Source organism: Alistipes putredinis DSM 17216 (genome assembly GCF_000154465.1).
Classification (GTDB): Bacteria; Bacteroidota; Bacteroidia; order Bacteroidales; family Rikenellaceae; genus Alistipes; species Alistipes putredinis.
This window is the reverse complement of the sequence record NZ_DS499579.1, coordinates 1-461,373: the sequence shown is the minus strand read 5'-3', so window position 1 is coordinate 461,373 and position 461,373 is coordinate 1. Positions and strand designations below refer to the sequence as shown.

The 461,373-nt window shown below is 54.4% G+C and carries 389 protein-coding genes, 2 tRNA genes, 2 rRNA genes, 1 other RNA gene, 5 pseudogenes and 2 riboswitches (1 of these 401 only partly in view); of the genes and pseudogenes, 203 read left to right on the top strand and 196 right to left on the bottom strand.

The genetic code is table 11. The features are described 5' to 3' along the window. From ALIPUT_RS07925 to ALIPUT_RS07915, 3 genes are all read left to right on the top strand, one after another. On the top strand, window positions 1-509 hold the 3' portion of the coding sequence (locus ALIPUT_RS07925; RefSeq protein ID WP_004329345.1) for a Maf family nucleotide pyrophosphatase. It extends 103 nt beyond the left edge of the window; 509 of the gene's 612 nt are visible here — the last part of the coding sequence; its start codon lies off the left edge, out of view; its stop codon occupies window positions 507-509. Further along, entirely contained in the window at window positions 506-2,500 is a 1,995-nt protein-coding gene (locus ALIPUT_RS07920; protein ID WP_004329344.1) for a S46 family peptidase, read from the top strand. The genes ALIPUT_RS07925 and ALIPUT_RS07920 overlap by 4 nt, the downstream gene beginning before the upstream one ends. 175 nt (window positions 2,501-2,675) lie before the next feature. Then, window positions 2,676-2,759, top strand: a tRNA-Leu gene (locus tag ALIPUT_RS07915). A 233-nt stretch (window positions 2,760-2,992) separates the two neighbouring features. Here ALIPUT_RS07915 and ALIPUT_RS07910 read toward each other — a convergent pair. Further along, a complete protein-coding gene (locus ALIPUT_RS07910; protein WP_004329342.1) occupies window positions 2,993-3,421 on the bottom strand; it encodes a hypothetical protein in 429 nt (142 codons plus the stop codon). A 290-nt stretch (window positions 3,422-3,711) separates the two neighbouring features. Here ALIPUT_RS07910 and ALIPUT_RS07905 point away from each other — a divergent pair, with 290 nt between their 5' ends. After that, window positions 3,712-5,208, top strand: a complete 1,497-nt coding sequence (locus ALIPUT_RS07905) for a M20/M25/M40 family metallo-hydrolase (protein ID WP_004329341.1) — start codon at window positions 3,712-3,714, stop codon at window positions 5,206-5,208. A gap of 159 nt (window positions 5,209-5,367) precedes the next feature. Then, the gene (locus ALIPUT_RS07900) at window positions 5,368-6,294 is read left to right on the top strand and encodes a YeiH family protein (protein WP_040293706.1); all 927 of its coding nucleotides are present in this window, start codon (window positions 5,368-5,370) and stop codon (window positions 6,292-6,294) included. Between the two features lie 84 nt (window positions 6,295-6,378). Here ALIPUT_RS07900 and ALIPUT_RS07895 read toward each other — a convergent pair whose 3' ends face one another. The 6 genes from ALIPUT_RS07895 to ALIPUT_RS07870 form a co-directional block, all read right to left on the bottom strand. Then, complete coding sequence (locus ALIPUT_RS07895) at window positions 6,379-6,933, bottom strand: GNAT family N-acetyltransferase (protein ID WP_004329339.1); 555 nt, start codon at window positions 6,931-6,933, stop codon at window positions 6,379-6,381. A gap of 228 nt (window positions 6,934-7,161) precedes the next feature. Further along, on the bottom strand, window positions 7,162-8,049 hold the full coding sequence (locus ALIPUT_RS07890) for a LysR family transcriptional regulator (RefSeq protein ID WP_004329338.1): 888 nt from the start codon (window positions 8,047-8,049) through the stop codon (window positions 7,162-7,164). Between the two features lie 6 nt (window positions 8,050-8,055). Then, window positions 8,056-9,084 carry a DHH family phosphoesterase gene (locus tag ALIPUT_RS07885; protein ID WP_004329337.1) on the bottom strand — a complete coding sequence of 343 codons (1,029 nt, stop codon included), beginning with the start codon at window positions 9,082-9,084 and terminating at the stop codon, window positions 8,056-8,058. A 95-nt stretch (window positions 9,085-9,179) separates the two neighbouring features. After that, window positions 9,180-10,715, bottom strand: a complete 1,536-nt coding sequence (locus ALIPUT_RS07880; protein ID WP_050751500.1) for a S41 family peptidase — start codon at window positions 10,713-10,715, stop codon at window positions 9,180-9,182. A 2-nt stretch (window positions 10,716-10,717) separates the two neighbouring features. After that, window positions 10,718-11,374, bottom strand: a complete 657-nt coding sequence (gene nth, locus ALIPUT_RS07875) for an endonuclease III (RefSeq protein WP_004329335.1) — start codon at window positions 11,372-11,374, stop codon at window positions 10,718-10,720. 40 nt (window positions 11,375-11,414) lie between these two features. Continuing rightward, a complete protein-coding gene (locus ALIPUT_RS07870) occupies window positions 11,415-13,856 on the bottom strand; it encodes an ATP-dependent helicase (RefSeq protein WP_004329334.1) in 2,442 nt (813 codons plus the stop codon). 287 nt (window positions 13,857-14,143) lie between these two features. Here ALIPUT_RS07870 and ALIPUT_RS07865 point away from each other — a divergent pair, with 287 nt between their 5' ends. Genes ALIPUT_RS07865 through ALIPUT_RS07840 form a run of 6 tightly spaced genes read left to right on the top strand, consistent with a single transcriptional unit; the run spans window position 14,144 to window position 20,066 of the window. After that, on the top strand, window positions 14,144-15,142 hold the full coding sequence (locus ALIPUT_RS07865) for an AAA family ATPase (protein ID WP_004329333.1): 999 nt from the start codon (window positions 14,144-14,146) through the stop codon (window positions 15,140-15,142). 14 nt (window positions 15,143-15,156) lie between these two features. Continuing rightward, complete coding sequence (locus tag ALIPUT_RS07860; RefSeq protein ID WP_004329332.1) at window positions 15,157-16,041, top strand: DUF58 domain-containing protein; 885 nt, start codon at window positions 15,157-15,159, stop codon at window positions 16,039-16,041. Next, entirely contained in the window at window positions 16,038-17,189 is a 1,152-nt protein-coding gene (locus ALIPUT_RS07855; protein WP_004329331.1) for a hypothetical protein, read from the top strand. The genes ALIPUT_RS07860 and ALIPUT_RS07855 overlap by 4 nt, the downstream gene beginning before the upstream one ends. Before the next feature lie 13 nt (window positions 17,190-17,202). Then, complete coding sequence (locus ALIPUT_RS07850) at window positions 17,203-18,024, top strand: tetratricopeptide repeat protein (RefSeq protein ID WP_004329330.1); 822 nt, start codon at window positions 17,203-17,205, stop codon at window positions 18,022-18,024. Between the two features lie 21 nt (window positions 18,025-18,045). Next, window positions 18,046-19,032, top strand: a complete 987-nt coding sequence (locus ALIPUT_RS07845; RefSeq protein ID WP_004329329.1) for a vWA domain-containing protein — start codon at window positions 18,046-18,048, stop codon at window positions 19,030-19,032. Continuing rightward, on the top strand, window positions 19,032-20,066 hold the full coding sequence (locus ALIPUT_RS07840) for a VWA domain-containing protein (RefSeq protein WP_004329328.1): 1,035 nt from the start codon (window positions 19,032-19,034) through the stop codon (window positions 20,064-20,066). The genes ALIPUT_RS07845 and ALIPUT_RS07840 overlap by 1 nt, the downstream gene beginning before the upstream one ends. A gap of 84 nt (window positions 20,067-20,150) precedes the next feature. Here the strand turns inward: ALIPUT_RS07840 and ALIPUT_RS07835 are convergent, their stop codons facing one another. The 3 genes from ALIPUT_RS07835 to ALIPUT_RS12795 all read right to left on the bottom strand — a co-directional run bounded on the left by ALIPUT_RS07835 (window position 20,151) and on the right by ALIPUT_RS12795 (window position 22,159). Then, entirely contained in the window at window positions 20,151-20,498 is a 348-nt protein-coding gene (locus ALIPUT_RS07835) for a hypothetical protein (protein WP_004329327.1), read from the bottom strand. Beyond that, window positions 20,488-21,186, bottom strand: a complete 699-nt coding sequence (locus tag ALIPUT_RS07830) for a hypothetical protein (protein WP_004329326.1) — start codon at window positions 21,184-21,186, stop codon at window positions 20,488-20,490. Before ALIPUT_RS07830 ends, ALIPUT_RS07835 begins: the two co-directional genes overlap by 11 nt. A 76-nt stretch (window positions 21,187-21,262) precedes the next feature. Continuing rightward, the gene (locus ALIPUT_RS12795; RefSeq protein WP_195403220.1) at window positions 21,263-22,159 is read right to left on the bottom strand and encodes a hypothetical protein; all 897 of its coding nucleotides are present in this window, start codon (window positions 22,157-22,159) and stop codon (window positions 21,263-21,265) included. A gap of 9 nt (window positions 22,160-22,168) precedes the next feature. Between ALIPUT_RS12795 and rnpB the strand changes: the two genes are divergently transcribed. From rnpB to ALIPUT_RS07805, 6 genes are all read left to right on the top strand, one after another. Then, an RNA gene (gene rnpB / locus ALIPUT_RS12135) (RNase P RNA component class A) lies at window positions 22,169-22,523 on the top strand. 502 nt (window positions 22,524-23,025) lie between these two features. Beyond that, window positions 23,026-23,400, top strand: coding sequence for a (2Fe-2S) ferredoxin domain-containing protein (locus ALIPUT_RS07825; protein WP_004329323.1), 375 nt, complete (start codon window positions 23,026-23,028; stop codon window positions 23,398-23,400). A gap of 111 nt (window positions 23,401-23,511) precedes the next feature. Next, entirely contained in the window at window positions 23,512-25,302 is a 1,791-nt protein-coding gene (locus ALIPUT_RS07820; protein ID WP_004329322.1) for an NADH-quinone oxidoreductase subunit NuoF, read from the top strand. A 23-nt stretch (window positions 25,303-25,325) separates the two neighbouring features. Beyond that, entirely contained in the window at window positions 25,326-27,095 is a 1,770-nt protein-coding gene (locus ALIPUT_RS07815; RefSeq protein ID WP_004329321.1) for an NADH-dependent [FeFe] hydrogenase, group A6, read from the top strand. Between the two features lie 6 nt (window positions 27,096-27,101). Then, window positions 27,102-27,596 carry an NADH-quinone oxidoreductase subunit NuoE family protein gene (locus ALIPUT_RS07810; protein WP_004329320.1) on the top strand — a complete coding sequence of 165 codons (495 nt, stop codon included), beginning with the start codon at window positions 27,102-27,104 and terminating at the stop codon, window positions 27,594-27,596. Window positions 27,597-27,921: 325 nt separating this feature from the next. Next, window positions 27,922-29,874 carry a DEAD/DEAH box helicase gene (locus ALIPUT_RS07805; protein ID WP_004329318.1) on the top strand — a complete coding sequence of 651 codons (1,953 nt, stop codon included), beginning with the start codon at window positions 27,922-27,924 and terminating at the stop codon, window positions 29,872-29,874. Between the two features lie 3 nt (window positions 29,875-29,877). Here ALIPUT_RS07805 and ALIPUT_RS07800 read toward each other — a convergent pair whose 3' ends face one another. Both ALIPUT_RS07800 and ALIPUT_RS07795 read right to left on the bottom strand, forming a co-directional pair. Then, entirely contained in the window at window positions 29,878-31,047 is a 1,170-nt protein-coding gene (locus tag ALIPUT_RS07800) for a hybrid sensor histidine kinase/response regulator (RefSeq protein ID WP_004329317.1), read from the bottom strand. Window positions 31,048-31,237: 190 nt separating this feature from the next. Then, window positions 31,238-31,606: a response regulator gene (locus tag ALIPUT_RS07795; protein WP_004329316.1), complete on the bottom strand. Its 369-nt coding sequence runs from the start codon at window positions 31,604-31,606 to the stop codon at window positions 31,238-31,240. A gap of 659 nt (window positions 31,607-32,265) precedes the next feature. On the opposite strand from ALIPUT_RS07795, the gene ALIPUT_RS07790 reads away from it, so the two are divergent. From ALIPUT_RS07790 to ALIPUT_RS07750, 9 genes are all read left to right on the top strand, one after another. Further along, window positions 32,266-33,567 (top strand): site-specific integrase, encoded by a 1,302-nt coding sequence (locus ALIPUT_RS07790; protein ID WP_004329312.1) that lies wholly within the window; start codon window positions 32,266-32,268, stop codon window positions 33,565-33,567. A gap of 122 nt (window positions 33,568-33,689) precedes the next feature. Further along, complete coding sequence (locus tag ALIPUT_RS07785) at window positions 33,690-35,357, top strand: ATP-binding protein (RefSeq protein WP_004329311.1); 1,668 nt, start codon at window positions 33,690-33,692, stop codon at window positions 35,355-35,357. 114 nt (window positions 35,358-35,471) lie between these two features. Next, window positions 35,472-35,879, top strand: a complete 408-nt coding sequence (locus ALIPUT_RS07780; protein WP_004329310.1) for a hypothetical protein — start codon at window positions 35,472-35,474, stop codon at window positions 35,877-35,879. A 256-nt stretch (window positions 35,880-36,135) separates the two neighbouring features. After that, a complete protein-coding gene (locus ALIPUT_RS07775; protein WP_040293596.1) occupies window positions 36,136-36,420 on the top strand; it encodes a helix-turn-helix domain-containing protein in 285 nt (94 codons plus the stop codon). Between the two features lie 47 nt (window positions 36,421-36,467). Further along, entirely contained in the window at window positions 36,468-36,653 is a 186-nt protein-coding gene (locus ALIPUT_RS07770) for a hypothetical protein (protein WP_004329308.1), read from the top strand. Window positions 36,654-37,200: 547 nt separating this feature from the next. Then, entirely contained in the window at window positions 37,201-39,009 is a 1,809-nt protein-coding gene (locus ALIPUT_RS07765; protein ID WP_004308094.1) for a reverse transcriptase/maturase family protein, read from the top strand. Continuing rightward, window positions 38,999-39,892 carry a toprim domain-containing protein gene (locus ALIPUT_RS07760; protein ID WP_004329307.1) on the top strand — a complete coding sequence of 298 codons (894 nt, stop codon included), beginning with the start codon at window positions 38,999-39,001 and terminating at the stop codon, window positions 39,890-39,892. Before ALIPUT_RS07765 ends, ALIPUT_RS07760 begins: the two co-directional genes overlap by 11 nt. Window positions 39,893-40,068: 176 nt before the next feature. Continuing rightward, the gene (locus ALIPUT_RS07755) at window positions 40,069-40,434 is read left to right on the top strand and encodes a MobC family plasmid mobilization relaxosome protein (protein WP_004329306.1); all 366 of its coding nucleotides are present in this window, start codon (window positions 40,069-40,071) and stop codon (window positions 40,432-40,434) included. Next, entirely contained in the window at window positions 40,431-41,378 is a 948-nt protein-coding gene (locus ALIPUT_RS07750) for a relaxase/mobilization nuclease domain-containing protein (protein ID WP_004329305.1), read from the top strand. Before ALIPUT_RS07755 ends, ALIPUT_RS07750 begins: the two co-directional genes overlap by 4 nt. A gap of 21 nt (window positions 41,379-41,399) precedes the next feature. Here the strand turns inward: ALIPUT_RS07750 and ALIPUT_RS07745 are convergent, their stop codons facing one another. After that, a complete protein-coding gene (locus tag ALIPUT_RS07745) occupies window positions 41,400-42,035 on the bottom strand; it encodes a helix-turn-helix domain-containing protein (protein ID WP_224201639.1) in 636 nt (211 codons plus the stop codon). Between the two features lie 86 nt (window positions 42,036-42,121). Here ALIPUT_RS07745 and ALIPUT_RS13035 point away from each other — a divergent pair, with 86 nt between their 5' ends. Beyond that, on the top strand, window positions 42,122-42,271 hold the full coding sequence (locus ALIPUT_RS13035; protein WP_004329303.1) for a hypothetical protein: 150 nt from the start codon (window positions 42,122-42,124) through the stop codon (window positions 42,269-42,271). Between the two features lie 47 nt (window positions 42,272-42,318). Here the strand turns inward: ALIPUT_RS13035 and ALIPUT_RS07740 are convergent, their stop codons facing one another. Further along, window positions 42,319-43,218, bottom strand: coding sequence for a helix-turn-helix domain-containing protein (locus tag ALIPUT_RS07740; RefSeq protein WP_004329302.1), 900 nt, complete (start codon window positions 43,216-43,218; stop codon window positions 42,319-42,321). Window positions 43,219-43,348: 130 nt separating this feature from the next. Between ALIPUT_RS07740 and ALIPUT_RS07735 the strand changes: the two genes are divergently transcribed. The 9 genes and pseudogenes from ALIPUT_RS07735 to ALIPUT_RS07695 all read left to right on the top strand — a co-directional run bounded on the left by ALIPUT_RS07735 (window position 43,349) and on the right by ALIPUT_RS07695 (window position 52,583). Further along, window positions 43,349-44,125, top strand: coding sequence for an MBL fold metallo-hydrolase (locus tag ALIPUT_RS07735; RefSeq protein ID WP_004329300.1), 777 nt, complete (start codon window positions 43,349-43,351; stop codon window positions 44,123-44,125). Continuing rightward, the gene (locus ALIPUT_RS07730) at window positions 44,122-44,790 is read left to right on the top strand and encodes a radical SAM mobile pair protein A (protein WP_004329299.1); all 669 of its coding nucleotides are present in this window, start codon (window positions 44,122-44,124) and stop codon (window positions 44,788-44,790) included. The genes ALIPUT_RS07735 and ALIPUT_RS07730 overlap by 4 nt, the downstream gene beginning before the upstream one ends. After that, on the top strand, window positions 44,787-45,662 hold the full coding sequence (locus ALIPUT_RS07725) for a radical SAM mobile pair protein B (RefSeq protein ID WP_004329298.1): 876 nt from the start codon (window positions 44,787-44,789) through the stop codon (window positions 45,660-45,662). The genes ALIPUT_RS07730 and ALIPUT_RS07725 overlap by 4 nt, the downstream gene beginning before the upstream one ends. Then, window positions 45,663-47,024: pseudogene (locus tag ALIPUT_RS07720) on the top strand (sensor histidine kinase); the annotation flags it as partial. It lies immediately after the preceding gene. Beyond that, window positions 47,017-47,850 (top strand): annotated as a pseudogene (locus ALIPUT_RS12790) (sigma-54-dependent transcriptional regulator); the annotation flags it as partial. The pseudogenes ALIPUT_RS07720 and ALIPUT_RS12790, both read left to right, overlap by 8 nt. Window positions 47,851-47,926: 76 nt before the next feature. After that, window positions 47,927-49,384 carry a hypothetical protein gene (locus ALIPUT_RS13030; protein ID WP_004329294.1) on the top strand — a complete coding sequence of 486 codons (1,458 nt, stop codon included), beginning with the start codon at window positions 47,927-47,929 and terminating at the stop codon, window positions 49,382-49,384. A gap of 725 nt (window positions 49,385-50,109) precedes the next feature. Continuing rightward, a complete protein-coding gene (locus ALIPUT_RS07705; RefSeq protein ID WP_004329291.1) occupies window positions 50,110-50,496 on the top strand; it encodes a DUF6908 domain-containing protein in 387 nt (128 codons plus the stop codon). After that, a complete protein-coding gene (locus ALIPUT_RS07700) occupies window positions 50,493-50,771 on the top strand; it encodes a hypothetical protein (protein ID WP_004329290.1) in 279 nt (92 codons plus the stop codon). Before ALIPUT_RS07705 ends, ALIPUT_RS07700 begins: the two co-directional genes overlap by 4 nt. A 702-nt stretch (window positions 50,772-51,473) precedes the next feature. Beyond that, the gene (locus ALIPUT_RS07695; protein ID WP_004329288.1) at window positions 51,474-52,583 is read left to right on the top strand and encodes a S1C family serine protease; all 1,110 of its coding nucleotides are present in this window, start codon (window positions 51,474-51,476) and stop codon (window positions 52,581-52,583) included. 543 nt (window positions 52,584-53,126) lie between these two features. Here ALIPUT_RS07695 and ALIPUT_RS07685 read toward each other — a convergent pair. Both ALIPUT_RS07685 and ALIPUT_RS07680 read right to left on the bottom strand, forming a co-directional pair. Further along, window positions 53,127-54,350 (bottom strand): MFS transporter, encoded by a 1,224-nt coding sequence (locus ALIPUT_RS07685; RefSeq protein ID WP_050751498.1) that lies wholly within the window; start codon window positions 54,348-54,350, stop codon window positions 53,127-53,129. Window positions 54,351-54,353: 3 nt separating this feature from the next. Continuing rightward, window positions 54,354-55,025, bottom strand: a complete 672-nt coding sequence (locus ALIPUT_RS07680; protein WP_040293586.1) for a FadR/GntR family transcriptional regulator — start codon at window positions 55,023-55,025, stop codon at window positions 54,354-54,356. Window positions 55,026-55,131: 106 nt separating this feature from the next. Between ALIPUT_RS07680 and ALIPUT_RS07675 the strand changes: the two genes are divergently transcribed. From ALIPUT_RS07675 to ALIPUT_RS12445, 4 genes and pseudogenes are all read left to right on the top strand, one after another. Further along, window positions 55,132-55,455, top strand: coding sequence for an ArsR/SmtB family transcription factor (locus ALIPUT_RS07675; protein ID WP_004329284.1), 324 nt, complete (start codon window positions 55,132-55,134; stop codon window positions 55,453-55,455). A gap of 63 nt (window positions 55,456-55,518) precedes the next feature. Continuing rightward, window positions 55,519-55,752: a thioredoxin family protein gene (locus ALIPUT_RS07670; protein ID WP_004329283.1), complete on the top strand. Its 234-nt coding sequence runs from the start codon at window positions 55,519-55,521 to the stop codon at window positions 55,750-55,752. Further along, window positions 55,749-56,138, top strand: coding sequence for a nitrophenyl compound nitroreductase subunit ArsF family protein (locus ALIPUT_RS07665; protein ID WP_004329282.1), 390 nt, complete (start codon window positions 55,749-55,751; stop codon window positions 56,136-56,138). Before ALIPUT_RS07670 ends, ALIPUT_RS07665 begins: the two co-directional genes overlap by 4 nt. 4 nt (window positions 56,139-56,142) lie before the next feature. Further along, window positions 56,143-56,844, top strand: a pseudogene (locus tag ALIPUT_RS12445) (aromatic aminobenezylarsenical efflux permease ArsG family transporter); the annotation flags it as partial. Here ALIPUT_RS12445 and ALIPUT_RS07655 read toward each other — a convergent pair. The 3 genes from ALIPUT_RS07655 to ALIPUT_RS07645 all read right to left on the bottom strand — a co-directional run bounded on the left by ALIPUT_RS07655 (window position 56,807) and on the right by ALIPUT_RS07645 (window position 59,540). Then, window positions 56,807-57,619 (bottom strand): cupin domain-containing carboxymuconolactone decarboxylase family protein, encoded by an 813-nt coding sequence (locus ALIPUT_RS07655; protein ID WP_050751496.1) that lies wholly within the window; start codon window positions 57,617-57,619, stop codon window positions 56,807-56,809. The pseudogene ALIPUT_RS12445 and the gene ALIPUT_RS07655 overlap by 38 nt on opposite strands. Before the next feature lie 99 nt (window positions 57,620-57,718). Next, window positions 57,719-58,255, bottom strand: a complete 537-nt coding sequence (locus ALIPUT_RS07650) for a flavodoxin family protein (protein ID WP_004329279.1) — start codon at window positions 58,253-58,255, stop codon at window positions 57,719-57,721. 103 nt (window positions 58,256-58,358) lie between these two features. Then, window positions 58,359-59,540 carry an iron-containing alcohol dehydrogenase gene (locus ALIPUT_RS07645; protein ID WP_187117651.1) on the bottom strand — a complete coding sequence of 394 codons (1,182 nt, stop codon included), beginning with the start codon at window positions 59,538-59,540 and terminating at the stop codon, window positions 58,359-58,361. Window positions 59,541-60,183: 643 nt separating this feature from the next. Here ALIPUT_RS07645 and ALIPUT_RS07640 point away from each other — a divergent pair. The 14 genes from ALIPUT_RS07640 (at window position 60,184) to ALIPUT_RS07575 (ending at window position 74,898) form a co-directional block, all read left to right on the top strand. Continuing rightward, a complete protein-coding gene (locus tag ALIPUT_RS07640) occupies window positions 60,184-61,095 on the top strand; it encodes a helix-turn-helix domain-containing protein (protein ID WP_040293581.1) in 912 nt (303 codons plus the stop codon). 331 nt (window positions 61,096-61,426) lie between these two features. Next, complete coding sequence (locus tag ALIPUT_RS07635; RefSeq protein WP_004329276.1) at window positions 61,427-61,789, top strand: hypothetical protein; 363 nt, start codon at window positions 61,427-61,429, stop codon at window positions 61,787-61,789. A gap of 95 nt (window positions 61,790-61,884) precedes the next feature. Continuing rightward, window positions 61,885-62,235 (top strand): NADH-quinone oxidoreductase subunit A, encoded by a 351-nt coding sequence (locus ALIPUT_RS07630; RefSeq protein ID WP_004329275.1) that lies wholly within the window; start codon window positions 61,885-61,887, stop codon window positions 62,233-62,235. Next, window positions 62,226-62,885 (top strand): NADH-quinone oxidoreductase subunit B, encoded by a 660-nt coding sequence (locus ALIPUT_RS07625; protein ID WP_004329274.1) that lies wholly within the window; start codon window positions 62,226-62,228, stop codon window positions 62,883-62,885. Before ALIPUT_RS07630 ends, ALIPUT_RS07625 begins: the two co-directional genes overlap by 10 nt. Continuing rightward, window positions 62,882-64,510 (top strand): NADH-quinone oxidoreductase subunit D, encoded by a 1,629-nt coding sequence (locus tag ALIPUT_RS07620; RefSeq protein ID WP_004329273.1) that lies wholly within the window; start codon window positions 62,882-62,884, stop codon window positions 64,508-64,510. Before ALIPUT_RS07625 ends, ALIPUT_RS07620 begins: the two co-directional genes overlap by 4 nt. Before the next feature lie 28 nt (window positions 64,511-64,538). Next, window positions 64,539-65,615 (top strand): NADH-quinone oxidoreductase subunit NuoH, encoded by a 1,077-nt coding sequence (gene nuoH / locus ALIPUT_RS07615; RefSeq protein ID WP_004329272.1) that lies wholly within the window; start codon window positions 64,539-64,541, stop codon window positions 65,613-65,615. 2 nt (window positions 65,616-65,617) lie between these two features. After that, entirely contained in the window at window positions 65,618-66,055 is a 438-nt protein-coding gene (locus ALIPUT_RS07610) for a 4Fe-4S binding protein (protein ID WP_004329271.1), read from the top strand. 4 nt (window positions 66,056-66,059) lie between these two features. Further along, window positions 66,060-66,569: an NADH-quinone oxidoreductase subunit J family protein gene (locus ALIPUT_RS07605; RefSeq protein WP_004329270.1), complete on the top strand. Its 510-nt coding sequence runs from the start codon at window positions 66,060-66,062 to the stop codon at window positions 66,567-66,569. Window positions 66,570-66,746: 177 nt separating this feature from the next. After that, window positions 66,747-67,055, top strand: coding sequence for an NADH-quinone oxidoreductase subunit NuoK (gene nuoK, locus ALIPUT_RS07600; RefSeq protein ID WP_004329269.1), 309 nt, complete (start codon window positions 66,747-66,749; stop codon window positions 67,053-67,055). A gap of 20 nt (window positions 67,056-67,075) precedes the next feature. After that, window positions 67,076-68,968: an NADH-quinone oxidoreductase subunit L gene (gene nuoL / locus ALIPUT_RS07595; RefSeq protein WP_004329268.1), complete on the top strand. Its 1,893-nt coding sequence runs from the start codon at window positions 67,076-67,078 to the stop codon at window positions 68,966-68,968. Window positions 68,969-68,978: 10 nt separating this feature from the next. Continuing rightward, window positions 68,979-70,463 (top strand): complex I subunit 4 family protein, encoded by a 1,485-nt coding sequence (locus tag ALIPUT_RS07590; RefSeq protein ID WP_004329267.1) that lies wholly within the window; start codon window positions 68,979-68,981, stop codon window positions 70,461-70,463. Window positions 70,464-70,470: 7 nt separating this feature from the next. After that, the gene (locus ALIPUT_RS07585; protein WP_004329266.1) at window positions 70,471-71,895 is read left to right on the top strand and encodes an NADH-quinone oxidoreductase subunit N; all 1,425 of its coding nucleotides are present in this window, start codon (window positions 70,471-70,473) and stop codon (window positions 71,893-71,895) included. A 129-nt stretch (window positions 71,896-72,024) separates the two neighbouring features. Beyond that, window positions 72,025-72,972, top strand: coding sequence for an NAD(P)H-dependent flavin oxidoreductase (locus ALIPUT_RS07580; RefSeq protein WP_004329265.1), 948 nt, complete (start codon window positions 72,025-72,027; stop codon window positions 72,970-72,972). A 15-nt stretch (window positions 72,973-72,987) separates the two neighbouring features. Next, complete coding sequence (locus ALIPUT_RS07575) at window positions 72,988-74,898, top strand: ABC-F family ATP-binding cassette domain-containing protein (RefSeq protein WP_004329264.1); 1,911 nt, start codon at window positions 72,988-72,990, stop codon at window positions 74,896-74,898. Between the two features lie 589 nt (window positions 74,899-75,487). Here ALIPUT_RS07575 and ALIPUT_RS07565 read toward each other — a convergent pair. From ALIPUT_RS07565 to ALIPUT_RS07535, 7 genes are all read right to left on the bottom strand, one after another. Then, a complete protein-coding gene (locus tag ALIPUT_RS07565; RefSeq protein WP_004329262.1) occupies window positions 75,488-75,979 on the bottom strand; it encodes a PepSY-like domain-containing protein in 492 nt (163 codons plus the stop codon). After that, on the bottom strand, window positions 75,969-76,412 hold the full coding sequence (locus tag ALIPUT_RS07560; RefSeq protein WP_004329261.1) for a PepSY-like domain-containing protein: 444 nt from the start codon (window positions 76,410-76,412) through the stop codon (window positions 75,969-75,971). Before ALIPUT_RS07560 ends, ALIPUT_RS07565 begins: the two co-directional genes overlap by 11 nt. A gap of 66 nt (window positions 76,413-76,478) precedes the next feature. Continuing rightward, window positions 76,479-77,813, bottom strand: coding sequence for a PepSY-like domain-containing protein (locus ALIPUT_RS07555; protein WP_040293579.1), 1,335 nt, complete (start codon window positions 77,811-77,813; stop codon window positions 76,479-76,481). A 119-nt stretch (window positions 77,814-77,932) separates the two neighbouring features. After that, a complete protein-coding gene (locus tag ALIPUT_RS07550) occupies window positions 77,933-78,382 on the bottom strand; it encodes a PepSY-like domain-containing protein (protein ID WP_004329259.1) in 450 nt (149 codons plus the stop codon). Window positions 78,383-78,660: 278 nt separating this feature from the next. Beyond that, complete coding sequence (locus tag ALIPUT_RS07545; protein ID WP_004329257.1) at window positions 78,661-79,932, bottom strand: sensor histidine kinase; 1,272 nt, start codon at window positions 79,930-79,932, stop codon at window positions 78,661-78,663. Between the two features lie 11 nt (window positions 79,933-79,943). Then, the gene (locus tag ALIPUT_RS07540) at window positions 79,944-80,618 is read right to left on the bottom strand and encodes a response regulator transcription factor (RefSeq protein ID WP_004329256.1); all 675 of its coding nucleotides are present in this window, start codon (window positions 80,616-80,618) and stop codon (window positions 79,944-79,946) included. A 516-nt stretch (window positions 80,619-81,134) separates the two neighbouring features. Next, a complete protein-coding gene (locus tag ALIPUT_RS07535) occupies window positions 81,135-81,977 on the bottom strand; it encodes a helix-turn-helix domain-containing protein (protein WP_004329254.1) in 843 nt (280 codons plus the stop codon). A gap of 198 nt (window positions 81,978-82,175) precedes the next feature. On the opposite strand from ALIPUT_RS07535, the gene ALIPUT_RS07530 reads away from it, so the two are divergent. From ALIPUT_RS07530 to ALIPUT_RS07515, 4 genes are read left to right on the top strand one after another with little or no spacing between them, the layout of a single operon-like run. Continuing rightward, a complete protein-coding gene (locus tag ALIPUT_RS07530) occupies window positions 82,176-83,327 on the top strand; it encodes an efflux RND transporter periplasmic adaptor subunit (protein ID WP_022459869.1) in 1,152 nt (383 codons plus the stop codon). 3 nt (window positions 83,328-83,330) lie between these two features. Then, window positions 83,331-86,522 carry an efflux RND transporter permease subunit gene (locus ALIPUT_RS07525; RefSeq protein ID WP_004329252.1) on the top strand — a complete coding sequence of 1,064 codons (3,192 nt, stop codon included), beginning with the start codon at window positions 83,331-83,333 and terminating at the stop codon, window positions 86,520-86,522. 3 nt (window positions 86,523-86,525) lie between these two features. Further along, window positions 86,526-87,911 carry a TolC family protein gene (locus ALIPUT_RS07520; RefSeq protein ID WP_004329251.1) on the top strand — a complete coding sequence of 462 codons (1,386 nt, stop codon included), beginning with the start codon at window positions 86,526-86,528 and terminating at the stop codon, window positions 87,909-87,911. A 2-nt stretch (window positions 87,912-87,913) separates the two neighbouring features. Beyond that, window positions 87,914-88,504 (top strand): TetR/AcrR family transcriptional regulator, encoded by a 591-nt coding sequence (locus tag ALIPUT_RS07515; protein WP_004329250.1) that lies wholly within the window; start codon window positions 87,914-87,916, stop codon window positions 88,502-88,504. 118 nt (window positions 88,505-88,622) lie between these two features. Here the strand turns inward: ALIPUT_RS07515 and ALIPUT_RS07510 are convergent, their stop codons facing one another. Both ALIPUT_RS07510 and ALIPUT_RS07505 read right to left on the bottom strand, forming a co-directional pair. Next, window positions 88,623-90,149, bottom strand: coding sequence for a hypothetical protein (locus ALIPUT_RS07510; protein WP_004329249.1), 1,527 nt, complete (start codon window positions 90,147-90,149; stop codon window positions 88,623-88,625). A gap of 81 nt (window positions 90,150-90,230) precedes the next feature. Then, entirely contained in the window at window positions 90,231-93,047 is a 2,817-nt protein-coding gene (locus ALIPUT_RS07505) for a TonB-dependent receptor (protein WP_004329248.1), read from the bottom strand. A gap of 316 nt (window positions 93,048-93,363) precedes the next feature. Here ALIPUT_RS07505 and ALIPUT_RS07500 point away from each other — a divergent pair, with 316 nt between their 5' ends. Together ALIPUT_RS07500 and ALIPUT_RS07495 are read left to right on the top strand one after the other, a co-directional pair. Beyond that, entirely contained in the window at window positions 93,364-94,011 is a 648-nt protein-coding gene (locus tag ALIPUT_RS07500) for a hypothetical protein (protein ID WP_004329247.1), read from the top strand. 239 nt (window positions 94,012-94,250) lie between these two features. Then, a complete protein-coding gene (locus ALIPUT_RS07495; protein ID WP_004329246.1) occupies window positions 94,251-95,699 on the top strand; it encodes a fimbrillin family protein in 1,449 nt (482 codons plus the stop codon). A gap of 146 nt (window positions 95,700-95,845) precedes the next feature. Here the strand turns inward: ALIPUT_RS07495 and ALIPUT_RS07490 are convergent, their stop codons facing one another. Both ALIPUT_RS07490 and ALIPUT_RS07485 read right to left on the bottom strand, forming a co-directional pair. Further along, entirely contained in the window at window positions 95,846-97,048 is a 1,203-nt protein-coding gene (locus tag ALIPUT_RS07490; RefSeq protein WP_004329245.1) for an MFS transporter, read from the bottom strand. A 111-nt stretch (window positions 97,049-97,159) separates the two neighbouring features. After that, window positions 97,160-98,578, bottom strand: coding sequence for a fibrobacter succinogenes major paralogous domain-containing protein (locus ALIPUT_RS07485; protein ID WP_004329244.1), 1,419 nt, complete (start codon window positions 98,576-98,578; stop codon window positions 97,160-97,162). A gap of 515 nt (window positions 98,579-99,093) precedes the next feature. Here ALIPUT_RS07485 and ALIPUT_RS07480 point away from each other — a divergent pair. Beyond that, window positions 99,094-99,885: a CDGSH iron-sulfur domain-containing protein gene (locus ALIPUT_RS07480; protein ID WP_050751494.1), complete on the top strand. Its 792-nt coding sequence runs from the start codon at window positions 99,094-99,096 to the stop codon at window positions 99,883-99,885. A 189-nt stretch (window positions 99,886-100,074) separates the two neighbouring features. Here the strand turns inward: ALIPUT_RS07480 and floA are convergent, their stop codons facing one another. The 8 genes from floA to ALIPUT_RS07440 form a co-directional block, all read right to left on the bottom strand. Beyond that, on the bottom strand, window positions 100,075-101,040 hold the full coding sequence (gene floA / locus ALIPUT_RS07475; RefSeq protein ID WP_004329241.1) for a flotillin-like protein FloA: 966 nt from the start codon (window positions 101,038-101,040) through the stop codon (window positions 100,075-100,077). Window positions 101,041-101,047: 7 nt separating this feature from the next. Next, window positions 101,048-101,515, bottom strand: coding sequence for an NfeD family protein (locus ALIPUT_RS07470; RefSeq protein WP_004329240.1), 468 nt, complete (start codon window positions 101,513-101,515; stop codon window positions 101,048-101,050). 131 nt (window positions 101,516-101,646) lie between these two features. Next, the gene (locus ALIPUT_RS07465; protein WP_147554474.1) at window positions 101,647-103,179 is read right to left on the bottom strand and encodes an SPOR domain-containing protein; all 1,533 of its coding nucleotides are present in this window, start codon (window positions 103,177-103,179) and stop codon (window positions 101,647-101,649) included. After that, the gene (locus ALIPUT_RS07460) at window positions 103,176-104,621 is read right to left on the bottom strand and encodes a TrkH family potassium uptake protein (protein ID WP_004329238.1); all 1,446 of its coding nucleotides are present in this window, start codon (window positions 104,619-104,621) and stop codon (window positions 103,176-103,178) included. The genes ALIPUT_RS07465 and ALIPUT_RS07460 overlap by 4 nt, the downstream gene beginning before the upstream one ends. A gap of 6 nt (window positions 104,622-104,627) precedes the next feature. Beyond that, the gene (locus ALIPUT_RS07455) at window positions 104,628-105,392 is read right to left on the bottom strand and encodes a hypothetical protein (protein WP_004329237.1); all 765 of its coding nucleotides are present in this window, start codon (window positions 105,390-105,392) and stop codon (window positions 104,628-104,630) included. A gap of 375 nt (window positions 105,393-105,767) precedes the next feature. After that, window positions 105,768-107,069: a tRNA (N(6)-L-threonylcarbamoyladenosine(37)-C(2))-methylthiotransferase MtaB gene (gene mtaB, locus ALIPUT_RS07450; protein WP_004329235.1), complete on the bottom strand. Its 1,302-nt coding sequence runs from the start codon at window positions 107,067-107,069 to the stop codon at window positions 105,768-105,770. Between the two features lie 144 nt (window positions 107,070-107,213). Continuing rightward, the gene (locus ALIPUT_RS07445) at window positions 107,214-108,989 is read right to left on the bottom strand and encodes a S41 family peptidase (RefSeq protein WP_004329234.1); all 1,776 of its coding nucleotides are present in this window, start codon (window positions 108,987-108,989) and stop codon (window positions 107,214-107,216) included. An 18-nt stretch (window positions 108,990-109,007) separates the two neighbouring features. After that, window positions 109,008-110,972 (bottom strand): fibronectin type III domain-containing protein, encoded by a 1,965-nt coding sequence (locus ALIPUT_RS07440; RefSeq protein ID WP_004329233.1) that lies wholly within the window; start codon window positions 110,970-110,972, stop codon window positions 109,008-109,010. 520 nt (window positions 110,973-111,492) lie between these two features. On the opposite strand from ALIPUT_RS07440, the gene ALIPUT_RS07435 reads away from it, so the two are divergent. The 5 genes from ALIPUT_RS07435 to ALIPUT_RS12125 all read left to right on the top strand — a co-directional run bounded on the left by ALIPUT_RS07435 (window position 111,493) and on the right by ALIPUT_RS12125 (window position 117,403). Then, window positions 111,493-112,338, top strand: coding sequence for a metal ABC transporter permease (locus tag ALIPUT_RS07435; protein WP_004329231.1), 846 nt, complete (start codon window positions 111,493-111,495; stop codon window positions 112,336-112,338). Further along, the gene (locus ALIPUT_RS07430) at window positions 112,322-113,800 is read left to right on the top strand and encodes an LptF/LptG family permease (RefSeq protein ID WP_004329230.1); all 1,479 of its coding nucleotides are present in this window, start codon (window positions 112,322-112,324) and stop codon (window positions 113,798-113,800) included. Before ALIPUT_RS07435 ends, ALIPUT_RS07430 begins: the two co-directional genes overlap by 17 nt. Window positions 113,801-113,808: 8 nt before the next feature. Then, window positions 113,809-115,032 carry a bifunctional 3,4-dihydroxy-2-butanone-4-phosphate synthase/GTP cyclohydrolase II gene (locus ALIPUT_RS07425; protein WP_004329229.1) on the top strand — a complete coding sequence of 408 codons (1,224 nt, stop codon included), beginning with the start codon at window positions 113,809-113,811 and terminating at the stop codon, window positions 115,030-115,032. 162 nt (window positions 115,033-115,194) lie between these two features. Further along, window positions 115,195-116,157: a methionyl-tRNA formyltransferase gene (gene fmt / locus ALIPUT_RS07420; RefSeq protein WP_004329228.1), complete on the top strand. Its 963-nt coding sequence runs from the start codon at window positions 115,195-115,197 to the stop codon at window positions 116,155-116,157. Window positions 116,158-116,647: 490 nt separating this feature from the next. Beyond that, window positions 116,648-117,403, top strand: coding sequence for a hypothetical protein (locus tag ALIPUT_RS12125; protein WP_004329226.1), 756 nt, complete (start codon window positions 116,648-116,650; stop codon window positions 117,401-117,403). A 251-nt stretch (window positions 117,404-117,654) separates the two neighbouring features. Here the strand turns inward: ALIPUT_RS12125 and ALIPUT_RS07410 are convergent, their stop codons facing one another. The 6 genes from ALIPUT_RS07410 to ALIPUT_RS12435 form a co-directional block, all read right to left on the bottom strand. Beyond that, window positions 117,655-118,257 (bottom strand): ferritin-like domain-containing protein, encoded by a 603-nt coding sequence (locus ALIPUT_RS07410; RefSeq protein WP_004329225.1) that lies wholly within the window; start codon window positions 118,255-118,257, stop codon window positions 117,655-117,657. Window positions 118,258-118,446: 189 nt separating this feature from the next. Then, window positions 118,447-118,818, bottom strand: a complete 372-nt coding sequence (locus tag ALIPUT_RS07405) for a thioredoxin family protein (RefSeq protein WP_004329224.1) — start codon at window positions 118,816-118,818, stop codon at window positions 118,447-118,449. A 109-nt stretch (window positions 118,819-118,927) separates the two neighbouring features. Further along, on the bottom strand, window positions 118,928-119,473 hold the full coding sequence (locus ALIPUT_RS07400) for a 2-oxoacid:acceptor oxidoreductase family protein (protein WP_004329223.1): 546 nt from the start codon (window positions 119,471-119,473) through the stop codon (window positions 118,928-118,930). Window positions 119,474-119,485: 12 nt separating this feature from the next. Further along, a complete protein-coding gene (locus ALIPUT_RS07395) occupies window positions 119,486-120,256 on the bottom strand; it encodes a thiamine pyrophosphate-dependent enzyme (protein WP_004329222.1) in 771 nt (256 codons plus the stop codon). A 4-nt stretch (window positions 120,257-120,260) separates the two neighbouring features. Next, complete coding sequence (locus ALIPUT_RS07390) at window positions 120,261-121,358, bottom strand: 3-methyl-2-oxobutanoate dehydrogenase subunit VorB (RefSeq protein WP_004329221.1); 1,098 nt, start codon at window positions 121,356-121,358, stop codon at window positions 120,261-120,263. Window positions 121,359-121,361: 3 nt separating this feature from the next. Beyond that, window positions 121,362-121,589, bottom strand: a complete 228-nt coding sequence (locus ALIPUT_RS12435; protein ID WP_022459840.1) for a 4Fe-4S dicluster domain-containing protein — start codon at window positions 121,587-121,589, stop codon at window positions 121,362-121,364. Between the two features lie 369 nt (window positions 121,590-121,958). On the opposite strand from ALIPUT_RS12435, the gene ALIPUT_RS07385 reads away from it, so the two are divergent. Beyond that, window positions 121,959-122,492: a hypothetical protein gene (locus tag ALIPUT_RS07385; protein ID WP_004329219.1), complete on the top strand. Its 534-nt coding sequence runs from the start codon at window positions 121,959-121,961 to the stop codon at window positions 122,490-122,492. 147 nt (window positions 122,493-122,639) lie between these two features. On the opposite strand, the gene ALIPUT_RS07380 is transcribed toward ALIPUT_RS07385, so the two are convergent. From ALIPUT_RS07380 to serC, 3 genes are all read right to left on the bottom strand, one after another. Next, window positions 122,640-123,890 (bottom strand): DUF1015 domain-containing protein, encoded by a 1,251-nt coding sequence (locus ALIPUT_RS07380; protein WP_004329218.1) that lies wholly within the window; start codon window positions 123,888-123,890, stop codon window positions 122,640-122,642. A 42-nt stretch (window positions 123,891-123,932) separates the two neighbouring features. Then, window positions 123,933-124,856: a 3-phosphoglycerate dehydrogenase gene (locus tag ALIPUT_RS07375; RefSeq protein WP_040293574.1), complete on the bottom strand. Its 924-nt coding sequence runs from the start codon at window positions 124,854-124,856 to the stop codon at window positions 123,933-123,935. Window positions 124,857-125,020: 164 nt separating this feature from the next. Continuing rightward, the gene (serC, locus tag ALIPUT_RS07370) at window positions 125,021-126,106 is read right to left on the bottom strand and encodes a 3-phosphoserine/phosphohydroxythreonine transaminase (protein ID WP_004329216.1); all 1,086 of its coding nucleotides are present in this window, start codon (window positions 126,104-126,106) and stop codon (window positions 125,021-125,023) included. A gap of 196 nt (window positions 126,107-126,302) precedes the next feature. On the opposite strand from serC, the gene ALIPUT_RS07365 reads away from it, so the two are divergent. The 7 genes from ALIPUT_RS07365 to ALIPUT_RS12785 all read left to right on the top strand — a co-directional run bounded on the left by ALIPUT_RS07365 (window position 126,303) and on the right by ALIPUT_RS12785 (window position 131,702). Next, entirely contained in the window at window positions 126,303-127,190 is an 888-nt protein-coding gene (locus ALIPUT_RS07365; RefSeq protein WP_004329215.1) for a YicC/YloC family endoribonuclease, read from the top strand. A gap of 13 nt (window positions 127,191-127,203) precedes the next feature. Next, window positions 127,204-127,767: a guanylate kinase gene (gmk, locus tag ALIPUT_RS07360; protein ID WP_004329214.1), complete on the top strand. Its 564-nt coding sequence runs from the start codon at window positions 127,204-127,206 to the stop codon at window positions 127,765-127,767. Between the two features lie 130 nt (window positions 127,768-127,897). Then, complete coding sequence (gene nadD / locus ALIPUT_RS07355) at window positions 127,898-128,710, top strand: nicotinate (nicotinamide) nucleotide adenylyltransferase (protein WP_040293678.1); 813 nt, start codon at window positions 127,898-127,900, stop codon at window positions 128,708-128,710. Window position 128,711: 1 nt separating this feature from the next. Continuing rightward, window positions 128,712-129,707, top strand: coding sequence for a D-alanine--D-alanine ligase (locus ALIPUT_RS07350; protein WP_004329212.1), 996 nt, complete (start codon window positions 128,712-128,714; stop codon window positions 129,705-129,707). Then, window positions 129,688-130,260, top strand: coding sequence for a DUF3109 family protein (locus ALIPUT_RS07345; protein ID WP_004329211.1), 573 nt, complete (start codon window positions 129,688-129,690; stop codon window positions 130,258-130,260). Before ALIPUT_RS07350 ends, ALIPUT_RS07345 begins: the two co-directional genes overlap by 20 nt. 16 nt (window positions 130,261-130,276) lie before the next feature. After that, window positions 130,277-131,395, top strand: coding sequence for a peptidoglycan DD-metalloendopeptidase family protein (locus tag ALIPUT_RS07340; RefSeq protein ID WP_004329210.1), 1,119 nt, complete (start codon window positions 130,277-130,279; stop codon window positions 131,393-131,395). Window positions 131,396-131,540: 145 nt separating this feature from the next. Next, window positions 131,541-131,702 (top strand): hypothetical protein, encoded by a 162-nt coding sequence (locus ALIPUT_RS12785; RefSeq protein ID WP_004329209.1) that lies wholly within the window; start codon window positions 131,541-131,543, stop codon window positions 131,700-131,702. A gap of 133 nt (window positions 131,703-131,835) precedes the next feature. Here ALIPUT_RS12785 and ALIPUT_RS07335 read toward each other — a convergent pair whose 3' ends face one another. The 5 genes from ALIPUT_RS07335 to ALIPUT_RS07315 all read right to left on the bottom strand — a co-directional run bounded on the left by ALIPUT_RS07335 (window position 131,836) and on the right by ALIPUT_RS07315 (window position 139,693). Further along, window positions 131,836-132,501, bottom strand: coding sequence for a YggS family pyridoxal phosphate-dependent enzyme (locus ALIPUT_RS07335; RefSeq protein ID WP_004329208.1), 666 nt, complete (start codon window positions 132,499-132,501; stop codon window positions 131,836-131,838). Window position 132,502: 1 nt separating this feature from the next. Further along, the gene (locus ALIPUT_RS07330) at window positions 132,503-133,876 is read right to left on the bottom strand and encodes a tryptophanase TnaA (protein WP_004329207.1); all 1,374 of its coding nucleotides are present in this window, start codon (window positions 133,874-133,876) and stop codon (window positions 132,503-132,505) included. 193 nt (window positions 133,877-134,069) lie between these two features. Beyond that, entirely contained in the window at window positions 134,070-135,434 is a 1,365-nt protein-coding gene (locus ALIPUT_RS07325) for an efflux transporter outer membrane subunit (RefSeq protein WP_004329206.1), read from the bottom strand. Then, entirely contained in the window at window positions 135,431-138,562 is a 3,132-nt protein-coding gene (locus tag ALIPUT_RS07320) for an efflux RND transporter permease subunit (RefSeq protein ID WP_004329205.1), read from the bottom strand. The genes ALIPUT_RS07325 and ALIPUT_RS07320 overlap by 4 nt, the downstream gene beginning before the upstream one ends. Window positions 138,563-138,568: 6 nt before the next feature. Next, the gene (locus ALIPUT_RS07315) at window positions 138,569-139,693 is read right to left on the bottom strand and encodes an efflux RND transporter periplasmic adaptor subunit (RefSeq protein WP_022459829.1); all 1,125 of its coding nucleotides are present in this window, start codon (window positions 139,691-139,693) and stop codon (window positions 138,569-138,571) included. Window positions 139,694-140,113: 420 nt separating this feature from the next. Here ALIPUT_RS07315 and ALIPUT_RS07310 point away from each other — a divergent pair, with 420 nt between their 5' ends. Both ALIPUT_RS07310 and lpdA read left to right on the top strand, forming a co-directional pair. Further along, a complete protein-coding gene (locus ALIPUT_RS07310) occupies window positions 140,114-141,781 on the top strand; it encodes a dipeptidase (protein WP_004329202.1) in 1,668 nt (555 codons plus the stop codon). A 15-nt stretch (window positions 141,782-141,796) separates the two neighbouring features. Beyond that, the gene (gene lpdA, locus ALIPUT_RS07305; protein ID WP_004329201.1) at window positions 141,797-143,173 is read left to right on the top strand and encodes a dihydrolipoyl dehydrogenase; all 1,377 of its coding nucleotides are present in this window, start codon (window positions 141,797-141,799) and stop codon (window positions 143,171-143,173) included. 220 nt (window positions 143,174-143,393) lie between these two features. Here the strand turns inward: lpdA and truA are convergent, their stop codons facing one another. Then, on the bottom strand, window positions 143,394-144,191 hold the full coding sequence (truA, locus tag ALIPUT_RS07300) for a tRNA pseudouridine(38-40) synthase TruA (protein WP_050751492.1): 798 nt from the start codon (window positions 144,189-144,191) through the stop codon (window positions 143,394-143,396). 391 nt (window positions 144,192-144,582) lie between these two features. After that, window positions 144,583-146,010, bottom strand: coding sequence for an aspartate ammonia-lyase (locus tag ALIPUT_RS07295; RefSeq protein ID WP_004329199.1), 1,428 nt, complete (start codon window positions 146,008-146,010; stop codon window positions 144,583-144,585). Between the two features lie 182 nt (window positions 146,011-146,192). Here ALIPUT_RS07295 and dapB point away from each other — a divergent pair, with 182 nt between their 5' ends. From dapB to ALIPUT_RS07255, 8 genes and pseudogenes are all read left to right on the top strand, one after another. After that, window positions 146,193-146,906: a 4-hydroxy-tetrahydrodipicolinate reductase gene (gene dapB / locus ALIPUT_RS07290; protein WP_004329198.1), complete on the top strand. Its 714-nt coding sequence runs from the start codon at window positions 146,193-146,195 to the stop codon at window positions 146,904-146,906. Between the two features lie 12 nt (window positions 146,907-146,918). Then, window positions 146,919-148,277 carry a signal peptidase I gene (lepB, locus tag ALIPUT_RS07285; RefSeq protein ID WP_004329197.1) on the top strand — a complete coding sequence of 453 codons (1,359 nt, stop codon included), beginning with the start codon at window positions 146,919-146,921 and terminating at the stop codon, window positions 148,275-148,277. A 13-nt stretch (window positions 148,278-148,290) separates the two neighbouring features. Then, window positions 148,291-148,893, top strand: a complete 603-nt coding sequence (locus tag ALIPUT_RS07280) for an IMPACT family protein (RefSeq protein ID WP_004329196.1) — start codon at window positions 148,291-148,293, stop codon at window positions 148,891-148,893. A gap of 55 nt (window positions 148,894-148,948) precedes the next feature. Next, on the top strand, window positions 148,949-151,744 hold the full coding sequence (uvrA, locus tag ALIPUT_RS07275) for an excinuclease ABC subunit UvrA (protein WP_004329195.1): 2,796 nt from the start codon (window positions 148,949-148,951) through the stop codon (window positions 151,742-151,744). Between the two features lie 7 nt (window positions 151,745-151,751). After that, window positions 151,752-152,966, top strand: a complete 1,215-nt coding sequence (locus ALIPUT_RS07270) for a M16 family metallopeptidase (protein ID WP_004329194.1) — start codon at window positions 151,752-151,754, stop codon at window positions 152,964-152,966. Between the two features lie 34 nt (window positions 152,967-153,000). Beyond that, on the top strand, window positions 153,001-153,648 hold the full coding sequence (locus ALIPUT_RS07265; RefSeq protein WP_004329193.1) for an O-methyltransferase: 648 nt from the start codon (window positions 153,001-153,003) through the stop codon (window positions 153,646-153,648). A gap of 127 nt (window positions 153,649-153,775) precedes the next feature. Then, window positions 153,776-154,096, top strand: a complete 321-nt coding sequence (locus ALIPUT_RS07260) for a nucleotide pyrophosphohydrolase (RefSeq protein ID WP_004329192.1) — start codon at window positions 153,776-153,778, stop codon at window positions 154,094-154,096. A gap of 358 nt (window positions 154,097-154,454) precedes the next feature. Next, a pseudogene (locus ALIPUT_RS07255) lies at window positions 154,455-155,605 on the top strand (MalY/PatB family protein). 121 nt (window positions 155,606-155,726) lie between these two features. On the opposite strand, the gene ALIPUT_RS07250 reads toward ALIPUT_RS07255, so the two are convergent. Then, entirely contained in the window at window positions 155,727-157,472 is a 1,746-nt protein-coding gene (locus ALIPUT_RS07250) for a phospho-sugar mutase (protein WP_004329188.1), read from the bottom strand. Window positions 157,473-157,703: 231 nt separating this feature from the next. Here ALIPUT_RS07250 and dnaA point away from each other — a divergent pair, with 231 nt between their 5' ends. The 8 genes from dnaA to ald all read left to right on the top strand — a co-directional run bounded on the left by dnaA (window position 157,704) and on the right by ald (window position 169,461). Then, window positions 157,704-159,113, top strand: a complete 1,410-nt coding sequence (dnaA, locus tag ALIPUT_RS07245) for a chromosomal replication initiator protein DnaA (RefSeq protein ID WP_004329187.1) — start codon at window positions 157,704-157,706, stop codon at window positions 159,111-159,113. 592 nt (window positions 159,114-159,705) lie between these two features. Further along, window positions 159,706-160,722 carry a recombinase RecA gene (gene recA, locus ALIPUT_RS07240; RefSeq protein ID WP_004329185.1) on the top strand — a complete coding sequence of 339 codons (1,017 nt, stop codon included), beginning with the start codon at window positions 159,706-159,708 and terminating at the stop codon, window positions 160,720-160,722. A 235-nt stretch (window positions 160,723-160,957) separates the two neighbouring features. Next, entirely contained in the window at window positions 160,958-163,183 is a 2,226-nt protein-coding gene (locus tag ALIPUT_RS07235; RefSeq protein ID WP_004329184.1) for a RelA/SpoT family protein, read from the top strand. Between the two features lie 12 nt (window positions 163,184-163,195). Then, window positions 163,196-163,552, top strand: a complete 357-nt coding sequence (locus ALIPUT_RS07230; RefSeq protein ID WP_004329183.1) for a hypothetical protein — start codon at window positions 163,196-163,198, stop codon at window positions 163,550-163,552. A gap of 189 nt (window positions 163,553-163,741) precedes the next feature. Then, window positions 163,742-164,128: an HIT family protein gene (locus ALIPUT_RS07225; RefSeq protein WP_004329182.1), complete on the top strand. Its 387-nt coding sequence runs from the start codon at window positions 163,742-163,744 to the stop codon at window positions 164,126-164,128. Window positions 164,129-164,783: 655 nt separating this feature from the next. Continuing rightward, on the top strand, window positions 164,784-165,266 hold the full coding sequence (locus ALIPUT_RS12430) for a helix-turn-helix domain-containing protein (RefSeq protein WP_004329180.1): 483 nt from the start codon (window positions 164,784-164,786) through the stop codon (window positions 165,264-165,266). Between the two features lie 556 nt (window positions 165,267-165,822). Next, window positions 165,823-168,267: a TonB-dependent receptor gene (locus tag ALIPUT_RS07215; protein ID WP_147554473.1), complete on the top strand. Its 2,445-nt coding sequence runs from the start codon at window positions 165,823-165,825 to the stop codon at window positions 168,265-168,267. Between the two features lie 87 nt (window positions 168,268-168,354). Beyond that, window positions 168,355-169,461, top strand: a complete 1,107-nt coding sequence (gene ald / locus ALIPUT_RS07210; RefSeq protein WP_004329177.1) for an alanine dehydrogenase — start codon at window positions 168,355-168,357, stop codon at window positions 169,459-169,461. Window positions 169,462-169,624: 163 nt separating this feature from the next. Here ald and obgE read toward each other — a convergent pair whose 3' ends face one another. From obgE to serB, 6 genes are all read right to left on the bottom strand, one after another. Further along, window positions 169,625-170,626, bottom strand: a complete 1,002-nt coding sequence (gene obgE / locus ALIPUT_RS07205; protein WP_004329176.1) for a GTPase ObgE — start codon at window positions 170,624-170,626, stop codon at window positions 169,625-169,627. A 223-nt stretch (window positions 170,627-170,849) separates the two neighbouring features. Then, the gene (locus ALIPUT_RS07195; RefSeq protein ID WP_004329174.1) at window positions 170,850-171,515 is read right to left on the bottom strand and encodes an ATP-binding cassette domain-containing protein; all 666 of its coding nucleotides are present in this window, start codon (window positions 171,513-171,515) and stop codon (window positions 170,850-170,852) included. After that, window positions 171,502-171,819, bottom strand: coding sequence for a hypothetical protein (locus tag ALIPUT_RS07190; protein ID WP_040293566.1), 318 nt, complete (start codon window positions 171,817-171,819; stop codon window positions 171,502-171,504). Before ALIPUT_RS07190 ends, ALIPUT_RS07195 begins: the two co-directional genes overlap by 14 nt. Window positions 171,820-171,865: 46 nt before the next feature. Then, on the bottom strand, window positions 171,866-172,639 hold the full coding sequence (locus ALIPUT_RS07185; RefSeq protein WP_004329172.1) for a DUF5689 domain-containing protein: 774 nt from the start codon (window positions 172,637-172,639) through the stop codon (window positions 171,866-171,868). Continuing rightward, complete coding sequence (locus ALIPUT_RS07180) at window positions 172,617-173,387, bottom strand: DUF5689 domain-containing protein (RefSeq protein WP_004329171.1); 771 nt, start codon at window positions 173,385-173,387, stop codon at window positions 172,617-172,619. Before ALIPUT_RS07180 ends, ALIPUT_RS07185 begins: the two co-directional genes overlap by 23 nt. Before the next feature lie 6 nt (window positions 173,388-173,393). Continuing rightward, entirely contained in the window at window positions 173,394-174,608 is a 1,215-nt protein-coding gene (gene serB / locus ALIPUT_RS07175; protein WP_004329170.1) for a phosphoserine phosphatase SerB, read from the bottom strand. A gap of 96 nt (window positions 174,609-174,704) precedes the next feature. On the opposite strand from serB, the gene ALIPUT_RS07170 reads away from it, so the two are divergent. From ALIPUT_RS07170 to ALIPUT_RS07150, 5 genes are all read left to right on the top strand, one after another. Continuing rightward, the gene (locus ALIPUT_RS07170; protein WP_004329169.1) at window positions 174,705-175,619 is read left to right on the top strand and encodes a mechanosensitive ion channel family protein; all 915 of its coding nucleotides are present in this window, start codon (window positions 174,705-174,707) and stop codon (window positions 175,617-175,619) included. A gap of 26 nt (window positions 175,620-175,645) precedes the next feature. Then, entirely contained in the window at window positions 175,646-176,074 is a 429-nt protein-coding gene (locus ALIPUT_RS07165; RefSeq protein WP_004329168.1) for a hypothetical protein, read from the top strand. Between the two features lie 102 nt (window positions 176,075-176,176). Beyond that, window positions 176,177-176,584 (top strand): DUF5606 family protein, encoded by a 408-nt coding sequence (locus ALIPUT_RS07160; RefSeq protein ID WP_004329167.1) that lies wholly within the window; start codon window positions 176,177-176,179, stop codon window positions 176,582-176,584. 126 nt (window positions 176,585-176,710) lie between these two features. After that, window positions 176,711-177,496: a pyrroline-5-carboxylate reductase gene (proC, locus tag ALIPUT_RS07155; RefSeq protein WP_004329166.1), complete on the top strand. Its 786-nt coding sequence runs from the start codon at window positions 176,711-176,713 to the stop codon at window positions 177,494-177,496. A 308-nt stretch (window positions 177,497-177,804) separates the two neighbouring features. Then, complete coding sequence (locus tag ALIPUT_RS07150; RefSeq protein ID WP_022460910.1) at window positions 177,805-178,281, top strand: methylglyoxal synthase; 477 nt, start codon at window positions 177,805-177,807, stop codon at window positions 178,279-178,281. Window positions 178,282-178,542: 261 nt separating this feature from the next. Here ALIPUT_RS07150 and dusB read toward each other — a convergent pair whose 3' ends face one another. Then, entirely contained in the window at window positions 178,543-179,565 is a 1,023-nt protein-coding gene (gene dusB, locus ALIPUT_RS07145; protein ID WP_004329164.1) for a tRNA dihydrouridine synthase DusB, read from the bottom strand. Between the two features lie 32 nt (window positions 179,566-179,597). After that, window positions 179,598-180,878 (bottom strand): hemolysin family protein, encoded by a 1,281-nt coding sequence (locus ALIPUT_RS07140; protein ID WP_004329163.1) that lies wholly within the window; start codon window positions 180,876-180,878, stop codon window positions 179,598-179,600. A 301-nt stretch (window positions 180,879-181,179) separates the two neighbouring features. Here ALIPUT_RS07140 and argS point away from each other — a divergent pair, with 301 nt between their 5' ends. Then, window positions 181,180-182,961, top strand: coding sequence for an arginine--tRNA ligase (argS, locus tag ALIPUT_RS07135; RefSeq protein WP_004329161.1), 1,782 nt, complete (start codon window positions 181,180-181,182; stop codon window positions 182,959-182,961). A gap of 392 nt (window positions 182,962-183,353) precedes the next feature. Further along, window positions 183,354-183,635, top strand: a complete 282-nt coding sequence (locus tag ALIPUT_RS07130; protein ID WP_004329159.1) for a hypothetical protein — start codon at window positions 183,354-183,356, stop codon at window positions 183,633-183,635. A gap of 395 nt (window positions 183,636-184,030) precedes the next feature. Here ALIPUT_RS07130 and ALIPUT_RS07120 read toward each other — a convergent pair whose 3' ends face one another. From ALIPUT_RS07120 to ALIPUT_RS07105, 4 genes are all read right to left on the bottom strand, one after another. Further along, window positions 184,031-184,816, bottom strand: coding sequence for a metal ABC transporter ATP-binding protein (locus tag ALIPUT_RS07120; RefSeq protein ID WP_004329157.1), 786 nt, complete (start codon window positions 184,814-184,816; stop codon window positions 184,031-184,033). After that, the gene (locus tag ALIPUT_RS07115; RefSeq protein WP_004329156.1) at window positions 184,813-185,679 is read right to left on the bottom strand and encodes a metal ABC transporter solute-binding protein, Zn/Mn family; all 867 of its coding nucleotides are present in this window, start codon (window positions 185,677-185,679) and stop codon (window positions 184,813-184,815) included. Before ALIPUT_RS07115 ends, ALIPUT_RS07120 begins: the two co-directional genes overlap by 4 nt. 662 nt (window positions 185,680-186,341) lie before the next feature. Next, window positions 186,342-187,793: an aminoacyl-histidine dipeptidase gene (locus tag ALIPUT_RS07110; protein ID WP_004329152.1), complete on the bottom strand. Its 1,452-nt coding sequence runs from the start codon at window positions 187,791-187,793 to the stop codon at window positions 186,342-186,344. Window positions 187,794-188,169: 376 nt separating this feature from the next. Beyond that, the gene (locus tag ALIPUT_RS07105; RefSeq protein WP_004329150.1) at window positions 188,170-188,664 is read right to left on the bottom strand and encodes a 3'-5' exonuclease; all 495 of its coding nucleotides are present in this window, start codon (window positions 188,662-188,664) and stop codon (window positions 188,170-188,172) included. A 300-nt stretch (window positions 188,665-188,964) separates the two neighbouring features. Between ALIPUT_RS07105 and ispF the strand changes: the two genes are divergently transcribed. After that, a complete protein-coding gene (ispF, locus tag ALIPUT_RS07100) occupies window positions 188,965-189,447 on the top strand; it encodes a 2-C-methyl-D-erythritol 2,4-cyclodiphosphate synthase (RefSeq protein WP_004329148.1) in 483 nt (160 codons plus the stop codon). Window positions 189,448-189,810: 363 nt separating this feature from the next. Here ispF and ALIPUT_RS07095 read toward each other — a convergent pair whose 3' ends face one another. From ALIPUT_RS07095 to ALIPUT_RS07075, 5 genes are all read right to left on the bottom strand, one after another. After that, entirely contained in the window at window positions 189,811-190,248 is a 438-nt protein-coding gene (locus tag ALIPUT_RS07095; RefSeq protein WP_004329146.1) for a peptidylprolyl isomerase, read from the bottom strand. 138 nt (window positions 190,249-190,386) lie between these two features. Further along, the gene (locus ALIPUT_RS07090; protein WP_004329145.1) at window positions 190,387-190,962 is read right to left on the bottom strand and encodes a DNA-3-methyladenine glycosylase I; all 576 of its coding nucleotides are present in this window, start codon (window positions 190,960-190,962) and stop codon (window positions 190,387-190,389) included. 288 nt (window positions 190,963-191,250) lie between these two features. Continuing rightward, a complete protein-coding gene (locus tag ALIPUT_RS07085) occupies window positions 191,251-191,802 on the bottom strand; it encodes a DUF4251 domain-containing protein (protein ID WP_004329143.1) in 552 nt (183 codons plus the stop codon). A 42-nt stretch (window positions 191,803-191,844) separates the two neighbouring features. Beyond that, window positions 191,845-194,664 (bottom strand): excinuclease ABC subunit UvrA, encoded by a 2,820-nt coding sequence (gene uvrA, locus ALIPUT_RS07080; protein ID WP_004329142.1) that lies wholly within the window; start codon window positions 194,662-194,664, stop codon window positions 191,845-191,847. 381 nt (window positions 194,665-195,045) lie between these two features. Then, the gene (locus tag ALIPUT_RS07075) at window positions 195,046-195,513 is read right to left on the bottom strand and encodes an SLOG family protein (RefSeq protein ID WP_227088436.1); all 468 of its coding nucleotides are present in this window, start codon (window positions 195,511-195,513) and stop codon (window positions 195,046-195,048) included. A gap of 143 nt (window positions 195,514-195,656) precedes the next feature. Between ALIPUT_RS07075 and ALIPUT_RS07070 the strand changes: the two genes are divergently transcribed. Together ALIPUT_RS07070 and ALIPUT_RS07065 are read left to right on the top strand one after the other, a co-directional pair. Continuing rightward, entirely contained in the window at window positions 195,657-195,848 is a 192-nt protein-coding gene (locus tag ALIPUT_RS07070) for a YtxH domain-containing protein (RefSeq protein WP_004329140.1), read from the top strand. Between the two features lie 31 nt (window positions 195,849-195,879). Next, the gene (locus ALIPUT_RS07065) at window positions 195,880-196,221 is read left to right on the top strand and encodes a phage holin family protein (protein ID WP_004329139.1); all 342 of its coding nucleotides are present in this window, start codon (window positions 195,880-195,882) and stop codon (window positions 196,219-196,221) included. Window positions 196,222-196,305: 84 nt separating this feature from the next. Here ALIPUT_RS07065 and ALIPUT_RS07060 read toward each other — a convergent pair whose 3' ends face one another. Both ALIPUT_RS07060 and ALIPUT_RS07055 read right to left on the bottom strand, forming a co-directional pair. Next, window positions 196,306-196,860 carry an NADH peroxidase gene (locus ALIPUT_RS07060; protein ID WP_040293562.1) on the bottom strand — a complete coding sequence of 185 codons (555 nt, stop codon included), beginning with the start codon at window positions 196,858-196,860 and terminating at the stop codon, window positions 196,306-196,308. A gap of 132 nt (window positions 196,861-196,992) precedes the next feature. Beyond that, on the bottom strand, window positions 196,993-197,919 hold the full coding sequence (locus ALIPUT_RS07055; RefSeq protein WP_004329137.1) for a DUF5106 domain-containing protein: 927 nt from the start codon (window positions 197,917-197,919) through the stop codon (window positions 196,993-196,995). Between the two features lie 378 nt (window positions 197,920-198,297). Here ALIPUT_RS07055 and gadC point away from each other — a divergent pair, with 378 nt between their 5' ends. Both gadC and glsA read left to right on the top strand, forming a co-directional pair. Next, window positions 198,298-199,845, top strand: a complete 1,548-nt coding sequence (gadC, locus tag ALIPUT_RS07050; RefSeq protein ID WP_004329135.1) for a glutamine/gamma-aminobutyrate antiporter GadC — start codon at window positions 198,298-198,300, stop codon at window positions 199,843-199,845. Between the two features lie 11 nt (window positions 199,846-199,856). After that, complete coding sequence (gene glsA / locus ALIPUT_RS07045) at window positions 199,857-200,828, top strand: glutaminase A (protein WP_004329134.1); 972 nt, start codon at window positions 199,857-199,859, stop codon at window positions 200,826-200,828. 59 nt (window positions 200,829-200,887) lie between these two features. Here glsA and ALIPUT_RS07040 read toward each other — a convergent pair whose 3' ends face one another. The 4 genes from ALIPUT_RS07040 to ALIPUT_RS07025 are packed head-to-tail and all read right to left on the bottom strand — an operon-like array spanning window position 200,888 to window position 203,452. After that, window positions 200,888-201,445, bottom strand: a complete 558-nt coding sequence (locus tag ALIPUT_RS07040) for a DUF2284 domain-containing protein (protein ID WP_004329133.1) — start codon at window positions 201,443-201,445, stop codon at window positions 200,888-200,890. Continuing rightward, window positions 201,442-202,176, bottom strand: a complete 735-nt coding sequence (locus ALIPUT_RS07035) for a DUF6064 family protein (RefSeq protein ID WP_004329132.1) — start codon at window positions 202,174-202,176, stop codon at window positions 201,442-201,444. The genes ALIPUT_RS07040 and ALIPUT_RS07035 overlap by 4 nt, the downstream gene beginning before the upstream one ends. Before the next feature lie 11 nt (window positions 202,177-202,187). Then, window positions 202,188-202,688 (bottom strand): threonine/serine exporter family protein, encoded by a 501-nt coding sequence (locus tag ALIPUT_RS07030; protein WP_004329131.1) that lies wholly within the window; start codon window positions 202,686-202,688, stop codon window positions 202,188-202,190. Further along, window positions 202,685-203,452 (bottom strand): threonine/serine exporter family protein, encoded by a 768-nt coding sequence (locus ALIPUT_RS07025; RefSeq protein WP_004329130.1) that lies wholly within the window; start codon window positions 203,450-203,452, stop codon window positions 202,685-202,687. Before ALIPUT_RS07025 ends, ALIPUT_RS07030 begins: the two co-directional genes overlap by 4 nt. A 94-nt stretch (window positions 203,453-203,546) precedes the next feature. Continuing rightward, window positions 203,547-203,742: riboswitch (cobalamin riboswitch) on the top strand. A gap of 231 nt (window positions 203,743-203,973) precedes the next feature. Between ALIPUT_RS07025 and ALIPUT_RS07020 the strand changes: the two genes are divergently transcribed. From ALIPUT_RS07020 to ALIPUT_RS07005, 3 genes are all read left to right on the top strand, one after another. After that, complete coding sequence (locus ALIPUT_RS07020; RefSeq protein ID WP_004329128.1) at window positions 203,974-204,339, top strand: hypothetical protein; 366 nt, start codon at window positions 203,974-203,976, stop codon at window positions 204,337-204,339. A gap of 262 nt (window positions 204,340-204,601) precedes the next feature. After that, entirely contained in the window at window positions 204,602-205,123 is a 522-nt protein-coding gene (gene cobO, locus ALIPUT_RS07010; protein ID WP_004329126.1) for a cob(I)yrinic acid a,c-diamide adenosyltransferase, read from the top strand. A 167-nt stretch (window positions 205,124-205,290) separates the two neighbouring features. Then, entirely contained in the window at window positions 205,291-205,917 is a 627-nt protein-coding gene (locus ALIPUT_RS07005; protein ID WP_004329124.1) for a DUF975 family protein, read from the top strand. A gap of 283 nt (window positions 205,918-206,200) precedes the next feature. Here ALIPUT_RS07005 and ALIPUT_RS07000 read toward each other — a convergent pair whose 3' ends face one another. The 7 genes from ALIPUT_RS07000 to ALIPUT_RS06970 all read right to left on the bottom strand — a co-directional run bounded on the left by ALIPUT_RS07000 (window position 206,201) and on the right by ALIPUT_RS06970 (window position 213,292). Then, window positions 206,201-206,752, bottom strand: a complete 552-nt coding sequence (locus tag ALIPUT_RS07000; protein WP_004329123.1) for an outer membrane beta-barrel protein — start codon at window positions 206,750-206,752, stop codon at window positions 206,201-206,203. Between the two features lie 196 nt (window positions 206,753-206,948). Further along, the gene (locus ALIPUT_RS06995; RefSeq protein ID WP_004329122.1) at window positions 206,949-208,682 is read right to left on the bottom strand and encodes an acyl-CoA dehydrogenase family protein; all 1,734 of its coding nucleotides are present in this window, start codon (window positions 208,680-208,682) and stop codon (window positions 206,949-206,951) included. Then, window positions 208,682-209,701, bottom strand: coding sequence for an electron transfer flavoprotein subunit alpha/FixB family protein (locus ALIPUT_RS06990; RefSeq protein ID WP_004329121.1), 1,020 nt, complete (start codon window positions 209,699-209,701; stop codon window positions 208,682-208,684). The genes ALIPUT_RS06995 and ALIPUT_RS06990 overlap by 1 nt, the downstream gene beginning before the upstream one ends. Window positions 209,702-209,719: 18 nt before the next feature. Further along, window positions 209,720-210,598 (bottom strand): electron transfer flavoprotein subunit beta/FixA family protein, encoded by an 879-nt coding sequence (locus ALIPUT_RS06985; RefSeq protein ID WP_004329120.1) that lies wholly within the window; start codon window positions 210,596-210,598, stop codon window positions 209,720-209,722. Window positions 210,599-210,639: 41 nt separating this feature from the next. After that, window positions 210,640-211,905: an adenylosuccinate synthase gene (locus tag ALIPUT_RS06980; protein ID WP_004329119.1), complete on the bottom strand. Its 1,266-nt coding sequence runs from the start codon at window positions 211,903-211,905 to the stop codon at window positions 210,640-210,642. A 167-nt stretch (window positions 211,906-212,072) separates the two neighbouring features. Further along, window positions 212,073-212,717, bottom strand: a complete 645-nt coding sequence (locus ALIPUT_RS06975; protein ID WP_004329118.1) for a leucine-rich repeat domain-containing protein — start codon at window positions 212,715-212,717, stop codon at window positions 212,073-212,075. A 251-nt stretch (window positions 212,718-212,968) separates the two neighbouring features. Next, window positions 212,969-213,292: a hypothetical protein gene (locus ALIPUT_RS06970; RefSeq protein ID WP_040293671.1), complete on the bottom strand. Its 324-nt coding sequence runs from the start codon at window positions 213,290-213,292 to the stop codon at window positions 212,969-212,971. A gap of 350 nt (window positions 213,293-213,642) precedes the next feature. Between ALIPUT_RS06970 and ligA the strand changes: the two genes are divergently transcribed. The 4 genes from ligA (at window position 213,643) to ALIPUT_RS06950 (ending at window position 219,203) form a co-directional block, all read left to right on the top strand. Beyond that, on the top strand, window positions 213,643-215,751 hold the full coding sequence (ligA, locus tag ALIPUT_RS06965; RefSeq protein ID WP_022460937.1) for an NAD-dependent DNA ligase LigA: 2,109 nt from the start codon (window positions 213,643-213,645) through the stop codon (window positions 215,749-215,751). Between the two features lie 298 nt (window positions 215,752-216,049). Then, window positions 216,050-216,940, top strand: a complete 891-nt coding sequence (gene dapA, locus ALIPUT_RS06960; protein ID WP_022460938.1) for a 4-hydroxy-tetrahydrodipicolinate synthase — start codon at window positions 216,050-216,052, stop codon at window positions 216,938-216,940. Window positions 216,941-217,019: 79 nt separating this feature from the next. Beyond that, entirely contained in the window at window positions 217,020-217,757 is a 738-nt protein-coding gene (locus ALIPUT_RS06955) for a DUF4919 domain-containing protein (protein WP_004327478.1), read from the top strand. A 177-nt stretch (window positions 217,758-217,934) separates the two neighbouring features. Then, window positions 217,935-219,203 carry a clostripain-related cysteine peptidase gene (locus tag ALIPUT_RS06950; protein ID WP_004329111.1) on the top strand — a complete coding sequence of 423 codons (1,269 nt, stop codon included), beginning with the start codon at window positions 217,935-217,937 and terminating at the stop codon, window positions 219,201-219,203. Window positions 219,204-219,301: 98 nt separating this feature from the next. Here ALIPUT_RS06950 and ALIPUT_RS06945 read toward each other — a convergent pair whose 3' ends face one another. Continuing rightward, window positions 219,302-220,657 carry a pseudouridine synthase gene (locus ALIPUT_RS06945; protein ID WP_004329110.1) on the bottom strand — a complete coding sequence of 452 codons (1,356 nt, stop codon included), beginning with the start codon at window positions 220,655-220,657 and terminating at the stop codon, window positions 219,302-219,304. 344 nt (window positions 220,658-221,001) lie between these two features. Between ALIPUT_RS06945 and ALIPUT_RS06940 the strand changes: the two genes are divergently transcribed. Continuing rightward, window positions 221,002-222,318, top strand: coding sequence for an MATE family efflux transporter (locus ALIPUT_RS06940; protein WP_004329108.1), 1,317 nt, complete (start codon window positions 221,002-221,004; stop codon window positions 222,316-222,318). 286 nt (window positions 222,319-222,604) lie between these two features. Here the strand turns inward: ALIPUT_RS06940 and ALIPUT_RS06935 are convergent, their stop codons facing one another. The 13 genes from ALIPUT_RS06935 to ALIPUT_RS06875 all read right to left on the bottom strand — a co-directional run bounded on the left by ALIPUT_RS06935 (window position 222,605) and on the right by ALIPUT_RS06875 (window position 240,971). Further along, on the bottom strand, window positions 222,605-223,936 hold the full coding sequence (locus ALIPUT_RS06935; RefSeq protein ID WP_004329107.1) for a tetratricopeptide repeat protein: 1,332 nt from the start codon (window positions 223,934-223,936) through the stop codon (window positions 222,605-222,607). Between the two features lie 35 nt (window positions 223,937-223,971). Continuing rightward, entirely contained in the window at window positions 223,972-226,518 is a 2,547-nt protein-coding gene (gene gyrA / locus ALIPUT_RS06930) for a DNA gyrase subunit A (RefSeq protein ID WP_040293560.1), read from the bottom strand. 459 nt (window positions 226,519-226,977) lie between these two features. Then, window positions 226,978-227,577: a LolA family protein gene (locus tag ALIPUT_RS06925; protein ID WP_004329104.1), complete on the bottom strand. Its 600-nt coding sequence runs from the start codon at window positions 227,575-227,577 to the stop codon at window positions 226,978-226,980. Window positions 227,578-227,759: 182 nt separating this feature from the next. Then, window positions 227,760-228,086 (bottom strand): DMT family transporter, encoded by a 327-nt coding sequence (locus ALIPUT_RS06920; protein WP_004329102.1) that lies wholly within the window; start codon window positions 228,084-228,086, stop codon window positions 227,760-227,762. Window positions 228,087-228,223: 137 nt separating this feature from the next. Continuing rightward, a complete protein-coding gene (locus ALIPUT_RS06915; protein WP_004329101.1) occupies window positions 228,224-230,938 on the bottom strand; it encodes a DNA translocase FtsK in 2,715 nt (904 codons plus the stop codon). Between the two features lie 119 nt (window positions 230,939-231,057). Continuing rightward, window positions 231,058-231,825 (bottom strand): glutamate racemase, encoded by a 768-nt coding sequence (murI, locus tag ALIPUT_RS06910; protein WP_004329100.1) that lies wholly within the window; start codon window positions 231,823-231,825, stop codon window positions 231,058-231,060. Continuing rightward, window positions 231,818-232,345 carry a shikimate kinase gene (locus tag ALIPUT_RS06905; protein WP_004329099.1) on the bottom strand — a complete coding sequence of 176 codons (528 nt, stop codon included), beginning with the start codon at window positions 232,343-232,345 and terminating at the stop codon, window positions 231,818-231,820. The genes murI and ALIPUT_RS06905 overlap by 8 nt, the downstream gene beginning before the upstream one ends. Before the next feature lie 10 nt (window positions 232,346-232,355). Next, window positions 232,356-235,112: a DNA gyrase/topoisomerase IV subunit A gene (locus ALIPUT_RS06900; protein WP_004329098.1), complete on the bottom strand. Its 2,757-nt coding sequence runs from the start codon at window positions 235,110-235,112 to the stop codon at window positions 232,356-232,358. 72 nt (window positions 235,113-235,184) lie between these two features. Further along, entirely contained in the window at window positions 235,185-237,059 is a 1,875-nt protein-coding gene (locus ALIPUT_RS06895) for a DNA topoisomerase IV subunit B (protein WP_004329097.1), read from the bottom strand. A 6-nt stretch (window positions 237,060-237,065) separates the two neighbouring features. Beyond that, window positions 237,066-237,794, bottom strand: coding sequence for a lysophospholipid acyltransferase family protein (locus tag ALIPUT_RS06890; protein WP_004329096.1), 729 nt, complete (start codon window positions 237,792-237,794; stop codon window positions 237,066-237,068). A 232-nt stretch (window positions 237,795-238,026) separates the two neighbouring features. Continuing rightward, window positions 238,027-238,611 (bottom strand): LemA family protein, encoded by a 585-nt coding sequence (locus ALIPUT_RS06885; protein WP_004329095.1) that lies wholly within the window; start codon window positions 238,609-238,611, stop codon window positions 238,027-238,029. Between the two features lie 32 nt (window positions 238,612-238,643). Continuing rightward, a complete protein-coding gene (locus ALIPUT_RS06880; RefSeq protein ID WP_004329094.1) occupies window positions 238,644-239,567 on the bottom strand; it encodes a TPM domain-containing protein in 924 nt (307 codons plus the stop codon). Window positions 239,568-239,690: 123 nt separating this feature from the next. Further along, complete coding sequence (locus tag ALIPUT_RS06875; RefSeq protein ID WP_004329093.1) at window positions 239,691-240,971, bottom strand: alpha-amylase family glycosyl hydrolase; 1,281 nt, start codon at window positions 240,969-240,971, stop codon at window positions 239,691-239,693. 131 nt (window positions 240,972-241,102) lie between these two features. Between ALIPUT_RS06875 and ALIPUT_RS06870 the strand changes: the two genes are divergently transcribed. The 3 genes from ALIPUT_RS06870 to ALIPUT_RS06860 are packed head-to-tail and all read left to right on the top strand — an operon-like array spanning window position 241,103 to window position 244,761. Then, window positions 241,103-241,900, top strand: coding sequence for a polysaccharide biosynthesis/export family protein (locus tag ALIPUT_RS06870; RefSeq protein ID WP_004329092.1), 798 nt, complete (start codon window positions 241,103-241,105; stop codon window positions 241,898-241,900). A 15-nt stretch (window positions 241,901-241,915) separates the two neighbouring features. Then, complete coding sequence (locus ALIPUT_RS06865; RefSeq protein WP_004329091.1) at window positions 241,916-244,366, top strand: GumC family protein; 2,451 nt, start codon at window positions 241,916-241,918, stop codon at window positions 244,364-244,366. Between the two features lie 5 nt (window positions 244,367-244,371). Next, window positions 244,372-244,761, top strand: a complete 390-nt coding sequence (locus ALIPUT_RS06860; protein WP_004329090.1) for a Cof-type HAD-IIB family hydrolase — start codon at window positions 244,372-244,374, stop codon at window positions 244,759-244,761. 320 nt (window positions 244,762-245,081) lie between these two features. On the opposite strand, the gene ALIPUT_RS06855 is transcribed toward ALIPUT_RS06860, so the two are convergent. Continuing rightward, window positions 245,082-245,990 (bottom strand): nucleotidyltransferase family protein, encoded by a 909-nt coding sequence (locus tag ALIPUT_RS06855; RefSeq protein ID WP_004329089.1) that lies wholly within the window; start codon window positions 245,988-245,990, stop codon window positions 245,082-245,084. 240 nt (window positions 245,991-246,230) lie between these two features. Here ALIPUT_RS06855 and ALIPUT_RS06850 point away from each other — a divergent pair, with 240 nt between their 5' ends. From ALIPUT_RS06850 to ALIPUT_RS06820, 7 genes are all read left to right on the top strand, one after another. Further along, window positions 246,231-247,100: a murein hydrolase activator EnvC family protein gene (locus ALIPUT_RS06850; protein WP_022460961.1), complete on the top strand. Its 870-nt coding sequence runs from the start codon at window positions 246,231-246,233 to the stop codon at window positions 247,098-247,100. 8 nt (window positions 247,101-247,108) lie between these two features. Then, window positions 247,109-248,260, top strand: a complete 1,152-nt coding sequence (locus ALIPUT_RS06845) for a 1-deoxy-D-xylulose-5-phosphate reductoisomerase (RefSeq protein ID WP_004329086.1) — start codon at window positions 247,109-247,111, stop codon at window positions 248,258-248,260. Window positions 248,261-248,369: 109 nt separating this feature from the next. Then, a complete protein-coding gene (gene rseP, locus ALIPUT_RS06840; protein ID WP_004329085.1) occupies window positions 248,370-249,692 on the top strand; it encodes an RIP metalloprotease RseP in 1,323 nt (440 codons plus the stop codon). Window positions 249,693-249,699: 7 nt separating this feature from the next. Next, window positions 249,700-250,329 carry a lactate utilization protein gene (locus ALIPUT_RS06835; RefSeq protein ID WP_004329084.1) on the top strand — a complete coding sequence of 210 codons (630 nt, stop codon included), beginning with the start codon at window positions 249,700-249,702 and terminating at the stop codon, window positions 250,327-250,329. 49 nt (window positions 250,330-250,378) lie between these two features. Next, the gene (locus ALIPUT_RS06830; RefSeq protein ID WP_004329083.1) at window positions 250,379-251,005 is read left to right on the top strand and encodes a lactate utilization protein; all 627 of its coding nucleotides are present in this window, start codon (window positions 250,379-250,381) and stop codon (window positions 251,003-251,005) included. 58 nt (window positions 251,006-251,063) lie between these two features. Further along, window positions 251,064-252,431 carry a DNA repair protein RadA gene (radA, locus tag ALIPUT_RS06825; protein ID WP_004329082.1) on the top strand — a complete coding sequence of 456 codons (1,368 nt, stop codon included), beginning with the start codon at window positions 251,064-251,066 and terminating at the stop codon, window positions 252,429-252,431. Between the two features lie 174 nt (window positions 252,432-252,605). Next, the gene (locus ALIPUT_RS06820) at window positions 252,606-252,932 is read left to right on the top strand and encodes a thioredoxin family protein (RefSeq protein ID WP_004329080.1); all 327 of its coding nucleotides are present in this window, start codon (window positions 252,606-252,608) and stop codon (window positions 252,930-252,932) included. Here the strand turns inward: ALIPUT_RS06820 and ALIPUT_RS06815 are convergent. From ALIPUT_RS06815 to ruvA, 14 genes are all read right to left on the bottom strand, one after another. Beyond that, complete coding sequence (locus ALIPUT_RS06815; protein WP_004329079.1) at window positions 252,929-253,570, bottom strand: DNA alkylation repair protein; 642 nt, start codon at window positions 253,568-253,570, stop codon at window positions 252,929-252,931. The genes ALIPUT_RS06820 and ALIPUT_RS06815 overlap by 4 nt on opposite strands. A 3-nt stretch (window positions 253,571-253,573) precedes the next feature. Beyond that, complete coding sequence (locus ALIPUT_RS06810) at window positions 253,574-254,467, bottom strand: DUF4831 family protein (RefSeq protein ID WP_004329078.1); 894 nt, start codon at window positions 254,465-254,467, stop codon at window positions 253,574-253,576. Between the two features lie 50 nt (window positions 254,468-254,517). Beyond that, on the bottom strand, window positions 254,518-255,216 hold the full coding sequence (locus tag ALIPUT_RS06805; protein WP_004329077.1) for a tRNA1(Val) (adenine(37)-N6)-methyltransferase: 699 nt from the start codon (window positions 255,214-255,216) through the stop codon (window positions 254,518-254,520). 2 nt (window positions 255,217-255,218) lie between these two features. After that, complete coding sequence (locus ALIPUT_RS06800; RefSeq protein WP_040293558.1) at window positions 255,219-255,992, bottom strand: TIGR02757 family protein; 774 nt, start codon at window positions 255,990-255,992, stop codon at window positions 255,219-255,221. A gap of 47 nt (window positions 255,993-256,039) precedes the next feature. Continuing rightward, window positions 256,040-256,696 carry an ABC transporter ATP-binding protein gene (locus ALIPUT_RS06795; RefSeq protein WP_004329075.1) on the bottom strand — a complete coding sequence of 219 codons (657 nt, stop codon included), beginning with the start codon at window positions 256,694-256,696 and terminating at the stop codon, window positions 256,040-256,042. Next, window positions 256,693-257,514, bottom strand: coding sequence for a dihydropteroate synthase (gene folP, locus ALIPUT_RS06790; RefSeq protein ID WP_004329074.1), 822 nt, complete (start codon window positions 257,512-257,514; stop codon window positions 256,693-256,695). The genes ALIPUT_RS06795 and folP overlap by 4 nt, the downstream gene beginning before the upstream one ends. Then, window positions 257,489-258,091 (bottom strand): dephospho-CoA kinase, encoded by a 603-nt coding sequence (gene coaE / locus ALIPUT_RS06785; protein ID WP_004329073.1) that lies wholly within the window; start codon window positions 258,089-258,091, stop codon window positions 257,489-257,491. The genes folP and coaE overlap by 26 nt, the downstream gene beginning before the upstream one ends. Next, the gene (locus tag ALIPUT_RS06780) at window positions 258,088-258,486 is read right to left on the bottom strand and encodes a hypothetical protein (protein ID WP_004329072.1); all 399 of its coding nucleotides are present in this window, start codon (window positions 258,484-258,486) and stop codon (window positions 258,088-258,090) included. The genes coaE and ALIPUT_RS06780 overlap by 4 nt, the downstream gene beginning before the upstream one ends. 87 nt (window positions 258,487-258,573) lie before the next feature. Continuing rightward, window positions 258,574-261,600: a protein translocase subunit SecDF gene (secDF, locus tag ALIPUT_RS06775; protein ID WP_004329071.1), complete on the bottom strand. Its 3,027-nt coding sequence runs from the start codon at window positions 261,598-261,600 to the stop codon at window positions 258,574-258,576. Between the two features lie 419 nt (window positions 261,601-262,019). Then, window positions 262,020-263,939, bottom strand: a complete 1,920-nt coding sequence (gene dnaK / locus ALIPUT_RS06770) for a molecular chaperone DnaK (RefSeq protein WP_040293557.1) — start codon at window positions 263,937-263,939, stop codon at window positions 262,020-262,022. Window positions 263,940-264,257: 318 nt separating this feature from the next. Then, window positions 264,258-264,500, bottom strand: a complete 243-nt coding sequence (locus ALIPUT_RS06765) for a hypothetical protein (RefSeq protein WP_004329067.1) — start codon at window positions 264,498-264,500, stop codon at window positions 264,258-264,260. A 338-nt stretch (window positions 264,501-264,838) separates the two neighbouring features. Continuing rightward, a complete protein-coding gene (locus tag ALIPUT_RS06760) occupies window positions 264,839-266,311 on the bottom strand; it encodes a hypothetical protein (RefSeq protein ID WP_050751486.1) in 1,473 nt (490 codons plus the stop codon). 16 nt (window positions 266,312-266,327) lie between these two features. Then, a complete protein-coding gene (locus ALIPUT_RS06755; RefSeq protein ID WP_004329064.1) occupies window positions 266,328-266,930 on the bottom strand; it encodes a hypothetical protein in 603 nt (200 codons plus the stop codon). A 1,099-nt stretch (window positions 266,931-268,029) separates the two neighbouring features. Next, complete coding sequence (gene ruvA / locus ALIPUT_RS06750; protein ID WP_004329057.1) at window positions 268,030-268,614, bottom strand: Holliday junction branch migration protein RuvA; 585 nt, start codon at window positions 268,612-268,614, stop codon at window positions 268,030-268,032. A gap of 96 nt (window positions 268,615-268,710) precedes the next feature. Here ruvA and ALIPUT_RS06745 point away from each other — a divergent pair, with 96 nt between their 5' ends. Next, window positions 268,711-269,298, top strand: a complete 588-nt coding sequence (locus tag ALIPUT_RS06745) for an OmpH/Skp family outer membrane protein (RefSeq protein ID WP_004329056.1) — start codon at window positions 268,711-268,713, stop codon at window positions 269,296-269,298. A gap of 37 nt (window positions 269,299-269,335) precedes the next feature. Here the strand turns inward: ALIPUT_RS06745 and ALIPUT_RS06740 are convergent. Both ALIPUT_RS06740 and ALIPUT_RS06730 read right to left on the bottom strand, forming a co-directional pair. Continuing rightward, a pseudogene (locus ALIPUT_RS06740) lies at window positions 269,336-269,825 on the bottom strand (nucleotidyl transferase AbiEii/AbiGii toxin family protein); the annotation flags it as partial. Window positions 269,826-270,627: 802 nt separating this feature from the next. Beyond that, window positions 270,628-272,175, bottom strand: a complete 1,548-nt coding sequence (locus ALIPUT_RS06730; protein WP_004329053.1) for a hypothetical protein — start codon at window positions 272,173-272,175, stop codon at window positions 270,628-270,630. Window positions 272,176-273,115: 940 nt separating this feature from the next. Here ALIPUT_RS06730 and ALIPUT_RS06725 point away from each other — a divergent pair. From ALIPUT_RS06725 to ALIPUT_RS06715, 3 genes are all read left to right on the top strand, one after another. Beyond that, window positions 273,116-273,820, top strand: a complete 705-nt coding sequence (locus tag ALIPUT_RS06725) for a carboxypeptidase-like regulatory domain-containing protein (RefSeq protein WP_004329050.1) — start codon at window positions 273,116-273,118, stop codon at window positions 273,818-273,820. 62 nt (window positions 273,821-273,882) lie between these two features. Beyond that, on the top strand, window positions 273,883-276,207 hold the full coding sequence (locus tag ALIPUT_RS06720; protein WP_004329049.1) for a TonB-dependent receptor: 2,325 nt from the start codon (window positions 273,883-273,885) through the stop codon (window positions 276,205-276,207). A 220-nt stretch (window positions 276,208-276,427) separates the two neighbouring features. Further along, window positions 276,428-276,922, top strand: coding sequence for a GNAT family N-acetyltransferase (locus tag ALIPUT_RS06715; RefSeq protein WP_004329048.1), 495 nt, complete (start codon window positions 276,428-276,430; stop codon window positions 276,920-276,922). An 87-nt stretch (window positions 276,923-277,009) separates the two neighbouring features. Here ALIPUT_RS06715 and fsa read toward each other — a convergent pair whose 3' ends face one another. Then, the gene (fsa, locus tag ALIPUT_RS06710) at window positions 277,010-277,666 is read right to left on the bottom strand and encodes a fructose-6-phosphate aldolase (protein ID WP_004329047.1); all 657 of its coding nucleotides are present in this window, start codon (window positions 277,664-277,666) and stop codon (window positions 277,010-277,012) included. A gap of 299 nt (window positions 277,667-277,965) precedes the next feature. Between fsa and ALIPUT_RS06705 the strand changes: the two genes are divergently transcribed. Then, the gene (locus ALIPUT_RS06705; RefSeq protein ID WP_040293660.1) at window positions 277,966-278,598 is read left to right on the top strand and encodes a trimeric intracellular cation channel family protein; all 633 of its coding nucleotides are present in this window, start codon (window positions 277,966-277,968) and stop codon (window positions 278,596-278,598) included. A gap of 100 nt (window positions 278,599-278,698) precedes the next feature. On the opposite strand, the gene ybaK is transcribed toward ALIPUT_RS06705, so the two are convergent. Then, entirely contained in the window at window positions 278,699-279,211 is a 513-nt protein-coding gene (gene ybaK, locus ALIPUT_RS06700; protein ID WP_040293657.1) for a Cys-tRNA(Pro) deacylase, read from the bottom strand. Between the two features lie 126 nt (window positions 279,212-279,337). On the opposite strand from ybaK, the gene ALIPUT_RS06695 reads away from it, so the two are divergent. The 16 genes from ALIPUT_RS06695 to ALIPUT_RS06615 all read left to right on the top strand — a co-directional run bounded on the left by ALIPUT_RS06695 (window position 279,338) and on the right by ALIPUT_RS06615 (window position 304,394). Beyond that, window positions 279,338-281,830, top strand: a complete 2,493-nt coding sequence (locus ALIPUT_RS06695) for a DUF5686 family protein (protein ID WP_004329042.1) — start codon at window positions 279,338-279,340, stop codon at window positions 281,828-281,830. Window positions 281,831-282,104: 274 nt separating this feature from the next. Beyond that, window positions 282,105-282,764 carry an HAD family hydrolase gene (locus tag ALIPUT_RS06690; protein WP_004329041.1) on the top strand — a complete coding sequence of 220 codons (660 nt, stop codon included), beginning with the start codon at window positions 282,105-282,107 and terminating at the stop codon, window positions 282,762-282,764. Next, the gene (locus ALIPUT_RS06685) at window positions 282,761-283,126 is read left to right on the top strand and encodes a DMT family protein (protein ID WP_004329040.1); all 366 of its coding nucleotides are present in this window, start codon (window positions 282,761-282,763) and stop codon (window positions 283,124-283,126) included. Before ALIPUT_RS06690 ends, ALIPUT_RS06685 begins: the two co-directional genes overlap by 4 nt. A gap of 88 nt (window positions 283,127-283,214) precedes the next feature. Beyond that, window positions 283,215-283,422: riboswitch (cobalamin riboswitch) on the top strand. Window positions 283,423-283,782: 360 nt separating this feature from the next. Beyond that, window positions 283,783-284,718, top strand: a complete 936-nt coding sequence (locus ALIPUT_RS06680; protein WP_004329037.1) for a DUF4988 domain-containing protein — start codon at window positions 283,783-283,785, stop codon at window positions 284,716-284,718. Between the two features lie 21 nt (window positions 284,719-284,739). Beyond that, window positions 284,740-288,927, top strand: a complete 4,188-nt coding sequence (locus ALIPUT_RS06675; protein WP_004329036.1) for a leucine-rich repeat domain-containing protein — start codon at window positions 284,740-284,742, stop codon at window positions 288,925-288,927. A gap of 86 nt (window positions 288,928-289,013) precedes the next feature. Continuing rightward, complete coding sequence (locus ALIPUT_RS06670; protein WP_147554471.1) at window positions 289,014-291,302, top strand: DUF5074 domain-containing protein; 2,289 nt, start codon at window positions 289,014-289,016, stop codon at window positions 291,300-291,302. A gap of 4 nt (window positions 291,303-291,306) precedes the next feature. After that, window positions 291,307-292,398 (top strand): YncE family protein, encoded by a 1,092-nt coding sequence (locus ALIPUT_RS06665; protein WP_004329034.1) that lies wholly within the window; start codon window positions 291,307-291,309, stop codon window positions 292,396-292,398. 23 nt (window positions 292,399-292,421) lie between these two features. Next, window positions 292,422-294,272, top strand: a complete 1,851-nt coding sequence (locus ALIPUT_RS06660) for a PKD-like domain-containing protein (RefSeq protein ID WP_004329033.1) — start codon at window positions 292,422-292,424, stop codon at window positions 294,270-294,272. Window positions 294,273-294,280: 8 nt separating this feature from the next. Next, complete coding sequence (locus ALIPUT_RS06655; RefSeq protein WP_004329032.1) at window positions 294,281-296,440, top strand: hypothetical protein; 2,160 nt, start codon at window positions 294,281-294,283, stop codon at window positions 296,438-296,440. Beyond that, window positions 296,437-298,560 (top strand): TonB-dependent receptor, encoded by a 2,124-nt coding sequence (locus tag ALIPUT_RS06650; protein WP_004329031.1) that lies wholly within the window; start codon window positions 296,437-296,439, stop codon window positions 298,558-298,560. Before ALIPUT_RS06655 ends, ALIPUT_RS06650 begins: the two co-directional genes overlap by 4 nt. A 51-nt stretch (window positions 298,561-298,611) precedes the next feature. After that, window positions 298,612-299,748, top strand: coding sequence for an ABC transporter substrate-binding protein (locus tag ALIPUT_RS06645; protein ID WP_004329030.1), 1,137 nt, complete (start codon window positions 298,612-298,614; stop codon window positions 299,746-299,748). A 4-nt stretch (window positions 299,749-299,752) separates the two neighbouring features. Beyond that, on the top strand, window positions 299,753-300,757 hold the full coding sequence (locus tag ALIPUT_RS06640; protein ID WP_004329029.1) for an iron ABC transporter permease: 1,005 nt from the start codon (window positions 299,753-299,755) through the stop codon (window positions 300,755-300,757). Further along, a complete protein-coding gene (locus ALIPUT_RS06635; RefSeq protein WP_004329028.1) occupies window positions 300,754-301,512 on the top strand; it encodes an ABC transporter ATP-binding protein in 759 nt (252 codons plus the stop codon). Before ALIPUT_RS06640 ends, ALIPUT_RS06635 begins: the two co-directional genes overlap by 4 nt. Window positions 301,513-302,159: 647 nt before the next feature. Then, window positions 302,160-302,561, top strand: coding sequence for a hypothetical protein (locus tag ALIPUT_RS06625; RefSeq protein WP_004329026.1), 402 nt, complete (start codon window positions 302,160-302,162; stop codon window positions 302,559-302,561). 2 nt (window positions 302,562-302,563) lie between these two features. Next, entirely contained in the window at window positions 302,564-303,841 is a 1,278-nt protein-coding gene (locus ALIPUT_RS06620; protein WP_004329025.1) for a DUF3440 domain-containing protein, read from the top strand. Further along, the gene (locus ALIPUT_RS06615) at window positions 303,825-304,394 is read left to right on the top strand and encodes an IbrB-like domain-containing protein (RefSeq protein ID WP_004329024.1); all 570 of its coding nucleotides are present in this window, start codon (window positions 303,825-303,827) and stop codon (window positions 304,392-304,394) included. The genes ALIPUT_RS06620 and ALIPUT_RS06615 overlap by 17 nt, the downstream gene beginning before the upstream one ends. 6 nt (window positions 304,395-304,400) lie before the next feature. On the opposite strand, the gene ALIPUT_RS06610 is transcribed toward ALIPUT_RS06615, so the two are convergent. Both ALIPUT_RS06610 and ALIPUT_RS06605 read right to left on the bottom strand, forming a co-directional pair. After that, the gene (locus tag ALIPUT_RS06610; protein ID WP_004329023.1) at window positions 304,401-305,480 is read right to left on the bottom strand and encodes a linear amide C-N hydrolase; all 1,080 of its coding nucleotides are present in this window, start codon (window positions 305,478-305,480) and stop codon (window positions 304,401-304,403) included. 313 nt (window positions 305,481-305,793) lie between these two features. Next, entirely contained in the window at window positions 305,794-306,072 is a 279-nt protein-coding gene (locus ALIPUT_RS06605; protein ID WP_004329022.1) for a hypothetical protein, read from the bottom strand. Window positions 306,073-306,587: 515 nt separating this feature from the next. On the opposite strand from ALIPUT_RS06605, the gene cdaA reads away from it, so the two are divergent. After that, window positions 306,588-307,388, top strand: coding sequence for a diadenylate cyclase CdaA (gene cdaA / locus ALIPUT_RS06600; RefSeq protein ID WP_040293555.1), 801 nt, complete (start codon window positions 306,588-306,590; stop codon window positions 307,386-307,388). Between the two features lie 22 nt (window positions 307,389-307,410). Beyond that, window positions 307,411-307,986: a GNAT family N-acetyltransferase gene (locus ALIPUT_RS06595; RefSeq protein WP_004329016.1), complete on the top strand. Its 576-nt coding sequence runs from the start codon at window positions 307,411-307,413 to the stop codon at window positions 307,984-307,986. 384 nt (window positions 307,987-308,370) lie between these two features. Here the strand turns inward: ALIPUT_RS06595 and secG are convergent, their stop codons facing one another. Genes secG through ALIPUT_RS06570 form a run of 5 tightly spaced genes read right to left on the bottom strand, consistent with a single transcriptional unit; the run spans window position 308,371 to window position 311,855 of the window. After that, window positions 308,371-308,745, bottom strand: a complete 375-nt coding sequence (gene secG / locus ALIPUT_RS06590; RefSeq protein ID WP_004329015.1) for a preprotein translocase subunit SecG — start codon at window positions 308,743-308,745, stop codon at window positions 308,371-308,373. A gap of 16 nt (window positions 308,746-308,761) precedes the next feature. Further along, window positions 308,762-309,244: a tetratricopeptide repeat protein gene (locus ALIPUT_RS06585; RefSeq protein WP_004329014.1), complete on the bottom strand. Its 483-nt coding sequence runs from the start codon at window positions 309,242-309,244 to the stop codon at window positions 308,762-308,764. 3 nt (window positions 309,245-309,247) lie between these two features. Continuing rightward, window positions 309,248-309,766 carry an LPS assembly lipoprotein LptE gene (gene lptE / locus ALIPUT_RS06580; protein WP_004329013.1) on the bottom strand — a complete coding sequence of 173 codons (519 nt, stop codon included), beginning with the start codon at window positions 309,764-309,766 and terminating at the stop codon, window positions 309,248-309,250. A gap of 20 nt (window positions 309,767-309,786) precedes the next feature. After that, on the bottom strand, window positions 309,787-310,998 hold the full coding sequence (locus tag ALIPUT_RS06575) for a sigma-54 interaction domain-containing protein (protein WP_004329012.1): 1,212 nt from the start codon (window positions 310,996-310,998) through the stop codon (window positions 309,787-309,789). Between the two features lie 41 nt (window positions 310,999-311,039). Next, on the bottom strand, window positions 311,040-311,855 hold the full coding sequence (locus ALIPUT_RS06570) for a hypothetical protein (protein WP_004329011.1): 816 nt from the start codon (window positions 311,853-311,855) through the stop codon (window positions 311,040-311,042). Window positions 311,856-312,077: 222 nt separating this feature from the next. On the opposite strand from ALIPUT_RS06570, the gene ALIPUT_RS06565 reads away from it, so the two are divergent. Both ALIPUT_RS06565 and ALIPUT_RS06560 read left to right on the top strand, forming a co-directional pair. Further along, complete coding sequence (locus ALIPUT_RS06565) at window positions 312,078-313,472, top strand: type III PLP-dependent enzyme domain-containing protein (RefSeq protein ID WP_004329010.1); 1,395 nt, start codon at window positions 312,078-312,080, stop codon at window positions 313,470-313,472. Between the two features lie 196 nt (window positions 313,473-313,668). Next, window positions 313,669-314,205 (top strand): hypothetical protein, encoded by a 537-nt coding sequence (locus tag ALIPUT_RS06560; RefSeq protein WP_147554470.1) that lies wholly within the window; start codon window positions 313,669-313,671, stop codon window positions 314,203-314,205. Between the two features lie 362 nt (window positions 314,206-314,567). Here ALIPUT_RS06560 and ALIPUT_RS06555 read toward each other — a convergent pair whose 3' ends face one another. The 6 genes from ALIPUT_RS06555 to ALIPUT_RS06530 form a co-directional block, all read right to left on the bottom strand. Next, a complete protein-coding gene (locus tag ALIPUT_RS06555) occupies window positions 314,568-315,020 on the bottom strand; it encodes a hypothetical protein (RefSeq protein ID WP_004329008.1) in 453 nt (150 codons plus the stop codon). Window positions 315,021-315,366: 346 nt separating this feature from the next. Beyond that, window positions 315,367-315,789 (bottom strand): hypothetical protein, encoded by a 423-nt coding sequence (locus tag ALIPUT_RS06550; RefSeq protein ID WP_155813747.1) that lies wholly within the window; start codon window positions 315,787-315,789, stop codon window positions 315,367-315,369. A gap of 77 nt (window positions 315,790-315,866) precedes the next feature. Continuing rightward, entirely contained in the window at window positions 315,867-316,478 is a 612-nt protein-coding gene (locus ALIPUT_RS06545; protein WP_004329005.1) for a response regulator transcription factor, read from the bottom strand. Beyond that, window positions 316,471-317,196, bottom strand: a complete 726-nt coding sequence (locus tag ALIPUT_RS06540; protein ID WP_004329004.1) for a hemerythrin domain-containing protein — start codon at window positions 317,194-317,196, stop codon at window positions 316,471-316,473. Before ALIPUT_RS06540 ends, ALIPUT_RS06545 begins: the two co-directional genes overlap by 8 nt. A 160-nt stretch (window positions 317,197-317,356) precedes the next feature. Continuing rightward, entirely contained in the window at window positions 317,357-318,469 is a 1,113-nt protein-coding gene (locus ALIPUT_RS06535) for a tetratricopeptide repeat protein (protein ID WP_004329003.1), read from the bottom strand. 135 nt (window positions 318,470-318,604) lie between these two features. Continuing rightward, a complete protein-coding gene (locus ALIPUT_RS06530) occupies window positions 318,605-319,003 on the bottom strand; it encodes a pyrophosphohydrolase domain-containing protein (protein ID WP_004329002.1) in 399 nt (132 codons plus the stop codon). 708 nt (window positions 319,004-319,711) lie between these two features. Between ALIPUT_RS06530 and yihA the strand changes: the two genes are divergently transcribed. Together yihA and ALIPUT_RS06520 are read left to right on the top strand one after the other, a co-directional pair. After that, window positions 319,712-320,308, top strand: a complete 597-nt coding sequence (yihA, locus tag ALIPUT_RS06525) for a ribosome biogenesis GTP-binding protein YihA/YsxC (protein ID WP_004329000.1) — start codon at window positions 319,712-319,714, stop codon at window positions 320,306-320,308. Window positions 320,309-320,385: 77 nt separating this feature from the next. Beyond that, entirely contained in the window at window positions 320,386-321,327 is a 942-nt protein-coding gene (locus tag ALIPUT_RS06520) for a ribose-phosphate diphosphokinase (RefSeq protein ID WP_004328999.1), read from the top strand. Between the two features lie 377 nt (window positions 321,328-321,704). On the opposite strand, the gene ALIPUT_RS06510 is transcribed toward ALIPUT_RS06520, so the two are convergent. Together ALIPUT_RS06510 and ALIPUT_RS06505 are read right to left on the bottom strand one after the other, a co-directional pair. After that, window positions 321,705-322,520 (bottom strand): SDR family oxidoreductase, encoded by an 816-nt coding sequence (locus tag ALIPUT_RS06510; RefSeq protein WP_004328997.1) that lies wholly within the window; start codon window positions 322,518-322,520, stop codon window positions 321,705-321,707. A gap of 4 nt (window positions 322,521-322,524) precedes the next feature. After that, window positions 322,525-323,307 (bottom strand): MBL fold metallo-hydrolase, encoded by a 783-nt coding sequence (locus ALIPUT_RS06505; RefSeq protein ID WP_040293653.1) that lies wholly within the window; start codon window positions 323,305-323,307, stop codon window positions 322,525-322,527. Window positions 323,308-324,256: 949 nt separating this feature from the next. Here ALIPUT_RS06505 and ALIPUT_RS06500 point away from each other — a divergent pair. Then, complete coding sequence (locus ALIPUT_RS06500; RefSeq protein ID WP_187117650.1) at window positions 324,257-325,336, top strand: helix-turn-helix domain-containing protein; 1,080 nt, start codon at window positions 324,257-324,259, stop codon at window positions 325,334-325,336. Window positions 325,337-326,121: 785 nt separating this feature from the next. On the opposite strand, the gene ALIPUT_RS06495 is transcribed toward ALIPUT_RS06500, so the two are convergent. Continuing rightward, a complete protein-coding gene (locus tag ALIPUT_RS06495) occupies window positions 326,122-327,645 on the bottom strand; it encodes a peptide MFS transporter (RefSeq protein ID WP_004328990.1) in 1,524 nt (507 codons plus the stop codon). 91 nt (window positions 327,646-327,736) lie between these two features. Between ALIPUT_RS06495 and ALIPUT_RS06490 the strand changes: the two genes are divergently transcribed. Then, window positions 327,737-329,761 carry an alpha-amylase family glycosyl hydrolase gene (locus tag ALIPUT_RS06490; protein ID WP_040293651.1) on the top strand — a complete coding sequence of 675 codons (2,025 nt, stop codon included), beginning with the start codon at window positions 327,737-327,739 and terminating at the stop codon, window positions 329,759-329,761. A gap of 129 nt (window positions 329,762-329,890) precedes the next feature. Further along, window positions 329,891-330,547 (top strand): HAD family hydrolase, encoded by a 657-nt coding sequence (locus ALIPUT_RS06485; RefSeq protein ID WP_004328988.1) that lies wholly within the window; start codon window positions 329,891-329,893, stop codon window positions 330,545-330,547. Window positions 330,548-330,698: 151 nt separating this feature from the next. Here the strand turns inward: ALIPUT_RS06485 and ALIPUT_RS06480 are convergent, their stop codons facing one another. From ALIPUT_RS06480 to ALIPUT_RS06455, 6 genes are all read right to left on the bottom strand, one after another. Beyond that, window positions 330,699-332,018: an amidohydrolase gene (locus ALIPUT_RS06480; RefSeq protein ID WP_004328987.1), complete on the bottom strand. Its 1,320-nt coding sequence runs from the start codon at window positions 332,016-332,018 to the stop codon at window positions 330,699-330,701. Window positions 332,019-332,205: 187 nt separating this feature from the next. Next, entirely contained in the window at window positions 332,206-332,601 is a 396-nt protein-coding gene (locus tag ALIPUT_RS06475; protein WP_147554469.1) for a DUF1573 domain-containing protein, read from the bottom strand. A 99-nt stretch (window positions 332,602-332,700) separates the two neighbouring features. After that, a complete protein-coding gene (locus ALIPUT_RS06470) occupies window positions 332,701-333,507 on the bottom strand; it encodes a TonB family protein (protein WP_004328985.1) in 807 nt (268 codons plus the stop codon). Window positions 333,508-333,560: 53 nt separating this feature from the next. Then, on the bottom strand, window positions 333,561-333,965 hold the full coding sequence (locus tag ALIPUT_RS06465; RefSeq protein WP_004328984.1) for an ExbD/TolR family protein: 405 nt from the start codon (window positions 333,963-333,965) through the stop codon (window positions 333,561-333,563). Between the two features lie 6 nt (window positions 333,966-333,971). Next, window positions 333,972-334,646: a MotA/TolQ/ExbB proton channel family protein gene (locus ALIPUT_RS06460; RefSeq protein WP_004328983.1), complete on the bottom strand. Its 675-nt coding sequence runs from the start codon at window positions 334,644-334,646 to the stop codon at window positions 333,972-333,974. A 52-nt stretch (window positions 334,647-334,698) separates the two neighbouring features. After that, entirely contained in the window at window positions 334,699-339,309 is a 4,611-nt protein-coding gene (locus tag ALIPUT_RS06455) for a translocation/assembly module TamB domain-containing protein (RefSeq protein ID WP_004328982.1), read from the bottom strand. 452 nt (window positions 339,310-339,761) lie between these two features. Here ALIPUT_RS06455 and tsaD point away from each other — a divergent pair, with 452 nt between their 5' ends. The 3 genes from tsaD (at window position 339,762) to ALIPUT_RS06435 (ending at window position 344,351) form a co-directional block, all read left to right on the top strand. After that, window positions 339,762-340,814, top strand: a complete 1,053-nt coding sequence (gene tsaD, locus ALIPUT_RS06445; RefSeq protein WP_004328979.1) for a tRNA (adenosine(37)-N6)-threonylcarbamoyltransferase complex transferase subunit TsaD — start codon at window positions 339,762-339,764, stop codon at window positions 340,812-340,814. A gap of 240 nt (window positions 340,815-341,054) precedes the next feature. Further along, window positions 341,055-342,152, top strand: a complete 1,098-nt coding sequence (locus ALIPUT_RS06440; protein WP_004328977.1) for an NAD(P)H-dependent flavin oxidoreductase — start codon at window positions 341,055-341,057, stop codon at window positions 342,150-342,152. A gap of 516 nt (window positions 342,153-342,668) precedes the next feature. Next, window positions 342,669-344,351 carry a SulP family inorganic anion transporter gene (locus ALIPUT_RS06435; RefSeq protein ID WP_004328975.1) on the top strand — a complete coding sequence of 561 codons (1,683 nt, stop codon included), beginning with the start codon at window positions 342,669-342,671 and terminating at the stop codon, window positions 344,349-344,351. A gap of 187 nt (window positions 344,352-344,538) precedes the next feature. Here ALIPUT_RS06435 and ALIPUT_RS06430 read toward each other — a convergent pair whose 3' ends face one another. From ALIPUT_RS06430 to ALIPUT_RS12780, 4 genes are all read right to left on the bottom strand, one after another. Next, entirely contained in the window at window positions 344,539-344,949 is a 411-nt protein-coding gene (locus tag ALIPUT_RS06430; protein WP_004328973.1) for a lipocalin-like domain-containing protein, read from the bottom strand. A gap of 189 nt (window positions 344,950-345,138) precedes the next feature. Then, window positions 345,139-345,774, bottom strand: coding sequence for a hypothetical protein (locus ALIPUT_RS06425; protein WP_147554468.1), 636 nt, complete (start codon window positions 345,772-345,774; stop codon window positions 345,139-345,141). After that, the gene (locus tag ALIPUT_RS06420) at window positions 345,722-346,150 is read right to left on the bottom strand and encodes a hypothetical protein (protein WP_004328971.1); all 429 of its coding nucleotides are present in this window, start codon (window positions 346,148-346,150) and stop codon (window positions 345,722-345,724) included. The genes ALIPUT_RS06425 and ALIPUT_RS06420 overlap by 53 nt, the downstream gene beginning before the upstream one ends. Next, window positions 346,147-346,398, bottom strand: coding sequence for a zinc ribbon domain-containing protein (locus tag ALIPUT_RS12780; RefSeq protein WP_147554467.1), 252 nt, complete (start codon window positions 346,396-346,398; stop codon window positions 346,147-346,149). The genes ALIPUT_RS06420 and ALIPUT_RS12780 overlap by 4 nt, the downstream gene beginning before the upstream one ends. 281 nt (window positions 346,399-346,679) lie before the next feature. Between ALIPUT_RS12780 and ALIPUT_RS06410 the strand changes: the two genes are divergently transcribed. The 13 genes from ALIPUT_RS06410 to ALIPUT_RS06350 all read left to right on the top strand — a co-directional run bounded on the left by ALIPUT_RS06410 (window position 346,680) and on the right by ALIPUT_RS06350 (window position 364,155). After that, window positions 346,680-347,978 (top strand): site-specific integrase, encoded by a 1,299-nt coding sequence (locus ALIPUT_RS06410; protein WP_004328969.1) that lies wholly within the window; start codon window positions 346,680-346,682, stop codon window positions 347,976-347,978. 13 nt (window positions 347,979-347,991) lie between these two features. Next, window positions 347,992-349,323, top strand: coding sequence for a site-specific integrase (locus ALIPUT_RS06405; RefSeq protein WP_004328968.1), 1,332 nt, complete (start codon window positions 347,992-347,994; stop codon window positions 349,321-349,323). Window positions 349,324-349,369: 46 nt separating this feature from the next. Continuing rightward, window positions 349,370-350,512: a DUF6043 family protein gene (locus tag ALIPUT_RS06400; protein ID WP_004328967.1), complete on the top strand. Its 1,143-nt coding sequence runs from the start codon at window positions 349,370-349,372 to the stop codon at window positions 350,510-350,512. 221 nt (window positions 350,513-350,733) lie between these two features. Beyond that, complete coding sequence (locus tag ALIPUT_RS06395; RefSeq protein ID WP_004328966.1) at window positions 350,734-351,087, top strand: helix-turn-helix domain-containing protein; 354 nt, start codon at window positions 350,734-350,736, stop codon at window positions 351,085-351,087. Then, complete coding sequence (locus ALIPUT_RS06390) at window positions 351,080-352,495, top strand: DUF3987 domain-containing protein (protein ID WP_004328965.1); 1,416 nt, start codon at window positions 351,080-351,082, stop codon at window positions 352,493-352,495. The genes ALIPUT_RS06395 and ALIPUT_RS06390 overlap by 8 nt, the downstream gene beginning before the upstream one ends. A gap of 134 nt (window positions 352,496-352,629) precedes the next feature. Then, window positions 352,630-353,700 (top strand): DUF6371 domain-containing protein, encoded by a 1,071-nt coding sequence (locus ALIPUT_RS06385; RefSeq protein ID WP_004328964.1) that lies wholly within the window; start codon window positions 352,630-352,632, stop codon window positions 353,698-353,700. A gap of 202 nt (window positions 353,701-353,902) precedes the next feature. Beyond that, window positions 353,903-355,291, top strand: coding sequence for a MobV family relaxase (mobV, locus tag ALIPUT_RS06380; protein WP_040293546.1), 1,389 nt, complete (start codon window positions 353,903-353,905; stop codon window positions 355,289-355,291). A gap of 163 nt (window positions 355,292-355,454) precedes the next feature. Next, window positions 355,455-357,521: an NERD domain-containing protein gene (locus ALIPUT_RS06375; RefSeq protein WP_004328962.1), complete on the top strand. Its 2,067-nt coding sequence runs from the start codon at window positions 355,455-355,457 to the stop codon at window positions 357,519-357,521. A gap of 8 nt (window positions 357,522-357,529) precedes the next feature. Beyond that, window positions 357,530-358,558 (top strand): ATP-binding domain-containing protein, encoded by a 1,029-nt coding sequence (locus ALIPUT_RS06370; protein WP_004328961.1) that lies wholly within the window; start codon window positions 357,530-357,532, stop codon window positions 358,556-358,558. 32 nt (window positions 358,559-358,590) lie between these two features. Then, window positions 358,591-361,062 carry a hypothetical protein gene (locus ALIPUT_RS06365; RefSeq protein ID WP_004328960.1) on the top strand — a complete coding sequence of 824 codons (2,472 nt, stop codon included), beginning with the start codon at window positions 358,591-358,593 and terminating at the stop codon, window positions 361,060-361,062. Next, window positions 361,049-362,101 carry a DUF1848 domain-containing protein gene (locus ALIPUT_RS06360; RefSeq protein ID WP_004328959.1) on the top strand — a complete coding sequence of 351 codons (1,053 nt, stop codon included), beginning with the start codon at window positions 361,049-361,051 and terminating at the stop codon, window positions 362,099-362,101. Before ALIPUT_RS06365 ends, ALIPUT_RS06360 begins: the two co-directional genes overlap by 14 nt. A gap of 2 nt (window positions 362,102-362,103) precedes the next feature. Then, window positions 362,104-363,768: an RNA-binding domain-containing protein gene (locus ALIPUT_RS06355; protein ID WP_004328958.1), complete on the top strand. Its 1,665-nt coding sequence runs from the start codon at window positions 362,104-362,106 to the stop codon at window positions 363,766-363,768. A 105-nt stretch (window positions 363,769-363,873) separates the two neighbouring features. After that, on the top strand, window positions 363,874-364,155 hold the full coding sequence (locus tag ALIPUT_RS06350; RefSeq protein ID WP_004328957.1) for a helix-turn-helix domain-containing protein: 282 nt from the start codon (window positions 363,874-363,876) through the stop codon (window positions 364,153-364,155). Between the two features lie 551 nt (window positions 364,156-364,706). Here ALIPUT_RS06350 and ALIPUT_RS06345 read toward each other — a convergent pair. The 4 genes from ALIPUT_RS06345 to ALIPUT_RS06330 form a co-directional block, all read right to left on the bottom strand. Beyond that, window positions 364,707-365,018, bottom strand: a complete 312-nt coding sequence (locus ALIPUT_RS06345; RefSeq protein ID WP_004328955.1) for a heavy-metal-associated domain-containing protein — start codon at window positions 365,016-365,018, stop codon at window positions 364,707-364,709. Between the two features lie 32 nt (window positions 365,019-365,050). After that, the gene (locus ALIPUT_RS06340; RefSeq protein ID WP_022460131.1) at window positions 365,051-367,480 is read right to left on the bottom strand and encodes a TonB-dependent receptor; all 2,430 of its coding nucleotides are present in this window, start codon (window positions 367,478-367,480) and stop codon (window positions 365,051-365,053) included. Window positions 367,481-367,613: 133 nt separating this feature from the next. Further along, window positions 367,614-368,045, bottom strand: a complete 432-nt coding sequence (locus ALIPUT_RS06335) for a hypothetical protein (protein WP_004328953.1) — start codon at window positions 368,043-368,045, stop codon at window positions 367,614-367,616. Continuing rightward, window positions 368,042-368,311, bottom strand: coding sequence for a PqqD family protein (locus tag ALIPUT_RS06330; RefSeq protein ID WP_004328952.1), 270 nt, complete (start codon window positions 368,309-368,311; stop codon window positions 368,042-368,044). The genes ALIPUT_RS06335 and ALIPUT_RS06330 overlap by 4 nt, the downstream gene beginning before the upstream one ends. Window positions 368,312-368,428: 117 nt before the next feature. Between ALIPUT_RS06330 and ALIPUT_RS06325 the strand changes: the two genes are divergently transcribed. Genes ALIPUT_RS06325 through ALIPUT_RS06310 form a run of 4 tightly spaced genes read left to right on the top strand, consistent with a single transcriptional unit; the run spans window position 368,429 to window position 372,700 of the window. Continuing rightward, window positions 368,429-370,354, top strand: coding sequence for a RecQ family ATP-dependent DNA helicase (locus tag ALIPUT_RS06325; protein ID WP_004328951.1), 1,926 nt, complete (start codon window positions 368,429-368,431; stop codon window positions 370,352-370,354). Between the two features lie 14 nt (window positions 370,355-370,368). Next, entirely contained in the window at window positions 370,369-370,980 is a 612-nt protein-coding gene (locus ALIPUT_RS06320; protein ID WP_004328950.1) for a 3'-5' exonuclease, read from the top strand. Next, complete coding sequence (locus ALIPUT_RS06315) at window positions 370,980-372,173, top strand: class I SAM-dependent rRNA methyltransferase (RefSeq protein ID WP_187117652.1); 1,194 nt, start codon at window positions 370,980-370,982, stop codon at window positions 372,171-372,173. The genes ALIPUT_RS06320 and ALIPUT_RS06315 overlap by 1 nt, the downstream gene beginning before the upstream one ends. A gap of 32 nt (window positions 372,174-372,205) precedes the next feature. Next, window positions 372,206-372,700, top strand: a complete 495-nt coding sequence (locus ALIPUT_RS06310) for a prolyl-tRNA synthetase associated domain-containing protein (protein WP_004328948.1) — start codon at window positions 372,206-372,208, stop codon at window positions 372,698-372,700. 140 nt (window positions 372,701-372,840) lie between these two features. Here ALIPUT_RS06310 and yidC read toward each other — a convergent pair whose 3' ends face one another. From yidC to ALIPUT_RS06295, 3 genes are all read right to left on the bottom strand, one after another. Then, entirely contained in the window at window positions 372,841-374,802 is a 1,962-nt protein-coding gene (yidC, locus tag ALIPUT_RS06305) for a membrane protein insertase YidC (protein WP_004328947.1), read from the bottom strand. A gap of 45 nt (window positions 374,803-374,847) precedes the next feature. Next, on the bottom strand, window positions 374,848-376,476 hold the full coding sequence (locus ALIPUT_RS06300; protein ID WP_004328946.1) for a CTP synthase: 1,629 nt from the start codon (window positions 376,474-376,476) through the stop codon (window positions 374,848-374,850). A gap of 379 nt (window positions 376,477-376,855) precedes the next feature. Continuing rightward, window positions 376,856-378,820 (bottom strand): DUF349 domain-containing protein, encoded by a 1,965-nt coding sequence (locus ALIPUT_RS06295; RefSeq protein ID WP_227088887.1) that lies wholly within the window; start codon window positions 378,818-378,820, stop codon window positions 376,856-376,858. Between the two features lie 125 nt (window positions 378,821-378,945). Here ALIPUT_RS06295 and ALIPUT_RS06290 point away from each other — a divergent pair, with 125 nt between their 5' ends. The 5 genes from ALIPUT_RS06290 (at window position 378,946) to buk (ending at window position 383,347) form a co-directional block, all read left to right on the top strand. Next, window positions 378,946-379,599: a response regulator transcription factor gene (locus ALIPUT_RS06290; protein WP_004328944.1), complete on the top strand. Its 654-nt coding sequence runs from the start codon at window positions 378,946-378,948 to the stop codon at window positions 379,597-379,599. A 108-nt stretch (window positions 379,600-379,707) separates the two neighbouring features. Continuing rightward, complete coding sequence (locus ALIPUT_RS06285; protein ID WP_004328943.1) at window positions 379,708-380,079, top strand: fluoride efflux transporter FluC; 372 nt, start codon at window positions 379,708-379,710, stop codon at window positions 380,077-380,079. Window positions 380,080-380,124: 45 nt separating this feature from the next. Further along, window positions 380,125-381,330, top strand: a complete 1,206-nt coding sequence (locus ALIPUT_RS06280) for an acetate/propionate family kinase (protein ID WP_004328942.1) — start codon at window positions 380,125-380,127, stop codon at window positions 381,328-381,330. Between the two features lie 30 nt (window positions 381,331-381,360). After that, a complete protein-coding gene (locus ALIPUT_RS06275) occupies window positions 381,361-382,263 on the top strand; it encodes a phosphate acyltransferase (protein ID WP_004328941.1) in 903 nt (300 codons plus the stop codon). Window positions 382,264-382,279: 16 nt separating this feature from the next. Further along, window positions 382,280-383,347, top strand: a complete 1,068-nt coding sequence (gene buk, locus ALIPUT_RS06270; protein ID WP_004328940.1) for a butyrate kinase — start codon at window positions 382,280-382,282, stop codon at window positions 383,345-383,347. A gap of 100 nt (window positions 383,348-383,447) precedes the next feature. On the opposite strand, the gene ALIPUT_RS06265 is transcribed toward buk, so the two are convergent. Beyond that, entirely contained in the window at window positions 383,448-384,890 is a 1,443-nt protein-coding gene (locus ALIPUT_RS06265; RefSeq protein WP_004328939.1) for a lipopolysaccharide biosynthesis protein, read from the bottom strand. A 12-nt stretch (window positions 384,891-384,902) separates the two neighbouring features. Next, window positions 384,903-386,381 (bottom strand): pyruvate kinase, encoded by a 1,479-nt coding sequence (pyk, locus tag ALIPUT_RS06260; RefSeq protein ID WP_004328938.1) that lies wholly within the window; start codon window positions 386,379-386,381, stop codon window positions 384,903-384,905. A 643-nt stretch (window positions 386,382-387,024) separates the two neighbouring features. Here pyk and thiL point away from each other — a divergent pair. Further along, window positions 387,025-387,957, top strand: coding sequence for a thiamine-phosphate kinase (gene thiL, locus ALIPUT_RS06250; RefSeq protein ID WP_004328936.1), 933 nt, complete (start codon window positions 387,025-387,027; stop codon window positions 387,955-387,957). Window positions 387,958-388,403: 446 nt separating this feature from the next. On the opposite strand, the gene ALIPUT_RS06245 is transcribed toward thiL, so the two are convergent. From ALIPUT_RS06245 to trkA, 20 genes are all read right to left on the bottom strand, one after another. Next, entirely contained in the window at window positions 388,404-388,676 is a 273-nt protein-coding gene (locus ALIPUT_RS06245) for an FtsB family cell division protein (protein WP_004328933.1), read from the bottom strand. Window positions 388,677-388,688: 12 nt separating this feature from the next. Next, window positions 388,689-389,324 carry a 7-carboxy-7-deazaguanine synthase QueE gene (locus ALIPUT_RS06240; RefSeq protein ID WP_004328932.1) on the bottom strand — a complete coding sequence of 212 codons (636 nt, stop codon included), beginning with the start codon at window positions 389,322-389,324 and terminating at the stop codon, window positions 388,689-388,691. Between the two features lie 4 nt (window positions 389,325-389,328). Beyond that, on the bottom strand, window positions 389,329-389,874 hold the full coding sequence (gene hpt / locus ALIPUT_RS06235; protein WP_004328931.1) for a hypoxanthine phosphoribosyltransferase: 546 nt from the start codon (window positions 389,872-389,874) through the stop codon (window positions 389,329-389,331). 55 nt (window positions 389,875-389,929) lie between these two features. Next, window positions 389,930-390,316 (bottom strand): hypothetical protein, encoded by a 387-nt coding sequence (locus tag ALIPUT_RS06230; protein WP_147554466.1) that lies wholly within the window; start codon window positions 390,314-390,316, stop codon window positions 389,930-389,932. A gap of 49 nt (window positions 390,317-390,365) precedes the next feature. Continuing rightward, window positions 390,366-390,776, bottom strand: a complete 411-nt coding sequence (locus tag ALIPUT_RS06225) for a serine acetyltransferase (protein ID WP_004328929.1) — start codon at window positions 390,774-390,776, stop codon at window positions 390,366-390,368. Window positions 390,777-390,917: 141 nt separating this feature from the next. Next, a complete protein-coding gene (gene rsxA / locus ALIPUT_RS06220) occupies window positions 390,918-391,496 on the bottom strand; it encodes an electron transport complex subunit RsxA (RefSeq protein ID WP_004328928.1) in 579 nt (192 codons plus the stop codon). Window positions 391,497-391,498: 2 nt separating this feature from the next. Next, the gene (locus ALIPUT_RS06215; RefSeq protein WP_040293544.1) at window positions 391,499-392,083 is read right to left on the bottom strand and encodes an RnfABCDGE type electron transport complex subunit E; all 585 of its coding nucleotides are present in this window, start codon (window positions 392,081-392,083) and stop codon (window positions 391,499-391,501) included. Beyond that, window positions 392,076-392,942: an RnfABCDGE type electron transport complex subunit G gene (locus tag ALIPUT_RS13280; RefSeq protein ID WP_004328926.1), complete on the bottom strand. Its 867-nt coding sequence runs from the start codon at window positions 392,940-392,942 to the stop codon at window positions 392,076-392,078. The genes ALIPUT_RS06215 and ALIPUT_RS13280 overlap by 8 nt, the downstream gene beginning before the upstream one ends. A gap of 12 nt (window positions 392,943-392,954) precedes the next feature. Further along, window positions 392,955-393,923, bottom strand: coding sequence for an RnfABCDGE type electron transport complex subunit D (locus ALIPUT_RS06205; RefSeq protein WP_004328925.1), 969 nt, complete (start codon window positions 393,921-393,923; stop codon window positions 392,955-392,957). 17 nt (window positions 393,924-393,940) lie between these two features. Next, a complete protein-coding gene (gene rsxC / locus ALIPUT_RS06200) occupies window positions 393,941-395,290 on the bottom strand; it encodes an electron transport complex subunit RsxC (protein WP_004328924.1) in 1,350 nt (449 codons plus the stop codon). Between the two features lie 29 nt (window positions 395,291-395,319). Beyond that, window positions 395,320-396,237, bottom strand: coding sequence for an RnfABCDGE type electron transport complex subunit B (locus tag ALIPUT_RS06195; protein WP_004328923.1), 918 nt, complete (start codon window positions 396,235-396,237; stop codon window positions 395,320-395,322). A gap of 1 nt (window position 396,238) precedes the next feature. Continuing rightward, window positions 396,239-396,649 carry a SoxR reducing system RseC family protein gene (locus tag ALIPUT_RS06190; RefSeq protein WP_004328922.1) on the bottom strand — a complete coding sequence of 137 codons (411 nt, stop codon included), beginning with the start codon at window positions 396,647-396,649 and terminating at the stop codon, window positions 396,239-396,241. A gap of 4 nt (window positions 396,650-396,653) precedes the next feature. Then, window positions 396,654-398,237 (bottom strand): NAD+ synthase, encoded by a 1,584-nt coding sequence (locus ALIPUT_RS06185; protein WP_004328921.1) that lies wholly within the window; start codon window positions 398,235-398,237, stop codon window positions 396,654-396,656. A gap of 230 nt (window positions 398,238-398,467) precedes the next feature. After that, entirely contained in the window at window positions 398,468-399,226 is a 759-nt protein-coding gene (locus ALIPUT_RS06180; protein WP_004328920.1) for a zinc ribbon domain-containing protein, read from the bottom strand. A 9-nt stretch (window positions 399,227-399,235) separates the two neighbouring features. Beyond that, a complete protein-coding gene (locus ALIPUT_RS06175) occupies window positions 399,236-400,036 on the bottom strand; it encodes a Nif3-like dinuclear metal center hexameric protein (RefSeq protein ID WP_004328919.1) in 801 nt (266 codons plus the stop codon). A gap of 282 nt (window positions 400,037-400,318) precedes the next feature. Further along, the gene (locus ALIPUT_RS06170; RefSeq protein ID WP_004328917.1) at window positions 400,319-400,927 is read right to left on the bottom strand and encodes a MerR family transcriptional regulator; all 609 of its coding nucleotides are present in this window, start codon (window positions 400,925-400,927) and stop codon (window positions 400,319-400,321) included. Between the two features lie 11 nt (window positions 400,928-400,938). Then, entirely contained in the window at window positions 400,939-402,297 is a 1,359-nt protein-coding gene (locus ALIPUT_RS06165) for a methyltransferase RsmF C-terminal domain-like protein (RefSeq protein ID WP_040293543.1), read from the bottom strand. A 5-nt stretch (window positions 402,298-402,302) separates the two neighbouring features. Then, on the bottom strand, window positions 402,303-402,929 hold the full coding sequence (locus tag ALIPUT_RS06160; protein WP_004328915.1) for a deoxynucleoside kinase: 627 nt from the start codon (window positions 402,927-402,929) through the stop codon (window positions 402,303-402,305). A 160-nt stretch (window positions 402,930-403,089) separates the two neighbouring features. After that, window positions 403,090-404,553, bottom strand: a complete 1,464-nt coding sequence (locus ALIPUT_RS06155; protein WP_040293542.1) for a GH3 auxin-responsive promoter family protein — start codon at window positions 404,551-404,553, stop codon at window positions 403,090-403,092. Between the two features lie 22 nt (window positions 404,554-404,575). Continuing rightward, complete coding sequence (gene trkA / locus ALIPUT_RS06150; protein WP_004328913.1) at window positions 404,576-405,916, bottom strand: Trk system potassium transporter TrkA; 1,341 nt, start codon at window positions 405,914-405,916, stop codon at window positions 404,576-404,578. Window positions 405,917-406,037: 121 nt separating this feature from the next. On the opposite strand from trkA, the gene ALIPUT_RS06145 reads away from it, so the two are divergent. Next, on the top strand, window positions 406,038-406,316 hold the full coding sequence (locus ALIPUT_RS06145; protein ID WP_004328912.1) for a hypothetical protein: 279 nt from the start codon (window positions 406,038-406,040) through the stop codon (window positions 406,314-406,316). A gap of 101 nt (window positions 406,317-406,417) precedes the next feature. Here the strand turns inward: ALIPUT_RS06145 and cysQ are convergent, their stop codons facing one another. The 4 genes from cysQ to ALIPUT_RS06125 form a co-directional block, all read right to left on the bottom strand. Beyond that, complete coding sequence (gene cysQ, locus ALIPUT_RS06140; protein WP_004328911.1) at window positions 406,418-407,308, bottom strand: 3'(2'),5'-bisphosphate nucleotidase CysQ; 891 nt, start codon at window positions 407,306-407,308, stop codon at window positions 406,418-406,420. Between the two features lie 88 nt (window positions 407,309-407,396). After that, a complete protein-coding gene (locus tag ALIPUT_RS06135) occupies window positions 407,397-408,305 on the bottom strand; it encodes a hypothetical protein (protein WP_004328910.1) in 909 nt (302 codons plus the stop codon). Between the two features lies 1 nt (window position 408,306). Beyond that, window positions 408,307-409,245, bottom strand: coding sequence for a hypothetical protein (locus ALIPUT_RS06130; protein ID WP_004328909.1), 939 nt, complete (start codon window positions 409,243-409,245; stop codon window positions 408,307-408,309). Beyond that, complete coding sequence (locus tag ALIPUT_RS06125) at window positions 409,236-409,613, bottom strand: response regulator (protein ID WP_004328908.1); 378 nt, start codon at window positions 409,611-409,613, stop codon at window positions 409,236-409,238. The genes ALIPUT_RS06130 and ALIPUT_RS06125 overlap by 10 nt, the downstream gene beginning before the upstream one ends. 152 nt (window positions 409,614-409,765) lie before the next feature. Between ALIPUT_RS06125 and rplU the strand changes: the two genes are divergently transcribed. The 4 genes from rplU to ALIPUT_RS06105 all read left to right on the top strand — a co-directional run bounded on the left by rplU (window position 409,766) and on the right by ALIPUT_RS06105 (window position 411,215). Continuing rightward, on the top strand, window positions 409,766-410,077 hold the full coding sequence (gene rplU, locus ALIPUT_RS06120) for a 50S ribosomal protein L21 (protein WP_004328907.1): 312 nt from the start codon (window positions 409,766-409,768) through the stop codon (window positions 410,075-410,077). A gap of 18 nt (window positions 410,078-410,095) precedes the next feature. Continuing rightward, entirely contained in the window at window positions 410,096-410,356 is a 261-nt protein-coding gene (gene rpmA, locus ALIPUT_RS06115) for a 50S ribosomal protein L27 (RefSeq protein ID WP_004328906.1), read from the top strand. 252 nt (window positions 410,357-410,608) lie between these two features. Further along, window positions 410,609-411,025 (top strand): hypothetical protein, encoded by a 417-nt coding sequence (locus tag ALIPUT_RS06110; protein WP_004328904.1) that lies wholly within the window; start codon window positions 410,609-410,611, stop codon window positions 411,023-411,025. Next, window positions 411,015-411,215 (top strand): helix-turn-helix transcriptional regulator, encoded by a 201-nt coding sequence (locus ALIPUT_RS06105; protein WP_004328902.1) that lies wholly within the window; start codon window positions 411,015-411,017, stop codon window positions 411,213-411,215. The genes ALIPUT_RS06110 and ALIPUT_RS06105 overlap by 11 nt, the downstream gene beginning before the upstream one ends. Before the next feature lie 72 nt (window positions 411,216-411,287). On the opposite strand, the gene nifJ is transcribed toward ALIPUT_RS06105, so the two are convergent. Next, complete coding sequence (nifJ, locus tag ALIPUT_RS06100; protein WP_004328900.1) at window positions 411,288-414,830, bottom strand: pyruvate:ferredoxin (flavodoxin) oxidoreductase; 3,543 nt, start codon at window positions 414,828-414,830, stop codon at window positions 411,288-411,290. A gap of 242 nt (window positions 414,831-415,072) precedes the next feature. Here nifJ and ALIPUT_RS06095 point away from each other — a divergent pair, with 242 nt between their 5' ends. After that, window positions 415,073-416,311 carry a M16 family metallopeptidase gene (locus tag ALIPUT_RS06095; protein ID WP_004328898.1) on the top strand — a complete coding sequence of 413 codons (1,239 nt, stop codon included), beginning with the start codon at window positions 415,073-415,075 and terminating at the stop codon, window positions 416,309-416,311. Then, window positions 416,308-417,585, top strand: coding sequence for a M16 family metallopeptidase (locus tag ALIPUT_RS06090; protein ID WP_004328897.1), 1,278 nt, complete (start codon window positions 416,308-416,310; stop codon window positions 417,583-417,585). Before ALIPUT_RS06095 ends, ALIPUT_RS06090 begins: the two co-directional genes overlap by 4 nt. Window positions 417,586-417,654: 69 nt before the next feature. Here ALIPUT_RS06090 and ALIPUT_RS12115 read toward each other — a convergent pair whose 3' ends face one another. The 5 genes from ALIPUT_RS12115 to recQ all read right to left on the bottom strand — a co-directional run bounded on the left by ALIPUT_RS12115 (window position 417,655) and on the right by recQ (window position 421,921). Next, window positions 417,655-417,927, bottom strand: coding sequence for a Bor family protein (locus ALIPUT_RS12115; RefSeq protein ID WP_004328896.1), 273 nt, complete (start codon window positions 417,925-417,927; stop codon window positions 417,655-417,657). 133 nt (window positions 417,928-418,060) lie between these two features. Beyond that, window positions 418,061-418,858 (bottom strand): 16S rRNA (adenine(1518)-N(6)/adenine(1519)-N(6))-dimethyltransferase RsmA, encoded by a 798-nt coding sequence (gene rsmA / locus ALIPUT_RS06080; protein ID WP_040293538.1) that lies wholly within the window; start codon window positions 418,856-418,858, stop codon window positions 418,061-418,063. Window positions 418,859-419,209: 351 nt separating this feature from the next. Next, entirely contained in the window at window positions 419,210-419,440 is a 231-nt protein-coding gene (locus ALIPUT_RS06075) for a hypothetical protein (RefSeq protein WP_004328893.1), read from the bottom strand. A 28-nt stretch (window positions 419,441-419,468) separates the two neighbouring features. Continuing rightward, on the bottom strand, window positions 419,469-419,663 hold the full coding sequence (locus ALIPUT_RS12775; protein ID WP_147554464.1) for a hypothetical protein: 195 nt from the start codon (window positions 419,661-419,663) through the stop codon (window positions 419,469-419,471). A 65-nt stretch (window positions 419,664-419,728) separates the two neighbouring features. Beyond that, window positions 419,729-421,921, bottom strand: coding sequence for a DNA helicase RecQ (gene recQ, locus ALIPUT_RS06070; RefSeq protein WP_004328891.1), 2,193 nt, complete (start codon window positions 421,919-421,921; stop codon window positions 419,729-419,731). A gap of 83 nt (window positions 421,922-422,004) precedes the next feature. Between recQ and lptB the strand changes: the two genes are divergently transcribed. The 5 genes from lptB to ALIPUT_RS06045 all read left to right on the top strand — a co-directional run bounded on the left by lptB (window position 422,005) and on the right by ALIPUT_RS06045 (window position 427,523). Continuing rightward, window positions 422,005-422,832, top strand: a complete 828-nt coding sequence (gene lptB, locus ALIPUT_RS06065) for an LPS export ABC transporter ATP-binding protein (protein ID WP_004328890.1) — start codon at window positions 422,005-422,007, stop codon at window positions 422,830-422,832. Window positions 422,833-423,206: 374 nt separating this feature from the next. Beyond that, window positions 423,207-424,457 (top strand): 3-phosphoshikimate 1-carboxyvinyltransferase, encoded by a 1,251-nt coding sequence (gene aroA / locus ALIPUT_RS06060; RefSeq protein ID WP_004328887.1) that lies wholly within the window; start codon window positions 423,207-423,209, stop codon window positions 424,455-424,457. Between the two features lie 11 nt (window positions 424,458-424,468). Beyond that, entirely contained in the window at window positions 424,469-425,317 is an 849-nt protein-coding gene (prmC, locus tag ALIPUT_RS06055) for a peptide chain release factor N(5)-glutamine methyltransferase (protein WP_004328886.1), read from the top strand. After that, window positions 425,296-425,808, top strand: coding sequence for a regulatory protein RecX (locus ALIPUT_RS06050; protein ID WP_004328885.1), 513 nt, complete (start codon window positions 425,296-425,298; stop codon window positions 425,806-425,808). Before prmC ends, ALIPUT_RS06050 begins: the two co-directional genes overlap by 22 nt. Next, window positions 425,793-427,523: a M23 family metallopeptidase gene (locus tag ALIPUT_RS06045; RefSeq protein ID WP_004328884.1), complete on the top strand. Its 1,731-nt coding sequence runs from the start codon at window positions 425,793-425,795 to the stop codon at window positions 427,521-427,523. Before ALIPUT_RS06050 ends, ALIPUT_RS06045 begins: the two co-directional genes overlap by 16 nt. Before the next feature lie 217 nt (window positions 427,524-427,740). Here the strand turns inward: ALIPUT_RS06045 and ALIPUT_RS06040 are convergent. Next, window positions 427,741-427,814, bottom strand: a tRNA-Arg gene (locus ALIPUT_RS06040). 719 nt (window positions 427,815-428,533) lie between these two features. Here ALIPUT_RS06040 and ALIPUT_RS06035 point away from each other — a divergent pair. The 4 genes from ALIPUT_RS06035 (at window position 428,534) to mnmA (ending at window position 432,924) form a co-directional block, all read left to right on the top strand. Beyond that, a complete protein-coding gene (locus ALIPUT_RS06035) occupies window positions 428,534-430,309 on the top strand; it encodes a hypothetical protein (protein ID WP_004328882.1) in 1,776 nt (591 codons plus the stop codon). 115 nt (window positions 430,310-430,424) lie between these two features. Then, window positions 430,425-430,979 carry a 30S ribosomal protein S16 gene (locus tag ALIPUT_RS06030; RefSeq protein WP_004328881.1) on the top strand — a complete coding sequence of 185 codons (555 nt, stop codon included), beginning with the start codon at window positions 430,425-430,427 and terminating at the stop codon, window positions 430,977-430,979. Between the two features lie 11 nt (window positions 430,980-430,990). Further along, window positions 430,991-431,482, top strand: coding sequence for a ribosome maturation factor RimM (rimM, locus tag ALIPUT_RS06025; protein ID WP_004328880.1), 492 nt, complete (start codon window positions 430,991-430,993; stop codon window positions 431,480-431,482). 95 nt (window positions 431,483-431,577) lie between these two features. Next, window positions 431,578-432,924, top strand: a complete 1,347-nt coding sequence (gene mnmA / locus ALIPUT_RS06020) for a tRNA 2-thiouridine(34) synthase MnmA (protein ID WP_004328879.1) — start codon at window positions 431,578-431,580, stop codon at window positions 432,922-432,924. A gap of 518 nt (window positions 432,925-433,442) precedes the next feature. Here mnmA and ALIPUT_RS06010 read toward each other — a convergent pair. The 6 genes from ALIPUT_RS06010 to ALIPUT_RS05980 form a co-directional block, all read right to left on the bottom strand. Then, window positions 433,443-435,623: a leucine-rich repeat protein gene (locus ALIPUT_RS06010; protein ID WP_004328878.1), complete on the bottom strand. Its 2,181-nt coding sequence runs from the start codon at window positions 435,621-435,623 to the stop codon at window positions 433,443-433,445. Window positions 435,624-435,635: 12 nt separating this feature from the next. Continuing rightward, entirely contained in the window at window positions 435,636-436,946 is a 1,311-nt protein-coding gene (locus ALIPUT_RS06005) for a porin family protein (protein WP_004328877.1), read from the bottom strand. A gap of 346 nt (window positions 436,947-437,292) precedes the next feature. Continuing rightward, the gene (locus ALIPUT_RS06000) at window positions 437,293-437,958 is read right to left on the bottom strand and encodes a recombinase family protein (RefSeq protein ID WP_004328876.1); all 666 of its coding nucleotides are present in this window, start codon (window positions 437,956-437,958) and stop codon (window positions 437,293-437,295) included. 849 nt (window positions 437,959-438,807) lie between these two features. Then, complete coding sequence (locus tag ALIPUT_RS05990; RefSeq protein ID WP_050751480.1) at window positions 438,808-439,656, bottom strand: leucine-rich repeat domain-containing protein; 849 nt, start codon at window positions 439,654-439,656, stop codon at window positions 438,808-438,810. 543 nt (window positions 439,657-440,199) lie between these two features. Beyond that, on the bottom strand, window positions 440,200-441,660 hold the full coding sequence (terL, locus tag ALIPUT_RS05985) for a phage terminase large subunit (RefSeq protein WP_004328872.1): 1,461 nt from the start codon (window positions 441,658-441,660) through the stop codon (window positions 440,200-440,202). Between the two features lie 255 nt (window positions 441,661-441,915). Further along, entirely contained in the window at window positions 441,916-442,206 is a 291-nt protein-coding gene (locus tag ALIPUT_RS05980; RefSeq protein ID WP_004328870.1) for a hypothetical protein, read from the bottom strand. 136 nt (window positions 442,207-442,342) lie between these two features. Between ALIPUT_RS05980 and ALIPUT_RS05975 the strand changes: the two genes are divergently transcribed. From ALIPUT_RS05975 to ALIPUT_RS05965, 3 genes are all read left to right on the top strand, one after another. Further along, entirely contained in the window at window positions 442,343-443,017 is a 675-nt protein-coding gene (locus ALIPUT_RS05975; protein ID WP_004328869.1) for an XRE family transcriptional regulator, read from the top strand. A gap of 323 nt (window positions 443,018-443,340) precedes the next feature. Beyond that, window positions 443,341-445,188, top strand: coding sequence for a 2-oxoacid:acceptor oxidoreductase subunit alpha (locus ALIPUT_RS05970; RefSeq protein WP_040293639.1), 1,848 nt, complete (start codon window positions 443,341-443,343; stop codon window positions 445,186-445,188). A 4-nt stretch (window positions 445,189-445,192) separates the two neighbouring features. Beyond that, window positions 445,193-446,221, top strand: a complete 1,029-nt coding sequence (locus ALIPUT_RS05965) for a 2-oxoacid:ferredoxin oxidoreductase subunit beta (protein WP_004328867.1) — start codon at window positions 445,193-445,195, stop codon at window positions 446,219-446,221. A gap of 89 nt (window positions 446,222-446,310) precedes the next feature. On the opposite strand, the gene ALIPUT_RS05960 is transcribed toward ALIPUT_RS05965, so the two are convergent. Both ALIPUT_RS05960 and ALIPUT_RS05955 read right to left on the bottom strand, forming a co-directional pair. Continuing rightward, a complete protein-coding gene (locus ALIPUT_RS05960) occupies window positions 446,311-447,807 on the bottom strand; it encodes a potassium/proton antiporter (RefSeq protein ID WP_004328866.1) in 1,497 nt (498 codons plus the stop codon). 65 nt (window positions 447,808-447,872) lie between these two features. Next, window positions 447,873-448,754 carry an energy transducer TonB family protein gene (locus tag ALIPUT_RS05955; protein ID WP_004328865.1) on the bottom strand — a complete coding sequence of 294 codons (882 nt, stop codon included), beginning with the start codon at window positions 448,752-448,754 and terminating at the stop codon, window positions 447,873-447,875. Between the two features lie 84 nt (window positions 448,755-448,838). On the opposite strand from ALIPUT_RS05955, the gene ALIPUT_RS05950 reads away from it, so the two are divergent. The 6 genes from ALIPUT_RS05950 (at window position 448,839) to ALIPUT_RS05920 (ending at window position 457,373) form a co-directional block, all read left to right on the top strand. After that, complete coding sequence (locus ALIPUT_RS05950; RefSeq protein ID WP_004328864.1) at window positions 448,839-450,230, top strand: bifunctional UDP-3-O-[3-hydroxymyristoyl] N-acetylglucosamine deacetylase/3-hydroxyacyl-ACP dehydratase; 1,392 nt, start codon at window positions 448,839-448,841, stop codon at window positions 450,228-450,230. A 6-nt stretch (window positions 450,231-450,236) separates the two neighbouring features. Next, window positions 450,237-451,037, top strand: coding sequence for an acyl-ACP--UDP-N-acetylglucosamine O-acyltransferase (lpxA, locus tag ALIPUT_RS05945; protein ID WP_004328863.1), 801 nt, complete (start codon window positions 450,237-450,239; stop codon window positions 451,035-451,037). 483 nt (window positions 451,038-451,520) lie between these two features. After that, window positions 451,521-451,988: a ribosome assembly cofactor RimP gene (gene rimP / locus ALIPUT_RS05935; RefSeq protein ID WP_004328862.1), complete on the top strand. Its 468-nt coding sequence runs from the start codon at window positions 451,521-451,523 to the stop codon at window positions 451,986-451,988. Window positions 451,989-452,021: 33 nt separating this feature from the next. Further along, entirely contained in the window at window positions 452,022-453,254 is a 1,233-nt protein-coding gene (nusA, locus tag ALIPUT_RS05930; protein ID WP_004328861.1) for a transcription termination factor NusA, read from the top strand. 33 nt (window positions 453,255-453,287) lie between these two features. After that, on the top strand, window positions 453,288-456,014 hold the full coding sequence (gene infB, locus ALIPUT_RS05925) for a translation initiation factor IF-2 (RefSeq protein WP_004328860.1): 2,727 nt from the start codon (window positions 453,288-453,290) through the stop codon (window positions 456,012-456,014). A 39-nt stretch (window positions 456,015-456,053) separates the two neighbouring features. Further along, complete coding sequence (locus ALIPUT_RS05920) at window positions 456,054-457,373, top strand: acetyl-CoA hydrolase/transferase family protein (RefSeq protein WP_004328859.1); 1,320 nt, start codon at window positions 456,054-456,056, stop codon at window positions 457,371-457,373. Between the two features lie 587 nt (window positions 457,374-457,960). Here ALIPUT_RS05920 and ALIPUT_RS05915 read toward each other — a convergent pair. The 4 genes from ALIPUT_RS05915 to ALIPUT_RS05900 all read right to left on the bottom strand — a co-directional run. After that, entirely contained in the window at window positions 457,961-458,599 is a 639-nt protein-coding gene (locus ALIPUT_RS05915) for a CatA-like O-acetyltransferase (RefSeq protein WP_004328858.1), read from the bottom strand. A 214-nt stretch (window positions 458,600-458,813) separates the two neighbouring features. Next, on the bottom strand, window positions 458,814-460,013 hold the full coding sequence (locus ALIPUT_RS05910; protein ID WP_004328857.1) for a PDZ domain-containing protein: 1,200 nt from the start codon (window positions 460,011-460,013) through the stop codon (window positions 458,814-458,816). A 365-nt stretch (window positions 460,014-460,378) separates the two neighbouring features. After that, window positions 460,379-460,492: ribosomal RNA gene (gene rrf, locus ALIPUT_RS05905) — 5S ribosomal RNA — on the bottom strand. A gap of 108 nt (window positions 460,493-460,600) precedes the next feature. Next, window positions 460,601-461,373 (bottom strand): 23S ribosomal RNA (locus tag ALIPUT_RS05900); the annotation flags it as partial.

Sequence of the window (461,373 nt, the reverse complement as noted above, 5' to 3'; positions counted from 1 at the left end):
CCCCCCGGTACGACTGCCAGGAGGTCTATCCCGCGACGCTGGCCGCGACGCAGGTGCCCCGCTACCTCTCGCAACTCAAGAGCCGTGCTTATCCCCGGCCGCTCGCGGAAAACGAAATCCTGCTGACGGCAGACACCGTCGTTATCCTGAACGGCGAGGTGTTGGGCAAGCCCGAAGACCGCGAAGATGCGATCCGGATGCTCGAACGGCTCTCGGGCCATCGTCACACGGTGGTCACGGGCGTCACGCTCCGCACGGCCCGCCGGCGCCGGAGCTTCTCCGTACGCAGCAATGTCTGGTTCCGGGCTCTAACCCGCGAGGAGATCGTCTATTACGTGGACAACTTCCATCCGCTGGACAAGGCCGGCAGCTACGGCATTCAGGAGTGGATCGGCTATGCCGCCATCGAGCGCATCGACGGCTCGTTCTTCAACGTCATGGGGCTGCCGATCCAACGCGTCTATACCGAACTCAATCAATTCATTCAATCAATAAAAAACAATCCATGAAACGTATCTTTTCGACTCTCTGCCTCGCGCTGCTTTCGCTCACGGCACTCGCCGATGAGGGCATGTGGCTGCCGAGCCTGATCTCGTCGCGCATCGACGATATGCGCGCCAAAGGATTCCAACTGACTGCGGAAGACATTTACAGCATCAACAAGGCTTCGCTCAAAGACGCCGTCATGCTCTTCGACGACGGCTGCACGGCCGAGCTCATCTCCCCGGAAGGATTGCTGATTACCAACCACCACTGCGGCTACGGAGCGATCCAGCGCCTGTCGTCCGTCGAGCACGACTATCTGACCGACGGCTTCTGGGCACAGTCGCGCGAAGAGGAACTTCCCAACGAAAACCTCAACGTCAAGTTCCTCAAACGCATGGAGGACATCACCGAGCGTCTGGCCGCCGGCGAGAGCCGCGAGGAAATCCTCGAAAAAGCCCGCGAGAACGGCCGCTACAAAGCCTCGATCGAGCAGATGTACTACGGCAACCAACAGTTCCTGTTCGTCTACGAGCAGTTCGACGATGTCCGCCTGGTAGGTACTCCGCCCTCGTCGATCGGCAAGTTCGGCGGCGACACCGACAACTGGGCATGGCCCCGGCACACGGGCGACTTCTCGATGTTCCGCATCTATGCGGATAAAGACAACCGGCCTGCGGCCTACTCGCCCGACAACGTACCCTACCGCTCGAAAAAACATTTCAAGATCTCCACCGAAGGTATTCAGGAAGGCGACTTCACGATGATCTACGGCTTCCCGGGCAACACCCAGGAGTACATCCTCTCCGACGCGGTCGATTACATCGTGCACCGCAGCGACCCGATGAAAATCCGTATCCGCACCGAACGGCTCGATCGGATCAATGCGGCGCAGGAGAAAGATCCCGCCATGCGCATCATGTACGCGGCGATCAACGCCGGCATCTCGAACGCCTGGAAAAAATGGCAGGGCGAAGCGCTGGGTCTGACGCGTCTGAACACTGTGGCGAGCAAACAGGAGTACGAACGGGCCTTCCAAGCCTGGGCCCAGGACAAGCCCGAATACCGCGACGTGCTCAAAGAGCTCAAGGCGGAGTACGCCCGCATCTTCGACGCCTACTTCGCACTCGAACTGATGAGCGAAACCATCCGAACCGGCGAGCTCAACCGGATTTACAACCGGCCCTCGTTCGGCGACGAAATCTATCCCCAGGTGAAGGCGCTCAACCGCGACCTTTTCCGCGTGCTGTACCGCGAATATTACGACAACTGCCCGCAAGAGTACATGGTACCGCTCTTCGCCGCCGAAGTAGAGCGTCTGGGATCGCCCGAAGCATACGCCGAGCTGATGTTCGAAGCCACGCACAAGGAGGACGAATCGACCGAGGCTCCCGAACTGGAAGCTCTGCGGGCCGATATTCGGACGACGGTCACCCGCATTTTCGATGAACTGGGCAAGTGCTCGACCCGCAACCTGAACAGCGAGCGCCTGAACGAACTCTACACGACCTATATCAAGGGTCTGCGCGAATGGGATACGGAGCGTGCCTTCTATCCCGATGCCAACCTCACGCTGCGCGTGGCTTACGGCAAGGTAGGCGGCTACCGGTATGCCGACGGAGTATATCACAAGCCCTACACCACTGTCGAAGGTATTTTGGAAAAGGACAATCCGGAAATTTACGACTACAACATCCCGCAGCGGCTCCGCGACATCATCGCCGCCAAGGACTACGGACGCTGGGGCGTGGAGATCGACGGCCGCACGACCGTTCCCGTCTGCTTCCTTGCGGACAACCATACCACAGGCGGCAACTCCGGCTCGCCGGTACTCAACGGCCGGGGCGAGCTGATCGGCGTGAATTTCGACCGCACGTGGCTCTCGACCATGAGCGACATCGCCTTCGACCCGGCTTTCTGCCGCAACATCGCGCTCGACATCCGCTACGTGCTTTTCGTAATCGACCGCATCGGAGACGCTTCCTACCTCTTCGAAGAGATGGACTTCGCCGAATAAACCGTTTTCCGAAGCAACCGTGCCGCACGCTGCCGGGACCGCCGCACGCTTCGAAAACAACGTCGAATTGCCGGGTCAGTTTCGTGACCCGGCAATTTTTTTGCCGTATATTTTGGGAAAAACAAAATAGTCACTATATTTGCACACCTGAAAACCCGCTGCGGCGGGAATCGAGGCCCAGGTGGTGGAATTGGTAGACACGCCACTTTGAGGGGGTGGTGGGCATTAGCCCGTGTGAGTTCGAGTCTCGTCCTGGGCACAACAAACCGGTTTAGAATAATTTCTAAACCGGTTTTATTTTTCCTGATCGTGATTGCATACTTCATGACCGCTTGGGACGCTATGCACCCCAAGCCCCCCTCCGAGAAGAGAACGCAGGGAAAGTGCAGAATTATAAACGTAGCCGCAGGCCGCGAATAAGCGACCGTCGGATTCGATCTGTCTCGCAACGACATTTAGAGGAAAACATCCTTTTCCCTGATCGTAATCCGGTTATTCTTCCTCGTCTTCTTTTTCGGCCCAGCGTTCGAGTATCTGACGCACGGCTTCGTCGTGGTCTCCGTTGGTGATACGATAAGTCCAGCAAACGCTGTTTCCGTCCACCTTTTCGGATACCCACTGCAATTGGTCGCGCGGCGTACCGCGTTGCAATTCGGTCATAGGGTCGAAGAAAGAATACATAGCACACGTGTCATCTCTATAACTAACTAAACGATAATTACGGTCTGGATCTTCTGTTTTCATCAATTCTTCCATCGACATATTCGCATCCACGAACTCCGGCTTTTCTGGTTCCGGCTCCGGCGTGGGCTGTTCTTCCGGCGGAGTTTCCGGTGCCGGACTTTCTGCCTTGTCGGAACAGCCCAGCGGAGCCAAGAACAGGAGCAAGGCTCCTACTGATAAATAGACACGTACTTTCATAATCGAATTTATTTAATTTAATAAGTTGATTCCGATCCCGCCCAAAAGACTCTTACAAACTCACCGCAACCCGATAGCATTCCGGCCAGAACTTCTCCACCGAAGCTCAACGATATAAGGATATGGAAAAAATTTCGCTTTCCCAACCGCTTTTTCCCGACAAAATCCCCCCCCCGAAAAACGCCTCCGGAAGGCCCTGTAAGGGCGAAAATAAATTCGAAAAAATTTCCGTATGGCAGATTAATTGCACGTAAACCGGACGATCGGACCTATATTAACCTACCGCTTCCATGAAAAAAGAAAAGAAAATAATCTGGCTCCTGACGGGCATCGCCGCCGTGTCGCTCCTCGTACTCTGCACCGTAGTGATAGTCCGCACCGCGACCTATCCCTTCATCCGCACCACCGGTCCGGACGGGCCTCCCCGGAGCGTCGAACCGTCCGCCCAGGCCGTCGAACGATTGGCCGGCGGAATCCGGATTCCGACCGTAAGCGATGCGATCGACCGGACGGACGACAATCCGTTCCAAGCCTTCAAAGCCTATCTGCCGCAGGCATATCCCGCGATTTACAGTCAGTTGGATACTCTGACGATCAACGAATACGGGCTTGTATTCCGCTGGCCCGGCAAGAACCCGGCCCTGCCCCCGATCCTGCTCTGTTCCCACTACGACGTGGTTCCCGTGCTCAATTACGACCCGTCGGCTCCCGATGCACCCCTTCCGGGCTGGGACTACCCACCCTTCTCCGGCGCCGTAGCCGACGGACGGATCTACGGGCGCGGCACGCTCGACATGAAAGGCATGCTGTTCTCGATCCTCGAAGCGACCGACTCGCTGCTTGCGGAGGGATTCCGCCCGGAGCGGGACGTGTGGATCGCCCTCGGATTCGACGAGGAAACCGGCGGCACGCAGGGTGCCCTGAAGATCGCCCGCTATTTCGAAGAACAGGGCATCGCTTTCGACGCCGTCTATGACGAAGGCGGCATCATCATCGCCCCCGGGCTGGGAGGAATCCAACGTACGGCTGCCCTCGTAGGAACGGCCGAAAAGGGATTCAGCACGATCCGAATCACGGTCCGGGGCACCGGAGGTCACTCCTCGATGCCGCCGGAGAAGGGATCGCTCGTACTGGCGGCCGAGATCATCGAGATGCTCAACCAAGAACGAATGCCCGCCTTCCTGACAGCTCCGGTCATAGCTTTCCTCGATCGGATCGGCGGCTCGATGGGAGTCGCCCAGCGCACCGCGATCGCTAACCGCTGGCTGCTGGAGAGTCCGCTGCTCCGCTCGTTCGAAAGCAACCCGGCCACCAATGCCCTGGTACGCACCACCACCGCCATCACCATGGCCCGGGGCAGCGACGCGGCCAACGTACTGGCTTCGGAAGCCGAAGTCACGGTCAATTTCCGCCTGCTGCCGGGCAACACGACGGCCCAGGTGAAGCGGCATGTCGAAAATATCTGCAACGGATACGACGTCCGGATCGAGGAACTCTCGACCCGCGAACCGTCGCAAATCTCCCCGGACGATGTCCACGCCTTCGAAATGATCCGCACCTCGCTCGCCGGACTCTACCCGGGTACGATCGTAACGCCCTACCTGACGCTCGGCGGCACGGACGCCTACAAATACGAGGCGGTGAGTCCGAACGTATATCGTTTCATGCCGGTCCTCCTTACCGAACAGGAACAGGGTACGATCCACAACGAAAACGAATCGATCTCGCTCGAGAACTACGGACGAATGATCGCCTATTTCCGCGACCTGATCCGAAATTACCGGTAACGGGAGCGGATCCGTCATCGCAGCGACAGCAACAATAACTTTTAGTTATACGACATAACTTTTTCCCCGTTGTTTCAAGGGGATAAAGCCTGTATATTTGCAGCATCGTTTACAAAAAGTTATTAGCACCGTATGAAACCGCTGCAACTCACGAAATCCATGCAATCCGCAAAGCTCAACTGGCGCCAAATCCTTTTTGCCGGACTGCTCATAGGTTCGCTCTTCTGTTCGCCCGTCGTCACGCTCTTCGCGGGCATTCTCTTCGCCCTGACCCTCGGCAATCCGTTTCCGGTCTGGAGCAAGAAGGCTTCGAAAAAATTGCTGCAATACTGCGTCGTCGGACTGGGATTCGGCATGAACTTCCACGAATCGCTGGCCGCCGGGCGCGAAGGCATGACCTTCACGGTGGTTTCGGTAGTCACGGTAATGATCGTCGGCGTAGTGCTGGGACGCCTGCTGCGCATCGACCGCAAAAACAGCTACCTGATCTCGTCGGGCACGGCGATCTGCGGCGGCAGCGCCATCGCGGCGGTCGCACCCGTTATCGATGCCGACGAGAACCAAACTTCGCTGTCACTGGCCACGATCTTCATCCTCAACGCCGTCGCCCTCTTCGTATTCCCCGTCATCGGGCATTGGCTCGGCATGGGGCAGACCCAGTTCGGAACCTGGGCCGCGATCGCCATCCACGACACCAGTTCGGTCGTCGGCGCCGGTGCCGCCTACGGCGAGGAGGCGCTCAAGGTAGCCACGACCGTCAAACTCACCCGCGCCCTGTGGATCATCCCCCTGTCGCTGGTGTCGGCCCTGATCTTCCGTCAGAAAGGCAAGAAGATCCAGATCCCCTGGTTCATCTTCTGGTTCGTCGTTGCCATGCTCGTAAACACCTACTGCAACCTGCCGACCCAGCTCACGCACGGCATTTCGGTCGCCGCACGCTGCGGACTTTCGGCCACGCTGTTCCTGATCGGCGGAGGGCTCTCCATAGAGGTAATCCGCAAGGTAGGCCTCAAGCCGCTGGTGCTGGGCATCATCCTCTGGGCCGTCATCTCGGTCGCATCGCTCGCCGTGATCTTGCTCTTGTAGGCAGCATCCGATCACCATAAAACAGCCCGAAGACTTTCGATCTTCGGGCTGTTTCCATTATTACCTGATTATATTCTAAAGGTATTACTCCTTCTTTCCATGACAGGAATAACGAAGGACCGGATCGCGGACGAAGCGTTCGAAACTGCGGCACTCCTCGTCAGTCATAGCCTTCGGATAGCTCATCAGCACCAACTGGTGCGGCTCATAGGGACGCTGGAACGACGGATGTACATAATGATAATCGTTGCGCACGAACCCCAGCCGCTCGTAAAATCGAAGGCGGCGAACGGCGATTTCCGTCTCCGGCGGATCGATTTCCAGCACGATGCGTCCGGCCTTCCGGCAAAAAGCCTCCAATACCCGGCTGCCCATATTGGCACCGCGCAGGTCGGGCGAAATGGCCAAATGCTCGATATAGACATATTCCGGAGCCGTCCAGTAATAAAGAATGCCTATCAACCGGCCGTCCGACCAGATGCCGTCGGCCGTATAGTGCGGATCGGAAAGAGCTTGCAGATGGTCTTCCAGCGAACGGATCTCCTTCTGGGGGAAAGAGTTCTGATAGATCGCCCACGCCTCGTCCCAACCCGGGTCGGCAGGCGATCGGAAAGGTCTGAATTTCAAATCGGTTTCCATAGATAAAACGTGATTACATACTTTAGCATACCTCCTCGGAGATGCAGTGTTCCGAATCCCCTCCGAGTAAGGAATTTAGGGCGGAGCAACATTACAGACACAGACCACGGATAAACGACCAATGGTTTCCGATGACAGGCCACCGCATTCTCGAGTACCCGAACGGATCCGGCGGCGATCCCACAGCCGAAAACGGCCTGCAAAATATCGCAGAAGCGCCGCGAAGGATCAGGCCGTATGGCGGGCGAACTCCACGAAACGTGCGGCCAAGGCATCGCTGCGTCCTTCGGGCCAGCAGAACGAAAACTCCCGCCGGATCGTACAGCCCTCGATGTCGATGATGCGGAGCTCGCCGCTGCGCAGCTCATCGACGATCGACGCCACCGACACGATGGCCATGGCGTCGCTGTTGCGCACGAAACTCTTGATGCTCTCGGTACTGCCCAGTTGCATCACTACACGCAACGAAGCGAGTCGTACATCCGCCGCCGCGAGGTATTTCGAAATCACTTCGAGGGTTCCCGAACCGCTTTCGCGCAACACCAGGGGCACCGTCTGCAACTCCGCGAGCGTAACCTGGTCGCAGCGGCCGTACCAGCCTTTCGTGGAAGCGATCAGCACCAGTTCGTCGGGAATAAACGGTTCGTAATGGAACCCCGGATGCCGGGCGCTGCTTTCGACCAGCCCCAAATCGGTATCGTGACGTGCGAGGGCCGCCTCGACCTGCTCGCTGTTGCCCGACACGAGCGAAACCTTCACCTCGGGAAACCGGGCCGTAAAACGGGCCAGCACCTGCGGCAGAACATACTGGGCGATGGTCGTACTGGCTCCCACCTTCAGTTCGCCGCCCAGCCGGTCGGTGAAAAGATCCATCTCGTACTGCAGACGGCGGTAGCCGTCGGCAATGCGTTCGGCATGCTCCAGCATGACACGCCCGGCTTCGGTCAGCGCCAGACGGCTGCCGCTGCGCTCGAAAAGCTGTACCTTATAGCGGGATTCGAGTTCGCCGATATGCTTGCTCACAGCGGGCTGCGAAATGTAAAGCTGCTCGGCGCATTTGGTGAAATTGAGGGTTTTGGCCGCCGTAATGAAAACCCGCAAGCGGAAATCGTCCATAGCGACCTAATCCAAACCGCCCTGGGCGGCAAACTCGGCTACGGATCGTTTGAAATGCTCGATGGTTTCCCGCATCGTCATAAAAGACTTGCCTCCGGCCGCATTGCGATGGCCGCCGCCGTTGAAATACTTGCGGGCGAAAAGATCCACGTCCACCCCGCCCCGCGAACGAAGCGACACCCGGATAAACTTATGCGTGGCAACGAAGATCGCCGACAGCTTCATCGACTTGATCGTCAGGGGATAATTCACGAACCCCTCGCTGTCGCCGGGCTGGAACTGAAACCGGCGCATCTCGCTCTCCAGAAGCGACATATAAGCGACCGTACCGTTGTGGATCACCTCCATCTTGCGGTTGATCGCATAGCCGAACAGCCGGGCACGGCCCTCGGTGAAGGCGTTATAGACATTGTTGTGGATCGTGGGAATGTCGATGCCCGTTTCGACCAGCACCGCAACGGCCCGGTACAACTCCGGCGTAAGGAACGAAAACGAGAAGTTCCCCGTATCGGTCATCATACCCACGTATAACGACTCGGCCATACTCCGCGTAATCGCCTGCGTGCCCAGCATCTTTTCGAGGATCCGATAGATCAGGAAAGAGGTGCTCGACGAACCGGTACAGGAAAACATCAGATCGAAACCGGGTCCCGGCGACAGATGGTGGTCGATCAGGATTCGCCTGGCCGTCGTATTGGATTCGATCACCTCGCTCAACCCCTCCAGACGGGATACGGCGTTGAAGTCCAGGAAAAAGATCAGGTCCGACTCCTCCACCGCACGGCGGGCGACTCCCGCTTCGTCCGTCTTGAAAAGCACCAGGTTCTCGATACCCGTCATCCAGTCCAAAAAATAGGGGTATTTGTTGGGCACGATACAAGTGACGCGATGCCCCATCTCCAGCAACGCCTCGCGCCACGCCAGCGAAGAGCCCACGGCATCCCCGTCGGGATTCGTGTGCGACACGATCACGATATTCTGCGCAGGCCGGGCAAGCAATTCGCGCAGCCGTTCTATATCTTCTTGAGAAACCATTATTGATGCAAAGATACGATTTTATCCGTTAAATATCAAATCCGCACCCGTTCCGGGGCGTTTCTCCGTTCCGAAACCGATCGTGGAGCGGATGTTCAATCTTTCCGGACAGCGTCCGGCGGCAGCAGGATCATACCCTCCGGCCGGCAGGATATTTCGGGCAAAGAGAGGCCTTCGACCAACCGCACGCCCGGTCTCCTCTGCGCTGCGGACTCGGAAGAGCGGACGGATTGCCCGGTGATGCTCGTCACCGCATACTCGAGACAGGGGTCGTCCAAACTGCCGAACTCCTCGTATCCGTTGTTCCAATCTCCCTTCAAAGCATCCGGCGCAAGACCGTTCGGGTCCACCGTTTCGAGCCGGGCGTTATATCCCTGGAAAGAGACCGGCATGAAGAGGTATTCGTACGCTCCATCCTCCAGATAGACACCCTCCATCCCCACATTTTTGCCGTTGGTCTTCTGCCCGACCAGCACCACTTCGAGTCCGATTCCCCGCAAAGCATTGACAACGGCTTCGCTCGCCGAAGCCGTACCGGAAGAGACGATGACATACAGCCGAGGAAGATCCAGCGCATACCCACGCAGGTCGGCTCCCCGGTAATCGCCGTAGATGAACTCCTCGTAAAAACGCTCTTTCGACTCGTCGTAAGCCTGCCCGGTCTCCGCCGCCGTCATTTCAGGGTATTCCATTCGCGCATCGTTATAACGGTAATACTGGAACACCTGCCCTTCGCACCGAGCACCGGCGATGCAGGAGGCGAGCATCCGGGAAGACATCACATATCCTCCACCGTTCAGGCGCAGGTCGAGGATCAAGTCGTTGATGCCCGCATCCTTGAACGCTTGTAGCGCATCCAGCAATTCGCCGTCGAAAGCCGCATCGAAACTGGCGTACACCAAGTAGCCGATCTTGTGCTCCCCGTATTCGAGCACGTCGCGGTACAGCACCGGATTTTCGTATATCAACTCCGCCGTCAGCTTATGCTCCGACACGCCGAAACCGCCCTGATTATCCGCCACGGAGAGCGTCGCGGCGCCGTTCGGTGCGAGCAGTTTGGAATAGACCGTATTCAAGTTCCCGGCAGTGATCCACTGTCCATCGACCTGGTTGATGATCGTTCCGCGCCCGAGACCCGCCCTCGCCATCGGAGAGTCGGGGTACACGGCCATAACGGCAAAACCGTACTGCCCCGTTTCCGCACCGCCATTATCGGTATATGAGATAATCGCCAGAGAAACGATGCCGAACCCGTAAACGGGCTCCTTCGGGAACTGACTGTCGATATCCGCAGACAAGGCTACCCGGCTCACCGGAGAGAGGCGCTGGATGTTGGAATAGAGCTGCCACCTTCCGTTACGGAATTTCTTGTCCAGGTCGTTGGTTTTCATACGCATGAGCACGTCGCCGAGAAACTCGTCGTAAGGCAGGCCGAAATCGGGCGAAAGAGTCGCATACTCCTCGTTCCACAAGTAGTTGCGCCGCAGGATCCCGTCCATATCGTGATTCACCTCCGGCTCCCCGTTGTAACCGCCGCCTCCGCCGCCGGTCGCATCCTTGGTACACGAGACGGCCGCAACTACTGCGGCAAACACTCCGCAAGCGAGAATCGCATGGTAAAATCTCTTCATAATCATTCGGTTTTAGATCGTTTATTGTCTTCGGCATATTTGCGGCACCAGGTCGAAACCCCGCACTCGGCGCATTTCGGCGCCCGGGCCGTGCAGACATAGCGTCCGTGCAGAATCAGCCAGTGGTGAGCCGTCGGCAGCAGGTGGGAAGGGATGTATTTTTCGAGGGTCAGCTCGGTCTGCAGGGGCGTTTTCGACCGGTTCGTGAGTCCGATACGGTTCGAAACCCGAAATACGTGGGTATCGACGGGCATCACCTCCTTCTGCCAGATCACGGCGCCCACGACATTGGCCGTCTTGCGTCCCACGCCGGGCAGACGTTGCAGCTCCTTCAGATCGCTCGGTACTTCGCCGCCGAACTCCTCGCAGAGCATGCGGGCCATGCCCGCCAGGTTTTTCGCCTTGTTGTTGGGATAGGAGATGCTCTTGATGTAGGGATAGATCTGCTCGGGAGTCGCGGCAGCCATAGCCTGCGGTGTAGGGAAAGCCTCGAACAGGGCCGGCGTAGTCATATTGACCCGCTTGTCCGTGCACTGGGCCGACAGGATCACGGCCACCAGCAACTCATACGGCGAGCCGTACGCAAGCTCGCTCTCGGCGACGGGCATGTGCTCCTCGAACCACGCGATCACCCCCGCATAACGCTCCTTCAAAGTCATTGTCTTCCTGTTTTAAGCCGGAATCCTTCCGGCGGATTTCCTATAATTTGGTCAGTTTGGCGAATTTGGCCAGCAGGGTTTTCTCCCCGTATCCGGAAAATTCGACCACCAGCTTGTGATCCGACGCCAGGGTTTCGATGCGGCGGATGACCCCCGCGCCGAACTTCAGGTGCGACACCCGGTCGCCGACCGCATAATCGCCGCACGATACGGGCGCAGCTCCCTCGACCAGCGACGACTCGCCCTGACGGACACCCACGCTGCGCATCCCGGCCGTCGAACGGGTCGGCTGGACAACAACGGGACGCTGCGCCTCCGATTTTACCCCGGCGGACGAACCTCCGCCGAAACGCGCCCCGGCCTGCGAACCACCCGCCGCAGGCTTCTGCTGGTAGCGGTAGTCGAAACGGCGGCGCAGCTCGTCGAGCGCCGAGGAGCCCTCTCCCCGCCCGGCCGAGCGGCGGACGGGTTCCCGCTCCTCCTGCATCGCATCCGTTTCCAGGTAACGGCTGTCGATCTCGCGCAGAAAGCAGCTCGGACGCGAGAACTCCATATTGCCCCACTTGAAACGCATCTCGGCATAGGAGAGCGTAGCCAACTCCTTGGCCCGGGTCAGCGCCACGTAAAAGAGCCGCCGCTCCTCCTCGAAACCGTCGGGCGACTCCACGGCCCGCTGCGACGGGAAGAGGTTCTCTTCCAATCCGACGATATACACGAATTTGTATTCCAGCCCTTTGGCCGAATGTACGGTCATCAACGTCACCTTGTTGCGGTCCTGGGGATCATCCTTGTCCATATCGGTCATCAGCATCACCCCCTGCAGCCACTCCTCGATCGTAGCCCGCTCCTCTTGCTGACGTTCCCCGGCCCGGATCTCGGCCTCGCGCTGCTCGTTGAAGAGCTGCATCGAGTTGAGCAGCTCCTCGATATTGTCCAGCGCACTGGTCGCCTCAGGGGTGTTCTCGGCCCGGTAAGCGCCGATGATACCCGAACGGGTCGCAATTTCGAGTCCCAGGTCGTACAGCCCCTTTTCGGCCCGGGCCAACGACAGCCCCCGGACGAGGGCCACGAACTCGGCCACTTTGCGGACGATGGTCTTCTGCACGGGATCCGTCACCGGCTCGGCCGTCAGCGCATCCACCGCTTCCCACATCGACAGATTACGAGCTTTGGCCAGCAAAGCGATCCGCTCTACGGTCGTATCGCCGATACCCCGGGCAGGGTAATTGACGATCCGCTTGAAGGCCTCGTCGTCGCGGGGGTTGATAACCAGCCGGATATAGGCCAGCAGATCCTTGATCTCCTTGTGGTCGTAGAACGAATTGCCCTTGTAAATACGATAAGGTATTCCTTTGCGGCGCAGCGCGTCTTCGAGCGCCTGGGACTGGTTGTTGGTGCGGTACAGAATCGCTGCCTCGGCCCACTCATCGCCCGCAGCCCGCACCTTGTCGCGCAGGTCGCTGACCACCATTTCGGCCTCCTCGCGGTCGGTATAGGCTCGGAGCACGCGGATCTTTTCGCCCATATCCCCTTCCGAAAAGCACTTCTTCTCCATGCGTTTCGAATTGCGTTCGATCACCGAATTGGCCGCCTCGACGATCGTGCGCGTCGAGCGGTAATTCTGCTCCAGCTTGAAGATCATCGCGTTGGGGAAATCCTTCTTGAACGAAAGGATGTTCTCGATCTTGGCCCCCCGGAACGAATAGATCGACTGGGCGTCGTCGCCCACCACGCAGACCTTCGAATGGAGCTGCGACAGGCGCCGGATGATGACGTACTGGGCATAGTTGGTATCCTGGTACTCATCGACCAGGATGTATTTGAACTGCTCCTGGTAACGGGCCGTCACGTCGGGACAGTCCCGCAGCAGGATGTTGGTCTGCAACAGCAGGTCGTCGAAATCCATCGCCCCGTTCCGCTTGCAGCGGGCGCAATAGATGTTGTAGATGTTGCCGAACTCGGGAATCTGCATCCGCCGGTCTTCGGCTGCGGCACCCGCATTGGCCAGGTAAGCGCCCGGCGTCACCAGGCAGTTCTTGGCGTAGGAGATGCGCGAGGCGAGCATCGCAGGTTTATACTTGGTATCGTCCAGGTTCAACTCCTTGACGATGGTTTTCAGAAGGTTCTTGCAGTCCGACGGCTCGTAAATCGTAAAACTCTGAGGGAAGCCGATCCGTTCGGCGTTGTCGCGCAGAATGCGCGAAAAAACCGAGTGGAAGGTTCCCATGCGGATATAGCGGTGCCGTCCGTCCGGCAGCATCTGGGCGATGCGTTCGCGCATCTGCTCGGCGGCCTTGTTGGTGAAGGTGAGGGCGAGAATGTTGTACGGAGCCACCCCCTGCTCGATCATATAGGCGATGCGCGAAGTAAGAACGCGCGTCTTGCCCGACCCGGCGCCCGCAATGATGAGCGACGGCGAATCGTAGTTCACCACCGCATCCCGCTGGGCCTGATTCAGGCCTTTCAATATTTGAGATTCCATAACGTGCAAATATAGCGATTTCCCGGCAACGACGGAGCGTCCGCAGCCGAATAATACGACGGAGCGCCGCAACCGAAGGCGAACCTGCGGGACCCCCTCCGCCCGATCTTCGCCCCGAAGCGGCGCCCGGGTACGGTTTTTCAACCGGGGCACCGCCCCGCATCAGGGCGAAAAGAGCGGTCGGGATTTTCGATTTTCGAAAAAAATACATATTTTGCAATAATTTTGTAGGGTATGCGTTGCATAAATACCGAAAACAACGAAAAATCGAAAATACACACCGAAAAATGAGTGAAGTCATCAACATCAAGGAACTCAACGAACGGATCGAACGCGAAAGCGTCTTCGTCGATACGCTGCGCAGCGAAATGGGCAAGGTGATTATCGGACAGAATCACCTGATCGACACCCTGCTGATCGGCCTGCTCTCCAACGGGCACATCCTGTTGGAAGGCGTGCCGGGGCTGGCCAAAACGCTGGCCATCACCACGCTGGCCAAGGCGGTCGATGCCGATTTCTCGCGCATTCAGTTCACCCCCGACCTGCTGCCGGCCGACCTGATCGGTACGCTGATCTACTCGCAGAAGAAGGAGGAGTTCCTCGTCCGCAAAGGCCCCGTATTCGCCAACTTCGTCCTCGCGGACGAGATCAACCGCTCGCCGGCCAAGGTGCAGTCGGCTCTGCTCGAAGCCATGCAGGAGCGGCAGGTGACCATCGGCGACGAAACCTATCCGCTGCCCGAGCCCTTCCTGGTGCTGGCGACGCAGAACCCGCTGGAGCAAGAAGGTACTTACCCGCTGCCCGAGGCGCAGGTCGATCGTTTCATGCTGAAAGCCAAGATCTCCTACCCCCAGAAACAGGAGGAGCGCGACATTATGCGTATGAATCTGGCCGGGGAAGGACTCCCGAAGGTCAATAAAGTGACTTCGCCCGAAGACATCGTCAAGGCCCGCCGCGTAGTCGAAGAGGTCTATATGGACGAAAAGATCGAAAAATACATCATCGACATCATCTTCGCTACCCGCGAACCGGCCGAATACAACCTCGAAAAACTGCAGCCCCTGATCGCTTACGGCGGCTCGCCCCGTGCGTCGATCTCGCTGGCCAAGGCTGCCCGGGCCTACGCCTTCATCCGCCGCCGGGGTTACGTGATTCCGGAGGACGTGCGGGCCGTCTGCCACGACGTACTGTGTCACCGCATCGGACTCACCTACGAAGCCGAGGCCGAGAACATCACCACAGAGCAGATCATCACCGACATCCTGAACAACGTAATCGTACCCTAATTGAAAATGCAATAATGCAGGAGACCGAAAACGATATCCTGAAACGAGTCCGCAAGATCGAGATCAAAACCCGGGGGCTTTCCAACGAAATCTTCGCCGGAAAGTATCACACGGCCTTCCGGGGACGCGGCATGTCGTTTTCCGAAGTGCGCGAATACCGCGCCGGCGACGACGTGCGCGACATCGACTGGAACGTCACGGCCCGCTCGCGCACGCCCCACATCAAGGTCTACGAAGAGGAGCGCGAGCTGACGATGATGCTCCTGGTGGATGTCAGCGGCTCCCGGATGTTCGGCACCACGGACCGCCTGAAGAAAAACCTGCAAACCGAAATCGCCGCCGTGCTGGCCTTCTCGGCCTCGGAGAACAACGACAAGGTGGGCTGCATCTTCTTCTCCGACCGGATCGAGAAATTCATCCCCCCGAAAAAGGGGCGCAGCCATATCCTGGCCATCATCCGCGAACTGGTCGGCTTCGAGCCGCAATCGCGGGGGACCCGTATTTCGGAAGCGCTGCGTTTCCTGACCAACGTCACCAAAAAACACTGCACGGCCTTCCTGCTCTCGGACTTTCTCGATCCCGGCAAGGACCGTACGGCGCTCGAGGACGCGCTCAAGATCGCTTCCGGAAAACACGACCTGGTGGGAATCCGCGTCAGCGACCCCCGCGAAGCCGAACTGCCCGACGTAGGGATCGTCGAAATGAAAGACGCCGAAACGGGCCGAAAAGCGTGGGTGGACACCTCCTCGGCCCGGGTGCGGGAGCACTACGCCCGCGTCTGGCAGGAGCGGAGCGCCGCCATCCTCTCGGCGCTCAAACACCACCGCATCGACACGGCCGAGGTATCGACCGACGGGGATTACGTCGTGGAACTCATCAAACTATTCAAACAGCGATGAAGTCGATCCCAAATAACCCGGCATCAACCTGCTCTCCGTTCGCACGCAACGGCGGTATTCAACCGTCCGCCGCCGCAGAGCGGCAAAATGCCGCGCAAACACCTCCTTCGGAAGCGGTGCCCGTCGGCCTGCGGTCTTCGGGTCGTCCGAAAGCCGGTCGGACATCCATCACGAAAAGAGTAAAAACAGCTCTGGCGACAGCTCTTCTGACGGGGCTGACGACCGTTCTGTACGCCGCACCGCCGACGATCACCGCCCGCGTCGAACCCGACAGCATCGGAATCGGCGACCGCTTCGACGTGGTGATCGACGTCGATCGTGATTTGGTGCAGGTCGTGGAATTTCCCACCTTCAACCCGCCTCCGCAGAGCGGACTGGAGGTCGTCGAATCGCATCCGGTGGACACCCTCCGGCGCGACGGACGTCACCTGAGCCTGCGCAAACGCTACACGCTGGCGGCGTTCGAGGAGGGCAACCTCGGCCTGGGACGCGCACAAGTGCTCTATCTGGACAAGAACATCACCGACACGCTCTATACCGCCGACACCCTGCGGCTGCAGGTGGGAACCTTTCAGATCGACTCCACGTCGCACACGATCTACGACATCAAAGCCCAGCGCACGCTGCCCTTCCGCTACGGCGAAATCAGCGGCTACGTCCTCTGGAGCCTGCTGGGTTTGATCGTCCTGGGCGGCGCGATCTACGCAGGCCGCCGCCTGATGGCCCGCTACGCCCGCAAGGTACGCGACATCTTCCGTCCCGCACCGCCCCTGCCGCCCCACATCGCGGCCATCCAAGCGCTCGAAACGCTCCACAACCAGAAACTCTGGCAGAGCGGACGCCACAAACAGTATTACTCGGGCCTGACGGACATCCTGCGCACTTATCTGGCCGGACGATACGGCTTCGGCGCGATGGAGATGACCTCTGACGAAATTCTCGCGGCAGTCCGCCGTTACGACCTGCCGCAGAAATGCGTCATGGACCTGCAGGCGATCCTCCGGGACGCCGACCTGGCGAAATTCGCCAAAGCCCAGTCCGAAGGGACGACCAACGAAGACAACTACCTGAACGCCTACTATTTCGTCGAGGAGACCAAGCCTGCGGAAATCGCGGAGGAGGGCACCGAACAGGACGACACCCAATAGCATCCGACACGCCATGCCAAACAGAATCCTACTGATATTCATCACCCTGTTGCTCGGAATCGGCAGCGCCTCGGCCCAGAAATACCCCGAGCGCAGCCTCGTGCGCAAGGGCAACCGGGATTTCGCGAAGGAGCGGTACGACCGCAACATCGAACGCTACACGCAGGCGCTCGAAGCGGCCCCCGAAAACTTCGAGGCCGCCTACAACCTGGGGGGCGCCCTCTACCGTACCGAAAAATACGAGGAGGCGGCCAAGATGCTCGAACGCATCGCCGCAGACTCCACCCGCACCGACCAGGAACGGGCCGAGGCTTTCTACAACCTCGGCAACGCCCAATTCAAACAGGAAAAATACCCGGAAGCGCTCGAAAGCTACAAGAACTCCCTGCGGATGAATCCTGCCGACCAGGAGGCCAAGTACAACTACGCCTACACCAAGCGACTGCTGCAAAAACAGCAGAACGAGGATCAAAACAAAGATCAGAACAAGGACCAGCAGAACAGCGGCGGTCAGGATCAGAATCAAGACAAAAACAAGGATAATAATTCGGACAAAGACCGGCAGCAGGACAAGGGCGGCGAGCAACAGGATCAACAAGACCGGCAGAACGGTCAGAATGATCCCGACAAGAACGGACAAAATCCCGACGAACAGCCGCAGGATTCCGACAAGCCGGACAGCGACGACCGGCAGCCCGGCCAACCCCGCGAAAACGGCATCTCCCCGGAAGAACAGGAACGGATGCTGGATGCGATCCAGACCCAGGAGGACAAGACCCAGGAGAAACTCAAGGAGAAAGCCGGGGTCGTGGTACGCGGCAATAAAAACTGGTAACGAATCAATTCTGAAACGGCTATGCAATTCGCCTCTCCATACTTTTTGTGGCTGCTCGCGGTCATTCCGCTCATGGTGGTCTATTACGTCTGGCGGACCCGTCAGGGCGGCGCTTCGATCCAAGTATCGACCATCGACGGTGTCGCCGAAGCACCGCGCACCGTACGTTATTACCTGCGGCATCTGCCTTTCGCGCTGCGCTGCGCGGCCGTCGCGCTCCTCATCGTAGCGCTGGCCCGCCCCCAATCGGTCGATGAAGGCTCGACGAGCAACACCGAAGGCATCGACATCGTGCTGGCGATCGATATTTCGACCTCGATGCTGGCCCAGGACCTCCAGCCCGACCGCATCCAGGCAGCCAAGCAGGTCGCCGGCAACTTCATCACCGACCGCCCCGGAGACCGCATCGGACTGGTGGCCTTCGCGGGCGAAGCCTTCACCCAAAGCCCGCTGACGACCGATCAGGGAACGCTGCAAACCCTGCTGGGACGCCTGCGCAGCGGCGTGGTGGAGGACGGCACGGCCATCGGCAACGGACTGGCGACGGCAATCAACCGCCTGCGCGAGAGCAACGCCAAGAGCAAGGTCATCATCCTGCTGACCGACGGAGAGAACAACCGGGGCGAAATCGCTCCCCTCACGGCTGCGGAGATCGCCCGTGACCAGGGCATCCGCGTCTATACGATCGGTGTCGGCACACGCGGCACGGCCCCCTATCCGACGGTGGACTTCTTCGGGAACCCGACCGTCGTGCAGGCCAAGGTGCAGATCGACGAAAAGATACTCGGCGAGATCGCCGATCTCACGGGCGGCCGTTACTTCCGCGCCACGGACAACGCCAAACTACAGTCCATCTACGACGAAATCAACCAGCTCGAAAAGAGCAAGGTCGAAATATCGCAATACACCACCTACACCGAGGAGTACCTCCGCTGGGCAGCGGCGGCTCTGGCCCTGCTGCTCGTGGAATTTCTGTTGCGTACCCTCTGGTTAAAATCCCTGCCGTAATGTTCAGATTCGCATATCCCGAATACCTCTGGCTGCTGTGGCTCCTCCCGTTGCTCGTCGCCGTATGGACGGCCGCCGGACAGCTCGCACGCCGGCGCCTCAGCCGTTTCGGCCGGCTCGAAACCATCCGTCCGCTCATGCCCGACGCTTCTACGGGGCGCCGGCGTCTGAAATTCATCCTGTACCTCACGGCATTCGCCCTGCTCACCCTGGCGCTCGCACGGCCGCAGCTGGGTTCGAAACTCCGCGAGGTGGAGAGCCGGGGTATCGAGATGATGCTCGTGGTCGATGTTTCGAACTCGATGCTCGCCGAGGATTTCCAGCCCAACCGCCTCGAACGCACCAAATACGCCATCGACAAGCTCTTCGACGGACTCAAGCAGGATCGCGTGGGACTGGTCGTCTTCGCGGGCGACGCCGTAGTGCAACTGCCGATCACCTCGGACTACCGCATGGCCAAAGCCTTTGCCCGCAGAATATCCCCTTCGATGGTTTCGGTGCAGGGCACCGACATCGGTCAGGCCCTCTCGCTGGCCACCATGTCCTTTTCGGAAAAGGGAGATAACCCCGCAGGACGCGTCATCGTGCTCATCACCGACGGCGAAGGGCACGACTCCGGCGCCATCGAAGCGGCCGAACGGGCCGCCGAACAGGGCATCCGCATCTTCACCATCGGCATCGGCACGCCGGAAGGCGCTCCGATCCAGATCGGCGGCGAGTTCATCAAGGACGACAAGGGAGAGATGGTCGTATCGAAACTGGGCGAACCCCTGCTCGAAAAGATCGCACAGGCGACCGACGGAGCCTACATCCGCTCGACCAACCAGTCGATCGGGCTGGACGAAATCGTACGCACGATCAACAATATGGAAAAAGGCGACCTGGCGGCCCTCCGCTTCGAGGAGTTCAACGAACAGTTCCAATACCTGATCGGAGCGGCCCTCGTCCTGCTCTTGCTGGAGTTCCTGCTGCTCGACCGCCGCAACCCGCTGCTCCGGCGTTTCAACATTTTCGGTACGGACACCGAAAAATAAAAAACAGCGATTCACCTCTGACGCCGAATCGCCGGGCCTTTTGCAGGTTCCGGCGACTCGGCGTTAGAGAAACAACGGGGCGTATCACCCCGCGATCGGATGGCTCTGCGCTATCTCCCAATGATTAGCGGCCAACAGCACCATCATCACGGCAACGAAAAGCAACAACCAGTCCACCTCCCGGTTGCGGTATATTCGGGCCAGGAACAACCCCAAGGTCCCGAGTGCAAGCAAACCGTCACCACACATCGCTACCCAAACCGATACTTCCCAAGAGATGACCTGGGAAACAAGCAGCTCGATTCCGATCACAACCGCCAAAGCCCACAGCAGCCTCTCGGAAGTGAATATCCGCCCGGGAACCGGATCGCATCGCACGATCCGACAGCGGTCTCCCAGAAAATGTCTCCAATTCGAATCTCTATTTTGCATACTTCACACAAATATCAAAAGTTCGGGCAGCACCATCCATGCAACTCTTCAAAGCAACGGTATTTCCAACGAGGGATACCGCAGCAGCCGGTGCAGCGCTTCCTCCGGATAAGACCGAAACGGCAGTCACCACAGCCATAGTTATATGATAATCCCTTTTACAGCGTTTTATATCACTATTATATTGATCGTAACATTGATCAACTCCCCCTCGGCTTTCAAATTCCACCAAAGAATTTTGTACCAATGGATAAACAACAGCTATTGCAACCTGTTCATTCGGCAACAAAATAGTGTTTGCAAGAATTTGATTTAAATCATCATCAAATTCTTCATCAACCAGCCAACGATAAATAATTTGGTAAAAACCAGAAGTAGCATTTTCTTCAATCCAATTCAAATAATCATAAAAATCTGGTTCATAATCAGAACGAGTATAAATATCTCCACAATAATCAAAATTATTTTGAAAATCATATCGAGTAGACAACTCTTTTAACCAATTATCTAAAATTACAGCATCTTCTTCAGACAGATACCCTCCAACTTTTGATTGAGACAATACAAAATCACTTAAGCGACCAACCTCCTGCAAAAAATTATCTTTCTTTTCTGTACCATTTTGGACATCTGCAACTTGACATGATGATAATATCAAAATAGATATCAAATACATATATTTTCTCATAGAATCAATCTTTATATATAAAACATATTAAATGAATATGTATAAATCCTATTATTTTATGCCATTCACCGCTTGATTAACTACTTATATTATCTATGGTATCAGATGATGGCAAGTCACTATTGACACCGTTACGATAATCATTATTCAGAACTTTTACTATACTTATAAATAAACTTCGCATTTTTCGTCCTAATAGCGGTGACCCGACATATACAACCTCGTTATTTGAATCCAACAAAAAGGCATTATATTCCTTATTTATAGGTAAAAGATTATTTTCTTCAAACTCCCCCTCCTTATCGCATAATACAGGAAATATAAAATGCTCTGAATTTAAACTATGAAAAAACAAAGAGTCGTATCTATTCGCCTTAATAATAAAGACTATTTCAAGTGAGGGTCCCACTAATTCTACACTATCTATTATTTTCCCCCAATGATGCAAGCCTTTTAATGAACATGGCGCACATGTTCCACTACTATAATATACAACAAGTTTAGGTGCTAAATTTTCTATGTTTATTACCGTATCACGACCTTCTATTTTCCATGTCGCATGACCAGGTAAAATAAGATTTTGGCCATAAATATCTCTTAAATTTTTTGTTTTTCTATTTTTCAAATCACATGAAAAACCAACAAAAAGCAATAAAAATACAACTAATATATTCCTTATCATCTTCCAATCTACTTGATTTATACAAAATAACCCAATACAATTATAATAATTTTCACATAAACAAACAATAAATACATTATTTTTTATTATAAAATAATTACAATCTGAAGGAAAACCTCTTTCCCGCACGACAAGCCGCAACCTGCACCAAATCGGATAGCCTTGTCGCCGGCAGCCGATCAAAAGCGGCAGACGTATTCCCTGCAAAATTTTCCCTTGTCCCGACTGCGTCCCGAATATTTTCGCGTGATAAAACATGAATAAATTTACTTTTATCCCCGACTTATTCATACCTTTGCCCCGCAGGTCCGCTCCATCGCCGCCTGGCAACAGGGGGAGGAAAGTCCGGGCAACGCAGAGCGCCACGCAAGCTAACGGCTTGATATCCGTGAGGGTATAGCAAGTGTAACAGAAAATAACCGCCCCGCAGGGGTAAGGGTGAAAAGGCGGGGTAAGAGCCCACCGCGAAGGTAGCGATACGCTTCGGACAGTACATCTCGTGGGTTGCAAGACCATGTATACCGGCAATCAAGGGTTGCTCGTCCAATGCCGGGGGGTAGGTTGCTTGAGGCGCCGGGAGACCGGCGTCCTAGATAAATGATGGGGACTCCGGGCAACCGGAGCACAGAACCCGGCTTACAGGGCCTGCAAAATCGAAAGGCTGCCCGTCAATGGGCAGCCTTTTTCGCAATCACTCTCCCGCGACAATCCTCCACGATAAAAAAGATACGCAAGCCGCCATACTCGTCCGGGGGCGCACTCGGCTTTCACCGCAACGGCCCGACGATGCGCGGCCGGGCACTCGACTGCTGCCGCAACCGGGGCCGAGCCGGTACAAATCCCGGAACCCCGGAACGCCCATCAGAAACAGGGACGGCGGCATTGCGGACCGGACAAGCCATAACGCTATACTTTTTCCCGGCAGCGACCTTCATCGACCACCCGGCTGTTTCCGGGACACCCCGCACCCCGCTCCAGCGGTTCTCTGGGACCGCTTTTTTATTCCGCCCCTTTTTTCCGGCCGTTTTTATTGTTATTTTGATAACAAATGATTATATTTAACCACCCGATCCCGAAAGAAGCTCCGTTTCCGGGATATTTTTCGGCAGGCAGGAGCGAACAAACCTGAAAAATCAAACTCTAAACGACCGGAAAACATGGCAAAAATAAACACTCCGGAGGAATTGCGCCTCATGCGCGAAAAACTGCGTGCCGACCTCGAGATCCGGGAAAACAGCAACACACCCGATGAGCTGCCCCAGATCCGGGTTTCGATGGACGAATGCGGCATCGCCGCCGGAGCCAAAGCGGTCCTCGCAACATTCGTCGAAGAACTGGCCGCCCGTCGCATCCGGGGCATCGTAACCCAGACCGGCTGCGCCGGACACTGCAAGGACGAACCCACCGTCGAAATCACGCTGCCGGGCCGCAGGCCGGTTCTTTACGGCCATGTCACTGCCGAGCGCGTCGCGGAGCTCGTCGAGCGGCAAATCGTCCGGGGCGAAACGGCCGAAGGCCTGATCGAAGCATAAACTGCGTCCGGCAATCCGAGAATTTTCGGAAAGAGGCGACAGGTCCGACCGTCGAGCCGGGCATCTGAAACGAAGGAAAACGATCCGAATCTTTAACAAGCATCCAACCCGATGGCAAAAATCAATAACTACATCCTGGTATGCGGCGGCACGGGATGCCGGGCATCGCGGAGCGAGGAGATCATCGCGGCCCTGCGCCGGGCGCTCGACCGAACGGGAGAGTCCGAGCGCACACGGGTGATCCGCACCGGCTGCTTCGGCTTCTGCGAGCAGGGGCCGATCGTCAAGATGATCCCCGACAACACCTTCTACGTCTCGGTCAAACCCGAAGACGCCGAAGAGATCGTCCGGGAGCATGTCGTCAAAGGCCGCAAGGTAGAGCGGCTGCTCTACACGGCCCCCGACACGGGGCAGCACGTACCCGACAGCAAGCACATGAAGTTCTACAAGCCGCAGCTGCGCATCGCCCTGCGGAACTGCGGGTTCATCGACCCCGAGAACATCGGCGAATACATCGCCCGCGACGGCTACGCAGCCCTGGCCAAAGTGCTCGGCATGCAGCCCGACCACGTGTTGCAGGAGATCATCGACTCCGGCCTGCGGGGGCGCGGCGGAGGCGGTTTCCCCACCGGCCTGAAGTGGAAGATCACGCGCGATGCGAAAGCCGACCGCAAATACGTGGTCTGCAACGCCGACGAAGGGGATCCGGGCGCATTCATGGACCGTTCGATCCTCGAAGGCGATCCCCACTCGATCCTCGAAGCGATGGCCATCAACGGCTACTGCACGGGCGCCTCGCACGGACTGATCTACATCCGCGCCGAATACCCGCTGGCCATCGAACGGCTCAGGCGAGCCATCGAACAGGCGCGGGAATACGGGCTGCTGGGCAACGACATCCTGGGCTCGGGCTTCTCGTTCGACATCGAGCTGCGCTACGGCGCGGGCGCCTTCGTCTGCGGCGAGGAGACGGCGCTGATTCATTCGATGGAAGGCAGACGCGGCGAACCGACCGTGAAACCCCCGTACCCGAGCGAATCGGGCTACAAGGGCTACCCGACCAATGTGAACAACGTCGAAACCTACGCCAATATTCCGCCCATCCTCCTGCGGGGCGCCGAATGGTTCTCCTCGATCGGCACCGAAAAGAGCAAGGGCACCAAAGTCTTCGCCCTGGCGGGCAAGGTCAATAACGTCGGCCTGATCGAGGTGCCGATGGGCACCACGCTGCGCGAAGTGATCTTCGAAATCGGCGGCGGCATCAAGAACGGCAAGAAGTTCAAGGCCGTGCAGACGGGCGGCCCGTCGGGCGGCTGCCTCACGGAGAAGCACCTCGACACCCCGATCGACTACGACAACCTGCTGGCAAGCGGATCGATGATGGGTTCGGGCGGCATGATCGTCATGGACGAAGACGACTGCATGGTGTCGGTGGCCAAATTCTACCTCGAATTCACCGTCGATGAGTCGTGCGGCAAGTGCACGCCCTGCCGCATCGGAAACAAACGCCTGCTGGAGATTCTCGACCGGATCACCAGGGGACTGGGCAGGGACGAAGACCTCGACGAATTGCAGAACCTCGCCCGCGTAATCCGCGACTCGTCGCTCTGCGCCCTGGGGCAGACGGCCCCCAATCCAGTGCTTTCGACCCTGGAAAACTTCTGGGACGAATACGTGGCCCACGTGCGGGACCACCACTGTACGGCCCACCGCTGCCGCGACCTGATGAGTTTCGTGATCGACCCCAAGGTTTGCAAAGGTTGCTCCCTCTGCGCTCGCATGTGTCCGCCGGGAGCCATCAGCGGCATCCCCAAACAACCCTACGCCATCGACCAGGCCCGCTGCATCAAGTGCGGCACCTGCCTCGAAAAATGCAAGTTCGGCGCAATCAGCATCCGCTAACCACTCCTCCAAGACAAATCCGCATGGAAACGATAAAACTAACCATCGACAACCGAACCGCAGAGGTCGCCCCGGGCACCAACCTGGTCGAAGCGGCCGCTTCGGTCGGCATCAAAATTCCGACGCTCTGCTACCTCAACCTGCACGAGCTGGGCTGCAAGAACGACCCCGGTGTCTGCCGCATCTGCGTCGTAGAGGTCGAAGGACGCAAAAACCTGGCTCCGGCCTGCAAAACCGTCTGCACGGAAGGGATGGTCGTCCGCACCCACACACCCCGCGTCATCAACGCCCGGCAAACCATTCTGGAGCTGATCCTCTCGGACCACCCCAACGAATGCCTCACCTGCTCGAAGAACGGCTATTGCAGCCTGCAAACCATGGCCAAAGACCTCGGCATCCGCGAGGCCAAGTACAAGGGAGAAACCACCAAGCCGATGATGGACCTCTCGCCGTCGGTGGTGCGCAACATGGAAAAGTGCATCCTCTGCCGCCGCTGCGAAACGGTCTGCAACCAAGTCCAGACCGTCGGCGCCCTGTCGGTCGTAGGCCGGGGATTCACTTCGGTCCTCTGCACGGCCTTCAACGATCCGATCCTAACGACCAACTGCGTCAATTGCGGCCAATGCGTAGCCGTCTGTCCGACCAGCGCCCTCTCGGAGAACAGCAACATCCGGGAGGTGATGCAGGCGCTCGCCGATCCCGGCAAGACGGTCGTGGTGCAGACCGCCCCCGCCGTGCGCGTGGCCCTCGGCCAGGATTTCGGACTGGAAGGCCGGAGCGTCACGGGCAAGATGACCACAGCGCTGCGTCGGTTGGGCTTCGACTACGTTTTCGACACCGACTTCGCCGCCGACCTGACGATCATGGAGGAGGGCACCGAACTGCTCCAGCGCCTGAACAAGTATCTCGCGGGCGACCGGACGGTCAAAATCCCCCTGATGACCTCCTGCTGTCCGGGCTGGGTGTCGTTCATGGAGAAGCATTTCCCCGAACTGGGCGAGAACCTCTCGACGGCCAAGTCGCCGCAACAGATGTTCGGCGCGATCGCCAAAAACTACCTGGCGCCCAAGCTGGGCATCGACCGCCGGAATTTCATCGTCGTATCGGTCATGCCCTGCGTGGCGAAGAAATCGGAAGCCGCACGCCCCGAATTCGGCAAAGACGGCGATCCGGACGTGAACATTTCGATCACCACGCGCGAACTGGCCCACATGATCCGCTTCGCCAACATGAACTTCGACGAACTGGAGGAGAGCGATTTCGACCGTCCGCTGGGCGAATCGACCGGTGCAGGCGTCATCTTCGGCACCACAGGCGGCGTGATCGAGGCAGCCGTGCGTACGGCATACGAAATACAAACGAAAAAAACGCTTCCGAAACTCGACTTCACCGAACTGCGCGGACTGGCGGGAATCCGTTCGGCGACGATCGACTTCGACGGCGTACCCGTCAAAATCGGCATCGCACACGGGCTGGGTAACGCCCGCAGGCTGGTCGAAGAGATCCGCGCCGGCCGATCGCCCTACCACGCCATCGAAATCATGGCCTGTCCCGGCGGCTGCATCAACGGCGGCGGGCAACCCTATCACCGGGGCAACGAAGAGCTTCTGAAACGGCGTGCCGAGGCCCTCTACGCCGAAGACGCCGCCAAACCGCTGCGCAAGTCGCACGAGAATCCCGACATTCAGGCACTCTACGAAGAGTTCCTCGGCGAACCCTGCGGACCGCTTTCGCACGAACTGCTCCACACCCGTTATTACGACCGCAAACCGGTCGTGGAACCCAAGAAATAAGACGTTATGGAAAAAATATGCCTCTCCCAACGGAGAATCGACGAGATAAAGAACGTCTGCCGAAAGTACGGCAACGACCCGGGCGAACTGATCAACATCCTGCACGGCGTGCAGGACACGCTGGGCTATCTGCCCAAAGAGGTACAGGAGCTCATCGCCCTGGAGTTGGGCATCTCGGCCGCACGGGTTTACGGCGTGGTGTCGTTCTATTCGTTCTTCACGATGAAGCCCAAAGGCAAATACCCGATTTCGGTCTGCATGGGCACGGCCTGCTATGTCCGGGGCGGCGAGAAGGTGCTCGACGAATTCAGACGCCAGCTCGGCATCGAAGTCGGCGGCACGACCCCCGACGGGCTCTTCTCGCTCGATTCGCTGCGGTGCGTGGGTGCCTGCGGACTCGCTCCGGTCGTGATGATCGGCCCCCGGGTCTATGGACGGCTCAAGGTGACCGATGTCAAAGGTATCCTCGACGAAATCCAGGCCCTCGAAAAAGAGATCTGACGACGCGGTATTACGTTAAATAAAAGAGACCGGGCCTGCACAGAAATACAGGCCCGGTTCGTTCCCTCCGGAACAAAAGCCGCCTCGCCGACAATCGGTTCCACCAGTCCGAACGAAGGCCCCCGCAACGATCCGCAGAGCCTGGATGATCGAAAACAGGCATTTTTCCCGCCATAAAATGCACCGGAAACCCCTCCCCGACATCTGCAAGCCAACAGGGGCTATGCTCGAACCCGAAAAAACACGTACCCCGTCACAAAAGATTTCGCGGAAAAGTCGTCAAACCGGATAATTTGGCGTACCTTTGCCCGACAAATCATCATAAATGAATCAATTAGAAGAATTTAAGGCTTTAGGACTGTCCGACGATATACTTACTGCCATTGCCAAAAAAGGGTTCGAAACCCCCTCGGCCATTCAGAGCCTCACCATTCCCCACCTGCTCACCACCGACAAAGACATCATCGCACAAGCACAGACCGGCACGGGTAAAACCGCCGCTTTCGGCCTGCCGATTATCCAGATGCTGACTTCCCGACGGAATATTCCGCAGGCCATCGTCCTCGTTCCGACCCGCGAACTGGCCCTGCAGGTGACGCAGGAACTCATTTCGTTCAATACCCACGACCTTTCGATCGCCCCGATCTACGGCGGCGCCTCGATGACCGAACAGCTGCGGCGCTTGAAAAAAGGCATCGACATCGTCGTCGGCACGCCGGGCCGCATCCTCGACCACATCCGCCGGGGCACGCTCGACCTCTCGGCGATCGCCTACCTGGTGCTCGACGAGGCGGACGAAATGCTCAACATGGGTTTCATCGAGGATATCGAAGAGATCATGCACGCCATGACCGGCCCCAAACGGGTGCTACTCTTCTCGGCCACGATGCCCGACCGCATCGCGGCGCTGGCCCGCAACTACATGCACGAACCCGACCTCCTGAAGGTCGAATCGCAGCACGTCACGACCGACCTGACGAACCAGATCTATTTCGAGGTGCGCGAAGGCGACAAATTCGACGCCCTGACCCGCATCATCGACGTCGAACCTGAGTTCTACGGCATCGTCTTCTCCCGCACCCGAACGGGCGCGGACGATATCGTGGCCAAACTCCTGGAACGCGGCTATGCGGCCGAAGTCCTTCACGGCGACATTTCGCAGGCCCAGCGCGAGAAGATCCTGGGCAAATTCAAGAAAAAACAGGTCAATATCCTGGTGGCTACGGACGTGGCGGCCCGGGGCATCGACGTAAGCAACCTCACGCACGTAATCAACTACTCGCTGCCGCAGGATTCCGACAGCTATGTCCACCGCATCGGACGCACGGGCCGCGCCGGTAACCAGGGAACGGCCATCACCTTCATCTCGCCCTCCGAGATGCGCAAATTCGGGTTCCTGAAGCGGACGATCAAGGCCGACATCAAGCTGGAACAGCTCCCCACGCCGGCCGACATCATCGCCACCAAGCGCAACAAGATCAAGGAAGATCTGGACGCCATCGTCGAGAGCGAAAGTTACGGCGAATGTACGGGGATGGCCGCCGAACTACTGGAGAGTTATCCGCCCGAAGTGGCCTTGAGCGCCCTGCTGCGCCTGGCCTTCAAGAACGAGCTGAGCGAGAGCAGCTACCCCGAAATCCGCTCGATCGACGTCGATCGCAAGGGCAAGGCCCGGATTTTCCTCGCCTTCGGTGCCCGCGACGGCTACGACACCCGCAAAACGGTCCGGCTCCTCAAACAGGAGTGCGGACTCTCCGACCACGACATCGACGACGTACGGGTCATGGAGGACTTCTCGTTCGCAACGGTTCCCTTCGACCAAGCCGAAAAAGTCGTCAGGACTTTGAATAAGCTCTCGCACGGACGTCCCATCGCGGAAATATCGAAAGACAGCCCTTCGGCCCGCACATCCGGCGGAAGACAATCCCACCGCCGCAGGGAGTCCGACACCCGATCCGGACGCAAAACCGGCCGGAAACCCGAAAGCCGGGAATCCTATCGCCAAGACTCCTCCGTGCAGGAGGCTTTCGGTGCGCCCGACGATCGGAACGGACATCGGAAATCCGTCCGCAGCCCAAAAACGTCCGGCACGAAAGCCGGGAAGAAACCCGCAACAACCGTCAAAGCGAGCAGCAAAACGTACACACCGGAGAAAACCGCTGCGAAGAGAGCTTCCGAACTCCCCGAAAACTGGTTCGAAGAGTGGTTCGGCCAGCGACAACCCGCCCGCAACAAAAAAGGGCCGAACCGGACCCCGAAGCGAAAAAACAGAGATTAAACATCAAACCGGCTCCCCGGCCGAGGCGGGTCGTTCGTCCGCAGGAGATTTGGCGATCGTGAAGCTGAAGGTCGCCCCTTCGCCATAGACCGACTCCACGGTCATCTCGCCGCCGTTGCGATGCACCAGGTCCAGGCAAAGCTGCAACCCCAGTCCCGACCCCTCCTCTTTTCCGGTCCCGTAAGTGGTGAAATACATCGCAGGATCGAGCACTTTATTCAGGTCTTCGGGCTTGATGCCGACTCCGAAATCACGCACCCGGACAACGGCGTGGGTCGGGGTTTCGGCCGTGGAAACGATAATCTTCCCTCCTCCTTCCGGGCTGTATTTGATCGCATTGCTCAACAAGTTGCGGACGATCGTCTTGACCATATCGACATCGCACCGCACGTGAATCGGCGCGGGAATGTCGTATTCGACGACAATTCCTTTGGTCCGGGCCACCGACTCCGAAATTTTCGAGGAAAAGAGTACGACTTCGGCCAGATCGACATCCTGATACACCGTATGCATCCTCCCGGTCTGACACTTCGTCCACTTGAGCAGGTTGTCGAGCAGCGAAAAGGTGTCTTCGGCAATGTCGTTGCCCATGCGAAGCATATCGAGGTTCCCGGCTCCGACCCGCTCCGCATCCAGGCTGTCGAGCAGGGTGTTGAACAGCATCTTGAGGCTTCCGATCGGAGAGCGCAGGTCGTGGGCGATCACCGAATACATCTTGTCGCGGCTGGCCAGGGTCTCCTGCAGCTCCTCGTTCTGCCGCACGATGACGCGCTGCGCCTCTGCAATAAACATATGATGCGCCACCCGCGTAATCAGCTCCTCGTGATTGAAAGGCTTCGACACGTAATCGCTGGCCCCCATCTTGAACCCTTTGACAATGTTTTCCGAATCGTGGAGCGCCGAGAGAAAAATCACGGGAATCCGGCAGAATCGCTCGTCGGCCTTGAGCCGCTCGATCACCTCATAACCGTTCATGTCCGGCATCATGATATCCAGCAGAATCAGATCCGGAGATTCGCTTTCGACCTTCTCGAGCGCTTCGCGGCCACCTGTCGCAGTCACGATCCTGTATCCCGCCTTTCCAAGTATGGTTTTCAGCAACAGGACGTTGGTCGCAATATCATCGACGACAAGAATCTTATAATTTTCAGGATTGACCGAGAGATTTTCCATAAAACAGACCTTGTGACACACAAGCGAGGTAGATAACCGCTAACAGATTTCATCGGAGTACGAAGAAATTTTCCGAAACGGCAACCGTATCGAAGGCAAGGAACGACAGCCGACTATGGCCGAAAAACAGCGCGTATCCCGACGCGGAACCGAATTTACACGGACGATCTGCACCCGATTCGGAGGCGATTCACTTCAAGAACTTTTCGATGCGGACCTTCAGTTCCATCGGGTTGAAGGGTTTGACGATATAGTCTTCAGCTCCGTCCTGCAACAACTGAATACGCTCCGAAGTACTGTCTTCGCTCGATAACATAACCATCCGGATATGCCGGAACCGCTCGTCACTCTTGACGGCATGGAGAAATTCATCTCCCCGCATGTCGGGCATACGGATATCCGAAATAATCAGATCGGGCAAATCTCCGGCCTCCATCTGCTCGAGTACAGGCTTCGGACTGTCGAAATAGCGACAGTCGTAGTCCCGCCCCAGGCAGGCCATGATGATTTTGCCGATCATGTCCTTGTCATCGACAACGAATATCTTTTGCTTGTCCATATTTTCAACACTTTAATACGTCTGAAGAACACAAATTTCGTACAAATAGTCACTTTTTTGTCACAATCGAAATAATTGTGTCTAAAATCGGTTCCAAATGTATAAAGAATATACACAAAAACGACAAAAATTTGTCGTTTTCATAGCTGTTTCCTCCGAATACCGGTGCATACAACCGCAAAATAACCGTCTGAAAATCATATATCCTTGTATGAAAGTCGGATCGCTGCATATGGGACTAACCGACAAAACGGTCCTGCTCAGCCTATGCTGCCCGGTAAAAAATAAACTGCAACAAAGAGAGAGTAGTAGAATGGATACGGAGGAATCAATGGGAAATCATAATTTTCATCCATAACCTCATAACCGGCTAATCGAAAACGACCGGCAACCATTCCTCGAAAAAAATACATATTATATTTATACCAAACGAAAACCGCATTGCAGCTATCTGCAACGCGGTTTCTGTGAGGTCTGAAGCGAACGCCATAAATTTGAATCGAATTTTACCGATTTTAATTTTATCTTATCTACATATCAATATTTTACATCCATTTTTCATCAACTGCGAGGTCTGGAAGTTTTCGAAAATTCGGCCTATGTATGACAAATGTATGACAAAAATGATTACATTTGCAATAGACAAAACCTCCTGACCTATGGCATCCTTCTGCTACCGCATCCGCTCGACCCAGAAAAACAAACTGGTCAAAATCCAAATTCTCTTCACAGTTGGCCGTGGTAACCAGTTCTACGCCGACTGCCAATATATGGTGCTGACGGACGCCTGGGACAACAAACGGCAGACAGTCAAGAGCCGTTTCACCTTTACCGACGACTTCACCGAGCAGCAGGGGCGCGAGCTGACCAAGAATCTCGCCGAACTGCGAAGCCACATCCTCGGAGAGATCACCAAGGATCCCGAACACGCGATGACGAAAACGCGGCTGGAGAAGATCATCTACAGTTTCCACCACCCGCGCAGCCTCACCACCGGCCGCCATGTCCGCAGCCGCGAATCGCTCGGCGACTACATCGCCCGCTTCACGCACGAGATGGAGGACGGCACCCGACTGAACATCCACAAACTGCGCTACGGGGCATCGACAATCAAGAACTACAAAGGGTTTATCATTCAATTCGACGAGTTCTGCAAAGCAAAGCGAAAGAGATTCGATTTCGGCGATATCGATCTGAAATTCTACGACGATTTTGTGGCATGGTTCACGGCGAAAGATTATTCGATCAATACCATCGGCCGCCACGTCAAGGAGCTGAAGATCATCATGCGGGCAGCGCGCGAAGAGGGACTGCACGACAATGGTCTGATCGAAAGCCGCAAATTCCGCGTACTGACCGCCGATGTCGAGAATATCTATCTGACCGAATCGGAAATACGTGCTATTGCCAACCTCGACTTATCCGACAATAAGCACAAAGATATTGCCCGCGATGTCTTTTTGGTCGGCTGCTACACGGCACAACGATTCAGTGATTACTCTACGATCAACGAGGGTAACATACGCACGCTGGAGAGCGGGCAGCTGGTTATAGACTTGAAACAGCAGAAAACCGGCAACCACGTCATTATTCCCGTCCGACCCGAATTGCAGGCGATACTGGACAAGTACGAAAACCGTTTGCCGAAATCCTACGAACAGAAAGTAAACAAGTTCATCAAAGAGATTACTCGGGAAGCGGGTATCACGGAAAAAATCGAGGTATCATACGTCGAAAACGGGGAAAGGAAGACGCACTTGGTAGAGAAGTGCGATTTGGTAAAGACTCATACGGCACGCCGCAGCGGTGCGACGAATATGTATCTGGCGGGCATTCCGACCATCGCCATCATGAAAATCACGGGCCACAAGACCGAAAAGGAGTTTATGAAATACATCAAGATTACGGAAGAGCAGACCGCAATGGAGTTGATGAATCATCCGTATTTCAGCGGCAGATAGTTCGAAATGTTACCACCGTAAAATTTACGACGATAACAAAATCTCGAATGAGCTTTTAGAAGAAGCATTTTAACTCCTCTTTATTTGCGAATAAATTGTAACTTTACAGAAAATAGAAATATATGACGGTTGAGGAACTGACAAATATACTCGATTCATTACTGATTCTGCCTGCGGAAACGGAAGTGGTGGAGTTCAAGAGGGCCGAACGCAATTTCGACGATCGGGATTTGGGACAATACTTTTCGGCATTGAGCAACGAAGCAAATTTGAAGGGCAGGCCTTGCGCTTGGCTGGTTTTCGGTGTGGAGAACCATACGCACGAGGTTGTCGGCAGCCAGTACAAGAACAGCCGTCCGGCGCTCGACGCAATGAAGAAAAAGATTGCCGATCAGACTACGGGTCGGCATACGTTCGTCGAGATACATGAATTGCGGTACAGGAACGGCAAAAGAGTTGTGATGTTCGAAATACCACCTGCCCCGCAAGGTATTCCCATAGACTATCAAGGCCATTATTATGGTCGTGACGGAGAATCCTTGCAAGCATTGAGTATGGACAAAATCGAAAGAATAAGAAATCAAGCCAAATTGAAAGATTGGAGTGCGGAAATAATCGAAAATGCCTCATTGGAGGATTTGGATCCGGCAGCCATCGTCAAAGCAAGGGAGTTGTACACGAATGCCCGCAAGGACAAAGCTGACGAGATTGCGTCATGGGATGACACGACTTTTCTGAACAAGGCAAAGATTACGATTCGGGGAAAGATTACCAATACAGCCATCGTGTTGCTCGGCAGAGAGGAGAGTGAGCACCTGATCTCTCCGGCAGTCGCCAAAATCAAATGGATTCTGCGCGGACCGGATAATGTCGAGCGCGATTACATGATCGCCTCCTGCCCGTTCATTCTGGCGGTTGACAAAATATACGACAAAATCCGCAATCTGAAATACCGTTACATAAATCCGGAGTACAAGACGCTCTTCCCCGAAGAGATCGACACGTATGAACCGTATGTCATCCGCGAGGCATTGAACAATGCAATCGCCCATCAGGATTATACGCTCGGCGGTCAGATCAACGTAGTGGAATACGACGACAAACTGGTCTTCTCGAACAAGGGTTCGTTTATTCCCGGCAATATCGAACGGGTACTCGTCAGCGATGCTCCGGAGGAGCGATACCGAAATCAATTTCTGGTAACGGCTATGGTGGGACTCAAGATGGTCGATACGATCGGCAGCGGCATCCGCAAGATGTACAATTACCAAAGACAGAGACTATTTCCCCTGCCGGATTACAATTTGGCCGACAATCGGGTAGAAGTTACCATAACGGGCAAAATTCTCGATATGAACTACGCCAATATTCTGGCGGGAAATGCGGATTTGAACCTGCTCGACATCGAGCTGCTGAACCGTGTACAACTGGGGAAACCGTTATCCGATGAAGAGATCGCCCGATTGAGAAGCAAACGCCTAATCGAGGGTCGTAAACCCAAAATATATATTGCAAAACATATCGCCCAAAAAGTCGGGCAGAAGATCGAATATTCGGAACATAAGGGGCTCGGAAATAAACGTTGCGAAGAGTTTCTGCTGACGGCATTGCGGGATCACAAATCATTATCACGCAGGGAGATCGACAAACTGCTGTGGAACCTTCTTTCCAACCTGCTCGACGACAGACAGAAAAAAGATAAAATTACGAATCTTTTAGCTAAGTTGAAAAGACAAGGCAAGATAAGAAACGAATCACAAGGCCCGAACTCTGATTGGTTCATTGTTTAATTTTACACGCTTTTTACACGCTTTTTACACGCTTTTTACACGCTTGTATATTATAAACATCTAAAAATATGCATATTACGATCTTGTACCCCCCCCGCCAAAAAAATATCAACTATGTCCCGTCGTCGCAAAATAGAGATCAAAGCCTCCGAACTGGCATGCTTCGACACGTTGGTCGAGACATTGCGCACCCGGCCGGAGTTTGCAGACTTAGACCCGACAAGTCTACATGTGTGGGCATACGAGAATTACGAACCGACGATCAGAAATGCAGCAAGGGCTATTCGTCATTTTGATCATTGGTTGGCGGCACATCGAAACGAAATGTTTCTCTCGTCGTATTCGGGCAATCGATTGTTCTGTAAAAAGGATTTGGCCGAAGCTCTGGGAATTACACGCCCGACACTCGACCGGTGGATTGCGAACGGCTGGCTGGAAGGATGCACCGCACGCGCATTTTCGAATGGAGAACGGTGCTATTCGGCAGACGCAGTCCGTGAAGCATTGGAAAAATTAAAATAAAACTCACAAAAACAGCTTTGTTTCGGAGGACGGTTCTTATCAAAAACCGTCTTCTTTTATTCATCGAAACAATCACTTTACACACTGCGGTCAAAACGGAAAACAGAGGTAGACCGATGCAATTCATTCCTAAAATTCCATAGACTGTCCGACTATGTCCGTTCGTGGCAGAAGGCAGCATTATTTTGTAACACAATTACTTATTTTAGACAGCCTCGATAAATGATTTTCTTTGCGACGTTAAATCGAATAAACCATGGCAAAGGAAATCTATCTGAATGGCATGACTGCCGATCAACTTTCGAAGATGATCCGGGAGTCCCTGCGCGACGAATTGCAACAGTTCCGTCCCGCACATCCGAAAACCGACACGAAATATCTCACACGGCGCGAAACCGCCCACCGTCTGCGCATCTCGCTCGTGACGCTCACCGACTGGGTGAACCACGGCAAGATCCGCGCACACAAGATCGGCGGGCGCGTCCTGTTCCGCGACAGCGATGTCGAAGCAGCCTTGAATCGAATCGTTCCCATTAAATAATTCAGTGAAAGAATAAGTATTTTTCTTTTCACTGAACATAGATTGTTATGAAAACGATTCAAGCTATCAAACATCTTTCCATTCGGACCTACCTCGCCGAACAAGGTTTGCACCCGACCAAAGACAATCCGCGATACGGTCTTTATCTTTCACCGTTACGCGAGGAACATACGCCGAGTTTCAAGGTGGACTACGTGCGAAATCTCTGGTATGACTTCGATGCGCCCATATAGGCTACACAATAAATATCTCTATGGCAAGAGATTAGGTTAGAGTTCAACAGACCTATCCTCAACGACTTAGCTGGAGGAGAAATCCAAAGGTGACAAAAGCATGTCGGTAAAGTCATTAGTCAGCTAAATACCAAGCTGCGACTGCATGGCGAGAGGAAAAGACAGACACAAGGATGAAGCCTGATTGGTTGAACGATAGTTCTGCTGCACACGTACCAGCCCCGACGAAAGGTATTTGATTCACGTCGGGCTGAAGCACCCCATGTAAACCGAAATTACAATGGAGCAGGAGCTGGCTTCAGAGCAACCACAATAAGTGGAATAGGAACGTAAGTCGCATCCGACAGTCTGCCGAGCCAAACAGTTATTGTGAAAGCAAATGGGGATTCCCTAAATCAGAATGCCGTAAGGCTATGGGCATAGGACCCTGAATATCTGACATGGGAACGGAGCTTCCGTAGTAGTCCGAGCAAGGGAAAGCCTTGTACATGGCGAAGGGAAGCAGTTAGATAACTTAATACAAATAATGGAAAATGTGTGAGACATTATGAGAAGTCCTGAGCAAGTATTAAAAGCTTTAAACAAGCATGGTAAAGTTTCGGATTACAAGTTCGAAAGGCTGTACCGTATCTTATTCAATGAGGAGATGTTTCATGTTGCTTACCAGCGTATTTACGCCAAACCAGGCAATATGACACCCGGTACGGATGGGAAAACCATCAATCGGATGAGTCTTCAAAGAATAAACAAAGTCATTGCATCTTTGAGAGATGAGTCTTACAAGCCTAATCCGGCAAAAAGGATATACATACCCAAGAAAAACGGTAAGAAAAGACCGCTTGGAATTCCTTCCTTTGAGGACAAACTTGTACAGGAGGTGGTGCGCATGATTCTTGAAGCCGTCTATGAAGAGGTGTTTGCAAACACCTCACATGGATTCAGACCAAACAGAAGCTGCCATACCGCATTGACCCATATCCAAAAGACATTTACAGGTACAAAATGGTTTGTGGAAGGAGACATTAAAGGATTCTTCGACAACATAGACCACAATGTATTGATTGCAACTTTGCGGAAACGGATTGCCGATGATAGATTTCTAAGGCTTATCCGCAAGTTGTTGAATGCGGGATATATTGAAGACTGGAAGTTTCATAATACAAACAAGGGAACTCCACAAGGCGGTAATATCAGTCCTATACTGGCAAACATTTATCTTGATAATTTTGACAAGTATATGGAAGAATACGCCCTACGCTTCAATAAGGGAAAAGAAAGACACATCACCAAAGAATACAAGCAACTTAGCGATAAGATGCAACGCATCCTTAAAAGCATCAAGAACATACAGGATGCAGATGTCAGATTACAGCTTAGGGATGAGTATGAGAAACTGAGACGTGAAAGGCAAAAGATTGAGAGCAGAGACAGTATGGATGAAACATACAGAAGGCTTCGATACGTAAGATACGCAGATGATTTCCTCATTGGTGTTATCGGAAGCAAGGCAGAGTGCGTTAAAATCAAGTCGGACATTACCAAGTATATGGAAGAAAACCTCAAGCTGGAACTGTCACAGGAAAAGACATTGATAACAAACGCACAAAAGCCCGCGAAATTTCTTGGCTTCGATGTTTCAGTCCGTAAGTCTGATGCTATCAAGCGGGACAAGAACAATGTGCCAGCCCGTTATTACAACGGTAAGATAGTCCTAAAGGTCGCCATAGAAACGGTGCGGAACAAACTGGAAGAATACAGCGCCATCAGATACAAGGTAGAAAATGGCCGACAAGTTTGGTTTGCAAAGTTCAGAGGCAATCTTATGAAGAAGAAAATCGAGGACATAGTGGCGGCATATAACTCTGAAATCAGAGGGTTCTACAACTACTACTGCATTGCCAACAACGTGGCATACGCGCTCTCAAAGTTTGGATACATCATGGAGTACAGTATGTACCATACCATTGCAGGAAAAACCAATAGCACTGTAAGCAAAGTCATTGACAAATATAAGGTTGGGAATGACATTATAGTGCCATATCAGGATGCAAAAGGTAAATTACGGTACAGGAAATTCTATAATGAGGGATTCAAACGTAAACCACCAATGTACTATACGGAGGTAAACGACTTATCCTACACAATCGCAATTCCACAGCCGACACTTACTGAGCGATTGGATGCGAGAACATGTGAATTATGTGGAAAAGTCGGACCTGTAGTCATGCGTCATGTCAGAAAGCTAAATCAGCTTAAAGGAAAAACTGAATGCGACAGGCTGATGCTTGAAAAGCATAGGAAGACATTGGTTGTCTGTGAAAAGTGTTATGCCAAAATACACAGCCATGCTAAATAAAGTCATGTTATCAACGGAGAGCCGTATGCGTGGAGACATGCAAGTACGGTTTGGGGGCAGGTACGGGAAAACCTACTGCCGAAAGGCAGTAAGGCGTTCTGTACCGAGCCTACGACTGGGAAGAGGTGGTAACATCATCGCACTTGCAGGGGTACTGTACGCATCCGACCATGTGCCTTATCTGCTTGGCAAGATAGCGGAACAGGCACCACACATCCGTCCCATATCTTTCTCTTTTCGCCAGCAGGCATCCGAACCGAGTTTCCAACATTTGGAGGTGGGCGAACTCACCCATCCGGCATTGCTCCGATACTTGCAGGAACGGGGCATAAACATCGCTTTGGCAAAGGCGCAATGTAAAGAGCTCCACTTCACCCATAACGGCAAGCCCTATTTCGCCATCGGTTTTCCGAATGTGGCGGGAGGATTTGAAGTGCGTAACCGTTTTTTCAAAGGCTGTGTCGCACCCAAAGACATCAGCCATATTCGGCAACAGGGAGAAGCGAGAGAGAAATGCCTTGTATTCGAGGGCATGATGGACTATCTTTCATTCCTCACGTTGCGGAAGAGGAACTGCTCGAACTTGCCCGACCTTGACAGGCAGGATTACGTCATCCTCAATTCGACCGCCAATGTTTCCAAAGCTATAGATGTGCTGCACGGGTATGGACGTATCCACTGCATGCTCGACAATGACGAGGCGGGAAGAAAGGCGTATCGGGAATTGGAAAGGAAGTTCGCCGGACGCATCCGCGACTTCTCCGACAACTACAAAGGGCATAAAGACCTGAACGATTACCTGCGTGGAATCCGGCAGAAATTAGCCGTTAGTCCACCGCCAAGAACTATCGTAAAACCCAAGAAGAAAGGGTTGGGATTATGACATCCCGAATGAGAAAAACGGGAGATGCCCGAAACTCATTCCTTAAGGATTGGGAGGTAGCAAGTTTGTGTTTCGGGTGTACCGAAACCGCTTGCCACCCACCATCCAAATTGCAGGAGGTGGCATCCCGTCGGTCTATACAGTTGAATCAGTAACCGAATTAAAAGGAATAAAATATGGAACAGACAAAGGAACACAAGGAACGCAACAAGGGAGGTCGCCCCAAGAAGGAAGCAACCGAGAAACTGAAATACCGTATCGCAGTGAAAATGACGGCAGCCGACTACTTCCGCCTGCTGACACGATCGCATGAGGCGGGCGTATCACCAAGCGAGTACATGAGGGAATGTTTCCGTAACGGTCATGTGAAAGAACGGCTGTCGGAGGAACATGCCGGATACATCCGCCAACTCTGCGGCATGGCTAACAATCTCAACCAGCTTGCGCGTAAGGCAAACGCCGGAGGCTTCCACGATGAACGGTGGGACTGCAAGGTGGCAGTGGCAAGGATTCATGAACTTATAACCAAGATAGGGATATGATGGCGAAAATCGTAAAAGGAAGCGACTTCAAGGGTGCGGTGGATTACATCATCGACAAGAAGAAGGATACGCAGATAGTAGCAAGCGAAGGCTTGTTTATGGAAAATCTGGAAACTATCGCCATGAGTTTCAATGCCCAGTCACGGATGAACGATAAGGTGACAAAACCTGTCGGACATATCGCGTTGAGTTTTTCCAAAGAGGATGAGTTACGGCTGACGAACCGTATCATGGCAGGCATCGCGCTTGAATATATGGAACGGATGGGAATCAAGAATACGCAGTTCTTCATCGCCCAGCATTTCGACAAGGAGCATCCACACGTGCATATTGCTTTCAACCGCATAGACAACAACGGCAATACCATATCGGACAGGCACGAGCGTCTGCGCAGTACCCGCATCTGCAAGGAATTGACCTTGAAATACGGCTTGCATATGGCTGGCGGAAAGGACAATGTCAAACGCAACCGCCTGAAAGAGCCAGACAGGACGAAATATGCGCTTTACGACATCATCAAAATGGAAGTCGGCAGATGCGGCAACTGGAACGTGCTTATCGCCAACCTGAAACGGCAGGGAGTGGAAGTACATTTCAAGCATAAGGGGCAGACCAGCGAGGTGCAGGGTGTTGTATTCTCCATGAATGGCTACCATTTCAACGGCTCCAAAGTGGACAGGCGTTTCAGTTATTCCAAGATTGACGCGGCTTTGCAGCACAACAGATGCAGGGAACGTATGGGAATAACAGCCGGAATATATGAAACGGCTACACCAAGCGCACCGTCCGGCACGGCACAAAGCGAGTTGTTCAACGGCTCTTGGGGATTGCTAAAAAGCAGTGGCTCATCTTATAACGCTGCTGATGCGGAAGCCAATCAGGAAATGGTGGATATACTTCGCAGAAGGAAGAAAGTTAAGCGCAAGAGAGGTGTTGGGTTCTAATATTCTGTACTAATCCAATTCTCACGACACTTGCGCTCTATATTCATTCGGAGTGTAACCTACCTCTTTCTTGAACAGTCGGGTAAAATGTTGCGGGTACTGAAAGCCGAGATTATAGGCGATTTCATTAACGGTGTCGTCTGTAGATGCAAGTTCCGTCTTGGCTATTTCAATAGACTTGTCATGAATGAAATGCAGGGCGGTTGAACCTGTTTCTTTTTTCAATAAATCACTGAAATAGTTGGGCGAGAGGCAGAGCTTGTCTGCACAATACTGTACAGTGGGCAAGCCTATCCGTTTAGCAGCCCCATCATGGAAGTATTCGTCAAGCAACCGCTCAAATCTTGCGAGGATGTCTCGGTTTTGGTTGTCGCGTGTGATGAACTGGCGGTCATAGAAACGTGTGCAGTAATCAAGGAACGTCTTGATGCTGTCTGTGATGAGGTTCTTGCTGTGACGGTGTATCGGATGGTTCAATTCATATTGAATCTTGTGGAAGCAATCCATGATGATTTGCCGTTCTTCCACACTAAGGTGCAATGCCTCGTTTGTCTCGTAGGAAAAGAACGAATATTCACGCATTATCCGCCCGAGAGGTGTATTCCGCAGCAGGTCGGGATGGAACATAAGCAGGTAGCCATCTGGTTGGAACTGCATGCCGTCATCTTCCGCACCGAACACCTGTCCGGGCGCGATAAATATCAGTGTGCATAATTATTCCTAAGTCTGTGAAACCGGAACGCATGAAGCAGAATCTCGACATATTAGACTTCACCCTGTCGGCCGACGACATGGCACGGATAAAGACGCTGGATACCGACAAGCCTTTCTTACTCGGCTCGCACGAAGATCCAGAAATCGTAAAATGGTTCATGCAGTACAAAAACGCCTGAACATCAACAACCATATTTCGATAGCCGCTATCGACTATATTAAGAAGTTATTCGTATATGCCTTTATTGTAATCCGTCATGTACTGAGTAAATGTTTTGCCTGTTTGCTGTTTGAAGAAGCGCATGAGATGGCTCGGATCAGAGAAATTGAAATCATCCGCCATTTCACTGACAGTGCGGTTGGAGAATAGCAATTCGTTCTTCAGTTCCTCAAGCAGACGTTGTTTTATCAAATGGGTAGCTGATACTCCGAATTGGGCTTTTACTGAGTTATTGAGTGTGATGCGACTGACATGAAGCATGTCTGCATATTCCTGCACCCGCTGGTGGGTGCGGATATTCTGTTCCAACAAGTCCTTGAACCGAAAAGCGAAATTGTTTTTAGCAATTTCAGCGGGCAAGCAATAGGCGGCAGCGTATGTACGATTGATAATCAGCAAAAGATAATATAGTAAGGAAACAATGATATTGTACGTATCGGACACTGGATTCATCAGCTCATACTTAATCTTTCCGAGCAGCCGCATATATTCCTTCATTTCGTCATGTGTGGCATTGATGTAAGGCGGCGTATCTGTCTGGTAACAATACAAAAGGCGAAAAACGAAGAACTTGTCGGCGATAAAAGTACGCATGAAATCTTCGCGGAATATAAGGAACGTGTAATCCAACGCCGTCTCATCTACATGCCACTCTTGTTGCTGATGGGGTGAAAGCAGGAGAACCATGCCGTCGCGCAGTTCAATCTTGCGGAAGTTCAGTAGCAAATATCCGTTTGCCTTACGGAAAAAGTAGAAGCTGAAGAAGTCTGTCTTAAACCGCTTGTTTTCTGTCAGCACAAGTCCGATGTCCTTGTTTATGGCAGTATTGATGTAAAAATCCACACCGCAGCGTGTCTTGTTGAACGGTACGCTGACCAGTCGATCAGGGTTGATTATCTCGTCCATATCCTTGTCGTTTTTGCAAAGATAATAATTTCATTTATCAAAATGGCATAATTACCGTTTTTTCAGGCATAGATGTTTCGCCGGATTCTTCCGAACTTTGCACCCGTAATCAATAACAAGACATATAGTCATGAAAAAGACATCCACAGTACAATTGGTGCGCAATGCCACCTTGAAAATCAGGTATGCGGGACACACCATGCTAATTGACCCCGTTTTAGCCGACAAAGGCACTTTGATATCGGCCCTCGGTGTGAATAAAACACCGAGGGTACACCTCACCATTCCTATTCAGGATATTATCGGAGGCGTGGACATGGTGCTCCTGACCCACAATCACATCGACCATTACGAGCCGAGTGTCCCCACACATTTGCCCAAAGAAATTCCTTTCTACGTTCAGCCCCAGGACGCGGACGCCATCAGAAACGACGGATTTACAAATGTGATACCCATCGAAGAAATAAAAACAATAGACGGCATATCCATTTACCGCACGACCGGACATCATGGTTTCGGGCAGATCGGGCAGATGATGGGACCTGTATCAGGTTATGTGCTAAAAGCCGAGGGCTTCCCGACCGTTTATATAATGGGTGACTGCCGATGGGAAGCATGTATCCGAGACACCGTGGAACGGTTCAATCCTGACTATATCGTGGTAAACTCCGGAGGTGCAATCTTTCCCGAATTTTCCAAAACGGACGGTCCTATCATCCCCGACGAGAACGAAGTGATGCAGATACTTGACGAATTGCCTTCGCATATCAAGCTGATAGCCGTACACATGGATGCCATCGACCATTGCCAGACCACCCGTGCAATTCTGCGCAATGAGGCAACGCATCACGAAGCCGACATGAGCCGGCTGATTATCCCGGAGGACGGAGAAACAGTTGTGTTATGAGTGTCTGCATTAAATCCCTGATAAAAAACATGAACATAGTGGTAGGGTGCACTATAGGATGCCCTTACTGCTATGCCCGTAACAACTGCCGCCGTTTCCACATTACCGACGACTTTTCCGTGCCTGAATACATGGAACGAAAACTGCGCATCATCGATACGTCCCGTCCTCATGTGTGGCTCATGACAGGAATGAGCGATTTCTCCGATTGGAAGCCTGAATGGAACGCAGAAATTTTCGAGCGGATCAGCAGCAATCCCCAGCACGCCTATATCTTTCTGACGAAGCGCCCTGACAAAATCAGTTTCTCCTCTGACGACGAGAACGTATGGATGGGCGTGACCGTCACGCGCAGTTCCGAGAAAAGGAGGATTGATGATTTGAAAAAGAATATCAAAGCACGACACTACCATGTCACGTTTGAACCTCTCTTCGATGATATCGGCGAGATTGATTTCGAGGGAATTGACTGGATTGTCATAGGCACAGAGACCGGAAACCGAAAAGGAAAGTCATATTCGCGCCCCGAATGGGTGCTTAGCATTGCAGAACAGGCAAAGGCTCATGGCATACCGGTGTTCATGAAAGAGGATTTGCTGCCGATTATGGGCGACGAAAGAATGATTCAGGAATTGCCGGAACAATTTACCAGACGAATACAATGAATATGGATACAATAAAGGAAATAGATGTAAAGAGTGTAATGACCAAATCCTCTCTGCCGGTGGGAGGATATTCGGTCAACCCTTATGTAGGGTGTCCCCACGCCTGCAGGTATTGCTACGCATCGTTCATGAAACGGTTCACCGGGCACACCGAGCCGTGGGGTACGTTTTTAGATGTAAAAAACTGGAAGCCGATAACGAATCCTCATAAATACGACGGTGAACGTGTTGTAATAGGGTCTGTGACGGACGGTTACAATCCGTATGAAGAAGAATTCCACCGTACCCGAAGGCTGCTCGAAGAGCTGCGAGGAAGCGATGCCGAGATTATGATATGCACAAAGTCCGATCTTGTCCTTCGCGATCTCGACCTGTTGAAGAGTTTTCCCAAAGTGACTGTGTCATGGTCTGTCAATACGCTCGACGAGCAGTTCTGCGCAGATATGGACAACGCCGTAAGCATTGAACGCCGTCTGAAAGCGATGCGTCAGACATACGAGGCAGGTATCCGCACCGTATGCTTCGTCTCGCCCATATTCCCCAGAATAACAGACGTAAAGGCAATAATAGAGGAGGTAAAAGATTATGCTGATTTAATCTGGCTTGAAAACCTGAATTTACGCGGGCAGTTCAAAGGCGGGATAATGACGTATATCCGTGAGAAGTATCCTGACCTCATACCGCTTTACGAGGAAATTTACAATAAAAAAAGGCTTGAATACTGGCAGGCATTGGAGCAGGACATTTCAAATTACGCCAAGGAGCAGGGCTTCCCGTATCGTATAAACGATCTGCCATACGGACGCTCGGAAAAAGGCAAACCTGTCATCGTAAACTACTTCTACCACGAAAAAATACGATTGACAAAATGAGGCTATGCCGGACTGATGCAGAAAAGTTGTAGCGCGGATAAAAGCACCATGTATGTGGATAATATCCGGCAATCTTCCGAGCGTATGCGGGAGATGCTCAACACGCTGCTGGATTTCTTCCGTCTGGACAACGGCAAGGAGCAACCCAACCTTTCCCCTTGCAGGATTTCCGCAATCACGCATATTCTTGAAACGGAGTTCATGCCCATTGCCATGAACAAGGGGCTGACTTTGATAGTGGAGAGCCACACCGATGCGGTGGTTTTGACCGACAAGGAACGTATCCTGCAAATCGGCAACAACTTGTTGTCAAACGCCATCAAGTTCACGGATAACGGTAGTGTATCATTGGCAGCGGATTATGATAACGGTTTGCTGAAACTTATCGTTGAAGATACCGGTACGGGCATGACCGAAGATGAGCAACAACGAGTATTCGGTGCATTTGAACGTCTTTCAAATGCCGCCGCAAAAGACGGCTTCGGATTAGGATTGTCCATCGTGCAGCGTATTGTGGCGATGCTCGGTGGAACTATACGCTTGGAAAGCGAGAAAGGCAAAGGGAGCCGCTTCACGGTGGAAATTCCCATGCAGACAGCCGAGGAACTGCCGGAACAGACAATTCAAGCGCAAATGCGCCATAATCATATCTGCCATGATGTGATTGCCATCGACAATGACGAGGTACTTCTCCTTATGTTGAAAGAAATGTATGCCCATGAAGGGATGCACTGCGATACCTGTACCAATGTTTCGGTACTGATGGAGCTGATACGAAAAAAGGAATACAGCCTGCTTCTGACGGATCTGAATATGCCTGAGATAAGCGGTTTTGAACTGCTGGAACTGTTGCGCTCATCCAATGTAGGCAACTCGAAGAGTATTCCCATAGTCGTGACAACCGCTTCGGGCAGTTGCAGCAAGGAGGAACTTATAGGGCGTGGATTTGCCGGATGCCTGTTCAAGCCGTTCTCCATATCCGAACTGATGGAGATTACGGATAAATGCGCATTAAGCAGCATATTGGATGAAAAGCCGGATTTTTCCACTCTGCTATCTTATGGCAATGAATCCGTCATGCTGGACAAACTGATAGCGGAAACCGAAAAGGAAATGCAGGCGGTCAAGGATGCAGAACAGCGTAAAGACCTCCAAGAACTGGACACACTTACACACCATCTGCGAAGTTCATGGCAGATTCTCCGTGCCGACCAGCCATTGAGGGAACTTTACGCCCAACTTCATGGAAGTGCCACTCCAGATGACGAAGCGATATGCAAAGCGGTGACCGGCTGTGCTGGATAAAGGTGCTGAAATTATCCGGCAGGCAAAAGAAGAAAGGAAAAATACGAAAATGGATAAAACAAGAATCATCGTGGTGGAGGACAATATCGTGTATTGCGAGTTTGTCTGCAACCTGCTGGCACGGGAAGGATTCCGTACCGTGCAGGCTTACCACCTCTCGACCGCGAAGAAACTTCTGCAACAAGCCTCAGACGGGGACATCGTGGTTTCTGACCTACGACTACCCGACGGTGACGGCATCGACCTATTACGATGGATGCGCAAGGAAGGCATGACACAACCGTTAATCATCATGACCAACTATGCCGAAGTGCATACGGCAGTCGAAAGTATGAAACTCGGCTCGCTGGACTATATCCCCAAGCAGCTTGTGGAGGATAAACTTATGCCTCTGCTTCATACCATCCTGAAAGAACGGAGTATCGGACGAAATCGTATGCCCGTTTTTGCCCGTGACAGTTCCGCCTTTCAGAAAATCATGCAACAGATAAGATTAGTTGCCCCTACTGATATGAGCGTGCTGATATTCGGAGAGAACGGCACGGGCAAGGAGCATATCGCCCACCATCTGCATGATAAGAGCAAAAGGGCAGGGAAACCGTTTGTGCCTGTGGACTGCGGTTCACTCTCCAAAGACCTTGCGCCCTCGGCATTCTTCGGACATGTCAAAGGCGCGTTTACGGGTGCGGACAGCACAAAGAAAGGATACTTCAATGAGGCAGAGGGTGGCACATTGTTCTTGGATGAGGTAGGCAATCTCGCATTGGAAACCCAGCAGATGTTACTCCGTGCCATACAGGAACGGAGATACCGCCCTATAGGTGACAAGACGGACAAGAGCTTCAATGTCCGCATCATCGCCGCCACCAACGAGGATCTGGAGAATTGCGGGCGAGCATGACGGCTATCGCAAAATCATCACGACGCCCGAAGGCTTTGACAAAAAGGTGCTCCCTGCCATGCACGAGTTGGAAATCCCCGTCTATAAGGACTATTTCCTGTTGTTCGACGAGTGCGAAAAGGCCATACAGGATGTAGGCTACCGCGGGGACATCTACCTGCCTGTCGAGGATTTTTTCAAATTCGAGAACAAGGCGATGGTTTCGGCAACGCCTATCGTTCCGTCCGACCCGCGTTTCGAGGAAAACGGGTTTAAGATACTGAAACTCGTTCCGACCTATGACAGTCGGATCGAACTGACGCTTTGCACGACCAACAACACGGTCGCAGTAATGCGGAAACTGTTGAAGCGTCTGGAAAACGAAACGGTCTGCGTGTTTCTGAACTCCACGGAAACGATTTTGAGCCTTATCTATGCCCTCAGACTGCAAGGCCGAAGCAGGGTCTTTTGCAGTGAAAAGAGCGTGCGGAAACTCAAACAGATGAACTTCACCGACGCCAGCGAAACGCTCGATGAATTGGCTCCCGTCAATTTTCTGACCAGCCGTTTCTATGCGGCCGTGGATATCAAATTAGACTACAAACCCCATGTAATCCTGCTGACGGATGTAATGCGTGCCCCCTTTTCGGCAGTAGACCCGCAGACCGAGGTCGTGCAGGCCATCGGGCGGTTCCGTAACGGCGTGGCGAGGGCATACCATATCGCCAATACAAGCGACAACCTGCAATGCCTGACCCGCGAAGCCCTCGAACGCCGACTGACGGGCGAGGAAAACATCTATAACCAAATCCGCCAGATACAGCCCGACGGCGAGGATGAAGCGCAGGCCCGTTTCCAAGCCCTGAACGGCATGGCCTACAAACGGTTCGTAACCCGCGACGGAAACCGCAACCATTTCATGTGGGACAATGCGTGGACGGATGAACAAATTAAAGCATATTATCGCTATCCGTCCACGCTGACCGCGGCCTATAAATCGGCTCCGTTTCGATTGACTGTCTGCACGGCCCATTACCCGATAACGGATGCGGACCGTCTGCGTCGTGAGAAAGCGAAAATGAATACCCGCGAATTGTGGCGCGAGGTGGTCGGACAGCTTGCCAAACTCCAAACGGCCCACTCCGACATGGAACCTGCATTTCTGCAAGAAGAACTGGGGAATGAATTTGCGGCAATCGTACAGGCGTTCACGATTCTCGGTGCAAAACGGATGGAAGAATTGGGGTACAGCCGCAGTAAGATCGAAGCGGCCATGACCCGCACCGAAGAAAACGTGCTGCTGACAGCCCCCAAGATGCAGGAAGCTGTTTACGCGCAATACAAAACGGGCGATCTGGTGGCCTGCTCGGAAATCAACAATTTCCTGCATCGGCTGATCGTGAACAACGGCATTCCGTTCGAGGGGCGGCGGGTGGATCGTAAGGTCGTGAAACTCTTTTTCGAGATCGAGGACGACACAAAACGCCTCGGCGGTCAAAAGGCATTTCTGCTCGGAAAAAAGATGTTCGAGTTTTAAGGGCATCGGACCGACTTTGCAAAGGGGACTTATATAAACCCCTTTGCGCAAGTTGGTCCTAAATAAAAACAACAATAATCATTTAATAATCAAAATATAATCTGCCATGACGGGCTTTATTGCATTTCTGTTTGTAGTCTTTCTGATGTTGTCGGGTAAATACATTGTTATCGGACTGTTTATGCTTATTTTTCGCATTCTGCTGACCATTTACAGCATCATAGCTGAAATCCTTGCGGCAATATTCATTCCCTCCAAACCATTCTGACTTTATTTGGAAAGGGGCGAAGCCCCTGACCTGCAAACTGAATCAAACCAATTAAAGATCAAATAAATATGAAACTTTTATCCGCATTGGCTTTGCTGTTTATCGGACCGATCGTTTTGGCCGCAGGAATCAATTTCATCGGATGGTTAGGCGGAAAAATCTGGAAAGAATAAGCTAAATACCATTCCGCAGAATTCGGACCAATTTTGTCAAGGGGTCTTAATATAGACCTTTTGAAAAAATCGGTCCGTTTTTTATGACCGAGCGGACAATCCCTATTTTTCACCCCTCCCCATTTTCAGATGGGAAATTGAATTTTTATCCATTACATATAATAGGATTCCACATAATACAAGCCACCCCTATCTGCGTCCGAAACCATATAACAGCATAGAATTATTGATATTACATGAAGTTGGATTACTACTGATAAGCGATAAACAAAAACTTAATCGCTATGAAAACATTAGACAAACGGGCGTCAGAGATTCTGCGAGCCTTGTTAGCCCTGCAAACATCCAAAATCGACAACACGGACGAAGCCTATATGCCCGTTTATATCGAGATCATCGACCGCTCGGAAACCTACAAGCACATTTCGCTGGCACATTACGGGGAGCAGAACGGGGATATGATGCGCGACCCCGAAATGCTCTTTGCCCTCCATAAAGAAACACGGCAATTCATTCCGTACTACTACCGTAACGATTATATGGGAGTGGAACAGTACAGCGTAAAGTGGACAGACGAGGGCATTTTACTGAACCGCCGTTTGCAGGCCGACCATACCACATTTGCGAACCAATGGCTCCGTAACATAGCCGCTCAACAGGGGATTCGATGAATGCACGGCGAGTAGTACAGAATTGTGTTTTGAAGAATCAAAGCACGGTTATCGAGGAAATGATACGGGCAAACCTTATTTCCGAAGAATATCTTTATCCGTTCGCGGATGATGTTATGGAATGGTGGCTGATTGATTCATGGCTGGCCGAACGACTGAAAGCGCAAGGCGAGGTTATCATCGAGGAATACGGTTGCTACTGGTGGGGCAGACAATCCAGCGGACAGGCTATTTACATGGATGGCGTAATACAAGAAATCTGCGGGAACGATTAACCCAACCTACAACTAACAAAGTTTCGATTCCATACTCCCTGCTATTGGATAGAAACTTTGTTTTTCAGAAATTTGATACGGCAACAATCCCGAAAAGCGGGACAAGGTCATTGCGTTTTCAGAATATGTTTTTTACCTTTGTGGATGACATATTGAAATTTACGGAAGCGTAAGTTTATTCTCGGATAGTGAACGTAGGAAATTCATTGAACATGAGAATAGGCAGACCTTATCTCCCGTCATATCCTTTACGGATACGGCGCGGGGTTGTTGCTTATTTGAATGTTCGGGCAATCCTACGGCCTACTATCCTCAAATGAGCTTTCAGCCCTGCGCTTTCTTATTACCATTAACTTGCCGTTTGAGGGATGGGACGGCACATATATTTTTCTATTATGTGTCAAATGCCAACTGAATTTGTAATCCAAAAGATTGTGAATTGTAACTCAGAGTCACAAACACTAAATGCCATACTTTGTAAACGGCATGATCCTACACGTGTTTTTAATGCGATAATCCAACTATCGGAGGCTAATGGGAATGAGGTAAATATTGTTTCATCTAATGAAAACTTTTCCGATGTGACAGGCCATTTTGTCCCATGCTATTTACCTGATGGGAAATCATTCTCAGATTTATCCGTCAAAGAAATATTAACAGCTATCTTTCATTTATGACAAGCCATAATAAAAATCACAAGACATGAAATCTTTGTTGTTACTTATAATATTAATGTTTCAGGCATTCATTTTACATGCTCAAACAGAAACCATTGATGGTTTTGAATTAGGAGGTAGTAGAATTACTGCGATTGGAGCCATTGGTCAAAAATCGGGATACAAATATCAAAATTCAAGCACCTATGATAATGGTGTAAAATGGATTGAATATGTAAGAGGCGATGTTCGAAAACCCCCACATTCTACTTATGATTTATATTTCATAGATGATAAATTGACCAAACTCGAATATTATACATCTGGATTCAACAGTAACATGGTTGAAGATAAATATATGGATTTAGTTGTGACTTATGGAGAACCGCTAATAACAGGCAATTCTTCTGTTTTATGGAAAACACCTACACTAAAAATTAAGTTCTCATACGGCACAGGTGATAATAGCACTCCATTTGCAGCGGCCACATATCAATATTATTACTACTCGATAGCATACGAATACATAGCTTCAACACAAACACAATCTAAACAACAGCGACCAATATCCTCAGGAACGGAAAAACAATACACCTCGTCGGGTAGCGGTTTTGTTATTGCCACAAATGGCATTATCGTCACTAATTTCCATGTTGTAGACGGAGCCAATGGAATCGACGTGTTCGTAAATAGAAACGGAGAGGTTAAAACGTACAATGCTAAAGTACTCATTTCAGATAAAGCAAACGATATTAGCATTCTAAAAATCGAGGATAAATCATTTACAAATTTTGCACAACTCCCATATGCAGTAAAAACACCTATCCTTGATGTCGGAACAAGTGTGTTTGCATTAGGTTATCCCATGTCAGATATATTAGGAGAAGAAATAAAAGTTACGGATGGCATTATAAGTTCAAAAACAGGCTATCAAGGCGATGTTGTAACTTATCAAATTTCTGTTCCCATACAGCCTGGCAATAGTGGCGGCCCATTGTTTGATAAAAACGGCAATTTAGTTGGCATCACAAATGCGGGTGTTCCCGATGCTCAAAATGTTGGATATGCAATCAAAGTTTCTTATTTAAAGAATTTATTAGATTCTGCCCCGACACCGATTATTCTACCATCTGTTAATAAAATAAATATTTCATAAAAAAAGGCAATACAAAATCACTATTTATATATAATGTACTTCTTCACCTGCGGCCAACCCCGAAAAAAAACAGACAGACATGTTACCGGAGAGAAAGAGAAAAGCGGCAAAAAAGAGAGGGTACGACGTAAGAACAGATTCCCGCCTCCGCCATAACAATTCGACGCGGAGTATCCCCGCGCATATCCGGAGCTACGACAACAACGGCCGGAGCGGGGCTGTAACACCCTCGAACACGGAGCCGCAACAAAAGACCCGATTACAGGTTATACATTACATCGGGACCAGAAACGGTCATAGCAAAGAATCCGACCAATATGATCGGACTCCAATATTTTTCGCAAAGACAATAGAGATGAGTTTACATATCCATCCCGAACCCTAACACTTGCGGCAGAACAGTCGAAGCGGTAGTAAATATATCGACCGAAGTTCCCGCGATCCGCAGCAGAAAACACGGCCGACGCGACCGATTTTCAGCTTGCACCCACGTTCAGCCCCTTCCTGCGCCGAACAAGAGCAAGAGAACATGCACGGAAAATCCTATTTTCCGCTTTTCGACTCTATATTCGGCAAAAAACCGGTGATAACACCCAACAGGGGCAACAGCGTGCTGACCTGAAAAATAAACTCGATACTCGTCCGGTCCGCCAGCCAGCCGAAAAACGCCGAACCGAGACCGCCCAGCCCGAACATCAGGCCGAAAAAGACTCCGGCGATCATCCCCACCTTGCCGGGCATCAGATCGGTGGCATAAACCAGAATGGCGGAAAAGGCCGACGAAATGACCAGCCCGATCACTACGGACAGCACGACGGTCGCAGCCAAACCGACGTAGGGTAGCAGCAGGGTAAAAGGCGCAGCCCCCAGAATCGAACCCCAAATCACATATTTGCGTCCGATGCGGTCGCCCAGCGGTCCTCCGATGAACGTACCCGCAGCCGAAGCCGCAAGAAAAGCGAAAAGACAATATTGCGCACCTTGCACCGATACGGCGAACTTGTCCATCAGGAAAAACGTAAAGTAACTCGTCATCGAAGCGATGTAGAAATACTTCGAAAAGACCAGAATGCCCAGAATGACGAGGGCCGTGTGGATTTTCCGCCGCGGCAGGCTGTGCGCGAAAGCCGTTTCCGCAGCGTCGGGCCTGCGAACCGCGATCGCCAGCCGGCGTTTGTACCAGTCGCCGATCCTTACGAGGATAAAAATCGCCAGCAATGCCGTCAGAGCGAACCAACCGATCGACGACTGTCCGAACGGAATGACGATCAACGCGGCCAACAGGGGCCCCATAGCGCTTCCGGCATTTCCGCCGACCTGGAAGATCGACTGTGCCAGTCCCTTACGGCCGCCCGAGGCAAGTTGCGCCACCCGCGAGGATTCGGGATGGAACACCGACGAACCGCAGCCGATCAGCCCCACCGCAATCAGAATCCAGACAAAACCCGGCGCGAAGGCAAGCACCAGCAGCCCGGCCAGCGTGAAACACATACCGCCGGCCAGCGAGTAGGGGCGGGGATGACGGTCGGCGAGCAGACCGGCCACCGGCTGCAACAGCGACGAAGTGAGTTGAAAGACCAATGTAATGAGGCCGATCTGGGCGAACGTAAAATCGAACTTCTCCTTGAGAAGCGGATAAACCGCCGGGATCACCGACTGCATCATATCGTTCAACAGATGGGTGATACTGACCATCAACAAAATAGGGTAAACCGTCCGGCTCGTCAGGGAGCGGTATGATCGTACGGATTTGGCTGCGGTATTCATAGGTTACGGTTCTTGCAGGATGACAGCGATCGTTTCCAACGCTTTCCGAGGCTCTTGGGCGACGACATTCCGCAACAGCCGTTCATGCGTGGATTGGGAGGCGAGCAGACAACCGGTATCCGTATAAATGTGTTCGAGTCGTTTCTGCAAATGCACGGAGGCCGCACGATAGAGTTCGTGCAATATTTCGTTATGCGTAGCCTCGGACAGAGCCACGTGGAAATCGACATCGGCCGCGATACAGTCGTTCAATCGTCCGGCTGCGGCGGCCGCACCGCGCCGGGCGAGGTGTGTCCCGATCTTTTCGATATCCGCCTGCGTACGTCGCTGCGCGGCCCGTTCGACAATGGCGACCTCCAGAATCCGCCGGACCTCCTCCAGATCGCCGATGTCGGCACGTTGCATGCACCGCTCCATCGACTCGTTCCGTGCCGTCCGGCTTTCGACGAACGTCCCGGCCCCCTGCTGCACTTTCAGCAACCCCATGTTGGCCAAGATCTTCACGGCTTCGCGCACCGTCGAACGGCCGACCCCGAAAATTTTCATCAATTCGGATTCGGTCGGCAACTTCCCGCCGACCTCGAACCGTCCCTGCGCGATCTGCTCCTGCAACCGGACGGCCATCTCTTCGGCCAACGATCTTTTTCGAATCGTCGTATCCGTACTCTCTATCATCACATCATCTGATGTTTGTGCAAAAATAACGGATTTTTCAAAAATAAAAAAATTATTTGCATATTCGAATATTGTTCGTATATTTACGAACACAAGATCCGAAAATATGTCCCCAAAAGCCTATACCGAACAAGAGGAACAGCTGGCCCGTTTCGCCAAAGCGATGGGGCATCCGGCACGCATGGCGATTCTGCGGTTCCTCGCCGGACAGGATAGCTGTTTTTTCGGAGACATACACGAAGTGCTGCCCATCGCCAAAGCCACCGTATCGCAACACCTCAAAGAGTTGAAAGCCGCCGGATTGATCCAGGGAGAAATCGAAGCTCCGAAAGTACGTTATTGCATCAATCGGGAGAATTGGGCGAAAGCCCGTGAATCGTTCGCGGATTTTTTCTGCGAATACAGAAAGAAAGGTTCCTGTTGCGGTTGAAACCGCTTTTTTTAGGGAAAATGTTCGTAATTCGTCGAACTACATTTAATAATAGAAACAGATATGGAGATCAAAGTATTGGGAACGGGGTGTACCGGATGTCGGACACTCTACGAAACGGTAACGCAGGCCATAGCCGAATTGGGTATTTCGGCCGCAATAGTTAAGGAAGAAGACATTACAGAAATCCTCTCTTACGGTGTAATGACACTGCCCGGATTGGTCGTGGATGGCAGGGTGGTTTCGGCCGGACGCAAGCTTTCGCTCGCAGAGGTCAAAGAGTTGTTGAACCGATGAAAGCGGCCACTCTTCTCCTCGCCGCAGCGCTGTTGTACGCATGCGGCGGCTCCCGGCACCGCGTAACGGTTGAAGCTGTCGCCGACGACTGCGTACAGGTTCTCTATTTCCACGGGAAACAGCGTTGTGCCACCTGCACCGCCATCGAACGGCTGACCCGGGAGGTCATCGACAGTATCGGAAGCGAAAAAGTGGTCCTTCGGATCATCGACATCGCCGAGAACGAAGCCTTGGCCGACCGATACCAAGCCGGGTGGTCGGCGCTGATCCTCGACCGAAACGGCCGGGTGGAAAATCTGACCCGCATGGGATTCAGCTATGCCAAAGACCAGCCCGCCACATTCAAGGCCCGGCTTAACGATGCAATAACCCGAATGTCAAAATAATCTTATGGAATGGATTCAACGACTGCTCGAGAGCGGCACGACACCGATCGTTACGGCATTCCTTCTGGGTTTGCTCACCGCAATCAGCCCCTGTCCGCTGGCGACGAACATCGCCGCCGTCGGATTCATCGGCAAGGATATCGACGACAAACACCGTGTTTTCTGCAACGGATTGCTCTACACTGCCGGGCGAATTCTCACGTATGCGGGGATCGGGCTGGCATTCATTCCCTTGCTGCGCGAAGGGGCGAACACCTACGCCCTGCAAAAAATCATCGGCAAATACGGCGATGCGATCGTCGCTCCGGCACTTATTCTGATCGGGCTGTTCATGCTTTTCGGCCACAGGTTGAACCTGCCGAAATTCGGATTTTCGGGCCATTGCGAGAAGATCGGCCGTCACGGAAGCTGGGGTGCATTGCTGTTAGGTATTCTCTTTTCGCTGGCATTCTGCCCCTCGAGCGGGGTTTTCTACTTCGGAATGTTGATCCCGATGGCGGCAGCCGAACCGGGCGGCTGGTTTCTGCCTGTCGTATTTGCTATTGCGACCGGTATGCCGGTGGTCATCGCAGCCTGGATACTGGCTTACGGCGCGGCAGGAGTGGGCATCTTCTACGGACGAATGCAGATAATCCGAAAGTGGCTCGCACGCACCGTCGGGATGCTGTTTATCGCTGTGGGTATCTATTATTGGATAATATATTTTTCATTAAAAAATCGTTCGTCAATGCAATATAATCGACCACTTTGGCCATACCGACATAAGGGACGGCCTGATAGAGTACTTCCCGAACCGCAACGGGTGCGACCCCGTTGGCCAATGCCGCCCGCAGCGTCATTTCATAGGTGGCGGCAGCCTGCTGCGCAAGGGAGGAGGCCATCGTCACCAGAACACGGGTTTTGACATCCAGTTTCCCGTAACGCTGCACTTCGTCGAAAGCGAAATTACCGAATACTTCGGCCAGTTCGGGGTCCGTCTTCACAAATGCAGGCGCCTCGCCGGGAAACCACATCTCCGCGTTTTTTACGGCAGCGGCCGAAAGTCCGGGCCGGCACCCGGACATCGCCGTAGCCGCTTCATACTCCGCATCGCCGACCGGTTCCAGCCATGTATTCACATTGGCAGCGGGATTGCACTCGACCGCGAGGTGCGAAAACCAACTGTCCGGAGCTGCTCCGTGCCAGTGGACGACATCGGCCGGAATCTCGACCACGTCACCCGGCCGCAACTCACGGGCAGGCTCTCCCTTTTCCTGATAATACCCCCGTCCGGCGGTCACCAGCAATAGCTGACCGCCCGTGTGACTGTGCCAGTTATTGCGGCAGCCCGGCTCGAAAGTCACATTCGAAATATGCGTTCCCAATGCCTCGTTGTTACTTATCGAAGCCAGATAAGCCTGCCCCGTAAAATAGCGGGAGAATTCTTCGGGCAGTCTATCGCCCTGCGGGAAGATCTGCGGAAAAATCGTTTCGTTTTTCATATTCAGAACATTCGTACTTTGTGCTTGGCAACAACCGAACGACAATATCGTCACGAAGGCCGCCAATATAGATAACCGTACTTTCATCGGACCGGACGATTAAATGTTACGCCCCATTTCATAGGCTTGTTTCATAGCCGGTTTTCCTTGGATATCCCCCTTGTGCCAGGCCCCGACACCATAGACGACACCCTTCTCCTGCGGATTGTCCAGACAGTCGAGGAATCCCCGAAAACCGTCGATCGTACGTTCCATAGCCGCAACGCTGGTTTCGGCGGCCGCGACGATAAAATAGAACTCCTTGTCGCGGATTTCCAGATATCCGGCGCAGCAGCGGTCGATCAGCGTCTTCATCTGGGCCGACATGGTGTAGAAATAGACCGGCGTAGCCAGCACGATCACGTCGGCCGCGACCATTTTCCGTACGATCTCCGGCGCATCGTCTTTCTGCGGACAGGGCTTGCCTTCGTTGCATACGCCGCAGCCCGTGCAATAGTGAATGGTTTTATCTTTCAGAAAAATCTTTTCGACTTCGTGTCCGGCCTCCTGCGCTCCGCGCAGAAATTCGTCGCACAACGTGTCCGAATTCCCGCCTCGGCGGGGACTGGACGAAAGGATCAATACTTTTTTGCTCATAATCGTTAAATTTTATTCGTGAATATCTCGATCGTGTGAATCATCCCTCTCAACGAACCCCGGGCTGCATTTTCCGACCGAGGCCCGATCCGGAACCAACCCCTTACCGATACGACGCCCTGTAAATGGCTTCGCACTCCTCGTCCGAAAGCGGCTCCCGGTCGAACGGAAACAGGAAGCCCATCGTTTCCCTGGCATTGCGGACCATCGCCGGAAATTCGTCGGGCGAAATACCGTAATCGGACATCCGCAAATCCGCCACACCGCACGCCCGCTGCAGAGCCTCGAGCGCCCGAATGAAATCCATCGGCTCCCGGGCATCTTCCACGCCCAGCGCACGGGCCATCGCCACGAAACGCTCGTCGCAAACGTGCCGTTCGATGAAATGGGCGTAGTAGGCTTTCGAAATCATAATCAGGCCGGCGCCGTGCGGCAGCTCCTGGTGGTAGGCCGACATCGCATGTTCGAGCGAATGTTCGCTCGTGCAGCGCCCCACGCACATCACCGAACCCGAAAGGGTATTGCCCCACGCTACACGGGTGCGGGCCTCGAGGTCGCTGCCGTCGGCCACGGCACGAGGCAGGTAGCGGGCCACATTCTCAATAGCGTTGAGCACGTACATGTCGCTCATCAGATTGGCGGCATTGGAGATATAGGCCTCGGTCGAATGAAACAGCGCATCGAACCCCTGGAAAGCCGTGAATTTCGGCGGAACGGTAAGCATCAGCTCCGGATCGACGACGGCGAGCACTGGAAACAGCCCCGGATGTACGAAGCCCGTCTTTTCGTGGGTTTCGGCATTGGTAATCACGCACCCCGCATCGGTTTCGGAACCTGTACCGGCCGTGGTGGTGATCGCCACGATCGGCAGCGGCGTCTCGGCAACTGCCTTGCCCTTACCCGTTCCACAAGGAATATAATCCCAATAATCTCCGCCGTTGGACGCAACGACCGCAATAGCCTTCGCAGCGTCCATCACGCTGCCGCCGCCCAGAGCGACGATCATATCGCATCCGTTTTCACGAGCCATGGCACCTCCCGCCATAACGGTCGATTTTAACGGATTGGCCTCTACGCGATCGAACAATACCGTTTCCACTCCGGCCATACGAAGCTGCTCTTCCGTGCGTGACAAATAACTGTTGGCCCGGGTAGAACGTCCGTTGGAAATAACCAACAACGCCTTGCGGCCCGGCATCGGCTGGGCGTGCAATTCGTTCAGAGTTCCAGCACCGAACAACGTTCGCGTCGGAACGAACATGTCGTAATTCAAATTCGTCTTCATACCTATTAAATTTAACTGTTTATTTTCGTCCCGAAGCGGATTTTTTCGAACATCCCGATTTTTCGAACGACGGGACTCGAATTTTCCTCTCCTCGTTTTTGCAAAAATAGGATATTCCGCACGAAAAAAGAGGAAACAAATTACCGGAGAAATTACCCGAATTACAGATTCCGCACCCGTAATTCGGGGCTGGTCGATCGTTCCCTGACACAGATTACGGAGCTTCTTACCAAAATTACGGTTTTTGCCGGACGAAGCGTCCGGGAAGCGAATAAAGCGCTTATCTTTGCAGAAGATAGGACACGCCTCGGAAAACTGTGAACAAGCTCCCGTTTTCTTCTCGGCTTTCACTATCTTTGCAGAAGAGAAGATGCGGCTCGGACAAGCTCGAACGACCGACGCTCGAAGCATACGCAGAGGACACTGGTGAACTCTGCTATGCAAGGAGGAGGAAAACAGAACGTTAAATTTGGCTTGCCGCCTGCCTTTCACTATCCTTGCAATAGTAAGGATGCGTCCCGGACGAACACGGAAGAATCGGATTTTGCCGTTCACGTTCTTCGTTTCGAACAAGCGACAGAACCGCAGACTCCGCTCGGCAACCTGAAACAGCATCGCTTCCATGCAAAAAAACGAACCGACTATGGAAAAGGGAATCCACTATATCGAAAACGTCTTCGAATACAACGACCTGCTGGGTGTCGAAACCCTGCATCCGCTGGTCAGCGTGATCGATCTCTCGAAAGCGCATCCGATGAAGCACGTCCGTCATATTTTCGGCTTCTACGCCATCTTTCTGAAAGAAGTGAAGTGCGGCGACCTGCTCTACGGGCGTCAGCATTACGACTATCAGGAAGGAACATTGGTCTGTCTGGCGCCGGGGCAGGTTATCGGCATCGAAGACAATGGCGAAGTCTATCAGCCGAAAGGGTGGGCGTTGGTCTTCCATCCCGACCTGGTTCGCGGCACCTCGCTCGGACGCAACATCCGTGAATATTCATTCTTCTCGTATGAAGTGAACGAGGCGCTGCACCTCTCGGAGCGAGAGCGCGAAATGGTCGTCGGCTGCTTCCTCAAGATCCGGCAGGAGCTGGAACACGCTATCGACCGCCACAGCAAACGGCTCATCGCCATCAACATCGAAATGCTGCTCGACTACTGTCTGCGCTTCTACGAGCGGCAGTTCATCACCCGTTCGAACGTCAATCATGACATTCTGGCCCGGTTCGAACGGCTGCTCGACGACTATTTTGCGGGGGATCGCGCCCAGCGCGAAGGGCTGCCTTCGGTAAAATGGTGCGCCGGAGAATTGTGCCTTTCCCCGAACTATTTCGGCGATCTGATCAAGAAGGAAACCGGCAAATCGGCCCAGGAGTACATCCAACTCAAGTTGATCGCCACGGCCAAGGAACGGATTCTGGCACCCGACAAGACGATCGGACAGGTCGCCTACGAACTCGGCTTCCAATATCCGCAGCACTTTACCCGTCTGTTCAAGAAAATCACAGGCCTTACCCCCAACGAATACCGGTCGGCGGAACATCCGGCGTCGTAGCCGCCTGCATTCAATCGAAAAATAGCGCTGCAACCCGACTTTGCAGCGCTATTTTTATCCGTAATCCCGAAATTTCAAAAACAGGCTTTGCATCCGATATCCGTACATCATCGTACAAAACCTCGAAAAGTGACCAAGCTGCATAGCCGCAGCTTCAGGAAACCGCTTTTCCGAATATCACCCGTTTTCGACCGTTCACCGTAACGCGTTACAGGAACGGAAAATTCGTCAATTCGAGATCAAAATTATCCAATCCGAGACTTTTCCGCCGGACAAAAGAGAACATCTAACAGGAAAAAGGTTATCTTTGTGGCCGGAAAAAAGAATCGGAATGACCGGGAAAATCGGATACTTTTTATTCGCCTTGCTGGTACTGACGACAGGAACGCTCTGCCGCCAGCAACTTCCGGTGCAATACGCCTCCGGCGGCGATTCCGTCGGCAGCCTGACGCAGCACGTTCCGCCTCAGGAAAAGAGCGGCCTGCACTATTTCCACCATTCGTTCATCGCGTCCGAAACCGTAAGCGAGGTCATCGCACCGATGCTGCATATAAACTGCAGACAACTCGCATCAGCGACTCCTTCTCTCCGGCCTTCGGAAAAAAGTCCGCTCCCTTGCAGCAATCGTCCGGCGAATCCCCATCCCGACGCGGTGGATTACTACGTCTTTTCGCTGGGCAAAATCCGGATTTGACCGCTTCGATTGCCCCCATGCGCATCTTCCGACCGAAGAGGCGCACCACTCTTGTTTAACCGAATTTGCCCGAAAAAAACAACTCTTTACAGTATATGTATTTCGTACTACTAATGGTCGTAATCCTGACCGCCATCGGACTGGTGGCGATCGCTCTGGGAGTGGCCCGCGCGATCTCGCCCCGTTCGTACAACCCGCAGAAAGGCGAGGCGTACGAGTGCGGCATTCCCACGCGCGGCAAGTCGTGGATGCAGTTCAAAGTAGGGTACTACCTCTTTGCGATCCTGTTCCTGATGTTCGACGTCGAAACGGTATTCCTCTTCGCGTGGGCCGTCGTGGTGCAGGAGATCGGCGTCTTCGGCCTTGTCAGCGCCCTGTTCTTCCTGTTGATACTTACGTTTGGCCTGGCCTACGCCTGGCGGAAAGGAGCCTTGGAATGGAAGTAAGAAAACCGAAAATCAAGTCGATGAAATACGAAGATTTCACCGACAACGAATACCTCGAGAAGATGATCGAGGAGTTGCGTGCCAACGGCACGAACGTCGTCATGGGCTGCCTGGACGAAGTTATCAACTGGGGCCGCAGCAACAGCCTCTGGCCGCTTACGTTCGCCACGAGCTGTTGCGGTATCGAATTTATGGCGGTCGGTGCCGCACGCTACGATTTTGCCCGCTTCGGGTTTGAAGTAGCCCGTGCCAGCCCGCGCCAGGCCGACTTCATCATGGTCGCCGGCACGATCACGCACAAGATGGCACCGGTGCTGCGCCGTCTGTACGACCAGATGGCCGACCCCAAGTATGTGATCGCTACGGGAAGCTGCGCCGTAAGCGGCGGCCCGTTCAAGAAATCCTATCACGTAGTGAACGGCGTGGACAAGATCCTGCCCGTCGATGTCTATATCCCCGGCTGTCCGCCCCGTCCCGAAGCGATGCTTTACGGTATGATGCAGCTGCAGCGTAAAGTCAAGCTACAAAAATTCTTCGGCGACGTCAATCGGCAGATCGACAAGAAAGAGTACGAAAAACGACTCCGCGAGGACCTCACAGCGGAGCGTCCCGAACTGAATGTGGAACCCGAAGAGAAGAAAAACGTATGAACCTGCAAGAGATAATTACGGCAAAAGTACCCGGGGCCGTCTATACGGAGGCCGGCGACGGGATGTTCACCATCCCGGTCGAACAGTTCCACGATCTGGCCCGGTATCTGCACGACGATCCGGCGCTGCGCTTCGATTTTCTGCGCAGCCTGACGGGTATGGACTGGGGCGAAGAGGGGCTGGGTGCCGTCTATCACCTCGAATCGACCGCGACGGGAGAAAACGTCGTACTGAAAGTCCTCACCCCGAGCCGCGAGCAATGCGGTTTGCCGACGGTCAGCGACATCTGGAAGGGGGCCGAGTTGAACGAGCGCGAAGTGTTCGACTTCTTCGGTATCGGCTTCATCAACCATCCCGACATGCGGCGCCTCTACCTGCGCGACGACTGGGTGGGGTATCCGCTCCGCAAGGACTACGACCAGAGCGGGGAAACCAATCCGCTCCGTATGACCAACGAAGTGGCGCACGACAGTTCGCCGAGCTACGAGCTCCAGCCCGACGGCAGCATCATCCGCCGCCGCAACGTGCTCTTCGAGGAGGACGAGTACGTCATCAACATCGGTCCTCAGCACCCGGCCACGCACGGCGTGCTCCGCTTCCGCGTATCGCTCGAAGGCGAAATCATCAAAAAGCTCGACGTACACTGCGGCTACATCCACCGGGGCATCGAAAAGCTGTGCGAAAGCCTGACCTATCCCCAAACGCTCGCTCTTACCGACCGTCTGGATTACCTCGGCGCTTCGCAGAACCGCCATGCGCTCTGCATGTGCATCGAGAAGGGACTCGGCGTGGAGGTGTCGGAACGCGTACAGTACATCCGCACCATCATGGACGAATTGCAGCGTATCGATTCGCACCTGCTCTTCTTCTCCTGTCTCTGTATGGATATGGGTGCGCTGACGGCCTTCTTCTACGGTTTCCGCGACCGCGAGAAGGTGCTCGACATCCTCGAACAAACCACTGGCGGACGCCTGATCCAGGCCTACAACACCATCGGCGGCGTACAGGCGGACATCCATCCGGAGTTCGTAAAAAAGGTCAAAGAACTGATCAAATACCTGCGTCCCGTCCTGAAGGAGTATCACGAAATCTTCACCGGCAACGTCATCGCCCAGCAACGACTCAAAGGCACGGGCGTGCTGACGCGCGAAGACGCCGTTTCGTTCGGTGCTACGGGCGGCACGGGCCGTGCATCGGGCTGGGCCTGCGACGTGCGCAAGCGGCATCCCTATGCCATGTACGGCAAAGTGGATTTCCGTGAGGTACTCTTCACCGAGGGCGACTGCTTCGCCCGCTATATGGTCCGCATGGAGGAGATCCTGGAAAGCCTGCGCATCATCGAGCAGCTTATCGACAATATCCCCGAGGGTGAATATCAACTTAAGATGAAACCCGTAATACGTGTTCCCGAAGGAAGTTACTATGCAGCCGTAGAAGGCAGCCGCGGAGAATTCGGCGTCTATCTCGAAAGCCGGGGCGACAAATCGCCGTACCGCCTGAAATTCCGTTCGACGGGCCTGCCGCTCGTTTCGTGTATGGACACCATTACGCGGGGTGCGAAGATCGCCGACCTGATTGCCATCGGAGGTACGCTCGACTACGTGGTTCCGGATATAGACCGTTAAATTAACAGATCAGATAAAACAGATCAATATGTTTGATTTCAGCATAGTAACAAGTTGGGTACATGAACTGCTCACTTCTTTCATGCCGCTCGGACTGGCGATTTTCATCGAATGCGTGATCGTCGGGCTCTGCATCCTGTTGATGTACGTAGTGGTGGCGATCCTGATGATCTTCATGGAACGCAAGGTCTGCGCTGCGTTCCAATGCCGTCTGGGTCCCATGCGCGTCGGGCCCTGGGGTACTCTCCAGGTCTTCGCCGACGTATTCAAAATGCTCACCAAGGAGATCATCACGATCCGGCGCTCGGACAAGTTCCTCTACAACCTCGCACCGTACATCGTCATCCTCGCCTCGGTACTGGCGTTCTCCTGCCTGCCTTTCAATAAGGGTATGGAGATTTTGGACTTCAACGTGGGCGTCTTCTTCATGATGGCCGCCTCGTCGATCGGTATCGTGGGCATCCTGCTGGCAGGGTGGAGCAGCAACAACAAGTACTCGCTCATCGGCGCCATGCGAAGCGGTGCGCAGATGATTTCATATGAGCTTTCGATCGGACTCTCGATCCTCACGATCATCGTACTGACCGATACGATGCAGTTCTCCGAGATCGTCGCCCGACAGGCCGACGGCTGGTTCATCTTCAAGGGGCACATCCCGGCCATGATCGCTTTCGTGATTTATCTGATCGCCGGCAACGCCGAGGTGAACCGGGGGCCGTTCGACCTTCCCGAAGCCGAATCGGAGCTGACGGCCGGTTACCACACCGAGTATTCGGGTATGCATTTCGGTCTGTTCTACGTGGCCGAATTCGTCAATCTGTTCATCATCGCGGGTGTAGCCTCCACGATCTTCCTCGGCGGCTGGATGCCGTTGCACATCTCCGGCTGGGAGGGTTTCAATACCGTCATGGACTACATTCCGGGCTTCGTCTGGTTCTTCGGCAAGACGCTCTTCGTCATCTGGCTGCTGATGTGGATCAAATGGACCTTCCCGCGCCTGCGCGTGGACCAGATTCTGACGCTGGAGTGGAAATACCTGGTACCGATCGGGCTGGTCAATCTGCTGCTGATGGTCGTCATCGTCGTATTCAAACTGCATTTTTAAGTATGGCAAATTATATCCAAGGACTCTTTCACGGCATCCGCACCCTGCTCACGGGCCTCAAGGTAACGGGCAAAGAGTTCGTCACCCCGAAAATCACGGAGCAGTATCCCGAAAACCGGGCGACGCTCAAAATGAACGAACGCTTCTGCGGAACGCTCACGATGCCCCACGACGCCGAGGGCAAAAACAAGTGCGTCGCCTGCGGACTCTGCCAGGCAGCCTGTCCGAACGGTACGATAAAGATCACCACCGAAACCGTCACGGACGAAGAGACGGGCAAGCCCCGGCGTCGTCTGGTCAAATACGAATACGACCTGGGAGCCTGTATGTTCTGCCACCTGTGCGTGAACGCCTGTCCGCACGACGCGATCCGTTTCGACACGGCTTTCGAACACGCGGTCTATACCCGCGACAAATTAGTAAAAACCCTGAACAAATAACGTCATGGAGATAACACTCGACCTGATCGTCTTTACCGTGCTGGCCGTCTTCACGCTGGCGAGCGCCGTACTGGCCGTAACCACCAAACGCATCCTGCGTGCGGCGACGTTCCTGCTGTTCGTCCTCTTCGGCACGGCAGGCATCTATTTCCAGCTCAACTATTCGTTCCTGGGTGCCGTCCAGCTGCTTATCTATGCGGGCGGTATCACGGTTCTATACGTCTTTTCGATCCTGCTGACCTCTTCCGAGGGAGACAAGGCCGAAAAACTGCGCGGCTACAAATTCGTCGTGGGCATCCTGGCAACCCTCGCAGGACTGGCGATCTGCCTGTTCGTCACCCTGCGCCACCAGTTCCTGCCGGAACACTTCGAGCACGGTGAACTGGCCGTCCGGGAGATCGGATTCGCGTTGATGAGTCCCGAAAAACAGGGCTACCTGCTGCCGTTCGAAGTCATCAGTTTATTGCTGCTGGCCTGCATCGTCGGCGGTATCCTGATCGCCCGCAAACGATAATAAAAAGGTACCAGAAAGAGTAAAAAAGAGAGACCGGCCGCATTCGTCCATTTTACCGTATAACGGCTCCTCCGGCGGAGGAGCCGGGCAGGGGGCGAGGAAACAGCGAAACGTCGTGCATGAAGGCTGCGGCAAAGCGATGCGGTCGATGGAAAGTGTACAAAACAAATTACTGCTATGATACACATGGAGTATTACCTGATCGTTTCGACGATCATGATGTTCGTGGGAATCTACGGGTTCGTCACGCGCCGCAACCTGCTGGCGATGCTGATCTCGGTGGAACTGATCCTCAATTCGGTAGATATCAATTTCGTGGTATTCAACCGTTTCCTGTTTCCGGGTCAGTTGGAGGGCTTCTTCTTCGCCCTGTTCGCCATCGGCATCAGCGCTGCGGAAACGGCCGTGGCTATCGCCATCATCATCAACATCTACCGCAACCTGCGCCACATCCAGGTCAAAGATTTGAAGAAACTCAAATGGTAACGGATTAAAACGCATCGACTATGGATTTTACCATTCTAATTCTCGTATTGCCGCTGTTGAGTTTCCTGGTACTCGGACTGGCCGGCACCAAACTCAAACCGGGAGCGGCGGGCGCCATCGGTACGGTCGTGCTGGGTGCGGTCACCGTGTTGAGCTACCTCACGGCCATTCTCTATTTCGGCGCCGGGCGTAACGCGGAGGGCATTTTCCCGACGCTGATGCCCTACAACGCCGTTTGGCTCCCGATCAGCCAGACGCTGCATATCGATATGGGCATCCTGCTCGATCCGATCTCGGTGATGATGCTCGTCGTCATCTCGACCGTGTCGCTCATGGTCCATATCTATTCGTTCGGCTACATGAAAGGGGAGCGGGGCTTCCAGCGTTATTACGCCTTCCTGTCGCTCTTCACGATGAGTATGCTGGGACTGGTGGTCGCCACCAACATCTTCCAGATGTATCTGTTTTGGGAGCTGGTGGGCGTGAGCTCCTACCTGCTGATCGGCTTCTACTACACCAAGCCCGAAGCGATCGCGGCATCGAAGAAAGCCTTCATCGTCACCCGCTTCGCCGATCTGGGCTTCCTCATCGGCATCCTCTTCTACGGCTATTATGCCGGGACATTCTCCTTCACGCCCGACGCACAACTGCTGGCCGCCGCCGGGACAATGATCCCGCTGGCCCTCGGACTTATGTTCATCGGCGGAGCGGGCAAGAGCGCCATGTTCCCGCTCCATATCTGGTTGCCGGACGCCATGGAGGGTCCGACCCCCGTATCGGCCCTGATTCATGCGGCGACGATGGTCGTCGCGGGCGTCTATCTGGTCGCCCGCATGTTCCCGCTCTACATCGGCTATGCTCCGGACGTGCTTCACTGGGTTGCCTACATCGGCGCTTTCACCGCGCTCTATGCGGCGGTCGTCGCCTGCGTGCAGAGCGACATCAAGCGCGTGCTCGCGTTCAGTACGATCTCGCAGATCGGTTTTATGCTCGTGGCGCTGGGTGTCTGCACCTCATCCGATCCCCACACGGGCGGACTGGGTTACATGGCTTCGATGTTCCACCTCTTCACCCACGCCATGTTCAAGGCGCTGCTGTTCCTCTGCGCCGGTTGCATCATCCACGCGGTACACTCCAACGAGATGTCGGCGATGGGCGGCATGCGCAAATACATGCCCGTCACGCACATCACCTTCCTCGTCGCCTGTCTGGCCATCGCCGGTATCTGGCCGTTGAGCGGTTTCTTCTCCAAAGACGAAATCCTGACCGCCTGCTTCGCATTCAGTCCTCTGATGGGCTGGGTGATGACGGGTATCGCAGGACTGACGGCCTTCTATATGTTCCGGCTCTACTACGGTATCTTCTGGGGCAAGGAGAACAAGGAACTGCATGCACATCACACGCCGCACGAAGCTCCGGCCACGATGACCGTTCCTCTCGTCGTCCTGGCCGTGATCACCTGCGTCGCGGGATTCATTCCCTTCGGCGATTTCATATCGAGCGACGGAGAAGCCTATACGATCCACCTCGACGGCGGGGTAGTGGCCATCAGCCTCACCGTCGCCATCGCTGCGATCGCCCTGGCGACCTGGATGTACCTGCGGGCCAAACAGCCCGTCGCCGACCGGCTCGCCACGACCTTCAGCGGCCTGCACAAGGCGGCCTACCACCGCTTCTACATCGACGAGGCGTATCAGTTCGTCACGCACCGAATCATCTTCGGCTGCATTTCGCGTCCGATCGCCTGGTTCGACCGTCACGTGGTGGACGGCTTCATGAACCTACTGGCCCGGACAACCCAGAGCGCCGCACTGGGGATCCGCTTCATGCAGAGCGGCAGCGTACAGCGCTACTGCATCTGGTTCTTTGCCGGGACGCTCGGCCTGACCCTTTTGTTACTCATCCTCCGATAATCCGAACGCTATGAATATACTTTCTCTGTTTCCGCTGATCCCCCTGGTGATGATGCTGGGGCTGTGGATTTCGAAAAATACGCGGCAGATCCATGCCGTCATGGTCGCCGGCTCCTCGGCACTGCTCGCGCTGGCGATTTATCTTGTGTTCCATTACCTCGGCCTGCGGGAAGCAGGCGCTACGGACGCGATGCTCCTTACGGACAGCGTCGTCTGGTACGCTCCACTCAACATCCATTACGCAGTGGGCGTGGACGGTATCTCGGTAGCCATGCTGCTACTGTCGGCCATCATCGTCTTCACGGGCACGTTCGCCTCGTGGCAGATGAAGAGCGACGTCAAAGCCTACTTCCTCTGGTTCTGCCTGCTCTCGGTCGGTGTCTTCGGATTCTTCATCACCGTCGATCTCTTCTCGATGTTCATGTTCTACGAAGTGGCACTGATCCCGATGTACCTGCTCATCGGCGTCTGGGGCAGCGGCCGCAAGGAGTATTCGGCCATGAAGCTGACGCTGATGCTCATGGGCGGGTCGGCCCTGCTGCTCTGCGGCATCCTGGGCATCTACTTCGGCGCCGGGGCGCAGACGATGAACCTGCACGAGATCGCCGCGCTGCACAACATTCCCCTCTCGCAACAGTACATCTGGTTCCCGATGGTCTTCGTCGGCTTCGGCGTGCTGGGCGCCCTCTTCCCGTTCCACACCTGGAGCCCCGACGGTCACGCATCGGCACCGACCGCCGTGTCGATGCTCCACGCCGGCGTGCTGATGAAGCTGGGCGGCTACGGCTGTTTCCGCGTGGCGATGTACCTGATGCCCGAAGCGGCGCACGAATTAAGCTGGATTTTCATCATCCTCACGACGATTTCGGTCGTGTACGGCGCTTTCTCAGCCTGCGTGCAGACCGATCTCAAATATATCAACGCCTACTCCTCGGTATCGCACTGCGGACTGGTCCTGTTCGCTATCCTGATGATGAATACCACGGCCGGCACGGGTGCCATTCTGCAGATGCTGAGTCACGGCCTGATGACGGCCCTCTTCTTCGCCCTGATCGGTATGATCTACGGCCGCACGCACACGCGCGACATCCGCGAGTTGAGCGGCCTGATGAAGGTGATGCCCTTCCTGGCGGTAGGGTACGTAATCGCAGGTCTGGCGAACCTCGGACTGCCGGGTCTGAGCGGTTTCGTCGCCGAAATGACAATCTTCAACGGCGCTTTCATGAATAACGACACGTTCCACCGCGTCGTGACGATCATCGCCTGCACATCGATCGTGATTACGGCGGTCTATATCCTGCGCGTCATCGGCCGCATCCTCTACGGCACCTGCCGCAACGAGGCGCATCTGAAACTCACCGACGCCACGTGGGACGAACGGCTCACGGTCATCTGCCTGATCGCCGCCATCGCCGGTATGGGTACGATGCCACTCTGGATCAGCGATATGGTAAGCGGCAGCGTTTCCACGATCATCTCACAGCTAATGAACTAATCCGACTATGAATTACAGCGAAATATTCCACTTCATGCGACCCGAATTGACGCTCATCGTCACGATCGCATTGCTTTTCCTGTTCGACCTGTTCGCCCCGGAGCGGCTCCGCAGATATTTCCACCCTCTGGCCTGCGTCCTCCTGACGGTACAGATCCTCGTCAATATCGTTCCGACACCGGACTCAGGGCAGCTGTTCGGCGGTATGTACCAGTACGAACCGATGCAGAGCATCGTCAAAAGCATGCTGGCTATCGGCACGTTTGTCGTCTTCCTGCAATCGAACGAATGGCTACGGCGCGAGGACACCGCCCATAAACGGGGAGAATTCTATCTGCTGACCCTCTCCACGCTGCTGGGCATGTACTTCATGATCAGTGCGGGCAACTTCCTGATGTTCTTCCTCGGAATGGAGCTGGCATCGATCCCGATGGCCTGTCTGATCGCTTTCGACAAATACCGCCACAACTCGGCCGAAGCGGGCGCCAAATACATCCTCTGCGCCCTGTTTTCGAGCGGTCTGATGCTCTACGGCATCTCGTTCATCTACGGCACGGCCGGTACGCTCTATTTCGACGACATTCGTCTGGACGGCTCACCGCTTCAAATTATGGCGCTGGTGTTCTTCTTCTCCGGTTTAGGCTTCAAGCTCTCGCTCGTACCGTTCCACCTCTGGACGGCCGACGCTTACCAGGGAGCGCCCACGACCGTCACTTCCTATCTTTCGGTCATATCGAAAGGCTCGGCCGCTTTCGTGCTGATGACCATTCTAATCAAGGTTTTCGCACCGATGGTGCAGGAGTGGCGAACGATTTTGTTCGTAGTCATCATCCTGAGTATCACGGTGGCAAACCTCTTCGCCATCCGCCAGCAGAACCTCAAACGCTTCCTGGCTTTCTCATCCATCTCGCAGGCGGGCTACATCATGCTGGGCGTGATCGGCGGCTCGGCCCTGGGCATGACCTCGCTGGTTTACTACATCCTGGTCTATATGGCAGCCAACCTGGCGATTTTCGGCATCGTTTCGGCCGTCGAACAACATACGGACGGGAAAGTTTGCATCGAGGACTACAACGGTTTCTACCGCACCAACCCCAAACTGGCCGTGCTGATGACCCTCTCGCTCTTCTCGCTGGCCGGCATCCCGCCCTTCGCAGGCTTTTTCTCGAAGTTCTTCATCTTCGCGGCCGCTTTCAAGGAGGGATTTCATCTGCTGGTTTTCATCGCCCTGCTCAACACAGTGATCTCGCTCTACTACTACCTGCTGGTGGTCAAAGCCATGTTCATCACCCCCGGCGAACACCCCATCCCGACCTTCCGCAGCGATCGGGGAACCCGTTTGAGCCTGGCGCTCTGTACTGCCGGTGTGCTGTTGTTGGGTATCGCCAGTGTAGTGTACGATTCGATCGGAGCGTTCGCCTTCGGCATGTAAGCGACGCATCCGCAGCATATTATCCGGCGGACGGCTCTTTCGGGCTGTCCGCTTTTTTGGAACCGGGAGCAGGGTTGCAGAAACGCCGAAATCTGCGTATCTTTGGTCACATCTAATAAAACGACGACTATGAACCGAATCAACACTCTCTTCGGAATCGAATACCCGATCGTTCAGGGCGGCATGGTGTGGTGCAGCGGCTGGCGGCTGGCCTCGGCCGTAAGCAACGCCGGCGGACTGGGCCTGCTGGGAGCAGGCTCCATGCATCCCGAAACACTGCGGGAACATATCCGCAAATGCCGGCAGGCGACCGACAAACCGTTCGGCATCAACGTACCGCTGATGTACCCCCAACTCGATGAAGTCATGCAACTGATAGTGGACGAAGGGGTCAAGATCGTCTTTACTTCGGCCGGAAATCCGAAGCTCTGGACAGGCTTTCTCAAATCGCACGGCATCACGGTCGTCCATGTGGTTTCCTCCTCGAAATTCGCCCGCAAATGCGAAGAGGCGGGAGTCGATGCCATCGTAGCCGAAGGTTTCGAAGCCGGCGGTCATAACGGACGCGAAGAGACCACCACCTTATGCCTGATTCCGGCCGTACGACGTGTCACCTCGCTGCCGCTGATCGCTGCGGGAGGCATCGCTACGGGCGCCGGGATGCTGGCAGCCATGACCCTCGGGGCCGAAGGCGCGCAGATCGGAACCCGCTTCGCATTCGCCGCAGAAAGCTCGGCACACGAAAACTTCAAAAACCGCTGCCTGAGTCTGGAAGAGGGCGATACGATGCTGATGCTCAAAAAAGTTTCTCCCACGCGCTTGGTCAAGGGCGGTTTCTTCCGCGAGGTCGAAGAGGCCGAGAACCGAGGAGCTACGGCCGAAGAGCTGAAAACGCTTCTCGGAAAAGGACGCGCCAAAAAAGGTATGTTCGAAGGCGACCTCGATAACGGAGAGCTTGAAATAGGGCAGGTGGCCTCGCTTTTCCGCGAGCAGCAAACTGCGGCAGAAATCGTGCACGACATCGTGACAGAATACCGCAACCTACTGAATGAAAGCAAAGAGAAACTGTCCATCTAAACCGACGCACAAAGAATGATCAACTACCTCCAAGTCGAAAATCTGACCAAGTCGTACGGCGATCTGGTGCTTTTCGACAATATCTCTTTCACGATCGGCGAGGGGCAGCGCATCGCTTTGATCGGGCGCAACGGTTCCGGTAAAACGACCCTGCTGAATATTCTCGCAGGCAAAGATACGGCCGACAGCGGAACGATCACGCCCCGCCGTGACCTGCGTATCGCTTATCTGGAACAAAACCCGGAATATGCTGCGGATCTAACCGTACTGGAAGCCTGTTTCCGTTCCGACAATCCGGCCTTGCGAGCCATCGCAGCCTACGAACAAGCCGTCGCCGATCCTGCGCAGGACGGGTTGCAGGAGGCCATGAGCCGTATGGACGCCCTCGCTGCCTGGGACTACGAACAGCGGGCCAAGGAGATTCTGTCCCGACTAAAGATCAACGATTTCGACAAAAAGATAGGCCAGCTTTCCGGCGGACAGCTCAAACGTGTGGCATTGGCAGCGGTGCTAATCAGCGAAGCCGACCTGCTGATCCTCGACGAGCCGACCAACCACCTGGATACCGACATGACCGAATGGCTCGAAGAGTACCTCACGCGAAACAAGGCAGCCTTGCTGATGGTCACCCACGACCGCTATTTCCTCGACCGGGTGTGCAGCGACATCCTGGAGGTGGACCAACGGTCGGTCTGCTTATACAAAGGAAATTACGCTTACTACGTCGAGAAGAAGCAGGAGCGGGCCGAGGCCGCCGAAGCCCGGCGCGAGAGCGACCTGAATCTCTACCGCCGCGAGCTGGAGTGGATGCGCCGCCAGCCCCAGGCGCGGGCGACCAAAGCCCGAGCCCGCATCGACTCCTTTCACGAACTGGACGCCAGGCTGAAAAGCACCCGCACGCAGGCGTCGCTGAAGCTCGACGTTCAGGCTACGCGCATCGGTACCAAGATATTCGAAGCCAAAGAGCTCTGCAAGCGTTTCGGGGATCTGGTGATCCTCGACCGTTTCAACTACAACTTCGCCCGGTATGACAAACTGGGTATCGTCGGGGACAACGGCTGCGGCAAATCGACCTTCCTGAAGCTGCTCACCGGCATCATACAGCCCGACAGCGGCACGATCGAAGTGGGCGAAAGCGTCCGCTTCGGCTATTACAGCCAACAAGGGCTGGACTTCGACGAGGGAAAGAGGGTGATCGACATCGTAACCGACATCGCCCACGAAATCCACCTGGGCGACGGACGCCGGATGAGCGCATCGCAATTCCTGCAATATTTCCTCTTCCCGCCCGAGGTGCAGTACAGTTATGTCGCAAGGCTCAGCGGCGGCGAGCGCAAGCGGTTATACCTCTGCACGATCCTGATACAGAGTCCCAATTTCCTGATCCTCGACGAGCCTACGAACGACCTGGACATCGTGACGCTCGGCGTACTGGAAGAGTACCTGCAAGCATTCAAGGGGTGCGTGATCGTGGTTTCGCACGACCGCTACTTCGTCGATAAGGTCGCCGACCATCTGCTCGTCTTCTGCGGAGGCGGGGAGATCCGCGAATTCGCCGGCACCTACTCCGACTACACCGCTTGGAAACGCGACTACGAAGCGGCGAAACAGGCTGCCGTCGCCCAGGAAAAAGCCAAGAGCACGGCATCCGGAAGCAGGGGCGGGGAGATCCGGAAGTCCGGGACGGCCCCGGCAAAAACAGGAGCGGCACGCAAGCTCACCTTCCAGGAAAAACGGGAGATGGAGCATCTCGAAGCCGAAATACCGGAATTAGAACAGGAGAAAGCCGCGATCGAAGAAAAACTCTCGTCCGGCGACCTGCCGTTCGAAGAGCTTACGGCGCTTTCGGAGCGGATCACGGCACTCATGGACCAGATCGACACCAAAAGCATGCGATGGCTGGAATTGAGCGAGATCGGAGGTTGATTCCTTCCTTGCATACACTCTGAAACACCAGAATACGTCCTAAAGCCGATACACTCCTCTTTTCGGGGAGTGTATCGATATTTTTTTCTCGCAACAATTTTATTTTTCGAAAAATTTTTCTTAATTTTATTTCCGGAAGTTTACGATAAACGACCAATTCCAACTAAATTAACTCTCCATTTTTCTCAAGCCGCCTTCCCGGGCGGCTTGGTTTTAACCTTTCCGCAAGCATCCTCCATCCCGCAAGAACCGATTTCTATATTGAGCTTAAAAATTATTCGACGAACACCTCCGATACATCGATGGCTGCAACCCGATTTCACGACCATTTGCAGCGATAAACCGTCGCCCCCTTGGATTCTTCGGAACGGGAAACAAAAATCCGTCTGAACCACACTGCGTAACAACTCGCAACCGCAATAGTAAACGATACACATTCCGCAACCGCTTTTCGAAAAGCGAAATACCCGACACTTTTCAGCAATCGGAAATAACATCCACAAAGCAAAACCAGCCTCCGATCCGGAAGCTGGTTTTTACCTCCCAATAATATACTCCCCATTTCCGGGAAAGCGGAACAATATATCGATCAATCGTCGTACTCTTTCAACGCGAAACGCTTGTCATCGAAGGTCAATTCGATCGTATTGTTCAACTTCACTTCCCATTCCCGGCAAGTATGCTCGATTCCGACGAGGAAGGTTCCCGGAAAGTTCCGAGCGACGTAATCCGCAATCTGCGCCGGAACAACAGCCGACGGAACCGCCCGCGAACGGCTTTTAATTTCTCGCCACATTCCATTTCGGCGAAATTTCACTTGGGTACCGTCGGCGAAAACGACTTTATACGTAACTGCAAGTTCGTCGAGCGTCTTGATTACCAAAACGGGATTCTCTTCCGGATAATGCTGTGCGATAAAAGAGCGGGCCTCACCGGGCAGTTCCTGTGGCGCTACGGCTCTTTCACACTCTATATTCCATGCGATTGCAAAGAGTAGAGCGAATATAGCAACGACACCCGTGATCCATACCCACCTTTTTCCCGAGCCGGATTTCAAAACTTCGGGAATTTTAGTCATCATAGTCTATGACGTTGAAATTCAAATCGAATTCGACTTCCAATCCGTTCGACAGTTCGATTTCCCACGAATAGGCATCACGGTCGATCTTGCGGATAAACTGACCGGGGTAGTTCATCTTCGCTACGAAATCCGCGATCTGCTGGGGAACGATCGCCGCAGGAACGGCCGAATATTTACGATCGACCGCCGACCACTGACCGTCGGCACGGAATTCCACTTCCGTGCGGTCGGTATAAGTCACCTCATATTCCGAACCGAAGTATTTGCTCTCCTCAACCGCATAAGCTACGGTCAGATCCTTGAAATACGTAGCGAGAAACTCCTGCGCGGCTTTAGGAAGGTTGTCGATCGTAATCGGTTTCTCGCGTCCGTCGGCCTGGGCCGACACGATGCCTGTAAGCAACAATGCCACTGCTAAAATCATCTTTTTCATAATACATTGATTTTAATCAAGTGAATATTAGCCATACAAAAATTCAAAAGTTGTCTAGCCGATCCATCAATCTTCGTAGGCCTCGATATTTCCGTTCGTATCCACACGCAAATCATACTCTCGACGGTCTTTTCGTGCTTCGAACTCATACCACATCCCGCCGGAAGTTTCGATGCATTCAAATTCGTCGTCGTCGAGGGTATAGCCAGCCTGCTGCACCGCATCCAAAATATTTTGCGGCAACCGGTGGAGCTCCCACTCGGTGCGGAGCCAGTTGTTGCGACCGTCGAAAAGCACCTCTTTCCTGAGATTTTCGTGAAGAATCGTCAGTTCAAGACATCCGTCATCATAGTCGCGTTCCACGACCTTAGCTCCCGGATAACGATCGTTCAGGAAGCGCTCGATCTCATCCTCTACCGGCAGTCCATTACCTCCCGTGTTTCCCATATCTATTACAGGACGGGGAATGATCCGAACAGGGGAATCGTTTACGTAAATATCTACCTCTTTATGCCGTGTCTCCACTTCGACACACCAGAAAACGCTGATTCCGTCTGCCGTAGCCTTATCGAGTGACCATTTTTCGATGTCGTCGATATCGTTGGGGCTCGACAGCTGCTGGTCGGCCGCTACCGCATTGTAAATCGCTTCCGGCACGGCCGAACCAATATCCCGACGTCCGTATTCGATCTTTGCATAGATGCGGTTCCCCTGCGCATCGAAATAGAGTTCATGCTTGTAACCGCCGCAAACAAGCTCGACTTCCGTACCTCCGTATTCCCGGTCCACGTCTATCACCGAGCCTCCGCCGTTATCATCGAGGTAACCTTGAATCTGCTGTTCGATACCCGCCGCAGGTTTCTCTGGAATATAGTCTTCATAACCATCATCCGCAGCATTGGTTACTTCGTTCACCAATACGCCTTCGGTCGAAAAATACAGGTCCATCCCGGTCGTTATGCCGTCTGCCGTGCGGGTGACGCCGATAACATAGACAACGGTCACACCCTCGCTGCCACCGGCCCCGACGACCTCCTTGCGCTCGAGCTTATCCACCTTACCAGTACGGGTCCATCCTTCGGCTTCGGTATATTTGCTGGCATCGAAACCTTCCCGGACAGCCTGCGGAAGTGCCGCGAAGTCGATATTCGTTTCGGTCATGGCCCATTGTCCGTTTGCATTTTCGAACCATGCCGCATTGTTGGCCCTGGATTCCGTCCGGGCAGCCTCGAAGAAAAAGTTCGCCACAGCATAGTCGCCTCGAAGGGACCATCGTACATCTTGGGCACCCGGATAACGAGCGTTAAAAGCCGCCAATACCTCCTGCGAAATATGTGAGTCGCCCGGTCCTCCGACTTCATCCTTGTCGCACGCAGCGAACAGGAGAGCCGTCGCAGCCATTGTTAAAACAGATAATGTTTTTTTCTTCGTATTCATTGTTTCGTTTACTTAAATGTTTATCAATAATTTGTACTGCGAAATCACAGCCTGAAAAATCTTTATCGGAAACGGACGGGGTATCAATCGTCGATACCTATCAAATTATGACTTCGATCAAAAGTCAGCTCCATTCCGTTATTCAACTTGACCTCGACCTCCTGCTTGTCGCGTTCGATTTTGATGACCGCAGCACCCGGATACAGCTCCTGTACTTTGGTTTCGATCGGCATCGAAACGATTCCTGCGGGTAACGACGAATAACGGCAATCCACCTCTTTCCACGCTCCGTTTCGACGGAACTCGACCTTGCTGCCGTTCGTAAACATCACTTCGTAAATGACTTCGAAAAAATCGCTTTCTTTTTTTGCGTAGGCGATTTTTTCACCGGGAAAATACCGGGCAATGAACTCTTGCGCCTGTCGCGGCATCTGTTCGGTTGTGACCGCACGGTCGTGATCGGCATAAGCCGGCGAGATTGTCAGCAGCGTGATGCCGATCAAAAACGCCATCATTTTTCTCGTGTTCTTCATTTTCTCAATATTTTTTATCGGGAGATCACCCGATCGGTTTGTATGGTACAAAATTGAGAACCGATTTTGGAGCGAATTTGGAATTTCGATATTTTAACAAAATATTTTTTCCGAACCCGATTATATATTTCGATACCCCGATCCGAAACCGGCCGATATGCTTCGACTTTCCTCCGAGAAAGGGATTTCGGACAGAGTCAGAACCGGTAACAGAGGGTTATCGCCGAAATCAGCAAAAAACAGTCGTCATATTCGAATGCAGCTGATCGTCGTCCCAATTATCGCCAGCTTACGCCAAAATGGTGGCGGCCATTTTCGAAGTAATAAATTAGTCCGAGGCGATAATAATCCGTTATGGCTTTGACCAGTGCCAAACCGAGCCCTGTCGAGCCTTCTTTTTGCGACCCCTGATAAAAGCGTTCGAAAATATGTTTCTCATCAAGCGGCGATACTCCGTCGTTAATAACCGTCAATACATTTCCCTCGATACGAATATCTACGGCGGCTCCGTCGGCACTGTGAAGGTAGGCGTTCTTGATCAGGTTGGAAACCAATATCGAACAAAGCGATTCATCCATCCGGACCGAGAAGGTACCGGGCAAATGCAGACGACAACGGATTTTATGCTCTCCGTATATATCGTCATAAAGCGCCTTCCGCTCCTCGACCAGGGGAACGAGATCGATGTCGGTGCTCTCCGAAAACTGACCGTTATCTATCTTGGTAAGCAGCAACAGCGTTTTATTCAGCCGGACGATATGGTCGAGCGTACGCCGCATCTGAATAATTTCGCCCGTCGTTTCCTCGTCCAGGTCCGCACAATCGAGCAGATACTCCATACGTCCGCCAAGTACAGCCAACGGAGTTTGCAACTCGTGCGAGGCATTGCCTATAAACTGTTTTTGACGCTCGAACAACTCCTCGGAGCGATCCACGGCCTGCTGTGCCGCAACATTCAATCGACGGAATTCGGTAATAGAGGTATCGTTCGGCACAGGCGCGACTTCGCGCCCGGGAGCATAGCTATCCAACCAATGCAACAACTCATAAAGCGGCAGCATGCTTTTATGGAACACCCACAAGGTCGTTCCGGAAACTGTCACCAAAAGGAAAAGATAGAGCCACACGACCCACCACATGACTGTTTCCAGCAGATCGTCTTTTTCGAAAGTAGGCATAGCCACCTTCAGTTCATAAAAATTACCGTCCTTATCCTGAAAAATAGTCGCCAACACCCGGGCCGGCTCGGTTTCATCCTTTTCCGGAATATACACCTCGGTATCGTAGTAGTCGATCGAAGGACGGGTGGCGACGTATCCGGATTCAACGGGGATGATCGTGTAACTGTTATTGGAACCTTCGTTCGAACGGGGCAAAGGCTCCCCGGCAAGCACCCTCATTACGATCAATTCCGAATAATCCTCGAGAGCATCGTCCGCTTCATCGTTTATCTCGTCCATCATGGTAAAATAAAACACGACCGCCCATAAAGCGATCAGCGGGAACAAGACCAGCGACAAACGAAGCGATATGTTATAGATCAATTTCATAAATGCATTGCTTAATCAATCAGTTTGTAACCGAAACCGTACACAGCTTTGATTTCGATCGAGGCTCCGGCCTCTTCGAGTTTGCGGCGCAGATTTTTGACCTGCGAATAAACGAAATGGAAATTATCGGATTGATCGACATGATCCCCCCATACGGCTTCGGCCAAAACTGCCTTATCGACCACATGACGCGGACGCTGCATGAAATACGAAAGAATATCGAACTCCTTTTTCAATAAAGCGACCTCCTTGCCGTCTATTTCCACTCGGCAACTTTCCGGGTCGAGCGTTACATTACCCAGCGCAATGCCGCCTTTCCCGCCACCGCGACTACGGCGAATGACACTCTGGATACGCGCCGAGAGTTCCGCCAAATGGAACGGTTTAGGCAGGTAGTCGTCCGCACCTTCTTTCAGCCCGAGGACCTTGTCTTCCAAAGAATCCCGAGCCGAGATAATGATTACGTTTTCGCGTTTATCCGCTCTTCGAAGACGCTCGAGAAGTTGCAACCCGTTGCCGTCCGGCAGCATAATGTCCAATAAGATACAATCATACGAATAGGCTGCCAATTTGTCCGAAGCCTCGGCGTATGTACTGGCCGTTTCCACGACATATTGCTCTTTGCGAAGTGCACGTGCCAGCAACTCACGCAATGAGGATTCGTCCTCCACGATCAATAATTTCATAACGACAAGTCATTTTAATACCACAAACAAAAATACCGATTTTGTAAAGAAATTGAAATGAACTCGAATATAATAAATTATATTACGGGAAGTTTTTCATTAGGCGTCTGCATATACTGATCTATAAAACTCCATAACTTATTTGCTATGTTTATAGTTATGCAACTTGCTAACAGACAAAACATTATCCGAAAATGGGGGAACGGACAGCCGTACGGACAGGTTCCGCCTTTCGTCTTCCGAAGAAAAGAAAATACATTCGCAAAAAGCAGAGGCAATACCTGCCGTTGCATGCCGTGAAGCGTACGATAGCCTGTACACGATCGAGGGGAGGGGTGATGCCCACATTTCAAAATGACCCGAACCCGGTCTTCCGGAATACTCGTAACCCAGCCACAGAACTACATCGAGCTCCGTAGTGGAAGTCCATAAAAACGCTTCACCCGCACTGAAAAATCAGCACGGGTGAAGCGAGGCGACCGCCCGTAAAATCGTTCCGGGCAACTTGTCGGCAAACTATCGGCTCTCCTGCCGGAAAGCCGATGGAGAGATCCCAGTATGTTTCTTGAAATAACGCCCCAAATAAGACTGATCCGGGAAATGCATTTTATAAGCGATCTCCTGAATGGGCAGGGTAGTGTTCTGAAGCAATACTTTTATTTCCATTATTACGATCTTATCGATCAACTCCTTGGCCGATTGATGCGTCGTCCGGCGCACGATGGCGGAAAGATAACGGGTCGAGATACAGAGCTTGTCCGCATAGAAAGAAACCTCACGCTCTTCGATACAACAGTCATGAACTAGGGAAACAAAGCGATGAAACAGCTCCATCTGCCGGTTGGAAGTCGTGGGACACTGGCTGCTGACCTTACGCTGGATCTTATCGTAAAGCTCCAGCATAATATTCTGCAACCGATTTCTCACGATCGTCTTTCGGAACATATTACCCCGATCCTGATAGGTGTAATCCATTATTTCGAACCAGGTAGACAATCCGGCAGCCATCCTTTCGTTTACTTGAGAAATGGGATTTTCCTTCAAAAAGCTGAAAAACGAGAGCCCCAGCCGAAATCCGGCCTCCCCGAACAGGTCGGGAGAGAAGGCGCCGAACCTCACCGAAAAGTCGGCCGACGCATCGTCGAACATCAATACGCTGCCGGGCAGTAAGAGTACGATCGTATTGAGCTGCAAAGGTCCCCGGCGAAGATCGACGGTCACCTGGGCATGACCGCTCGTACAAAGCAGAACCAGTGCGCAATCGCAACGGCAGGGATTATTGAAGAAATAAGCGAGATCGGATTTTCCGATAACAAAAGGTTCCTCTTCGGAAACAGCTATGGGGTTTGCTGCGGACATAATGATTTCTTCTTTTTTGGACAAACGAAAAGCCCCTGATATTATTATCGTACAAATATGGCATAAATATACCGAAAAGTGACAATATTATTCGCAAGAAAGAAAGTTACACATTAAATTTTACGGTACTTTTGCATGACAAAAAGTTTTTTAACGGGAAAATATTTTTTCAAAGTAATAATAATCAACCAAAAAACTATGAAGCAGAAGTTAATTCAGGCAGTCTTGTTCGGAAGCTGCATGGCTTTCGCCGTATCGTGCGGCCAGGCTCCGACGGCAAGAGGCGAGGCGGAATATTCCGTCATGACAATTTCGACATCGGACGTAACGATTCCGAGCACCCACTCGGCAACCATCCGTGGGCGCCAGGACATCGCCATTTACCCGCAGGTATCGGGTACCATTTCCAAAGTGTGCGTTAAAGAGGGTGAAGTAGTTCGCCAGGGACAGTTGTTGTTCATTATCGACCAGGTGCCCTACAAGGCAGCCCTGCAAACCGCAAAAGCCAACGTCGCAGCTGCCGAGGCCAGCGTAGCCACCGCTCAATTGACCTACGACAGCAAAAAAGAGCTGTTCGCCAAGAACGTCGTTTCGCAGTTCGACCTGCAAACTTCCCAGAACAACCTGCTGACGGCAAAATCCCAGTTGGCACAGGCCGAGGCACAGCTCGTCAATGCGGCCAACAACCTCTCCTATACCGAAGTGAAAAGTCCGTCCAACGGCGTAGTCGGTGTCCTGCCGTATCGTGTGGGTGCCCTGGTGAGCGCATCGATTCCCCAACCGCTGACCACCGTATCGGACAACTCCGATATGTACGTTTATTTCTCCCTGACGGAGAATCAACTGCTCGACCTGACCCGTGAATACGGCTCGATGGACAAAGCGCTGGCGGCGTTGCCGAACGTGCAGCTTGTGCTCAACGACGGATCGCTTTACTCCCAGGAGGGACGCATCGAATCGATCAGCGGCGTGATCGACACTTCGACGGGCAGCGTACAGCTTCGCGCCGTATTCCCCAATCCCGGACGCTTGCTTCACAGCGGTAGCTCGGGTAATGTCCTGTTGCCGCACATCTACAAAAACGTAGTCACCGTTCCGCAAGTCGCTACCTTCGAATTGCAGGACAAGAAATTCGTTTATAAGGTCGAGAACGGCGTAGCCACCTCGCAGAATATCACCGTATCGCCCCAGAGCGACGGCAAGAATTTCATCGTCACCGCCGGACTCACCCCGGGCGAAGTCATCGTGACCGAAGGCGTCGGTCTGATGCGCGAAGGAACCCCGATCAAACCCAAAGGAGCCGCAACGACCGCGACCGCTCCTGCAGAACAACCTACAAAAGAGCAGTAAAATATGACACTAAAACATTTCATAGACCGCCCGGTATTGGCGGCGGTCATTTCCATCGTAATCGTCCTGGGCGGTATTATCGGTGTTGCGACGCTACCTGTCGAGCAATACCCCGACATCGCGCCCCCGACGGTGATGGTGCGTGCCAGCTATCCGGGCGCCAGCGCCGAAACCATCCAGAAGAGCGTCATCATTCCGCTCGAGGAGGCTATCAACGGCGTGGAGAACATGATGTACATCAAATCCGAAGCATCGAACGCCGGTAGCGGATCGATCACGGTCTATTTCAAACAGGGCACCGATGCGGACATGGCCGCCGTCAATGTGCAGAACAAAGTAGCGACGGCAACCGGATCGCTCCCGGCCGAGGTTACCAAAATCGGTGTGACGACCATGAAGCGCCAGTCTTCGATGTTGGAAGTCTTCACCCTTTGCAGCCCCGACAGTTCCTACGACGAGTCGTTCCTCTCCAACTATATGAACATCAATATCAAGCCCCAGATACTCCGTATTCAGGGCGTGGGTGAGTTCGTCGTCCTGGGATCGGACTATTCGATGCGTATCTGGATGAAACCGGACGTAATGGCCCAGTATAAACTGATCCCTTCGGATGTTACGGCCGTCCTGGCGGAACAAAACATCGAATCGGCAGCCGGTACGTTCGGCGAGAACTCCGACAATACGTTCCAATATACCATGAAGTATCGTGGCCGTAAAATGACTCCCGAAGAGTTCGGAGAGATCGTGATTCGAGCCACTTCCGACGGTCAGGTATTGCGTCTGAAAGACGTGGCCGACATCGAACTGGGACAGGAGTCCTACGCTTATCACGGCCTTGTCAACGGCTATCCCGGCGTTTCGGCGCTCGTCTTCCAGACCGCAGGTACGAACGCCACGCAGACCGTAGAGGAGATCGACGCATTGCTCGCCGAGGTCAGCAAGGATCTGCCCAAAGGCATCGAAATCCGTCCGCTGATGAGCGTCAACGACTACCTGTACGCTTCGATCCACGAAGTAATCAAGACCCTGATCGAGGCCATCATCCTCGTCGTACTGGTGGTTTATGTCTTCCTGCAGGATATACGCTCGACGCTGATTCCGACCATCTCGATCCTCGTATCGCTGGTCGGTACGTTCGCCTTCCTTTCGTTCGCGGGCTTCTCGATCAACCTGCTGACCCTCTTCGCACTGGTGCTCGCCATCGGTACGGTGGTGGACGACGCGATCATCGTCGTCGAAGCCGTCCAAGCACGCTTCGACAGCGGCTACAAGTCGTCATACCTGGCTACGGTCGATGCCATGGGCGGCATCACCTCGGCTATCATTACTTCGACGCTGGTCTTCATGGCCGTGTTCATTCCCGTGTCGATGATGGGCGGTACTTCGGGTACGTTCTACACGCAGTTCGGTATCACGATGGCCGTTGCCGTCGGTATCTCCGCACTCAACGCACTGACTCTTTCTCCGGCACTCTGCGCCCTGTTGCTCAAACCCTATGTAGATGAAGACGGCAACGTGAAGAACAACTTCGCAGCCCGGTTCCGCAAGGCTTACAATACGGCCTTCAGCGCTGTGCTCAAGAAATATCAGCGCGGCGTCATGCTTTTCATCAAACATAAATGGCTCACTTGGGCAACGCTGGGTCTGGCAATGGTCGGCCTGGTTCTGCTGATGAACAGCACAAAAACCGGTCTGGTGCCCGACGAGGACCAGGGTACGATCATGATCAACGTAACGACGGCTCCGGGCAGCTCGCTCGCCGAAACCAACAAAATCATGGGAGAGATAGGCGAGCGATTGAAGGGGATTCCCCAGATCCGCGACTTCCAGCAGGTAGCCGGTTACGGTATGATCGCCGGGCAGGGTAACTCCTACGGTATGTGTATCGTCAAACTGAAAGACTGGTCGGAGCGTCCCGACAAAGCCGATGCCGTGAATGCCGTGATCGGCCAGATCTATGCCCGGACCGCCGACATCAAGGATGCGCAGATCTTCGCAGTAGCCCCCCCGATGATCACCGGCTACGGTACTTCGGCCGGTTTCGAAATGTACCTGCAAGACCGTGCAGGCGGTGACATCACGGACTTCTACAACATCTACCTGCAATACATCTACGCGCTCAACCAACGGCCGGAAATCCAGATGGCCTATTCGACCTTCAACATCAATTTCCCACAGTATATGGTGGACATCGATGCAGCGAAGGCCAAACGTGCGGGCATCTCGCCGACGGACATCCTTTCGACTCTTTCGGGCTATTACGGCGGACAGTACGTTTCGAACATCAACCGCTTCTCGAAAGTTTACCGCGTAATGATCCAGGCCGATCCGAAATACCGACTCGACCCCGAATCGCTCAACAACGTCTATGTACGGATGCAGAACGGTGAAATGGCCCCGATCAGCCAGTTCGTCAAACTCACCAAAGTATATGGATCGGAGGTATTGAGCCGATTCAACATGTACAACAGTATCGCTGTCAGCGGAACTGTCGCCGACGGATACTCGACCGGTGATGCGATCAAGGCCATCGAGGAAGTTGCGGAACAAGTACTGCCCAAGGGGTATGGCTACGATTTCGGCGGTCTTACGCGCGAGGAGAGTCAGACAGGTAGCAACACGGCGATCATCTTCGGTATTTGTATCATTCTGATCTACCTGATTCTGAGTGCCCTTTACGAGAGCTTCCTGATTCCTTTCGCCGTCATTCTGGCCGTACCGTGCGGTCTGTTGGGTTCGTTCATTCTCGTCAAGCTCATCGGACAGGAGAACAACATTTACCTCCAGACGGGTCTTATCATGATTATCGGCCTGTTGTCGAAAACCGCGATTCTGATTACGGAGTATGCGGCCGACCGCCGCAAGTCGGGCATGAGTCTCTCGCAAGCCGCCTTCTCGGCCGCCAAAGCCCGTCTGCGTCCTATTCTGATGACCGTGCTGACCTGCGTATTCGGTATGATCCCGCTGGTAATCGCAACGGGTGTAGGCGCCAACGGTAACTCGACCCTCGGTTCGGGCGTCGTCGGCGGTATGATCGTCGGTACGTTGGCTCTGTTGTTCCTTGTGCCGTCCCTGTTCATCGTCTTCCAGCACCTGCAGGAGAAGGTCAAGCCGATTCAATTCACGAATACTCCCGACTGGATGATCGAAGCTGAAATCGAAGACAGCAAAAAAGAAAACGAAGAGAAGAAGTAAACCATGAAAAAGTTAATCATCATACTTGCCGCAGCCGCCATGGCTGGCTGCGGCATTTACAAGCCCTACACACGGCCGGAAGAGATCAAAACCGACGGGCTCTACGGCCAGGGGGTCGAAACGGTCGATACGATGACCTTGGGGAACATTTCCTGGCAGGAGATGTTCACCGATCCTTACCTGCAACAACTTATCCAGCAGGGACTGGACAACAACACCGACCTCCAGTCGGCTTACTGGCGCGTAAAAGAGGCGGAAGCGACACTGAAGTCGGCACGCCTGGCATACCTGCCCTCGTTCAATTTCGCTCCGAACGGAGGAGTGAGCAGCCTGACTAACCCTTGGAATGCCACGTGGACCTACACCGTCCCCGTAACGGCCAGTTGGGAAGTCGATATTTTCGGTAAACTCACCAACAGCAAGCGCCGGGCGAAGGCTCTTCTCGCGCAAAGCCAGGAGTACCAGCAGGCCGTCCGCACGCAAGTCATCGCTTCGGTCGCCAACCTCTATTACACGCTGCTGATGCTCGACGCACAATACGAGATCTCTTCGGAAACCGCTGAAAAATGGTTCGAAACCGTCAATACGATGCGGGCCATGAAAGAGGCGGGCATGACCAACGAAGCAGCGGTTTCGCAGGCTGAAGCGAACTACTACTCGATCGAAACTTCACTGTTCGATCTGGAGTACCAGATCCGCGAGATGGAAAACAGCCTCTCGTCGCTGCTGGGCGAAGCTCCCCGCAGCTTCGAGCGCGGTACGCTCGACGAGCAAATTCTTCCGGAGAACCTGGTGGTCGGCATTCCCGCACAGATGCTCTCCAACCGTCCCGACGTGAAAAATGCCGAATACTCGCTGGCACAGGCCTTTTACAACACGGCCGGAGCCCGGTCGGCGTTCTATCCGGCCCTCAGTCTGAGCGGTACGCTGGGTTGGACCAACGACGGAGGTGTTACGACGCTCGACCCCGCCAAATGGATTTTCAATGCTGCGGCATCGCTCGTACAGCCCATCTTCAACGCGGGCAGAAACCAGGCACAGCTTCGAATCGCCAAAGCGCAACAACAGGAGGCCCTGCTGTCGTTCCAGCAGACCCTGCTCAACGCTGGAGCAGAAGTGAACAATGCCCTCGCCAAATGCCAGTCGGCACGTTCCAAAGTCGATCTGCGCCAGAAACAGGTCGCTTCGCTCGAAACCGCCGTCGAGAGCACCCAGCTCCTGATGCGCCATGGCAGCACGACCTATCTCGAAGTGCTGACCGCACAGCAAACCCTGCTGTCGGCTCAACTGTCGCAAATCAACGACCGCTTCTCGGAGATTCAGGCTATCGTCGATCTCTACCACGCTTTGGGCGGCGGCCGTGATCTCGAACCCGAAACGAGCAAATAGCGATGAAACGCAGGGTAACACGCGAAGACATCATCCGCACCACGCGAGACCTCATCATCCGGGACGGCATTCGTGCCGTCCGGGTGGATGAGATCGCGCAAAAGCTGGAGATTTCCAAGCGGACACTCTACGAGTTGTTCAGCGATAAAGATACCCTGGTCGGAGAGTGCTGGGACAAAATCCGGGAAGAGCAGGAGAAAAAGATCGCAGGTTACCTCTTTTATCAACCCGGTTCTGCCCTCGAACAGGCCCAGAATCTGATCAGAGAGTACATCGATGCTCTGTGCATGATCAGCTGCATCTCACTTCAGGAGTTGCAACAGAAGGTTTCTTATGCCGACTCCTACGAAAAAAACCGTCGTTTCTGGCTGGATTCATTCACCGAAGTGTTGGAACATTGCATCGCCGACAACAGTGTACTGCCCGATGTGGACTGTCCCCTGTTCGCCAAACAATTGATGAACATGTTGCTCAACCTCTACCTGGAAGGAGGCACCCGGCAGGAAATGGACGCTTTCGGATGGGCATTCCTGCGCGGGATCGCCACTCACCGGGGTATCGAATGGCTCGACGGAAAAAAGCCGAACTCCTGACATTTTCACGTCGAAGATCCGACAATCGGATTTACCGAAAACAAAAAGAAGAAAGGCAGCGTTTGAAACGCTGCCTTTCCCTTTTTACTTTTTATTAACGCTTGATCGAAAGCCCGGTTTAATAGGCTTTGTTCTGGGGATCGAACTCCGTCCAACCCGACATCCATCCGTCGTTTTCGTCGGCGAAGGCTCCGATGTAGGTCACCTCATCGAAACCGTTGGCAACCAGCGGATCGGTAAAAGAAGCGGCCCCGCGCAGCGGGCTATCGGAGAGCGGACCGTAGTTCGGATTGGCTTGCAGGCTGTTGGGCTGGGAGAGTTTCAGATCGGCGATCGCATCGAAATACTTGTTCGAAGCTATCGACTTGAAATAGGTCGAAGAGAAGGACTCCTTCGACTTGTCGATGCTGTTCTTGTCGCCGTTGTCGCAGAAACCATCCTCGAACGATTTGTTCACGTCGCTGCCCAGGACGGTCATACCGGCCATATAGACGTTCTGAATCTTCAACGTACCCTCGGACGCCGCAGTCTGCGTCTGCGAACCTTTGTCGTTCTCCACGATCAGACCGACGGGGAAACCCATCGCCACCGAATTGAAACAGTTCAGATGCGAATTGCGGCGCACTTGCATGGCAGACTGGAACTGGCCCAGCTTGGAACCGTTCTTGGGGTTCATGTCGCCTGCGGTAATATAGTCGGAAGTGTTGGAGAATGCTGCATCCTGACCGACCGGACCGACGAAGGTCACGTTCGAAAAGACACAGGAGGTGAAAGGAGAGGTTGCAGAGCCTTCGCCGTTGTTGTCGCTCTCGAAGCCGTTCGACGCCGAGGTATCGGCAATGCGGGGCTGACGTACGCCCAGGCAGAACTGCACCTTGCCGCAGAATCCGTTGTCGGTATCGAAATCGTCATCCCAGGTGTGGTAGGAAATCAGGTATTTGGCATTTACCGCACCGCCGAACCATTCGTAGGAGTCGTCGTTGGAGTAGGACACCTGCACATGGTCGATCTGCGTAGCCGATCCCACCGAACCGAACGTGATGGCATTGATCTCCTGGTCCTCCTTGAAGGGATAGCCGGCGAACTCGCAGCGCACGTAACTCAAAGCACCCGAACAGTCGGCATTGTCGCTGCCTCCGTGCGTAGTGCGGGGACCGCCCTCGATCTGCATCGTCCCCTTGTTGTTCACACCGCGACCGCAGAGAATGATACCGCCCCAATCGCCCGGCCGACGGTTGCCGGCAGGCATCTCGGAGGTGAAGACGATCGGCTCGCTCTGCGTGCCTTTGGCCCACAACTGGCCGCCCGGCTCTACGATGAGCGCTGCCTTGGTCTCCTTGTCGCCCTTGATAATCGTACCCGGAGCCAGCGTCAGGCTCGCACCGTCGGCGATATAGCACCAGCCTTTCAACAGGTAGGTACCTTTGGGAAGCGTGTAGTCGCCCTTGATCTCGAACTCCTGACGTCCGTCGCCGATCTGGGTCCCGTCCTCGAAGAGTATCTCCGTCAGATCGCCACCGGACGGATTTCCGCCCTCGCCGCTACCGCCGTTGCCTCCATTGCCACCGTTACCGTTCTCGTCGTCGCTGCATCCTGCGAGACTCAACGCAGCCATCAAACATGCTGCCCATAAAATTTTCTTCATAATTTATTTGATTAAAAAAGGTTGATTTTACTTCGACTATTTTCTCACTCGGTAGAACCCGAACGAATTTCTGCGATTCACTTAAAATTTGGCCGTCACGCTCAGCGAGAACATCCGTCCCGCCGTGAACTGTTTGGTGATTTGCTTGCGGGACACCACATCGCCTCCGTTCTCGAATTTCGGGAATTGGGCGAACTGCACCTTCTCGTTGAGCAGGTCCTTGGCGTTGAACTTCAGCTCCCAATGCTTGCCGAAAGATTTGCTGACCACCACGTCGAGCGCGTTGCGCGGCATCTCGTACATATCCGGAATATCGTTGTCGATGCTGCCGCCCACGCTCATATCGCTGCGGCCAATGCCCACGATGCGCTTGCCGATGCGATTATACAGGACACCGACCGTAAGGCCCAGTTTGGGCGACTGGTAGAAGAGTCCGGCATTGACCAGATAGGGCGACTGGCCCTGCAACGGACGGTCGTGCTCGAGGCTCTCGTCGTCGAAATCCACACGGCTCTTCATGAGCGAACCGTTCAGAACCACCGAGAAATTGCGCATCCCCATAAAATCGAGGTTTTTCTTCACGTCCAGCTCCACACCGTACAGATTGGCCCGGTCGGCATTCTCGAACGTGTAAGTATAACTGCCGCTGCCCGCATCGAGAATAGCCGTTTCGATCGGATTGCGGAAATGCTTGTAGAACACGGCCACCGAGATACCTTCGCCCGCAGCCGGATACCACTCCCAGCGCAGATCGGCGTTCTGGATATAGGCCGCTTTCAAATCGGCATTACCCTTCACGTCGCTGAACAGGTCGAAATCGTAATAGACCGAAGGGGAAACTTCGCGGAATTCAGGACGGTTGGTGGACATACCGTAAGCGGCACGCAGCAGGTGCTTGTCGTTGATGCGGTATGTCACATTGACCGAAGGGAAGGGATCGGCATGGGTATAGTTTCGTGTTTCGCTGTCCCAGTCCTTGATCTTGGTGTACGAGGTGAGCGCCATACGGCTGTATTCGAACCGGACGCCGGCATAAACGTTCCAGCGGCCGAAGGGCAGGTCGATGCCGGCATAAGCCGCCGTCAGGATGTTGTCGCCCTTGTAGCTGTTGCGGTTGTCGCTGTCGTCGTAGATATAGAGCTTGTCGGCGCCATAATTACCGTCTTGCAAAATATCGTCGATCACATCGCCGTAAGCGAAGTCCGCAGGCAGGTTGTCCGTGTCGAAGCGATAGAAATAGGCCCGGGTGCGATAATCCCGCGTACGGTATTCGCCGTAGAGTCCGACCTTCAGTTCGGGGGCGAACGACGAACCTTCGCGCAAGGTGCAGGAGTAGTTGATGCCCGCCGAAGCGATGTGTTCGCGCAATTTCATAAAGTCACGCCGGATCTCGTTCTGATCGATCTGCATTTGACCGTAGTGCGCATCGCCCACCATGTCGTTCTCCTGCCGGTTGACGATGCGGCGGTCGGGCTGGTTCTTGTCGGCGTAGGAATATCCGGCATCCCAGTCCAGAGTTCCCAGTTCGAGAGTATGTACACCCGCTATCTGCCCGCTGTACGTGCTGCGAGAGGTGTAGCAATACTCCGTTTTCTCCTGGATATAGAGCGACGACATATTCTGCCAGCCTTCGCGCAGCGTGAGCTTGTCCTGTCCGATCTGGTTGAAAATGTTACGGAAATAGTAGCGATTCTTTCCGTTCAGGTAAGCCAGATTCAGCAAGGCGCCCACTTTGACGTTGGTCTGGTACTGGTCGTCGGTATATTTGTAGTAGTATTCGGGTTTGTCCTCCACCTTGTTGTAAACCCCGTAACGGGAGTTTTCCATATTCGAGAAGGTCCGGGTGGCATAGCTGTAATTGAGCGCTCCGTTCAGCGCCAGATCGGCGCCGTTGCCCAGGCGGAAGCTGTGGCCGTAGGAGAATGAGAACCGCTGGTCGGGAATCGGCTTGCGGGTCTTGATCGACCAGTCGTTGTTGAAGCCGTGACGGGTCATGTCGGTAACGAAATCCGGATCGTCGTTATCAAAAGCACCCGTAATACCACCCCGCACGCCGCGCTTGCCGTTGTCGCAGCCGAACCAGTCGCTGCCGCTTCCCGGATTGTAGAGAAAGTCGTGGCCGAAGGTCGCCGTGTTGAACCCGATCGAGTAGGAGAGGGCGAAGGGTAGTTCACCCGGCGTATCTTTGGTGTTGATCTTGACGAACCCGCCCGTGAAATCCGCAGGGATTTCCGGAACGGGGGACTTCAGGATCATGATGTTCTCGATCTGCCCCGCAGGGATCAGATCGAAGGAGAAGGCCCGCGAATCGGCTTCCGAGCTCGGAATGGCCGCATCATTGACCCACACATTATTATAACGCTGCGAGAGACCTCTCGCCACGATGAATTTGTCGTCGATGATCGAGATACCGGGTATGCGTCGCACGACTTCACCCGCATCGCGGTCCTGCGTGCGGGCGATCATCTGCTTCGACACACCGCTCACGACCATCTTGGAGTTGCGGACGGCCTGCATCACGGCCGCCTCGCTCGAAAGCCGCCGCACGGTAGTCACGACCACCTCGTCGATCTCTTCGGCCGAGGGTTGCAGCGAAATCAGCGGCAGGGTATTCTCTCCCGGCTTGATCTGACACCCCTCGATCACTACGCGCTGGTAGGAGAGCATCTGCACTTCGATCGTATAAGTGCCCGGCTTTACATTATTAATAACGAAGCGGCCGTCGGCATCGGCGACGGCCCCATACGTCGTATTCTGCAAAATCACGGCGGCGCCGATGACCGCCTCGCCGGTCGATGCGTCCTGCACCGTACCGGTCACAACAGACAGAAGGGGCGCTGCAACCGTCGTGCAGATCCCCTTCAGCATCAATAACCCAATCAATAAAAATCTATTCATCCACTTATTATTTTACAGCGGCAAAAGTACCGGGCCGCTGTTTCACCCGGGCTACACCCTCGTTACAAAAGCGTCAAACAACCGTTTCAAATCCGTTACACGCCCGACGAAACAGTTGCACAGTCCATCGAAAAAGGCTACATTTGCAGCCGATTAACCCTATTTCCGATATGAGAAACCTCTCACGCCACGCGGGACCCAACCGCATGATGTTCCTACTCCTTATCCCCTGTCTTCTGTTGTCCGCACTTCGGGCAAAGGCGGAAGAAACCGCACTTCCCGAGGGAAAAAGACCGGGCTAACGCTTCAGGTCGAAATGGATCTGGTCAGCAGTTATATCTGGCGCGGTGTTTACGAAGCGGGCCCCAGTCTGCAACCGGGACTGACGCTCGGCATAGGAAACTTTACGATAGCGGCCTGGGGATCGGTTGATTTCACGTCGAGTTCATACAAAGAGGCGGACCTGATGCTCAGCTACCGGCTCAAAAACATCACCTTCCACCTCAAAGACCTTTACGACGAAGGTTCGGCCTCGGACCGGAATCCGCAGATCAGCCGCAACTACTTCCATTTCGGCGCCGACTCCCCGCACCGCATCGAAGCCGGCATCGAATGGCAGGTATCGCGCAAAGTCCCCATCACGCTCTCCTGGTACACGATCCTTTTCGGAGCGCGAGATGTCGATACCCGGGGGCGGCGGTGCTACTCCTCATACGTCGAAGTAGCCTATCCCTTTACGGTCAAAACCATCGACCTGAAAACGGGCGTAGGAGCCGCGCCCTGGAAAACGGCAGGAGAGGGCGGAGCCAAAGGTTTTGCCGTGAAAAACGTCTTCATAAACGCCGGAAAACTGTGGGCGGTCAAAAGCATGGGTTCCTTCCGAATCGGACTCTTCACCCATCTCTCCTGGTGTCCGCTCAAAGAGGACATGAACTGCGTAGGAGGCATTTCGCTGCGGATGTAACCGCAAAAAACAACAGAGAAGCCCTTCCGTCGATGACGGAAGGGCTTCTCTGTTTCGTACAATTACACCTCCGGACGTTCCCTTTACGGACAAGACCGGCAAAAAAACGAGCTTATTGCATCACAAGCACCCAATTCACCGCAAAAACAGACTTTATCGTTCCATAAATTGAACGAAATATATTATTTTTTATACTTTTGTATATACTTCTTACAAAAAACAATTAACCCGAAAACGCTATGAAACAATTCTTCCTGATCCTATCCGGCCTCGCATTGCTGACAGGATGCAGCAGCAAGAACGACTCTGTCGAAGGCCCCGTACAATCCCGCATCCGAATCGCTCCGAGCATCTCCCGTGTTACGGGGCTCAATTTCGACACCGGGGACCGCATCGGGCTCACGATCGTCAAATCCGGTGCTAACTACTGTGAAAATACGCCTCTGCGTTTCGACGGTACGGTCTTCGTTTCGGACGACCTGTTCTGGTACGACGATCCGAGTGAAAAATCAAATCTTACGGCTTACTATCCCTACCTAGCGGAAGGAGCTCCGGCGAGCTTCACCGTTCGTGCCGACCAGAAGCTCGCCGCCGATCACGAAGCCTCGGACCTGCTGGCAGCGACAGCGACGGACGTCGTACCGAGCCAAACGGCCGTGAATATGGTATTCACCCACCTGCTCACCAAAATCGTGATCGATATTACGAACAACTCCGCCAATACGATCGAGGAAGTCACCCTGAAGGGCAGCCGCTGCACGGCGACCGTCGATCTTTCGGCGAAAAGCGTTCAGGTCGATGCTTCTTCGGCGGAAACGGATATCTATCCCTTTCCAACGGTGACCGCAGGACGATATGAAGCCATTCTCGTACCGCAGCGGGCGGCACTCGAACTCGAAATCCAAACTTCCGACGGCAACCGGCACACCAAAACATTCCAGGCGACCGACCTGCAATCCGGTGCGGAATATGCGATCGAGGCGGTAATCAGCAACACGAATAAGATCCACGCCTCCATCAGCGGCGCCGTCAAAGGCTGGGAGGACGGAGGAGCGATCGCTCCGGTCGAAGACGACCTGCCGGAAGATTCCGACCTGCTGGAGTACGCAGGCGTCAAGTATCGCATCCGGCAACTCAGCAACGGTACGACCTGGATGGCGGAAAACCTGCGCTACATTCCCGAGGACAAGCGCGTTTCCTCATCCCCGTCCGAAGAAAACGGCATTTGGTATCCGTGTACGACCTCCTTTACCGCATCCAGCGACACGGAATACATCCAACGGCAAGGTTTGCTCTACGATCTGGCTACGGCCGTAGGGGAACCTGTTACTGCGGACAACTTCCGCAATATCGAGGGCGTGCAAGGCATTTGTCCGGAAGGATGGCACCTTCCGACCCGGGCGGATCTGGAGTCGCTTATCGCCATGAACAGTGAGCTCGGCAGCTCCTTCTTCACCTATGCCGGGACACGCGACCCGAGCGGGAAATACATCGGATCGTTGATGTCCGGGGATTTCTCCAAAGGTTACCTGCTCTGTACGAGTACCGAAAGTTCGGTCTATACTCCGGAGGATCTGAACTACCAATACCTGCTCTTCTCGAAAAGCAACCAGGTAAACATAATCGACATAGACTGTCGCTCAGGCATGCCGGTACGTTGCGTAAAGAATCCCGCATCCGGGAAATAGCCGGCACGAAGAAGGATCGCGGACCGACGCAGCGCACAATACGACCGGACGTTTCCGGCAAAGCGGCAACGCCCGGCAACAACGATCCAGGAAAAAACGTCGGCAACAGGAAGGAGAGCCACTTTTTAAGCGGCTCTCCTCTTTATTCATTGCCGGTAATAAGACTTATCCAACCCGAACGCATAGCTATTTCTGTACCGCCAGGTCAGCAAGACCGCAACGAAAGCCAGACCAGCACTCAAGATGAAAGGGAAGCGTTCTCCCTGCATGTGCAGAATGTTTCGCAACAGGTCGATAATGAACGGACAAAGAACGATCGCCAGATAATTTACCGACATCACGACCGAAAGGGCCAATGTCGCCAATTGCGGTGGGGCCGCCGCAGCCGCTTTGTCGTAAACGATCGGCTGAATAATGCCGTATCCCAGTCCTACGAGAGTGCATCCCGCAATCAGCCAGAAATGCGCCTTGAAGAGTCCGATAAAGAGCAATCCCGCACAGATCATAACCAACGAAATCAGATTGACGTTGCTGCGCAGCCGCCGGATGATCGGAGAGAGGAAAAAGCCGGGCAGCATGATAGCCAGAAAAAAGAGAGATATCAGAAAACCCGAAAAAGAATTCCGGTTGCCGTGCGGATCCACCAGGAATGAAATGTAGAAGGCGATAACCAACGACAGGAAGGTCGCCAGGAAATAAAATCCCATGACAGCGGCCAGCTTCGGCCAATCGACCTTCTTGTGTTTCAGCTCATCGCTCCCGACAGGTTCCGGAGCAGCGGGAGTCCTGCGAATGAAAACCGAAAGAATCAACGGAATCGCCGGCAACGTATATACCAGGAAGGGCAGATGCCAATCGACATTAGCCAAATAACTTGCCAGCATAGTAGCCAACACCAGCGTGAGATTATTGATCGACGAACTGTAACCCAACTGCCGTATGCGGTAGTCTCCCGTAAAGTAATCCACGATATATCCCGTCGATAAAGGAATGATGATACCGGCACCGATACCCGTAAGACAACTGACCAAAATCAGAAGCCACATTTGGTTAATGAAAAGACAGGCGAAGCCGCTCAAGAAAAAAACCGCAAGTCCGACCACAAGCAGCTTGAACTTATTCCCGGTCACAGACAAACGGCCTGCCAATAACATAAAAGGAATAATCAGCACCGAAGGCAACGAAGTGAGCATCTGTATCTCCAGATCGGTCGCGCGCGGAAAGACCTTGTTCAGGTCGCCGAGGATGGGGGAGATGGCAAGTCCCGGCAGCGAAACGACCGCTGATACCGACCAAATCGCCAACACGGTCATCCATGGAATGGTCCCTTTACCGGTTTGTACTCTCATGTTTGCAGACAAATAAAAATTCTTCCGAAAAGAGGAACAACTGTTATACCAAAAAATCGCCGGAGCGAAAACTCCGGCGAAAATAAGGTATATTGATTCGGAAAAAAGATATTATTCCCTTACGCAACGAACCTGCAAACCATTGGCTCGTTGATAGTTCCGTGCCGGAACAAATTCACTCGAAGCAGCATCGTCCGTATCGAGCGAAAAATAGAGGCCCGAAGCGCTCAATTCGTCGGTTCCCAAACCGCTGGTCCAATAGCATCCGATCCACGGTTGCGCGTCCGCATTGCTGTTTACATTCTGGATAAGCCCCGTCAGATAAGGGCGACGCCCGCCTCCGAGAAAAAATGAAGTCATCGTTCCGTCGGTCAGGTTCCAGCCGTAAGCCTCGCGCAACGCCTCCGTTTGCTCCTGGTCATGATCGTCGCCGATCATAAAATCGGCATAAACATCCTTGTCCGGAACCTTCCATCCCTTAGGACAGGGATCGTAAACGGTCTTGACCGCCCCCCACAACTCGTTGTCATGGTCGGAATAGAGCCAATCGTAACCGGACTCCTCGACTCCCAGAATAAAACTCATCGGATAGGCTATGGCATACTCCATCGTGCCCGTTTCGGGGGTGGATTCCACATAGTCAAGATAAGTAAGACGCCCGTTGATATTATACATCTTATGATCCTCCGCAAATGCACAGTTATAATACGCCGGCCCGATCATCGGGGTCGGACGTCCCCACTGGTAATAGAGTCCGTAGGAGAGATATATGTCGTCCTCCGTGGCATTGCCGCCGGCTCCGGCTCCCAGATTACGGGTCATGAAAACATCTCCGGCAGCCGAAGTAACCGACTCCGCCGAAGGATCGTACTGCGTAACCCACACATGCCAACTCCAAACCACCTTATCCTGGGCATCGAAAGCTGCGATCAATGCGTTTCCTTCGATAAACTCACCTTTCTTATCCGCCGCGACGAAGAACGAAACCCGACCGTCGTCGAGTGTCAGGTTCTCGATCATATGCGACGTGCTTCCCCACATAAGTTCTACCCGAGCCGTAGGAATCTTTTCGCCGTTTCCCTTTACGGTACCGTCGAAAGTATAGTAGGCATTGGCATAGTTGGCGATATAACAGTTAGCCGTCCGCCCCGTCAGATCGACGGTCCGCCCGATTCCGACCCTCAAATCGGCGGAAACGGTCTTTCCGTCGGTATCGTAACCGACCAACGTCAGGACTCCTCCCGTTTCGGCATCGGAGTCATCACTTGCGGGGGCCGTCACGGTCATCCGGCTCGTTTGCAAATCGGCGGTCACCGTCCAGCCTTCAGGCGTATCGGTAATGTTCAGCTTCACGATATTCACAGCCGTAAATTCTACCGAAGCCGTTCCCCCAGGCTTATCGACCATACAAACATCACGAGGGAAATAGAGGGTTCCCACCGGTCCGTCGTCGTCGCTGCAACCGACGAGATTCATCGAAACGGCCAGGACGATTCCCAGGCATAAAAAGCGGCACACAAGTTTTTTCATGTTCAAAATCCAATTTTGCTAAACGTTACAAAGATACGAATAAGCCGAGCGCAAAAGCAAATTTTATTCGCGTTTTGCCGAGGCGAAGTATCTAAGACGAAGTCAAAGATACGAATAAGCCTAATGCAAAAGCAATTTTATTTGCGTTTGACCGAAGCCAAAGCATCCAAAACGAAGCCAAAGACAGGGAAAGCCGAGAGAAAACGGGAACCTGTCCCGGTTTTCCGAAGCGCATCCTATCTAAAGACCATGATGTCAAAGATACGGAAAGGCGAGAGTAATCGTGCAGACTTGTACGCAAAAATCGCCGAACCGCACCCCATCTTCGGCAAAGATAGTACAAACCACATACAGAACAAACAGGTCCTGTCGGAACATGGCCTTATTTTCGCAAAATTAACCTCGACATTTTTACTAAAACAGCTAATTTCCGATTCTTCCGACAACAGAAATTCCGTTAGGAACAATTCTTGCAAAGGTAACGTAACAAATCGACTTAAAAATACGCATCCGATATGGCAAAAAAGACAGCATCGCCCCACGAATCATCTTCCAAAGGGAACCAAATAGCCATTACCGTCACCGAAAAGGGTCCGTACCTCGTCACCGGAAACCCGCCGCTGGCCATGCAATTCATCATGCCCGACTCCGAGGGCGAGAGTTGGTATTTTCAGGAAGGGCGGCATTTTTCGACGGAAAAAGAACCGACGGCATTGTGCCGTTGCGGTTTATCCCGCAGCAAACCCTATTGCGACGGCTCGCACCTCAAGGAGGAATGGGATTCGGCGATCACCTCCGGAGAGGACCGGATTATGGACGAAGTAGAGATCACCGAGGGACAACGGGTGACATTGAACGACAACGAAAAATACTGTGTTTTCGCCCGTTTCTGCCATCCTTACGGGGGTGTCTGGGACCTGACGGCCGCATCCGGCGATTCGCAGTCCCGCAAGCTGGCCGTCCGCGAAGCTTCGATGTGTCCGAGCGCCCGCCTGACCGCCTGGGACAACCGCACGGGAAAACCCTACGAATTCATCTTCGAACCCAGCCTGGGATTGATCGAAGACCCGGCGATCGGCGCCAGCGGAGGACTCTGGGTACGCGGCGGGATCCGCATCCAACGCGAAGACGGCCGAACCTTCGAAGTTCGGAACAGGGTAGTGCTCTGCCGCTGCGGACACTCCCGCAACAAGCCCTATTGCGACGGTGCGCATGCCGCCGTCAAATGGAAAGACGGGCTGGAGGGAACCCCCAATGGAGAAACGCTCCCCCGAAGCGTTGCCAGTGCGAAAATCGAAACCCACTGACCGGCCTGCCGTTCCATTCGAATAAAATAGAGTCCACCGGCACGCTGTATGGCTTGGCCCGTCATACTTCGGCCCCGAAACGGGACGCTCCATTCTACAATACGCTCCGATAGATTCCCGCCCATATCGATAAAAGAAACCCCGTTGAGATTTCAACGGGGTTTTTCATGCGAACAACGATTCGTCGTCCTATTTCTTATCGGGTTTGGCGATCGTTTCGCGCATCGTAGTATCCGCCATGATGTTCTTCATCTTATAGTAATCCATCACGCCCAGATTTCCGCTGCGGAACGCTTCGGCCATAGCCAGCGGCACTTCGGCTTCGGCCAGAATCACCTTGGCGCGGGCATCCTGCGCCTTGGCCTTGTTCTCCTGTTCGAGAGCTACGGCCATAGCACGACGCTCCTCGGCCTTGGCCTGGGCGATGTTCTTGTCCGCTTCGGCCTGGTCCATCTGCAACTGTGCGCCGATATTCTTACCTACGTCTATATCGGCGATGTCGATCGAAAGAATTTCGAACGCCGTTCCCGCATCCAATCCCTTCTCCAGCACCACGCGGGAGATCGAATCGGGATTCTCCAGCACGATCTTGTGCGACTGTGCCGAGCCGATCGACGAAACGATACCTTCGCCGACACGTGCCAGAACCGTTTCCTCACCGGCACCGCCGACCAACTGCTTGATATTGGCCCGCACCGTAACGCGCGCCTTGGCGATCAGCTGAATACCGTCCTTGGCCACTGCAGCTACCGGCGGAGTATTGATGACTTTGGGATTGACCGACATCTGTACCGCTTCGAATACATCGCGGCCCGCCAGATCGATCGCCGTAGCCATCTTGAAATCGAGCATAATATTGGCTTTCTGGGCCGACACCAGCGCATGCACCACATTGGTCACGTTACCTCCGGCCAGATAGTGGGCTTCGAGCTCGTTGGGATTGAGTTCCAGACCGGCCTTCGTACTCTCGATCATCGACGATACGATCGTCGAGGGCGGCACCTTGCGCCAGCGCATCAAGATCAACTGCAACAAACTGATCCGCACGCCCGACACCAGTGCCGAAAACCACAAGCCTACGGGAATGAAGTAAAAAATAAGCCAAATCGCAAAAAGCGAAACGAAGACGATTAATGCAATGATACCGATTTCCATCTTTTATCTATTTAATGTGTTTGCGTACGATTATATTGAAATTTTCGAAGCCGACGACTTCTACCTCCCGGCGGGGATCTATGTAACTGTCCATGGACTTGGCTTCGTAAATCTTACCGCCGATCTCCACTTTGCCCATCGGGGCCAGGCGCGAAACGGTCATTCCCGTATCTCCGACACGGACACTCTGCTGCACCGGTTCGGGCATCACAGAGGAATCGACCTTCTGTTTCAAAGAGAAACGGCGCCAGGTTTTGGATCGCAGCGAAACGACAGTCGCCACGAACGAAAGGACGAGAACCACGGCGACGACGATTCCGCCCGCCAAAGGACCATAATCCCGGAAAGCGATATAAATGGCACCGCCGTAGCTGACCAACGCGAGAATCGCCCCGATCGATACGCCCGGCAGCAGGACGAGCTCCGCCACCAAAAACAGTAACCCGAAAAAGACCAGCAGAACGATAAAAAACATATTCACAGCATTAAAAATTACCGAAAAAGATCGGAGTAACCGGTTCGCAGGCCGAATTTCCACCCGATGCACCGATATACGTCCGAATACGGACCTACATTCTTTTGGGTGAAGATACGCAAAAAATTCGATTATTCAGCAATTTCCGTCACTTTTACCGATAATTGAGGATCGGCGGCGCGAATCGCGGCAACCGCCTGATCCGCGACAGCCTTGTTGTCGAACTGTCCGACGACGAAAAGATCCGCCCCCACGCGGGACAGGTCGCAGCCGGGAGCGGCCTGCGCGATCGCCTGCTTCACGGCATCCGACAGATTCTGCTCACTGGAGATCTCCACCCGGAAAACGGCCATTTCAGCCTCAGGGGTCCGTGTCAGATTGGTATATTCCCCGTCGTACCACACGGCCAGTTCCGGACGGCGGAATCCTTTCGTCCGCAGCAACTCCTGTGCATCGACGGCTTCGGCCTTGGTCGCGAAACCTCCCGCGAAATAGCGGTAACGCCCTACGTCGGTCTTCAATACATAGAGCGGAGAAGCGTTACGGAAAATGGAGATATTCTGTTTGTACTTATACTCCCCGAGCAAGATTCGGTAGATCACTCCATGCTCATAGACAGGACAGTCCGGAATCGGCTTTTTATACGTATAGCGCCCCGCAACAAATTCGACCGGCTCGTAATCGAGGAAATAGCGTTCCGTAATCTCCGGCTTCGGAAGACGAAAATCTATCGTCTGAAGCTGTAAAGCCACCCGCTTCAAGGAATCGGATGCAAGTCCCAACCCCAGCAGCCGGGCGATTTCCCGCTCATAATCCGTCAAATAGCGTTTCCGGATATAATAATCGGGGAGCGCATCGACAAGCCCTTCGGCCTGGGCCGCAGACATCTGCCGCCGCACATCGTCCAACGCCTTCTGCTGGCGTGCCTGCTGTTCTCTGCAATTCAACTTATCCAGGATATAATCGTAAGCATAGCTCTTGTTATCATACACATATCCCCATACGGCCGTCAGCGAATCCCGCAAAACCCGGCCCAGGTTGGCTACCGTGCGGTAACGACCGAAAAGATCGACAGCCGCCTGCTCCGTACGAACGGTATCGTACTGCTGCTTCAAAAGAGTCTGCTGCCGGTAGTTCTCCAGCAGGCGCCCGGCACATCCGGCCACCTCCGCCTCCATGCGCTGCGCCCGGAGCAGAGCCTCGTAATCACGTGCCGGAAGATTCTCACGGAAATAACCGTTGAACACGAGATTCCGACTCTGCTGCGATTCGGGAGTCTGCGTGATAAGAGATTTTTCCGTTTCGGCCGCCGGAACATAATCGGGATGTTCGGTCAGCCAAGCCTGCTCGATGGCGTTGATCCGGGCCGCGACCTGCGTACGGAGTCCCTGGGCAGAGAGCATTTCGCTTTCGAGCGAGAGAATCTGAGCGCCGTAAGTCTCCTGTGCGGCCGGATTTTCCCGCAGCATCGCACGCAGTCCTGCAATCCGGGTCTGCATCTCGTCGATCCGGACCTGCAACCGACTGTCCTGATCCCGAAGCGCAACGTATTCCGAATTCGACTGCAGGGCAGGAATACCGGGCCCCGCCGGGTCGGAAGCTCCTCGCACGATAACGACCGAGAAGGTCAAAAATAAACCGATCAATAACTTATGCCACATCATTTCCACCATCTGATTAACAAGAATTGCAACAATCCGAATATCTCCAGACGTCCCAACAACATAAGCGCCGTGAAGATAAATTTCACGATCGCCGGCAAATCACCGTAGTTGGCCATCGAATTAACCCCTCCAAATCCCGGACCTACATTGCCGATAGAAGCCACGCACCCCGAAAAACTGGTCATCAGATCTACGCCGAAAAGCGTACAGAGAATCGTTCCGATGAGAATGAGAAGCAGGTAGGCCACGATGAAAAGCGACACCGTATGCAGCACGCCCGCTTCCTGAATCACACCGTCCATCTTGAGCCGGATGACGGCATTCGGATGCTGCTGCTGCTTCACCCGGATGTAAAGCATCTTCAGAGCCATCAATGCTCGATTGGCCTTCATACCACCCGAGGTGGAACCCGCACAAGCGCAGATCAACGAGCCCAGTATCAGCAAAATAATTGCGAACGGAGTCCACAGGCTGGAATCGGCCGTAGCGAAGCCGGAAGTCGATGTCACGGAAACAAACTGGAACGACGCGAAACGCAGCGATGACCTGAACGTAGGATAAATATCGGCGATATATAAACTCAGGGCGATCAGCAGGCTTCCCAGAATCAACATTCCGAGATAAAACAAAGTGACTTCGCTACGGAAAATATTGTTGCGCTTACCGGTAACGGTCGCATAGATCAAACCGAAATGGATGCCTGAAATACCCATCGCGAAGATGAGTACCATGTCGATCATCGCACTGTCGTAAAAGGCGACACTGGTATTTTTGGTTCCGAACCCGCTGGTCGCACAGGCCGACATCGAATGACATACGGCATCGAACCAGTTCATTCCGGCGAATTTCAGCATGAAAGTGAAAAATATCGTAAGTCCGACATAGACGAACAACAAGATCTGAACCACCATCTGAGCCCTGTAACGATAATTGTCCCGGGCCAGGGTGGACATCTCGACACTCGAAAGCATCATTTTGCTGGTACCCAGTGCAGGCAGGATCACCAGCGCGAACATCACCACGCCCATACCTCCGACCCAGGTCGAGGACATCCGCCAGAACTGCAATCCCCGGGGCAGCGCCTCGACATTTTGCAAAATCGAAGATCCTGTGGTCGTAAAGCCCGAAACAGTTTCGAACCAAGCATTTATCACGCTGAACTCACCGCCCCAGATCAGGTAGGGAAACATACCGACGACGCAGGCGAGCAACCATGAACCGACCACGATGCAAAACCCCTCCTTATTGGTGATCCGATCCTGCTTTTCCACGAAAATGAGCGGGAAGCCCCCCAACAGCGCCGTCAGCAGAGCCGAGAGCAGCAACGGGTAAAACGCGGAATCCATGTGGTTGACATAGGAGATCCCTGCCGAAACGAACATAAAGAATGCCAACAACAGCATAATCATTCCCACGTATCGCAATATCACATTGACCCGCATGACTCTCTACGCTTTATTTTGTTTCAGCATGGCGACGAGTGCCTCGATTTTTTCCTTGAGTTCCAGGATTTCGTCCTTACACTCGGCTTTCACGGCAAAGGGTATCCTGAAGGTCAGATACTGTCCGAGCCCCTTGTTCATCGCCACGATCGGATTGACACAGTAGAGCATCGTAAAGTAAAAGAGCATCAACACTGTAGCGATCATCACCACCAGCGATATCAGCACGGGAGTAACGGCCCGGTAAGCGTTTTTCTTGAGCTGCTCGGCCCGCGGAGCCAGCGAACTCTGCGTCGAAGTCATATAGTCCCGAACCGCCGTGACGACCTTTTCGTACTGTTTTTCATAATATTCGTTGTACCACACCTCTCCCGACTCGTCCCCTGCCTTCGGGGATTCGGTCGCGAGAAACATCTTGGTCAGCACCAGCAACTCGGTAGTCGCACCCGTCAGGGAGTCGAGCGCCGAGCGGTCCAACGCTCCTTTCTGGGCCGTAGCCACCGCATGTTCCAACCGCTGCATTCCCGTGCGGCACAGGCTATCGTAACTCGCATCTTGCAGGATCGCCAAATGCACGATCGCCACGTTTTGATCATGCACGGCGCCGAGCATCTCCTTGGCGAGCTCCACATTCCGCTGGTTGGCTTTCAAAATCTCCTCGGTGTCGTAGCTCAAGTGACTCAGCTCGAAAAAAGAGATCATCCCCGAGGCGAACAACAACCCGACGATACTCAAGAAAGCAATGGATATTCTTCTTCGAATTCCCGTCATACGCGTTTAACTGTTAAAATCGTCCCAAACCGCCCGTATCGGCAGGGCAGTCCCCCCACCCGAACATATCCGGAGCGATGCAACAAATATAATGCAAGGCAAGGGCAAAAGCAAACTTGTTTGAATCTTACCGAGCTACAAGCCGTATTCCGAAAAACAGTTCAAGGCGTAACCAATGCCGAATCCGGCAGACTACACCGCAACTCGTTCTTACAAAAACGACCGGACGGTACGGCAAGCCCAGCCGCCGCCCGCCCGAAATACAGGCCATTTTCGCAAAATACAATGCGGCCCGGAGGCAAGGCCGCATCCGGCCGGAATGCCGAAACGAAATTCACCCGAACCTTCGCCTGATACAAATATACGAAGAAATCGCTAATTATCCACGATTTCGCCTTCGAGATCGTTCGCATCGTCCATACGCCCCAGCCGCACCCGGCAAATCGTGTTGATCCGACTCCGGTCGTAGGGGGCCTTGACCCGGCGGTAGTTGCCCGTATAGCCGAACATCATCCCGCCCCGCATCGTGCTCTCGAACAACACCTCGTCCGTCGTACCTTCGGCCCGGGCGCAGAATTCGCCGTGCAGTCGGCGGCAAAGCTCTTCCAGCTCCTCCACGCGCCGTGTAGCCACCGAAGGCTGCACTTTGTCCGGAAAATCGACGGCCGGCGTGCCGGGACGCTCCGAGAAGGGGAAAATATGCAAATAGGCCGGTGCAAGGCGCTCCAGGAACTCGTAGGTCGTACGGAAATCGGACTCCGTCTCACCGGGAAAACCGACGATCACGTCGATCCCGATAAAGGCGTCCGGCATCAGGCGCCGCACGGCCTCGATCCGCTCGGCGAATTTTTCGGTCGTATAGCGGCGGCGCATCCGTGCAAGCACGCTGTCCGAACCGCTCTGAAGCGGGATATGAAAGTGATGCTGGAATTTAGGTGACGAAGCGCAAAACGCTATTATCTCATCCGTTAAAAGATTCGGCTCTATCGAAGATATACGGTAGCGTTCGATGCCTTCGACCTCGTTCAGGGCCCGCAGCAGATCGATGAACCGCTCACCCGTCGTGCGTCCGAAATCGCCCGTATTGATCCCCGTGATGACGATCTCCCGCTGTCCCGCAGCGGCGATTTGTTCGGCTTCCTTCACCAGATCGGCGATCGGCATATTGCGGCTGGCGCCCCGCGCATAGTGGATCGTACAGTAGGCGCACTTATAGTCGCAGCCGTCCTGCACTTTCAGGAACGCGCGGGTACGGTCGCCGCTCGAAAAGGCGGCGAAGAAATTGGTCAGCTCCTCCGCGTCGCAACTGGTGAACTGTGCGGGCCCCTTGCCCGCAAGAGCCGCTACACGCCTGAAAAGTTCGCCCTTGTCGTTGTTGCTCAGCACCAGATCGACCCCTTCGATCGAGGCGATCTCCTGCGGTTTGAGCTGGGCATAGCAACCGGTGACGACAATAATCGCCGCCGGGTTGCGCCGATGGATTTTACGGATCAGGTTACGGCATTTCTTGTCGGCATGTTCGGTCACAGAACAACTGTTGATGACCGAAATATCCGCCGCTTCCGAAACCCCGACCCGGATGAAGCCGCCCGCTTCGAATTCACGGGCGAGGGTAGAGCTCTCCGAAAAGTTGAGCTTGCAGCCCAAGGTGTGAAAATTGACTCTGCGTCGCTGCATATTTCTGCTGTAAATTTGAGCGAAAGTACGAAAAACTATGCGAATCCGACCATTTTATCGGCAAAAATCACACACACGTCCGGATAAAAGAGCAGGGGCGCCCTGCAACGGGCACCCCTGCGACATACATCAAAACAGGGCGATCTACTCCTCTCTCACGGGTTGCATCACGGCTCCGCCCACAGGCTGTACGGGCCGGTTTTCCCACAGATCGCCGAAAGATCTCATCGACCGGCAACTGCCGCGCGTGTGCATGGCGGACGGCAACTGCGGTTTGTTATCGGTCTTGATCCACTGCAGGGCAAGGTATCCGAGCTGATCCATCATCGTACCGAATTCACCCGGATAAATCGCCGAATCATCGATTTGGACATCGGGTGTGAAGCCATCCGAGTAATCCCGGAAGCCCTTGGCATTTTCAATATAGAACGAAACGGGGAAAAGCAGGAAATCGTAATTGTGAAACGAGCGGACCACACCTTCCATACCTACGTTCTTACCGTTAGTGGGCATCCCGATAAGATTGACCTCAATATCAAGGCCGCGCAGACCGTTGATGACCATTTCGCTCGCCGAAGCAGTCGTTTCGCTCACAAGGACATAGATTTTCTTCAAGCCCAAAGCATGTTGCAAGGCTCTTTCGATCGGTTCGTACACGCTTTCGAACGTCTCCTTGACGCCGATCTTGTAGTCGCCACTCTCTCCGGCCTCCGTGCGGTCCTCGTTGAACGTCATATGAGCATAGAGCTGTCCCTTGTACGCCTCACCTGCGATAAGCGTACCGAGCACAGTACTCGAAAGCACATCGCCACCGTTGTTGTAACGCAGATCGAGGATCAGGTCGGTGACATTCTGTGCACGGAAACGGTCGAAAGCGGCTATCAACTCCTCATCGTAATCGACATCGAAGCCCATATAGAGCAGATAACCGGCCTTCTTGTCCGACTCTTCGATTTCGACCACTTTATCCATATAGATAGCCGGACTGGTGAAGGTCGCACTTCCGAGTTGCACATTCCCTTTCGGGGTAAGCACAGGAGTAGTCCCGTTGTCGGTCCACGTGACACTGTTCACCGTAACATCGACCGCACCGTCGTACACGGCCCGGCCCAAACTCTGATAGTTGCTTTCGGTCACCTCCTCGCCATTGACCGCCGTGATGAAGTCGCCGCGCACGAGACCGGCTTCCGCAGCCGGCGTTCCGGGGATGACGACCATGACCACAATTCCGATATAATCGTCCCCGAGTCGGGTCGCATCCAACAGATAGATACCCGAACCGACATACGCCTCGCCGGGAGTACGCGACAGAGGCGCATCGCTTTCCAAACGCGAATAGTAATACATACGTTTCTGCCCCTGCCAATGACCGTCTTCGCGGTTCACCTCGTCCTGAGCGGCTACACCGTCGAGAATCGAGAAGAAAAAGAAGTCATAACAAAGACTGTAATCGAGCGAAACATTCTCGATGGCACGATTCCAGAGATAACGGCTCTTCATGTACTCGGCAACCCATTCGTTCACGCTGCGGTATTTTCCGTCCCCCTGCTCAATTAATCCTTTGCCCTGCTTCACCACGAACGAAACCGGCGAAGCATATCCCCACACACTGACGGTAATCGTCGCGGAACGAGCTTCGGCCCGGGTATTTTTGGCAACTTTCAGACGCAGCAACGATTCGCCCGCCATACCCGAACCGGTTTGCACTTCGCACCAGTCAGCCGAACTCCGGGCAGTCCAATCGCTTGCGGCGGCAAACGTGTAATTAAGCACCCCGCCTTCGATCTCGACCTGGTTTTCGGCACTCCAGGCTGCATCGGCGATTCCATTGCCCGCAAGAAGCTCTTCATCGTCGCTGCACGACACGCCGGCCGTCAGCACCAGCAGTACGACCAGCATCCATCCGAATAAATTCTTCATAACACAAGTTTTTTAGGATTAACGCATCAATCGTTCAGCCACAGCTCGACGGTTGTCCACTGCAGGTGACGCTCCGAGGTTTACGGTCACGCGCTCGGGCATGGAGAGATGTCGCACGCTCTTCACGGCAGCAGGCTCGGGCCCCTGATCGGCATCGCGCTTCAGCACGATCTCTTCCGACGCTGCGAACACCATGTCGCCCCACCACTGACTCGTACCCGACAACACACCGGGATAGTAGGTAAAGGTACCGTAATCGGTTTCTTCGACCAACTTCTTGATCGTCACTGTCAGATCATCCGACACCTCGACAGGGAAGCTGCGTACCGCATCCGTATAGCGGTCGCTAGTCGGACGTTTGGCGAAAGCGTGGAAATAGTATTGCTTACCATCGAAATTCAACATCGTGTAATCCAGTTCGTTGTTCACAGGCAGACTCGTCGAAATCGTTTCGTCGCTGGTGAACTCGATGAACCACTTCGGCCCGTAATTCGCATTGGCCTCCTCTTCGGTCGCTGCCCAGCCGTTGGCGAGCAGCTCTTCGGGGCTGGCATAATCCACTCCGCACGGCGCGAAGCCCAGAACGACCAGACGGTTCAGATCGGAATAGGCTTTCTCGGTAGCTTCGTTCACACCCGTAGCGATGGTAACGGAGAAAGTGACCGGATCACCGTTGCTGTCTTTGGTCGTCGCAGTGTATTTGCCGGGCAGCTTCGCACGCAGCTCCCCGCCTTGCTGCGGCGGTAAAAGGGTGGTGAACTCCACTATTTCGGAAACGCCCACACCTTCTGCGTTGGCCGCATAAACGCCGAACTCGTACTCGGTATTGGGCAGCAGCTCTCCACTCTCGATGACAAGTCCCTCTTCGCTCATAGCCGCAGCCACCTCCTGTTCGGTAAGCTGCGTACCGTTGTTGTAAATGACATCGCCGGCCGTAAGATTCTCATTACCGGGGCGGCCGAGCACTTCGTCGATGGAGCCCTTCGGGAAAACACCGGCCGTCATCGCTACCGCATAAGTCGCATTGACCTTGAAAGCGGCCTTGTTCCACGGAGTTTCGACAGTCTGTGTTTCGACGGCCAAAGTCGGTTTGGGGCCTGTAGGCTCTCCCGTCGTGAAGTCGTAAAGCAGAACCTTTTCGCGCAACTCCTTGTCGAAGCCCACGATACCCACCTGATATTCGGTATTGGGTTTGAGTCCCGTCGCATTGACGGTGATAGCCTTCGTACTCTCGTTCGTAAGATCGTCCCAGTGGCCGATGATCATGCGACGCACGGAAGCCTCTCCCTCGAAAGCGGTATAATCGAAATCTGCCCGAGAAGCAACCAAATAGCGGAAACGCTCGATTCCCTCCTCCGGCTCGATGGCAATATCGGCCGTCATCGAACCGATGTTACCCACGGAAACCTCGAAGTCGTAAGGCGCGACACCGGCCTTCTTGGTTTTGAAGAGGAGCGACTTCACAGCCGACTCTGCGACCTGGCCATTCTCGTCCACTTCACCGGCAATGATGATAAACTCCATGTCGGAATAGATATCCTGACGAAAATCGACGATATCGAAGAAAGTGGTATCGAAATTATAGGTTTGATCCTCGGTCGCTTCCGCACCGAAAGCACTTACATACGAATGCAGGCTTCCTCCGATTAAACTTACGATGTAATCGTAGTCGGACTTCGAAAGACAGACGTGCTTGTACTTGGTCACCCCTTCGGGCTTCATGATATGGTAGGAGAAAGAGGTAAGTCCGACACTTTCGAGCGTAATCATCTCGGTATAGGGAACATGCGTGTCGATCACCTCGGAAGCGAGATCGCTGTAAACTAAAGGATTGATGTTGCGTACCGCAACATAAAGATTGTATTCCGTGTCGCCGGCAAGATCGTTCAGATCGACCTTTACTGTTTTCTCTCCTTCGAAATAACGGACAGGTCCTCTTTCGAAGAGCGCCTCCGCATCGGCGATCGTTTCTGTGGCCGGCAATACGGCATAGACATAGTCGGAGGCATTGTTCGTATTGATTGTAAATGAAGCCGTTGTACGATTTACTTCATCTACGCTGACATCAACTGTGGGGGGGGGAGTTGTGGGTCTTTGTTTTCGACACCGTCATCACTGCACCCCGACAGTCCGCACGCTGCCAGCAATGCCAATCCGGTCAAACCGAGAAATAAAGATGTACGCATAAATGTAAAAATTTAAGAGATTAAAGATTGGTTTTGCGAATGCCGAAGAACCTATGAACAAGCATTCGTATTCAAATATACGAAAAAAAATGATATGACGCACCGAATATTCGATTTTTTAATGTCTTTCACCAAAAAGCATACGAATTCCGGTGTATGCACAGCCTGTCTTCCGACCGATACCGCTCTCTGCGGCAACCAAGGCACGGGCCCCGCAAATCGGACGGAACAAAATACGGTTGCTGCGATATAAAACGGCTCCCGGTTCTATTTTTTGTAAAAAATCCGTAAATTTGCAAACTAATGATTACCGCACCATGGAGTTTTTCAACGACCTTGTCCGATACAGCTACCTCAATCACGCTTTTTGGGCGTGCATCCTGTCGGGCATTACGTGCGGAATCATCGGCACTTACGTCGTCTGCCGGCGGCTGGTCTTCCTCAGCGGCGGCATCACGCACTCCTCGTTCGGCGGACTGGGCATCGCTTTCTACCTCGGAATCAATCCGATTCTGGGTGCGATGGTCTTCGCCGTCCTCTCGGCACTGGGGATCGAATGGGCCAACGACCGGGGCCGTATCCGGGAGGATTCGGCCATCGGCATCATCTGGTCGGTAGGTATGGCCATCGGCGTACTGTTCATGAGCCTGCGCCCGGGCTACACATCGGGCGACCTCTCGAATTTCCTGTTCGGCAGCATCGTAACGGTCACCCGCACCGATGTCCAGGCGCTCGCCGTTCTGACGCTCGTGGTAATTGTCGGCACGCTCCTTTGGCTGCGTCCGGTCATGTACGTCGCCTTCGACCGCGACTTCGCCCGCAGCCAGGGAATCCCGACCCGGCTAATCTCCTATACCATGTCGGCACTCATCGCCGTCACGATCGTACTCTCGATCCGCATCATGGGCATCGTGCTGCTGATCTCGCTGCTGACTATTCCCGTAACGATCGTCAATACGTTCACCAAATCCTTCCGCACGCTCGCACCGGCCGCCGCAGCCGTCGCCGTCGCGGGGAACCTCGCGGGACTCGCCCTGAGCTACAATTTCGAAGTTTCGCCCGGTGCGGCCATAATATTTACCCTGACCGTTACGCTTATTTTAGTAAAACTGCTAACTTTGCTCGTCAAAAAACGCCGCCGCGCCGATGAAAACCATCTATAAACTCGTTCTCAAGTCCTATCTGGGACCCATGGTGCTGACGTTCTTCATCATCATGTTCGTGCTGATGATGAATGTACTGTGGCGCTACATCGACGAGCTGGTCGGCAAAGGACTCGATCCCGGTACGATCATCGAACTGCTCTGCTACGCCACGATCAACATGATCCCGATGGCTCTGCCGCTCGCCACGCTGCTGGCGGCCATTATGACCATGGGTAATCTGGGCGAAAACTACGAGCTGCTCGCTATGAAGTCGGCGGGGATGTCGCTGCCTAAGATCATGAGGCCGCTGCTCGTGGTCGTAAGTATATTGGCTGTCGGCAGTTTCTTCATCGCCAACAACTTAGTGCCATACGCCAACAAAAAATTTTTCCGTACGATATACGACATTCGCCAGATGAACCAGACCCTCGAGTTTCAGGACGGGCTCTTCTTCAACGGCATCGACGGCATGAGCATCCGCGTCGGACACCAGAATCAGGAAACAGGGCTGCTGACCGACGTGTTGATTTACGACAACCGCAACGCATCGGGCAATATGACCACGACCGTCGCCGATTCGGGCTATATCCGGCTCTCGGACGACAAGCGCTTTCTGGAGATCACGCTCTTCAACGGCGAACGCTACGAACAGACCCGAAATTCGAGTCAGTGGTACAACAAAAGTTCCCTGCAACGCAATAAATTCGAGCTTCAGAAAGCCAATATTTCCATTTCGGGATTCGAAATGCAGCGCACGGATGCCGATCTGTTCAACAACGCCCAGACCAAAAACATCTCCGAGCTGCAATACGAAATCGACACGCTGACACAGCAGGTCAATTCGGCGACGACCCGATCCTATGACCCGTTGCTCAAGGAGCGTATCTTCGTGCGGGATACGACCGTCATAACCGACCGAAACGATTCGGTGGTCGTAGAAAAACGGGATTTCAGGCCGATGGATGCCCTCGACTCCCTGGCGACTCTCGACCTGCGCTCCAAGGACCGAATCTGGAGCCAGGCCGTTTCAGCCGCACGCAACTCCCGGTCTATGTTCTCGTTCGACGAATCGCAGGCCAAAAATGCGCTCAACCAGCTCTACCGCAGCAAGGTCGAATGGCACAAGAAATTGGCGCTTCCGGTGACGATCATCATCTTCTTCCTGATCGGAGCACCGCTGGGCGCTATCGTCCGCAGAGGCGGTCTGGGTATGCCGATCGTAATCTCGGTCATCTTCTTCGTCATCTACTACATTATCAGCAGTTCGGGCGAAAAGATGGCCAAAGAGGGCACGTGGGAGGCATTCTACGGCACGTGGCTCTCGGCCTTCGTACTGGCGCCCGTCGCCATCTACCTCACATACAAGGCCACGAACGACTCGGGGCTGCTCGACGTGGATTGGTACGTCGTAAAATTCAAGAAAATCAAGGAGAAGATCTCCGGGATATTCGCACGTTTCGCACATAAAAACAAAAAATAAAACAGACCATGAAAAACGAAAAAGTACTGAATACAATAGAAGAAGCCATCGAGGATTTCCGTCAGGGAAAAATCGTCATCGTCGTCGATGACGAAGACCGGGAAAACGAAGGCGACTTCATCATAGCAGCCGAGAAGGTGACGCCCGAAATCGTCAATTTCATGCTCAAGAACGGTCGCGGTGTGTTGTGTGCCCCGCTTTCCGAAGAGCGCTGCGCACAGCTCGAACTCAACATGATGGAGCCGAACAACACCTCGCTGCTCGGCACGCCATTCACCGTGACGGTCGATCTGCTGGGCGAAGGCTGCACCACGGGCGTTTCGATCCACGACCGCGCGGCGACCCTGCGGGCACTGGCCGACCCGAAGACCAAACCCTCCGACCTGGGGCGTCCGGGGCACATCAACCCGCTCCGAGCCCGTCAGAAAGGCGTTCTGCGCCGTCCGGGACATACCGAAGCCGCCGTGGACCTGGCTCGACTGGCCGGGCTGCAACCCGCCGGAGCACTGATAGAGATCATGAACGAAGACGGTTCGATGGCCCGCCTGCCGCAACTGCTCGAAGTGGCGGAGAAATACGGCCTGAAGATCATTTCGATCGCCGACCTGATCGCCTACCGCCTGCGTAACGAATCGATCGTAGAACGCGGTGAAACGGCCGAGATGCCGACCGAATACGGCATGTTCAAAATCACCGTGTTCCGTCAGAAGAGCAACGGGCTGGAACACATGGTACTGACCAAGGGCGAATGGACCGAAGACGAGCCGGTACTGCTCCGCGTGCACTCCTCGTGCGCCACGGGCGACATTTTGGGATCGTGCCGCTGCGACTGCGGCGCACAGCTCCACGAAGCGATGCGCATGATCGAAAAAGAGGGCAAGGGCGCCGTCGTTTATCTCAGCCAGGAAGGACGAGGCATCGGACTCTTCAACAAGATCGCAGCCTACAAACTCCAGGACGAAGGACTGGACACGGTGGATGCCAACGTGCGCCTGGGCTTCGGCGTCGATGAGCGCGACTACGGCGTGGGCGCCAGCATCATCCGCGAAATGGGGATCAAACACATGCGTCTGATGACCAACAATCCGCTCAAAAGAGTAGGGTTGGAGGGTTACGGCCTGAAGATCGACGAGATCGTACCGATCGTCATCGCCCCCAACAAGTACAACGAACGCTACCTCGAAACCAAACAGGAGCGCATGCACCACAAACTCAACCTCTGCAAGCATTAAAATACAAAGATATTACCGAAGAATCGTCCGAAGGGATTTTCTCGGTTTTGCCGCAGCCCGAAATCCTTGTCCGCAAGGCATGAACGGAACGGATGGCAGAACCGCGAATGGAACCGCCGGACAGCCGGAAGCGAATTTCCGGACAGCAATATTTCAACGAAAATGAACGCCAAGGATTTGCGAATCGTCTTCATGGGTACGCCCGAATTCGCCGTGCCGTCGCTGCGTGCACTGGTGCGCAGCGGCTACAACGTCGTCGGGGTGGTCACTACTCCGGACAAACCGGCGGGACGCGGACAGAAATTGCATGAAAGCGACGTAAAGATCGCGGCCCGAGAACTCGGATTGCCGATTCTGCAACCGGAGAAGTTGCGCGATCCGGCCTTCGTCAGTACGATGGAGGAGTTGCGGCCTGACCTGGGAATCGTAATTGCCTTCCGGATGCTGCCGGAGGTCGTCTGGGCGATGCCCCGACTCGGCACCTTCAACCTGCATGCGTCGCTGCTGCCGCAATACAGGGGTGCGGCACCGATCAACTGGGCGATCATCAACGGAGAATCCAAAACGGGCGTCACCACTTTCCTATTGAACCACGAAATCGACAAGGGAGCGATTTTAGGCCAAGTGGAAATGCCGATTCAGCCGGAAGATAACGTAGGAACTCTTTATGACAGGCTAATGACCGTCGGAGCCGATCTGGTCGTGCAGACCGTCGAACGGATCGCCGCCGGAGAGATCACCCCCGTCGTACAGTCCGACGAGGACACATCGCTGCGGCCGGCACCCAAAATCTTCAAAAACGACTGTCTGATCGACTGGACTCAATCCGGAAAACGCATCATCGACTTCATTCGCGGGCTGTCGCCCTATCCGGCAGCCTGGACCCGGCTGCTGCGAGAGGAACAGGAGGCGAATTCGGCCAAGATTTTCGAAGCGCGCTTCGAAGCCGGTGGTCCGGAAGCTCCATGCGGCACGATCGACACCGACAACCGCAAATACCTGCGGATCCGATGTGCGGACGGTTGGATCGACGTCCTCTCGCTGCAATTATCCGGCAAGAAACGCATGGCAGCGCAAGAGCTGCTGCTCGGATTCCGCGATGCAAACTCCTACGTCTGTCGATAAAACGCTATCTGCAATCGGAATAACGAGGAAATCCGAAGAGGATTTTTAGACGAAGCATCGAATTTCCGGTCGAACGCCCGGCAACAAAGCAATGAATAAACCGAAACGATAAATAAAAATAAGCCGTAAAAATCGCATAATGCTCAATCGGTTTACTATATTTGTAATCGGAACATAAAACCATTTTGCCTATGAGAAAATAACAGCTCTTCTATTCTTCAGTACAATATGTCATGCCGTCCGATAGGATACGGGTATGACAATACATATAAAAAGCGTTAGCTTTATTTCTTGCTTTCTGAAACTTCGCAACTTTCAAAAAGTCTGACAAGAGTAAAGTGTAAACGCTCACGTTCAACGTGGGCTTTACTCTTATTTGTCAGACAAGGTATTGCGAAGACCTCAGAAAGCAAATAAAAAGTTTAGCCTGCGTTTTTTATATACCTGTCAAACAACACCATTCATTATTCAACTCAAAAGAAAATTTCCTATGAAACGCCTGATTTTCATAATTGCTTCAATACTCCTCGGACAAACTGTCTGCGCACAAGACATCATCCAGAAAAAAGATGCGACGGAGATCCAAGCTAAAGTGCTGAAAATAACCGACACGGAAATCGAATACCAAAGATGGGACAATCCGGACGGCCCGATCTATACGATTCCCGCAGAGGATGTCTTCACCATCACCTATCAAAACGGCTCGAAAGAGGTCATCTCGCATTTCGATTCCTCCCGGCGATCGGCTGCCGACAAACAACAATTCGGCAAATTACCTCGTTACCAGGGAGAAGTTGCCTTCGCATACGGTTCGGCCGTAAGCGAAGGAATGCAAGATCTATTTCCCCGCATCGTATTCGAAACGGTACACGGCGTGCGGATAAATCCGTATCTATTCGCCGGTGTCGGCTTGGGAATCAATTATTTCTACAAAGACATCTATTTCTCCAACGGTTGGAACATATACGAATTGGGCAATAGCGGAACCGTCCTCCCCGTATTTGCGAATGTGAAGGGTTATCTGCCCGTTTCAAGCAAAGCGGCCCTCAATCTGTCGTGGGATCTCGGTGCCGCAATAGGGGTAGGGGGTTACTTCAACGAGGGCACCGAATTTTACACCTCCATCGGCCCGGGCGTCACGTTCGGCCGTCAGAGCGGCGGAGTGCGGGGCGATTTCAGCATCCGCTTTCAGCACATGGGAGAAGGATTGAATGCCATCCTGTTCCGCATCGGAATCGGATTCTAAAATACGTCCGGCAAATTTTCAAACACGGCACAAGCCGCCTGTTCGAAATTATCGGCGAATCCAAACCGAAGAGGCTGTCTGCAACTTGCAGACAGCCTCTTCACATCATCCCCGACATTCCATCGACCTTGGACCAATAGGATCTCCAAGTATTCGATCTCTTTTTCCGGTCATTCGCGGGCGAATCCTTTCGGGCCGGATTTCGAGCGATACAAAACACTCCAAAAACACCGGCTCGATCGGGAAGCGGATTATGCCTCTTTTCCCTCTTCCGCCGCGACCGATTGCGCCAGCTCCGAAAGAATACGGACATGCACCCGCTCGTCGGAAACAATCTTATTGAGAAGCTGGATAGCTACTGTGGCCGACTGTGTCAGCTTTTCGGGATTGTTTTTTCGGATACGCTCGATCAACTGCTGATAGGCGGCAATCGTATCTTTTTCGGCCTGGATATTGACCCGAATGGCCTCGGCAGCCGATTCATATTCGACCGTAACCGCCGAACTCGAATACTTCGGAGTATTCACGCGCCCACCCAGTTGTCCGATAAAATCGCCCAAACGGTCGAAATGCTTCATTTCGACGAAAGCGATCCCCAGGAATGTTTCGCCAATGTTTTCGAAGAGCATCCGCTGTTGGGTGTATTGAATGATAGCCGTCAGTTCCGAGGTGGGAATGGCGCCGTAGTAGGCGTCATAGAACCACTCGGGTTCCACGCCGTCGTTCGGCCGAGCCTTCTCCGCTTCGGGATAATCCAACGTATTATCGACGAAACGCATCGATTCGATCATCGCATTGGCCATCGTTTCTACATTATCGAGCGTAGCCGGATTGTGTTTTATGAACTCTTTCATCGCTTGTTTAATTTATGGCAATCATATCTCTCGAAGTTTCTTTTCGGATTTTCGAATCCGACGGTCGTACCGTTTGCAGCCTATGATTACACGGGGCACGTCCGCATAGGAAATCAAGCCGTACATCGGTCGTCGAACCCGAAAAATCCGGATGTCGAAACCCCGAAGATGCGATCACCCGATTTATCACTACTTACCCATCAGAACCTCGTCGATAATTCGCTTCAGGTCGCTCTTCGGGCGACCGCCGGTCATCATCTGCGGCATCCCGCTCAGCGGGATGAACAGCAGGGTAGGCACCGACCGTACGCCGAACACCGCAGCGAGTTCCTGTTCCCGGTCGATATCGACCTTATAAAAATCGATCCGGTCCTTATATTGGTAATCGGCCGCCAGCTCGTCGAGCACAGGGGCCAATGCCTTGCAAGGACCGCACCAGGTCGCGAAAAAATCGATCACGGCGGGACGCTCACCCAGGAATTTCCATTCGCCCTTCGATTTTTCGATATCGGCGACCTTGGTCGTGAACTCCTGTTTATTCAGTTGTTTTACAGTTTCCATAGTATTGCTTGTTTAATGTTTTATAACCCAGCGCAAACATAGTGCCGCAAGCGATAAAAAAAGTGTCCGGCCTTCGCAAGCCGGACACTCAGAAAAAATCATCGGACGATTAACGCACCTTGCGAATAATCTCCGCACCGTGATTGATAGCCTTCTCATTCTCAGGCAGCATCTTCCAGGCACGCTCCGGAAGGGACTTCTTCAGTCCGATCATCACGTTCTCCAGTTTGACAACGGGGCAAACTTTCAGATAACCGCCCAAAATCATCGTATTGAACAGCTTAGCCTGACCCAAACGGGCCGACTCCGCCGTAGCGTCGATCGTATAGATGTTGATATCCGTGCGGCTCGGGTGACGCGTGATACCGTTGGTATCGTAGATCAGCGTACCGCCCGGACGAACCATCGACTCAAACTTATCCATCGACTGTTGGTTCAGTACGATAGCCGTATCGAATTCGTGAGCGATCGGCGACGAGATACGTTTGTCCGAAAGAATCACCGTAACGTTAGCCGTACCGCCACGCATCTCAGGGCCGTAAGAGGGCATCCAGGTAACCTCGTAATCCTGCATAACGCCCGAGTAAGCCAGAATCTTACCCATCGAGAGGACACCCTGTCCACCGAAGCCTGCAATAATTAAAGTCTCTTTCATATTCTTGTCCTCTTACTTCTTGGTTAAGTCCTTGATATCACCCAACTGATAGAAGGGCAGCATGTTCTCTTCGAGCCACTTGTTAGCAGCTACCGGCGACATCTTCCAACCGCTGTTGCAGGTCGAAACGACCTCCACGAGCGAGAAGCCGTTACCGGCCATTGCATTCTCGAATGCCTTGCGAATCGCTTTCTTGGTCTGGCGGACATGAGCCGGATTATATACGCTCTGACGCGTAATATAGGTCACACCGTCCAGATGAGCCATCATCTCGGCGATCTTATAAGGATAACCGTTCAACCGGGGATCACGGCCGTAAGGAGTCGTCGCGGTCTTCATACCCAGCAGGGTAGTCGGAGCCATCTGACCGCCGGTCATACCGTAAATCGCATTGTTAATATAAATCGCTACGATGTTCTCGCCTCGAGCAGCCGCATGAATCGTCTCACCCGTACCGATAGCCGACATATCGCCGTCACCCTGATAGGTGAAGACCAAACTGTCCGGATGCAGGCGCTTTGCCGCAGTAGCTACGGCACAAGCACGGCCGTGAGCCGCCTGAATCCAATCCACATCGATATAATTATACGCGAAAACCGAACAACCGACAGGCGAAACAGCAATCGTTTTTCCTTCCATGCCCATCTCATCGATCACCTCGGCAACCAATTTATGAATCGTACCGTGACTGCAACCCGGGCAGTAGTGCATCACGTTCTCCGTGATCAACTTAGGCTTGGCATACACCAGGTTCTCCTGTTTGATTTCTACTACTTCTGCCATATTCTTACTTTTTATTAATCAGTTTTTCTTTGAGTGCAACCAGCACCTCGTCCGGTGAGAACATCATACCGCCCTGACGACCGTAGTGCTCTACGGGAGCTGCACCGTTTACAGCAAGTTTCACGTCCTGCACCATCTGACCGGCATTGAGTTCAGCGCTCAAGAAGCCCTTCACACCGCGCTTAGCCAGGTCGGCGATCGCTTTGGTCGGGAAAGGATAGAGCGTGATGGGACGCAGCAAGCCGACTTTGATACCTTCGGCACGCGCCATCTCCACCGTCGCCGAGCAGATACGCGCCGACGAACCGAACGCTACGATCACGTAATCCGCATCGTCGCAGTCGATAGCCTCGTAACGCACCTCATTCTCCTCCATCGCCTTGTATTTGGCCTGCAAGCGCTGGTTGATCTTCTCCATCACCTCCGACTTCAACTCCAGCGAAGTGATGATGTTGCGATCCTTGCGGGCACCTTTGCCGCAAGTAGCCCAATCCTTGCACTCTTCGGCGATCTCTGCGTCGGTTTTGCGGGGACGCTGCGGAGCCAGCACGACTTTCTCCATCATCTGACCGATCGCACCGTCGGCGAGGATCATCGCCGGGTTGCGGTATTTGAATGCCAGGTCGAAAGCCAGACCCACGAAATCGTGCATTTCCTGAACCGAGTTCGGAGCAAGTACGATCAAGTGGAAGTCACCGTGCGCACCGCCCTTGCAAGCCTGGAAATAGTCGCCCTGCGAAGGCTGGATCGTACCCAGACCCGGGCCGCCGCGCTGACAGTTCACAACCACGCAAGGCAGTTCGGCACCTGCCAGATAGCTCAGACCCTCGCTCATTAGACTGACACCGGGGCTTGAAGACGAAGTCATCACCCGCTTACCGGTCGATGCACCGCCGTAAACCATGTTTATGGACGAAACCTCCGACTCGGCCTGCAGTACGACCATACCGGTCGTCTCCCAGGGTTTCTCCTCCATCAACGTCTCCATTACCTCCGACTGCGGCGTGATAGGGTAGCCGAAGTAGCCGTCGCAACCGTAGCGAATCGCTGCATGAGCGATCACTTCGTTGCCTTTCATCAATTTTACTTCTTTCTCTGCCATAGTTTATTCAAATTTTTGACGATAAACCGTGATGCAACTGTCCGGACAGATAATCGCGCAGGACGCACATCCTGTGCAGGCATCCGGATTAGCCATCTGAGCCACGGGGTAACCTTTGCTGTTTACCTCGGCCGATAAATGCAGCACATCGCAGGGACACGAAGCCACGCAGACTCCGCAACCCTTGCAGCGCTCCTTATCGACGAGGATTGTTCCTTTAATTTTTGCCATAAGACATCCATTTATTATAAGTTGCTTACAAATGTAAGCATTTTTTACGGTTTGAGATAACATTTCGTAATAAAATTTCACCTAACGCTTAAAATATATTCAAAAACATTCTGTTTCGGACAGATAACACACCGCCACGCAGCAAACAAACCGGGCGGAAAATTTCTTTTTCAAGGAATTTATACCTAAATTTATTGTGAAGTATTAACCTTAAAATCCTCAATGCGTATGAAAGACAACTAATTTTCCTCGTTTTTCGACCCGGTACTCAAGTATATCGACACCGGTAAGTTTTTCCGCGAACCCTTCCGCTGGCTGTATGCGATCCTGGCGATCCTCAACCTGCTGACACCCATCATACTGCTGGTAATGGCCATTAACAACGACCTGTTTCGGTACGGCGGAGGCCGGATGATCGCCGCGTTTATTCTGGTCTGGCTCGTGATCGCCTTCGTTTCCTGGCTCGGCTTCCAGATCTGGTGGAACCGCCGCGAAAAAGTATATGCAGCTGCGACAGCGCATGACGATTTCGTCGCCATTCCCGTATTCTCGCACTTCATCCAGACTTTCGGGGAATGGGCGGGTATGTTCGTCGGTATCGGCGGAGCACTGCTCACCCTGATCGCCGCAATATTCCTGAACGGCGACGCCTCCATGCTTCGCATGATGGGTACGGGAGCATTCTTCGGCAGCGGTTCGCTCATTTACATCGTCCTCAATCCGATCTACGGCTTCATAATCGTCGTGGTGACTCGCGCAGCAGCCGAAACGTTCCGTGCATTGGCAGCTATCGCCAACAACACAAAAAAAGCTGATCGCGCTCTGCTGCGAGGGCGGTACTTTCCACCGCCCGCACCATTTTCGACGGTCGCAACACCAAATCCGACGGTCGCATATTCGTAGCTCGCAGTTGCATCTGCAATTCCGAACTGACCCTAAAGAACTAGGGACGCGACGCTCCCGGTGAAATACAGGAAAGCATATAATTACAAAAGAGAAAGGAGAATCTGTTCAAGATTCTCCTTTCTCTTTTGAATCCCTTACGGGACACTATTTCTCCTCGAAAGTATGGATCACCACACCCGAACGGAGTTTCGGCTCGAACCAGGTGGTCTTCGGAGGCATGATGTTGCCCGTATCGGCAATGTCGATGAGCTGCTGCATGGAAACAGGGTAGAGTGCGAAAGCCGCCTTCATCTCGCCGCTATCGACACGCTTCTTCAACTCTTCCAGGCCGCGAATACCGCCGACGAAATCGATCCGTTTCGACGTCCGCAGATCCTTGATGTCGAGCAACTGGTCGAGTACCAGGTTCGACAGCACGGTTACGTCCAGCACTCCGATCGGATCGTTGTCATCGTACGTACCCGGCTTCGCCGTGAGGCTATACCACTGACCGTCGAGGTAGAGCGAAAAGTTGTGCAACTTCGAAGGGTGGTAGATCTCCTTGCCCTTGGGTTCCACGGTGAAATTCTTCTCCAGCGCCTTGAGGAACTGCTCGGTAGTCATCCCGTTCAGGTCTTTCACCACGCGGTTGTAGTCGATGATGCGAAGCTGGCTCGCAGGGAACGTAACGGCCAGGAAATAGCAGTATTCCTCGTTGCCGGTATGGTTGGGGTTGCTCTCCTGACGCTTCTTGCCCACACGGGCAGCGGCAGCGGTACGATGGTGTCCGTCAGCCACGTACAGAGCGGGAATACCTGCGAAAATCTCGGTGATACGGTCGTTGATCTTCTTGTCGCGGATCACCCAGAAATGGTGGCCGAAGCCTTCGGGAGCGGCCGTGAAATCGTAATCGGCCTTGTTGTTCTTCACGTAGTCGGCAACGATCTTGTTGATCTCGTCGTTGTCGGGATACGCGAAGAATACCGGCTCGAGGTTGGCCTGCTGAAGCTCGACGTGCTTCATGCGGTCCTCCTCTTTCTCGATGCGGGTCAGCTCGTGTTTCTTGATCTTGCCCGACCAGTAGTCCTCATAGTAGCAGCACATGGCCAGACCGTACTGGGTACGGCCATTCATCGTCTGGGCATAAATATAATAGTGCTCTTCGCCATCCTGCACCAGCCACTTGTTGTCGCGCCACTTCTTGAAGTTCTCGACCGCTTTCTTATACACCTTTTCGTCATGCTCGTCGGCAATCGGATCGAAGTCGATTTCCGGCTTGATGATGTGGAGCAGCGAGCGCTCGGTAGCCTCAGCCTTGGCCTCCTGCGAGTTCAGCACGTCGTAAGGACGCGACGAAACCTCGGCAGCCAGCTCCTTCGGAGGACGGATACCTGCGAACGGTTTGATTTTTACCATAATATTCTCTCTTTATCGTTTGAAAATAAGGGGATATTTTTATTATTTGTTCACCTGGAAGCGGGTATTGCCGGTCTTGAAGAAATCGACGATCTGGTTTGCAGCGGCCAAACCTGCGTTGATGTTCGCCTCCGCAGTTTCAGCACCCATCTTCTTGGGAGTAGCGAAGAAGCGCTTACCGAATTTCTCACTCATCTCGGCGGCAGCCTCGGGAGCGATGTCGGTGATATATTTCAGATCTTCGCGCTCGGTCATCGCCTGGATCACCCCTGCCTCGTCGATCACCTCCTTGCGGGCGGTATTCACCAAGGTAGCGCCTTTGGGCATCGAAGTCATCAGCTTGTGGCCGATTGATTTCTTGGTTTGCTCGGTAGCGGGAATATGCAGCGACAGGTAGTCGGCCTGTGCATAAAGCTCCTCGATGCTGTCCACCTTCTTCACGCCGTCAGCCTCGAATACCTTTGCATCGGTGATGAAAGGATCGAAAGCGATCACATTCATACCCAGCGCCTTGCCCTTACGACCGACGAGCTTGCCGACGTTGCCGTAAGCATGGATCGCCAGCGTCTTGCCTTTCAGCTCGCTGCCGGTACCCGGTGTGAACTGGTTGCGGGCCATGAAGACCATCATACCGAGCGCCAGTTCAGCCACGGCGTTCGAATTCTGACCCGGAGTATTCATCACCACGATACCTTTAGCCGTTGCGGCAGCCAAGTCCACATTGTCGTAACCGGCACCCGCACGAACGACGATCTTGAGATTCTTGGCAGCTTCGATCACCTCGGCAGTCACTTTATCGCTGCGGATAATCAGGGCGTTGGCATCGGCAACGGCTGCGAGCAGCTGGGCCTTGTCCGTATATTTCTCCAGAAGGGCTACTTCGTAACCGGCATCCGTAATGATCTTCTTAATTCCATCAACAGCCTTCTTTGCGAAAGGCTTCTCGGTTGCAATTAAAACTTTCATATCGTTGAATTTTATTTTTCGCTCCCCATGCCCGGCAGGGGAGGTAGTCCCATCCTCTTTCCGTTCATCGAAAACGTCCATTAATGTATAAAAATCTATGGCGCCGTCCTCCTTACGTTTCGGCGTAAAAGTAAAGAACTGCGCCATAGATCAAATCCGGTTAATTATTTCTTGTGGTTCTTCTCGAACTCCTGCATGCAGGCAACCAGCGCATCCACGCTCTCCTGCGGACATGCGTTGTAGATCGAAGCGCGGAAACCGCCCACCGAACGGTGACCCTTGATGCCGACCATGCCCTTCTCCTTGGCGAAAGCCATGAATTCAGCCTCCAGATCCTCGTGGCCCGGAGCCATCACGAAGCAGACGTTCATCATGGAACGGTCTTCCTTCACGGCCGTACCGACGAACATCGAGTTGCGGTCGATCTCGTTGTACAGCGTCTCGGCCTTCTTCTTGTTGATCTTATACATGGCCTCGACACCGCCCTGTGCCTTCACCCACTTCAGGGTTTCGTGCATTACGAAAATCGGGAGTACGGGAGGCGTGTTGAACATCGAGTGGTTGCGAGCCTCTTCGGGATAGTGCGTAGCGTAATTGACCATCGTCTGCAACGGACGCTCCGAGCTGCCGATCAGATCCTTGCGGATGATGACGAACGTCACGCCGGCAGGACCTACGTTCTTCTGCGCACCGCCGTAGATCATACCGTACTTCTTCACATCGACCGGACGGCTCATGATATCCGACGACATATCGGCAACGAGCGTGATAGGAGAATCGATATCCTCGTGGATCTCCGTACCGTAGATGGTGTTGTTGGTCGTAATGTGGAAATAATCCGCATCGGTCGGGATTTTGTAACCTTTCGGAATATAGGTATAGTTCTTATCCTCGGAAGAAGCGACGATCTCCACTTCGCCGTAGAACTTAGCCTCCTTAGCAGCCTTCTTCGCCCAAACACCGGTCTGGAGGTAGGCAGCTTTCTTTTTCAGCAGGTTCGCCGGAACCTCGAAGAACTGAGTCGAAGCACCGCCGCCCAGGAACATTACGGCATAGTCGTCGGGAATGTTCAGCAGGTCGCGCCACAACTGCTCGGTTTCGGCCATGATACGCTCCCAACCCGGAGTACGGTGAGAAATCTCCAGCAGGCCGATGCCTGTGTTGTCGAAATCACGGATAGCCTCAATGGCAGATTCTACCGCCTCTCTGGGCAATACGCAGGGTCCTGCGTTGAAATTGTGCTTTTTCATAAAACTTTAACAGTGATTAAATTATAGCTATTATTTCAGGTATTCTTCAAAATTGCACACAAATATAGGAATTATTTCACCAATCCGCCAAGGAAACCCGATAAATTTTCCCTGCCTCGGAAAAGGGAGCTCAACAAGGCCGGAATTAAATTGTTTTTACTAAATTTGCACGAATTTAACTTTCGACGAAACCCACATGATAAAATCCATGACGGGCTTCGGCAAAGCCGAAGTCGCAATCCCCGATAAAAAAATAACGGTCGAGATACGCACGCTGAACTCCAAGCAGTTGGACCTCGCCGTCAAACTGCCTTCGGCCTACCGGCCCCTGGAATACGAAATCCGGGCTTTGGCGGCGAAAGCTCTTCAGCGCGGTAAAGCCGATCTTTACATATCCGTGGAATCGACCGCCCGGCAGACGCGCGCCTGCATCGACGAAGAGTTGTTCCACTTATATTATAATCAACTGCTGAAAATCTGCCGGGAACAACCGGAAATCGGCACTCCGGGCAGCGCGGAAAACAATGCTCTCATCCAGTCGATCCTGCGCCTGCCGGACGTCGTTTCTTCACAGGAAGAGAGTGTAAGCGAACAGGAACACGCTGCCGTACTGGACGCAGTGGGACAGGCGCTCGCCCATCTGGACGAATTCCGCACGCAGGAGGGAGCGATTCTGATCGCCGATCTTTTGAAGCGCATCGACCGGATAGAAGCGTACAAACAGGAGGTCATTCCTTTCGAAAAAGCCCGCACGGAAGCCATCCGCGCCCGCATCCGGGAGAGTTTGGCGCAGTTGCAGGCCGAAGTAGATAACAACCGCCTGGAACAGGAGATGATCTTCTACATCGAGAAACTCGACATCACCGAAGAGAAGGTCCGGCTCACCAACCACTGCAACTATTTCCGGGAGGTCGCAGCCTCCGAGGAGTGCGCGGGCCGCAAGCTGGGCTTCATCGCTCAGGAGATGGGCCGCGAGATCAACACGATGGGTTCCAAAGCCAACAACTCCGAGATACAGATCCTCGTGGTCAAGATGAAGGACGAGCTGGAGAAGATCAAGGAGCAGGTTCTCAATATCCTATAACCGACGGCAGACGATGGGCAAGTTAGTGATATTCTCCGCTCCGAGCGGTTCGGGCAAGACTACGATCGTACGGGAGCTGCTCCAGCGATTCCCCCGGTTGGAATTTTCCGTTTCAGCCACCAGCCGGGCACCGCGCGGAAAGGAAAGGAACGGCGTGGATTATTTCTTCCTCTCCCCCGAGGAGTTCCGCCAAGCCGTGCAGGAAGATAAATTCGTCGAATGGGAGGAAGTTTACAGCGGGACCTGCTACGGGACCCTGCGCAGCGAAATGGAGCGGATCTGGCAAAAAGGCAACGTAATCGTTTTCGACGTGGACGTGATCGGAGGACTCAACCTCAAACGTATCTTCGGCGATCGGGCCTGTGCGATCTTCATCATGCCTCCCTCCATCGAGACTCTGCGCGAGCGGCTCGTCAAACGGGGCACCGATTCGCCCGAAACCATCGAATGCAGGGTAGCCAAGGCGGAGTTCGAACTCACCAAAGCTCCCGAATTCGACCATGTGGTCGTCAACGACGATCTTGCCCAGGCCATCGAGGAGGCGACCCGCATCCTCTCGGATTTTCTCGCCCGATAGGATGCCTGCGGGCAAAACGCGCTCAAAATCCGACGGATATGGTTCCGAACCTGTTCCGGCGCCCTTCGCGGATCATTCCCGGCCCAGCCGGGACCGAACGAAAAAAATAAACGACAAAACAAACAATACCGTGAAACACGTAATGCTCTACTTCGGGTCCTTCAATCCGATCCACAAGGGCCACATCGCGCTGGCCGAATATGCGATCGAAAAAGGACTCTGCGACGAAGTCGTACTGGTGGTTTCTCCGCAAAACCCGCTCAAGCCCGCCGGACAGCAGGCTCCGGAGCTGGATCGCTTCTCGATGGCGGAAACCGCATGCGCCGCATCGAAATATCCTGACAAGATCAAACCGTCGGTCATCGAATTCATGCTCGACAAACCGTCGTACACGATCCACATCCTGCGTCACCTGACGGAGAACTACGGTACGCAGATGCGATTCTCGATCCTAATGGGCGACGACCTGGTGCCGCAACTGCCCGAATGGAAACAGTACCGCGAAATCATCGACAACTATCCGATCTTCGTCTATCCCCGTACCGGACAGCCGCTGCCCGACCTCGGAGGACGAATCACCCTCCTCGAAGACGCGCCGCTGTATCCGTACTCGTCGAGCGAGATCCGCGAGCGGCTCGGTCGCGGCGAAGATGTCGGCAACATGCTGCCCGAAGGGGTGATGCGATACATCCGGGAAAAAGACCTGTGGAGTCCGGCCAGCTACATCGCATCGCTGACCGCACGCCTCGAAGCGACTCCCGACGACGCCTCCCTCTACGTCGAACGCGGTCAGTGGCACTACCGCCGCAACGAATGGGGCGAAGCCCTCAACGACTTCAACCGGGCGCTGCAAATCGATCCCGACCACCGGGAGGCCCGGCAATTCGTGGAGATGACCTATGAAATTCTTTCGTTCCGGCATACGGACATCTACAACCCCTGATATGAAACGACTCAACATCGCCCTGATGGCGGGCGGCGACTCCTCGGAACGGGAGATCGCGCTCCAGAGCGCCGCACAGATCGCATCGGCGCTCGATCCTGCGAAATACGACATAACCCTCATCGACCTGCACGGCCGCGACTGGCACTACACGTCGCCCGACGGACGGCAGTGGCAGGTCGATAAAAACGACTTCTCGATCACCATCGACGGCGAGCACAAAGCATTCGACTACGCCCTGATCCTGATTCACGGCACGCCGGGCGAGAACGGCCGTCTGCAAGGCTACCTCGACATGATGGGGATTCCGTACTCCTCCTGTTCAATGACCTCGTCGGTAGTCACCTTCGACAAGATCACGACCAAACGCACCGTAGCCGAATTCGGGATCCCGCTGGCCCGGGGCTTTTTCTTCGGCCGCGACAGCCGGATCGATCCGAAGGAGATCGTCCGCACGCTCGGCCTCCCTGTGTTCGTAAAACCCAATGCCAGCGGCAGTTCGTTCGGTGTAACTAAAGTAAAGAGCGAGGCGGATATCCTGCCCGCCGTCGCCGAAGCCTTCACCGAGAGCGACGAAATCCTGATCGAGGAGTGCATCCAAGGCCGGGAAATGGGTTGCGGCATGCTGATCGCCAAAGGCAGGGAGTACATCTTCCCGATCACGGAGATCGTTTCCAAGAAAGAGTTCTTCGATTACGAAGCCAAATATACGGCCGGCTGTTCGGACGAAATCACACCGGCGGACATCGCGCCCGAAATCAAGGCGGAACTCAACCGCCTGACGGCGCTGGCCTACAAAGCCTGCCGCTGCCGGGGCGTGGTGCGCGTGGATTTCATCGTCACGCCCGAGGGCAAGCCTTACCTGATCGAAATCAATTCGATTCCCGGCATGAGCGGCGGCAGCATCGTCCCCAAACAGGTGCGCGAAGCCGGCATGACGCTCGGGGAACTGTACGACCTGATTATCGAAGACACTTATGATCGAGATAGACGATAAGATCGTCAGCACCGACCTGCTGCGCGAATGTTTCGCCTGCGACCTGGGGGCCTGTAAAGGCATCTGCTGCGTGGAAGGCAACGCGGGGGCACCGCTCGAAACGGACGAAGTCGATACGCTCGAAGAGGAATATCCCAACTATAAGCCCTACATGACGCCCGAAGGCATCCGGGCCGTCGAAGCGCAGGGATTTATGGTCGTGGACGAAGACGGGGACTACACCACGCCGCTGGTGGACGACGCCGAATGCGCCTATGCCTATACGGAAGAGGGGATCACCTTCTGCGCCATAGAAAAGGCGTTCCGGGAGGGAAAAACGACTTTTCGCAAACCCATCTCCTGCCATCTCTATCCGATCCGCCTGATGAACTTCTCGAACGGCACGGTCGGACTCAACTACCACCGCTGGTCGGTCTGCGAACCGGCACGCCAATGCGGAAAACGGCTCGGGATCCCGGTGTACAAGGCGCTTCGGGAGCCGATCATCCGTCGCTTCGGCGAAGAGTTCTACAAAGCGCTCGAAACTGCGGAACAACTGCTCAAGAATCAATAAGAAACAACGACACGAAATGAAAAACCGACATATCATCGCTGCCGCCTTGCTGCTGCTCACCACGACGGCAGCGGCACAGGACCGCCATACGGAGACGGCCCCGGACACCGGTGAAAACCTGCAAACGGCACCGAATGCCGAACAGCTCCGCCAACAGATCGAAACGCTGCAACGGCAGCTCGACCTGCTCGAAAAGGGGCGGGACACCCTGGCCGCAAAGAAACCCGCGCTGCTTTCCGATCCCGTGGAACCCATCGCCAACATGAACGGAATCATCCCCCTGGACACGCTGCAAACGATCAACGAAGCGGTGAAAATCGTCATTTACAACGACAATTCGTGGAAATACGTCCGCGACAGAGAGTTTGTCAAGGACAGTTCGATCTACACCAAATACTGGGACACGGGCACGCTGTTCCCGTACAAGGAATATCCGCTGTCGGAGATGCCTGCATCGCTTGCGATCGATCTGGTGGATTCGCTCAAGTGCTATCATTATCCCCACAAGGGCAGCATCCGCTCCAAATACGGCATCCGCCATCGCCGGCGACATCAGGGAGTCGATATTCCGATTAAAACGGGCGATCCCGTTTATGCGACTTTCAACGGCCGGGTCCGCATCTCGGAGTACAACCGGGGCGGTTACGGCAACCTGATCATCGTGCGTCACGACAATGGTCTGGAAACCTACTACGGACACCTCTCCGAACGGCTCGTGCAAAGCGGCGAATGGGTCGAGGCAGGACAGATCATCGGTCTGGGCGGTTCGACGGGCCGCAGCACCGGCCCGCACCTGCATTTCGAAACCCGTTATTACGGACAGGCTTTCGACCCGGAGCGGCTGATCGACTTCGAATCGGGCATTCTGCGACGTCAGACATTCCTGCTCAAGAAATCGTTCTTCGACATCCGGTCCAACGCCGGACAGGATTTCGATGACGAGGCGGAAGTGGAAAAGGCCGACAAAAAGGAGGCTGCGGAAAGAGCCGCCGTAACTTACCACACGATCAAGTCGGGCGATACGCTCGGCGCCCTCGCACGGCGGTACGGCACGACGGTATCGAAGCTCTGTTCGCTCAACGGTATCAAATCGACCACGATCCTGCGGCTCGGACGCAAGCTCCGGGTCCGCTAAACAAACAGACGAGCCGGAACAGGGCGGGGTGTGGTATGAAACTGGCTCCGTACCGGATGATGCGACTCCGGAAACAAATTATCAAATAGCTAATAAAAATTAGGCACATCCGCTCATTACTTTTTCTTTGAACCTATGATTCCGAATGAGCGGCACACCGCGCGACCAGTCGGCGTGGGTGCTCGAAGAGTTTCCTGACCGCCCGAACGCCGTCCGTTGGACCTACCAGATTACCGACAAGGACTATAAGGAGGCCGTGCGTCAGACGCTCGAACGCTGGGCAGACCGGGACGAGGAAAAACAATAGGGCAAAAGCCTTTGCGAAACAAGGCTTTTCCCGACTTATTTCCACATAAGCGGGCCGCAGTATCGCTACTGCGGCCCGCTTTTTTACTGCCGATTCTTCCCGGCGGCACGGCCGTTTCGATATGGCTCTCGGATCATTTGGAATAATCGCGGGCGCCGAAAATCAGCGAACCGATACGCACCAGCGTCGCTCCGTATTCGAGAGCGATCCGGTAGTCGTGGGACATTCCGATCGAAAGGGTATCGAACTCCGGCCCGAAATAGGGCGACAACTCGCTCTTATACCGTTGCAAAGCGGCGAAATCCCGCCGGATGACCTGCTCGTCGCCGGTGTTGGTCGCCACGCCCATGACACCCCGCACCCGCAGGTTGGGCAGCCGTGCAAAGGCGCCGCTGCGAACGTATTCCTGCAATTCCGCCCACTCCCAGCCCGATTTGGACTCCTCGTCAGCCACGTGGATCTCCAGCAGTACGTCGATCGTACGGCCCGCAGCGGCAGCGGCTTTCTGGATCGCCTCGGCCAGCCGAACGCTGTCGAGCGAATGGATCATCGCCACGAAAGGCACGACCATCTTCACTTTATTGGTCTGCAAATGGCCGATCAGGTGCCATTCGATGTCCTTGGGAAGCTCCTCGTACTTCTGAGCCATCTCCTGAGGCCGGTTCTCTCCGAAAATCCGCTGGCCGGCTTCGTAAGCCTCCATGATCCGCTGGGCAGGGTAGGTTTTTGAAACGGCCACCAGCTCCACCTGCCCGGGCAAGGAGCTTTTGACCCGCAATATCCGATCTGCTATCGACATCCTACAATCTCTCCAATTTTACAGTGAAGTGACGCATCAATTCCGTCTCCCAGACGATTTTAACGCCTCGTTTTATTTCGTCACGACGATCGTAAACATTTTTTAGAGCCGCTGCGATTACATCCATATGATTGTTGGTATAAACACGCCGAGCGATACACAAGCGGAGCAGATCAAGGCCTCCAAAGCGATTTTCACGAGTTACAGGGTCACGGTCTGCGAGGATATAACCGATTTCACAACCACGGATACCGGCCTCCAAATACAACTCGATAGCGAGAGTTTGCGCAGGGAACTCTTCTTTCGGAACACTCGAGAGCACCTTGTCGGCATCGACAAACAGCGCATGACCTCCGACAGGTCTTTGATAGGGAATACCGTATTCATCCAAACGCGCCGCAAGATATTGAACCTGTTTGATACGTGTTTCGATATTATCAAACTCGGTATTTTCCTCAAGACCAACGGCCAAAGCCGCCATATCCCGGCCGTTCATACCTCCGTAGGTAAGATAACCTTCAAAAGGAATACAGAATTTTTTTGCACCTTCATACCAGTCTTCATGCCTGGTAGCAATAAAACCGCCCATATTTACGAGGCCGTCTTTCTTGGAGGACATAGTCATGCCATCAGCCAAAGAAAACATCTCCTTTACGATCTCCTTGATGGTCTTGTCCGCATACCCGTCCTCCCGGGTCTTGATGAAATAGGCATTCTCCACGAAGCGTGCCGAATCGAAAATAACACGTTTGCCGTATTTGTCCGCAAGGGCGCGCACCTCCCGCAGGTTTTGCATGGAAACAGGCTGGCCACCGGCGGTATTATTGGTGACTGTCACGATGATGAAAGGAATTTTGTCCTTATATTGCTTCAGGGCTGTTTCCAGTTTTGCAGGATCGACATTGCCTTTGAACGGCACTTCCAATTGGGTGTCTTTCGCCTCATCTACAGTACAATCGAGCGCTACGGCTTTACGGCTCTCTATATGCCCCTTTGTCGTATCAAAATGCGAGTTGCCCGGGACAATATCTCCGTTATGCACCAGATGACTGAAAAGAACATTCTCTGCGGCTCGTCCCTGATGGGTCGGAATTACATATTCAAATCCGGTCAGCCGGGTAATGGTATCTTTCAACAGAAAGAAAGATGAAGAGCCGGCATAACTCTCATCTCCCATCATCATCGCCGCCCATTGGCGGTCGCTCATCGCACCCGTACCCGAATCGGTAAGGCAATCGATATAAACTTGATCCGCTTTTAATTGAAATAAATTGTAGTGAGCTTCTTTGATCCATTTTTCACGTTCTTGTCGCGTACTTTTACGGATAGGTTCAACCATTTTAATTTTCCATGATTCAGCAAAAGGCAGTTCCATAATATAATTTTTTACTAATTAATAGAATTAAAAAAAGATTTTTATTAGTACATACGCTAACAAAGATAGTGAAATTTGCGATATTAAAAAAGAAAGAAGAAGTAAAAATTTGTTTTGATTCTTCTTTCTTTTACAGGCAGACCTACAGCACGGAGCGGGACAACCGCTCTTCCGGCCGGTAAGCCGGCGACGGCTACCAACCGCCGCCCAACGCCTTGAACAGATTCACATAATTGATATACTGTTGAGCTACGAGGTTCACATACTCCATCTGCGACTGGTACATGTTTCGTTCGGCGTCGATCACGTCCAGATAGGCCGACATACCATTGCGGTAGAGCGAATTGGTCATCGTGGCGATCTCGATATTGGCCCGGAGCAACCGGGCGTAATTCTCGGCCTGGCTGCGGTAGGTAGCGATGTCGAGCAGACTCTTTTCCACATCGCCCAACGCTTCGAGCACGGTCTCCTCATAGGCGAACACACTCTGATAATATCGCTCCCTGGCAACCTGCTCCTGCCGCTTGAGCTTGCCGAAATTAAAGATCGGCTGCACAAGCGACCCGACGGCCGACCACGCCCACGAATGACCGTCGGAAATACCTTCGATCGAACTGGAAACGATACCCCCGGCTCCGGTCAGCGTAATCGACGGAAAACGCTTGCTACGGGCAAGCCCCACGTTCGCGGCCGCCTCATCCATGTTGAACGAAGCCTCCATGATGTCGGGACGCCGCTCGAGCAATTCCGAAGGAAGTCCGACGGGAATATCCATTACCTGATAATTGTCCAGCAAGGCATCGTCGAAAGTTTCGTCCCCGAAATAGGAGGGATTCTCGCCGAGCAGGACACAAAGGGCCAGACGCGACTGCTCGACGGCACGCTGATACTGCGGAATATCGGCCTCGGCCTGATAGACGAGGCTCATGGCTTGCTGAAGGGCCACGCCGTTGGACATGCCGTAACGGGCGAGCGAATCCACGAGCGCCGCCGACTCCCGGCGCAGCACATAGCTCTGCCGGGCGATCCGCAGGTCGCGGGTGTATTGAAGCACGGTAAAATAGGAGGTGGCGACTTCCGCCGTCAGCGACAGCATCACGCCCCGATAGCCCCACTCCGAAGAGTAGAGAGCTGCCTTAGCCGCCCGGTTAGCGCTGCGGAGTGTTCCGAAAAGGGGTACTTCCCAGGAAATCGACGGTTCGATCGTATATTGTTGGGTCGTACCGGTCGGCTCGGTATAGTTTCCCTGTGCCGAAAGATTCAATCCGACCGACGGCAGGAAAGGCGCACGGGCCACGGCGATATTGGCGCGAGCTTCGAAGATGCGCGAAGCCGCCTGCGCCAGATTGCGGTTGTTCTCGAGCGCGTGCTCCACCAGGCGATTGAGCGTCGAATCCCCGAAAATCTCCCACCAGGCGAAAGGCAGCGACACCGAATCCTGCGGGAAATCGCCCGCGAAGCGATAATTCTCAGGCACTTCGACCTGCGCGTCGTAGAGTTTCGGAGTGCACGATGCCAGTGCGGCAGCGAACAGAATGATTGCAAAGTATCGTTTCATGACTCTTTTTGTTTTAACTCCCGCTTGTGTTCGAACTTGCCGACACGGGCAACCAGATAATACAGAGCAGGGTAAATGAAAATGCCCAGCATCGTGGCGAGCAACATACCGCCCACCAGAGCCATACCCATAATATTGCGGGCCGTAGCATAGACTCCGCTGGCGAAGATCAGCGGCATGACGCCCAGGATGAACGAGAAGGCGGTCATCATGATCGGCCGCATACGCAGCCTCGCCGCCTCGATCGTCGCGGCCTTCAGGTCCATGTTCTTCTCGAAGAAGAGCTGATCGGCATATTCCACGACCAAAATGGCATTCTTGGCCGAAAGACCGATCAGCATGACCAACGAGATCTGCATGTAGATATTATTGATAAACTCAGGGCTGACCAGGTACGCCGCACCGACAAATAACAGTGCGCCGAGCACCGCGAGCGGGACACTCAACAGGATCGCCAGCGGCAGCCCCCAGCTGTTGTAGAGGGCCGAAAGAGTCAGGAACACGAAGACAATAGCCAGCAGGTAAACGGCGCCGCTGCTACCCGAAGCCGTCTTTTCCTGATAGGATAAGCCGCTCCAGGTGGTTCCGACCGCCTCGGGTAGCACGTCGGCGGCCACCGCTTCGATGGCGTCCATCGCCTGACCGGTCGAAACTTTCGCGGCGGGATTGACCGTCAGCTCGATCGACCGGTAGAGGTTGAACTGCGAGACGAATTCGACACCCGTAGTATCCCGTACGGTCGTGAACGACGAAACGGGAATCGAGTTGCCCTGACCGTCGTCCACGAAATAGCTTTCGAGCGAATACTTGTCACGACGGTACTCGGGCGCAGCCTGGATATAAGTCTGGTAAAGTTTTCCGAACCGGTTGAAATTGTTGATATAGGAACCGCCGAGCAGAGTGCTCATCGTCTTGTAGAAACTCCGGAGCGGCACGCCCTGTGCCAGCGCTTTCTCCTTATCGACTTCGATTCGCCGCTGGGGGATGCCGGCGTTGAACTGGGTGGTCACGGAGCCGATCTGCGGCTGCTTGCGCAGCGAATCCATGAAGCGCATGGTTTCGTCCGCCAGGAACTCCGTACCCCGGCCTTCAAGATCCTGTACCTGCAACGTAATGCCGGACGTTACGCCCAAACCGGGGATCGATGGCGAGATAAAGGCGTAGCTGACGGCCTCGGGAACTGCCACGTACAACTCCTCCGTCAAGGCGGAAGCGATCTGAGAAGAGGTCTTGCTGCGCTGGCTGTAATCGACCAGCTTCACGAAGATAATACCGCTGTTGCTCGAAGCGATACCCGCCAGCATATTGAAACCGGCGGCAAAGGAGGTCGCCTCGACATCCGGACGCTGCCGGACGAGTTCATCGACCCGCTGCATCGCCTTGACGGTGGTTTGCAGGGATGAAGCCTCGGGCGTCTGCACGAAGACCATGACATACCCCTGATCCTCGTCGGGCAGGAAGCCCGAAGGCAGGAAGTGCCAGATCACGGCGATAGCGGCAAGGGTTACGGCGACGATTCCTCCGGTACGCTTCAGGTGACCGATAAAACGGGTGGTAGCCGATGTGTATTCTTCGGTACGTTTGCCGAACCAGCGGTTGAAAGCGGCGAAGAATCCCTTCTGCACCTTCGGGCGCGGCTTGAGCAGCAACGCGCACAGCGCAGGCGAAAGGGTGAGGGCATTGAACGAAGAGATGCAGACCGATACGGCGATCGAGATCGAGAACTGCTGGAACAGCAGACCCGTGATACTCCCCATGAACGATACGGGAATAAACACGGCCAGCAGTACGACGGTCGTAGCGACGATCGGCGACGAGACGCTGTGCATCGCTTCGACGGTCGCCTGCTTCGCACTCAGCCCCTTCTCGATATTGACCTGCACGGCCTCGACCACCACGATCGCGTCATCGACCACCAGGCCGATGGCCAGCACCATACCCAACAGCGAGATGATATTGATCGAGAACCCGAGTAGCGGGAAGAGCGCGAAAGCGCCGATGATCGACACCGGAATCGCCAGCAGCGGGATGAGCGTCGCACGCCAGTCCTGCAGGAAGAGGAAGATGATGGCGATCACCAGAATCAGAGCGATAATGAGCGTGACGAAAATATCCTTCACGCCGGCTTCGATACTGGTCGTGGCATCGACCATCGAAGTATAGGTAATGCCATCGGGGAAGCGCTTGGAAAGGCGCTCCATTTCGGCCTTGACCGAATTGCCCACATCGACGGCATTGCTGCCCGGTTGCTGATAAATGACAAGCAGGGCGGTCGGGTCGCTATTGAAGAGCGATTCGACACCGTACTGGCGGCTGCCGAGAGCCACGTCAGCAATATCGCTCAACCGAACCTGCTCGCCTTCGGGAGTGGTGGAGATAATGATGTCGCCGAACTGCTCCGCATCGTAGATCTGGGGCGGCATGGTCACCGTATAGGTATAAGTCACGTCGCCCGCAGCGGGTTCCCCGCCGAACTTGCCCGCCGGAAAGATGCCGCCCTGCGCTTCGACAGCCGCAAAAACCTCGTCGAGCGAGATCTTGTAGTAATCCAACAGGTCGGGCTTCAGCCAGATACGCATGGCGTATTCACCGGCGCCCATAATGTCCACCTTACCTACGCCGTCGATCTTCAACAGTTCGTTCTGGATGTTGATATAGGCGTAGTTGGAGAGAAAATCGCCGGTGTAGCGTCCGTCGCTGGTGAGCGAATAGACGATCAGAAAGCCGGTCATGGTCTTGCGCGTGGTGACGCCCTGCTGGGTCACCGACGCGGGAAGTTGCGAAAGGGCCGTCGAAACATTGTTCTGCGTAAAAATAGCGTCCATGTTCGGATCGGATCCGATATCGAAGGTCACCTGCAGATTCATCGACCCGTCGTTGGCGCTCGTAGCCTGCATATAGAGCATATCGCTGACACCCATGATGCTCTGCGAAACGGGCGTGGCGACCGCATTGTTCACGGTTTCGGCATCGGCACCGGGATAGGTCGTCGAAACTTCGACGACAGGAGGCGTAATGTCGGGATACTGCTCGATCGGCAGGTCGAATATAGAAATGATACCCAGCAGCACGATAGCTGCCGCCAGCGCAATGGCGAAAATGGGCCGCGCGATGAAAAATTTTCCCATACCTGCCTATTTTTTAACGGGAACGACCCGCATTCCCTGACGAAGTTTCTGCAAACCGGTCACAGCGACCGTTTCTCCCGGTTCCAGGCCCGACTCGATGGCCCACATTCCGCCGAACGTCTCGCCCGGCGTAACCTTGCGGTATTCGGCCGTGCTGTCCGGCCGGATTACCCAGACCGACGATACGTCGAGAGTCTGCACGACACTCTGCTGCGGCACCAGTACACGGGGCAGCTTCGCCCCGATATTGGCTTCGACACGCGCGAACTGTCCGGTCTTGAGCCGGTAGGAAGGATTCGGGAAGCGGACGATCAGCACGATCGTCCCCGTAGCCGAAGATACGGCCGTCCGGGTGTAATCGTACTTGCCGAAAAGCGGATAGCGGGTACCGTCCGCCTCGTAAAGCACGATCTCCGAAAGCAGTTCGGCGTTGTCGTAGATATTCGTCCGATTGCTGTCCAACCGAAGGAATTGCGTCATCGGAATCGCAATGGGGACCTGGACCGTATCAATATTCATAATCGTGGTGAGGGTCGGAATTTGCGTACCCGGACCGACATAATCACCGACGGAGCCGTTCGAAGATTCGATAATGCCGTCTATCTGTGCATAGATCTTCGTGTAGCCCAGATTGAGCTGGGCATTCCGCAGAGCCTGCCGGGCCGACTTCACGTCGGCCTCCGAAGCGGCGTACTGCGCCGTATATTGGTCGAGTTGCGTACCGCTGATGGCATTGATCTTGGCCAGCGGCACCGCCCGGTCGAAATTGTTCTTGGCTTCGAGCGCCAGCGCACGGCTCGACTCCAGAGCCGCTTGAGCCGAAAGCAGGGCAGTGTAATACTCACTGTCGTCGATTTCGAAAATCAACTGACCCTTGCGCACGGGCATACCTTTTTTATAGTGCCGGGCTACGAGAAACCCGCTCACACGGGGTTCGACCACCACTTCGTTATCGCTGTTGATCTGGGAAATGAAGCTCCGCCGCGTATAGAGCAAATCGAACTCGGCGACAGCGATTTCGATCTCCATCGGCGGCATCTGCCCGGTATGTCCGGAACGGGAACCGCAGGAAACCGCGAGCAAAGAGAGCGCGAGCAGGATAAAGGGAATTGAAGACGATCTGTAACACATAGTTTCTGCATTTTTCGAAATACACGGCAAGTTATGTGCCTCAACTTGCGGTCAATTCAAATTTTTCGGAGAATAATGTCCCTTTCGGCCCCTCAGGGCGAGCCGGGAGCCCGAATCCGCCCCCCGGCAGGAGCACAGCGGACAGCCGCTCCCGCCTCCCGTCGAAAAACATCCCGTCGCATCCGAAACGAACGAACCGGCCGGACAACATCCGGCATAAATGCTCCCGACGCATCCCGTCCCGGTTTTTACGATACCGGTTGAATTCCGGAAAAAGGGATGCGGCTGGTTTTGTTTTATTTCCGGTTTATGCTATCTTTGCGAAAATAACTTTTGCCCGGACCGGCCGTATTCCGGAAACACGGAACCGCATCGTTCAAGGAATACGCGCCGTTCTCACTCAAAATAAAAAATTCTCGCATGAAAAAACTATTCCGAACCCTGTTTGCCGCAGCCCTGTGCTGTCTGACATTCAAGGCGACAGACGCCTGCACCAACTTCATCATCACCCGGGGAGCCTCCTCGGACGGCTCGGTGATGGTCTCCTACGCCGCCGACTCCCACCAGCTCTACGGCGCACTCTACAAAACCTTCGCCGGGCGCTACAAACCCGGCACGATGCTCCCGGTCTATGACTGGGACTCGGGCCGCTACCTGGGAGAAATTCCGCAAGCGGCACAAACATACGCCACGATCGGCAACATGAACGAACATTCGCTCATCATCGCCGAATCGACCTACGGCGGACGCGAGGAGCTGGCCGATTCGACGGGTCGCATCGATTACGGCTCGCTCATCTACATCACCCTGCAACGCGCCAAGACTGCCCGCGAAGCGATCCGGATCATCGTGGATCTGGCCAACACCTACGGCTACGCTTCGAGCGGCGAATCCTTCTCGATCGCCGACCAGAACGAAGCCTGGATCATGGAGCTGATCGGCAAGGGCTGCGAGCTCGATGCCGAGGGTAACAACACCCGCAAGGGCATCGTCTGGGTAGCTCGCCGCATTCCCGACGGATACGTTTCGGCACACGCCAACCAGTCGCGCATCACGACTTTCCCGCTCGACGATCCCGAGAACTGCCTCTACGCTCCCGACGTGATCTCCTTCGCCCGTGAAAAGGGCTATTTCAACGGCCCGGACGAGGAGTTCAGCTTCTGCGATGCCTACGCTCCGGCCGATTTCGGCACGGTGCGCGGATGCGATGCCCGCGTGTGGGCGTTCTTCCGCACCGTAGCGGACGACATGGATCAATACACGGACTATGCAATGGGATACAACATGTCCAACCGGATGCCCCTCTGGGTGAAACCCCGCACCAAAGTCGATCCCAAGACCGTTTTCGACGCCATGCGCGACCACTACGAAGGAACTCCGATGGACATGACCCAGGACATCGGTGCGGGCGGACATGCCCTGCCGTACCGCTGGCGCCCGATGGATTTCGAAGTGGACGGCGTAACCTACCTGAACGAGCGTGCGGTAGCAACCCAGCAGACCGGATTCTGGTTCGTGGCACAGGCCCGGCCCTGGCTGCCGGACGACATGGGCATCCTCTGGTTCGGGGTGGACGACGCAGCGACATCCTGCCTGACGCCGATCTACTGCTCGGCAACCGAGGTTCCCGAATGTTTCCGCGAGGGCAACGGCACGATGCTCAAATATTCGCCCACGTCGGCATTCTGGCTCTTCAACCGCGTAACCAACTTCGCCTATCTGCGTTACGATCTGATCGCGGCCGACATCCGCAAGGTGGTTGACGAGTGGGAGAATACCCGTTTGGAGGAGGTCAAACAGATCGACGCAGCCACAGAGGGCGACTCGCCCAAGAAACGGCAGAAACGGCTTACCCGTTATTCGGTGGATATGGCCCGGCAACTCTTCGACCGCTGGACGGAACTCGACCGGTACCTGCTCGTCAAATACATCGACGGCAACCTGAAGAGCGAAACCGAACCGGGTAAATTCCTCGACAACGGCAACGGGCGCGACATTCCCGACAAGATCCAGTTCCCGGGCTATAACGAAAAGTGGAAACGCGCCGTAGTAGCCGACCACGGTGAAGTGCTGAAAGTAATTCAATAAACACATACAAAAAATATGAAATACGATATCATTGTGATCGGCAGCGGTCCGGGCGGTTACGTAGCCGCCATCCGCGCTGCTCAACTGGGTAAGAAAGTGGCTGTCGTAGAGCGTGCCGAGGCCGGCGGCGTATGCCTCAACTGGGGTTGCATCCCGACCAAAGCGCTGCTCAAGAGCGCCCAGGTTTACAACTATTGCAAGTCGGCCGAACATTACGGACTCAACTTCGCAGGCGAAGTGCGGCCCAACCTCGAAAAGATCGTAGCCCGCTCGCGCGGCGTGGCCGAAACGATGAACAAAGGCGTGTTGTTCCTGCTCAAAAAGAACAACGTGGAGCTGATCAACGGCTTCGCAAAACTGAAAGGAAACGGCCGGATCGACGTGGACGGCACGGAGTACGAAGCCGACCACATCATCCTCGCCACCGGAGCACGGCCCCGCGAAATGCCGTTCATGCCCATCGACGGAGAGCACGTGATCTCCTCGAAGCAGGCGCTCGTACTGCCCAAACTGCCCGAAACGATGATCGTCGTGGGATCGGGTGCCATCGGCAGCGAGTTCGCTTATTTTTATGCCGCACTGGGTGTGAAGGTCACCATCGTCGAATATCTGCCCCAGATCATGCCCCTCGAAGACGAAGAGGTCGCCAAGACTATGGAACGCGCTTTCCGCAAGTTGAGAGCGACGATCCTCACCTCGACCACCGTGAAATCGGTGAAAGTAAACGCCGAAGGCAAGTGCGACGTCGAGATCGAAGGCAAGAAGGGCGCAGAGACGCTGGTTGCCGACATCGTCCTCTCGGCCGTCGGCATCAAATCCAACATCGAAGGCATCGGCCTGGAAGAGTTGGGTATCAAGACCGAGCGCGACAAAGTCCTCGTCGATAAACAGTACCGCACCAACGTACCGGGCGTTTATGCCATCGGCGACATCGTACCCGGCCCGGCCCTGGCGCACGTAGCGTCGGCCGAGGCGCTCTGCTGCGTGAATGCCATCTGCGGCGTACATTCCGAGCCGGTGGATTACACGACGATTCCCTCGTGCGTATTCACCTCGCCAGAAGTGGCTTCGGTCGGTATGACCGAGCAGCAGGTCAAGGAGAAGGGCATCGACTACAAAGTGGGACGCTTCCCCTTCACCGCTTCGGGCAAAGCGACCGCCGCAGGCGACCGCGACGGCTTCGTAAAACTGATCTTCGACCAGAACGACAAGCTGCTGGGCGCACATCTGGTGGGAGCGAACGTAACCGAAATGCTGGCCGAGCCGACGCTTGCCAAATCGCTGGGAGCGACGGCGCAGCAAATTGCACACACAATCCACGCACACCCGACCATGAACGAAGGAGTTATGGAGGCGGCCGAGGTAGCTCTGGGTGCCGCGATCCACGTATAAATCGAAAATTACCGCAATGCGAACGGGGACGGCCTGCACAGGATCGTCCCCGTTTCATTTGCATACGCCCGTCAAGGAGTAATCGATAACACCGAAGGAATCATGGCCCCGGGACGATCGGCGATTGAATGAAAAGAAAAGCGGCCGAACGAAACAATCGAAGAGAAAACCGCCCGAACATAAGGGAAAACAGGCTGCCGGATCGAAGCGAAGGCGGCCTCTACTTTTCCACCGATGAAAAATAGCGGAGAGCGGGCAGCCGGGTTTCCCGCACGAATACTTCCGGCGGATAGAGCACATCGCTCAGGAAAAGGCCCTGGGCGGGTGCTCCGGCACTCGACCGCGAAAGATCGCGGCTGGCGACGATGTCGCGGAACTGTTCAACGGTATAACGTCCCCGGCCCACATCGACCAGCGTGCCGACGATAGCCCGCACCATATTCCGCAGAAAGCGGTCCGCACGAATCGTAAAGCAAAGCGTACCGTCCCGGCCGACCGTCCAGTCGGCCCGTTTGAGATGGCAGATATTGGTCTTGTTGTCGGAATTGAGTTTGGCGAAGGAGGTAAAGTCCTCATACTCCATCAGAACGTCGGCCGCACGGTTCATCGCCGCCACGTCCAGAGGGACGTAATATTGCCAGGAAGCGGCTCGTGTAAAGGGATTCTTGCGCGGTTCGATATAATAGCGGTACTCCCGCTCCCGGGCACTGAAACGGGCGTGGGCATCGGCCGCGACCGGCACGATACGGCTTACGGCGATATCGCCGGGAAGCATATGGTTGAGCTTGAAAACGACCTGTTCCGGATCGGCGACGGGAGAGGAAGTGTCGAAATGCGCCACGTAATAGGAGGCATTCACTCCCGTATCGGTGCGTCCGGCACCGGTCAACAGAATCGGTTCACGGAGCAGGGTAGAGATTGCCCCTTCGATCGTCTGCTGTACCGACGGCATATCGGGCTGCCGCTGCCAACCGCAATAGGCTCCGCCGTTGTATCTCAATTCGATAAAATAACGCATCGTTTTTCCATTTATCACATCTTGCAGGCAGTCCCCGCATTTCGGGAGGAATCCCAGCCGGCTCGTCCCGAATCTTTCGATCCCGAGCCGAGAATCACGGCTGATCGGATCTCCATTCGCAAAAAGAATCCGAACCCATGATACTCTGCAAAGATAGTGAAAGGTGAGAGCAATCGTGCGGGCTTGCACGCAAAGATTGCCGAACCGCCTCCCATCTTCCGCAAAGATAGTGAAAGCCGACAGAAAACGGGCACTTGTTCCCAGTTTTCCGAGACGCAACCTATTTAAGACTATGTCAAAGATAATAAAATCCGGAACGCCAACTCCGCTCCATAAAAAACGAGGTCGAAACCCGATAGGATTTCGACCCCGCATCTATACTATCCCGCGATTATTTGCGCGGCTTGATGTTCAGTTTCACCGGACGAATCATATTCTCGGGCTTGAGAATCGTGTCAAGCTCCTCCTTCGAGAGAATACCGTGCTCGAGCACCAGATCATAGACGCCGCGGCCCGTAGCGAGAGCCTCCTTAGCGATCTTGGTCGAATTCTTGTAACCGATGATCGGGTTGAGAGCCGTCACCACGCCGATACTGTTCTTCACGTAATCGGCACAGCGCTCGCGGTTGGCCGTGATGCCGTCCACGCAGAGCGTGCGGAGCGTATCGAAGCCGTTCATCAGCAACTCGGCGGACTCGAAATCGCACTGGGCCATCACCGGCTCCATGGCGTTGAGCTCCATCTGGGCCGCCTCGCCGCTCATCGTAACGCACAGCTCGTTGCCGATCACCTTGTAGGCGATCTGGTTCATTACCTCGGGGATCACGGGGTTCACCTTACCCGGCATGATCGACGATCCCGGCTGACGGGCCGGCAGGTTGAACTCGGCCAGACCGCAGCGGGGGCCCGAAGCCAGCAGGCGCAGGTCGTTGCAGATTTTGTTCATCTTCACGGCGACACGCTTCATGGCGGAAGCGTAACCGACCAGGCACGAAGTATCGGACGTAGCGCCTACCAAGTCGCCCGTCAAACGGATCTTCCAGCCGGTGATCCGAGCGATGTTCTCGGTGCACAGCTCGGCATAGCCCGGCTCGGCGCAGATACCCGTACCGATCGCCGTAGCACCCATATTGATCGTCAGGAAATCCTCGGCAGCTTCGTTCAGGTGAACGATCTCATCGCGCAGGATGCTGGCGAAACCGTGGAAAGTCTGGCCCAAAGTCATCGGCACGGCGTCTTCGAGCTGCGTGCGGCCCATCTTGAGGACATCGGCGAACTCCGCAGCCTTCTTTTCGAAGGATTCGATCAGTTGCTTCAGGTGCTCGACCAGCTTCAGATGCGTAGCGTACATACCCAGGTGAATAGCCGTCGGGTAGGCGTCGTTGGTCGATTGCGCACAGTTCACGTCGTCGTTGGGCGAGCAGTACTGGTATTCGCCGTACTGATGGCCCATGATCTCCAACGCGCGGTTGGCGATCACTTCGTTGGCGTTCATGTTGGTCGTCGTACCGGCACCGCCCTGGATCATATCCACGGGGAATGCGTCGTGGTGCTTGCCGTCCATGATCTCGCGGCAGGCCTGTGCGATCGCATTGAACTTCTCGTCGGTGAGCAGCCCCAGCTTGTGATTGGCTTCCGCAGCTCCCAGCTTGGTAATGGCGAGTCCCTTGATGAAGAGGGGATACTCGTTCAAATGGAATTTGCTGATTCGAAAGTTCTCGATACCCCGCAGGGTCTGGACACCGTAAAGTACGTCGGCAGGCAACTCTACGCTGCCGAGCAGGTCGCTCTCCGTACGCATTTTCTGATTATTTGCCATAATACTTATAATTTATAATTGTTTTTGACGTTTAAGTTTCGATCCGTCGCGAATTTAATTCGACAAAATTAACACTTTATTTTCAATTCGTGCCAACAAACCATATAAACTTGAAACTATTTTTTATTTCGGCGGCGAATAGCTATATTTGCGATAATATACCGTAAAATCCCCTTCAGCCAATGAAAGCAGCGATCATCGGACACGGCAAAATGGGCCGTGAAATCGAAAAAATACTCCTCGAAAGGGGACACCGTATCGGCGCCGTCATCGACGAGGCGAACGCATCGGAACTGGATGCCGCACACCTGGCCGGCATCGACGTAGCACTGGAGTTCACGACCCCCGACGCGGCCTACGGCAACATCCGGGCGTGCATCGACGCAGGGATTCCGGTCGTCAGCGGCACGACGGGCTGGACAAATCGTCTGGAGGAGTTGCGCAGCTATTGCCGGGAAAAAGGCGGTGCGCTCTTCTACGCCTCGAACTACTGCCTGGGCGTCAACCTGATGTTCCGCCTCAACCGCAGGCTGGCCCGGATGATGGAGCGCTTCGACGCCTACGACGTACGGATCGAAGAGATTCACCACACACAGAAAAAGGATGCTCCGAGCGGCACGGCCATCACGCTGGCAGAAGGGATCATCAGCGAAATCGGGCGGAAGACGGGCTGGGTGAATGAACCCAGCGACGATCTTTCGCAAATCGTCGTCACCTCCCTGCGCGAAGGAGCGGTTCCGGGTACACACACGGTAACTTACGAATCGGACGACGACCGGATCGAACTCAAACATACGATCAAAAACCGCCGGACACTGGCTCTGGGCGCCGTCGTCGCTGCGGAGTTCCTCTGCGGCAAAAAGGGTGTCTATACGATGGACGACCTGCTGAAATAAACGATACAGAACATGGGAAAAATCAAAGCTTTCTTCCGCAACAAATGGGTGGGATTCACCCTGGCAAGTATTTTATACATCCTCTGGTTCGTCCTCTGGACGGGCAACTGGTGGCTGCTGCTGGGCGAAATCGTCATCTTCGACCTTTATATCACGCGTTATTTCTACAAGTACGTCTGGCGGCACAACGCCGAGATGTGCAAGAAAAGCAAAAGTTACAAAGCCGTTTACGAATGGGTGAATGCGATCATTTTCGCCACCGTTGTAGCGTCGCTGGTACACATCTTCTTCTTTCAGATGTACGTGATTCCCTCGTCGTCGATGGAGAAATCGCTGCTGGTCGGGGACTATCTCTACGTCAGCAAGGTAGCCTACGGTCCCCAGATGCCCAATACCCCGGTGGCATTTCCGTTCGTACACCATACGATGCCTTTTTCGAAAACCAAAAAATCGTTCTCCGAAAGCGTCAAATGGCCTTATCACCGCCTCAAGGGACTGGGCCGAATCGAGCGCAACGACGTAGTGGTATTCAACTTTCCGGCAGGCGATACGGTGCTGCTCGAACGACAGGACGTTTCGTACTACGACGTGCTGCGGCAATATCAGCAAACTTTCGGACATCAGGCCGGCCGCGAACGGCTGATGCAGGAATACACGGTCATCACGCGCCCGGTGGACAAGCGTGAAAACTACATCAAACGCTGCATCGGCCTCCCGGGGGATTCGATACGAATCGAGGAAACGGCGGTTTACGTCAATGGAAAGCCGCAGGAGCCCGTCGCCGGAAAACAGTTCATGTATCTGGTGGAAACCACCTCGCCGATCACCCAATACGCACTCGACAATCTGGGTATCACCGAATGGAGCAACAAGGGCACGCTCTACTACATGGCGCTCACCGACGAAAACGCCGCAGAACTGGAGAAGCTGGACAACGTCGCTTCCGTACAGAAATACATCGCCCGCAGTCCCAATTTCGATGTCTTTCCGCAGGATCGCCGCTATGCGTGGAATCAGGACAACTATGGCCCGATCTGGATTCCCCAAGCGGGAACGGCCGTTGCGCTGACGGCCGACAACCTGCCCCTGTACCGGCGGATTATCGAAACGTACGAAGGCAACGACCTGCGTGTGGACGAAGAAGGGAAGATCTTCATCAACGGCGAACAGACCGACACCTATACTTTCCGGATGAACTATTACTGGATGATGGGCGACAACCGCCACAATTCGGCGGACTCCCGCTTCTGGGGATTCGTTCCCGAAGACCACATCGTCGGCAAAGCCTCCTTCATCTGGCTGTCGCTGGATCCCGAAAAGAGCTTCCCCGCGAACATCCGCTGGAACAGGATGTTCACCAAAGTCAAATAAAACAAGGGTAGTCGTGACCTCGGACAGTTATCATACGCTTGCCGGGCCTGCGGAAGCCATCTACAAAGAGAAAAGCAGCAAGTTCCTCGCTTATGCCTATCCGGTCGAAAGCGAGGAGGAGATTCGCACGCTGCTCGATGCGCTGCGCAAGAAATATTACGACGCGACGCACCTCTGTTACGCGTGGCGGCTGGGTCCGCACGGCGAAACGTTCCGCGCCAACGACGACGGAGAGCCTTCGGGCACGGCGGGCAAGCCGATCCTCGGTCAGCTTCTGTCCAACGAACTGGTCAACTGCCTGATCGTCGTGGTGCGTTATTTCGGCGGTACGAAACTCGGAGTATCGGGCCTGATCGGTGCCTACAAGGAGTCGGCGGCCGAAGCGATCCGAGCGGCCGAAATCGTGGAGCGGACGGTCGATACCGTCGTGGAGGTGGAGTTTTCGTACCTGGCGATGAACGACGTGATGCGCGTGGTCAAGGAAGAACAGCCCCGGGTGCTGACACAGCAGTTCGACAACCTCTGCCGAATGACGCTGGCTATCCGGCAAAGTCTCGCAGGAGGTATGATCGGCAAACTGGAAAAGATCGGGGGCGTGACCCTCGAAATGAAATAATATCGGTCCGGCCCGGAACACGCACGGCGCAGGGACCGGATCCACGTAAAAAAACATGACAAAAGAACAAAAGTCCATTTATATAAAAGGTGCACGGGTGCACAACCTCAAAAACATCGAGGTCGAAATTCCGCACAACCGACTGGTCGTCATTACGGGACTTTCGGGTTCCGGCAAATCGACCCTCGCTTTCGACACGATCTTCGCCGAAGGGCAGCGCCGCTACGTGGAGAGCCTCTCGGCCTATGCCCGACAATTCCTGGGCAAGATCAACAAGCCCGATGTGGATGTCATTACGGGTATCGCTCCGGCCATCGCCATCGAACAGAAGGTCAATACCCGCAATCCGCGTTCGACGGTCGGCACCACGACCGAACTGTACGACTACCTTAAACTCCTCTACGCCCGCATCGGACACACCTTCTCGCCCGTATCGGGACAGGAGGTCAAGTGCTACACCGAGGACGACGTGGCGCAATATATCCTCTCCCTGCCCGAAGGCAGCCGCGTGGCCGTCGCAGCGCCGCTGCAACTGCGCGAAGGGCAGGGCGTCATCGAAAAGCTGACCCTGGTGCTGGGCGAAGGCATCCTGCGCGTACATGCGGCGGGAGAGACTCTGCCGATCGAGGATTTTCTGCCCCGCGTGGACGGAAACACCCGTGCCGAAGATATCTCGATCGTAGTCGATCGTGCCAAAGTTTCGCAGGACGGCGACCTGCCGACCCGCCTGCGGGATTCCGTAGCCCGTGCTTTCTCCTATGGAAACGGGGTTTGCCGAATCGTCACGCCCGAAGGCGTCAAAGAGTTCTCGGCCCGTTTCGAGGCCGACGGCATCGAATTCGAGCCTCCGACCGAACATCTGTTCAGCTTCAACAACCCGCTGGGCGCCTGCCCGACGTGCGAAGGTTACGGCAAGATCATCGGCATCGACGAGGACCTGGTGATCCCCGACAAACGCAAAACCATCTACGAGGACGCCGTGGCCTGCTGGCGCGGAGAGACCATGCGGGCGTGGAAAGACCAGCTCGTAGCCAATGCCTACAAGTTCGATTTTCCGATCCATACGCCGTTCTACCAGCTTACGGCCGAACAGAAACGGCTCCTGTGGCGCGGCAACGAGTATTTTCACGGCTTGAACGATTTCTTCGCCTACATCGACAGCGAACGGCGCAAGATCCAGTTCCGGGTGATGAAAGCCCGCTACACGGGCAAGACCGTCTGTCCGGACTGCGGCGGCTCGCGCCTGCGCAAAGAGGCCCTTTACGTCAGAATCGGCGGCAAAACCATCGCCGACCTGGTCGTGATGCCGGTGGAGACGCTCGCCGATTTCTTCGCCTCGCTCGAACTGGATGCTCACGACACTAAAACCGCCGCACGCATTCTCACCGAGATACGCAACCGCCTGCAATACCTCACCGACGTGGGGCTGGGCTACCTGACCCTCGACCGGCTCTCCTCGACGCTTTCGGGCGGCGAGAGCCAGCGCATCAATCTTTCGACCTCGCTGGGCAGCAACCTCGTGGGCTCGCTCTACATTCTCGACGAGCCGTCGATCGGCCTGCACCCGCGCGACACGAACCGTCTGGTCGGTGTGCTCGAACAATTGCGCGACATCGGCAACACGGTGATCGTCGTCGAGCACGAAGAGGAGGTGATCCGCGCCGCCGACTGGATCGTCGATATCGGTCCGGAGGCGGGCTACAACGGCGGAGAGGTCGTCTTCAGCGGACCGCTGAAAGCCTTATTGAAAGAGGAAAAAAGCCTGACGGCCGACTACCTTACGGGACGCCGCAAAATCGCAGTGCCCACCTCGCGGCGAAGCCCGGCAGCGTGGATCACCGTGAAAGGTGCCCGGCAGAACAACCTGAAGAATATCGACGTGCGGATTCCGCTCGGGGTGATGACCTGCATCACGGGCGTGAGCGGCAGCGGCAAATCGTCGCTGGCCAAAGGCATCCTCTATCCCGCATTGCGGCGCCTGCTGTTCGATACGGGGCTCAAACCGGGCGATTTCGACGCCATCGAAGGCGACCTTTCGACGCTTCGTTCGGTCGAAATGGTCGATCAGAACCCGATCGGCAAATCCTCGCGGTCGAACCCCGTGACCTACATCAAGGCCTACGACGAGATCCGCAAACTCTACGCCGACCAGCCCTACGCCCAGCGGTCGGGATTCAACCCCTCGCACTTCTCGTTCAACATCGCCGGCGGCCGTTGCGAGGAGTGTCAGGGCGAGGGATTCATCAAGGTCGGCATGCAATTCATGGCCGACGTGGAGCTGGTGTGCGAAGCCTGCGGCGGCAAGCGCTTCAAGGATGAAATTCTCGAAGTCCGCTACCGCGAGAAATCGATCTACGACATACTGGAGATGACGGTGGACGACGCGATCGCCTTCTTCGGCGATGATAAGAAAAACGCCACCTGCAAACGGATCATCGAACGGCTCCGCCCCCTGCAGGAGGTCGGGCTGGGGTATATCAGACTCGGACAGTCCTCCTCGACGCTCTCGGGCGGCGAGAGCCAGCGCGTAAAGCTCGCTTCGTTCCTGTCGAAGGAGAGCACCGAAGGCAACGTGATGTTCATCTTCGACGAGCCTACGACGGGTCTCCATTTCCACGACATCAACAAGCTGCTCGACGCCTTCAACGCCCTGATCGCCCGGGGTCATACGATCGTGATCGTCGAACACAACATGGACGTTATCAAGTGCGCCGACTGGGTCGTGGATCTCGGCCCCGAAGCGGGCGACCGGGGCGGCAGCATCGTCTTCGAAGGCACTCCGGACGGGCTGGCCGGATGCAAGGAGAGTTACACGGGCCGCTACCTGGCGCTCCGCGAGAAAAACGAATAAGACAACGATGGAATTTACTACCTATACGCTTCCCAACGGCATCCGGGGCATTCACCGTCGGATCAAAGGCAACGTCACGCACTGCGCCCTGCTGGTAAACGCCGGAAGCCGCGACGAGCTGAAGAATCAATTCGGACTGGCCCATTTCACCGAACACGCCCTGTTCAAAGGCACGGAGCACCGCAAGGCTTACCAGGTGAACTGCCGGCTCGAAAACCTCGGCGGCGAACTCAACGCCTTCACCACCAAGGAGGATACGACGATCCACGCCACGACCCTGCGAAGCGACTTTTCGAAGGCTGTGGAGCTGATCGCCGACGTCGCCTTCCATTCGACTTTTCCCGACCGGGAACTGGAAAAAGAGAAGGAGATCATCTACGACGAAATCAATACCTACAAGGACTCTCCGGCCGACATGATCTACGATACGTTCGAAGAGATGCTTTTCGCCGGGTCGGAGCTGGGACACAATATTTTAGGCCGGAAATCGAGCCTGGCACGCTTCAGCGGAGAGTCGATCCGGGAGTTCGTCGCACGCACGCACACCACCGACCAGATGGTTTTCTCGTCGATCGGGAACCTCTCGGCCAAGAGCGTCGAAACGACCGTCGCCCGCTACCTGAACGACATCAAAAGTTCCGCACGGGATTTCTCGCGCCGGCAACCCGCCGCCGTCGAACCGTTCTCCCGAATCGTTACCAAACATACGCACCAGACGCACTGCATCATCGGTGCTCGGGCGCAGGGGATCAACGACGCGGAGCGGCTGCCGCTGGCGCTGCTCGTCAATCTGCTCGGCGGCCCTTCGGCCAACTCCCTGCTGAACGTGCTGGTGCGGGAGAAAAACGGGCTTTCGTACAACATCGAAGCCTCTTACACGCCTTACAGCGACAGCGGCATCGTGGCCATCTATTTCAGTTGCGACCACGACAACACGGATCACTGCATCGAGCTGATCGAGGGAGAGCTGGGACGGCTCCAAACCACGCCGCTCTCGGCCCGACGGCTTTCGATGGCCAAGAAGCAGTTCATCGCCCAGCTGGCGATCTCGATGGAGAGCAACGAAGGTTACATGCTCGGTGCGGGCAAGAGTTTCCTGGCGCACCGCGAGGTCGATACGATGGAGGAGGTTTATCGCAAAATACAGGCTCTCACGGCCGAAGACCTGACCGCCGTAGCTTCGTCGGTCTTCTCCTCACCATCGCGGCTCATCTATAAATAACGGTTTTCAACGACCCGACACACAATTATATATTATGGACGCACTCGAACGATATATTCACGATTTTTCGTCGCCGGAAGAGGAACTTCTGCACGAACTCGACCGCCAGACGCATCTGCAGGTCGTACAGCCGCGCATGCTCTCGGGGCATATCCAGGGTAAGTTGCTGGAGCTGCTCGTGCGGATGTTACGGCCCCGCAACATCCTGGAAATAGGGACCTTTACGGGTTATTCGGCCCTCTGCATGGCCGCCGGGCTGGAAGAGGATGGCGTGCTCGACACGGTGGAGGTGGACGACGAGCTGGAGGAGTTCGCCGCCTCGTTTTTCCGCCGCAGCCCGCACGGACAAAAAATCCGTCAGCATATCGGTTCGGCACTCGATATCGTCCCGACACTCGGATATACGTTCGACCTCGTATTCATCGACGGCGACAAGCGCGAATACCCAGACTACTACCGGATGCTAATGGGTGACGGAGGAAGCAAAGTGTTGGTGCACAGCGGATCGATATTGATCGCAGACAACATCCTCTGGTCGGGCAAGATCGTGGAACCGGTAGCACACAACGACCGCCATACGCAGGCGCTGCTGGAATTCAACCGCATGATACGGGAGGACGAGCGGGTGGAAAACGTGATCGTCCCGATCCGGGACGGATTGAATCTGATCCGGGTAAAATAGGACAGCCGTCTGCCGATAAAGGCAGGGCTGGAAAGGGCAGGAAAGAAAACCCGGCAAGCAAGCGAACGGCCGACAGACAACGGGAAAAAACGGCTCTGTAACGACGAAATTTGAAAAATCGACCGATATGGAATTGAGTGAATTGCAAAAACGAGTGGACGCATGGATCCGCGAATACGGCGTCCGCTATTTCAGCGAACTGACCAACATGGCCATCCTGACCGAGGAGGTGGGGGAGCTGGCCCGCGTCATGGCCCGCAAATACGGCGACCAATCCTTCAAAGCGGGAGAAAAGGAGAACCTGGCGGACGAAATGGCCGACGTACTGTGGGTATTGGTCTGCCTGGCGAACCAGACGGGAGTAAACCTCACCGAAGCCCTCGAAGCCAACTTCGCCAAGAAAACGGCCCGCGACAAGGAGCGGCACCGCAACAATCCCAAGCTATGAACCGAAACCCCGAAAAGCGGGGATAATAACTTATCCGAGAAGGGGGTTCGGGAGAGGATGAGAATCACAAACGCGGACACAGGCTGTGAATAAGCGACCGTCGGACGATGGCTGGAACATTGAAAAATATAATAATTGCCTGATAGGTATTCCGGGCGATTACGTTCCCGAATCGTTCCGGCAGGTTATGTACGACGGAAGTCATTATCGACAAAATACGGCCCTTCCGACAAACCATCTTCCGGCAAACCGCCCGATAAAAGCGGGATCGGATACGAAAAGCCCGTAATCCCCCGAACAAGGGGCGATACCGCGATAAAATACGGAACTGTTACCTGTAATCAAATACTTTAGAGTTATGAAATACGATTTCGATGAGATTATTCCGCGACGGGGTACCAACTCCGTCAAATGGGATCTGGCCACAGACGAACGGGTGCTGCCTATGTGGGTAGCCGACATGGATTTCCGCGCGGCCCCGCCCGTACTCGACGCCCTGGAACGACGGCTCCGCCACGGCGTTTTCGGCTATACGAAGGTCCCCGACGCCTATTTCGAGGAAGGAAAGGGTGGTTCGGCAAACGGCACGGATTCCGCATCGAAAACGAGTGGATCCTCCCGACTACGGGCGTCATTCCCGCCCTTTCGGTCATCCTGAAGGCCCTGACCGAACCGGGCGACAAGGTAATCCTTCAGACGCCCGTTTACAACTGTTTCTTCGCCGTGCTGGAGCGTACCGGCCGTCAGCCGCTCGCCAATCCGCTCATCGACGAAGGCGGCGCCTACCGCATGGACTTCGAAGATCTGGAACGCAAGGCGGCGGACCCGCAGGCCAAGCTGATCTTCCTGTGCAATCCCCACAACCCGGCGGGCCGGGCCTGGACCGCCGAAGAGCTTACCCGCCTCGGGGAGATCTGCCTGCGGCACGGGGTAACGGTCATATCGGACGAAATCCACTGCGACCTGACGCTCGACGGCCATCGCCACATTCCGTTCGCCTCGCTGAACGAAGAGTTTCTGCGGCATTCGGTCACCTGCACCGCCCCGAGCAAGACCTTCAACATCGCCGGTCTGCAAGCAGCCAACATCATCGCCGCCGATCCCGAGATACGCCGGAAAATCGACCGGCAACTCGTCGATAACGAACTCCACGCACTGAATGCCTTTGCAGTCGAAGCCCTGATCGCAGCTTACAACGAAGGCGGCGAATGGCTGGACGAACTGAAAAAATACCTGTGGGAGAACTACGAATACCTGCGCGACTTCTTCACCCGGCACCTGCCGGCTCTGCCGGTCACTCCGCTCGAGGCCACCTACCTGGTGTGGGTGGATTGTCGGACGTTGAAACGCCCCACGACGGAAATAGCCCGGCAGTTACTGGAGGAGGGGCACGTATGGATCAACGAAGGCGAAATGTACGCCGGAGAAGGGTTCCTGCGCATCAACATCGCCTGCCCCCGCAAGACGCTCGCCGAAGGGCTGGAACGCATCCGAAAAGTAGTAGGGTAATTACAATTATTGAATTTAACGAAAAGAGAGCCTTTTTAAGGCTCTCTTTTTTGATTCCGGAGTGAAAATCCCCAACCTATAATCGGGAAATATCCGCATTCCATAAAATTATATGAATATTTTACACCAATTTCAGCTCCTTCTTGATCCGTTCGATCTTGTCGTTCAGTTCGGCCCGTACCTTTTCGTAATCGGCGACGGACGGCAGGGTAGCCTTCACCCCGAAGTAGAACTTGATCTTGGGCTCCGTACCCGACGGACGGACACAGACACGGGTGCCGTCCTCGGTATACCACTGAAGTACGTTGCTCTTATCCTGCTCCAGATGCGTCTTCTTTCCGGTGCGGACATCGAACGACTCCAAAGTCTGAATATCGTTGATCTTCACCACGAGCGAGCCGAGAATCTCTTTCGGAGGATTGGCACGGTAATCGACCATCATCCGCTGGATCAATTCGGCACCCTCCTTACCGGTACGGACTACCGAAACGAGGCCTTCCTGGTAAAATCCGTACTTGACATAAAGCTGCTTGAGCCACTCGTACAGCGAGATACCCATCGTATCGCGCACCCAGGCTGCGGCCTCGGCCGCCAGCGAGCAGGCCGACACGCCGTCCTTGTCGCGGACGTAGTCCCCGGCCAGGTAGCCGAAGCTCTCCTCGCCGCCGCCGATGTACTGCATATCGGTACCTTCGTGCCCCCGAATGATCTTGGCGATGTATTTGAAGCCGGTGAGACACTCGTAGCATTTCACCTTGAAATAGTCGGCTACGGCATCCACCATTTCGGTCGTAACGATCGTTTTGATCACGTACTGGTGTCCGTTCAGGCGGCCCAACTCGGCCCAGCGGGTCAGTTGATAAGTCATCAGCAGCACCAATGTCTGGTTGCCGTTCAACAGCACGTATTCGCCGTTTTCATCAGGCAGCGCCACGCCGATACGGTCCGAATCGGGATCGGTAGCCAACACCAGATCCGCCTTCACCTTCTTCGCCAGGTCGATAGCCATCGACATCGTCTTGCGCTCCTCCGGATTGGGAGATTCCACCGTCGGGAAATTACCGTCGATCACCGCCTGCTCGGGAACCATTTGCACGTTGGTAAAGCCGAAGCGCTTGAGCGACTCGGGAACCAGCCGCACGCCGGCACCGTGCATGGGCGAATAGACGATCTTCATGTCGTGGAAACGTTTCACGCTCTCGGACGAAAGCGACAACTCGTATATTTTATTAAGGTATAACTCGTCGAAATCCTTGCCCAGAGCATGAATGTTCTGCGGGTTCCGGCCGGTAAGCACCTGATCGACCTCGGTGATTTTCTCCACCTCGTCGATGATGTTCTTGTCGTGCGGTGCCGTAACCTGCGATCCATCGGACCAGTAGGCTTTGTAGCCGTTGTATTCTTTGGGGTTGTGCGAAGCCGTGACGACCACGCCCGACTGACATTTCAGCTCCCGGATCGCGAAGCTCAACTCGGGTGTCGGACGCAGCGCGTCGAACAGAAATACGGTGAATCCGTTCGAGGCGAAGATGTCGGCCACACGCTCGGCGAACATCCGCGAATTGTTGCGGCTGTCGTGCCCTACGACGACCCGGATTTCCTCGCCCGCGAAATTGCGCTTCAGGTAGTTCGAAAGACCCTGCGTCGCAGCACCTACCGTATAGATATTCATACGATTGGTGCCCACTCCCATGACCCCGCGAAGACCGCCCGTACCGAACTCGAGGTCCTTGTAAAAACTCTCTACAAGTTCTTTCATATCATTATCCATCAGGTATTTAACCTGTTTTTTAGTCTCTGCATCATAATTGCCGTCGAGCCATTTTTGGGCTTTCGCCAGCACTTGTTGTTCTAATCCGTTTTCCATAACTACATTGGTTTTATTTATAGCTTAAAGCTGTTATCCTCCAAAAATTTTATACGCAAATATACATATTTTATTTCCAATATTCACTATCAGCAAGTTAAAAAAGAGGAGCCTGCCACATCCTTTTTTCTATAGTAAAAGTATCGACTTTTGCAAGCATTTTGCCGCTCCATTTTCACAAATTTATTTACAACTTTGTGCTACCAAAAAAAACGGATACACCCTCCATCGATGTTAGCTCCCGCACAGACATATTGCGAAAAATGGCAAACTTGTTTGGACCAGATCAAGTCCCGAACGACCGAAGAGGAGTTCGTGAAGTGGTTCAAACCCATCGTGCCGCTCGAATTCGACGGCAAGACGCTTCGTCTGTGCGTGCCCAACATGAGCTACGTCTATCAGATCGAGAAGCACTACATTCCGTTCCTGCGGCCGATCATCTCCCAGCTCTACGGACAGGAGATCCGCCTGCACTACGCCGTTCCCAAAAACGACGCACAGAGCGTGCCAGTGTCGAAAGAAGCCGATACGACGGCGATTTCGCAGTTCAGCACCCAGACCAACACGGCAAATATAAAAAATCCGTTCGTCATTCCGGGTCTCAAGAAGATCGTCATCGACCCGCAGCTCAACCCGAACTACACGTTCGCAACCTTCATCGAAGGGGAGTGCAACCGCCTGGCCCGTTCGGCGGGTATGGCCGTCGCGGTCGATCCGGGCCATACGCCTTTCAACCCGCTGTATATATACGGTAACTCCGGACTGGGCAAGACCCACATCGTGCAGTCGATCGGCCACGAAGTGCGGCAGCGCCACCCCGAACTGCAGGTGCTTTACGTCTCGATGAACAAGTTCCAGGCGCAATTCCAGACCGCCTACAAGAACGGCGAAATTCCGGATTTCATCCATTTCTACCAGATGATCGACGTATTGATTATCGACGACATCCAGGAGCTCACGGGAAAAACCGGCACCCAGAACGCCTTCTTCAACATATTCAACCACTTGCAACTGGCAGGCAAACAGTTGATCCTTACCTCGGATAAACCGCCCGTGGAGCTGAAGGACATCGAACAGCGACTGCTGACCCGCTTCAAGTGGGGACTTTCGACCCAGCTCAACACGCCCGACTACGACACCAAAGTCAAGATCATCAGAATCAAGGCTCAGAAACTCGGCCTCCAGCTTACGGACGAAATCGTCCGCTACCTGGCGGACAATATCTCCGCCAACGTCCGGGAAATCGAGGGCGCTCTGTCGGCCCTGGTAGCCAATACCGTCTATATGGGCAAGAAAGTTTCCCTGTCGCTCGTCAAGGAGATTCTGAAGGTCTATGTCCGGGTATGCCAAAAAGAGATCACAATCGAGCACATCATCGAAGTCGTCTGCGACTTCCTGCATATCGACATCCAGCGCCTCAATTCGCCCGAACGAACCCGCGAAGTGGCTCAGGCGCGTCAGATCGCCATGTACCTGGCCAAGCAGCACACCAAATCCCCGCTGATCGCCATCGGTTCGGCTATCGGAGGACGCAACCACGCCACGGTGTTGCACTCCTGCAAGGCGGTATCGAACCAGATCGAAACGGACAAGGCTTTTCAGCGACAGATGGAAGAGCTCGAAAAACTGGTCCTGGCATAACCCGCCGGGACTTTTTTCATCTCCTCCCGAATCACAAATTTGCGAAAAACTTACCGACGACTCGATATTTCCGATGCCATACAAGCCCGCAAACTCCGTCGCCTTCCGCTTGTTGTCACTCCGGACAAAACCATCCCCGACACCGGCACGCATACACTTCTCCAATCCGGTTGCACCCGGACATTGAACCACACCGGAGGCAGTCGATTCGCCGACCATATCCTCCGCCTCCGAAAATCCCGGATTCTTCAGGCCGTCGGCAACGAACGACCCTGTTTCCCCAAAATACGACCCACCCCGACACGCAGCCGCAAATTTCCCCTTCACCCACAGAATTACATCCGCAAACAGCCATAAATCCGGCCGGAAATGGCGATAATTGCATTTTATTTCGTAACTTTGAAAAATAAATCCCGTTGTGTAAAACACCCGGAGCGAAACGGCGATTCCGACTTTCAGGAACAGTGTCGGAAGATCCGTCGGTCGCCGGGCAGCGACGACAGAACAGCAAAGTTCGGCAGGCGGGAAAATCCCGGGTTTACGCACCGGACACCGGATACGAAATACGAAAAAATAAAAACAATTCGACTATATGGCAGAGAAAACACAAGCAAATCCCGACAAGTTAAAGGTACTTAACGCGGTGATGGAGAAGATCGAGAAGGATTTCGGCAAAGGCTCGATCATGCGCATGTCGAGCGCAGAGGTCGCCGACGTACAGGTAATCCCCACGGGTTCGATCACCCTGGACATGGCGCTCGGCGTAGGCGGTTACCCCAAAGGACGCGTCATCGAGATTTACGGTCCCGAATCCTCGGGCAAGACGACCCTGGCGATCCACGCCATCGCCGAAGCCCAGAAGGCCGGCGGTATCGCCGCTTTCATCGACGCGGAACACGCTTTCGACAGCTCCTACGCCCAGCAACTCGGCGTGGATGTCGATAACCTGCTGATTTCGCAGCCGGACAACGGCGAACAGGCGCTCGAAATCGCCGACTCGCTGATCCGCTCGAGCGCCATCGACATCATCGTCATCGACTCCGTGGCGGCTCTGACGCCCAAGGCGGAAATCGAAGGGGAGATGGGCGATGCCAAGATGGGATTGCAGGCCCGCCTGATGTCGCAGGCACTGCGCAAGCTCACCTCGAGCATCTCCAAAACCAAAACGGTCTGCATCTTCATCAACCAGTTGCGCGACAAGATCGGCGTAGTGTACGGCAACCCCGAAACCACGACGGGCGGTAATGCACTGAAATTCTATGCCAGCGTCCGCATCGACATCCGCCGGGTGTCGGTCATCAAGGACGGCGAGGAACAGCTCGGCACCCGCACCCGCGTCAAAGTGGTCAAAAACAAGGTGGCGCCCCCGTTCAAGAAGGCCGAATTCGACATCATGTTCGGCGAGGGCATCTCGAAGATCGGCGAAATCATCGACCTGGGTGTGGACTACGGAATCATCAAGAAATCGGGTTCGTGGTTCTCTTACGGCGACCGCAAAATCGGCCAGGGCCGCGACAGCGTGAAAGAGCTTCTCAAGAACGATGAAGCGCTCCGCAACGAAGTCGAAGCCAAAGTCCGCGAAGCGATGATTGCCGCCCGCAAAGCATAAAAAGCGAATGAAGAGCCGACCGGGGCCTGTAACAAAGGCAGGAAACGCCCAAAAGACCGGTCGGAGTCTTCTCTCTTCGGACAAATACAGGCAGCGACGCACGGTATAGCCGGGACAGTTATAAAACGGCACCCCGGAAACGAAGCGAAAAACGATATTTTACGATAGAAAACGAGATCGTCGGTACGAAATCCGTCGAAATTCGTAGTTGGACCCTAAAACAGCATTGGATGGTATGGATTTTACGCCGGAAGACGAACGATTAATCAAGGAGAAGTGGGAGGAACTGCTTCAGTCGTGCACCAAAATCTGTAAAAACGACGAAGACTGGGAGTTCATCAAACGCGCTTTTTTCCTGGCGAAAGAGGCGCATGGCGGAGTGCGTCGTCGCTCGGGCGAGCCGTACCTGCTGCATCCCATCGCCGTAGCCAAGATCGTCGTGGACGAGATCGGGCTCGGCGTCAAATCGGTCGTCGCCGCCCTGCTGCACGACGTTGTGGAGGATACGGAGTACACGGTCGAAGATATGGAGCGCATCTTCGGGCCCAAGATCGCCAAGATGGTCGATGGGCTTACGAAGATGTCGGGCGTATTCAATGCCGATACTTCGGAGCAGGCGGAGTATTTCCGCAAAGTCCTGCTCACGCTTTCGGACGACGTGCGGGTGATCCTGATCAAAATCGCCGACCGCCTGCACAACATGCGTACGCTGGGGTCGATGCCTACCAACAAGCAGATCAAAATCACGGGTGAAACGCTTTACCTGTTCGCACCGCTGGCGTATCGGCTCGGCCTGTACACTATTAAGAGCGAACTCGAAGACCTCTGCATGAAATATCGCTTCCCGGTACAATATGCCGAGCTGTCGGAAAAACTCAAAGCGACCGAAGAACAGCGCGAAGCCTTCATCAGCAAATTCAACGCCCCGATCATCGAAGCGCTCAAGCGGGACCATATCAACTTCGAAATTTCGGGACGTGTCAAAAGCCTTTACTCGATCTGGAGCAAGATGCAGCGCAAACAGATTCCCTTCGAGGAGGTTTACGACCTGTTCGCCATCCGGATCGTCTTCCAGCCGCTGCCGTTCCCCTCGGAAAAGACACAGTGCTGGCAGATATTCTCGACTATCACCGACATCTATACGCCGAAACCGGATCGCCTGCGCGACTGGATTTCGATGCCCAAGGCCAACGGCTACGAAGCGTTGCACTCGACTGTTATGGGTCCCGACGGAGTATGGGTAGAGGTGCAGATCCGCACGCAACGCATGGAGGAGATCGCCGAAAGGGGATTCGCCGCTCATTGGAAATACAAAAACGCCTCGCTGTCGAACAACGAGGACGAACTCGACCGCTGGCTCAAAAAGATACGCGATGCACTGAATGGTCCGACGGAAAACGCCGTTGACTTCCTGGATAACTTCAAATTATCGCTATGCACATCTGAAATAGCGGTATTTACACCCAAAGGAGAGGCTCGGAAAATGCCGTACGGAGCCACCGCACTGGACTTCGCGTACGACATACACTCGAAGATCGGAAACAGTGCCATCGGCGCCAAGATCAACCACAAGATCGAGCCGATCACCACACAGATCAACAGCGGCGACCAGATCGAAATCATCACCGCCGACAACGCACGCCCCAAAGCCGAATGGCTCGACATCGTCACCACGACCAAAGCTAAGCAGGCGATCAAGAGTTTTCTCAAACGCGAGCGGCAAAACAACATCGAACGGGGCATGAAGATGCTCGAGGAGCGAATGCAGCAACTCAATACCCCGCTCAGCGGTCGTGTGCTGCGCAAAATCGTCCCGATTTACGAATCCAACAACAAAGAGGAGCTTTACAGCAAAATCGGGGCGGGGATCGTCGATCTAAAAGACTTGGACAAGGTCCTGAAAGTCAATGCCACCAGCAAGATACTCAAGTTCTGGACGCTTTTTATCAACAAAAAGGAGGACGAGGAGGGCGACGATGCCGAAAATCCGGAACCGAACAGCGCGAAAGCCGAAGAATCGGCAACGGCAGGCGAACCGCAATTCGTCATGGCCGAATGTTGCAAACCGATTCCGGGAGACAGCGTGGTAGGGTATAAAGACCCTGCGTCGCACCGTATCATCGTGCATAAATCCAACTGCAAGGAGCTCGACCGGCTGGCCGCTCAATTCGGACGCAATATCCTCAAGGACGAAATCAAATGGTCGCAACACAAGGCCATGTCGTACCTATCGACCATCGAACTGCGCGGCATCGACCGCACCGGCATACTGCTCGACCTGGCAAAAACGGTCAGCGAGGACTTCAGCATCAATATCCGGCAGATCAATATCCAGACGCACGACAACATTTTCGAGGGCACGATCAGCCTTTATGTCAAGGATGCGGAGGGCCTGCATGCAATCATGGACAAAATCCGCAAGATAAAGGGCATAGACACCGTAAAACGTAATCAGGATTAAACCATCGGCACTATGGACAAAGATATCATCCAAATACTGTGGAGCGCACTGTTGATCGTCATAGTCACGATCGTCCCGCTGGTCAAGAAGTTCAAGGAGATGCAAAGAAAAGAGTTGCGCTCCGCATCGGCGGCACAGCCCGTCCGTCAGGCGGAGGCGGACACATCCGCCCCGGTGTCCGGATTCCGAAAAACGGCCGGCAAGTCCCCAAAAACTGAAAAAGCGGAATCTCCGTTACGCAACCAGATCGGCATATCCCGAGCGGACGCCGAACAGCAACCTCATAGCCCCGGTATCGCCGAAGAATTCGACGTGCGAAAAGCGGTCCTTTATTCGGAGATAATGGCTCCAAAATTCAAGGAGGAGTAGCCAAAGACAGGCACATACGCTCATCGGCATCGATTCCCGTATTTTTCGGAAGCCGACACGATGCAAAATAGAAGGATGAGAAGGATTCTTCTCTCCGAATTAAATTAAAACTCCCTTCGCTTATTACGGGACCTCAAAGAGGCGATAAGCCACAACAAGCAACGACGCAATCAATAAACATATTTTCATATGGCATCCATATTCACTCGCATCATCAACGGCGAAATCCCGAGCTACAAGGTGGCGGAGGATGAAAATTTTCTGGCATTCCTCGACATCAATCCCCTCGAGAAAGGTCATACGCTGGTCGTCCCCAAGAAAGAGATCGATTATATTTTCGACCTGGACGACGAAACCCTGCAAGGGATGATCGTCTTCGCCAAAAGGGTGGCGAAAAAAATCCAGGCGAAAATCGCTTGCAAAAGAGTGGCAGTAGTGGTTTTCGGCCTCGAAGTTCCCCATGCGCACATTCACCTGATCCCGATGGAAAACGAATACGACGTTGATTTCCGCAAAGTCAAGCCCAAATTCACTCCGGAAGAGTTCGAAGAAACAGCCAGAATGATTCGGGAATAGGACATACGGCAGAACATACAAACCATTAATTACCAGCCGGGTAGTGTATTGATTACACTATCCGGCCTTATTTTTTAACATAATATAATCAAAAGGAAAATAATGTTAAAAAAACGACGGAGAGCGAATTTCAATATCCCGAAATTATTGCAAAATCCAGCAAAATAGGGTAGTATGTTACAAATGTAATCACATCTTTCTTCTTAAACTTGCCTAATTTTATCCATTTGTAAATACACACTCTGTAAACATGCTGTTGATATTCAACAAATGTAAAATACTAAGCAAACCCTCGCAACAGTCAAAAATCCCCTGCATTATTAGAATCAAAATATTGAATTATCAATATAAATATACTATAAACCATATATTTATGACAACTAACTAAATAAAAACAAGAAGAATCCAACCGTATTTAGAGCCGTTTTGCAGTCCACATCGAATTTCATAAAAATATAAAAGCATTATATACTTATAATCAATAAATTACATAAAATTATATATACAAATAATTCACACACAAGATTCGAAGATATTTAACCATATTCGAATAATTACATTTGTAAACATTATCGACAACAATTAACATTTTACAATCGTACAAAATAGTTGTTTTACAAAAGAAAAATATTTATTTTTGTAAAAAATACCGGAAATGAAGGAGAAATTGCAACAATTGATGAAAAGCGAAGGTTTAACCTCCAGCCGGATGGCCGAGATCCTCGGAATCCAGCCTTCGGGAATCTCCCACATTCTCGCCGGACGGAACAAACCGGGATTCGATTTGCTGCAGAAGATTCTCCGGAGGTTTCCGCGCGTCAATCCGGACTGGTTGCTGCTCGACTCCGAACAGATGTATCGAACCGGCAATCCGAAAAGTTCCTCTTCAACGAACGGAACAGACGCTGGAAATGGTCGGACTGACACCGGACTGTTCGGGACGGAACTGGAACAGAGATCGAACACCGCCGGTTCGGTCGCTCCATCGACACAAACGGCCGAGAACGACAACGAGCTGTCGAAGCAAACCGATACGGTTCTTCAAACCCTCGCCGGCAATGACCGGAATCCCGTCGTGCGCGTTATTCTGGTCTATGCCGATCGCTCATTTGAGGCCCTGACACTACATAAGCCGTAACCCGGCAGTCTATTATATAAATCGGTCCAAAAGCGGACTTCGAAAAAATTTCCATATTTCGTTTCAAGCGAACGGCCAAGAAGGAGGATCCCATCTGCGCAATCATTGAAAGACGGCGTCGTTATTTTCCAACAAGTCGGCGCTCTTTTATCAAACTCCGTTTCAGGCCGCTCCAGGGCCTACGACGGCATTTCTGCTGCATTGCACCCCATGGAATGAAGTCTGCAGAATTAAGCATAAACCAAAATACAGAAACGTCTTGCCGGGAATGCAGCGATGCACTCCGAATGTATAATCACCCCGGATAAAGCGGCCTTCGCTCGATCGCTATGATGCGAAATGAAGGTAGAGCCTTCGTATCATCCTCTTTATGGAACGTCAGGTCGCGGCGTGCCATATCGCAGGGGCGCTCGCCGGAATCCGCTGTTCTGCCAGGGATACAGAGGTGATCGGAATCAAAACGGGAGCCATATCTCGGACGGAATTGAAGATAAATCGGACCCAAGCGTCCGATTTTTTTATTATTTGGGTATATTTGTATCATACCATGACCCAAATGAGATATTTACTCTTCGTTGTCATCGGCCTGATCGGTTGTTTCCCGCTCCGGGCCCAAACCCCGGAAGACAATCTGCGGGACGAAGAGTATTATCCCTTTCAGAACGGTTACGAAGAGCCTTACAGCCCGATGATCGACACCGATTCGTCGCTCTTCTACCGAGCGATCCAAAGTACGGGCGACCTGTTCCGGGACGCCACGGACTTCAAATTCTCATTCGTGGCCTACAACCGCCGCGGAGAACCGTACCGGCCCGACCGGATGTCGCTGAACGGCATCCGGCTGCCGTCGCGCTACATTCCGTCGATGAATGCCTTGTATCCCCAAAAGTACGGAGAGCCGATGAACGGATGGCATTTACCGACGACTCTGGACGCCGAATACCGAACCTCCGAAGAGCCACTGCTCCCGGAGCGCAATGCGGCACTCCAATTCTCCGGCCGCAACTACCTGATGGGGCTCCGCCTGACCATCGCCGAAAACCTCGGCCGGAACTGGGACCTTGCGGCGACCGTACAGGGCCGCACGGGACGGGACCTTTATGCCGACGGCGTATTCAGCAATTCGCTGAATGCAGCGATACTTCTATCCAAAAGATTCGGAGACAGGCATCTCTTCTCGTTGCTGACCGTCGTACCGGTTTCGATGCGAAGCCTGCGCACCTCATCGACCCGGGAAGCCTTCGACCTGACGGGAAATCCCCTCTACAACCCTTCGTGGGGCTATCAGGACGGAAAAGTGCGCAGCGGGCGCATCCGACGCGAAGCGGTTCCTCTGGCCGCAGCCGCATACCGGATCCGCCTGACGGATGCGACTTCGCTCGCAGCGACCTTCACGGCGGAAACGGGCATCAGGCGTTACAGTTCGCTGGCATGGTACGACGCTCCGAGCCCGATGCCGGACTACTACCGCTGGATGCCCGGCTACCAGACGGACCCCGTAACCCGGCTCGAAATGGAAAATATCTGGCGGGCGAACGATGTCCGCTACACCCAAATCGACTGGGACGAATTTTACCGGCAAAACAGAAACAGCAAGGACGGCAGCGCGACCTATCTCATGGAGGACCGTGTGGAGCGCATCGCCAATATGCAGCTCCTCGCGGAGGGCATCACCCGAATCAGCGAACGACTGACGGTACGCTACGGCATCCGGGCGGCCCGGACGGACTCCCGATTCTACAAACAGATGAGGGATTTGATGGGGCGCAGTTATTTCGTCGATCGCGACTATTACCTGATCGACGACGGCGTCTATGGCAACAAACTCCAGAACGATCTGCGTCATCCCGATCGGATCATCCGCGAAGGCGATCGCTTCGGCTACGACTACGACTTGCGGCGCAATGAAATCGGCGCCGGAGGTTCACTCGAATACCGTGCCGACCGCCTGCGGGCTTTTATCGCAGCCGAGGTCGGAGCCGCCTCCGTATTCCGCCGGGGACACTACGAAAAAGAGCTTTTCGCCGGCAATAAATCCTTCGGAAAATCGCGGGCGCTGCATTTCGCGCCCTACCTGTTCCGCGCCTCGGCAGGCTACTCCTTCTCGGTACGGCATCATCTGGAAATGACGGTTTACGCCTCATCACGGACACCCGACGGAGACGACCTTTTCCTGAACCTCGAATACAACAACCGACCGGTAGAGGATCCCACCGAGGAGAAACGGTACGGGGCCGAACTGAACTACACCTGGTCCGGGCGCAACGTGCGCTTTCGGGCTACGCTCTTCGTCGTCCGCACTGCGGACGGCATGCAGGTACGGCACTACTACGACGATTTCTACGCAACATACAGCGACATGGCGGCCGCCGGCATCGGAACGCTCCGTTACGGCGCGGAAGCGACCGCCCTGATCCGGCTGGCATACCGCTGGAACCTCACGCTGGCAGCCAGCGCCGGACGTTACCGCTATGCGGACAATCCCGTCGTCACGGTCTATGCCGACGCGAACAACGAGGTGTTGGACCGCAACGCCACGAGCTACATGGGCGACTGCTCGGTCGGCAACACGCCCCAACTGACGGGTTTCGCGGGACTCAACTATTACGGTCCGAAAGGCTGGGGCGTACAGGCGGAGGCCGCATGGACCGGGAATCGGTTCGTCGAACCGTCGCTGGTACGACGCACGTCGCGCATCGCCCGGCAACTGGCCGAATCGCCGGAAGCCTTCGAACTGTTTACCCGCCAGGAACGGCTCGGGGATGCGTTTACGTTGAATGTCACGCTTTTCAAATCGTTTTATTTCAACGCCTCGCGTCTGACTCTGATGCTCTCGGTGCGCAACCTTCTCAACGACAGAGACCAACTCTTCAGCGGCTACGAATCTCCCCGTGTACGCCGCATCCGGACCGCAGACACGTATGTTTACCGACCGCTGGACACCCGTTATCTGTATGCGTATCCCCGGACCTTTTACGCCTCCATATCTTACAAATTTTAATATCGGTTCGATTTTTTCGGAAATAATTTGGCAATTCAACGGATTTTCCATAAATTGAGTCCGAAAAATTTAAAAACGACTCGACTTATGATTATCGGTATTCCAAAAGAGATTAAAAACAACGAAAACCGGGTTTCGCTCACCCCGTCCGGAGCCAAAGAGCTTACCAAACGTGGGCATAAAGTGTATGTGCAGGCGACTGCCGGTGCAAACAGCGGATTCCCGGACAAAGACTACGTCGCCGCAGGCGCCGAACTGCTGCCTACCATCGAAGAGGTCTATGCCAAAGCCGAAATGATCATCAAGGTCAAGGAGCCGATAGAGCCTGAATACAAACTCATCCGCCAAGGACAACTGGTATTCACCTATTTTCACTTCGCCAGCAGCGAACCGCTGACCCGGGCAATGGTCGAAAGTGGTGCGATCTGCTGCGCTTACGAAACCGTCGAAGCATCCGACCGTTCGCTGCCTCTGCTGATTCCCATGTCGGAAGTCGCAGGGCGTATGGCGACGCAGGAGGGTTGTTACTTCCTCGAAAAACCGCACGGCGGAAAAGGGAAGCTGCTGGGCGGCATGCCGGGCGTGAAGCCCGCCAAGGTATTCGTGATCGGAGCCGGTGTCGTAGGCACGGCGGCGGCACGTATGGCGGCCGGCCTGGGTGCCGACGTGACGATCTGCGACATCTCCCTCAAGCGTCTGGCCTACCTGACGGACGTGATGCCCCAAAACGTAAAAACGCTTATGTCGTCGGAATACAACATCCGCGAAGAGCTCAAGACCGCCGACCTGGTGATCGGCTCGGTGCTGATTCCCGGTGCGAAAGCCCCGAAACTCGTGACGCGCGACATGCTTAAGGATATGGAGCCTGGATCGGTTCTGGTCGATGTGGCCATCGATCAGGGCGGCTGCTTCGAAACCTCGCGGCCGACGACCCATGAGGAGCCGACCTACTTCGTCGATGGCATTCTGCACTACTGTGTCGCCAACATCCCCGGTGCGGTGCCCTACACCTCGACGCTCGGACTTACGAACGCAACGCTGCCGTACGCCATCCAACTGGCGGACAAGGGTTGGCGTCGCGCCTGCAAGGAGAATCACGAACTGGAGTTAGGATTGAACGTCGTCGAAGGAAAGGTCGTTTACAAACAAGTAGCGGATGCCTGGGGACTGAAATACGAACCGCTGGCCCTGTAAAGCCGACCCCGCAAACGATACAGTCGGAAAATCCGGCGATAGCCGCGCTTCCGACACTCTGGTCCCCGTCGTTTCGGACCGAAAGACAAAGCCTCGTATTCTTTTCGGAATACGAGGCTTTTGTATAATTATATGTCCCCCAAGCGGGCTTTTATACTTTATCTTATTTTTGCAACGCCTCCCAGAGCATATCCTTGAGCCGGGGAATGTTCATACCCGATATCGAGGAAATGAAGACCGAAGGAACCCCCTCGGGCAGATGGCTTTTCATCTCTTCGATCAGGTCCTCGTCGAGCATATCGCATTTGGTGATGGCCAGCAGGCGCTCCTTGTCGAGCAATTCCGGATTATACTGGGTCAATTCGCCCAACAGGACCGCGTAATCCTTGCGGATGTCGTCGCTGTCGGCAGGAATCATAAAGAGGAGCACCGAATTGCGTTCGATATGGCGCAGGAAACGGGTTCCCAATCCCTTGCCTTCGTGAGCTCCTTCGATGATGCCCGGTATATCGGCCATGACGAACGAATGGTGATCGCGGCACTCGACGATACCCAGGTTGGGTTCGAGCGTCGTGAAGGCATAGTTGGCGATCTTGGGCTTTGCAGCGGAAACGACCGAAAGGAGCGTGCTTTTGCCCGCGTTCGGGAACCCCACCAATCCCACGTCAGCCAACACCTTCAGTTCGAGAATGAAAGTTCCCTCCTGACGATCCTCGCCAGGCTGCGCGTAACGCGGAGCCTGGTTGGTCGAGGTCTTGAAATGCCAGTTTCCCAGTCCGCCCCGGCCGCCCTTGAGCAGGACGAGCTCTTCGCCGTCGGCGGTCACCTCTCCGGCATATTCCGTCGTACCGTCCTCAAGCACCCGTCTGGCGACCGTTCCCAACGGTACGGGAATGACGATGTCCTTACCGTTCTTACCCGAGGAGCGGGCTCCGGAACCGCCTTCGCCGTCCTCCGCGAACTGGTGACGCTGGTACTTAAGGTGGATCAGCGTCCAATACTGGCTGTCGCCGCGCAGGATGATATGTCCTCCGCGACCGCCGTCGCCGCCGTCCGGTCCGCCGAATTCGACGAATTTCTCGCGACGGAAATGCGCCGACCCGCTGCCGCCATGTCCGGAACGGGCGAATATTTTCACGTAATCTACAAAGTTCGATCCTGCCATAAGTCTTGTTATTTAAGGTGCGGAAATTTTCGGCCGGCAGCGGCGATACGCGACACGACCTTTTCCGAACCGGAATTTACCGCTGCAAAGATAGTGCAAGCCGGGAGGAGTGCCAAATTTATTTGGACACGTCCGAAGCAGAATCCCTTCAAAATGCAGTTGAAAACCGGAAACAAGGCCGGTTTATCGAAAACTCCGGCGGCAGAAAACCTTCCTGTCAATACTACAAATGGTTCAAATAACCGTAACGCACAAGGTCTTCGGCATCCTGTGTCAGATAGGTCTGTCCGTTTGCCAACACATAGAGCCGGTCCGCCACGTCGGTTACATGGCGATACATGTGATCGGTAAGCAGGATGCCTTTATTTCGTTTTTCCGCCCGAATCAAAGCTTTCAAAGTTACAACATGCAATGGCGCGACTTGTGAAAAAGGTTCGTCGAGCACTGCGAAAAGGCTCCGGCTGCGCAGAATAACGAAACACTCCAAAATACGCCGCTCCCCGCCGGAAAGGGTTCGGATTTTCGCCTTCCGCAACTTCCCGAATATCGGAAACCAGACCGTCAGGTCATCCCACTCCAGACCGAAGTCCCGCAAAACCGCCTCCACAGTCAGCCACCCGGGGGTAAACCCCTGCTGCGGAAGATAACGCACCTGGCTGCTTCCGAAACGATCGTACCATTTGCCGTCGATGCGCATCGATCGGAATCCGGGGCGCAACGCTCCGCAGAGTATCTTCATCAGGCAGCTTTTTCCACTGCCATTGCGTCCCAGCAATGCCGTTGCTCCGCCGGTTTCGACGGCAAGATATACACTCGAAAGAATCACCCGATCACCGAACGACAACTCGACCGAATCTATTTCAAGAATATGTTTTTCAGAGGGGTTCATACAGTACAAGGGATACGAATATCAGCAGCATATAACACGCCAGCAAGTCTATGCCGCAACTCGCACCCAACAGCATACGTCGTCGAACCCCCAGATTGCGGTAATAGTCGAACTCATCGTTATAACGCGGTATGATCCAAACATACAGATAGACCGGATAGATGACCATTTTCCCCGCAAGGCACAACGGCACGACCGACGGACCGTATCCGGTCACGAGCCAGGCCAACGCCACGCTCACGGCCCCGCAGAAAAACAGCATCGCCGAGCGATAAAAACGGAGTATGAGCAACAATTTAGGCATAAACTCTATCGGGTGCGTCGCAAACCCTCGCATCGAAACGCGGAAATCAAGGGAATTCCATCAGACGATTGGTAATTCGCAACATATAATTGCCGTTGAAATAGTCGAGCACACCGCTGACCGTTCCCATTCCAGCCGGGGCCGGCTCCTCGGCATACGTGCAGGAAGCTGCGAATCGGACGATCAGCGTATCGTTCCGCTCATCGACCAAATGGCGGTCGGTAGCCAGCAATCGGCCGGTTTCCGAATCCCGCAGGCAGAAGGGCAGACCGACCTCTTCGTGCGCGAACCGGACCCTGCGGAATCGTACGTAAGTGGCGATACGGCTTGCAGCCACCTCCCCGAAGGAGAGTTCCCGAGGCACGAAATCGACCGACCCGTCCCCGATGCGGCGAACATGACGTCCGAGCGACTCTGCCGAAATACGGTCCAGAATATATTCTGCGGTGGGCGGAAGCCCCAACTGTACCTTGCCCCCGTAATCACCCAGCGCCAGCCCATTGCAATAAACGCGCACCGTACTTCCAGAGTCGAAAGTCCGATAGAGACGCTTCGCGTCGATCAATACTTCGATTCCGCCGCTTTCGTCCTCCACGACGAGCGCATCGGGAAATTCGCCGTACAGATCGTTGCCCACGACACAGCCTTCGATCCACAGATCCTCGGTAACGGGATGCAAAACGCCCCGGCACAGCGATTTCAGATACGCAATAGAAACATGCCGCGCAGTCCCGTCCCCGGATTCGTACTCCGGCGACGAAGCATTGCCGCAGGCTTGCAGCACGAAGAGCAGCAGGCTACCGAAAACAATCGTTCTCATCGCGCATTTTAATCATATAGGATTTTCCGATCGACCCGGCATTGCCGTACTGCAAAACGCCGACCAGCGTAACCGGCCCCTTCGGAATTTCCGAAGCCGCATACCGGGCATAGGTGCTCGTATAGGTGGCGATCCTGTTTCCGGCCCGGTCCTCGAACAGCCGATAACCTTCCCATTTCCAATCCGTCGGATCCTCTTCCGACGGAAGCGGCGTCAGATCCTCGATCTGCACCAGGCAGCCGCACATGTCGGGCGCAAGTTCGTCGAAAGCGACGATCCGGGGAACGGGACGGAGAACATCGACGGTTTCGCAAGCGACGTACCGGTCGAGCAGGGCACGGACACCGATGGCTTCCACGGCATAATCTCCCGCCGCAGGCATCGTACCGATCTGCACCACTCCGAAGCGACGGCACATAGCTAGCCCCTGAAGACGCACCGCGATGCGGCATCCCGGAGGATAGACCCGAAACAGGTCGTCCAGGCCGGCCATCAGCTCCACGCCCGTTCCGTCTTCCTGCAACACGACCGAGCGGAAGAAGTTCCCCGCTTCGTCGGACGTAGTGACCCGCCCCGCGACTACGATGTCCTGGACGATACGCACGGGCGTATCCCCGCACCGCGCGGAGAGGTCCGGCAGGGAGAGGTTCGCCTCCGGAAGCGGATCGTTCTTCGGAGCCGGAACCCCGGCATCGTCGTAACATCCGGCGGCGAGCAGGGCGAAGAGAAGAAGGGAAAGGCGCAGCATCGCGGTTTATTCGATCCAGGAATCTTTCAGACCGAGGAAATAGAGTACGCCGTCCAGACCGATCGTCGATATCGACTGGCTGGCCGTAGCTTTCACCTTGGGCTTGGCGTGGAACGCGATGCCCAACCCGGCCAGGTCGAGCATCGGAAGGTCATTGGCTCCGTCGCCGACGGCGATCGACTGAGCGATGTTGATATTTTCAACCTGACACAGCAGACGCAGCAGCTCGGCCTTGCGGCGGCCGTCCACGATCTCGCCGACGTGACGGCCCGTCAAACGGCCCTCCTCGACCTCCAGCTCATTGGCATAAACGTAATCGAAGCCGTATTTCTGTTTCAGGTAGTTGCCGAAATAAGTGAAACCTCCGGACAGAATGGCCGTCTTGTATCCCACACGCTTGAGAATGGTCATCAGGCGCTCCAACCCCTCGGTGATCGGCAGGTTGCGGGCGATCTCCTCCATCACCGAAACGTCGAGTCCCCGAAGCAGGGCGATGCGGCGCGTGAAACTCTCGGTAAAGTCGATCTCGCCCCGCATGGCGCTCTCGGTAACGGCCCGCACTTCGGGACCCACGCCGGCACGGTCGGCCAACTCGTCGATCACCTCGGTTTCGATCAGCGTGGAATCCATATCGAAACAGATCAGGCGTCGGCTGCGGCGGAAGATGTCGTCCTTCTGGAACGAAATATCGACCCCCTCGTTGGACAGCTCCATGAAGCGTTTCTGCAATACGGCCTTATCGCCGAGCGTACCGCGCACCGAAAGCTCGATGCAGGCGCGGGTGGCACGGTTCTCCTCCTCGAGCGGCATACGGCCCGTAAGTCGCTTGATCGCGTCGATGTTGAGTCCCTGTTCGGCGACCGCTTTGGTGACCCCTGCGATATGGCGCGCCGTAACCTGACGTCCCAAAAGAGTGATAATATAGCGGTTCTTGCCCTGACGACCGACCCAGGCCTGGTAATGTTCCTCGGTGATGGGGGTGAAGCGGATCATCACGCCCAGTTCCGAGGCCTTGAAAAGCAACTCCTTGAGGATGGCGCCCGATTTGTCGGAGGTGGTCATGAACAGGATGCCCAAAGTCAGCGACTGGTGGATATTCGCCTGGCCGATATCGAGGATGAACGCGTCGTACCGGGCCAGAATATCGGTCAGCGAAGAGGTCATGCCGGGCTTGTCTTCGCCCGAAATATTGATTTGGATTATCTCTATCTTACTTTCCATAGCAAAATCCGTTAAACACATTATAGAGCAAAGTTACTATTATTTCCGGTTTTTTTGATTAAATTTGCAACTCAACCTATCAAATTTAATTCTTTCATGGGATTTCTTTTCATCACAGCACAGCAAACCGAAAAACTCATCGTTCCGGACAGCATACAAAAAGCCAAATTCGCGGAAACGGTCGAAAAAATCGCTAATATGGATTTGGAAAAAGTCCTGACGAATCTGGTTTCGGAAAGTATCTGGGTCGGCCTGAAAATCGTCCTCGCCCTGGCGATATACATGGCGGGGCGTTGGCTTATCGGCCGCCTCATAAAACTGCTTTCGACGGCTTTCGAAAAGCGCAAGGTGGATCGTTCGCTGCAAATCTTCCTGCGCAACCTGATCAAGACCATCTCCTACATCGTGCTGATTCTCCTGATCATTCAAGTCATGGGTATCAACACCACTTCGATCGTCGCGCTGCTCGCTTCGGCCGGTCTGGCTATCGGTATGGCCCTGAGCGGCACATTGCAGAATTTCGCCGGTGGCGTGATGATCCTGCTGCTCAAGCCCTACCGCATAGGCGATTACATCTCGGCCCAGGGACAGTCGGGTACCGTGCAGGAGATCATGCTCTTCTCGACCAAGATCACCACAGCCGACAAGCAGACCATCTATATCCCGAACAGCTCGATCGCTACCGCGATCATCAACAACTATTCCACCTCCGAAACACGTCGCGTGGAGTGGGTGATCGGCATCTCTTACGGCGACGATTTCGCAACGGCACGGGAGGCTATCCTGGAACTGCTGTCCAAAGACGCACGGGTGCTTCAGGATCCGGCGCCTGCGGTATATATCGCTGCCCTGGCCGATAATTCGGTCAATCTGACCGTTCGGGCCTGGACGAAAAACGAAGATTACTGGGACGTTTTCTTCGCAATGAACGAGCTGTATTACAAAACATTACCTGAAAAGGGAATCAACTTCCCGTTCCCGCAGATGGACGTTCACCTGACCAAAGAGTAACCACACACAGCCAATCCGCATCCATTATGAAAAAGTGGTTTTTATTTCTGATTTTCATCGCCTGCGCGATTCCTTCGTGCGAACTGAAAGAAGTAGGACCCGAACAAACGACGTTCCCGGTCATCACGGACGAAGGAGCCACCATCGAAGACGGAGGCCGGGTATCTTCGGTTCAGAAAGTTTATGTGCAGGCCAATATATCGAACCAGTACGGTGCATTCTACGCTCAGGTGAAATACGACGTCAAATGGACCGATAAGAACGGAGTAGAGCACACGGAGCAGAAATCGACCAATGCCTACTATTTCAAGGCGACTTCCGACACGGTCTTTTACGAAGCAATCATTCCTGCACAGAAAGCCGGCAGTACGGTATATTGGCTGATCGTCGTGACCAACGAGAACGGCCTTTCTTCCGTAACCGAAGCCCAGCAATACAGCGTATATGCCATCTGAAACCGCATTTTCGAACGGTACGAGCCGGAGCGGATTCACCCCGCACGGCCCGCACGGACAGTGAAGAACCAAACTCAAACATATTATCGAACAGAAAAAATTATGGAATTGAAAGAGATTCTGGCCATTTCCGGCCAACCCGGTTTGTACAAATACGTCGCACAATCGTCGCGCGGCGTCATCGTCGAGTCGTTGTCGGACGGCAAACGCATGAATGCCGCAAGCAACTCCAAAGTGAGCGCACTGACCGAAATATCCATCTTCACCGAGGGCGAGGACATCCCGCTCGCAGAGGTTTTCACCAAAATTTACGAACATACGCAGGGACAGCCAGCCATCAGCCACAAGGAGGCTCCGGAAAAACTCAAAGCATATTTCGCAGAAGTATTGCCCGAATACGACCGCGACCGGGTCCACGTATCGGACATGAAGAAGGTTTTCTCCTGGTTCAATACCCTCGTGGGTGCCGGGTTCACCGAATTCAAACTGCCCGCAGAGCAGGAAGCATAAAGATTCGCCGGTGCTCCCTTTCGACAGGTATGCACCGCTGCCAAACCTTTGCCCGAATAGACAATACAGCTCCGATTCCGCACCTGACGGACGGAGCATTTTTATAAATAAAAAACCATGCGACCCATGAAAATATCGATTGTCGGAGGAGGCAATATGGGCGGAGCAATCGCTCGCGGACTATCCACCTGCGACCTGTTCCGACCACAGGACATTACGGTCATCAACCGCCGCGCGAGCAAAACCGCCGAAATACAGGGGTTCAATCCGGAATTGCAGGCCGTTACGGGCGACTACAGCTCTCTGGCTACGGCCGACATCGTGGTAATCGCCGTGAAACCCTGGATGGTGGAGGCACTGATAAAAGAGCATCTGACAGGGAAGCGGCCCGATAGACAGATCGTCATTTCGGTAGCGGCGGGCATTTCCCTGGAACAGCTGCAAACATGGGCCGGAAAAGACAGAGCCCTTTATTGCGCAATTCCCAATACGGCCATCGAAGTAAAGCAAAGCATGACGTTCATCACGGGGCTGAATGCGACCGAAGATCAGAACAGACTGGTTTTGAATATTTTCGGTGCATTGGGCAAAGCGGAATTGGTGGAAGAGCGGCTACTCGGTCCGGCCACGACGCTCTGCTCCTGCGGTATCGCCTTCGCCTTCCGTTATATCCGGGCAGCGATGGAGGGCGGGGTAGAGCTGGGCCTTTACCCGCAAAAGGCTCAAGAAGGCGTTCTGCAAACCCTGCGCGGGGCGATCGCCTTGCTCGAATCCAACGGCTCGCACCCCGAACAGGAGGTGGATAGGGTAACCACAGCCGGAGGAATCACGATCAAAGGGCTGAACGAAATGGAACACGCCGGATTCACTTCGGCGGTGATCCGAGGGCTCAAGGCAAGCAACAACGGGTAACGGTTTCCGGGCGGAATACCGAACTTTCCCGACATTACAATTCGATGAAACCTGCGCCGGGAGTGGTCGGAAGATGCCGCTGCATATTATCTTTGCAGAAAATAGGAAGCGGTTCGGCAATTCTTGCGTACAAACCCGCACGATTGCTCCCTCCTTTTCGTATCTTTGACTTCGTCTTAAATACTTCGCCTCGGCAAAATGCAAATAAATTTGCTTTTGTACTCGGCTTATTCGCATCTTGGGGCCGTAAATCGAGTATAAAACAACCGAAAGCCGAAACGCGGCTTTCAAAAAAACGGATGAAAGAAATGAACAGACAGAAAATGATGGCGCTCGTCGCGCACGACAACATGAAACACGACCTGGCGGAATGGGTGGACTGGAACTGTGAAAAATTGAGCAAACACCGGATCGTCTGTACGGGTACGACAGGCAAGATCGTCGAAGAAACCCTGCTCAATCACTCGGCATCCCACCACTACGAGCAACCGGCACTCGACATCACGCGGCTGAAATCGGGTCCTCTGGGCGGCGACCAGCAACTGGGCGCCCTGATCGCGGACGAACGGATCAGTGCCCTGATTTTCTTCTGGGACCCCATGTCGGCGCAACCGCACGACGTGGATGTGAAAGCGCTGTTGCGCCTGGCAACGCTTTACAACGTACCCACGGCTGTAAACCGCTCAACGGCCGACTTCCTGATCTCCTCCCCGCTGTTCGAAGAGGAAGATTACACGCCCGTAGTCAAGGATTACACCGACTATATCCAACGCAGCCTGAAATAACCCCGGACGTTGATAATAAAAAGTGCCGCGACTTCTCTCGCGGCGCTTCGTTTTTACAGAGTTATCGAATAAACAAATGACGGGGAATCGAATAACGAATAAAAGGAGATCCTTACGCACGAAGCGACAATTTTCCGGCTCCACGAAATTCGGCACCGGTACGCTGCCGGGACTTTTCGGGCGGGCAGAAAGATTTGGTCGCCCTTGTTGAAAATATACGCTTAGGAATCGACAGGCAAGCGATTCTCGTGCGGAACTAAGCTACACATCATGCGAAAGCGGAGCAGGGATGACCCCGCTCACGTCGAAATCGCCCCAACGATCGGCGATCGAATCGAGCGTGGCATACAGTTCGTTCGGATCGAACAGAGTCACCAGCTTCAGGCGGGTTTCCTTGAAATTGGGAAGCCCCTTGAAATAGTTCGACAGGTGGCGGCGCATCTCCAGGATTCCAACCCGGTCACCTTTGATCTCCAAGGATTTGGCCAGATGTTCTTTAGCGATTTCGACCCGCTCCGCCACCGACGGCTGCGGCATCACCTCGCCGGTTTCAAGAAAGTGTTTCACTTCGCGGAAGATCCAGGGCCGCCCGTAGGTCGCCCGCCCGATCATCACCCCGTCCACTCCGTAGCGGTCGAACATTTCGCGGGCCTTGGGACCGGAGTCGATATCTCCGTTACCGATGATCGGAATCCGGATCGCCGGATTGTTCTTCACCTTGCCGATGAGCGTCCAATCCGCTTCGCCGCGATACATTTGGGCCCGCGTGCGGCCGTGGATCGTCAGTGCGGCGATACCCACGTCCTGCAGGCGCAGAGCGATCTCTTCGATGTTCTTCGACTCTTCATCCCATCCCAGACGGGTTTTGACCGTCACGGGTTTCTTCACGGCTTCGACGATGCGGCGGGTCATCTCGACCATCAGGGGGACATCGCGCATCATACCCGATCCGGCGCCCCGACCGGCGATCTTCTTCACCGGACAACCGAAGTTGATATCGATGATATCGGGATCGGCCGCCTCGGCGATCCGAGCCGCCTCGACCATCGGTTCCACCAGATGACCGTAAAGCTGGATACCCACGGGCCGTTCGGATTCGGCGATGCGCAATTTGGCAAGCGACTTGCCCGCATCGCGGATCAACCCGTCCGAAGAGATAAACTCGGTATATACCACGTCGGCACCGAACCGCTTGCACATATAGCGGAACGAAGGATCGGTCACATCCTCCATCGGAGCCAGGAACAGCGGGCGGTCACCCAATTCTATGTCGGCAATCTTCATGGCATCAAAAACAAACTCCGCACGGAAAGACCTTATTTAGTTTTATTATCGGACGTGTCGATCATCGTCGCCAGTACCTTGTCTATACGTGCTCCGTCCATATCCACGACTTCGAGCCGGAAACACTCCCATTGAAGGTATTCCCCGCTGTGCGGAATATGTTCCAACTCATCCAGAATCAAACCGCTGATCGTATTGTATTCGGCCGAAGAATAGACATCCTCCAATCCGAAATGGGCCAGAAAATCGTAAAACGAACACTGTCCGTCCACCAGCACGCTGCCGTCCTCGCGCACGACGATATCCGGCTCTTCACGATCTTCGAGCAGCTCGCCCACAAGGGCTTCGAAAATATCTTTCAGAGTCACGATACCCTGCGTGACGCCGAACTCGTCGCAAACGATGCCATAACCCAGTTGCTCGGTCCGCAACTGTTCCAGCGCCATATACACCTCCGCTCCCTCGTGGAACAGCTTGACAGGAGAGAGAATCTGCCGCAGCGAGAATCCAGGGTCCCCGATATGCGAGAAAAGATCCTTCAGATAGACGACGCCGACCAGCCGGTCGAGCGATCCTTCACCGACGGGATAGCGTCCGTGAGGCTCCCGACGAACGAGGTCGCGGATCTCATCCACAGACATATTCACATCGAGCCATGCGATGTCGCTGCGGTGGGTCATGATCGACTCCACGCTGCGGTCACCCAACGAGAAGACACGGCCGACGATCTTCTGCTCGACAGCCTGCACAGCTCCGTCCTCGGCGCCTTCCTGCACGATCGACTTGATCTCGGCCTCCGTTACGGGACTGTCGGTATCGCGCAGCCCGAACAGACGGGAAATGCCCTCGATGCTCTTCGAAAGGAGCCATACGAAAGGGGAGGCGACGACCGACAGCACCTTCATAGGGCCGGCCACGAGTTTGGCGACCGGCTCGGCGGCCGTCATACCGATACGCTTGGGAATCAACTCTCCGAACACGATAGTCAGATAGGTCACCACGATCACGATGAGCGTCTGCGCTACGGGAGCCGCATAGGGAACTCCCCAGCGGACGAAGACTTCCCGCAGGTCGTCGGCGATGGCCGCCCCCGAATAAATACCGGTCAAAATACCGATCAGAGTAATACCGATCTGGACGGTCGAAAGAAATTTGTTGGGATCTTCCGCCAGCTTGAGGGCCTGGCGAGCCCGTTTGTTGCCCTGCTTGGCCTGCGCCGTGAGGTTCGATTTGCGAGCCGAGATCAGGGCGATCTCCGACATGGCGAACAGACCGTTGAGCAGGATCAGCAGGAGGATTATGAATATTTCCATGCTATGAAAAAATAAAAAAACGAAAGGCGGTCCATACCGAAAGCCGGGCCGGATGGCTCCGGCCTTCGACCCCGGCGGACGAATCCGGCCCGGATTGTTTTCGGACAGGGAATCGCACGACGCAACAACGCCGAACCATTCGGACGCTGCGGGGACAGCCTATACGGTTTGCAAATATAACAATAGTTTGCAATTTTCCGAAAATCGACGGATGCAATTCGCTATCCGACGCATTATTGAGAGGCGACGACGCGGATTATTCGGATAAAAAGCGTAAATTCGCACCCAAATTCGACATACGATGAATATTGAACAGTTTCTTACGGATAAAGTCGCAGCGGCGGTAAGCACCCTCTACGGGAATGCCGGAGCTCCGTTGCAGATTCAGAAAACCCGCAAAGAGTTCGAGGGCGACTATACGCTCGTGGTGTTCCCCCTGCTCAAAGCCAGCCGCAAGTCGCCCGAAGCCACGGCGACGGAGATCGGCGAATACCTGGTGGCCAATACGCCGGAAATCAAGGCGTTCAACGTAATCAAGGGATTCCTGAATCTCTCGCTCGACAGTGCATTCTGGGCCGCACGCTTCCGGGAGGTCGCGGCAAACGACACCTTCGGGCAGGCCGCACCGACGGGCCGTACCGTAATGATCGAATACTCCTCGCCCAACACCAACAAGCCCCTTCACCTGGGACACATCCGCAACAACCTGCTGGGATACTCCGTCGCGCAGATCCTGAAAGCCAACGGCAACAAGGTCATCAAGGTAAACCTCGTGAACGACCGCGGTATTCACATCTGCAAGTCGATGCTGGCCTGGAAACTCTACGGCGGCGGCGAAACGCCCGCCTCGTCGGGGATGAAAGGCGACCACCTGGTCGGTAAATATTACGTCGAATTCGACAAGCACTACAAAGCCCAGATCAAGGAGCTCGTCGCCGCCGGGCAAAGCGAGGAGGAGGCCAAGAAAAACGCTCCGATCATGCGACAGGCGCAGGAGTGGCTGCGCCGCTGGGAGGCCAAAGATCCGGAAATATATTCGCTGTGGGAAACCATGAACGGGTGGGTCTATGAAGGCTTCGACGTGACGTACAAGGCATTGGGCGTCGATTTCGACAAGGTCTATTACGAATCGCAAACCTACCTGCTGGGCAAGAGCCTGGTGGAAGAGGGACTCGCCCGGGGTATCTTCTTCCGCAAGGAGGACGGTTCTGTCTGGATCGACCTCACGGCCGACGGACTCGACCAGAAGTTATTGCTGCGCGGCGACGGCACATCGGTCTATATGACGCAGGATCTCGGCACGGCGTTCCGCCGGTTCGAGGAGAACCGGCTGGACGAAATGATCTACGTAGTGGGCAACGAACAGAACTACCATTTCCAGGTGCTCAAGCTGATCCTCAAGAAGTTGGGATACGACGAATGGAGCGACCACATCTACCACCTTTCCTACGGCATGGTCGAGCTGCCCGAAGGCAAGATGAAATCCCGCGAGGGAACGGTCGTCGATGCAGACGATCTGATCGCCGACATGGTATCGACCGCCCGCGAGATGTCGGACGAATTGGGCAAACTGGACGGCTGCACCGCGCAGGAAGCCGACGCCATCGCATCGATGGTCGGGTTAGGAGCCCTCAAGTATTTCATCCTGAAGGTCGATCCCAAGAAGACGATGCTGTTCGACCCCCGCGAATCGATCGACTTCAACGGCAATACAGGTCCTTTCATCCAGTACACGCATGCACGCATCCGCTCGATCCTGCGCAAAGCAGAGGAGGCAGGGATCGATTTCCGCACCCAGGACGAAGCTGCGGCGCTCCTGCCCGAAGAGATCGAACTGATCAAGGCGCTGACCGAATATCCGGCGACCGTACAGGCCGCCGCCGCGAATTTCGCTCCGTCGATCGTCGGCGCTTACGCCTACGAACTGGCCAAATCGTTCAACGGCTACTACCACGACCATTCGATCCTCAAAGAGGAGTGTACGACGACCCGCGACATGCGGCTGCGCCTGGCCGAACAGGTGGCCCGCACGATCCGTCTGGCCATGGCGCTGCTCGGAATCGACGTACCGGAGCGGATGTAATTGAATTTTGTGATCTGACTGCACTCGATTTCCGGAAGATTTTTTTATCTTTGCAAGAAGATAGGATATGCCTCGGAAAACTGTGAACGAGCTCCCGTTTTCTTCTCGGCTTTCACTATCTTTGCAGAGGATAGGATGCAGTTCTTCTTTGCGGCAGGTAAGCCGGCTCGGATTGATTTGGACAGCCGACGACTGAAAAACGAATAGGAGGTATTCGGGTGCGGATCTGTCCGGCAAAGGGAAACAAAAATCACAGGGTTGGCGACTGCTCGCACTCTTTTAATTTTTGCATCGGACAGAGTGCGGCGAACGCTTCCGACAAGTCGGGGAGAGGTACGTGGATCCGTGTATGATTTTTTACAGGAATAATTATATTAAAACCGAATAGAGATATGGCAAATTTAAGAATGCTGAAAAAAGAGATCGACTACCGTCTGGAGGAACTCGTGTTCGACTGCGACATGGCGATCTGCTTCCAGCCGACCAAAGAGAAAGAGATTTTCGAAGTGATGCAGGAGGGTGTGGCTCTTCGCAACGCGCTTTTCGTCAAGGCCAACAATCCGGCCGATGCACATAATCCTTCGCTGGTGCGCAAGCACTTTGCAGCGCTGCGCCGCGAAATCGAGGCTTCGTTCGGCAAATTGTTCGAAAAGTTGAGCGAGATCAACAAATAGAGAATTATCCCGAATCATACTCGAATACTTACGGGGGCAACTCCGTAAGTATTTTTTATGTCCACAAACGATCGGGATCCTGCGGCCGGCATCGCCGCCCAATGTGCAGGCAACAGGTACGACAACAAACAATGGCGGCAAGCCAACGGACGCATATATGCCGGAATACATTTTGTTGATCCGGCGCAACACTTTTTCCGGAACGAGGTACTCTGTCTGCCGGACAGCGAGAGGGGAGGAAGCGAATAGAGCCGCAATAGCTATTGCGGCTCTATTCGTTCAGAGAATCCGGGAGTTACTTTTCACCGCTTCCGTAGTTGGCCATGCGTTCGTCGTACATGGCTTTGGCCCGGTCGTAATCTTCATCGGTGAAGATAGATACCGGAAAAGCCGGGCTATTCCTCCGTACGGGTATGTGGACAACAGTCGTGCGGGTGCAATGCAAGCACCGTATGCGGCACCTTGCCGTGGGAAATAAGCTGAATAGGGCAGTCGTAATTACGAAGCTGCTCCTCGGTAATGATGTTCGAATCGTGCCGGTGAACATAACGATTCACACAAACGATATTCCGCACGACACTCGTAATCGTCCCCAGATCGTGCGAAATCATTACGATCGCCATTCGTCCGTGCAGCTCGGCGAGCATCCGATAGAGCTCGTTTTCGAAACGATTGTCCACAAAATTGGCCGGCTCGTCCAGAATCAACAATTTAGGATCCGAAATCACCGCCCGACACAATAACGCCCGCTGCATCTGACCGCCGGAAATCTCGCCGATAGGTTTGCGGGCGATCCCGTCGATACCGGCCGTCCGCAGCAGCTCCTGTGCCTTCGCTCGATCCCCGGACGCATAGCGGGCATGGAAACCCCTTTGCCCCTGAAGCCCCGACATCACCACTTCGAGCACCGAAATCGGAAAACTCCGGTCGAAGATCGATTGCTGGGGCATATAGCCGATCAACCGCTCCTTTCCCCGAAACAACTGCGGCGAATAGGAGATCGTACCGCGATAGGGGATCGTTCCCACGATGGCCTTGACAAGCGTAGTTTTACCTCCGCCGTTAGGGCCTATGATACCGAGAAAATCATCGGGATAAATATCCAAATCGACCTCTTTGAGCGCGTCGTGACCATCGTACGACACGCTGACGCGGCGAAGCGAAACGAGCGGAGTTTTCATAGACGTTCGGCAGTTATGAGATCCGTAATATAGGAAATATTGCCGACGACATCTTCGGCCAGCGGATCGATCCGGACGCTCTGCGCCCCGATATCTTCGGCGATCACTTCGACGGTGGAAGCCGGGAACTGGCTCTGGTAGAATACGACACGAATACTGTCCCGGCGAGCCTGCTCGATAAGCCGGGCCAGCCGTTTGGCCGAAGGCTCCTTGCCATCCTGCTCGATGGCAACCTGCTCGATTCCATAGGCACGGGCATAGTAGGTCAGGGCCGGATGGTAAATCATGAAATAGGGTACTCCGCTCTGCTTCAGCCGTTCGGCAACAGAATCATCGAGAGCCTGCAATTTATCGGCAAGACACTGATAATTAACCGCATATACGGTAGAATCAGGATACAACTCGTGAATCGCCCGATAAGCATTATCGGCCATAGTGCGCAATTCGCGCGGAGAGGTCCAAATGTGGGGATCGACGCCGTGTCGGTGCTCTTTCTCCGCGTCCGCATGGGAGCAACTGCCCGCAATCGGCTCTATACCACGATGCAGGTCGATTACTTTTCGACGGTCCTCGATCTTGGACAGCATATTCTGCTCGAAATCGATCCAACCGATATTGAATATCAACTGCGAACGATTCAGATCGATCATCTGCCGGGGTGTCGGCTCGAAACTTTCCGGGTTCATACCGGGCGGAACGAGCACTTCGACCCGAAAGTCATCGCCGACGATTTCGGAAACGATCCCGCGCAAAGGAAGAATCGATACGAAGATCGTCGGCCGCTCGTCGGCGGGTCGGGACGCACAGCCGCTGAAAAGCAACCACGGTATTATCAGCGAAAATATGGCGATTTTTCGAAACATAGACAAATATATTTACCTGCAAATTTACTAAAATTAACGACATCCGCACGAATTGTCCACATCCATATCAAAGATCGATCGGTCTGCAACATTACAAAACTTTCCTGCATCGAGCATATTTGTCTCCGGCAAAACACAAAGAAATCACGGATAATACCTGTTTTATAAATCATTATATAATCATCGGCGTAAATACCGACATATTGGCCGATGCAATAAAATTCTCATATAATTTAACATAATACCGATATTGATTCATTTTGTGATTAAGGATCGGTTCGGATACCGATCCCCCGAAATTATCTTTCCTAATTTTTTTCGCAACCGGTCCATTCTATCCCGTTCGATAGCGGCGAGCAATTTTAATTACGTATCCCGCAAGGCTCCGTTCTCCGAGCTTCTGCCTTCGTTGCACCTCGCCGGAAGGCAGGCGCAGCACAAATACCCGTACAAACCTGTCGAACAATCGGTTTTCATTGTCATAAAATACAGAGTATCCGGCCTTTGACAATAAAAAAGATCGAGAATATCATCCCGAGAATTACCCGTGTAAACCATCTTCCTACGATCCGTATAATCAAAAAATCAAGTCATTCATTTGATAATGAATGACTTGATCGACCAGACGATATGATTCGGAAATCAATATTCCACGCAGAAACTTACTCGACTTTTTTCAGAATATCGGCCAACAGATCCCAGAACTTGGGAACCGTTGCGATTTCGAGCCGCTCATCGGGCGAATGGACGCCGCGCAGCGTCGGACCGAACGAAACCATCTCCAGATGCGGATATTTCTCGAGGAACAAGCCGCACTCCAATCCGGCATGGATCGCACGCACCTTGGGCTTCACACCGAAAAGTTTCTCATAGCTGGCAACCGTGATTTCCAACAGTTTGGACTGGGGATTGGGCGCCCAGCCGGGATACCCCTCCGAATGCGACACCTCGGCACCCGCCAAAGCGAACACCGATTCGATCATCTGCGACGCATAGACCTTGGCACTCTCCACCGAGGAGCGCTGCGAAGTAGTCACGACGATCCGGTCATCCCCTTCGAATTTCACCGAAGCGAGGTTGGTCGATGTTTCGACAAGTCCCGGCATGGCCAGCGACATCTCGATCACTCCGTTGGGCAGTCCTACGAGCGCGTAAAGCAAGTTGCGCTGGGTCGCCGCATCGATCACCGATGCGGCCGGAACCTCTTCGATTCCGATCTTGAAATTCGGTTCCCGGAACTTGGCTTCGGCTGCAAGTTCCCCGGCAAACTCCTTATAGAAAGCCTCGAAACCGGCTTTCGAACCGCTCGGCACGGCGAAAACCGCATACGCCTCGCGCGGAATGGCATTGCGCAGGTTGCCGCCGTCGAAACGGCTCAGGCGCAATCCGAAACGCTGGGCGCCGTTCCACAACAACCGTGCGACCAGTTTGTTGGAATTCATACGGCCCTTATCGATGTCGTCGCCGGAGTGTCCGCCCGAAAGGTCGGATACCCGAATCCGGAAAAAGGCGTGGCCTTCAGGTGCGGCCTCCGTTTTATAACGGAACGTAGCCAGCGTATCGACGCCGCCGGCGCAGCCGATGAAAATTTCGCCTTCGTCCTCGGAATCGAGGTTCACCAGGTAACGCCCCGTAAGCATTCCTTTACCCAGTCCGAAAGCACCGGTAAGACCGGTTTCTTCGTCCACCGTGAACAGCGCCTCCAGAGGACCGTGTTCCAATGCAGGATCGAGCAGCGCGGCAAGGGCTGCCGCCATACCGATACCGTCGTCGGCACCGAGCGTCGTACCTTCGGCCTTCACCCAGCCATCGACGATCTTCGTGCGGATGGGATCCTTGTCGAAGTCGAACGCCGTGTCCGAATTTTTCTCGCACACCATATCCATATGGGACTGAAGAATGACGCAGGGACGGTTCTCATATCCTTTCGTACCGGGCACGCGCATCACGACATTACCCGTTTGGTCGGTCTGGTAGTCGATGTTGTGTTTTTTTGCGAAATCCACGAGGAACTCCCGGATCTTTTCCTCTTTCTTGGAGGGACGCGGCACCCGCGTAATGGCATCGAACAGCTCCCAGACGAGCTTCGGTTCTAATTTTGTAATCTCTGACATTTCTTATAAGGTTTTATATCGGTCTTGTTCTTCCTGCCGGCAAAAGTCGAGAACGAACGCGATTCGGGTTCGAGCCGATACCGGCAACTTCGAATATTCGGCGAAAAGACATCCGGCCGCCAACAAAACATCGTTTTACGGCATGCAACCCGTCCGCACGCAAATTCACCTTTTGCAAATATACGAATAAGTCGAGTGCCGAGCAAAATTTATTTTAACTCGGCCGAGCGCGAGTATATTGGATGAAGTCAAATATACGAAAAAACAGCGAGCCGAAGCCGCTTTCGGAGGTTTTTTCCGAAGAAAATGATCGAAAGAATCAGGCGCCCATGCCGAACGAGGGCGATATGAGCGAATGCCCTACCCTCTCTCCCTTTTACAGAATCAGGCGGGCGATCCAGGCACAGGCTTCGGCATCAGCCAGCGCATGATGGTGATCCCGAAGATCGAAACCGCAGCGGGCTGCGACGGTTTGAAGCTGATGATTCGGTAATTCCCGGCCGAAAACCCGACGAGATGCGCGGCACGTGCAGAAAAAACGGTAATCGGGATAAGCCATGCCGTATTGCCGGAAGGCTGCTTTCAGACAACCTTCATCGAAAGGACTGTTATGGGCTACCAACGGCAAACCCGCCAACTCCGGAGAGATGTCGGCCCAAACCTCCGGAAAAGGTGCCGCGTGCGCCGTATCCCGATACGTCAGACCGTGTATGCGGGTATTCCAGGAGCTGTAATAGTCGGGGTAAGGCCGGATCAGGCGATAGATCTTCTCCCTGATGTCCCCGTTCTCCACCCGGACCAGCCCCACGCTGCAAATACTGGTGCGCTCTCTGTTGGCCGTTTCAAAATCGATCGCGACGAAATCCTTCATAAGACGGTGAAAATATCATCACAGATCCGCTGTGCGACATCTGCAAAAGTACGAAAACAATCCGGAACCGTCAAGCGGGATCCCCCCTTTCGGAAACGGCACGCGGCCCCATATCGGATCGAATTGCATTCGGCTTGGGAGAAATCCGGTTTTATGACTATTTTTGCAACATATCCGGGCAACTCGGCGGTCTGTAAAAAAATCCGCACGTTCCGTTAATGCAATACGGAACGTACGGATGAATAGAACAGGAAGGCCCTCGTGCGATCCGGGACGTTCCACCACAAAATGAGTTCGGGAATGATGAAATTCAGAATCGGCTACGGCTACGACGTACACGCCCTCGGCGAAGGGCTGCCCCTGATCCTCGGCGGGGTAGAAATCGAGCATGCGAAAGGCTGCATCGCCCATTCGGACGGGGATGTGGTACTGCACGCGATCAGCGACGCCCTGTTGGGTGCTGCGGCCCTGGGTGACATCGGCCTGCACTTTCCCGACACCTCGGACGAATTCAAAGGAGCCGACTCCAAGCTCCTGCTGGCACGCTGTGTGGAACTGCTCCGGGAGAAAGGTTACGCTGTGGGCAACGTAGATTGCACGATCTCGATGCAGCGGCCCAAACTGCGCCCCCATATCGACCGGATGCGCGAAACGATCGCCCGCACGATCGGAATCGACACCGACGCGGTTTCCGTCAAAGCGACCACGACTGAGCGGCTCGGTTTCGAAGGGCGCGAAGAGGGCGTTTCCGTCGCGGCGGTCGCCCTGATTTACAGGGAATAGATGCAGCCCCCGACTACCCCGCTTCCGACATGGACGCTTTCCCGGGCTGCTTTTGCAAATCCGTCGTCGGGAAAATGATTTCTACGGGAAGCGGGCCGAATCACCCGACCTGCGTCATTCCCCGATACCGAAGCACCGGCCGGCGGCAGAGTTTCTGCTTCCGACCGATCCGAAATAATCGCCGCAGCCCAAGTTGGGCTGCGGCGATTATCGTTACGACCTTCTGAACCTCCGGTGCGACCCCACAACATCTTCGCCGGATTCGGTCCGTTGATGCGAATACCGACTTTCCGGCAGGCTCTTGCAATGAAGCGGCCGGAACAGAGCGGGTCGGGACAAACAGCCTCGGGGCGGTTCGCAAATCTACTCCTCGACGATCCGAATCGAGAGAATCAGATCGCCGGGACGGATGTCGTCGATCACATCCACCCCTTCGATCACACGACCGAAACAGGTATGTACGCCGTCCAAATGCTGCGTATTTTCACGGTTCATGCAGATAAAGAACTGCGAGCCGCCCGTATCCTTGCCCCGATGGGCCATAGAGAGCACACCCCGGTCGTGGTATTGTCGTCCGGCGGATGTTTCGCAGGGAATGGTATATCCCGGTCCACCCGTACCGTCACCCCGAGGGCAGCCGCCCTGAATGACGAAATCGGGAATGACGCGATGGAACGTCAGTCCGTCATAAAACCGCTTCCCGGCCAAATTCACAAAATTCTCCACCGTGACAGGCGTTTCTTTCTCATAGAGCTCCGCCTTCATGTCGCCTTTTTCAGTCGAAATAATCGCGTATTTCATCGTAAATTCAATAAGTTAATATCCTCTCTCCCGCTCGCTCCGTCAGATTCGCAGCTTCTGCGAAATATCCCGGTTCCGGAATTTCCAGCGCACGACACGGAAGGCGGAACAGAAGTCGTTCATTTTCAAATTATACCGTTATTTACCTTTTCGGCAAATGCAATCGGCCAGATGATCGTCAATAAACCCCGCAGCCTGCAAGTGGGCATAGCAAATCGTGGTTCCGAAAAACTTGAATCCCCGCTTTTTCATATCCCGGCTCATGGCATCGGACTGAGGCGACGAAGCCGGAATTTCGCTCAACGACCGGAAAGAGTTGGTAATCGGCTTACCGTCGGGAAAGAACGACAGGGTGTAGTCGTAAAAACTGCCGAACTCCTCCCGGACAGCCAGGAACAGCCTTGCATTAGTGATCGTCGCTTCGATCTTCAGCCGGTTTTTCACGATACCGTCGAACCGCATCAGCCGCTCCACGTCTTCTCCGGTCATGCGAGCCACCCGCTCGGGGTCGAAATCGCAAAAGGCCTTGCGGTACCCCTCCCGTTTTCGGAGGATCGTGATCCAGCTCAAGCCGGCCTGTGCACTCTCCAGGACGAGAAACTCGAAAAGTTTTCTCTCATCGGTCACCAACCGGCCCCACTCCTCGTCGTGGTATTTCACATACAGCTCGTCGGTTCCGCACCAGCCGCAGCGTCCGTTTATAATATCCTGCATAACATGCACGCGTTAAGATTCACAAAGATACGAATAAGCCGAACGCAAAAGCAAATCCATTTGCATTTTGCCGAGGCGGAGTATCTAAGACGAAGTCAAAGATAGCGAAAGCCGAGAAGAAAACGGGAGCTTGCTCACAGTTTTCCGAGGCGTATCCGATCTTCTGCAAAGATACTATTTTTCGCCTATTTCGAAAGAAAGACACCTTCGACGAACGGAAAAAGGCCGTGGATCGAAATCCACAGCCTTCCTTTCGAATATTTCGGAAAACTCATCCGAAAACCGCCGTTACAGCGAAGTGATCGTACCCGAATACTGCACCGTAATGTTCCAGGAATTGGTGATGGTCAGCGTCGCACCGCCGGTCTTGGCATAAATATCCAGCGTAAAGACATACCTGGTCGCAGAGAAGAGCGAAGTGACGAAAGTGACCTCCCAACCGTTGGGGCTCTGCTCCTTGAGGGTCTCCTCGGGATTGGAAATCGTGTAGTTGAGTACCGTCAGATAATACGGCATCACCGCACCCTTGACGTAAGGCAGGAAAATATCGAATTCTCCGTCCCAATACTGCAATCCGAAATTCGGATTGGTAATCAGGTGCTCCGATCCGGCCGGCATAACACGCATACTGTTGGGTATGAACTGAAAATTGCCCGATGTAACCAGAGAATCGATATAGCGTTCGTATTCAGCCTGACGCTGCGCACGCCGCTGCTCGCGCGCCTCCCGCTTCTCCTGCTTGGGACTCAATTTCTGGTTCTTACTCTGTGTCTGTGCGCTTACCCCGTAACCTGCGAGGCAAAAAACGGCAACGAGTGCCAATGCGAAAATCTTTTTCATAATGCAAAGAGGTTTTGCATCATGAAATTGCAAAATCCTTGCCTAAAGTCCCAATTTCTGTAAAAACCTGCCCGTATAACTCTCCGGACAGCGTGCCACTTCGGCCGGTGTACCGGTAGCGACGATCCGGCCGCCCTCCTCGCCCCCTTCGGGTCCGATGTCGATCAGATGGTCGGCGACCTTGATGACGTCGAGATTGTGCTCGATGACGATCACCGTATTGCCCCGATCGACAAGTTTGGCCAATACGTCGAGCAACTGGCGGATATCCTCGAAATGGAGTCCCGTCGTGGGTTCGTCCAAAATATAAAGCGTGCGACCCGTATCGCGCTTGGAGAGTTCGCTCGAAAGTTTGATCCGCTGGCTCTCGCCGCCCGACAGAGTCGTACAGGGCTGGCCGAGCGTCAGATAACCCAGTCCCACGTCCTGAATAGCCTTGAGTTTCTGATGGATCGAGGGAATGTTGGCAAAAAACTCGACCGCCATATTGACCGTCATGTTCAGCACGTCGTCGATGTTCTTCCCTTTGTATTTGACTTCGAGCGTCTCCCGATTATAACGGTGGCCTCCGCAGGCCTTGCAGGTGACATAGACATCGGGCAGGAAATTCATCTCGATAGTCTGCACTCCGGCACCCCGGCACTCCTCGCAGCGGCCGCCCTTCACGTTGAAGGAGAAGCGCCCCGCCTTGAACCCTCGGATCTGGGCGTCGGGCGTCGATTCGAACAGCTTGCGGATGTCGGAAAAGACGTTCGAATAGGTCGCCGGATTGCTCCGCGGCGAGCGACCGATAGGAGCCTGATCGACCACCACGAGCTTGTCGATGTGTTCCGTACCCTCCACCGAATCGTAATCGAGAGGCTGGTCGTAGGAGCGGTACAGCAGTTTGCTCAGGATCGGACGCAGGGTTTCATTGACCAGCGTGGATTTGCCCGAACCGCTGACGCCCGTCACGCAGATCAGCTTGCCGAGCGGGAACTCGACATCGACATTCTTCAGGTTATTGCCCCGTGCTCCTCTTATAATAAGACTCTTGCCGTTGCCGGGACGCAGTTTTTCGGGAATTTCGATCCGGCGACGACCGGTGAGGTAATCCGCCGTAATGGAATTCGCATGCAGGATATCGTCGAACGAACCGGCCGCGACGATCCGGCCGCCCTTGCGTCCGGCCAGCGGTCCCACATCGACGATATAGTCCGCCGCCCGCATCATATCCTCGTCGTGCTCGACCACGATGACCGAATTGCCCGCATCGCGCAGCTCCTTGAGGCTGCGGATCAACCGCTCGTTGTCGCGCTGGTGCAGACCGATGGAAGGCTCGTCGAGAATATAAAGCACGTGCACCAACTTCGAGCCGATCTGGGTCGCCAGGCGGATGCGCTGGCTCTCGCCGCCCGACAGCGAACGCGAGGAACGGGCCAGGGAGAGATAGCCCAGTCCGACTTCGACGAGGAAGCGGAGCCGCTCGCGGATCTCCTTGACGATCTCCTGGGCGATCTTCCGCTCCTTGGGCGAGAAATATTTTTCGATGTCGGCGATCCACTCCGAAAAACGGGCGATCGACATCGCGGACACTTCGGCGATGTTCAGCCCCCCGATGCGGAAATGAAGCGCCTCGTCCCGCAAGCGCGTACCGCCGCAGACGCTGCATTTCTTATAAACCAGGAACTGCTCGCGCCACTTGCGGCTCCGGGCGGAGTCCTCGTCCTCGGTGCGGCCGATGTATTCGGCCACGCCTTCCCAGGAGACCAGGTTGTTGCCGCCCGTCGAGCAGAACTCGGCGAGATTGATCGTCAGCGGCTCGGAATCCCCGTACAGAATGGCATTCATACCCTCCTCGGAAATCGTCCCCACCGGATCGTCGAGCGTGAAATCGTAACGCCGCCCCAGCATTTCGAGAATGGCGAAAAGCATGTTGTTGCGATACTTGCCGAGCGGCTCCACGCCGCCATCACGCAGGGACAACGCCGGATCGGGCAGAATCTTCTCCCGGTCGAAGACCGCCTCTTCCCCCAGACCGTTGCAATGAGGGCAGGCTCCCTTCGGAGAGTTGAAGGAGAAAGTGTGCGGCGCCGGATCTTCGAACGCCACACCCGTCGTAGGACACATCAGATGGCGCGAATAGTAACGCATCTTCCCCGTTTCGTAGTCATAGACGGCCATCGTTCCTTTGCCCTGCCGCATCGCTTCGCACAGCGAGGTGAGCAGACGCTCGCGCAGGGAATCCCCGACGGCCATACGGTCGATCACCAGGTCGATCGTATGGATCTTGTACCGGTCGAGCTTCATACCGGGGGTGAACTCCCGGATCTCGCCGTCGATACGGGCATAGAGATAACCCTTCTTGATCAGGCTTTCGAACAACTCCCGGTAGTGACCCTTGCGCCCCTTGACGATCGGGGCCGTCACAGCGATCTTGCGTCCGTCGAACTCTTTGAGAATCAGCTCGACGATCTGTTCGTCCGTATAGTGGACCATCTCCTCGCCCGTGACCGGAGAGTAAGCCCGCGAAGCCCGCGCATAGAGCAGGCGCAGGAAATCGCTGATCTCGGTTACGGTACCGACCGTCGAACGGGGATTCTTGTTGGTGGTCTTCTGCTCGATGGCCACCACAGGGCTGAGGCCCGTGATCTTATCGACGTCGGGCCGTTCCATCGTTCCGACGAACTGCCGGGCATAGGTCGAAAGCGTCTCCATATAGCGGCGCTGCCCTTCGGCATAGATCGTATCGAAAGCCAGGGACGACTTGCCGGAACCCGAAAGTCCTGTGATGACGACCAGTTTCCCGCAAGGAATTTCCAGATCGACGTTTTGCAGGTTATGCACCCGCGCACCGAGTATTTTGATGTTGTTTTCTTCCACGACGAATAAAAGCGCGGCTCTCTGCCGCAGCGATGAATTATAAAACGCGTAAAGTTAGGGATTATTTTTCACGCAGCCAAGAAAGAGAATCCCGGCGCTTCGGAAAACAAAAGTTTCGAACGACTATCCGCCTCAAAGCACGGGAGAGCACAGTACAAGACAAAACGGGATAGGACGGCACGGGATAAGATAAGATAAGATAAGATAAGACAATACAAAACAGGATGGCACGGTACACACGTCCCACAGATCCGGCGAATACCGCCGAAACAAGATCGCTCCGAAGTCGCGGCCTTTCCCCGATTTCGGCAGGTCCAAGGATCGTCCCCGACCGCCGGATAGAGAGAACAACCCGTTCGGAGCATTGGAAAGCGAATCCGTTCAGAAAAGCGTCGGGTTCATCTTATCCTCGTAGAGATTCAGGACTTCGATCCCCTGATGCCGGGCCCGACGCACGGTATAACCCGTGCCGCTGTTTCTGCGAATGTACCACGCGACCACGCGCACGGCATGATCCACCAGATAATCGTTACGCCGGTAATAACATCCCCGGCTGTAACTGTCGGCCAGCACCACCGTCCGATCGGCCGCTGCCAGGACGTCCGCATAACGCCGCTTATCGGCGTCGGAGAAACTATCCGGCTGCCCGGCGAACGGGACGACGGCGACGAGCTCCATTCCCGCACACTCCCCGCGCAGAGCGAGGACCGCTTCGGCGGCCGCTAAGTCGAAACCGCAGGCCATCCCGCTCAGGAAGAAGCGGAAGCCCTCCGACCATAATCGATACACCGCAGCACGCAGGATTCCGTCGGCACTGCCGTCGTAATCCTGATGGCCGGTAAAGGCCACGGAACGATTTCTTTCTGCTTCCACGCCCAAAAGTAACCAATCTGCCGCCATTTTCCAACCTAACGGCCAATAATAGCGCTTCACAGCCCACAAGAACGGTCCGAAATTTGCAACTCTTTCGAATGAACTAAAATTTCACGATTATGAAAAATACAACTTGTATCGCAACATTCATCGGCGGTCTGGTACTGGGTGCCGCTATCACTGCCTTGGTAACGCCCCGCACGGGTCAGGAAGTCCGCGAATCGCTCCGCGATCTCGCCAACAAAGGAATCGACAAGGCACGCAACAAATACCAGGAAGTAACCGGCAAGTGCAGCGAGTGCGACGAATAGTCCGCCCGGGTCGGCCCAACTTTCTACGACAATGAACGAGAACCAACCCCGCAGGCATCTGATCACTCCGATCGTCGTATTCGGAATCACCGCCCTGATCGCCGTGGTGATGCTGTTATGGGCCCTCGTCATCTGGCTCGCACAACTGACCGGCTCGATGATCTGGGCTACGTTGATTCTGGGCGGTGTTTTCGCCCTGATCGCCCTGATCGTCTATCTGGTTTCGGTACGTCCTGCCGTTCAATACATCAGCGACCAGCTCGACAACATCGCCGAAATGGCACAGATCGTACGCTCGGGTTACAACTGGATCACCGACAAGTTGAACAGCATCCTGTGCTCCGTTCTCGAAAGTCTTCTGCGGAAACTCTGACAAAAAGTACCGCAAGAATAAAATCCGAAGGAGAAGGGGTCGCTCGAATCGAGCGACCCCTTCTCCTTTTATACTACATCCAAATTACGCCTTGAAATAGCGATTATAAAGACCCTGGAAACCAGACCCGTGACGGGCCTCGTCCTTGGCCATCTCGTGTACGGTGTCGTGCACGGCGTCCAGGTTCTGCTCCTTGGCCAGACGCGCCAGACGCATCTTGTCCTCGCAGGCGCCGCACTCGGCATTCATACGTTTGAACAGGTTGGTCTTGGTATCCCAAACGATGTCGCCGATCAGTTCGGCGAACTTCGAAGCGTGCTCGGCCTCCTCCCAGGCATAGCGCTTGAAAGCCTCGGCGATTTCGGGGTAACCCTCGCGATCCGCCTGACGAGCCATCGCCAGGTATTGTCCCACCTCGGAACATTCGCCCATAAAGTGATTGTTCAAACCTTCCCACAACTCCTGGCTGGCGCCTTTGCCGTCGCCGAGCTTATGCTCCGTCACGAAATCCAAACCACCGGCCTTCTCCTCGACCTCTACGAACTTCTCCTTGCCTACTTTGCACATCGGGCACTGATCGGGTGCCTCGGGACTTTCGTGGATATATCCACAAACGGTACAACGCCATTTCTTAGCCATAATTCTTCTCTTTATTTTGTTAGACTGTGTGTTATTTCGTTTGCGAAGCAAAGATAGGAATTATCGGGGTCACGTCCCGCAAAAATACGATCACTTTTACTGATAGAGCGATAAAACAAACCTATACGCCCATCACTGCGGCTGCCGGTCGAGCAGCCATTCGATATACCCCACCTCGAAGGCATCTTTAGCCAGCACCCGCTTATCTCGGTCCAGCAGATACATCGAAGGAATGGCTTTCAGGTCGTAAAGTTCCTCTTTGCTGATTCGGGCTCCTGCATCGTAGGCATTGATCCACGACGACGGTACCTGCGGAGCATGAGCACGCCACGCCGTGAGATCTTCGTCGGGATAGAGCGCCAGTACCTCGAGCCGTCCCGCACGAATCATCTCCGACAACAACGGAGAGGCGACGATTTCCGCCCGGATCCGTTCGCACATGCCGCAGTCGGGGTTATTGAAAAACACGAGCGTATAGTTGGCCCGAATCCCGTAAAGCGTCCCCGTACGGCCCGAAGCGAGCGTATAGCGGAAGTCGTTGGCAGGCAGCCCCACCCTGTTTTGCAGCGCCATACGCAGGTCGTGCTCCGGAGCGATCTTCTCCCACTCGTCGAGCCATGGACTCGCCACGAGAGCCTCCAACACGGGAATATAGAGTTCGTCGCTGTGCAGCGGAGAGTTGGGATCGTGCAGCACCCGCTCGGCCAGCATAGCGAAATACTCCAGCATGATTTTCGATCCGGAAGCCTTGCGCATCAGCTCCGCGACAGGCGATGGGTCGCTTTCCGTAACGAAATTCCGGATATACGTATCGAACGCACGCAACATATGTATCGTGTCGGTCGAAACGATAAAAACGGTATCCGCAAAATCCAGATCGTCCCAAAAATGCTCGCGCAGATAGGCATACCGCTGGGCGTCATCCATCGGTCCGGGCGGAGCCTCAACCCGGAAAAGACGCGGCGGGACCTTTTCCGGAGCCGTCGCCGGTGCGGATTTGCGGCCGGAACAAGACAACAGCACCAGGAGCGCCAGCAAACAGAAAAAATATCGCAACATAACGCACAACTTCAATCATACGGAAACCCGAGACAGTGCCAAATCTATGAAGCTATATCGGGAAATACCTTAATCATAGACGGCAAACGGAAAGGCCCGATAACAAACACGCGCTTCGACCTGCCGGGATAACATTTCATACAGCACAAATATAACCATTTTTCACGAAGCGATACGGCGGTCCACAACAAAAATCGGAAACATCCGACCGATTTGCACGGTACTTGCAATTTTACAAATCGTCACGAAAAAACGAGCTTCAAACAGACGGATAAAACGACATTTTCAAGGTATAAGCGCAACGCCGGATTTCTCCCGGACGCTGCCGAACCGGGAAAATGAAGAATAAAGTTCAAACAATTTTTAAATTCAATTATTATGGATGTGAAAAAAGCTACAACCAGCACAGGGTTCAAATTGAGTGTGATGACACTTGCAATTATGAACATCACTGCCGTAGTAAGTCTGCGAGGTCTTCCCGCAGAAGCGGTTTATGGCTTATCGTCGGCATTCTACTACCTGTTCGCCGCAGTCGTCTTCCTGATCCCGACGGCCATGGTGGCTGCGGAGCTGGCGGCCATGTTCTCCGACAAACAGGGCGGTGTATTCCGCTGGGTCGGCGAAGCGTACGGCGCACGCACGGGATTTCTCGCCATCTGGCTTCAGTGGATCGAATCGACGATCTGGTACCCGACGGTACTGACCTTCGGCGCCGTATCGATCGCCTTTATCGGCATGAACGAAACGTACGACATGTCACTTGCGTCGAACAAGGTCTTCACGCTAATAGTCGTATTGGCTATTTACTGGGTCGCAACACTCGTTTCTCTGAAAGGCATGGACTGGGTCGGCAAAATCAGCAAATGGGGAGGTATGATCGGTACGATCATACCGGCAGGTCTGCTCATTCTTCTGGGCATCATTTACATTTCGACCGGCGGCCATAACTACATGGATATGTCGCAGGGCTTCTTCCCCGACCTGACGAATTTCGACAACCTGGTATTGGCCAGCAGCATCTTCCTCTTCTATGCCGGTATGGAGATGATGGGTATTCACGTGATGGACGTGAAGAATCCTTCGCGCAACTATCCGAAAGCCATCGTCATCGGCTCGCTGGTGACCGTGCTGATCTTCGTGCTGGGCACGTTCTCGCTGGGCTTCATCATTCCGGCCAAAGACATCAACCTGACCCAGTCGCTGTTGATCGGCTTCGACAACTACTTCCATTATCTGCGCATCTCGTGGGCTTCGCCGATTATCGCCGTCGCCCTGATGTTCGGCGTACTGGCAGGCGTACTGACCTGGGTATCGGGTCCGTCGAAAGGTATTTTCGCCGTGGGCAGAGCCGGTTACCTGCCTCCGTTCTTTCAGAAGAGCAACAAGAACGGCGTACAGCGCAATATCCTGCTCATTCAGGGCGGCGTGGTAACGCTGCTGGCGCTGCTGTTCGTCGTAATGCCTTCGGTACAGTCGTTCTACCAGATCCTCTCGCAGCTCACCGTACTGCTCTACCTGATCATGTACATGCTGATGTTCTCGGCGGCGATCGTGCTGCGCTACAAGATGAAAGGCACCGCGCGTCCGTTCCGCCTGGGCAAAAAGGGTAACGGTCTGATGTGGACGATCGGTACGGTCGGCTTCTGCGGCGCACTGCTCGCCTTCATCCTCAGCTTCGTTCCGCCCAGCCAGATCTCGGTCGGCAGCAACACCGTATGGTTCTCCGTACTCATTATCGGCTGCGTGGTAGTGGTAGGCGCTCCGTTCGTCATCTACGCCATGCGCAAGCCCTCGTGGAAAGACCCGCAGGCGGCTGCGGAATTCGCACCCTTCCATTGGGAAGTAAAAGCAGCCCCGGAAACACAGAACATTCCGCAAAACAACCCGCAAAATACGGGTAATACGGCTCCTGAAAACAAACAATAAAAGCAATCGTCATGGGACAAAAACTCACGAAACAAGACGTTCGGGACGCCGTACAGCACGCCTTCGAACAGACCAAAGCGGTCACAGGAGGTAAAAACGCCGACTATATACCCTATCTGGCCAACGTACCGTCCGACCTGTTCGGCATCGCCGTCTGTCTGCCCGACGGAGAGATTATCGCCGCAGGCGACACGGAATACAAGTTCGGCATCGAATCGGTATCGAAAGTGCCGACGGCCATTCTAACGATGAACCAATACAGCCCCGAAGAGGTGCTGACGAAGATCGGTGCCGACGCTACGGGACTGCCTTTCAACTCGATCATGGCGATCCTGCTCGAAAAGGATCACCCTTCGACACCGCTGGTAAACGCCGGTGCGATCGCCGCCTGCTCGATGATAAAACCCATCGGGAAGCCGGACGCGAAATGGGAGGCGATCCAGGGATTCATCGAAGGACTCTGCGGCTCGAGCGTGGAGGTCATCGACGAACTTTACAAATCGGAAACCGCGACCAACTTCAACAACAAGTCGATCGCGTGGCTGCTGAAAAACTATTCGCGCATCTACGACGATCCCGATATGGCGCTCGACCTCTACACCCGCCAGTGTTCGATCGGCGTAACGGCCCGCCAACTGGCGGTCGCGGCTGCGACCATCGCATTCGACGGCGTGAACCCCGTAACCAAACAGACGGTCTTCAAGCCCGATCTGGGTACGCGCATCGCCTCGATGATGGCCACCGTCGGTTTTTACGAGCATACGGGCGACTGGCTCTTCAACACGGGCCTTCCGGCCAAGACCGGCGTGGGCGGCGGCATCATGGGCGTCGTTCCGGGCGTGATGGGCGTAGCGGCCTTCGCACCCCCACTGGATGACGCCGGCAACTCGGTCAAGGCCCAGGCTGCCTTGAGCGACATCGTCGGACGGCTCAACCTCAACATCTTCCATCCGCGTAAAAGCATCCTGGCAGAACAGGCATAGGAGGATCGTTCCGGAATGAAAAAGGCTCGCTGTACAGCGAGCCTTTTTGTATCTTGCGATTACCACACGACACCGTCCCCATCGTGGAAAAAACCGCACACGAGGGTCAGGTACTCGGGCATTTTTCCGTCGGCTCCCCACTTGAGTTCGATTCCGAACAGCTCGGAAGTCGTGCGGCCTATGTCGAAGCCGCAGGCTTCGAGCGACGGACGCACCAATTCGGGATGGCGGCACGGGTTCCCTTCGGGACGTGTACAGGTACCATCGGGACAATAGAGGCAACTGCCGACGTAGGCGAACGAACGTCCTCCATACCGCCGCTCCATTTCGAGCAGACGCCTCTCGAGCCGCTGCCGTTCGGGGTGGATCAACCGCTTTGCCTCCGCAATGGGAAGACCGCCCTGTTCCGGAACGATCTTCGTCGCAATAAGCAATGCCCTGGAATACCGGGTCAGGTACTCCTCGACATCGAAATCGAAGGGAGGACATCCCCAACTGCGTCCATAGTTCGGACAGGTGCGGCAGCAACCCTCGAAACGCTCGGCATCGCGGAAACGGGCGATATAATCGGCGACGGGAATCGTCACGCTGAAATCTTCGGCTCGGTATGGGATCATATTTCGGTAAAGAGATCGAATTGATGCAGAAACGTAAAAGTAAAGAAAACCCCGATGACGGCACACAGGACGGCAAGCAGTGCATTCAGCACACGCGGGGAGGGTTTGGTGGATTCGCAGGCCCGATTCCGGATATAACGTCGGAAAAAGAGGAAGAGAGCGGGTACGACGCTGCACGCCAGCAGAAAATCCTCGGGAATCCCGAAAAAATAGACCTTCGAAAACCCGATCAGCGCCCAATGGCAGAGAAAGGTCGCCAACACGATATTCGCCCGCTCGGAGAAAGCCAGCATCAACGCGACGGTGAAGACTGCGACCGAGCAGGGCATCACGGGCGAGGTCATCATCGGAAAAGTACGCCCCAGGGCCAGCGAGAAGAGCGGATAAACGAGCGGCATACAGAACAGCACCAAAGCAAACCGGGGGTGTCGTCCCGTGCGCCCGAGCGAATCGTGTCCGGCCGCCAGGTCATAGATCCAGATACAACCCATGACCGCCCAGAACAGGGCCAGAATATCGTAATGTTCGCGCGGAGCGCAATAGATAAAATAATATACACCCGCGATCCAGAAATTCAATGCGGCCATAAAAACCTTCATCGCCACACGCACGGCACGCGTCGGACGCAGATAAAGCAAAAGGGTCAGCACCGCAGCGACCGCAACCAGCAGGAGCTGTACGGGCCACGTGGCGGCGTTGTATGCGGCGATCGTATTCCAGAAAACATCCATACGAAAAGAGTTTATTCACGGCTCCGTCTGCGCCGTGTGAGCGAGAAAGCCCGGCGGTTGAAGATGAATATCGGCAGCGTGGCGCCCGCAGCCAACAGGATAATCACGCTGAACGACACGGTGGCATTCAGAAAAAACTGCTGCATATATTCCAGGCCCTGCCCGGGATCGTTGAGCGATTGCAGAAACATGATGAGGGCAAAGACCGTCTTGTAGGCATAGATACCCGGGACCATCGGCAGCAGGGCCGGAATGTAAAGCACGGTCATCGGACAACGAATACCCCGTCCCAGCCAAAGGCTGCCGAAACCGATGACGACGGCAGCACAGAGCGAAGCCGTAGCGATGTCGATCCCCGCATAACTCATCAGGCAGAAACGCAAGGCGTGTCCGACGGCCGCCAGCAGGGCGATGTAGGGAAATGCCCGCACCGGAGGATCGGAAATCGCCCCGAATCCGATAGCGGCCACGGCCGCGAACACCCCGTCGAACAGAATATCCACTGCAATCATAGCAAACTGTTTTTAACGATCATCAACGTCGCCGAAAGACCTACGGCAATGCAGACGATCAGCAGCAGGGCGTTGATCAGACGGCTGCAACCGATCAGGATATGCCCTTCGACGATGTCGATCACCCCGTTGATGAGCGGAACGCCCGGAACAAGAAAGAGCGGGCTGGTGGCTATCGCCACCTCGGCCGTACAGTCGAAGCCCAATGCCGACGAGGCGCAGAGCGAAGCCAGAAAGGCGGAAAGGATAAAAACCAGGAAGTGATTCACGGCATGCGCCTGCATCCGCTGCCGAGCGGAAAAACCGACGAGCGTCGAGGTGAAGACGATGCCCACGGCCGTCCAGTCCCCGCCGAACAGACGACAAAAGGAGGCATTCGCCAGGCCGACCGTCAGCAGGACGAAAATCGGGTCCATACGCGGCTTGGCGATCAACTCTCCGTAACGGTCGCGCAGGTCGGTCAGCGACAGGTGTTCATCGACGGCATCCCAACTCAAAGCGCTCAGATCCGAATTCCGTTCGAAGCTGATCGGCAGCGCAGGGATCTTTACCACACGGGTAACGACTTCGCCGCTCCGTTCGTCGTGTACGGTGATGATTATGCTTTTCTGAAAACTCGACAACTGAATATCCACTCCCTGCGAGGTTCCGATGCGCTGTGCGTTGCGGATCACACGCGAAGTGTGCACTCCCGATCCTAACAGATAGGAAGCGTATTCCGCAACGAAATCGAGAATGTCGGTGAGTTCCTGTTTTGTTTTCATGACGGCACAAAAGTAGTGTATTCCCGCCAAATCGGAAACAACCGGCGAAAAGAAAAATTCCCGGAAAGAGTTTTTGTTTCCTGAAAAATACCGTTATATTTGCGGCAGATTTGGTTTCCGGCTCCTTATGCAAGGAGAGGAATGAAAAGGGAATCGGGTGTGAATCCCGGACAGTCCCGCTGCTGTGAAGCTCCGCGACGTTTCGAACATCTCTGCCACTGGTCCGCACGGACCGGGAAGGCTTCGGAACAGGAGTGAGTCAGAAGACCTGCCAGATCGATTCGATGTCAAAGGCGCTCGTGGGTTAGGCGTTTGATTTCGGTTGTGTTTCGCTTGATAAATTTTAGGAAAACCGTCCCGACACAGGGATCGTTGTACCGTTCCGGTACAAGAGATTTCCTCGTCTGCCACAGCGGTATTTCCAGTAATGAACGACAAACGAAAGTGCGGCGATAACCATTGTTACTGCCATAACATTCAAGAGATTAGGATGTCGCCGCACTTTTTTTTAACCGATAACGATGAATATCATACTCTATGGAATACCGGCCGATACAGCCGAGCTGATTGCCGGACGTTACGACCTGGAACTCATTCATTCGATCGAAGAAATCGGAACCTGCGGAGCGTTGCTCCCCGTCCCGAAAATAACCGCACCCCGGCAGTTGCTGGCTCTTTACAACGCCTTGATGCGTCACGAGGATGCGATCGATGCAGTCATCATCTGCGGGTCCGAAACCTGCGGTGCGGCCGGCACGATATGCTACGGGGCTCCTCCGGGAAAAATCTTCACACTCTGCGGCGATCCGGGAGGCGAAGAGCTGGAAGCGGAGTTATTCCGGCTGCTCGATGCCATCTTCACGCAAGCCAACCGGATCAACCTCTGAAACGACGTATTCCCGAAAAAACGAAAGGGATTCTATTTTCAAATTTTTTCCGGCACGAATTTGCTCCGACCTTTTCCGCCTTTGCAAAAAATCCGCTGGAAAGAATTTCCACAACCGGCTGTCACCTCGCAACCGGCCTTGCTCATGAGAGCAAATATACCCCGCTTCGATTCGGATTTATATCGTCTTTCCGGACAGCGGTCGCCCTCGGTTCCGCCCAAATTTATTTGGCTCTGCCACAAACCTGCACTATCTTTGCCGCATGGACTCAACGAAAGGATATATTCACGTCTATACCGGAAACGGCAAAGGCAAGACGACGGCCGCGTTCGGACTGGCCGTGCGAGCTTTGTGCGCCGGCAAAAGCGTTTACATCGGACAGTTCGTCAAGTCGATGCGATACAACGAAACGAAAATCGGGCAACTCTTCGACCAAGTGAAGATCGAACAGTTGGGTCGGGGATGTTTTATCGGCAAGGATCCCGAAGCGATCGATATCCGGATGGCACGCGACGGTCTGACCCGCTGCGCCGCCCTGCTGGAGAGCGGCGAATACGACGTAGTCATCCTCGACGAACTGACCATCGCCCTGCATTTCGGACTGCTGACGATCGACGCCGTACTGGATGCCCTGAACCGCCGCCATCCGGCGGTAGAAGTCGTCGTCACGGGACGTTATGCCCCGCAGGAACTTATCGACGCGGCCGACCTGGTGACCGAAATGCGGGAAATCAAACATTACTACACGCAGGGCGTCCTTTCCCGCGACGGGATAGACCGCTGACAGGCCAAAAGCGATCGTCATCACCCGACTACACGGGCGCGAATAACAGCAAGGGTACGCTGCCGAAAAAACGCTTTTTTTCATTCCGAAGTAACATTTCTGCCCGAAAACTTGCACGGGGGGGGGGATTTTGTACTTTTGCAAAAGAAACCATAAAAACCTCCACTATGCAAACAAATTCCCAAATCAGACAATCGTCCCTCGCAGCAATGAAGGGGAACTGGGGATCGGCGATCCTGCTCTACGTCGTATCTTGCGTACTCTATGTCCCTTACGGCATCCTCAACAGAGGAGGAGCCATTGCAGGTCTTGCGGTCCTGCTCCTGATCTTCGTCTATCTGCCCATCAACTTCGGGCTTCTGCGAACATTCCTCGCATTCGCCCGCGACAAGCGCCCCCTGACCATCGAAGGACTGTTCTGCGCATTCAACAATACCTATTACTGGAAAGCCATCGGAACGGGCCTGTTATCTGGAATCTACACGTTCCTTTGGACGTTGCTGCTCATCGTCCCCGGCATCATCAAGGGACTGTCGTATGCAATGGCGCTGTACATCGTATCCGACAATCCGGAAATCGGCTGCGACGAGGCGATCGAACGCAGTATGGCAATGATGCGCGGACACAAGATGCGATTATTTCTCATGCAGCTCGGCATGATCGGCTGGTCGCTTCTCAGCCTGCTCACGCTCGGTATCGCTATGCTGTGGATAGTCCCCTATTACCAAACTGTCTTCGCGAATTTTTACCTTGAAATCAAGGCCGAATACGAAGCGGCCGGGAATGCGGCTTAAAGAACAGCCAATCGCCCCCGCGATCGGCACTGAAAAAACAGGACCTCGAAGCAATGCAATTTCGAGATCCTGTTTTTTTCGTTCTTTCCGAAGATTCTGGCAAATCGAAACGTCAGCCACATCTTCCTCTCCCTCTCGTTCGAATACGATCGCTCTTTCGCAGGCAAATCGCCGGCATCGCATGCCAGGCGCAAAATCCTTGCGAAAGCGACACAGCACCTCTCCTTCTCGAACCGACCGGACAGCCGGTCCGTGGCGATGTCCCCTACACTGGACCGATCCGTTAAAAGCGGAAGCGAAGACCGGCAACAAGCGATCCCATCGTACCGATCCCCGCTTCGGCATAGGCCGCGACCTTGCCCCCGATTTCGACACCGATCGGTGAAACCTGAAAAGCCCACTGCCGGGCCGATTCGCTCTGCCCCTCGCCCGAAGATTCGGTGAAAGTCAGGCCCACACCGATGCGGGAATAGAGCGACAGGATGCGCAGGTTGAGCCAGCGCATCTTCAGGTGCGGCATGATCGAATAATAGTCGGTCGAGATTTTCTTACCGGCCAACCGCTGATTGTTACCCGAATAGACGAAAGTAGCGCCCACACCCAACCCGCCGACGATACGGAAGGTGTAATTGACCGACACACCGCCCCAGCTGTCCATCGACGCATCCTTCATATCGAGCACGTCGAGCAACTTATCGCTGTAAGCGTCGATCCAGTCGGTCACGGGAGCGACTCCGTACCCCACCGAAATTTCACCGCGCCCCAACTGGGCATGAGCCAGACCGGGCAGGCCGAGCAACACAACGGCCGCCATCAGAAGCACTTTTTTCAACATAACTGTCACTGTCAGGATTATAGGATAATACAAAAATAATTTTTAATAAATAACCCGCCCTTTCGTCACGGTACAAAATTCCCGCCAAAATCAATGAGAAGGGAAGCGGTCGTTCGCTTCCCTTCTCAACATATATCGAATTCGAAAGTTTCGCCGGTACAACGCACCGCTTCCCTTTCAAAACATCCGACGGCAATTAACCGATCGTCTCCTCCTGTCCGACCTTTTTGAACAGATCGACATCCTCGACATCCGAATGCATCAGGTAATTGTAGGCTTCGGCGACTTTGCTTTCTGCCAGTTTACAATAGATCCGCGCGGAATCGATGTATTCGGCCGATTCTCCGGCCTGACGAGCCAACAGGTAAGTAATGATGATATGACCGGCAGTTTCCACCAGACGGCGGGCATGGAAATCCTTGTAACCGCTGCGCTCCTTCTCGAGAGTTTCGACACGGGCGACCATCTCCTCGAACCTCACGCGCAAGTCGGTCAGTTTGCTCTTCACGGCGCACATTTCGGGGGCATAGTCCGCAGCCTCGTAGGTCTTGATCTGCTCCAGGAACGTACCTTTGGTCACGGCATTGATCGCCGCAACGACCTGCAACTGCGAAGTACCCTCGTAGATATTCATGATACGGGCATCACGGTAGAGGCGTTCGCAGGGATAGTCCTTCATGAAGCCCGAACCGCCGTGAATCTGTACCGCATCGTAAGCGAGCTGGTTGGCATACTCCGAAGCGAAGAGCTTTACCAGCGGCGTGAAACCGTCGGCCAGACGATTGTAGAACTTCATCTCCTGGCGCTCCTCCGGTTCGAGCGAACGCTCCTGCGCGATGTGGCCGTACTGCTTGTAAATCTCGACGAAACGGGTCGTTTCATAGAGCAGCGCACGGGCCCCCTGCAACTTTGCCTTCATATTGGAGAGCATCTCCGCAACGGCGGCGAACTGAATGATCGGCTTGCCGAACTGGGCACGCTCCTGCGCATACTTGAGCGCCTCGCGGTAAGCGGCCTCGCAAAGGCCTACCGACTGTGCGCCGATACCCAGACGGGCAGCGTTCATGAGCGACATCACGTATTTGATCAGACCCATCTTACGGTCGCCGACCAGACGGGCCGGAGCGTTGGTGAAGACCAGCTCGCAGGTGGGCGAACCCTTGATACCGAGTTTGTTCTCGATACGGCGCACCTTGACGCCGCCGTCACGCTTGTCGTGCACGAGCATCGAAAGACCGCGTGCGTCCGAAGTTCCCTCTTCGGTGCGGGCCAGCACCAGCGAAATATGACCGTCGCCGTTGGTGATGAAGCGCTTCACGCCGTTCAGCAGCCAACGGCCGCTCTTCTCGTCGTAAGTGGCCTTGAGCATCACGGCACCCAAGTCCGAACCTGCATCCGGCTCGGTAAGGTCCATCGCGCAGGTCTCGCCCGCAGAAACACGGGGCAGGAACATCCGCTTAAGCTCTTCCGAAGCGAATTCATTGAGCGTTTCGGCACAGTCCTGCAAACCCCAGATATTCTCGAAACCGGCATCGCCGCGTGCCACCATTTCGTTGGCGACGACGAAGCAGACCAGCGGGAAATTCAGGCCGTCGTACTCGTAAGGCAGGGTCATGCCGCTCAAGCCGGCCTTGGTAATGGCGTCGATGTTGCGGGCCGTACCCTCGGCGTAAACGACATGGTCGTTCTCGACTCTGGGACCTTCGTGATCGACGCCCTCGGCATTGGGGGCGATCACCTCGCCGCACACTTCGCCGGCGATCTCCAGCACGCGGCGGTAGTTGTCCATCGCGTCCTCAAAATTCTGCGGAGCAAGCTCGTGGTGGTCTTTCAGCGTATAGTTACGCTCTTTCAGCGCCACGATCTTGCGCATCAGCGGATGCTGAAGGTGGAACTGCAAATCCTTATTATCTAAAAAGAAATTAGCCATTACTTCGAGTTTTGTTTGTAATACTTAATCATTTTCGGGATCACCTCGTTCAGGTCGCCCGTGATCGCAAAGTCGGCGATCTTGTTGATCGGCGCATCGGGATCGGTGTTGATCGAGATGATCATCGACGACTGGTCCATACCGGCCGTATGCTGGATCTGGCCCGAAATACCGCACGCGATGTAGAGTTTGGGACGGATCGTAACGCCCGTCTGACCGATCTGGCGGGCATGCTCCGTGAAACCTGCGTCCACCGCAGCACGGCTCGCGCCGACTTCGCCGCCCAGCACCTCAGCCAGTTCGTAAATCAGCTTGAAATTCTCCTTCGAGCCTACGCCGTAACCGCCGGCAACCACCACGCTCGCGCCTTTGATATTGATCTTGCGTTCTTCGATCTGGCGGTCGAGGATCTTGACCACCAGGTCGCTCTCTTTCAGGAACTTCTTCCAGTCGATCGGCTTCACCTCGCCGGCACCCGGTTTGGCTGCGTACTCCTTGCGCATCACGCCCTCGCGGACGGTCGCCATCTGGGGACGGTGGTCGGGGTTCACGATCGTCGCAATGATGTTGCCGCCGAAGGCCGGGCGAATCTGGTACAACAGATTCTCATACTCCGTACCGGTTTTCGCGTCCTTATGGTCGCCGATCACCAGTTGCGTACAGTCGGCCGTCAGACCACTGAACAGCGCCGACGATACGCGCGGAGCGAAATCGCGGCCGATGGAAGTCGCACCGAAAAGGGCGATCTGGGGCTTCTCCTGCTCGATCAGACCGCACATCACAGCCGTATGGGGCAACGTGCGGAACGGAGCGAACTCCTTGTCGTCGGCCGTCCACACGGTATCGGCGCCGTATTTGGCCAACTCCTGAGCGATGTCGCCCAGATTATGACCCAGTACGACGGCTTCGAGCTTCACGCCGAGCGTCGTGGCCAGCTCACGGCCTTTGGTCAGCAACTCCAGACTCACGTCCGCAGGTACCCCGTTTTCGAGTTCTATATATACAAATACATTATTCATATCTCGTTTCCTCCCTGATTAACCGAGCGTGTGGCTCGCGATAAGTTCAACCATCAATTCCTCGATCTGCTTGTCGTCGGCAGTCAGTTTCTTGGCTTCCTTGGCCTGGAACACCACATTCTCGATCTTCTTCACCTTCGTCGGGGAACCGGTCAGGCCCAACTGGTTATCGTCCGGATCGACATCGGCGGCACTCCACTCGAAAATCTGCAGGTAGGGCTTCGACGCGGCCATCTTGGCAGCTTCCGACGTCGGTTCCGCAGCGATCTCGGAGGCCGTCATGGCATTCTTGAACTTCATCACGCGGCGGGCGTTCTTCGGGCGGCACTCGGCAGCCGAAGCATTTACGGTCACCACGGCGGGAATCGGACATTCGACCACTTCGGTTCCGTGCTCCAGGCGACGTTTGATGACCAGCGACTTATCTTTGATCTCGAGAATCTCCTCGGCATAGGTCACCTGCGGCAAACCGAGCTTTTCGGCCACCTGCGGACCTACCTGGGCCGTATCGCCGTCGATGGCCTGGCGGCCTGCGACGATCACGTCGGGCTGAATCTTGCGCAGCGCACACGAAAGAGCGTATGAAGTAGCCAGCGTATCCGAGCCGGCGAATTTACGGTCGGTCAGCAGATAACCTCCGTCGGCCCCCCGGAAAATGGCGTCGCGGATGATGTCGGCGGCACGCGGAGGACCCATGGTCAGGATATGTACCGTACTGCCTTCCGTTTCGTCCTTGAGAAACAGGGCAGCCTCGAGTGCATTCAAATCTTCGGGATTGAAGATTGCAGGCAGCGCAGCGCGGTTGACCGTCCCTTCGGGGGTCATGGCATCCTTACCCACGTTGCGGGTATCGGGAACCTGCTTTGCCAGGACAACAATTTTCAACTGTTTTTTCATTTGTACTATTTTAAATGAATAAATTTTACTCGTATCTGTATTTACCGCACGATCGTTTCATCGCGGTCGGGGCCTACCGAAATAATCCGCACGGGCACGCCCGTTTCCCACTCGATGAACTCCACATAAGCCTTGAATTCGGCCGGGAAATCCTCGTAGCGGCGGAATTTGCGAAGATCGCATTTCCACCCCTTGAACTCTTTATAAACAGGCACGATCGGAGCATCTACTGCATAAGGGAAACGGTCCGTACGCTCACCGCCGATCTCGTAGGCCGTAGCCACACGGATCGTGTCGAAATCGTTCATCACGTCGCTCTTCATCATAATCAACTGCGTCACCCCGTCGATCATAATGGCGTACTTGAGCGCCACCATATCCAGCCAACCGCAGCGGCGTTCGCGCCCCGTAACGGCTCCGTATTCATGGCCCAGATCCCGCAGACGGGCGCCCGTTTCATCGAACAGCTCGGTCGGGAACGGCCCAGCCCCCACGCGGGTACAATAAGCCTTGAAGATACCGAACACCTCGCCGATACGCGAAGGAGCGATGCCGAGACCCGTGCAGGCACCGGCACAAACCGTATTGGAGGAGGTGACGAAAGGATAGGAGCCGAAATCGATGTCCAGCAGCGTACCCTGGGCCCCTTCGGCCAGGACGGGCTGCCCTTCGGCGAGCAGCCGGTTGATTTCGTATTCACTGTCGATCAACCGGAACTCCTTGAGATACTCGACCGCATCGAACCACTGGCGCTCGAGTTCCGCGATATCGTAAACATATCCCAGACTGCGGAGCGTCGCCTCGTGACGGGCTTTCACCCGGTCGTAAACGGCCCGGAATTCAGGACCCAGCACGTCGCCGACACGCATACCCGTACGGCTTACCTTGTCCGTATAGGTCGGGCCGATCCCCTTGCCGGTCGTACCGATACGGGCGCTGCCTTTGGCCGCCTCCTGCGCGGCGTCGAGCATCCGGTGAGTCGGCAGGATCAGGTGGGCCTTCTTGGAAATTTGCAAACGCCCCTTCAGGTCGTGGCCGCTCTTGGCCAGCGCCGTAGCCTCCTCGCGGAAAAGAATCGGGTCGAGGACCACCCCGTTGCCGATGATGTTGGTTTTACCGCCCTGAAATATGCCCGAAGGAATCGAGCGCAGGACGTACTTTTCGCCGTTGAATTCCAGCGTATGGCCCGCATTGGGACCGCCTTGAAAACGCGCAACCGCCTGATAACGGGGAGTCAGCACATCGACAACCTTGCCTTTGCCCTCATCGCCCCACTGCAGGCCGAGTATGACGTCAACTTTATTCATGATCTTTTTGAAAAATTTAATCGCAAAAAAACGATTTTGCCTTCAAAGGTACTAATTTTTCGTTAAAAACCCCTTCGGGGCTGTCGAAATCTCAAAATTCCGACACAAAAAACAAGTGTCCCCTTCGAAGACACTTGCTTATGGTTTAACCGTCAGAATATTCCGAGCTACAAATCCTCCACTTTCGTACCGCCGTCCACGTTCAGGTTCAGGATACGCTGTCCCGCCCGTTTGTAGAGCACCGAAAGGCTCTCGTTAGGGACCGTATCGACACGGATCATGTCCGTAGCACAATGGCTGATGTCGAGCGATGCGAAGCGGTTGCCGCCACACCAGAGATTCTCCAAAGCCGCATTGGTAGCCAAATTGATATAAGTCAGGTCGTTATTGCTGCAATCGAGCCGGTTTAGAAAGCGCAATCCTTTGATGTCAAGACTGATAAGCGCATTTCCGCTGCAATTCAGCTGCTCCATGAAAATACATTTGCGCACGTCGAGCGCGACGATCTCGTTGCCACTGCAATCGAGCTTGCGCAGAGCCGTGAATTCCTCAATCCCCGCCAGCGTCTTGACCCCGAGCGACGAACAGTCCATATCCCAGACCCGCTGGGCCTCATAACGGGAAATACGACCGTCGCCGTTCAGATCCCAATGCTCCAAACAGTATGCTTCGAAGGCCGGATCCGCAAACCGAAGATAAACGTACCGGTTATCTTCATCGCGCGAATCCTCTCCCAGCCCGCAGGAGTGCAGCGGCAGGAAGAGAGTCGCAAGCAGAACTCCAAAACCTATTTTTCGGATGAAAGGATTCATTTTCAGCGATCGTTTTCCATATCGGGTCGTCCGGAAACATTCGGCTCGGCCGGAGGAGCGGAAAGATCGACCTTTCCGCCGTCTTTCGCACCCGCCAGGGTGGAACCGCGCTCGTCAGAACCGAATGTCATCCAGGCTCCGAACACACCGGACCTCGAATAAATTCGGTCCGCCCCACCTTTCGAAAAATGTCCGAATATCCCCGATAATAATATTATTGATGAATGGGAAAACAATTTCCGTTCCGAAAACTACATGTCGTCCCGGTCCTCGTCGTCGCCCGAATTGTCGTCGTCCTGCAAATCGTCGGCGCCTTTGATATCGTCGTCGTAATAGTCCTTATCTTCGTCATCGTCCGCACGGTCGTCGATCTTCACGTCAATCTTCACCAGATAATTGATCTCGTCCGTTTCGAAAGGCACAGCGTAAAAAAACTCTCCGTTAGGTTTGTCGATGCGCATCATCGCCTCGGAGAATCCGAGGGGATATTTTTGCTTTATTGCCTCCTGAAGTTCCGAAGGCAGATTACGGAAGCTGGCGACAAGGCGTTTTTTCGGTGTTGTAGAGTTTGCCATATTTCGATGTTCGTTTTCAATAGTCGTTTCGTTCGGCAGAGCGGGTTCCTCCGCTCCGTTCCCACTTGTCGAAAATGCGGAATTTTCTTTGTCATATCCAAGCCCGGCAGGATTCCGTACCTGCCGTCGCCGGTCGATCGTGTGGAGTTTCATCCGTCGTTTTCCTGCGTCCGGCGAAGCCCGAAAAAGGGCGTCGCCGTCTCCGCGAACCGGAAACGTCTGAAAATTTTGTGCAAGTATAAACAAAATTTGGCGATCGGAATCAAGGTCGAATTTTTTTTTGCATTTTTTTTATTTTTTGCGGTCTTTCCGCACAAATTATGTACTTTTACGTACGGAATAACAAAGGTATGATACGCGAAAAAATAGAAGAATTACGTCGCACACTCGACTACCACAACCATAAATACTACGTCGAAAACAGTCCGGAAATATCCGATCGGGAATTCGACGTCCTGATGCGCGAACTGCAGGAGCTGGAGGCGGCACATCCGGAATACGCCGACCCGAACTCCCCGACGGCCCGCGTCGGCAGCGATCTCACAACCGAATTCCAAAGCGTCGAACATCGCTTTCCGATGCTTTCGCTGGGCAATACCTATTCGCTCGACGAGCTGCACGAATTCATCGGACGCATCGAGAAAGAGCTCGGACAGACGGAGTTCGTCTGCGAGCTCAAATTCGACGGCACGGCCATCTCGCTCACCTACGAACACGGAGCTTTGCTCCGTGCCGTGACGCGGGGCGACGGCACACGGGGCGATGACGTAACGGCCAATATCCGCACGATTCGCACCATTCCGCTGCACCTGCAAGGGGGCGACTACCCCGATTTCTTCGAAATACGGGGCGAAGTGCTGATGCCCTATGCCTCGTTCGACCGCCTCAACCGCGAACGCGAGGAGAACGGCGAACCGCTGCTGGCCAATCCGCGCAATGCCGCAGCGGGCACGCTCAAGCAGCAATCCTCGGCCGTAGTCGCCCAGCGGGGGCTGGACTGCACGCTCTACCAACTGGCTGGCGACGACCTGCCCTGCACGACCCATTGGGAGTGTATGCGGAAAGCCAGCGAATGGGGATTCAACGTATCGGACAAGATGCGGATCTGCCGCAGCCAGGCGGAGATCGACGACTACATCGCCTTCTGGGACGAAGAGCGCAGGAAACTGCCGTTCGCTACGGACGGCGTGGTCATCAAGGTCAATAGTTACACCCTGCGGCGCGAGCTGGGCTTCACGGCCAAGGCGCCCCGATGGGCCGTGGCTTTCAAGTTCAAGGCCGAACAAGCGCTCACGCGGCTCGAAAGCGTCGATTTCCAAGTGGGACGCACCGGAGCCATCACCCCCGTCGCCAACCTCGATCCGGTGCAGTTGGCCGGAACGACCGTCAAGCGGGCCACGCTGCACAACGCCGAACAGATCGCCCTGCTGGACATTCGCGTAGGCGATATGGTATATGTCGAAAAAGGCGGCGAGATCATCCCCAAGATCACGGGCGTCGATCTTGCGGCCCGTCCGGCGGACAGCCGTCCCTTCCAGTACATCACCCGCTGTCCGGAATGCGGCACTCCGCTGGTGAAATACGAGGGCGAAAGCAAGCACTACTGTCCCAATCAGAGCCACTGCCGGCCTCAGATACTGGGCCGCATCATCCACTTTATCCGCCGCAAGGCGATGGACATCGAGGGATTGGGCGAAGAGACCGTCGAACTGCTCTTCGAAAACGGACTGCTGCACGACATCGCCGACCTGTACGACCTGCGGGCCGAACAGCTCGCCTGTCTGCCCCGGCTGGGCGAAAAATCAGCCGAGAACATCATCCGGAGCATCCGGGGCTCGGTCGAGGTTCCTTTTCAGCGGGTATTGTTCGCCCTGGGCATCCGATTCGTCGGGGAAACCACGGCCAAATACCTGGCGGCACACTTCCGCACGTTGGATGCCGTGATGCACGCCACGCGCGAAGAGTTGATCGAAGCCGACGAGGTGGGCGGCAAGATCGCCGATGCCATCATCGACTACTTCGCCGACGCGGAGAACCTGCGGATCATCGAGCGGCTGCGCAAAGCGGGGCTGCAAACCGAAGCCGCGCACAAAGCCCTCGAATCGGAAAGTCTGGCGGGCAAAAATTTCGTCATCACGGGCAGATTCTCCGGTCACAGCCGCGACGAACTGAAGGAACTGATCGAAGCGCACGGCGGTAAAAACCTCGCGGCGGTATCGGCCAACGTCGATTTTTTGGTCGCAGGAGAAAAGATCGGACCGGCGAAACTCCAAAAGGCGACCAAACTGGGCGTACGTCTCATCTCCGAAGAGGAACTGCTGGCGATGATCGCTTCCGGCGGAACGCTGCCCGTGACAGAGAACGCTTCGGACGGGAACACGTCTGCGGCACCCCCGTCGGCTCAGGAAACGACCGACAAAACCGACGGCGGCAACACGGAACAGGGGTCGCTGTTTTAGGCGGGAAACGGCACTCCCCGGGCCGAGAAAACGCACAATATTATTTCGGGCGCATGCCCTGACACCGAAAATAATGATGTAAAAAATCAGAATAATACGAACGAACTCCTTTCTCGCTCCTACGCTCGCCAGGCTCCGGCCGGGCAGTTTCCGACTCCTTCCGAAAAGGAAATTCAAAGGAAACGGGATGCAAATACGCAGACAGCGGCCACGAACGGCCGCGAACGGATTCGAAAAACAGGACGAAGCCTCGGAAGCGTTCAAGGATATAATTATCAAATATAACATTATCAACGATATGACACGACACAAACTCAGCGGCGCCGGCGCAGCCATCCCCACCCCTTTCACACCCGACGGACGGGTGGATTATCCGGCTTTGGCCCGCACGATCGACTACATCATCGACGGCGGTGTGGATTTCATCGTCGCACTCGGCACGACGGCAGAAACCCCGACCCTCTACCTGCACGAACGGGCCGTGGTCGCCATGTTCATCAAAAACCACATCGCAGGGCGCGTGCCGCTGGTGATCGGCGTAGGCGGCAACTCGACCTCGGAAGTGCTCGACCAGTTGCGCGAATTCGACCTGCGGGGGGCGGATGCGATCCTGAGCGTCACACCCTACTACAACAAACCGTCGCAGGAGGGGTTGTACCAGCACTTCAAAACCGTATCGGAACATTCGCCCCTGCCGATCATTCTCTACAACGTTCCCGGCCGTACGGGGGTCAATATGACCGCAGCGACCACGATCCGCATTGCGGGCGACTTCCCGAATGTCATCGGCATCAAGGAGGCTTCGGGCAAGATCGACCAGATTCAGGAGATACTCGACTGGCGGAGCAGGGATTTTCTGGTGCTCTCGGGAGATGACGCCCTGACGCTCGACCTGATGAGCCGGGGCGCCGACGGCGTGATCTCGGTAGCGGTCAATGCCTTCCCGCGCAAGATGATGACTTGCATCGACCTGGCAAAGAAGGGCGACTTCGAAGGAGCACACAAGGCTTACGAATGTCTGGAGGAGGCCGTGACCGCCCTCTTCGCCGAAGGCAACCCGACGGGCGTGAAATGCGCCATGTCGGTACTGGGACTCATCGGCAACACGCTGCGGCTGCCCCTCGTTCCCGGAACCCCGCAGCTCGAAGCCCGCTTCAAAGAACTGATCGCCAAATACGATTTGAATTGATCGCACGTTTATATAACAATGCGGCACGAAACGGGTTCCGCACCGTATTCGCACACTGAACCGCCGCACACAAAAGGCTATGAGAAAATTGCTTGTCCTGCTGCTGTTTCTGCCTCTGATGGCAACGGCCAAAATACCTGTCGAAGAGGATATTATCCGGCAGACGCTGGATTCCGAATCCCCCTACTACTACCCGAACCTGATGCTGCGGTATCAGTCGGGCGACGACTCGATGACCGAGGAGGACTACCACTACCTCTACTACGGATATGCCTATCAGGACGCCTACAAGCCTTTGAATGCCAATTCGGACATGGACAAAGCCATACTGATCGCCCAAACGGTCGATTTCGAGAATCCGACGCACGAAAGCCTCGAGAAACTGATCGCAGCGGTGAACGATGCCTTGGTGCAGGATCCGTTCAGCCCCAAACTGCTGAACCTGCTGGCATTCGCTTACGGAGCGCTCGGCGACTCGAAGAACGAACAGATCAACTACAACCGGATGAACTCCATCCTGGCGACGATCGAGGATTCCGGCAACGGCCTCAAGGAAGGGAGCGCCTGGCATATCCTGATGTTCGGACATGCTCTCGATCTGCTGGCCGCACACGACCGTCACTACGGCAAAGCACGCGTCGTCAGCCGCTCGGTGGAATACGTCCCCCTGCTCGAGCCGGTACGGACCGAAGAGGGGCGGATCAAGGGATATTACTTCGATTACAGCCGCATCTACCGGAACAAACCCGACGACTACGTATTCAAACGGCCCCGAACCTGGCAATTCAACAACCTGCGTCCGAGAGAATACAAATAACGAAAACCGCTCTTGAAGCCCCGGCATAATTCAACGGCCTAATTTATTATAAAAGTATAAGATGAAAACAACTCTTTTCTCCGAATCATCCTGCAAAGGCACCCTCCTCTCTACGCGGGGGGGGGAGTATTTCTAACCTTCACAAAACGGGCACGAAACACCCCGAACGAGATCCAAATGAAAAAATTACATCATATAGTGCTTGTCCTTGCACTCGCAGCGACCCTTTTCACGGGCTGCAACAAGGACGAAGGGGTCACTCCCCGCCCGCCGGTCCCCGAAACGGCGGACCAGACCATTATGTTCTATCTGACAGGAACCAACCTGGGGTCTTACTTCAGGAAAAATGTCGATGACGCGATGAACGCCATCGACCGGAACATACTCCACAACAGTCGCGTACTGGTTTTCATCCAGCCTCAAAGAGGCCTTTCGATGGTATTGGAACTCTACTATACGCCCCGCAACGACGATTACGTACCCGGAGCACAGTTCTCGTACGAACACTGCAAGGTCGATACCCTGCGCCGCTGGGCGGACGCCGACTTCAACTCGATGGACAGAGGTACGATCACCGAAGTTATCTCCTACATGGCCGAACAGGCTCCGGCACGTCGATACGGTCTGATCCTCGGCGGACACGGGCTGGGTTGGGTCCCGGACGGTACGTCGGTCAATGCCATCCGGTTCTCCGCATTCCAGGATTTCTGGAGCCCGATGCCGAATGCCCTGCCGACCCGCTGGATGGGCGATTCCGGCAAGCGGGCTGAAATTCCGCAACTGGCAGCGGCCTTCGGCAACACGGGGCTGCATTTCGACTACCTTCTCTTCGACGCCTGCTTCATGTCTTCGATCGAGGCATTGTACGATCTTCGCGGTTGTGCCGATCGCATCATCGCTTCACCGTGTGAAGTGATGGCCGCCGGTTTCAACTACACCGATATTCTGCCGCACCTGCTCGCCGATGCAGGCACAAGTTACGACCTGCCGGGTGTCTGCAGCGAATACTATGACTATTACATGAACCGCGCGACCACGAAATCAGGCTGCATCGCCCTGACGGTCACCGGCGAACTGGAGCCGCTGGCGGCTATCGTCAAGGAGATCGAAACGAAGTATCCGGGGAAAACGTACGACCGGGCATCGCTGCAAACCTACGAAGGGCTCGACGAGCATGTATTCTACGACTTGCAGGGATACATCGAGGCGATCTGCGACGAAAAGGATCCGCTGCTCGATAAGTTCAGAGCACAAATGGGAAAGGCCTTCCCGACGGAAAGCCGGCTGCATACGCCTTCGTTCTACTCGGTATATGGATTGGGCGACGCTCCGAACGGGATGCATACGATCGAAGACGGAAAATATTCCGGCGTAACGACCAGCGCCCCGTGCGAACGATTCGCCCCGGAATGGGCACAGACCTCCTGGTACCGGGCGACCCACTGATCCGACGGATCAGAACGGAAATCCTCGATGGAACATCCGACAAGAAAGCCGAAATCTTTGGATTTCGGCTTTCTTTATACATCGCTTGGGCGTCACTCCTATTCATACTGCCCCGACTTGAGGCGCTGCACCTCCTCGCGGGTCAGGAAGCGCCACTGTCCCCGCTTGAGATTTTTCTTCGAAAGCCCGGCGTAGTAAACACGGTCAAGTTTCTTGACCGCATAACCCAGATGCTCGAAAATACGGCGCACGATGCGGTTGCGGCCCGAATGGATCTCGATCCCCACCTCCGTCTTGTCCTCCTTGACATAGGCGATCTCATCGGCATAGATCTCGCCGTCCTCCAGCGTAATGCCTTGAGCGATCTGCTCCATATCCGCTTTGGTGAGGGGCTTGTCCAACGACACCTGGTAAATCTTCTTCTTCTGGAACGAAGGGTGCGTGAGTTGGCGGGTCAGATCGCCGTCGTTGGTGAAAAGTAACAGCCCGACACTATTCTTATCGAGGCGTCCCACAGGATAGATACGCTCCGTACAGGCGTCCTTCACCAACTCCATGACCGTCTTGTCGGCGTGGGGATCGTCGAGCGAAGTCACGTAACCCTTGGGCTTGTTGAGCACCAGATAGACCTTCTTCTCGCCCTCGACACGGCTGTCGTTGAATTTCACCTCGTCCGTAGGCTGGACTTTCGTTCCCAGCGTCGTCACGACCACCCCATTGACGGTCACCAGCCCCGCCTGGATGAAATCGTCCGCTTCGCGGCGCGAACAGATCCCCGACTGGGCGATGAAACGGTTCAGGCGTATCTCGCCCGTTGGTTTGTTGGGATTGTATCTGGGATAACTTCGGAACTTATCGTCCCGGCGGCCGAACGAGCGGTCGCCGCCCCGGAACCCACCGGATTTCCGATCGTCGGAACGGCGTTCACCGTAAGGCTTATCGAATGTCTTGTAACCGTCCTGTTTGCGGTCGTCGTACCGACGTTCGCCGTAAGGTTTGTCCGAACGGCTATAACCGCCGGATTTCCGATCGCCGAATGACCGGTCGCGCCCCTCCTTCTGCTCACCGTAAGGTTTGCCGAACTTCTTGAAACCGCCCGGTTTGTTATCCTCGTACGGGCGGGAAGCGTACCCGTCTTTCCGCTCCGAAAAACGAGGCTTGAACTCCCGATCTGCAGCATCGTTCCTACGTCGGTCGTCCGAACCGAACGACCGGTTCCCGAAACGACGGGAATCGTCACGGTGCGCACGGTCTTCCCGCACGGGACGGTTGTCGCTCGTAAAATTAGGGTTGTAAGATGCGCGCGGACGGCTGTCCGAAGAGTGCTCCGAATCGGCGGCATCACGCTGCAAACGCGGGCGACGCTCGATACGCTCCGCAGAGGAAATACGCGCCCGCTTATCGCGCCCGAAGCGGGCCAACGTCGTATCCGAGTCGTTTTTGAAATCTTTCATAATCGATTCTGTGAGTTTTGCGAATTTAATAAGTCGTATTCCCGGAAATCGCAATCGTCGATGGAACCCGCAAAACTCACGCTACGGCGTTTTACGACGCCAGGTCCCAAATCGGCAATTTCACTCGATTTCCCCTGCATAACAGGGAAAACCCCGGCATTCCGCACCGGCCGAAAATACCGGTGCAGGCAGCAAAGGTAATCGAATTTTCGGGATAACGGCACCGACAGCCGCTATTTTCCGGAAAAAGAGGATTATCCCTGCGGAAATCCGATCGAAATACCGTGCCAAAATATTTCCCCTTACCCGTAAAAGCCGTATATTTGCGCATCAAAACCCAGGACATGAACCGAGAAATCCTCCGATTAGCCGTTCCGAACATCATCTCCAACATCACGGTCCCCCTTATGGGTATCGTGAGTTCCGCCGTCGCAGGACACCTGGACAACTCCGCAGCGACGATCGGGGCACTCGCCATCGGCGTATCCATCTTCAACTTCATCTACTGGAACTGCAGCTTCGTGCGCATGGGTACCAGCGGACTCACGGCGCAGGCTTTCGGTGCAGGAAATTTCCACGAATGCACCAACATGCTCGTCCGGGGCATCCTGGTCGCAGCGATCCTCGGCCTGCTGGTTATTTGCTTCCAAAACCCTCTGGGGCGACTGGCACTATGGGCCATGAACGGCAACGAAATCGTACACGACTATTTCTACGCCCGCATCTGGGCGGTACCCGCCGGTATCATGCTCTTCGGATTCAACGGCTGGTACACAGGCATGCAGAATGCCGTGATCCCGATGTGTATCGCCGTCACGGTGAATATCGTACACGTTTCCACGAGCCTGTGGCTCGTATTCGGACACGGCATGGGCATCACGGGCATCGCCTATGGCTCGGTCGTGGCCCAAAATACGGGGGTCCTGCTGGCGGTCCTGCTGCTTATCCTGCGATACCGCAAAATTCTCACACGGTTTACGTGGCGTGAAGTGGTGGACTGGGAACCGGTGCGGAAATTTTTCCTCATCAACCGCGACATCATCGTCCGTACGCTCTGTATCGTAGCCGTATATACCTTCTTCACGGCGGCATCGGCCCGTATGGAGGACCCGATCCTGCTGACGGTCAATACGCTTCTGCTCCAGATATTCACCCTTTTCTCCTACATGAACGACGGCTTCGCCTATGCCGCCGAAGCCCTCACGGGACGCTTCATCGGAGCCCGGGACGAACAATCGCTGCGTCGCTGCCTGGGACGTTGTCTGGGCTGGGGCACACTGATCTCGGTGCTGTTCGTCGGCATATACCTCATCTGGTGGCGCGACCTGTTAGGCATTTTCATCAAGGCCGGAACTCCGGACGCAGCACAGGTCGTTTCGACGGCGGGTAATTACATCGTCTGGATCATCCTCATCCCGCTGGCCAGCGCCATGCCCTTCATCATGGACGGTATCATGGTGGGTGCGACCGAAACCAAAGTGATGCGCAATTCGATGCTGCTCTCGACCGTCGCCTATTTCGGTATCTTCTACTCGCTCTATCCCGTCATCGGAAACAACGCCCTTTGGCTGGCCTTCACGCTCTATATGTTCCTGCGCGGCACGCTGCAACTCCTGATGACCCGGCGCCTGCGGCTCATCTATCGAAAAGCTGCGGCATAAATTTCCCGACGTATCTTCGCCCTGCAAAGGACGGCCCTTCCTCTCCGCCGATCCAAATAACCGGGGTTCTTCGTCCGGCAGATCCCTTCCTCTTCAACTACTGCATACACCGTACTGCAATAAATTTTTCAACAGTAACGAAAAGATTATACGGAACTTTCCTCTTCGCACCGCTGCCGCCATTTCGGTACAGGGAACAAACGTGTCTGTAAACAAAGTGATCGGTTGAAAAACAAAAAGCCCGGAGCGTCTTGCTCCGGGCTTTATTTGGAAACCAACGTTCGAATTACATCTGTTTGTAAAGCTCGTTGTATTTCTCGTATTTCTCCATCATGCCGGGTTCGTCGCGCAGACGATAGCAAAGAGTCTTGAGCAGCTGTACGGGATCGGGATTTTGCGGCATAATCTCATGGGCAACTTCCAGATAGGGAACAGCCTGCGAATAGATCGAAAGAATCTCCTTCTGGTCGGCTTCATACTCGCCCGCATTGGTATATTCTTTCTCATTGGCCTCCTGATTCAGTGCATCGGCCTTCATAATGATGTAGTAACCCGTAAAGAACTGCGCTTCATAAGACTGAGGATTCAGTTCGATCGCCTTCTCCAGGGAGGCAATCGCCTCATCGTAATCCTCCAACGAAACGAAGATCTGGGCACGGCTGAACCACAGTTCGATGTTCTGGGGATCACCGGCAATCGCATCGTCGAGCATCGTAACCAGTTCCGACGAATCGCCCAATCCCTCTTCCATCGAATACAACATAATCAAACTCTTGAGAATATCCTGATTCTTCGGGAATTTAGTAATACCGGTCATCAGGGCGTCTTTGGCTTTCAGGACATTGGCACGGTCCGCCTCACGCTGGCCATAATAATTATGGAACAGGTAGTAATAGATCATACCGTTGTCATCCGTATATCCCATTTCAAGCGCCTTATTCAACAATTCCACGCCGCGAGCATATTCAGCAGCGTCCTTCTCGCCGGCAGCAGCGGCCAGATAGCCCGCATAGTAAAGGCGCGAAGCGTCGGGAGTACCGCAAGCCGGACTCATCTCCGCGCGGAAAGCGGTTTCGAAAGCCTCCGAACCGAGTTTGTATTCACCGATATTATTGCAAGCATCGCCCAATTGCGAACAGTAGTTGCTGATCGCCATAAGCTGCTCCTTGACTTTCGGACCCTGCTTGGAATCGAGTTCGTAAGCCTTGTTCAAAGCAGCGATCGCCTTATCGATAGCACCTTCCTTTACAGGTTCTATCTCCTTCCAGCCGATGACCTGTCCATTGGAAACATAAACGGTCAAATAATCGTAATTCTGTGCGGCCACCGACATCCCGTTGATCGTCACTTCGTCGATCGACTTCGGGCTGCCGAATGTCATATCCAGCTGCAGGCCGAGTTCTCCGACATAGAGGTCTTTGGTAGGAGCGAGTATGGCCTCGACATAGCTCTTACCCAAATTGAGCCAGGTAGCGGCTTTCGCTCCCTTCTTCGCATCGGCACTCGCCGTTTCGTTCTTTTCGATCTTCTGCAACAAGGCCTCCTTGTTGATTTTCTGTGCCTGGGCAGCAGTTCCCAACAAGGCAACGGCGGCCAGGGCCAAAATAAGTTTTTTCATAATGAACGGGGTTTTTAATTTATAGGTATTATCTTCTATTGTTCTTTACTAACGTTCTCTTCGGACTCGGATTCCGGAGCGCCCGCCCCATCGAGGACCGCCGGCTCCTCCTCTTCGTTGGCGGGAACGGCAATTACCGAAGCGATGGCATCTCCCTCACGCAGGTTGATGATACGCACGCCCTGCGTAGCACGTCCCGCCACACGGATCTGATCTACCGCCGTACGGATCGTCAGCCCCGAACGGTTAATAATCATCAGGTCGTTCTCGTCGGTCACAGCCTGGATCGAAATCAGCTTGCCGGTTTTTTCCGTAATGTTGATCGTCTTCACACCCTTGCCGCCGCGGTTGGTAATGCGGTATTCGTCCAGATCGGTACGCTTGCCGTAACCGTTCTCGCTGAGTACCAGCACGTCCTGCGAGCTATTGGGTTCGATGCAGATCATGCCGACCACCTCGTCGCCTTCGTCGAGCGAAATACCGCGCACACCGGCCCCGACACGTCCGATCGGACGCACCGTGTTCTCGTTGAAGCGGATCGCCTTGCCTTCCCGGGCCGCGATCATTACCTCGGCGCTGCCGCTGGTGAGTTTGGCCTCGATCAACTGGTCGCCCTCGCGGATCACGATGGCATTGACGCCGTTCTGACGGGGACGCGAGTACGCTTCCAGTTTGGTCTTCTTGATCGTGCCGTCCTTGGTACACATGATGATATAGTTGTTGTTCACGTATTCCGCATCGTCCAGACGCTTCACGTTGATATAGGCACGCACCTTGTCGTCCGGCTCGATCTGGATGACGTTCTGAATCGCCCGTCCTTTCGAGGAGCGCGTCCCTTCGGGAATCTCGTAAACCTTGAGCCAATAGCAACGGCCTTTCTCCGTGAAGAAGAGCATCGTATTGTGCATCGTGGCCATATAGATATGCTCGATGAAATCCTCGTCGCGCGTCGCGCTGCCCTTGGCGCCGACGCCGCCCCGGTTCTGGGTACGGTATTCGGCCAGCGGCGTACGTTTGATATAGCCCAGGTGCGAAATGGTGATGACCATCTCGTCGTCGGCGTAGAAATCCTCCGGGTTGAACTCTTCGGAAGCGTAAACGATCTCCGAGCGCCGTTCGTCGCCGTATTTGGCCTTCACCTCCAACAATTCGTCCTTAACGATCTTCATCTGCAATTCGCGGCTGCCCAGCACATCGTTGAAATAAGCGATCTGCGCCTCCAGCTCGTTGCGCTCGGCAACCAGCTTGTCGTGTTCGAGTCCCGTCAGAGCGCGTAGACGCATCTCGATAATGGCCGAAGCCTGTGCGTCGCTCAAGCTGAAGCGCTCCATCATGGCCTGCTTGGCCAAGTCGGGGTTCTTGGCTGCCCGGATGATGTGGATGATCTCGTCGATGTTGTCCTGCGCGATGAGCAGACCCAACACGATATGCAGCCTCTTCTCGGCCTTGGCCAAATCGAAGCGCGTGCGCCGCACGATCACGTCGTGGCGGTGCTCGACGAAATGCTGCACCAGATCCAGCAGATTGAGCATCATCGGACGACCGTTCACCAGCGCGATGTTGTTCACCGCGAACGAGGTTTGCAGCGGCGTATTCTTATACAGCGTATTGAGCACCACGCTCGCCACGGCATCGTGTTTCAGGATGACGATGATACGCATGCCGTTCCGGTCGGACTCGTCGTTGATATAGGAAATGCCCTCGATCTTCTTTTCGTTGATAAGGTCGGCGATCTTCTTGATCATCTCCGCCTTGTTGACCATATAGGGAATTTCGGTGATGACGATGCACTCGCGGCCGCTGGCCGTATGCTCGATCTCCGTGCGGGCACGCATGACCACACGGCCCCGGCCTGTCAGCAACGCTTCCCGAACCCCTTCGTAGCCGTAAATAATTCCTCCGGTCGGGAAATCGGGGCCCTTGACGTACTTGAGCAGTTCCTCACATGCTATCTCCGGATTGTCCACGAAAGCACAGCAGGCATCGATCACCTCGCCCAGATTGTGCGGCGCCATATTGGTCGCCATACCGACGGCGATACCGCTCGCGCCGTTCACCAGCAACAAGGGGATCTTCGTCGGAAGCACCGTAGGTTCGGGGATCGTATCGTCGAAGTTGAGCGTCCAATCGATCGTATCCTTGTCGATATCGGCCATCACCTCATCGGTGATCTTCTGCATGCGGGCCTCGGTATAACGCATCGCCGCAGGCGAATCGCCGTCCATCGAACCGAAGTTACCCTGACCGTCCACCAGCGGGTAGCGCATCGACCAATCCTGGGCCATACGCACCATCGCTTCATAGACCGAACTGTCGCCGTGCGGGTGGAACTTACCCAGCACGTCGCCGACGATACGGGCGGATTTACGCGTGGGTTTGTCGGAGTAGAGGTTCAGTTCCGCACTCATATCGTAAAGAATACGACGGTGTACGGGCTTCAAACCGTCCCGCACGTCCGGCAGCGCACGCGATACGATAACGGACATCGAATAGTCGATGTAAGCGGACTTCATCTGCTCTTCGATATTGATGGGAATGATTTTTCCCTCCAATCCGGCATTCTTTTCTTCTTCTGTCAGCATGTTATTCTTTGAGTTTCTCTCTTCGTTTTCTCTGCCCGGCATGGCCCGAACGCATCCCGCGCCGCCCTTCGCCGGTCGAAAACATCGAACTTTACCCCTTATTTTCTACATTCGGACTACTTCTTCGCCCGATCGAAAACAGCGGACTTACGTTCTTTGTTCTCTTCGCTCGGTCCGACGAGTCTATTCGTCGGTTCCCGCTTATCGAAAACATCCGAAAATACATTCTATAAACACACAAAAATAGCATTTATTCGTCGAATAAGCAACTTTGGACCCAATAAAATCACCCGTTTCCGCAAGTTTTTTCACCGCACACACCATTTTCAGCCCTTTTCAGCCGTTTTGACAACATCAAAAAAATCCCCCGGCAAAGTGTCGGGGAATTTCAAAGCCGTTCGGACAAATTTTATACATCACGCCCTATTTACGACCGCCAGCACGATCGGGAAAAATACACTACCGGAAATCGATCCACTCGTACCCGGCGTAATTCTCCGCATCGAAAGTGCGGGGCGACGCCTCGTGAACGGTGACGGAACGGATGTCGATCCGAACCCGGTCGCCGTCGATTTCGTAGATCACTGCCGTCGGCAGCGAACGGGCCGTGTCCACTTCGACGTCGATCTGCCCGACGGCCGACTGGATACGCAGCGGAGTAAGCCGGATTACGGCCGTGCTTCCCTTCTCGCTCAAAAGCGAGGCGGCATATTCGCCGTCGATGAAATCGAACGCCCGGGTGGGATTATTGAGCAGATTATGGGACGTGAGATCCACACGGTCGATAACCACCTCTTTACGATCGGGGTCGATTTCGTAACGGAACTCCGCATCGCCGTAAACCTCCTGCCCATTGACATGCATATAGTAGTTGTCGCCGCTCACCTCATAATAGCCCGGCACGACATCCCCGTCGGTATGCACCTCGAAGACTACGCTGTACCCCTCCAGCGCTCCGAGCGCAGCGGTCAGTTGCTTCAACACGGCCTGCGGCCGGTTATCGGCCTGGACAGAGAACACGGCAAACAGTGCCGCCAACAACAAAACAGATCGTTTCATAAGATATTTTTTCCGATTATACTCCGATAGACCGAACCGTCGTCATTCCGTCGATTTTCGCCCGAATACATCGGCCGAATCTGCAAATGTACTCCGAAACCGCTCCGACAACGGTCGAATTCAAAAATCCGAAAAACGACAATCGACATCACGAATGTTTCGACCATCCTTATTCAATATATTCAATGCGAAACCAATTTTAGTCCGACGATAGAACCGAACAAGGTAACGATAAAAAAAATCCGGGCGAAACCCGCCGATTCGCCGAAGACGAAAATCCCCAGCAACACCGTACCGAGAGCTCCCACGCCGGTCCAAATAGCGTACGCGGTACCGATCGGGAGCGTCTGCACGGCTTTGGCCAGCAAACCCATACTCAACACTGTCGCCAGGACGAACCCTCCGATCCAAAGATAAAGCTCCGTACCCTGGGCCCCCTTGGTCTTCCCTAAACAGAAAGTCATGGCCACCTCGAAAACTCCCGCGATAAACAATACGATCCAATTCATCGTTTTCTCCCTCGTTTTTATTCCGAATTACCAATCCGAAGAGTGTTCCGCACCCCGCTTTCGTACGACAAGACAACGGCAATCCCTATTTCATAATACCCAAACACATTCAAGCCTCGTCCGGAGCGATCATCGCATCAAAATACTCCCAACTCCTGCAGGCGGGCCTCCAGCGAAGGCAGGTCGTGGAAGAGAATATCGCGCGGCTTGGCTCCCTCCTGACGGCCGACGATGCCGGCCCGCTCGAGCTGCATCATGATCCGACCGGCACGGTTGAAGCCCACCTCGTAATTGCGCTGAATCGAAGAGGTCGAAATCTGTCCCTGCGACACGGCTGCACGGGCAATGTCGGCGAACAGCGTGTCGTAGCGCACCGGAGCCCCGCTCTCGCTGCCCAGCGACGAGGATTCTCCGCCACTCGATTCCGGCACGTAATCGGGCAGCCGGTAGGCTTCGGAATATCCCTGTTGGCGGCCGATGAAATCCACGATCCGCTCCACTTCGCGGGTTTCGACCAGCGCACACTGGATACGGATCAGCTCCCCGTCCTTCGAGAAGAGCATGTCGCCCCGGCCGATAAGCTGGTTGGCGCCCGGCTGATCGATGATCGTGCGCGAGTCGATCATCTGCATCACGCGGAAGGCGATACGGGCCGGGAAATTGGCCTTGATACCGCCCGTGATGACCTTCACGTCGGGGCGCTGCGTGGCGATAATCAGGTGAATACCGATGGCACGGGCTTTCTGCGCCAGACGCATCACGGGACCTTCGACCTCGCGGGCCGTCATAATCAGGTCGGCGAACTCATCGACCACAACTACGATATAGGGCAGGTAGCGGTGTCCCTTTTCGGGATTGAGCCGCCGCGCCGTGAATTTATCGTTGTATTCGGCGATGTTGCGGGCTCCCGCCATCTTGCAAAGTTCCAGCCGGTTGTCCATCTCCGTACAGAGGGAGTTGAGCGTATAGACCGCCTTGCGGGGGTCGGTGACGATCGCTTCGTCCTCGGACTCCATCTTGGCCAGGAAGTGCTTCTCGATCTTGGAATAGAGCGAGAACTCGACCATCTTGGGATCGATCATCACGAACTTGAGCTGCGAGGGGTGTTTCTTGTAAAGCAGCGAGGTGATGATGGCATTCAAACCGACCGACTTACCCTGCCCCGTAGCACCGGCCACGAGCAGGTGAGGCATCTTCGCCAGGTCGAAGACATAGTTCTCGTTCTGGATCGTGCGACCGATCACCACCGGAAGTTCGGCCTTCGACTCCTGGAACCGCAGCGAACGCACGGCCGAATACATCGACACGACCTGCTTGTCGCGGTTCGGCACCTCAATACCGATGGTACCCTTGCCCGGAATCGGAGCGATGATGCGGATACCGAGCGCCTTGAGGCTCTGGGCGATATCGTTCTCCAATCCCTGTATCTTGGAGATCTTGACGCCCTGGGCCTGCACGATCTCATAGAGCGTCACCGTAGGTCCCACCGTAGCTTTGATCCGCTGGATCGGAATCCCGAAATCCTTGAGCGTCTGTTCGATCTTGGACTTGTTCTCGTAAATCTCCTCGTCGCTCACCTGCGAATCGGACGTATAATCCTCGAGCAGCGTCACGGGCGGACGCTGGTAGTTGTTCAGATCCTTCAACGGGTCGTAGAGACTGCTCTCGATGCTTTTCTCGTCCACGACCTTGGCCTCGCGTGCTTCAACGGTCACCACGACGCCTTCGGCCGGAATTTCCGGCTCCGCCGTAAGCGTATATTCCGTAATTCCGTCCACGACCGGCGCGGGCTCCGACGCATACTGCGGTTGCTCGGGTTCCCGGGGTGCGGTAAAGGCAGCGTCGGCTTCGCCTCCCGAAAGATCGACCTCGGTAAATACATCGTCGCCCCCCACGATACGGGGTCCGGCAGAACGGGACGGAGCCGGCTCGGCAACCGTTGCAGGAACCTCTTCCGTAAGGGGAATTTCGAGGAAGGGACTCTCGTCCGGCTCATCGGGAACGGGAGCCGCAACCGGCGCAGGCCGCTGAATCGTCACCTCGGCCGCTCCATCCGCAGCGGAAGTGCGGGCCGACGCATCGACGGGAGCAGGCACGGGTTCGGGCTGGGGCCGTTCGGATTCGGGTTTAGAATCGGGTTCAGGCTCGGGATCGGTCTTCTCCTCCCCGGATTTCGAACGATGGTCGGCGACATTCACGACCGACTGTTTGACCAGATCGACGATCTTGCCGCCCTTGTCCACCATTGCATTGCCTGCCGTATTGACCGTATTGATGAAGTTGCGGTTGATGAACACGCCCGTCAGAATCCAGGCGCCCAGCAACAGGATGATATTTCCCAGCACGCCGATCACGCTCGTCAGCCTCCGGGCGACCTCGACCCCGAAGGCACCGCCCCACCCGCTGCCGAAAACGGCCCACTTCTCGCCGAAGGCGAAGCCCAACGTAAGGGAACCCAGAATCAGAATCAACAAAGCTCCGAGCACCGAATGGTTGAAAAGCAGCGGACGCTGGCGGATGATCCGCACTCCGACCATCGTGACGATCAGGGGCAAAATGATACCGAACAGGCCGAACGAACGCCCCACCAGACGCTCGGCCAACCAAGCCCCGGCGTAACCGCAGGGATTCTCGATCGCATCCGACAGGTCTGCCAGGCGGGGATCCTCCTGTTCGACACCGGACACAAGGCTCATGTCGGCCCGCCAGTCGAAATAGTAAAACAGCACCGAAGCCGTCAGGAAAAGCCCCGCGAAAAGCAGCAGCAAGCCCAGTATCCAACGCATGCTGTCACGGTTGGAACGGGAGGTAGCCTGCGGGCTTTTTGCCGAACTGTTTTTCTTGGTAGCCATATCGTATATTTATCGAGCGAAGGTAGGGATTTTTTTCGGAAAGTTCAAATGCAGGATCGGTTTCGAAAGGGCCGCCCCCCCCCCGATTCCGTTTTCGGACCGCAGCCGGTGCGGAGCCGCTAACCGAAAGCCTTGCATTCCAGCCGCGACCGGTACGCTTCATCCGCAAAGGTAAGAAATCCGTAATTCGCGGTGGCGCCTTTTTCGGCCCGCAGGTCATACTGGTCGAGCAACTGCCCCACCCTGCGTCCTACGGCAGGCGAAGGATCGACCACGGCAACCCCGCGTTCACCGATCACCTGCCGGAAAACCGGGAGCAGGAACGGATAGTGCGTACAACCCAGCACGATCTGGTCGGCACCCTCGCGGATCATCGGCTCCAGCACGCGGCGCACAGTCTCAACGGCTTCGGGCGACTGTTCGCGGTCTTCCTCGACCAGTTCGACGAACCCTTCGCCTACGGCGGTCAGCACCCGGATATTCTCCCCGTAACGGGCCGCCGTGCGGCGGAACAGATCGCCGTCCAGACTCCGGGCCGTAGCCAGCACACCTACCACCCCGCTGCGGGTATTCAGGCAGGCGGGCTTCACGGCGGGTTCCATCCCCACGATAGGCATCTGCCGGTATTTGCGGCGCAGAAAATCGATGGCCGCAGCCGTAGCCGTATTGCAGGCGACGACGACCATTTTGCAACCGGCACCGACCAGCCGTCCGACCGCCTCGTCCGCCAGACGGCAGATCTCATCGGCCGGACGCGCACCATAGGGACAATTCTTACCGTCGCCCAGATAGACGAGCGACTCCTCCGGCAACTGGCGGCGGATTTCGCGCCAGACCGTCAGGCCGCCCAACCCCGAATCATATACGCCGACAGGCCGGTTATCCATTTCGTTCCTTCAGTTTTTCAGTGATAAATTCGAGGATTTCGTCGTCGCTCATCGCGCCGCCGTCGATCGTCAGCGCAGCCTGGCCGTAAAACGGCTCCCGCTCGGCCATGTTGCGCGACATGAATTCGACCAGCTCCCGGTCGTCGAGTCCCCTCAACTTGGGGCGCTTCCAACGTCCGTGAGGACTCAAACGCGCTGCGATCTGCTCTGCCGAACGGCGGATATAGACCGTCAGACCGGCTCCGTTCATACGGACCATGTTGTCCGCCCAGACGGGAAGCCCGCCGCCCGTGGAAACCACCAGGTCGTCGCCCGAAGCGATCAGCTGTTCGAGCATCCCGCGCTCCGCCTTGCGGAAATACTCCTCACCGGCATAATGGAAGATGTCGCACACGTCGGCACCCTCCTGTTTCTCGATCCGGTCGTCGGTATCGGCGAAGTCGTAACCCAACCGCCGGGCGAGCCGACGGCCGATGGTGGTTTTTCCGCACCCCATGTATCCGACCAGAAAAACGATCATATCCTAACTCCTAAAATAAATTCAACTGCTCGGTATCGACGATCACCTCCTCCGTGTCGCCTTTCGGACGTTCGATTTCGAACTCGGCGTCCGTACCCTCGACGGTCATCGTTTCGGGCAGGTCGAAATCCCCCTCCGAACCATTCGGAGCATCCTCCCCGGAAGGCTCCGGCCGCTCGGGTCGCTCCGGCTCCACGAAAGCGAGCGTCGCCACGTCGTAGGTCGTAAGGCGCTTGCCCTTGGCCCGGTGGCTCTTCACGCCGACGAAACCGTCCACGTCGATCTCCTCCGCCGGACGCGAAGCCTGTGCCCCCTGGAAGGTCAGCACCAGCACAGCCCCCGGGCAGGACGTCACGGCCACCAGATCGGCATCTTCGTCCAGGAACGACTGCATCTTTTCACCCTGCTCGGCCGTAAAGCGCTTCAGATAGTAGTAATTCTGCGAGCGGTCGAAATAGGCCACCGCATAGACCGTGTCGGGCGAATATTTCGACACGTGAACCGTATCGTCGGGAAAGTGCTGCGTAATGTCGAAATTCGTCGTGTAATAGACGTTCTTGGCCGTGCGGACAATGAGTTTGTCATCCCCCTGGAACTCGCCGAGCAATACGCCCCGGCCGTCCGTATTGAGCCGGTGCACGTCTTCGTCGTACCAGATCTGCTGTCCTCCGAGGGTCGAAGTACCCCGCTCCTTGAGGACGATCTTATGGATGCCGTAACGCGAGAAAAGGTTGCCCTGGCTCTGCCGCCCCTTGATCGCCACGGTCGAGAAATCGAGATCGACGATCACCTTCTTCAAACGCGGACGCGGCTTGAAGTAAATCTTCAACACTTCGGCCTCACCGTTCGGATTGACAGACATATAGAGGATTTCACTCTTCGGATCGCCTTTGGTGATGTTGTACTCCTTGTCGCGCGTGATACCCTTGATGGCGCAGCGCTTCATCAGGATCGGGCCGTTCTTGCCGTCGCGGTAGAGGACGTTATAGATCGTCCGCTCGTCGTTGCGCTTGAACACCCCGATATAATAGATATTCTTGTCGAAAAAGGCTTTGTCGCTCACCTTCGTAATCACATAGCGGCCGTCTTTGGTGAACACGATCACGTCGTCGATGTCCGAACAGTCGCACACGAACTCGGAATCCTTCATCGACTTGCCGATTCCGAAGAAGCCCTCCACACGATCGACGTACAGTTTGGCATTGGTGACAGCGACCTTCGTCGCTTCGATCGAGTCGAACTCGCGCAACTCGGTACGCCGCTCGCGGCCCTTGCCGTATTTGTCGCGGATACGTTCGTAATAAGCAATCGTATAGTCGGTCAGATGCGCCAGATGGTGCTGCGTCTGGGCGATATCCTCCTCGATCTGCCGGATCTCGTTGTCGGCCTTGTCGCTGTCGTAACGCGAAATACGGATGAACTTCAGCTCCGTCAGACGCTGGATGTCCTCGGTCGTGACCGCACGGCGCAGCACCTTGGTAAACGGTTCCAGCCCCTTGCCGACGGCTGCGTAAGCCTCCTCGCGGGTTTTGCAGCCCTCGATGAGCTGATACAATTTATTAACGATGAAAATCCGCTCCAGAGAAGCCGCATGCCATGCTTCGTTGAGTTCGTTCAGGCGGATTTCAAGCTCCATTTTCAGCAGCTCGCGGGTATGCTCCGCCGAACGGCGCAGGATCTCGCTCACCCCCAGGAAATGGGGTTTGTCATCGCAGATCACGCAGGCATTCGGGGCGATCGACACTTCGCAGTCCGTAAAAGCGTAGAGCGCGTCGATGGTCTTGTCCGACGACTCGTCGGGCGCGACCTGCACGATGATTTCGACCTTCTCGGCCGTATTGTCGTCCACCTTGCGGATCTTGATCTTTCCCTTCTCGTTGGCCTTGACGATCGAATCCTTGATAGACTCGGTGGTCGTGGTGTAGGGAATCTCGGTGATGGCCAGCGTCCGCTTGTCGATCTTCGAAATGCGGGCACGCACCTTGACCGTACCGCCCCGCAGTCCGTCGTTGTAACGGCTCACGTCGATCATGCCGGCCGTCGGGAAATCGGGGTACAGCACGAAATCCCTCCCCTGCAAATGCGCGATCGCCGCATTGATCAGCTCGATGAAGTTGTGCGGCAGAATCTTCGACGCCAGACCGACCGCGATACCGTCGGCACCCTGCGCCAGCAGCAGCGGGAATTTCACGGGAAGCGTCACCGGCTCCTCGTTACGGCCGTCGTAGGAGCGCATCCACTCGGTCGTCTTCTTGTTGAAAACCACGTCGAGGGCGAATTTCGACAGGCGGGCTTCGATGTAACGGCCCGCAGCTGCTTCGTCGCCCGTGAGGATGTTGCCCCAGTTGCCCTGACAGTCGATCAGCAGGTCCTTCTGTCCCAACTGCACCAGCGCATCCTTGATCGAAGCGTCGCCGTGCGGGTGATACTGCATGGTCTGGCCCACGATATTGGCCACCTTGTTGTAACGACCGTCATCGACGGCTTTCATGGCGTGCAGAATACGCCGCTGCACCGGCTTGAGTCCGTCCTGCACGTGCGGAACGGCTCGCTCCAGGATGACATACGAAGCGTAATCGAGGAACCAGTTGCGGTACATACCCGTCAGCTTGCGCACGCCGCCCTCCTCGGAGAGCAACTTGCCGTATTTGCCCGTCGGAGCGGCGGACTCTTCGGCCCCGACACTCCGTGCAGCGTCATCCGCCGCCGCAAGAACCTCGCCGGGCAGATCGTCCCGTTCCGTCATATCTTCTCTTTGTTCGCTCATAGTCTATGTTCTGTTTTCGGTTTCGCACCGGCACCGCACAAGAAAACCGCACCGGCCGACAAGAAACGGCGGTTACCCGATCGCCAGGTCGCTCTCCACGATATCCTCCTCGATACGCAGGTTACCGATAATGAAGCCCTGCCGCTCATAGGTGTTCTTACCCATGTAGAACTCCAGCATATCGTGGATCGGGTCGTCCTTCGTAAGCCGCACCTTGTCCAAGCGGATATCCTGGCCGATGAATCCCCGGAACTCGTCGGGAGAAATCTCACCCAGACCTTTGAAACGGGTGATTTCGGCGTTGGCGCCGCATCGTGCAACCGCCCGGTTTTTCTCCTCCTCGCTGTAACAGTAATGCGTCTCCTTCTTGTTACGCACCCGGAACAACGGTGTCTGCAACACGTACAGGTGTCCGCCGCGGATCACGTCAGGAAAGAATTGCAGGAAGAAGGTCATCAGCAACAGACGGATGTGCATGCCATCGACATCGGCATCGGTGGCGATCACGACCTTGTTGTACCGCAGGTTGTCCATATCCTCCTCGATGTTGAGCGCCGCCTGCAACAGGTTGAACTCCTCGTTCTCATATACGACCTTCTTCGTGAGGCCGAAGCAGTTGAGCGGCTTGCCCCGCAGCGAAAAAACCGCCTGCGTACGCACGTCGCGGCTCTTGGTGATCGAACCGGATGCCGAATTACCCTCCGTGATGAAGATCATCGACTCCTCGGCCAGCTCGTTCTTGTCCGTCAGATGTATCTTGCAGTCGCGCAGCTTCTTGTTGTTGAGCGACACCTTCTTGGCCGTTTCGCGGGCTTTCTTCTGAATACCGGAGATCGCCTTGCGCTCCTTCTCGTTCTCGACGATCTTCTTTTGCAGAATCTGCGCCGTCTCGGAGTGCTTGTGCAGGTAGTCGTCCAAGTGCTTGGCCAGAAAATCGACGATGAAGTTGCGCAGCGGAACCCCCGGTTCGATCTCCTTCGAGCCCAGTTTGATCTTGGTCTGCGACTCGAACACCGGATCGGTCACACGGACCGAAATGGCGGCGATGATCGACGTGCGGATGTCCGAAGGATCGTAATCCTTGTGATAAAACTCCTTGATGGTCTTGGCGATCGCTTCACGGAAAGCCGCCTGATGCGTACCGCCCTGCGAGGTGTATTGTCCATTGACGAACGAATAGTAACTCTCGCCGTAGCCCGTACCGTGTGCGATGGCCACTTCGATATCCTCGCCCGAAAGGTGGATCGGCGCATAGAGCGGCTCTTCGGTCATGTTCTCGCCCAGGAGGTCCAGCAAGCCGTTCTTCGAAACATAGCTCTGGCCGTTGAAACGGAAGGTCAGCCCCAGATTGAGGTAAGTATAGTTGCGAATCATCTGCTCGACATACTCCAGATTGTAGGAATAGTCACCGAACACCTCCCGGTCCACACGGAAACTGATAAACGTACCGTTTTTCTCCTGCACGCCGCTCTCCCAGCGGTCGCTCTGTTCGAGCCCCTGCGCGAAAGTCACCGTGCGGGCCTCGCCGTCGCGCACCGAACGGGCGGTAAATTCGCTCGAAAGCATATTGACGGCCTTGACGCCGACTCCGTTCAGTCCGACGGTCTTCTTGAAGGCCGAACCGCCGTACTTGCCGCCGGTATTCATCTCGCTGACGGCCGCAGCGAGGGACTTGAGCGGAATGCCGCGCCCGTAGTCGCGGACAGTCACGATGTCGTCCTCGACCGTCACGTCGATCTGCTTGCCGGCGCCCATGATGAACTCATCGACAGAGTTGTCCACCACCTCCTTGATCAGGACGTAAATGCCGTCGTCGGCCTGCGAGCCGTCGCCCAGCTTGCCGATATACATACCCGGCCGCAACCGGATATGCTCCCTCGGCGAGAGGGTCACAATGGCATCGTCGCCATAGCTGTTGCTGGTGTTATCTATCTTTTTATCGAACATAATCGTTTATTTCTGTTTCCTGATTTCGGCGAGCCTTACGCACATCGAAGCCCGCACCTGCTCCATCAGCTCCTTCGGATCGGCAGCGGCGACCCGTTCGGCGCTCACCGGCGGCAGAATACTTACCGTCAATTTATTGCGCCAGTTGAACATCCCGTTGCGGCCGATCATCGTGGTCGTACCGTCGAGCACCACAGGCAGAATTTCGACGCCCGCCTCGCGCGCCAGCGTGAAAGCCCCCGCCTTGAAACGATAGATTTCGCCGTCGTGCGAACGCGTGCCCTCCGGAAAGATCGCCACCGAAGCCCCGCGCGAAAGCCACAGCTTTCCGTCGCGGATCACCTTCTCCATCGCGGCCGTAGCATGTCCCCGGTTGATGCAGATATCCCCGTGCAGCAAAAGGAACTGGCCGAAAAACGGCACCTTGAAAACTTCCCGCTTGGAAACCCACCGGAAGTTGAGCGGTACGAAATAGAGGGTCGGAATATCCAGGCCGGCCTGGTGATTGACCACGATAACGTACGGTTTGCGACGGTCGATATACTCCCTGCCGGTAACCCGGAACTTCCACAGAGGCGGAACTGCATAGAAAATACGGACCAGTATCCGGGACAGTTCGTGCACGATCCTCCGGGATTTGTCGAAAGGCCACGTCAAAAGCAACGCCACGGCGGACAATACCAGAAAAAAAGTGCAGATAACGAACAGGAAAAGGTAGAATAAAACGCTTAACATAAGGTATGGTCACAATTATCCATGATAATTCAAGGAACAAAAGTACAAAAATTTATCGGGTATTTTAACCGCGATCCCCGAAATTTTTATCAATACCTCCTTGCGGCAAAAAAGGGTTCGCACCACGGCCGAAGCCTTCGGAGGACCGGCGAAATCCCATTTACGACCTCGACACATAACGCGGTGCGGCGACCTTTCAGGATCGCCGCACCGCCGTTCACAGGCCGGAATCTCAAAACTTCACCTCCGGTACGGTCTGCGCACCTTCCTCGGCCGCAAAATAGGCTTTCTGATCGAAGCCGAACATGCCGGCGATCAGGTTGGCAGGGAAGCGGCGGATCGTCACGTTATACTGCCGGGTCGCATCGTTGAAGCGTGTGCGGGCCACGGCGATCCGGTTTTCCGTTCCTTCCAGTTGGGCTTGCAGCTCCAGGAAATTCTGGTTGGCCTTCAGGTCGGGATATTGCTCCGCAACGGCGATCAGGCGCCCCAGAGCCGATCCCACCTTCTGCTGCGCCTGCTGGAACTCGGCCAGCTTCTCGGGCGTCAGGTCCGCTGCATCCAGTTTGAACGACATGGCCTGGGCACGGGCCTCGACCACCTCGGTAAAAGTGGACTGCTCGTGCGCAGCATAGCCCTTGACGGTATTGACCAGATTGGGAATCAGGTCGGAACGACGCTGGTACTGCGCCTCGACATCGGCCCAAGTCGTATTGACGGTCTCTTCGGCCGTGACCATTCTGTTATAGGCCGAACAGGAGCCGCTGATGAACAGCACCACAAGTACGACCACTACGATCCAGATAACTTTTTTCATTTTTTCTATCGTTTTTTAGTGAATTTCCAAATTTACCAACGGGAACCGGCACCGCCGCCACCGAAGCTGCCGCCGCCGAAACCTCCACCGAAGCCGCCGCCCGAACCGTGTCCGCCGCCGAAACCTCCGATCCACATACCCCCGCCCCCGCGATGGTTGTTGTTATCGCTGCGTGCACTTCGGGACTGCCGCTTCACGACGAAACCGCATTTGCCGCAACGGTAAGTGTCTTCGAACAGGTTGTAATGGTCCGTCTGCCCGACGAGATTCCGCGATTGCAACACCAATGCGAAAGCACGACACCGGGGACAACGCCTGGAATGGTAGAATCCGACCAGCATGATGCCCAGCGGCACGAGGACGACCAGAAAGACGATCAGGAAAACCGCCCACACCGGCAAATCGTCCGCAGCCCGGAAATCGTCGTTGCCGCCCGAATCGAGCTCGCTGCCCTCGAGCACCGATGCCACGGCACGCAACCCCGCCACCATACCGGCGCTGTAATCTCCCTCCCGGAAATACGGCAGCATGTAACGCATCTGGATCCGCTTGCAAAGTGCATCGGGCAAGACGCCTTCCAGTCCCGGTCCGGTCACGAACCGCACTTCCCGGCGATCGACGACCAAGAGAATGCCCAGTCCGTTGTCCGAATCGGCGCGGCCGACACCCCATTGGGAAAAAAGCGTATGGGCGAAGGAGAAAAGATCATCTCCGCGAATATCCTCCACAGCGACCACGGCGACCTGGGCCAGCGCCCGATGCCTGAGCGAATAGCAAAGCGAGTCTATCTCGGCGACTGCCGAAGGGGAAAGAACCCCGTCGGGATTCGACGTGAACCGATAACGGTTGCCGACCTGCACGTTGGGAATCTCCTCCACACCGTACGGCCGGGCAGCCGAACCCAGAAGCGGGAACAGCATTCCGAAGCAAAATATCGTCAGAATTATTTTTTTCATCGTCCTACTAAACCTACCTAATGCAACTTATATTATATGCGCATTTCCGAAACCGGGAAGCCGTTGCCGCTTCGCAAAACGGCCTCCCCGTCGCCGGCAAATGTACGAAAAAATCCGGCCTATCTACATCGGCCGTGTCAAAATCCGGAAGCTCCAGCCCGGCATCCGCTCATCGACATGCGAGCAGAGCTGTACGCGTTCGCCCGTCAGGGCGTCCGCATAGCCTCCGGCGTAGATTCCCGTATCGAAATCGGCATGGACTTCATAAGGCGACACGTTCAACAGGGCGACTACCCGATTTTCCGGAGTTTCCCTCACGAAAGTCAGCAGGCAATCCTCGGCATTGTTGCGGATTTCGACGAAGGAGCCGCCCCGCTCCCCGGAAGCGAGAGCCGGAGCATCGTGCCGCAAAGCGATCAGCCGCCGGTAGAACTCCGTCGTTTCGTTCGGCTCGCAAGCAGGCAGCGGGTCCCGGTCGAAAAAGGCGAAAGAGTGGTCGTAACCGAACTCCTGCCCCGTGTAAACCAACGGCAGCGACTGCGGCAGCAGAAACGTCAGGGCCGTCATGACCCGCACGGCAGGCCCCAGGCGGACGAATTCGCTACCGCTCCAGGAGTTCTCGTCGTGATTCGAAGTGAACATCAGCCGCAAAGCCCAAGCCGGGACGTGCTTCCGATCGGCATAAAGATACTCCCGAATACGATCGACCCGGCACTTCTGCTGCGCCACGTCGTTCATCAGGTGATAAAGCCGCCAGGCATACGACGCGTCGAAAGCCCGGTCGAACAGGTAATCTTCCTCGGCTTCGGCCAGCAGGAACAGGTCGGGTTTCACCGCCCGCAACCGCCGTGCCGCCTCCTGCCAAAATTCGATGGGAACCAGCATCGCCATATCGCAGCGAAAACCGTCCACCCCGTGTTCCGCAAGCCAAAAACGCATGGCGTCGATCTGTCCCTGCCAGACGGCCCGATTGGTGTAATCAAGCTTGGCCGTGTCATCCCACCCGTTAGGAACGACGGGCCGGCCCGAAGCGTCCCGCTCGTACCAGTCGGCCGGACATTCCGCGAGCCAGCGGGCATCGCGCGAAGTATGGTTGGCCACCCAATCGATCAAGACCTTCATTCCCAGGGCGTGAGCCCTCCGAACAAAAGCGTCGAAATCGGCCAGCGTCCCCAGTTCGGGATCGACGGCCCGGTAATCCCGAATCGAATAATAGGAGCCCAGCGATCCCTTGCGACCGACCTCCCCGATGGGATAATGAGGCATCAGCCAAACGGCATCGATGCCCAAATCCCGCAAAAAACCGAGCCGCTCCGCAGCGGCGGCAAGCGTTCCTTCGGGCGTCGCCTGCCGCAGATTCATCTCGTACAACACGGCATTCCGGCTCCACACAGCATTCATCATATAATCAATCGTCTCTTTTAGCGTTATAAAATACAGTAATCGCAAATATAGCAAACAAAAACCTTCCCATTCATATATTTTTTCTACCTTTGCATACCAAAATTACACGTGTACTACAAAACTATTTCGAAATGAAACGAATAAAGGCCTTCGCCCTCCTGCTCGGGGTCGTCGTTCTTGCGTCATGCGCCTCCCAGAAGCGCGTGATCTACCTGCAAGACACTCAAGCCGACGAGCAGGTCAAAATCGCCCAGGATTATCAAATACGCATCAAGCCGCTGGACCGTCTGACCGTCGTGGTCAACAGCCGGGACCCGGAACTGGCTGCGCCGTTCAATACATCGACCTCTCTCAACTCCCTGACCGGAACCCCTCTTTCGACCTATTCGTCGAACAGTGCGTCGTTACAGATCAGGACCGTCGATGAAAACGGCGACCTCGATATGCCGATCATCGGCCCCATTCAATGCAAGGGCAAGACCCGTAGTGAACTGGCCCAGGAAATCGCGGACAAAATCCGGGAAGGCGGATACATCAGCGACCCGACGGTCAATATACAGTTCGCCGACATGAAAATCTCGGTCATCGGAGAGGTCGCCCGTCCCGGACAGTACGACATCACCAACGACCGCATCTCCCTGTTGGACGCCCTGTCGCTGGCAGGTGATCTGACCATCTACGGCGTGCGCTCCGACGTCAAGGTAATCCGGGAGGAAAACGGCGTCCGCACCACGGCATCTCTCGATCTGACTTCGCAGGACATTTACGATTCGCCCTATTTCTATCTCCAGCAGAACGACGTAATTTACGTGAAGCCGAACAAGTACCGGGCCCAGGCCGGCGAAATCAGCCAGAACCGCAGTTTCTATATCTCGCTGATCAGTACCGCCGTGTCCGTAGCGACTCTGATCGTCACACTCACCCGTTAATTTTCACAACAAGGCATGACACCTAACAATATCAACCCGAACTCCGCGAACAGCGATACAAAGCAGGAGGAACACATTACTTTCTCGGTGCACGATCTGATCCAGACGGTAATCGCCAACTGGTACTGGTTCGTCATCTCGGTATTCGTTTGCGTCGGATGCGGTTACATCTACATTTTACGCACCCCGAAAATATACAGCCGCACGGCCAACATCCTCGTGAAAGACAGCCGCAAGGGAGGGGATACCGACCTGGCGACCCTGAGCGACCTGGCGGGCCTGTCACAGCGCCGCAATGTGGACAACGAAATTTATATTCTCCAATCGCGCCGCCTGATGACGGAAGTGGTCAAACAGCTGGGTTTGACCGTTCAATACGAAACGAAGGACGGATTACGTCCCCAGGATCTCTACGGGCAAAGTCCGATCGCAGTGGAGTTCATCAACGATAACGACCGGCAGGGATTCCGGTTCGAAGTTTCGCTGCGCCCCGACAGCATCGTAAAACTCAACTACTTCGAAATATTCGGTCCCGACAAACAGAAATTCAAGCAGGAAATTTCGGCCGTATTCGGCGATACGATCTCCACGCCTGTCGGCCAAATGATTATCCGGCCGACTCTCTATATGTCCCCCGATTACTACGAAAAGGCTCCGATCCGGGTCACCAAAGGCAACTTGGGCGTAGTAACGCAGTTCTACCAGCATGAAGTCAAAAGTTTCGTAGCCAACAAACAGGCCTCGATCATCACCATTTCTATGAAAAGTTCCGTTCCCAAAAAAGCGGAAGATGTCATCAATACGCTGATCGCGGTTTACGAAAAAGATGCGATCGACGACAAACGGGGGATCGCAGAAAGCACGGGACAATTCATCGACAATCGGTTGGAGATCATCTCCGAAGAACTGAGCGAAGTGGACCGCAACATCGAAAAATTCAAAAAAGACAACAAAATATACGATATCGTATCGGAAGCCGAGCAGACGATTACCGAAAGCGCCCAATATAAAACCGACGGCCTCTCGCTGGAAAACCAGATCCGAATGACGGAATTCCTCAAAGAATACCTGCTGGACCCGACCAAAACCAATGAACTGATTCCCGGAACGCTCTCGATCAACAGCCCCGCGATCAACTCCCAGATAGAGGGCTACAATACCGAGTTGCAACGCTATATGAAGCTCAACTCCGAGAGTTCGGAGAACAACCCGATCATTCAGAATCTCGGCAACGGACTGGCTTCCACACGCCGGTCGATCATCGCGACGCTCGATTCCTATATCTCCACGTTGCAGATCCAACTGGCCGCTTTACGAAAGGAAGAGGCGCTGACCAATCAACGAATATCCTCGGTACCGACGCAGGAAAAACAGATTCTGGACATCGTCCGTCAGCAGAAAATCAAGGAGGAACTTTACCTCTACCTGCTCAACAAACGCGAGGAGAACGCCATCACCATGGTCATCACGGAAAGCAACTCGCGCACGATCGACAGTGCATACGGTTCCCCGCGCCCCGTGTCGCCCAATACCGTGCTGATTGCGGGAATCGCCTTCCTGTTCGGACTGGGCATCCCCTTCCTGATCATCTACCTGATCCAGATACTCGACACCACGATCCGGGGGAGGAAGGACATCGAGGACAACCTTTCGGCTCCGTTCCTGGGGGATATTCCGCAATATTCGGGAGAAAAGCAACAGGGCAGCTTCGTCGTACGCGAAAACGGCCGCGATCCGGTGTCGGAAGCTTTCCGCATGATCCGCTCGAACATGAACTTCATGAACCTGGGCAAGGGCGAGATAAAAGTCATTATGGTCACCTCGTCGAATCCCCACGCCGGAAAGACGTTCGTTTCGACCAACCTGGCCATGACGTTCGCCACGACGGGCAAGAAGGTCGTCATCATGGATCTGGACCTGCGGCGCCGCACCTTCTCCAAACAGATGGGGCACGGCGGAGATACCAACGGGGTTTCGAGCTACCTGTCCGGAAGCACGGAGCTTCAGGCAATCATCCGCAAATCCAAACTGTCGGAAAAACTCGACATCATCTACGCCGGCATCCAGCCGCCCAACCCGAGCGAAATGCTGTTGAGCCAGCGGATGGAAGAGTTGATCGCGGAACTGAAACTCCACTACGACTACATAATTATCGACAGCACCCCGGCGATGGCCGTAGCGGACGCCATCATCACCGACCGCCTGGCAGACCTCAGCATTTACGTAGTACGGGAAGGCCTGCTCGACCGTCGTCAGTTGCCGGATATCGAACGGCTGTACCGCGAAAAGAAATTCCATAACATGGCCATCATCCTCAACGGAGCCAGCTCGACAAAACGTCACGGGTACGGTTATGGCTACGGCTATGGTTACGGGTACGGCCTCGACGAAGAGGAAACCACGACAAAGAAGGGTTTCTGGGGCAAATTATGCGAATGGACACGTAATAAATTTCAAAAGAAATAACCGATATGGCCGTTAAAGGAGCAATCATAGCGATCGATTTCGACGGAACCGTCGTGACACACGCCTATCCGCATATGGGGATGGACGCAGGTGCGGTTCCCGTACTCAAGGAGCTCGTGGCGAACGACTGCAAACTCATCCTGTACACCATGCGCAGCGGACAACTACTCGAAAAAGCCGTCCAATGGTTCAAGGAACAGAAAATTCCGCTGTACGCCATCAATGAGAATCCCGGACAGAAGTCCTGGACTTCGTCGCCGAAAGTCCACGCCGACCTTTATATCGACGACAGTGCACTGGGATGTCCGATCCGCTTTATGGACGGCGTAGCCCGTCCGGTAGCCGACTGGGTGAAAATCCGCCAACAACTGGTAGAAGCCGGTTACCTGGATTAAGCCCGGGTATTTCACCTGTCCCGGAATCACGAATACCTCCGAATCGGAGCCGGCGGACAGGTGGTCGAGAGCCTAAACCTCGTTTTAGAGAGGCTGACAGGTGGCTGGTAACAACAACGAGCGGCCTTTCAGGGGCATCGGGCATAGAAAGCGAAAGACGAACGGAATAGCCTGGTCTTTCGATCAGGACATGGGACGACACCCAAACTTGTAAAAGCCTTCTACTCGCAAACCGACTTCGTCGAGTGCAGGAAAACCAATCAAAATCGCCGATCCGTTTGGATCGGCGATTTTCCATTACCGGACCGACGACGATTTGTCTATCGCCACAAGTATTCGGGATAAATCCCCGCCCGGATCATCTTCTTCAAATTGGCGACCAGCAACGGTTTATCCTCCTTATAGGTCACGCCGAACCACTGCGCCGGAGAACGGAGGACCCGAACGGAAGCCGTGCCGTCGGCGATCAACTTATTGACCATCGACGGGATATAGCACTCGGCTTTCAAATTCCCGGCACTCTCCTGCAGAAACGACCGAAAAAAAGCCTCGGAGTGGGCGAAGTAATCGGGAGTAAAGCCGAAAAGGTTCATCGACACGGGCGTATCTTCGGCCAACGGTTCATCCCCGTTCGCACCGTGATCGACGATCCCGGCCGCCGTGCGTTCGATCTGCGTATGCTCGACCATTCCCGTAAGGTCGCCGGCAGCGTTTACCGAACAGACGCCGCGCGACACCGTCCCGTTTTCGGAAAGCGTCCGGCTCAACTCGTACGCCACCATGCAATAGCGTCCCGACGCTCCATTCAATCCGCGAAGGTATTCGGCGATGGTACGGAACGCTTCCGCTCCATAAAAATCATCGGCATTGATTACGGCGAAAGGCTCGTGAACGGCATCCCTCGCCACCAGAATCGCATGGTTCGTTCCCCAGGGTTTCACACGCCCTTCGGGTACGGTGAACCCCTCGGGCAGACAATCCAGCTCCTGATAGACATACTCCACGCGGATCCTGCCACCGAAACGCTCTTCGGTGAAAACCTCCTGGAAGTCGGAAGCAAAACTGTGGCGGATCACGAATACCACCTTGCCGAAGCCAGCACGAATGGCGTCATATACGGAATAGTCGATGATGGCTTCGTTGCCGGGACCTACCCCGTCCATCTGCTTGAGCGATCCGTAACGGGATCCCATGCCGGCAGCCAACACCAATAATGTCGGTTTTATCATACTATATTCAGTTTTTACTCGTTTCAAAGAAACGTACAAAGGTAAGGAAACCGGCATTAAATTCAAAGATTTATTGTTACCTTTGTACAATTCAACTTTCCGGCGCGAAAAGGCAGGAATACCATCGGCCCCGTTCGATATGCCGGACCGGAAAGACGAAACGGACAGCCCCGGCTTTTCGACCGGCAGAAACCCCTGCGGATTTCGGTCCAATCGCAAACAACGATCAAAAACAGAACCATGAACGCATTTCATTCCATATCCTCGTGGTGGAAACGCTTCTCCCGCAAACGCCGCCTGAGCATGCTCAATGCGACCGACAACGTCGAGGAGTGGTACACCCACATCTCCCCGGCAGGTCTGCTCGCCGCGTTTCTGGCTTTCGCGCTGCTGCTTTTCATCCTCATTCTGTCGATCGTGGCCTATACGCCGGTGCTGGAACTCCTGCCCGGCTACCGCGTCGAAGCGGCCCGCTCGCGCGAAAATCTGATGCAAAGCGTCATCCGTCTGGATTCCATGGAGCGGATGATGAACGACATGATTACCTATAACAACAACATCGCCCTCATCATGGAGGGCAAGACTCCGGTGGTGCGAACCGTAGGCAAGGAAGACAGCATCCGCACGAACAAGACACTCGTGGTGCCCAGCCGCGAAGATTCGCTGCTGCGGGCCGAACTGGAGGGAGAAGGTCCTTACAGCCTCGGGCAGAGCACAGGCGGCGGTGCCGCACGCAAGCCCATCGAAATGGTCGCCCCGATCGAAGGCATCGTCATCGAGCGGTTCGACATCAAACGCGAGAATTTCGGCATCCGCATCGCCGCATCGCCCGACACCCAGATCGTCGCGGCGGACGACGGCGTGGTGGTGATGAATCTCTGGACCCCCGAAACGGGTTACCTGATCGAAATACAGCACTCCAACAACCTGATATCGATTTATAAAAACCTGTCCAAATCGTTAGTAGCCAAAGGACAGCGAATAAAACGGGGCGGTGTCATCGGATCCAATACGGAAGTGCTGGCCGACGGCGGCGACGCCAAAATTTTCGAATTCGAACTTTGGAGCAACGGCAAGCCCGTCGATCCGGAGAGTTATATCGTCTTCTGACCTTCGTTATGAAACAAAGAATCGCCTTGCTCGGATCGACCGGATCCATCGGAATACAGACCCTCGACATCGTTCGGGAAAATCCCGGACTGTTCGAGATCACGACCCTTACGGCCCATCGCAACTGGGAGCGGCTCGCCCGGCAGGCCGTGGAGTTCGACGCCGACAGCGTGGTGATCGCCGACGAACGGCAATACGACGCCCTGCGGCAGGCACTCGACGGCACGTCGATCAAGGTATATGCCGGCGAGGAAGCCCTGCGGCAAGTCGTACAGAGCGGGCAGGTCGATGTAGTCGTGAACGCCCTGGTGGGCTACGTCGGCCTAATGCCGACGATAGCGGCGGTCGAAGCGGGCAAAAAGGTGGCGCTGGCCAACAAAGAAACGCTGGTGGCGGGCGGCTGTTACGTGATGCCGCTGGCGGCCCGGCACAAAGCCCCGATCGTCCCGATCGACTCGGAACACTCGGCGATCTTCCAGTGCCTGGCGGGAGAAAAGTCGCCCGTGCGACGGCTGATCGTCACTTGCAGCGGCGGAGCTTTCCGCGACCGCAGCCGCGAGGAGCTGGCTCACGTAACGGTGGAACAGGCACTGAAGCATCCCCAATGGCGGATGGGCGACAAGATCACGATCGACAGCGCCACGCTGGTCAATAAAGGATTCGAGGTGATCGAGGCGCACTGGCTGTTCGGCGTACCGGCCGAACGGATATCGGTGCTGATACACCCCCAGTCGATCGTTCATTCGATGGTCGAATTCGGCGACGGAGCGATCAAGGCCCAGCTGGGATCGCCCGACATGCGGACACCGATCGCCTATGCGCTCAGTTTTCCGCAGCGCCTCGACCGTCCGGTGGCGCCTTTCAGCTTCGCAGAGCACCCCACCCTCACCTTCGCCGAGGTCGATCGGATCAAATACCCGGCCCTCGACCTCGCCTACGACTGTCTGCGGCGCGGCGGCACGGCCGGCTGTACGATGAACGGCGCCAACGAAGTGGCCGTGGCAGCCTTCCTCGCCCGCCGGTGCGGTTATCTGGAGATCGTGCGCAGCATCGAATACGCACTGGGCAAATCCTCGTTCGCAGCCGTGCCGTCCCTCGGGGACCTGGGCGAAACGAACGCCGAAGCCCGGTGTCTGGCCGCCGAATACCTGCGGCTCTGATTATCGGCAAAGAACATTCTTACAATAAATGTTTTCGACAGGTAAAGACAGAACGGGGTTACCGCCGTACCTGACATAGAAAACAAACTGAAAAACGAACGCTTAAGCAATGGATATTCTTATCAAAATCGCTCAACTTTTTCTCTGCTTCACGATCCTCGTGGGCATTCACGAACTCGGGCACTTCCTGATGGCCCGGGCTTTCAAGATCCGCGTCGAAAAATTCTACATCTTCTTCGACCCGTGGTTTTCGCTCTTCAAGTTCAAGCGGGGCGACACGGAGTACGGTCTGGGCTGGCTGCCGCTGGGCGGCTACGTCAAGATCGCCGGCATGATCGACGAATCGATGGACAAGGAACAGATGAAACAGCCGGTCAAACCCGACGAATTCCGGGCCAAACCCGCCTGGCAGCGGCTCCTGGTAATGGTGGCCGGCGTCATGATGAACGTCCTGCTGGCCATCGTCATCTACTGCGCCGTTTGCTACACCTGGGGCGACTCCTACTTTTCGAACCAGGACGCGAAATGGGGCTATAATTTCAACCCGACGGCTCACGAAATGGGCTTCCGGGACGGCGACCGTTTCGTGTCGATCGACGGCGAGGAGATCGACAACGTCATGCGGGTACAAAACGACCTGCTGATTACCGACGGCGGCCGCCGCGTGGTAGTCGAACGGGGCGGAGAGCCGGTAACGCTCGACATTCCCTTCGAATCCCTGCTCCGTATGCGGCAGGAAAAGGCTTACGAAGACCTCTTCACCCTGCGGCTCCCCTTCATCGTGGACAGCGTATCCTACACCTCGGCAGTCGAAGCGGGCCTCCAGTCCGGCGACGAAGTGGTAGCGATCGACGATCTGCGCGATGCGGACTACCCCCGATACCGCGACTACCTGCAAAAGCACAAGAACGACAAGGTTCTGCTGACCGTCCGCCGCGACGGTGCGCTCATCGATTCGCTCGCACTGCCCGTCGATGCCGAAGGACGGATCGGCGTGACGGTCACGAATCCCTATTCGCTTCGAACACAATATTACACATTCTGGGAGTCCATCCCGGCAGGCATCCACAAGGCCGGAAAGACGATTTCGAGCTACTGGGACCAACTGAAGCTGATCGTGCAGCCCAAAACCAAAATGTACGAGGAACTGGGCGGATTCGTGGCTATCGGCAGCATCTTCCCCGGTAGCTGGGACTGGCATGACTTCTGGCTCAAGACCGCCTTCCTGTCCATCATCCTCGCGGTGATGAACCTGCTCCCGATCCCGGGACTGGACGGCGGACACGCCCTGTTCACCCTGTGGGAGATCATCACGCGCCGCAAGCCGAGCGAAAAGTTCCTCGAGGTGGCCCAATACGTCGGCCTGATGATTATTCTGGCGCTGCTGGTCTATGCCAACGGAAACGACATTTACCGATTCTTCATCAAATAACGCCGCCATGAACGAAACATTGGAACGCTGCCGCCGGAATCTCGTCCGGCGCGGATTCGAAGCCCGGATCGCCGCAACGACCGAAGAGGCCCGGCAAATTCTGTGGGAAGAAATTCGGGCCGCCGCCCCGGAAACGATCTGTTTCGGGGATTCGATGACGATGAAAGCCACGGGTATCGTCGATGACCTGCATCGGGACGGCCACTACCGCCTGTTCGACGGTTTCGACCCTGCGATGCCTCGGCCGCAGAAGCTGGAAATCCGGCGCCAGGGCTTGCTGGCCGATCTCTTCATTACCGGTATAAACGCCGTCACGGAAGACGGTGCCCTGCTGTGGCTCGACATGATCGGCAACCGCATCGCCCCGATCGCCTTCGGGCCGCGCAAAGTACTGCTGGTCGTGGGACGCAACAAGATTACACCGACCCGCGAAGCGGCCGAAGAACGGATCCGCACCATCGCGGCCCCGCAGAACATAGCCCGGCATCCGGGATTCCGCACGCCCTGCGCCGTAACGGGTGTCTGCGCCGACTGCTACTCGGAAGACCGTATCTGCAACACGCACCTGCGGATGGAACGCTGTTTTCCCCGCAAGCGGATTACCGTAGTGTTGATCGACGAAGACCTCGGCTTGTAAAGGCCCCTGAAGAGAACGAAACCGAAGATTACGATTTTCTACTGACGATATGAACGAAACATTCGAACAGTGCCGCAAGAACCTCCTCCGCAGAGGATTCGAAGTCCGGATCGCCGCAACGACCGAAGAGGCCCGGCAGATCCTGCGGGAGGAGATTCGGGCCGCCGCCCCGGAAACGATCTCTTTCGGAGGCTCCATGACGATGGAGGCGACGGGCATCGTCGATGAACTTCGCCGGAAGGGGCGTTACCGCCTGTTCGACGGAGTGGATTACACCTTACCGCCCGAAGAGCGGATCGAGATCCGGCGACAGGGTTTGCTGGCCGATCTGTACATTTCGGGAATCAATGCCATCACGGAAGAGGGAGCGCTCTATTGGCTCGACGGGATCGGCAACCGGGTAGCGGCGATCGCCTTCGGCCCCCGCAAGGTGCTGCTGGTCGCAGGGCGCAACAAGATCGTGGCGACACGCGCTGCGGCCGAGGCACGCATCCGCGACATCGCGGCACCCCGGAACGTCGCCCGGCTGGGACAGAAAACCCCTTGTGCAGTGACGGGCGTTTGCGCCGACTGCGACTCGGAAGGGCGCATCTGCAACACGCATCTGCGGATGGAGCGCTGCTTTCCCCGCAAGCGGATTACCGTGATTCTGATCGACGAGGAAATGGGATTATAACAAGGAATGCGGATGCCCGTCGCGGCAGCATCGGCACTCCCCGGAAAAACGATACGACATGGCAAAGGTCAAGAAAGCATTCTTCTGCCGCAACTGCGGCTTCGAAGCCCCCAAATGGTTGGGACGCTGCCCCTCCTGCGGGGAATGGAACACATTCACCGAAGAGGTGATCGCCCGTGAAAGCGGCGGCGGACCTGCGACTGTCGCCAACCTGCCCAAAGCCCGTCCGCAGCGAATCGCCGACATCCACGAAAGCGAACACCGCCGCATCGACCTGGGAAACCGGGAGGTGAACCGCGTGTTGGGCGGAGGGCTCGTGCCCGGCTCCCTCGTGCTGCTCGGCGGCGAGCCGGGTATCGGCAAATCGACCCTCAGCCTGCAAATCGCCCTGGCGGACAACGGCCTGAAAACCCTCTATGTTTCGGGCGAAGAGTCGGCCGAGCAGATCAAGATGCGGGCCCTGCGTCTGGGCATCGGCAACGAAGGGTGTCTGATCTATGCCGAAACCCTGTTGGAAAATATTCTGGCCCAGATCGAAGAGCAACGGCCCGACCTGGTGGTCATAGACTCTATCCAAACCATCTATACCGACATCATCGAATCGTCGGCCGGGAGCGTTTCGCAGATCCGCGAATGTGCGGCATCGCTGCTCAAATACGCCAAAGCGACCGGAACATCGATCTTCATCATCGGTCACATCACCAAGGACGGCACGATCGCCGGCCCGAAAATCCTGGAGCACATCGTCGATGTCGTACTTCAGTTCGAAGGGGACAACAACCTGATATACCGTATTCTGCGAGGAATCAAGAACCGTTTCGGAGCTACGTTCGAAATCGGCGTTTTCGAGATGCTCGACGCAGGGTTGCGCGAGGTGGACAATCCGTCGGAAATCCTGCTTTCGCACTACGAAACCCCGCTCAGCGGCATCGCCGTAGGAGCTTCGGTGGACGGCATCCGCCCCTACCTGATCGAAGTGCAGGCACTGGTAAGCAACGCGGCTTACGGCACTCCGCAGCGCACGGCGACCGGTTACGACAACAAACGTATGAACATGCTGCTCGCCGTGCTCGAAAAACGCGTGGGAATGAAGATGTTCTCGAAGGACGTATTCCTCAACTTCGCCGGCGGATTCAAGGTCGCCGATCCGGGACTGGACCTCGCGGTCACGGCAGCGGTGATCTCCTCCTACTACGATCGTCCGATCGGCGAAGGGATCTGCCTGGCGGGAGAAATCGGCTTGTCGGGCGAAGTGCGCCCCGCCCCCCGTACGGAACAGCGTATCAGCGAAGCTGCCCGGCTCGGGTTCAGACGGATCGTCGTGTCGGGCTACCTGGGCCGTTCGATCAAAAAACCCAAAGGTATCGAAATCGTCACGATCAACAGCATCGACCAACTGCCGCGTGCCCTGTTCGCAGAAGGATAGGCAGAATTCCCGGTATCTTTTGAAAACTTGCACGAGAAGCCCCGATGATAACTCATCGGGGCACTATTTTTGGTACTTCCCTCAAAAAGGAAGAGTTCTTCGAGAAACAGATACGGCACCTGTCATTCAGAAAAGGATTCAAAAATCGACAAAAACAAAAAACACCGCTTAAATATGAAAGATTTCGATAAGATAATAGGTCGCAACGCGATCACGATGATCTATTTTTTCACCAGTCAATGCGTTCCGTGCGAAGCCATGGAGCCTGTGCTCGACCAATTCGAACGCCGCATGGCCGGACGCGTGGACATCTACCGGATCAACACCGACGCGGACGAGAATGCCTACCTGCTCTACCGTTATATGATCCGCACGACGCCGACGCTGATCTACTTCCGCAAAGGGGATGAGATCCGACGCTGCGAAGGCCCGCTGACCTATAAGGAATTGCTGGCGCTCCAGGAACAGGTCGAAACAGTCGAACACGTCTGCCTGAATTAGTACTCCAGCCGCCAGGTCATCTCCTCCTCGATGTAACGGGCCGTTTTTCCCGGCCCGAGCGAAGAGAGGAATATTTCGATGTCCCGCCGTTGTACGGCGGGATTCGTCATGATCGCCGCCAGCAGCGCCACGACACCCTGCGCGACCAAATTCGATTCGGGATACGTCACGACCAGCCGCCGGAGCACCGGGACCAAGGAACTGAAATCGGGATGCGGAATACGGGAAAGAGCCAACAAGCCGGCATACCCGAGCAATTCGTTCCCCGTATCGCACCAGGCTCTGCCCCACTCGTCGCCGCGCGGCGACCGGGACATCAGCGCGAAGGCGCACTCTTCGGCCATCTCCGAATTGGCAATACCTTCGCCCCAGTCGGAAAATTCGACGGAAGTCACCTGCACGGGATCGGCGATCCAGAAAGTGGCCAATTTCAGCTCCCGCACATCCTGCCGGTAGAGGAAACGGGCAAAGTCGGAATCGGGGCGCTCGGCTCGCGCGACAGCACGGATCGTCGGCAGGCTCACACCGTAATTTAGTCCATACGCTTTCCCCCGATACTGCATCGTATCGGCCACCACGCCGTTCCGCTCCCGGCGAAAACGCCCCAGCAGGGCAGCCATCCGCGACGTATAGTCCATAGTTTAGCGGTTTCTGGGAACTTGAAGGGCGATCGTACGGCCGAACTGGAAAACGGGCAGCACCTGCGCGGCCTGCTCCTGCCCGGCAGCGATGAGCGAACAGCGCGTGAGAGCGGCAATACGGTACGGAATCGTAGAGGAAGTGGGACGCACGCCGGCTTCATCGACAGCCATACCCTGCGGCTCGTACTGCAACAGCACGATATCTCCCGTCAGGTCGTTGGCCGGCAACAACCCCGCATCGGGGCTGAAACGGCAGACGATCTGCTGCAATTTGCCCTCGGCGGGCGTCACGCGGAAACGGCGGGTTTCGGTCGTCACCACACGCCGGCCGAGGAAAAGTTCCAGATACTCCTGCTCCAGCCGGTCGAGACGCTCCAACGCCACAGGAAGTCCCGCGCCGAAGACATTCTCTCCAGCCTCGCCGCTAATCAGGTCGAGACGGTGTTTACGCAACGAAAAAATCGCGGCAGCGGCATTCCGGGCTGCGGTTTGCAGATCGGTTTCGGTCATGTCGAGGCGGTCGGTCTGCAACCGGGCGAAATCGGCTCCCTGAGCCTCGTAACTCTCCACCCGACAGGTCGAAGCGGGCAATTCCCCGGCGGTCACGTATCGCTCGCCCGGCATCAACGCAATGGCGGCATCGGCGACCGTATAGACGGTCTTATCGGTAAGCGGCGCACGCAGACCGAGGAACTTCTGGGCATAGCGGGCATAAGGACCGCAGACGATCTTCTCGCAACGCACCGTAATATCGGCCGCAAGAACGGTTTCGGCCGTGCCGACCACGAATTCGCCGTTGCTCATATAGGTTCCCAATCGGGCCATATCCTGATTCTGGGCCGCAGCCGTCATCCCTGCGAAAAGCAGCGGAAGCATCCATAACAATCTCTTCATATTCACAGAAAATTTTAATTTATGCAAATTTATACGAATTGCCCGTATAATCAAAATTTAAGGTAGAAATCCCCCGTCAGACGGCGGTAATCCTCCGTATAGGAGTCCGGGCCGCCGAGTTCGATAATCAGACGTGCAGGCTCCGGAGCCGGTACGGGCGTCGTGCAGAACTCCGCAAGGATACGCCGCACCCCGCGCCGGGGCGTGGAACAAACCTCCGTCCAGCGAACAGGATAGAGCCGCCCGAGAGCCGCCGAACGGAATCGCTGCATCTCGACGGGCGGCAACACCAACGCAAAGCGTCCGCCGGGCGAAAGCAGGCGGACGACAGCCGCCGCAAGCTCTCCGAACGGCAGTCCCGCCGCATGGCGGGCGGTGTTGCGCCCTTCATCGGGCGAAAGCAGCGAATCGACGTAATAAGGCGGATTCGAAACAATCAGATCGAATTTTTCAACCGGATCGTATCGCTGCACCGCGACAGACACTGCATCCAAACGGTCCGCCCAGGGCGACGCGGCAAAATTTTCAGCCGCCTGCGTCGCACACTCCACATCGATATCCACCGCCGTAATCCAAGCAGCACTCCGTTGGGCCAGCATCAGGGCGATCAGGCCCGTACCCGTACCTACGTCGAGCATCCGCCGGTCCCCGGGACGCACTTCGGCCCAGGCACCGAGCAGCACCCCATCGGTTCCGACCTTCATCGGGCAGCGATCCTGCCGCACGGCAAACTGTTTGAACCGGAACATGGCTATCCTTTTAGAAAACCGTCCATACCGGCGCCGAACAGCGCGAAATCATAACGCACGGGATCCTCCGGGTCGAACGTGCGAAGCACGGCGGTAACCTCCTCGACGGCCCGCCAGTCGTTCTGCCGCCGGACAAGCAATCCCAAAGTCCGTGCCACGTCGCCCGAATGAAGGTCGAGCGGCAGATAGAGCGCCGACATGGGGATCGAGCGCCAGAGCCCGAAATCCACGCCCCGATCATCGCGGCGCACCATCCAGCGCAGAAACATATTCAGCCGCTTGCAAGCCGAGCCTTTGTCGATCGACGAAAGGTGCTTCTCCGAACGGATCGGGTGCGGCTCGGCGAAAAACTCGCGGCGAAAATCGGAGAGAACGGACGGGATCGACCCCGTGGCCGCATAACGCCCCTCGAAGAACTCGCCCAGACTGCCGTAACGACGGAAAAGCGAACGCAGCGCCCGTACATAAGCGATCAGGTCCTCGCCGTTGAAGGTCCGATGCACGCAGACTGTCAGCTTGCGAAGCTCCTCCTCCGAAGCATTTTTCACGAAATCCGCAGGGGCGTTGTCCATATACGACATCATCCGGCAGGCATTGCCGACGATCGCACGACGGTTGCCCCAGGCGATAGTCGCCGAGAGAAAGCCCGCGATTTCACGGTCTTCACGCCCCTCGAAACGATGCGGCACGCTGATCGGATCGGGAGCGATGAACTCCGTCCGGTTGTAGCGGTCGTACAGGGTTTCGAGCAACTCGCGCAGCGGTTCGAACTCCATAAGAATCGTGTAAATGGGATCTACTAATTTCAGAACAGTCACTCCCGTCACTCAGGAAGGATCAGACCGTCGCTCATTACGATCCGACGGTCGGCCCGGAGAGCCAGCGACTCGTCGTGAGTCACCAGCACGATCGTCTGCCCCAAGCGTTCACGCAGATCGAAGAACAGGCGGTGCACCTCCTCCTTGTTGCGGGTATCGAGGTTGCCCGAAGGTTCGTCGGCCAACAGCACGGCGGGAGAATTCACCAGCGCCCGGGCAATGGCGACCCGCTGCTGCTCGCCGCCCGACAGCTCGCCGGGCTTATGATCGCGGCGTTGGGTCAGCCCCACGAGCGCCAGCAGCTCTCCGGCACGCCGCTCCACTTCGGCTTTCGGACGCCGTCCGATCAGGCCAGGGATACAGACATTCTCGAAAGCCGTAAATTCGGGCAGCAGGTGGTGGAACTGGAAAACGAATCCGATCTTCTCGTTACGGAACCGCGACAAAGCCCGATCACCGAGCGATGAAACATCCTGTCCGTCGATCTCGACGCTGCCGCGATCCGCTTTGGAAAGCGTACCCAGTATCTGAAGCAAGGTCGTCTTGCCGGCGCCGCTGGCACCGACGATCGAAACCACCTCGCCGCGCGACACCTCGAGCGATACTCCCCGGAGCACCTCCAGCGCACCGTAACTCTTATGGATATCCGTAGCTTTTATCATGGGCGGAATGCTTTGAAAATACGTACCGTATCGACCGCTTCCCGCACGTCGTGCACGCGCAGAATCGCAGCCCCCTGCCGCAGGCACTCCCAGCCCAGAGCGATCGTCCCGGCGAGCGCCCGGTCGGGCGTCGTATCGAGCACTTTATAGATCATGGACTTGCGCGACACTCCGGCCAGTACGGGATAGCCCAGCGAGCAAAGGTTGTGCAGCCCCCGAAGCAGATCGTAGTTCTGTTCGAGGGTTTTGGCGAACCCGAAGCCCGGATCGAGAATCAACCGACGCACGCCGCAGCGACGCAACTGCTCGGCACGGAGCCGGAAATAGGAAACGACCTCCTCCACCACATCGCGGTAAGAGGTCATCCCCTGCATCGTCGCAGGAGTACCCCGCATGTGCATAGCGATATAGGGAGCGTCGTACTCGGCGACCACATCGACGATGGCCGGATCCATCTCTCCGGCCGAGATGTCATTGACGATCACCGGGCCGAATGTTTCGAGCACCCGCCGGGCTACCTCGGCACGGAACGTATCGACCGAAACGGGCAGTGTGGGAGCGATCCGCCGCACGGCGGCCACCCCCGCTTCCACACGACGCCACTCCTCCTCGGACGTCACCTCGGCGGCTCCGGGCCGGGAGGAGTAGCCTCCGACGTCGAACAGATCGCAACCGGCATCGGCCGCTTCGCGGACACGCCGTTCGATAGCCTCGGCATCCGGTGTGCGGCTGCCGGCGAAAAAGGAGTCGGGCGTGACATTGACGATCGCCATAACGCGCGGCGTGGTCAAATCAGGCAGAATGTTTTCGGTTTTCATCGCGTAACAATTTATCCAGGCGGGCAACCTCGTATTCGAGCTCCCCGAGATTTATATTGACAAGGGTATAGTCGGCCCGCCGGCGCAACTCCTCTTCGTCGAGCTGGACCGCGATACGGCGTCGTACCTCCTCGGCCGAAGCCCCGTCACGCAGGCAGGTGCGTGCAATACGCACGTCGATAGGAGCCGTGACCGCGATCGTACGGTCCACATACCCCTCCAATCCGGCCTCGAAAAGGATGGCGCTCTCCAAAACCACATAGTCGGCGCCGGACTGCCGCCCGCACCACCGTTCGAAATCCTCCATCACGGCGGGGTGCACCAGCGCGTTGAGCGCCGAAAGCTCCGCAGGATCGGAAAAGACACGGCCGGCCAGCAACTTGCGATTCAGACGTCCGCCCGCATAGATCTCCTCCCCGAAGCGTGCGGCGAGCCGCCTCCGTAACGGCCCATCCTCCTCCATAAGGCGTTTGGCCTGCGTATCGGAATCATAGACAGGGGCGCCGCAAGCGGCAAAAAGCCGGCAGACGGTCGATTTACCGCTGCCGATACCTCCTGTTATACCTACCTTAATCATTTTTCTTGCTGACGGGGATCCGGAATTTCGGGAACCGATCCGACGGAGATGACCTTGATATCGCTCAACCGGACGGAAATGGCGTTGTGCAGAGAGAGAGAATCTATCTTCAGGAATTTCTCTCCGTCTTCGGCCTTCACGGAACGGAATTTCAACTCCGACAGGGGAATCCGGAGCCGCTTACTCATATAGACTCGATAGCCGAACAAGTTGGTACCGACTCCTTCCACCACACAGGAAACTTTGAAACGCTCGCCGTCCACATTCACGGTGAAGGGCTGCTCGGTCGTATAAGTATAGTTCAACTTGGCGATATACCACAGGATGAACGAAGCGACGAGCAAAGCCAGAAAGACCGGAGATACATAACGACGCAGCCAACCGAAACGCTCCATGACAGACAATTTTTAAGTCAGGCAAAGTTAAAAATAAAATAGGCCGCAACAATACGTTGCAGCCTATTTTATTCAAAAAGCGGACCTTTATTTCTTGCCGAGGCCCTCGCGCTTCATCAGACCGTAAGCGATCGGAGTCGCCACGAACAGGGTCGAAAGCGTACCGACAACCACACCCAAAGCCAATGCGAAGATAAACCCGCGAATCGTCTCGCCGCCGAAGAAGAGGATGGCGAGCAGAGTAACCAATGTCGTACCCGACGTATTGATCGTACGCGACAGGGTCGCATTGAGCGCATTGTTCACGTTCTCGCGCAGATCGCGCTTGGGATAGAGCACCAGATATTCACGGATACGGTCGAAAACCACCACCGTATCGTTGATCGTATAACCGATGATCGTCAGGATCGCCGCGATGAAGGCCTGGTTCACCTCCAGGTTGAAGGGCAGCCAGCCGTAGCAGAGCGAGAAGACGCCGATCACCACCAGGGCATTGAATGCCAGCGCGGTCGTAGCGCCGGTCGCATACTGCCATTTCTTGAAGCGGAGCGAAATGTAGAGGCCGATGGCGATCAGCGAGAAGAGCACCGACCAAATAGCGCCCCAAGTCATATCCTTGGCGATCGAAGGACCGATCTTGTCTGCCGTAAGAATACCGTTGATATCGTTTTGCGTATTGCGGAAATTCTCGAAGGTGATGGGATAACCGTACAGACCGTGCAGCGCGTCGTACAGAATCCGATCCACTTCCGAAGTAGCCTCGTCCGAAGTGTCGTCGTACTTGTACTGCGTCACGATACGCATCTGGTTCTCATTGCCGTACTGCTTCACCTCGAAGCTGACATTAGCGGCATCCTCGTAACCGGAGAAGACATCCTGCAACTTCATACGTACCTCCTCTGCCTGTACCGGGCGGTCGAAACGAATCACGTATGCACGGCCGCCGGTGAACTCAGCACCCATGTTCAGACCGCGTACCGCGAACGAAACGCACGAAACGGCCAAAACGACGATCATAACGATGTAAGAGATCTTACTCTTGCCCAGGAAGTCGAAATGAGCGTTGCCCATAAGATTCTCCGACCACTTGCGCGAGAAGGAGATCTTTCCCCATTTATTGACTACGCCCTCGATCAGCAGGCGGGTAATGAAGATCGAACAGAAGAGCGAGGTCAGAATACCGATAATCAACGTAGTGGCGAAACCCTGCACCGGACCGTTTCCGAAGATGAACAGAACGATACCGGTGATGATCGTGGTAAGGTTACCGTCGATGATCGCGGAGTATGCTTTCGAGAAACCGTCCTTGATAGCCAGGCTCAAACCCTTACCGCCGCGAAGCTCCTCCTTGATGCGTTCGTAAATAATCACGTTGGCATCCACGGCCATACCCATCGTCAGCACGATACCCGCGATACCGGGCAGCGTCAGCACGGCACCGAACGAAACCAGAACACCGAGCAGCAGGAATACGTTGCACAACAAGGCGATATCGGACAACCAGCCGGCTGTCTTATAGTAGAGGCCCATATAGAGAAGCACCAGCACGAACGCGAGTACAAACGAAAGAATACCCGCATTGATCGACTCCTGCCCCAGCGACGGACCTACGACGGTATCCTGAATAATACGTGCCGGAGCGGGCACCTTACCCGACTTGAGCACGTTGGCGAGGTCTTTCGCCTCCTGAATGGTGAAGTTACCCGAGATTTCCGAACTTCCGCCTTCGATCTTCTGGCGAACGACCGGAGCGGAATAGACATAACCGTCGAGCACGATGGCGATGCAGCGGCCGATATTGTCGCCCGTCAGACGCGCCCAGTCCTGAATACCTTCCGAGTTCATCGACATCGAAACCTTGGCTTCGGCACCGCGCTCGGCATAGGTTTCACGCGCATCCACGATCACGCTGCCGTCCAGCGGAGCCTTGCCGTCGGGCGTGCTGACCTTGAGCGCATAAAGAGAGAAACGCCCGTTGTTCTGCGGTTCGCCCTTGATACCCCACTCGAAACGAACGTCCGAAGGCAGCAACTCGCGCACGGCATCCATACGCAGGTAGCCGGCAACGGTCGCCGTATCGGCAACGGCTACGGAACCCACGACAGCGCCTCCGCCATCATAGGGATTGAGCAGCGAGAAGAGCGGATTTTCCTCGCGGGTATAGCGGGATGCCCCCGAAGCCGAGGCAGCCTCCTCCGCAGCCGGAGCATTGTTCTGCACCTCTGCGATCAGGCTTTCGGTCGTATCTTCGGTACCGGCAGCAGTCGGCTGCTCCTCAGTAAGCGTTTCCTCCACGGCCGCATCGGTCGCCCCGGCAGCCAATTCGTCGCGCAAAAGCTGATCGGCCTGCTCCAGGGCACGCACCAACTCGGTGTTATTATAAGTCGTCCAGAACTCGAGCGAAGCGGTACCCTGCAACAGCTTGCGTACGCGCTCCGGCTCCTTCACGCCCGGCAGCTCGACCAGAATACGGTGCGAATTGGGCAGGCGCTGGATGTTGGGCTGCGTAACGCCGAAATGGTCGATACGACTGCGCAGGATGTTGAACGAAGCGTCGATCGCAGCGTCGGTTTCCTCCTGCAAGATCTTCTCGACCTCGCTGTCCGAGCTGTTCGGCGTGATATCCTTACGATCCGGACTTACGAAAAGCGCAGCCAGCGGAGCACCGCCGGAAACCTCACGATAAGCCTTGGCGAACTCGCCGATGTAGTTGTTGGTACCCTCTTTAAGCGCCTTGTTGGCACGGGCGATGGCCTCCTCGAACATCGGATCGTGTGCGCTGTCACCTGCCAGGGCTTTCAGCACGTCCTCCACCTGCACCTCGAGCATGACATTCATACCGCCCTTCAGGTCGAGACCCAAGTTGATCTCCTTCTCCTTGACCTCCTTGTAGGTGAATGAAATGAATCCGAGATCATAAACGGGCCTGTTCTGCACGGAGTCCAGGTAATAGATCTCCGCCGCCTGACGGAGCGAATCCGACTCCGAAACTTTCGCGGCATACTCGGCCGCCTTTTTCTCCACGCTTCTCGCTTTCAGTGAGAAGGAGAGCTGGTAGATACAAGCAATCGCCAGCAGGATTGCAAGTAACTTGATTACGCCTTTACTTTGCATTGGGTATAAATTAGTTTGTTATAATTTGTTTGTTTCTTTTCCGTTACCCGAAACGGGATTTCAGAAATCCCAATAAACGCACAAAAATAGAAAAAATTGCGGGAAACAAAAAAGGAATAGACAAAAAAACGCTGGAAACCATCCGATTTCACCGTTGAAACCGAAAATCGAAGGAGTGCGATTTCATTTCCGGGCGGCACCCCGACAGCAAAGACCGCACACCGGACGCGCGGGAAAACACCGAAGGAGTCCGACCGTCCCGACCGGCAACAAGGGCGCTGAAAAGCGGTATCGAAGCACCTGTTCCCCGAAACCGCAGCCCGCAATCCGCCCTACAGACAAAAAAGCCAGGGCCGACATACTGCCGACCCTGGCTCTTCTACCGGAAAGTCCGCAAACCGAACCTTCCCTCCAACTTTTTATTTAACCTCTTCGAACTCTACATCTTCGGGCTGATTGGATCCACCCTGCTGCTGACCGTTCGTACCGGCTCCTGCATCGGCATGGGGAGCACCCTGCTGGGCACCGCCCTGCTGCTGTTGCGCGGCATAGATATCCTGCGAAGCAGCCTGCCATGCTGCATTGAGCTCGGCCAAAGCCGTATCGATAGCGGCTACGTCAGCGTTCTTATGCGCTTCCTTCAACTTGCCCAGCGCCGTTTCGATGGCAGCCTTCTTGTCGGCCGGCAACTTGTCGCCGTACTCTTTGAGCTGTTTCTCGGTAGCGAAGATGTTCGAATCGGCGGCGTTGATCTTGTCAATACGCTCCTTCTCCTCTTTGTCCTTCGCCTCGTTAGCCTTGGCTTCGTCGCGCATACGCTGGATCTCCTGCTCGGTAAGACCCGACGAAGCCTCGATGCGGATCTTCTGCTCCTTACCCGTACCCTTATCTTTAGCCGATACGTTCAGGATGCCGTTGGCGTCGATATCGAAGGTTACCTCGATCTGCGGCACACCGCGCGGAGCAGCCGGAATGCCGTCCAAGTGGAAGCGGCCGATCGACTTGTTGTCGCGGGCCAGCGGACGCTCACCCTGGCAGACGTTGATCTCCACCGAAGGCTGGTTGTCGGCCGCCGTCGAGAAGACCTCGCTCTTCCGGGTCGGGATCGTCGTGTTGGCCTCGATCAACTTGGTCATCACGCCGCCCAGCGTCTCGATACCCAACGACAGCGGAGTAACGTCGAGCAGCAGCACGTCCTTCACCTCACCGGTCAGGACACCGCCCTGGATCGCAGCGCCGATGGCAACGACCTCATCGGGGTTCACACCCTTGCTGGGCACCTTGCCGAAGAAATCCTCGACGACCTTCTGGATCGCGGGAATACGGGTCGAACCGCCCACGAGGATCACCTCGTCGATCTGCTTGGCATCGAGACCGGCATCGCGCAGGGCCACCTTGCAAGGCTCGATGGTCTTGTGGATCAAGTGATCGCACAACTGTTCGAATTTGGCACGCGTAAGCGTCATAACCAGGTGCTGCGGAATGCCGTCGATCGGCATGATGTACGGAAGGTTGATCTCCGTAGTAGTCGAGGACGACAGTTCGATCTTCGCCTTCTCGGCAGCTTCCTTCAGACGCTGCATGGCCATCGGGTCCTTGCGCAGATCCACGTTGTGCTCGGCTTTGAATGCCTCGGCCATATAATCGATCAGCACATGGTCGAAATCATCGCCGCCCAGGTGCGTATCGCCGTTGGTCGATTTCACTTCGAACACGCCGTCGCCCAGCTCCAGGATCGAAATATCGAACGTACCGCCGCCCAAGTCGAAGACGGCGACCTTCATATCCTTGCCTTTCTTATCCAGACCGTAAGCCAGCGCAGCGGCCGTCGGCTCGTTGATGATACGCCGCACCTTCAGGCCCGCGATCTCACCGGCCTCCTTCGTAGCCTGACGCTGCGAATCGGAGAAATAGGCCGGAACGGTGATTACCGCTTCCGAAACCTCCTGCCCCAGGTAATCCTCGGCCGTCTTCTTCATTTTCTGTAAAATGATCGCCGAAATCTCCTGCGGCGAATACTGGCGGCCGTCGATATCCACACGCGGCGTATTGTTATCGCCGCGAACCACCTTATAAGGCGCACGCTCGACCTCTTGTGCCACCTGATCGTAAGTTTCGCCCATAAAACGTTTGATCGAGAAGATCGTACGCTTGGGGTTCGTAATCGCCTGACGTTTGGCCGGATCGCCGACCTTACGCTCGCCGTTGTCGGTGAACGCGACGATCGAAGGAGTAGTCCGGTGTCCTTCGGAATTGGGGATTACGATAGGTTCGTTACCCTCCATTACTGCGACGCACGAGTTCGTCGTACCTAAATCAATACCAATAATCTTTGCCATAATATCGTTGCTTTATAGTTTAATAATTTCTTTTTCAACTCCGCCTCCACAGCCCTGCCGCTGCCGTGCGGACGATCGTTTAGTGAACAAAGGTTGTACCAAATGTTCTTTTCGCACCATCCTGCTTTTCCGGAGCGTAAAATCTGACAAACCGCCGGAAGGACTGACATTCCGACTGTCACAATGTCAGCCCGAAACTCCCTTTCGGACATCGCTGTCATTTCGCAGCCTGCCTGCCCCCGATCCGCACGACGATACGGAATGCAACAGAAAACCCCGGCCTCTGGAGCCGGGGTACCATAATCGGGGATTCCGATCCTATTTTTCATTCAGAATACGCATCGCCGCATCCAGGATCGTCGTATCGTCCAACGTCACAACGCCGCCGTCGGGCCCTTGTTCGATATGAATGCCTACGCCTTCCTTCGCCTCGGGGTGCCGTCCGCCGAAATAATTACGAACCGAATCGACCGAGATTCCCAATTCGTCTGCAATCCGTTGCGAGCTGCCGCTGGGCAGTCTGTCCTTGATACGACGCAACTCATTAAATGTGATAATCATACTGCTAATTATTTAGGTTGAATTTATTTTTCGTCTTCTCCGCTTCCGACAAAGTCCGACCCTGTTCGGCACCCATTTGTCGGCAGACCGGAGATGGCCTCTTTTTCTTTCCTCTAAATTAAATCCTTTTCCGATAATTTCAAAATTTTCCGGAACAAAAAGTTGAAAAAATCGTCAATTACACCCAATTTACCGACAGAATCCGTCTTACAATCGAAATGTTCCAAATCCAATGCCGGGAATGAGTCGGGAATGAAAAGCCCCGCAGCCCAAAGAATAAAAACCGAAGCCGCCCGCAGGAATCCTGCAGACGGCCAGAAAACAAAACCGGCAACGGACTATTGAGCCGGCTCGATATAAAATTCGATCAACAGCGGCGTATAGGGCAAAACCTCGGTGATCGTCGTACTGGTCGATGTGGAGTTGTCTACATAGTAAGGATTATAGACCGAACCGCCGTAAAGACCGTTCATATAGCTGCCATAATAATCGTCGTAATAGTTGCCCATGTAATTATTACCGTAGTAATTGTTCATCATGCCGTAATAATTCATCATAGCGTACGTAGCGGCGTAATTCGTAGAAGAACTGGTCTGGGTTGTCCCGGTAATGCCGACCACACCGTACGCATTGCTCGAAACGGTCAGCAAAGCGCCCCAGCTTCCGTAGCGGAAGTGCGGCAAGGCGTAATACCAGGCCAGAATCTGTTTGTCCTTATTCAGCGAAGGGGTGTAGCTCATGTACGTACCGGTGGATTCCACCTCGCCGTAAACGATTCGTTTCACCTCGTCGATATTGGTACTCTGTACGAACCCGTCCAGGAATCGGGCGATGTACCAGACCCGGACATTCTTCTCGGGATCGATCAGTTCGCCCGGTTCGTCCGTACCGAAGCGCTCGACCAAAGCTTTGTTAATCTTACGATCGATCTCGTCCGCCTTTTGCTGCGATCCCACATAAACATTCGAATAGGTGAAAAGTCCGGTCGCATCGTCCGCAGGATTGAAACTCTCGTTCACATAGATTTGAGGCGCCTCCGACGTGGCGATTTTCCAACGATACGACGGGGCCGGCTCTCCGGCTTTGACCGAAGCCGTTTCGGAATCGTCGTCCTGCGGAGGAACCGTCGGGTCCAGTCCGCCGTTCGCCGCCGCAAAATCATCGACCGCGACGCTCTCCGTTTCAATCGGCTGACTCGATCTTCCGACCAGCTTGATCCGGGCGATCATCGGGTGGTTGGCACTCAATGCATACTGCCCCTCGTAACCTCCGTCGCCATTGGCTTCGGTGGATATGATCGTCGCAGGCATATACAGCACGACCTCGGCCCCCACGCGCAATTCGACCTCACGGGGAAATCCCTTCTGCGCGGCATACGTTTCACCCAGCTTCAACGGGTTCCGCATAGCCAGATAAGTCCCCTCCTTAAAAGTTCCGCTCGCCAGCTCACCGTAGAACTGATAGTAAGGAACGTAATGTGTATAAGGAGTAAAAGTTCCCTGCTGAAGCGCATAAACGGAATCCCGGGCCACACTGATATTCCCCTGCAAATCCCGCCCCGTGATATCGTACCACACCCAGCTCTCCGTCTCCAGAATCGCACTGTCCGCCAGATCGCCCAGCGAAACGACATCCACGTAATACTCCCCTTCCTCCTGGTAATTCTCCAGCAGATCGGGACGATTCTGCGTCATCCAGGCTTTCAGAGCTTTGTTCTGGGTATTCCCCGGATAAGCATTGTCAGGCTCCTCAGCGCAGGAGCAGAGCGTCGTCAGACCGAAAAGGAGTATCGCAGGCAACCAACGTCCCATACTATTCATTGTTTTCTTATTTACGAACCGAATCAATCGTATAAAAAACGGCGATCGGACTCTGCTCCGGAATGAAATTGATCAGCGCATCGCCGTAAGCCATATTGTATGTCATATATACTTCGACCGTATCTTTCTCGCGGCAGCCCGGCAGCGACAATTCGACCCCTTCGACGAAAGAGCCGCCGCCGACACGGACGGGACGGGGTTCGAAACTCCAGTATTTCGTATCGAGTCCCTGCTCCTGAAGTTTTTCGGCCCACTTTCTGTCATTGGTGTAGATCGGCATCGTACTCGCAGTGATTGCCCGATTCTCGAACAGATAGACCCAGAAAACAAGATCCACCTCATCGCCGATCTCCGCTTCAGGACGCGTCTGACGTTCCGAATCGTAATAATGGTAAATATATCGATACGACCAGCGCCCGAACGTGGAGTAAAAATCGAGATCTTCATCCGAACTCATAGCCTCCTGCTCGGTCACCAGACGAGGCTGGTGGCTACCGGAAAGGAAACTCTCGAACTGCTGCTGCTGTTCGGGAAGAACCTTGTCATCCTCGCCGCAGCCGGTGACAACCAACAGCGCAGCAAGCAAAATATGGAAACGGATTTTCGACATACAATCGCGCAAATTTAACAAATCCTGCGGGACTTGCAAAATTTACCGGGCTTCATTCTTCGTTTTCCCGACCGACATCGCTCGGACAGTCCCGAAGTCCGGAAACCCGGAATCATTCGCATCGCGTCCCCGGCCCGGCAACTCCACACACCGAAGCCCGCCTCGCCCGCCAGTGCTCTTCTTAACAATACGGCAGACCGGGCGATTTTAGTATTCGTACAGGGATAAAAAACGACGATTACACCCCGAACGTATCGCGGCTCGGCTATACACTGCATCGCTTACGGCGGCGATACCACGCCCACACACCCCGCGAACCGTGATTGCAAATCCGCTGCAGCGACTGCGAGGCCGGATACTGCCAACGCAGACGCCGCAGTCAGGCCACCCCCCGAAAAACAATGTTTCCCTCTCTGGCAAAGAAACCCGACGGTCCGGCGGCCGGTTTTCCTGCGCTCCCGACACAGAACCGGAGTTGCACACGAAAGCCCGCGTCACGACAAAACGATATGGAGTCCGACCTTCCGAATGTTCGGACCATCCGAAACGTCCGGAAACGAACCGAACAAAAAAATCGACTGCCGGAGCGAAAGAATCGCTCCGGCAGCTCCAATAACTTTACAAAACAAAATCAGACTCTACGCTGTCCGTCCTGAAGCCACTCCCTGCGATGCCTCTTAACGGCACATACGACCAGGGTTATGATGACCGATAAAACAACAAGACCAAACATAAGGCCGACAAAGCCTGCAAATCCTTCCATTTTTACGATAAACATTTTGGGGGTTCGTTTACTCTTTTCGGCGCAAAACTAATATAAAAAAATTTCCCCCCCCCAAATATTTTAAGAAAAATATAAAAAAAAGTTTCAAAAATATTAAATCGACAAAAACAAGAAGGCCGTTACAAAAACGTAATAATTAATCGGGAACGTAGCGCCCCACGCCCCTTTCGAGAAGGATATTTAGGGAAAGGTCCGCGTTACAGACGCAGACACATACCGCGAATAAGCGACCCTCGGATTCGATGCTGCAACCGTCAAAAAAAGATACATCGAAAGATATGAGTAACCTGCGAAATAGAAATGTACGATTATATGCTACAATCGTTTAAGGGACATACGGACCAGATCCTCCACCGAAGCTCCGGGATTTTCCCGAGCAACGATTTTTACGACTTTATCCGCCGCCGCTTTCCCGAACCCGAGCATGACCAGCGCCGCAAGCGCCTCCTCGTAATCCCCGCCGGCGACAGGGGCTGTAACAGTATCCCCCGTCAGTCCCAGGCCGGCCATCTTGCCGCTCAACTCGACGATGATCTTCTGCGCCGTTTTCAGCCCCAATCCCTTGACATTTTTGAGAAGGACGGCGTTTTCGGTAGCGATGATCCCCTGCAACTCCCTCGGCGAATAGGTCGAGAGAATCATCCGGGCGGTATTGCCGCCTACGCCGGAGACACTTATCAGGTGGCGGAACAGTTCCCGTTCGGCCTTCGACGCGAAGCCGTAAAGCAACTGGGCGTCTTCCCGAACCACGTAATGAACGAACAGTTTCACTCGGTCGGAGTGCTCGATTTCGGAATATGTCTGCAACGATATCTGAAGAAAGTACCCCACTCCGCCGACATCCAACACGGCATGGGTGGGAGCGAGTTCGGAAATGGTACCGGAGAGATATTCGTACATGAGTTTCTAATTTTGAATGTGGCTTGACAAAAGTAAAGATTTTTTTCTACCTTTGCCTTTCAAAGCGATATTTTTAACCAAAACAACGGATAACACATGAAAAAACTCTTCTTCGCGGCATTGATCGCCCTGGCAGGATTTACCGCCTGCGGCACCAAAAACGTCGAAACGGCAGCTACCGAAGCAACCGAGCAACGGGAAGTAGGCGGCGGTGACATCGCATACGTGCAGGTCGAAGCCGTGCTCGCGCAGTCCGATCTTTACAATGCAGAAGGCATCGCCCTGAAAGACAAGACCGAAAAGGCACAGAAGAGCTGGGCACAGAAGGAGCAGAACTTCCAGTACGAAGTAGCCCAGCTCCAGGAGAAATACCAAAAGGGGCTTATCACCACCAACGACGCGCAATCCACACAGGAGAACATCGAGCGCCGCATAGCTTCGTACCAGGCTGCGGCACAGAAGGAAGCCAAAGCGCTCGACGAAGAGAATTTCGTCTTCTCGAACCGGGCTCAGGACCTGCTGCACCGCGCCATCGAGAACCTTAATGCCGATGGTCGTTACAAACTCATCGTCAATGCCAATGCCCTGCTCGACGCCGATTCGACGCTCGACATCACGCCCGCCGTGCTTCAGGAGGTGAATCGTCTCTATGCCCTGGAAAAGAAAGACAAGGACAAGAAATAGAAGAGCGCTCCGCTCACCCGGGGTCCGTATCTCGACAAAAAAGTAACGGCTTTGTTTCAGAGTCGTTACTTTTTTCCATATACTTGCAGTCAAATAAATCTCTCGGATGCTGCCGGCTTAGTGCAGCCGCCATCTTACCTCCGTATAGCAAGGAATAAGAAACAGTCCGGGCCTTACAAGCCATATTGAACTCCTTCTGCGCTTTATCACAAAGCATCATGTCGGCCGTTTCTCCTATCAAGCCCCTCTTGGTCCGTTCACTTCTATTTTTACAGTAGCCCCATCCAATTTACATTGTAATTTCCAGACATTATATTTGGGTACAATCCTGATTCCGGGTATGGATTTTTCAATGTACCCTTTCAGATCTTCAAAGTGCCTGTTTATTGCCCTCAGACTTTCTTCCCTATTCTGTATGGGAGGGGCAGATCGATATCAACCGAATACCGGGGCATATTCTTGTGAAAAAGGTTGATTGCAGTACCTCCATGCACGGCAAAATCCAAAGAGCGATATACCAATGGCATGATGCGTATAAGCAGAGCCACCTATTTCGGATATTTGATATAAAATTACCGATCCACCCCCTCTTTCGCCGGATGGATTTACCCAACCCGGAAAATCTGCCCCCAAATCGGAAATTTACTATTAATGAAAGGTAATTGTTGATGCAAGAAAATTAGATCGCTTTTTCAAGATTATAACAGGAAATACCCCTATTAAGTTCTATGACAAGAAGCGACAGAGTTGTGTAACCACGTTGTGACCTACGTTAGAAACAAGCAACAAGTGGAAGCCGAATCAAAGAAGCCAACCTCTCGAAAATATAGCTTATAGCAATATGTAAGCGGCATTTTCAGGAAGGCCCCAGACGGATCATAGGATGATTCCATCGAGTTCACAAACGGATCCCAGCGAGATCACTTCAGAGAAATGAAAAACTCTGACAAACCAAGACAAACATCTTTAAACCAGTGGTTTAAAGATGTTTTCCACCTACCTGCGACAGAAAAAGGCCTCAAAAAGTCACCCTGTGAAAATGAATCGCTGTCAATTCGTTACTATAAAAGCCGTAACGAATTTATAAATAAGTCGCTCTCATTTGTCGAATATTGGTAATCGGAATCCATAGCCGTTATAAAATGAAGCTATCTTTTTATCTACACAAGTATCACAATTACGATAGAGACAGAATACAGGTAAAAACAAGGAGGGTAACTAAAAAATTAGTTACCCTCCTTTCATTCGCCTACCTGAAAGACTCTTTTATTTATCTCAATAAGAAATATTATATAATCTTTCTAACTATAAAAAACATCCCTTGTCCGATTATTTAACTGGTTTCATCGATTGCTCTAACAAACCACTTACGGATGCCGTGTATGAATAAGGAGTCAGAGTGCCAGTCCAAGTTCCTGTGATACGATGCGGAGTTTCTGCGTCATCAATGAAATTTACTGTTATAGTATATTCATCTCCGTTTCTGGTAATGGTAAGCGATCCCCCGGCTGCATTTCCTGCTTCTGAGAAATCAGGCATTATAGTCTCGCCATTGGTTTGAAGCTTGAGGAATCCCCAGGTTCCTACGGCATTTGACTGCCAAATACTTCCTCCTGCAAACGTAAACGCCCTGTTATCTCCCGGATCGAGGGTGCATGTACAGTTGGGAAGGGGATCGTATCTATTATCTGCTTTCGACAATGCCAGATCAAGAAACATACCTGTCATTGACTGACTATCCAAGATCTGAAGCACTACATTTCGTGTGCCGTTCTCATAATAATCTTCATAATCAAGAAAGTACGCTGTTTCTGCGCCACTAAGATCTATTACTTTGTCTGTTGTAAGAGTAGAATATTGAGAATCATCGACTTCCCCACCTCCAAGATCCAGTATTTCGAGAGGTTTGTTTAAGTTTCCTTTTACACTAATTCCTTCGGTTGTGTAAGCATCTATTACAACATGCTGGTCTTCCGTTACTGTTATTGTCCCTTGGTTCAACATACCGAGTTTCATTGTCGAACCGTCCGAACTTGTCTGGACTACGTATGATCCGGTAGGAAGGTCTTCTCCGCTATCATATCCAGGTTCTGCCGTATTTTCATCAGCAGAAGCATTCAATTTCCAAGTGCCAGATGGCATGGACGTGAATTTTTCTGTCTGAATAGGAATAAACATCTTGATTTTTAAGAAATTACCCAAAATCGTCCCCATCTCCGGATCCGGCTCTGCATCATAAAGTTCAAGTTGTACCCAGCCCAAATCGCCGAAGGATGGATCCGGACCTTTATATATTGCCTGTCCACCTATGAATTTTGTATTCACAGGCTGATCAATAACCGAAGTTTCTCCTTGCGGCTGGAATTTAAGAGTTCCGGTATAGGTTACGCAATATTCTTTCTGGTCAGCAGCCAAAAACTTTCCAGTCATTATGTATCCATCTGCCGTTTTGGCAAAAGTAAGCTCTCCGCTTACCGGTACCAAGGTGCTAACACCGTCTTTTCCGGTATAGTATAGTTGATTGACATCTTCTTCTGAACTCCAAACACCCGCACCCGGAGCACTTCCAAGCGTATATTTTCCTTCAGGAATTTCCGGCGCCCCAAGATTGGCAACAGGTTCTGCGAACAGACTAATAAGCATTACCCATCCGTCATTTTCAGTATGCCATTGCTGATTTGTTGGATCGAAGACTGTCGGACCACTTGCAAGAGCTATCATATAGTTGTCCACTCCGTCTCCCTTTGCATATTCTGTCAAGAAAGACTCTGTGAGTCTGATCGTGTCAAATCCACAAGTTTCAACTTTTTCTTTCTCGCAAGAGAAAAGAAAAAATAAAGAAGCAACGAATGTTACAAAAAGTTTAATGTTTTTCATAAGCAATAAATATTAGAAAGATAATTTTAAGTAAGATATATGACCATTCTGTATTGCTTATAAGTTTGAAAAATTATAAAGATGTAAATACCAAACAATTCCTGATCAAATTTAATAATAATTATAAATATTGCAAACACAATTCGACAATTTATCTCTTTTCATAGCTAGAAGTTGTCTTATGACACATACTATGCAACAATAATGTTTATTAATATATCAAACCATAAAAACGAGTCGATCGGTAACCTTCTTGAAAAATCCACTTGGGACTTTATACAACCATCCTGTTTATATTCCAAGCAGCAATATCAAGATTGTTTAAAAATATCGCGGCAAAACATTCCGTAATGTATTTCAAGATTATAACCGGAAATAATAGAATCAAATCCTACCACAAGAAACGAAAAATTACATAACCACGTTATGAAGTACGCTCAAGATAAGTTACAAATTGAAACAGACTGAAATAAACCACGATCCGAAAATATAGCTTGTAATATCATATAAGCGGCATTTTCAGGAAGACTCCGACGGCTCATTGAGTGATTCCGACTGGATCACTTTTAGGTCCAGCAGGATAACAAAAAAATAGCCGATAATCGATCGATTATCGGCTGCCTTTGTCTTTACCCTATCCTATCGAAATCTGCAGCCGAAAAAAATCAGGCATTTTTCTTTCTCCGATTTTAATTCATTTTTACAAAGTCTGCATTTTGTTCAAAACAACGGTCAAAATGCAATTTCGCGTCATACCTCGATATTTTTATTGCTCCGCAACTCCGTCCATCGTAAATATATATTCAAATAAGATATAGAAAAAGTTCAATATCACACAAATAAAATTACCATTCTTCGATTTCGCAACTATTTTATCCGAAAATTATTTGTCTGATTCCCGATAAAATGCTTATTTTTAATTAAGAAACATTCAACGGCTATGAAAAGATTCGTTTTATTATTTTTCGCTTTGGCAGGCTTCATAAGTTCTGCGGCAGGACAAGAGCAGGAGATCACAGGTTTTGTGTATGTATCGGAAACACCTACCCCCGTTCCTTTCGCATCGGTATGGTTATGCGATCCGGCGACCGGAGAACCCGAATACGGGACTATTACGGCAATGAACGGTTGGTATGATTTCGGAAACGTCGCAACCGATCAGACCTATCAGCTTAAAATATCGGGTCCGGGTATCCGAACGAGAAGCAAGGAGATCGAGATCAAATACGTTCCCGGCAGAATAGGCAACATCGATTACTACATTCCTGTCGAGCGCTCTGCCGATACCGTAGCTTTCCGACCCGTGGAAACGTATCGTCCCAAACAGATTGCCCCCGATGCCCGGACGATCGAGGATCTTTACAGCCATATTCCGGGCATAACCTACGAAGATGGTTATTTGACCGATGAAAACGGCGCCACGGTATGTCTTATGTTCAGCGGTATTATTCCGGATGAGGCTGGATATGCAGCTATTTTGACAAATCTGACCGCAGACAACATCGAGCGTATCGAATATTACAGACTGGACAACCTGGAAGAGCCGTATTACGACGGGGTATTGAATTTCGTAACTGTCGGAGTGAATTTCAATGCCCCCTCCATTAAGGAACAACTGACGCCTTCCCCCGGTTGCGAACTATAATCCGCTCCCTTCCCGCCCCGTCTTCACTACTCTATTTTATATTCTTTTCAAACTCCGCAACTATGAGACACCCCCGACTTATCCCCGTTCTTCTTCTGATCATCATAACGAGCCTGGCGACACCGCTCCAGGCGCAAATCGTCCTGAAAGGTAAAATTACCACCGAGAAAAACGAACCGGTCGCCTTCGCCCCGGTCATTCTCCAGCAACTGCCGGATACGACCCGCTACACGGAAGGCGTGATAACCGATATGGCCGGCAATTACCGGTTCGGAAAACACCGTGCGGGCCGCTACCTGCTATCGGTTCGGACAATCGGGTACAAGACTCTTTACGATACGGTGCTTCTTCGCAAACCTTCGATAGGCATGACGGAGGTCGTCCGGGATTACGTCCTGTCCGAAGATGTCGCAGAGATCGATGCGGTGGTCGTCACGGCCAACAACACAGCCAGCTATTTCGACCGGACGGTATATACCATCACCAATGAAGACCGGAAGGCGGCGGTCACGAGTCTCGATCTGACCAACAAGATTCCGCAGATCAGAATCAACCGCCAGACCAATCAAATCACCGCGTCCGATGGCAGTGTGACGGTCTTGGTAAACGGTATCGCCTCTTCGGAACAGGAATTGACGACTCTGCGGCCCGAAGATGTCCGAAAGATCGAATACTACGATCTGCCGCCCATCAAATTCGGCCTCAGCAACGGCAATAAAGTCATCAACATTATCACGAAAATTCGGGAAGACGGAATATACGGAAGTGTGGAGCTGAACCAACATCTGACTTCGCCCTGGTTGAACGATAGTTTTTTCCTGCAATACAACCGGGGACGGCATCAGTTGGCATTTACTGCAAACATAGGCTACGGATCATGGGATGATCAATATGCCTCGGATGAAATGGAATATACGCTCGACGGGGTGGATTTCCGGCAGGAGGAAGAACGGCAGAGTGAAAACAACTTCTTAAGTCCTCAATTTAGTCTCAAATACACGAATCAACTCCCCGGAAAATATGTATTTCAAGCCCGCTTTTTCCCAAGTTATGATAAGCATTCTCAACAGACCGATTCCCGGCTTGCCTTTATTCAGGATGGCATAGGTTCGGACCGTTACGGAGTGAAGGAAAGCGAGTCCCACTCATTCAATCCGACGCTCGACCTGTACTTCTGGAGGCAATTCCGCAACCGGCATGAACTAATGATAACACTTCGAGGCGATTACATAAATTCTGTTTCCGATACCTATAAGAACCAATACGCATTATCGGACGATACGCCTGTATTTGAAGATTTTCTTAATATGGACGGAGACGGCTATCAGATGAACGGCCAAGCTCTCTATACCAAGACTTTCGACAAGCTGACGCTTTCATTCGGAGATTATTTTTACTATGATATTAGCAAATATCGAATAGACAACACGTCGGGCTATTCCCGGGAAACTAACAGCATTCTGAAAAATTATTTTGCCGGAGAGATCACCGGAAAGATCGGGCCTCGGTTTACTTATCGTTTTTCTTTGGGAGTAACAGGGACACGAACAAAAACAAACGACAACGATATTTGGCAATGGGTCTTTGCGCCTCGGGTAGATATCGGTTATCGTATTTCACCCTCTTTTATGCTGAAAGCCGGATTCGTCCAAGCCAATATGCAGCCAGGACTGGGACAACTCAGCGAAGCCACTTCGTTTTATAATCAAAATATTATCGTACACGGGAATCCCGAGCTGGTCGGCGGCCGTGCGAACCAGACGACTTTCAATGTCGTATATCATAACAAATGGCTCAATATAAATGTTTCATACAGCTACTTATATTACAAGAATCCAATCGACTACTATTATCAGTATGAACAGCCGTATATCGCATACTCACCGATTAATGACAACTGGGCAGATGTGCACTCCGTACATTATGATTTGAGACTCAGCCCATTCAAAAACGACTTGCTGGCATTGAAATTAGGCGGAGGATTCAGTTATACAAAAGTCGATTCGAAAGTATTGGGGAGGGTGACTCATTTTCAGGCTCCGATGTACTATGAGCTGACTTTCAACTACAAAAACTTTTCCGCATATTATCAGGGTGCGATACCTTGTAAAGGATTGTCTATTCCGATGATATACGACAGTGAATTATCCTCTGCGATAGGTGTGAGATATAAATACAAAGACTGGGCATTTCAACTCTCCTGCGACAATTTCCTCACCAATCCGGAAAGCCATTACCATTCCATCGAGAACAGTATCGTCAGAACACAAGGGACTTCTTATGTAAAAAATGCCTGGAACAGAGTAATGTTGAAAATCAACTTCCGTTTCGGAAAAGGTAAACAGTACCAGGAACCTGTACGGAAAACCGTCGAGGAGGGACTATAGAAATTTTGTGGCTACAATATTGGCCTAATTTGTTATTGCCCAGGCATCCGTCTCATACAGCCCGACAAATTATCGCGACAAAAACAGAACTCTCCGACTACCAGAATCACCATCTTTGAACATATTCTAGATAGAATGCACCTCAGAAAACCGGGAACAAGTTCCCGGTTTCTCCTGGCTTTCAATATATTTGCAAGAGCGAAACCGAATCGAACACCTTATGTTTACTGCCAGAAAAGCCTCCGTCGAAGATTGTGGACTGATACGCGAGATGGCCTGCGTCGCATTTCCCGACACCTATAAAACCATCCTTTCGCCCGAACAGTTGGACTACATGATGGAGTGGATGTACTCCCCCGAAAACCTCCGGCGGCAGATGGCCGAAGGGCACGTATATTACATCGCCTACAAGGACGGCACTCCCTGCGGCTATCTCTCTGTCCAGCCCGAAGCGGAGGACCTCTACATCCTGCAAAAAATCTACATCCTGCCACGATTCCAGGGTGTGCACGCGGGGAGCTTCCTCTTCCGCAAGGCTATCGAACACATCAAACAGCTCCACCCGGCTCCCTGCCGGATGGAGCTCCACGTAAATCGCCATAACAAAGCCGTAAAATTCTACGAACGGATGGGTATGCGCAAATTGCGCGAAGGCGATTTCGAAATCGGAGGCGGATTCTACATGAACGACTATATCATGGGGCTGGAAATCTGATCGGATTCCGGCCCGAATACGAAACGACGATGCCGATGATTTTTCGATCATCGGCATCGCTTTTCCATTACGGGAAACGCCGCCTCCCTACGAATTCACCTTGGCGTGGTCTGCCAGGAACTGCGCCAAACCGATGTCGGTCAGCGGGTGTTTCAGCAAACCCTTGATCGCCGCAAGCGGGCAGGTCGCCACGTCGGCCCCCGCCTCGACACACTGGACGATGTGCTGCGTATGCCGAATCGAAGCCGCCAGCACCTGCGTATCATAACCGTAGTAACGATACATACGCACGATCTCGGCGACGAGAGCCACCCCGTTCTCGCAAATATCGTCCAGACGGCCTACGAACGGCGACACATACGTCGCACCGGCCTTGGCTGCCAGCAGAGCCTGACCGACGGAAAAGACCAGCGTGCAGTTGGTGCGGATATTCTTGCCCGCGAAATACTTCACGGCACGAATACCGTCGGCCGTACACGGGAGTTTGACCACGATATTCTTGTGCAAGGCCGCCAACGCTTCCCCTTCGCGGACCATACCGTCGAAATCGGTGGCGATCACCTCGGCGCTCACATCGCCATCGACGATGGAGCAGATTTCGAGGTAATGGCGACGGCAGGCCTCCTCACCGCGAATGTTCTCCTTGGCCATCAGCGAAGGATTGGTCGTCACCCCGTCGAGCACACCCATTTCGTTAGCTTCCCGGATCTGGGCCAGGTTAGCTGTATCGATAAAAAATTTCATAGTGGGAAATATTTAAGTAACATGAAAAAGCAAACCAATGAACCGGAATGAAGAAGTAAAACCATCGTTCCGAGCCGAATTTACGCCGCATAAAAGTACGAAAAAAAACGAAACCCGAACACTCCTTGCCGGAAAATTCCGCAAAGACCCGCAGGAAACGCCTCCGCCCCGTATCATACGGCCGGTAACAGAAAACAGAAAACAGAAATCGGCAGCCCGATCGCAGCTATCGAATTTATTTCGTCGTTATCGATAATCCGGCGAGATAATTACTACCTTTGCGGCCGAAAAATCGAAACATCATGAATTTCATCACCCTTCTCGACTATGTCGGTACCTTCGCATTCGCCATCAGCGGCATCCGGCTCGCTTCGGCCAAACATTTCGACTGGTTCGGAGCCTATGTGGTCGGATTCGTCACGGCCGTCGGCGGCGGTACGCTGCGCGACCTGCTGCTGGGCCTGCCCCCTTTCTGGATGCAGAACGTTTCCTACCTGGTCGTATCGGGATTCGCCTTCCTGTTCGTAGTCGGGCTGCGCAAATACGTGATCCGGCTCAACAACACCTTCTTCATTTTCGATGCCGTCGGACTGGGACTTTTCACCGTCGTCGGCATTCAGAAAAGCATAGCCGTCGGCTATCCGATGTGGGTGGGTATCATCATGGGTACGCTGACCGGTGCGGCGGGCGGTATGCTGCGCGACGTGCTGCTGAACGAAGTACCCCTTATTTTCCGCAAAGACATCTACGCCATCGCCTGCATCTGCGGCGGACTGATCTACTATCTCTGTATGTATCTCGACCTGCCGGCGGCCCCCACGCAGTTCATCGCCGCCTGCTCGGTGATCCTCATTCGGATTCTGGCGGTACGGTACGGCATCTCCCTTCCGGCACTCAAGGGCGAAACCAGACCGGCACCCAAAGAGAAATAACGAATCGTTTCCGAAATACCGGTCCGGCGGTCGCTTCGACAACACGACAATTCCGCCGACCTGCAGAAAGGGATCGAATAGCAAAAAAGAATTACGGATCTTATTCCGCCGCCACAGACGACGGACGGCTGATTTCGGCCGTTTCGCCCCCGACGAAGCGAAGCAGATCCTGCGGAGCGATCCGGATCTGCAATCCCCGAACTCCCGCACTGATATAAATGACGGAGTGTTGCAAAACGGAAATATGGAAAAAGGTCGGGAACGGTTTTTTCATCCCGATCGGGGAACAGCCGCCCCGGATGTATCCGGTCGTCGGAAGCAACTCCCGGACGGGAATCAGATCGGCTTTCTTGTTGCCCGAAATGCGGGCGGCAGCTTTCAGATCGACCTCGTGATCTCCAGGGACGACACAGACGAAATGGCCCGTCCGGTCACCACGAAGCACGAGCGTCTTGAAAACCGCAGCAACATCTTCGCCGAGCTGTTCGGCCACGTGAGTCGCGGCCAGATGCTCCTCATCCACCCGATACGGGATCAATTCGTAGGCGATTTTGGCTCGGTCGAGCAGACGGGCCGCATTGGTCTTTTCTATTTTGACGTTCCCATGTTTCATTCCGCAGAAAGTAGTTCCATCCGGATCGGCAAAAATAATAATTTTTGACAGTCCGGTAAAATCTTTGTATTTTTGGGTATATTTATATTTTAGGAAAATCCGAAACGACATTCCGGAAAGGCTTCGATGAAACGACTCTGCGGCATACTCCTCGCTCTTGCGGGACTATTTCTGTACGCCCCCTGCGCCGCTCAGAACACCCGGGTGCGCGGTACGGTCACGGACGCACAGACGGGCGAGCCGATTCCCTACGCCGTCGTCCTGTTCCCGGGTACGACCACCGGCATCACCACCGACGACGAAGGGTTCTACTCGCTCGAAAGCCGCGACACGTCGAGCTACATCCGGGCGGAAATGGTCAGTTATGAACCTCAGATACGTCCGGTCCACGTCGGGGGCTACAACCAAATCGACTTCCGGCTCACTCCTTCGCATCTGGAAATCGAAAGCGTCGTAATTACCCCTGGGGACAATCCGGCCCATCCGATCCTTGAAGGCATTATCCGCAACAAAAAATACAACGACTCCAAGGAGTACGACCGCTACATCTGCCGCACCTATACGAAAATGGAACTCGGACTGGCCAATATCCGGGAATTCCGGAGCAAAAAACTCCAACAGAATTTCGGTTTCATCTTCGAGCACCTAGACACCTCGTCCGTCACGGGACAGCCCTACCTGCCCGTGATGATCTCCGAAACAGCGGCGGATTACTACCACAGCCGCACGCCGTCCGTCGCCCGCGAGGTAATTCGCGCCAGCCAGATATCCGGTATCGAAGACAACAGCGTGCTGGCGCAATTCACCGGACACCTGCACGCCGACGTGAATCTTTACGAAAACTTCATCGACCTGTTCGGCGTGAAGTTCGCCAGCCCCCTCTCCAACTCGGGACGCTCATTCTACAAATACTTTCTGGTGGACAGTACGAACGTGGAAGGGCGCAAGACCTACAAAATCCGGTTTCACCCCAAAAGTGTCGCCACCCCGGTACTCGACGGCGAGGTCAATATCGACTCGGCAAGCTATGCGCTGCGTTCGGCCCGCGTAAAAATGGCCAAAGGAGTCAATGTAAACTGGATTCGCCACCTGGCGATCGAAGCCGACAACCGATTGACGGCCGACTCGCTGTGGTTCCCGCAGCGGGAGAAGATGACCGCCGATTTTACGCTGACCAAATCCGACTCCTCGAAGATGATCGCTTTCCTGGGCAGCCACGAGGTAACCTATTCCGACGTAAAGTTCGACACGCCGATCCCCAAACAGGTTCTGGGTACGTCAGCCAGCGTGATCCTCTCGGACGATGCCATTTCGGGCAAGCAGGTCGAATGGGACTCGCTGCGTCCCTACACCCTCACCCAAAAGGAAAAGGCCATCTATCAAATGGTCGATTCGATCCAGCAGGTCCCCCTCTATAAAAACATATACACCGTCCTCAATACTATCATCGGAGGCTACTACAACACCAAATACGTCGGCATAGGTCCCTACTCCAAAGTAATCAGCTTCAACCGACTGGAGGGCGCCCGTTTCCAGATAGGCGCACGCACGACCAAAGAGTTCAGCCGCCGCGTACGGCTCTCGACCTACCTGGCCTACGGCACCCGCGACGAGGACTTCAAGGGAGCTGCGGAGGTAGAGTTGATGCTGCGCCGACAACTGCTGCGCAAACTGACGGTCACCTACCGCAACGACGCGATACAGCTCAGCTCGGGTGTCAGCGCCCTCTCGGAAAACAACATCCTAAGCTCGATCTTCTCCCGAGGCGGCACCTCGCGGCTTTCGACTATCGAGGAAGGGATCGCCCTCTACGAACACGAGTGGCTGCACGGGATCAGCAGTTCGTTCGAGCTGCGGGGCCGTCACATCTCCTCGAACCGCTACGTACCGATGATCCTGCCGGACGGGCGTTCGCTGCATGGCATCAACGACGCTTCGATACGGATCGGGCTGCGGCTGTCCAAAGACGAAACGATCGTCCGCATGCCGTTCGAGGTACGACACATGGGTTCGAAATACCCGATTTTCTCCTTCGACTTCACGGGGGCAAAAAGAGGAGTCTTACCCGCCAGCTACGACTACCTGCGGCTCGAAGGGCGTATGCAATACCGGCTCAATCTGCCTCCGATCGGTTACTCGCAACTCATGCTCGAAGGCGGCAAGATCTTCGGCAAGGTTCCCTACCTGCTGCTGAAGCTGCACGAAGGAAACGGCACCTATTTTTACGACCGCTACGCCTTCTCGTGCATGAATTTCTACGAATTCTCGTCGGACGCCTGGATTTCGTTCTTCTACGAACACCACTTCAACGGGTTCCTGTTGGGCCGCGTACCGCTCCTCAAAAAACTCAACTGGCGCGAAGTCTTTGTTTTCAAAGGAGTTTACGGCACTCTCTCGGCCCGCAACGACGGCAGTCTTCCGAATACGAAAGCTGTTATGCTCTTTCCGGTAGGAATGTCATCGGTCGAACATCCTTACCTCGAAACCGGCTTCGGCATCGAAAACATCTTCCGTTTGCTGCGCGTGGATTGCATCTGGCGTCTGACGCATCACCGCGCCGTCCCCGGACTGTCGATCCCGACCTTCACGGTCAATTTCAGTCTTAACCTCAAATTTTAAGCGTGAGTATATATTAGGTACCTCTTCAGGTACGCAGCGTCCAAATCCTCTCCGAAGAGGGGATTCAGGAGAGGATCGGAATTACGGATGCGGCCACAGGCCGCAATAAACGGACCTCGAGTTCGATGCCGCGATCGTCGGAAAGGGTACTAAAAAACTACAATCGCCATTTTAGACTACGGCCCCGCCTCGAAGTGCTACGCTGCAATTTCCCGGTCGTTTCGGCGGCAACTCCCGGAAATATGATTACTTTTGCGACTCAAAAAACAACAAAATGATACGGGGAGTCCTGTTCGATATGGACGGCGTACTGGTAAACAATACCCAGGCACACGTCAAGGCATTCGAGATATTCTGCGAGCGTTACGGCGTCGAAGATTGGCAGCACAAGCTCCAGACCGCTTTCGGCATGGGTAACGACGACATCATGCGCCTGATCCTGCCCGAAGAAATCATCCGCGAAAAGGGAATGAAAGCGCTCGGCGAGGAGAAAGAAGCCATCTACCGCGAAGTCTATGCTCCGGAAATCCGCCCCGTACGGGGGCTCGTGGAACTGCTCGAAGAGCTGCGCCGTCGCGGAATCCGCTGCGCCGTCGGTTCTTCAGGCTGCCGCGAGAACGTCGATTTCGTCCTCAGCAACTGCGGTATCACCGACTACTTCTCCTGCATCGTCAGCGGCGACCGGGTGACCCGCTGCAAGCCCGACCCGGAAATATACCTGCTGGCAGCCGAAGGACTGCACCTGCCTTCGGCCGAATGCCTTGTATTCGAGGATGCCCGGGTCGGCATCACTGCTGCCCGCCGGGCCGGAGCAGGCCGCATCGTGGCCCTGGCAACGACTCTACCCCGTCATACGCTCGCAACCCAAACGGAAGCCGATGTCGTCATCGACGATTTCGCCTCGATAACCGATCTCAATACTCTGCTATTATGAGCCGTGCCCTCGCCACCATCGCCCTGCTGATCCTTTCCAATACCTTTATGACATTGGCTTGGTACGGGCATATCGCTTTCAAATCCAAAATAGAGCGCTTCGGGATGCTGTCCATCATCCTGCTCAGCTGGGGGATCGCCCTGTTCGAATACTGTTTCCAAGTCCCGGCCAACCGCATCGGCAGCTCCCAACTGGGAGGCCCCTTCTCGATCTGGGAGCTCAAAGTGATCCAAGAAGTCATCTCCCTGCTGGTCTTCACGGTCTTCGCCGTCGTCTTCATGAAATCGGACACCCTGCGGTGGAACCACCTGGCGGGTTTCGTCTGCCTGATTCTGGCCGTCTATTTCATCTTCCGCAAATAGTCGTTTAACAAAACCATGTTTTTCAATGAATTACAAAATTCATTGAAATTTATTTCCGATTTCGTTTGCGAATAATCCCGGAAAAGCAATACCTTTGCACCCGCAAGGTTCGGACTTGGAATCACTTTTCCAAGCCGATTAATAGGGAATGCCGTGAAAATCGGCGACAGTACCTGCTGCTGTGAGTTTCAGCCCCCGACCGGGCAACTTCGCGCACTCTTTGCCACTGGCTATATCGCTGGGAAGGCGTTGCGGAGGAAACGAGTCAGAAGACCTGCCTTGACAATCAGGATTTACACCCGCGGGTTTCGGGTCGAAATCGTGCAAGATAGTCTTCGGCGCGCTATTTTTCCATGTATTTCTTCTGTACCCTCGCGTGTAAGTTCCGAACAGGACTAAACGACAGGAGTATCGATGACTTACGGCTATTTTACGGCTGACATTTCAACGGGCGTGACATGCGCTCACTCTACCCGGCCTTCGCCGGGCTGCGCTTCAGGCGTTCTCCGGAACGGACATTCGTTTCCTCCGGCGGACGCCTTCGTCGTTTCGGCGCAGCACAATCCCCTCCTCCGAACCGACGGGTTCCGATACAGCCTGCCTATTCTGCGGAACATGGAAAACAAAATTCAACCAATAAATCAAATTCTTAAATTATGAAAAAATTCTTTACGCTGTTAGTTCTCGCTGCCTGCTGCGCAGCAATGACCTGGGGCTGTTCGGACGACAAGTACGACGACACCGAAATCCGCCAGGAGATCGAAAACCTAAAACAGGAGATCGCTTCGATGAAGGAACAGGTCAATTCGCTCAAGACGATCATCGACGCCCTGAACGAAAACAAATTCATCACCAACTACACCGAAGCGGCGGACGGAAGCTGCACGATCACTTTCAACGACGGCAAGACCATCACGTTGCACAACGGCAAAGACGGCGCAGCGGCGCCGGCCATCGGCATCGCGCAATTCGAAGGCATCTACTACTGGACGCTGGGCGGCGATGACCAGTGGTTGCTCGACGATAACCAGAACAAGATTCCGGTTGCGGGCCAAAACGGTAAAACCCCGACCATCAACAAGGACGGCTATTGGGAGATCGACGGCGAAACCATCAAAGGCGAAGACGGACAGCCGATCAAAGCGGTCGGTAAGGACGGTGCGAACGGCGATAAGGGAGAAGACGGCGACTCTTTCTTCAAAAGCGTCGTACAGGACGATGAAAACGTAACCTTCACGCTCACCAACGGCGATCAGATCGTTCTGCCCAAAGCCAAGGAGGTGAATTTCGTCATCGAGCGCACATCGCTGACGCTGAAATTCGGCGCTTCGCAGAACCTCGCCGTTACCCAAAAAGGCGTTGAAAACCTCGCCATCGCCAAACCCGACGGCTGGCGCGCCTGGCTCGAAGGCGATGTGCTGACCATCACAGCCCCTGCCAAGGAGAACGTATATGCCGAAACCTCGGGTGAAGTATCCGTCGTAGCCGTAGGCGCTACCGCAACGGTCATAGCCAAGGTTCAGGTACTCGCCACCGATGAAATCCTCGGCGGCGCAGGCGCCGGATCGAGCGAATGGGAAGAGTGGAACTAACGGATAAAAAGGAGATTACCGATGAAAAACTACTTATACATATTGTGCGCATTCCTGCTCGCATTCGCAGGATGCACGAAAGATGCGGACGTAGAACCTATCGCCCCTGCTCCTGACGGAAATACGCAGGTCGTACTGACCGGATTCTCCGGCCGGGGCACCCGCACCGGTTTCGGCGGAGCCGAAGACGGAGCCGTTCCGTTCCTCTGGAGCGCCGGCGACTACATCTGGGCACGCAATACCCGAAGCGAAGCCATCGCCGAAGGCGGCAGCCAGGCGACATTCGTTTTCGAATCCCTCGAAACGGCCGACACGTACGACGTATTCTACAACCTGACCGGCCCGGCAGCCGCAACAGCCCTGATTCCGGCCGAGCAGACACAGCAGGCAGCCGGAGAGTTGAACCTGGGCCAAAACGGTGACTTCGGTTATGCAACGGCGCAAAACGGAACCTTTACGCTCGAGCATGCGACCTCCTACGTCTGGTTCGACACCTATTCGAGCGATGTCACCTCGAACCTGCTCTCGATCACCTTGAGCGTATCGGGCGGTCAGACCATCGCCGGCGAAGCCGCTTTCGCCGACGGAAAGCTGGGCGACTGCAAAGGCTCTTCGTCCGTCACCCTGTCGTTCGGCGAAGAGGGTGTCGCCCTGCCTTCGCAGAGCAACGATACCGACGTGTTCGCCGCCATGGTGCTCTACCCCGCCGATCTTTCGACGGCAACGGTTTCGATCGTCTATAAATTCGCCGACGGTTCGGTTTATCTGCAAACCAAATCAGGCAAAACGCTTACCCCAGGCCACACGCTGCGCCTCTCGACACAGATCGCCAAGTCCGACTGCAAAAGCTCCGGCGCATTCTTCATGACCGAAGCCGGTGTTGCGGAAGAGCTGCCGACCGAGCCGATCGGCTACCTGAAAGTCGTTACCCTGGGCGAATCGACCCTCTCGGCCGAAGAGCTCACCTCGATTGCAGGCAACCTCGCAAACGGTGCGGTCATCGACCTGGGTGAAGCTACCTTCGCCACGACCGAATTTCCGATGGACTTCACCCGCAAGACCAATCTTCAGGAGATCGCACTGCCCCGTAATATCCAGACTTTCACTCCCAGCACCTACAATTCCGGGGCTTTCTACGGCTGTAAGAACCTGACGCGGATAACCTTTCCGGAAGGCCTGACTGCCATCGGGCAGAACTGCTTCCGCAACTGTGCCAAACTGGAATCCATCGAGCTTCCTTCCTCGGTGCGCACATTGGACATCTATGCGTTCTACGGCTGCAAATTGCTGACATCGGTCGTAATTCCCGAAGGTGTGGAAGCAATTCCACGATTCTTATTCGACAGTTGCACAGCTCTGACCGATGTAACCCTGCCCTCGACACTGAAGAGCATCGGAGCCGAAGCATTCGAAGCGACCGGACTCGAAGAGATCACGATCCCGGAAAGCGTGACTACAATAGAATCATCCGTATTCAAGAACTGCAAATCACTGGAACGCATACAGTTTCCCGATGCACTGACTGCAATTCCGGCCAACCTGTGCAACGCATGTTCGGCCCTCACGACAATCAATATGCCCTCCAAGCTGGAGACTGTCGGCAACGACGCCTTCTACAACTGCGGCAAGTTGCAGGACGTAACCTTCCCCGAAACGCTGAAATCGCTCGACGAGCGCTCGTTCGGCGGCTGCAGCGCCTTCACCCGCATCGTCATCGACATCCCCGAGATCGCCAACTACGCCTTCTGGAACTGCGCCAACGTCACCTCGATCGACTTGGGCGAGAAGGTCACCTCGATCGGACGCAATACGTTCATCATGGCTAACAATCTGCAAACGATCACCTGCCGGGCCAAGAATGCGCCCTCGCTGGGAAGCACCGCCTTCGGCAGCGCCGGCAGCAAGGTGGAGGGAAAGAAAATCCTCTATGTTCCGGCAGCGTCCTACGATGCCTATGAAACGGCCTGGACGGACGTAACCTCACAAGGATATGCGCTGCAGGACATCAACGACCAGCAACTGACGGACGGCATCTACTATCGTGCTTCGCGCGAGGCCGACTGGGTTCCGACCCTGCCTGCGACGTTCACCGCACTGTATGTACGCACCGTAGGCGACGATGCAGCCCTTACCGCCAGCCAGTTCAATACCCTCGTCACCAAAATCTCGGCACAGTCCGCTCCCGTGACGCTCGACTTGAGCATGGCGAAATTCGAAGCAACGGAATTCCCCGTCTCACTGGCCGGCAATGCGAAACTGGGTACGATCAAATTCTTCGAAAATACGACCTCGATCGCAGCCGGAGCCTTCAAAGGCTGTACGGCCCTGACCAAGGCGACCGTTCCGACCGGTGTCGAAATCATCGGCGAAAGCACGTTCGAAGGATGTACAGCGCTGGCATCCCTCACCCTGCCGTCGAGCGTTAAAACCGTCGGCGACAAAGCGTTCAAAGGGTGTAGCGCACTCGTCGAAACAAGCCTATCTGCGATCGAAAACATCGGAACCGAGGCATTCGCCGGTACCGGTCTTACCTCGGCAAAAATTTCTGCCACGACACTCGGCGAAAAGAGCTTCCGCGACTGTACCGAACTCACGGCCATTACCCTCGGTTCGGCAACGACCATCCCGGCCGAAATGTTCGCAGGCTGTACTTCGATCACGACCGTCACCATCCCCAAGTCGATCGAAACGATCGGTACGAGCGCTTTCGACGGCTGCTCCAAACTGGCGACCCTGACATTGGGCACCGGTGTGACGACCCTCGGCGATCGTGCTTTCGCCGACTGCGGCCTGACGGCACTCGCCCTGCCCGACAACGTTACCACGCTGGGTGACGGAGCCTTCAGCAACAACCCCAATATCGCTACGCTCCAATTCGGTGCAGGCCTCACCGCCATCAGCGACAATGCTTTCGCAACAAACAACGCGATCGAGAGCCTAACCATCCCGAAAACAATCGCCACGATCGGCGCCGGTTCTTTCGCGAACTGGTCGAAACTGACCAAATTGACCATCTCGGGCAACACGCTGACCTCGATCGGCAGCAAGGCCTTCGAAAACGCCGCACTGCTCGCAGACGTCTATGCGGAACCGACAACGGCCCCTGCGGTACAGGCCGACAGTTTCTCCGGCGCGGGTACTTCGGTCCAAGGCTCCAAAACGTTCCACGTTGCGTCGGTCGAAGCCTACTCCTCCTGGACCACAGCCGCCAGCGGCTATACGATGGAGGCGCTCGGTCCCGACTACCTGAGCGAAGGCCTTTACTACCGCGCTTCCGGCGAAGATCCCTGGAAATCGGAAATTCCGCAAACCTTCACTACGCTGTACGTCAAGACGGCCGGTGACAATACGGTGATGACGACCGCTCAAATGAAATCCGTAGCCGATGCAGTTCTGGCTCTCGCAGCCCCTGCCACGGTGGATTTCTCCGAAGTCGTCTATGAATCGACAACTTTCCCGAATTCGTTCAAGTCGAATGCGAACCTCGCAGGCATCGTATTCCCGCAGAACGTCACGGCGACCGCTTCGGCGGCCTTCCAAAAAACGGGCATGACTTCGGTAACGGTACTGAAAGACATCAGCTACGGATCGAACGCTTTCGACTCCTGCGCATCGCTCGTCAGCGTGACTGTCGAGGAGGGTGTGACCGAAATCGGCAACTACATGTTCCAGAACACCAAACTGACCTCCGTAACCCTGCCCAATTCCGTCACGAAGATCGGAGCAAGCGCATTCAACGGCTGCTCGCTGACAACGATCAACTTCGGTCAGGGTGTAAAAACGATCGAGAATTCCGCATTCCAAAATTGCGGAGAGCTGACCGAGATCATCCTCCCGGATGCCACGGAAACACTCGGGCAGAATGCCTTCGGAGATTGTCCAAAACTGGCTAAGATTTCGTTAGGCAAGAATATGAAAACACTCGAAGCATACTGTTTCGTCGGCTACTCGAAAGGCTGCCCCTTGCTGGGTGACATCATCTGTCGGGCAACTACCCCGCCGACCCTGAAGGACGACTACGGTACCGGTCCCTTCGGCGGCGGTTGGAGTCCCGTTGCAGGCAAAGACGTCCCTGCTGAGAACCGGATCATCCACCTTCCGAAATCGGCCGATCTGGTCGGCGGTACGGGAGCCTACGCCGACTCTTCGTGGGTTAAATTGACCTCCTCAACTTATGGATTCGCCTTCAAATACGATGTGGAAGGCTAACACTAAAATAGAATGATCGCGCGGTGAAAATGTCGGCAATCCTCCCCGGATTGCAGGCATTTTCATCCGCATTTAATCGAATCGCCATGAAAAAATTACTATACATCCTCGCAGGACTCGGCCTGGCGGCCTGCACCTCGGACATCGAGGAACTTCCCGAAGTCGGTCCCCAACCCGGACGGGAGGTAGCCCTCACGGGTATTTCCGGCACCGCGAGCCGCACTCAATTCGTGCCTGGCGACGGGACCGAAATTCAATTTCAATGGAGCACCGGCGACCGAATCTGGGCAGGCGGCGTACAGAGCGCCGAAGCGGGAACGGACGGCAATGTCGCCGACTTCGGATTCACGAACCTCCCGGGGGCTGCACCCTACCGGATTTATTACAACATGACCGGCACCGACGCCGAAGCCGTCGTTCCGACCGAACAACGCCAGGCGGAGCCGGGCAAACTGCAACTCGGACCGAACGGCGATTTCGGCTATGCCACGACCGACTCCGAAGGACGATTCACCCTCTCGCACGCCACCGCTTACGTCTGGTTCAACCCCTGGTCGCAGGACGTGAAGGAGAAGCTCGTTTCCGTCACGCTGGCAGCGACCGACGCCTCGACCGTACTGACCGGTACGCGCACCTTCGACGGCACCGGATTCAGCGATGCGACCGATGCGAACAACGCCGTAACGCTTTCGTTCGGCAAGGAGGGTGTCGAACTGCCCGCGACGAGCAGCACCGCGAGCGTATTCGCCGCAGCGGTCGTCTATCCGGCGGATTGCAGCGCAGAGGAAATACACGTAACCTACACCTTCGCCGACGGCAGCGTCTATACCGAGACCAAAACCGGACGCAATTTCGAAGCGGGCCGTATCTACCGCCTGACGACCGAGATTACCAAGCGCGACGGAGGCAGCCTCGAAATTCAGGGGCTGGAGGATTCGGACGAACCCGTTTGTATGAAATACGGCGCTTCGGAAGCGTATGCACTGACGGCCGGAGGATGGATTCCCACGGTCGAAATGACATCGGCACCGGCAGGCTGGACGGCCGATTTCGATATCGCACGGCGTTCGCTCCTGATCGCTCCTCCTGCGGAATACACCGACGGAATGGATTTGGAAAACACCGTAACGATCCAGTCCGACGACAAACCGATCCTCTCGCAGGAGTACTACGTGCTCGACTTCACCCATCCCGAAGGCACGTTCGTCCTCATAGAGGGCAACATGACCTCGGAGAACGGCACGATCGTCTATTTCGACCAACACATGCGCTATCATGAAAAGGTTTACGAGGAGATCAACGACAACGAAATCGGCAACGTCCTTCAGGATATGTACCTGGCCAACGGCAAGATCTACTTCATTACCCAAAACGGCAAGACAAGCAGCATGGGAACTACATTCAACGGCGACGGACGCTTCGTCGTCTGCGATGCCCACACGATGAAACGCCTCGTGGCACGCGACATGCCGTTCTACGCAAACATCGATACCTCTACGGGTGCCACCCAAAGTTCAAAATCGACCCTCTGCTGGCCGCAGCACATCGTGGTCGTAAGTCCCGAAAAAGCCTACATCCAATATTCCACGGCCGACAACGAATCCCATTCGGGCATCCGTATCGTGGACCTTCAGACCAATATCATCCGTACGAGCGACATCCCGGGTACATTCGGCGTCTTCACGAAAACGGGGGCGACCAAGGCCCGCATGATCTTCTCGCGCGGCAAGGTCTTCGCCGGACGCGGCAATTCGGTGATCGTCCTCGATCCCGCGACGGATGCCGTAATCAAAACCGTCACCTACGAAAACCGCCAGGTGAAAGACCTCGCAAAGGGTTACGATGGGAAAATTTATGCTATCTTTACGGGCGAATTTACCGGAAACTCGGGCATGACCGGTGCGGCGAGCTTCACCAAACCGGCTATGATCGTAGCGTTGGACGCGAACGGCGAGGTCGTTTCGGAAACGAACCTGCCCGAACAGATCGAACTGCGCACGGGCACGGCTTCGCCGACAGTGCAGATGTGTGCGAGCTTCACGCAGCCGCACCTCTATTTCATCGGCAAACAGGACTTCAGCGCCTATGAAGCGATGCGTTACAACTACGAAACCGGCAAGGTCAATTGGGACTACATCACGGCAGACCTCGATGCGGATCATTCGGGCGGCGACATCATCTACGGCTACATGGGCGTACACCCGACGACCGAACAGTTATGGGTCGGCAAATCGACCTATACGCAGAGCGCCGTCCATGTCTATGACGTATCGCGGAGCGATGCCCTGGAGTTTTCGAGCTTCTACCAGAAGAAAGCGAGTCCGGCAGGCGTGGATTTCGCCTACCGTTTCTCGGACGAATGGATAAACAGATAGACTTATGTTCAATGGGTTGAAAAGAGGAATCGTAATCTGTGCATGCGCGGCGCTGGCCGTGTCGTGCATGGATTACGGACCGATAGAGAAAGAGGATTTCGAAATCGACAACATAGGTTCGGGCGACGAAGTGACCGGCAAGGGGCTCTTCATCACCAACGAAGGGAATTTCATGTACGGCAATGCCTCGCTCTCCTATTACGATCCGGAGAAAAAACATGTCGAGAATGAAGTTTTCGCCAGAGCCAACGCCATCAAGCTGGGCGACGTCGCGCAGTCGATGGTCATCCGCAACGGTATCGGTTGGATCGTAGTGAACAACTCGGGCGTGATCTATGCGATCGACATCAACACCTTCAAGGAGGTGGGACGCATCACGGGCTTCACTTCGCCCCGCTACATCCATTTCCTGAGCGACGAAAAAGCCTACGTCACCCAAATCTGGGATCCGCGCATCTACATCGTCAATCCCAAGACCTACCAGATCACCGGCTATGTCGAAACGGATATGGATTTCGAAACCGGTTCGACTGAACAGATGGTGCAATACGACAAATACGTCTTCACCAACTGCTGGTCGTACCAGAACCGAATCCTGGTGATCGACACCGAAACCGACAAGGTCTGCGACCAGATCACCGTGGGCATCCAGCCCACCTCGCTGGTCATGGACAAGTACAACAAGATCTGGACGGTGACCGACGGCGGCTACGAAGGTTCGCCCTACGGACACGAGGCGCCATCGCTCTACTGCATCGACGCCGCAACCCGCAAGATCGAGAAACAGTTCAAGTTCAAATTCGGCGACTGGCCCTCCGAAGTGCAGCTCAACGGCACACGCGACACGCTCTACTTCATCAACAAGGCGGTCTGGCGCCTGCCGGTAACGGCCGACAAGTTTCCGGTAAAACCATTCCTTCCCTACAACAATACGCTCTACTACGGACTGACGATCAACCCTGTCAATTCGGAAGTCTATATCGCCGACGCGATCGATTACGTGCAGAACGGTGTCGTACTGCGCTATTCGCCCGACGGCGAACTGCTCGACGAATTCTATGTCGGGATCATCCCCGGCGCCTTCTGCTGGCGCTAATCATATAATAAGAATCATCATCCATGAACAAAATACGGATCTATTTCATATTGCTCGCTCTGACGGCGGTCGCCTGCAACAAGGACGAGCTCATCACCACCGATGTCGAACAGGTGCCGATCATCACGTTCGACACCGACCCGGCCGTCTATCCCGTCAAGGTCGGCCGGGAGTTCACCATTACGCCCTCCTACCAGTTCGTCGATCGGGCCGTTTACTCATGGAAACTGGAAGAAACGGGCAAAATCATCTCGACCGAACCGCAGCTCACCTACCGGTTCGATTCCGGCAATGAAATTTCGGAAGGCGTCAACGGCTACTACATCGACCTGGAGGTAACCACCCCGAACGGCACGACCGTCGAAACGGTTCTCGTCGAGGTACAGGAGCTGCTGCCGCCCCTGATCTCTTTCCCCATGCAGACCGACGGGCTGGAGGTCGTGAAAGGACGCAAATACGAATTCGCGCCCACCGTACAGTCGGCCGAGAACAGCACTTTTCTCTGGACGCTGCGCCGTCCGGGTGCCGCCGAAGCCGAACCGGTCGGCGATGAGGCCGTCTATGAATTCTGCGAGGAGATCGCCGGAACATACGAAGTCTCCCTGCGCACGGAAAACGAGGACGGCTCGGACGAAATGACAATCGAGGTGGAGGTGGTCGATGCACTGGCGGTATCGGTTACGGCGGTACCTATCGGACGCAAATACGACGGTCTGACCCGCACCGTATCGCTCGACCGCACGATCACTCTGCGGCCATTCATCTGGAACGGCACCAACCCCAAGTTCAGTTGGACGATCGACGGACAAGAGGTCGGGACCGAGCTTTCGTACACCTATACCCCGACCGAAACGGGAATCAAAAAGATCGTTTTCACCGTAACGGATACCACCGACGAACCCGAAATGACCCTCTCGAAGTGCATCACGCGCACCAATGAAACCCGGGCTACGCTGGAGTTCACCGTCGAATGCCACAGCGAAGAAGAGTCGCACCGCCGCCCGGCTTCGGGAGCCAGCAGCGCGACGTGGGACCGGGTGTACGAATATACGCCGGCCCCGGGACAGTTCATCAACGAACTGGTTTCGGGCGGATTCACCGGTACGGAAACCAGTCCCGAAGCGGCAGTCGCCTACGCCGAAGAACGGATGAAGAAAAATACCTGGGTATCGCTCGGCGGCTGGGGCGGCTACATCGTCGTGGGCTTCGACCACAGCATCGACAACTCCTCGTCCGGATACAAGGGAGGCTACAACTTCTCGATCACGGGCAACGCCTTCAAGGGTTCGTCCGAACCGGGTATCGTCTATGTGATGCAGGACACCAACGGCAACACCCTGCCCGACGACGAATGGTATGAACTCAAAGGATCGGAATACGGCAAAGAGGAGACCGTTCAGGATTACGCGGTCACCTATTACCGGCCGACCTACTCGGGAGCCGACGTACAATGGAAGGACAACCAGGGCGTCAAGGGCAAGATCGACTACCTGAAACAGTACCACGACCAGCCCAGCTACTACCCGGCGTGGATCGGCACGGACAGCTATACGCTTTACGGTCCCTGCCTGAAGAGCCGCACCTACGACCAGTCGGGCAACGGCTCCTACTGGGTCAATGGCGAATACGACTGGGGCTACGCCGACAATTTCGGCAACGACCGTCTTTCGGAGGACGACAATGCCGCAGCAGGCGCCATGAAGGTCTATTTCAAAATCTCGAACGCGGTCGATAAGAACGGACAGCCCGCCAACCTCAAATACATCGACTTCATCCGGGTACAGACCGGCGTCAATGCCAAAGCCGGCTGGCTGGGCGAGAACTCCACGGAGGTATTCGGATTTACGGACGAAAACATCAACCAGGGCAAATAGGCGGGAATATGAAAATAACAGGTATAATCTGCTGCCTCGCACTACTGTGCACGGCATGCAGCGAAGAGAAGACCGAACTGCCCTGGGGCAGCGACAACTACATAGTATCGTTTTCGCTGACTACCGGCGCCGACACCTACCCGGCCGTCATCCGCGACGGCCGGATTACGGTAAGCATCCCCTACAACGTATCGTTGGAAGACGCGCAGGTATCCTACGAATTATGCGAGCACGCCTCGATCTACCCCGACCCGGCGACTGTCGCCGACTGGGACCAGGAGTGGCAGTTTCTGGTCAGCTCCTACGACAATCAAAACGACCGCACCTACCTCTATACGGTAGAGCGCACCGACATTGCGACCGATGGCAGTCTGACACTTCGGACGCAGGCCGAAGTGGACGCTTTCGCCCGGAGCGGAATCAACACCGTCGAAGGCAACCTCACCATCGGAGGCGAGGACGAAGAAAACCCCGTCACGAATCTGGACGGGTTGAAAAACCTCGTTTCGGTCCGCTGCGACCTGACGATCACCGCCGCCTATACGGGTGAAACATTGGCCGGACTGGAAAACCTGACCGCCTGCGAATCGCTGCGGATCGGCAGCGCGGCCCATCCCAACGAAACGCTCAGGCAGCTTTCACTCCCGGCCCTGAAAGAGATCAAAGGCGACCTGTGCGTCTACGGCACGGCTCTGCAAACGGCGGATTTCAAATCCCTGCAAAGCGTCGCCGGGCACTTCGTCCTCCAGTCGGACGCCCTGCTCCAACTGACGGCCGACGAGCTGACCACCGTTGCCGGGAATATGACGCTGATCGGAACGACCGCAGACGAAGCCAAAGCCCCGTGCGAACAGATGTATTTTCCGAAACTGCAACGCATCGACGGGACGCTTACCCTCTCCCGCTTCGACCGGTTATCGGGACTGGGCACCACGTTCGGTGTTCTGACCCAGGCCGGAGCGCTTCGCTACGAACATCTCGCTCTGGCCAATACGTTCGAATTTCCGCTGATCGAAACCACCGGGAACATCACCGTCACCGACTGCCCTATTTTGCGATCGGTCCTGCTGCCGGCACTCACCGACGCCGGATCGCTCGAAATTACGGGGTGTCCGGCCATCGAAACATTATCCTTCCCGAAAGCGGAGCGTTTCGACGGCGACGTTAGCCTGGCAACGCTCCCCGCGATCAAGGATTTCGGGGAATTCCTTCCGGCGCTCAAAGCCATTTCAGGCGACCTGTCGATCGACGACCTGTCGTCGCTCGAAGGCGTACTGGATCTCTCGGGATGCACTTTTTCTCCGAACAGTACGCTCGACCTGCGTCTGGTCGCCGCGACGCGACTGACGGAGCTCCGGGGCGGCGATTTCGGCGGCTCGCTGCGGATCGACGCCTCGTCGCTGACGCCGCAACCGGAAGCGATGCCTTTCGGAATCACCGGGTTCAAAAACCTCGATACCCTGCGGATCGCCGGATTCACGCATGTTTCCGAACTCTCTTTGCCGACGGAAAGCTGCGATGACCTCACGATCGAAAATTGCGGATCGCAAGCCCCGTTCACGCTCTCGCTGCCGAATCTCGTCGAAGTGCGGGGAACGCTTCTCTGCCGCAACTGCGGCAAGGCAGGCGAAGCGAATTCGGCTTCGTTTCCCCGGCTGAAAAACGTCGGCCGGCAGCTCTCGTTCTACGTAGGTGCCTCGTCGTTCACCGTCCTCGAATTTCCGCTGCTGGAAACCGTCGGCAACGGAGAGCCCGTTTCGGATGATCCGGCAGACGACTACGCCCTCTACACGATGCCTTCGGGTTGCGCGGGTGAATTCATCCTGCCGAGCCTGCAACGGGTAAACGGCAGCATGCTGGTATCCACCTGGAACACATCGACCGACCGGGCCGTCGCGTTCCGCTTCCCCTCCCTGCAGAGCGTCGCGGGAGAAATCAGCGTCGGACACACGGCCTACAAAAACAGGTCGGTCGCAACGCTCGATTTCTCCGCCCTGACCGCTGCCGGGGCGATCCGCATCGGCAACCTCTCGTCGGTAACGGATTTCTCGACCTTCACGCAGGTCCTTCCCCGACTCTCCGAACAGACCTGGAGCGTGACAGACTGCAGCTATAACCCTACATATCAACAAATGCTCGACGGCGAAACCGGAGCCGAATCCAAATGATGAAACACCTATTGACAATCGTACTGTGCCTCACAACGCTCACCGGGCTTGCACAGGAGGAGAAAATCAAAAAAAGCGAGTGGTGGAACGGCAATCCTTCGTATGCCGTTCCCATCCGCGAAGTCAATGTCACGGCACGGCGGCCGATGAAGGAGATCGGCATCCAGAAAACCCAGCTCGACACTACGATATTGCATGAAAACATCGCACTCTCGATGGCGGACATCCTGACTTTCAACACGTCGATTTTCGTCAAACAGTACGGCCGCGCCACCCTTTCGACCGTGGCGTTCCGCGGTACGTCGCCCTCGCATACGCAGGTGACGTGGAACGGTATGCGAATCAACTCCCCGATGCTGGGCATGACGGACTTCTCGATGATCCCCTCCTACTTCATCGACGACGCCTCGCTGCTGCACGGCACCTCTTCGGTCAATGAGGCGGGCGGCGGCCTGGGCGGGGCGGTCAAGCTCTCCACGCGCCCTGCCGATGCGGACGGTTTCAACCTGCAATACACGCAGGGTGTCGGCTCGTTTTCGACTTTCGACGAGTTTTTGCGCCTCACCTACGGCAACGACCGCTGGCAAACTTCGACACGCGTCGTCTATTCCTCCTCGCCAAACGACTTCAAGTACAGAAACTACGATAAAAACGTGCTTATCCTGGACGACGACCACAACATCATCGGCTCCTACTACCCGATCGAACGCAACAAAAGCGGTGCATACCACGATTTCCACGCGTTGCAGGAAGTCTATTACAATACCGGACACGGCGACCGTTTCGGATTGCAGGCCTGGTATGTCAATTCGAAGCGGGGACTTCCGATGCTGTCGGTCGATCACAAGGAGAACGACGACTACCTGAACCAACAGCGCGAACAAACCCTGCGCAGCATCCTTTCGTGGGATCACCTGCGCAAAAAGTGGAAAGTGGGCGTCAAAGCCGGTTATATCCATACCTGGATGGCCTACGACTACGAACGGGAACTCGGCAACGGAAAAATGGAGAAGATGATCCGCTCGCGCAGCACGATCAACACCTTCTTCGGCCAGGTGGACGGAGAATACTACCTCGGGGAGAAGTGGCTCTTCACGGCAACCGTTTCGGCACACCAGCATCTGGTACGAAGCATCGACAAAAACATTATCCCGATGGATAACCAGCAGCCGACCGATCCCAACGGCAACAAAACCAAAGTGCCCGTCGGTTATGACAAAGGACGCATCGAACTGTCGGGATACGTGTCGATCCGCTACCGCCCCACCGAGCGCCTGGGCCTTTCGATAGGCCTGCGCGAAGAGATGTTCGGCTCGGAGTGGACACCGATCATTCCGGCCTTCTTCACCGACTATCTGATCTCGAAACGCGGCAACCTCGTCGCCAAGGCCTCCATTTCGCGCAACTACCGCTTCCCGTCGCTGAACGACCTCTACTTCCTGCCGGGCGGCAACCCCGACCTGAAAAAGGAGCACGGCTTCACCTACGACGCCGGTCTGTCGTTCGCTACGGGCCGCGACGGAGTTTACACCCTGCGGGGCGAAGCCACTTGGTTCGACTCCTACATCGACAACTGGATCGTCTGGCTGCCTACGGCCAAAGGATTCTGGACGCCCAAAAACGTCAAGGAGGTGCATGCCTACGGCGTGGAGGTGAAAGCGGGGCTGGACGTACAGTTGGCCAAAGACTGGCAGTTGAGCGCCGACGGCAACTTCTCGTGGACCCCCTCGATCAACCACGGCGACCCGGTGGACTGGTACGACAAGGCGATCGGCAAACAGCTCGTTTACATCCCCGAATTTTCGGCTTCGGTAACGGGGCACCTGACCTACCGTTCGTGGCGGTTCACCTACAAATGGTGCTATTACAGCGAGCGTTTCACCACCTCGGACAACGATATGAAGACCAAGATCGGACGTGTGAAGCCTTACTTCATGAGCGACATTTCGCTCGAAAAAGCCTTCTCGTTCCGCTGGGCCGACCTCTCGCTTAAAGGAGTCATCAACAACCTCTTCAACGAAGAGTATCAATCGGTGCTTTCGCGCCCGATGCCCCGGCTGAACTACGAGATTTTCCTCGACATCCGCCCTAAATGGGGAAAACGGAATAAAAAACAGTAACTTTGCACCGCCCCTCGAAACTCCGACCGGGCTGAAAACGAAACTCTGACAATGAAAAAACTACTTTATATCCTGTTGTCGGCGATCCTCGCGGCCGCAACCGCCTGTCACCACCGATCCGCCGCCTCGCTCGGGGATTTCGACATCAGCCTCTACGCCCCCGCCTACTCCTCGGGCTTCGAAATTTTCGGAGCGGAAGGGATGAAAAGCACGATACTGAAGACATACGCCCCGTGGCAGGGAGCCGAAGGCGAGGAAACGCAGCTCTTCATCGCCCGCAACGGCGAACAGGCTCCGGCGGATTTTCCGGGACAGGTACTCGACGGCGACGCCCGGCGCATCGTCTGCATGTCCTCGACCTACATCGCCATGCTCGACGCCCTGGGCGAACCGCAGCGGGTAGTCGGCGTATCGGGCATCGACTACATCAGCAACCCCTACGTCGCCTCGCACAAGGAACAGATCGGCGACGTGGGCTACGACGGCAACATGAACTACGAGCGGCTGCTTTCGCTCTCCCCGGACATCGTGCTGCTGTTCGGCGTCAGCGGCGCCAGCGCCATGGAACCCAAGCTCCGCGAACTGGGTATTCCCTACGCCTATATGGGCGAGTACCTCGAACAGTCGCCGCTGGGCAAGGCCGAATGGCTCGTGGCCGTAGCGGAAATCGCCGGAATGCGCGAACGGGGCGAAGAGGTGTTCCGCGAAATACCCCTCCGTTACGACAGCCTGAAAACCCTCGCGGCGAAAGCCGAACGAAAACCCGTCGTCATGCTGAACACTCCCTACGGCGACTCCTGGCTGATGGCTCCGCCTTCGAGCTATGTCGCCCGGCTGATCGCCGACGCAGGAGGACAATACGTCTATACCCAGGACACGGGCAATCAGTCGCGCCCCATCGACACGGAGGAGGCATACCGGCTGGCCGAAATGTCCGACTGCTGGATCAACGTCGGCTCCGCCGCATCGCTCAAGGAACTAGCGGAGATCGTCCCCAAATTCATGGATACGCGCCCCGTGCGGGAAGGGAGGGTCTATAACAACAACCGGCGCACCAACCCCTCGGGCGGCAACGACTACTGGGAATCGGGCGTCATACACCCGGACCTGATTCTGCAAGATCTGATCCGCATCTTCCACCCGGAATTGACGGATGCCGAACCGACCTATTACCGAAAACTGAACTAAACCGATGCAACGACGGCAGCGCATCCTCTTTCTCCTGTTCGGAGTTCTGGCGGCGGTACTTTTCGTCGTCGATCTCTCGGTCGGAGCCGTACCCATCCCGATCCGCGAAGTCCTCGCCGCACTGACGGGCAGCGGAAACGACCCCGTCACAACGAAGATTATCCTGAACATCCGCCTGCTGAAAGCCGTAGTCGCTCTGCTGGCCGGCGCCGCCCTCGCCGTGAGCGGCCTGCAAATGCAGACCCTCTTCCGCAATCCGCTGGCCGGACCATACGTGCTGGGCATCAGCTCCGGCGCGAGCCTCGGCGTAGCGATCTTCCTGCTGGGCGCTCCGCTTCTGGGCCTCACGGGACACCCGCTAATCTCCACCCTCGGCATTGCGGGCGCTGCCTGGATCGGCTCGGCGCTGATCCTGATGCTGATCGCTGCGGTCAGCCGCCGAATCAAAGACATCATGGTCATTCTCATCCTGGGCATGATGTTTTCGTCGGGTGTCGGAGCCGTCGTGCAGATCCTGCAATACCTGAGCAACGAAGCCGCCCTCAAATCTTTCGTCGTCTGGACGATGGGATCGCTCGGCGACGTTACGCTCGGACAGCTCGGTCTGCTGCTTCCTGCCGTCGTTCTCGGACTCGTGCTGGCCGTCGCGGTCATCAAACCTCTGAACCTGCTCCTGCTGGGCGAAAACTACGCCCGCACGATGGGACTCGACATCCGCCGTTCGCGGCAGTTGATCTTCCTCTCCACCACCCTGCTGGCCGGTACGGTCACCGCTTTCTGCGGCCCGATCGGATTCATCGGCCTGGCCGTCCCGCACGTCGCCCGCATTCTCTTCGCCGATGCCGACCATCGGATTCTGGTCCCGGCCTCGATCCTTACGGGCATCGTGGTGATGCTCCTTTGCGACGTGCTGGCCAAACTCCTCACCTTCCCCATCAACACGATCACGGCGCTATTGGGCATCCCCATCGTCATCTGGGTCGTCATCCGTAACAAAAGCATCGTATGATCCGACTGAACGACCTTACTATCGGTTACGGCCACCGCATTCTGCTGCAACACGCCTCGGCGACGATTCCCGCCGGGGAACTGGTCGCCCTCGTAGGCCGCAACGGTACGGGAAAATCGACCCTGCTGCGGGCTATCGCCGGCCTCGGCGAACGGCTGGGGGGCGAAATCCGGCTCGACGGACACTCTCTGGAAACGCTCTCACCCCAGCAACTGGCCACCACCGTCAGCTTCGTCACCACGGAACGGGTCCGCATTCCCAACCTACGGTGCGAAGATGTCGTAGCCCTCGGACGAGCCCCCTACACCAACTGGATCGGACGCGTACAGGAACAGGACAAAGCCATCGTGGAACGCTCGCTGGAACTAGTCGGCATGGCAGCTTTCGCCGGAAAAACGATGGACCGCATGTCCGACGGCGAATGCCAGCGGGTAATGATCGCCCGGGCCCTGGCCCAGGACACCCCGATCATCCTGCTCGACGAACCGACCTCGTTCCTCGACCTGCCGAACCGTTACGAACTCTGCACGCTGCTGCGACGGCTGGCACACGACCACCGCAAGTGCATCCTCTTCTCGACGCACGAACTGGACATCGCCCTTTCGCTCTGCGACTCGATCGCCCTGATCGACCCACCCGTGCTGCGCTACCTTCCGACCCCGGATATGGCGTGCAGCGGCTACATCGAACGGCTGTTCAGCAATTCGTTCGTCACCTTCGACACGGAGAGCGGCACGATCAAAGTCCGCAAGTAACAGACTCATTGTAAATATATCACGGGCGGAATACATCGATTCGTCTAAATAATCTTTTATGTTTACAACAAAAAGGAAAAAGACTCTTCGAAGAGACGGACAAAGACCCTCTTTTCGGTGACGAAAGCGGCGAAAACTTGTCCTACGAAAGTCTACCGGCGGATCATCCCGTCACGAACTACAGAGCTCGGCAAGTCGCTTCCTGTCTGCGGAACAATAGTCCATTATCCACACCCATCAAACGAATATCGCATCAACCGAAGTGATCGGCACGGTTCATAAATCGAAGCTAATATTCCCAAATACAAAACAGTCTTAGGTGGAGAAAAAATCCGCCATAATAGATATACCACGATCGTTTTCTTGCTTATTTCGGCGATAGTCCGGTACCCTGCACATTATTCAACGTGCCCCATCCCCTCCTCTTCGAAAAAGGATTCGAAGAGAAAAGTCAAGGCATACCGATCGGAGCCGATCGGTGCACCGGGACATATAATCAGGAATAAAATAGTAAAATATCGATTATCGTACAGACCCGGAAATTTGAGAAAACGACCGTTATTTTTTATATTTGTGGCTCTGGAATGCATTTTTAACACATTCGGTTCCAAATATATAACATTCGGTCACTTTATAACCTTTCGGATATGACAATCGAAAAACTGGACGGAACTTCGCCTCGCCTCTACACACTCGTCGCACCGTTGGTCATGCGGCGCAGCGTACTGCGCCAGAACAACAACTACCCGTTCTGGACTTCGCGCTCGCATACCTGGTTCGTGGCCTGGGAGGGCGAAACCGTTTTCGGGTTCATACCCGTAGAGATCACCGACGGCGGTGTGGCCAAGATCAACAACTACTACGTTTCGGGCGACGATCCGCATTTGCTGTCGCGCTTTTTACGCGAAATAATCCAATATTACCGCCGCGACTATACGATACGCTCCATGACGCTGATCCGCCATGCGGAGATATTCCGCTCCGAAGGGTTCGTCCCGATGAAAGAGTGGACGCAGTACGTAACGATGGAGTACAGCAAAAACCGGTAGCCATGAATGTTTATGAGCGGACACAGCAACGGTTGAAAACGGTTTTCGACCTTTTCGACAATATCTACGTCTCCTTTTCCGGCGGCAAGGACAGCGGTGTGCTGCTCAACCTCTGCATCGACTACATCCGGCAACACGGATTGCAACGCCGAATCGGAGTGTTCCATATGGATTACGAAATCCAGTACCGCGATACGCTCGACTACGTGAACCGGACGCTGGCCGCGAACGCCGATATTCTCGACGTCTATCGGGTCTGCATCCCGTTCAAAGTACAGACCTGTACTTCGATGTTCCAGCAATACTGGCGGCCGTGGGACGGCTCCATGCGGGACATTTGGGTACGGGAAATGCCGGAAGGAAGCCTGACACAGCACGATTTTCCGTTCTTCACCGACGAAATGTGGGACTACGAGTTTCAGAACCGTTTCGCCGAGTGGCTCCACAGACGCAGCGGTGCGAAGCGCACCTGCTGTCTGATCGGCATCCGCACGCAGGAGAGCTTCAACCGCTGGCGCACGATTTACAGCGACCGCAACCACTACCGGTTCGCCGGCAAACGATGGATCCGCCAATGGGTCGGCAGCGGCATCTGCAACGCCTATCCGCTTTACGACTGGCTGACAACCGACGTATGGACGGCGAACGGACGGTTCGGGTGGTCGTACAACCGGCTGTACGACCTGTTTTACCGCGCAGGCGTACCGCTGGACAGCCAGCGTGTCGCCAGTCCCTTCATCTCGCCGGCCATCGCAAGCCTGCATCTCTACAAAGCCATCGATCCGAACACATGGGGCCGTATGGTGGGCCGGGTAAACGGAGCCAATTTCGCAGCGCTGTACGGTCGGACAACCGCCGCAGGCTGGCAGTCGGTTCATTTGCCGCAAGGAATGACCTGGGAGAGCTACATGCATTTCCTGCTCTCGACCCTTCCGGAACCGATACGACGCAATTATCTGGAAAAACTCTCCGTAAGCATCCGCTTCTGGCGCGACAAGGGCGGATGCCTCTCCGACGAAACCATCACGAAGCTGCAAAAGGCCGGCATTCGGATCGAAGTCGGCGACCGCAGCGCCTATCGCACGGACAAGCGGCCGGTACGTATGGAGTACCTCGACGACATAAGCCTGCCCGAATTCAGCCATCTGCCTACCTTCAAGCGCATCTGTATCTGTATTTTGAAAAACGACCACGCCTGCAAATACATGGGCTTCGCGCCGAACAAGAACGAAACGCAGCGCCGCAAGAAAATCATGGAAAAATATGAATCGTTACTCTGAATCTCAAACGAAGAGCGCCTACCGGAGCCCGGTCTATAACGTCCGCGCCGTGCCGGTAGAGAAGGTCGTGGCGAACAGCTACAATCCCAACGTGGTTGCGCCGCCCGAAATGAAGCTGCTCGAACTGTCGATCTGGGAAGACGGCTACACGATGCCGTGCGTCTGCTACTACGATGCGGAGCGGGACCGCTACGAACTCGTGGACGGCTATCACCGCTACCTGGTCCTCAAAACCTCGAAGCGGATCTACGAACGCGAACGGGGCCTGCTCCCCGTCGCCGTGATCGAAAAGGATCTCTCGAACCGCATGGCCTCGACCATCCGCCACAACCGGGCACGCGGCACGCACAACGTCGAACTGATGAGCGAAATCGTCGCCGAACTGACCCGGGCGAACATGTCCGACCAGTGGATCATGCGTCATATCGGTATGGACCGCGACGAACTGCTGCGGCTCAAACAAATCACGGGCCTTGCCGACCTCTTCGCCGACAAGGAGTTCAGTCTGGGCGATACCGACGAAGACAGCGTCGAAGAGATGCTCGAAGTGTAACCGAACCTACTCCGGAAGGACGACCATTTCCACGGGCTGTTCCTGGATCCGGTCCAACGGATGGGACTGGTAGGAGCTTTTACCGAAGTCGATCTGCGCAAGGTCTATGCAGCGGATCGTATTGTTATAGGCCGTTTTGTAATAGACCCGGCGATTGGTCAGATCGATGGCCGAAGTCCACTGCGTAGCGCTCGGGATGTCCGGACACTCCCCTTCGGGATGCTCGATGCCGATGGGCACATCGAAATTGTTGAGCAGGTGAAAACATTGCTGCACGGTTTCGAATCCGGTAGCACGCTGCGGAGCCGTCGCCCGATAAAAAGCCGCTCTCACGAAGCGCGACGGCGGCGTGGCGTCGCCCGGAAGACCGAGAAATCCGGAATTGCCGCCGATAGGACGCAGCGTGATGCCGCTCAACCGCCGGGCAGGAGCGTCACCGGGATAAAGGTTCACATAGTTGTTCAGATTGGTGAGCTGCCACTCGAAACCGGGGGCATTGGTGAGTACGCCGACTTCGTTCTCGTAGAAATGCGGCACCCCGCCGACGATTTCCAGCACCACCTGCCGTCCGGAAGGCTCTCCGATACGCCAATGCACGACCGACGAGGGCTCCAGTCCGACGACCCGAACCGAAGCGATGGCCGCTTTCACCTGGTCGATGGTCGAGAACTGCGTCAGTATCCAGGCCACGAGTTGCAGATCGGCCAGCGTGCGGTCGCTCTGCGCCGGATCGTACTGTTCATAGCCTCCGTACTGCGGAAAGAAGAAAAGTCCGGCCGACAGTCCCGCTTCGTTGATTCCTTCGGCGATGAACTCTTTCTGCACGACGGCCAATCCCACCACGCCGTATTTGGATGTGAAAACCATGCCATCAGCTCCGGAAGGAGTAAAAGATCGCAGACGCTGACCTCGTGGGATGACGACATACTCGCTCTGCAAGACGCCACGCGCCCATTCGATAGTGCGGGATTGTACATAGCTGCCATCCGCAGCCGTAAGCGCGATGCCGGTACAAGCGATCGCCTGAAAAGCGCAGCCGCAAACCGCAGCCATACCCAGCAATACATTTTTTGTTTTCATAATCATCCGATTATCGTTACACATTTTTATAAATTCCACAAATTCTATGCAAAACTCCCATAGGACCGAATAAGGCAAATACGCCGCCGAATATCTCCGGAAACAGAGCCGGTTATCCAAAACCGGGCGACAGCAACAAAGGTTGCGGCTGCGGCTGTGTCAGCCACCACATACAACCACAGGACAATCAGCCAAATAAAACCCGTCGGACGCACAGCCTCCTTATTCAACGTAATACGAATTTCTTGGATCAGACAAATTACAAACAAAAATATCGATATAAAAAATCGCCCGTAGCATTACGGGCGATTCGATTTGGCTATTCTCCAATGGCATAATTCATAAAGATCCGTTCCAACTCCGGGAGGTCTTTTCGGGCTGGGTCGTCTTCTGGTGTATTATGGACCAATTCGTCGATGCGACTATGCACCAACTCATATTCTTCTCTATCCTTTATTACCCCGCGTTTGAGAATCTTTTCCAACTTCTTGAAATAAGCCTTCTCGATCTTTTCGGCACTTTCTCCGGTCGCTGCCTCAATACGTTTATAGATCATACGACGATATTCCAACGGATATTCGTTGATTCCTGCCATCATTTCTTTGTCCAAAGTTCGCAGTAAGCGCTCATCCTTTTCCTCATAGGCTTTGTCAATCCGTTTTTTCTCCCTTTGAAAAAAATTTTTCCGTAATTCTGGAAAACTTCTGTTAGTGCTTTATACAAAAGACTTTAGGAGAATTACTCGATTTTGAGGTAATGACTTTGCAACCATTCTTCTTAAATCCGCTTTTCTTTGCGTTTTCCAATTTTTCGGCTTGTCATCATTTGACGCCGTAACAACTCTGATATTAAGTCGTTTAGCGTCATTTCTCCCGTTTTTCGAGGTTATTCCAGAGATTTTTTATAATTTTGTTTTTAATTAAAAAACGTGATTATATGCTTTTAGTACCCCTCCTGGGCGCAGCGACCCATTTTCCCGTCGAGGAGAAGATTTAGAGATAGAGCGAAGTACAAACGCGGACACGGATCGCGGACGAACGATTCTCGGATACGATGCCGCGACCGTCGGACAGCGACACATTGAAAGATATAATTGCCTTAACGAAATACACCATGGGATTTGTTCCGTTCACATTCATCGATTTCATAGATATCATCCTGGTAGCGGCGATCATGTTCTGGATCTACCGCGCTACCCGGGGAACAAACGCCCCCTACATCATCTCCGGGATCATCATGATCTACCTGATGTGGGTTGTCGTACGCACGCTCAACATGGAGCTGCTCTCCAACATCCTGGGGCAGTTCGTCAGCGTCGGCGTCATCGCCCTTATCATCGTCTTCCAGCCTGAAATCAGGCGGTTTTTGCAGATGATCGGCATGCGCCAGAAACGGTTCAACTTCATCGCCCGCATCTTCAACCGAAACGACAATACCTCGGTAACGATCATCGCACCGATCGTCCAGGCCTGCCGGGAGATGTCCGCCCACAAAACGGGTGCGCTCATCGTGATCGGCCGCCAGAGCGACCTGCGGCTCATCACCGAAGGCGGTATCGCCATCGATGCCAAAATCTCGACGCCGCTTCTCGAAAATATCTTCTTCAAGAACGCACCGCTGCACGACGGCGCCGTCGTCATCGAAGGCGACCGCATCGTCGCAGCCAAATGCATCCTCCCCGTAACGCAGAGCGACGTTCCCAAATCCTACGGTACGCGTCACCGGGCCGCGATCGGCATGAGCGAAATTTCGGATGCGATCATTCTGGTCGTTTCCGAAGAAACCGGCGGCATCTCGATCGCACACGGCGGGACGATCCACCGCGACATCGCTCCCGATCAGCTGGCCAATCTATTACAACGTCATTTCGGAGCCAACCGGCAAAAAGACCGTCACGCGACGATGGGTAGTTAGACACTCTTCACATCACCATACCATGCTGCTCCCCTCCCCGACGGACCGTCTTATTCTGCGCTGTTGGCAGGATGAAGATTTTCCCGCATTCGCCCGGATGAACGCCGATTCCCGGGTGATGGAGTATTTTCCCGCTCCGCTCTCCCTCCCGGAATCCGCCGCTTTCTTCGACCGCATCCGCCGGGAATTCGAAACGGAAAGGTTCGGACTCTACGCCCTCGAACGTCGCACGGACGGGGAGCTGCTGGGTTATACGGGACTTCACCGGGTCACGTTCGACGGACCGTTGTACGGCCGGGTGGAAATCGGCTGGCGACTGCGCAGCGACATGTGGGGCAACGGGTATGCCACGGAAGCGGCCCGAAGCTGTCTTCATTACGCCAGCCTGTCGAAAATGGAATCCATTATCTCTTTCACCGCCTTGAGCAATCTGCGCTCACAACGGGTCATGCAACGGCTCGGTATGACACGATTACAGGAATTCGACCACCCCGCACTACCAACGGGACATCCTCTGCGACGGCACGTCCTGTACATGATCCGGACGAACGGATACGCAGAGACAGAACCGGAAACCCGGCCGGAAAACCTTCGATAAAACCCACGACGCCCTCTAATCTGCGAGCCGCCGCCGGCAAAATTTCCCGGCAGCGGCTCGCCCTACAATACCCGAAAACGTTAGACCAGGACCGGAGCACCGCACAGGGAACCTTTCGAATATTCCAACAACTGTCGTCACCGAATATTCCATCGGTCAAGATCGCAAACGGGTCCCTGTCCCGGCCTCCCGGCCCAAACTATGAACCGGAACCTTATCGAAAATTCGACCGTGCGAACAGCCCTTCGTATCCGAATCTTGTCCTCCCGCCTAAAAACCGGCCCGGCCGAAGTTCTGACCTTATGGCCAACCAGACCGTTCGAAGCTGCAAAAAAAAGGCCGTGGAAAAATCCACAGCCTTTTATATCGGAATGAATCGCCCGCTTATTCGGCAGGAGCAGCGGCCGGCGCAGGCTGCTGATCGGAAGCCGGAAGTTCCGCCTGCGGAACCGCAGGAGCGGGATCTTCGACGATCATCTTCTCCATCAGCGCATTGGCATCTTTCTCGAGTTCCACGTTGCTGCGAGCCACCAGACCGCGATCCATAGCCAGCGTAGCCAACAGACTCAACACGACGATCACGACGGCCATCGTCCACGTAAATTTCTCCAGGAAATCCGAAGTCTGGCGAACGCCCATCACCTGGTTCGAAGCACCGAAATTGGCAGCCATGCCGCTTTTGGGATTCTGAACGAGTACAGCCAGAATGATGAGAATACTTGCAACCAGAATCAGAATGATACAAAGAGTGTATAACATGTTCCTATCGTTTTAATTATTTATTTGCGATTTTGTCAATAAGCGACGCAAAGTAAACACTTTTTTCCGGATTTAACAAACTTAATTTGCGATAAATGGCGATTGCTTCGTCGTAAAGCCCTTGGGCCAGGTAGATTTCCGCCAGATCCTCCGTAACGAGGTCGTCGTCACCGCTCAATTCGGCCTCGGTGCGGACCTCTTCAACGACTTCGCCCTCCTCGGCCACGATCCGATGCCCCCCCTCCTTCAGGAAACGGTCGATCAGGTCGGCAGGCGAAAGCGCACAAAGCGCCTCCCGATCGACCGTGAACCGTCCGAGCGGCAGCAGACGCGACACCGCCGCGATCGACACCCGACGGTCGGAACGCCCGGTTTGAAGCACGCGCAGGATACGGGCGGGAGTAAACCACTCGTAACGCCCGACGAGCGCATCGAGCTGCGCTTCATCGACCGGGCCTACCGTGCCTCCGGACATCGTATATTCCTTGAAATCCGCCATCCGCTACCAGTTTGCCGCCGATGCCTGGAAAATGTCCGTCACCAGTTTATCGACGATTTGGGGGATCAGTTCGCCCTCGATTTCATTCAGCAGTTTCGAAGAATCGAAATCCTCGAACGCCGAAAACGTCTTTTTCCACGACATGCTCTCGTCCACCGCATTGGTGAAGCGCACATTGACGGTAATGGTCAATCGGTTCAACAGGGCCGTTTCGGACGAACCCGAAACCGAAGCCGTCGTCGAAGTATAACCGGTGATCTCGCCTTCGAAAGCGAAATCGCCGCCTTCGTCCACCTGCGTCAAACGCGTCTGGCGCGTAAACTTGTCCCGCAAGGCATCCGTCAGCGTCGAGCTCAGGATCGGAGCCACCATCGGGGCGTTGTTCGGGAAGTAGGCCACACTGAAGGTCTTGGCATCGGGCGGAATCGAAGCGCCCGACAACGAATAGTTCACCTTGTACCCGCAACCGGCCAGCAAGAGGCCCGCTGCGACGACGATCGCATATTTGAGTACAGCTTTCATTCGATTATAAACGATATTTTTCAGGAGTTCTCGTCGATGCCGAGCTCCTTGATTTTACGGTAAAGAGTTCTCTCCGACATAAACAGCTCGGCAGCGGCTTCCCGGCGGCGGCCGTTGTTGCGCCGCAGGGCCCGAAGGATCTGCTCCCGCAGCACATCGGCTTTGGTCAGTTCCCGCGAAGGCTGTTCATCGACCACCTCCTCGCTCTCCGTATAGTCCGGAGAAGCGATACTGTGGGCGGAAGCCGGCAACAACCCCGCCAGGTCTTTGGTCGGCTCGGCAGGACGCTCGGCACGCTGCATCAGCTCGGTAAGCATCCGCTTCAGGTCATTGACGTCGGCCCGCAGGTCGAAAAGCACTTTGTAAAGCAACTCCCGTTCGAAAGACACGCCGTCGCCCGGACCGCTATGCAAGGCCGTACTCATCGACGTAGATGCTCCGCTTTGAGATTGTGCGGGCAGGTACTTCGTCAGGATGGCAGGCGTAATGAGCCGCGCCTCCTCGATGGCCGAAATCTGTTCGGCGACATTTTTCAACTGACGGATATTGCCCCGCCAATAGTAATTCTCCAGCATCTGCCGGGCCTCGGGGTCCAGAGAAATAGCCGGCATACGGTACTGGGCCGCTACATCGGCCGCGAACTTGCGGAAAAGCAAGAAAATATCCTCCTTCCGTTCCCGCAGAGGAGGCACCTGGATCGGCACCGTATTGAGCCGGTAATAGAGATCCTCGCGGAAACGCCCCGCCTGGATCGCATCCTGCAAATTCGTATTCGTCGCCGCCACCACGCGCACGTTGGTCTTCTGCACCTTGGCCGAACCGACGCGGATGAACTCGCCGGTCTGCAACACACGCAACAACCGCACCTGGGTCGAATGAGGCAGCTCGGCCACCTCGTCCAGAAAGATCGTCCCGCCGTCCGCCTCCTCGAAATAACCCTTGCGGGCTTCGACTGCTCCGGTGAAGGCCCCCTTCTCGTGTCCGAACAATTCGGAATCGATCGTTCCTTCGGGAATGGCGCCGCAGTTCACGGCGATATATTTATTGTGTTTACGTGCCGAATAGGCATGGATCACCTGCGGGAAAAACTCCTTGCCGACGCCGCTTTCACCCGTAACGAGTACCGAAAGATCGGTCGGCGCCACACGCAGGGCAACCTCCAGCGCACGGTTGAGCGCCTCGGAGTTACCGATGATCCCGAAACGGTTTTTTATGGATGTCAGATCTGTCATTCCTACTCTATCAATCCTGTTTTACAGCCAATACAGGCAAACTATTCCTGAGTCGTATCCGGAACGGACTCCACACCCCCGTCCGTTCCGGCAGCCACGGGCTCCGGCACGGCAGGTGCGAGTTGTTCGAGGTATTCGCGCTCCAGACGCTCGATCTTCGCCCGGCGTAGATAACCGTAAACGATGACGCCTACGGCCAACACAGCGACCACGATGGCGATGACCATAAATTTATCGATCCTCCGGCGGGGCTTGGAACCCACATAGGTATATCCCTCGGTGGTTTTAAGCGGTTTGCCGTATTGCAATCCCTTTACATAAGGTGCGGGTTTGCGCTTGGCAGAAACGGAAATCCGAGGTTCGGAAATACCGCCGTCGATTACAGGAGAAGCCTTCGCTTCGGAACGGGATCGCACACGGGGTGCAACGGACTCCGCAGACGCAGCGACGGAAGCGGGATGAAGAGCTGCGGCCGAGGAAATTTTATTTCCTTCCTCCGGAGCCGATTCCCCGACAACAGGTCCCGCAGCAGCTACAGGCGTAGCCAGAACCGCCTGAAAGACGATTGCACCGCCCGGTGAAAGGGTCAGACGACCGAAGCCCTCGATTGCATAGGCCCCCTCATGCTCGAGGGCATGACGCACTTCAAACACGAAGCGGTCGATCGCACCGGCAGCCTCCAGATCGTTCATTCCACCCTGCTGCACCAGCAACCCGCGCAAGATGCCGTCGTCGCGCTTAAGCAACTCCGAAAAGACCACACCGCCTTCGGGAACCTTCACGACAAAAGTTCCCAGTTGCGGCACGACCAGCCTCCTGTGCTGGGTCAGGTAATTCGTTATGATTCCAGTCAACACCGTTCTGTCCCGATTAAAATTCGACCCAAAAATACAATTTTCATCGGACAAAAACGAAAAAATTCACCTGTTTTTTCAAAATATACGGATAAACCATTGCCGATCTCGAAAATAATTACCTACTTTGCATCCCAAAATAAAAAACAATCCGCACGAGCTACTTTACTCCGGAATTTACAATGTAGCTCGCTCGGATTATACCGCAAAAAACACAAACGAGCCATGAAAGACAAGTACATCGACCTGATCGAACAGACGTTCGATTTCCCGCAGGATGAATTTACCGTCGAGGACAACGAATTGAACTTCCACGACATTCCCCTGATGGAATTAATCAAGCAGTACGGCACTCCGCTCAAGATAACCTACCTGCCGAAGATCTCCCAGCAGATCAACCGGGCCAAGCGCATGTTCAACGTAGCGATGGCGAAGGTCGATTACAAGGGGACATACAACTACTGCTACTGTACCAAGTCGAGTCACTTCTCGTTCGTGCTGGAAGAGGCGATGAAAAACGACATCCACCTCGAAACCTCATCCGCTTACGACATTCACATCATCAACGCCCTGTACGACAGCGGCGTGATCGACAAGGACCGCTATATCATCTGCAACGGCTTCAAACGCCCGCAATACGTCGAAAACATCGCCCAGTTGATCAACGACGGATTCGAAAACACGATCCCCGTGATCGACAACAAGGAGGAGATCGACCTCTACGACGATGCCATTACCCAAAAATGCAAAATCGGCATCCGGATCGCCAGCGAGGAAGAACCCAAATTCGAATTCTACACCTCGCGCTTGGGGATCCGCTACAACGACATCATCAACTTCTACAAAACCAAGATCCAGAAAAACAAGAAGTTCAAGCTCAAAATGCTGCACTTCTTCATCAATACCGGTATCAAGGACACGGCCTACTACTGGAACGAACTGTCGAAGTGCCTGAACATCTACTGCGAATTGAAGGCCATTTGCCCCGATCTGGACAGCCTCAACATCGGAGGCGGCTTTCCGATCAAAAACTCGCTCGACTTCTCGTACGACTACGAGTACCTGACCGAAGAGATCATCGCGCAGATCAAGAACATCTGTACCCGCAACGGAATCGACGAACCGCACATATTCACTGAATTCGGATCGTTTACCGTCGGCGAAAGCGGCGCGACCCTCTACTCGATCGTCAATCAGAAACAGCAGAACGACCGCGAGAACTGGTACATGATCGACAGCTCCTTCATCACGACTTTGCCCGATACGTGGGGCATCAACCAGCGCTACATCATGCTGGCGATCAACAACTGGGACAAAGAATACCAGCGTGTGCTGCTGGGCGGCCTGACCTGCGACAGCGAAGATTTCTACAACTCGGAATCGCACATCAACGCGATCTTCCTGCCCAAGCTCGAACCGGGGAATCCGCAATATATCGGCTTCTTCCATACGGGAGCCTATCAGGAGTCGATCGGCGGCTTCGGCGGCATCCAGCACTGTCTGATTCCGGCCCCCAAACACGTCATCATCGACCGGGACAAGGACGACAACGAATACTACACCCGCCTGTTCGCCAAAGAACAGTCCTACCGCTCGATGCTCCGCATCCTGGGATATTGACGGAAACGGATTCTCGGACAGAAGATTCCGAGTACATGCTCCGAATACGAAAAATTCATCATTTCCGAAGAAACCCATGAAACAAAAGAAAAAATTTATTCTGATAACGCTTTCAGTAATAACCATATTATTGTTGCTGGGATTTGGGACCACGAGATGTTATCTTTCGTCTAAATATAAAAAAATAGCGGAACGTATGAGAACTGATTATAAAGATATTCCAAACCAGCAGCAGCTCCCTCTTTCATTTTACCTAACGTTCGGTTATTTTCCTCGCTCGATGGACGAAGCCCTCGATTTCTATCATCGGGAGGTTCGACCGGATGTGCCAAAAGAGCATATCAGAGCACAACAGAGATTGCAAGATCCGTTTTCAAGAGATAGTTGTGAAATACAATACGTCCCCCTTTATGATTACGAAACAAAGAAACCTGTATCCTTCATTCTATTGAGTGCTGGTGTCGATGGCAAGATGGATAACAAAATAACACCGAGCGATACCCTGTATCTGAATAACTGGTGGGCAAAACTCGATGTATATAATTACGAAGAAGCTGTTTTGCTGCAAGACTATTGGATTAAATGGGAAGATCTGTGTCGTGCATATGGAGAAGATATAGAAACACTCCTAAAATATAACCCGCCTTATCCCGAACTTGCATTACATTTTACCATGAGAAACTATCTGTGGGGAAAGAAAGATTGGATCATACAATTGGGCCTTTTAGAATAATATCTCCAGTATTTCCTTCAAATAAGACAACCCCTGCAACCAATATGGTTGCAGGGGTTGTCTTTCCGCAGAACTCGGATTCCGTTCCTTTCAGATTTTCATTCGGTTATCATAATATAACTATTCCCGGCGACCGTTCGCATCACGACTCCCGTCCCGAAACACGTCATCATCGACCGGGACAAGGACGACAACGAATACTACACCCGCCTGTTCACCAAAGAACAGTCCTACCGTTCGATGCTCCGCATCTTGGGATATTGACGGAAACGGATTCTCGGACCGAAAATTCCGGAATGTACGACACCGATACGAAAGCACCGGCTTCCTAAAGGGAAGCCGGTGCTATTTTAATGCCGGTTCTAATACAACCCCGTAAGCGGACCCAACTGCACGATCCAATCTTTCTTTCCCCACAGGTAATCCGTCATCCTGAACCGAGGAATATCGGGATAAGGAGGATAATAATCAAGGGATTCAACCTCACCGAATACGTTCGATGTTTCATCCCATCTCTCACAAAAATCCTGCAAGAGAATTGCCTCTTCATAATTATACACGTCGAGCTTTGCCCACCAGTTATTCAGATACAGGGTATCGCTCGGTGTTATTTTGTTATCCATCTTGCCATCGACACCGGCGCTTAACAAAATGAAGGATACCGGAACCTTTTTATAATAATCATAAAGAGGAATATACAAAAACTCACCTCCGTCCCTGGCAAACGGATCCGTCAGAAATTGCTGGGCTCTTAAATCTTTTTTCGCCATATTAGGCCAATAAGTTTGCTGATAAAAATCGACGGCTTCATCCATCGAACGGGGATAATACCCGAATGAATTATAATACTCTAATGGCAGTCGTTGATAAGTCGGCCACATAAAGTAATCCCTAATACTTTCTGCCGTCTCGACATACTTGCCACTCAAACAACACCACAATACCGAACTGCTCAAAGACAGGAGAACTACTAATGACAAAATTGTCAAGATCAATCTTTTTCGTTTCATTTCGAGAGAAAATCAAATCCGGTTATGATGTAGAAATCGTAATTTCAAACTTTTTCACAGCTCTTTATTTCGATACGGGCCCTTCACCTCACTCCGTACAGATTATCATCCACCTTCGCTTTTACCTTTCGACCAACAATCGGTTACCATTTCAAAAACCGCCATGTACTTTCTCATCATACAATGCAACCATTCGGGCATCGGAGAAGTATCCGATTTTATCTTCAGGAAATTCTTTTTTTAATCGACGAGCAATACGGATTCCTTCCTCGTCCAGTTCGACCACTTTATCCCGATCGGGGAATCCCTTTATGAACTCCTTCCAATATTGCTCCAGCCACACATCGATCCGTTTCGAAAGATCCGGACTTATGCCGACTTCATCGTGCTCCAAGTAACCTCCATTGGCCGCATCCCGAATGCCCGTTCCATCGAAGTATCCATCCACCGTTAAATACCGCATAACAAACAAATAAAATAATCGGCAACCGCAAGACTTCCCATCAGGAAACGCGCTACGATTCGGATTAAACAAAGATAGCGAAAGCCGAAAAGAAAACGGGAGCTTGCTCACAGTTTTCCAGGTGCATTCTACCTTCTACAAAGCTAGGAAATAAATTGAAAAACTCGCCTGGTGCCATCGGCAAAAGATCAATTACCCAGGTCGGCTTCGGAAATCATATTATTCAGCAGAGCATAGACCGTGAGACCGGCGATGGTCTTGATGCCCGTCTTGCGGGTGATGTTCTTGCGGTGGGAAATAACCGTATGGATCGATATGAAATACTGGTCGGCGATCTCCCGGTTAGTCAGGCCCCGGGCGACGGCAACGAGGATCTCGCGCTCGCGCTCCGAAAGCTCATAGCCTTCAGGCTGTGCCGTCGTACGCGTCTGCTCGAGAGCCTGCCGAAGTTTGTGATGCACCCGTCCCGGTGAGTCGTAAAGATTGATTACTCCGTCGAACTCGTGCAGCAGCTCATCGTCCACAGCTCCGTGACAGAGAGCGATAATCGGAACGTCCTGCAACATCGGAAAGGCGTTTCGTATCGGAGTGCGGCGCATCACGGGAAACAGCGCGGGATTGATCAGCACCAGGTCGGGTCCCGTCGTCGCCACCCGTTCGAAACAGGTCGCCGGGTCGCCGGTAGTCTCGGCATCGAGGGCCCTGAATTCGGAAAAACCGTCCAACAATGTCCGAATACCGGCCCCCACGATTGCGGAAGGCTCGATAATCAACACTTTATAAATACGACCGTTATCCATTTTTCTCCAATTTTTCGACCAACGGAATCAAGATCTGATTCTCGATGACGGTATGTCGGCTGAGGTCCTCCTCGAAGCGGAAAATATCGGAGAGCACTTCGTAGCGCAGCTTGGCGGAACAATTTTCAGGAAGGTACTTGATAATGATATTCTTCAGATCGCACAGCTTCCCGTCGATATCGCTATGATTATCTTCGAAACAGAGGATATTGTAACCGTCCACCCGACGTTTTTCGAGCAGAGCCTGCACGTAAGGAAACACGGTTCGCTCCTCGTAATCGAAATGATTATCCACTTCCCGGCGGTAATCGGCGAAAAACGTACTCAAGATTTTACTGTGTACTCCGTCGCAAGTCGCTGTCATCGCGGCCATCTTCGCATCCAGATGCGGAAGAGTAACCTCCAGATAATACAGATGCGAAGTATGCAGGTAATCGAGGACACCGCCCAAATCGTCCGAAGTCAGTTGCTCATAAGGCAGAACCGGGACCTCCGACGAATAAATTCGGCAAATCATCAGAAAAAGCTCCGCCGAAATTCCGCGTTGGCGACAGACTTCGCCGACACTCGACTCGCCGAAGCCGAGGGGAATACCCATGCGGGCAAGCACCACGAGCAACTCGTAGTTGGACTCGACCAGGTCGGCCAGCTTCATACCCGGCGAAAAGAGGAGACGCCCCCGCTCCGTATTATCGAAAGAATGTTCCGTCTGTTTCATAATGCAAGGATTATGTTACAAAGATAGTGAAAGCCGAGAGAAAACGGGAACTTGTTCCCTGTTTTCCGAGGCGCATCCTATCTTCTGCAAAGATATGCAAATTCGGACACACCGCCGAATCCCCATATATTGGTATATCGATTACCGCAGCCCCTATTTATTATAAGTACGATATCGGAATCGGGGCATCCGCGATTTTCAACCTGTTGTGTTCGAACCACTTCATAAAATCATTGAATTTCTGCCGGTTGTCGTTGACCCACAAGCCGAATGCAGTCTTATTCCCTTCCCGGAGCACCCAATAGTTGTAGGCTTCCAGATGACCGGCATCCCGCACCGAACGCAGATATTCCAAAAAAGGAACGACGATTTGATTGTCATACTTCAGCACCGTATTCGCCCCTTCGTCCAACTTCTTCAGGCCTTCGTCGATCCACCGGCTCCGGATCCGGTTCAGGGATTCCAGATCGACGGACCGTTCGCCCCCGGCCGCAGCCTGCATCGCCGCCTCGTACACGGCACCGTAAGGCTCCCGCACATCCCCGGCCAGAAGCATATCGATCGTTATGGCGATCGGACGGTTCTCGTAAAAATCGACCGACACGGAATCGGTGGAAAAAACGATGCCAGTTTTATAGTTACGGAACAAAAGCTCGCTCATCTCCTTATTCCGGTCGCCGCTGGGTAGCAGGTTCATCATTATCTCGCCATAAATCTGGCTCCAGACCTTGCTGGTGGAATAAGCATAAAACTGGGCCGCCCGGTAATAGTTCGACGGGAACATCGGAGCTACGCTGATGCCTTTTTCGAAAGAAGCGACCGCTTCGTCGTAATGCCCCTGCATTCCCGAAACGACCCCCTGCTCCAGATAAAGAGCGCCCGAATCGGGAAAGCGTTTGAGCCCCTGCGCATAAACTTTCAAGGCTTTTTTCGGATTCTTCAGATAATCGTAGCAATTTCCGACCAACTGATAAACCAGATCGTTGCAATCCTCGTACTTATAAAGTGTTTTGGCGAGTTTGATCGCTTTCTGATAATCCCGTTTGACCATATAGGCGTAAGCCATCTCGTACGTCAAAGGCCAATAGTCCGGATCGAGTGTCAGTGCCTGCCGGAGCAACACGATACCCTGATCGGGATCACCGTTATCCATCAATTCAATAGCCTGCCGCTGCAATGCGAGCACCTGCTCGCGGTTGTTCTGTCCGAATGACAGTTGTGTGCCGAACAGACAAAACAACGCCCATAGCAATATTCCAAAAAGTCTTTTCATGACAACAAAAAGTTAATTTTCGATGAATGAAGTTACGATTATTTTTTGGAAAAACACCCCTTCGACAAACAAAATTACCCTTTCGCACCGAATTACCGGCACGAAAGGGTATATTTACACGATACGAAACGGAGGTTATTTCCCCTTACGGGCGATCACGGCATCGATGCAGGCCCGGATTTTCGGTGCAGGGTCCTCCCACGTATCGGGCTTGATGACCTTGCCGTCCTTGGGATTGTAGTGCGGCTTGCCGTCGGGCCACAACTTGGCCATGTTAGCCTGCTGAACGATTTCGAACAGTTCGTCCGGCTCGAGTCCCATCTCGACCATCGTACCCAGCGCGAAGTACATCAGGTCGATCATCGCGTCGGCCTGCTCGTAGATATCCTCGGCGACCAGAAATTCAGCAACCTCCTCGTTCATCCATTTCGCCCGGCTGAGCGAGCGTTTTTTATCCAGCATACGGGGTGCATCCGGACACGGATGACCGAACTTTTCGTGAAATTCACGCACGTCGTTCCACTCTTTCTTCATAACACTCAAAATTCTAAAACAGCCATAAAGGTACGAATTAATTTTCACAAGACACGTCCCGGCAGGAGTTTCGAACCTCTTTTTCCGGGTGCCTTTTGGCAAAAGAGCGGAATGCCCGCATTTTCGATCGTACAAACATCGACCGAAAACCACGAACACCTTTTTTTGTATCTTTTTACAAAACGAGAATATGATCCGAACAGCCTCGGACAACCGACGGTCAAAAGGACGAAACAGAAGATATCTGTGAACTCTGCTCTCAAGAAAAAGTCGGCTTCGGCAACGACGTTTGGTTTACCGTCCGCACTTCACTTTTCTGGAAAAATAGGATACGGTTCGGCATAGCTCAAACGACGCTCGGAGGGGGAGGGCAGCTACGCTTACGTATAATGCCCTGCAAGGAGGCGCAAAAGGGACTTGAACAAATTTGGTTCTGTCCTTGTCTTTTACTATCTTTGACATAGCCTTGGATAGGAGGCACCTCGGAAAACCGGGAACAAGTTCCCGTTTTCTCTCAACTTTTCCTATCTTTGCAAAAAATCGGATGCGTGGCCCGGACAAGTTCAGACAGATTTGGCTTACCGTTCGCCTTCCACTATTTTTGCAGAAAGATAAATTGGCCGGACAGACGATTGCTGCCGCCGCCTGCGAAACGATCGGATCGAACCCGGGAACACCCTCGCCGTACCTCTTTTGCTACCGCTTGTCATGCAGATCAACAAGGCACAATTCGTATGCAGCTCCGAGCGTCTTTCGCAACTGCCGAAAGACTCGCTCCCGGAGTTCGCCTTCATCGGCCGCAGCAACGTCGGCAAGTCGTCGCTGGTCAATATGCTCACAGGTCGCAGCGGCCTGGCCAAAGTTTCCGGCACCCCGGGCAAGACGCGGCTTATCAACCATTTCCGCATCAACGACAGTTGGTATCTGGTCGATCTGCCCGGTTACGGTTACGCCCGCACATCGAAAACCCAACGCGACGAGTTCGCCAAAATCATCACCGACTACGTACTCCGATGCGAACGGATGCACTTCCTGTTCGTGCTGGTCGATTCCCGACTGGAGCCCCAGAAGATCGACCTGCGCTTTATCGAAATGCTCGGCCGGGAGGGCATCCCTTTCGGCATCGTCTTTACCAAAACCGACAAACTGTCGGCCGCACAGCTCGCACGCAGCGTCGAACGCTACAAACAAGTGCTCGGTGAACAGTGGGAGGGGTTGCCTCCGATGTTCCGCTCCTCGAGCGAAAAACGGACGGGCCGCGAAGAGATCCTGGACTTCATCGGCAAATGTTTAACAGAATGTTAAAAAAAGATTTTAGAAATACCCGATAATTCGGTCTTTACATCCTATCTTTGCACCATTCAAAAACACAATCACATACTATGGCTATCCACAAAATCAAATTCTTCGCAGGCAGGGGCTCGCGGTACCTCGCGGAGAAAATCGTCGCAAGCTACGGCACCACGCTCGGAAACTCGGAGGTGCAACAGTTCAGCGACGGAGAGTTCCAGCCCTGCTTCAACGAGTCGATCCGCGGCTGCACCGTGTTCATCATCCAATCGACCTTCCCGCCGCTGGACAACCTGATGGAACTCCTTATGATGATCGATGCCGCACGCCGCGCATCGGCCTACAAGGTGATCGCCGTGATGCCCTACTTCGGCTGGGCGCGTCAGGACCGCAAAGACCGTCCCCGCGTACCGATCGGCGCGAAACTGGTAGCCAACATGCTCGTCGCGGCAGGCGTGGACCGCATTATGACCATGGACCTGCATGCGGACCAGATCCAGGGCTTCTTCGACGTACCGGTGGATGCACTCTATGCCAGCGGCATCTTCGTACCGTACATCAAAAGCCTGAACATCGAGGACCTCTCGATCGCGGCACCCGACATGGGCGGCGCCAAACGGGCCAACACCTATGCCAAGCACCTGAGCGCCCCGATCATCATCTCGCACAAGGAGCGTGCGAAAGCCAATGTCGTGGGTAAAATGACGGCCATCGGCGACGTGAAGGGTCGCAACGTAATCATCGTGGACGATATGATCGATACGGCCGGCACGATCTGCATGGCAGCCGATATGCTAATGGAAAAAGGTGCCAAGAGCGTCCGGGCAGCCATCACCCACCCGATCCTTTCGGGGCAGGCTTACGAAAAAATCAATGCCAGTGCCTTGCAGGAGGTGATCGTCACGGACACCATACCGCTCAACCCGGAAAAGGACCTGAGCAAATTCAAGGTGATGACCGTAGCGGACATCTTCGCCAACGTCATCGAGCGCGTACACAACTACAAGGAGATTTCGTCGATTTTCTTCAAGTAGGAGGAGTTTACAATACGACAAAGGGGATGCTTTTTCGAGCATCCCCTTTGTCGTATTTAATGTTTCGCTATCCGGTGCATCTCACAAAAGCAACAACAGTCCGACCGCCAACGCCGCAAAAATACAGAAACAAAAGCGTATAATGCGATTATTGCAGAAAGACACCTTCCACAAGAAATAAAACCCAGCGCAACATAAAAGATATAACCCCAGTAAAACCAAAGAAACAATCCCGCAATACACCACGTAAACCAGCCCGTTTCCGCCTGCCCCATCGCATATCATACCAACAAAAAATACGATTATGTCGAGCAGTAGCAACCCGGTCAGTACAAGGGTTGTTATTTCTGCAATTCTGTTTTTTTCATTTTGCTCCGTCATTTCAGCGGCGAATCCGGTTCCCGGGCCATAACCATATAGAACATACGGTCGAGGAAGCCAGGGGCGAATTTCTTGATAAAGTGTGTAGCACGCCCCTCAGCCTCCATCAGGCAAAGGCGTTTGCGCTTTTCGATTCCCCGAATAACGATACGGGCGACCTGTTCGGGCGTCATCATCTTCGCCTCGTCGCGCGGTGTCTCGCCCTGGCTCGAACCGTCGGCCGTGAGCGCCGAAAAGCGGACATTCGAAGCCGTGAACCCCGGGCAGGCGACCATCACGTGCAACCCCTTCTTCAGGTTTTCGATCCGCACGGTTTCCAGAAATCCCGTCATCGCATATTTCGAAGCCGAATAGCCCGTACGCCCCGGCAGGCCGTGCAAACCGGCCACCGACGAGATGCCGACCAGCGACCCGTGCGAAGCCTGCAAGTACGGCAACGCGTATTTGGTACAATAGACCGTGCCCCAGAAATTAACGTCCATCAGACGGTGCAGCACCTCCAGATCCACGTCATCGAACAGTGCCCGCATCGAAAGGCCCGCATTGCAGATGAGCACATCCAACCCGCCGTACTCCCCGACGGCCGTGTCGATCAGATTGCGGCACTCCTCCGGCTTGGTCACATCCACCGCGCAGTAGGTCGCTTCGCCGCCTTTGGATCGGATATCTCCGACGATGAGCTGCAATTTTTGCAGGCTCCGGGCGCCGAGCACCACGTTGGCACCCTGCACCGCACATTCGCGGGCCAATGCCTCGCCGATCCCCGACGAAGCTCCGGTGACCACGACGGTCTTTCCTTTCAAACCTTTCATCCTATCAATCGTTTACATTTATTTCCAATCCGTCGTAAGCCAAATATACCCCTTCGGGCAACAACGCGGAACGCTCGGCGTAAAGACCCATTTCATGCGACATATGCGTCAGATACGCCCGGCGGGGCGCCACACGGCGGATCAGCGCCAATGCTTCGTCCAGTGAAAAATGCGAATCATGGGGCTGGGGCCGGAGCGCATTGACCACCAGCACTTCGACACCGTACAGCTTCCGCTCTTCGGCCGGGGCGATGGTCTTGAAATCCGTAAGGTAGGCCAGTTCGCCGAACCGGAACCCTGTCACCTCGAATCGGGGCGAATGGTGTCCCGACACGGGAATCACCTCCTTGTCCTTAACGCAAAAGGGAACGGCAGGATCTATTTCGCACAGCTCGATTTCGGGCACCCCCCGATACTTGTCCACACTGAAGGCATAGTCGAAGTCCTTGCGGACGCATTTGAGCGTCTGCCGTGTTCCGAATACGTCGATCCGATGGATCGTGGGATAATCGACGAAATTGAAGGCCCGCACGTCGTCCAATCCTCCGATATGGTCTTTGTGTTCGTGCGTCAGCAGAATCGCGTCGATATGCCGGACCCCGGTCCGGAGCATCTGGTAACGGAAATCGGGCCCAGCGTCGATCACCAGCCGTATGTCGTCCCACTCGAGCATGGCCGAAGTCCGCAGACGGTTATCGCGGGGATCTTTCGAGGTGCAGACGGCACACCGGCAGCCGATCACCGGCACTCCCTGAGAAGTTCCCGAGCCAAGAATCGTAAGTTTCATACCCATCGCAAAAAACGTCGGAGTTTCTGTTTTTCCCGGCGACGGGAACAAAAATACAAAAAAAACACCGCAGAAAAGAGAAATCGCCGCTTTTTCTCGCACGCTCCAGATAACGGGAAGCAACGCGTTTTACCGTACGCTCGGATAGGCTGGAGCGACTGTCGGTATCATTCGAAACGGGCGGCGAAAACGATCCACGATACCCCGGGGAACTCCGGCGGTGCACACCCGAACAATTCGGTATCTGTCGGAAAAATTCTAAAACCATACCGCCACAATCCTATACCTCTCCTCCTACAGATCCGATAATCTCCCGGAACCGGCCGCCCTCTCGCCCCTCCCGAAAACGCTACCGCAAGACAACCGGAACACGCCCTGCGAAACAGTTTCCTCCACCGCAAACAGAAGGCGGGCCGGCAACTGCTAACGATCGCCGCCGTTCCCGGCGCACATACGACATTCATCACATTCCGCTCGGAGGCGTCCAGAAAATCCGATGTACGTTTTGCGATTCGATTTGTATAATTTGAGAACGAAACATCCTTCAATCCGGATAATTTTGTATAATTATTTTTCAGATTCGGGTCAAACCGGAAAAACCATTCCCGGACACCCGGATTTTTTACCCCGAAAAACAAGGAATTTCAAGCCCCGTATATCCCACCCGACTCTACCGTCCATAAATTTCACCGACCTCCATCCATCGAAAAAATGCAGGACGGAAGAGTCGCACGGGGCGATTTCCCGGCGAAAGCCGAAATAATAGCGCAAAAAGACATTTTTAGTACTTATTTTTACTATCTTAGTATTCAGAATGTTGGAAAACCTCACATATTTCCTTAACGGAGCTTCCCTGTCATTTTTCGCTATGGGCGCCTTCCATATGGCGATTTATGCCCGACAGAGCAAATCCCGGCCCCATTATCTCTTCACAATCTGCCTGATATGGATGGCATTGATCGAACTCAAAGAGTTTTTCCTGAGCCACGATGCCGCCTACAACTACGAAATTCTCGGCCCGGGCTTCACCTTTCCGGACCTGTTTACCCTGGCTCTGCTGTCGCTCTTCTTTTTCGAACTGGTGATGCCCGGCCGCATCACGGCACGATACAGCCTCAAACTGCTGAGCCCCTTCGTTCTGCTCGGCGGCGCCTACTGGCTCGGAACGGCTTTCGAACCCCGCACGGTATATGCTTCCCTGCCGGAGTTGCTAAAGGACCTGCCGTCCTTCCTGCCGACGGTACTTCTGCTCTACACCCTATACACCGTCGGTTACTGCCTCTTCGCCCTGACTCGCATCGTCCTCTACTCCATCCGTTACTCCCGGGAGATCGCCCAGGCCTACTCGTTCACGGAGCGCATCCACCTGCAATGGCTGCGGTGGATGTCGGCACTGCTGGCCTTCTACCTGCTTTCATACATCATCATCATTCTATTTTTCAGCAATATCTGGTTCACCATTCTCATCTATATCCTGACACTTACCGTCTGGGGTATCCTCTACGGCTGCATCCTGCAATACCGCATCCCGGACATTATCCGGGATTACTGGCAACCGCTCCCGGAAGAAGAACCCATCGAAGAAAATCCGGAAATAAACCTCGCCGAAGGAAAAGGACGCGCCGCATCGCTGCGGGAACAGTTGCAGGAAGCCATCGTACAGCGCAAACTATACCTCAACCCCGGACTTACGATCATCGACTTGGCCTGCGAATGCGGCACTAACCGCACGCAACTCTCCCTGCTGCTCAACAAGGAATTGGGCTTGTCGTTCCGCGACTACATCAACCACTGCCGCATTCAATATGCCGCCTTGCCGCTGCTCGAAGACGAGGAGGCCGGCCATAAAATCGAAGAAGTGGCCCTGTTATCCGGATTCGGGAGCACGGCGACTTTCTACCGCGCCTTCGCCAAAGAAAAAGGCATGGCCCCGCAACAATGGCAGGAGTCCATTAGAAAATCCCGGACAAGGGGGGGGGAAGACAACGGTTTACGGGAAATAACCGGACTTCAGGAAGAGTGTCCGTAAGGCATCGTTCGCAACATTGAACAAGCGTACCGAAGTCGCAAATCAATTTGCCGCTCCGATTCATTTACAATGGACGGCTCAAGGATACGGTCCTATTTCCTTTTAGGACAAAAGCCTGCTCTCTGCTCTCTGCTCTCTGCTCTCCGCTCTCCGAGCGTCGAACCCGTAATCCGGAAACACCCGTCAGGGATGCCATCCGATCTTCTTCAACGATAGCCGGCATCGAAGAGCCAGCCCCGGATAAAGTTCATCGCCGAATAAACCGCCCCATGAGCCGGATCCTGCGCCGCACGCCCCGAATGCCCGAACACCCGTCAAGAAGCCGCCGGCCGGTTATCTCTTACGGTCGCCAGAAGTAAAAAGCCCCGGACAAGGTCGCAATTCCTATGTGCCGGGGTAACGAATCCGCAATCCGGAAAGCACCCGGCCCCCGGACAAAAGCCTACGCTCCATACACCCCAGCGGTGAATTCTGCGGCCGGCACGGGCTCGGACGCAAAAGAAGAGCACCGCTTCGATCCCGCCGGAAACGGACACGCCTCGCCGTAAAACATCGGCAGTCATATACCGCCAATATACCTTATTCGACGGTCGTTTATTCACGACCCGTGACCGTGTTGTAATACTTGTCGCCCTAAATCCCTTCGCTCGGAGGAAACTTGGGCTACGACACACCCCAAAGGGACACCGAAGTATATAATCACAAAAATACGGTACTTCCCGGCAGTCAAATGAAAGCGGCGCCCCCTTTTCGGAAGCGCCGCCGTATCAATCGAAATACAGGTCTTATTCGGTAACCCGCTCGAGCCATTTCACCATACCGAGCATAACGCCCATCGAGATGATGCAGACCGAGAAGAATACAGTCCAAGCCACCCAAATAGGATAAGCATTGTAGATGAGCGGACCAATCCAGAGCAGCAGATTGCCTACGGCCGTTGCACAGAGCCACAGACCTTGGCAAAGGCCCTGGAGATGCTTGGGAGCAACTTTAGAAACGAACGACAGACCGAGAGGAGAAATGAACAGCTCTGCCACAGTCAGGAAGAAGTAGAGTACGAAGAGCACCCACGGTCCTGTCTTGAGAGCGGCCGCCTCTGCAGCCGGGAGATCCTTGAACGCCTCGGCCGAAGGATAACCGTTGATGATCGAGAATACAGTCATGAAAAGGAATGCCAATCCGGCCAAACCCATACCGATAGCGATCTTGCGAGGTGTGGAAATCGCTTTTCCACGGCGTGCAAGAGCGGCAAATACCCACATCACAACAGGAGTGAGGATAATGACATAGAACGGGTTGAGAGCCTGCCATATTTCCGGCTGTATGGAGTCGGTCTTTACGAAATCGCGGGCAAAGAGCGAGAGTGAAGTTCCGTTTTGATGGAATGAAAACCAAAAGAAGATAGCAATACCGAGCACAGCGAAGAGGGCTGCCATACGCTGCTTGATTTCCGTAGCCATTGCAGCTTTTTCCTCTGCAGAATATGTAACGGTTTCCTCTTTTGCTTTCTTTGCGGGAGAAGGAAGCTGTCTTTTGGTGAAAAGGAATATCGAGAGAGAAATAAGCATTGCGGCAACGGAGGCGATAAACGAATAGTGGATGCCGGTGTTGAAGACATTAAGATAATTCGAACAGAATGCCGATACGGAGCCGGCATCACCTGCAACCACAGAGCCACCCACCTTTGTAATCAGCTCCTGAAGATTGGCAAGGTTTACTTCCGCACCCGCCAAAAATCCATGGCAAAGAGCCGGAAGCTCGGCATTATACATCAAACCGTTCTCACTGAGCCACCAGCTGCGGAGCAAAGGAGCTACGAAGGGAGCCACAACGCCACCAAGATTGATAAAGACATAGAAAATCTGGAAACCGGCATCACGCTGCGAAGCATAGCGAGGATTGTCGTACAACTGTCCGACAATGGCCTGAAGGTTGCCCTTGAAAAGGCCGTTGCCGAATGCGATGAGGAACAGCGCACCGCAAGTAAGCGTAAGAAGCCATGTCTGATTCTCAGGAGTCGCGAAAATGGGGAATGCCAATACGACATAACCGATAGTCATGACAATAAGACCGGAAATGATGGTTCCTTTGTAGTTCTGCGTTCTGTCGGCAATGATACCGCCTACGAGGCTAAGCACATAGATACCGGCGTAGAAGAAAGAATAGACTAAAGCACTGGTCTCTTCAGACAGGCCGAATTTGGAACATAGAAACAGCACAAGCACCGCGTTCATGATATAATATCCGAAACGCTCGCCCATGTTGCTCAATGCTGCCGGGATCAATCCTTTGGGTTGATTTTTAAACATACGCGATTGAATTAGAATTTTTTCTGTTTTTTGTTTCGCGGACAAAGATAGAATTATTTTTCGTATTTTTGTTATAATAATGAACCAGTTTATGGGAAATCCGACGAAAAAGCTCCCGATGATCGAGCGGGACGGCTGGCTGCTTCCGGTCGAGAAAGAGCTGACCGCCCGGCACGAGAGCTACCTGCGGGCACTTCGGGAAATAGAAAAATCGGCCGGATCGATCGTCGATTACGCCAACGGCTATCGCTATTTCGGATGGCAGCGGGACGAGGCGCTCGAAGGCTGGTGGTTCCGCGAATGGCTTCCCGGGGCGCAGGACGTTTATCTGCTGGGCGACTTCAACGGCTGGCAGCGCACTTCGCTGCGGCTCGACAGAAACCCGGAAGGGGTGTGGAGTATTTTCCTGCCCGATGCGATGTATGCCGAACGGCTCACGCACGGCTCACTCTACAAAATCCACGTGCACGGCGACAACGGCTGGCACGACCGCATCCCCGCCTATGCGACCCGCGTGGTACAGGATGAGAAAACCAAGAATTTCACCGCCCAGTTCTGGAATCCGGTCCCGTTCGACTGGCAGGGCGACCGCCCCATTGCGGCCCGCAGCGAGGAGTTACTCATCTACGAAGCCCACGTAGGTATGGCCCAGGAACGCGAAGGCGTGGGCAGCTATGCGGAATTCACCGAAAAGATCCTGCCCCGGATCCGGGAGGAGGGCTACGATACGGTGCAGTTGATGGGCATCGCCGAACATCCCTATTACGGATCGTTCGGCTACCACGTGTCGAACTTCTTCGCCCCTTCGTCGCGCTTCGGCACGCCCGAAGCGCTCAAGACGCTCGTGCGCACGGCTCACGAACTGGGACTTGCGGTGGTGATGGATCTGGTGCACGCCCACTACGTGAAGAACCTCAACGAGGGGATCAACGAGCTCGACGGTACGGATCATCTATACTCCCTACCGGGTACGGCGGGCGAACAGCCCTACTGGGACTCCAAAACTTTCGATTACGGCAAGGAACAGGTGCGGCACTTCCTGCTTTCGAACGTCAAATACTGGCTCGACGAGTTTCATTTCGACGGCTATCGGTTCGACGGGGTGACCTCGATGATTTATCATCATCACGGACACACCGATTTCAGCCGAAGGGAACAATATTTCGACGCAGGGGTAAACGAGCATGCCCTCACCTACCTTACGCTGGCCAATACGCTGGTACACGACTTCCGTCCCCGGGCCGTTACGATCGCCGAGGAGGTGAGCGGCATGCCGGGCATCGCGGTTCCAACCGCAGACGGAGGCGTCGGCTTCGACTACCGCCTGGGCATGGCCATTCCGGATTTCTGGATCCGACAGCTCAAGGAGGTACCCGACGAAAAGTGGGACATACACGCCATTTGGCACGTCCTGACCGACCGTCTGCCCGGCATCAAGACGGTCGCCTATGCCGAATCGCACGACCAGGCGCTGGTGGGCGACCAGACCCTCGCGTTCCGGCTGATGGGAAAGGAGATGTACGAACACATGGACCGCGCCTCGCAAAGTCCGGTCATCGATCGAGGCATGGCACTGCACAAGATGATCCGGCTCGTCACGATCTCGGCGGGCGGGGACGCCTACCTCAACTTCATGGGCAACGAATTCGGACATCCCGAATGGATCGACTTTCCGCGCGAGGGCAACGGCTGGAGCTACGCCTACGCCCGGCGCCAATGGTCGCTCGCGGACAACGGGCTGCTGCGCTATGCCCAGCTCGGGGAGTTCGACCGGGCGATGATCGCCCTGGTGAAAAAATACGGCATACTCCGCGACGGCTACCCTTACAATTTACAGATGGACACCCAGAATCAGACGATGGCCTTTTCGCACGGCGACCTGCTGTTCGTATTCAACTGGCATCCGTCGGCCTCGATACCCAATTACGAAGTACGGGTACGGGTTCCGGGCCGTTACCGCCCGATCCTCTCGACCGACGAGCGCCGTTTCGGCGGCACGGAGCGGACCGACATGCGGGGGCAGCATTTCTCCTACCCCGTGCAGGGGGACGAGCTGCCCCGCATCCGCATCTACAACACCTCGCGCACGGCGACGGTCTTCCTTCGCGAAGAGTGATCCGGACACACTCCCTGCGCCGTGCACGGGGCCAAAAATACCGGATAATGCCCGGAAAACAGAAAAAATCGCAAAAAGACAGACAATACACCGCTGCCGAGCGGGATTTCGGACAACAAATTCAATACAATGACGAAAAAATACAGACATCTCCTGTTCGACCTCGATGGCACGCTCACAGACCCGATGGAGGGCATCACCCGTTCGGTGCAACACGCCCTGCGGCATTTCGGTATCGAAGTGAGCGACCTGCGCGAGCTCTGCCCCTTCATCGGACCGCCGTTCGCGGAGTCCTTCCGGACATTTTACGGCTTCGACGACCGCCAGACCAGCGAAGCCGTAGCCGTATCACGGGAGTATTTCACCGAAAAAGGCATCTTCGAAAACCGGCTCTACGACGGGATGGACGAGCTGCTCGACACGCTCACAAGCAGCGGATATACGCTCTGCGTCGCCACGTCGAAGCCCCGGGTATTCGCCGAGCGGATCCTCGACCACTTCGGCATCGCCCCCTATTTCTCCTTCGTCGGCGGCACAGGACTGGACGGCTCGCTGCCGACGAAGGCCGATGTGATCGCTCACGTGCTGGCCGGGAGCAACATCACCGATCGCGGAACCGCCTTAATGATCGGCGACCGCAAATACGACATTCTCGGTGCAAAAACCGTCGGCATCGACTCCGCCGGAGTTCTCTACGGCTACGGCGACCGGGCGGAACTGGAAGCGGCCGGAGCCGATTACATCCTCCCCGCAATTCCCGACCTGGAAGAGCTGCTGCTCGAATAAACGGACGAAATACCGGGAAACAGAGGGATTGTCTGACAAGTCCTATTTTAACGTTTTCACCCCCGTCGGAATAAACTCCGGCAGGGGTGATTTTCAATTTCGGGAAGTTATCGAACAGCCCTTTCATTCAGTTGCGGGCAACCTTGAAAGCCTACTTTTTCGCTGCGGCCGTACGGCGGGCAATGTCCTCGGCCGTATGCTGCACCTGGAAGCAAAGGTTCGACAGATCGACGCCCTCGATCCGGCGGCCCTCGACGACGATCTCGCCGTTCACCACGACGGTATCCACGTCGGCAGCCTTGCCGCAGTAGATCAGGTTCGCCACCATATTATATACCGGCATAAGGTGCGGCTTCACCGCATCGATCAGAATGAAATCCGCCAGCGCACCCTCCTTAATAACGCCCAACTCGCCGGCATGACCGATCGCACGGGCCGCATTGACGGTCGCCATTTTCAGAATTTCATAGGCAGGCAGCACGCAGGGATCCATCGTCGCTACTTTCTGCAAGAACGATGCGGTACGCATCTCGTCCCACATATCCAGGTCGTTGTTCGAACAGGTACCGTCCGTGCCAATCGTGCAAAGCACCCCTTCGCTATGCATCCGGGCGATCGGGGCGATACCGCTCGAAATTTTCATGTTGCTCTGGGGGTTGTGCGACACGGCCACTCCGCGCTCCCGCAGGATGCGGATATCCCCGTCATCGACGTGAACGCAATGCGCACCGATCGTCCGGTCGTCGAGAATACCGAGGGTATCGAGATGCCGGACAGAAGTAGTACCGTAACGCTCCCGCACGATACGCACCTCGTCTTCGGTTTCGGAAATATGGGTCATGAACCAGAGTCCGTGGCGGCGTGCCAGCTCCTTGCCCCGCTGCAACGACTCCGGCGAACAGGTATAGGGCGAATGGGGCGCCACGGCCAACCGGATGCGGTCGCAGTCGCCCGTGGTGGCGATCATCCGCTCCACATCGTCGGCAAAAGCCTCCCAACTCGTATCCAAGTAGCTCGCTCCGAGCATGGCCCGGATGCCGAGCCGCCGCACGGCCTCGGCGATACGGTTTTCGTGCCAGTACATATCGACGAACGTCGTGACGCCGCCCAGCAACATTTCGACAATACCCATTTCGGCTCCCAGTACGATTTCGTCCGGGGTTTGCTGTGCCTCGAAAGGCCAGATATATTCGTGCAGCCACTTCATCAGGGCGATGTCGTCGGCATAGCCCCGCTGGAGGGTCATCGCCACGTGGCAGTGGGTATTGATCAGTCCCGGCATGAGCACCTTGCCCGTGCCGTCGATCTCCCGCACCCCGGGATGCTCCCGCCGGAACGCTTCGATCCGCCGGGGATCGTCGCTGACCAGCGCCAGACGGCGATCCGCCACGCCGACCGCCCCCGTGAAAGTCCGGGGCTCCTTCTCTGCCGTCATGGGCAGAATCGTACAGTTCGTAAATAACAGTTCCATAAGCAATACAGGTTCGACGCAATCGGAATTACAAACCGGGCGGTTATCGTCAAAACGGCATACGTCGAACTATTTTACGGTGTTCACGCGAACATCCGATCCCATTTTGACATCTTCTCGAAACCGCCCCTATCAAAGCGCCCCTTCTATCGATCGCTTCCGGGACGTACCCCTTTCCGGCACCGGATCATTCGGTATCCAGAGAGTTCCCGCAAACGGTAATCAGCTCCCGCCCCGAAACCGAATTGGAATAGATCTGGATCACCTTGCTGAAAGTGCCCGGTTCGTTCTTATGCGGTTCATAGACCACACGGATCACAGCAGTTTCGCCCGGTGCGAGAGGGCGCTTGGAGTGGCTCACCTTCAGGCACGAGCAGGTAGTCTGCGCCCTTACTATTACTAACGGAGCAGAGCCGTCGTTCGTATATTCGAACTCCCAAACCAGATCGCCGCCCCAACGGGGTACGCTCCCGAAATTATGGAACGAACTCTCGAATTTCAGGTGCGCTCCCTCGTATTGCTGGGCGCCGGCCCCGAGCCATGCAAGGCACGAAGCCGCAATCAATAATATCGTACGTATCATTCGTGTCGTTTTCGCAGCCATCGTCCGCTGCTGTTATCGCGCCTTCAGTCGATGCGGTGCAACGTCGCACGGCAAACCGGATTGGCAGCGCATTCCAATCTATTCCAACGTAAAGACATAGGTAATCGTTCCGGTCTGCATCAAACTCTCGCTGGATGAAAACCGAGCTTTGCGGGCCGCTTCGACCGCCGCATCGACCAGCCGCTTGCTGTTGGTCGTCGATCCCTGCGCCCGATAGGAGGCGTATGTCACCCGACCGGAAGCATCGACAGTCACATCGACGACGACCTTGCCGGACTCATTGCCCGGATAGGAAGGCTTGGGCAGCTTTCCCACCACCGAGCGCCCCGAAAGGTCGTAGGCAATGCCCGAATCGCTCTGGCCCGTGCCGTCGTGACTGCCTTCCGGCGCCCCCGAAAGGTCCCCGGCGTTACCCTCGCCCGCAGCAGGCCCCTCCGACGTGGAAGTGCTCCCCGCCGTGCGGCCCGGGAAGAGCGCCCGACGGTTTACCGTGCGGGGTTGTTCGGCAGGCTGCTGCGCGTCGCTGCGCTGCGGAGTTTGTCCCGGAGTCTCCCGCTCGCGGGGTTTCTTCTCCGGCTGCGGTGTCTGCACGGCGATCTCCTCCCGCTCGCTGGTCACGTACTCGACCTGCTGCCGCGACGCTTCGGCCGCCGCCTGCTGCGGCGGTGCCTGCACATCGGTAGCCGACAGGTCCCGGTCGCCCAGACCGGTTTCGGTCGTCCCGAAATCGATCAGCAACCCTTCGCCGGGAAGCAGCTCGTCCCGCCCCATATCGAACGACACGAACAGGAAAGCCGCCGCGATCGACAGCGCATAAAGCAAAGCTGCGAGGCTCGCCCAACGACGCGCGTTCGATTTATCGTTATTCGGATCGTAATAATACATCGGTCAATTCTCACAAGGAAAACACCGCAGGGCGGCATTCCCCGGGTTTCACTCTATTCGGGCGAGGTAGCCGCGATGAGCGTAAAATTGTTGGCCTTGGCCATGCGCATCATGGCCACCACTTCGTCGAAAGCCACCGACTTGTCGCAATGCAGCGAAACGGTAGGGTTCTCCTGTCCCGCCAGCCGGGACTTGAGGGCTTTCTCCACGCCCTCGCGCGAGCCGACGTTTTCCGTCTCGACATAATACCTGTATCCATGTCCCGTATCCTGGATCGAAATCGTCGTCATCGCCTTGTCCTTCAACTGATTCGAACTTTTCGGCAGAATCAGCTTGATGGCATTGGGGTTGATGAGCGTCGTAGCGATCAGCATGAACAGCAGCAACAGGAAGATCAGATCGGTCATCGAAGCCGACGAAAACGACTTATCGACCTTGGATCCGCGTTTGATTGCCATAACAGATTACTTTTGAACGGGTTGATTCAGAATATCCATAAAGGCGATCGAGTTGGCCTCCATCCGGAAAACGAGCTTCTCGATGCGGGCCACCAGGTAGTTATAACCGAAGTAGGCCGGAATACCGACCAGCAGACCGCCGACCGTCGTGATCATCGCCACGTACATACCGCTCGAAAGGAGCGACATATCGACCGTACCGCCCGCAGCGGCCATATCCATAAAAGTCTGCACCATGCCGACCACCGTACCGAGAAAACCGATCATCGGGGCGCCGCCGGCGATGGTCGCCAGGATCGGCAGGTTGGTTTCGAGCTTCGACACTTCGAGGTTCGCCACGTTCTCGATGGCCGACTGCACGTCACTCATCGGACGACCGATCCGGCCGATACCCTTTTCGATCATACGGGCGATCGGCGTATTGGTCTTGCGGCAAAGATCGACCGCAGCAGCGACCTTGCCGTCCAAAATATAATCTCGGATGCGGTTCATGAAATTCATATCGAACTCCGACGCCTTACGGATCGCCATGAAGCGCTCCACGAAGATAAAGATCGTGAGTCCTCCCAGAATCAACAAAACCCACATCAGCCATCCGCCGCTCATAAACAACTGCCAAAGTCCCATGCGGGTCTGCTCCGCGACAACGACCGCATCTGCGGTCTGCAACAAACTAATCATAATCTTTTTGAGTGAATTAAATTTATTTTATTCGAGTTTTACTTTTTCCGTATCAATCCCGCTCCAAGTCGTATTCAGGCTCCGGCGGATCTTCCGGCAGAAGCAATTCCTGCCGTTGGGCCTCTTCCGCCGCACGCCGGGCCTGCTCCTCGCGGCGGGCCTGACGCTTTTTCTGACGTTTCTTGTTGGTGAAGCGGTCCCGAATACGCTGTTTCAGATCCTTGAAATTATTGAAATCCTCCTTATAGGAGATCCCGATACCGGTTTCCTGCAGGCCCTGGTTCTCGTCGAAACGATCGATGGTCTGCGTGAACGCCTTCAGACGCAGGTTGCCCGACTTGTCGATCAGCCACGTCACATGCGCTTCGCCCATGAAGTTGGAAACATTGTTGCTTACGGCCTGTTTGTTGTCGATGATGTAGTTGCCTTCGACCTCGACCAGCAGACGGTTGTTGATCAAATTGGTGGAGAAGCCGAAATCCACCTCGTCACCGGTCATTTCGGAGCCTGCCCGGTAGTTCAGGATGATCCGGTAATCATCTGTCGAAAACCAGTTGGTAAGCTGGTTGGTAAGCATCTCCAGACCCGTTGCCACACCGGAAGAAGCACCGATATTGGCACTGCCGGAATTGCTGAAAGTACCCAGTGCGACCAGCGAAATGAACTGCTGCGCCTGGGCTTCCTGCGTATTGAGCACGCTGGCCACCGCAGCCTGCGTTTCTATATCTGTAACGGGCACGACCACGCTGAAATCCAACTGCGGGTTGCTCAAACGACCGCCGATATGGATCTTACAATCAACCGGCACCGAACGGTCCGAAATCCGGGAACCGCTCTGGTCGTCGTCCGAAGAGGCGGTTACAGTGTTCAACAGAGGCTGCAACGACGTTTTGAGCTTATAGACGGCATTGATGTCGAGCCGCGCATCGACAGGCTCGCCCGTCCACTGAATCATCGAACCGCTCTCGATGATGAATTTTTTAGTAATGATATTCTGCAATGAGAAAAGAAAACTGCCTTCGATGAGCGTATAGTCGCCGTACATATTGAAGATACCGTTACCCGGATTGATATGCAGGTTGAGCATACCGTTGCCACGACCTTTCAGGGCACTGCCGACCGTCGGGTCGATCACCAGTTGGAAAGCGGTATTGTCCTGCACATTGAGAGCCATCGTAATATCCATCGTGCTGCCTGCGGCTTCCTTTTTACGCCCCTGCTGCTGGAAGAGCAGCTTCTTGCGCACCAGATAGTCGGTCGTATCGATCTGTTCAGGGGTGACGAACGTAACGAAATCGGCCGTTTTCGCATTCGACTGTCCCGACAGAGGCATATAAAATTCGGAATCGCCTTCGGTGGTAGCCACGATGTCCATTTTCACACCGCCCTTGCTGCCCGCGATCGTCGCCGAACCCGAAGCGAAAATCCGGCCGTAGAACAGGTCGTTATCCTTCGAAGTGGTATTGAGCACCATCAACTCTTTCGGCAGCACTTTCACCGAATAGGAGATATTGGACAAATGTTCCAGATTGAGGTCGATCGAGAAAAGGCCCTCGTTCTTCTCCGGATCGTACAGCGGCACGCCTTCGGCGGTCAAATGGTTGTTCCTAACTTCGATCACGGCCCGGGGCATCGTATAAGTCACCTGCGTGAAGTCCACCGTCGTGGTGAAATCACGCACGGCGATCTGTCCGGAAAGAGTCGCCTCCTTGCCGCTGCCGCGCAGGGCGATATCGACGTCGGCATTGCCGCCCGTCTTCTCGATCACCCCCTTCAGCAAAGGATCGAGCGCCGAGAGTTCTACCGAATCGAGGGTAGCCCGGGCATAATAACGCTTTTGCGAAGGGGCGTAAAAGCCCCGGACGAGGGTATCGAGATTTTCCCGCTGCTGCACCAGAATACCCGCACGGTTTTGTACGAAATCCCACCGGGAGCGCAGCCAGATCGCCGGAACGGCGAGATCGTTGATCGAAATACTGTCCACGACGATATCGGCCTGCACCTCACCCGCCCCGAGTACCGCTTTCATCGTCGCAGAGCCATTGGTACGACCGTCCACACGGTAGCCCATCGAGGAGGTGAATTGCGAGAAAGGCGCCAGCTCGAAATTATGCAGCGTTAATTGCACCGAATCCTGCAAACGGCGCGACGCGACGCCGTCGAGCAGCAGTTGCTGTCCGGCATTGACCATTCGGAAACGATCGATGCGTATCCGCGACGTATCCGCCGTGATACCGTCCGTATAGATATTCCACGTCTTTTCTCCCCGGCTGATGTACGAAGGAGTCAACCGGAGATCGATTCCCTTACCTGCCGGCCCGCGCCCGTGAGCGAATTCCGAACGGAATCCGATCCGACCGGAAACATCGTCGAGGGTATCCGCGAAATCGGTGATTAGTTCCAGCTTGTTATCCTTGGCACCGCCGCTCATTCCGACACGGCTCATATGGAAGCCATTCAGATAAAGATCCTTGGTCGAAGCCGCGAAAACGAGCGAGTCGCCCCGGTTATGAGCATCCAGATTCAGACGCGTCACCAACATTCGGCCCCGCTCGATATAATCCGAAGCCGCTTCGAACGAAAGTTTGTCGTTCGCCGGATTGATTCGCAGCTGCAACCGCGACCCATCCGCGATCTGCAGCCCGGAAGAGACGGCATTGACCAGCGGATTGATCTTCCGGACATTGACCGTAAGTTGGGAATATCCGTCGGCCAACTCTACCGTATCGGGATGCTGCGCCTGCCAGCCGGGACCGCCGTCGAGCATCGGAACGTAATCGCGGAAACGCTGTTGCAGATAGGTGAATACTTCTTTATAGGAGGTCTTCCCCTCGTAGTCGGCATCGACAAAATCGGAACGCAGACGAATAAACTTGTCCGACAAGCTGTTCCGCCCCACGATCACAACGCTGTCGGCCGCGAGTTCGCGGTCGTTATAACGATAGGATACATCACGGACGAAGATTATTCCGTTCAGGTCGTCGAGCGTACGGCCGACGGCACGCGCAGCGATCCGGGCGGCAAGCACCGACACCGAATCGCGGCGATTGATCCCCAAAGCCGCCAGATTCGCCTCCTCAAGGTCCAGCGCGAAATCATAGCGAGGCATCCGCTCGTCGTTCAGGTCTAGCAGGCCTCTGAAATCGAACCGCAGGTTCCTGTCCCGGGCTTCGATCAGTCCGTTGAACTCCCGGTTCACCAGGTGCCCCTTCATACGGAGCGAATCGTAATCGTATCCGTTGATCCCCAGTCGCAGGATCTCGCCCGACACTTCGGCGTCGGAGTGTTCCGAGCTGAGTTCGCCGTTTACATGCACATTCAGAGAGAGGGGACCGAGCAGATCGTTTTCCAGCAACTCGCCCAGTTGCAGACTGGACGTTTTCACGTCGCCCAGCACACCGCGACAGCCGTCGCGCAGCGAGCTCACCTGCAACCGGCAGGTCGCACCGCCGATCTCGGTCGCCAGCGCAGCATCCGCAGCAAAGGCCGTGAGCGTTCCGTCGAATTTGCCGGTAAGACCGATTTTGCCCGCATTTTTTGCAATACGCAGCACCTCGTCGGGCAAATTCTTGCCTGTGAGGGCAGCCGCCAGCCGATCGACATCCGCCGCCGAAGTCGTCAGCTCGGAAATGTCGGCCTTAAAATGCCCCTTTCCGACATCGGGCAGTCCCTGCGCCGCGAAATCGACCGACAGCTTCGTGTCGGCTCCCGTGCGGACCGAGCGCAGCGATCCCGACATATCGGCCACAGGACCGCTCACATCAGCATTCACGTCGGTCAGCGTCAGGTGCCAATCCTTCATTTTGGGCGAGAAATAGGCGATGTCGTCGGACGACAGCGTCGTATTGACGACCTGCGCCGTAACGTCCACCTCCTCGACGAAATTCTTGTAAAGAGCCCAATCCAATCCGATCAACGAAAGCGAAGGCAACTCGATATTCGACTTCGCCGTCCGGATGTGTCCCTCCCGGATATCGATACAGCCGTTGGCGATACAAAGACAGCCCGCCAGGTCTTCGACTACAAATCCGCTGCGCTCGCGCATCGCCAAACGCCCGATGTCGGTATGGATCACCGGACCGTCAATGGTGAAATTCTTCAGTTCGGCCCGAATGTCGATCAGGTGCATATCGGCGAAATCCACTCCGTACGACGGATTGCGGTGCTCCAGCCGTTCCATGCAGAAATCCAGCCCCTCCGTTTCCAGGCGCTCGATCTCCAGCCTGAATTTTCCCTCCGCCCGGGCCTTGTCCTTTTTGGAGAGTTTATCGACCACCTGCTTGATGTTCATCTCCCCGTCGGGAGTTTCGCGCAGGCAAAAACGGGCGTCCGACAATTCGGCCCGGCTGAAAACGAGCCCTCCCCCGAACAGGCCGAGGCTCTTGATCCGGGCATCCAGACGGCCGGCATAAAGCAACGTATCCCGTTGGAAATCCTCGACATAGAATCCGTCGAGCGAAACGCGGTAAAACAAGCCGATATCCACCCGGTCAATACTGATGCGGGTACCGAGCTTGCGGGAGATTATTTCCGTCGCCTCCCGAGCGACGAAATTCTGAGCGGCAGGAATCTCGAACAACAGGGCGACCAACAGAGGCAGAAAGATCAGCGCCAGCACGATCGCCGACACCATCTTGGCCAGTATGTTCACTATCCTGCGCATTATCCGACAAAACCGTTTTTAATAAATTGCAAATTTAAGCAAATTTCGGGATTTAACATCCGGCAGACCGGATATTTATCGTTAAAAGTCACCGTTCGAAGAACTTGCCGCCACAACCGGCAAAAATCCGCGTCCGATACGACACGGAACCGCAAACCTGCTGCCAATCATGTTCCGACGCTTTTCCGAAACCCGAACAAAGACCCGGCATCGGCCACCGCCCGATAATAAATACGGACATCGGCGAATCATTTCGGATTTTATTCCGTATCTTTGTTTTCATTTAGATACTCCGCCTCGGCAAAACACAATAAATTTGCTTTTGCGCTCGGCTTATTCGTATCTTTGACATAGTCTTGGATAGGATGCGCCTCGAAAAAATGGGAACTCGTTCCCATTTTCTCTCGGCTTTCACTATCTTTGTAAAGTTTTTTTTGCCACACAAAAACCACATGGACATCACCATTTTAGGCATAGAATCCTCCTGCGACGACACTTCGGCCGCAGTCATCCGCGACCGGACACTCCTGTCGAACGTAATCGCTTCGCAGGCCGTGCATCAGAAATACGGCGGCGTCATTCCGGAACTGGCCTCCCGAGCTCATCAACAGAACATCGTTCCGGTGGTCGATACGGCCCTGAAAGAGGCTGGCGTCACCATCGACAAGATCGACGCCATCGCCTTCACGCGCGGGCCCGGTCTGCTGGGATCGCTTTTGGTCGGCGTATCGTTCGCCAAGGGACTCTCGATCTCACACGACATTCCGCTGGTGGAGGTCAATCATCTGCAGGGGCACATCCTCTCCCACTTTCTGGACCTGCCCGACCGACAGCTTCCGCACCCCGACTTTCCGTTCCTCTGCCTGCTGGTCAGCGGAGGACATACCCAAATCGTAAAAGTGGACGGTCCGCTCGACATGCAGATCGTCGGCACGACGATCGACGACGCGGCGGGCGAAGCGTTCGACAAGTGCGCCAAAGTCATGGGGCTGCCCTATCCGGGCGGGCCGGTGATCGACAAACTGGCCAAGGAGGGCGATCCGCACGCGTTCCGCTTCGCCAAACCCCGCATCGAGGGTTTCGACTACTCGTTCTCGGGACTCAAAACCTCGTTCCTCTATACGTTGCGGGACGAAATGGCCGAAGATCCGAATTTCATCGAGAAAAACAAAGCCGACCTCTGCGCCTCGCTGCAGACGACCATCGTGGAAATTCTGCTCGACAAGCTCGTAAAAGCCTCCAAGGAGTACGGGATCCGCGACATCGCCATCGCAGGCGGCGTATCGGCCAATTCAGGGCTCCGCAACGGCATCACGGAGGAGGGAAGGAAACGGGGATGGCGCACCTTCCTGCCCGAATTCAAGTTCACGACCGACAACGCCGCGATGATCGCCCTGGCAGGATACTACCGCTACATGAACGGCAATATCGCAACCCTGGACATCGCACCCGTGGCACGGCTCGAGGAGCTCGAACTGACCGTCGCACCGACAGCGGAACAATAACAGAAATACAAACTGTCCCGACCCTACATACAATATTTTTACGGGCACCCGGGATCCAAAACTTACAAAAAGCTCCACTCTCCCCGCACAGAGCCGCCTTTCGGGAAAACCTGAAACCGATCGAAACATCCGCTCAAGGAGAAACTTACGAAAAAGCCGAATCGACAAACGATACGACACGATCGGCGGGCACGACGTACGGAGAGAAAGGAAAAATATAAATTCAAAGCAACTTTAACTATGAAAACATTGAAAATCGGCGATCTGCTGGCCCGTCTTCCCATCATTCAGGGCGGTATGGGCGTAGGCATCTCCCTCTCGGGACTCGCATCGGCCGTAGCCAACCAAGGCGGTGTGGGAGTGATCTCCTCGGCCGGACTGGGCGTCATCTACCGGGAACACTCCAAAGACTACAATACGGCAAGCATCTGGGGCCTGCGCGAAGAGCTGCGCAAAGCCCGTGAAAAGACCAAAGGTATCATCGGCGTCAATGTCATGGTGGCCATGTCCAACTTCGCAGACATGGTCAGAACGGCCATCGCAGAGAAGGCCGACATCATCTTCTCGGGGGCCGGTATGCCCCTCAACCTGCCGTCGTTCCTGACCAAAGGCAGCAAGACGAAGTTGGCTCCGATCGTTTCGTCGGCCCGAGCCGCCAAGCTCATCTGCGAGAAATGGCTCGCCAACTACAAATACGTTCCCGACGCGATCGTGGTCGAGGGACCCAAGGCCGGCGGACACCTGGGCTACAAGCCGGAACAGATCACCGACGAACACTTCTCGCTGGAGCGGCTGCTGCCCGAAATCGTTTCGGAAGTCCGTCGTTTCGGCACGGCGCACGACACGCACATCCCGGTCATCGCAGCAGGCGGCATCTACACGGGCGAAGACATTTATCGCATCATGGAGCTGGGCGCCGACGGTGTCCAGATGGGCACGCGCTTCGTCACCACGGAGGAGTGCGACGCCTCGACGGAGTTCAAGCGGAGTTACATCGAAGCCTCTCAACAGGACATAGAGATCATCCAAAGTCCGGTGGGTATGCCGGGGCGGGCCATCCACAACTCTTTCCTGGAACGGGTGAAACAAGGGTTGAAACAGCCCAAAAGCTGTCCGTTCAACTGTATCAAGACCTGCGACGTAACCCACAGCCCCTACTGCATCATCATGGCCCTCTACAACGCCTTCAAAGGCAACCTGTCGGCAGGATACGCTTTCGCCGGCGTCAATGCCTGGCGAGCCGAAAAGATCGAGAGCGTGAAAGAGCTGATGACGAACCTTATCGACGAATTCGACCGTTTCAGCCTGAAAAAACAGTTGGCGAAACTGAAAAAATAACGTTCGATAAAAGTACAAAATCCGTATGACACCTTCCGGTATTGCATGCCGAAAGGTGCTCATTTTCCCCTATCTCAATTTTTAGAACCTGCTCGAATTTTATGTAGAGATTATTTGAAAGCTGTTTTCGAGTAGATTCTTTTGGGGAGGTTGCGTAAATAGCGAACTATTTTCAGCACCTGCTGAAAGAAGATGCAGAAAAGAGGTTCAAAAAAGCCGAAACATTTTCTCTCGGCCAATGTCTAACTCATTTATAAAATTCAAAACAGACTCTTAAACGGAAATCGTCCGCCCCGGCTTTTTATACGGCGCAGACACACGAATCGATCTGCTCCCAATCCAATCTAAAAAGACGTAACACAATGAAAATATGAATAATAGTCTTTTATTTCCGCAATGAACAGAATACATGCGGTATAAAAAACGAAGCCGTTTGTTTTATCCTCCCCTCATTTTCACTACCTTTGCGCCACCATTTTTCAACCTTAAAATTAACCTTAAAATAAAAATTCGGAGATGATCGAATTCAGACCCGCACTTCTCACATCCCTGAAGCACTACTCCCGGGAGAAATTCACCGCCGACCTCATGGCCGGCATCATCGTCGGCATCGTGGCCCTGCCGCTGGCGATCGCCTTCGGCATCGCATCGGGCGTTTCACCGGAAAAAGGCATCATCACGGCCATCATCGCCGGCTTCCTCACATCGGCGCTCGGCGGCAGTCGCGTACAGATCGGCGGCCCCACAGGTGCATTCATCGTGATCGTCTATGGCATCATCCAACAGTACGGCATCGAGGGACTGACCGTCGCCACGATCATGGCGGGCGTATTCCTGATCCTGCTGGGACTCTTCCGCCTGGGGACGATCATCAAATTCATTCCCTACCCGATCGTCGTCGGTTTCACCAGCGGTATCGCCGTGACGATCTTCACCACGCAGATCAAGGATCTGTTCGGCCTCACGACCCCCGAAATGCCGGGCGACTTCGCCGGGAAGTGGATGGTCTACTTCCAGAATTTCGGGACGATCGACCTCTGGGCAACGGCCGTAGGCGTTATCAGCGTCGCCATCATCGCCCTCACGCCCCGCTTCTCGAAAAAGATACCCGGTTCGCTGATCGCTATCGTCGTTATGACGCTGGCCGTCTATCTGCTGAAACGCTACGCCGGAATCGACTCCGTCGAAACCATCGGCGACCGATTCACGATCAACTCCCAACTGCCCGACGCGGTCATCCCCGCCCTCTCATGGGAAGGGATGAAAGGACTGCTGCCCGCAGCTATCACCATCGCCGTACTGGGCGCCATCGAATCGCTGCTGTCGGCAACGGTCGCCGACGGCGTGACGGGGGACAAGCACAACTCCAACCAGGAACTCGTGGCCCAAGGTATCGCCAACGTGGTGACGCCTCTGTTCGGCGGCATTCCCGCCACCGGAGCCATCGCCCGCACGATGACCAATATCAACAACGGCGGCCGCACGCCGGTCGCAGGCGTCATCCATGCCGTCGTACTGCTGCTGATCTTCCTGTTCCTGATGCCGCTGGCGCAATATATCCCAATGGCCTGCCTGGCAGGCGTGCTGGTAGTGGTATCGTACAACATGAGCGAATGGCGCACGTTCCGGGCTCTGATGAAGAATCCCCGCTCGGATGTCGCGGTGCTGTTGGTCACCTTCCTGCTGACGGTCATCATCGACCTGACGGTGGCCATCGAAGTCGGACTGGTACTCGCCTGCCTGCTCTTCATGCGGCGCGTGATGGAAACTACCGACATCTCGGTCATCCGCAACGAAATAGACCCCGGTAAGGAGTCGGACCTCGAGTCGCACGAAGAGCACCTCATCATCCCCCGAGGCGTCGAAGTATATGAAATCGACGGTCCCTACTTCTTCGGCATCGCCAACAAATTCGAGGAACAGATGGTGCAGCTCGGCGACCACGCACAGGTGCGGATCATCCGTATGCGAAAGGTCCCCTTCATCGACTCGACGGGCATCCATAACCTCACGAACCTCTGCCGCATATCGCAACAGGAAAATACCCGCATCATCCTTTCGGGCGTCAATCCCAAAGTACACGAAGTCCTGCACAAAGCGGGATTCTACTCCCTGCTGGGCGAGGAAAACATCTGCCCGAATATCAATGCGGCGCTCCGACGGGCCAAAGAACTGGTTGTCGAACCGAAAGAGAAATAGCTTTCCCGCAAAACAAATCTACCCAGGCTCCGCAAAGCGAGTGCAAAACAAAAATACCGTATCGATTGGTATCGGCAAGGGACATGTTAAGATGCGGGGACCGGATAAATCCGGTCCCCGCATCTTTTTTACATCGGAGAACAACAATAAACAACGCCTCTTTTTTTAAGCGCACCAACAAAAACCGTTACTTGCGCGTATAATATTCGACAAGCATCTCATCATTGCCTTCATCATAAATCCATTTCATCTCCGAAACGGTTATTTCGGCCCGGCAGCTCTGTTTTTCGATCCCGTCGTCCGTCACCAACACTCCCGACGCTTCATCATAAGAATAAGTCCCGTCATAATACTCTTCGGGCGGGAAATCGTAATAACGAAAAGTCCCGTCTTCCCGAAATACAGCGATCATCTTATCCTCGTCCTCCACAGCCGTAAAACTGTCGATCATTTTTCCATTCCGATAATACTCGTTCTTCTGAAACACCCATTCTCCGACGACCGATCCGGACTCGCCGTTCGGTTCGTCTTTTTCATCGGAACAGGCTGCGGTCAAACAAGCCAAAACCCACAGGCTGGCAAAAAACAGTTTTTTCATTGTCAATCGCTATTTAATTTGGTCATATACTTTTCCACCTCGAACGGCACTAATCCCCTGTCGTATCGAGCACAAAGCAAAATAAATACTTCACTGATATTCTTTTTACCAGTTTACCGGGCCTTATACCTCGTTAATATTCTGAAAATCCACGAGCAATTTCTTCAATAAAATATCATCAACCAATAACTACTTGTCAATAAAATCCTTCCAAACATCCGCCAGATCGAATTTCATTTTCATCGGAATTTTCCGCCCGTCAGGGTCTTCGACCGTCAAATTGAAATGAAGGATACAACTTTTGACATCGAATGCAGTAAAACCTTTGGTTACGGCATCGTCGTCATAAATCGACATGACAACCTCAAAGGACTTCGTTTCTTGCGGTTTCCACGGATTATCGAAAGAAACATTAGGAAACATACATTCGTATCTGGAAAACATCCCCTCGTCTCTTCTCAAAACGTACTCTTTATTAAAGTAAAAGGAAACCCATGCAGCCAATCGGTCGCGGATGTAAGGTTCCCCAACCCAATCTTCTCCTGCGATATATTCTTCATAAAATTCAGCGTCGATAAATGTGCTTTGCGACACATTCCGGAGGTCGGCTTTGAAAGTGAATATAACTTGATCCCAACGATCGAGTTCGAATTTACACAGGTAAGGTTCGACAACGATCGGTTGCGATTCGCGTCGTTTCAGCTCTTCCAATTCGCGCCGTTGAGTCAATTCGAGCGTATTCTTAAAGTTGGAAATCATCGTCCCAGCCAGTTTATCCGCCCCGGAACGTAACGTTTTGCGGGACTCGAGGCGCTTGCTCTCCATATAGTGCGGTTATGCTGAATGCATTTCCGAAATTTATTTCCGTCCCGGACGAAATAACAAATACGAAGGATTGAGGTTTTTCAAAGATCAATTGTCCCCATTCACTTTCGAGCAATAACCCGCCATCGGATGTTCTGTCAGGTTTACTTCTATCTTGTGCGAAAATTATTTGCTCGGCATTTGATGAATACGGAGATTCCATTACGTAATAGATGGAAACAAATCCTGTTTGATCCGCTTCGGAGATAATGATGCTTTTCATCGGATCATTTGAATCGGCAAAATCATACGTTCCTTCGATACGCAAATCCGAATTACAAGAGATGAAAGGAACGACGGTTAAATATAAAATATACCTATAGATAAAAGATTTCATAATTTTATTGCCACATAAATATAAACTACAATGGCCAATAAAATAATAGAACAGACAGTCCCCAGATACAAAATAAACGGAATTTCTACTTTGACTTTCTGTTCGACCCGAGCTATCTCCAAACCGTCTGCCGTATGTTTCGGCAACTCGTCGAATCCACCTTTAACCAGCCCGCATTTCGGACATACAGTCAATCCGTCCGGCACGGAATTTCCGCAGTTTTGACACTTCCAGCGATCTTCTATCATACAATCGAATTTCTTGCTGACAGGCGCCGATTCAACCCATTTACAAAAAAGAAAAGCGTGGAACTGCAATATCTGATATTTGAGAAGTCGAATAAAGTCGAAAATGAAAAAAAGAGCTAAACAAGTGCAAATATAACCTCTAATATTCAATACTTTATGTGGTATCAGATTCGGGAATGACTTTTTAATTTGTCTTAATTCGTTGCAAGTTTCTTCGGGATATATGGGAACATATTCGGGAATTTATTTACCTTTGTCATGTAATCAAAAAGGTACAGCAAATGAAAATTTCCGTCTATCTGAAAAAATGTTCCGCGACCACTTCAAACATCTGCTTCCGGGTACGGGAGAAGAACGTGGACATCAAAGTGGTTTCCCCCATCGCGGTCCATGACAAGTATTGGGATACCGATACCTTATGTTACAGGCGAACGACTGCCGTGACGGCCAATGAACAGAAGCGGGTGCCCGAACAGATCGCCGCCATCATCGAGAGAGCGGAAAAGACCTTCTCGGAGAAGGCTGACGGCAAATGGATGAAACAGGTCATCGAGGATGTCCTGCATCCCGCGCGGGCTTTCGAGCGTGATCACCCGAACCTGCTCCACCGTATCCACGAGTACCTGGAAAAATATGACGGCGCGGAAAGAACCAAGGAGCACATCGCCCGCTTCGAGCGAACGATGACCAGGTATCACGAGTTCCGGCGTGAATTATTGGGCGATACTGACTTCACTCTCTTCGTTGAAACTGTCACCTTGGGGCAGATGAACGACTTCAGGGAGTATGTCACCAACGAATACCTGTTCCGCCAGGAGTATCCTGACTTTTATACTCCCCGTATGCTCATCAACCACAAGCCCAAGCCTCTATCCAACACAACCGTCATCAATATCATGAACCTTTTCTGCACGTTCCTGCGCTGGTGCAAGAGAATGAAGTATTCCGATAACGAAGTCTATGCTGTTTATGGCTGCAAGGAGCCGACCTACGGCGACCCGTTCTACCTCACATCGGAAGAGAGGAATGTCCTGTACGACGCGGACCTGAGCGACTGCCCGAAACTGGCTGTCATCCGGGATATTTTCGTGTTCCACTGCTATGTCGGTTGTCGTGTCGGTGATCTCTACAGGATGACCAAGGAGAACATCAAGGACGGTTTTCTGGAGTATATGCCTCAAAAGACCAAGAAGTGCCAGGCGAAAACCGTCAGGGTTCCATTGCATGAAAAGGCGGTCAGAATACTGGAACGCTATAGCGGGAATACCGGCAAGCTGCTTCCCTTCAAGCCCATCAACACTTACAATCTGGGGATACGGGAACTGCTGAAACATTGTGGCATTGACCGTGTGGTCACCATTCTTGACACGCACGGCTACAACACCGTACAGAAGCCCTTGTACGAGGTGGCCAGCAGCCACACGGCACGCAAGACCTTTGTAGGCAATCTGTACCGGCAGGTTCCGGACCCCAACCTGATAGCCTCCATGTCAGGCCACGTGGAAGGCAGCAGGGCCTTCCGGCGTTACCGGACGATAGATGATGACATGAAACGAAAACTTGTTGAAATGATAAACTGAGGAGGATATATACATGAAAGTAACAGCATTTATCAGAAAGACATCGGCGAAAAACAACGTGACGGATCTTGCCCGAGTCTATTTCCGTGTCCGGGATATCGGTGGTGTGGACATAAAGGCCGCGAGCGAGCTGTCCATCAACCCGAACCATTGGAGCCCGGAGAGGCAAGGCTACAAACCACGTGTGGCTCTTGTCTCGGAAGAGAAGAAGAACGCTTTCGACAGGGATATCCAGCAAATCACCCACCTGATTACCAGGGAATACAGCCGTGGAGTTGACGGGAACTGGCTCAAGGGACTGATAGAAGAATACCATCACCCCAACATCAATGCAAGGGGCGGCAACAAGGCAGAGGAATACCTGTTGTCATACCAGATACAAAAATATGCTGACGAGACCCCACTCGCGTTCGAGAGCCGGAAACATCATCTTGACAATCTCAACAAGGTACTCCGTTACGAGCGTTTCCGCCATGAGGTCATGCACCAGAGGGGCTTCCATCTTTGCATTGACTCCATCACGGCAGATGACATAAGGGATTTCAAATTCTGGCTGCAGGAAGAGCACAAGTATGTTGACATGTATCCCGTGTTTTACCAGAACGAGGTCTGCCGTAATGTCGAGCAGGTACGTTCCGAGAACAGCATGTCGGGAAGCCTGTACCGCGTACGCACCGTCATCAAATGGTGCATCAAGCGTGGCCTTACACGAAATAATCCTTTCGACCAGTACCAGATCGCACAGCCCATGTACGGAGACCCGTTCTACCTGACACTTGAAGAACGTGACAAGGTATATTATGCCGACTTAAGCGGCATGGGTGCCAGCTATCCGGTCTATCGTGACATCTTCATGTTCCAGTGCCTGATCGGCTGCCGTGTCAGTGACCTGAACCGGCTGACCAAGGCGAATATCGTGGACGGTTGTGTGGAGTACATTCCCCAGAAGACCAAGCTGGAGCACGCGGGCACGGTACGGGTCCCGCTTAACCAAAAGGCTTTGGATATACTAGAAAGGTACAAGGACCTGGAAGAAGCGCTGCTCCCGAGATTCTCGCATTTCGGCTACAACAAGAAAATAAAGGAGATTCTCAAATACGTGGGAATTGACCGTATGGTCAGGGTGCTCGACCCGAAGACGCGCGAGGATGTGGCAAGACCATTGTACGAGGTGGCCACCACCCACACAGCGAGGAAGACTTTCATCGGGAACCTGTACAAGCAGGTCAAGGACCCGAACCTGATTGCCTCCATGTCCGGGCACTCTGAGGGTAGCCGTGCCTTTGCCCGGTACCGTAAGATAGACGATGAAATGAAGAAGGAGCTGGTAAACCTTCTGGATTGACCGTTTCTTTTTCCACCTATCCTTTTATATCCACCGATAATGCAATATGAATATGGACGAGCAGAAGTTGACATACGAACAATTCAAGGAGGATATTCTCCAGTGGAAGAACACGCACCGTGAAGAATACAACCGCTTCTCGCGCCTGATGACAAACGGTGACGAGAGGCAGTATCTTGCCATCTGCAAAGCCATATTCAGGCAACTCCCCAGTATCAGGCGGGAATGGGAATTGTCCTGGAACGATGACAGCACGGATGGCCTTGCAAATATAGGCATGCAATTCGCGGAGAACGCGGTACCCGGGCAGATCGTGGAGCTGTACAGGAAACAGAGGGAGGAAAACAATCCTCTGCCCGACAACATTCCACCGGTCACATTCTGGGGCAGGATAAAGTCCTTTTTTAGCGGCAAATCTTCCAAGCCGGGTGTCACCCTTTCGGCACCGCTCGTGTTGAGCTGGCTGTATTATGGAAAGAGCTTCGAGGCGATGGTTTCCATGATAGAGAAACAGATGAAGAATCCGAAAGCTGACAATGCTGACAGGCAGGGCTGTTCCCTTGTCGTCAAGCAGATAATAAACGTATCCATCAGGAACGGTTTCCGAACCCGGGCAGACTGGGACAGGTATTTTGCCATGAACAGCGCCATTGAAAAAGGCTATGTCGGCGAATGGGCCTTGCAGACCATCACGGCTGACATGGAAACCGATGAAGAAAGCAGGGATACGATTACAACTCGGGCCGAAGACAGCGTCAGGGAACCCGTTGTACAACGCGTGGCCGGAAAGAAAAAAATCCAGGAACGGCCACTTGCCGATTATCTTGATCACGAGAACAAGGAAGTTGTATTACAACATATCCGCGACTTTATTTCCGTCAATACAAGTGCCATTCATCAGGCATTACCGTTCTATGTATTGAAGGAACTCGATCTGGTTGCCGGTATGCATACAGCCAAGGAGTACAGCATGGGGCTGACATTGCAGTTCCCGGATTTGCCGTCATTGAAAAGCGAGAGCGCCATACGGCAGTCGGTCGGGTTCCTGAGAACGGCAAAACACGTTATCAAGGACGGCAAAGACCAGATGGCACCCCTTATAGAAAGTGACGATAACCGGGAACTGTTCCGGAAATTGGCACAGGCTATCAGTAATATCCCAGGTACAGGCACGATGACCATTGCATAGAAATAAGGCCAATTATAACCTTTTCACGTTGTCACACGGACTTATATTGTCATGATAATTTAAGACAAATCACTATATATCAATTACTTTTAATTCATGTATAGTTTTGCACCGTCAATCCTTTCCCGAGGGCTGGCGGTGCTTCTCTTTTATAAGCCATCGGAAGCGGGGCACCAGGGAACTTTTGAAGATGGTCGTCACAAACTTCAAAATTGATATTTATGATTACCATAGAGAGTCTGGTCGAGCAGGGAGCGAACGTGAAACTGGAAGTCACTCCCGCTGACCTTAAAATGTTCGCTGAATCCATCGTGCAGCGTACCATCATGGCGCAACAGGAAGAACAGAGAGCCGCGATACTGCGTGAAGCGGAGGAGACTTATCTCAATACAAAACAGGTCCGTGAGTTGCTGAACGTGTGCGAGGGCACGCTCAACCTGTGGGCGAAACGAGGCTATCTCGTACCGGTCAAGGTCGGTAACAAGAACATGTATGCCAAGTCCGATGTACGCCGGGTACAGACAGGCAACAAGTCCGAGAGTGTAACATCCTATTGCAAAAGAAAAAATGTGTGATATGGCAACCGGCAGGCTTGAACTGTGTAACAGAATCCGCATGGAGGCGGAGGATATTGAAAGAACGGGATTCCCGCTGGAGGTCCTGCCCCAAACCGTGCAGTCTGTCATACTCGATATGGCCACATACGAGAACTACAAGATCGAGTTCACCGCGACGGCCATGTTGTCGGCTGTATCCGCGGCCCTGGGAGGCGCATACCGTATCCGCATCAAAGGAGACTGGCAGAGCAGCGGAGCGTTGTACGTCATTCTGGTAGGCAGGCCCGGACTGGGCAAGACCCCACCGCTGGAGGCCGCATATCGCCCGATCCGAAAACGTGACTATGCCCTTTTCAAGGTTTACGAGGCAGAACTGGAGGCATGGAAAGCCGCGGGAGAAAACGGGAAGAGACCTGTCCTGAAACGTACTGTAGTCTCTGATTTCACTCCCGAGTCGCTTTTACTGACCCACCACCACAACCCGAGAAGCGTGGTCATTCTGGTGGACGAGATCATGGGCATGTTCAATTCCGCCAACCGTTACACGAACGGGCAGCTCATAGAACAGCTCCTGACTGCATGGAGTGGCGGGGCATTGGATGTTACCAGGGTAAACTCCCCAGTTCCTGTACACATCGAGCATCCATGTATAAATATCATCGGGACCACGCAGACCAAGCGTGTACACGAGCTTCTGAAAAAAGGTTTCGAGGAAAACGGGCTGCTTGACCGTATCCTGTTCGTGATGCCCAAATCCCCCAAACTTTCATCCTGGAAAAACCGGGACGACGATGGGGAAAGGACATCCCTCGCTGCAGCCCGTTGGGAGAATATATTGAACAAGGTCCTTGCGTTGGACTATGACACCGAAGCGGAAGAAAAAATACCCCATGTGCTGTCCATGGACGGGGAGGCCAGGGAATACTTCTTCTCCTGGTGGAACAGGAAAGTGGAGCGTATCAACCGGATAGAGGATGATGCCGAGGTGGACAGCCGGGAAATGAAACATCCGGCTCATGTAGCCCGTCTGGCATTGATAATTCAGGTTTTGCGCCACGCGTCCGGTGAAAGTCACCTGCAGTTTATAGATGTATCATCGGTGAAAGCCGCCATACGGCTGAACGACTATTTTGAGGAATCATACACGCGTATCCGTTCTTTCGTGGCGAATGACACCTGTGAAGACCCTCCCAAGGTGCTGCTGTCTATGTTGCCTGATACCTTTGATACAAAAACAGCAATAATCATTGGAAAGGAACGGCAGTGCGTCAGCGAGCGGACTGTCATGAATTACCTGAAAGAGTTATGCCACAGCAGGCTTCTCCGGAAATCAAAAGCCGGACATTACGAGAAAATCATGTATGATAAATCTGGAAAATCCAATGAAAACAATAATGAATCATCCCCACGAAACTGCAACGGATGATCCCTTGTTGCAGCCTGCAGTCTTTGCAGTTTTGCAGTTTCGAGGACTGAAAAGGGGAAATTCCTGCAGGACTGCAAGAACTGCAAACTGCAAATGGTGGTATTCATTTGCAGAAACACATAACCGACAACATTATGAACGAATATAGATTCCATCTTCAAAAATACAAACCGGGCAGCAAGACCGTCTGTCCGGGGTGCGGAAGGAAGTCCTGCTTTACCCGTTATATCGACGAGGCGGGAGAGATTTCTTTCCCGGGATACGTGGGTAAATGCGACCACATCCACAGTTGTGGCTATCACTATTCCCCGAAAGAATACTTCCGGGACAATCCGTCAGCAAGGGAAACATCGGCTGGCCATAAAATGAACGGCAGTGCATTCGCGACAGTAAAGTATGTAGCAAAACAACCGCCAACAGAACAAGAACCGGAGATTTCTTATCTTCCCTATGATTGGGTGGAGCAATCCATGCGCGGGTACGACATCAATCCTTTGTACCGTTACTTCACCAAAGTGGCGGGAAAGGAGGAAGCCGGCCGGTTGTTCCATGTTTACAAAGTCGGCACGTCAAGGATGTGGAACGGTTCGACCGTGTTCTGGCAGATAGATGTCAGGGGTAACGTGCGTGCAGGCAAGATTATGGGCTACGATGCCGTAACCGGGCACCGGATTAAAGAGCCTTTCAGTCAAGTCAACTGGGTCCATTCTGTAAGAAAAGTGCCGGATTTCCACATGAAGCAGTGCCTGTTCGGTGAACATCTGCTTTCGGACACTTCCGCTGCCATGTCAGCCAAGCCTGTAGCCATTGTCGAAAGCGAGAAGACGGCACTGGTTGCCGCCCTGTTCATCCCTGATTTTGTATGGCTTGCCACCGGGGGAATGCACGGCTGTTTCAACAGCGAGGCCATGCAGGTATTGAAAGAACGTGAAGTGATCCTTTTCCCCGATCTCAAGGCAACCGACGAATGGCGGCAACGACTGTCGATGCTGGAGACTATCTGCAGGCGTGTCACCTGTTCCGACCTGCTGGAAAAGATGGCGACCGATGAACAGCGTAGTCGGGGACTGGACATCGCCGACTTCCTGCTGATGGAGGACACGCCACAGATGATTCTCGCGAGGATGATACAACGCAATCCAATGTTGCAGAGCTTCATCGACACCTTCGGACTTGAACTGGTGGATGCAGGGAAGATCGAATGAAGGAGAATCAATGGACAGCTCGCTGTCCCGTGAAAATGGGGTTGTAAAATCCCGTAGCTTATTAGGGCATTTTCACTGTCTCCGCTTCGCGTCCGGCAGTCAAAAAGCCCATAAGCCGGGGAATTCCTCAGGCTCCCGGGTGTGCCTCCGGCTGTCTGGACGGGATTTTACAACAAGAATAACAATAAAATAACGAACAGATATGAGTAATACACAATACGCTGTCTGCCACCTGCAACGTGGCAGCGGTAATGACAGTGGAATGTCATGCCATATAGAAAGAAAGGATGCCAAGGGAAAGATTTATGTGCCGGTTAATGCCGATGCGGACCGGACACATCTCAACCGTGAGTTGGTCAGATTTCCCGATGGCGTGTCCAATCGCACCGAGGCGATACAGTGCCGCATCGAGACAGCCGGGCTACGCCGCAAAGTCAGCAAGAACCAGACAAAGGCAATACGCGTAATGCTGACCGGAACGCATGAGCAGATGATGGAAATTGCCAATGACGGCAAACTGGACAGTTGGATCGATGCCAATCTCAAATGGCTAAAGGAAACCTTTGGTGATGACAACCTTGTGTCCTGCGTGCTGCATATGGACGAGAAGACCCCACACCTGCACGCCACAGTCGTACCCATTGTAACCGGTGAGCGTATCCGCAGGAAGCGGGAGGGCGAAAAGAAATATGAAACGAAGTCCGGACCCCGTCTGTCGGCGGATGACGTGATGCGTCGTACCAAATTGCATGAATACCAGAACAGCTATGCCAAGGCCATGAAACCGTTCGGGTTGCAGCGTGGAATTGTCGGTTCTACCGCCAAGCATCAGGTTAACTCGGAATATTACAGGCAGCAGGTAATCCAGTATGAAGAGGATATAGCCAAGTTGCAGGCCGATGTGGAGAAGGCGCAAGAAGGCAGGAGCACCATCCTCGCATGGTTCGGCAAGGGAGACCTTTCCAAGGCAAAGAAGGAACTGGCTGACAAGAACAGGCTGATAGCCGAACTCAATAAACAGATTGAGGAACTTCAGGCAGAAAAGGCTCGGTTGCAGGAACAACATAAATCAGAAATCGGAAAACTGCGAAACGGCTATCAAAAAGAAATAGACAAGGCCATTCATCAGGCGGAAGCAGCAGAACGGCAATTCAAGGAGAAGGATGCACTCATAGACAGGCAGCGAAAGCAGATAAGTTTGCTTGACCGCAAGGCCAATCCCCAACGTTACAGCCTCTCGTCCGGTGCCGAGCTTGTACGTATCAATGTCTCAAACTATCGGAATCCGTCGCTCCACATCTGGACACGGGTCGGTGATGAACTTTTTGAGAACATCAAATTCCAGATAGACTATGATGTGGCTCAAAGACATTTCAACGGCCAGATCACGGACGAGGAGTTTGTCAATGCTGTATTCGATCCGCAGGAACAGGTGAACGAGATACAGGCACAGTTGCTTGGGGCGGCATTCACGCTTGCTTTCGGTGGGCCGGCAGAGGTTCATGTCGGGACAGGAACTGGTGGCTCATCGTCTGACCTTCCGTGGAATGATAACGTAGCAAAGAAGCATACTTCGATTAAACGAAGATAGTCGATTTATAGTAAATACATTTATTGCAAATTCATATCTATACATACAAGTGTTTGCTATATTTTATGTACCTTTGTAGTCAAAAACTGACAATTCTTAACCGAAAAAGTCAGCACAGAAACAAAGATCATTTAGTTTACAAAAATAGTATTGATGTTTTGTAATGGGAGGACTTTTAACATTCAGAGTCGGAAACTTTGACACAACAGCAGAACGTGAGCAGTTTCGGTTTCTCTGTGAGCAACTCAAAGCTCACTATGAGGATTCGAATGAATTCTGTGTGTTCGCAGGCAACTATAATATTGGATGTGAGTTAGATGCCCTCTTTATAAAGAAGGACGCTATTATTTCTATAGAATTCAAAAATTATGGAGGTAATGTTGTTGCCAATGAAAATGGAGAATGGACATACAATGGTAAAATTATTAAGGGAGGTTCGAGAAAGACTGTTCTTCAACAAGCTAGGATAAATCATTCCACGGTAAAGAAAGAACTTAAAGTCTTAGGTGTTGAAAAGAACCAAATCAAGGATGTGCCACACCTTATTATTTTCCATCAACCAATAGAGTTGGAGAACAATTTAAGTGCCACCAACAGGTCTTGGCTTCACATTACTGATAGCGAACATTTCATTGAAAAGTTGGATGACATCACTTGTCCTCACACCGACCTTGACCCACTCGGAATCGTTAAACTTGCGGAAACTCTCAACCTAAATCCCTTCTACCTGACGGAATTCAGCAATGCTACTTATGATAAACCAGCAGAGCCAATTGAGAAAATAGAGTTGTTCAAAGATATAAAGAAGTACGAGCCCCACACTGAAGAGAAAAAACAAAAGAAAAAAGAGATAATGTTAAACTTTGATTCTTTTGTTGTCGAGGACGAAAATAGTATTGCACTTTCGAATTTTGTGAAAAGGATAGTAAAATTATCGCTCAAGCTCGACAATTTTACAGTCAAGGTGCTTGACAGCACAAGGGCATCTTCATCTTTTGCAGCACACGGAATAAGGTTAACTCAAGAATATGTTGTGACAATAAATGCAGATGGCATCGGTGAACATTGTGCAAAACTCGCAAAGTTCACTAATCATGCTGTTAAAGCCATTTCACCTTCTACAATCTTTTGGGAAGAAGGCGAGAGAATTGCAACCGAAGGAGACAATTCATCTGGTGTTGTCGAAGAACATCAATCAAAAGAACTGTCAAATACTAATTCGAACGTTTGTTTCCGAAAATCAAAAACGGTTCTGCCACATTGGCTTGACAAAAAGATTTTCAATGAACATCAAGCTATTTATGCTCCAGAGCATGAGCGTTATGAGTATAATCTTGATCTCAACGAAGAAGAACTTAAAGTTTATCTTGGTACTTACTTTCCTCGCAGTTATGCAGAGATGTTTTGTATTGCTGATAATCTTTTGCAGAATAAATGCCTGAAGAAAACGTTGGAACAAGATGAGATTAGTGTATTGGATTACGGTTGCGGTACAGGTGGGGAAATTCTTGGCTTGATTACAGCAATTGGAAGACATTTACCTCATACAAAGATAAACATCACAGCAATAGATGGCAATGATGGTGCTTTAGCCATACTCAAGGATTTAGTAGAGTGTAACCCTAATAAAAATATACAAGTCGAACTAAGTATATTTAGCCAGACGTTAGGCACAATTGAAGACGTGGAAAAACTTGCATTCGGAAAGAACGATTATCATTTTATCCTCTGTGACAAGATGGTTTGTGAGTTAATTTCTAAAAAAGTCCTACCAACAAATGCATATGCAATAATGGCAAAGAAACTTACGGCTTTTCTTCATGAAAACGGTTTGCTTATAATGCTTGATGTAACAACTAAAGACGAGCATTCAGGATACTTCTATCCTCAATTGATGAATAATGCAATAAATGACTATGTCCGTAAAAGCAGAACCATTGAGACGCTTTTACCATTGTCGTGTGCTTGTCATGATGGATGTAGAAACTTTTGCTTTATGCAGCAAACATTCAACGTAAGTCATTCTCACAAATCAAATGACGAAAGCAGGGTGTGTTATCGAGTGCTGTGTAAGAAACCTCTTAAGACAGCTATCATGCAAGGGATGGAAACAGCAAACCTTATCCACGTCATACACTCCACCAAATACAAGCAAAATGATGATTGGGCAATTTGCTGCCATTCAAAAAACAATGAAATAATAATTGATAGTTTTAACATAAATCTATAAATCTAATCATGGCTAAGAGAAGTTTTTACGTTAAAGATTCCGAACTTGATGATTACCAGGTAAAGGTGATTAACAAGAAAACAGATAACTCCTACATTGTTAAGGGTTGTGCAGGTAGTGGAAAGTCCATTCTTGCCTTGTGGAAGGCAAAACAGATACAAGATGAGCATAAGGGTACCTATCTTTACATTGTGTTCACTAAAGCACTAATGCAATATATGGCTGATGGCATTTCACAGGTAGGTATTCCACAACGAAATGTTGATTATCATTGGCATTGGCAGAATAGAGCTGGATGTCCAAGTGCTGATTATATTATTGTGGATGAAGCACAAGATTTTTCCAAAGAGGATATAGAACTATTCCGTTCTAAGGCAAAAAAAGCATTATTGTTGTATGGTGATTCGGCTCAACAACTTTATACTTTTATTAAAGATAAGCAAACTGTTTCAATGGAGGATATACAGTATTTTACTAAGTTCCCTGTCGAACAGCTTGTGTTCAATCATCGATTACCCAAAAAGATAGCCCGTCTTGCACAGTATCTAAATTCCGAAAGTGACGAACTTGAAGAGCGTTGTACTGAAGAGGGTGTTGAAAAACCAAAGATTATCAAGTACAATAACATTACTGAACAGTATGATGCCATCATTTCGCTTATTCAAAACAAAAACATGGAGGATGTCGGCATCCTATTTAGACACAATGATGAAGTAGAGCGTGCATATGAATATTTCAAGAATCATGGTGTAAACGTTGAAGCTAAGTATGGACAGTTTATGGATCTAGATTTTTCTTCAGACAATCCAAAGATGATGACCTACCATAGTTCTAAAGGACTTCAATTTGAACATGTTTTCATTCCTGAATGTACTGTTGAAGACGATGCAAACCGAAATCCACTATATGTGGCCGTGACAAGAACCTATCGAGCTTTGTATATAATGCACTCAGGCAATCTTTCCAGTCTTTTTGATGATGTACCTACTTCGCTTTATGATACGAGTCTTACGAGTGGTCCCAAATTAACACTATGAGGTTTGTCAACTCCTAAAAAACGAGGATAATTATGAAATTATACATACCAACCTGTACTCTGAATTTCAATAACATATTGTCTTCAGAGTCAATTTCGCCCTTAGGATTTTACGCAAGACGCGGCTTTGGTAACAAACGCTTCTATCCTGTCTGCGCGAACGACAAAGAGCAAGTAATAATATTGTACAGTAAATATCCAAGGTTCGAGATTGAAGAAAATGACCTTGAGAACTATCCTATGGTTATTGAGATAGAAACTGATGACTATAAAGATGGATTCTTTGAGAAGGCTAAGGAACATGACGGAGTAGAGACCTATCTCTGCTATCATACCATCAACCTTAACCCTTTTCATTGTCGTATCTATTTTAATAGTTATCAGGAGCGTCAGGGTGTATTGTCAAAGGCAGAACAAAGCCTAGAGAATAAGTTCTATAAGCTTTATGCTCCTAATATAGATGTTAAACCCAAAGAGAAAAAAACATTTTTTGGCGTTGCCAAAGATTTATTTACTCAATCTGAAAAAGATGATTTCTTATGGAATCCTTCATATGTAAATTTCAAGATCAAGAATGAACCTATAAATGTTAGTAGAGACGTTCTGCTAGACAGAATTAAAGGTTTCATTTATTGTTATCTAATAGGTGCTAATAGCTCGGTCAGCAACGAGGTTGGCAAATTGAAAGCTTTGTCAAGAAAACTTCGTAACACGCTTTCTGCTGTTGTAAATTCTCCTGATAAAAGACCCACTCAGGCACAAGACGATGCTATCTTGAATGGAATCAGAGAGTTTAATGAAATCTATTCTTCAATAGATGAAGATACCATTTGGAACAAAAATTTATTAGAGTTAAAATTGTCTGACAATCCGCAAGGTCTTTCTACAAAAGATGCCAAGAATCTTTTGCACTACTGGGGTGTTTATGACGCATTCTGTAACAAACTTCCTCTTCGTAGAGTCTATGATGCAAACGAATTGTGGAGTTGTTTAGAGTATGTTTCCCCAGAGACGTTTTCTCGTGTCATAGACAATATGAATAGCACCATTCGTAAATTGGAAGCAAAAGATAATGCTCAACGTGAAAAGTATGCCATTGAGGAATTGCTGAATGTTGATGATAATCTGTCTTTGCATATTTTGGACACATCTTACCAAAGTTCTTTCTATAAGAACCTTATTTGCTCCCAGTTTATGGCAGAGTACAAATCTGTAATGGAAGAAAATGGCGTAGAAGAACCTTTGGCACAGGCATATAATGGAGGTATGATTCTAAGGAACATGCTTGGAGATAAATGGGACTCAAATCCTGCATCTGCTTATGTTGGAGCATTACTTAATCATTTCCAGGAGAACTCCGCCTTTGACTTATTCGCTATTGAAAATGATGTACTTTCATCGTTTGCTGCATTCTGTCAGAAAGGCGATAACATTGATCGCTTGGTAGAGTACCTTGTACAAGTAGGATTCTGTAATTATAAGTTAGCTTATGGCATCTATGGTGCCACAAGAGGTTTTACGTCTCTGCCAAAGACATTTACGTCTGTATTGATAAATGGCAATAAGGATTATTATCAATCATTTGCAAGTAATGTTTGGCGAATGCTTAATGGAATAGAAATAAAGGATGCTGTCTTACCCAAAGCGAGCAATAGTACTTCAGTTATTGTAGAAAGTCAGTTGGGATCTAAGATTATTGAGAATCAAAATAATGTAGAGTCAAAAGTTGTAAAACAGCAGAAAGTTGTTGAGGCGGTAAATAAGGCTGTTAAACTTGAAAATATAGTTCAAAGTCCTAAAGCTTTTATGTATATTTTTAGTAGTTTCTCACGTATTACTACAACTAAAGCGTACAAAGCTCTTGATGCTGTTAATTTTGCAGGAGATGAGGGTTCTTATACACCAGAACAATTCCGTAGTAAAATTTATTCGATTGTAGGTAAAGAAGGTTTAAAGACCCAAAAAGAAAATATTGATAAAGCTATAGAACTTGAGAGTAAAAGGCAAGATCCAGAAGCGTTCTTGAGCATCCTTGACAACTTCTTGAAACCAACTGATGCTGCGTATAAGAAGATTGAGAAACTGATTTCAAGTATTAAAAGTTTAAATACGACTTCGTATCCACAACCACAAGGAAATAATGTTATTTCGCAGGATGGTGTTGAAAAGCGAAACCTGAAACCAATACATCCAACATCATCTAAATTTGTAGAGGATGCAAATGTTAACTATTTTATCCTTTCAAGAAACTACCTACCTATAAAAATGCGAGAAACGCTTTCCAGAAAGGTAATAACATTTCAAAAAGGTTATGCTCCTGGTGGTAAATACTATTCTAATCCATTGGGCAACCCTATAGATAATAGATCAACCATTGATCATTTTAAGCATTGGTGTTTTTATGATAAAGGTGGTTATCCTCCTATCGTAGAGGGAACTTATGAGAATAAACAGTACTTTGAGCAGTTAATGCAAGATTTATTTAATCGTTATGCCAACAGGTAAAATTATTATCACGAACGATACAGGTGAACAAGTAGAAGCTACAGCTCCTGTCATTGTCTCTGCAAGTCGTTCAACCGATATTCCTGCTTTTTATGCCAAGTGGTTCTTCAACCGCTTGGCTAAAGGGTATTGTGCTTGGTATAACCCGTTCAACCAGCAAAAAATGTATATTTCGTTCAAAAACTGCAAGGTGGTGATTTTCTGGACAAAGAACCCAAAGCCGATCCTCCCATACCTTCATGAGCTTGACGAAAGAGAAATACACTACTATTTTCAGGTTACACTCAACGATTATGTAAAAGAAGGTTTTGAGCCTAATGTTTCGTCTGTCGAAAACAGAGTTGAGACATTCAAGAAACTTTCTGATATGATTGGTAAGGAGAAAGTAATCTGGCGTTTTGATCCTTTAATAATTACGCCAAACATTGCTCCTCGTGACCTCTTGACGCGCATTTGGCACATTGGAAATAAACTGAAAGGTTACACAAATAAGCTTGTATTCAGTTTCGTTGATGTAAAAGCATATCGCAAGGTTCAAAACAATCTTGTTAAGGAAAGTATGCTCTTTACAAAGGAGAATGTGGAGAATGCCGAAGCCAACCTTGCTCAACGAATAGAAATTGTAGAAGGTCTTCAAAAGATTCGTGAAGCTTGGCACAAAGATGGTTGGGATGTTGAAATCGCCACTTGTGCTGAAGATATTGACCTTGAAAAATACGGGATAGAACACAATCGTTGCATTGATGGCGAATTGATGAAACGCATTTTTGCTGACGATAAGGAACTTGTCTATTATCTACATACATTGAAATTACCAGAAAAAGACTTGTTTGGTAATTTGCCACCAATACCAGAAAAGGTGCGTAATGTAAAGGATACAGGGCAACGTAAGGTATGTGGATGTATGATCAGCAAAGACATCGGCATGTATAATACTTGCCGTCATTTCTGTGTCTACTGCTATGCCAATACAAGTAAAGAATGCGTCATCAGAAATGCTGAGAAACATAATGATGAAAGTGAAAGTATAATTGGGTAATTATGCAAGAGTCAGAACTACAACAATATCTCCTTCGCAACTATCCACAAGAGAATGCTCGTTGCGAATGGAAGGAATTCAAGAATTTGAAGAACTCATTCTGTGGGGATGAGAAAAACGATATCATCTCATATGTGTCGGCTATTGCCAATATGGGAGGAGGACATTTAGTGATAGGGGTACATGACAGTTCTTTGGAAATTGTCGGGACTGATACCTATAACTATGACCGGCAAAAGGCAATTCTTCGTTTAACGGAACGCTGTATCAATCTTTCGACAGAAGGTCTTGATATTGAAGAGTTTGTTACCGATGACACTAACAAGAAGGTTTGGGTAGTCCATATTCCCAAGCATCGTCCCAAATTGCCTGTTTACGCTCATAACAAAGCATGGCAGCGAATTGAAGATTCTCTTGTAGAGTTGACCACAGAACGCATGAATGTCATTCTTGATGAGCCAATATTTGGCGAAACAGATTGGTCTGCACAGATTGTTCCTGATGCAACGATAGATGACCTTGACGAAGTTGCTATAGCTAAAGCCCGCAAAATGTTTAAAAAGGTACATAGTCGTATTCCCGAATCAGAGGTAAATGCTTGGGATATTCAGACATTTCTTGGCAAATGCGGACTGACAAGAAATGGAAGCATCACTCGTGCCGCTATCATATTGTTGGGCAAATACGAATCAGCCTTTAAACTGCGTCCTGTTGTCGCTCAGGTAACTTGGACACGCAGGGATGCAAATCAAGATGTGGTGGACTACGAACATTTCACTGTTCCATTCATACTGACAGTAGATGAAATTCTCTCAAAGATTGAAAATCTGACTTTGCGTGAAATGCCTGGTGGTACGCTTTTCCCAGATACAATGAAACAGTATGATGACTACACTATACGCGAAGCACTTCATAACTGCATTGCTCATCAAGATTACACGATGCAACAGCGTGTCAATTTCGTTGAGAATCCCGGCTACCTATATTATTCCAACGCCGGTACTTTCATCCCCGGAACTTTGGAAAATGCTTTGAGAAATGAGGAATCTCAGACCTATTTCCGCAATGAATGCCTATGCAAGGCAATGGTGGACTTCAATATGATTGATACCGTAAGTCGTGGCATCAAGAAAATGTTTAATGAACAATGGCGCAGACACTTTCCGATGCCGGACTACGAGATTGATGCGGCAAAAAAGAAAGTTGTAGTACGCATATATGGTAACGAGATCAATAAACGATATACGGATTTATTGAAGACTGACAACACTCTATCATTATGGGATTGCATATCTCTCGATGCTGTGCAGAAAGGCAGATTCATACATGAAGATGTTGCAAAAGACTTGCTGAACAGGGGACTTATTGAGGGCGATGCTCCCAATTATACAATTTCTTTAGGAGTTGCTAAAGCCACTCGTCAATTGCAAGGTTACACCAAGCAAAAAGGACTTGATAAGGACAAAATTAAACAGATGGTTTTGCAATATCTTAAGAATGCTGGATCAGATGGAGCCAAACGTGATGGCATCTACGAATACATCAAAGATGTAATGCCTAGCAATAAGACTGAAGAGCAAAAACTACGCAGCCTTGGTGATCTATTGAAAGTTATGAAAGCCGAGGAATTGATTAGAACAGATGGACGAAATTGGTTTATATTATAGCCAATCCGTCGAATTTCGACGAAAAGATACAGCCTATTCCGTCGAAAATGTTTAAATCCGTCGAAATTCGACGAAACACATACTGAACTCAAAAGAATAAAGACCATGTTATTAGGAGACAAAATAAAAGAGTTGAGAGAAGAACACGGTGTGCTACAAAGGCAATTGGCAGCTTTGCTTGAAATAGACACTCCAATGTTTAGCAAAATAGAACGTGGCGATAGATATGCCAAACGGAGACAAGTAATACAATTAGCTGAGTATTTCAAGATTGATAAAAATGAACTTCTTACACTATGGCTGGCAGACAAAGTATTGGATGCTATAGAAGGTGAAGACGAATTAAAGCGAAAAGCCATTGAGGTTGCACAAGAAAGAATAGGCTAATCCTCACAAATATTGGGAACTATATGGTATCATTACCACACAATTCCCAATATTAATATTTGATAATCAGATTGATGTTTTACAATATTCGGTTCAAGCGTGGAGTCGTTCGTTTATCCATCAAGAGGCATTCGGCGTGGCCCGGAAACAAATAAACAATACCCCAGTATATCGAGAACCGATATAGCTATACACGGTGATGAGTGTTCGTATTGCCATCCTTGTTTCCTAAAAATCGCCAAATTTTCTTGATAAGGATTAGCGAAACACTTTCACTAAACAATATGTCGCCATCCGCGGGGACGGCACCGCAAAGTTAGTGAATGTTTTCCAATACACAACACACTGTGGAGTATTGCCGCCGCAAAGATCGTGGAAAAGTTCTAAAATACCAATGGTACGACGCGTGCTCTTCCTTTATTACGGATGCATCCCGTCCGTTTTGCTCCGATCGGATACCTCTTCCCTGAGGGGACATTCGCCGATCGAAAAAAGCCGGGATTCCTTTCGGAACCCCGGCTCTCCATCCAAATTAACTAACCCATATATAACTATTTGACAGGTTTTTCTTCCGCCTTGACCCGGATCTTTCCGAATCCTTTGATCAGCTCCTCGGGCGAGGTCTTGGCACTGTCATAGGTCACGGTCACCTCTTTCGAGGGAACATCGACCTGAATATCCTTGATCCCCTTGCCGATTACCGGCACGTTGTTCATAATGCGGGCCGCACAGCTTTCGCAATCGATATCGACCGTGAACACCGTAGTAACGATCTCGCCCTTCTTCTGCGGCGTCTTCGCTTCCACGGCGAACACCCCGCATCCCAATACTGCCACGAGGCAGCACAAAATCATTTTTTTCATCGTCGTATAACTAATTTAATTCGTTCTTTCAATCAATAAAAATTGATACGCAATCCCGCATAAAACTTGCGCCCCATCAGAGGTCCCCAGATCACCGACGAGTTGAAACCCGCCGAGAAAGGATCGTCCGCATTCAGAATCGGGTGCTTCTGCTTATAATCGAGAATGTTCTCGCAGCCCACGTAAATATCGAACTTGCCGACTTTGCGGGTCACCTGCGCGAAGAACATCGGATACGTCGGCGACATCTCGGAATCGGCCAGGTCGCCCGTCTGGGTCGGCAGGCGCGAAGGACCGTTGAGCTGAGCCGTCACATCGAACACCCAGCGGTTGTAGCGGGTCGAATACTGCAAGTTGAGCAGCGCCTTGTAACGGCTTACCAGCGGACGCTCCACGAGCGCCGTACTGCCGTCCGGACGATCGATCGTCATACGGCTGTTCGTATAGCGGTACGTAGCGAAAATATCGAACCGCTCCACCGGAGTCCACGAAAAATCGACCTGATAAGTATCGGTAAAGGAGCGTTTGTCCGAGCTGTAAATATAAATGTCGTTCGGCGAATACTCCTGATCGGCAATCACCGAATTATAAAATTGCGTGCGGAAGTAGTCGAAACTCAACGTCGCGTCCTCCTCTTTCACGAGCGTGAAAATCTGCGTCAGGCTACCGCCTGCGGTGAGGGCTTTCTCCATCCGGTTGAGCGCTTTGAAATTGCCCGCACCGCCGTCTGCGACCATCCAGGTCGTATATCCCCCGTAAGCAGAGCCGGGATTGAGAGGTCCGCGCACAGCGGCGGCTCCCGCCGAAAGAGCCGTCGGTCTTTCGAACGTAATATGCCGTCCCGTAGCCAAAACGCCGATATTATCGGTGATGACGTTGGTCGAACGATAACCCAGCCCGGCCGAACCGCGCAGGATCGTCGTCGGGGTGATGTTCCACTTGATATGACCGCGCGGAGTAACGTAGAACTTATCGTAATAACCGTTGTAGTCCCCGCGTATGCCCGCAACTACGGAGAGCTTGTCCTTGATCGTGTAGGTATATTCGGCATAGGCGCCTACCTCGTTCTCCTGACGGTCGAGATTCCAGGCTCCGGCGGCATCCAGCCACGGCGTCGGGTTGAGCAGCGACTCGTCAAGGAATTGCAGATGCGACTGCACGCCGACGATCAGCGAATGACGGAAGGAGAAATAGTGGTTGTACATCATGTTCAGCGAAACCATGTTGTCCGTACCGTCGTAATCGTTGAGCCCGAAGTAGGCCCGTTCGCGGAAGCGGTCGTAATCGGCCACGAAAGCGATGTTCGAACGAAGCTCGTCCTGCTGGTCCTCGTCATAGACACCGGGACCGACCGGCATACCGAATTTGAAGTAGGCGTTCAGCTCGCGGTTCTTGATCTGCGAGCCGTACATGGCCCCCTTGTCCCAGTCGGTATCCATCTCTTCACGCATCGAAGCCTTGTAGTGCTTCTGACCGCTCAAGCGATTTTCCGCCAGATACTTGAAGCCCCACCGCACCTGCGCTCCGTTGTCAGCCGTATAAAGCCAGCGGTTTGCAACCGCTCCCAGGCGGGTTTTCGGCAGATCCATAAATCCGTCGCCGTTGTCGTCCATGTCGCCCAGCAAATGAGTATCCAACGATCCGTGCAACAGGAGGATCGTCGATAATTTCTTATCCTTGGTTACAGGAAGCGCCGTCGAAAGGTTCAGCTCGGGACGCAGTTCGTCGTCAAGGTAGAAGTTGATGAACAGCCGCTCGTCGTCGGTCGGTTTGCGGTGCTCGAGGTTGATCTGTCCGGTGATGGCCTCATGTCCGGCAGTCACGGACGAAATACCCTTCGACACCTGGATCGAATTGAGCCACATGCCCGGCGTATAGCTCAGGCCGTAGGGAGCACTCAAACCGCGCATGATCGGACGGTTTTCGTCCAATATTTGCGTGTAAGTGCCGGCCAAACCGAGCATCTTGATCTGACGCGCACCCGAAATGGCGTCGCTGTAACCGACTGTCACCGAAGCGGAGTTCTCGAAACTCTCGGCCAGGTTGCAACAAGCCATCTTGCAGAGGCCCGCGAAGGAGATCATCTCCCCTTTGAGAATGCCGTCCCGCTTCACGTAGTTACCGCCCAGCGTACTGTTCACCACGACCTCCTCGAGTTCCACCCCGTCGTTCGACAGACGAAAATCGACCCGCTCCACGCCGCTCTCGACGCGAATCGTATCGCTGGTATATCCGACGAAGCCGGCGACCAGCATATCGTATCCCTTAACCCGGTGTATGGTATAATTTCCTTCGGCATCGGCACCGGTTCCCACCGTCGTTCCGGCCCAGTACACCGATGCACCGATCAGCGGCTCGTCCGTGTCGGCTCCATATACGACACCTTTGACATTCTGAGCCCGAGCCGCGCCGAATGCCGATGCAACAAAAAAGACTAATACTGCTAAATACTTGAATTTCATTTGATTTTCCGTTGATTGTGTAAACATGATGCAAAAATAATATTCCATTCTTGCAATCCGGTTGCAAATCGGGCAACCGGCCTGTTGCAGGAAAAACACAGTACACGCAGGCACTGCACTTTTTCATGCGTCGTTACACGAAAACGGGAGGAGCACGCAGTCCGGAAGAGAGAAGATGGACCGTGCTATGGGCCAGACAGAGACGTTCAGAAACCGTCGCCCAATGAACGGAATCGAACGGAATCGCCGTCATCTCCGCTGCCAATATGGCAGGAAGATCGACGATCATGACCTTCGTATCACGCTCCCATTGGGAAGACGATACGGAAGTATATAGCTCCGACACCTTGGAGTGATCCACTCCGCAGCAAACGGCCTTAAAACCGGCCGAATGCGAATCGCATTCGGTATGGATGTCGCAACCCCGGCAGCATATATGCACCTCGCCTTTCTCCTGCCCCATACAGTGGCACGAAAGTACGGCGTATGCCGCTGCTCCTACCGAGAAACAGTAGGCGACCAGCAGCATCCACACGGACATATATCTGCGCAGCTTTACGCTCATTCTTCGACTAAATTACACGTTTTGAGCCGGGCGACCCACGCCTGGGCGTCGCGCTCGGCGGTTTCCGCATCCACGTCGTACTCGCCGAGGAGCAAATCGCGGACATCGTCGGTACCGAACTCACGTCCCTGCAACCGGTTCCACAACCAGAGCGAGGTTTCGTTCAATGCAATCACTTTGGTCATATCCACTCCGTAACGGCCCTGCATCACCACGATATGCTCGCCTGCCATTTCACGGACCTTATATTCCTCTTTGATTCTCATCGGTCGGTTTTCTTCTTCAACGTGCAAATATAGGAAAATATTTCGAGAAACCTAATATGACGCACTTTTTATCCCCTCCGGGCTCGGGTAAAAGCCAAAAACACTACCTTTGTGTATATGGAATCGACAGCACCGAACAGACGGCAACAGATCGCAGCGCTGCTCAAGCGCTACTGGGGGTTCGACACGTTCCGCCCCGTGCAGGAACAGGTCATCCTCTCGGTGCTCGCCGGACGCGATACGCTGGCCCTGATGCCCACGGGCGGCGGCAAGTCGCTCACCTATCAAATTCCGGGACTGGCTTCGGAGGGCGTATGCATCGTGGTCACCCCGCTGATCGCCCTGATGAAAGACCAGGTCGATCGGCTCCGCAAGCTGGGCATCCGTGCTCTGGCGATCCATTCGGGCCTGTCGGCCCGGCAGATCGACATCGACCTGGACAACTGCGTCTATGGCGACGTGAAATTCCTCTACGTCGCTCCCGAACGGCTCGCATCCGAGGCCTTCCGCCTGCGGGTGCAGCGAATGAACGTATCGCTTCTCGCCGTCGATGAGGCCCACTGCATCTCCCAATGGGGCTACGATTTCCGGCCCTCCTACCTGCGGATCGCCGAGCTGCGCGAGCGGATTCCCGGCGTCCCCGTGCTGGCTCTCACGGCCTCGGCCACACCGCGCGTCGCGGACGACATCATGGAAAAGCTGCGCTTCGCGGAACCCCATCTGCTGCGCAGCGATTTTTCGCGTCCCAACCTCTCTTATGCCGTGCGCCATACCGACGACAAAAACGAACAGCTCCTGCGGATCATCCGCAACGTCGGCGGTTCCGGCATCGTCTATGTCCGCACCCGCGAAGGAGCCGAACAGGTCGCGGCTTTCCTGCGCGACGAAGGTATCTCCGCAGAATATTATCACGGCGGGCTGGGACACGCCGAGCGCTCGATGCGGCAGGAAGCCTGGATTTCGGGGCGTACCCCCGTCATGGTCGCTACCAATGCCTTCGGGATGGGGATCGACAAGCCCGACGTCCGCTACGTGGTACATTATACGATGTGCGACTCGCTCGAAAGCTACTATCAGGAGGCCGGACGTGCCGGACGCGACGGGCGGCGCAGCTATGCCGTATTGCTGATTTCTTCCGACGATGCGGGACGCATCGCCAAACGCTTCGAAGCAGACTACCCGCCGCTCGAAAAGATCCGTTCGATCTACGAAAAAATCTGCAGCTACCTCCAGATCGCCATCGGCGACGGAGCGCAAAGTTCCTTTCTATTCAACCTGCGCGATTTCTGCACCCGGGAACACCTCTATACGGGTCTGGTACAGAACGCCCTGAAGATCCTGAGTCAGAACGGCTACATGACCCTCCTGGACGAAGCGGCCAACCCCGCGCGCATCCTCTTCTGCGTCAGCCGCGACGATCTCTACCGCCTGCGGGTGATCCGCGACGATCTGGACCACATCATCCGTGTTCTGCTGCGTCTGTACGAAGGGGTTTTCACCGACTTCCGCCCCATCGACGAAACGGAAATAGCGACCTGGAGCGGCTATACGCCCGAAAAGGTGCACGACCTGCTGAAACGGCTCTGGCAACTGCGCGTGATCCGCTACATCCCCTCGAACCGCTCGCCGCTCCTCTACATGGACGAAGAACGGCTCCCCACCGCCGATCTCTACATCTCCCCCGAATCGTACCAGCAGCGCCGGAAACAGACCCGCGAACGATTCGAGCGGATGCTCGCCTACGCCACGGCGGAAACCGGCTGCCGCAGCTCCTTCCTGGAAGCCTATTTCGGAGTGCCGGAGCCCCGGGAGTGCGGCATCTGCGACCTCTGCCTCGCCCGCAAACGCGCCGCCCGCGCTCCGCAGGCGGAAGCCTCGAAAAAGACCGTTCTGGAGCTGCTCCGCAACGACGCTCTCGATCCCCGGGAAATCGTCGCTGCACTCCGATCCGATCCGGCACAAATCGCCGAGCTCCTGCGCAAATTGAGCGGCGAAGGCAAAATTTCCATACTCCCGGATGGAAAAGTCACGATTAATCGGTAACTTTGCGCGATTTCATGAACAAACCGATCACATTTCAAAATAGCATCAGCAACGAGGAGGCCGCTCTGCTTCCGGCCATCGAATTCCGGGGCCCGATCGTCGTCGTGGACTCGGAACCGAGGCTCAGGGAGGCCTGCCGCTACCTGGCGGCACAGCCCGTCATCGGGTTCGACACCGAAACCCGGCCTTCGTTCCGGGCGGGCGTCGTCAATCGGGTCGCACTGCTGCAACTCTCCTCGCCGGAACAGAGCTTCCTGTTCCGGCTCTGCAAGATTCCTCTCGACAAAGCCATCGTCAAAATCCTCGAAAACAAGGAGATCCTGAAAATCGGCGCCGATGTAAAGGGCGACCTGCGGGCACTGCACAACATCCGGCACTTTCAGGAAGCGGGCTTCGTGGATCTTCAGGAGCTCGCCGGAGAGTGGGGCATCGAAGAGAAAAGCCTGCGCAAACTTTCGGCGATCGTACTCGGCCAGCGGGTATCCAAAGCCCAGCGCCTGAGCAACTGGGAAGCCGCACAACTCACCGACAAGCAGCAGTTCTACGCCGCAACGGACGCCTGGGTCTGCACGCGTATCTACGACCGGCTGCTGCACACACCCAAACCAAAGAAAACGAAGAAATGATCCCGCAAATACACCTCCGACGCGGCAAGGAAGAGTCGTTGCTGCGCCGCCATCCCTGGATTTTCTCGGGCGCGATCGAATCCGTCCGTTACGACGGAAACGAAATCCCCGAAGGTGCCCTCGTCGATGTCTATACCCGTTCGGGCGACTTCATCGCCCGGGGACATTACCAGATCGGTTCGATCGCCGTGCGGGTGCTCACCTTCGAACAGGAACCGATCGACACGGCCTGGTGGCAGCGGATGATCTCCACCGCACTCGACGTGCGCCGCACGCTCGGGCTCACGGATGCCCCCGACACCACCTGCTACCGTCTGGTTCACGGCGAGGGGGACTCCCTGCCGGGACTCGTCGTCGATATTTACGACACGACCGCCGTGATTCAATGTCACTCGGTGGGCATGTACCACGCCCGCCTGACAATCGCCGATGCGATCCGAACGGTTTACGGCGACCGGATTACCGCCATCTACGACAAAAGTTCCCAAACCGTACCGTTCAAGGCCGGCCTGAATCCCGTGGACGGGTACCTTTACGGCAAAACGGGAGGAATGCCCCGCACCGTGCTCGAAAACGGCGAAAAATTCCTGGTCAATTGGGAAGAGGGGCAGAAAACGGGCTTCTTTATCGACCAGCGCTTCAACCGCGAACTGGTACGCCGCTACGCCCGAGGACGCACGGTCCTCAATACCTTCTGCTACACGGGCGGATTTTCGGTATATGCTCTTGCGGGCGGGGCACGCGAAGTATGCTCGATCGACTCCTCGGAGCGGGCCGTCGCCCTGGCCGACGCCAACGTTCGGCTCAACTTCGGAGAAGAGGCTCCCCACACTTCGCTGGCCGTCGATGCCGTCGAATACCTCAAGGACATCGGCGACCGGTACGACATGATCATCCTCGACCCGCCGGCCTTCGCCAAGCACCACAAAGTGCTGGGCAATGCCATGCAGGGCTACAAGCGGCTCAATGCCCGGGCGCTGGCGCAGATCAAAAGCGGAGGGCTCCTCTTCACTTTCTCCTGTTCGCAGGCGGTCAGCAAGGAGTTGTTCCGCACCACGGTCTTCTCGGCCGCAGCCATCGCCGGACGCAAGGTCCGCATCCTGCACCAACTGACCCAGCCCGCCGACCATCCGATCAACATCTATCATCCCGAAGGCGAATACCTCAAGGGATTGGTACTTTACGTCGAATAAATCCGCTCTCGAACCGAATCCAAATAGTCGATATGGAACGCGAAACGATCGTCCGGGAATTTCTCGACAGACACAAAATCCGGTACGACATCTATCACCACCCGGCTTCCCCGACCATCGAAGAGGCCAAGGCACATTGGCGCGAGGACGGGTCGAAACATTGCAAAAACCTCTTCTTCCGCAACCACAAGGGCGACCGTCATTATTTGGTCTGTTTCGACTGCGACCGCTCGCTGGCGATTCACGATCTGGAACACCGACTGCGGCAGGGCAAACTCACCTTCGCCTCGCCGCAGCGCATGGAACGCTACCTAGGGCTCGAACCGGGTTCCGTGTCGCCGTTCGGCCTTATCAACGATGCGGAACACCACGTACATCTCTTTTTAGACCGTCATCTGCAAACGTGCGACAGTTTGAGTTTCCACCCCAACGATTGCCGAGCCACGGTGGTCATTTCCCGCCCCGAATTTGAACGCTACCTCTCCCTGGTCGGAAATACGTACGAATACCTCGACCTCTACGACTGACACGCCTGAAATCCACAGCGCCGTGCGAATGAAGGGGCTCTCTAACAGTCCGAATAAGTTATCACCCCTGTCAGGATGAACTCTGACAGGGGTGATTTTCAATTTCGAAAACTTGTTAGGGAACTCTTCGCACCTTTCGGTTATTTCCGTCGGGAAGCGTTCCTTTGCGCCTCCTCCTGCTGACGCAGCAACTCTTCGTAACGCAACTGGAACTTGGATTTCTTCCTGTTCTTGTTTTTCGCGGCATTGGCCTGCATCACGGCATGAATTTTCTCGTCGTCGATCATCCGGCGGATCACGAGCGTCTGTCCGATCGTGAGAATGTTGGCCAGGAAGTAGTAGTAAGTCAGACCGCTCGAATAACTGTTGAACCACAGGAGCATCATCACCGGCATCAGATAAACCATCATAAACTTCATGCCGGCCATCTGGGGCTGCGACGAAGCCGTCTGCTGGTAATTGATATACGAGAAGGCGAACAGCGCAACGGTCATCAACAGGGCGAACAGGCTCACGTGATCTCCGTAGAAGGGAATGTTGAACGGCAGCGACAACACGCTGTCGTACGACGAAAGGTCGTCGGCCCAAAGGAAATGCTGGCCGCGCAGCTCGATCGAAGCGGGGAAGAAGCGGAACATCGCAATGATGATCGGCATCTGGATCAACAGCGGGATACAACCGCCCATCGGGTTGATACCGGCCTTCTTGTAGAGCTCCATCGTCGCCTGCTGGCGCTTCATGGCATCCTCCTGGCGCGGATATTTCTTGGCCAGCTCATCAACCTCGGGCTTGATGACGCGCATCTTGGCCGTCGATATGTAACTCTTATAGGTCAGCGGCGAGATGATGACCTTCACCAGCACGGCCAAGATCAGGATAATCAGGCCGAAACTCGGGATAAACTGACGCAGGAAATCGAACACCGGAATCACGAACCAGCGGTTCACCCAGCCGAAAATACCCCAGCCGAGCGGAATCAACCGCTCCAGATGCAGTTCGTCGTCCCCCTCGGTCGTCGCCACATGCTTGAGAATGGCGTATTTGTTCGGACCGAAATAGAAGGCGAAGTTGTAATGGTCAGTTTGCGCCGTATAGGGAACCGTCAATTTAGCCGAAAAATCCTTTATGTAACCCGAACCTTTTTCCGCCGTCGTAAACTTCATATCAGCGTAGGAGAAGTTCTCCGGGGCGATCATCACCGACGAGAAGAACTGCTGCTTGAAAGCCACCCAGTTGAGCGACGACGAAACCGTCTTCTGCTTCTCCCCGTCGCTTATCCCCAGGTCGTCGGCCGACGACTCGCCGGGAGCCCGGTAATAGATGGTCGTATAGGTATTCTCGTTCTGAAACCCTTTCTCATTCTGATAGGACCGGTTGCTCCAGTCGATGCCGATAGTCGTCTGGCTGGCCATCTGCGGCGCCATATTTTTCAGATAGACATTCAGATCGACCAGATAATCCCGCGCCGGCGACTGTATGTTATAAACGACATACTCGTACCGTAACACGGCGTCACGCGCCACCGGCAGATCCATCGTGATGCGCTGCGCACCGTCGGCATCCTTCTCCATCGACACCAGATTGAAGGTGTAATCCGCCGTATTGACCAACACGTTGTTATGACCATTCTTCACATAGAACGTCAGGGCGAAATTGGCCGTTGCCGGATCGAAAAGCCGCACCGGCTGATTCCGCTCGTCACGAGGTGCATACTTGGTGTAATCCTTCAGCGTAACATCCTTGACCTGGCCGCCACGCGTCGAGAAATCGATCTTCAATACCTCGTTCTCCACGGTGAACTCCTCGGCTTCGGCCTGCTGCGCCGCAGCCAGCAGCTCTCCGAACTGCATGATCCGACGCTGCGCCTGCAGGCTGTCCCCGGACAACCGCTCTCCCGCAGCCGCAATAGCTGCGGAATCCGCAGTCGGCAGCGGAGCGTTGAGCGCCAAGAGCGAATCCTGCTCGGCTTGGATACGCGCCTGTTCGGCGTTGTACGCCATGAGCTGTTCCTGATACTTTTTCTGTTGATGCGAATTATAGAACGTGAAACCCAGGAAGATCAGGGCCACGATGACAATTCCGGCGATTGATTTTTTATCCATGCGTAATCTAAATTCTTTGAGGATACCCCGAAGCAAGGTTGCAAACTATTTTTTCTTATCGTCTTTTCCCGCCAGCGCCGCAGCTACGAACGCGACGAAAAGCGGATGAGGCCGCTGTACGGTGCTCTTGTATTCGGGATGGTATTGCGTACCGACGAACCAGGGATGGTCGGGAATTTCGACCACTTCGACCAGCCCCGTATCGGGGTTCGCACCGACGGCTTTCATTCCGTGGCTCTCGAAATCCTTCAGGTATTCGCTGTTGAATTCGTAGCGGTGGCGATGACGCTCCTGAATCTGAGTCGTACCGTAAGCCTGCGCAGCTTTCGATCCCGGCACCAGCGAGCAGGGGTAAGCTCCCAGACGCATCGTGCCGCCTTTGGCGGTAATGCCCTTCTGTTCCTCCATCAGGTCGATGACCGGATGCTTCGTCGCCGGGTCCATTTCTGTCGAGGTGGCATCCTTGAAGCCCAGTACGTTGCGAGCGAATTCGATCACGGCGCACTGCATACCCAGACAGATTCCCAGGAACGGAATACGGTGAGTCCGCGCAAAGTGCACCGCTTCGATCTTCCCCTCGATTCCCCGGTTGCCGAACCCCGGAGCCACGAGAATACCGGCCATTTTGCCGAGCTTCTCCCCGACGTTCGAAGCGTCTATCTTCTCCGAATTCACGTAATGCAACTTCACCTTGCAGTCGTTCACCGCACCGGCTTGAATAAAGGACTCGCAGATCGACTTGTAAGCATCGGGAAGTTCCGTATATTTACCCACCAGGGCGATGTCGATCGTCCGCTTGGGATTCTTCACCTTATCGACGAAAGCCTGCAACGAACTCAAGTCGGGTTCCTGCTCCGACGGAAGGTCGAGCTTGCTGAGCACCACCTCGTCCAGATGCTGACGGTGCATCACCAGCGGCACTTCGTAGATCGTCGGTACGTCGATCGACTCCATCACCGCGTTGGCATCCACGTTGCAGAAGAGCGCCACCTTGCGCCTGAGCTCCGCAGAGAGCGGATGCTCGGTGCGCAGCACCAGAATATCGGGCTGCAAACCGTTCTCGAGCAAGGTCTTGACCGAATGTTGGGTCGGCTTGGTCTTCAACTCGCCGGAAGCGGCCAGGTAAGGAATGAGCGTCAGATGAACCAGCGCCGTATTGCGGGCTCCAAGCTGGTAACGCAACTGACGCACCGATTCGATGAAGGGCAGCGACTCGATGTCGCCCACCGTACCGCCGATCTCGGTGATGATTACGTCGTACTCCTTGCGCTGCGCCAACAGTTGAATGCGGCGCTTGATTTCGTCCGTGATATGAGGAATGACCTGCACGGTCTTGCCCAGGTACTCGCCCTTGCGCTCCTTGTCAATCACGCACTGATAAATCTTACCGGTGGTCACGTTGTTGGCATGGCTGGTCGTAATCGAAGTGAAACGCTCGTAATGGCCCAGGTCGAGGTCGGTTTCCGCACCGTCTTCGGTCACGTAACACTCTCCGTGCTCGTAAGGATTCAGGGTTCCGGGGTCGATATTGATATAGGGATCCAGTTTCTGAATCGTCACCGAATAGCCGCGTGCCTGCAGCAAGCGGGCGATCGACGCCGAAATAATGCCTTTACCGAGCGACGAAGCCACGCCGCCCGTCACGAAAATGTACTTGGGTTTGCTGAGTTTCATTATCTGTTTCGAATTATTTTGTTTGCACCGTCGTTTATCCGGCTCCGTTTCAACCCTTAAGCCGGAACGCCCGGTTCTCCACTTGCCTATTAAAACATCGTTCCGGAACCGCTTTCGAAGACCGCTCCGGAAACCTTCCCGCTCCGAGGGCCGGACTCACATAAAATACACCGCTATCCCCACAAAGAAGTTTCCTCACCGGAAAGGGATGTGTCAAATTGAGAAATTCGGCGCATCCCCTTTCACATGTATAAGAACAGGTAAAAATACCAAGCATCGAGGTTCACGGCGAAGAACGTGTACCCGACGTACATGATCGAGCCGTAATACCGATAATAACGAAGTAATTTGCCTGTTATGACACACCGTCTTCGGCGGGTTATTCCTTATTCTCCTCCTGATCGATGAGTTTCACTTTTTCGATAGCGGCCTGCATTTCCTGTTTGGCCCGCTCGATCTTGGCCCGCACCTCGGCGATCATCGCCTCGGCGTTCTTCGACTTGGAGAAGAATCCGATGTTGTTCTCCAACAAGGCGATATCCTGCTCCAACTGGCGGACTTTGTTGTAGAGCCGGTCGCGCTCCGTGCGCAGACGCCGGTCGCCCGAGGCCTTGAGCGAGGAGACCTTCTCCTTGAAACGGTCCATCGAACGGTCGCGCTCCGAACCGCGCAGGGTATCGAACATCTTATCGACCACCTCCTTGTAACGTTTTTGAATCGCCTCCTTCTGCTTGATGGGCACGAACCCGATTTCGCCCCAGCGACGCTGGAAATCACGAATCATCTCGAAGCCGCCCGCCAGAATATCGGCCGCAGCCATCTCCTCCAACAGAGCCTCTTTGCGACGGAGGTTCTCCCCGTACTGATCGTCCACTGCAGCGAAATGTCGGGACTTGCGCTCGAAGAAAGCGTCGCACGCCGCACGGAACCGTTTCCATATCTGGTCGGAATAGCGGCGCGACACGGCCCCCGTCTGCTTCCACTTGGCCTGCAAAGCGATCAGCTCGTCGGTCGTCTTCTTCCACTCCTCGCTGTCGCGCAGCGCTTCGGCCGCCTCGCACAACTCGGTCTTGAGCTGGAGGTTGTGCTCCATCTCGCCCTTCAACCCGGCATAATAGGCACGCTTGGCCTCGAAGAACTTGTCGCAGGCATTGCGAAACCGCTCGTAGATGGCATTGTTATCTTTCTTGGGAGCGAATCCGATCGTTTTCCAGACTTTCTGTATCTCGAAGAGCTTCTCGCTCGCCTTGTTCCACTCTTTGCGCGAAGTCAGCGGCTGCTGCGCCAGCTCTTCGGCTTTGACGCAAAGCTCGCTCTTGAGCTCCAGATTGCGGAGCTGCTCCTGCTTGATATTCTCGAAAAACTCCTGATGCTGCTTGTTGATACGGCTCGAAGCCTCCTTGAAACGATTCCACAGCACCTCTTTATATTCATTGGCCACAGGGCCGATTTCACGCCATTCGTCGTGCAACTTCTGCAGTTTGTGGAACGCTTCGACGATCGACGGTTCGAGCACCAGCGCTTCGGCCTGTTCGCACAAGGCCAGCTTCTGCTCGTAATTCTTCTTCAGGTCGAGATCGCGCAACTCCTTGTTGATCTTGATGAAATTGTAGAAATTCTCCACGTGCAGGTTGTAGGTCTCCCACAGATCCTTCACATTCTGCTGGGGCACCACCCCGGTCTCTTTCCAACGATGCTGCAACTCCCGGAACTTGTTGAAAGTCTGGTTGAGCATTTCGTCCGACGAAGCCAGCTCCTTGAGTTCCTCGATGATCTGCAACTTTATCTTGAGGTTCTCCTCCTTGGCCGCTTCGAGTCCGGCGACGAACTCGTCCCGCAGACGGCGGTACTCCCGGAAAAGATCCTTGAAACGCAACTCCGCCGGATCCGGCTCGGAAACGAATTCACCCTCCGCACCGCCGGCTTCGACAAAAGCCCTTCGTGCGGCATCGGACTCCGCCCGACGCAATTTGTAAAACGCTATCTTGAGGGCCTCCACATCCCGGCGCAGGGACTGCACCGGGCGCTCTTCGAGCATCCTGGCGAAAATCGCCAGCAACTCCTCCTTCGACTTGCCCGCCAGGTCGCTGCCGGCCGCGTCCCCGCCTGCGGCCTCCTCCTCGGGCGAAGCCTCGCCCAGGTCGAGCCCTGCGTTTTCGGCAGCCAGTGCTGCATCTTCGTCGGCGAAGTCCACCCGACTCTGTGTCGGCACGTCGGTATCGTCCGCAACTGCGGCATTCGTTTCCCCGCCATCTGCGGGCACGGAATTGTTCTGCGTATCCTCAACTACGGAAGAGTCGAGATGTTCCCCGGAAACAGGAAGAGTAGAATTTTCAGTAGCCATCTTGTCTGATTTTAATCTTACGGTTTGCAAAACCATATAAACCTTGCAAATATAACCATTTTTCCGGCCCCCGCACAGGATTTGCCGATAAATTTATTATCTTCGCAAAAATTACGCACGCTCTTATGAGTCATCGCATCCTGCTCATCGACGACGAAGACGACATCCTCGAATTCATCCGTTACAACCTGACCAAGGCGGGCTACGAAGTATATACGGCCCGCAACGGAGCCGAAGGTTTGCAACAGGCTGCGGCACATCGGCCGCACCTGATCCTGCTCGACGTGATGATGCCCACGATGGACGGCATCGAAACCTGCCGGGCCCTGCGCTGCGACCCGGCGCTGAAGGAGACGATGGTCGTCTTTCTCTCGGCCCTCGGCGAAGAGGAGCAACAGCTCGCAGGGTTCGGAGCCGGAGCCGACGACTATATTTCCAAGCCGATCAAGCCCAAACTTCTGATAAGCCGCATCCAGGCGATCCTCAAACGGGTAGCCGCCGACAAACCGGCTTCGCTGGTCATCGACCGGGAACGACATCTGGTAATCCGCAACGGAGAACGTATCGAACTGCCCCGCAAGGAGTTCGCCCTGCTCGCCCTGCTCGCCTCCTCTCCCGGAAAACTCTTCTCCCGGGAAGAGATCTACTCCCGCATCTGGGGCGACAGCGTGGTCGTCGGCGACCGCACGATCGACGTCCACGTCCGCAAAATCCGACAAAAAATCGGAGACGGACACATCTCGACCGTAAAGGGTATGGGGTACAAATACGAAAATTAACCACAGATAGTCCAAAATTTATCACAAAAATTCCGGAAAACCTTACGATCCGTAATTAAATTTTGCGTAAATTTGCAAAGTCTTAAGTAAAAACGCATTTTCGACGAAATGATCCGCGAGATCGTGGCAGTAGGAATCGGAGGGGCCCTGGGCAGTATGTCGAGGTACTTGGTATCCTACGTATGGCTGGCCGAACAGTCCCTGTTGGGCTTCCCGGCCGGCACTTTCACGGTCAATGCCGCCGGATCGTTGCTGATGGGCTTTTTGCTGGAGATGCTGGGCGCAGGAACTGCGTCGTGGCTGTTGAGCGTAGGATTCTGCGGAGGATTCACTACCTTTTCCACTTTTTCTTCCGACGTGGTGCGGATGCTTAAAAGCGGCGACTACACGGCGGCCGGACTTTGCATCGCGCTCAATTTTGCGGCATGCGTGTGCTGCATCCTGTTGGGCGCCGCATTGGGACGGTTGCTGAAACGCTGACAACGAACAAGGAAACAACAAAATAATTTTTACAAAACAACTGAAATGGTCATTTTAGTACTCAACTGCGGCAGTTCTTCGATCAAATACCAGGTGATCGACATGGAAGCCCAGTCCAGCAAACTGCTCGCCAAAGGTCTGGTCGAGCGCATCGGCCTTCCTGAAGGCGATCTCACGCACAAACCCGTCGGCAAGGAGAAGTTCGAACTCCACCAGCCGATTCCCGACCACACGACGGGCATCAGCCTGGTGCTTCAGGCCCTGACCGACCCCGTGCACGGCGTAATCCGGTCGCTCGACGAAGTGAAGGCCGTCGGTCACCGCGTAGCGCACGGCGGCGAATTTTTCCCGGAGAGCTGTCTGGTAACCAAACAGGTCCAGGAGAAGATCCGCTCACTGTTCCAGATCGCTCCACTGCACAATCCGGCCAACTTGGAAGGTATTCTTTCCATCGAAAAAGTCCTTCCCGGCGTGAAACAGGTAGCCGTATTCGACACCTCGTTCCACCAGACGCTTCCCGCAACCAACTTCATGTACGCCCTGCCCTACGAGTACTACCAGAAATACGGCATCCGCAAGTACGGCTTCCACGGCACGAGCCACAAGTTCGTCGCCCGCGAAGGCGCCAAACTCGCCGGTCTGGATATCAATAACTCCAAGATTATTACCTGTCATATCGGCAACGGCGGTTCGATCACGGCCGTGCTGAACGGCAAGTCCTACGATACCTCGATGGGCTTCTCGCCGGTCGATGGTCTGGTCATGGGCACCCGCTGCGGCAACGTCGATCCGAGCGCGGTCACCTTCATCGGCGAAAAGGAGCAAATGAGCTATGCCGAAGTGAACAACATGCTCAACAAGCAATCGGGCGTCTTCGGCGTATCGGGCGTATCGAGCGACATGCGCGACATCGACAAAGCCTATGAAGAGGGTAATCCGCGTGCGATCCTCGCCCGCGACATGTACTGCCTGCGCATCAAGAAATTCGTCGGCGAATACGCGGCCGAAATGGGCGGCGTCGATCTGATCGTTTTCACGGGCGGCGTCGGAGAGAACTCACCCGAAACCCGCAAGGAGGTCTGCGAAGGCCTCGAATTTATGGGCGTGCACTTCGACCGGAAGATCAACGAAGGTCTTCGCGGCGAAAACAAGATCATTTCCGCAGCGGATTCGAAGGTCAAGGTGGCCGTCGTTCCGACCAACGAGGAGCTGGTCATCGCCACCGACACTTACGAAATCGTCAATAAATAACCAAACAATTATATTAAAAACACACAACCCATGCAACATTTGAGTGAAATTGTCGAAGAGGCAAGAAAAAAAGGTAAGAAGCGCCTTGCAGTCGCTTACGGTCAGGACGCCCACACGCTGGCAGCCGTCTATGCAGCTTATAAGGAAGGTCTGGTAGAGCCGATTCTGTTCGGCGATCCCAAGATCATCGAGCAGGTTTGCAAGGAAGAGAATATCGATTGCAACATTTTCAAAATAATCCCCGAGAGCAACGACGTGAAGTGCGTCAATCTGGCTGTCAATGCCGTCGTTACGGGCGAGGCCGACGTACTGATGAAGGGTCTGGTTTCCACGGACAAGTACATGCGCGGCATCCTGAACAAGGACGCAGGTCTGTTCCCCCCGAAAGGCACGTTGAGCCACGTAGCGGTAGTCGAAATGCCGAACTATCCCAAGTTGCTGGTCATCTCGGACGTAGCGGTGATTCCGCAGCCCGACTTCAAACAGAAAACCATCCTGATCGGCTACCTGACGCGCATCGCCAACCTGATCGGTATCAAGACGCCGAAGATCGCCTGCATCGCACCTTCGGAGCAGCTGTTGCCGAGCGTGCTCTCCTCGACCGAAGCCGCTCTGCTCGCCAAGATGGGCGATCGCGGACAGCTGGGTAACGTCGTCATCGACGGTCCGCTGTCGCTCGACGTAGCGCTTTACAAGGAAGCCGCCGAGATCAAGAAGGTCAAGGGTTCTTCCGTCGCAGGCGATGCGGACTGCCTGCTCTTCCCCAACATCGAATCGGGCAACGTCTTCTTCAAGGCTTCCACGCACATGGGCGGCGGCGAGATCGCAGCGATGGTCATGGGAACCAAAGTTCCCTGCGTGCTGACTTCGCGCGGCGACTCCAGCCTCACCAAACTCTACTCGATCGCACTGGCTTGTCTGGCCGCTAAATAATTCAGGTATCGGATTTATGGGATTCAAGATTTTAGCAATCAACCCGGGCTCGACTTCGACGAAGATCGCCCTGTATGACGACGAGCAGCCTACGCTGGCGCTCACCCTGCGCCATTCGGCCGAGGAGATCGCACGTTTCCCGCGCATCATCGACCAGCTCGACTGGCGCAAGGAGATGGTACTCGAAGCACTCGCAAAGAACAACTTCGACGTGAAGTCCCTCTCGGCCGTGATCGGTCGCGGCGGTCTGATCAAGCCGATCGAATCGGGCGTATATGAAGTAAACGCAGCTCTGAAGAACGACCTGGTGAACGCCCAGCGCGAACACGCCTCCAATCTCGGCGGCCTGATCGCCGAGCAGATCGCCCAGGCTGCCGGCGTGAAGGCTTACATCGCCGACCCGGTCGTGGTCGATGAGCTGGACGACATCGCCCGCCTGAGCGGTATTCCGGAATGCCCCCGCATTTCGATCTTCCACGCCCTGAACCAGAAAGCCATCGCACGCCGCCATGCCGAGAAGGTAGGCAAGCGTTACGAAGACCTGAACCTGGTCGTTGCCCACATGGGCGGCGGCATTTCGGTTTCGGCCCACTGCAAGGGACGGGTGATCGACACCAACAACGCCCTCGACGGCGACGGCCCGATCGCACCCGAACGTGCAGGCACGGTGCCTGCCGGAGCGCTCGTGAACCTCTGCTTTTCGGGCAAGTACAGCCAGCGCGACGTGCTGAAGATGCTCGCCGGCAAAGGCGGTCTGGTAGCTCACCTGAACCAGAACTCCGTGCAACAGATCTGCATCGACATCGAAAAGGGCGACCAGAAATCCAAAGCCGTGCTCGACGCGATGAGTTACAGCATCGCCAAGGAGATCGGCGCGATGGCTGCGGTTCTCAAAGGTCAGGTGGATGCCATCCTGCTTACGGGCGGCGTGGCGTACAACGAACCGGTGAACGACGTAATCCGCGAACACTGTTCGTTCCTCGCCCCGATCTTCATCTATCCGGGCGAAGACGAAATGGGTGCGTTGATGCTCAACGCCCTGAGTGTACTGCGCGGCGAAAGAACCCCGAAGGTTTACGCATAATAGCCTTCTCCGTTTCCGGTACCCGGCGATACCCGAACAAATTCGACATGGTTTCGCATTGATCGAAAACGGTTAAACCGGATATAAAAAAGCTCTTCCTTTACCGGAAGAGCTTTTTTACTAATTCCCACGCGACCCGCATCGCTTCGAGCCGGAACAACGCTCCGAACCCAGCGTAACAGACCACGCCGACCGCCACTTTCAATAGGAACGTAGGCAGAGGTGCGAAGCTGGTGAAGTGTCCGAAAGCCCAAACCACACCGAACATCGCCGCCGTCGCAGAAGCTATAGGCAGCAACGTCCGCAGAAAACGACCTGCCGTCAGCCCCGCATACCGGGTCGTCGCGCCAAAATTGAGGATCATTTCGAAAAAAGCCATCGCCGACAGGCCCCACGTCACGGCGAGCACGCTGTGCGGGATCGTCAGGATCAGGACCAGGGTCATCACTACCTTCTTGACCACTTCCAGCCGCACGATGATCCGACCGTTGCTCTTCACCTTCAGCACATTATTCGAAACCGTAGCGATCGGAGCGAACATTCCGGCCAGCGAAATAACCTGAAAATAGGGAACCATCGGCATCCACTTCTCCCCGAGCAGACTGTCCACCATTTCAGGAGCGACGACAATCAGACCGGCCATCATCGGCAGCATCACGAAAGCGACGATCATTACTACCTGCCGGTAGCTCTCGGCGAATTTACGCTCGTCGTCCGCGATCTTGGAAAGCGCGGGAAAAGTCACGCTCTGAACGGCCTGCATGGTCGATGTCACGGGCAGCTCCTTGAGTTTCTGCGCCTGGTTGAAAAAGCCCAGCACATCCGCAGCATAGAGCTTCCCGACGAAAAGCTGGGAAACATTGTTGTAAACGGAAGAAATCAGATCGGTCGCCAGCAACCGGAAGCTATACGGAGCCATCGCACGCAGACGGCCCGCGTCGAAAGCCGCCCGAGGGCGCCAGTCGCTCAACCCCCACAGCAACATGGCCCGTACACCCATCGCCACTACCCGTTGCCCCACCAGGCTCCAGATACCGCATCCGGCCCAAGCCATACCGATAGCCACCAGTCCGCTTACGAGCGACGAAGTAAAAACGACCTTCGAAAGCCGGGCGAAACGGAACTGCCGGGTGAAAATCGTATTCTGAATCACGCACAGGGCATTGAGAGGCACAAGCAGGAACAACACCGGAGCGATCCGCACCAACTCGGGCATCCCGTAAAAACGGGCGATCCAGGGCATCGCCCCCACCAACAGCAGGTACAGCAGCACCGAAACCGCGATATTGAAGACGAATACCGACTTGTAGTCCTCCTCCGACGGCACCGCCTTTCGGATCAGGGTCTGCGAGAAACCGCTGTCCACCATCACCAGTGCCAGGGACGAAAAAACCACGGGAATAGCCATAATACCCATCTGCTCGGGCGTCAGCAACCGGAGGATGACGATACTCACCCCCATTTGCAGCAACATGGAGCCTACCTTTTCGGCAATGCTCCACGCTACACCGCTTGCGACCTTGTCCCGCAATTCACCTCCCACGACCCTTCGGATTTAGCAGCCGTCGCACACGGCATCCCGCTCGCGGAACCGTTCGGCGCTCGAAATCTCGAGGTACGAAGCGCCGTATTTCGAATCGAAGCTGCCGCCCACCACAGCCAGCAGATCGGTCGGTTCGATCGCATGCTTGCGCTGGATAAAATCCAGGGCGTCGATCACGAAGTGGTAACGATCCTGATAGCGTTCGTGCGACTGCTGTTCACGCAGGATCGGCACGACGCCGTACGAAAGAGCCAGAATACGCTGCGCATGACGGGTATAACAAACCGCCAGGACCTGACACCGGCCCCGGAAAGCGGCCAGATAACGGCCCGTGCGTCCGGTCGCGGTATCGAGCACCACATAGCGAATCGGCAAGTTCGTACTGGCCCGCACCGCCGAACGCGCCAACTGCGCCGTGATCTCGTGGTTCACGGAAACCATGTTCATATCGATCATCGGCGTAAAATGCGTTTCGTCCTTCTCGATCTCGCGGGCCACGCGCGACATCGTACTCACGGCCTCCACCGGATAGTCGCCCATAGCCGTTTCGTCGCTCAACATCACGGCATCCACGCGCTCGTAAATGGCACTGGCCACGTCGCTCACCTCGGCCCGAGTCGGACGGGGCGAGCGCACCATCGAATAGAGCATCTGCGTAGCGATGATCACCGGTCGTTTGGCGGCTATGCAACGCTCCACGATACGCCGCTGCGCGTTGGGAATCGCCTCGGCCGGAAGTTCGACCCCCAGATCGCCCCGGGCGACCATCACCCCGTACGAAGCCTCGACGATTTCGTCCAGGTTGTCGATCCCCTGCTGGTTCTCGATCTTGGAGATGATCTTGATCGGACTGTCGTAACGGTCGAGAATCTCCTGCACGGCATGCACGTCCCCGGCGCTCCGCACGAAGGAGTGAGCGATGAAATCGACGTCGTTCTTCACGGCCCATTCGATGAAGCGGCGGTCTTTTTCCGTCACCGACGGCAGGTCGATCTTCATCCCCGGCACATTGACGCTCTTGCGCGACCGCAGCGTGCCGCCCCGCACGAACTCGCACATCAGCTCCTCGTCGGTCTTGTCCGTCACGCGGAGTTCCAACTCCCCGTCGGCAATCAACAACCGCGCACCGACCGCGATATCGCGTACCACCGTCGCCACGTTGAAGTAGATCGTATCGCGGGTCGAAGGTTCGCCATCGGCCGTCCCGCGCACCTTCACGCGCTCCCCGGTCTGAAAGCCGATCGCACCGCCGTACTCGTCGGCCACGGCCGTCACACGGATTTCAGGTCCTTTGGTATCCAGAATGACCGGAATCGCCGGATTGACCCGGCGCACCGCCTCGACGATCTTCGCGGCCCCCTCTTCGGTCACATGCGCCGAATTGATGCGTACTACGTCCATTCCGGCCTCGAAAAGGCCGCGTACAAATTCTTCGTTGGCGCGGAAATCCGACAACGTGGCTACGATCTTGGTTTTCTTCTCTCCCCACATACAGCTTCTTGTTAAATTATATCGTTTCAAATCAAAATTACACCTGGAATCCGGAATCCGCCTCTATCCGAAGCTTTTCCGCCATTCGATCGCGCACCAATCCTTTACGCACGAGCACCCGACAGACAGAACTCGCATCGTTCCGAATATCTTCCGTCGTAATCCGAAAACGGACACTTCGACGAGCCGAAAATCCCGAAAACATCCACAGCACAGGCAGCGCTCCGACTATCCCCAGCCAGACAAACGGCACGAAGGGCACGCCTTCGTCATTCCTGCTTACAAAAATAGTGAAAAACCCGGATATACGCCGCAAGATCCTCCGATTCGCATCGAATTCACACACATTTCACACCCGTCCGAAAGTCGGGACGACCCGGGCGCCGAAAATAAATTTTCGTATCCTCCCGGCTTTGGCTATCTTTGCAGAAGACAGGATGCGGTTCGGCAATTTTCAAGAACAAGTTCTCATAATTGCTCTCGGCTTTCGCTATCTTTGTAGAAGATAAGACGCGCCTCGGCAAAATACAAATAAAATTTGCTTTTGCGCTCGGCTTATTCGTATCTTTGCTACATTCCGGACTTCGGCCGCGTCCGTTCAATTTACCCGAACGCCGCCGCTCCGCACAAACCGCCATTCGACATGACTGAATTCGGACTTATCGACACGATCCGCGACATGTTCGCCGCAATTCCCCGCAACGGATTCGACGGCATCGGGGACGACTGCACGGTCTTCCCGCTGGGCAGCGGCGAATCGCTGGTCTTCACCGCCGACCTGCTGGCCGAAAACATCCACTTCCTGCGCCGGGCGACCTCGGCGCGTGAATTGGGCCGTAAATCCCTGGCCGTCAATCTGAGCGATGTCGCGGCGATGGGCGCCCGCCCGATCGCAACCCTGCTCTCGCTGGCTATCCCGCACGACCTGCCCGAAGGATGGATCGAAGATTTCATGGAAGGCTACCGCGACCTCTCGGCCCAATACGACGTCGGCCTGGTCGGGGGCGACACCACAGCCTCGGATTCGGGACTGGTCGTCAATGTAACGGCCATCGGGCGTATCGCCGACAGCCATATCAAACGGCGCAGCGACGCACGCCCCGGCGACTTGATCGCCGTCGGCGGTTCGCTGGGAGAGTCGGGCGCCGGACTGCGCGATATCCTGGCCGGACGGTACGACACCCCGCTGGCACAGATCCACCGCAACCCCGCCCCGCAAGTCGCCGAAGGCATCTGGCTCGGCGAACGTCCGGAAGTGCACGCCATGATGGACATCTCGGACGGCATCGCCTCCGACCTGCGGCATATCCTGCACCAGTCCGGCGTAGGTGCCGAAGTCGATACCGAGTGCATCCCGACTCCCGTCGATCTCGAAACCGCCGTATCCGGCGGCGAAGACTACAAACTTCTCTTCACCGTCGCTCCGGAGAGCGCCAACACACTTCTGTCCAACTACCGGCTCCGTTTCGGCGATGAGTTCCACTTCATCGGCCGCATCACGGGCGGCAATCATCTCGAATGGCTCCGAAACGGCACCCCTCTGCCGGTCGATTGGCAGGGATTCCGCCACTATTGACCGGCGTTCCGAAAAGGTTGCAACAACCCGGCACATACCGTCCTCCGAAATATCCGAAGGTCATCCTCCATACCGCTCCTCATACCTTCTGCTTCTCCGCAGAAAGGAGCCGTTGCAAATCCGGTCCGCATCGCCCGCCGCAATATTCCCGCTGCAAGCGCTCGAAATCCCGGCGATTCACCGCAAGCTCTCTCCAAAACGAAGCCGACTTCTGCCGTACGACATCGGCACGGTCCGCCGCAAAAAATAAAGGGGCTGTGTCGAAATGAAAATTTCAGACACAACCTCTAAGGGATGTCAGAATGGATGCAAGGCATTGAGGGTAAGGGCGACAGGAATTTACTGCCGTAAAGATTTAGCCCGCATCCCGATAATGACGCAGCAGTGCGCTTTATAACACATCGCCGTATCTCCAAAAACTCTATCCACACGCATCGAAAGCCGCTTCATTCCACGATATAGACTTTCTCCCCCCGCCGCTGCATGCGATAGCGCTCGCGGGCGAATTGCTCCAGATTATCGTCGTACTTGAGCTCTTCGAGCAGCGTACTGTCCTGCTCGATCCGAGCGCGATAGATCGCCCTTTCCTGCTCCAGGATAGCGATATCTTTTCTGATCTCTATGGCGTGCAGCAGATTTCGTCCCACGATGAAAATCGTGAAAACCACGATGATACAAGTAATCACCACCCAAAACCGCTTGTCCAATTTCAACTGCATCTTCCGAATCCTTTAAGGAATATGCATGTATTTATGCGTCTGGATCGAAATATTCCACGCAGGATGCGCCTTGACGTACTCGACCAGCAGGGGCATGATCTCCTCCGACACGCTCCATTCGGGCTGCAGGAAGAGCTTGCACTCCCGTCCGACCTGTTCGGCGTTCCGCTCGGCCCATTGCAAATCGGCCTCCCGCTCGACGATGACCTTCAGCTCGTGCGCCCGCCAGAACGCCTCCGGCAGAGGCGGCTGCTGACGCTTGGGCGAAAGGCAAACCCAGTCGAAATACCCGCTGAAAGGGTGCGACCCCGAAGTTTCGAGAAATATCTTGAGTCCGTGCCCCTTGAGCGCCGAAGTCAAAGGCCCCAACGGGTAAAGCAACGGCTCTCCGCCCGTGATGACGATAGCCTGCGCCTGGCACGAAGTCGCTCGCCGCACCACCTCCGAAATATCGGTCGGAGGATAGAGTTTCGGATTCCACGTATATTTGGCATCGCACCAGCGGCAGCCTACGTCGCATCCGCCCAGGCGGATGAAATAGGCCGGTTTGCCCGTATGGAATCCTTCGCCTTGAATCGTATAGAAATCCTCCACCAGAGGCAATTTCCGCCCTCCGTCCAACAAGTCGTAATTCGTCGCTTCCTTCATCGGACTATTCGGTCACCACGTAAACATCCTTGTAATTCCGGCCCAACTGGTCGTAGTCCAGCCCGTATCCCACGATAAACTCGTTGCCGATGTGCATGGCCGGATAATCGATCGGAATCTGGCGCTGGTATGCTTTCGGTTTGAAGAAAAGCGTACACACGCGGATACTGGCGGGCTTCTTCGTCTTCAACTCCTCGACCATGTGTTCGATGCTGGCGCCCGTATCCACAATGTCCTCGACGATAATCACGTCCCGGCCTTCGATGTTGTTGCCCAGTCCTATCAGACACTTGACATCCCCCGACGAGGAGGTACCGCAGTACGAAGAGAGTTTCACGAACGATATTTCGCAGTTGAAATCGATCTTCTTCAGCAGGTCGCTCATGAACATAAACGAGCCGTTGAGCACCCCCAGAAACAGCGGATTCCGTTTCTCCCGGTAATCCTCGTTGATCTTCGCCGCTACCGCAGCCACGGCTTCTTCTATCTTTGCAGCCGGAATCATCACCTTGAATTTTTTATCATGCAATTTTATGACGTTTTCTTTCATCGGGATACGGATTTTATTGTTATTTTTACAAAAGTAAATAATTTGAGCCACAAAGTTACACAATCCGGAAGAAAAATTCTATGCTTGCAAAACTCATCCGCAGGATCAAATGTTGTTCCGTCCAGGAAATCCTGATGATCGTATCCATCATCATGCTCTTGATCGTGATCGCCAACCGAACCTCGGCAGGGATAAAAGCCAGATCGGCGTCTTCGGGACAGATTACACAACACCAAAAACAGGCTGCCCCACCGCAGGAGTAATCGATACGATCTTTTTTCGCAAAGTTGTTCCTACTGGCGGGAACAGACAAAATTTCCGACATGACTTTCAACTTCTGCCTCAACCTTTTTTTGGCTGAAAAGCCGAGAAACGCAACATGCAAAAAATCAGGAGCAAAAAAACCTATACTCCTGATTTTTAAAGCCTTTATTTTACCCATCCCCATTCAGCAAGATGCTAAATGGAAGTAAAATATATCCTCCGAAGCACTATTCCGATTCCTTTAACTTCGAAATCGGCATAAACCGGTTGTCCAATGGTTCCGACTTATGGATTGTGCGCACTCCATTAACGACAGCCACACAGTTGTCCGGCACATCCGTAAAAATTACGGCATTGGCGCCAATGCGGACATTATTCCCAACCTTTACCCCTCCGATTATCTTCACACCGGCTCCGATATATACATTATCTCCGATGACGGGGGCTCCCGGTCTCTGACTATCCGGCAATGTATTCGATCCGATCGTCACCTGTTGAAAAATCACGCAATTTTCACCGATAACCGCCCTCTCCGAAATAAAAACTCCAAATAAATCGTGAGGAAAAGTAATTTTGGATTTAATCCGGACATCAAATCCAATGTATGCCCCATATAGCAGCAAATTAACCTGCCACAAATATCATTTCAGTTTAGACGGACGGATTTGACAAGAACGATAGAAGTCCCCCTCCGATAAAATAGCCTGATAATCAACGGGGCAAATCCCTTAAATAGAAATAATAGCTCTTTCATAAATCCCTTTTCGTACCAATAACCGTTATACCAGCCCGGAGAAACCCATGAAGGCCATTGCCAAAATACCGGCCGTAATCAGCGCCACGGGAACCCCCTGCACGGCCTTGGGGACATCCTCCAGTTCGAGCCGCTCGCGAATACCGGCGAACAGCACCAGCGCCAATGCGAAGCCGATGGCCGTCGCCACGGAATAAACGATGCTCTGCAACAGGTTGAACTCCTTGGAGATCATCAGAATCGCCACGCCCAGCACGGCACAGTTCGTCGTAATGAGCGGCAGGAAAATTCCAAGCGCCTGATAGAGCGACGGAGACACCTTCTTCAACATGATTTCCACCATCTGCACCAGAGCCGCGATCACCAGAATAAAGACGATCGTCTGCATGTATTCGATCCCCAGCGGCACCAATACGTAAGTCTGAATAGACCATGCAACCACCGAAGTAAGGGCCATAACGAAGGTCACGGCAGCTCCCATACCGAGCGAAGTTTCGACTTTCGACGACACGCCCAGGAACGGGCAGATGCCGAGGAATTGAGCCAGCACGACGTTATTGACGAAGATCGCGCCGATGATAATGGCAAAATAAGAGAGCTCCATACCTATTTCTTGAGAAATTTATTAAACAATGCCATCAGATACCCCAGTACGATAAAAGCACCCGGAGCCAGCACGAACACCAACGGCATGTAGTCCGTAATACCGAACGAATAACCGAAGATGGCCCCGCTGCCCAACACTTCGCGGACGGCCCCCACCAACGTCAGGGACAGCGTGAAGCCCAGACCAATCCCGATACCGTCGAAGATCGAAGCCACCGGTCCGTTCTTCGAGGCGAATGCCTCCGCACGTCCCAGGATGATGCAGTTCACCACGATCAGCGGAATGAATACGCCCAGACTGGCATACAACGCCGGGACATACGCCTGCATCAGCATAGAGATAATGGTCACGAACGATGCGATCACCACGATAAAAGCCGGGATGCGCACCTTGTCCGGAATCAGGTTCTTAATCAATGAGATGACCAGGTTCGACAGAATCAGCACGGCCATCGTCGCCACGCCCATACCGAAACCGTTCTCCGCCGAAGTCGTCGTACCCAGCGTGGGACACATGCCGAGTACCAGAACGAACGTCGGATTATTCTTGATAATGCCGCTCGCAAGTACTTTCAAATTATTCATTTCGACCTCCTTCCTGTGCATTGTTCACGGTCTGACTTCCTCGCTGGAGGCGGTTGGAACGGCCTTCACGCTCCAATCCCCGCTCTCGATACCGCTCTTCACCCGCAGCTCGCGTCCCGGCCTCTGCATTCGGCCGAGCAGCCGTCGCGCCCGTCGCGGCTTCCGTTCCCGTTTCTTGATTGTTCGAAGCACCGGACGCACCATCCGCTCCCGCATCTCGGGTAGCCGAAGCGCCCGAAGTACCGTCCGCACCCGCATTTTGAGTATTCGAAGCACCCGAAACGGTGTTCACGGCAGCTTCGACGCCTGCCTTTTCGCAATAGGCCTTATAAGCCCGACTCACGGCATCGACATAAGCCCGCGACGAAATCGTCGCCGCCGTCAGGGCATCCACGTCGCCGCCGTCCTTCTTCACGCCCAGTTTCATTTGGGCCGGATTCCGGCCGACAAAACTCTTTTCCAGCGAATTGCCCGCATCGACCATCTTGGTACCCAGCCCCGGAGTTTCCGCCTGTTCGAGCACCCGGATATTGAGGATCTGACCATCGGGGGCAAAGCCGACCATCAGCCGGATCACCCCGCTGAACCCGTTTTTAGTCATCGATTCTACGGCATAACCCACCACACGGCCTCCCTCGGAAGCCGTATGGACCGTCACCGGCAAGTTCTCGACGGTCAATGCCGTATCCTCCGTTTCGTCGAACTCGGGCAGCACCTGTTTGAGCGCCTCGCGGGTCGCCTTGACCCGTGCCTCGGCAATCGGCTCCTCGGTAATCATATGGACCGCTCCCACGCCTGCGGAAGCGAGCAGTGTGATCACGAACAGCACCATAACCATATTGAATAGTGTACTCTTCATCCTCCGCTCCTCCTATTTTAACCCGAAACGCCGGGGTTTGACATATTTGTTGATCAGGGGCACGACCGAATTCATGATCAGGATCGCGAACGACATACCCTCGGGATAGGCGCCCCACAAACGGATCAGTACCGTAATGATGCCGATGCCGACTCCGTAAATCAGCATACCGGTATGCGTCATCGGCGAAGTCGAATAGTCGGTAGCCATGTAAACGGCACCCAGAATGGCTCCGCCTGCAAGCAGATGGAACAGCGGGAACTCCCACAACGCTTCACCGTGCATACCCTGTCCGAGGCCGACCAGAAAGACGAACACGGCCATCGTTCCCAGGACCGCCACCGGAATATGCCACGTAATGACTTTTCTCCACAGCAGATAGACGGCTCCCACCAGCAACAGCAGGGCCGAGACCTCACCCAGCGAACCGGGGATCGAACCGAAAAGGACATCCTGATAATTGACCGACGTATGCGACACCAGCTCCGCTTTGACGGCTGCCAGCGGCGTCGCTCCCGAAAAAGCGTCGGCCAACTGTCCGACCGGACGGGGAAAAGTCGTCATCTGCACCGGGTAGGCGAACAACAGGAACACACGACCCACCAACGCCGGATTGAACGGATTCTTGCCCAGCCCCCCGAAAGTCATCTTGGCAATGGCGATCGACACGAAAGCGCCGATCACGACGATCCACCAGGGCAGCGACGCCGGCAGGTTGAAAGCCAGCAGGACGCCGGTCACCACGGCCGACAGGTCGCTCACCGTACAAGGCCCCTTAAGCAGAAATTTCTGAATCAGGTATTCGAACAGCACGCAACTGGCCACCGAAATACAGGTCACCGCCAGGGCGCTCCAGCCGAACGCCACCACCGAAAACACCAGCGCGGGCGTCAGCGCCAGCAGAACGTCCCGCATGATCTTTTGCGTCGATTCCGAACCATGCACGTGCGGAGCGGGTGCTACGATCAATTTATTTGCCATACGCTATCTCTTTTTTCTTATTTCTTGGTTGCATGGGCGGCGGCGCGGGCACGGATCAACGCCCCGACCTCCTGTTTTCCCATTCGGATAAAGTCCAGCAGCGGAATATCCGCCGGACAGGTAAACTGACAGCAGCCGCACTCGATGCAGTTGGTCACCCACTCCGCTTCGAGCCGCTCCCACAGCTTGCGGCGCGAGAGTTTGGCCATCAGATAAGGCTCCAATCCCATCGGGCAGGCCGACACGCATTTGGCGCATTTGATACAGGAGCTCTCCCGACCACGCAGGGCTGCCGCCCCCCCGAGCACCGTAATACCCGAACAGCCTTTGACCACCGGTGAGGCGAGGTTGCTCATCGCCCGTCCCATCATCGGCCCGCCGTTGAGCACTTTCACATCCCCGGCCGGCACGCCTCCCGCAGCCTCCAACAGGACAGCCACCGGCGTTCCGAAACGGACGAGCAGATTTTTCGGAGCCTCCATCTGGCGGCCCGTAACAGTCACCACCCGCTCGATCAAAGGTTTGTTCTTCTGCACCGCATCGTACACGGCCACCGTCGTCGAAACATTGCAGACGACGGCCCCCACGTCGATCGGCAGTCCCGGCGGCGGCGGAACCTCCCGACCCGTAACGGCCGCGATCAACTGTTTTTCGCCCCCCTGCGGATAACGGACCCGAAGCGGAACGACCCGGATTCCGGGGTACGACGGAGCCAGCCGGCTCAATCGGGCGATCGCATCCGGTTTGTTGTTCTCGATTCCGATCGAAGCGCCGCTCACGCCGAGCGCCCGCATCAGGATCGTGACGCCCACGAGCAGCTCTTCACTCCGTTCGAGCATCACCCGATGGTCGGACGTCAGGTAAGGTTCGCACTCGACACCATTGATAATCAAGTGCTCGACCTTTTTCCCGGCAGGCACCGTCAGTTTGACCTGCGTGGGGAACGCCGCACCGCCCATACCGACGATACCCGCCTCCTTGATCCTGGCAAGAATCTCCGGAGCCGAAAGCGTACATTCGCGCACGAGCTCCTTCGAAGTGTCGATCCCTTCGGCCCATTCATCCCCCTCGCGACGGATCGTAATCATCATCTGGCGGATTCCCTGCCCGTTGGGCAGCATATCCACCCCCGTCACGGTGCCCGACACGGGCGCATGGATATTGGCCGACACGAAACCGGCGGCTTCGGCGATCAACTCTCCCACCTTCACCTTGTCGCCCTTGGCCACCTTCGCAACCGCCGGCGCACCGATATGCTGCGACAAAGGAACATTCACCACATCGGGCAACGCCAGTACCTCGACGGCCTCCGCCCGACTCAACTTGTTATCCGACGGATGTACTCCGCCTCTCGGAAATGTCTTCATAGCGTTTGTTTTCGGTTTTATCGTTCGGATCAGGATTCGGTTTTTTCAGTCTTCTTCTCCTCCGAAGCCGGCTTCTCTCCCGCTGCCGACGTTTGCTTCGATGCAGGAGCGGCTTTAGGCTCCTTGGGCAGCGGCTCCATACCGACCAGACGGATGGCACCGGTGGGGCATTCGTTCACGCACTTGCGGCAGAGCTTGCATTTCCAGGAGTCGATGAAAGCCAGGTTGTTCTGGATCGTAATGGCTCCGAACGGACACACTTTCTCACACTTTCCGCAGCCGATACAGCCGGCTTTGCAGGCTTTCATCACCACCGCCCCTTTGTCTTTCGACACGCACGCGACGTAAACCGCCCGCTGCTTGGGCCACTTCTTCCGCAACTCGATAATCGACTTGGGACAAGCCTTGACACACGCGCCGCAGGCCGTACATTTGTCGAAATCGACCTCTGGAAGCCTCGTTTCGGGATTTATCGCTATGGCATCGAAGTTACAAACCGTCACACAATCCCCGTATCCCAGGCAGCCGTACGTACACCCCGTTTCTCCGCCATAAAGCGAAGCAGCCACCGCGCAGGACGTAACACCGTCGTACGCATTGATCCGGGGACGTTTCTCGCAACTACCGCCGCAGCGGACGGTAGCCACCTGGGGCTCCTTCTCCGGAGCAGCCTTGCCCAGGTAGGCAGCGACGGTCTTCATCACTTCGGCCCCGCCCACCGGGCAGAAAAGCGAAGAGATATCGGCCCGCTTCACTAGCGCATCGGCCAAACCGCGACATCCGGCGAATCCGCAGCCGCCGCAGTTCGCACCGGGCAGCATCTTTTCGACCTCGTCGATCCGGGGATCTTCCTCGACCTTGAACTTTTGTGCCACGAAATAGAGGATCAGCGCGGCAAGGATTCCCAACACGCAAAGTGTAAGCACTGTGTAAAGTAATACCTCCATATTATTCGGATATTGTGAAATGAATCGCATTATCGATCTTCCGGCGCAGAAGCCAGAGAATCCCATAGTACAGGACGACAGATCCCAATCCTGCAAGTACCGCCGCCCCATCGCCCGCGCCGAGCAGATAGCAGACTGCCACCACGCCGATCAGGACGACGAAAGGCACGACATAAGCCAACAAAACCGCGACCGCTCCCGTACGTCGGGTTATAGCGACCGTCACCCTGTCGCCGGGACGATACGTCGCCGCAGCCGGAGTACGTATCTCCACGATTTTCTGCCCGGTCTGACCCAAACCGCAGGCTTCGCGGGCCTTGCAGCTCCCACAAGCGCCATGAGCCGTAATTTCCACACAAACCCTCTCCGCATCGACGCGCTTCACCACCCCGCTATGTTCGATACGGTCCATCGGGTCACTTTACATATTTATGGGTCAATGGCATACGGTACTCATGCCCGAACGAGGAGGACGAGAGTCGAAGCACCGGCGGATACTGAAAACGCTTCTTTTCGTTGCGCATGACCATCGCATAGATTTTCTGTACCTCGTCGCTGTCGAATCCGGCATTGATGATCTCTTCACGCGACTGCCCATCTTCGATCAGACGGTACAGGATGGCATCCACCACCTCGTAAGAGGGCAGCATGTCGCTGTCCTTCTGGTTGGGCCGAAGCTCCGAAGAAGGCTCTTTGGTCAGGATGTTTTCAGGAATGGGAGCACCGAATTTCCGGTTGATATAGCGGGCCAGGTCATACATCTCGGTCTTATACAGATCGCCCGTCACGCTGAAAGCGCCGCCGGTATCGCCGTAGAGCGTACAGATACCGAGCGCATTCTCGCTCTTGTTGGAACAGTTGAGCAGGACATAGCCGTTCTTGTTCTGCAGGGCCATGAGCATCAGCGTGCGGATGCGGGACTGGATATTCTCCTCCGTCGCATCGAAATCCGTACCGCCGATCACCGGGATCAACGTATCGACGATACTGCGGTAAGCCTCCGTGATCGGCACGACATGGAACTCGATACCGAGGTTTTCGGCCAGTTGCTTGGCATCCTCGACCGATCCTTCCGACGAAAACTGCGAGGGCATCATCAATCCCCGCACGTTCTCCGCCCCCAGCGCTGCAACCGCCAGACAAGCGACCACGGCGGAGTCGATACCGCCCGAAACGCCGACACAGGCCTTTTTATACCCATTTTTAACGAAGAAATCCCGCAGACCGCAACAAGCCGCCTCGTAAATGAAGCGGGTACGGTCGTTCACCGACACAGGGACGGACTCGACGCTGCAAGCGGGATTTTCGGTATCGAACACCTGAAAGTCCTCTTCGAAACTTTTCAGCAACCGCACCAGCTTGCCCCGGTTGTCCATCACGCCCGACATCCCGTCGTAAACCAGCTCCGTAGCACCGCCGACCTGATTGACCATCACCACATTCTTTCCCTTGACGTAGGCGATATTCCGGATTACGTCGTACCGACGACTCAAGTCGCCCTTGCGGTAGCGGCGGGCATGGATGTTGATGACGGTTTCGACCGACTTGTCGAAATCCGGGGTATGAAAAAGATCGTCGCCTACGACCAGCGCACAGCGGCAACCCCGTATCGTAACGTATTCGCAACCTTTCGAAGGGGTCAGAAATCCCAATTCGCGGCGCACGGTGATATTCTGTTTTCCCACGTAGCGGACGACTCTTCCTTGTTGAATCAACGCTGCGGCACTGATCGTCCCCTCCTTGGTGAGAATCGGAAGCCCCACGATCGCATCCACCGTATCGCATTCGGCGGCAATCCGCATCAACGCATCTTCGCACTGTTCCAAAAAAGGATTTTTCCGCAGCAAATCGAACGAAGGAGCACCGCTGATCGCCTGCTCGGCAAAAACGACGAGGTCTGCGCCTTCGGCTTTCGCACGACGTACGGATTCGATGATCTTGTTTGTATTTCCTGCGACGTCGCCGACCGTATAATTCAATTGAGCCAGAGCTATCTTCATCTATCGGGTATTTCAAAAAGTTACATCATCGCAAAATTAATTATTATTTGGAAAAAACAACGATTTCGCGGCAAAAGTTTCATCCGAACGCAACGATCGTATCGAAAAAAAGCAATCGGGGTTTCGAAATCCTCATTCGGAAAAGAGGCCGTCCCCGTTTCGACTCAACGAATACAGCCCGACCTTCCGTGGGAAGGTCGGGCTACAAATCGTTCAACCCCAAACGCTTGCTATTGCTGCTCTTCGGGATCGGCCACCAGAATACGACCGCAGTATTCGCAAATGATGATCTTCTTGCCCTGACGGATCTCCATCTGGCGCTGGGGCGGAATGCGGTTGAAACAGCCGCCGCACGCATCGCGCCGCACCGTCACCACGGCAAGTCCGTTGCGCACGTTATGACGGATCCGCTGGTAAGCCTCCAGCAACCGCTTGTCGATCTTGGCCTGCGCTTTAGCCGCCTGAGCCGTAAATTCCGCCACCTGCGAGGCCGTTTCCGCTTCGATGCTCTGCAATTCGGTCTGCTTGGCTTCGAGGTCCTTTCGGCGCTCCGTCATCAGGGCCTCGGTCTCCTCGACCTGCGCCTTTTTGACCTTGATTCCGGCAGCATACTCTTTCAGACGCTTTTCGGCCAGCTCGATTTCCAACTCCTGATACTCGATCTCCTTACTAATCGCATCGAACTCGCGGTTGTTCCGGACGTTGTTCTGCTGCTCCTTGTAATTGCCGATGAGTATCTTGGCCTGATCCACCTCGCGCTTACGCTGCTTGGAGAGAGCATTGAGCTCCTCGATTTCGGCATTGATATTCTCGACACGCGCCTTCAAACCGGCCAATTCGTCGTCGAGATCCTGCACCTCGAGCGGCAGCTCACCCTTCACCTTGTTGATCGAATCGATCTGGCTGTCGATCTTCTGGAGATCGTAGAGGGCCAGGATTTTCTCCTGCATCGAATAATCAACTTCAGCTGTCTTTTTCTGTGTTGCCATATCGTGTTTTTATTGTTTAGACGGAACTATGTAACCGATCGGATTACGTGAATTTACACTCTTGCGAACCGCAAAGGTAAATAAATTTTTCGATAAAATATCAAACAAAATGTCGATTGCGCAATATTCGCTCTCGAAATGGCCGATATCGGCCACCACGAAGGCTCCGTCGGGGGTCATGAAATCATTGTATTTAAGGTCCGAAGTGACATACACATCGGCCTGCGCACGACGCGCTTCGCCGAGCAGCGAAGCTCCCGCTCCGGTACATACGGCCACCCGCCGCACCTGCTCCCTGACCAGCTCGGAATGGCGGATCACCTGTACCGACAGACGCTCCTGGATACGGTGCATAAAATCCCGCACCGACATGGACTGCGGCAGTTCGCCCACCACCCCGAAGCCAACCCGCCCGTCCGCAGGATCGGTCGGTTGCAGCACCCGTAACTCTTCCACGCCGAGCATCTCCGCCAACCGCCAACTCATGCCGCCCGGCGCACTGTCCAGGTTGGTATGACAGGCGTAGAGCGCTATTCCCCGGCGGATCGCCCGCTCGACGCACCGCTCCACATAAGAGGCCGAATTGAACCGCTTGAGGGCATGGAAAACGATCGGATGGTGCGTGACTATCAGATCGCACCCCGTCTGCTCCGCCTCGTCCAACACCTCCTCGGTCACATCGACGGCCAGCAGCGCCTGATGCACTTCGTCCTCGGGCCGTCCCACGATAAGACCGGCATTGTCGTACGACTCCTGCAAACGGAGCGGAGCATATCGTTCGATCACTTCGGCAATATCTCTGATTTTCATAATCCTACTACATTATTTGAAAAGGCAATTATATTTTCAACGTACCATATCCGACGGTCGCTTGTTCGCGGCCTGTGCTCCCATCCATAATGCTGCCCCACCCCGAAATCCTCACCTCGAAGGGACTTGCGGCGCTACGCGCCCCAAAAGATATACCGAAGTATCGGGTTCGTTCGCATACCCGGTCGGGCCTATCGCCGTAGCGGTCCGCAACGTCACCGCCCCCTCCGAATCGGAGGCGAAAGCAAAATGTACCCGCCTGCCGTATTTCAAAACGTCCGTCTAAAACAACGACTGTTCATAGAAGGCGAACAACTCCTTGCTCTCCGCCTCCTCTTTCTCCTTCTTGCGCCGGGGCTGACGCGCCGCCGAACGTTTCGGCGCCGGCTTTTCGCTCCGGGGACCTGGTTCGATCACCTGCACGGGTCCTTTACTCTCCGCTCCATCCCCTCCGGCATCGTCCGCCAACTCCTGCGCGGCAGGCTTCTTCCGGGTACGAACCGGGAGCGCCGATACTTCGGCCGCCTCTCCAGCCCCATTTTCCGCGACAACCACCCGGTCCTCCGCACTCTCCTTGAGTTCGGCCCGCACCTCTTCGAGCAGGGCCCGGACACGCTGAAGACGTTCGAGCAGCTCCGCATCGCGCGAAATGGTTCCTTTATTCTGTTTCAGACAACGGGCAGCTCCGTCGAGGGTCATTCCCCGCTCCTTGACCAGATGATAGATCAATTTCAGGTTTTCGACATCGGCCGGAGAAAAAAGACGGTTGCCCTTCTTGTTCTTCTGCGGGCGCAGGATATCGAATTTCGTCTCCCAAAAACGGATCAGCGAAGCATTGACGTCGAACATCTCCGACACCTCGCCCATCGAATAGAATAGTTTCTTGGCCATAACATGTACAATTACAGGTTGAATATCCGCAACGAGTTGGGATACATATTGTTTACCCGGTTCTGAATCCGCTTGGCGAAACCCAGGGCCGCTCCCCCGTGCGTCACCAGATTCATCCCCTCGGCGAAAGCCGCAGCCTCCGCCTCCTGCTTGCGCAGAAACCGCAGCGCCTCCTCTTCGGACAACTCGGCAACAGGCACCGCTCCGCGATCCAATCCGCAAAACATCGCCAGCGCATGATCGGGCTTGAGCCGCTCCTTGAAGATCTGCCCCATCGCAACGCCCGAGGCGATCACGCGCAGCGATTCGGCCAGCATTTTCACCGCCTCGTACTGCGATTCGTAATACGCATAATAGACATCCGCCACCGCCGCAAAGCGCATCCGCTCGGGTTCGGCGACCCAACGGGACAGTTCCGCACACTCCCTGCGTCCGGCGGGCGCGAAAATCGTTCGGCGGGACTTGGGCACACGGACACGGCTTCCGCCATCGGACACCTTACGGGCCACCGCCGCAAAAAATCCCTCGCCCCGGGTCCGGTGCGGATAGAAACGGAACGTCCGGAAAGGACCGACCCGACCGCAAACCACACCCCACGCCGGCGGGCAATCGAAAGCGGTCGATTCGACGATCTCTTCACCCGCTTCGGCCAGCAATCCCTCCAGCGACCCTTCGTTTTCCAGTCGATTGAACGTGCAGGTACTGTATATCAGCAATCCGCCGGGACGCAACGTCTTCCACGCTTCGCGCAGAATCTCCGCCTGCCGGACGGCACATATTTTCACATTGTTCTCGCTCCACTCGTCCCGTGCCTCGGGTATTTTGCGAAACATCCCCTCGCCGGAACAGGGGGCATCCACCGCCACGATGTCGAACCACCCTTCGAGCACCGCGATCTGTGCCGGCTCGTTCACCGTCACCGCCACGTTTCCCAGCCCCCACTTGCGGACGTTATCCGCCAGAACAGCCGCCCGCTGGCGATTGACTTCATTCGCCACTACCAACCCGTCGCTACCCGCGAGCGACGCATAGAGCGTCGTCTTTCCCCCCGGCGCGGCGCAAAGGTCCAGAATCCGTTTTCCGGCGACCTCCTCCCCGGCCAGCACGTGAGCCAGGAACTGCGACGAAGCCTCCTGCACGTAATAAGCCCCGGCATGGAAAGCCGGATCGAGCGTAAACGAAGGCCGCTCCGTCAGGTAACGTCCTGCCGGCGACCAGGGAACCGCCTCGGCTCCGCTCCAGCGGCAGGGGCGCTGCGGATGCAGACGGACGGATGTCGGCGCCGGGCCTTCGAGCGCCTCACACAGCGCACGCCCCTCCTCCGGTCCCAGTTCGGCCATAACCCGCCGCGTGAAAGATTCCGGCAACATAGGGACTATTTTTTAGCGGTTTCGAGCTCCTCCCGCTTCCGGTCGAGACGAGCGCAGATCTTCTCCATCACCGCAGCATCCGCGACGAAATCCTCACGATCCTTATCGATCACGAGCACTTCGCCCCGGTAGATATTTTCGATCCAGTCGTCGTAACGGTCGTTGAGCCGCCGCAGGTACTGTTCGTCGATGTTCATTTCGTAGGCGCGACCCCGGCGGCGGATCTGCGAAATGAGCGTCGGCACGCTGGCCTTGAGGTAAATCAACAGATCCGGCCGGGGCACCAGGTTGGTAATCAACCCGAAGATACTCATATAAGTATCGAAGTCCCGGCCCGACATCAGCCCCATGCGATGCAGGTTGTCGGCGAAAATATAGGCATCCTCGTACACCGTCCGATCCTGAAAAATATCGACCGGACCGCTGCGCAGAATATCCATCGTCTGCTGAATGCGGCTGCCCAGAAAATACATTTGCAGGTTGAACGACCAACGATTCATATCGTTGTAGAAATCCCCGATGTAGGGATTGTCGCTCTGCTCGTAATAGGCCTTGGCGCCGTAGCGCTCGGTCAGCATCTCGGTCAGCGTGGTTTTGCCGCTGCCGATATTTCCGGCTATCGCAATGTACATAAATCGGATGTTTTGGCTACGTCACGCACTTCACGCCGCACGGCGGGGCCCCTCCCGGTCCCGTCGTCCGGCAAGTCCACCGTCTGCGGCGGCACGGCAGAAAACCGTCTCCCGCCGCAATCCCCGGCCCCCGGCAAAGCGACGCGTGTCATCGCGTTATTTATTGTTCAATCTTCAGTAACTGTTCCACAACCGTACGGTCGTTGCGCATACGGGGCAGCTTGTTCTTGCCCGTCTTCTGCAACCAGCGCAGCGTCGTTCCCGGCGGCACGGCATGGATGCGGGGCGGATCGAGCGCCGTCTGACGCTTGGCGTCGTAATCCGAATTGACGCTGCGAAGCTCCCGGTCCAGCACTTCGGCAAAATGCTCCGGCGTATCGGGCCGCTCCGAAAACTCCAGCACCCATTCGTGCGCTCCCCGGGTATTCAGCCCCATGAAACAGGGCGCCACGGAGTACTCTTCGACCACCGCACCGGTTTGCTCGCAGGCCGCCGCGAGCGCCCGCTCGGCGTTATCCACGATCAGCTCCTCGCCGAAGGCGTTGATGAACTGACGCGTGCGGCCCGCGAAACGGATGCGGTAGGGATTCGTCGAGGTAAACTCCACCGTATCGCCGATCTCATAACGCCACAACCCGTTGATCGAGGTCACGATCATTGCATAAACTTCTCCGACCCGAACGCCTTCGAGCGGCACGATCTGCTCGCCGCTGCGAAATTCGTAATAAGTCCCGTAATCGAGCATCAGCAGCATATCGTCCCGCGTCAGATCGTCGGCCAGCGCGAAAAAACCCTCCGAAGCGTTGTATGTTTCCAGATAGGTCATCCCCTCCGACGGGATCAGCTTGGCGAACGACTTGCGGTAGGGCGTAAACGCCACGCCCCCGTGCGCAAAAAATTCCAGATCGGGCCACACTTCGAGCAGGTTGCTCTTGCCCGTATATTCCAACACCCGGCGCATCAGCACCAGGTTCCACGAAGGCACGCCGGCAAAGGCCGTGATCTTCTCCCGGGTACACTCCCGGCAGATCCCCTCTATCTTCCGGTCGAAATCCGGAATCAGAGCCGTCTCCATCTTCGGCGCCCGGAACCAACCGCTCCAGAACGGAGTCTGACTGATCAGCACAGCCGACAGATCCCCGATGAGAGCTCCGTTCTCCCGGACATACGAACCGCCGAGCGTCAGCGTCTTGCCGTCGAAGATCTTCGTCTGCGGCTTGGCCGAAGCATACACCGCCGCCACGTCCCGCATACCGAGCGTATGATTCCACCACACGGACTCCCGCGTGACGGGAATGAACTTGCTGCGGTCGGACGTAGTTCCCGACGAACGGGCGAAAAGCGTCACCCGCCCCGGGGCTGCGACATTCTTCTCTCCGGCCAGCATCCGCTCGATATAAGGCTTGAAACTCTCGTAGTCCTGCACTCCGACCCGTGCGGCGAACGCCTCGGGCGTAAGATGCTTGGCAACACCGTGCCGACGACCGAACTCCGTATCGGCCCCCCGCGCAATGAGCTGTCGGAACATCTCGGCCTGCACTTGGTCCGGATGTCGCCGAAAACGATCTATCGCCTTCATCCGGCGGGCGAAATAGGTACGTAACAAACTGTTCCGAATCGACATCCTGCGCTGCTCCTCCTTATCGTTAATTAAAGAAATATCCAATTTTGGAGATCGACGCCGGCATAGCGAAAACCACCACGCGATCGTAGGCGCTCAACTCCATGTTTCCCACGGCGATGAAAACCTTGTCGCCGCGCACCACGCCGCCGATAATCGTATCCTGCGGCAGCTTCAACTCCTTGATCGGAGCCTTCGTCGCCGGGGCGTTGGGCTTGACGATGAACTCCAGCACCTCGGCCTCGCTGCCCGTCAGACACTTGATCGCCTGCACGTCGGTTGACATCGTGAAGCGGAAGATGTTCGACGCCGTAACCAGTTTCTTGTTGATGATCGTATCGATACCGATACTCTCGGCCAGATTGATATAATCGAGGTTCTCGATCTCGGCGATCACCTTCTTGACGCCCATGCGTTTGGCGAGCATCGCCGCCAGAATATTGGTTTCGCTGCGCCCCGTCACCGCGATAAAAGCGTCCATATTGGCCAGCCCCTCCTCGAGCATCGCTTCGATATGGCGGCCATCCTCATTGATAATCAAAGTTTTGTCCAACAATTCGGCCAACCGATAGGCCTTCTCGGCATTGTAGTCGATCAACTTGATATTGACCTCGTCCTGCAATTCGGTCGCAATGCGTATGCCGATGCGCGAACCGCCGAGGATCATCATGTTGTTGATCTCCACGTTGGAATGCCCCGAGAACTCCATCACCTCCTTCACGGCATCCTGCCGGGCGATGACATACACCATGTCGCCCTCCATAAATATTTCATCCTGCCGGGCGATGATGGTCTGACCGCCGCGAGCGATCGCCACCGTCCGATAGCTGAGCTGCGCCGCATCGTCCTTGAAACCCGAAAGTTCGCGTCCGATGAGCGACGAGGTCGGATCAAGACGGAAAACCACGAGCGAAAGCCGTCCGCTCGAAAAATCGACGTACTCCGTCGTCGAAGTGTGCCCCAACAGATTGATCACCTCCTGAGCCGCCACCTTTTCCGGATAGAACAGGTAGTCGATACCCATGTTGATAAAAATCTCCTTGTTATTGGGCTCCAGGTATTCGTTGTTGTCGATCCGGGCGATGGATTTCTTGGCCCCGAGCTGCTTGGCCAACACCGCTGCCACCACGTTGTCGTTCTCGACATGATTGACAGCGATGAACAGGTCGCACTTTCGCACCGAAGCCTTCCGCAACACGGCAAAGGTCGTGGAGTCGCCCTCGACCGTCAGCACGTCGGCCAGGCTGGCCACATCGGCCAGCAGCTTCGGATCGCTGTCTATGACCGTGATGTCGTGCCCGTTGCCACTGAGCATTTTCGCCAGATGGCTTCCCATTTCGCCCGCACCCGCAATAACGATTTTCATACCGGATTTACTCTGTCAGCATACGCCCGGATCATTCCGGGCAGCATTTTTGCAATTAATAACACAAATGTATAAATTTGCATCGGAACACCCAAATTTCCACTATTAAATTTCAGTTACCATGCCAACCTGGTTAATCATAATTCTTTTGGCGATTCTGGCCGTCGGACTTTTCGTCCTGGCCATGTCGCTCACCCTGATTTTCAAGGGACACCACATCGACTCCGAAATTTCCACCAACGAAAACATGCGCAAACTGGGTATCAAATGCGCCGTTCAGGAGACCCGCGAACAGATGACGGGACTCGAAGATTGCGCATCGGAGCCCGGATGCTCGGGCAACTGCGCCGCCTGCACCCCCGAAGCGGCAGCCGCAGTACACGGCTCCGCAAAAAAATAATCGGCGACAAATTCTCCGCAAACCGAAAACACGGGCAATCTGAATTCAGATTACCCGTGTTTCTATTTTCTCGGTTTCAACCCCACGATGCCGAGAGGCGGTCAGTCCGCCGCAGAACACTCCCCGACCATCATCTCCGCCTCCGACCTGCAACCCGGCATTTTACGGGCGCGACAGAAAAACCAAGAATTAACCAGATCCGTCTTGTTGTAACGCAACGGACGATAATCCGGCAGCGAAAGCGTTTCGCCCCCTACTTCGGAGAGAATCAACTCCCCCGCCGCAGTATCCCATTCATACGTGGAAGTAGTCCGAAAATAGTAATCCACCGCGCCTTCCGCCAGCAAACAAAACTTATAGGAGCTGCCCTGCTCCACGACCTCCAGATCGGGATGGCTCTTTCGCAATTCCTCGATATACTCCGCGAGTTCGGGCGACTTGTGCGACCGGGACACGGCGACCCGGGGATGTTCATGCCGCGCCGACTCTACAGGCAGGCGCCGCATACTTTCGACGATCTGCCCGTACGAGTATTCCGCGTCGGAATCGGCCGCCACCCCCTCTTTCAGGAAAGCACCGCCCCCGCGCCACGCGAGATACATCTTGCCCAAATAGGGAACATACACCACCGACGCCACGCTCCGGTTATTCTCCATCAGGGCGATATTGACCGTAAACTCGTTGTTTCCCTTGATAAACTCCACCGTTCCGTCCAGCGGGTCCACCAACCAGAACAGCTCCCAGTTGCAGCGCTCTTCGTACCGCATCTCACGCCCCTCTTCGCTCAGAATCGGAATACGGGTAGGTCCCAGATAGGTCTTGATCGTTTCGTGCGCCCGGCGGTCCGCGACGGTAATCGGAGTCTTGTCGCTCTTAATGCTGATGTCGTAATCCTCCTTGTTTTTGTAAACCTGCATAATGGCCGCACCGGCCCGCACCGCCGCATTGAAAAGGTTGGGCAAAAGGTATGATTTGAGCTCGTTGTCAAGCATAATGATATTTTTGATCGGTAAGACAGGATAAAGGTACTATATAATTCCCGGATCCGTAAAATTTCCGGCAATAAAAACCCGGCAGCCGTTACACGGCCCCGAGCGCAGCATTCCGCTTCCCGGCGGGAAAAGGTGCCGAAACAGCCCCGAGCCACAGAAACAGTCCCCAAAGCAACAGAATATCGAGCAGCAACAAAGTCATCGGCAGCCACCCGAACGACCACGCCGCAATCGCACATCCGGCCAAAAGCGCCATTCCGGTCAAAGTCAAAATCCAGACATAGCGGGACGGGCGCAACTCATAAAACAACGGTTCGTACAACGTGATCCTCTCCTTGCGGGACAATTCATACCCGTCGGCCCGGTCGAAACGACCCAACCGGCCGACATACTCCCGGGCATAAAGTCGCAGCGAAGGTCCTACGGCAGTCCGCACGAACGATATAGAGTGGATCGGATGAACCGCCAACTCCATCGCCAGACGGTCGATCGCACCCCGTTTGAGGCGCAGGTTCCGGCCGATCGGCAAAATATAATCGTACGACGCGGCTCGCACGGCCGCATCCGACGAAACGGCGGAAAACGCCTCCATCTGATCGAGCAGCGTCAGACGATTGACACCCCGCGTCTGAGAGCGGTAGAATCCCCGTACACCCAACTGAGAACAGGCTTCGAACGGATGATAATCCACCCGCATCATCCGGTAATGCCGGAGCATCTCGTGAAACAACTCCGGTTTCAGACGGGCGTCCATCACCACCAGCAATTCGTAACTGGCATACTCCACATCGAGCAGGTCGGCCACCTGGGAAACGGAATCTATGTCGTGGCAAATCGCCGAAATTCCGATAAAATCGGGCGAATCGGAAACCACGCCGAACATACGGGACAGCAAACGACGCTTGTTACGCGCCCTCAACACTTGAACTACCAGCCACCAGACACGCACCACGACGGCAACCGTCACGCAAATCGTACCTAACTCAATGAACCACATACTATCCGACGTTCAATTTATACGAATCGACCAACGACACATAATATCGCTTCTCCTCTTCAGGAATGAATACCTGCAAAGCGTTCGCGGAGTATCCCTGCCGGGCAATATAACGCAGCAGTACCCTGCGCTGAACGGGATTCATTCCGCCCACGAATTTTTCCACTTCGGGACGCGTAATCACACTGTGCAGCGTACAAAGAACGTACATCGCACCGACGGACTCCTCGGACCGGTTTTCGGCAACGATCCGCAGCAGGATCTCCTCCGCATCTTCGATTCCGAAACGCCAAACGACACTGAGTCCCAGCATCCGCAGATTCCGGTTCGGCGACAGGATCAACGGTTCGTAATCGACAGGCTGCACATTCTGGCGCAACATACGGAGCACCTCGGACAGTTCGAAATACGAAAGCCGATGGGAATAGGCGTCGATTTTCGAGGAAAGCGCCGACATATCGGCCATCATCTGCACGCTCAACGCACAGAAGCGGACATAACGGTTCCTGCTATGCGTATAACGTTCCACTGCCCGAACTGTTTTTTCATCGACGGGCATTCGGGAAAGCAGATGCAGGTAATAAGCCCTGCGGTAACCTCCATTGCGGCGAATACGACGCAGCAGGAAAACATCAAGCCTCTGACGCTCGACGATCCGACGCAACGGCGCCGGATCGAGCCCGTACGTAGAATCCACCAGGTCGGCAATATCCTCGGCGATAAGGCGCCTATCCCGCGAAGACATCGCCTCGGGACAGTGAGCGCACTCTTCGGTTCCGGAGAAGAGCATCCACAACACGCTGTTCAAATACTTTTCGCGGCGCTCGGCATCCCGCCTGAGGCAAAAACGACCTGCAAACCGTTGCACGCACCAGCTTCCGGCCAAAACAGCTCCTGAAACCAAAACGGCCCCGATGCACCACCAAAACGTCATTTCCATTTTTCCCGATCGATTAGCTCGTTGATGACTTTCCGCCGCAACCGGTGCAGGCTCACCGGCAAGGTCATGTATTGGTTCACGCCCATCCGGTACATACTCCGTACCATCTGTTCGGATTGCGGCCACGAGATCACGAAGACCCGCGTACGCCGGGTTTTATCCGCCCGCAGCGTGTCCATCACTTCCTGCCGGCACATTTCGGCAGCAGTACCCATAACGATCACCAGGTCGAAAGGCGACTCCCGGTGAAGCACAAGCATCGCACCGACCGTATCCGCACACTCCACACACGCATCCAGGTCATTCAAGGAAAAAGCCACGGCCTTGCGCAAGACGAAGTCCTCCGACACGATTAAGATACGACACATTTGATATACATACTGTTTACACGATCAAAGATACACCGAAAAACGTGCCAAAACAAATGTCTGCAAGAAAAAATTGCCTGCCCTTGTTTATTCAATAATTATCCTTATATTTGCACGTTGAAATTTATGTATAAACACATACAATTTAATCAATGTACGTTATAGTAGAGATTGCAGGTCAGCAATTCAAAGCTGAAAAAGGTCGGAAACTCTATGTCCACCGTCTTCCCGGCGAAGAAAATTCGTCGGTGAGTTTCGACAAGGTCCTGCTTGCAGACAACGACGGTCAGGTCAAGGTAGGTGCACCTGTAGTAGAAGGCGCCTCGGTAAAATGTAAGATTCTTAAGCACCTGAAGGACGACAAAGTCCTCGTGTTCAAGAAGAAACGCAGAACAGGCTATCAGAAGCAGAACGGACACCGTCAGTTCCTGAGCCAGATTCTCGTGGAAGAAATTGTCGCATAACCTTAAATTTAGAGAAACATGGCACACAAAAAAGGTGTAGGTAGTTCAAAGAACGGCCGCGAGTCGGAAAGCAAGCGACTCGGTATCAAACTTTTCGGTGGTCAGTTCGCTAAAGCTGGCAACATCATCGTTCGCCAGAGAGGTACTGTCCACAATCCGGGCGAGAACGTAGGTATCGGCAAGGATCACACGCTCTTCGCACTGGTTGACGGCACGGTTTCCTTCTGCAAAAAACGCGAAGGCAAATCGTATGTAAGCGTTACTCCGTTGAGCGAGTAAAAGAATCGCTATATAGATAAAAAATGCTGCGAAATTCGCAGCATTTTTTATTTTACAGGCAGACAGATCTTTCAGTTCCCAATCCCAACAACTCCGGTTCTCCCTTCCCCCGTCTGTCGGGGAGCGTGCAAACGGCAGCCGACATCCTCCTACTCCGTAAAAGAGAAATAAATGTAAACTATACTTGCATTATTGTAAAATATACTTTACATTTGTCTTGTCAATAATAATCACCTAAAAATTAGGACGACTATGAAAACAACTCTTTTACTGCCCAACGGTTTTAAGAAAATCGGCTGGGCGATCTTCGTTCCCGCATTTCTGCTCGGCTGCTCGATCTGCTTCTTCGGCGAAAATTTCGACCGCTGGCTTTTCCGCGAAACGGTAATGAACAACATCGCCATCATCGGCACGGTCGTCGGCGCCCTTTTCATCGGCTTCTCGCGCGAAAAAATCGAAGACGAAATGATTCAGCACATTCGGCTCAACGCTCTGATGGCTGCCATGTGGATCAACTACCTGCTTCTGATCGTCGTGTCTCTGTCGATCTACAACATCAACTACCTTACGGTAATGGCCTGCGGCATGGCCACTCCGCTGGTCATCTTCCTGCTCGTCTATCACTTCAATCTTTACAGACTGAACCGCAACCTGCACCATGAAAAATAACATCCGTGTCCAACGAGCCGTCGTCCGCCTCACCCAACAGCAATTGGCCGAACAGGTCGGCGTCAGCCGCCAAACGATCAATGCCATCGAAAGCGGCAAGTTCATCCCCTCGACCCTGCTCGCACTCAAGATCGCACGTACCTTCCGGCAACCGGTCGAAGCGATCTTCCAACTCGAAGAGGAAGATTAGAACCGGTGCAACAAGCACGATAAAGGGCAGCCTCGATCGAGGCTGCCCTTTATACTACGGAATATTATTCGTTTAGTATTCGATCTTGCTCCGACGAACATACCCTTCATACCGCCACCGGGCATTCTGTTCGGCTGCCTGGAAAAGCGCTTCGGCATCCTCCGGAGAAACGGCCTTGAGCGACGTATAACGGACCTCCTTGAGCAGGAAATCGCGGAACTTCGCCCAGTCGGGTTCTTTCGAATCGAGTACGAACGGATTCTTGCCCTGCTCCTCCAACTGCGGATTATAATGCCACAGATGCCAGTAACCGCACTCTACTGCCTGCTTGCCGACCGTCTGTGTCCGGGTCATACCGCCCTTGATACCGTGATTGATACACGGCGCATAAGCGATTACGAGCGACGGACCGGGATAGGCTTCCGCCTCCTTGAGGACATTAAAAAGTTGGGCCTGCGAAGCACCGATCGACACTTGAGCCACATACACGTAGCCATACGTCATCGCAATCGCACCCAGATCCTTCTTGCGGATGCGCTTACCTGCCGACGCGAATTTGGCGACGGCACCCACCGGAGTCGCCTTGGACGACTGACCGCCCGTGTTGGAATAAACCTCCGTATCGAGCACCAGAACATTCACATCCAGCCCCGAAGCCAGCACGTGATCCAAACCGCCGAAACCGATGTCGTAAGCCCAACCGTCGCCGCCGATCACCCATTGCGACTGCTTCACCAGGAAATCCTTCAACTCCAGTATCTGCCGGCAATAGTCGCAGCCGCAAGCCTCCATCATCGGAACCAGACGGGCAGCGACTTCGGCCGACCGGGTCGACGAAACCCGTGCTTCGATCCACTCGCGCATAACGCCCTTCAGCTCTTCGGAGCAACGCTGGCACTGGGCGATAGCCTCTTCCATCAGCATCTGAATCCGATCGCGCAGCTTCTCCGCACCGACATACATACCCAGACCGAACTCGGCATTGTCCTCGAAGAGCGAATTGGCCCATGCCGGACCGCGACCATCCGCATTCTTGCAATAAGGAGTCGAAGGTGCCGAACCGCTGTAAATCGACGTACACCCCGTGGCATTGGCCACCATCATCCGGTCGCCGAAAAGCTGGGAGATCGCCTTGATATAGGGAGTTTCGCCGCAGCCGCCGCAAGCGCCCGAGAACTCGAACAAGGGCTGCTCGAATTGCAGGTTCTTGACCGACTTGGTCTTATCGACCACCTTCTTGTAACCGATATGTTTGGTGATGTAATCCCAGTTCTTCTGCTGTCCGAGTTGACTTTCGAGCGGCTTCATAATGAGCGCCTTCTCCTTGGCGGGACAAACGTCCACACAGTTGCTGCACCCCGTACAGTCGAGCGGCGAGATCTGGATGCGGAACTTATACTCCTTCGTGTCGCCCAATCCCTGTTTCCATTCGGTGCCCGATGCAGCCGCCTCGGTCTCGGTCGCCAGGAAAGGACGGATCACAGCGTGCGGACAAACGTACGCGCACTGGTTGCACTGGATACACTTATCGACCTGCCATTCGGGGACATTGACGGCGATGCCGCGCTTCTCCCATGCAGCGGTTCCGTTCTCCCACGTACCATCTTCACGTCCGTTGAATGCCGACACGGGCAGCAGATCTCCCTTGAGGGCATTGATCGGATCGACGATGTTGCGCACGAACTCCGGACGAGCCATATCCACGCCGTGATCGGCCGGTTTCAGCTCGATATTCGTCCACTCGGCCGGGACTTCGACCTTCACGACTGCGTTACCGCCCGCATCGACGGCCGCATAGTTCATATTGACGATGTCCTCGCCCTTCTTGCCGTAGCTCTTATAGATCGCTTTCTTCATCTCCTCGACGGCCTTCTCGAAAGGAATCACGTTCGCGATTTTGAAGAATGCCGCCTGCATGATCGTATTGGTGCGCGAACCGAGCCCCAACTCCGCCGCGATCTTCGTAGCGTTGATGATATAGAAGTTGATCTTATTCTTGGCCAGGAAAACCTTCATGTGATCGGGCAGCGTCCGGCAGGTCGTTTCGGCATCGTGCACCGAGTTCAAGAGGAACGAACCGCCCGGCTTGAGGCCCTTCAGCACGTCGTACTTATCCACGTACGAAGGCACGTGGCACGCCACGAAATCGGGCGTGGTCACCAGGTAGGGCGAGGTGATCGGCTTGTCGCCAAAGCGCAGGTGCGAAGCCGTGTAGCCGCCCGACTTCTTCGAGTCGTATGCGAAATAGGCTTGGCAATATTTGTCGGTCGTACCACCGATGATCTTGATCGAGTTCTTGTTGGCACCCACCGTACCGTCGGCGCCCAGTCCGAAGAAGAGAGCCTCGAACGTACCGGGCTTCGCCAGCGAAATCTCCTCGCCTACGGGCAGCGAACGGAACGTCACGTCGTCCACGATGCCCACCGTGAACTGATTCTTGGGTTCGTTCGCCTTCAGGTTGGCGAAAACGGCCAGCATTTGTGCCGGCGTAGTATCTTTCGACGAAAGACCGTAGCGGCCGCCGATAATGAGCGGCTTGCGCTCGCAGGGGATCTCCTTGCAGGTGGCGAACGCCTCGACGACATCCATATAGAGCGGATCGCCGTTGGCTCCCGGCTCCTTCGTGCGGTCGAGTACGCAGATGCGTTTGACCGTCTGGGGCAGTACAGCCGTCAGATATTTTACCGAGAAGGGACGGAACAGGTGTACGGTCACCACGCCCGTTTTCTCGCCTTTGGCATTCAGGTAATCGACCGTCTCCTTCAGCGTTTCGGTCACCGAACCCAGCGCAATGACGACATGCTCCGCATCCGGAGCACCGTAATAGGTGAACGGCTTGTAGGTGCGGCCCGTGATCTCGGATATTTTCTCCATCGCCTCGGCTACCATGTCGGGAATCGCATCGTAGAACTTGTTCGACGCCTCGCGGGTCTGGAAATAGATGTCGGGGTTCTGGGCCGTGCCGCGCGTAACGGGATGAGCCGGGTTGAGCGCTCCGGCACGGAACGCCTTCAGCGCGTCGCGGTCGAGCATCGCGGTCAGCGCCGCTTCGTCGATCAGCTCGATCTTCTGGATCTCGTGCGAAGTACGGAATCCGTCGAAGAAATGGAGGAAAGGAACGCGTGCCTTGAGCGACACGATATGCGCGATACCTGCCAGGTCCATCACCTCCTGCACGGACGAGGTGGCGAGCATTGCGAAGCCGGTCTGACGCGCGGCCATCACGTCCTGATGGTCGCCGAAGATCGAAAGCGACTGGGCCGCCAGCGCACGCGCCGATACGTGGAATACGCCGGGCAACAACTCGCCGGCGATCTTGTACATATTGGGAATCATCAGCAACAGACCCTGCGATGCCGTAAAAGTCGTAGTCAGCGCACCGCTTTGCAGCGATCCGTGCACGGCGCCGGCGGCACCGGCCTCCGACTGCATCTCGACTACCCGGACTGTTTCTCCGAAAATATTTTTACGACCTTGAGCGGCCCACTCATCGACAAGTTCCGCCATCGTCGAGGACGGAGTGATGGGGTAAATCGCCGCAACCTCCGAGAACATATAAGCTATGTGGGCTGCCGCGTAATTACCGTCGCATGTGATAAATTTCTTTTCTGCCATTTTTATCGGTATTAGATTGTACTATTTCAGCTGTGAAATCTGCCTGAATCGGCACAAAGTTAAAAATTCCAAACGAAAATTCCGCCATATTTCCGGACAAATATCGCAACGTACAATGTTATAAAAATAACAGTATCAACACCTTCTATCGAAACGCTTCAAAAACAAGGAGAAACGGCCATTCCATTTCGGAGCACGCTTTTTGCAAATAAAATCGTACCTTTGAAAAAATTTGCAACAACGTGATCAACTACCAGAAACATACGCTTCCGAACGGGCTGACGGTCGTCGTGAACCGCGACCGCTCGTCCAAACTGGCCGCCGTAAACCTGCTCTACAAGATCGGGGCCCGCAACGAGAATCCCTCCCGCACGGGCTTCGCCCACCTGTTCGAACATCTCATGTTCCGGGGCACGAAGGCGGTTCCCGACTTCGATACACCGGTACAGATGGCCTGCGGGGAGAACAACGCCTTCACCAACAACGACTACACGGACTTTTACATCACCCTGCCCAAGGACAACATCGAAACGGCCCTCTGGCTCGAAAGCGACCGCATGACGGGACTCGACATCTCGCAGGAAAACCTCGAAACCGAGAAACGGGTTGTCATCGAGGAGTATAAACAACGATACCTCAACCAACCCTACGGCGATATGTCGATGCTGTTGCGGGCCCTGGCCTACCGCGTGCATCCCTACCGGTGGGCGACGATCGGACTTTCGCCCGATCACATCGCCGGAGCCTCGCTCGACGAAGTGCGCGATTTCTACCGCCGTTTCTACCACCCGTCGAACGCCATTCTCTCCATCTCGGCAGATATCCCCGAAGAGCGGACGATCGCCCTGTGCGAAAAATGGTTCGACCCGATCGCGGACAATCCGCAACCTGCGGCATCGCTTCCGCAGGAACCGCCGCAAACCGAATCCCGACGGGAGGAGGTCGAACGCAACGTACCAGCCACGATGATCGTACTGGCTTACCACATAGGCTCGCGCACTTCTCCGGACTTCTTCCTGGGCGATATGACCTCCGACCTGCTGGCAGGCGGAGAATCGGGACGCCTCTATCAGCATCTGGTCAGAGAACAGCGGCTGCTGGGAAGCGTCAATGCCTACGTTTCCGGAGAAGTCGATCCGGGGCTTTTCGTCTTCACGGCCCAGTTGCTGCCCTCGACCACCGTCGAACAGGCCGAAGCAGCCCTGTTGCGTGAAATCGAAATCCTGCAAACGGAGAAGATCGACGAATACGAGCTGGAGAAGATCAAGAACAAATTCGAAGCGAATACCCTGTTCGGCGAGCTTAACGTGATGAACAAGGCGATGAACCTCGGCTTCTACGAGATGCTCGGCGATCTGCCCCTCATCAACCGGGAAGTGACGATCTACCGTTCGCAAACGGCCGAACAGATCGCCGACTTCAGCCGCCGCACGTTCCGTCCCGAAAATCGTTCCACCCTAATCTACCGAGCCAAACAATGAAACAACCGCCCCTGATCACTCCCCGCGAGGTCGATGTACCCCGCGCCCAGCGCCATACGCTCCCGAACGGAGCCTCCCTCTACGCCATTCCGTCCGACGATTTCGAAGTCCTGCGCTTCACGTTCGTCTTCCGCGCCGGATCGTCGATGCAGCACGCGCCTTTCGCAGCCTCCGCGACGGCCAATATGTTGAGCGAAGGCAGCCGCGACATGACGGCCCGGCAAATCGCCGAACGGCTCGATTTCCACGGTTCCTACTTCGAAGTCAATGTCGATCGGGACTACGTATATATCAGTTTCAGTTCGTTATCGAAATTTTTCGGCCCGACCCTCGAAGTCGCGGAACAAATCCTCCTGCAACCGCTTTTCCCGGAGGACGAATTGCGTGCCTATTGCGAAAAACGCAAGCAGACCCTCACGATCGAACGGCGCAAGGTCGATACCGTCGTGCGTGAAATCTTCGCCGAAGCTCTCTTCGGCGACAAACATCCCTACGGCATCTCCTATCCCGAGAAAGATTACGACACGCTCACGCGTGCAGACCTGGAATCACTCTACCGCCGACTCTATACGGCCGAAAACTGTCTGGTCGTATGCAGCGGCCGCATCGGGGAGGAGGAGTTGCAAGGCATCGGCGCCCTGGCCGAAAAACTCCCCCGTGCCGACCGCAGCGCCACAGCCGATTTTCCGGCTCCCCGCAGCGAAGCCTATCGTTTCGTCGAAAGGCCCGACGCCGTGCAATCCTCGCTGCGCGTAGGGCGTCTGCTCTTCACCCGCACACATCCCGATTTCGTCGGGATGCAGGTCGTCGCTACGGTACTGGGCGGCTATTTCGGCTCGCGGCTGATGCAAAACCTGCGCGGCGAGCACGGTTACACGTACGGCGTGGGTGCCGCCATGGTCAATTTCGAGCGGGAGGGTTACCTGGGAATCGCTGCCCAGGTCGGAGCCGAGGTGACGGCCCCGGCACTTCGGGAAATTTACAACGAAATCGAACGGCTGCGCCGGGAGCCGATGCCCGAAGAGGAACTTTCGCTGGTGAAGAACATCATGACGGGCGAGGTGATGCGCATCCTCGACGGACCGTTCGGCATCGCCGACGTGACGATCGAAAACCTCCTCTGCGGCACGAACAACGGTGTCATCGAAGAGAACATCCGCCGGATACAGGCAATCACCCCGGCCGAGGTACAACGGCTGGCCGTCAAATACCTCCGCCGCGAAGATCTTATCACGGCCGTCGTGGGAGCGGTCGATCCATTCACAAAATTATAATATGGATTCTCCCTCAAACGCATCCGCTCCGGCTTAAAAAGTCGGAGCGGATTATAATTTATTTATTATTTACTCATCCGTTTTAATCCGTTCTTTACCCTCGGTGCTATCCACCGATCGCAAAGGAACGTAGAACTTGGTTTGTGTCGGCGTATAAATGCCGAAAGTAATACCGGATACCAATAAATTCAGAAAACTCATATTCGTTTTCACGACATAATCCGGAGCTCCGCCGACATACTCCGCAGCTTCAACTTTTCCGTTTCCGACCGGGATCAATCCTGCAATCAAATGGTGATTCCATTCCCGATTTACCTGAACAAGCGGCTCATTACGCTCCACATTACCATAAAGGATTCGTGTGCTATAACACGAACTCAGTGTCAAAGCAAGGGCTCCAAATACCCCCCCCCATCAAAATTCTCTTCATAACATTTTGTTTTTTTAGGTTATTATACTGAAAATAGCATCATTTCTAATCATTCGGATAAATATGCTCCTCCACCCACCGTGTCAGTTCGACGAAATCGGCAACCGAAAGCTGCTCGGCACGCTGCGTGAAGAAGGGATGTTCCACCCCTCCGAAATCGCCGAAAGCCGCCCGCAGGGAGTTGCGCAACATCTTGCGGCGCTGGCCGAACGAGGCCTTGACCACGCGGACGAACAACCGTTCGTCGCAGTCGAGCCGGTCCACTCCGTTGCGGTGCAGACGCACGACGGCGCTCTTGACTTTGGGCGGCGGATTGAACACCGTTTCATTGACCGTAAACAGGTACTCTATGTCATACCATGCCTGCAACAACACGCTCAAGATGCCGTACTCCTTCGAGCCGGGAGGCTCCGCCAGACGCACGGCGACCTCTTTCTGGATCATCCCGACGCACTCCGGAATCAAGTCCCGGTTTTCGAGCACCTTGAAAAATATCTGGGACGAAATATTGTAAGGGAAATTGCCGATCACACGCAGTCCTTCGGGAAACAGCGTCCGCAAATCCATTTTCAGGAAATCGCCCTCCATAAGGCGGGGTGTAAATTCGGGATAATGCGCATGCAGATACGCCACGCTTTCGGAGTCTATTTCGGCGCCGTATGTCACGACATCCGTCCGTTTCAGCAAAAATCGGGTCAGAACACCCATGCCGCATCCCACCTCCAACACCGGACACGGTTTTTCGGACGTACCGCCGCCCAGCGAATCGCATATTTTGCGGGCAATATTGAGATCGACCAGAAAATGCTGGCCCAACGCTTTCTTCGCTCTTACTTCACTCATTCGTTTCGGTTGAATATCTTTCCCGGAGTCTCCATCCCGGACTCTTCCGGCACAGAGCCGATCTTCTCCGTCTCTGCCGACGGCGACCGCTTCGCGCCTACCGTCCGGCACCTCCCGGAGCGGACGCCCTCTTCGGCCGCTTATCGGAAGCGTCGTACCCTTTCTCCGAACACCGTCGGGTGCAGGACGCGCACCCGTTCGATTCCGCTCCGACCACAGAAACGGCCCGAAGCCGCATCCGTCGGCCGGCATATTTTCCTTCACCGGACCGGCTCTCGCCCAACGACACCCCTCTGCCCTGATTTACCGGCCGCAGAAAGCTTCGGACTGGCCTTTCGGACGACACAATCATCAGAGGTATTTCTTCACATCCTCGACATGCTTGCGAGGTTTCTTGTGAAATTCGTTGTAAAACATTGCGACGCCCGCGACGACGAAAAGCACCGGAATAATCAGGTTTGCATAATGACCGTCGTGCAAGCACCAAACGACATTGATCGTAAGCCACATGATCGTAGCCAGCATAAAAATCAACGCGACGGTCGCCGTCTTCTTGTTAAATTGTGCGTTCTTCTTTTTCATAGCTTCTCGATTTATGGTTAAACGATTCTCATTTGCTTTTTTTCCGCTCCCGCTCCCTGCGCCGATAATCCAGGATGAGGGCCGCCAGACTCCCGCCGAGCGCCAGCACCAAAAGTGCGCCTCCGGAGGTCGGATGTACGAACAGACATACGGCCATCACCACGATCATGATCGCTATGGATGCCATCAGTATTACCCTGAATCGCTGCAATCTATACCCCATATCTGCATAAGTTCGCGGGATTTCCCGCACTCTGTCTATAATAAGGAACTCTTCTGCCCGCCCCGTCAGTTGCCCTGTTCGCACATGAACTTGATACGTACCAGCCGGATCTCCTCCTCGGTATAGTCGCCGCCCAGCTCCTCGATCGCCTCGTCGAGCGAATCGCTCTGGGCATCCTCCTTGAAATAGAGGTAAATATCATTGGATTTATCCTCGTCGATCACCTGTTCGATGTAGTAGGAAATATCCAGTTTCGTTCCCGAATTGACAATCCCTTCGATCTCGGTCAGCAATTCGTCGAAATCGAGGTCTTTGGCCCGGGCGATATCCTCGAAATCCATCTTGCGGTCGATGGCCTGGATGATGAAAATCTTGTTGCCGGACTTGTTGCCCACCGACTTGACGATCATATCCTGCGGGCGGACGATCTCCTTCTCCTCCACATAGGTGCGGATCAGGCGGATGAACTCCTCGCCGAACTTGCGGGCCTTGCCCACACCCACGCCCGAGATGTTCTGCATCTCCTCGATGGTGATCGGGTACTGGATCGCCATATCTTCGAGCGACGGATCCTGGAAGATGACGAACGGAGGCAAATCATGCTGCCGCGCCACCTTCTTCCGCAAATCCTTGAGCATCGAGAACAGCTCCTCGTCGGCTGCCCCTCCTTTGCCCGTAGGAGCCACCGCATCGGTCTCTTTCTCCTCCTCGTCGTAGTCATGGTCGAGAGTTATATAGACCGGACGGGGTGCGGCGATGAACTCTTCTCCTTTGGCATTGATCGACAGCAATCCGTAATTTTCGATGTTCTTGTCGATAAGACCCATAATCAGCGCCTGGCGGATCACGGCTCCCCAATAACGGATGTCATGGTCCGCACCGGCCCCGAACCATTCGCTCTTGTTGTGTCCGTAACTCTTAATCAACGCGGTATTCTTACCGACCAGCACGCTGGCCAGGTAATCCGCCTTGAACTTGTCCCCCAGGTCGCGCAACGCCTCGAGCGCCATGCGAAGCGACGCCTGGGCGTCGATCTTGGGTTTGGGGTGGAGGCAGTTGTCGCAGCAGCCGCAGTTCTCCTCGGGATATTCCTCCCCGAAATAGTGCAGCAGCGTCTTGCGACGGCACATCGAACTTTCGGCGTACGACACGGTTTCGAGCAGCAGCAGCTTGCCGATCTCCTGCTCGGCCACCGGCTTGCCCTGCATGAACTTCTCCAGCTTCTGAATATCCTTATAACTATAAAAGGTAAGGCAGTGTCCGTCGCCGCCGTCGCGTCCCGCACGCCCCGTCTCCTGATAATATCCCTCCAGAGACTTGGGAATATCGTAATGGATCACATAGCGCACGTCGGGTTTGTCGATACCCATGCCGAAAGCGATCGTGGCCACGATCACGTCGGCCCGCTCCATCAGGAAGTCGTCCTGGTTGGCCGCACGTGTCTGGGCATCCATACCGGCGTGATAGGCCAAAGCCCGGATTCCGTTGGCTACGAGCAATTCCGTAAGCTCCTCGACCTTCTTGCGGCTCAGGCAGTAGATGATGCCGCTCTTGCCCTCGTGCTGCTTGATGTAACGGATAATCTCCCGGTCCACATCGTGCTTGGGCCGGATTTCGTAATACAAGTTGGGGCGGTTGAACGACGACTTGAATACCGAAGCGTCGCTCATACCCAGGTTTTTCTGGATGTCCATCTGCACCTTGGGCGTAGCCGTCGCCGTCAGGGCGATCAGGGGCGCCGTGCCGATTTCGTTGATGATCGGACGGATGCGGCGGTACTCCGGACGGAAATCGTGCCCCCACTCCGAAATACAGTGCGCCTCGTCGATGGCGTAGAACGAAACCTTGACCTTGCGCAGAAACGCCACGTTGTCCTCTTTGGTGAGCGACTCCGGAGCGAAGTAGAGCAGCTTGGTCCGCCCCTCCAACACATCGTTGCGCACCTGCGCGACAGCGCTCTTGTTCAGGGAAGAGTTCAGGAAGTGAGCGATTCCCGCATCGTTAGAATAGGTGCGCATGGCATCCACCTGATTTTTCATCAGGGCGATCAGCGGCGATATGACGATCGCCACGCCGTCCATCAGCAGGGCGGGCAACTGGTAACACAAGGACTTGCCGCCGCCGGTAGGCATCAGCACGAACGTATCTTTTCCACTCAACACATTGCGAATCACGGCTTCCTGATTCCCCTTGAATGAAGAGAAGCCGAAATATTCTTTCAGTTTCTCGCGCAGCAGGGAATCTTCATTTTGCTTCATAACTCTTCTCAAACACAAATTTCAATGTAAAGATAAAAATAATTCGGAAAAAAACATAACTTTGTAAAAAAATTTCATAAAAAATGCGTCTTTACACCAGCGAGCTCGTCAAGAAATACAAAGCCCGCACCGTGGTGAACCACGTTTCGATCGACGTGAACCAGGGTGAGATCGTGGGTCTTCTGGGCCCGAACGGAGCCGGCAAGACCACGACGTTCTATATGATCGTCGGCCTGATCAAACCCAACGAAGGCCAGATCTTTCTCGAAGACGACAACGGCCAGGTAGCCGAACTCACCAAAGAGCCCGTCTATCGCCGGGCCCAAATGGGTGTGGGGTATTTGGCGCAGGAGGCCTCGGTTTTCCGCCGTTTGAGCGTCGAGGATAACATCAAGGCCGTTCTGGAGATGACCGATCTGAAAAAGGACGAACAGGCCGCACGCTGCGAAGCGCTGATCGAAGAGTTCCGCCTTCAGAAAGTACGCAAGAGCCTCGGCATCCAGCTGTCGGGCGGCGAGCGGCGACGCACCGAAATCGCCCGTGCCGTAGCGATCAACCCGGCCTTCATCCTGCTCGACGAACCGTTCGCAGGCGTCGATCCGATCGCTGTCGAAGACATCCAGAGCATCGTCGCTACGCTGAAGAACAAGAATATCGGCGTCATCATCACCGACCACAACGTCGATGAAACGCTGGCCATCACCGACCGTACCTACCTGCTGTTCGAGGGTAAAATCCTCAAGGCGGGTTCGGCCGAGGAGCTGGCTGCCGACCCGATGGTCCGCAAGGTCTATCTGGGACAGCACTTCGAACTGCGGCGCAGTCCGACGCTCGACAAACTCCGCAAGGGACAGCCCGCGAACGCAGCCGAAGAGAAGCCGTCCGAGGAGAAGCCGTCCGAGGAGAAATAGACCGTGCCCGCCTTCTGCCGGGCAATGTCCGGCGGATCGGCCTCGCGGAATCCGACTCCGGCTTACGACGGTGCGACCCCGCGCCACACCGGAATCCGGAACCGTTTTCCGCCTGCGGCAAACGCCCCTTCCGGCAAAACCGGGAACTCCGAAACGAAGTCCGGAAAGGATTGCGGACTCACAACCGATTCCGGGAGCGTATCCCGAAAAAAAACGAACAGACAACCATTTTCGAACACCGGTTTGCATCGTACAGTTCGCGCGAATCATTCCGGCTTCGGGAAATGGAAAGCGAAACAACGACTTTTTGACACGTGCCGCAACGGACGTAAACTCCGACCTGCCGCACCGAAAAATACAGTAATTATCCGTCTATGGATCAATCCGTTCCTCCGGGGAGGGTTCGAGGCATTTGCATTCCCCCATGTTCTAAAAGTTACGCACAGCGCGCCCTGGCCGCCTCGCTGCTGGCCGAAGGTACTTCCCGGCTGCATAACATCGAATTTTGCGACGATACCCGTTCGGCCATCCGCTGCATCGAGGCGCTCGGTGCCCGGGTACGGCGCACCGGAGAGCGCACGCTCGAAATCGACGGCGGCCTCTCCCCCGCAGGCGACAGACTCTACGTCGGCCAGTCGGGGCTTTCCACCCGGCTCTTCACCCCGATCGCATCCCTCTGCGACACGCCGATCGGAGTGGTGGGCGAAGGACCGCTGCTACACCGCTCGTTCCGGACGATGATCCGCACGCTCCGGGCACTGGGCGTCCGGGTTCACGACCGCAACGACCATCTCCCCCTCCATATCCAAGGTCCGATCCGGGGCGGCGAGGTTCAGATAGAGGGGCTGGTTTCCTCCCAGTTCATCACAGGGCTGCTGCTGGCCCTGCCGATCGCCGAAGAGGAGACGACGATTCACGTGCCCCACGTAATATCGACCCCCTATATCGACATCACGATCGACACGGCCGAGCGCTTCGGCATCGAAATCCTGCATAAAGACTATAAAGAATTCTACGTGGCCGGAGGACAACGCTACCGGCCTGCGGAGTTCGAAATCGAGAGCGACTGGAGCGCGGCCGCCTTCCTGCTGGTAGCGGGGGCCGTCGCGGGCGAAGTGACGATCCGCAACCTCTCGGTACTCTCCCGACAGGCCGACACAGCCGTTATGACTGCCCTCGTTCGGGCCGGCGCATCCGTCATCGACGAGGGCGATACGATCACCGTCGCACACCGTCCGCTGCAAGCCTTCTCATTCGACGCGACCCAATGTCCGGGGCTTTTCCCGGCCCTGGCCGCCCTGGCCGCTTCAGCCGAGGGGACGAGCGTCATCAAAGGAACCTCCCGGCTGGAGAACAAGGAGGGCAACCGCGCCGAGTCGATCCGCGAGGAGTACGCCAAACTCGGCATCGAGGTCGATCTCGACGAAGAGGATACGATGAAAATCCGGGGCGGACGAATCCGGGGCGGACACGTGCACAGCCACGACGACCATCGCATCGCCATGTCGCTCGCGGTAGCGGCTCTGAACGCCGACACCCCCGTCGTTATCGAAAATCCCGCATGCGTGGCCAAGAGCTTTCCCGACTTCTTCGAACGGCTCGAATCCCTGCGTACTGCGGAATAAACGGACCGACTATGCCGACACGCCGGGAAATCATCGCACGGATCGAAACGCCGCTCACCGCCCTCTACGGCGAGCGCGAAGCGCGGCAAATCGCCCGGATCATTGTAATGGAACTCGGCGGGCTCTGCCTGACCGACCTGGTCGCCGAGCCGGACAAAGAGCTCGGAATCAATGAGCTTGACCGGATCATCGGCGAACTGGCCGCCGGCCGTCCCCTGCAATACGTGCTGGGACACACCGAATTTTACGGGCTCGACTTTCAGGTGCGGGAAGGGGTGCTGATCCCCCGTCCCGAAACCGAAGAGCTGGTCCGCTGGATCGCCGAATCCCCCGCTCCGGACAATCCCGCCGTACTCGACGTCGGCACCGGCAGCGGCTGCATCGCCGTCACACTGGCCCGGCTGATTCCGGGCGCCCGTGTCACAGCTGTCGATATTTCCGAAAAAGCCCTCTCCATCGCCCGCGAAAATGCCCGGAGGCTCGACGCAGAAGTGGATTTCCGACAAGGCGACGCCCTCGGGGAGCTATTCCCCGGACAACGGGAACAGTTCGACCTGATCGTTTCCAATCCCCCCTATATCCCCCGCAGAGAAAAAGCCTCGATGCGCGTGAATGTCACGGGTTACGAACCGGCGGAGGCGCTCTTCGTCGAGGACGACGATCCGCTGATTTTCTACCGGGCCATCGCCCGCAATGCCCGGCGGCTGCTCCGTCCCGGCGGACGGCTCTATTTCGAGATCCACGAGAACTTCGCGGACGAAACGCTCCGGATGCTGACCCGGGAAGGGTTTCCGGATACCGCCGTGCGCCGCGACCTGAACGACAAAAACCGCATGACATGCAGCCTGCAAAGAAGATAAAACGCGACAAAACGCCCGAACAGGCTTATGCGGCCTTAATCCGGCTCTGTGCCCGGAGCGAAAAATCCTCGGGCGATGCCCTGCGGCTGATGCAGCGCTGGGGCGTGGAGCCTTCGGCCCGGCAGGGCGTGCTGCAAAAGCTCCTCGCCGACCGATTCATCGACGACAACCGCTACGCCGAAGCCTTCGTGCGCGACAAAATCCGACTGAGCGGCTGGGGCGCCCGCAAGATCCGCACCTCGCTCCGGCTCAAAGGCATCGCCGCAGCGATCATCGATGAAGCTCTTGCCCGACTGGATCCGGCGAACCAGTCCGAACGGCTGCGGACACAGCTCGAAAAAAAGCTCCGACTGACCCGATACAAAGATACTTACGATTTGAAAACCAAACTGATCCGCTACGGCCTTTCGCTCGGATACGACTACGACGCCGTACTCGATGCCGCCGGCGAATTGATCCAAACAAACGACGAACCATGCGACGACTTCTGATCTCCGCGCTGCTGCTGTGCAGCGCTCCCGTTTCGGCCCAGCACCTCGCCCCGGAAGATTACATCTTTCCCCTGCGAGACGTGGCCGGGCTTTACTCCGCCAACTTCGGCGAAATGCGTCCCAACCACTTCCATTCGGGCATAGACATCAAAACCGACGGCGTAACGGGAAAACCCGTACTCGCCACGGCCGACGGATATATCTCACGCATCGCCGTCACGCCGGGCGGCTATGGACGCGCCATCTACATCACCCATCCCAACGGCACGACTTCCGTATATGGGCACCTCTCGAAGTTCCGCGACGACATCGAAAAATACGTACACGAGGAGCGTTACCGCACCCGGCGAAACAGCATCAATCTCTATCCCCCGGCCGACCGGTTTCCGCTCAAGCAGGGCGAACAGTTCGCCTGGTCGGGAAATACAGGCTCGTCCGCAGGCCCGCACCTGCATTTCGAGATCCGCGACTCCCGCACGCAGCGGACCCTCAACACCATTTCCAGCGGCGTGATCCGCACCCGCGACGACATTCCGCCGCGCCTGGTGAAACTCTACTACGTCGAGGTGGACAGCGTGCGCGGTGTCCCGGTGCACGCCCGGCCCCGCCCCGTCGAGCTGGTCGAAAAAACACCCGGACGCTATGCGCTCAAACAGGAAGGAGCACTCTCCGTCGGCGGCCGAGGTTACTTCATCCTGGAGACGACCGACCGCAAAAACGACGTATCCAACACATTCGGACTCTGGCGCATACGTGAATTTGCAGACGAAGATCCGATCTTCGAACTTCGTATCGACGGCTTCGCCTTCGACCAGACCCGCTACTGCAACGCCGTCACCCACTACCCCATGCAGGTCGCCTCGCGCAACGAAGTGATCCGCCTCACCCGACTCGACGGCTGCATCGACGATTTCTACCCCGTCTTGAAAAACCAGGCCCTGCTGACTCCTTCGGAAGGCCAGAGCCAGCAGATCCGCATCGAAGCCGAAGACGACAGCGGCAACCGTTCGATACTCGAATTCCGGACGATCCGACAGCCTGCGCAGCGGGATTTTCGCGCCGTATGCGATTCGACGGCTCTCATCGTCGATAACCGCCGGCCCTTCTCGCATACAGCGGGAGAGGCATCGGTTCACATCCCCGCCGGCGTCTTCTACGAACCGCTCTTTTTCAGTCAGTCGAGCCGCCCGGCCCAATTCGCCGCCGCACCGTCGGTCGCCGTCCTCTCTCCCCTCTATTCGATCCTCGATTACGACACGCCTCTGCATACGGCGGCTACGGTTACGATCCGGGCATATGTTCCTCAGAACTTACAACCCCACACCACCCTGGGTTTCGTCCGCAAAGGGAAGGTTTCCTATGCCGGAGGAAAATATAAAAACGGCGCCGTCACCCTTTCGACCCGCACATTGGGCGACTTCTGCGTGGTGGCCGACACCGTTCCGCCACGCATCGAGCCCCGCTTCAAAGCCGGAGAGCCGATCAGAACGCGCAGCATCACCTTCCGCCTGCGAGACAACTTCTCCGGCATAGGCAGCTATACGGCCACACTCGACGGGGAGTGGATCCTGCTCGAACGCAATCCGATGCAGGGCACCATTACCCACACCTTCGACGACTCCCGCACCCCGAAAGGCCGGAGCTACACGCTCCAACTGACCGTCACGGACAACTGTGGCAACAAAACCGTCTGGAAACGGACGATAACCCGATAACAATACCGATATTTACATACTTCAGACACTGCCCGCAACATTCAGACGGCCGACCGGAAAATCGGCCAGAGCTTTTTTCAGACAACGCACTGCCGGATTACACGGCTCCGTTCATCTTCGGTCCCTGGCGAATCCTCTCACAAGCCCGGCACACCATGACAACGAAAGATCCGCTAAACAGTTATTGTTTAGCGGATCTTTCATCGTTTTTCTCAAGTGATTCCGGAGCGGTTCGAACGCTCGACCCACAGCTTAGAAGGCTGTTGCTCTATCCAACTGAGCTACGGAACCATCGTTTGCAGCACATAATCGCACAGCGCAGCAAAGGTAATACAAAATCCTCGCTTATGCAAGCAACACGACAAGTTTTACCTCTTATCCAGCAAGGTATCAAATAGTTAATACAACACAACGGAAAAAATAGTTCGCACCCAAAATTCCAGCACTTTTTCCTTTTATCTCCGAACCGTACACCGACAAAACAACATTTCCGCACATCAAAATTTCACACAATTAATATTCTGAAAAACAACACACTACAAACATCCCCCTCTTTACACACAAAAACTTTTCACCCAAATTACAACGAATATAATTTTCGATCCGGCCGTCGGCCGTTGCAGAAAAACTTTGTTTTGTGGAACTTTGCGGTGGCAATACCCCAGAGCGTGTTGTGTATTAGGAAACATTCACTAACTTTGCAGTGCCGTCCCCGACGGATGGCGACATATTGTTTAGTGAAAGTGTTTCGCTAATCCTTGACGATAAAATTTGGCGATTTTAAGGAAACAAGGATAGGCAATACAGACACTCATCACCGTGTATAGCTATATCGGTTCTCGATATACTATTCGGTGTGGGGTATTGTTTATTTGTTTCCGGGCCACGCCAAATGCCTGTCGTCAGATAAACGAACGACTCCACACTTTTTTTGTTCAAACCACCGCAGCAGGAGCCGATACGGTAAGTAGCAGGAATGATCAAATTTCTACTTATTAAATAATCTTATTATGAAAAAACTCTTTTTATTCGCAATCGCCGTACTGCTTGTCTGCGGCTGTACCGACAGCGGTATCGATGAAACGCCCTACGGAGGATCGGATAACACCGAGAACCCCGGCGACGGTAACGACTCGGAGGATGAAAAACCGGACATTCCGGAATATTCGATCAACGGAAGCGTGCAGAAAGGGCAGTTCATCCAAGGCTCTGTCGTCACTATCCAGGAGCTGAACGAACGACTGCAACCGACCGGTAAAAGTTACCAAACGCAGATTCTCGACGACATGGGCTCGTTCGAACTTACATCGGATATTGACAGCCGCTACGTAGAGATCATCGCCGAGGGTTTCTATTTCAACGAAGTGACAGGCAATCTTTCCGATGCCCCGCTGACCCTGCGGTCTCTGTCCGACCTTGCAATGGAAGGAAAGTCGAACGTCAATTTGCTCACTTCGCTGGAAACGCCCCGCATCAAGTACCTTGTTTTGAACGAGGGCCGGACCATTCCGGATGCACGCCGGACGGCCGAGCAGGAAGTGCTCCGATCGTTCTGCATCCCGCAAGACGAACTTCCCTCGCCGGAAGGCTTCGACAAGATGGACATCGCCCGTCCGGGTGTCGGCAACGCCATCCTGCTGGCTATTTCCGCCACGCTGCAACACGGACGAACGGTTGCCCAACTCTCGGAAATCGTTTCCAAAATCGCGACAGACATCGAGGTGAACGGACAGATCAAAGACGAAGCCCTGCTCGCAGCCGTACGGAGCAACGGTATGGGGATTAAACCTGCGAGAGTTACGAGAAATTTGGAACGACGTTATGAAGAACTCTCCATTACGGATTATGCAATTCCACCGTTCGACGAGTACTTGGATATTGACGGCAACGGAGTGATCGACAAACTGGATGATTGGTTCGACCATCCGTTTGAAGAAAGGTTTGAACTGATTTTCGAACCGTACGATATCGAAATGCGCAGCTTCAACGTGCAAGTCACCCCAAATTTCAATGATACATGGTATTATGTGGGAATCACCACTGCCTCGTATTTCGATTCTTACGACGACTGGCGCCAATTTATCCAAGATATGACCCCAGAGAACTCATACTCGCCGAGCTTATATATGGATAGAGAAATATTGCAAATAAATTGTATTCCGGGAACAGAATATGTAATTTATGGATTCCTCGACACCAATGATTTTCCAAATAATATATTCATTGCTCGCGTGACGAGCAAACCCCTGCCGCGCAATATGAACGCTACCGTGCAGGCGGAATGGCAACTCTATGACGGGACGGCTCTGGAAACACTCTACCCAGATATTTACAAAGGGGCAAGCGACCATCGGGTATTTATCTTCCAGGTTACCCCGACAAGCCCTGAAACAATCCATACATGGGGCCTTCTGCATGTCGCACGATCAACACAACTGAATCTTTCAGATATGCAGATCCTCGACTATCTCGAAACCGGCACATTGTTCGGCTGGAAAAATGTCGAAAATGGTTATTATTTCCTCCCCGCCGAAATGGAAACATTCGGATTCTACTATTGCGGACAGGATGAAAGCGGCGCCTGGGGCGAATTATACTACGAAGAATTAACCTTCACCGAAGACGATCTGTGCGATCCGAAGAGTGCTCCAAACTCGGGATTTATCAACGGCAAATCGGCGGTTACGCCAAACCGTACCGCCCTGATCGCAACCGCCTTCACTGCACCTGTCCGCTTCTGCAAAGCAGCCGAATACGGCCGGACACCCCATCTTTTACCAAATTGATCCATTTTGTTTCCCGGCAGATTTGGCAATTCGGTTTTTTGTTTCTACCTTTGCTCCCCTGAAAGCCCCGAAAAGTGGGTAGCGTTTATTAATTTCATTAAAAATTTTATAGCAAATGGCTGTTAAAATTCGTCTGGCACGCCACGGTAAGAAAGGTTTCGCTTTCTACCACATCGTTGCCGCAGATAGCAGAGCGCCACGTGATGGTAAATTCATCGAGAAATTGGGTACCTACAATCCCAATACGAATCCTGCTACGATCGATCTGAACTTCGAGAAAGCTCTGGATTGGTTACTCAAAGGCGCACAACCCACCGACACCTGTCGGGCGATCCTCTCCTACAAAGGCGTAATGTACAAGAAGCACCTGCTGGGCGGTGTCGCTAAAGGTGCATTCTCCGAGTCGGACGCCGAGGCCAAATTCAACAAATGGCTGAGCGAGAAGCAGACCAAGATCGAGAACAAGACCAACAAACTGGCGTCGGACGCTAAATCGGCCGAGAAGAGCCGTCTGGCCGCCGAGACCAAAATCAAGGAAGAGCGCGCAGCCGCTCTCGCCGAGAAGAAAGCCGCTGCCGAAGCTGCCGCACGTGAGGCCGCCGAAGCTGCCGCTGCCGAATCGGCTGAAGCAGCAGCTCCCGCAGAGGGAGAAGCTCCTGCCGAGGCATAGTTACAACCGTTATGTTGTTGTCGGTTGCGCGCGTGAGTAAACTCTTCGGAGTTGAAGGTGGGGTTTTACTGAATCTCTACACGACGTTTCCCGATGACTTCTCAACAGAGGAACCGCTGTTCGTGAAGATCGATTCACTGGCGGTTCCTCTTTTTTGCGACCGCTTCGAACGGAGGGGCAAGACCAACGCATTGGCGACATTCGCGGATATCGACTCCGCTCGTCGGGCGGAAGAGTTTATCGGGCGGGAGTTGTACCTCGAGCACGAGGACGACGAAAACGATGAATTCTACCTGGAAGATTTGATCGGATTCCGGGTACGGATCGGTACGTTGAAAGGCGAAATCACGGATTATTACGACAGCGAGGCCAATCCTCTCTTCGAGGTGGAGATCGGCGGCAAACGGATCCTGGTTCCGGCGGTCGAGGAGTTCATCGCAGGCATCGATTTCGAGGGCCGTACGGTGAAGATGGTACTGCCCGAGGGACTGATCGAACTGTAACGAGAATCGGTGGAAAACCGGTGCTTCCGTGACCGGATATTTCCGGCAAAACGCGCCTTTCGGTGCGGTCGAAAAGTAAAATTTGCGCAAAAAGTATGGCACGTGTAGTTATCGGACTCTCCGGCGGCGTCGATTCGTCGGTAGCGGCCTACCTGCTCCAACAGGCCGGACATGAGGTTATCGGACTCTTCATGATCAACTGGCACGACACTACGGGCACGCTCGAAGGCGACTGCCCCTGGCACGACGACCGGCTCTTCGCCGAACTTGTCGCCCGACGGCTCGACATTCCGTTCCATACGGTCGATCTCTCGGACCAGTACCGTCGCCGGGTGGTGGACTATATGTTCTCCGAATACGCGAAAGGGCGCACACCCAATCCCGACGTGCTCTGCAACCGCGAAATCAAGTTCGACGTTTTTCTGAAGGAAGCCCTCAAGCTGGGAGCCGATTTCGTGGCTACGGGACACTACTGTCGCAAGGCCGAAGAGACGGCGCCCGACGGCCGGACGATCTACAAATTGCTTGCGGGTAGCGATCCCAACAAGGACCAGAGCTACTTTCTCTGCCAACTTTCACAGGAACAGCTTTCCCGGGCGCTGTTTCCGGTCGGCCACCTGCTCAAACCCGAAGTGCGACGCATCGCCGAGCAAATGAAGCTCGCTACGGCCAAACGCAAGGATTCGCAAGGCATCTGTTTCGTCGGCAAGGTCGATCTGCCGGTCTTTCTTCAACAAAAGCTCAAAGCAAAAACCGGCAACGTCCACGAAATCAAAGCCGATTGGCCCAAATACGGACAAGCCGTCCCACTCGTCGGCAAAACGGAGGATGCAGGGATGGGCACGGCGGAACGAACGGCTTCGGATAAAAGTGCCACCCTACGCGGTATAAATCCGGCGAATACGGACTCGACAGAATGTCCGAACCCGGCGACAGCTCCGACGGCAACCGCCGCAAAGCGGTCCTCCACTCCGACGGATACCGAACTGGCTGCACTCGCTGCTCCCTACCGTTATACCGTGCGCGACGGCAAAAAAATCGGGCAGCATAACGGAGCCCACTTTTATACCATCGGCCAACGCAAAGGGCTGGGGATCGGCGGCCGCAAGGAGTCGCTTTTCGTACTGGCAACCGACGTGGAGCAGAACGTGATCTACGTCGGCGAGGGCGACAACCATCCGGGACTTTACCGCCGGGCCTTGCGGATCGCTCCCGGCGAGCTGCACTGGATCGACCCGCTCCGGGAATTGAAAACGGGCGAAAGCCGTCGTTTCGATGTCCGTATCCGCTACCGCCAGCCGCTGCAAGGAGCGGAACTCTTCATCCGTCCGGACGCGGCCTACCTGCTTTTCGACGAACCTCAGCGTGGAATCACGCCGGGACAGTTCGCAGCCTGGTACGATGGCGATGAGCTGGTCGGATCGGGCGTCATCGCCGAATAACCGGACTTTCCCCGATAGCGTCCAAGCGACCGCCGCAGAAGAAGAAGCTCATAAACACGGGCCATTTTACCGAAACCCCGGCAAAACAGGCGACAAACAGTCTTCACAACCCTCCGCTCCACGCTCAAAATACAGGCAGCCATCACGTACCGTACCGGCCGATTTCCGACAAGCATTTCCCTCCCAAGCCCCTTTCCACAAGGAGGCAAAAGAAAGGGACAGCCCAGAACACGCCCCCGGCGAACGATGACAAACAGCCTCGGGAAACAAGTCTGAAACCCGAACCCAATATAATCGCCATACTTGTTGCGGCAATCGGAATTATCCCGCCCGCTTCCTCGATCGTCCGCAAAAAGGGAGCGGGAAACGAAGAAATGCCATCCGACAAAAAACCCCCCTCGGCTATTGAGCCGAGGAGTGTCAATACAGACCGATTTCGGACTTAAGTCGAAAATATTGAAAATTCAACCTTCGAAAAGTCGCCGCATTCCGTACGACCAGTCGAAACGGCCCGCACCCTATTGCATCTCCACGATCAGCGAACTATAATCCGACCAGTTCTTCTGATATTCGGCTTTCGTCCCTTTCGGTACATATATTTTATAGGAAACCAGATCCCAACCGCCGGGTTTCGGGAAGACGCCTCTCGAACCGCTCTCCAACACCGGGAAAGAGCCGGACGCAATATCGTCGAACAAAACGGTAATCTTCTCCAGGGTCATCTGATCCCAGGAACTCCTCGTATTGAAGGCCTGATCGCCGATACGCTGAATACTCTTTCCGATAACGACCGTTTTCAATGCGGTGCATTCCGCAAACGCTTTCGCGGCAATCTCGGTAACTCCATCGCCGATATAAGCCTCCTGCAAACCCGTACAATAATTGAAGGCCCCTTCGCCGATATAGGTTACCTTGTCCGGAATGACGATACTTTTCAGGGCGCTGCAATCGTCGAACGCATTATACTCGATCTTTTCCAGGCTTTCCGGAAGCTCGATGGAAGACAGTGCCGAACATCCGTTGAAAGTATTCAGATTGATCTTGGACAGGTTGTCCCCCTCGAATACCACGCTGGTCAGGGCCGTGCAATTCTGAAAAGCACCTCCGCCGCCGGTTTCATTCCACAGATTGCGTCCCACCTCGACAACGCTCGCAGGAATAACGATTTCCTGCAGCCCCGCCTCTCCCGAAAAAGCGGCATCCGTAATATAGATCACGGTACCCGTATAAGCCCATCGCCCTTCACCGGTAGCGGAATCATACGTACTCTGTTCGTCGAGGAATTTACAATCTTCGCCCCAGAAACGCGGATTGACGGAACTCTTCTCCCAATCCAGTTGCCGGGTAGCCCTATAGTCGATATACTTCACCTGTTTGACGACCAATTTACGCATGACGGTCCTTTCGTCGTCCGAAGCGAACACCAGAATTTCGCTCTCGGGATCGGTGATCGCAGCCGGATCGTCCGGTGCGGAAACCGTGATCTTTTTAGCCGACTTGTCCACGGCAACCTCGTATCCGCTGTGCGAAATGCACTCGATGGCGACCTGCACGTTCAGAGGATTCGTCAATTCGTACTCCACCTCCGCCGTCGCACCCGGGCCGCAATATACCGACATCTCCTTTACCCGGTCAGAACCCGAAACAAACAAAAGGTCGAATTTGTCCTTGTAATACGGCAGCTTGATCGATGCTCCGGTTTCGGCCAGCGTCAAAACGAGATAATCCGGATCGGAAACATCTATGTCGCTGAACATCGAATCGCCGTCCTCACCGGGATCGCCCGTAGCCGGGCCCAATTTATTCCACGTTTGGCCGTTGTCGTAGGAAATATACCAATAACCGTCGTCGCGGACCTCCAGTTTCGGCGTGACGCCGTCATCGCCCTGATCGCCGGCACTGCCCTTGAGCGAGGCCAGCCACTCCTCCTCGGTCCCCTGATAACCGTTCTCTACGGCAAGCTCATAAGCCGACTTACCGTCGTCGCCATCGTTGCCATTGCTGCCATTGAGCGAGGCCAACCACTCCTCTTCGGTTCCCTGGTAGCCTTTTTCGACGGCCAGTTCGTAAGCCGATTTACCGTCGTTGCCCGTATTGCCCTTGAGCGACGCCAGCCACTCCTCCTCGGTCCCCCGATAACCGTTCTCTACGGCAAGCTCATAAGCCGACTTGCCGTCGTCGCCATTGCTGCCGTTGAGCGAGGCCAGCCATTCGTCGAGCGTTCCCCGGTATCCTTTCTCCACGGCCAGTTCGTAAGCCGACTTACCGGCCATTCCCTGAGCCAGAATCTTGCTCCCTTCGTCGTCCGTGAGCCATTCGCCGTCGAGCGTCCAGTAATAGAGTCCGTCGGTATCCTGTTCGACACCGATTACAGGGGTCGTACCGTTCTGTCCATTTTCTCCCTTTTTCCCGTGATAGATCGTCACCGGGCCGCTTTTGCTGAAAGAGATCGTATAACCGACCGTTTCACCGTTTTCCACGACCGGGACCACTCCCGTCACATAGTCGTTGCCTTGCAGGGCCTCGACAATCTGTTGCAGCGAAACGATATTGGTATTCAGCCGGCTGCACAGCTCCTCCAGCGCTGCCAGCCGCGACCCCATATCTTCGTTTTTGTTCCACATGGCCACTTCGTCATACTCCGTACAGGAAACCAGCGACAGCAGGCCCAAAATCATGCAAGTTATTATCTTTCTCATAGTATTCTCCGATTAAAAATTGACACCTGCCCTCACGATGAAACTGCGATTCCTGACATTCTTGTAGCCGACCATCTGGCTGTCGTTCCCGTACATCGTATCGGTTTTGTCGATGTTGATCAGGCCGATCTGGTAAGCGACCCCGATCCCGAACCGACCGAACGTAATATCGGCTCCGCACGAAAAGCCCATGTCGTGACGCGAAAACCCGCCTTTTTCTCCGAAAACCGGAATCTCCTCGGCACCGACCTTGCGCTTCCCGCCGACACCGACCGCATAATAGAATCCGGCGTGCGGAATCAGGGCAAAGCGTTCGCCCAGGGCGACGGTATAATCGATACCCACAGGAATTTGCAGGTAGTTCATCGTAGTACGGCTATCGTCGAAGCCACGGACCTCATACCCTTTGCTTATAAAGGTCAATCCCGTCCGCAGATAGAACGGAAATTGCCGGCCCAACCGAATCCGATCGCTGACACCCACCTCGTAACCCGGCCTCGTCGATGAGGTCAAGCCGTAAGAAGTGATCCACGAAGTGCAATATCCCGCATGTACCCCGATCATATTCGCCGGATACGAGCGACGCGGCTTTGCAGGAACCGTCGCAGGGACCGTCGTTTCACAAGGCATCGCCGCCGCGTCGGCAGGCACCCGCACCGGCTCCTGCTGCGGCACCCGCTCCTCTTCGGAGGGAACGACCGCAATCGGCTCCGGCTCCGTTTCGCTATCCTGCTGCGCCACGATATGCAGATAGAGCACGGTGCTGACGCTGTTGCGAAGTTCGGGGAAAAAGTGCTCCAACATATAATTATACGGTTTTCCGCCCTGCAAATCCATCAGTTGCTTTTTCCGGCCATCGACAATCCGATTATCGTCGTCGTAAATCCACAGCGGCGTATGGTCGAGAATATCCAACACTTCGTCGCGTCCCGCCATATCGGAAGCCGCGACCTGTTCCCGCAGCATTCCCCACGCGATGCCTTCGGCGTGATATTCGATCAAAGATGCGGGTATGTTCCCCTCGCGGACCAGATAGGCCTTCAACTCTTCCGCCCGTCCGACCGACAGCCGTTCGTTGGCTTCTGCCGTTCCGTCCGGCGAAGCATACGAGCGAATAACGACCTTTTCGACCCGGTCGTTTTTCAGTGCCGCTTCCGTCAGATTCAAGAAACGCTCCATCTGCGCCCGATTGTCCCGAAACGACAGATCGACATTACGATACCCACGGCGATAAAAAATTTTCATGGAATCCACCGCTTCCTGCGCCTCCACGCCTCCTGCGGCTAATACGGCAGCAAATAAAAAGAATAGGATTTTCTTCATTCGACATTCAATTATCATCGATTAAACACTATTAACCAACAATAAACCGGGACGTTATCCTAACGTCCATCCTATTTAATCGTTCCACTGAACGCCTCAAACGGATAATACATGGTATAAAACCATAGGACGACAAACAGAAATAATTATAATTATCTGAATTGTAATATAATTACAAATTATTCTTGTACAAATTGCAGAGATGATGTATATTTGCAGCTATAAACCAACGATTTAACCAACGATTAACCGACAATATCGGGAAAGGAGGGCCAAACAACTCCGCGCTCTTTTACAAAATATGCGGAAACTCCGAATACAGATCACCGGAGTTCCCGCATATTGTTCAGACATCGCACCGTCTGCTCTTAAAACGACTGATTCTAAGTCGTTCTTTCTTATCCAAAGCTTTCTGGACCGACGGGTATTTCATCCTGAATTTGGCAAACGTATCCCGCGAAAGGCCGAAATGTCTGCAAATATCGCCGATGGACTTTCCCCGGTCGAGCATTGCGATAACGGTTTGCCGATTTTCAATCAATACGTTCAGTTTGGTATAACTTCCGTAACGGCGTCCCAAGACCATCCCCTCGGCACGCCGCAGCGCCAGTGCCTCGCGCGTCCGCATCGAAATAAGATTGCGCTCAATCTCCGCGACGAGTCCGAAAGCGAAGCACAGCACCTTGCTGTTGATCGTATTGTCGAACGAATAGCCCTCCTTGGTCGTATAAAGGTTGATTCCCCGCTCCAGGCATTTGCCCATAATCGCCATAATGTCCGTAAGCGTTCGGCTCAGGCGCGAAATCTCCGTCACGATCAACGTATCGTTCTTTTTAAGACGGCGCAACAGGCCGCCGAGCTTGCGGTCTCGCTCGCTCTTCTTGCCACTGACGACTTCCGTCACCCAATGATCGACAACAAGCTTTCTGCTTTCGGCGAAGCGCCGGATCTCATCCTGCTGGTTGGCAAGATGCTGTTTTCCCGTGCTGACGCGTAAATAACCTATTATCATAATACAAATGATTTTAACCGAGGCAACGTCGCCTCGGTCGGTAAAGGTAAGCGTATGCTTCGGGAGCGCCGGAATACAAAACCTTCCGGCATAAACAGTCCGGACCGGCCGCAAAGCCCGGAAAACGAATAATAAATTAGAACCCTACATCCGATTTACTCCGGATATGTTTCGGGTTCCGAAACCTTTCGGTCGGAACGGTCGTTATTCTCCGCCAAAGGGAACATTTACGATTGCGGCCTCTCCCCTCCGCAGAGGAGATTTCACGTGCGGCACGGAGCTCGGGAAAACGATGAGCGAAAACGAGTAAACCGTCAAATTATGCGACTGTTGTAAATAAACGTCCCGAACGTTTTATCGCTCCGTTTTAATCCCGCGATTTTCGTATCCGGCCAGGGAAAAACGGTTGGTTTACGACCGAGCCGCAAGTCGTTCCATAGGATGATGTCGTCTGCAGCATGGATTCCGCCGCTCCGTCTTTTCGATCGGAACAGACTGAGAGATTTCTTGCCGCAGCCCCAAGCACTTTAATACCGAACCACCCGTTCCCTATGCTGTCGGGCAAACCGCCACAAAAGACCGAAAGCAAGCCATTAAAAGCCAAAGTCCGGAAGAGCGTTACGATAACGATTCGCTCTTCCGAACTTTGGTTTGTCGTGCAGTTAAGTCGCCTCTTCACCTTCGGAGCCCCTGTCAATCCGCTCCGCCGTGCCGAAGAAATAGTGCAAGACCCACAGGAAAAATAATCCTTCGAGAAACAGCCGACTCCGAGAACGAAATATCCCCGTACCCTTTTGCAGGGTACGGGGATATTTCGTTCTCGGCACCGCCCGCCCACAGGCAGGAATATCAGGGTAGTGCCGCAATCGTTTCAAAAGCCTCTCTCCAGACAGCATTTTTCCTGTACACCTCCACACTGCCGGCAGGTACATAAAGAATTTTAGCAGGAAGGCCGAAATTATCTTTCCCTAGCTCCGGCGGAATAACGGCCAGACAGGTAACGACAGCCATATCAAGATAACTTGGAAAAGCTCCTGTTTCAATCACCGTCACGCCATCGGGAATAGTTACATCCGTCAATTTATGACACTGCGAAAAAGCCCCGCCACAAATAGTTTGCAAACTCCCCGGCATGATAACACACGTTAGATTATGACATCGAGCAAAAGCGCTGCTCGGAATAGTCGTTACCCCCTCGGGAATACAGACGCTCTGAAGACTTTCATTCTCGTAGAATGCCCATTCACCGAACCTCACCATACGGTCAGGGAAGGTGATACGCTTCAAACTCTGACAATGCCAGAAAGCCCAATCTCCCATACTTGTCACACTTTCCGGAATAACAACTTTCGTCACAAAGCTGCATAACATAAATGCATAATCTCCGATGCGGGTCACACCTTCGCCAATCGTCAAGGAGGAAATCCTGTTCACATGCGGATACCAAGGCGGAGTTTCCGAAGTACCTCCATCTCTATAATCGGGCATAGGTCCCTCCCCGGTAATCGTCAGGACACCATCCTCCGTCAAAGTCCATGTAAGCTTCCCGGTCGTTCCCCCAAAAATCACCGCCGCCGAATCGCTGCCATCGCAAGAAGATAACCCTACAGGAAACAACAGGCAAAAACACAAAGACCAAAATAAAAATCTTCTCATAAGCTGAAAATCATTAAATCCCCCTAAAAACAGTTCGTCCAATAAAACAATTCGACATAAATATATAAAAAATTATTCAAAGAGCGCCTATTCGGCAATATTTGCCATGGTGATTGATTATACGATTTAGTGTATCCCCCAGGATTTATCAGGATTTAGTTCGTCATCGCCTCATTTTTTTACAGCGACAATCACGCCCCAAGCTCCATAATATCGTCCTACTAATCTCTTTATCAACGATGTACTTCGTCATAGCATACAATAACCACAAAATACATCCGTAGCAAACATGCTCGATCATCATCGGTGGTCGCTGCTCTATGCCCTGCTCCTCCTTATCCTTTATATGAAAATCGATTTTTACAAAGACTTTTAACCCAAAGCGTTATGTGACAAAGGCAATGACGGGCCGACGGTCGCCGGCACAATTCGTATGTTTTTCAACTTCCCAAAACACCTTCCCTACCGGGACCGAAAGAGATTTCAGACCAGAACTGATCAACACGTCCACGACACACCAACGGATTCTCTCTCCCGCACCACACAAACCTCAATCGCGAATACACACGAACCGCGATCTATCGCCTACATAAATTTAACGCTTTTAATACGGGTGTCCCGCCCGGCGATTTCACGTTCGACGAGGCCCGTCACCACATCTGCGGCATCGTGCCAGCGGTTAGCACGGAATTTCCAGCGGTAAGTGGTCAGATGGGCATACAATTCGGGCCAGCGCAGCGCCCAGTCGCAGGGAAAACGTACCGTATGAACCACCGTCGCTGCGTTCGAGAGGATGCGGGCTTCCTTGTTAGCGGACTGGTGAAACCACTCCACACGAACCTGCGGCGCTAAAGCCTGCACCGCGCGGGCAAATCCCCGGCCTCCGTTGTTACTCTCGATCAGTGCCGCACGCGTACCCGACTCGCGGAGCATCGTTCCCACCAGTCCTTCGGTCATCTCCATCGGTTCGCGCGAATAAACCGCATCGGTAACGTAGATCACCCCGTCCGGATCGACGACATAACAGAGCGAACAGAGGTAATCGTCGCCCGTATCGGCCGTATCGGTATAGTTCGCCCGGCGCACGATGTCGCGGGGCAGCTCCTCGTAAGTCAGGAAATTATCCCCGTAGAGCAGCCCTTCGCGCACCGAAGGACGCCCCTGATACATACACTCGAACCGCACGGGATCGAGCCGCCGCTTACCACGCAGCAATTCCGCGCCGTGAAGCTCCTCCCAGAGCGCTTCGCCCGGTTCACGGGGATCGACCGGCGACGGAGGACGCGTTTTGAGAGCTTCGAAGTTCAAATAGAGCCAGGTATCGGGCGGCAGCGTATCGAGCTGCGCCCAGTCGGTGAACTCGACGAAAGGCTCCCGGCGGCAGAGCGTGCCGATCAAATCCTCCTCGTGCCAGCGCGTGAAGACGATCAACTCGCCGGAGAAGTTGTGCATACGGGTCTTCACGACCGAGGTGTACCACTCCCAACAGTTCTCCCGCACGACGGGCGAATTGGCCTCCATCGCATCTTTGTAAAGGTCGTCGAGAATGAAGCAGTCCACACGGTTGCCCGTGAGCGCCCCCTCGCGGCCGACAGAGAGCAGGCCGCCCCGGTGACCGATGATCTCCACCTCATCAGCCGTACGCAGGTACTCCGGAGGCCTGGCTCCCCGCTTGATGGTCGTTTCCGGGAAAAAGGCCGCATATTCGGGCGAATCGATGATACGCTGCACGCGCCGGTTGAACTTCGAAGCCAACGAAGCCGAATAGGAGGCGATGGCGATCCGCAGATCGGGATTGCGCCCCAACAGGTAGGCGGGCAGCAGGGTCGAAGCCCCGACGCTCTTGCCATGCTGGGGCGGCATGGTGACGATAAGCCGGCGGACGCGCCCGGCGGCGAATGCCTCCAGTACGCGGTAGTAGGCCTCGTGAAACCACCGGAACTCCAGAAAGGGATAGACTCCGGCGGCAAACAGGCCGAACGGAGGCAAATCCCCCGCAGAAGCCGGTTCTGCGGGGGACAAGTCCTTCAATACATCTATATTCATAGGTCAGTAGTTTTTAAGCTCCGCCCGGTGGCACGGCGCTGCCGAAGGGAGGCGGAGGGTTTCGATACGCACGGGTCGGCCGGATTCCAGAATCGCCGCATCCGACAATCGCAGAACAGCGTTCAACTTTTCGAACGACAACGGAAAAACGGAACCGCCCGTTGCAGCGGGTATCGAAAACCAAGAACAATGTGTTCGGAAAAAGACCGCAGGAGGCGCCGCTCCGGATGGGATGTGCGATCTTGCGGAGTCGAATCAGAAGAGGTACTCCTTAAGCTCGGAAAAGGAGAAATCGTTGGGGCGTTCCCCCGCTTGGTCGGATGTATGGAATTCCCACCAGACGGGAACCAGGTCGTCGATTCGATCGGCGTCGCCTTCGGGCAGACACTCCTTCGAACGATAGATTACGATCGAGGCGACGAAACGACACTCTTTCGAACCGTAGTCGAATGAAAACGAACCGGAATAGAAACTCTTCTCCCCGATTTCATCCAACAGCTTGCGAGCGACGATACCGTATAACTCCGGAATAATTGGATAGGTCATCGTAAAAGAATTTAGTTCAATAAAAATTTTGCATAAACAAAATAAATCGTTTAACTTTGCAAGACAAAGATAAGTTCAATTTTTGAATTTAATACAAGAGAATCAAAATATTTACCATAAAAAATTTTGATACGATATGACGGGGGATCGCTTAAAACTATTGAGAAAGACAATAGGTCTGACACAAGAGCAGTTAGCTCAACGATTAGGCATCGGAAAGGCCGCCCTTTCGATGATCGAAACGGGCAAGGCGGCGCTCTCGTCCCGGAACAAGAACATCCTGGTTCAAGAATTGAATGTCAATCCGGACTGGCTCGACAGCGGAGAAGGGGAAATGTTCAATGCCGAACCCGATCTGACCGCCTACATGCACCGCACGGACAACACGCTGCCGCTGCAAAGCGTCCCCCTCTACTCCATAGAAGGGACGGCGGGCCTGGTGCCGCTCTTCGCCGATCACGCGCAGACGCGGCCCGTCAATTTCATCCACATCCCCAACCTGCCCAAGTGCGACGGTGCCATCTATATCGTGGGCGACTCGATGTACCCGCTGCTCAAAAGCGGCGACATCGTACTTTACAAACAGCTCAAGGATATCGGCGACATCTTCTGGGGCGACATGTACCTGCTCTCGATCGACATCGACGGCGAAGAGTACATCACGGTCAAATACATCCAAAAATCCGAGCGGGAAGGGTACGTGAAACTCGTCAGTCAGAACCCCCATCACGCCGACAAAGAGGTGGCCGTGGACCGCATCCGGGCCCTCGCCCTGGTCAAGGCCAGTATCCGGATGAATTCGATCCGGTAGCACGAAATCGCGCGAGCCGTTACGGGCCGTACCCGAAACCGGATTTCGGTGCAGCGTTCCAAATGTTCCGGTTGCGATGCCCGCAGCCGGGATTTCTTCCTATTTATAATTACAAAAAGCACAAAAAAAGCAAAGTTTTAACCAAACAATATTTTTTTAATTACGATTTGTGAGTTTTATCCGGAATATATTTGTTATATTTGTGGCATTATATTATAATGTTTTCGACAAAGGAAGGCAGGGTCGAATCGATCGAAACCGTGCCGGCCACAGAAAACGACCCAATAAAGCAACCTTATTATATTACTAATTCACATACAGCAATGAATGAAAACAAGGTACAAGAGCTGCAAGATGTCGTGATCCGCTTTTCGGGCGACTCCGGTGACGGCATGCAGCTTACTGGCACGCTCTTTTCCGACACTTCAGCCTTGCTCGGCAACGGAATCTCGACATTCCCCGACTATCCCGCCGAAATCCGCGCCCCGCAAGGTACCGTAGCGGGTGTATCCGGATTCCAGGTGCACTTCGGAGCCAAAAGACAGCTCAACCCGGGCGACTTCTGCGACGTACTGATCGCAATGAACCCTGCGGCACTGAAGGCGAACCGCAAATGGCTCAAGCCGGGTGCAACGGTAATCCTCGACGAGGACTCCATTACCGAAGAGCACCTTCGGAAAGCGGGTTTCGCAACGCTCGACCCGATCCGGGAGCTGAACCTGGAAGATTTCAACGTAGTCGTTCCGAACATTACGGAGATGACCAAGGCGGCTTTGGCGGATTCCGGTCTGGACAACAAAGCGATGGTCAAGTGCAAAAACATGTTCGCACTGGGTATCTGCTTCTACCTCTACAACCGTCCAGAGGATCATGCGAAACACTACCTCGATTCAAAATTTGCGAAGAAAAATCCGGCTATAGCCGAAGCCAACAAACGCGCTATCGACGCCGGTTACAACTATGCCGCCAACACGCATCAGTTCGCCAATACATATACCGTCGCATCGGGCCAGATGGAGAAAGGCACTTACCGGTCGATCAGCGGTAACGTCGCAACGGCATGGGGTCTTTGCGCCGCATCCGAGAAGAGCGGTCTGCCCCTCTTCTGCGGTTCGTACCCCATCACTCCGGCTACCGTCATTCTCGAGGAACTCGCCAAACGTAAGGACCTCGGTGTGAAAACCGTACAGGCCGAAGACGAAATCGCGGGTATCTGTACGGCCATCGGTGCTTCGTTCGCCGGTAACTTCGCCGTGACGACCACGTCGGGTCCCGGTCTTTCGCTCAAGAGCGAGGCATTGGGTCTGGCCGTGATGACCGAGCTTCCGCTGGTAGTCGTGGACGTACAGCGCGGCGGCCCCTCGACGGGTCTTCCGACCAAGACCGAGCAGAGCGACCTTCAGCAGGCCCTCTACGGCCGCAACGGAGAAAGCCCGGTAGCGGTCATCGCCGCCTCGATGCCGAGCGACTGCTTCCACTACGCATTCGAGGCCGGTCGTATCGCCATGGAGCACATGACGCCGGTAGTGCTTCTCTCGGACGGATTCATCGCCAACGGTTCCGAACCGTGGAAGATCCCTTCGATGAAGGATTACCCGACCATCAACCCGCCGATCATCGACAAAACCGAGGACGGAGGCCCTTTCATGCCCTACGCCCGCAACGAGAAGCTGGCACGCAGTTGGGCATTCCCCGGCAAAGCAGGTCTGGAGCACCGTGTAGGCGGACTGGAGAAAGACAAGCTGAAAGGCAGTATCTCGATCGACCCACAGAATCACCAGGAAATGACGAACCTGCGTGCCGCGAAAATCGCCAAGATCGCCGACTACATCCCGCACCAGACGGTTTACGGCGACCCGGAAGGCGATCTGCTCGTAGTAGGTTGGGGCGGTACACGCGGACACCTGCAGAATGCCGTCGATAAAATGCGTGCCGAAGGCAAGAAAGTTTCGCTCTGCCACTTCAACTACATCAACCCGCTGCCGCACGGCGTCGCCGACATCTTCAAGCGCTTCAAGAAGATCGTGGTTTGCGAGCTCAACGAAGGACAGTTCGCCAACTACCTGCGCGGCAAATTGCAGCAATTCGACTACGAACAGTACAACAAGTGCGAAGGCCAGCCGTTCACGGTGACCGAGCTCACGAACAAGTTTCACTCTTTACTGAAATAAAGCCATGGCAGATTACAAATATACTCCGGCAGACTTCAAAAGCGACCAGGAAGTAAGATGGTGTCCCGGCTGCGGTGACCACGCAATTCTGAATGCCGTACAGCGGGCCCTGCCCGAAATTGCCGACCAGACCGATACGCCGCACAACCTCTTCACGTTCATCTCGGGCATCGGCTGCTCGTCGCGCTTCATTTACTATATGAAGACCTTCGGCTTCCACTCCGTACACGGACGCGCCAATGCCATCGCTACGGGTGTGAAGACTGCGAATCCGCGTCTGAACGTTTGGGTTACCTCGGGCGACGGCGACTCGCTGGCCATCGGCGGCAACCACTTCATCCACGCGATCCGCCGCAACATCAACCTCAACGCGATCCTGTTCAACAACGAGATCTACGGTCTGACCAAAGGTCAGTACTCGCCGACCTCGAAGCTGGGCAAAATCACCAAGACCTCGCCCTACGGTACGGTCGAAAAGCCGTTCAACCCCGGCGAACTGGTGATCGGCGCGAAAGGCACCTTCTTCGCCCGTTCGATCGACATGGAGGTGAATCTGACCAAAGAGTGTCTGATCGCAGCGGCGAAACATCAGGGTATGTCGGTCACCGAAGTTCTGCAAAACTGCGTGATCTTCAACGACAAGACCCATGCGGCTTTCGCCGGAGACAAGGCTACCCGCCAGGAGCACACCATCACGCTGCGCCACGGCGAGAAGATGCTCTTCGGCGCCAACAACGAAAAAGGTCTGGTGTTCGAGGATATGCGCCTGAAAGTCGTAACGGTCGGACAGGACGGCTATACGCTGGACAAGATCCTGACGCACGACGCCCACACCAAAGACACGACGCTGCACTCGATGCTGGCCGCAATGAAATATCCCGACTATCCGGTCGCACTCGGTGTAATCCGTTCGGTCGAGGACGAAATCGTTTACGATCAGGCCGTTGAAAAGCAGGTGGAAGAGGTGAAAGCCCAGAGCAAGATCCACTGCGTGGACGACCTGCTCCACTCGGGCGCTACTTGGGAGATCTAATCTTCAAGATATATTCGAAACAAAAAAGCTGTCGAAAACGACAGCTTTTTTGTTTCGATAACAGAGAGAACCGATCTGCAGGAAATATCTCAAAGTTTCAGCACTTCATCGACTCCCATATCCTTATAGGTGGACTCCAGCTCCTCGCCCCGGTCTGAAATAACCAAGAGCTTGTCACCGACCTTCAGTTCGGTATTGCCCTGTGGAACGAAATAATCTCCGTCACGATAGACCATCATCACCAGCGTATTCTCCGGCAGGTTGATCTCCTTGAGCGTAGCGCCCCCCTGAAGCATCGATTCATTGACAAGGACCTCGGTAAATATCGACGGAATATCTTCGTGGACATCGACCCCGAAGGCAGGACTCTTTTCGGCATACCCGAGTCCGAGCAGATTCGCCATCCAGCTCACGGTCGTACCCTGTACCAGCAGCGAGAGAATCGTCACCAGAAAAACCACGTTGAACAGCAGCCGTGCCCCCTCCGTACCGGCCAGCAAAGGATAGGTCGCAAAAATAATCGGCACGGCACCGCGCAGACCGACCCAGGAAACATAAAGACGGGCTTTGGTCGTAAACTTGCGGAAAGGCATCATACAGGCGAACACCGTGATAGGACGCGCAATGAACATCATAAAAGCCCCGACCAGGCATCCCAGCATCAGCACGTCGGGCTGCAAGAGTTCGTCGAGGTTGACGAGCAGACCCAGCGTAAGGAACATCACGATCTGCACCAGCCAGGTGAAGCCGTCGAAGAAGATCGTAAGCGACCGCTTCTGCGTCAGCTGATTATTCCCCAAGACCAAACCGGCCAGATAGACGGCCAGATATCCGTTGCCACCGATCAGGTCGGTAAACGAGAAGGTAAAGAAAACGAAGGCAAGCAAAAGCACCGGGTAAAGCGAATAGTTGCTCAGGTTAATGCGGTTAATGGTCCATACGCCGATCCGACCGATGGCATACCCCATCAAACCGCCGAGAAGCATCTGAATCACGAATTTCACGATACTCATCGGTACGCTCACGGCCTCCGCACCGCCGGACAATACGCCAATCAGCACAATGGTCAGCACGTACGCCATCGGGTCATTCGAACCGCTCTCCAGCTCCAGCAGAGGGCGCAGGTTCTCGTTCAGCCCCTGTTTCTTGCTTCGCAGGATGGAGAAAACCGAAGCCGAATCCGTCGAAGACATCGTCGCGGCCAGCAGCAGCGCCGCAGGAAACGATACGGCCAGCCCGACCCATGGGGCAATGAGCGTGACGAAACCCGCTACGATCACCGCCGTCATGACGACTCCGGCGGTCGCCAGTACGATACCCGGTCCGATCACCGGTCGTATTTCCGAAAACTTGGTATCCATACCGCCCGTGAAAAGGATGATACAAAGAGCGATCATACCTACGAACTGGGTCGCTTCGACAGAATGGAACGAAATGAAATTGATACCGAACAGCATACCGACCCCCAGAAAAAAGAGCAAGGCCGGGGCGCCGAAACGATAGGCCGCCTTGCCGGCCATTACCGCGACGAAAAGAAGCAAGGCTCCGATCAACAGAATGTTTTCGGTCGTAATGATATTATGCATAGGAAATCCTTATATAAATTTACAAAAAATGCCTGTCGCGTACAATCGCTGACAGGCACCGCACCCTATTGAGGAATGAATAGGTAAGTAATCGTTCCCGACTGTCGGGCAGGCGCCGAATCATCGATATTGAAAAGCGAGTTACGTGCAGCTTCCAGCGCAGCCTCCCGCATACAGTCATCGCCTCCGGAGGCCACTTTTGCAGCAACGACCTCTCCCGAAGGATTGACCGTAATACCGACGACCACTTCGCCGCCTCCCTCGCACTGATAGGCCGGCACCTCCAGATAACGGCGCGTCCGCACGGGATCGGTCAGCGAAAAGGAAACCGTGACCCGTCCCCTGGCCCGACTGTCCTGTGTCCGATCGTCCTTGCCGCTGCGCCCCATACGCTCCCGAATCGCACGCTCCTCGGCCAATCCCTGCTCGTAAGCGTCCCGGTTGGCCTGCATCCGTTCGCCGACCGCTTCGGCGGATTCTTTCAGCGACGAGGACATCGAGCCACGGTCGTCACGCGACCGCTCCTCGAGCGCATTCTCGTTGGAATACTGGTTGCGCACATCCCGCCAATCGCCGCCTTCCTGCGCCTGTTGGCGAGCCCGTACCTCCTGTTCAAGACGCATCTTCTCCGCCTCGAGCTCCGCTAAAGTTTTCGTATCAATGATTATGCCTTGCACGGAAGGTTTGGCCCCCACGACGATTTTTCCCACCATAAAGGCGATCGCAAGCACCAAATAGGCAATCAACGTGACACACAATCCGATCCGATGGTCGTAAGCCCATTCTCCCGCATCGTTTTTTTTCTGCTCGAAGGGAAGCTGCAATTTCGGAGGACGAGGAGTTCTGTCGGGTGATGCCACGGAATTTCGGTTTATCAATAATTTAGGCAAAAATACGATTTTTGAATAATATTTCCTATATTTGCGCGCAAATAATGCGATAAACATTTCCGAAAATGACGGTCGGCCCCACACACGTCGGGACCCGGCAGTCAGCGGGAATGTATGTTGCGATTTGAATAAATTCAGATTATGGCTGCCAAACAACAAACCCTCAAAGCCCCGATCTCGTTTTCAGGTACAGGCCTCCACACCGGCGTCAAAGTGACGATGACGGTACATCCCGCCCCGGAGAACAGCGGCATCGTTTTCCGCCGCATCGACCTGGAAGGCAAACCCGAAATTCCGGCCCTATGCGACTATGTCACGGATACCTCGCGGGGCACGACCATCGAAAAGGATGGCGCACGCGTTGCGACCATCGAACATATCATGTCGGCCCTCTGGACCCTGGGCGTGGACAACGCCACGATCGATGTCGATGCCGGTGAAACTCCGATCATGGACGGTTCGGCCAAAGAATATGCGAAAACGATCGTCGAAACCGGCCTGCAACCTCAGGAAGCCGAACGCACCTACTACCACGTCACCGAAAAAATGGTCTATACGATTCCGGAAAAAGGCGTGGCCATCATCCTTTACCCCGACGACGAATTTTCCGTATCGCTGCACGTGGACTACAACTCCAAGGTGATCGGCAACCAGTATGCGACATTCGACCCCGAAGACGATTACGCCGCGAAGATCGCCCCCTGCCGCACCTTTGTCTTCCTGCACGATCTGGAACCTCTGATGAAGATGAACCTGATCAAGGGCGGCGACCTGGACAACGCGATCGTCGTCGTGGAGAATCCCGTCCCGGACGATCAGCTCGAACATCTCAAGAAAATTTTCAACAAACAGGATATCCGCATCACGGGCGGCTACCTGAACAACCTGGAGCTCCGTTTCAACAACGAATTGGCCCGCCACAAGCTCCTCGACCTGCTGGGCGACTTCGCCTTGCTGGGCAAACGCATCAAGGGCCGCGTATGGGCCACTCGTCCCGGCCATTTCGCCAACACGGAGTTTATGAAACAGGTAAAACGGACCATCCGCCGCGAAGGCGAAAAGCCCCGTTTCCAATACGACTGCCGCAAACCGCCCGTCTATGACATCAACGATATACGGCGGATGCTGCCCCACCGTCCGCCGTTCCTGCTGGTGGACCGCATCTTCTACATCGACGACACGACGGTAGCCGGCATCAAGAACGTCACGATGAACGAGCCATTCTTCGTGGGACATTTCCCCGAAGAGCCGGTCATGCCGGGTGTGCTGATCGTCGAAGCGATGGCGCAGTGTTGCGGTATGCTGGTATTACGCAGTATTCCTGATCCGGAGCACTACTCGACTTATTTCATGAAGATCGACGGCGTAAAATTCAAGCGCAAGGTGGTTCCGGGCGACACCCTTCATTTCGAAGTTCAACTGCTGGAGCCCATCCGACGAGGCGTAGCCGTAGTCGAAGGCAAGGCCTTCGTCGGCGAAACGCTCGCCTGCGAAGCCACGATGATGGCCCAGATCGTTAAAAATAAAGAGTAACCGCACATGATAAGCAACCAGGCATACATCCATCCCGACGCGAAACTCGGAAAGAACGTAACGGTGGAGCCTTTCGCCTACATCGCCGGCGATGTGGTGATCGGCGACGACTGCTGGATCGGCCCCGGGGCCGTGATCCACGACGGAGCCCGCATCGGCAAAGGCTGCAAGATCCATACGGCCGCATCGATCGCCTGCACCCCGCAGGACCTGAAGTTCGTCGGTGAAAAAACGACGGCAGAAATCGGCGACTACAACGAAATCCGCGAATGCGTCACCATCAGCCGGGGCACCGCCTCCCGGGGCAAGACCGTCGTCGGCAGCCACAACCTGATTATGGCTTACGTGCATATCGCCCACGACGACGTGGTAGGCAGTCACTGCGTCATGGCCAACCGCGTATCGCTCGCCGGAGAGGTCGAAGTCGGCGATTGGGCCGTTATCGGCGGCCACGTAGCCGTACATCAGTGGACCCGCATCGGAGAGCATACGATGATTCAGGGCGGCGCGCTGGTGGGCAAGGACATTCCCCCCTTCATCACCGTCAGCAACAACGATCCGGTACGTTTCGCCTGCGTCAATCGCGTCGGTCTGAGCCGCCGCGGATTCACGCCGGAAACGATCTCACAAATTCACGACGCCTGCCGCATCCTCTTCCAAAGCGGCCTGAACTACCTGAACGGCTGTGAGGAGGTCGAAAAACAGATTCCGCAAAGTCCCGAACGCGACCGACTCATCCGGTTCATCCGCGAATCGCAGCGCGGCATTATCAAGCCCTACTCTCAGAGCAACGAAAAAGACGAATAATTTTTCGACACAAAGGTTTGAAAATAGGAAAACATTCGCTATATTTGTAGCGTAAACGGGTATAGAGAGGTAAGGGGACGAGCAAGTCCCCTTATTTCGTAGATATATTCACCGCTCCCGACCGGCGAATCATCCGCACGATTTTCTCGACCCGCATGCCCTCGCATGCCCATTCCGTCGGGAGAAACCGGCAGTTGCGGGCCATGCGGGTACCCGATTACAGCTCCTGCTACAACAGGGACAAGATTCGGGCGCGAATAGTGCTCCTTGCGATGCAATGTTCGAAGAAAACGCAGGACGCAAGACGATGAAAACGAACGGGAAGCGACGATTTCCTACATTTTCGTCAAAAAGCCGAACGCCTCCGGGCCGGCCGCAAAAACGACTGAACGAACTTCAAGTTTTCGCCGGGGAAGGACAGATGTCCGGATTTGCACGAACTGCCCGCACCGGAAAACGACTTTATTGATAACATCAGCAAATATGATCGATTGTACGAAAATCACCGAAATAGCCAATGCCAAACTCGTCGGCACCGACCTGTTCGTAGTGGATTGCACCTGTTCGCCCGCCAACGAAGTGGAACTGCTGATCGACAGCGACACCTCGGTAGGTATCGAAACCTGCGTGGAGCTGAGCCGCGCGATCGAGGCCGAATTCGACCGCGACACGGAGGATTTCTCCCTCACGGTAGCTTCGGCAGGCATCGGCTCGGAACTCAAGCACCTCCGCCAATACCGCAAACTGATCGGCAAGCCGGTCGAAGTGCTGCTCAAAAGCGGCGTGAAGATTCTGGCGACGCTCGACGAGGCGGACCAGGAGGGACTCACCCTCTCCTACGAGGAGAAGCAGGCCGTAGAGGGTAAAAAGCGGAAACAGACGGTGCGGGTTACGCGCCGCTACCCTTTCTCAGAGATCAAATACACGAAGGAATACCTCGATTTCAAATAGTGGAAATTCAAAAATAAACAAGATAAAAAACCAATGGATAATCTTAATCTTATCAGCAATTTCGCAGAGTTCAAGGAGCTTAAAAACATCGACAAGGCCACGATGATCGGAGTCCTCGAGGACGTTTTCCGCCACGCGCTTCAGAAGCAGTTCGAGACGGACGAGAATTTCGACGTGATCATCAACCCGGAAAAGGGCGACCTGGAGATCTGGCGAAACCGTACGGTCGTGGAGGACGGCGCGGTGGAGAATCCGAACATGCAAATCGCCGTATCGGAGGTTAAGGCCATCGATCCGACCTACGAAGTGGGCGACGAATACGTCGATCCGATCAAACTTGAATCGTTCGGACGTCGGGCCGTGCTGTCGCTGCGTCAGAATCTCGCTTCGCGCATCCTCGATCTGGAGAAGGCCAACCTTTACGAAAAATATTCGGAGAAGGTCGGCGAGATCATCACCGGCGAGGTATATCAGGTATGGAAGAAAGAGGTGCTGATCCTCGACGACGAGGGCAACGAGCTGATCCTGCCCAAGACCGAGCAGATTCCCAACGACTATTACCGCAAGGGCGACACGATCAAGGCGATCGTCAAGAGCGTCGAGATGAACAACAACCAGCCGCGCATCATCCTTTCGCGCACGGCCAACCAGTTCCTCGAACGGCTCTTCGAGCAGGAGGTCCCCGAAATTTTCGACGGTCTGATCACCCTCAAGAAGATCGTCCGCATCCCCGGCGAGCGTGCCAAGGTAGCCGTCGAATCCTACGACGAACGCATCGATCCGGTCGGTGCCTGCGTCGGCATGAAGGGATCGCGCATCTACTCGATCGTCAAGGAGCTGCGCAATGAAAATATCGACGTGGTAAACTACACGACCAACCCGCAGTTAATGATCCAGCGTGCCCTGAACCCCGCGAAGATTTCGAGCATCACCATCGACGAGGAGAAGAAGACAGCTTCGGTCTATCTCAAGCCCGACCAGGTATCGCTGGCCATCGGCAAGGGCGGCCTGAACATCCGGCTTTCGAAGATGCTGACCGGCTACGATATCGATGTTTACCGCGAAATCGAGGAGGAAGACGTTGCACTCACCGAATTTGCCGACGAGATCGACGGCTGGGTGATCGACGCCCTGAAAGCCTGCGGCTGCGACACGGCCAAGAGCGTGCTGGAACTGCCCGTCGAAGAGATCGCCGCCCGTGCCGACCTGGAGCTGGAACAGGCACAGAAAGTCGTCGAGATACTGAAAGCGGAATTCGAGGAGTAATCCGTCCCATCGCACAAAAATTAAAACCGATATATGAGTAACGAAAGAAAATTAAGACTTATCCAGGTTGCCAAGGAGTTCAAGGTGGGATTGAATACCATCACGGACTTCCTGCAAAAGAAGGGTATAAAAACCGACGGTTCGCCCAATACGCTGGTGGAACCGGACGTCTATGCCGTTCTGGAGAAGGAATTCGGCGGGAGCCGAATTACCGGCAACGAACGGGAAAGCATCCGGGAGCGAATCTCCCAGAAGCAGGCTACGATCACCCTCGAAGAGGCACAGAAACAGACGCGCGAAGAGGAGCAGGAGGTAATTATCAAAAGCAACGTCATCAGCGTCAAGGACGAACTGCCCCAGCCCAAAATTCTGGGCAAAATAGATCTTTCGCCCAAGCCCAAACCGGCTCCGAAACCGGTAAGCAAACCGGCGGCAGAGCCCGTACCGGAGGCTGCGGCTCCGAAACCGCAGCCGGCACCGCAACCGGCCGCCCCCAAAACGGAAGCGGCACCTGCCTCCGAAACGGCTTCCGCAGCCAAACCCGAACCGGAAGCGGCGCCCAAGAGCGACAACATCTTCCGCCCCGCCGTGCAGACCCTCACGGGCCCGCAGGTACTCGGCACGATGGACGTATCGGGATTCACACCGGGCAACCGCCACAAACGCAAACGCCTGAGTAAAGAGAAAGTGGACGTGACCCGTACGCCGGCAGGCAGCCCCAAGCCGGGCAGCAACGGCAAATCCGCCGCACAGCCCGGCCGCGGACAAGGCCCGCAATCCAACCAACCCCGTCCGGGAGAGAACAAGAAGACCCGCAAGGACAAACTCAAAGCTCCGAAGCCCGTCGTTCGGCCCGAAATCAGCGACGAGGAGGTTTCGAAGCAGGTGAAAGATACACTGGCCCGCCTGACGTCGAAAAACGCCAAGAGCAAAGGTTCGAAATACCGCAAGGAAAAACGCGAAGCCGTAGCCGAGCGCATGAACGAAGAATTCCAGCGCGAAGAGCAGGAACGCTCCATCCTGAAGGTCACCGAATTCGTGACCGTAGCCGAGCTGGCTACGATGATGAACGTTTCGGCGACCGAGGTCATCACGGCCTGCATGAACCTGGGCCTGATGGTATCAATCAACCAGCGTCTCGACGCCGAGGCGCTCGTGGTCGTAGCCGAAGAGTTCGGCTTCAAGACCGAATTCGTATCGGCGGACATCCAGGAAGCCATCGGCGACGACGAACAGGACAGCGAGGAAGACCTCGTGCCGCGACCGCCGATCGTAACCGTCATGGGACACGTCGATCACGGTAAGACTTCGCTGCTGGACAATATCCGCAAAACCAACGTCATCGAAGGTGAGGCGGGCGGTATCACCCAGCACATCGGTGCTTACAGTGTAGAGCTGAACGGCCAGAAAATCACGTTCCTCGACACCCCCGGCCACGAGGCTTTCACCGCCATGCGCGCCCGTGGTGCCAAAATCACCGACGTAGCGATCATCATCGTCGCGGCGGACGACAACGTGATGCCCCAGACCGTCGAGGCGATCAACCACGCCCAGGCAGCAGGCGTCCCGATGGTTTTCGCCATCAACAAGATCGACAAACCCGCAGCCAACCCCGACCACATCAAGGAGCAGCTTTCGCAGATGAACTACCTCGTGGAGTCGTGGGGCGGCAAATACCAGGATCAGGAAGTTTCGGCCAAAAAGGGCCTGAATCTCGACAAACTGCTCGAAAAAGTGCTGCTCGAAGCCGAAATGCTCGACCTGAAGGCCAATCCGAACCGCCGCGCTTCGGGAGCCGTCATCGAATCGACACTCGACAAGGGCCGCGGTTACGTGGCTACGGTGCTCGTACAAAACGGTACGCTGCACATAGGCGACGTAATGCTTTCGGGCATACACACGGGCCGTGTGAAAGCGATGTTCAACGAAAACGGCCAAAAAGTGACCGAAGCTGGCCCTTCGACGCCGGTACAGGTGCTCGGTCTGAACGGTGCTCCCCAGGCAGGCGACACGTTCAACGTCATGGAGGACGACCGCTCGGCCCGTGAAATCGCCAACAAACGCGAGCAACTCCAGCGTATCCAGGGCATCATGACCCAGAAGCACGTGACGCTCGACGAAATCGGACGCCGCATCGCCATCGGATCGTTCAAGGAGCTGAATATCATCGTAAAAGGCGATGTCGATGGTTCGGTTGAGGCTATGTCGGGTTCGCTGATCAAGCTCTCGAAGGAGACCGTGCAGGTGAATGTGATCCACTCGGCCGTCGGTCAGATTTCGGAATCGGACGTTCTGTTGGCGGCGGCCTCGAATGCCATCATCGTCGGCTTCCAGGTCCGTCCGTCGGCATCGGCACGCAAGCTCGCCGAAAAGGAGGAGATCGAAATCCGCCTCTATTCGATCATCTACGATGCGATCAACGACATCAAGGATGCCATCGAAGGCATGCTCGAACCGGTGATGAAGGAAGAGATTGTCTGCTCGGCGGAAGTCATGGAGATCTTCCGAATTTCCAAAGTCGGCACCGTCGCCGGATGCGTCGTCCGAGAAGGCAAGCTGACCCGCCACACCCCGATCCGCGTGATCCGCGACGGTATCGTGATCTACACGGGCAAGCTCGGCTCGCTCAAACGGTTCAAGGACGATGTCAAGGAGGTGCTCACGGGCCAGGACTGCGGTCTGAACATCGAATCCTTCAACGACATCCGCGTAGGAGATGTCATCGAAGGTTACGAGCAAGTCGAGGTAAAACGCAACTAACCGAATGCAAGGAATCTTATCTAAAATAAGAAAAAAGAAATGAACACTCAGATTAAATTCACAACGGCAGCCGAAGCCGTGAAAGTCATCAAATCGGGTGACCATATTCACCTCAGCTCGGTCGCTTCGGCCCCCCAGTGCCTGATTAAGGCCATGTGCGAACGCGGCGCCAACCACGAATTCAAGGATGTGCACATCCACCACCTGCACACGGAAGGGCCGGCTCCCTATGCCGATCCGCAGTTCGAAGGCATCTTCCAGCTCGACTCGTTCTTCGTGGGCGGGAACGTGCGCAAAGTGACGCAAAGCGGCTATGCGGACTACATTCCCATCTTTTTGAGCGAAACCCAGAAGCTCTATCGCAGCGGCACGGTACCTTGCGACGTAGCGATGATCCAGGTATCGACGCCCGACAAACACGGCTACGTTTCGCTCGGCACCTCGGTCGATGCGACCCTGGCAGCCGTGGAAACGGCTCGTACGGTGATCGCAGTGGTGAACAAGCACGTTCCCCGTTCGTTCGGCGACGCAATGATCCACTCGTCGAAAATCGACCTCTTCGTACAGGACGATACCCCGCTGGAAGAGGCACATTTCACCGAACCCAACGAGATCGAAACCCGCATCGGCAAGCACTGCGCGGCCCTGATCGAAGACGGTGCGACGCTTCAGATGGGTATCGGCGCTATTCCGAATGCGGTTCTGGCACAGCTCGGCAACCACAAGAACCTGGGTATCCATACCGAAATGTTCGCCGACGGCGTTCTCCCGCTGGTGGAGAAGGGCGTTATCAACGGCGAAGCGAAGAACATCGACAAGGGCAAGATGGTTTCCACCTTCCTGATGGGTTCGCAGCGGGTTTACGACTTCATCGACGACAACCCGGGCGTACTGATGATGGACGTGGGATACACCAACGATCCGTTCATCATCGCCAAGAACGACCGCGTAACGGCCATCAACTCGGCACTCCAGGTGGATATCACCGGTCAGGTTTGCGCCGATTCGCTGGGTACGAAATTCTATTCGGGTGTCGGCGGCCAGATAGACTTCATCTACGGCGCTTCGCTGTCGAAAGGCGGCAAGGCGATTATCGCCATGCCTTCGGTGACCAACAAAGGCATCTCGAAGATCGCTCCGGAACTGACCTGCGGCGCAGGCGTGGTAACCACCCGCAACCACATCCACTGGTTCGTCACCGAAAACGGCGCCGTCAATCTCTACGGCAAAAGCCTGCAGGAGCGTGCGCGGCTGATCATCTCGATCGCCGATCCTTCGGCCCAGGAATCCCTGGACCGGGCAGCATTCGAGCGCTACGGACAGCACCACCACTACGTGAAAAACTACATGGGCAAATAATAAACCTGCCCTTCAAAAGAAAGGCCCCGGATGCAACATCCGGGGCTTTTTTCACTTTCGGCCGCGACCGGCCAATATATCGACTCTGCGGTATTCGTACTCTTGCGCGGGCTTTCGAAAACAATACCCCCGATGGACAATACGAAATATTCGCACCCAAAAACAGAAAAGTCTGCTTCCCAGCAGACTTTTCCACACACAATCTTTAACAAATAAAATTTCTTGGCAAAAATTTTTCTCTAACCTTTCATCAACCCTATTAACACTTATCTCTTTTCACGTTACAAAGATCGCCGTATTATCCATATTCTACAATCGCCGAAACAGGCTAAAACCACAGAAAACCATCCCCATTACAAGGGATAAGCTACCATAAGCCTCCTTCGGACAGGCAAATATGAATCCACAATGCCCCACGATGCCACAATAGATCTCTCAAAAAATCGGGCCGCCGCAAGATACGACTTACGGATGATAATGCCAAATAATTCTTTATATGCCTCCTCAATGTTCCCCGTTGTTCCTACCTGTCCCTGCGGACAGCGGTGAAAACGACTAAAACTCCGGCCGAAATCGGATCGTGTATTTTACATCGAGAGCGTATCGAGATTATGTTGGAACGCCTCCCAATAACGCCCCACCTGATAACCATCGACAAACCCATGATGGAAACTTACAGCCACAGGCATCGTACGGCGTCCCTGCATATCGACCATTATCTTTCCGAATACCGACAAAGGGATATTCTCGCCTGCATTCTGCGGAAACTGGAACTGTAACCCTGTGAAGCTATACCACGGATTCACACTTATAACAAACGTGTCCTTCTCGGAATCGGCTCCGTACGCATCTCCCTCGCCCCGCATCGCGGCTGCAATGATCCCTCGCGCTTCAGCGACGAACTCCTCCAGCGTATCATTATAGGGAATGATAACCGATGCAAAGGAGTGATCCTCACGCGCAACCGCCGTATTGAGCCTGATCCGATCATATAGCCAGACCTTTCCATCGACCTGCCTGTACCTCAATGCCTCAATGGAATTGACAGCCCGTAGCGAAGCGTACATCGCATAGTGCGAAAACTTGATACCCAGCGCTTTCGCCCGAATATACGCTTCCGTTACATCGACCTGCGATGTAACACTGTAATAAGGATTGGCGAAATCCCGGAAAAAAAGATAGTTCTCCCGACGATTCCAATTATCAATATCTACCGGATGTTTCATAGTCGCACATAATTATCCCCAAACTTACAAAACATACGGAATTATCCGCGAGTTTTTCGGCGAATAATATGGATCATACATTCAAACCGGCCCGTGGCAGCGAGCGGCATCTTTACCGATCGTCCTCGGTCCCGATTCCATATCGACATATACTCGTCCTTTCCACAATTTTTTTGGAAACAGCAAACTCCGGACTATATGGGATATAGTTGGGTCAGATAATCTGTTTACCAATAAACAAAGTATAGGAAACGATTTGACCGTCGGGTTTTTGAACGGTATATGTAGTTTCTCCCTGAAGTTCCAAACCTTTTCGTTGCTCTTCCCAGGTTATTTCTTTGACAGGACGATTATTTATGGCTACAATTATATCACCGATTTCGATACCGGCTTGCTCCGCGACTCCTCCTTTATATAGGCCATTGACAATCCAGCCACCGCAAATATCCGTACGGTCAACAGTAGCCATATGCGTCACCGACGATTGGGCGTAGGTACCCTGATTCTCATTGCGTTTAACCCATACAGAAGAACTTACCGGATCCAAAACAATGTCGTAGAGCGACCAGATTTCATTACCTATTATACCTATATAGGGTCTGTCCGACGATAATGCCCCCTTTTCATTGAGCGAGTAATCTATCACGAGATTTTCGAGCGTATCGGCCATAAAGAATTTTGCAGCCCTTATCGTAACCTCCTCAGAACCGCCGCCGATACCTCCGGCCTGTGTGCAAAAATATGCCTTCGGCACATCCATAAAATTAAATGCAGACGCCGTTTCATTCGTGAGAATAATCGTGGAGCCGCACCCTAAATCCATTCTAAACCAACCCTCCAGGCTATTTTCATCGTCGATTTGCAGCGTCGCCTTTACATCGATACGGTTATCCTCGAATCGAGCGTCGAGTTTTACATAATTATCGAGCTGTTCAGCTAACAACGGTCCTTTTAACTGGCGCAAATAGCTCTCGCTGAAATTGATTTCCAGAGGATTCATCAATAGATGAGTATTACCTAACAAGCCGTCAGTGTGCCTCCCGAGGAGATCACGCAACTTAATTATAGGTGTAATCTCGTTTTGGTATTCCCTCGCCCCGCAATGGACTGTAATCGGATCGATGAATATGTCTATGCGTTCAGGCTCGCCATTCCCCGCACCTCCCATTGTTGCCTTACCTTTTCGTCCGAAAGCGTTTTGCAGATGATTGAGTTTCAAATAATCTTCGTCGAGATAGAGAAAGTCAGCTCCGGTATCGTAAATAAGGGTAACGGGAATAGTATCATTCAAGGTCGATTGCAGATACAGATGTCCGTCGAAAACAAACGGAATAGCTCCCTCAGGAACGTCAGCAATGCTTTTCAACGAAAATAAAGCCAAGAAAAAACAAACTAAACAAAATATTTTCTTCATAACCGAATCTATTTTTCAGCATCTATCGCTAAATGGCCCCATCTAAGAAACGCTATATTGATTTTATTTCAAGACAATTTAACGAATTCTCTCTATTTTTCAAACGATATTCAGCTCATTAACAGGATTTCGGTTTCGGGCGCCATCATTCCCGGCTTTTGGCTGCGTTTATAAACCGCCCCCCACTACGAATACGTGCTGTAAAGCGTATGCCCACGCCAACCTCCAGGCACAAAATATCAACCTCTAAACCGACATAACCCTCCTTGGCAGGCTCTGCCGCTGAGAGCCAACCGCACGAGGGGAAGGGACACGCAAGCCCGCGAACAAAAAGAAAGCCGGACCCTTGTTCAGGATCCGGCTTGAAGAGGCGGCTACCTACTCTCCCACGCGCGTAGCGCAGTACCATCGGCGTTAGTGAGCTTAACTTCTCTGTTCGGAATGGGAAGAGGTGGAACCTCACTGCTATAACCACCTAAAAGAACTTTTGCTCCAATATATCGGAACTATGCGAATATATCTTTTCGATATATAATCCGTCGCATCCGGTAAATTTGACACGTACAGGAGATGAGATAAAGATTCGAAAAAGAAAGCCTATCGGGTAATTAGTACTGCTCGGCTTTGACATTGCTGTCTTTACACCTGCAGCCTATCAACGTAGTAGTCTCCTACGCCCCTCAAGGGAAGACTTATCTTGGGGATGGCTTCGCGCTTAGATGCTTTCAGCGCTTATCCAGACCGAACGCGGCTACTCGGCAGTACACTTGGCAGCATAACCGATACACCGGAGGTTCGTCCAACTCGGTCCTCTCGTACTAAAGTCAGGACCCCTCAATCTTCCTACGCCCGCAACAGATAGAGACCGAACTGTCTCACGACGTTCTGAACCCAGCTCGCGTGCCACTTTAATCGGCGAACAGCCGAACCCTTGGGACCTTCTCCAGCCCCAGGATGTGACGAGCCGACATCGAGGTGCCAAACCGCCGCGTCGATATGAGCTCTTGGCGGCGATCAGCCTGTTATCCCCGGAGTACCTTTTATCCTTTGAGCGATGGCCAGTCCACGCAGAACCACCGGATCACTATACCCTACTTTCGTACCTGGTCGACTTGTATGTCTCACAGTCAAGCACCCTTATGCTATTGCACTCCGCGCACGGTTACCATTCGTGCTGAGGGTACCTTGGGAAGCCTCCGTTACGCTTTTGGAGGCGACCACCCCAGTCAAACTACCCACCAAACGGTGTCCCCTTTCGCAGGGTTAGACTCAAATACACAAAGGCGTATTTCACGTCGCTCACGACACTGGCGTGCCGCTTCAAGCCTCCGGCCTTATCCTACACATTGTGGTACCCCAT

Coding starts and splice junctions, on each gene's coding strand:
- ALIPUT_RS07790 (WP_004329312.1), top strand. CDS start 32,266: ATGGCATCCTTCTGCTACCGCATCCGCTCGACCCAGAAAAACAAACTG.
- ALIPUT_RS06560 (WP_147554470.1), top strand. CDS start 313,669: ATGAGAACTGATTATAAAGATATTCCAAACCAGCAGCAGCTCCCTCTT.
- obgE (WP_004329176.1), bottom strand. CDS start 170,626: ATGGCAGGATCGAACTTTGTAGATTACGTGAAAATATTCGCCCGTTCC.
- ALIPUT_RS06690 (WP_004329041.1), top strand. CDS start 282,105: ATGATACGGGGAGTCCTGTTCGATATGGACGGCGTACTGGTAAACAAT.
- ALIPUT_RS07000 (WP_004329123.1), bottom strand. CDS start 206,752: ATGTTGAAAAAAGTGCTTCTGATGGCGGCCGTTGTGTTGCTCGGCCTG.
- ALIPUT_RS06940 (WP_004329108.1), top strand. CDS start 221,002: ATGAACCGAGAAATCCTCCGATTAGCCGTTCCGAACATCATCTCCAAC.
- rimP (WP_004328862.1), top strand. CDS start 451,521: ATGATCGATTGTACGAAAATCACCGAAATAGCCAATGCCAAACTCGTC.
- ALIPUT_RS06810 (WP_004329078.1), bottom strand. CDS start 254,467: ATGAAGAGATTGTTATGGATGCTTCCGCTGCTTTTCGCAGGGATGACG.
- ALIPUT_RS06830 (WP_004329083.1), top strand. CDS start 250,379: ATGAACGAAACATTCGAACAGTGCCGCAAGAACCTCCTCCGCAGAGGA.
- ALIPUT_RS07325 (WP_004329206.1), bottom strand. CDS start 135,434: ATGAAACGATACTTTGCAATCATTCTGTTCGCTGCCGCACTGGCATCG.
- ALIPUT_RS06555 (WP_004329008.1), bottom strand. CDS start 315,020: ATGGATGAAGCCGTCGATTTTTATCAGCAAACTTATTGGCCTAATATG.
- ALIPUT_RS06185 (WP_004328921.1), bottom strand. CDS start 398,237: ATGAAGATAGCTCTGGCTCAATTGAATTATACGGTCGGCGACGTCGCA.
- ALIPUT_RS06985 (WP_004329120.1), bottom strand. CDS start 210,598: ATGAAAAAACAGTTGAAAATTGTTGTCCTGGCAAAGCAGGTTCCCGAT.
- ALIPUT_RS07195 (WP_004329174.1), bottom strand. CDS start 171,515: ATGAACCCCTCTGAAAAACATATTCTTGAAATAGATTCGGTCGAGTTG.
- ALIPUT_RS06670 (WP_147554471.1), top strand. CDS start 289,014: ATGAAAAAATTACTATACATCCTCGCAGGACTCGGCCTGGCGGCCTGC.
- ALIPUT_RS06855 (WP_004329089.1), bottom strand. CDS start 245,990: ATGATAAAACCGACATTATTGGTGTTGGCTGCCGGCATGGGATCCCGT.
- ALIPUT_RS07390 (WP_004329221.1), bottom strand. CDS start 121,358: ATGGCAGAGAAAGAAGTAAAATTGATGAAAGGCAACGAAGTGATCGCT.
- ALIPUT_RS06435 (WP_004328975.1), top strand. CDS start 342,669: ATGATCGAATTCAGACCCGCACTTCTCACATCCCTGAAGCACTACTCC.
- ALIPUT_RS07465 (WP_147554474.1), bottom strand. CDS start 103,179: ATGATGTGGCATAAGTTATTGATCGGTTTATTTTTGACCTTCTCGGTC.
- ALIPUT_RS06400 (WP_004328967.1), top strand. CDS start 349,370: ATGAATATGGACGAGCAGAAGTTGACATACGAACAATTCAAGGAGGAT.
- ALIPUT_RS07745 (WP_224201639.1), bottom strand. CDS start 42,035: ATGCAGTTCCAACCAGATGGCTACCTGCTTATGTTCCATCCCGACCTG.
- ALIPUT_RS05975 (WP_004328869.1), top strand. CDS start 442,343: ATGACGGGGGATCGCTTAAAACTATTGAGAAAGACAATAGGTCTGACA.
- ALIPUT_RS05910 (WP_004328857.1), bottom strand. CDS start 460,013: ATGAAGAAAATATTTTGTTTAGTTTGTTTTTTCTTGGCTTTATTTTCG.
- ALIPUT_RS07920 (WP_004329344.1), top strand. CDS start 506: ATGAAACGTATCTTTTCGACTCTCTGCCTCGCGCTGCTTTCGCTCACG.
- ALIPUT_RS06625 (WP_004329026.1), top strand. CDS start 302,160: ATGACAATCGAAAAACTGGACGGAACTTCGCCTCGCCTCTACACACTC.
- ALIPUT_RS06475 (WP_147554469.1), bottom strand. CDS start 332,601: ATGATACGTACGATATTATTGATTGCGGCTTCGTGCCTTGCATGGCTC.
- ALIPUT_RS06815 (WP_004329079.1), bottom strand. CDS start 253,570: ATGGACTATACGTCGCGGATGGCTGCCCTGCTGGGGCGTTTTCGCCGG.
- ALIPUT_RS07150 (WP_022460910.1), top strand. CDS start 177,805: ATGAACAGACAGAAAATGATGGCGCTCGTCGCGCACGACAACATGAAA.
- murI (WP_004329100.1), bottom strand. CDS start 231,825: ATGGATAACCGGCCTGTCGGCGTATATGATTCGGGGTTGGGCGGCCTG.
- ALIPUT_RS07225 (WP_004329182.1), top strand. CDS start 163,742: ATGGCATCCATATTCACTCGCATCATCAACGGCGAAATCCCGAGCTAC.
- ALIPUT_RS06285 (WP_004328943.1), top strand. CDS start 379,708: ATGATCCGCGAGATCGTGGCAGTAGGAATCGGAGGGGCCCTGGGCAGT.
- ALIPUT_RS12785 (WP_004329209.1), top strand. CDS start 131,541: ATGAGCGGCACACCGCGCGACCAGTCGGCGTGGGTGCTCGAAGAGTTT.
- ALIPUT_RS07185 (WP_004329172.1), bottom strand. CDS start 172,639: ATGAGAACGATTGTTTTCGGTAGCCTGCTGCTCTTCGTGCTGCAAGCC.
- ALIPUT_RS07540 (WP_004329256.1), bottom strand. CDS start 80,618: ATGAAATTATTGATCGTGGAGGACGAATCCTCATTGCGTGAGTTGCTG.
- ALIPUT_RS06010 (WP_004328878.1), bottom strand. CDS start 435,623: ATGAGAAAGATAATAACTTGCATGATTTTGGGCCTGCTGTCGCTGGTT.
- ALIPUT_RS06645 (WP_004329030.1), top strand. CDS start 298,612: ATGAAAAAACTACTTTATATCCTGTTGTCGGCGATCCTCGCGGCCGCA.
- ALIPUT_RS06145 (WP_004328912.1), top strand. CDS start 406,038: ATGCCAACCTGGTTAATCATAATTCTTTTGGCGATTCTGGCCGTCGGA.
- ALIPUT_RS06360 (WP_004328959.1), top strand. CDS start 361,049: ATGCCAACAGGTAAAATTATTATCACGAACGATACAGGTGAACAAGTA.
- pyk (WP_004328938.1), bottom strand. CDS start 386,381: ATGTGGGGAGAGAAGAAAACCAAGATCGTAGCCACGTTGTCGGATTTC.
- ALIPUT_RS07410 (WP_004329225.1), bottom strand. CDS start 118,257: ATGAAAGAGTTCATAAAACACAATCCGGCTACGCTCGATAATGTAGAA.
- cysQ (WP_004328911.1), bottom strand. CDS start 407,308: ATGCTTGACAACGAGCTCAAATCATACCTTTTGCCCAACCTTTTCAAT.
- ALIPUT_RS12435 (WP_022459840.1), bottom strand. CDS start 121,589: ATGGCAAAAATTAAAGGAACAATCCTCGTCGATAAGGAGCGCTGCAAG.
- ALIPUT_RS07430 (WP_004329230.1), top strand. CDS start 112,322: ATGAAAACCATCTATAAACTCGTTCTCAAGTCCTATCTGGGACCCATG.
- ALIPUT_RS06230 (WP_147554466.1), bottom strand. CDS start 390,316: ATGGGTAAAATAAAGGCTTTAAAAATCAGGAGTATAGGTTTTTTTGCT.
- ALIPUT_RS06035 (WP_004328882.1), top strand. CDS start 428,534: ATGAAAAAACTCTTTTTATTCGCAATCGCCGTACTGCTTGTCTGCGGC.
- ALIPUT_RS06310 (WP_004328948.1), top strand. CDS start 372,206: ATGGAACGCGAAACGATCGTCCGGGAATTTCTCGACAGACACAAAATC.
- lpdA (WP_004329201.1), top strand. CDS start 141,797: ATGAAATACGATATCATTGTGATCGGCAGCGGTCCGGGCGGTTACGTA.
- ALIPUT_RS06180 (WP_004328920.1), bottom strand. CDS start 399,226: ATGGCAACACAGAAAAAGACAGCTGAAGTTGATTATTCGATGCAGGAG.
- ALIPUT_RS07545 (WP_004329257.1), bottom strand. CDS start 79,932: ATGAAATTGATCTATAACATATCGCTTCGTTTGTCGCTGGTCTTGTTC.
- fmt (WP_004329228.1), top strand. CDS start 115,195: ATGAACGCCAAGGATTTGCGAATCGTCTTCATGGGTACGCCCGAATTC.
- rplU (WP_004328907.1), top strand. CDS start 409,766: ATGTACGTTATAGTAGAGATTGCAGGTCAGCAATTCAAAGCTGAAAAA.
- ALIPUT_RS07490 (WP_004329245.1), bottom strand. CDS start 97,048: ATGAGAGTACAAACCGGTAAAGGGACCATTCCATGGATGACCGTGTTG.
- ALIPUT_RS07860 (WP_004329332.1), top strand. CDS start 15,157: ATGCAGGAGACCGAAAACGATATCCTGAAACGAGTCCGCAAGATCGAG.
- ALIPUT_RS06720 (WP_004329049.1), top strand. CDS start 273,883: ATGAGACACCCCCGACTTATCCCCGTTCTTCTTCTGATCATCATAACG.
- ALIPUT_RS07820 (WP_004329322.1), top strand. CDS start 23,512: ATGGCAAAAATCAATAACTACATCCTGGTATGCGGCGGCACGGGATGC.
- ALIPUT_RS06090 (WP_004328897.1), top strand. CDS start 416,308: ATGAAACAACCGCCCCTGATCACTCCCCGCGAGGTCGATGTACCCCGC.
- ALIPUT_RS06760 (WP_050751486.1), bottom strand. CDS start 266,311: ATGGGACGTTGGTTGCCTGCGATACTCCTTTTCGGTCTGACGACGCTC.
- ALIPUT_RS07780 (WP_004329310.1), top strand. CDS start 35,472: ATGTCCCGTCGTCGCAAAATAGAGATCAAAGCCTCCGAACTGGCATGC.
- ALIPUT_RS06455 (WP_004328982.1), bottom strand. CDS start 339,309: ATGCGCAGGATAGTGAACATACTGGCCAAGATGGTGTCGGCGATCGTG.
- ALIPUT_RS05920 (WP_004328859.1), top strand. CDS start 456,054: ATGAACACTCAGATTAAATTCACAACGGCAGCCGAAGCCGTGAAAGTC.
- ALIPUT_RS07365 (WP_004329215.1), top strand. CDS start 126,303: ATGATAAAATCCATGACGGGCTTCGGCAAAGCCGAAGTCGCAATCCCC.
- ALIPUT_RS06890 (WP_004329096.1), bottom strand. CDS start 237,794: ATGTTAAGCGTTTTATTCTACCTTTTCCTGTTCGTTATCTGCACTTTT.
- ALIPUT_RS06990 (WP_004329121.1), bottom strand. CDS start 209,701: ATGAATAATGTATTTGTATATATAGAACTCGAAAACGGGGTACCTGCG.
- ALIPUT_RS07850 (WP_004329330.1), top strand. CDS start 17,203: ATGCCAAACAGAATCCTACTGATATTCATCACCCTGTTGCTCGGAATC.
- ALIPUT_RS06520 (WP_004328999.1), top strand. CDS start 320,386: ATGGCTATCCACAAAATCAAATTCTTCGCAGGCAGGGGCTCGCGGTAC.
- ALIPUT_RS06430 (WP_004328973.1), bottom strand. CDS start 344,949: ATGAAAAAACTGTTTTTTGCCAGCCTGTGGGTTTTGGCTTGTTTGACC.
- ALIPUT_RS07670 (WP_004329283.1), top strand. CDS start 55,519: ATGGAGATCAAAGTATTGGGAACGGGGTGTACCGGATGTCGGACACTC.
- ALIPUT_RS07840 (WP_004329328.1), top strand. CDS start 19,032: ATGTTCAGATTCGCATATCCCGAATACCTCTGGCTGCTGTGGCTCCTC.
- ALIPUT_RS07310 (WP_004329202.1), top strand. CDS start 140,114: ATGAAAAAACTATTCCGAACCCTGTTTGCCGCAGCCCTGTGCTGTCTG.
- ALIPUT_RS06575 (WP_004329012.1), bottom strand. CDS start 310,998: ATGACAGATCTGACATCCATAAAAAACCGTTTCGGGATCATCGGTAAC.
- ALIPUT_RS07855 (WP_004329331.1), top strand. CDS start 16,038: ATGAAGTCGATCCCAAATAACCCGGCATCAACCTGCTCTCCGTTCGCA.
- ALIPUT_RS06155 (WP_040293542.1), bottom strand. CDS start 404,553: ATGTCGATTCGGAACAGTTTGTTACGTACCTATTTCGCCCGCCGGATG.
- ALIPUT_RS05980 (WP_004328870.1), bottom strand. CDS start 442,206: ATGACCTATCCAATTATTCCGGAGTTATACGGTATCGTCGCTCGCAAG.
- ALIPUT_RS07035 (WP_004329132.1), bottom strand. CDS start 202,176: ATGGATGTTTTCTGGAATACGATCGCCGCATACAACGCCGCCACGTGG.
- ALIPUT_RS06820 (WP_004329080.1), top strand. CDS start 252,606: ATGAAAGATTTCGATAAGATAATAGGTCGCAACGCGATCACGATGATC.
- ALIPUT_RS06425 (WP_147554468.1), bottom strand. CDS start 345,774: ATGGAGAGCAAGCGCCTCGAGTCCCGCAAAACGTTACGTTCCGGGGCG.
- ALIPUT_RS07765 (WP_004308094.1), top strand. CDS start 37,201: ATGAGAAGTCCTGAGCAAGTATTAAAAGCTTTAAACAAGCATGGTAAA.
- ALIPUT_RS07520 (WP_004329251.1), top strand. CDS start 86,526: ATGAAAAAGTTAATCATCATACTTGCCGCAGCCGCCATGGCTGGCTGC.
- ALIPUT_RS06170 (WP_004328917.1), bottom strand. CDS start 400,927: ATGGCCAAGAAACTATTCTATTCGATGGGCGAGGTGTCGGAGATGTTC.
- ALIPUT_RS07055 (WP_004329137.1), bottom strand. CDS start 197,919: ATGTTGCGATATTTTTTCTGTTTGCTGGCGCTCCTGGTGCTGTTGTCT.
- prmC (WP_004328886.1), top strand. CDS start 424,469: ATGCCGACACGCCGGGAAATCATCGCACGGATCGAAACGCCGCTCACC.
- ALIPUT_RS07535 (WP_004329254.1), bottom strand. CDS start 81,977: ATGTCCGCAGCAAACCCCATAGCTGTTTCCGAAGAGGAACCTTTTGTT.
- ALIPUT_RS06585 (WP_004329014.1), bottom strand. CDS start 309,244: ATGGCGGATTTCAAGGAATATACGATGTCCGGAGGCACGGTAGGCCCG.
- ALIPUT_RS07235 (WP_004329184.1), top strand. CDS start 160,958: ATGGATTTTACGCCGGAAGACGAACGATTAATCAAGGAGAAGTGGGAG.
- uvrA (WP_004329195.1), top strand. CDS start 148,949: ATGACAAAAGAACAAAAGTCCATTTATATAAAAGGTGCACGGGTGCAC.
- ALIPUT_RS07065 (WP_004329139.1), top strand. CDS start 195,880: ATGAACGAGAACCAACCCCGCAGGCATCTGATCACTCCGATCGTCGTA.
- buk (WP_004328940.1), top strand. CDS start 382,280: ATGGGATTCAAGATTTTAGCAATCAACCCGGGCTCGACTTCGACGAAG.
- ALIPUT_RS06320 (WP_004328950.1), top strand. CDS start 370,369: ATGAACAAACCGATCACATTTCAAAATAGCATCAGCAACGAGGAGGCC.
- ALIPUT_RS07105 (WP_004329150.1), bottom strand. CDS start 188,664: ATGAAGGATTTCGTCGCGATCGATTTTGAAACGGCCAACAGAGAGCGC.
- ALIPUT_RS06440 (WP_004328977.1), top strand. CDS start 341,055: ATGAAAACATTGAAAATCGGCGATCTGCTGGCCCGTCTTCCCATCATT.
- ALIPUT_RS06160 (WP_004328915.1), bottom strand. CDS start 402,929: ATGTACATTGCGATAGCCGGAAATATCGGCAGCGGCAAAACCACGCTG.
- nth (WP_004329335.1), bottom strand. CDS start 11,374: ATGACTTTGAAGGAGCGTTATGCGGGGGTGATCGCGTGGTTCGAGGAG.
- ALIPUT_RS07825 (WP_004329323.1), top strand. CDS start 23,026: ATGGCAAAAATAAACACTCCGGAGGAATTGCGCCTCATGCGCGAAAAA.
- ALIPUT_RS07400 (WP_004329223.1), bottom strand. CDS start 119,473: ATGAAAGAGACTTTAATTATTGCAGGCTTCGGTGGACAGGGTGTCCTC.
- radA (WP_004329082.1), top strand. CDS start 251,064: ATGGCAAAGGTCAAGAAAGCATTCTTCTGCCGCAACTGCGGCTTCGAA.
- ALIPUT_RS06420 (WP_004328971.1), bottom strand. CDS start 346,150: ATGAAATCTTTTATCTATAGGTATATTTTATATTTAACCGTCGTTCCT.
- ALIPUT_RS06755 (WP_004329064.1), bottom strand. CDS start 266,930: ATGTCGAAAATCCGTTTCCATATTTTGCTTGCTGCGCTGTTGGTTGTC.
- ALIPUT_RS05950 (WP_004328864.1), top strand. CDS start 448,839: ATGGCTGCCAAACAACAAACCCTCAAAGCCCCGATCTCGTTTTCAGGT.
- ALIPUT_RS06190 (WP_004328922.1), bottom strand. CDS start 396,649: ATGGACCGTATCGAACATAGCGGGGTGGTGAAGCGCGTCGATGCGGAG.
- ALIPUT_RS06685 (WP_004329040.1), top strand. CDS start 282,761: ATGAGCCGTGCCCTCGCCACCATCGCCCTGCTGATCCTTTCCAATACC.
- ALIPUT_RS06620 (WP_004329025.1), top strand. CDS start 302,564: ATGAATGTTTATGAGCGGACACAGCAACGGTTGAAAACGGTTTTCGAC.
- ALIPUT_RS06135 (WP_004328910.1), bottom strand. CDS start 408,305: ATGTGGTTCATTGAGTTAGGTACGATTTGCGTGACGGTTGCCGTCGTG.
- ALIPUT_RS06350 (WP_004328957.1), top strand. CDS start 363,874: ATGTTATTAGGAGACAAAATAAAAGAGTTGAGAGAAGAACACGGTGTG.
- ALIPUT_RS07120 (WP_004329157.1), bottom strand. CDS start 184,816: ATGAAAACTCCGCTCGTTTCGCTTCGCCGCGTCAGCGTGTCGTACGAT.
- rsxA (WP_004328928.1), bottom strand. CDS start 391,496: ATGGAGCTCTCTTATTTTGCCATTATCATCGGCGCGATCTTCGTCAAT.
- infB (WP_004328860.1), top strand. CDS start 453,288: ATGAGTAACGAAAGAAAATTAAGACTTATCCAGGTTGCCAAGGAGTTC.
- ALIPUT_RS07040 (WP_004329133.1), bottom strand. CDS start 201,445: ATGATCCCATACCGAGCCGAAGATTTCAGCGTGACGATTCCCGTCGCC.
- ALIPUT_RS07770 (WP_004329308.1), top strand. CDS start 36,468: ATGAAAACGATTCAAGCTATCAAACATCTTTCCATTCGGACCTACCTC.
- ALIPUT_RS07590 (WP_004329267.1), top strand. CDS start 68,979: ATGAATATACTTTCTCTGTTTCCGCTGATCCCCCTGGTGATGATGCTG.
- rsmA (WP_040293538.1), bottom strand. CDS start 418,858: ATGAGTGAAGTAAGAGCGAAGAAAGCGTTGGGCCAGCATTTTCTGGTC.
- ALIPUT_RS07575 (WP_004329264.1), top strand. CDS start 72,988: ATGATCAACTACCTCCAAGTCGAAAATCTGACCAAGTCGTACGGCGAT.
- ALIPUT_RS06695 (WP_004329042.1), top strand. CDS start 279,338: ATGAAACGACTCTGCGGCATACTCCTCGCTCTTGCGGGACTATTTCTG.
- ALIPUT_RS06000 (WP_004328876.1), bottom strand. CDS start 437,958: ATGATAATAGGTTATTTACGCGTCAGCACGGGAAAACAGCATCTTGCC.
- ALIPUT_RS06165 (WP_040293543.1), bottom strand. CDS start 402,297: ATGTTGCCGGAATCTTTCACGCGGCGGGTTATGGCCGAACTGGGACCG.
- mobV (WP_040293546.1), top strand. CDS start 353,903: ATGAGTAATACACAATACGCTGTCTGCCACCTGCAACGTGGCAGCGGT.
- ALIPUT_RS07555 (WP_040293579.1), bottom strand. CDS start 77,813: ATGGCTGCGACGGCTCTCCTGTTCGCTGCGTGCGACAAGGATGAAGTC.
- ALIPUT_RS06345 (WP_004328955.1), bottom strand. CDS start 365,018: ATGAAAAAAATGATTTTGTGCTGCCTCGTGGCAGTATTGGGATGCGGG.
- ALIPUT_RS06465 (WP_004328984.1), bottom strand. CDS start 333,965: ATGGCAATCAAACGCGGATCCAAGGTCGATAAGTCGTTTTCGTCGGCT.
- ALIPUT_RS07565 (WP_004329262.1), bottom strand. CDS start 75,979: ATGATGACTAAAATTCCCGAAGTTTTGAAATCCGGCTCGGGAAAAAGG.
- rimM (WP_004328880.1), top strand. CDS start 430,991: ATGTTGTTGTCGGTTGCGCGCGTGAGTAAACTCTTCGGAGTTGAAGGT.
- ALIPUT_RS12780 (WP_147554467.1), bottom strand. CDS start 346,398: ATGATAGAAGATCGCTGGAAGTGTCAAAACTGCGGAAATTCCGTGCCG.
- lptB (WP_004328890.1), top strand. CDS start 422,005: ATGCGTCTTTACACCAGCGAGCTCGTCAAGAAATACAAAGCCCGCACC.
- ruvA (WP_004329057.1), bottom strand. CDS start 268,614: ATGTACGAATATCTCTCCGGTACCATTTCCGAACTCGCTCCCACCCAT.
- recA (WP_004329185.1), top strand. CDS start 159,706: ATGGCAGAGAAAACACAAGCAAATCCCGACAAGTTAAAGGTACTTAAC.
- ALIPUT_RS07180 (WP_004329171.1), bottom strand. CDS start 173,387: ATGCTGCGCCTTTCCCTTCTTCTCTTCGCCCTGCTCGCCGCCGGATGT.
- ALIPUT_RS07890 (WP_004329338.1), bottom strand. CDS start 8,049: ATGGACGATTTCCGCTTGCGGGTTTTCATTACGGCGGCCAAAACCCTC.
- ALIPUT_RS07260 (WP_004329192.1), top strand. CDS start 153,776: ATGGAATTGAGTGAATTGCAAAAACGAGTGGACGCATGGATCCGCGAA.
- ALIPUT_RS06195 (WP_004328923.1), bottom strand. CDS start 396,237: ATGGAGGTATTACTTTACACAGTGCTTACACTTTGCGTGTTGGGAATC.
- ALIPUT_RS06030 (WP_004328881.1), top strand. CDS start 430,425: ATGGCTGTTAAAATTCGTCTGGCACGCCACGGTAAGAAAGGTTTCGCT.
- ALIPUT_RS07805 (WP_004329318.1), top strand. CDS start 27,922: ATGAATCAATTAGAAGAATTTAAGGCTTTAGGACTGTCCGACGATATA.
- ALIPUT_RS06485 (WP_004328988.1), top strand. CDS start 329,891: ATGACGAAAAAATACAGACATCTCCTGTTCGACCTCGATGGCACGCTC.
- ALIPUT_RS07485 (WP_004329244.1), bottom strand. CDS start 98,578: ATGAAAAAACTTGTGTGCCGCTTTTTATGCCTGGGAATCGTCCTGGCC.
- serC (WP_004329216.1), bottom strand. CDS start 126,106: ATGAAAAAGCACAATTTCAACGCAGGACCCTGCGTATTGCCCAGAGAG.
- ALIPUT_RS06850 (WP_022460961.1), top strand. CDS start 246,231: ATGAACGCATTTCATTCCATATCCTCGTGGTGGAAACGCTTCTCCCGC.
- ispF (WP_004329148.1), top strand. CDS start 188,965: ATGATGAAATTCAGAATCGGCTACGGCTACGACGTACACGCCCTCGGC.
- gmk (WP_004329214.1), top strand. CDS start 127,204: ATGGGCAAGTTAGTGATATTCTCCGCTCCGAGCGGTTCGGGCAAGACT.
- dusB (WP_004329164.1), bottom strand. CDS start 179,565: ATGAAGATTGCCGACATAGAATTGGGTGACCGCCCGCTGTTCCTGGCT.
- ALIPUT_RS06595 (WP_004329016.1), top strand. CDS start 307,411: ATGCTGCTCCCCTCCCCGACGGACCGTCTTATTCTGCGCTGTTGGCAG.
- ALIPUT_RS06390 (WP_004328965.1), top strand. CDS start 351,080: ATGTGTGATATGGCAACCGGCAGGCTTGAACTGTGTAACAGAATCCGC.
- ALIPUT_RS06565 (WP_004329010.1), top strand. CDS start 312,078: ATGAAAGACAAGTACATCGACCTGATCGAACAGACGTTCGATTTCCCG.
- ALIPUT_RS07610 (WP_004329271.1), top strand. CDS start 65,618: ATGGCAAATTATATCCAAGGACTCTTTCACGGCATCCGCACCCTGCTC.
- ALIPUT_RS07620 (WP_004329273.1), top strand. CDS start 62,882: ATGAACCTGCAAGAGATAATTACGGCAAAAGTACCCGGGGCCGTCTAT.
- ligA (WP_022460937.1), top strand. CDS start 213,643: ATGATACGCGAAAAAATAGAAGAATTACGTCGCACACTCGACTACCAC.
- ALIPUT_RS06240 (WP_004328932.1), bottom strand. CDS start 389,324: ATGAAGGAAGCGACGAATTACGACTTGTTGGACGGAGGGCGGAAATTG.
- ALIPUT_RS06355 (WP_004328958.1), top strand. CDS start 362,104: ATGCAAGAGTCAGAACTACAACAATATCTCCTTCGCAACTATCCACAA.
- ALIPUT_RS07885 (WP_004329337.1), bottom strand. CDS start 9,084: ATGGTTTCTCAAGAAGATATAGAACGGCTGCGCGAATTGCTTGCCCGG.
- ALIPUT_RS06895 (WP_004329097.1), bottom strand. CDS start 237,059: ATGTTCGATAAAAAGATAGATAACACCAGCAACAGCTATGGCGACGAT.
- rpmA (WP_004328906.1), top strand. CDS start 410,096: ATGGCACACAAAAAAGGTGTAGGTAGTTCAAAGAACGGCCGCGAGTCG.
- ALIPUT_RS06330 (WP_004328952.1), bottom strand. CDS start 368,311: ATGAGAATCAAAGAGGAATATAAGGTCCGTGAAATGGCAGGCGAGCAT.
- ALIPUT_RS06780 (WP_004329072.1), bottom strand. CDS start 258,486: ATGGAGCGTTTCGGTTGGCTGCGTCGTTATGTATCTCCGGTCTTTCTG.
- ALIPUT_RS07530 (WP_022459869.1), top strand. CDS start 82,176: ATGAAGCAGAAGTTAATTCAGGCAGTCTTGTTCGGAAGCTGCATGGCT.
- ALIPUT_RS06460 (WP_004328983.1), bottom strand. CDS start 334,646: ATGATTAGTTTGTTGCAGACCGCAGATGCGGTCGTTGTCGCGGAGCAG.
- thiL (WP_004328936.1), top strand. CDS start 387,025: ATGACTGAATTCGGACTTATCGACACGATCCGCGACATGTTCGCCGCA.
- ALIPUT_RS07605 (WP_004329270.1), top strand. CDS start 66,060: ATGGAGATAACACTCGACCTGATCGTCTTTACCGTGCTGGCCGTCTTC.
- ALIPUT_RS07115 (WP_004329156.1), bottom strand. CDS start 185,679: ATGTTTCGAAAAATCGCCATATTTTCGCTGATAATACCGTGGTTGCTT.
- glsA (WP_004329134.1), top strand. CDS start 199,857: ATGGGACAAAAACTCACGAAACAAGACGTTCGGGACGCCGTACAGCAC.
- ALIPUT_RS06675 (WP_004329036.1), top strand. CDS start 284,740: ATGAAAAACTACTTATACATATTGTGCGCATTCCTGCTCGCATTCGCA.
- ALIPUT_RS07320 (WP_004329205.1), bottom strand. CDS start 138,562: ATGGGAAAATTTTTCATCGCGCGGCCCATTTTCGCCATTGCGCTGGCG.
- ALIPUT_RS07445 (WP_004329234.1), bottom strand. CDS start 108,989: ATGAAGAATTTATTCGGATGGATGCTGGTCGTACTGCTGGTGCTGACG.
- ALIPUT_RS07795 (WP_004329316.1), bottom strand. CDS start 31,606: ATGGACAAGCAAAAGATATTCGTTGTCGATGACAAGGACATGATCGGC.
- ALIPUT_RS07760 (WP_004329307.1), top strand. CDS start 38,999: ATGCTAAATAAAGTCATGTTATCAACGGAGAGCCGTATGCGTGGAGAC.
- ALIPUT_RS07385 (WP_004329219.1), top strand. CDS start 121,959: ATGGCCATTAACAACGACCTGTTTCGGTACGGCGGAGGCCGGATGATC.
- ALIPUT_RS06005 (WP_004328877.1), bottom strand. CDS start 436,946: ATGAAGAAAATCCTATTCTTTTTATTTGCTGCCGTATTAGCCGCAGGA.
- ALIPUT_RS07585 (WP_004329266.1), top strand. CDS start 70,471: ATGAATTACAGCGAAATATTCCACTTCATGCGACCCGAATTGACGCTC.
- ALIPUT_RS06950 (WP_004329111.1), top strand. CDS start 217,935: ATGAAAAAATTACATCATATAGTGCTTGTCCTTGCACTCGCAGCGACC.
- ALIPUT_RS07695 (WP_004329288.1), top strand. CDS start 51,474: ATGAAATCTTTGTTGTTACTTATAATATTAATGTTTCAGGCATTCATT.
- ALIPUT_RS07515 (WP_004329250.1), top strand. CDS start 87,914: ATGAAACGCAGGGTAACACGCGAAGACATCATCCGCACCACGCGAGAC.
- ALIPUT_RS06290 (WP_004328944.1), top strand. CDS start 378,946: ATGAGTCATCGCATCCTGCTCATCGACGACGAAGACGACATCCTCGAA.
- floA (WP_004329241.1), bottom strand. CDS start 101,040: ATGGAAATCGGTATCATTGCATTAATCGTCTTCGTTTCGCTTTTTGCG.
- proC (WP_004329166.1), top strand. CDS start 176,711: ATGAAAATATCGATTGTCGGAGGAGGCAATATGGGCGGAGCAATCGCT.
- ALIPUT_RS06510 (WP_004328997.1), bottom strand. CDS start 322,520: ATGAAAGGTTTGAAAGGAAAGACCGTCGTGGTCACCGGAGCTTCGTCG.
- ALIPUT_RS07510 (WP_004329249.1), bottom strand. CDS start 90,149: ATGAAGAAAATTTTATGGGCAGCATGTTTGATGGCTGCGTTGAGTCTC.
- ALIPUT_RS07830 (WP_004329326.1), bottom strand. CDS start 21,186: ATGAGAAAATATATGTATTTGATATCTATTTTGATATTATCATCATGT.
- ALIPUT_RS12795 (WP_195403220.1), bottom strand. CDS start 22,159: ATGAATAAGTCGGGGATAAAAGTAAATTTATTCATGTTTTATCACGCG.
- ALIPUT_RS06045 (WP_004328884.1), top strand. CDS start 425,793: ATGCGACGACTTCTGATCTCCGCGCTGCTGCTGTGCAGCGCTCCCGTT.
- ALIPUT_RS07675 (WP_004329284.1), top strand. CDS start 55,132: ATGTCCCCAAAAGCCTATACCGAACAAGAGGAACAGCTGGCCCGTTTC.
- ALIPUT_RS07630 (WP_004329275.1), top strand. CDS start 61,885: ATGTATTTCGTACTACTAATGGTCGTAATCCTGACCGCCATCGGACTG.
- ALIPUT_RS06745 (WP_004329056.1), top strand. CDS start 268,711: ATGAAAAAACTCTTCTTCGCGGCATTGATCGCCCTGGCAGGATTTACC.
- ALIPUT_RS06725 (WP_004329050.1), top strand. CDS start 273,116: ATGAAAAGATTCGTTTTATTATTTTTCGCTTTGGCAGGCTTCATAAGT.
- ALIPUT_RS06655 (WP_004329032.1), top strand. CDS start 294,281: ATGAAAATAACAGGTATAATCTGCTGCCTCGCACTACTGTGCACGGCA.
- ALIPUT_RS07350 (WP_004329212.1), top strand. CDS start 128,712: ATGAAACGACTCAACATCGCCCTGATGGCGGGCGGCGACTCCTCGGAA.
- ALIPUT_RS06945 (WP_004329110.1), bottom strand. CDS start 220,657: ATGAAAGATTTCAAAAACGACTCGGATACGACGTTGGCCCGCTTCGGG.
- ALIPUT_RS06050 (WP_004328885.1), top strand. CDS start 425,296: ATGCAGCCTGCAAAGAAGATAAAACGCGACAAAACGCCCGAACAGGCT.
- ALIPUT_RS07375 (WP_040293574.1), bottom strand. CDS start 124,856: ATGAAAGTTTTAATTGCAACCGAGAAGCCTTTCGCAAAGAAGGCTGTT.
- nifJ (WP_004328900.1), bottom strand. CDS start 414,830: ATGGCAGAAAAGAAATTTATCACATGCGACGGTAATTACGCGGCAGCC.
- ALIPUT_RS07085 (WP_004329143.1), bottom strand. CDS start 191,802: ATGAAAAAGATTTTCGCATTGGCACTCGTTGCCGTTTTTTGCCTCGCA.
- ALIPUT_RS06490 (WP_040293651.1), top strand. CDS start 327,737: ATGGGAAATCCGACGAAAAAGCTCCCGATGATCGAGCGGGACGGCTGG.
- ALIPUT_RS06680 (WP_004329037.1), top strand. CDS start 283,783: ATGAAAAAATTCTTTACGCTGTTAGTTCTCGCTGCCTGCTGCGCAGCA.
- ALIPUT_RS06650 (WP_004329031.1), top strand. CDS start 296,437: ATGATGAAACACCTATTGACAATCGTACTGTGCCTCACAACGCTCACC.
- yidC (WP_004328947.1), bottom strand. CDS start 374,802: ATGGATAAAAAATCAATCGCCGGAATTGTCATCGTGGCCCTGATCTTC.
- secDF (WP_004329071.1), bottom strand. CDS start 261,600: ATGCAAAGTAAAGGCGTAATCAAGTTACTTGCAATCCTGCTGGCGATT.
- ALIPUT_RS06865 (WP_004329091.1), top strand. CDS start 241,916: ATGACACCTAACAATATCAACCCGAACTCCGCGAACAGCGATACAAAG.
- ALIPUT_RS07455 (WP_004329237.1), bottom strand. CDS start 105,392: ATGACGGGAATTCGAAGAAGAATATCCATTGCTTTCTTGAGTATCGTC.
- ALIPUT_RS06615 (WP_004329024.1), top strand. CDS start 303,825: ATGAATCGTTACTCTGAATCTCAAACGAAGAGCGCCTACCGGAGCCCG.
- ALIPUT_RS07265 (WP_004329193.1), top strand. CDS start 153,001: ATGGACGCACTCGAACGATATATTCACGATTTTTCGTCGCCGGAAGAG.
- ALIPUT_RS07345 (WP_004329211.1), top strand. CDS start 129,688: ATGATCGAGATAGACGATAAGATCGTCAGCACCGACCTGCTGCGCGAA.
- ALIPUT_RS06540 (WP_004329004.1), bottom strand. CDS start 317,196: ATGAAACAGACGGAACATTCTTTCGATAATACGGAGCGGGGGCGTCTC.
- ALIPUT_RS07560 (WP_004329261.1), bottom strand. CDS start 76,412: ATGAAAAAGATGATTTTAGCAGTGGCATTGTTGCTTACAGGCATCGTG.
- ALIPUT_RS07680 (WP_040293586.1), bottom strand. CDS start 55,025: ATGATAGAGAGTACGGATACGACGATTCGAAAAAGATCGTTGGCCGAA.
- ALIPUT_RS07405 (WP_004329224.1), bottom strand. CDS start 118,818: ATGGAAACTGTAAAACAACTGAATAAACAGGAGTTCACGACCAAGGTC.
- terL (WP_004328872.1), bottom strand. CDS start 441,660: ATGAATATAGATGTATTGAAGGACTTGTCCCCCGCAGAACCGGCTTCT.
- ALIPUT_RS06765 (WP_004329067.1), bottom strand. CDS start 264,500: ATGATTATCACATTTAATGAGTTGCGTCGTATCAAGGACAGACTGCCC.
- nuoK (WP_004329269.1), top strand. CDS start 66,747: ATGATACACATGGAGTATTACCTGATCGTTTCGACGATCATGATGTTC.
- dapB (WP_004329198.1), top strand. CDS start 146,193: ATGAAAGCAGCGATCATCGGACACGGCAAAATGGGCCGTGAAATCGAA.
- ALIPUT_RS07030 (WP_004329131.1), bottom strand. CDS start 202,688: ATGATTGCAGTGGATATTCTGTTCGACGGGGTGTTCGCGGCCGTGGCC.
- ALIPUT_RS07230 (WP_004329183.1), top strand. CDS start 163,196: ATGGACAAAGATATCATCCAAATACTGTGGAGCGCACTGTTGATCGTC.
- ALIPUT_RS07750 (WP_004329305.1), top strand. CDS start 40,431: ATGATGGCGAAAATCGTAAAAGGAAGCGACTTCAAGGGTGCGGTGGAT.
- ALIPUT_RS07645 (WP_187117651.1), bottom strand. CDS start 59,540: ATGAAGACGAATTTGAATTACGACATGTTCGTTCCGACGCGAACGTTG.
- rsxC (WP_004328924.1), bottom strand. CDS start 395,290: ATGAAGACATTTCCGAGAGGCGGAGTACATCCGTCGGATAACAAGTTG.
- ALIPUT_RS07705 (WP_004329291.1), top strand. CDS start 50,110: ATGAAAACATTAGACAAACGGGCGTCAGAGATTCTGCGAGCCTTGTTA.
- ALIPUT_RS07905 (WP_004329341.1), top strand. CDS start 3,712: ATGAAAAAAGAAAAGAAAATAATCTGGCTCCTGACGGGCATCGCCGCC.
- ALIPUT_RS07025 (WP_004329130.1), bottom strand. CDS start 203,452: ATGAAAACAAAACAGGAACTCACCGACATTCTCGATTTCGTTGCGGAA.
- ALIPUT_RS07910 (WP_004329342.1), bottom strand. CDS start 3,421: ATGAAAGTACGTGTCTATTTATCAGTAGGAGCCTTGCTCCTGTTCTTG.
- ALIPUT_RS06900 (WP_004329098.1), bottom strand. CDS start 235,112: ATGAGCGAACAAAGAGAAGATATGACGGAACGGGACGATCTGCCCGGC.
- ALIPUT_RS07635 (WP_004329276.1), top strand. CDS start 61,427: ATGACCGGGAAAATCGGATACTTTTTATTCGCCTTGCTGGTACTGACG.
- ALIPUT_RS07020 (WP_004329128.1), top strand. CDS start 203,974: ATGAATATCATACTCTATGGAATACCGGCCGATACAGCCGAGCTGATT.
- ALIPUT_RS06905 (WP_004329099.1), bottom strand. CDS start 232,345: ATGATCGTTTTTCTGGTCGGATACATGGGGTGCGGAAAAACCACCATC.
- ALIPUT_RS07525 (WP_004329252.1), top strand. CDS start 83,331: ATGACACTAAAACATTTCATAGACCGCCCGGTATTGGCGGCGGTCATT.
- ALIPUT_RS06470 (WP_004328985.1), bottom strand. CDS start 333,507: ATGTATTATTACGATCCGAATAACGATAAATCGAACGCGCGTCGTTGG.
- ALIPUT_RS07730 (WP_004329299.1), top strand. CDS start 44,122: ATGAGTGTCTGCATTAAATCCCTGATAAAAAACATGAACATAGTGGTA.
- ALIPUT_RS07090 (WP_004329145.1), bottom strand. CDS start 190,962: ATGCAGGATATTATAAACGGACGCTGCGGCTGGTGCGGAACCGACGAG.
- ALIPUT_RS12775 (WP_147554464.1), bottom strand. CDS start 419,663: ATGGGGTATAGATTGCAGCGATTCAGGGTAATACTGATGGCATCCATA.
- ALIPUT_RS06275 (WP_004328941.1), top strand. CDS start 381,361: ATGCAACATTTGAGTGAAATTGTCGAAGAGGCAAGAAAAAAAGGTAAG.
- ALIPUT_RS06480 (WP_004328987.1), bottom strand. CDS start 332,018: ATGGAACTGTTATTTACGAACTGTACGATTCTGCCCATGACGGCAGAG.
- ALIPUT_RS07270 (WP_004329194.1), top strand. CDS start 151,752: ATGGAATTTACTACCTATACGCTTCCCAACGGCATCCGGGGCATTCAC.
- argS (WP_004329161.1), top strand. CDS start 181,180: ATGAATATTGAACAGTTTCTTACGGATAAAGTCGCAGCGGCGGTAAGC.
- ALIPUT_RS07810 (WP_004329320.1), top strand. CDS start 27,102: ATGGAAAAAATATGCCTCTCCCAACGGAGAATCGACGAGATAAAGAAC.
- ALIPUT_RS07140 (WP_004329163.1), bottom strand. CDS start 180,878: ATGGAAATATTCATAATCCTCCTGCTGATCCTGCTCAACGGTCTGTTC.
- aroA (WP_004328887.1), top strand. CDS start 423,207: ATGGATCAATCCGTTCCTCCGGGGAGGGTTCGAGGCATTTGCATTCCC.
- ALIPUT_RS06795 (WP_004329075.1), bottom strand. CDS start 256,696: ATGATAAAAGCTACGGATATCCATAAGAGTTACGGTGCGCTGGAGGTG.
- ALIPUT_RS06405 (WP_004328968.1), top strand. CDS start 347,992: ATGAAAGTAACAGCATTTATCAGAAAGACATCGGCGAAAAACAACGTG.
- ALIPUT_RS07655 (WP_050751496.1), bottom strand. CDS start 57,619: ATGAAAAACGAAACGATTTTTCCGCAGATCTTCCCGCAGGGCGATAGA.
- ALIPUT_RS07895 (WP_004329339.1), bottom strand. CDS start 6,933: ATGGAAACCGATTTGAAATTCAGACCTTTCCGATCGCCTGCCGACCCG.
- ALIPUT_RS07735 (WP_004329300.1), top strand. CDS start 43,349: ATGAAAAAGACATCCACAGTACAATTGGTGCGCAATGCCACCTTGAAA.
- cobO (WP_004329126.1), top strand. CDS start 204,602: ATGGACTCAACGAAAGGATATATTCACGTCTATACCGGAAACGGCAAA.
- ALIPUT_RS07165 (WP_004329168.1), top strand. CDS start 175,646: ATGAAAAAGTGGTTTTTATTTCTGATTTTCATCGCCTGCGCGATTCCT.
- ALIPUT_RS06370 (WP_004328961.1), top strand. CDS start 357,530: ATGGCTAAGAGAAGTTTTTACGTTAAAGATTCCGAACTTGATGATTAC.
- ALIPUT_RS07330 (WP_004329207.1), bottom strand. CDS start 133,876: ATGGAACTGCCTTTTGCTGAATCATGGAAAATTAAAATGGTTGAACCT.
- ALIPUT_RS13280 (WP_004328926.1), bottom strand. CDS start 392,942: ATGAAGAGTACACTATTCAATATGGTTATGGTGCTGTTCGTGATCACA.
- ALIPUT_RS07495 (WP_004329246.1), top strand. CDS start 94,251: ATGAAACAATTCTTCCTGATCCTATCCGGCCTCGCATTGCTGACAGGA.
- ALIPUT_RS06860 (WP_004329090.1), top strand. CDS start 244,372: ATGGCCGTTAAAGGAGCAATCATAGCGATCGATTTCGACGGAACCGTC.
- ALIPUT_RS06340 (WP_022460131.1), bottom strand. CDS start 367,480: ATGAAATTCAAGTATTTAGCAGTATTAGTCTTTTTTGTTGCATCGGCA.
- ALIPUT_RS06970 (WP_040293671.1), bottom strand. CDS start 213,292: ATGGCAAACTCTACAACACCGAAAAAACGCCTTGTCGCCAGCTTCCGT.
- ALIPUT_RS06495 (WP_004328990.1), bottom strand. CDS start 327,645: ATGTTTAAAAATCAACCCAAAGGATTGATCCCGGCAGCATTGAGCAAC.
- truA (WP_050751492.1), bottom strand. CDS start 144,191: ATGCGTTATTTTATCGAATTGAGATACAACGGCGGAGCCTATTGCGGT.
- ALIPUT_RS07250 (WP_004329188.1), bottom strand. CDS start 157,472: ATGGAAAACGGATTAGAACAACAAGTGCTGGCGAAAGCCCAAAAATGG.
- ALIPUT_RS07685 (WP_050751498.1), bottom strand. CDS start 54,350: ATGAATACCGCAGCCAAATCCGTACGATCATACCGCTCCCTGACGAGC.
- lpxA (WP_004328863.1), top strand. CDS start 450,237: ATGATAAGCAACCAGGCATACATCCATCCCGACGCGAAACTCGGAAAG.
- ALIPUT_RS05970 (WP_040293639.1), top strand. CDS start 443,341: ATGAATGAAAACAAGGTACAAGAGCTGCAAGATGTCGTGATCCGCTTT.
- ALIPUT_RS13030 (WP_004329294.1), top strand. CDS start 47,927: ATGCACGAGTTGGAAATCCCCGTCTATAAGGACTATTTCCTGTTGTTC.
- ALIPUT_RS07650 (WP_004329279.1), bottom strand. CDS start 58,255: ATGAGCAAAAAAGTATTGATCCTTTCGTCCAGTCCCCGCCGAGGCGGG.
- ALIPUT_RS06245 (WP_004328933.1), bottom strand. CDS start 388,676: ATGCAGTTGAAATTGGACAAGCGGTTTTGGGTGGTGATTACTTGTATC.
- ALIPUT_RS07835 (WP_004329327.1), bottom strand. CDS start 20,498: ATGCAAAATAGAGATTCGAATTGGAGACATTTTCTGGGAGACCGCTGT.
- ALIPUT_RS06635 (WP_004329028.1), top strand. CDS start 300,754: ATGATCCGACTGAACGACCTTACTATCGGTTACGGCCACCGCATTCTG.
- ALIPUT_RS07460 (WP_004329238.1), bottom strand. CDS start 104,621: ATGCGGGTCAATGTGATATTGCGATACGTGGGAATGATTATGCTGTTG.
- ALIPUT_RS07500 (WP_004329247.1), top strand. CDS start 93,364: ATGGATCTGGTCAGCAGTTATATCTGGCGCGGTGTTTACGAAGCGGGC.
- ALIPUT_RS07380 (WP_004329218.1), bottom strand. CDS start 123,890: ATGGTAAAAATCAAACCGTTCGCAGGTATCCGTCCTCCGAAGGAGCTG.
- ALIPUT_RS06610 (WP_004329023.1), bottom strand. CDS start 305,480: ATGATTATGAAAACAAAAAATGTATTGCTGGGTATGGCTGCGGTTTGC.
- ALIPUT_RS06530 (WP_004329002.1), bottom strand. CDS start 319,003: ATGAAGAAAGAGTGGAACGACGTGCGTGAATTTCACGAAAAGTTCGGT.
- ALIPUT_RS07070 (WP_004329140.1), top strand. CDS start 195,657: ATGAAAAATACAACTTGTATCGCAACATTCATCGGCGGTCTGGTACTG.
- serB (WP_004329170.1), bottom strand. CDS start 174,608: ATGGAAAGTAAGATAGAGATAATCCAAATCAATATTTCGGGCGAAGAC.
- ALIPUT_RS06325 (WP_004328951.1), top strand. CDS start 368,429: ATGGAATCGACAGCACCGAACAGACGGCAACAGATCGCAGCGCTGCTC.
- ALIPUT_RS07480 (WP_050751494.1), top strand. CDS start 99,094: ATGGCAAAAAAGACAGCATCGCCCCACGAATCATCTTCCAAAGGGAAC.
- ALIPUT_RS06995 (WP_004329122.1), bottom strand. CDS start 208,682: ATGGCTAATTTCTTTTTAGATAATAAGGATTTGCAGTTCCACCTTCAG.
- ALIPUT_RS06885 (WP_004329095.1), bottom strand. CDS start 238,611: ATGAAAAAAGTTATCTGGATCGTAGTGGTCGTACTTGTGGTGCTGTTC.
- ALIPUT_RS06845 (WP_004329086.1), top strand. CDS start 247,109: ATGAAACAAAGAATCGCCTTGCTCGGATCGACCGGATCCATCGGAATA.
- cdaA (WP_040293555.1), top strand. CDS start 306,588: ATGGGATTTGTTCCGTTCACATTCATCGATTTCATAGATATCATCCTG.
- ALIPUT_RS06125 (WP_004328908.1), bottom strand. CDS start 409,613: ATGTGTCGTATCTTAATCGTGTCGGAGGACTTCGTCTTGCGCAAGGCC.
- ALIPUT_RS05965 (WP_004328867.1), top strand. CDS start 445,193: ATGGCAGATTACAAATATACTCCGGCAGACTTCAAAAGCGACCAGGAA.
- ALIPUT_RS07755 (WP_004329306.1), top strand. CDS start 40,069: ATGGAACAGACAAAGGAACACAAGGAACGCAACAAGGGAGGTCGCCCC.
- ALIPUT_RS06215 (WP_040293544.1), bottom strand. CDS start 392,083: ATGAATAATTTGAAAGTACTTGCGAGCGGCATTATCAAGAATAATCCG.
- ALIPUT_RS06385 (WP_004328964.1), top strand. CDS start 352,630: ATGAACGAATATAGATTCCATCTTCAAAAATACAAACCGGGCAGCAAG.
- ALIPUT_RS07005 (WP_004329124.1), top strand. CDS start 205,291: ATGCAAACAAATTCCCAAATCAGACAATCGTCCCTCGCAGCAATGAAG.
- ALIPUT_RS06880 (WP_004329094.1), bottom strand. CDS start 239,567: ATGAAAAAAATAATTCTGACGATATTTTGCTTCGGAATGCTGTTCCCG.
- ALIPUT_RS06605 (WP_004329022.1), bottom strand. CDS start 306,072: ATGATGGCAGGAATCAACGAATATCCGTTGGAATATCGTCGTATGATC.
- ALIPUT_RS07395 (WP_004329222.1), bottom strand. CDS start 120,256: ATGGCAGAAGTAGTAGAAATCAAACAGGAGAACCTGGTGTATGCCAAG.
- ALIPUT_RS06365 (WP_004328960.1), top strand. CDS start 358,591: ATGAAATTATACATACCAACCTGTACTCTGAATTTCAATAACATATTG.
- ald (WP_004329177.1), top strand. CDS start 168,355: ATGATTATCGGTATTCCAAAAGAGATTAAAAACAACGAAAACCGGGTT.
- ALIPUT_RS07170 (WP_004329169.1), top strand. CDS start 174,705: ATGGGATTTCTTTTCATCACAGCACAGCAAACCGAAAAACTCATCGTT.
- dnaK (WP_040293557.1), bottom strand. CDS start 263,939: ATGGCAAAGATTATTGGTATTGATTTAGGTACGACGAACTCGTGCGTC.
- ALIPUT_RS06175 (WP_004328919.1), bottom strand. CDS start 400,036: ATGAAAATCAGAGATATTGCCGAAGTGATCGAACGATATGCTCCGCTC.
- ALIPUT_RS07315 (WP_022459829.1), bottom strand. CDS start 139,693: ATGTGTTACAGATCGTCTTCAATTCCCTTTATCCTGCTCGCGCTCTCT.
- ALIPUT_RS06915 (WP_004329101.1), bottom strand. CDS start 230,938: ATGGCTACCAAGAAAAACAGTTCGGCAAAAAGCCCGCAGGCTACCTCC.
- ALIPUT_RS06295 (WP_227088887.1), bottom strand. CDS start 378,820: ATGGCTACTGAAAATTCTACTCTTCCTGTTTCCGGGGAACATCTCGAC.
- ALIPUT_RS06395 (WP_004328966.1), top strand. CDS start 350,734: ATGATTACCATAGAGAGTCTGGTCGAGCAGGGAGCGAACGTGAAACTG.
- ALIPUT_RS07740 (WP_004329302.1), bottom strand. CDS start 43,218: ATGGACGAGATAATCAACCCTGATCGACTGGTCAGCGTACCGTTCAAC.
- ALIPUT_RS07060 (WP_040293562.1), bottom strand. CDS start 196,860: ATGGCTAAGAAATGGCGTTGTACCGTTTGTGGATATATCCACGAAAGT.
- ALIPUT_RS07435 (WP_004329231.1), top strand. CDS start 111,493: ATGGAGTTTTTCAACGACCTTGTCCGATACAGCTACCTCAATCACGCT.
- dnaA (WP_004329187.1), top strand. CDS start 157,704: ATGTTAGCTCCCGCACAGACATATTGCGAAAAATGGCAAACTTGTTTG.
- ALIPUT_RS06130 (WP_004328909.1), bottom strand. CDS start 409,245: ATGGAAATGACGTTTTGGTGGTGCATCGGGGCCGTTTTGGTTTCAGGA.
- ALIPUT_RS06920 (WP_004329102.1), bottom strand. CDS start 228,086: ATGAATTGGATCGTATTGTTTATCGCGGGAGTTTTCGAGGTGGCCATG.
- ALIPUT_RS06980 (WP_004329119.1), bottom strand. CDS start 211,905: ATGAATAAAGTTGACGTCATACTCGGCCTGCAGTGGGGCGATGAGGGC.
- ALIPUT_RS07625 (WP_004329274.1), top strand. CDS start 62,226: ATGGAAGTAAGAAAACCGAAAATCAAGTCGATGAAATACGAAGATTTC.
- ALIPUT_RS07335 (WP_004329208.1), bottom strand. CDS start 132,501: ATGTCGATAGCAGATCGGATATTGCGGGTCAAAAGCTCCTTGCCCGGG.
- ALIPUT_RS06835 (WP_004329084.1), top strand. CDS start 249,700: ATGAACGAAACATTGGAACGCTGCCGCCGGAATCTCGTCCGGCGCGGA.
- ALIPUT_RS06925 (WP_004329104.1), bottom strand. CDS start 227,577: ATGAAACGATCTGTTTTGTTGTTGGCGGCACTGTTTGCCGTGTTCTCT.
- ALIPUT_RS06975 (WP_004329118.1), bottom strand. CDS start 212,717: ATGAATCCTTTCATCCGAAAAATAGGTTTTGGAGTTCTGCTTGCGACT.
- ALIPUT_RS07815 (WP_004329321.1), top strand. CDS start 25,326: ATGGAAACGATAAAACTAACCATCGACAACCGAACCGCAGAGGTCGCC.
- ALIPUT_RS07900 (WP_040293706.1), top strand. CDS start 5,368: ATGCAATCCGCAAAGCTCAACTGGCGCCAAATCCTTTTTGCCGGACTG.
- ALIPUT_RS06665 (WP_004329034.1), top strand. CDS start 291,307: ATGTTCAATGGGTTGAAAAGAGGAATCGTAATCTGTGCATGCGCGGCG.
- ALIPUT_RS07295 (WP_004329199.1), bottom strand. CDS start 146,010: ATGGCAAATAATCAGAAAATGCGTACGGAGAGCGACCTGCTCGGCAGC.
- ALIPUT_RS07190 (WP_040293566.1), bottom strand. CDS start 171,819: ATGCCTAAATTGTTGCTCATACTCCGTTTTTATCGCTCGGCGATGCTG.
- ALIPUT_RS06300 (WP_004328946.1), bottom strand. CDS start 376,476: ATGAAACTCAGCAAACCCAAGTACATTTTCGTGACGGGCGGCGTGGCT.
- dapA (WP_022460938.1), top strand. CDS start 216,050: ATGACACGACACAAACTCAGCGGCGCCGGCGCAGCCATCCCCACCCCT.
- ALIPUT_RS07580 (WP_004329265.1), top strand. CDS start 72,025: ATGAACCGAATCAACACTCTCTTCGGAATCGAATACCCGATCGTTCAG.
- gyrA (WP_040293560.1), bottom strand. CDS start 226,518: ATGCTGACAGAAGAAGAAAAGAATGCCGGATTGGAGGGAAAAATCATT.
- ALIPUT_RS07160 (WP_004329167.1), top strand. CDS start 176,177: ATGGAATTGAAAGAGATTCTGGCCATTTCCGGCCAACCCGGTTTGTAC.
- lptE (WP_004329013.1), bottom strand. CDS start 309,766: ATGAAAGCTGTACTCAAATATGCGATCGTCGTCGCAGCGGGCCTCTTG.
- ALIPUT_RS07785 (WP_004329311.1), top strand. CDS start 33,690: ATGACGGTTGAGGAACTGACAAATATACTCGATTCATTACTGATTCTG.
- mtaB (WP_004329235.1), bottom strand. CDS start 107,069: ATGCAGCGACGCAGAGTCAATTTTCACACCTTGGGCTGCAAGCTCAAC.
- ALIPUT_RS06935 (WP_004329107.1), bottom strand. CDS start 223,936: ATGAAAAAACTTATTTTGGCCCTGGCCGCCGTTGCCTTGTTGGGAACT.
- ALIPUT_RS07470 (WP_004329240.1), bottom strand. CDS start 101,515: ATGTTTTTTATCGTTCTGCTGGTCTTTTTCGGGTTACTGTTTTTGGTG.
- tsaD (WP_004328979.1), top strand. CDS start 339,762: ATGGACATCACCATTTTAGGCATAGAATCCTCCTGCGACGACACTTCG.
- ALIPUT_RS07775 (WP_040293596.1), top strand. CDS start 36,136: ATGGCAAAGGAAATCTATCTGAATGGCATGACTGCCGATCAACTTTCG.
- ALIPUT_RS07550 (WP_004329259.1), bottom strand. CDS start 78,382: ATGAAGAACACGAGAAAAATGATGGCGTTTTTGATCGGCATCACGCTG.
- mnmA (WP_004328879.1), top strand. CDS start 431,578: ATGGCACGTGTAGTTATCGGACTCTCCGGCGGCGTCGATTCGTCGGTA.
- yihA (WP_004329000.1), top strand. CDS start 319,712: ATGCAGATCAACAAGGCACAATTCGTATGCAGCTCCGAGCGTCTTTCG.
- ALIPUT_RS07700 (WP_004329290.1), top strand. CDS start 50,493: ATGAATGCACGGCGAGTAGTACAGAATTGTGTTTTGAAGAATCAAAGC.
- ALIPUT_RS06730 (WP_004329053.1), bottom strand. CDS start 272,175: ATGAAAAACATTAAACTTTTTGTAACATTCGTTGCTTCTTTATTTTTT.
- ALIPUT_RS07665 (WP_004329282.1), top strand. CDS start 55,749: ATGAAAGCGGCCACTCTTCTCCTCGCCGCAGCGCTGTTGTACGCATGC.
- ALIPUT_RS07095 (WP_004329146.1), bottom strand. CDS start 190,248: ATGAAATACGCGATTATTTCGACTGAAAAAGGCGACATGAAGGCGGAG.
- lepB (WP_004329197.1), top strand. CDS start 146,919: ATGGGAAAAATCAAAGCTTTCTTCCGCAACAAATGGGTGGGATTCACC.
- ALIPUT_RS07880 (WP_050751500.1), bottom strand. CDS start 10,715: ATGAAGAGATTTTACCATGCGATTCTCGCTTGCGGAGTGTTTGCCGCA.
- ALIPUT_RS06715 (WP_004329048.1), top strand. CDS start 276,428: ATGTTTACTGCCAGAAAAGCCTCCGTCGAAGATTGTGGACTGATACGC.
- nusA (WP_004328861.1), top strand. CDS start 452,022: ATGGATAATCTTAATCTTATCAGCAATTTCGCAGAGTTCAAGGAGCTT.
- ALIPUT_RS06875 (WP_004329093.1), bottom strand. CDS start 240,971: ATGATGAATGCTGTGTGGAGCCGGAATGCCGTGTTGTACGAGATGAAT.
- fsa (WP_004329047.1), bottom strand. CDS start 277,666: ATGAAATTTTTTATCGATACAGCTAACCTGGCCCAGATCCGGGAAGCT.
- nuoH (WP_004329272.1), top strand. CDS start 64,539: ATGTTTGATTTCAGCATAGTAACAAGTTGGGTACATGAACTGCTCACT.
- hpt (WP_004328931.1), bottom strand. CDS start 389,874: ATGAAAGAAAACGTCATAAAATTGCATGATAAAAAATTCAAGGTGATG.
- ALIPUT_RS07845 (WP_004329329.1), top strand. CDS start 18,046: ATGCAATTCGCCTCTCCATACTTTTTGTGGCTGCTCGCGGTCATTCCG.
- ALIPUT_RS07425 (WP_004329229.1), top strand. CDS start 113,809: ATGAAAAACGAAAAAGTACTGAATACAATAGAAGAAGCCATCGAGGAT.
- ALIPUT_RS07725 (WP_004329298.1), top strand. CDS start 44,787: ATGAATATGGATACAATAAAGGAAATAGATGTAAAGAGTGTAATGACC.
- ALIPUT_RS06105 (WP_004328902.1), top strand. CDS start 411,015: ATGAAAAATAACATCCGTGTCCAACGAGCCGTCGTCCGCCTCACCCAA.
- secG (WP_004329015.1), bottom strand. CDS start 308,745: ATGTTATACACTCTTTGTATCATTCTGATTCTGGTTGCAAGTATTCTC.
- ALIPUT_RS06500 (WP_187117650.1), top strand. CDS start 324,257: ATGGCATTGATCGAACTCAAAGAGTTTTTCCTGAGCCACGATGCCGCC.
- ALIPUT_RS07870 (WP_004329334.1), bottom strand. CDS start 13,856: ATGGAATCTCAAATATTGAAAGGCCTGAATCAGGCCCAGCGGGATGCG.
- ALIPUT_RS12430 (WP_004329180.1), top strand. CDS start 164,784: ATGAAGGAGAAATTGCAACAATTGATGAAAAGCGAAGGTTTAACCTCC.
- ALIPUT_RS06955 (WP_004327478.1), top strand. CDS start 217,020: ATGAGAAAATTGCTTGTCCTGCTGCTGTTTCTGCCTCTGATGGCAACG.
- ybaK (WP_040293657.1), bottom strand. CDS start 279,211: ATGAAACATGGGAACGTCAAAATAGAAAAGACCAATGCGGCCCGTCTG.
- ALIPUT_RS06800 (WP_040293558.1), bottom strand. CDS start 255,992: ATGGAGTTCGAACCGCTGCGCGAGTTGCTCGAAACCCTGTACGACCGC.
- ALIPUT_RS06870 (WP_004329092.1), top strand. CDS start 241,103: ATGAAACGAATAAAGGCCTTCGCCCTCCTGCTCGGGGTCGTCGTTCTT.
- ALIPUT_RS06535 (WP_004329003.1), bottom strand. CDS start 318,469: ATGAAAAGACTTTTTGGAATATTGCTATGGGCGTTGTTTTGTCTGTTC.
- ALIPUT_RS06545 (WP_004329005.1), bottom strand. CDS start 316,478: ATGGATAACGGTCGTATTTATAAAGTGTTGATTATCGAGCCTTCCGCA.
- rseP (WP_004329085.1), top strand. CDS start 248,370: ATGGATATTCTTATCAAAATCGCTCAACTTTTTCTCTGCTTCACGATC.
- ALIPUT_RS06205 (WP_004328925.1), bottom strand. CDS start 393,923: ATGGCAAATAAATTGATCGTAGCACCCGCTCCGCACGTGCATGGTTCG.
- nuoL (WP_004329268.1), top strand. CDS start 67,076: ATGGATTTTACCATTCTAATTCTCGTATTGCCGCTGTTGAGTTTCCTG.
- ALIPUT_RS05955 (WP_004328865.1), bottom strand. CDS start 448,754: ATGTTTATCGCATTATTTGCGCGCAAATATAGGAAATATTATTCAAAA.
- recQ (WP_004328891.1), bottom strand. CDS start 421,921: ATGAAGCAAAATGAAGATTCCCTGCTGCGCGAGAAACTGAAAGAATAT.
- ALIPUT_RS06075 (WP_004328893.1), bottom strand. CDS start 419,440: ATGAAAAAGAAGAACGCACAATTTAACAAGAAGACGGCGACCGTCGCG.
- ALIPUT_RS05915 (WP_004328858.1), bottom strand. CDS start 458,599: ATGAAACATCCGGTAGATATTGATAATTGGAATCGTCGGGAGAACTAT.
- folP (WP_004329074.1), bottom strand. CDS start 257,514: ATGAAAACCGAAAACATTCTGCCTGATTTGACCACGCCGCGCGTTATG.
- ALIPUT_RS07800 (WP_004329317.1), bottom strand. CDS start 31,047: ATGGAAAATCTCTCGGTCAATCCTGAAAATTATAAGATTCTTGTCGTC.
- ALIPUT_RS07865 (WP_004329333.1), top strand. CDS start 14,144: ATGAGTGAAGTCATCAACATCAAGGAACTCAACGAACGGATCGAACGC.
- ALIPUT_RS06375 (WP_004328962.1), top strand. CDS start 355,455: ATGGGAGGACTTTTAACATTCAGAGTCGGAAACTTTGACACAACAGCA.
- ALIPUT_RS13035 (WP_004329303.1), top strand. CDS start 42,122: ATGAAGCAGAATCTCGACATATTAGACTTCACCCTGTCGGCCGACGAC.
- ALIPUT_RS06660 (WP_004329033.1), top strand. CDS start 292,422: ATGAACAAAATACGGATCTATTTCATATTGCTCGCTCTGACGGCGGTC.
- ALIPUT_RS07640 (WP_040293581.1), top strand. CDS start 60,184: ATGGAAAAGGGAATCCACTATATCGAAAACGTCTTCGAATACAACGAC.
- ALIPUT_RS06640 (WP_004329029.1), top strand. CDS start 299,753: ATGCAACGACGGCAGCGCATCCTCTTTCTCCTGTTCGGAGTTCTGGCG.
- ALIPUT_RS06410 (WP_004328969.1), top strand. CDS start 346,680: ATGAAAATTTCCGTCTATCTGAAAAAATGTTCCGCGACCACTTCAAAC.
- ALIPUT_RS12125 (WP_004329226.1), top strand. CDS start 116,648: ATGAAACGCCTGATTTTCATAATTGCTTCAATACTCCTCGGACAAACT.
- ALIPUT_RS05960 (WP_004328866.1), bottom strand. CDS start 447,807: ATGCATAATATCATTACGACCGAAAACATTCTGTTGATCGGAGCCTTG.
- ALIPUT_RS06280 (WP_004328942.1), top strand. CDS start 380,125: ATGGTCATTTTAGTACTCAACTGCGGCAGTTCTTCGATCAAATACCAG.
- trkA (WP_004328913.1), bottom strand. CDS start 405,916: ATGAAAATCGTTATTGCGGGTGCGGGCGAAATGGGAAGCCATCTGGCG.
- ALIPUT_RS07215 (WP_147554473.1), top strand. CDS start 165,823: ATGAGATATTTACTCTTCGTTGTCATCGGCCTGATCGGTTGTTTCCCG.
- ALIPUT_RS07340 (WP_004329210.1), top strand. CDS start 130,277: ATGAAAAACCGACATATCATCGCTGCCGCCTTGCTGCTGCTCACCACG.
- ALIPUT_RS07110 (WP_004329152.1), bottom strand. CDS start 187,793: ATGTCAGAGATTACAAAATTAGAACCGAAGCTCGTCTGGGAGCTGTTC.
- ALIPUT_RS07505 (WP_004329248.1), bottom strand. CDS start 93,047: ATGAATAGATTTTTATTGATTGGGTTATTGATGCTGAAGGGGATCTGC.
- coaE (WP_004329073.1), bottom strand. CDS start 258,091: ATGATTAAGGTAGGTATAACAGGAGGTATCGGCAGCGGTAAATCGACC.
- ALIPUT_RS06110 (WP_004328904.1), top strand. CDS start 410,609: ATGAAAACAACTCTTTTACTGCCCAACGGTTTTAAGAAAATCGGCTGG.
- ALIPUT_RS06805 (WP_004329077.1), bottom strand. CDS start 255,216: ATGTTCCGGTTCAAACAGTTTGCCGTGCGGCAGGATCGCTGCCCGATG.
- ALIPUT_RS07130 (WP_004329159.1), top strand. CDS start 183,354: ATGGCAAATTTAAGAATGCTGAAAAAAGAGATCGACTACCGTCTGGAG.
- ALIPUT_RS06335 (WP_004328953.1), bottom strand. CDS start 368,045: ATGAGCGTAAAGCTGCGCAGATATATGTCCGTGTGGATGCTGCTGGTC.
- ALIPUT_RS06505 (WP_040293653.1), bottom strand. CDS start 323,307: ATGAAACTTACGATTCTTGGCTCGGGAACTTCTCAGGGAGTGCCGGTG.
- gadC (WP_004329135.1), top strand. CDS start 198,298: ATGGATGTGAAAAAAGCTACAACCAGCACAGGGTTCAAATTGAGTGTG.